Here is a 458,561-nt window from a genome sequence, read left to right as displayed (position 1 = left end):
GCGGTAGACGTTGTCCCAGCATCGCTGTTCATCTCTCCCTAGGATGAATTCCTGGCAACGTTACATTGCCGAGTCTCGCGGTCCGCAACGGAACTTCAAGCATTTTTCTGCCATCGTGCCAGATGGAGCCGCAAAGCGCCGGCTATTGGGGGCTGGCAATTTTTCTGTAGGGTAGTCCTCTTCGGGGGGACCTTTTTGATCAAGGTCAAGCCCGGGAACAGGGAGAATCTGCCGTTGCCGGGACAATACTCCGCGAGAAGGACTGCTGCGCAGTACGATCATTGCTGGGGAACTTCCCGGAAAACCCGGCTAAAGAGCGCCCTGAAGCAACGTTTGAGTGGATTTTGCCAGCCGGTGGGAGATCCCGGGACGGTCTCCGGCTGGATCCTCTGGGGCAGGACAGGCTATCTTCACGCCGCGCCATCCAAGACCAAAATATGGCTCGTCGATGTTCTGACGAGCAACGGGAGCCTGGCCGCGTGATGCTGCCGGCAGAAACTTAGGCCTTGAGCTTCGAACGATTCTTCGCGACCGGCAAATTGAGTCTGCCAAGTTCAATGATGGCTTTGTTTCGGCTAAACAGCTTGAGCTTGCGCAGGATCTCCGTGACGTGCGCCTTGACAGTTGATTCAGCGAGCTTGAGCTCGGTTGCGATTTGTTTGTTCTGAAGGCCACCCCGGATCAGCCCCAGGACGCGAAGCTGCTGCGGCGTCAGCTCTTGCAGCCGCATGCGCAGTGCTTCGGTGGCATTGGTATCGGTTACGCCACTCGATGGTGCGAACCCCTTGGGCACTGCGACGGACCCGCTTAAGACAAGCTCGATCGCGAGGGCAAGCTCGCTCTTCGATGTTGATTTGGGCAGATAACCGGCGGCGCCGAGCGTAAGGGCTTCGCGGATCACCTGCCTGTCTTCATCATTCGAAACGATCGCGACCGGCAATCTGGGATAGTTTTCGCGCAGTCGCAGAAAGCCGGAAAAACCAGTCGCGTCGGGCAACGACAAGTCGAGCAGGGCGAGGTCTATTCCCGCATTCACCGAAAGAACCTGAAGCGCGCGTTCGATCGACATTGCCTCGAAAATCTGGGCATCCGGATGAGTCATGCGGACAGCATTGCCAAGCGCCTCGCGAAACAGCGGATGATCGTCGATAATCAAGAAGCTGACCATTTGCTGCTCCGACGCAAACGACCGGATCGGCCGATGGCATATCCCGCCGGAATGTGCCCCGAAAATCCTTAAGAGTCGATCTCAAGGGATGCCTGGCCGAGATCAGTTCGACGGCGTTTGCAGGGTCAGCAGGTACGCATACACATTGTCAAGCTGCTCATCGGTGAACACCTCGTTCCAGGCAGGCATTCCCTTTGAAGGACGTCCTTCGTGAACTGTTTTCCAGTAGGTCTCGCGCATGTCGTCACCGTAGCGTCGGTTTAGCAAGCGGAGGTCGATACGGCGTTCGCTCTGGACGGCATCCGGCCCGTGGCAGTGCGCGCAGGTGCCATTGAAAACCTCGCGGCCGGCGCTTACGGCCTCGGGCGTAGCGGCTGCAACCGTAGTCAGTTGAGCCAAGACGATCGGCAGTGCCTGGGAAGCCGGCAGGAACGCATGTTTCGTTGCTGTAGGTGCCGCGTTGAATTTGACGGGCCGGTCAGTCGGAAATCCGTACTTGGCGATCAGACCGGCGATGGTCGTTTCGAGGCTTGGCAGAGCGGCATCAACCTGATCGCGTAGTTCAATTGATGTTTTTGCGAACCCTACCGCGCTGATCCACGACAGACCGAGTCCTTCCGTGCTCTGGATAGCGTAGCGATCGCCGTATTCTGTCTTGTTGAGCCAGCCGGCGACCGGTCCCCAGATAAAGGCGACGTCAGCCTTACCCTGGTCGAGAACCTTCATTCCCTCTTCGGGGCTAAGCACCGTCACTTTTTCGATCTCGTCCAACTGCGCAAGCAGGTTCTGCGGCGTCGACAGGAACTGGACAGCCACGCGTTTTCCCTTGAGGTCGTCAATGCTGCTGACCTTGCCGTCCTTTGCGCTCACCAGAACATAGGCTTCGGTAATCAACGGCTTCGAGAAAATGACGGCTGGTCCCATAAAGTCTTCACTCAATGGTAGACCGATCATGGCGTCGCATTGCTTGCCAAGCAGGGTAACGCGCACGGTACGTTTACCGAAATAGGATTTGTACCAATTATAGGCGACGGGGCGGCCGAGCGCCTTACCCAGCGCCTGCCCAAGCTCAAGATAGAAGCCCGGCATCGACGCATTGTCGCTGGAAAATGGAAGATTGGTGGGGTCGGCGCAAAGCCGAAGGGGTTTGATTTCGTCGGCACCGGCCCGAAAGGCCGGTGCCGCAAGTGACAGAATGACGGCGAGAGTCGGGATGCTCGCGTGGGTCCAAGTAGTGCGAGACGTTGTGCGTTTGTCCAAATGGGTTGCAGGCATCCCGAACTCCCTCTTCTTGGCCTCTTTATTGAACTGCGAACACGAACAATGCGCCGCCTTCAGGTGCCGCGGCGGTCATTTGCTTTCCGATCTCTCCCAGGAATGCCGGAATGGACGCAGTACGCCCCACCACAACGGCGACATACTGCTTGCCATTGACCGAGTAAGTGATCGGGCCAGCACCAATGCCAGAGCCCAGATTCTTCTTCCAGAGAACCGTGCCGTCCTTGGCGTTGACCGCATGGAAGTCGCCGTGCAGATCGCCGTAGAACACGAGGTTGCCTGCCGTCGTCAGCGTTCCGCCGTTGAACGGCAGGTCTTGCTTGATCGACCAGACTTTCTTGCTGTTCACCGGGTCCCAAGCGACGAGTTCCCCGAGGAAGCCGCCCGGGCCTGGCTTGGTCGGGAACTCGGCGCCGAGATAGAAGGTGCCGCGCTTGTAGGCGACATCGCCGACCGACCAATCCATGCAGACGTTGTTGGTCGGAATGTAGACCAGCCCCGTCTGCGGATTAAACGACATCGGCTGCCAGTTCTTGCCGCCGATCAGGTTCGGACAAATGTCCTTTGCCGGATGACCCGGTCCCGGACGCTTGTCGGGATCCTCTTCGGCGCGCATCGTGTTGATGTCCCACTTCTTGGCCCAATTGGAAAAGATATATTTCTCGGCCGAAATCACCTTTCCGCTCTCCCGGTTAGCCACGTAGAAGAAGCCGTTGCGGTCTGCCTTCAACAGTGCGGGTACGTCATTTCCGCCGATTTTCAGGTTGGCGAGAACGAGTTCGTTCACGCCATCGTAGTCCCATGCGTCGGCGGGGGTTTGCTGAATGTGCCACTTGATCTTGCCGGTGTTGGGGTCGAGCGCGAGCGTGGAAGCCGTGTACAGATTGGTCAGCTTGCCGAAATTGCCGTCGCCGCTGGAGCGAACGCCGGTGTTCCACGGTCCCGGATTGCTCGTGCCCCAGTAGACCGTGTCGGATTTGGGATCATACGAACCCACGAGCCACGCCACACCGCCGCCCTTGAGGCCGGTGTCGCCCTTCCAGGTATCGCTGCCGGGTTCGCCGGGTGCGGGTACCGTGAAGGTCTGCCAAACCTGTTTTCCGGTGGCGATGTCATAGGCCTGTAGCGAGCCCCTCGCGCCGTATTCGCCGCCACCGAATCCGGTAATGACCTTGTCTCGCACAACGAGTGGAGGTGACGTGATGACGGAGCCCTGCTTGTAGTCGACAACCTTGGTTGTCCAGAGTTCTTTGCCCGTATTGGCGTCGACCGCTGACAGCTTTCCGTCAAGGCGACCGACGAAGAGTTTTCCGTCAGCGTAGGTAACTCCGCGACTGTTCACGTCGCAGCAGGCGTATTGCAGTACATCGTCCGGAATCTCCGGCTCATAGGTCCATTTGCGGGCGCCAGTCGCGGCATCGAGCGCATAGACGTATTTCGGTCCCCACGATGTCGACACGTACAGCGTGTCGCCGATGACCAGTGGCGAAGATTCGTTCGATCGCAGGGAAGCGAGCGAGAACGAATAGGCCAGCGACAGCTTACCGGCGTTTTCAGTGTTGATCTGCTTGAGAGGACTGAAACGCGTATTGCCGTAATCGTGTCCGGCGACAGCCCATTGATTGGCGTCGGACGCGGCCTTGATGATCGAGTCATTGGCGTGCGCACCGACTGTTGCGCCAACGAGACCGGCGACCATAGAAACGCCGGCCAAGAATCCTCTGCTCCTTGACGTCATCTGTATCCTCCGAATCATGTTTCGCCGCGCTCGGCCCGTGAGCCCGATTCGCGGGGGTGCTTCTAATGAGCACCGAGAGCACACGCCCTGTGCGATCTCAGTACAGAATTACATCATTGGAAATTCGTGCGTAGTATAGGCGGAAGGTAGTAGTCCACGTCGGGACCGGGAACCATTCTCGCCAGCGATCAAACGCATCGCCTGATTTCAGTTTCCGAACAGTTCATCCATTCGCTTCACTAGGCGGGTGCGATAACAGTCGCCAGATTTTCGAAAAAAGCAGCAGCCAGCTTCCTGGATGTCGCGTCGATGAGGCGGGAGCCAAGCTGTGCGAGCTTGCCGCCAATCTGGGCGTCTACTTGATAATGCAGGATTGTTACCTCCGGTGCTTCTTGTTCCAGCCGCACGCTGGCGCCACCCTTCGCAAAGCCTGCGACCCCTCCGGAACCTTCTCCGGAGATGCGGTAGCTATTCGGTGGATCCAGATCCGATAGAGTGACCTTGCCGCCGAACGTTGCTCGGACCGGGCCGATCTTGATCACAATGGTGGCGGTCAATTCCGTTGGCGTCGTCTTCTCCAGCGATTGACAACCGGGAATGCAGCGTTGAAGCACCAAGGGATCATTGAGCGCGGTCCAAACAGCTTCGCGGGATGCCGGAATGCGCTGACTGTCGATCATCTGCATGGCGTGAACTCCCGGGTCTGTTGTTAAGCGCGTTGTCGGCAAACGTTAGGTCGTTCTCCCCATTGATCAATCCTCATGAAGTACTAGGCGCGGAGGAGTGGTCGGCAACGAAATAGCCCAGATGAATCGTGCCGTTAGGAGGAAATGCGCCTACTACCAAGATCGCGGTTACAAAATCGCCCCGTCATGTTCTTATTTGCTTTTAGATCAATAAGGACTTGGGGAGGTTTTGGAATGTCAGCAATCAAACTGACAGTGAATGGCAAAGCCGTTTCGGCCGAGATCGAAGACCGCACACTCTTGGTCCATCTCCTGCGTGACCATCTGAACCTGACCGGGACGCACGTCGGCTGCGATACCAGCCAGTGCGGCGCCTGTGTCGTGCATATCGATGGGAGGGCAGTCAAGTCCTGCACCGTGCTGGCCGGCCAGGCCGCCGGTTCCAGCGTCACCACCATCGAGGGTATCGCCAAGGGCGACGAACTGCATCCGATGCAGGCGGCTTTCCGCGACAATCACGGCCTGCAGTGCGGCTTCTGTACTCCGGGCATGATCATGTCGGCGATCGATATCGTGCATCGCCACGGCGGCAAGCTCGACGAGGAAACCGTCCGGCACGAGCTGGAAGGCAACATCTGCCGCTGCACCGGCTACCACAACATCGTCAAATCGGTGCTTGACGCGGCCGGCCGCATGAAGATGTCGCGGGCCGCGGAATAGCCCGCGGCCCGCAGGAAAGAGCTTCAGAATTCATGATGACCGGCCGCGAAAGCGCCTTCAAGATTGCGCTGATGATGCGGCCCGACAAGGAGAAATCCGATGGGTGTTGAAGGTATTGGCGCCAGGGTAGTGCGCAAGGAAGATCGCCGTTTCACGACCGGCAGGGGCCGCTACGTCGACGACATCAAGATTTTGGGCATGACCTATGCCCACTTCATCCGCACCCCGCACGCCCATGCCAAGGTCAAGAGCATCGATTCATCCGCGGCGATGCAGATGCCGGGCGTCGTTGCGGTCCTGACAGGAAAGCAGATCGTCGATGACAAGGTCGGCAACCTGATTTGCGTTTGGGCCATTACGTCCAAGGACGGCACGCCGATGAAGATGGGCGCGTGGCCTGCGATGGCGCCGGAGACTGTGCGATTTGTCGGCCAGGCGGTCGCGGTCGTGATCGGCGAGACCAAGAACCAAGCGCGCGATGCGGCGGAAGCCGTCGTCGTCGACTATGAGGAACTCCCTGTCGTGGCCGACGTCAAGGCGGCGATCGCGCCAGGCGCGCCGCAGCTTCACCCCGAGGCACCAGGCAATATCATCTACGACTGGCATATCGGCGACCAGGCGGCGGCCGATGGTGCCTTCAAATCTGCCGCCAATATCGTCAGCATGGATGTGATCAACAACCGGCTGGTTCCCAACGCGATGGAACCGCGCGCGGCGGTAGCCGACTATGACACGGCGGAAGATCACTACACGCTTTACACGACATCTCAGAACCCGCATGTCGCGCGGCTGGTGCTGTCGGCGTTCTACAACATCGCGCCCGAGCACAAGCTGCGGGTGATCGCTCCCGACGTCGGCGGCGGCTTCGGCTCCAAGATCTACATCTATCCGGAGGAGATGGTTTCGCTGTGGGCCTCCAAGAAGGTCGGCCGTCCCGTGAAGTGGACCGGCGACCGTTCGGAGGCCTTCCTCACCGACGCCCATGGCCGCGACCATCTCACGCATGCGGACATGGCCTTTGACAAGGACAACAGGATCATCGGTCTTCGGGTGAAGACCCACGCTAATCTCGGCGCCTATATGTCGCTGTTCTCGTCATCAGTGCCGACCTATCTCTACGCGACGCTGCTGCCGGGCCAGTACAACATCCCGGCGATCTATGCCGAGGTGATCGCGGTTTATACCAACACAACCCCCGTGGACGCCTATCGCGGCGCGGGGCGGCCGGAAGCGAGCTATCTGCTCGAGCGGATGATGGAAACCGCGGCGCGGCAGTTGAAGGTCGATCCGGCCGAATTGCGCCGCAAGAACTTCATCACGCAATTCCCGCATCAGACGCCTGTGATCATGGCCTATGACATCGGCGATTTCGGCGCTTCGCTCGATTCAGCGATGAAGGCGATCGACTACGCCGGCTTCCCCACGCGCAAGGCGAAGGCAAAGAGCGAAGGCAAACTGCGCGGCATTGGCGTCTCCTGCTACATCGAGGCCTGTGGCATCGCGCCGTCGAAAGCGGTCGGCAGTCTCGGAGCCGGCGTGGGCTTATGGGAATCCGCCGAAGTTCGCGTCAATCCTGTCGGCACGATCGAAATCCTCACGGGATCGCACAGCCATGGCCAGGGCCATGAGACGACGTTCTGCCAGCTCGTCGCAGAGCGCCTCGGCGTTCCCATCAGTCAGGTGCAGATCGTCCATGGCGACGCGGATAAGGTGCAGTTCGGCATGGGCACTTACGGTTCGCGCTCGGCTGCCGTCGGCCTGACCGCGATCCTGAAGGCGATGGAGAAGGTCGAAACCAAGGCCAAGAAGATCGCCGCGCATCAACTCGAAGCGTCGGAGAGCGACATCGTCATCGAGAACGGCGAGTTCAAGGCCACCGGCACCGACAAGTCGATCGCGCTGCCGATGGTCGCGCTCGCCGCCTATACTGCGCATAATCTGCCCGACGGCATGGAGCCGGGCCTGAAGGAGGGGGCGTTCTACGACCCGACCAACTTCACCTTCCCGGCCGGCACCTATATCTGCGAGCTCGAGGTCGATCCCTCGACCGGCAAGACCTCGTTCGTCAACTTTGTCGCCGCCGACGATTTCGGGCGGCTGATCAACCCGATGATCGTCGAGGGCCAGGTCCATGGCGGGCTTGCCCAGGGCATCGGGCAGGCGCTGCTCGAACACGCGGTGTTTGACGCCAACGGCCAACCGGTGACGGCCTCGTTCATGGACTATGCCATGCCGCGGGCCGACGACCTGCCGTCATTCAAGCTGTCGCACACCACGACGCTGTGTCCGGGCAATCCGCTCGGCGTCAAGGGTTGCGGCGAAGCCGGCGCGATCGGTTCGTCGGCTGCGGTGATCAACGCCATCACCGACGCCATCGGCAACAACAAACTGGAAATGCCGGCGACACCCGATCGGGTGTGGCATGCGATCCACGGTTAGCGCGCAGCCCGCAAAAGTGGGCACCGGTTTTGCGACCGGGCTTCGCGCAACAAACAGATTGGAGCACAATCATGTACGAAACTACTTATCATCGCGCCACTAGCGTCGACGAAGCCACGGCGCTGTTCGCCAAGGGATCGGAGTCGAAATATCTTGCCGGCGGCCACACGCTGCTTGCCGTCATGAAGCAGCGGCTTGCTTCGCCATCCGACGTGATCGATCTGGCCCGGATTCCTGGGCTGATCGGCATCGAGGCGAGCGCCGATACGGTGACCATCAAAGCGGCGACGACCCATTATGACGTCGCCCAAAGCGCGGCCGTGCAGAAGGCGATCCCCGCGCTCGCCCATCTCGCTTCGCTGATCGGCGATCCCGCCGTGCGCCACCGCGGCACCATCGGCGGCTCGATCGCCAACAACGATCCCGCGGCCGACTATCCGGCGGCCGTGCTGGCGCTTGGCGCGACGGTGAAGACCAACAAGCGCTCGATATCGGCGGATGATTTCTTCCAGGGTTTGTTTGCGACCGCGCTCGAAGAGGGCGAGATCATCACCACCGTGTCGTTCCCGGTTGCGGCCAAGGCGGGATATTCCAAATTCCCGCATCCGGCCTCGCGCTTCGCCTTGACCGGGGTGTTCGTGGCCAGGACCAGGGCGGGCGACGTCAGGGCGACCGCGACCGGCGCCTCGCAAACCGGCGTGATGCGGGTGGCGGCGATCGAGGCGGCGCTCAAGGCGAACTGGTCCGCCAGCGCGCTCGACGGCATCAAGATTGTCGCCGATGGCCTGATGAGCGACATCCACGGCTCTGCAGACTATCGCGCCAACCTGATCAAGGTCATGGCGCAACGCGCGGTGGTCGAGTCGAAATGACGCGGCCAGGCGCTGGATATGGAGAATTCCGGCCTCTCCCGCCGGATAGTGAGATGCCCTGCATGCGGCGTCTCTCAACTCAAGCCCGGCGCTCAAGCGCCGGGCTCCTTGATCGCAAAGAAAACGCGTTTTGGTGTGGATATGCTGCAATCTTCAAACGGCAATGGTGCCGCAAACCCCGAGGAGAATGAAATGTCCTGGAAGACTCCAAAGATTGTCGAAGTGCCGGTCGGCATGGAAATCAACATGTACGCATGCGCGGCCCGCAAATAGCTGCGAAACGAGCGGTCGTGACCAAAGCGCTGCCGCCCCCTGAGCTCAGCTTGAAAGCTCAGGGGGTGGTTCCGAGCCTTCGGATGAAGGGGCGCAATCGGTGCGCGTCAACGCTTGATCCAGAGCAAATGCCACGTGGGATTTTGCGGGCCACCAATACGATTGGTCGGGCTGTCGATTTGCCGGTTGTAGCTGCACGAAAGGCTGCTGCAGTTGATAGACGATAACGGAAAGGATGTTTCACATGATCAATATCAATCGCGTGGTGCTTGTAGCGGCGTTGGCGGTCTCCGCTTCGAACGCGTGGGCGGTCGATGCGGGTGATGCGGTTGCGGGCAAGGCCGTATTTTCGCATACCTGTCAGAATTGCCATTCTGTCGAAATCGGCGTGAACAAAGTGGGGCCCAGTCTCTGGAACGTCGTGGGGCGTCAGGCGGCCTCGATCCCGGATTTTTCCTATTCGGACGCTATGAAAGCTAACAAGAGTGCTTGGACTGCATCTTCACTCGATGCTTATCTCGCCGATCCCCGAGGTGACCTTCACGGTGTGAAGATGTATTTCAAGGGGTTGCCGGCCGCCAAAGATCGCGCCGACGTCGTCGCATATCTGCAGACTTTGAAATAGCGGTATTCGCTGGTTTTTAGCCGTCGAGTTGCGGGTCAGAGGACATGACGAACTCCTTAGGCGAGTGAATTGGATCATCCTGAAACACTGTATGCCGAGGCGATCGACGGCGCTATCGCTCACCGCGTTGGTCGCGATACTGCGAAAGGTGCGGGCCAACCACTCGCCGACCTGTTCTTCCTTATCGCCGCTCAGTCGGGTGTGCTCGCGACGGCAATTAGCTATGAACCGGATGAGGAAATCTACGGAGAAGCCGAGCCTTCCGACTACATTTATCAGGTTGTTAACGGCGCTGTACGCTCCTACAAACTTCTGGATGACGGACGGCGGCAGATTGAGGCGTTTCATCTAAAGGGCGACGTCTTCGGACTGGAATTCGGCCCTGCCTTCCACACGACCGCAGAAGCAATCGTCAAAACGACGGTACGCCGAGTGAAGCGTCGAAGCCTGGAAATCGTGGCAGCCACGAACGCCCAGGTTGCCTTCACCCTTTGGAAAATGGCTGCGCGAAATCTTCAAGTTGCGGGAAACCATATACTGCGGCTCGGGAGCAACAAGGCGATAGAGCGCGTGGCCAATTTTCTCCTCGAAATTGGCAGCCGTTTTTCCAGCAATCTCGTTTGTGCTCTGCCAATGTACCGCAGAGACATTGGAGATTATCTCGGTCTCACTATCGAAACAATCTCGAGAACGCTTTCTCAATTGCGCGACGAGGGTGCTATTCAGTTTTGTGGGCCGCGCCAAATTATACTTAGAAATCGTCAACATTTATCCAGTCTGATTGCGTGAGCAGCGACCAAAGGGTCCTGCTCAAACGCATGGCTATGCCGTCAGCCATCGGCGGCCTCATGGGCGATCCAAATCGGTCGATGCCCATCGATTCTGCGAGGTGCCGGAAAGGAGGGACCGAGCCTCGCCCGGGGGTTACTGGCGCTCTGGAACGTCGAGGCTGGCCTTTGACTTGGATCAAACTGACATCCCGAGAAAGGCATATGGAAAATACGGGAGAGAGGGAGGAAGGCATGGACAGGATTGAGCCTGCTCACCACGCGTTCCGTGTGCAGAGCGCCATTGCGTCTGGTGAGGCAGTAAAATCGCCCGTCGTGGCGTCTTGGCGGCGTTCCTCCTTGCTACATCGACTGGATCCGGCAGAGGGGACACTACCCCAGCGGCTGACTGGATCCGAGTTACGGCGCGCGCGGGAAAGGGCTGCGCCGCTCGTTCGCGCGTCGCAGGCGGCCATGGACCGCCTGTCGCAGGCGGTTGGCATGGTCGGTTGCTGCGTGCTCCTCGCTGATAGCGACGGTGTGCCGGTCGACCGTCGAGGCGCGATGGCTGATGATGCTGCGTTCCAGTCATGGGGTCTGTGGACCGGCGCGATCTGGAGTGAGGCATCCGAGGGGACCAACGGCATTGGGACCTGCCTGGTCGAGCAGCGCGCTCTCACAATTGACCGCGATCAGCACTTTCTCGGTCGCAACACTGAAATGAGCTGCACGGCGGCGCCGATCTATGACCACAATGCGCAGCTTGCGGGCGTACTCGATGTTTCCTCCTGCCGCGCAGATAGCACTTACCCTTTCACCAAACTGATCGCGATCGCGGTTAACGAGGCTGTGCGCCGTATTGAGGCCGAGATGTTCCGTTCAGCCTTCACCGGGACGGGGATACGGATCCAGTTGACACCTCCGGTCGAGGGAGGCTTTGGCGGGTTGGTGGCGATCGACGCTGACGATCTCATCATCGGCGCGACAAAATGTGCGCGGACGTGGCTCGGGATCGTCTCCGAGGGCTCAGTGCAGCCAGTTCCAGCAACTGACCTATTCTTTGGTCCATATGCGGAATGCGAGCATTTGGGTGATGCCGAACGTAGAACGTTGCAGCGGACACTTCTGCGATCTCATGGAAATGTCTCTGCCGCAGCCAAGGCTCTCGGCGTCAGCCGGGCTACCCTTCACCGCAAGCTGAAACGGCTTCGCGTGAAGCCGCATTGAATTAACGGCCGACAACTGGTCTAGCCCGGGTCGGCTCCGCCAGCCGTCCCCAATGGATGGGAATTCCAGCGTAAACTGTCGCAAATCTGCGACAGATTGACGAACTAACTGGCGTCCTCAAGATGACGGACGCAGGCCATTGTTACATGCTTCCCTCAATGGTCCCGCGCAGCTCAGACGCGCGATCAAAAAATTCATAAACGAAGGAGGGAGTGTGCCATGAACAAGGTCGAGTTCCTGAATGCAGGCAAGGTTCCGTTTGCAGAACGATACGATAATTTCATCGGCGGCAAGTGGGCAGCTCCGCTGTCGGGAAAATATTTCGACAACACCTCGCCAATAACGGGCCAGGCGATTTGCAAGATCGCACGCTCCGAGGCCGCTGACGTTGAAGCTGCACTCGATGCGGCCCACGCCGCAAAGGACGCGTGGGGGAGGACAAGCGTTGCCGAGCGTGCCCTGATCCTCAACCGGATCGCTGATCGCATGGAAGAGAATCTCGAACTGCTCGCTGTCGCCGAAACCTGGGATAACGGTAAACCGATCCGCGAAACGCGTGCCGCCGATGTGCCGCTCGCAATCGACCATTTTCGCTATTTCGCAGGTGTCATACGCGGGCAGGAGGGCAGCATCGGCGAGATCGACCATGATACGGTGGCCTACCATTTCCATGAACCCCTTGGAGTCGTCGGACAGATCATTCCGTGGAACTTCCCTCTGCTGATGGCCTGCTGGAAGCTCGCGCCGGCGCTCGCTGGAGGTAACTGCATCGTGCTCAAGCCGGCCGAACAGACTCCCGCGTCGATCATGGTCTGGATCGAGTTGGTCGGCGACCTCTTGCCGCCGGGCGTCCTTAACATCGTCAACGGTTTTGGTCTTGAGGCCGGCAAGCCGCTCGCCTCAAGTCCGCGCATTGCCAAGATTGCCTTTACCGGCGAGACGACGACGGGGCGGTTGATCATGCAGTATGCAAGTCAGAACCTGATCCCCGTCACGCTTGAGCTCGGAGGCAAGTCTCCGAACATCTTTTTCAAGGATGTGGCGGCGGAGGACGATGACTTCTTCGACAAGGCGATCGAAGGCTTCGTAATGTTCGCTTTGAACCAGGGTGAAGTCTGCACCTGCCCCAGTCGCGCGCTCGTCCACGCCTCGATCTACGATCGGTTCATGGAGCGTGCGCTTGCTCGCGTTGCAGCGATCAAGCAGGGCGATCCGCGTGATGCCGCAACTATGATCGGCGCACAGGCTTCGGGCGAGCAGCTCGAAAAGATACTTTCCTATATCGACATCGGCAAGCAGGAGGGCGCCCTGGTGCTTGCTGGTGGCGCACGTTCCAACCTCCCGGGTGATCTGGCAGGCGGCTACTATGTCCAGCCGACTGTGTTCCAGGGCCACAACAAGATGCGGATCTTCCAGGAAGAGATATTCGGCCCGGTGGTGTCGGTCACCACGTTTTCGAGCGACGAAGAAGCGCTGTCGATAGCCAACGACACGCTTTACGGGCTCGGTGCCGGGATCTGGAGCCGCGACGCCAACCGATGCTTCCGCTTCGGTCGCGCCATCCAGGCGGGCCGGGTTTGGACCAACTGCTATCATGCCTATCCAGCTCACGCCGCGTTCGGCGGCTACAAGCAATCGGGCATCGGTCGCGAGACGCACAAAATGATGCTCGACCACTACCAGCAGACCAAAAATCTTCTGGTGAGCTATAGCCCGAAGAAGCTCGGCTTCTTCTGAGCAGCATCCGTGAGCGGCGCGCCGGTTCGCGGCGCGTCGCCGCAAAGATGCTCTCGTGGAGGGGGCAGGCGATGCATGATAAGGTTACGGCGACGCCGGCAGCGATGGCTCTGCTCACTGAAATCGTCGAGGAGCATGGTCCGGTACTCTTCCATCAGTCCGGCGGTTGTTGCGATGGATCGTCGCCGATGTGCTATCGACGGGACGAATTTGTCATCGGAGACCGCGACGTATTGCTTGGCAAAATCGGTGAAACGCCAGTCTATATCGGTGCGATGCAGTTCGAAGCCTGGAAGCATACGGATCTGATCATCGACGTCGTTCAGGGACGTGGGGGCATGTTTTCGCTCGATAACGGACGGGAGTTGCGCTTCTTAACGCGTTCGCGTCTGTGTCCGTTGGAGGAGGGCTCACTCTCCGCGTCAGAGTGACATCTGGATTGTTGAAGTGATGGGTCCTGACTGGTGTTCGATGGCTGGCGGGGGACAAGTATGGTGGATCGCGGTTGGCATTTTTCAAGGATCGGCTGGTCCCTCATAACGGATATGTTGTTTCTGCCTTCGCGCTTCTGGCTTGGGGTGATCTTCGATCAGCCAGCAGATCAAAAAACGTCGGAAGGCGGGCGAGCGTGGTTCGAGATCCTTGAAGTCCAGGCGAGCGCATCGAGCGAACAGATAAAAAAAGCATATCGTGAGCAGATGAAGAAATATCATCCCGACCGTGTTTCCGACCTCGGGCTCGAGTTGCAGCATCTGGCGCTCGTCACAGCGAAGGAAATCAATCGCGCCTATCAAGAGGCCAAGCAGCGATTTTGAAGCGTCGCCTTGAAGTTAGACTTACGGGGCGTTGAGTCGGTAAGAAAGCGCGGACTTTGACTGTACCGATTACCTGTAAGCAAGAGTAATCGTGGGAGGTTCTCCAATGGATGCGAATGGTGCGGGCCCTGCCAAGCAGGATAACGTCTATCCGGTTTCGGCTGAATGGGCGAAACGTGCCTATGTTGACGCCTCCGGCTATCGCGATATGTATGCGCGATCGATCAAGGATCCGGACGGCTTTTGGGGCGAGCATGGCAAGCGGGTCGACTGGATCAAGCCCTTCAGCAGGGTGCAGAACGCCTCGTTTGCGCCCGGCAAAGTTTCGATCAAGTGGTTCGAGGACGGCTCGCTCAACGTTGCCTGGAACTGCATCGATCGTCATCTCGCCAAGCGCGGCGATCAGACCGCCATTATCTGGGAGGGGGACGATCCGAGCAGTGACCGGAAGATTACTTACCGGCAACTGCATGCCGAAGTGTGCAAGTTCGCCAATGTGCTGAAGGCCCGCGGCGTCAAGAAGGGCGACCGAGTCACGATCTATCTGCCGATGATCCCCGAAGCGGCCTTCGCGATGCTGGCCTGCGCGCGGATCGGTGCGATCCATTCGGTGGTGTTCGGCGGCTTCTCGCCAGACGCTCTCGCTGGCCGCGTCGAGGGCGCGAACTCCGCCGTCGTTGTTACGTCCGACGAGGGTCTGCGCGGAGGCAAAAGGGTGCCGCTGAAAGCCAACGCCGATATTGCAGCGAACAAGGCCGGCTGCGTCGAGAGTATCATCGTGGTGCGTCACACCGGTGGCGATGTCGCGATGAAGGCCGGGCGCGACGCTTACTACGACGAAGCCGCGAAATCGGTATCCGCCGATTGCCCCTGCGAAGAGATGAATGCGGAGGATCCGCTGTTCATCCTCTACACTTCGGGCTCAACGGGTGCCCCGAAAGGCGTCGTTCACACCACCGGCGGTTATCTGGTGTATGCGTCGATGACGCATCAATACGTGTTCGACTATCACGATGGCGACGTCTACTGGTGCACCGCTGATGTCGGCTGGGTTACCGGCCACAGCTACATCCTCTACGGACCGCTGGTGAACGGCGCCACCACGCTGATGTTCGAAGGCGTGCCAAACTATCCAGACAATTCGCGGTTCTGGAATGTGATCGACAAGCACAAGGTCAACATCTTCTACACTGCGCCGACCGCGATCCGCGCGCTGATGCAGGGTGGCGACGAGCCGGTGAAGAAGACCTCGCGCAAGTCGCTTCGATTGCTTGGTTCGGTCGGCGAGCCGATCAATCCGGAAGCCTGGGAATGGTATCATCGCGTGGTCGGCGACGAACGTTGTCCGATCGTGGATACTTGGTGGCAGACCGAGACCGGCGGCATTCTGATTACGCCCCTACCCGGCGCCACCAAACTGAAGCCGGGCTCGGCGACACAGCCGTTCTTCGGCGTGGTGCCTGAAATCGTCGATGCTGACGGCAAGGTGCTGGAGGGTGAAACCTCGGGCAATCTCTGCATCGCCAAATCCTGGCCGGGCCAGATGCGCACGGTCTACGGCGACCATGCCCGCTTCGAGCAAACCTATTTCTCGACCTACAAGGGCAAATATTTCACCGGCGACGGCTGCCGCCGGGATGCCGACGGCTATTACTGGATCACCGGCCGCGTCGACGACGTCATCAACGTTTCCGGCCATCGCATGGGCACCGCCGAGGTCGAAAGTTCGCTGGTGGCGCATGCCAAGGTTTCGGAAGCCGCGGTGGTCGGCTATCCCCACGAGATCAAGGGCCAGGGGATCTACGCCTATGTCACGCTGATGGCCGGCACCGAACCGACCGAGGCGTTGCGCAAGGAACTGGTGGCCTGGGTGCGCAAGGACATCGGTCCGATCGCCTCGCCTGACCAGATCCAGTTCGCGCCGGGCCTCCCGAAGACCCGCTCCGGCAAGATCATGCGACGTATCCTGCGCAAGATTGCGGAAGACGAGCCTGGCGCGCTGGGCGATACCTCGACGCTCGCCGATCCAACCGTGGTCGACGAATTGGTCGAACATCGCCAGAACAAGCGGTAGGCAACATGATGCACGAATTCAAACCACGCAGTGCTCGCCGCCATGAATCTTGATTCGATTGCGATCGGTTACGAACCACCCAAGGACGTAAATGTCGTCATTGAGGTGCCACTCGGCGGCGAGCCGATCAAATATGAACTGGACAAGGCTGCGGGTGTACTCGTCGTGGATCGCTTTCTCTATACGCCGATGCGCTATCCCGGCAATTACGGGTTCGTCCCGCGTACTTTGTCCAACGATGGGGATCCGATCGATGTTCTCGTTGCCAACACGCGTCCCATCATCCCTGGAGCCGTTATCAATGTGAGGCCGATTGGAGTTCTCAAAATGGAGGATGACGGCGGCGGCGATGAGAAGATCATTGCCGTTCCATCGTCCAGGCTGACTCAGCGCTACTCGCACGTGCAGACCTATACGGATTTGCCGGAAATCACGTGGAGGCAGATGGAGCACTTCTTCCTTCACTACAAGGATTTGGAGCCGGGGAAATGGGTAAAGCTGTCGGGCTGGGGTGATGCAGACGAGGCACGCGATCTCATCAATGTTGCGATAGCGCGGGCCAAATCGATCGTTTCAGATGAAAGAGAAACGGTTTTAGCGGAGAGCATTCGATGAGGATTGTACTATTGGGTCCGCCCGGGGCCGGAAAGGGAACTCAGGCGGTGCGATTGGCTCAACGCCTAGCTATTCCGCAGCTGTCCACCGGCGATCTGTTGCGTGCCGCCGCGGCAGCGGGGACCGAAATCGGAAGGAAGGCCAAGGAAATCATGCAGCGCGGCGATCTTGTTCCGGATGAACTGATGGTTGCGACCGTCGTCGAGCGCATTTCTCGGCCGGACGCCAGCAACGGCTTCATCCTGGATGGATTCCCCCGCACCATTGCGCAGGCCGTAGCGCTTGATGACTTTCTGGCGACCGAAGCGCTCGAACTCGACTGCGTGCTTGAATTGAAGGTTGATGAGGAAGTTCTGGCTGATCGTATTTTGAATCGAGCGAGAGAAGCAAAGGCCAACGGTCACGCCATACGAGGGGATGACAACCAGGAGGCCTTGAAAGTCCGGATGGATCTCTACCGCAGGCAGACCGAGCCGCTCACGGAGTATTATCGCTCAAAGGGGGTTCTCAAGAGCGTTGATGGCCTACGACCGATAAATATCGTGGCAGCCTCACTCCTCGAAGCCATCGACGCGTGAGGTATGCTCGAATTTCATCCCCGATGGAGCTCATTCCCTATGCTCCAATATGGAACTAGCGCCGACGATGGTGACATGATGACATCAATGGTCCGGCCCGGGCAACGAATCTGGGGGGCAGGAGTCAGGGCCGCGTTGAGATGGTTGGTGACCGGTGTCGGCTGTGCCGGCGCCCATTCCCATCGCTGTTTCCGCGATGAGGTCGCCGCATGGCTCAACTCATGCCGGGCGCGGATCTCGTTGCTACGGAGAGCGCCATGAAAAGCATGCTACCGTCCGCTGACCCGTCGGAATATCTGAGTAGGTTGATGCATGCGGGGCAGGATGCAGTGAGGCAATTCGACGACGCTCTCGCGTCGGCTATCGGCGTAAAAGCCCTGGAAACGCCCGCGTCGGGGCGCCTGTTCTTCCCGTTTAGCCTGATGGCCGATCTACAGCGCGAGTATCTCGTGCAGGTCTGGAAGTTTTGGAATTCGGCTTTTTTGCAGTCCATTGGGGCCCGGGCGCATTTGAACGCGGCTTTGACCAAAGGTGACAAGCGTTTCAAGGACGCTGCCTGGCACGACGAGCCGTACTATGAACTTCTCAAGCAATCCTACCTATTGGGTTCCAAGCAGTTGCACGATTTCGTCGATCAAGCACAGGTCGATGACAGAACAAAGATGCAGCTCCGCTTTTATGCCCGCCAGTATATCGATGCGATGAGTCCGGCGAATTTTCCCGCGACCAATCCCGAAGTCATCCGCAAGGCCATCGAAACCCGCTCGGCGAGCCTTACGGACGGTATGAAGAATCTGATCGACGACCTTCAGAAGGGACGCATCACAAGGGTTGATGAGACAGCCTTCGAGGTCGGCCGCAATCTTGCGATCACTCCTGGCTCGGTGGTGTTCGAGAATGAGCTGATCCAATTAATACAATACACCCCGCAAACGAGAGAAGTCGAGAAGACGCCGCTCCTGATGGTCCCGCCTTGCATCAATAAGTATTATCTGCTCGATCTCGGCGCGGGCAATTCACTGGTGGAGTACGCGGTCGCTCAAGGGCACCAGGTTTTTCTGATTTCGTGGCGCAGCGCGGTCGCCGAAATCGGCCACCTGACGTGGGACAATTATCTTGAGATGGGACCACTCAAGGCGATTGACGTGGTCCTGGACGTCACTGGTGCCGAGCGGACGCATGCGCTCGGGTTTTGCGTTGGCGGTGTCATCCTGAGTTGTGCGGCGGCAGTACTGGCCGCGAAACAACAGGACAAGCTTGCTACCATATCGCTATTGACCACGATGCTCGACTTTTCCGATACCGGCGAAATGGGCCTCCTGATCGACGCCGCCTCCGTCGCCTTTCGGGAGGCGACGATCGGGAAGGGCGGCATCCTTCCCGGCAAGGAACTGGCGTTCACCTTCGGCACGCTGCGCGCCAACGACCTGATCTGGCGCTATGTCGTCGATAGCTATCTCAAGGGCGCCACGCCCGACGCATTCGACCTGCTGTACTGGGATTCCGACAGTGTCAGCCTGCCTGGACCGATGTACTGCTGGTACACCCGCAGCACCTATCTGGAAAACAACATCAAGGACCCCGGCAAAACCACACAATGCGGCGAGCCGGTCGATCTGTCGAAGATTATTGTACCGGTCTACCTTCTCGCATCGCGCGAGGACCACATTGTCCCCTGGAAGTCGGCGTTTCGCTCGAAGGACCTTATCGGCGGAGAAGCGCGGTTTGTCCTTGCGGCCAGCGGGCATGTCGCCGGCGTCATCAATCCGCCGGCGCGCAACAAGCGCAGCTATTGGCTCAACGACGACCACGAGTCAGATCCGCAGGGCTGGTTTGATGCCGCAGAAGAGCAAGCCGGAAGTTGGTGGCCCGACTGGGATGCCTGGATGAAGCGTCATTCGAGCGGGATCGTTCCGGCACCAACACGAGCTGGCAACGAGCAATATCCGGTAATCGAGGCTGCGCCCGGGCGGTATGTGAAACAGAAGTCGAATTGATGGTGCGCGGCGACAGATTCGACGATCGTCACTGAGGAACGGATTGAGGAGCGATCAGAGCCGTGACTTGCAAACTTTCACCGCATCACCAGTCGCTCTACGACGCAGGGGATGAACAGCGGAAGCTGTGCCATGACTGGCTGGTTTCGGTTATGAGCGAATCGTCCGAGAAAACACGGACGAAGGGCGAGCTATGTGCGGAAGCGATTGAACGTTTCAGAACGTCGAAGAGCGCCTTCGAGCGTGCCTGGATCACGGCGATCGAGGAGACTGGAAATCATCACTGGTTCAAACCAGTCTGGCGTCCCAGGAAGCACGCCGGCGTCCGCGAGTTCCCTAGAAATCGTAGTAACGGCATTGAACACAAGGAGGCTGAGAGATGAAGGCAGATGTAAGCGGCTGCAGGTTAGCTCCAGGGTTCTGTCGAATCCGGCGACGCCCAATGGATTCATCATTGCTACACGAGATATCTCTCATCGCAGGACGTATGTCATGACAGAATCGCAAGGAATTTCCCGTCGACGGATTTTGACGATTGCCGCCGGCGTCGCCGGGGCATCGGCCACAGGCGCCGCCGCGGTGCTGGGAACAGCGACGCCTGCGCAGGCGGCCAAAGTACCGCAGAAAGCCGTAAAGTATCAGGACACACCAAAGGGCGAAGCAAGCTGCGAAAATTGCGAGCTGTTCGAAGCCCCCTCAAGCTGCAAAACCGTGGACGGAACGGTCTCCCCGCAGGGCTGGTGCATGGTATATGTCAAGAAGCCGTCGTAACAATCCAACGCCCAGCGGCGCGTCTTTAGGGCCACCGAATTGGTTGACGCGCTAACAGCGCGGAGCGCCACCAGCGCCCCGCCAAGCGCGTTGCAACGCTCAATAATGTACGACGATAACGACGCGCTTTGTCGCCGCTTCTCCGGATGGCGGCGGAACCGATCCGTCGGCGGTTTCGACGCCCTGAACGCCAATCTCCTGCTCGGCTACGCCGATGCGGATGAGTTCATGCTGGGTCGTTTTCACGCGCGCATCCGACATGCGTCGCTGGCTCACCGGGCTCGAGGCGAGATCCGCCATCCCGTTGATGTTGATCTGCGTAATTGTGCCGTCGACCGCATCCTTGACGGCGTCGCCGATGAGAAGGCGGCCGCTGTCGGTAAGTTTTGCGCCATTCCATTCGCCTTGCGAGAGAAAGACTCGTGGCAGCGGGCGCGGTGCGGATTGCGCATGAGCACAGGACATCAATCCAACCAATGCAGCCGTTGCAATGATGCGTAGCATGTTGCTCTCCTTCATCAATCCAGTCACATTGTCGTCCGGATCATGCTTCAGACGGCGGGCCAAAAGAGCCCGGTGAGGACAAGGGGAATCACCCAGAGGCCGATCTCGATCGTTTCGGTGATCGGTTGCGTGCCCTCGAACGCGCATCTTCATCGGCCGTGGCGCGCCATTCAACACCTTACGCCGTCCCGCTCATTGCGCGGCGGAGGCAATATTTCGCAGACCGGCGAGCCGCATGATCGATTGAGCGGCGAGTTTTTGCGCAAGCTCCATGCTGTCCTGGTCGTGGGCGCTATCCGCATCGTCCAGATACATGTTCGACAGTTGCTCGGCGCGGCGCAGTGCGCGCTGCTTGACCTGTTCGATGTCTCCCGAGGCGGGTTCGACGTCGGTCCCCTCGGGCGCCGCCAGGAAATACGGCGGCAGCCGGGAACGATCCATGGCCAGCACCCGGTCGCGCTGGGCGGGGGTCAATCCCAGCGACCACGCGATGATGTCCCTGAGGAGAAGACTTTCCAGCAGCGCTGCCGATGCGGGCTCGTCGGCTCCGTCAGCCGCCGCATTCTCGTCGGCCGCAACCTTCCGCTCGGCCCTCCATGCCAGCCGCCGCTCACGGCGCAGCAGATTGCCGTCGGATAGCGCATCGCGCGCGAAGCCTTCAGCGGTATTTCTGACCACGGGGTCTTCGGCACGGGCGATGACGTAAGTCCAGAACACGAAGGCGCGCTGGCGGTGGCGGGCGGCGAGCGCCCACGCGGTGTAGGGCGTCGACAATCCGGAGTTCCCAACTTCGGAAATCTCTGCCGCGGGAACGAGATCGATCGGTGTCCAGCGCAGATCGGCGGCATCCGGACGCTTGCCGCAGGCGCCGAGACAGGCCGCCGTCAAACTGTCGGCACGATCGCGTTCGCGTGTGACCAGGACCTCAAAGACGCGACGCACCGAACCAAAGCTTTCGTCGATTCGTTCCGCGAGGGTGCCATAGCGCTGAGCCGCCTTTTGCGCAAAATCGAATGCAATCGCGTAGAGTTCGGCAAGGCGCCGCACGGGAGCGGGAGGTACCGTGGTCAAAAGCGGTTCGCTGCGCATGTCAGGCTCCATCCAGCAACAAATTTGAACTGAACAGAGAGCTGCGAGTTTGATCCAGCGCAAGTAACAACCTTGCTGGGTGCCCTAGATCAATCCTAAGCTGTTTTGAAGCTCGCAATCCAGAACAACGGCGTTCTGCGCAATTCTGGAACATGGGCCTTGCGAAAACCCGTCAACTTCATTGTCCTTGTTGGAGTCCTGGCCCTTCTCGGCTGGATTGCCGTCGTCGGCGAGGCGCGCGCCGCGGGACGGCTGAACGAATACCTCGGCAAGGCCGAGCCGGCCGAGCTGGTTCCCGGCGCGAACCGCTTTGGGCCGCCGCAAGGCGATCCCGCGATTGTCGGTGCCTACAAGGATGATCAACTTCTCGGCTTCGTCTACCTGAATTCCGACTTTGCCAATGCGACCGGCTATTCCGGCAAGCCGATTCAGCTCCTGATCGGCATCACCCCGAAGGGCGTGCTGACCGGTCTCAAGCTCGTCGAGCACAAAGAGCCCATCGTGCTGGTGGGCATTCCGGTCGCTCGCATTCTGGAGGCGGTCAACAAGCTGATCGGCACGGACATGGACCCCGTCGCGCGCGGCGCCGCGCCCGCACCGCAGGTCGACATCGTCAGCGGTGCAACGGTCACCGTGCTGGTGATGGGCGACAGCATCGTCCGCTCCGCGACCAAGCTCATCAAGAGCGGACGGCTCGGCGCAGGGGGCAACGCGGTCACCGCCGCGGCGCCGCAGGCGGCGAAGGCCATCGATCCCGGAAAAAGTGAGATCCGCGATTGGCAAAGCCTCGTCGGGGATGGCTCCGTCAGCCGGCTGAACCTCAGCGTTGCCGACGTGAACAAGGCTTTCGAGAAATCCGAAAATGCGGCGGCCGCCGCGCGGCCGGAGGAGGGCGATCCAGACGATACATTCATCGACCTCTATGTCGCCGACGTCGCGGTGCCGACCATCGGCCGCAGCCTGCTCGGCGATGACGGCTACAAGCGGCTGTCCGGCCGGCTGAAGCCGGGACAACAGGCGTTGATCGTCGCGGGATCGGGCCGGTATTCGTTCAAGGGAGCTGCTTACGTTCGCGGCGGGATATTCGACCGCATCGAACTGATCCAGGAGACGAACAGTGTCCGTTTCCGCGATCGCGACCACACGCGGCTGGGGAGTCTTGAAGCCGAAGGCGCGCCTGACTTTCCCGAGATTGCCCTGTTCACGGTGCCGCCAGATTTCACATTCGACCCGACGGAGCCATGGACACTTCAATTGCTGGTCCAACGCGTGGTCGGCACGAGGGAAAAAGCCTGGCTTACTTTCGATCTCGGCTACAAGCTTCCGGACGCCTACGTAAAGCGTGCGCCGGTGCCGGACGGGGCAATTGCGTCACCAGTAAAGGGATCTTCTCCGAAGACGATCGCCAATACGATTACGAAGACTTCGGTGCCATCAGCGCTCGCCGGCAGCGGCAACTGGACGTGGCCTGCTGCCGAAGATGAACCTCTGTGGATGAAGATCTGGCGCGGCGACGTCGTCAAGATCAGCACGACGATCGTCGCGCTCGGTGCGCTGACTTTGATCTTCTTCTTTCAGAATGCTTTGGTCCGCCGTCCCAGGGTCTATGCGTGGATCCGCCGCGGCTATTTGCTGTTTATCCTGGTCTGGCTCGGCTGGTATGCGAATGCCCAGCTCTCGGTGGTCAACGTTCTGACCTTCGCCAATTCGCTGCTGACCGGCTTCAGCTGGGAATACTTCCTGTCGGCCCCGTTGATCTTCCTGCTATGGGCCTCGATTGCCGCAGGGCTATTGTTCTGGGGGCGTGGGCCGTTCTGCGGCTGGTTATGCCCGTTCGGGGCGCTGCAGGAATTGCTCAACAACATCGCCCAGGCGGTGAAGATCCCGCAATACAGATTGCCGTGGGGCCTCCACGAGCGATTGTGGCCGATCAAGTACATCATCTTCCTCGGCCTGTTCGGCATGTCGCTGTACTCGACCGCGTTCGCGGAACAACTGGCCGAGGTCGAGCCGTTCAAGACTGCGATTATCCTGAAATTCGCGCGCGAATGGCCGTTCGTGGTCTACGCCCTGACCACGTTGTCCGCCGGTTTGTTCGTCGAGCGCTTCTTCTGCCGCTACATGTGCCCGCTTGGCGCCGCGCTCGCGATTCCGGGCCGCATCCGGATGTTCGAATGGCTGCGCCGCTGGCCGGAATGCGGCACGCCCTGCCAGCGCTGCGCCAAGGAATGCCCGGTGCAGGCGATTCATCCGGAAGGTCACATCAACGTCAATGAGTGCATCTACTGCATGCACTGCCAGGAACTGTATTTCGACGACCACCGCTGCCCGCACATGATCCAGGTGCGGCTGAAGCGCGAGAAGCGCGATGCGCTGTCGTCGCCCTCGATGCGCAGCGGCGGCAAAGGGCCGAACACCATCATCACCGCGGGCGGCAAGCCCATCGGTCTGCCGCCGGTCGCCCCCGTCACCCCATCACTACCTGCAACCTGAAAGCCTAGGAGGCTATCATGAGCGACAATGAAAACGGAAAAGGCGTCAGCCGGCGTACCTTGCTCGGAACCACTGCAGCGGCAGCGGGCGTGGGCCTCGCGGGCGGAGTTGCGCTCGACACGGACGGGATCATCACGACTGCCGACGCGCAGACCAAGACAGCGGCGCCGAAGGCTCCCGCCGCGCGACCCGCTGTTCAGAAAGCCGAAGTGGCTCCGGGCGAGCTGGACGAATATTACACGTTCTTCTCCAGCGGCCAGTCCGGCGAAATGCGCATCGTTGGGCTTCCGTCGATGCGCGAATTGATGCGTGTTCCCGTGTTCAACCGATGCAGCGCTACCGGCTGGGGACTGACCAACGAAAGCCTCAAGGTCCTCACCGAGGGGCTGCTTCCCGAGACACGCGAATTCCTCAAGAATCGCGGCGGCACCTACATGAACGGGGACCTGCATCATCCGCATGTCTCGTTCACCGACGGCACCTATGACGGGCGCTATGCCTTCATGAACGACAAGGCCAATACCCGGGTTGCGCGGGTGCGGCTCGACGTCATGAAGTGCGACAAGATCATCGAGCTGCCGAACCAGCATACGGTACACGGCCTGCGCCTGCAGAAATACCCGCGCACCGGCTATGTGTACGCAAACGGCGAGGATAGCGTGCCGCTGCCAAACGACGGCAAGATCCTCAACGATCCGAAGCAATATCACGCGATCTTCAGCGCGATCGATGGCGACACCATGAAAGTCGCCTGGCAGGTGATTGTCGACGGCAATCTCGACAACGTCGACTCTGATTATCAGGGCAAGTATGTCTTCTCGACCTGCTACAACTCGGAAGAGGGCGTCACCCTGGCCGAGATGACCGCCAACGAACAGGATTGGGTCGTCATCTTCAATCTCAAGCGCATCGAAGAGGCGGTGAAGAAGGGCGACTTCAAGGAAATGAACGGCGTCCCCGTGATCGATGGCCGTCATGGATCGCCCTATACGCGCTATGTTCCGGTCTCCAACAATCCGCACGGCATCAATACCGCGCCCGATGGAATCCATGTCGTCGCGGCCGGAAAACTCTCGCCGACCGTCACTGTGATGGACGTGCGGCTGTTCGACCAGCTGTTCGACGACAAGATCAAGCCGCGTGACGTCGTGGTCGCGGAGCCCGAACTTGGCCTTGGGCCGTTGCACACCGCCTATGACGGCAAGGGCAACGCCTATACGACCCTGTTCCTCGACAGCCAGGTCTGCAAGTGGAACATCGATCTGGCGAAGCGCGCGTTCAAGGGTGAGAAGGTCGACCCGATCATCCAGAAGATCGACGTCCACTATCAGCCCGGCCACAACCACTCCTCGATGGGCCAGACCAAGGAGGCGGACGGAAAATGGCTGATCTCCCTCAACAAGTTTTCCAAGGATCGGTTCCTCAACGTCGGCCCGTTGAAACCCGAGAACGATCAGCTGATCGATATCTCCGGCGACAAAATGGTCCTCATCCACGACGGTCCGAGTTTTGCAGAGCCGCATGACGCCACCATCGTTCATCGCTCCAAGATCAACCCGATTTCGATCTGGGATCGTGCCGATCCGATGTTTGCAGACGCGGTCAAGCAGGCCAAGGCCGATGGGGTCGACCTCGTAGCCGACTCCAAGGTTGTCCGGGACGGAAACAAGGTGCGTGTCTACATGACCTCCACCGCGCCCGCGTTCGGTCTCGAGCAATTCCAGGTCAAGCAGGGTGACCAGGTCACGGTCTACATCACCAACATCGATGCGGTGGAGGATCTGACGCACGGGTTCTGCATCATAAACTACGGCGTCCAGATGGAAGTCGCGCCGATGGCGACGGCGTCGGTGTCGTTCACGGCTGATAAGGCGGGCGTCTACTGGTACTATTGTTCGTGGTTCTGTCACGCCATGCACATGGAAATGAAGGGCCGCATGCTGGTCGAGCCCAAAACCTCTTGAGACAACACAGCTTGAGACGGGAACGATACCTGCTCTGTTACCTGCGCATTATTCCGGCGGCGATGTTCGCCGCCGGAGCCTCGGGCTTCGCCAGTGCGGAGACGCTCAAGGCTGTGCCGGAACAGCCGTTACAGACTGTGCTGGACCGGGCGCAGGATGGCGACGTCATCGAGCTTGCTCCAGGCGAATACAAGGGCGCGATCCGGATCGATCGGCGTGTGGTACTGGCTGGACGGCCCGGCGCGGTGCTCAACGGCGGCGGCGAAGGCAACGTCGTCACCGTGACCGCGCCGGACGTCACGATCCGCGGCGTGACCGTCAGGGGATCGGGCCACGATCTGCAAACGATGGATTCCGGTGTGTACCTGGAGAAGACCGCGGAGCGGGCGCTGATCGAGAACAACCGCTTCGAAGGCAATTTGTTCGGCATCTATGTTCATGGCGCCACGGGTTCGCGGGTCGAGCGCAACATCGTCGAAGGCGTGCGCGGCGGGCGTCTCAACGAGGCCGGCAACGGCGTGTCGCTCTGGAATGCGCCCGATGTCACCATCGCCGAGAATATTTTCCGCTACGGGCGCGACGGCATCTTCACGATTTCCAGCCGCAAGGACCGGTTCATCAACAACCGCTTCGAGCAGGTGCGGTTCGCGGTGCATTACATGTACACCAATGACAGCGAAGTGAGCGGCAACATCTCCGTCGGCAATCACGTCGGCTACGCCATCATGTATTCGAACCGGCTCGTCATCCGCAGCAATATCTCCGATCGCGATCGCGATTACGGGGTGCTGTTCAACTACGCCAATTATTCGGAGATCGACGGCAATCTGGTTGCGGGCGGCTCGCTCGACAATATCACAAGCAGCCGGGATGAGGGTCCGGACGAGGAGAAGGGCATGGTCCCGGAAGCAAAGCCTGCGCAAGGCCTTCGGTCCGGACCGGAGAAATGCGTGTTCATCTACAACACTAACCACAACCGCATTCGCAACAACTGGTTTGAGCATTGCGGGATCGGGGTCCATTTCACGGCCGGCTCCGAAGGCAATGAGATCACCGGCAACGCCTTTGTCGGCAATCGCAATCAGGTGAAATATGTCGGCACCCGCGACCTTGACTGGTCGAAGGGCGGCCGCGGCAATTACTGGAGCGACAATCCGGCGTTCGATCTCAATGGCGACGGTATCGCCGACACGGCCTACCGGCCCAACGATCTGGTTGACCGGGTGTTGTGGACGGCGCCGTCGGCGAAGGTCCTGATCAACAGCCCCGCGGTGCAGGTGCTGCGCTGGGCCCAGGCCCAGTTTCCGGCGCTCTATCCCGGCGGGGTCGTCGATACCCATCCTCTTATCGCGCCACCGCCGCGACCATCAGTCAGCCGGAGCCTGCGATGACCGTTACCGTGTCCGTGAATGGCGTGGAGAAAAGCTATGGCGCGGTAAAAGCGCTGCGCGGCGTCTCGTTCGATCTTGGTCCGGGACGGCTCAGTGCGCTGGTTGGCCACAACGGCGCCGGCAAGACCACGCTGATCAAACTAATGCTGGGACTAATTCACGCCGACCGCGGCGCGGTCCGCGTGCTGAACGAGGACCCTGCGGCGGGCGAATTTTCGGCACGCCGGCTGCTTGGATATCTGCCGGAAAACGTTGCCTTCAATGCCGCACTCACGGGGCGCGAAACGCTCTCGTTCTACGCGCGCCTAAAGCGGATCAAGCCCGCGACGGGATGGGCGCTGCTCGATCGCGTCGGCTTGACGGGCGCGGCCGATCGCAGGGTCGGAACCTACTCCAAAGGCATGCGGCAACGCCTGGGGCTGGCACAGGCGCTCCTCGGGCGACCGCGCGTGCTGCTGCTCGACGAGCCGACCACAGGACTCGACCCTGCGCTACGCCAGACATTCTACGAAATCCTGGACGAGTTGCGCGACGACGGTGCAACCATCTTGATCTCGTCGCACGCGCTCAATGAACTCGAGGGTCGCGCCGAACACGTCCTGATCATGAACCGTGGCGTGTTGGTGGCGCAGGGCACGCTGGCGGAATTGCGCACGATCTCGCGATTGCCGATCAGGATTTCGCTCGATCTCGCGCCTGACGCGAGCGGTACTCCCACATGGATGAACGGGTCATCGGCGCCGACCCCGCACGGTCGCATCATTCTGGTGCCGGATGAGGCCCGCAAGATGGAGTTGCTACGGGAAGCCGCCAACGATCCACGCATCACGAATATCGAAATCGCTGCGCCGACGCTCGACGACCTCTATGCTCATTTCCTTCATACGCAGGAGAATGCCGCGTGAGGACGATTATCATCATCGCTGGCAAGGAAATCCAGGAAGGGTTGCGAAACCGCTGGGTTCTCGCAACGACGCTGTTGCTGGCCGCGCTCGCGCTGTCCCTGACATTTCTCGGCAGTGCGCCGACGGGCAACGTCGGCGCCGACAAGCTTGACGTGGTTGTCGTCAGCCTGTCGAGCCTCACCATCTTTCTGCTGCCGCTGATCGCGCTCCTGATTTCGCACGACGCGGTGGTCGGCGAGATGGAGCGCGGCACGATGATCCTGCTGCTCAGCTATCCGGTCGGTCGCCATCAAGTCATCTTCGGAAAATTCTGCGGGCATGTGCTGATCCTCGCCTTCGCCACTGTGATCGGTTATGGCGCGGCGGCGGCCGCGCTTGCCATCACCGGCGCCTCGGTACCGGCGGCGAGCTGGTATGCTTTTGCCTCCATGCTCGGGACCTCGATCCTGCTCGGCGCGGTCTTTGTCGCGATCGGATACCTGATCAGCAGCCTGGTTCGCGATCGCGGCACCGCTGCGGGCCTTTCGGTGGGTATATGGCTGTTGATGGTGCTGGTATTTGACATGGCGCTGCTCGGCATCCTGGTGATTGATCAAGGGAGCATCATCTCGGCGCCCGTCCTCGAGGCGCTGCTGTTTCTCAACCCCACCGATCTTTACCGGCTAACCAATCTGACCGGCTTCAACGTCAGCCAGTTCTCGGGCATGGCCGGGCTTGCCGGGACGACGAGTACGGGGATTGGCGCGCTCTTAATGGGCTTGCTGGTCTGGACCGCCGCGCCGCTGGGGCTTGCGACGGTGTTCTTTGCACGGAGGGAATTATGACCTCGCGGATCGTCTGTGCGTTTGCCGCCATCATCCTGTTGACCGGCTGCAATCAGGACGCGGCCAACTCGGTGATTCCGCCGCCTGTCGCCCTCACCAGCGACGCGATGGGCGTGTTCTGCGGCATGAGCCTGCAGGAACATCCAGGACCGAAGGGGCAGATTATCACCGCGGGCCGGATCGACCCGTTCTGGTTCACGTCGGTGCGCGACACCGTGGCGTTTACGTTGATGCCCGACCAGCCCCGCGACATCCGCGTGATCTACGTATCGGATATGGCGCGTGCGACAAGCTGGGAAGACCCCGGTGCGACGAACTGGATCGACGCGCGCAAGGCGCTCTTCGTGATCGAAAGCCGCAAGCAGGGTGGAATGGGCGCGGCCGAGGCCGTGCCATTCGGAAATCGCGAGGCCGCCGATGCCTTTGCCGCCGACAATGGCGGCCGGGTCGTGACGTTCACGCAAATTCCGGGAGCCTATGTGCTCGGCAGCGACGCGCCCGGCGACCAGAGCCAACGCGATCGTTCGAACGTGCGGCTCAACTGACGAGGACCAGCCGATGCACAACACCAATCTCACCCGGCGGCGTATGATTGCCATTGCTGCGAGCGCAGCCGGGGCAACGTTTCTGATCGGCGGCCGAGCCGCCCAGGCGGTCGAGCCGGTGCGGTGGCACGGATCGGCGCTCGGCGCGCAGGTGTCGATAGAGATCCATCATCCGGACCGGGTCGAGGCCGAGCGCCTCGTTGAGCGGTGTCTATCAGAGGTGCGCCGGCTCGAACAGCAATTCAGCCTGTACCGAACCGATTCGGCAATTTGCGCGCTCAACCGCACCGGCATTATCGTTTCTCCCGAGGCCGATATGGTCGCGCTGCTAAAGGCCTCGCTGTTCTTTGCCGGGCTCACCGGGGGCGCGTTCGATCCGACGGTGCAGCCGCTGTGGCAGCTCTATGCAGATCATTTCACCTCGGATTGGCCTGATCCGAACGGGCCTTCGCCGCAGCGGCTGGCAGAAGTTCTGGCGAAAGTCGGGCACCGGGGCCTTCTGGCAGGCGACGACCGGATCGCACTGACCAGGCGCGGCGCGGCAATCACGCTGAACGGCATCGCGCAGGGCTACACCACCGATCGTGTGGTGGAGACGCTGCGACGGGCAGGGTTATCGACGACGCTGGTCAATATGGGAGAGATACGCGCGATCGGAGCGCGACCCGACGGCACACCATGGCGCGTCGGTCTTGCCGATCCTGACAGGCCGGGTGCGCTTACCGAAACGGTTGACCTCGTCGATCGCGCGGTCGCGACGACTGCGGGCGCAGGATTTCGATTCGACCAGGCTGGCCGCTTTACGCACCTGTTCGATCCGGCCACCGGGCGCAGCCCGACGCTGTACCGCACCTTGAGCGTTATCGCGCCAACTGCCACCGAAGCGGATGCGCTTTCGACCGCATTCAGCTTGATGCCATTATCGCGGATCCGCGATATCGTGGCTATCCGGCCGAATCTGCAGGCTCGCATCGTCGAAGCAGATGGAACCTTGATTGTCTGCGGTGCTTGAACGATGCTGGTCTCGTCGGCCGTCCGAGCCGTCAGATCGACCGAATTCTACCAGCAAGACAACGATGTCTGCTCCCCAAGAAGCCAACAAAACAGGAGAACAGGATGCGAGGAATTGTTTTCGTTGCACTATTGGCGGTCGCAGGCGCTGGTGAAGTGAGGGCCCAGGATGCCGCAGCCGGGGAGAAGGTCTTTGGCGTGTGCAAGACCTGCCATCAGATCGGCGATACCGCAAAGAATGCCGTCGGACCGGTGCTCAATGGCCTCATTGGCCGCAAGGCGGGCAGCGTTGCCGGCTTTGCATATTCCGCCGCCAACAAGGACTCCGGAATCACCTGGGATGAGGCCACCTTCCGCGAGTACATTAAGGACCCGAAAGCGAAAGTCCCCGGTACCAAGATGATTTATGCTGGTCTCAAGGATGAGCAGAAAACCAACGATCTGGTCGCCTTCCTCAAGCAGTTCGACGCCGACGGGAAGAAGAAGTAATCGAAACCGGTATTCGACAAGATTGGATGCCTCAGCCCCCGCGCTCTCGTTCGGAAAAATCTGACCCTCAAGCGTGTCCCAATGGACTATCTCAAATGTTCGATGAGATGCTTCGTACGCATCCGGCGCTGGGAGCGCGCTACGCCATCGACGCTGTGATGCGCGCCACCATGTGACGGGTTGACTCGAGTCTTCACGACGCCTTATCCGAAGACATCCTGGCAACTGCTCTGGCTGCATTCGCTGTTCGGCAGCGCGGCCGCGGCTGCGGTCGCGACCAGCGTAGCGGTCGCCATGCGACACATGGGCGATCTGCGCGCAGAAATATGCAACATTGATCTGTATCAAGACACCCCTCCGCATTGACGATGTAGTTGATGGTCGTTGCAAGCGACGGACCTTAGTGTGAGATGGCGTGTTTGATGCTTGCGCTCGATTGAGAGTGCGCGAATTGGATGCGTTCCACGGTCGGGGTGGCGGCTCAGTCCGCGAAACCTGAAAGGGCAAGGATGTGAACAGCTACGAAAAGATCGAGCAGGATCCGAATTATCAGGAACTGGTTCGCCGGCGTTCATCGCTCGGCTGGACGTTGTCGGCGGTCATGCTGGTCATCTATTTCGGCTTCATCCTGCTCGTCGCTTACGCACCCAAGCTTCTGGGTACGCCGCTGGGGACGACGGGTGTGACGACGGTCGGCATTCCGATCGGCTTGCTAGTTATCGTTGCGGCGTTCCTGCTCACCGGCATCTACGTCAGCAAGGCCAATTCCAAGTACGACCCCCTCATCCGTAAAATTGTTGGAGCGAACCGCTCATGAGAAAGAGTTCCTGGCTGCTGGTGACGTTGCTCGTATGCCTGCCCACGCTTGCGCTTGCGGCCGGAACCATCGACGGCGGAGCCAAGCAGGCGATCAACTGGTCCGCCATCGGCATGTTCGTCGGCTTTGTCTCCCTGACCCTCGTCATCACCTATTGGGCATCAAAGCGCACGGTATCGGCTGCGGATTTCTACTCCGCAGGCGGTGGAATCACCGCAGGCCAGAACGGTCTCGCGATCGCAGGTGACTACATGTCAGCCGCGTCGTTCCTGGGCATTTCGGGCCTTGTCTACACCTCAGGCTATGATGGTCTGATCTACTCGGTAGGCTGGCTCGTCGGATGGCCGGTCGTTACGTTCCTGATTGCGGAACAACTGCGAAATCTTGGCAAGTTCACATTTGCCGATGTTGCTTCATTTCGGCTCGGGCAGACGCGGATCCGCATCCTGGCGGCTTGCGGTTCGCTGGTGACTGTCGCTTTCTATCTGATCGCGCAGATGGTAGGCGCAGGCAAGCTGATCCAACTGCTGTTTGGCCTCGATTATTGGATCGCGGTGGTCCTGGTCGGCGGCCTGATGATGATCTACGTGACCTTTGGCGGCATGAAGGCGACGACCTGGGTGCAGATCATCAAGGCTGTGCTGCTGCTCTTTGGCGCCACGTTCATGGCCGGTGCGGTGCTCTACAAGTTCGGATTTAGCCCGGAAGCACTGTTTGCCAAGGCAACGGAAGTGCATCCCAAGAAGATCGCGATCATGGAGCCCGGTAGCCTGATCTCCAACCCGTTGTCGGCGATCTCGCTTGGTTTGGCTCTGATGTTCGGCACAGCCGGCTTGCCGCATATCCTGATGCGCTTCTTTACGGTGAAGGACGCCCAGGCCGCACGCAAGTCCGTGTTTTATGCAACCGGCTTCATCGGCTACTTCTACATCCTGACCTTCATTATCGGCTTTGGCGCCATCACGCTTGTCTCGACCGATGCGGCATTTCTCGATGCCGGAATTCTGGAAAAGACCAAGAGCGGGATCGCCGCGATCAAGGGCGGCTCCAACATGGCCGCGATTCATCTGGCCAACGCGGTCGGCGGCAACCTGTTCCTCGGCTTCATTTCAGCGGTCGCCTTTGCCACCATCCTTGCAGTGGTGTCTGGCCTGGCGCTCGCCGGAGCCTCAGCGATCAGCCATGATATCTACGCCATGGTGATCAAGGATGGGAGGGTCAACGAACAAGACGAGATTCGCGTCTCCAAGATTGCGACGCTGTTCCTGGGCGTGCTGGCGATCATTCTGGGCATCGTATTCGAGAACCAGAACGTCGCCTTCATGGTCGGTCTCGCCTTCGCCATCGCCGCGTCGTGCAACTTCCCGGTGCTGGTGATGTCGATTTTCTGGAAGGGTCTGACCACGCGGGGCGCATTAGTCGGGGGCTTCCTCGGCCTGATCAGTGCCGTGGTCGGCGTTATACTGTCGCCAACCGTATGGGAAGCGACGCTTGGATTCGCCAAAGGGTCAGCGCCGGTTAAACTGGACAACCCAGCGCTCTTCTCAATGGCAATTGCGTTCGTCGGCATCTGGCTGTTTTCGATGCTGGACCGCAGCGCGCGGGCTGCGGTCGACCGGGATGGCTTCGACGCACAATTCGTGCGCAGCCAGACCGGAATCGGCGCAGCAGGAGCCACCGCGCATTGAGACCCGGGCTTTGAGAGGCTGGCCTACGCAGTATTCATAGGCGGGGAATCCGAGAGTCAAATGCCCAAGGCTTTCGATGCTGCAAACCCGCCCTTCGATCGATTGACGCCACAACAGATCGAAACGTTGCGCGCTGCGCTGGATATTGCCTACTTCCGTCCGGGCGAAGTGATTGTTCAGCAAGACACGCCTGCCGATGCCCTCTACGTCGTCATCAAGGGCATGATCGAGGAGCGGGACGGAAGCGATCTGCTGGCGCTGCTCGGCCCCAAGGACAGCTTCGACAGTCGTGCCCTCGTCCACGGCAAGAGCGGGCACGCATTTCGCGCACAAGAGGAGACGCTGTGTTACGTCGCTCCGAAAGCCGCGATACTGGACCTGATCCAGAGTAATCCGCGGTTCGCCTCGTTCTTCTATCGCGATATTTCGCATAAGCTGGATGAACTCGTCCGTGACGAGGAGGAGCGACGCTACGGCTCGCTGATGCGTGCGCGGATCTCCGAACTATTCCTGCACCCTGCTACCTTTATCGAAGCCGGCGACACCATCGAAGCCGCCGGTCACATGATGCGTGAGATCGATAGCAACGCCCTGTTCGTTCGGGACGGCGAGCGGATCGGGGTCATCACCGGCATGAATTTGTCCAAAGCGGTGGTGTTGCGAGGCCTGTCAATCCAGACGCCCGTGCGCGAACTTGCACATTTCGACGTAGTCTCGGTGCGGCCGGATGATTTCGTGTCCTCGGCGCTTGTGCTCATGACCAAGCTCAACAAGCGGCGCGTTGCGGTTCATGACGGCGAGCGCTTTGTCGGCATCCTGGAGGATATCGACGTGCTGGGCTTCCTTGCCAGCAGTGCCCAGATCGTCGCAGGTCGTATCGATCGCGCTTCGAGTCAGGATGATCTGGTGGTTGCGGCGCGCGAAACAGCCGCGCAGGTCCGCGCCCTGCGCCGCCAGGGTGTTAGCGTGGAAGTGATTGGCGAGATCGTCTCCGATCTCAATCAGCGGCTTTTCGCCAGATTGTTCGAGATGGTTGCGCCGGCCGAGTTTCGCACCAGTGGCTGTCTTATCGTCATGGGAAGCGAAGGCCGTGGCGAGCAAACCGTACGCACGGACCAGGACAACGGCCTTATCATGCCCGAACCCGTCGAACAGGTGAAGCTGGACGCGTTTCGGGCCGATTTCTCCGGTGCGCTGTCGAGCTTCGGCTTTGCCCCTTGCCCGGGAAACGTGATGGTCAGTAATCCGGTCTGGTCCAGGCCGCTCTCCGACTATCTCGCGGATTTCCGTAGTTGGGTGGCGTTGCCCGACAACGCCTCCCATTTGAACGTTGCGATCTTCTATGACGCCCGCGCCGTCGCCGGTGACCAGCTGCTGCTGACCAAGGCCAAGACCGCTCTGATCGATATGATCCGCGGCGAGCGGGTGTATCTCGCGCATTTTGCCCGCGCAATCGACGCCTTCGCCACACCGATCGGTCTGTTCAAGAACCTGATCACATCTGAAGGCAATGGTGATGCATTGGACCTCAAGAAGGGGGGCATTTTTCCCATTGTGCACGGCGTCCGCAGCCTTGCCCTGGAGCATGGCCTGATGGAGACGGCGACCGAAAAACGTATTTCACGTCTGCGGGATAATGGGGTGCTGCAGGCCGACTTCGCGCGAGAGTTGATCCAGGCGTTCCAGTTCATGTTGATGTTGCGGCTAGACGGGCAATTGACGGCGTCTGCTGGCACCTCCGGCACTCTGGTGCGGCCATCATGGCTTTCGAGCATGGAGCGCGATCTCCTGCGCGACGCCTTTCATGTGGTCAAGCAGTTTCGCGAGTTCATTCATCGTCACTTCAATCTCGGCATCTTCTGACGTGATCCCTCGCGCCATCAAACGCCTGTTCCATCAAGCCTCGATCGGGGATCAGTCCTATCGGTTCATGTTCAAGCGTGGGCCCGCGGACGAAGCCGTTGCGATCGATTGCGAAACAACAGGACTAAGTGTGCGTGCCGACGACATCATAACCATTGCGGCGATCAAGATTCGAGGCAATCGAATCCTGACCAGCGAGCGTTTCGAGGCAGCCGTGCGCCCTGATGCCGGAATGCAGGCCGAGGCGATCAAGGTACATCGTCTGCGTCAAATCGATGTTGCACAGGGCCCCCTGATTTGGAAGGCGTTGCCGAGCTTCCTGCATTTCGTCGGCGGACGGCCGCTGGTAGGCTATTACGTCGATTTCGATATTGCTATGCTGGACAAGTACATTCTTCCTTACATCGGGATCGAGCTGCCGAATCCTCGCATCGAGGTCTCAAAGCTGTACTACGAACGTAAGTACGGCGATGCGCCGCCCAATACGGAGATCGATCTCTCGTTCGCAGCGATCCTGAGGGATCTCAACATTCCACTTCTTGCTCAACATGACGCCTTCAACGATGCACTGATGACAGCGATGATGTACCTCGCTTTGCGCGACATGAAGGAGAGGGGAGTACGCATCCCGCGCCTGCGCACACATACTGTTTTCAATCCAACCGGTGCATAAGGTTTTTACCGCGGTAGTCCGAACGCAATGACGAAATTGCCCCATGCGACCGCGCTCGATGCCGAAAGCACCAGATGGTCGATCGCGCTGATCCGTCCGACGAAGCCTGCAACATGGGTGGCAGAAGTCGACCTCCTCGGCACGAGCGCCCCGACGGCAGGCGGCCCAGCGCGGCGTCAAGGCGTGCGCGAGCGTCCGGCGATGACGGGAGTCGCGCCGGGTTCAGCCGCAAGCTGCGCGGTGGCAAACCCTATGCCGGAGCCTCCGCCGACGATCAGAATGGGTTTTCGCCGAATTCGTGAATGTGAAGTGGCGCAAGCCCGTTGCGATGCTCATCAACGGTGGTACTGCTGCGATCATTACTTCGATAGTTGCCCTTGTCTTGCCCAGAATACAGCGTCGCCCTATTGCTCGTTCGATGCAACGCATTTGCAGCATCAAGCCGCTAAGCTATTGATTGCGTTACGCTGAAAAGGTTTCCTAGACCGTAGGTCGGAAAGCCAGATCGAAATTGCTTTCCCTGTGGAGTTTGCGTTCAAGCGGGAAACTCCGGTAGCGCTTCTGTTTGCAATCCCAAAACAACGTTTCTCCCGTCTAACCGCGATCCAGCGCTTGCATCGCGACCTGGCGCAGGAAGTAAATGCGCCGCAGGTTCATTCGATTTGCGAATGCCAACCTATGGCTAACGAATTTATTCTACTCAGCCGCTTCGCCCTTTGCCTCAATCATCAGAACATCAAGACTTTCGATCTCCTGCAAGGCGCGGCCGGCGATTCCCTGCAGATCTCCGTAAAGGCCGGCGGTCGAATCAAGCACGCTCTTGAGCTGTTCTTCGCGTTTGGCCCAAAGCCGCATCATGGTCCGGCGCTCGCGGTCTAGGTCGGCCTGCATGTCGGTGAACCGCTCGACAATGGCGTCGATGCGGTGCCGGAAGCGCGGGCCTGTCAGGTATTGGTAGACCATCTCCATTTTGGTCTGCTGACCTTCCTGGGCCTGGCGGCTGCCGGCGATATAATCAACGACTGGCGGAGCGCAATCGCGAGCGGCACGGCGAAGCGCGGCTCTGCTACCCAGACATTGTCAATAAGGTCGAAGGTTTCGACCCCCTTTCGGCAGAGCACTCGAGATGATCAGCGCGATCTCTGCTTTTGCGGCGCGCTGGTCATCGCGCAATTTCGCGAGCCAACCGTCGCTCCAGTTTTTCGTGCGTTTCGTTTCCCAAAGGATGGTGCCGCAGATCTGGCCGGCGGGACCGAGCACTCGGTGCAGGACATCGCCGCCGAACTCGCCGTTGGGCACCGGCTCGATCAGGTCGCGCGGGAAACGACTTCTGAGCAGGGATTCCAGCTCGATCTCAAGGGCTTCGCCCTGCAGTTTCTGCGAGCCTTGGTCTGCTTTGCGGCGCAGCTCCTCGATCTGGCGCTGCATCCCCGCGATCTGCGTTTCCTTCTCAGTGACTTTGGCCTTGAGAGCGTCCTCAGCCTCGAGCTTGGCCTTGTCCCGAACAGCGGCGAGATTCTCCTGTACTTGCTTCTCAATGGTGAGCTCGAGTTCCCGCTGGGCATCCTCGAGTGCGCGCTCCTTGCGCACCGTGTCGGCCTGAGCTTTCCGAGCCTCGGCGAGCTTCTGGTTGTTGGTCGCGAGGATCTGCTGCAGGTCGGCCAGTTGCTGGTCGCGCTGGCTGATGTCGTCGGCCACTGCAAGGCGCGCCCGCTTGGCTTCCGCTTCGGCGATCGCCGCTCGTTCAGCCCTTAATTTGGCGGCCACCTGCTCGTCGATGCCGTCCCGGGCCTTGGCGAGCTCGTCCTGCATTTGCTTGAGCTGCGCCTCGCGGCGGCCGAACTCGGCTTGGCGCTGGACGAGCTGTGCCTCGAACTGTTTGCGGGTCTCAGCGATCAGGGGTGCCGCGAGCGATTCGGTCAGCTTGATCTCGGTCCGGCAGTTCGGGCAGGCGATCTGAGGGTCGGTCACGGTATTCGTCCTGTGGCTATTTGCTGGGATAGTATCGGGGTTCTGAGAGCCGCTTAAGCCACCCTTGGGGCTTGTCCCCGGTAAAGGCAGGCGTCGCGGGAATGGCGATGGCTTGCGCGGCGGAGTGGGTTTCGGCATCTCGTCAGTTCGATAGGGCATGATCAGTTCCTCGTGGCGCGCACGTCGCGCTCGCGCAGGATTGCCTCGACGATGCGGCGCAGCCGGCGCACCGAGCCGCCGCGCCAATGCCGAGCGACAGCCGTATGCTCGGAGCCATCGAGCGGCGGCACCCAGCTTTGATCGAGGCTGCGCTCTCTGGCGAGGTCGGCAATCACGGCTGGCAAGAGCGCAGCGAGATCGCCTGCGGTCGGCTTCGCAAAAGTCACCACGCGAAAACGGTCTCTAATCGGGCTCGGCAGCGAATCGAGCGTGTTTGCAGTGGCGACATAGGAGACGTGAGACAGATCCAGATTTTTCTGAAGCGCCGGATCCGGATAGCGAGTGTTGGTTTCGGGTTCGAGCATGCCCAATAGACAATCCCAAAGCCTTCCGTAGTCGCTGCGCGTAGGTGCCTTCTCAATTTCGTCAAGCAAAATCAATGGGTTCGCGATCTTGCCTTGGGCCACGGCGAGAAAGGGATGGCAGGGTTCTGCCGAGTACCAGCGCCGGTCGGTGCCCGCGAACGCAGCACCATCGGAACGACTTGCATCTGTTCGCCAAACACTGAGGCCCAGCACCTCGCCAAGACGCCGAGCAAACCGGCTCTTGCCGCCGCCAGGATCGCCTACCAAAAGCAAAGGGCGTAGCCGAATTGTGGTGCGCCCAACGAGATCGGCGAGCGCAAAGTCGATGACCTCAGCGGCATAGGGGAATTCGAACAGCAACGTGTTGCGCACGTCATGCAGCGGCGGCACCTCGACCAGCGGCAAGGCGACGTTGATGACGCTCTTCAGCGGGCCGAGAATATCCCTCAGCTTGGTGTTCTTCATCTCCTCGTTGCTCAGACGGGCGACGACCAGGTGGTGGCTGGGGATGGCGTCTGTTGCAGGAGAGGCGATTTGCGGCGAGGCCTCGGCCGCCTTGTTTTCGGCCTCCTGTTCTTTTTTGCGCTTTTCCTCCCTCTTCAGCCGTTGCGTGGTCGCCGCCGTCGCGGCATCGATGCGGTGCTCCGCCATGCGCATGCCGAGAATGGCCGCGTTTACGGCAGCCGGCTGGCGCGTCGATACCAGGTCGGTGCATGCCGGCAACGCTGCCCAGCCGAAGGTGAACCGCTCGAGATCGGAGCAAAGCTCTTCGTCCCCGTCACGGGCGGCCTTGTAGAATGCCTGCTGCAGTGCCTTTGCCACACGGCGGTGCTCCTTGAAGTAGGTGGCATCTCGCGGTGTCGGCAGGCACAGTAGCCGGACGCAATCGGCCAGACTGCGTAGGTTCGGTTCGTCCTCGGCGACGGCGCGGCGGTCGAGCTCTGCGGCGAGTGCAAGCCCCGCGTCCACGGTCTGCGCTACGGCCCAGGCCGCATTAAGTGAGAGCTGTGGACACACCTCGTCTATCTCGGCAATTAGCCGCTGTTCGACGTGGCTGGCACTATTGGTCACGAGCATCGCGTAGCGCAGAAGTCGCGATACGCGTTTCAAGCGCTCATCCCAATCGGACGAATCAGCCGCGGCCCCTGTCGAAACGATATTGTCATCCACCGCCGGCAGATCGAAGTCGTCGTCGTTGTCGGTCGTGCTCTTCCCGCTCATGCCTCATCCTCCGATCCGCTGTCGTCCCCATCGCCGGAGGAGGTCGCGAACGGGGTCAGGATGCGGCGGGCGTCGTCGGGGGCGGCGGGACGTCCGAGCCGATAGAAGCGCGACAGCGTGCGGACCCAAGTGCCATCAGGGTCCGCCCACCACAGCGCCGTGGTCATCACCATGCGATCGCCGTGAATCGGATGGCCGCTGGCATGCCCGACCAGCTGGACGCCTTCCGGCGTCATCGCCGGCACCCAGCCTTCCAGGAGAGGAGAGGCCTGCAGCAGGAGCGGCGAGACGGGACGTCCGAATTCGAGACGATCGCAATCGTCTGCGAGCGCGCGTAGCCGGCGGGCCAGATCGGGCGTGATGTGGGCCGGGTCGAGGAACGGGAACAGTTGCGTCAGCATGGAGAGAGATCCGATCGCCTGAGAATTCAGGAAGAGGGGTGAGTGAGGGCGGGAAGGGAAAGTCGCGTCATGCGCCGACCTCCACCACCAGGGCGCCGTTGAAGTCCGGGTTCTCAGCTCCGTAGCCATGCGGATTGCACAGGATCCGGGTCTCTCCAATGCGGTAGTCGGAGGAGTTGTGGACATGTCCGTGCACCCACAGGGTCGGCTGGTGCGTCTCGATCAACGCCGAGAGGTCCGAGACGAAGGCGCCGGTCACGGGATCGCTACGGAACCTCGGATGCACCGAGTCCCAATGCCCATGGTGGCTGACCACCACGGTGGGTCCGGCAAACGGCACCGCGAGGATCTCGGCGATGTAGGCCTTGGACCGGTGATGCAGGAGCGCTGCCTCCTGGGGCCTGAACCGCAACCACGGCTGCTTCTGCCATCCGATCAAGCGATGATCGTTCATGCCGGTCGCGCAGGCGTTCATCACCGCCGCCTGGTTGGCCTCACCAAAGGCCTGATAGTCGGTCCAGAGCGTGGCGCCGACGAAGCGGACGATGCCGCCGCCGAGCACGATCGAATCGTCGTTCAAAACGCGTATGTTGAATGAGGGGGCATGCGCGCGTGCCAGTGCCAGTTCCTCGGGGAGGAAGCGGCGGTAGTATTCGTGGTTACCCATCACCATGACGATCGGGATGTGCATCGGCACGATCCTGCGCAGGTGCTCGAAGGCGCGCAACGCACCCTCGCAGGCATCGCCGGCGACGATCACGACGTCGACGCCATCCATGATCGTGATCGGCTTGATGGGGTGCACGTCGATATGGAGATCGGAGAAGATCTGGACCTTCATGCCAGATCTCCTGTGCGTGCACGCCGCTCGTCACACTTGCGCAACGCCGACCACACTGCCTTTTCATCCGGGGTGAACTTGCGCCGATCCGGAGAGTGACGCAGATGGTGCGTGTACCAAGACCCGGAAAGTTCGGTCGCAAAGGGATGGTCGAGTTCGGCACGACCAACAACTTTCGCCAGGACGAGTGCGGCCGCGGCATTGCCGGCGAGCGTACACCGCAGCACTGCCGTCATGGCGATATCGACTTCGAGCGTCACCTCGTCGACGGGCATCAACGAAAGCGCTACCGCAATCGCCGCTGCCGGATCGCCCTGCAGCGCGGCGGTAATGTCATGGCCGCCGCGCATCACGGTGATCCCGTCCAGGGTGGCGCACACCAGCAGGTGCTCGGCGTCGCGCATGAGATCGGAAGGCAGCATCCGCCACCAGACGAGCGGAGAGACGTCCTGCGGCCTGAACGGCCACAAGCGCTCATTCCCGGGAGTCGCCGGCCGCGGATTGTCATCTGCCACGCTGTGGATTCTGGTTGCGGAAGCCGGCAATACGGCTTTGATCGTGTCTTTCGCGGTCTTGCGCATAGCAAAGTTCTCCTGTTCGCGCGGATGAGCCGCACGTCGCTCCCCTCGGGGATGCTGAGTTGAGATGAAGGTAGAGAGGAGCGGCCCCAGTTACGGGGCTCTCGCCTTGCCAAGCCGGGCCGTGCCATGCCTCACCGGGCCACGCCCCGCCACGCCACGCCGCGCCGGAACTTATTCGAGCTGGGCCACGGAGAACTTGCCGAACTTGGGACGCCAGTCTCCGAGTCCTTCGCGCAGGCCGGCGATCTCGAGAATCTCAATCACCTCGTTCGGATTGAGCAGGCTCGGCAGGAACTCGACGTCGACCACGACGTGCCAGTCGCTGAAGCGCGGCCGCGTGCGCATCACCTTCGAATCGTTGACGTTCACGGGAAACCGGAACCGGAAGGTCTTGTCCTCCCACAACGAGGGCAGATCGCTCGGTCCATCATATTGAAGCAGCGGCGACGCCGCGCAGGAGAAACCCGCCTTTGCCTGCTTGCCCTTGCGCCGAGTCTTGGCGGCCTCGGTGAACGCAGATTCCACAGCCTCGCAGGGAATGCACGGCTTGTCGTCCTGCAACCAGAGACCGCCATACCATTCCATCTTGGCGATCTGCTCGTGATCGGCGATCGTCTTGTCGCGCTTCTTCGTCAGACGGTCGATATCGATCTTGATCGGTTCGAGCGGATCCGCCAGGCGCGAGCTGTGCATCAGGAGCGGTCGTTCGCCGGTCAGGCGGATGCGGAGTTGCTGGACCGACATCAGATAGTCTCCTTGAAAGTGGGGTCAAAAAGCGGCGAGGGGCCTTCCAGCGCCGAGCGAACGTCGGCATGGGCGGGCACGCGGTGCGCATAACGCAGCCGGCGCAGGTGATCCGTCACCACCCGGTGACAGTCGCGGCAGAGCGCCGTCAGGTCGCTGGGCCGTTCGCAACCGAGGTTCTCATAGGTGCGGTGATGCACCTCGATCGCGCTCAGCCCGCCGTCGTTGTTGCAAACCCGGCAGCGGAAGCCGGCGGCTTTGAGTTCGGCAAGCCGAGCCGGATTTTGACGCCAGCTGCGACTCGCGATGTAGTCGTGGTATTTCATGACTCGCCTTCCAACGTTTCGCTGGAATAATGTCGGCGAAGTCGGGATGAATGTCAACGGATCGATGGAAAAATTCCAGCGAAGTCAAATGCATGGTTAATAAAGCGTTATCTGCTCAAAACATCTGGCCCCCACCTCGCCTAATCCGCGCGGGTCGAGTGTTAGCGGGAGTTGATCAGGCAACACTCGCTTCACAGGCAGGCGTAACCCGCCAGGCGGTGAGCGTTGTTGAGACCGACGAGAGCGAGAAAATGGACCCGCGTCGTCGAAAAGTTCTCGAAGCGATGCAGCGTATCCTCGAAGACGAATACGGCATTGAATTCTTCGCCGCCTCGGAGAATTCCGGCGAAGGCGTACGTTTCCGAAAGTGAGGGCGACTGAGTCTCAGACTATGTTTGGTGAGCTGGCATGGGCTGCACCGGCCGCTACAACGAAATTGTACTGTCGTCGGCGCGCTGTCTTTGTGAAATCTCAACTGCGCAAGCGCGCTTCCGCACAAGACGATCTGCTAAGCCGAGCAACACGGCACAATTTTCAGGAGGCCAACCATCCGGAGTAGGTTGAGAACGGCAAATAGCGGAAACATGTGCTGTATTGGCTGATAGCTCTCGGCGGGGGACACAATTTATGGTAGTTGGGGCTGGGCAACAATAGAAGCCAAGCGTGATAGGAACCGATACCCTGTGAACTCTCTTAGTTCGACACCGAGCGAGCCGCCTGCCAAGCCAACTACACCTGCACGCAAATACTCCGCAAAAACCTTGAAAATATTGTTCGCCCTATCGGGCAATCGATGCGCCCATCCCGAGTGCAACGAACCGGTTATTGCGAATGCGACTCTTGATTCCACTGACTTAGTGGTTGGACAGATTTCACATATCTATGCGCATAGCGACAAGGGGCCGCGCGGCAAGCCTGGGATGACCGAAAAAGAGCGCAACCAGGCAGACAACCTGATGCTGTTTTGTCCAACCCATCACGTAATCATGGATGGCCAGCACGAAACCTATACCGCAACGCTCCTTCTCGGCTGGAAACAGCGTCACGAACGGCGCTATCGCGACAATCTCTCGGCAAGACTTACGGACATTGGCTATGCAGAGCTCGAGGTTGCCGCACGTGCGCTCCTTGCACCAGCTGTGGCTGGCAACGGAGATTATAGAAATATCCCTCCAGCGGAGAAAATTGAGAAGAATAAACTTGGCGCAACATCGACTGCACTTCTGACGTTGGGCGCGGCAAAGTCAAAAGAAGTGGAGCGCGTGCTGCTTGATGCCGCACAGCTAGATGCCGGATTCCCCGAACGTCTGCGCAACGGGTTTGTTGGGAGGTACGATGCTTCGCGCGGCGGTCGAACTCGGCGGACCGAAGTACGTTAACAACGCTGTCAATTTGTTTGCTTCGAAGCGAAGCCGATCCCGTGTCATTCGAAGTGACGGATCGATAGATGACTCCGCTGCGGACTTTGCCGCTGCAGCGGCCATGTTAGATGCGGGGTGGCATGTTGATGCCATCACGAATGCCATCGTCCTCGCGTCTCCGCGATTGGCTGAGCGCCACAAAGACATGTATGCCTATGCATCGCGAACGGTGTCCGCAGCGGCGGCATCGATGAGAACTCCTCGTCCGGTGCCATCGTTTAGGCCAAAGCGGTAGGCGAGGCATCAGAAGCGAGAAGAAGGGACGATGCCCGAGAAAGTGTCTCCGGCCCGCCGCGGGCCGCCGCGTGCGTATCAACCGATAGATGTCGGATTACAATTGAGCATTCCTGTTAACCATCCGAAGTGAACTCGCGTTCGCGATGTTGATTGACGCCAGCGCGGGTCGCCATATCGAGCCGGGCGCTTGCGCGGCCGCTGGGCTGGGAGATCGAGCTGGCGATGGGGAGACGTGAAATGTACCGCATCTGGCTGAAGACCAAACAGGACTACGAACGGGATCTCGACGGGGGGTGATGACGTTCGCGACCGAGCAGGAAGCGCTCGACCTCATCCCGCACAGCGCAGCCCGCCATGGCACCTCAAAGTTCAATATGGAGGTCGTTGAAGATGGCGAGGTGCGGGTGTGTACGACGGAGCGAAAATTGTGCGACCTCAAGACCGGCGACTACATCTACGACGCCTCGGCGATCTTCCGGCTTGGCGAGCGCACGGCCACGTTCGATCCAGAGGTTGGCGAAGAAATCACTAGGTTCAAGACCGAGCACATCTGTGGAGATTACTTCTACGTGGACCACCTGCGCGACACGTTCGAAGTGTTCGGAGGCCCAGGCTCGCGGCACGACTACGTTGCGCCGGAGCACGTGGCGGCGTTGACGACAGAAGGCAGCTAAACAGATGACCGAGACGCGCCGCACCGCAAATGAGCTTGGCCCGTACGGCGCCAAATAGGTCTGCTAAAGACTCGGCAAGCCCAGCGTTCAATCCCGCGACAGCCTGATTTGCTTGCCGACGTGTTCCCGCCAGAGGCCGAGCCGTTTAATTCGGTAATCGACCAGCTCAGACGAAGTTCCGAACACCCGCGCGATTTGCTCCGACGAGCAGTTCTTGCTCACAGCATCGATCATCGCGGCCCTCGGCAGGAGGGTCGCCGAGGCGAGATAGTACGCGTCGTGCTCTTCTGCCTCGTCGTAGGTTCTGCCGTAAGCCTCGGCTATCCGGGCGATCTTCGTGAGCTTGTGGCCGAGCAGGATGTGCCACAACTCCTCTAGGACGGTGACCCGTTGGCGTTCGATGGTGTGGCTGTCGTTCAAAAGAACGGCCCAAGTTTCGTCCTCAACATCCAGCGGCACGCTCATCGCGGACCATTCGCCGCCGACGTCTCTCCGAAGGTGACTTACGGTTTGGGCGTCCAGGCAGTTCGTCTTCCCGACCGGAATCATCTGTATGCCTTCAACCTCGATCCGAAGACTGTCCAGAGGCTCGTCGTACGCCAGACCTAGATCCGCTCTGAACCTCTCTGCAGTCTTTTCGAGTTCTTCCTTCGATAGCGAAACGGCGGCAGCGGCCGCCTTGTCATCCATATCGCGCTGACCCTTCCGGCGGCCTTGGGCTCCCATCGATTGCCGTATGCAGTCGGCCGCCTTCAATAGCGTGCGAACGGTCGAGGACTGGACGTTTTTCCCCGCCCTGAAATGCACTAGCGCGAGGTTCTCGAAGCTGAGCCCGGCATCCTCGGCATCGGTACCAAGCCACTGCAGCAGCCGGATCTTTGAATTGTTATCCGGTTGTCCTTCACCGCGTTCAATACGCGCCAGCGTCGAGAAACTTACGCCTACCGCTTCCGACAGGGCGCGGATGCTGAGGCCCTCGGCCTCGCGTTTCTTTTTGACGGCTCTGATTAGCTTTTCTTCGAATGTGGGCATCTTCGTCCGTGCGAATGACACGCCTTGACACACCGGCCTCTCCGGCGCAGAGTGTGCGGGTGACACAGACTCGCACATTTCTGATTCCAGGGGAAGCCACCTTGGCGGCGGAGACCCGGGCCGTGTTGCAGCAGGTCGGCGCGGCCTTGGACGAGCACCGGCCACTTGTAGTGCGCAACCAGGGCCTGGTGGCCCTAGGTCAAGAGTCCCCGAGAGCAAAACCAGCTAAGGAGAACGGCAATGAAGGAAAAGGAAAAAGAGGATCAGCATCGCGATCACGGGAAAGGGCCGCCCGACGACAAGGGGCACGGAGATCATGGTCGGCCGGTGCCGCATCACGGATCGGCGGCGATATGCTTCGTGATGCCTACGAAGGCCAGGTAGCACGCCTTGCTGAGGCGTACCCCACGTCCCAGGCCTTCCCGGACGATGACGGAATTTGGCTTCTCGCACGAAGCTCGATCATCTCGGGCTTAGTGCGGGAGGCCACGTTTCTCGTAGCCCTTCCGTACCAGTCAGGCCTAGGGCCCCGTGCTTGGGGTTTCTGGACTGCCGGCGCCGAAACTGCGTGGATAGGGCCACGCCACACCAACTTCCGAGACGGTTCGATCTGCGCCTTCTCACCGGATGATGGGGCATGGTCCGAGGGCGGGGATCTCAGGACACTGCTGGACCTCTACAGCGTCTGGACGCTGCGCCATCTTCACCTGGAGGCTTTCGGCCGATGGCCGGGAAAGCAATACAGCTTCTTCGGCGCAGACCCGCGGGTGCAAGCGTATTACCGGCAGAGCGAGTGTCAAGATAATGAGCTTTGCGGTTGCGGCTCGGAAACTCGGCGGTATTCCGAGTGCTGCAAGCAATCAGACCTGCGATTGAACTTCGTTGAAATCGCCGGACTTTTCCTGACCCACACTCAGGGTGGTTTCAATACCCGACGGCCGCCGACCTCAGTGGTGGGGTTCATTGAAGGTCGATCTGCTCTTCCAAGGATCGCAGAGGTCCATTTACTTATGGCTTCCCGCTGATTCCCATGCTCGCTCCGACGTCCGGCCATCGCACATTGCGACATTTCGCTGGGCTGCGGAATTTGTTCGCTATCGGAGCATAGCGGAAATGGCTGGGCTTGCTGTCGGCTCGACCCGGTCGCGAATGACCCTGACCGGAAGTCGGTCCTAGTCCAACAGCGGCCCGATATGCTTAGATATGGCTGGCACAAATTCGGATTTTGGAGCGTTCCTTGACCGGTGAGCGCACGGAGCGGCGACTTGCAGCGGTTCTGGCGGCTGACGTCGCCGGTTATAGCCGCTTAATGGGCTCCGACGAGGTCGGAACGCTGGAGGCGTTGAAGGCGCATCGGCGGGAGGTGATCGACCCAGCAATTTCTTCTCACAGAGGTCGGATCGTCAAGACAACGGGCGACGGCATGCTGGTTGAGTTCGCAAGCGCCGTCGACGCCGTAGCATGTGCGATGGACGTGCAGGAGAAGATGGCCGAACGAAGCGAAAGTTTCACGCCAGTGATCAGCTTCCGCATCGGCATCAATGTCGGCGACATTATCATCGATGGTGACGACATTTTTGGTGATGGCGTCAACGTCGCTGCCCGTGTCGAAAGCGAGTCCGAGCCGGGCGGCGTTTGCCTATCGGACGATGCCTATAGGCAAGTCCGGGGCAAAACCAACTTTACTTTCGATGACCTTGGCGAGAGGTCACTGAAGAACATTGACCGGCGGGTCCGGCTGTATGCGGTCCGCACCGCATCGTCGCCAATCGGTGATGCCAAATCACCTGCCGAAGCCTCCAGACCCCTCGCGCTCCCTGACAAGCCCTCGATCGCGGTGCTGCCGTTCCAGAACATGAGTGGCGATCCGGAACAGGAATATTTCGCTGACGGTATGGTGGAAGACATCATCACGGGGTTATCGCGATTAACTATGCTGTTCGTGATCGCACGGAATTCAAGTTTCGCCTACAAGGGAAAGGCAGTCGATATCAAGGTAGTGGGGCGTGAACTTGGCGTCCGCTATGTGCTCGAAGGCAGCGTCCGCAAGTCTGGTAATCGGCTCCGGATCACTGGCCAGTTGATCGACACGATCACCGGCGTTCACATCTGGGCAGATCGATTTGACGGCGGCGTTGAAGACCTGTTCGAACTACAAGATCAGGTGACGGCCAGGGTCGTAGGCGCGATTTGGCCGAAGTTGGAGCACGCCGAAATAGAGCGATCCCGCCGGAAGCCGACTGAAAACCTCCGCGCCTATGATTATTACCTTCGAGCGATTTCATACCTTTATAAATTTGAGAAGGAAGCGAACGAACAGGCTCTGGAGCAACTTCATCTAGCGATCGATCTCGATCCTGGATTTGCCTTGGCATATGCGCAAGCCGCCAATTCCTACTCGCAACGAAAAGCTATGCGCTGGACCGCAGATCAAGCATCGGAAGCCGGCGAGGCCGTGCAACTGGCTTGGAAAGCATTGAACCTTGTCAAGGACGATCATGCAGTTCTCGCGCATTGCGGGATGACGCTGGCATTCGTCGGTGGTCATTTGGAGCAGGGTGCGGCCTATCTGGCGAAGGGCACGGATATTAATCCAAACTTCGCACCCGGTTGGTATTGGCGAGGATGGGTACAGCTCTATTTGGGTGAAGCTGGCGCTGTTGATTTTTTTAATCGAGCAATTCGCCTCAGTCCGCTAGACTCTCGAATTGTCATTGCTCACGCCGGACTGGCATATTGCCATTTTTTTGCCGGGCAATATGTGGAGGCACTCTCTTGGGCAAAGACGGCCCTCAGGGAAAGCCCGAAATACGTATCGGCCCTTCGAGTTGCCATGGCGTCCCATGCCTTGTTAGGGAATTTAGTAGAGGCAAAGGCAGCATTTGCACAGGCAATGGAACTCGACCCGAGGCAACGAATAGCAAATATCCGAGATTCGCCCTTTCGAAGAGATGAAGACGTAAGCAAATTAGCGGAGGGCTTTCGTCTCGTTGGAATGCCCGAATGACCGCTTTGGCCCGAAGCGGCTGACATTAATCGGGCAGAGTATTTCCGCTCTGCCCGGGTATTTCAGACCTCAACTTGTTCCGCTATCGAGAGCGCGTCGTCTACCTCAATACCGAGATACCTGACAGTGCTTTCGATTTTGGTGTGAGCTGGACGGCGCGAAGGTTTCCCGTGCGCCGATAGATCAGGGTGGCCTTCGTCCGTCTCAGTGAATGCGTACCGAACGACCTCGGATTGAGCCCGATGCTGCCAATCCATTCGGCCACCAGGCGGGCGTACTGGCGCGTCGTCATGCAATGGCCGCCATGCGGGCGGCCCGAGAATAGAAACTCACCGGGCTTCTTGCCCGACGCCCGTAAGTAGTCTTCGACAGCTTGCCGCGTCTGCTCGGTCAGCTCGAACTTGACTGGCCGGCCAGTCTTTCTCTGCCGGACCGTTGCTCGCTCGACCGTGTAGCCGTTCGGCGCAACGTCTTCGACCTTGAGGGCCACCACATCGCAGCCGCGGAGCTTGCTATCGATGGCCAGATTGAACATGGCGAGGTCACGGGCGCGGCCCTCGACTATCAGTCGGGTTCTGATCGACCAAACGTGCTTTGGCCGGAGTGGGGGCTTGGGTCCGATCAGCTTGCCCTTGTTCCAGGGCGTGCGGGGAAGGCCGTTCAACAGCAGTGATTGATTGTCAGGCATGGTCGTACTCCTCGGTTACTGAGAACCGGGAGCATGCGCGGCAGCACGAGCCGCGGCAGCGAAATCACGTCAGCTTTCAGAGGTTTGTGGTCATACGCGAACTGATCGCGCGAATGGTCTCGGCCGCTCACGACCCAGAACGGAAGAAGGAGGCCGCAGAAGCCAACGATCATAATCCCGGTCCGGAACAGGGGACGACGGCCAAACGCGGTGTGGCTCATCGCTTCGCTCCTGCGCTATAAGAGGCATCTGGGGATGAGGAGCGTATGGCAGAGGTTCAAAGGCGACTCGCGGCAATATTGGCGGCCGATGTGGTCGGCTTCTCCGCAATGATGGAACGCGCCGAGGAGGCGACCTACGCTGAGATCAACCGGCTCCGGCGGGAGGTGATCGACCCCAACCTTGCGCGTCATCAAGGCAGGCTCATCAAGTCGACCGGCGACGGCGTTCTCGCTGAATTTGCGAGTCCGCTTGCGGCCGCGAAATGCGCGATCGACATCCAGCGGATACTGTCCGCCTCTCCCGACGGCATCCGGATGCGGATCGGGCTCAACCTCGGCGACGTCATCGTGCAGGAGGACGGCGACGTCTACGGCGAAGGCATCAACGTTGCAGCGCGTCTCGAAGGGCTCGCCGATCCCGGCGGGATCCTCGTCTCCGCCAAGGTGCACAACGAGATCGAGGGCAAGATCGAGGCGGAATTCGAGGATCGAGGCGAACGGCAGCTTAAGAACATCGCTAAACCGATCAGGACCTATGCCGTAACTCCGAGCGGTTCTGGCCGGCCGAATTCGGCGTCGAGCAAAGTCACGCAAGCCCCGGCCAAGCCGGCGCTACCCGATAAGCCGTCGATCGCGGTCCTGCCGTTCCAGAACATGAGCGGCGATGTCGAGCAAGAATATTTCGCCGACGGCATGGTCGAGGAAATCATCACCGCGCTCTCGCGATCCAAATCGCTGTTCGTGATCGCGCGCAATTCGAGCTTCACCTATAAGGGCAAGGCGATCGATATCAAGCAGGTCGGACGCGAGCTCGGGGTTCGATATGTGCTGGAAGGCAGCGTACGCAAGGTTGGGAACCGGGTTCGCATCACAGGGCAGTTGATCGATGCAGCGACAGGAGCGCATCTCTGGGCGGATCGATTTGACAGCCAACTCGAGGATATTTTCGATCTGCAAGATCGCGTATCGGTGAGCGTGCTGGGTGCAATCGCGCCGCGCCTTGAACGAGCAGAGATGGAGCGCGCTCAGCGGAAGCCGACCGAGAGTCTTCAGGCATACGATTATTATCTTCGCGCCCTCTCAAGTACTCATCGCTATACCCGAGAAGCAAATCTTGAAGCCCTAAATCTCGCTCACACCGCTGCCAAGCTTGATCCTGAATTTGCCTTGGCCTATGCGCTTGGCGCTCTTTGCATCAATCAAAAGAAGGCATTTGCCTGGATTGCTGACGCTGATCGAGAAGTGCAAGAGGCTCGACGACTAGCGAGACGGGCTGTTGAACTCGATAAAGACGATCCCATGGTGCTTGCCATGGCTGGGCAAACCGTCTCCTTCGTCGTAGGGGAAGTCGAGGTTGGAGCGGCTTTGCTGGCGCGCGCTATCAGCCTCGATCCAAATCTGGCTCCCGCTCGATATTGGTACGGCTTCACGCTGACGTCTCTTGGCGAAGTAGACCTCGCTATCGACCAGTTTAATGCAGCTTTGCGCCTGAGCCCGCTTGAACCACGGATCTTTTTGGCTCACTCGGGCATGGCATATGCCCATTTCATGGCCGGTCGTTATGAGGAGGGCTCTTTATGCGCAAATATCGCAGTGCAGCAGCAACCAAATTATATACTTGCGCATCGCGCCGCAATGGCATGCCATGCAATGGCCGGGCGAGTTGAAGAAGCGCGACAAGTCTGCGCGGCGGCGCTGCGACTGGACCCCACCCAGCGCATCTCTGATATCAAAAGACGGAATCCTTTTCAGAAGACAGATATCGAAAAGCTGGCCATGGCTTTCCGTATCGCAGGCATGCCCGAATGACTCAGCGCCGGCTTGCAGCGATCCTCGCCGCCGATGTCGTCGGCTATTCCCGCCTCGTCAGCGCAGATGAGGCCGACGCGCTGACACGGTTGAGCATGCTACGGCGCGAGATCATCGAGCCGGGTATCACAAAGCATTCGGGGCGCTTGTTCAAGATCATGGGCGACGGATTTCTGGCGGAGTTTGCCAGTGCCGTTCAGGCCGTGAATTGTGCGATCGCCATTCAGGCCGAAGTCGAGCAGGCGGCGTCCGCGTTTGACGACGCTCGGAAAATGCGGCTGCGTATCGGCATTCACGTCGGCGACGTGATGGTCGAGGGCGACGATTTGATGGGCGACGGCGTCAATATCGCGGCCCGGCTGGAAAGCATCGCTGCGCCGGGCGGCCTCTCGATCTCGCGCGCGGTGCACGATCAGGTCCGCGACCGAATCGATGTTGCATTCGACGACAAGGACGAAATCGCACTGAAGAACATCGCGCGACCGGTTCAGGTGTTCGCATTGGCCGGTTCGAAAAGTATGACAGCGAAGCAAGCTTCTGTTCCGGCGCCCGCGCTCGCGCTCCCGGACAAGCCCTCGATCGCGGTTCTGCCGTTCCAGAACATGTCGGGAGATCCGGAGCAGGAATATTTCGCCGACGGCATGGTGGAGGACATCATCACCGCACTGTCGCGATTCAAGTCCCTGTTCGTGATCGCGCGCAATTCCTCCTTCACTTACAAGGGCAAGGCGGTCGATATCAAGCAGGTCGGGCGTGAACTCGGGGTGCGCTACGTGCTTGAGGGCAGCGTGAGAAAGGCGGGTAGCCGCGTTCGCATCACCGGACAGCTTATCGAGGCCGCGACCGGCAGTCATATCTGGGCTGACAAATTCGACGGCGGGCTCGAAGATGTGTTCGGCTTGCAGGATCAAGTCACCACCAGTGTCGTGGGTTTGATCGCTCCGAAACTCGTGCAAGCCGAGATTGAGCGCGCGCTTCAAAAGCCAACGGACAGGCTGGACGGCTACGATTTCTATTTGCGCGGCATGGCGTCGCTGTATCGAGGGGCCGTGCCCGAAGCATATGAGCTCTTCAAGAAAGCTATCGGGCAAGATCCGGAATATGCCGCCGCTTATGCCGTGGCTGCCTCGGCACTGATGCGGCAGCAGGCGGATAGTGGCGTCACACTTACTGATGAAATGAGGACTGAAGCGCTCCGGTTTGCAGAGCTAGGCTCCAGGCTGGCAAATGAAGACGCTCTGGCACTGGCAAGATGCGGTCACGTCGTAACCTACCTGGGCCACGAATATGACCGCGGGGCGTCGTTGGTCGAGCAGGCGGTCGCTCTCAACCCAAACCTGGCGATGGCGTGGCACTCTCGAGGATGGGTCTCGCTCATGTGTGCCCAGCCGGAGCGCGCCATCGAAAGTTTTGACAGAATGATCAGGCTCAGTCCCCTCGATCCCCTGAGAATGGGCGCCTGGACCGGGACGTCGTTCGCGCTTTTTCACTTGGGGCGGTACGACGATGGTGCGGCCGTGGCGGTGAAATCAATTCAGTACCGCACCGATGCTCAGACGCTGGGAGCATACATCATGAATTCAGTACGCGCCGGGCGAGTTGCGGAAGCGCGAGAGGCGGCTGCACGCCTGCTGAAGTTGCAGCCTGATTTTCGGGTTTCTCATGTCAAGGAAGCCTTTCCCATCCGCTCGCTGGATGAGCGCGAGCGAATTGCAGCCGCGCTTCGTGACGCGGGCTTACCGCACTAGTTAAACATCCCGTTGTCCGGATCATGGAGGCGAGCCTGCTAAACCGCTTCCATCCGCTGGTCTCGACTAGGCTTGCCTGCCTCACGCACCCGATCGGCGCGGCCGTGATGGGTATTTTCGGGGGCGCGCTTGTGCAATTCGGCAAACTGCGCCGTCGACATGGCAAGATCGACGCCAATGGACCCAACGCTGACATCAAGCTATGAAGTGGCCAGAGATGGCGCTGACGAGGGATCGAATGAAACGGCGCGAGTTCATCACGCTGATTGGAGCCTTGGCGATGACGCCGCCGTCTGCCGCCTTTGCGGAGCAGGGCCAGGGCCGCGTGCCTCGAATTGCTTATCTCGGTGCATCCAGTCCTCGCGTTATCGACCCCCGCCAACTCGAGGGGTTCAAGCAAGGGATGCGCGAGAACGGATTGATCGAGGGCGAGAACGTCGTCGTCGACTATATTTGGACCGAGGGCGATGCTGTTCGCCTATCGCGGCTCGCCGGAGACGTCAGCAAGGGCGGATACGATGCGGTCGTGACCGCCGGTCCTCAGGCGGTGCACGCGTTGACCCGCGCCGGAACCACGGCACCAATCGTCTTTGCTATCGTCGGTGACGCCATTGCCAACGGTGTTGTCACATCGCTGGCGCGGCCGAGCGGCAACGTCACCGGTCTGTCAATGTCCAACTCCGATCTCGAAAGCAAACGAATTGAAATCCTCAAGGAGGCGGCGCCGTCAGTCACGCACGTGATGGCGTTGCGCTACCCTAGCATGGGTGAATCGGGGCTAAAGGAAGCTGCGGCAACGGCCAAGGCGCTTGGCGTCGAATTCGATGCCGTCGAAGCGGGAGTGGACCAATTCGACGCTGCGTTCGCGGACGCCGTCCGCAGGGGTGTCAACGGGCTGGCGACGTTCGCCTCGCCTTTCTTCAATTTTCAGCGCGTGCGACTGATCGAACTGGCCACACGTCATCGTCTGCCGTCAATCTGGGAGTCCGATGGCTATGTCAGGGATGGCGGCCTTTTGTCCTATGGCCCAAATTTCCCCGACATGTATCGCCGCTCGGCTGGCTATGTCGCCAAGATCCTCAAGGGTGCAAAGCCGTCGGGCTTGCCGGTGGAGCAACCCGTACGATTTGAGTTGACCGTCAACCTCAAAACGGCGCGGGAGCTCGGCATAATTCTTCCACCGACGTTGCTCGCCCGTGCCGACGAGGTCATCGAATAGGGCTTGCCTCGATGCGCCGCACGACTCCGGTTCTGGGCCCTCTCGGAGCGACTGCCTGGGCCTACGCCGAAAAGCTGCTTAGGCCAAGATTGGGATTGGAAGTGGGAATGAGACGACGAGAATTCATCGCAATTGTCGGCGGCGCGGCCGCGATATGGCCCATCGCCGCCCTCGCGCAGCAGATGCGCCGGATTGGCGTACTTCTGGTTACCTCGGAGGATGATCCGGAGTCTCGCGTCCGGATCGCGGCTTTCGAGAAGGGGCTCAGCAAGCTTGGCTGGAGCGTCGGCCGCAATGTCAGGATCGATTATCGCTGGTATCGGGGCCAGACCGAACGCGCCCGGACCGCAGCAGCGGAGTTGCTCGAATTGTCGCCGGACGTGATGTTCGCGAATGCGAACCCGGCTACCCGAGCTTTGCAGGAACTGACCCGTGACGTCCCTGTTGTGTTTACGACCGTCACGGACCCTGTGGGATCGGGTTTCATCGGAAGTCTTGCGCACCCCGGCGGAAATATCACCGGCTTTACAAATCAGCCGGTGGAAGGGGCGAAGTTCGTGGATCTGCTCAAGCAAATTGCGCCCGGCGTCAAGCGGGTGTCGGTGATGGTCGGAAATTCGACGTCTAGCGATGACATTGCTCTTTCGGCGGAGAAGGCGGCACCGACATTTTCCGTCGAAATCACCAAAGTCGTGGTGCGTGATCCCTCGGTCATCGAGCCGGTTCTGACGGCCTTAGGGAGCGACCCGAATAGCGGCCTGATCATTCCCGGAGACACTGTAACATCGTCCAACAGGCAACGTATCGTCGAGTTGGCAACCGCCCACCGGATACCTTCCATCTACGGCTTCAAATTCTTCGCTACGGCGGGCGGCCTGCTCTCGTATGGCATCGACGTGACCGGCCAGTTCCTGGACGCGACAAGCTACATTGATCGCATTCTCAGAGGCGAAAAGCCTGCCGATCTTCCGGTCCAGCAACCGACGAAATTTTCACTTGTCATCAACCTCAAAACCGCCAAGATGCTCGGCCTCACAGTGCCGCCAACGCTGCTCGCAGCCGCCGACGAGGTCATCGAATAGCGAGGCTGATTTTTTGCAGCGCACGAGGCCGTTGTTATGGCCCATCGCGCCGTTGGGTGTCCGAAGCTTGGACTTGTGCCGAACTTTGCCTAAGCTCACGGAGACCCGGGGGCGATTAGCAATGAAGCGGCGCGACTTCATCAGGTTTGTCGGAGGTGCTGCGGCCTGGCCGTACGCGGTTGGTGCACAGCCGCGACACGTTTGGAGGATTGGCTTCTTATCGGGAAAATCAGAGCCGAGTTCTCTTGCGGGCACCGTCTATGGAGAGTTCCTGAAAGGCATGAACGGCTTCGGGTACATTGAAGGAAGAGATTTCGTGATGGACTGGCGCTTCGCGGCCGGCGATTTTTCGCGTCTTCCGGGAATGGCTGCCGAACTCGCAGCCAGGCAGGTAGACGTGATCATCGCAGGCTTCACTGGCGCCGCGCTGGCGGCGAAGAAGGCTACGGCGTCCATACCAATCGTGCTTGGCTATACGGCAGATCCGGTTGGTACCCGACTTGTTGAGAGTCTGGCCCACCCCGGCGGTAACATCACTGGCCTTGCCACCTATTTACCTGAAATCGCCGCGAAGCAATTTGAACTATTGACCGCGGTCGCACCCAGATTGACGCGCGTGGGAATTCTTCTGAATCCCGACAATCTCGCGTATGTGGGAATGCTCAAAACCGCTCGCGGCGCAGCTACTGCAACCAGCATCCAATTGACCGTATTGGAGGCGCGCAGCACTGACGAGACAAGACATGCGTTCGAGACACTCGATCAACAGGTCCAGGCCGTAATGGTCGTTCCGGATCCGGTGTACGACCCGCCCCGTTCGGTGGTGGCGGATCTAGCGCTGATGTATCGACTGCCATCGATACATCCTTATGCGGAATACGCGGCGCTCGGCGGACTTATGAGTTACGGTGATAGCCTTGGCAAGTTTTATCGGCGGGCAGCGTACTTCGTGGACAAGATCTTCAAGGGAGTTCTGCCGCGAGAGCTCCCCGTTGAGCAACCCTCGACATTCGAATTTGTGGTCAACTTGAGGACGGCGAAAGCGCTTGGCCTTGATGTGCCAGCAACATTGCTTGCGCACGCCGATCAAGTGCTCGAATGATTCGGCCGAATTTCGCTGTTGGCACATCACGTCGATCCCGGGATCGACCGAGAGGGCCGCTTGGAAGATCCCCGGACCAGCCGCGAAATCGAAGGCGGCCCCGCGGAGCATGGCGGGCCGCTGCATCACACCGCCACGGCGAAGCAGTAGTGCCCATCTTCATCGGCCGTGGGCGGCAGTTCGGTACACGCTATCGCCGCCAAGATCGGCCGGCTCTTCGATTGACCCCTCAGGGCGCCAATTGAGTGCAGTCCAGCCCTGTCACCGCAATAGGCAGAACGGAAGAAGCTGGCGGCAAGAATAGTGGACGACGACCAAACGCATGGGTGGCACATCCCTTGGTGCGTGTTCTAATATGGCGACCTGGGGGTGAGGAGCGTATGACCGAAGTGCAAAGGCGGTTGGCGGCGATTCTGGCGGCCGATGTGGTCGGCTTCTCCGCAATGATGGAACGCGCCGAGGAGGCGACCTACGCTGAGATCAACCGGCTCCGGCGGGAGGTGATCGACCCCAACCTTGCGCGTCATCAAGGCAGGCTCATCAAGTCGACCGGCGACGGCGTTCTCGCTGAATTTGCGAGTCCGCTTGCGGCCGCGAAATGCGCGATCGACATCCAGCGGATACTGTCCGCCTCTCCCGACGGCATCCGGATGCGGATCGGGCTCAACCTCGGCGACGTCATCGTGCAGGAGGACGGCGACGTCTACGGCGAAGGCATCAACGTTGCAGCGCGTCTCGAAGGGCTCGCCGATCCCGGCGGGATCCTCGTCTCCGCCAAGGTGCACAACGAGATCGAGGGCAAGATCGAGGCGGAATTCGAGGATCGAGGCGAACGGCAGCTTAAGAACATCGCTAAACCGATCAGGACCTATGCCGTAACTCCGAGCGGTTCTGGCCGCCCGAATTCGGCGTCGAGCAAAGTCACGCAAGCCCCGGCCCAGCCGGCGCTACCCGATAAGCCGTCGATCGCGGTCCTGCCGTTCCAGAACATGAGCGGCGATGTCGAGCAAGAATATTTCGCCGACGGCATGGTCGAGGACATCATCACCGCGCTTTCGCGCTTCAACTCGCTGTTCGTGATCGCTCGCAATTCGAGCTTCACCTACAAGGGAAAGGCGGTCGACATCAAACGGGTGGGCCGCGAGCTCGGCGTGCGTTACGTGCTCGAAGGAAGCGTCAGAAAGGCCGGCGGGCGGGTGCGCATCACCGGTCAGCTGATCGATGCATCGAACGGGGCCCATCTATGGGCGGACAGGATCGACGGCGAGCTGACGGACGTCTTCGAGCTTCAGGACCGGATCACCGCGAACGTGGTCTCCTCGATCGCGCCGAAGATCGAACAAGCCGAGATCGAGCGAGCCAGGAAAAATCCCACGAACGTCCCGGACAGCTACGATTCGTATCTGCAGGGGATCGCGCTGGCCAGCCGCGGGCAAGGCGCCGAGGCCAGGCTCCTGTTCAAGCGCGCGATCGAGCAGGATTCGGGATACGCCGCCGCCCACGCGATGGCGGCTTACACCTACCTCATCGACCAATCGCAGCACGGTGCGATAGCGGACCCGGCGATGCGCGCCGATGCCGTCGCGCTTGCCAATGCCGCCCTGAAACTTACTGACCAGGACGCCTTCGTGCTGGCCCGCTCCGCCCAAGCCCTCACCTACCTCGGACTCGAATACGACCGGGGGGCGTCGCTGGTGGAGCAGGCGATCGCGCTTAACCCGAACCTGTCAGTTGCGTGGCTCGCAAGGTGCTGGGTTTCGGTTATGCGGGTCGACGCGGAGCGGGGGATCGAGAGCTTCGAGAGGATGATGCGGCTAAGCCCTCTCGATCCGTTCAAGCCTTTCTTCGTGGCCGGCATCGCGCATTGCCGTTGGTTCCAGGGCCGTTTCGAGGAAGGGCGTGAACTCGCCAGGGAGGCCATTCAGACTCGGCCGCATCTTCAGCCCTTCGCATCCTACATCGTAAACAGCGTAGCGCTCGGAGATCTGCCCGAGGCGAGGGAAGCCGCCCGGCGTCTACTGGAGTTCGATCCCTCCTTCCGCATGTCAGGCGCGGCTGCGATTTTCCTGATCCGGTCTCCGGAATATCGCGAAAAATTCCTCGGCGCGCTCCGAGCCGCCGGTCTGCCCGAATAGCGAAGGGGACATCGATGCCGCGTACTGAACAAGGCCGAGATTCGTCTGGGTCCGCTTGAGAGTACTTGGTAACACGCGCGTTGGTGAATGTCCGTTCATGGCCCGAATGCGAAGTCCGGACGGGGCCCTGAATTGTCCGCTCGTCGGGGTAGGCCGGAAACGGCTGGCCGACCTTCCAGACGGCGCTTTTGACCCGGAACGGACTCAGGGCACTCTAACCCCGTTCAGCGCAGACTCGGTGATTGCCTTCTGCACAGTGGCATCTGCTCGAATTTGGCTCACGAACACGTCAATATCGGGCAGCGCCACAGCGGCGCGCTTGCGAACTCCAATCGCCATCTGCACCACATTGAAATGTCCGGGCAGCACATGTGCACCGGGCACGGCATCAGCAATCCGATAGGCAAGGTGCACGTTCTCGCCGTAAACATCGGCATTTCCCTTCGCCAGCGCATCGCACGCTGCCTCGAACCCGCCCGGCACCGCGACGATTTCCGCCTGTTTGATCATACGGCGTAGCACCGCGTGCGGCGCGCTTCCTTGCGCTACGGCAATCCTGACGCCCGGCTGGTCGACCTCATCTGCATTCGTAGGTGCCGCACCAGCGCGGGCCACAAAGCCATTATCCACCTCCATGAAGGTGGTGCTGAAAACCAGGTAGTCGGCGCGGGAAGGGTCGCGCGCGGCAAGGCCGACATCCCAGTCATCCGTTGCGAGGCTCTCGTTGTAGCGCGCCGGATTGTCATAGGGCCTGAGCTCCAACGGAACGTCCAGATGCGTAGCGAGCGCGTTGGCGATAGTGACCGACACGCCTCCGAGTGTTCCATCAGAGCGGCGAGTCACCAGAACAGGGTTGGAGATGATCAGAGCAGCCCGCAGCTTGCCGGTCGGGCACAGCGCAGCCACCACCGAAGCGCGCGCGGCGTCTGCGCACGCGAAGCCCGCGTCGTGCTTGTCATTGAGATGGCAATCGCGGTTGCGCATACGTCTCCCCTTGTCCACGTCATCGTCTCCTCCGGTCAATGGCCGGGGAACAATAGCGTTTTGGGACAGCGGACGGGAGGATTTCCGGTCAGGCCCGAATGCGATGTCCGGACGGTGTCCTGAATTGTCGGCTTGCAGGGGTAGACTTGAAGTGACCGTCCGTGTCTCGAAACGGCGCTTTTTGACCCGCAGCCGACAAGCCAGGCGTCTCGATGTACCTTGGAGGTCACTTTCCAAAGAGGTGTTTCTCGGCGATAAGGGCGTCTTAGCTGGAAGCGTCAGGCATGAAGCGGCGTAAATTCATCGGTCTTCTGGGCGGGGTGGTGGCCAGTTGGCCATTGACGGCCCGAGCCCAACAGACGCGAATGCCCGCAATTGGTTTTCTGCGCAGCTCATCCTCCGCGCCCTCACAGTTCCTTGCCACGGCTTTTCGGGAGGGATTGAAGGAGCAGGGCTTCGTGGAGGGCCAGAACGTCCAAATCGAATACCGCTACGCCGACGATGAGAAAGAGCGCCTTCAGCACATGGCGACTGACCTGCTTGCCCGGCCGTTAGCTGTCATCGTAGCGGATACGATTGCAGCCATACAGATCAAGGCTGCGGCAACCACCGTGCCGCTCATTTTCGCCAGCGGAGGCGATCCGGTCGCGGCCGGCCTGGTAACCAGCCTCAATCGACCGGGCGGCAACGTCACAGGGGTAGTATTTTTCTCGACCTTATTGGGGGCAAAACGATTGGAACTGCTGCGGTGGGTAGTGCCCAACGCGGCAATGATTGGGATGTTGACAAGTCGCACCAGTCCGAATGTGGAGGCAGAGCGAGGTGACGTTGAGGCCGCGGCGCTGGCGGTCGGGCAACAACTCACTGTCATCGACGCCAACCGCGAAGACGAATTGGATACGGCATTTGCGGCCTTCATTCGAAGCGGGACGCGCGCGCTGCTGATCGGGTCTGGCACCTTGTTGACAACCAACCGGGCACGTATCATCGCGTTAGCAAGTCGTCACGCATTACCCGCAATATATCCGCTTCGGGAGGAAGCTCTGGAGGGTGGCATGATGAGCTATGGAGCCAGCGTTGCCGACGCGTATCGGCAGGCCGGGATCTACGCGGGGCGCATTCTTAAGGGCGAGAGAGCCGCTGATCTGCCGGTGATGCGATCCAGCAAGTTCGAGTTTGTGCTCAATCTCGGAACTACAAAGGCGCTGGGAATTGATATCCCGCCCGCGCTGCTCGCCCTCGTTGACGAAGTGATCGAATGAGACTTCCGCTTCTGGCCCGAAGCGGCTGACATTAATCGGGCAGAGTATTTCCGCTCTGCCCGGGTATTTCAGACCTCAACTTGTTCCGCTATCGAGAGCGCGTCGTCTACCTCAATACCGAGATACCTGACAGTGCTTTCGATTTTGGTGTGCCCGAGCAGAAGCTGTACAGCCCTTAGATTGCCGGTGCGCCGATAGATCAGCGTCGCCTTCGTCCGACGCAACGAGTGCGTGCCGAACAATTTCGGATCAAGTCCGATGCTTGCCACCCATTCAGAGAGAAGCCGAGCATACTGGCGCGTTGTCATGCATTGGCCGTTAGCCCGTCGGCCAGTGAACAGGAACTCGCCTAGCGACTTGCTTGCGGCATTCAAATAGTCATCAACGGCTTGGCGGGTCTGATCTGTCAGCTCGAATTTGACCGGCCGTCCTGTCTTCTTTTGCCGAACCGTTGCACGATCAACCGCATAGCCATTCGGAGCAACATCCTCGACCTTTAAGGCCACGACATCGCAGCCGCGAAGCTTGCTGTCGATGGCCAGATTGAACAAGGCAAGGTCGCGCGTTCGTCCATCGACCAGCAGTCGGGTTCGTATCGACCAAACGTGTTTGGGCCGCAGTGGAGGCTTGGCCCCAACCAGTTTGCCCTTATTCCAGGGCGTCCGGCGGGGAGTGGCGGATAGGCAATTTTGGTCAGGCATTGTCGTTCTCCTCAGTAACTGAGGAAAACGATCATGCGCCTCGCCCCAGGGGGCGGAATCGTGTCGGCTTTCAGAGGGTTGCCGTCATGGCAGCGGCGCCGGGCGATAGCAAATCTGTAGCGTTTGACCCGACGGGCCCTCGGCTGCGTCATCAATCTCGATCGTCAGAGGAGACCAAAGGCCCTCTTCCAACGCCGATTTGAATCGATACGATGTCCTGCTTCCTTTACCGTTGTGAGGTCATTTGATGCCCAAGATTGAGCCTGCTGATAAGGTCGATATCCGAATCCTGGTAGACAACGCGACAGATATGCTCTCGTCAAATCCGCCCTTCGTTGAAAGCGAGGGCGCATCCCTTGTTCGACGCGGCTTCAAGCTCAACGCATACAAATGTCTATGCTGCGCGGTGCACGGGTTGTCATGCCTTTTGACCGTGCATCGCGGCAGCGAGAGCCATACGGTGCTGTTCGACACTGGCCCTGAGGATTACGCATTCGAGCGCAATGTTACGCGGCTTGGCGTCGATCTCGGCGCGGTCGAAAGCATCGTCCTCTCGCACGGCCATGCCGATCACGCCGGCGCAATGTTGCTCGCGCTTGGGATGATCCGCGGCCGTAATGGCGGTCGCGATGTGCCGTTCTACGCTCATCCCGGCATGTTCATGACGCGCGGCGTTCGTCAACCGAGCGGCAAAGTACGCCAGATGGAAGACGTGCCCAGTCTCACCGATCTCACGGATTTCGGTGCGGCGATGGTCGTGACGACAGAGCCGCAAGTCTTTCACGAAGGTTTGTGCTACGTGAGTGGCGAAATCCCTCGTGTCACCGATTTCGAGCGTGGCTTTCCCGGGCAGATGCGGCGAACCGCCGCCGGGTGGGAGCCGGACGAGTTGCTGGTGGACGAACGCTGGCTCGCCGTGAACGTCGCGGGGAAGGGTCTCGTGGTGCTGTCTGCCTGCTCTCATGCCGGCATCGTCAATGTGTGCAAGAATGCGCGGGCGGTATTCCCGGAAACTCCAATTCATGCGGTGCTGGGCGGTTTGCATCTCTCCGGCCCCAACGAGGCTGTCATCGCGCAGACCGTCGAGGGGCTGAAGGAGTTCAACCTGAAAACCATTGCAGCCGGTCACTGCACCGGCTGGCGCGCCATGGCGGCACTAGCGAACGCGTTTCCGGACGCGCTCTCGCCCACCGCCGTCGGCAAGCAGTTTACATTTTGAGCGCGACGACACTGCCGATGCTGCAGGACAAGCATGAATGTGTTCACTTCCGAGTTTGGCCCATCGCGACATTTTCGGTGCGCTGCGGAATTTGGTCGCTATCAGGGCATAGCGGACATCAATCAAGCTCGGATCAATCAAGCTCGATTTATGAGTGCGTCCCTAACTAATCTACCGAAATCTCATTGTTCGGATTAGGCAGGCGCCATTGCTCCACCGCGAATGGCCGCGTCATAACCAAACGCATCTGGATAAGAGCGCGATCGAGCGATGAGGTGGAATACGATTGTGAGGTCTTCACAAATCGCTGTGTCGAGGTTCCAGAGGCTGGTCAGATCAAATCCGCCGTCTCGATCGGCATTCCACCAAGCCAGGAGGAAGTCTGCTACCCGCTTGGACTGATGAGTGTCGCTACGGGCAATCCTAAACAGTCGGTTAAGGGCGGCTACTTCACTTTGTGCCCGTACATTTTCGCCCTCGCGGAAGGCCTCACCATCGCCGTGCTTGTCGATGATGGACGGGTTCGGCGTCACGACGTAGCCCTGCGCTGCAAGGACAGGCCGCAGCGCCTCGACCAACTCGCGCCCGTCACCTTTAGCAAGCACCCTTATTTCATTGGGCCTTTTTGCACTCGGAAGGTTGCTGGCTGAGAGTCCCTCCCTCTCCGCCACCGTTTTCCGACGGCACGAAGTCCTTCAAAAACAGGCGTTTCCCGAACCGCCGGAAATTGACGGTGTAGCACGACGGTGTAGCACCAGGCTTGGCGCCGCGGCGGCCCACGTTGCCATCATTTTGGTCGTCGGAGGAAGTCGAATCTTGAAATCGTTACGACGATCGCGCACGCTTCGCGCCATGAGCCGCCCACAGACACTCGCCGAAGCAGCCGCCGTCTCGCTTGCCGGCAACAAGCCGTTCGGCCACGCCGTCGACGAACTGCTTCACGAATTCTATCTGCACCCCGACGTACGGCAGGCCGCATTGACGACGCGCCGGTGTCGACGGGCGACGCGCTGCACGACGCCTGGCTCGGCGCCCTCGGCGAACATCTCGCGCGTCGTTGGGGATTGCAGGTGCCGGCGTGGGCGGAGCGGCCGCAGCACTTCCGGATGACGGCACCGCAGTTCTTCTCGCCGTCTGCGGCGCTGCGCGGCTATCTCTACTTCGAGAGCCCGCTCGCGTTTCGGAGACGGCATGATCTTCACGACGCCCGAGCCGCTGCAGCGGGCGCGATTTCCTCGGACTGGCGTACGTAATTTTGCACCGGAGGCCGTCCTAACAAGCAATTTTGCACCTGGATAAGGAATTTTACACCTCGCGCCTCGGAGCGCCCAGTGCGAATCCGCGATTTTCTGCGCCAGTAATGCTTTCCGCCTACACCTTCGACCTCGGCACCCGCGAAGGAACGCATTGCTCGCCTTCGCATAGGCGTCGGACAACTCCTGCTCGAGGATCGAATTTGCGAGGATGAGCGCGAATGACGGTCAGATCGTCACGCGGCGACCTGCTCGCGAACGTAGCTCGATGTATAGCCGATCAATTGAATGGATTGTTTGCATCAACCTTTGCGGGATCATTGGAAGGTTAGCTTCCCATCCGTGGGTTTTCCACGTGCTTCTTCGCCGTTGGCTCATTGGAGGCTTCCATCGAGCCGTGACTCGTGGCCACTCTCAACTAGGCAAGAGTATCGGTGTTGGAGGAATTAATATGAAGGCGATCTTGATTGACCCCGACGCGAAGTCGGTCACGAGAATCGAAATCAGCACCGATGCGCGGCTGGACGACTATTTCGACGAAAAGCCGCAGTTGGCCATGAAGCTGCCGAAGGGCGACATCCTGCTCGCGGGACTAGAAGAGCATGCCGAAGCGTTCATCATAGGTGGATCTCGACCGATTGCGGGACCTGGTCTCATCGTGGGCCGCCGCACCGGGCAGGGGGAACGCGGTCCAGCGCTCGTTCGTCTCGATGACGTGGTCACGATGGTTCGTTGGACCAGCATCGGGGTGCGCCCTAAGCCGCCACGCGCGATGCGGGCGATCGTGATCGATCCGGAACAGAGCCTCATCGAGGAGGTGGTGATCGCGCCTCACAAGCTCGCGATCGCGAGCCTGCTCGGTGGCGAGATCGGTCCGTACATGAGGGTGCCGGGGAACGACCATGTGCTCACGCTGGCGTTCGGCCCTAGATCACCTTGGTATTGGCGAAAGGACGATCTGGCGTTCAGTGCCAGGTGCGTGATAGTCGGCCACGATCCGGAGACCGACTACTTCGCCGACGTCGTCACGTCCGTCGAGAACCTGCGGGCCAGCGTCGAATTCCGGGCGCCCGACGAGAGCATTTGGAGGAGCTATGCCGACCGCAAGGCGCAGGCCGATCGGTCGCCCGCCACGTAGTTCGGTCGCGTCGCGCTGGAGTCGATCATCGTGGAATGGGTCCCAAGCCGAGGCCGTGCGCCGGGGAACCGAATGCCCGCCGCTGCGTCAGAGGGATGGGTAACCGAGTCGTCGTCAAAACGAAATCGAATCGCCCCGAATCAGTTCGTTCTCAAAGTGTCTCCGCACAGCAGAGAGTCAGATTGTGCGAATCCGAGTCAGTTCTGCCGCGAAGCGATAGTAATTGATTTTCTTGGTGGGCCCGGCAGGACTCGAACCTGCAACCAGACCGTTATGAGCGGCCGGCTCTAACCATTGAGCTACAGGCCCCGCCGCGGCGGCCGCGGGGCGCGGCCGGCAACGGTGCCGGGATCGTTTACAGGGTGACCCGCGATCCCGCAATGCCGCCTTCAATCCACCGAAACGCCGGCGAATTCGACCACTTTCCGCCATTTCTCGGTCTCGTCCGCGATGAGTTTGCCGAATTCGGCCGGGGTCATCGGCTTGGGGATGCCGCCGACTTCGGCCAGCCGCGCCACCAGTTTGGGGTCCTTCAGGGCCTCATCGATGGCCTTGTTGAGGGTCTCGACGATCTCCGGCGGCGTGCCCTTCGGCGCCGAGATGCCGTAGAAGCCGACCGATTCGAACCCCGGCACGGTCTCGGCGATGGCGGGGATTTCGGGCACGGTGGACCAGCGCTGCGGCGAAGTGACGCCGAGCGCGCGCACGCTGCCGCCGCGCGACTGCTCCAGCGCCGAGGGCAGATTGTCGAAGATCAGCTGCACCTTGTTGGAGATGATGTCCGGAAACGCGATCGCCGATCCCCGGTAGGGCACATGCACCATGTCGCATTTGGTCATCGCCTTGAACAGTTCGGCCGACATGTGCACCGAGGTGCCGTTACCCGAGGAGGCATACGAGATCTGCCCCGGATTGGCCTTGCAGTAGTCGATGAACTCCTGGACGGTCTTCACCGGCATCGCGTTCGACACCACCAGCATGTTGGTGAGCTGCATGATGCTGGCGACCGGCACGGTGTCGCGGATGAAATCATACGGCAGCTTCTTGTAGAGCGAGGTCGAGATCGCGTTGTTGGGCGCGACGAACAGCAGCGTATAACCATCGGCCGGCGAACTGATCGCCGCGGCAGCGGCGATATTGCCGCCGGAGCCGGCGCGGTTCTCGACCACGAACTGCTGGCCGAAGCGCTCCGACAGCCACTGGCTCATGATGCGCGCGACGATATCGACCGGGCCGCCGGCGGCAAAGCCGATCAGCCAGCGCACCGGGCGGTTGGGATAATCGGCGGCGGCGGAGGGCGCGACGCCGGTCGCGAGACTTGCAAGAACTACCAGGCTGAAAAGACTGACGCGTAAAAATCCGATCATGGGGTTTCCGTTATTTTCTTCGTTGCTGCGTTTCTACGTTTCGAAGACGATCTAGTCCACCGACACGCCGGCGAATTCGACCACCTTGCGCCATTTTTCGGTCTCGTCGGCAATCAGCCTGCCGTATCCTTCCGGAGTGAGCGGCTTCGGGACCCCGCCGATCTCGGCCAGCCGCGCCACCAGCTTCGGATCCTTCAAGGCCTCGTTGACCGCCTTGTTGAGGATGTCGATGATTTCCGGCGGCGTGCCGTTGGGCGCGGACATGCCGTAGAACACGCTCGATTGATATCCCGGTACGGTTTCGGCGATGGCTGGAATCTCGGGCACGCTGGGCCAGCGCTGCGGCGAGCTGACGCCGAGTGCGCGCACGCTGCCGCCGCGCGCCTGTTCCAGCGCCGAAGGCAAATTGTCGAAAATAAGCTGTACCTTGTTGGAGATGACATCCGGAAAGGCGACCGCCGATCCGCGGTAGGGCACGTGCACCATGTCGCATTTCGTCATCGCCTTGAACAGCTCTGCCGCCATGTGCACCGTGGTGCCGTTACCCGACGAGGCAAACGCCACCTTGCCGGGATTGGCCTTGCAGTAGTCGATCAGCTCCTGGACCGTCTTGACGGGCATCGCCTTCGAGACCACCAGCATGTTGGGCACTTGCATGAAGCTTGCGACCGGCATGGTGTCACGGATGAAGTCGAACGGCAGCTTCCGGTAAAGGGAGGCTGAGATCGCGTTGTTGGCGCCGCTGAACAGCAGCGTATAGCCGTCAGGCAATGAGCCGATCGCGGCCGCGGTTGCAATATTGCCGCCGGAGCCGGCGCGGTTCTCCACCACGAATTGCTGGCCGAAATGTTCCGACAGCCATTGCGCCATGATGCGCGCGACGATATCGACCGGGCCACCGGGAGCGAAACCGATCAGCCAGCGCACTGGGCGGTTCGGATAATCTGCGGCCAAAACCGGAAGGCTCCCGGCCACGACGCCAACAAGGCAGGCTCCAGCGAACGCCGCCGCGCGCAGAAATCCCGTCATGGCCGCCCCCGTCATTTTCTTGTTACCGTTGCGCGCATGCTTTCATAAATCACCGCGATTGCCTACAACCTCCCGCGCGTTGATTGGTCATTTCGCACGAGACGACACTTGAGGCCGAAAATGAAACTCGTCCATATTGCCTGTGCCGGCGCGCTGCTGCTGGCGGGGAGCGCCGCGGCGCAAGAGGGAGGCAAGACCATTACAAACACGGCCATTGCAAAGACCACAATCAGCCTGGGGACCGCGACGCCGGGTGGCGGCTTCCCGCTCTACGGCAATAGTTTCGCGGAAGTCATGAACGCCGCCGACCCGGCGCTGTCGATCGAGCCGCGCAACACCAAGGGCTCCAATGAGAACATTCCGCTGCTGGAAGCGGGCCAGCTCGATATCGCGCTGGTGGCGGGGGAGCCGTCCTACGAAGCCTTCATGGGCATCGGGCGGCCGGCGACCAAACTCAAAATCCTGACCGCGATGTATTCGAGCCCGGGCATGTTCGTGGTGCGCGCCGATAGTCCCTACAAGACGATCCGGGATCTGGTCGGCCAGCCGGTCGCGTTCGGCGCCAAGGGCTCGGGCCTGCCGATCCTGTCGCGCTACATGCTCGACGGCATCGGGCTGAAGCAGGACGAGGATTTCAAGTCGATCTATCTCGATCGCGCCGGCGACGGCCCGGCCATGGTGCAGGACGGCCGCGCCGCAGCACTTTGGGGCGCCGGGATCGGCTGGCCCGGTTTCAAAGCGATGGCGGAGAGCCCCGGCGGCGCGCGCTTCATCGCCCCCGACGCCGGCGAGATCGCGCGCATCCGCGCGAAACACACTTACCTGAAGCCGCTGACGGTTCCTGCGGGCAGCTATCCGAACCAGAGCGCGCCAATTTCGTCGGTCGGTTCGTGGAGCTACATCCTCGTCCGCGAAAGCCTGCCGGATGAGGTGGCCTACCGGCTGGCGAAGACGCTGCACGGGATCGAAGGCGAGTTTTGCAAAAAGCTGTCGCAGGCCTGCGAGACCACGGCGGCGAACACGGTCGCGGCCGCGCCCAATGTCGAATTGATCCATCCCGGCGTGCAGAAATATTTCCGCGAGATCGGCGTGGTGAAGTAGGGCGCAATTCCATCCGCCGTCATTGCGAGCCAACGGGTCGCGCGAAACGCGCGCCCGATGACAGGCTCCGCGAAGCAATCCATCCCTCCGCACGCGCGGAAGCATGGATTGCTTCGCTGCGCTCGCAATGACGAAATTGAAACTTCACATTCAATTTTCAAAAAACTCTCCGATGTCGTCGTCCGGCTTGACCGGACGATCCAGTATTCCAGAGGCGCCTGACCTTGGCCGATAGGCCGCGGCCAACTGGATCGCCCGCCGGAGCCTGTCATCGGGCGGTCATTCGGCCGACCCGTTGGCGGGCGATGACGACTGGTGGATGTGACTCCGCATTCTCGCGGCATGATATGCCCGAGGTTTGCCTGAACTTCCGCCCTCATCAAGAGAAGAGGGCGCAGGGAAGACCGGGTGCACGCTGCACCCGCGGTCTCGTGTGCAAAATGCACAAAGAAAACGCACACGAGCATACAGGTTCAGCGGAGGCATCCGGCCTTCCCTGCGCAATGGTTTACGGCTTACTTCGCGCTCTCCCCGGTGAACGGGCTTTCTTGCCACCGTCGCCCCTGAGAAGCGTTTGCTTCTCACGAACTTGACGCCAGCATCGCGGCGTCAGAACCACGCGACTTCGCCGTCCGCGAGCGCCTGCGTTCGTCTTGCGCAAGCATCGCGTCCACCGCATCCCACCGCGCGTTTCGTGACGTGCGCAACGCCCCTCTCATCGGGTGAGACGGGGCGAGCTAGTAGCGCTGATTTGCCCGACGGGTGAAGCGAAATATTTTTGATTCCTGGGCTTGACATTATTTCGGAAAATCCGAAGTGATTTGCCCGTCGGGTCAATGGGTCGCGGCTGAAAACGGTAGTTTTTCATTGCGCGCGAAGCGAAGCACTCCGCGGCGCCGCTCGGTCTGGCGGCGCGGGTTGCTTCTGGCGGGAATAGAACGCGGCCACTGTCACCGTCATAAGGATTGCGCGCGCGAGCCGAATCCTGAATCGCGGCAGGTGTGAGTCAGGTCTGAAGTAAGGCCGCCTCAATTGGGCGGGCCTCTTTTCCATGAATCGCCCCCCGGGGGATCATCCTCCGAACGTCAAGACTCCCGCATGATCTGGCACACCCGCTGACTTGAAACACCGATGATGTCAGCGACAAGTTTTGGTGCGGCGCCTAAATCCAAAGCCGTTCTGACCGCCACGTCCCGGGGCACGCCACTGGCCAGATCCTTCTTCAATTTCCTCGAAGTTACCTTTGCTTTGGCGGCCACTTGTCGAGCTCGCGCGTCATTCGCCCGGCGCCTCAGCTCAGACCTCGCCGTCTGCGAAGGGAATTTTTTCCCGGCAAGGCGCTGAGCGCGTCCAAGAACCGTGTTTCGAGACACCCCCATGCGCTCTGCTACCTCGGAAAAGGAAAGCCCCTCTCGCCTAAGCCTCAGCAATTTTGCATCGAGTTGGTCATTCCACATGAGTTTCGTTCCGCGCAAATCCATTCGCGGAACAAATCTGATTTGCCGCAATAATGCAATCCGAACTGTGCCGATATAGATCGAGCCTTGAGGCGGGAATTCCCGTGTCTCTTTATGGGCTGCAGTCCAGTGCACTTAACTGACTGGCGAGCATTTTGGCTCGCATCATCTCATCGCGCGCAAAGCAATTTAGTGCACTGTCACCTTAACTCTCGGCGACTTGTTCGCCGTAGCTCATCGAGCGAAGGCGGAAGCAATCCACAGTGCCGCTCGCCTTGGCGGGCGTGGATTGCTTCTGGAATAGAACGCAGCCTTGGGGCACACTCATCGGCCGGTTAAGTGCACTGAAGATCATCTAGCCGGCCTTCGCAACCGAGAAGGCCGTGGAGCTAAGGTGAATTCGTAATCATCGAATCACTTTTGACCACGAGGAGGCGAGGATGATGTACAGCGGGATTGATCTGCATTCTAACAACAGCGTTATCGCGATCATCGACGATGCCGATCGGGTTGAGGCACAGAAGCGCTTGCCGAACGACGTCACGAAGATCATTGGCTTTCTGGTTCGCTGGCAAGAGCAATTGGCCGGCATCGTTGTCGAGTCGACCTACAACTGGTATTGGCTGGTCGACGGCTTGCAGGACGCCGGCTTCCACGTGCATCTCGCCAATACGGCTGCGATCAAGCAATACGAAGGACTGAAGCACAGCGGCGACGAGACCGATGCGCAGCACCTGGCCCATTTACTGCGGCTGAGCATCTTGCCGACGGGCACGATCCTGCCGCGGGAGCAGCGGGCGACGCGCGATCTGGCGCGCAAGCGCATGCAGCTGGTGCAATCATGCACGGCACATGTCCTCGCGGTCGAGAACATCATGGCCCAGCAGCTGGGCGGGCGAATGACCAGCAATCAGATCAAGCGCCTGACCGACGATGCGGTCGACAACCTGTCCCTGGCGGCGGATGTAGGCTTGGCAATCAAGGCCAACGTCGCGGTTATCGCGACACTGCAGTCACAGATCGAGCTTCTTGAAAAGCGCCTGCAAGAACGCGTCAAGCCGCGTCCGCAATACGGCTTGTTGACCAGCGTGCCGGGCATCGGCCAGACGCTCGCCACCGTCATTCTTCTGGAAACCGGTCCGATCGATCGGTTCGCCGACGTCGGCAACTTTGCGTCTTACGCGCGCTGCGTTGACAGCGTGCACACCAGCAATCGCAAGAAGAAAGGCGAAGGCAACGTCAAGAACGGCAACAAATATCTTGCCTGGGCCTTCGTCGAGGCGGCGAACTTCGCCAGGCGTTTTTGCCCGGAGGCCAAGCGTTTCCATGAACGCAAGAAGGCCAGGACCAACAACATCGTCGCCACCAAGGCGTTGGCACACAAGCTCGCGCGCGCCTGCTATCACATCCTGAAGGAGGGCAAACCGTTCGACGCAACGCGCTGCTTTGCCTAAAGGACGACGGCGGTTCGGCGAGCCAGGTACGGTGACTGGAGTTGCAACCACCTGCACTGAATTGGACGCCGGATCGCCGTCACCAGCCGCGGTGACAGCGGATCGCCCGCAGCGTAAGCCATCCGGAGATTGGCGCCGGCACGCTGGCAGCCACGATTCTGTGAAATTCTTTTGGATGCGAGGCGGCACCAACGTTCTTCTGGGGCGGCCATGCCGCCAGGGCGCGGGCCCCGGTCGGGCCGATGCTTGATCCCGATGGGTGTCTGGCGCGATCCGTGATGCGGACGCAGCCATCAACCGAAGAAACGGGCGCGGTTCGAACACGGCAGCTGAAAACGACAAATGAGAAAAATTGGCAGCCAGTGCTGCCAAAAAAATGCTCTGCGCCCTTGACCAGCGGCCGGCTAATGGGCGTCACCGTAATTCCAGCGCCATAGCCTTAAGGGTTAATTCGAAATTGCAGTTGCCAGTTGCATTTTAAGTCTTAGCGTATCGATAGTCGTGCGGATTGGCCGGCGCCTCTTCAACCCCGGCCATGCGTACCGGGCGATAAGGGACCGCCGCTCTGCCCCAGGGCGACGGCCCCGCCGAAATAAGCAATGTGCGATGGAACCGGCGCCGTGCCGGCAGTTGCGGAATGAGCCGTCCGGCGATCGCCCGGGCGGCTTGTTCTATGCGGTACGCGCCGCCTCCAAAGCAGCTCTTGCCATATCTCGAATAACGTCACTCGGAAAATTCAAACCGAGTAGGCATTGAAAGCCCTATTCGTGGCCTGCGATTGGTTTCAACTCGATGGCACGCGCAGCCGCATCGATTCTCTTCGGTGATTGCCGATTGCACCGGCCTATCCCCAGCGCCAATCGACTGAATGACCTTGCTGTGGAAGGTCCACGCCGCTTCGGTTGCAATGGTTCCAAGCCGCACTTGAAGTGCAGCTAGAATTACGGTGACACCCATTGGCCGGCCGCTGGTCAAGAGTGCGAAGGCCGGCTAGATGATCTTCAGTGCACTAAAGTGACTTATCGCACCTTTGCGAGCAGCGCATGGTCCGTCTTGCCTGTGTCTTCTTCGACCATCCGCACCACGTCTTCCGCGATTTAGCTGCAGGCCTGTCAGCCCTTCTACGTTAACCCGTTCGGGACAAACCAACTCCGGTATGACGATTTGCCTCGGTCACGGTTTTAGGTAGGTCCAGCCCTCCTCCTGCAGTTCCATCACGCGCACCACGCCTGACTTTACCACCTGCGCCTGAGCGACAATCGGTATGTCCTTGTGCTCGGCTTCGTGCATTTTTTCCTGGGTGTTGCCGCAAGCCTTGAACGATACCTCCGGCGTACTCAGCGCCATTTGCTCGATTCGAGCCTTCACCGGCGACGTGTCATCGCGAAGCATATGCAGGCCAGGCCCGAACGTGACGACCTCGATTTTCACCTTCTCCCCGAGCTCCTTATAATATTGCGTAACGTTCGTTGCGTTGTTCAGCGCGAGATTCATCGTGGCAGGGTCATTCGTGTTGACCTGCAGGATCAAACGGTGCGCTTTGGAAACGGGGATGGCCTGGGCCATTGCAGCGAGAGGGGATCGCTTCCGCGCCTGTGTGGTGGCGAACCGTCTCGTCGAGTGTCTCCCAAGCCACCGCCCATGCGTGGCGCGATCCATCTTGATCGATCCGGAATCCGGGGTGGTCGTTATCGGTCCCGCGTATGGGGCCGGGGTCGTTGTGGTCGGCTCAGAATATTGGGCGGGGTTGGCCGTTGACGGTCTCCAGTATGGGCCGGGGCTGGTCGTTTTCGGCACCCAGTATCGTCCGCCTTGCTCCGCCGCGGCGAATGGTGCGGTAAGCAGGACCGCGATGGCTGCCATCGTCGCTGCCTTCGCAATATGCTGAAACATGCTCATCGTGTTTCTCCTTCGCAAAATCTCGTCAGAGACCATCAAATTGTCCGGCGCTTCGCGACGGTATGTGGCCTTGCACTCCGCGGCCATCTTTGCACCATCTCCACCCTGAGCCAGATCATTCCATCGAGGGTATGCGAACAACATCGCCTGCGAACAGGCCGGCGGGTTGACCAGCTACGGAACGAGCTTTCCCAACATCTATCGTCTGGTCGGCACTTACGCCGGATTAATTCTGAAGGGCGAGAAGCCAGCCGACTTGCCCGTCGTGCAGCCGTCCAAGTTCGAGTTCGTCATCAATCGAAGACGATGGACCTCACAATCCCGTCAACGCTTCTGGCGCTCGCCGACGGGGTGATCGAATGATGCATGCCAGCGCGTAGGGCCGATTGGAGCCGAAGGGTAATCCGCCGTTTCGAGCATCGCCGCGCGATCATCGTTCGCCGAACTCTTCACTCGTTTCTCTGTCACCGATCCACGTTCAAGACGCCCCAATCGTTGATCAGTCATGTGAATGATGGCCTCCAGAACGCAACGAGAGAGCCCCGACGCTGTAGCGCGCCGGGGGCTCCTATCTCGGATCGCCAAAGCTGGGTACTTCCGCCAACCCAACGATCCTAAACTCGGGCAGAATACAGTGCTTTCGTGAGCGGTTGAATATACCTCTGACGGGCTAACCCATGCACCTCACGAGGCGCAAGATGCGACGAAGTTTGCAGCATTCACGACGACCCGCCGCCGGCGCTCACGCCGTCGACGTTCAACCGGAGTTATGGTGACGGTGCACCAAATTGACTTATCGACTTGTCCTGCTTCTTCCGATTGAGTGCACTCACCGAAACTACCGGGATCGGGGTGGTGAAGTAGCTCGCAACTCCCTCAACTCGTCGTCCCGGCCCATATGCGCAATTGCGCATCAGGAGCCGGGACCCATAACCACCGATGCTGATTTTGTGAACCGCTGGAGCAACAGCTAGCCACAACCACGAACGCCTGTGGTTATGGGTCCCGACGTTCGCCGGGACGACGTTGTTGGGCTTCTTGGGACGACGGTGAGAGTTTGCTACTTCTTCACCAGCGAACATTCCGGATTGGGCGGGCCGAACGCGTCCTCGCCGGAGATCTTCGCCAGGATCTTGTAATAGTCCCAGGGATATTTCGACTCTTCCGGCGACTTGACCTGCACCAGCATCAGATCGTGCACCATCAGATTGTCCTCGCGCAGCTTGCCGTTGCGGGCAAAGAAATCCTCGACCGGTTTCTCGCGCAGCTTGGCCGCGACCTTGAGCGGGTCGTCGGTGCCGGAATCCTTGATGGCGTTGAGGTAATAGGTCACGGACGAGTAGACGCCGGCCTGCCACATCGTCGGCATCCGGTTCATCTTGGCGAAATAGCGCTTCGACCATTCGCGGGTCTTGTCGTCCATGTCCCAATAGAACGAGGTCGTCAGCAACAGCCCCTGCGCCGCGGGAAGCCCGAGCGAATGGATGTCGGTGATCAGCACGAGCAGCCCGGCCATCTGCTGGCCGCCCTTCAAGACGCCGAATTCGCCGGCGGTCTTGATCTCGTTGATGTTGTTGGGCGGGCCGCCGGCGATGCCGATGATCTTGGCCTTCGAGGCCTGGGCCTGCAGGATGAAGGACGACAAATCGGGCGTCGCAAACGGCGGCTTCACCGAGCCCAGCACCTTGCCGCCGTTCTTGAGGATGACGGCGGAGGCATCCCTCTCGAGCGAGTGCCCGAACGCGTAGTCGTCGGTGATGAAGAACCAGCTGTCGCCGCCGCGCTTGACCACTTCCTGCGCGGTGCCGACCGCGAGCGCGCGGGTATCGAACACCCACTGGATGGCGTAGGGCGAGCAGAACTTGCCGTGGAAATCCGCAGACCCCGTCGAATGGGTGATGAACAGCTTCTTCTTTTCGTTGGCGACGGTCTGCACCGCGAGGCCCACGGCCGAGACCGGCACGTCGACGATCAGATCGACCTGCTCGGTGTCATACCAGCGCCGCGCCAGGCTGGCGCCGATATCGGCCTTCAATTGATGGTCGCCGACGATCACGCTGATCGGCTTGCCCAAGACCTTGCCGCCGAAATCGTCGACCGCCATTTGCGCGGCGGTCACCGAGCCCTGACCGGTCGGCGTCGACGCCGGACCGTTCATGTCGGTGAGGACGCCGATCTTGACCGCATCGTCGGATATCTGCGCTGACGCCGCCGTTGAGGCCAGCAGTGCGGCCGCGAGTGCTCCAAGTGAAAACCCAAGTGAAAATAGGTTTTTGCCGAACATCCTGTCTCCTCCCATTACCTCCGGCACATTGGCCGTTATTGCTTGACCGTTTTGCTTTTACCGGGACCTGGAGCCCCGGCCAGATTGGTTTCTTTTGCAACTATTTTCGGGCCGGCGTCAACGCGCCTTGAGGCTAATGACCCCGCCCGGGACGGGGGCAGGCTGTATATTTTGGGACCGATTCAGTACATACGCGGGCCATGGTTACATCCCAGCGCCTGCCGGCTTCGCTCACCCCGCTCGATGCGGCGCTTGGCGCGTTGCTGCGCGATCAGGGTCCGGTGACGCCGGTCGAACTGCCGCTTGCGGAAGCCTTGGGCTGCATCGCGGCCGAGATGCCGCAGCTTCAGGCGTATCCGCCGCATGACATCGCCGCCAGCGACGGCTTTGCGTTTCGCTCGAGCGACCTCGTCGGCGCGTCGTCCTATTCGCCGCTGCCACTCGCGGCAGCGCCGCGCTGGGTCGACGCCGGCGACGCCATCCCCGGCGGCTGCGACTGCGTGCTGGATTCCGATTCCGTGGATCAATCAGGGCCGATAGTGCAGGTGCTGGCGGAGTCGATCCCGGGGCAGGGCGTTCGCCGCGCCGGCGCCGATATCGCCGCGGGAAGTTTTGTCGCCGAGGCCGGCCGGCGCGTAGTGGCCCGCGATCTCTTGATCGCGCGCACCGCGGGAATGGAAAAGCTGAGGGTGCGCCGTCCGCGCCTGCGCATCGTCAATATTCCCGGCGGAACGGTCACGGCGGATTTGATCGTGGAAAGCGCGCGGGCCGCCGGCGCTGACGTCGCCTGCGTCACTTCAGCTTCACGCGATGCCGCGTCGATCGTCCGGGCGTTCGACGGGCCGGCCTGCGACCTGCTGCTGACTGTCGGCGGCAGCGGCGTCGGCCGCACCGACACATCCGTGACGGCGCTGGCGGAACGCGGCGAGGTCCTTAGCTATGGTATCGCCCTGCAACCCGGCCGCACTTCGGCCGTCGGCCGCATCGGTACGACGCCTGTGGTGGCGCTGCCGGGCGCGCCGGATCAGGCGTTTGCGGCGTGGTGGACGCTGACGCTTCCCGTGCTCGATCGGCTTTCCGGGCGCCGGCCGCGCAAGACGCTCAATCTGCCGCTGGCGCGCAAGATTGCCTCCGCGGTCGGCATCGCCGAGATCGTGCTGCTGGAGCAAAAGCAGGGCGTCTGGATCACGCTGGCGGTGGGGGAACTATCGCTCGATGCGATCGCGCGGGCCGAAGCGTGGCTGCCGGTGCCCGCGGATGCGGAAGGATTTGCTGCGGGCACGCCGGTCGATGCCTATATTATGTTGCGGGAGTGAGATGGATTCGCGCATGACCAAGACGCCCCTGCAGAAAAACCACGACAATGTCGACCAGGACCAGTTCCTGACCATCCTGACGCGCGAAGACGCATTGGCGCGGTTCGAGGCGGCGTTGTTTCCGCGTCCGGTGCCGAGCGAACAGAGATCGCTTGGTGATGCGCTCGGATGCGCGCTGGCGGAAGATATTGTCGCACCCATCGACGTGCCGCCGTTCGATCGCTCCAATGTCGACGGCTTTGCGGTGCGTTCCGCCGATCTCGCGTCCGCCGGCGAAGCAGCACCCGTGCGCATGATGCTGAACGATGAAGTGATCGCCTGCGGCACTCAGCCGATGCGGCCGGTCCTGTCGGGAACGGCGACGTCGATTGCGACCGGCGGTCCGGTGCCGCGCGGCGCCGACGCCATCGTGATGGTCGAACAGACCCAGCCGGCGGGTTCCCGCGCCATCGAGATCCGCCGTGCCGCGTCGCCGGGGCAATACCTCTCCTATGCCGGTTCCGACATCGCGCGCGGCGAGGCGCTGCTGCGCTCCGGCACCATGATCGGCTCGCGCGAGATCGGCATGCTGGCGGCCTGCGGCATCGCGCAAGTCACCGTCGCGCGACCGATCCGGGTTGCTGTCATCTCCACCGGCGACGAACTGGTGCAGCCGGGCGCGGCGCTGCGCCCCGCCGCGATCTACGACAGCAATGGCGCGATCGTCACCGCGGCGATTTCCGAGAACGGCGGCGACGCGATATTCCTTGGCGCCATCCCCGATGACGAAGCGCAACTCGAAGCCGCGATGCGCCAGGCGCTGCAAACCAGCGACATGCTGGTGCTCTCGGGCGGCACCTCGAAGGGCGCCGGCGACGTCTCCCATCGTATCATCGCACGGCTCGGAAAACCCGGCATCATCGCCCATGGCGTCGCGCTGAAACCGGGCAAGCCGCTGTGTCTTGCGGTCTGCGACGGCAAGCCGGTGGTGATCCTGCCGGGATTTCCGACCTCGGCGATGTTCACCTTCCACGACATGATCGTGCCGGTGCTGCGGCGCATGGCCGGGCTGCCGCCGCGCTCCGACGCCAGGGTCACGGCGAAAATTCCGGTGCGGATCGCGTCCGAACTCGGCCGCACCGAATTCGTCATGGTGTCGCTGGTCGAGGGATCGGACGGATTGATCGCCTATCCCACCGGCAAGGGCTCGGGCGCGATCACGTCGTTTGCGCAAGCCGACGGGTTCCTTCGGATCGATGCGCTGGCCGATCAGATGCCGGCGGGGTCCGAGGCCGAGGTGACGCTGTTCACGCCGCATGTGCGGGTGCCGGATCTCGTCATCGTCGGCAGCCACTGCACCGGGCTCGATCTGGTCACCGCGCCGCTGGCGCATGCCGGGCTTGCCGTGCGTTCGATCGCGGTCGGCAGCCTTGGTGGGCTTGCGGCGGCCAAACGCGGCGAGTGCGATTTCGCGCCGATCCATTTGTTCGACGGAAAAACCGAGAGCTACAACACGCCGTTTCTCGGCCCCGGGCTCGAACTGGTGCCGGGCTGGCGGCGGATGCAGGGCATCGTGTTCCGCAAGGGCGACACGCGCTTCGAAGGCCTGAGCGCCGAGGCTGCGGTGCGCGCTGCACTGGCCGATCCCGCCTGCATCATGGTCAACCGCAACCAGGGCGCGGGCACGCGCATCCTGATCGACCGGCTGCTCGGCGAAGCGCGCCCCGACGGCTACTGGAATCAGCCGCGCTCGCACAACGCGGTCGCCGCCGCGGTGGCGCAGCACCGCGCCGACTGGGGCATGACGATTGCGCCGGTCGCGCATGCGTCCGGTCTGGGTTTCATTCCGTTCGCTGAAGAGCATTATGATTTCGCGCTGGTGACGGCGCGCAGGCAACGCCCGGCGGTGCAGGCCTTTCTGGAGGCGCTGGCGTCGGATAAAAGCCGCGAAGCGCTGACGCGGGCGGGATTTCGGCCGGCATAGGCGATACCGGTTTGGCCTCGCGCCAAAAAAAGACCGGGATGGGGGAAGCGATGGCAAGGCCGCTCACGATTGCGATTGTCGGTGCCGGCATGGGCGGGCTCGCGTCGGCGGCGGCGCTGCGGCGCGTCGGCATCGACGTCACGGTGTATGAGCAGGCACCGCAATTCGCCAGGCTCGGGGCCGGAATTCAGATCGGCTGCAACGCCATGAAAGTGTTGCGCGGGCTGGGGCTCGAATCCCGCTTGCGCGACGGGTCATTCTATCCGCGCTCCTGGAATAACCGGGATTGGCGCACCGGCGAAGTCAAGTTCGACATGATTTTTGGCGAGACCGCCGAGCAGAAATTCGGCGCGCCCTATCTGCTGGCGCATCGCGGCGACCTGCACGCGGCGCTCGCAAGTGCGGTTCCCGACCAATGCATCAAGCTCGGCCACAAACTGGTCGGGCTGGACGAGACCGGCGACGGCGTGCGGCTTGCTTTCGCCAGCGGCGAAACCGCGGTCGCCGATGCCGTGATCGGCGCCGACGGTGTTCATTCCGTCGTGAGAGACATGTTGTTCGGCGCATCGCCGGTGCAATTTACCGGCCGCATCGCCTACCGCACGACCTATCCTGCCGCCCTTCTGAACGGGCAAAAGATCGACGACTGCACCAAATGGTGGGGCGAGGACCGGCACATCGTGATCTATTACGTCAAGCCGGACCGCAGCGAGATCTACCTCGTGACCAGCCAGCCCGAGCCGGATTTCCGGATCGAGTCCTGGTCGGCCAAGGGCGACGTCGGGGAATTGCGATTGGCCTTCGCCGGCTTCGATCGCCAGGTCGAAACCGTATTGGCGGCGTGCCCGGATGTGCACAAATGGGCGATCGTCGATCGCAATTCGCTTGAGCGCTGGTCGGACCGCAACGTGACGCTGCTCGGCGACGCCTGTCATCCGATGACGCCCTATATGGCGCAGGGTGCGGCGATGGCGATCGAGGACGCCGCGGTGCTGTCGCGGTGCCTCGACGGCGTGGAGCGGGACCAGGTTCCGGACGCCTTCCGCCGGTTCGAGGCGAGCCGGAAGGACCGTACCGCGCGCGTGCAGCAGACGTCGCGGGCCAATATCTGGCTCAAGGAAAAAACCGACGGCGACTGGGTCTATGGCTACGACGCCTGGAACGTGCCGCTGGCGGCGTAGGCGTCCCGGACGTGTCCCGGACGCGGTGCAGCGTGTAACGCTGCTCCGCAGAGCCGGGACCCATCGCAATGTTACCCACAACATGGGCCCCGGATCAGCAGCGCATCACTTCGTGCTGCGCAGCATCCGGGGCACGATCACCCCCCGTCCAACTCCGCCAGCCGCTCTGCTTCCGCAATGTCGTCCATGGTGTTGGCGTTGAAGAACGGATCGAGCGGCGCGGTCGGCCATGTCACGGTGGCCAGTTTGTAGCGCGCGGTCCAGCGGTCGATCTTTCTGACGTCTTCGACCACCAGCGCGTGGCGGAGCTGTTCGCGCAAGGCGGCGCTCCATAGTCCGATCACCGGATGCGATTGGCCGTCGGATGCTGCGACCGCCAATTGGGCGTTCTGTTCTGCCAGCGCCTGATACAGACGTGCAACCAGATCGCGCGGCAGGAAAGGGCAATCCGCCGCCGCGCTCAACACCAGCGACACTTTTGGCCGGTTCGCCGCCGCCCAGTCCAGCGCCGCCAGGATGCCGGCGAGCGGGCCGGGGAAATCGGCGACGCCGTCGGGAATGACGGGCAGTTCGAACGCCGCGAACCGCGCGGGATCACCGTTGGCGTTGAGAATGAGCCCGTCGCATTGCGGTTTTAATCGCGCGATCACGCGCTCAAGGATGGTGCGGCCGCCGATCCGGCGCATCGGCTTGTCGCCGCCGCCCATTCTGCGCGCCAGGCCGCCGGCGAGCAGCACGCCGGGGATATCAGTCTTCACGTTGTTCGCCCTTGCGCTTGTGCCGCGCGGATTCTTCTTCGACGTAATCGATATTCTGGTCGTAGATGATGCGCTCCTGACCCGACAGCGCGATGAAGCGCTTGCCGCGTGTGCGCCCGACCAGCGTCAGGCCGACCTGCCGCGCCAGCTCGACGCCCCAGGCGGTAAAGCCCGAACGCGAAACCAGGATCGGAATGCCCATCCGCACCGTCTTGATGATCATCTCCGAGGTCAGCCGGCCCGTGGTGTAGAGAATCTTGTCGGCGGGATCGACGCCATGGCGATAGATCCAGCCCGCGATCTTGTCGACGGCGTTGTGGCGGCCGACATCCTCGGTGTAGCAGACAGGCTGGCCTTCCTTGCACAGCACGCAGCCATGGATGGCGCCGGCCTCCAGATAGAGCGAGGGCATGGTGTTGATCGCATGCGTCATCTGGTAGAGCCAGGAGGTGCGCAACTCCGCCTTCGGCAGCGCCACGCTTTCGACGGCTTCCAGCAGGTCGCCGAACGCCGTGCCCTGCGCGCAGCCCGACGTCTGCGTCCGTTTCTTCAGTTTTTGTTCGAAATTGGTGTGGTGCTCGGTGCGCACCACCACGACCTGCAAGTCGTCGTCATATTCGACCTCGGTGACGATATCGTCGTATTTCAGCATGTTCTGGTTCAAGAGATAGCCGAGCGCGAGATATTCCGGATAGTCGCCGATCGTCATCATGGTGACGATCTCCTGCGCGTTCAGGTACAGCGTCAGCGGCCGTTCCACCGGCACCCTGATTTCCACCGTGGCGCCGCTCTGATCGGTGCCGGTGACGCGTTCGGTCAGCCGGGGATCGTCCGGGTTGGGCACGATCAGGGGGACGGGAGCTTTGTCGATTTTCATCATATCGCGAGGTTAGCATGACATTGCATCCCAGCCGATATAAAGCATCTCGGAGCATAAGCGAAATGTGGCCAGAAACGTCATTGCGAGGAGCGAAGCGACGAAGCAATCCATCGTTTCACCAAGCCGTGAAATGGATTGCTTCGCTTCGCTCGCAATGACGGTGGGGATGAACGGGATGAAAGTGATAGGCCTCGCGGGATGGAGCGGCGCCGGCAAGACCACCTTGCTGACGCGGGTGATCCCGCATCTGACGGAAAGGGGCTTGCGGGTTTCCGTCATCAAGCACGCCCATCACGCGTTCGATGTCGACATACCCGGCAAGGATTCCTGGCGGCACCGCGAGGCCGGCGCCGCGGAAGTGCTGGTGTCCTCGACGAGGCGGTGGGCCCTGATGCATGAGCTGCGCGGCGCCGGTGAGCCACGGCTGCCGGAACTGCTGGCCAAATTGGCCCGGGTCGATCTCGTCATCATCGAGGGTTTCAAGCGCGAGCCGCATCGCAAGATCGAGGTGCACCGCGCCGCCAACGGCAAGCCGCTGCTGTTTCCCGACGATCCCGGCGTGGTCGGCATCGCGACCGACACGGCCGTTGAAACCACACTGCCGACGGCTCATCTCGATGATATTGAGGCGATTGCGGCCATGATGCAGCGATCCGCGATATCGGTCGAGGACGTGCTGGCGAAAAGCTTTAGCGAGGGCTGAGACGGAAGATGGCGCAATTGTCCGACGATTGCTTTGCCTTCGGCGGTCCGATGATGTCGGTCGATGAAGCCGTCGGCATCATCGCGGCGCGGGTGACCAGGGTTGAGGACGTCGAAACCGTCGGGCTCGCGGCCGCCGATGGGCGCGTGCTGGCGCGCGACATTGCGGCACCGCTGCCGCTGCCGCCTTTCACCAATTCCGCCGTCGATGGTTATGCGGTGGCGGGTCGCGATCTGCCGCAAGGCGAGGCGCAGGCGTATGCCGTGAGCGGGCGGGTGCAGGCGGGCGGTTCGGCGCCGGCGCCGGTCAAACCCGGCGAGGCCATGCGCATCTTTACGGGCGCGCCGATGCCGGAAGGCGCCGACACGGTTTTCATGCAGGAGGATGTCCGCCTCGAAGACGGCAAGGTGGTGCTTCCCGCCGGCCTGAAACCCGGCGCCAATGTCCGTCCGGCCGGCGAAGATATTCCGTCGGGCCGTGCGGCGCTAACCGCCGGCCAGCGCCTGCGGCCGCAGGATGTCGCGCTCGCCGCGGCCTTTGGCCTGACGCAGCTTGGCGTGGTCAGGCGGATCCGCGTCGCGGTGTTCTCCACCGGCAACGAACTGGTTTCGCCGGGAGAGACGCGCGCGGCGGCGCAACTGTTCGATTCCAACCGTTTCATGCTGATGGCGATGCTGGCCCGGCTCGGCTGCGAGGTCGGCGACCTCGGCATCCTCAGGGACGAACGGACCTCGCTCGCAAGCGCCTTGAAGAAGGTGGCCGGCGACCATGATCTGATCCTCACCACCGGTGGCGTGTCGACCGGCGAAGAGGATCACGTCAAGGCGGCGGTCGAGAGTGCCGGCAAGCTCGTGCTGTGGCGGATGGCGATCAAGCCCGGCCGCCCCGTCGCCATGGGAATTATCGGCGGCACGCCGTTCATCGGCCTGCCGGGAAATCCGGTCGCGAGTTTTGTCACCTTCGTCCATGTGGTGCGGCCGACCATCCTGGCACTATCCGGCGCAAAGCTGCAGCCGCTGGTTCCGATGCCGGTCCGCGCGGCCTTCACCTACAAAAAGAAGATCGCGCGCCGCGAATATGTCCGCGTCACCTTGCGCAACGGCGCAGACGGCGGGTTAGAGGCGGTCAAATTTCCGCGCGAGGGCGCCGGCCTGTTGTCGTCGCTGGTCGACACCGACGGGCTGGTGGAGCTCGACGAACGGGTCACCCTTGTCGAGCCCGGCCAGACCGTCGGGTTTTTGTCCTATGCGAGCCTGCTCTGACTTGTGGCGCGGGCGGCTGACGTCCGTGGAAAAGCTATTGCGCGCCTGCGCTGCCTCTAATAAATTTCATCCCGATGGGGATGGGGTCCCCCGATAACCGCCGCAAGGCTGATGACTCCTGCCAGGCGCTTTGCGTCGGTAGGAGCATGTCTGAACTCCTCCACCGTAAGCAACTGGATGGGCCATATGCGCTGCTCGAAAGAGTGGCCGCATGAGGCATGCCGGCGACGCGTTGCGAGGCTTTGCCACGCTCCGCGAGGAGACCGTTTGCGATCCGCGCGTCAGCGCGTGGCCTGCATTTTCGTGGCTGGAGTTGTCTTTGGGGAAGATCGCATGACTTGGCTGAGATTCGATTATGATTGTGAGAGACATCAATCTGAAGCGATGAGCATGTTTGTTCAGTTCGAGCCCAAACGGCCAGGAAGTCCCCGCCGATGGTAAGCGCGCTGATTTCCGTTGTCCTGGGCAGTGTGCTGGGAGGCATTGCGCGCTATTTCGTTTCGGGAGTTATCGCCAGGCGTATCGGCGAGACGTTTCCATGGGGCACGCTCACGATCAACGTCAGCGGCGCTTTCCTGATCGGTGTTTTTGGAGCGTTGGCGCGCGACAACGCATCGCTGTTTGCCTCGCCGAATCCGTGGCTGTTCGCGGTGACCGGCTTCCTGGGCTGCTACACGACCGTCTCTTCGTTCAGTTTGCAGACGCTCGCGCTGGCGAGGGACGGAGAGGGCGGCCGCGCCATCGGCTACGTCGCGATGTCCGTCGCGCTGTCGATCGGAGCCGTCGCCGTGGGTTTTGCGCTTGTCGATCTGTTGAGATGAAGGGGGATCCCGGACAATGACCAGCGGCACTCCCGCCAGCACGAACTGGAATACCGCGATCCTCTACGGATACGTCGCGACCGGCAGCGTCATAGGTGGCGTTGCACGCTATCTTGCCTCGCTCATCATCCTGCCGGGTCCGGGATTCCCGTGGGCGACCCTGTTCGTCAACGTCACCGGCTCGTTTATTATCGGATTTTACAGCACCCTGAGCGGTCCCGACGGAAGGTTGTTCGCGAGTGCCCGGCAACGGCAGTTCGTCATGACTGGGTTTTGCGGGGGCTACACCACGTTTTCAACCTTCAGCCTGGAAACATTCAAGCTGCTGCAAGCCGGCATGACGCGGATGGCGTTTACAAATATCGCGGTCTCGACCGTGACCTGGCTCCTGGCCGTGTGGCTGGGATATGCACTGGCAAGCCGCCTCAACCGTTTGAAAGGGAGCTAACGATGCAAATCCCAAAACAGGCGCTACTGCTCCGCGTGTTCATTGGAGAGGATGACAAGTTCGCCGGATCGCCACTGTATGAGGCGATCGTGCTCAAGGCGCGCGAGTTGCACCTGGCCGGCGCAACCGTTCTGCGCGGCGCGATGGGGTTCGGCGCATCCAGCCGGCTTCACACCACGAAGATCTTGCGCCTTTCGGAGGACCTGCCGCTGGTGATCGAGATCGTCGACAGCGAGGACAAGATCAGCGGCTTCTTGCCGACGCTGGATCACATGATGACCAGTGGCCTCATCACGCTCGAAAAGGTGCAGGTTCTTCAATATGGGGCGAAAGCCACCGCCTGAGTAAGTGGGAACAATTGTCGGGCGCGTGGCGCATGGCGCCGCGGCCGGAAGCCCGGGTGATGTCCGTTGACGAGGATAGCCGGCTTCACCAAGTATAGCTGTATGACCACGAAAAAACTCGATCTCACCGGCCTCAAATGCCCGCTGCCGGCATTGAAAACGCGCAAGGCGCTGAAATCAGTCGCACCCGGCGATTTGCTGGAAGTGCACTGCACCGATCCGCTGTCGGTAATCGATATCCCGAACCTGATCCGCGAAACCGGTGACAAGGTCGAGATATCGGAGCGAAGCGAAAGCCGGATCGTGTTCTTGATCGAGAAAGCGAATGACCTGATTGAAAAATCGAATGGCTTGTCGCCTGCAGCGCGGTAGTCGCTCTGATTGATACCTACCATTTGCCTATCGACACCCGTCCCGCCTTCTGTCCCAATTATCGTTCTCCGCGGGGCTGCGGAGGTCGGGTCGCGTCTGTGGCAGGGCACGACGCAGGTTGGGGCAGGCCACATTTCGAATCTAAGCCGACACCGGCATCGGGCATATCCTGTCGCGTCGGGGGTTGGAGTTCTTTGGGATGCGCTTATCGATCCCAGCGCATCCTGGAATTGTGCGGAGCAGCAAAGTGGGAGCTGGTTCGCGGGGGTGTTGAACGCAACGGGATCGTAGACGGCAGACCGCCCATCAAGGGCGGCTGCAGGGGGGAGGCAACCGATGACGACAATCAGCAGCACGGGCGCTGTGTCTGGCGCGCGCGAGGGAATCCTCGATCGCGAACACACCATCGCCAAGGCGGGCTTCAATCGCTGGCTGGTGCCGCCCGCGGCGCTTTGCATTCATCTGTGCATCGGTATGGCCTACGGCTTTTCCGTGTTCTGGCTGCCGCTGTCGCGCGCGATCGGACTGACGGCGCCGAAAGCCTGCCCGGACATGGGCCTGTTCCAGGAACTGTTCACCACCACCTGCGACTGGAAAGTCGCCAGCCTGGGCTGGATGTTCACATTGTTCTTCGTGCTGCTCGGCGTCTCCGCCGCGATCTGGGGCGGCTGGCTCGAGCGCGTCGGCCCGCGCAAGGCCGGCGTCGTGGCGGCGCTGTGCTGGGCCGGCGGCCTCTTGATCGGCGCCTTCGGCGTTTACGTGCATCAGCTCTGGATCATGTGGCTTGGTGCCGGTGTCATCGGTGGCGTCGGTCTCGGCCTTGGCTACATCTCTCCGGTTTCGACCCTGATCAAATGGTTCCCCGACCACCGCGGCATGGCGACCGGTTTCGCCATCGCCGGTTTCGGTGGCGGCGCCATGATCGGCGCGCCGCTCGCCAATAACCTCATCAACTATTTCAAGACGCCAACCTCGGTCGGCGTCTGGGAAACCTTCGCGACCATGGGCGTGATCTATTTCGTCTTCATGATGATTGGCGCGTTCGCCTATCGCGTGTCACCGGCGGGCTGGCAGCCGGAAGGCTGGACGCCGCCGAGCGAGAAAAAGACGATGATTTCGGAGCATCACGTCCATCTGAAGGACGCGCACAAGACGCCGCAATTCTGGCTGATCTGGGGGGTGCTCTGTCTGAACGTGTCGGCCGGCATCGGCGTGATCGGCATGGCTTCTCCGATGTTGCAGGAGATCTTCGCGGGCAAGCTGATTGGTTTACCGACCGTTGGCTTCAACGCGCTGACCGCCGATCAGAAGGTAACGATCGCCGCGATCGCAGCAGGCTTTGCTGGTCTGCTATCGCTGTTCAACATTGGCGGCCGCGTATTCTGGGCGTCGCTGTCGGATTATATCGGCCGCAAGAATACCTATTACTGCTTCTTCCTGCTTGGCATTGCGCTCTACGCGCTGGCGCCGACCTTTGCGGCAATGGGTTCGAAACTGTTGTTCGTTCTCGGCTTCGGCATCATCCTGTCGATGTATGGCGGTGGCTTCGCGACCGTGCCGGCCTATCTCGCCGACATGTTCGGCACCCAGTTCGTGGGCGCCATTCACGGCCGGCTGCTGACGGCGTGGTCGACCGCCGGCATCATCGGTCCGGTGGTGGTGAACTACATCCGCGAGTTCCAGCTCGCGGCCGGCGTTCCGCGCGATCAGCTCTACAACACCACGATGTACATCCTGTGCGCGATGCTGATCGCAGGGCTGATCTGCAATTATCTGATCAAGCCGGTCGATCCGAAGTGGCACATGAGTGCCGCCGAGGTCGCCCGGCTGCAGGCGGCGAGCGCGAAGAACGCGGCGGCGGTGCAGACCGGCTCGTTCGGCATCGACAGGGGCGGCTTCGACGCCAAGGCCGCGCTGTTCTGGGCCTTCGTCGGTATCCCGCTCGCCTGGGGTGTCTGGAAGACGCTGGAAAGCGCGGTCAAGATACTCTGATCGAACATCGCGTGGCCCGCGGGACGAACATATTCGTCCCGCGGCGCCTTTCGTCTTTCCGTCCAATTCAACGATTGACCCAAACGACTGACCCAAGGGAATTTCCCAATGCTTCGCACCGGAACTTGTCTCGCTGCCATGCTGCTTGTCGCTGGCACGCTCCATACGGCTTCGGCCCAGACCACCACGCCCGCAGCCGCGCCGGCCGCCACCACGGCTGCTCCTGCGACGGCCAAGCCGTCCAGGATGAAGCTGACCGCCGACAAGCTCAGGGACATGAAGGCCAAGTGGAGCGCCAACAAGGGCAAGCTCAAGACCTGCCGTGGCGAGGTGAAGAAGCAGGGACTGGTTGGCGACGACCGCTGGTTCTACATCGAAGACTGCATGGGCAAGACCTGATCGCGCCGGTTCGCTGACGGTGTTGCAGAAGGGGCATGACAGCAAAGCTGCATGCCCCTTAAATGCTTATTCAGACGCCATAATTTCTCTTGGCATCTGGCATGCCACGGATTAAGGTCGCCGGGCTGAACAGGCAGTAACGAGACGTTTTCAATGGTTCATGACGTGCAAAAAGTCCGTCCGTTTGAGCATCCCGGCGAGGGACGCAAGCGGGCCAAATCGACCCCCAAGGGCCGCCAGGTCGATCCGGCCGCGGCGTACGAGATCGAGCTTTTGCTCGGCGACCGGTCGCGGCGCCGCGATCTCCTGGTCGAGCATCTGCACCTGATCCAGGACAAGTATCATCAGATTTCCGCCGCGCATCTCGCAGCCCTTGCCGACGAGATGAAGCTCGCATTCGCGGAAGTGTTCGAGACCGCGACCTTCTATGCGCATTTCGACATCGTGAAGGAAGGCGAGCCGGATGTCGCGCCGCTGACCATCCGCGTCTGCGACTCGCTGACCTGCGCGATGCTGGGCGCGGAAAAACTGCTGCACGAATTGGAGAACAAGGCTGGTCCCGGCATTCGCGTGGTGCGCGCGCCCTGTGTCGGCCGCTGCGACACCGCGCCGGCGGCCGAAGTCGGTCATCACTTTGTCGATCACGCCACGGTTGCCAATGTGCTCGCCGCCGCCAAGGCCGGCGAGACCCACGCGCATCTGCCCAAATATGTCGACTACGATGCCTATGTCGCCGGCGGCGGTTACACGCTGCTGAAGCGCCTGCGCTCCGGCGAATTACCGAAAGAGGATCTGCTTAAAGCCCTCGACGATGCGAGCCTGCGCGGGCTCGGCGGCGCAGGTTTTCCGACGGGACGCAAATGGCGCGCGGTGCTCGGCGAGCCCGGACCGCGGCTGATGGCGGTCAATGGCGACGAGGGCGAGCCCGGCACCTTCAAGGACCGCTATTATCTCGAAACCGATCCGCATCGCTTTCTTGAGGGCATGCTGATCGGCGCGCATGTGGTCGAAGCGACCGACATCTACATTTATATGCGCGACGAATATCCGGCCTCGCGGGAAATTCTCGAGCGCGAACTTGCAAAGCTGCCGGCTGGCGGTCCCGTGCTGCATATGCGGCGCGGCGCCGGCGCCTATATCTGCGGCGAGGAATCGTCGCTCCTGGAGAGCATCGAGGGCAAGCGCGGCCTGCCCCGGCACAAGCCGCCCTATCCGTTCCAGGTCGGGCTGTTCGGGCTGCCGACGCTGATCAATAATATCGAGACGCTGTGGTGGGTGCGCGACATCGTCGAGAAGGGCGCGGAGTGGTGGAAGAGCCACGGCCGCAACGACCGTCACGGCCTGCGCAGCTATTCGGTGTCGGGCCGCGTCAAGAACCCCGGCATGAAACTCGCGCCCGCGGGCGTCACCGTGCGCGAACTGATCGACGAGTTCTGCGGCGGCATGGCGGAAGGACATAAGTTCCACGCCTATCTGCCGGGCGGCGCGTCCGGCGGCATCCTGCCGGCCGCGATGGACGACATCCCGCTCGATTTCGGCACGCTGGAAAAATATGGCTGCTTCATCGGCTCCGCCGCGGTCATCATCCTGTCCGAGCAGGACAGCGTGAAGGGTGCGGCGCTGAACCTGATGCGCTTCTTCGAGGATGAGAGCTGCGGTCAGTGCACGCCCTGCCGGGTCGGCACCCAGAAGGCCGCGATCCTGATGCAGCGGCCGGTGTGGAACCGCGAATTGCTCGACGAATTGGGCCAGGCAATGCGCGATGCGTCGATTTGTGGGCTCGGCCAGGCGGCCTCGAATCCGCTGACTTCCGTGATTAAATACTTCCCAGACGAGTTCAAGGACGCTGCGGAATGACAAAGATTCAGTTCGAACTCGACGGCAAGCAGGTCGAGGCCAATGCCGGCGAAACTATCTGGCAGGTGGCACACCGCCAGGGCCGCGAGATCCCGCATCTGTGCTACTCGCCCGAACCGGACTACCGACCCGACGGCAATTGCCGCGCCTGCATGGTGGAGATCGAAGGCGAGCGCGTGCTGGCGGCCTCCTGCAAGCGCACGCCGAGCGTCGGCATGAAGGTGAAGACCGAAAGCGCGCGCGCGGTCGCAGCGCAGAAGATGGTGATGGAATTGCTGGTCGCCGATCAGCCGGCGCGCGCAACCTCGCACGATCCCGAATCGAAATTCTGGCACTGGGCCGAAAAGGTCGAGGTGACCGAGAGCCGGTTTCCGGCGGCGCAGCGCTGGGAGGGCGATGCCAGCCATCCCGCCATGCGCGTCAATCTCGATAGCTGCATTCAGTGCGGCCTGTGCGTGCGCGCCTGCCGCGAGGTGCAGGTCAACGACGTCATCGGCATGGCCTATCGCAGTCACGAATCCAAGATCGTGTTCGATTTCGACGATCCCATGGGTGAATCGACCTGTGTCGCCTGCGGCGAATGCGTGCAGGCCTGCCCGACCGGCGCGCTGATGCCCTCAGTGATGCTGGACGAGAACCAGACCCGCGTCACCTATGCGGACCGGAAAGTGGACTCGCTGTGTCCGTTCTGCGGTGTCGGCTGCCAGGTCACCTACGAAGTCAAGGACGAGAAGATCATCTACGCCGAAGGCCGCGACGGCCCGGCCAACCACAACCGGCTCTGCGTCAAGGGCCGCTTCGGATTCGACTACATCCATCACCCGCATCGCCTGACCAAGCCGCTGGTGCGGCTGCCGAATGCGAAAAAGGATTCCAACGACCAGGTCGATCCCGCCAATCCCTTCACGCATTTCCGCGAAGCCTCGTGGGAAGAGGCGCTCGACATCGCCGCAAAAGGTCTCGTGAAAATCCGGGATGAGAAGGGCGTCAAGGCGCTGGCCGGTTTCGGTTCGGCCAAGGGCTCCAACGAGGAAGCCTATCTGTTCCAGAAACTGGTGCGCACCGGTTTTGGCTCCAACAATGTCGATCACTGCACCCGGCTGTGCCACGCCTCGTCGGTGGCGGCGCTGATGGAAGGCCTGAATTCCGGCGCGGTGTCGGCGCCGTTCTCGGCGGCGATGGATGCCGAAGTCATCATCGTGATCGGCGCCAATCCGACCGTGAACCATCCGGTGGCGGCGACCTTCATCAAGAACGCGGCGAAAAAGGGCGCCAAGCTGATCGTGATGGACCCGCGCGGGCAATCGCTGTCGCGTCACGCCACCAAGCATCTGGCGTTCAAGGCCGGCAGCGACGTCGCGATCCTGAATGCGATGATCCACACCATCATCACCGAAGGCCTGACCGACGAGCAATATATCGCCGGCTATACCGAAGGCTATGACGAACTCAAGGAGCGCATCAAGGAGTTCGCGCCGGAGAAGATGGAGCCGATCTGCGGCATCCCGGCGGAAACGATCCGCGAGGTGGCGCGGATGTATGCGCGCTCGCGCGCTTCCATCATCTTCTGGGGCATGGGCATCAGCCAGCACGTCCACGGCACCGACAACGCGCGCTGCCTGATCGCGCTGGCCCTGATCACCGGGCAGGTCGGCCGTCCCGGCACCGGCCTGCATCCGCTGCGCGGCCAGAACAACGTGCAGGGCGCCTCCGACGCCGGCCTGATCCCGATGTTCCTGCCGGACTATCAGCCGGTCGGCCGCACCGATCTGCGCGAGCCCTTCGAAAAACTCTGGCATCAGGACCTCGATCCGGTTCGCGGCTTGACGGTCGTCGAGATCATGAACGCGATCCACGCTGGCGAAATCACCGGCATGTATATCGAGGGCGAAAACCCGGCGATGTCGGACCCCGATCTGCAGCACGCCCGCGAGGCACTGGCCAAACTCGAGCATCTGGTGGTGCAGGATCTGTTCGTCACCGAAACCGCGTTCCACGCCGACGTGATCCTGCCGGCCTCGGCGTTCGCGGAAAAATCCGGCACCTTCACCAACACCGATCGCCGCGTGCAGCTCGCGCGCGAAGTGATCAAGCCGCCAGGCGACGCAAAGCAGGATCTCTGGATCATCCAGGAAATCGCCAAGCGGATGGGGCTGCCCTGGAACTACGCTGGACCGGCGGAAGTGTTCACCGAGATGACGCAGGTGATGCCGTCGCTGAACAACATCACCTGGGAACGGATGGTGCGCGAGGGCGCGGTGACCTATCCGGTCGACGATCCCGATCAGCCCGGCAACGAGATCATCTTCACCACCGGTTTCCCGACCGAAAGCGGCCGCGGCAAGATCGTGCCGGCGCGGGTGGTCGCGCCGGACGAGATTCCCGACGACGAATATCCGATGGTGCTCTCCACCGGCCGCGTGCTGGAACATTGGCATACCGGCTCGATGACCCGGCGCTCCCAGGTGCTCGACCAGATCGAGCCTGAGGCTGTGGCGTTCATGTCGCCAAAGGATATGCGGCGCTTAAGCGTCTGGCCCGGCGATTTCATCCGGCTGGAGACCCGCCGCGGCGCCGTCGAGGTCAAGGTTCGCTCCGACCGCGACGTGCCGGAAAACATGGTGTTCATGCCGTTCTGCTACGCGGAGGCGGCGGCGAACCTGTTGACCAATCCGGCGCTCGATCCGTTCGGCAAGATCCCGGAATTCAAGTTCTGCGCCGTGCGCGCGGAGAAGGCCGAGATCCGCTCCGCGGCCGAATAGCCGCGACCGGCCGGCGTCAAAAGTTCAAGCGCGAAAGAAAGATCGCGGCCTTTAGCGCGATGATACCGGCGAGGGCACCTCCGACCGTCAGGACGGCAAGCGCGAACTTGCTGAGCCGCTTTATCATCGCCAGACGAGCGTTCGCCGTACCCGTTCCGGTGATGTCACGCCCACCCGATGAATAGCGGGCCGGTTTGAATGGGCCGCCGGTGTGCGCCAGCATCGTCATGTCAGGAATCCTTCACCGTTGTAGCGCGCCGGGCTTATCCGCCGATCGAGGCTGCCATTCTCTGCAGATGGCGCGTCACGAGGCGCTTTATCGATTCAAGATGCGGGACCAGCGCATTGCCGTTGTTTTCCAGGTCGAGCTCGAACCGATGAGAAGGGAATATCGTCGCGCATCCCGTCGGCCGGCTGTTGTTCCGTGCAAAGGACAGCGCAGAGTTCTTGAACAGGAAAAGCCCGCCGATTCTTCCCTTCGCGTCCCGGGCAACCCAGAAGCCTTCCTTGTTACGGCCGATGAAGAACCCCGGAATTGCCTCGCTGACGATGCTGGAATCGAGTGGCTGAAATTGCGTATTGACGCTCGCGGGCTCGTCGCCCGGCGGCGTGCGGGCGTATTCGGCCTCCGCTGCCGCATGCTGCATCTGGCAACTGACAAACCTGTCGATCGTTTTGCGCACAGCAGCCAGCACGGCCCGAGGCCGTCCCGCAGCGGGGTACGCGGTATGGAAACTGATCGCACCCATCGCGGCCTCCTTGCGAATCTAACGGCCATGATGTGCAGGCAATGCCGTAGGAATGCGAGACGGGTCGATCGTGCATATAATAGGAGAAATATAGGAATTGACGCCGTCGGAGATGTTTATGCCGCCCTTATGGGAGGAGGCAGAAGATCGCCTCGATTTCCTATGCGATCGTCCGCATCTTGGCACCAGGCGCCCGCAATGCGGGCGGACGGTGGAGATCTACCATGGCTCACTTGCTCACTGGCGACGATAAATTCCGCGATGTGACCTACGACGATGACTATCGGTCGTATCTCATCAGCCGGCGCGATTCATCGGGCGACTACCGGTTTGCCCGATCGCAGACGAAACGCGACCGCGTCCGGATGCGCAACGCCTTAAGCCGCGTCAACGGCTTCCTGAGGAACATGATCGAGGCCATCGCCAATTCGAAGGTACGCCGCATGCAGCGCGAACTCGAACTGCGCGGCATTCGCTTCGACCGGGACACCAACGATTGGGTGGCGCGCCATTCCGGGTCGACGGAGCGTTCGCGATGAGTTCGGCGGCTCTTGTCGCCCTTGTTCGCGGCGCCCTCAGATCATTGGTGACGTTCTTCGGCCCATCCTGGGATGGGCCGGTCAAGCGTTACCATCCCGAGCAACACTATATGCGCGGTCCCGGGCCGAAATGGCGGGAGAAGCACTTGCTGGATCGTGCATCAGCCGGCGGCGCGTGAGCCCTTGATACGGTCGCGCGCCACCCGTGCCCCAACGCGGCCGCGGGCGGAAAGCCCCTGGCCGATGTAGACCGCTGCCGCAACTACCCGTCGCAGGCGGTCGTCGTCGATCCGTGCGAAGCATTGTCGCAGGATCGCAGCGTCACGGCATACCGCAGGATCGCCAGATGCCAGGCGCGTAGCGTTCTGGCGTGCCGCTGGCTTCCGTGAGCGGCTGGGCTCATCCGGGTTGGGCCTGCCCTGCAGCGACGGAATCCTCGCAAGCGCGCGGTGTGGGCCAGCTTTCGACCGGACATGCGATATCCTCATCGCCGATCTGCGCGATCGCGCCGGCGACCTCCGCCTTTGCGGGCTCGCCAAGTTCAACGAGGGGCAGGCGGGTCGCCGGAGACATGAAGCCGAGCAGGCAGAGCGCGTATTTCAGGGCGGCCGGGCTTTCCCTGGCGAGAGCGGCCGCCAGCGGCGCCAGCCGGTTCTGCAGGTATCGCGCGGTCTGTAGCCGCTCCTGCCTGCAGTTAGAAAAGATGGCCTGGCACAGTTCCGGCGCGACGTTCGATATCAGGGATAGGCAACCGTCCCCGCCATTGGCAACGAACGCCAGCGCCGTTGCGTCGTCCCCAGACAACAGTCGAAATCCTGCCGGCAGCTGTGGCCGCAAGCGCAGCAGCCGCACGATGTCGCCGGCGCCGTCCTTCAATCCGATGAAGCGCCTCGATTCGGCCAGCCGCAACAGCGTGTCGTCGGCCAATTCGCGCATGGTCCGGGCTGGAACGTCGTGCAGGATGATGGGCAGCCCGGTCGAGATCGCAATCGCCCGGAAGTGCGCGTGAATTCCGGCCTGCATCGGCTTGTTGTAATACGGCACGACCGAAAGCACCGCATCGGCACCGGCCGCTTCGGCGCGCTGTGTCAGCTCGATCGCCTGACTGGTCGAATTGGATCCGGCTCCGGCGATGACGCGGACACGGCCTCGCGCCACTTCGACGGCGGCGCGGATGATGCTTTCCTGTTCGGCTGGCGTCAGCGTGGAGCTTTCGCCGCCGGTTTCGCTGACCAGGATCGCGGTGACGCCGGCTTCAATCTGGCGCTCGCAAAGCTTTGCGAATACCGCCAGATCGACTGCACCCGTTTCATCGAAGGGGGTGGGAATATCGGGTATGTAGCCCGCCAGCCATGTGGCTGGATTTGAAGATGCGATCATTGGGATTTTACGCCGCGTTTTGCATCTCGCCAAAGCCTTGCCGAACGGCTGAAAGCACGAAGCCCTGCTGGCACCTGACACCGGCCTCGATCCGAAACCCCATCTGTTCGAGCTTGCCCCGGATTCGCAGGCCGGCGCCGGTTTCGTGGCAGTCGATCACGACCGCGATGGCGGCACTGGCGCCGAGGAATTGCGATATCCCGGTAAGCGCGGTTTCGATCGCCTGAAGGGAATTGTGGCCCGTGATCAGGCCGACCGCGTGCTGGCCTTTCGGGATCCGGCACGTCGTGGTGGTGGCTACCCGCATGAAACCGCGCCGGCGCAGCGCAACATACAGTTCCAGGCTGCCGCTGCCGGCAACAATGGCGCGATGCAGGATGGTCAAGCGCGTGAGCCCGATCATGGTATCGACGACCTGCTCCCGGTTCGAATCGGAATGAGGCTGACCCATCTTGCTCTCCTTGTGGGGAAGTCTGTCCGGCCTGTTACGCGACGTGCCGGGCTGTGGCGCCGGCGACCTGCGATGCGGGACCGGAAGCGGGCGTGCCGCCCATGTCGAGTTCGATTTCGAGTGCCAGTTCGACGATGGTTTCGGGATGGTGGCCGTTCTCGAACAGCGCGTATTTGACGGCTTGCGCGCGGTTGACGAACAGCCCGCCATAAAGGCCGTTCTGTTCCTGGGCGACCCAGTTGCCGCGCCTGTTCCTGCCGATGAAGACGATTGCAGACGGAGAACTACACGAGGGAGGTTCGGCGAGTTTCACGTTGGTATTCCTTCCAGAGATGGGGTAGTGCGCGCCCAATATGTTTCCCGCCGGATATGAAATCGAGCGTGACAAGGCGGCGATCTCATAGGAGCCGCATAAGCCAGGCGCCGTTAAAGCGATTGGTTGAGGCCGTTGACCAGCATGCAAATGGCGGCATAGGTCACCGTTTCATCCCACTGATTGAGTTCGGCATCGAGTGGAAGCTCGCGCCGGATGACGGCGATGCAGGCGCTGAGGATGGTGGACATCCACAGCAAGGCGGCCAGGCTCCTGCCGAAGCCGATGCCGCCGAACATCGCGAAAATCACCAGGATGAACATCCGCATGCCAAACCGGATCAACACCTGGGCCGATCGCAGTTTTCGCGGGTAATTTGACAGCCGTATCACGCGCGTAAATCCGGAAGCCGCAGAGGCAACAACTCGCGGCCTTACGCGAAATTATCGCTGCAGACCGGCTCGTAGAGCTGGTTCGTGTCCCGCGTCACGGCAGGAACGCTGGTCCGGATCGAGGGCGCGCTGATGCGCTCGACCTCGACGAATGCGCTCAATATCGCGAGCGCCAGGTCGGCGTGTCGGGCCTCGACCGATTGATCGAGCCAGTCCGGCAGCTCGCGCTCGCGCGACAGTGCGCAATACCATTCGCCTTCATCATAGGCGATGCGGCGAACCTGCCATTGCGGCAGTTCGAGATCGATCAGCGCCAGCGCCGCATCGGTCCAGCCGCCGGATTGAATCAGCCGCTCGACGTGCGCGGTCTTGGCGGTCTGTCCCTGGGAGGGAAAGCGGCGGCAGATTTTGCTGATGATCTCCGACATCAACGCGGCCGTCACCGCACCGGCGTCGCGAAGCCGGTCGACCAGTTCGCCGGGATTTTGATGTTCTGAAAGCAGCGGCATGACGTCATCTCGTTCAGGGCGCAGCCAAAGGTGCTGGCCACGCTGCCAAAATGGCCAAGAAGTCATTTGAAAACGAGAGGGAATGGAAGGCTGAGATATAGGAATTTCATAAGCGCGTATTTCGACAAAAAGCGACGCTACGTGCAAGACCACGATTTCGTCGGCGACTAGGTTAACTTGCGAATGTGACCGCCCGTGTTCGGGAAAATCGCGTCTTTATGGAATTCCTATAAAACTCAGCGTGCGGCCGCCTCGAAATCATACACCTGAAGTGGCACCTCACAGCCTGATACCGAAGGTCGGGATTGTTGCGGAGAGATCCCGCTCAATCGATTGAAACCGTCTTGCGATTGAAACCGTCTTGCCGCGCACGGATACGAGGCGCGAAAAGGAGCATCCCATGTTGGACATCGTCATGCTGGCGCTCGGCCTCGGCTTTTTCGCGGCGGGCATAGGCTACGCCTACGCCTGCGAACGGTTGTGAGAGGAGAGAGCCATGATTTTCGATTACTCGCTCGCCGGTCTCGTTTCGCTGGGTCTGCTGTTCTACCTGACCTACGCGCTGCTGCGCCCCGAGCGCTTCTGAACCTGCATCCAACGGCAATTCCCCAAAAGGCAATCCCATGACCGTCATCGGCTGGATTCAAATTCTTCTGTACTGCGCGATCGTGGTCGCGCTGGTGAAACCGCTCGGCTGGTACATGACGCGCGTCTTCAACGGCGAGCGCACGTTCCTGTCTCCGATCCTGCGGCCGGTCGAGGCCTCCCTGTACTGGATCGGCGGCGTCGATGAGAAGCGCGAGCAGCATTGGCTGACCTATACGGTCGCGATGCTGCTGTTCCATGTCGGCGGCTTCCTGATCATCTACGGTCTGATGCGGCTGCAGGCGCTGCTGCCGTTCAATCCGGCCGAACAATCCGCCGTCGCGCAGGATCTGTCGTTCAATACCGCGATCTCCTTCATCACCAATACCAACTGGCAGAACTACGGCGGCGAGAGCACGCTGTCCTATCTGGTGCAGATGCTCGGCCTGACGCATCAGAACTTCCTCTCGGCTGCGACCGGCATCGCGCTGGCGGTGGCACTGATCCGCGGCTTCTCGCGCTCCTCGATGCGCACCATCGGCAATTTCTGGGTCGACGTGACGCGCTGCACCCTCTATGTGCTGCTGCCGATCTGTATTGTCTACACGCTGTTCCTGGTCTCGCAGGGCATGCCGCAGACGCTTGGCGCCTATGTCGACGCCACCACACTGGAAGGCGCCAAGCAGACCATCGCGGTCGGCCCGGTCGCCTCGCAGGTCGCGATCAAGATGCTGGGCACCAATGGCGGCGGCTTCTTCAACGCCAACGCCGCGCACCCCTTCGAAAACCCGACGGCGCTGTCGAACTTCGTGCAGATGATTTCGATCTTCGCGCTCGGCGCCTCCCTGACCAACGTGTTCGGCCGCATGGTCGGCAACCAGCGCCAGGGCTGGGTGATTCTGGCCGTGATGGGCGTGCTGTTCCTGTCAGGCGTCGCCGTCACCTATTGGGCCGAAGCCAACGGCACCTCGGCGCTGAGCGCGCTCGGCCTGACCGGCGGCAATATGGAAGGCAAGGAAGTCCGCTTCGGCATCGTCGCGTCCTCGCTGTTCGCCGTGATCACCACGGCGGCGTCCTGCGGCGCGGTCAACGCCATGCATGACTCATTTACCGCGCTCGGCGGCATGATCCCGCTGATCAACATGCAGCTCGGCGAAATCATCGTCGGCGGCGTCGGCGCCGGCCTTTACGGCATGCTGCTGTTCGTCGTGTTGGCGATCTTCGTCGCCGGCCTGATGGTCGGCCGCACGCCGGAATATGTCGGCAAGAAGATCGAGGCGCGCGAGGTCAAGATGGCAATGCTCGCCATCCTGGTGTTGCCGCTGATGTATCTGGGCTGGACCTCGGTGGCTGTGGTGCTGCCGTCGGCGGTCGCATCGATGGCCAATTCCGGCCCGCATGGGTTCACCGAGGTGCTCTATGCCTATACTTCGGCGACCGGGAACAACGGCTCGGCCTTTGGGGGCCTGACCGGCAACACCTTCTTCTACAATCTGACGCTCGCCTGTTCGATGTTCGTCGGCCGCTTCTTCATGATCGTGCCGGCGATGGCGCTGGCGGGCTCGCTCGCCAACAAGAAATCGATCCCGCCCTCGGCCGGCACCTTGCCGACCACGGGCGGCCTGTTCGTCGGCCTGGTCGTCGGCGTGATCCTGATCATCGGCGGTCTAACTTTCTTCCCGGCGCTGGCGCTCGGGCCGATCGTCGAGCACCTCGCTGGCAACGCCAATACCCTGTTCTGATCGAACGCATTTCGGAGTTACGCCCATGGAAACCATGAAACTGCAGAAAAAGGCGACGGCCTCGGCAATGCTCGATCCCAAAATCGTGGTGCCTGCGATCCGCTCGGCCTTCGTCAAGCTCGACCCGCGGCTGATGATCAAGAACCCCGTGATGTTCGTGGTCGAGACCGTGGCCGCGCTGACCACGGTGATCTTCGTTCGCGATCTGGCGACGGGCGGCGCAAGCCTCGGCTTCACCTTCCAGATCATTCTGTGGCTGTGGTTCACGGTCCTGTTCGCCAATTTCGCCGAAGCCGTTGCCGAAGGCCGCGGCAAGGCGCAGGCGGAGTCGCTGCGGAAGACCCGCACCGAGAGTCAGGCCAAGTTGCTGACCGGTTCCGACAAGACCTTTCGTCTGATCTCCGGTACCAGCCTCAAGGTCGGCGACATCGTGCTGGTCGAGGCCGGCGACAATATTCCGTCCGACGGCGAGGTGATCGAAGGCGTCGCTTCCGTCAACGAAGCCGCCATCACCGGCGAATCCGCGCCCGTGATCCGCGAATCCGGCGGCGACCGCTCGGCGGTCACCGGCGGCACGCAGGTATTGTCCGACTGGATCCGGGTCCGCATCACCGCGGCACAGGGCTCGACCTTCATCGACCGCATGATCAAGCTGGTGGAAGGCGCCGAGCGGCAGAAGACGCCGAACGAGATCGCGCTCAACATCCTGCTGGCGGGCCTCACCATCATCTTCGTGTTCGCGACCGTGACGATCCCGAGCTATGCGACCTATGCCGGCGGCTCGATTTCCGTTGTCGTGCTGGTGGCGCTGTTCGTGACGCTGATCCCGACCACCATCGGCGCGCTGTTGTCGGCGATCGGCATCGCCGGCATGGACCGGCTGGTGCGCTTCAACGTGCTGGCAATGTCCGGCCGCGCGGTGGAAGCCGCCGGCGACGTCGATACCCTGCTGCTCGACAAGACCGGCACTATTACGCTGGGCAACCGGCAGGCAACGGCGTTTCGCCCGGTGCGCGGCGTGACCGAGCAGGAGTTGGCGGACGCGGCGCAACTTGCCTCGCTCGCCGACGAAACCCCGGAAGGCCGCTCGATCGTCGTTCTGGCCAAGGAAAAATACGGTATCCGCAGCCGCGATATGGCGGAACTCAACGCCACATTCGTTCCGTTCACCGCGCAAACCCGGATGAGCGGCGTCGATGCCGGCGCGTCGTCGGTCCGCAAGGGAGCGGTCGATGCGATCCTGAATTACGTCAATGGCGGGAGCCACATCGTCGCGTCAGGAAACACGGTGCGTGCGATCCAGTCGGCGGGGCTGACGGATGTCGCGCGCGAGATCCAGGCGATTTCCGACGAAATCGCCAAGTCGGGCGGAACCCCGCTCGCGGTCGCCAAGGATGGACGTCTGCTTGGCGTCGTGCAGCTCAAGGATATCGTCAAGGGCGGCATCCGCGAGCGATTTGCCGAACTGCGCCGGATGGGTATTCGCACCGTGATGATCACCGGCGACAACCCGATGACTGCGGCTGCGATTGCCGCCGAAGCCGGCGTCGATGATTTCCTGGCGCAAGCGACACCCGAAGACAAGCTGAAGCTCATTCGCGACGAGCAGGCCAAGGGAAAATTGGTGGCGATGTGCGGCGACGGCACCAACGACGCGCCTGCGCTCGCGCAAGCCGACGTCGGTGTCGCCATGAACACGGGAACGCAGGCCGCGCGCGAGGCCGGCAACATGGTCGACCTCGATTCCAACCCGACCAAGCTGATCGAGGTGGTCGAGATCGGCAAGCAATTGCTGATGACCCGCGGCGCACTCACCACCTTCTCGATCGCCAACGACGTGGCGAAATATTTCGCCATTATCCCGGCGATCTTCCTGGCGTTCTATCCGCAGCTCGATGCGCTCAATATCATGCATCTGGCGAGCCCGCAGAGCGCGATCCTGTCGGCGATCATCTTCAACGCGCTGATCATCATTGGGCTGATTCCGCTGGCGCTAAAGGGCGTGGCCTATCGTGCCATCGGCGCCGGCGCGCTGTTGCGCCGTAACCTGATGATCTACGGCGTCGGCGGCATCATCATTCCCTTCATCGGCATCAAGGCCATCGACCTCGTGGTCGCGGCCTTGCACCTGGTCTAACCACACGCGTCATTGCGAGGAGCGAAGCGACGAAGCAATCCACTCTTTCTTTGCGGCTCCATGGATTGCTTCGCTTCGCTCGCAATGACGGTCACTAAGGAGATACGGTTATGTTAAGAGAATTCCGTCCCGCCATCATCATCCTGGTCCTGCTCACGCTGATCACGGGCCTTGCCTATCCCCTCGCCATGACCGCGATTGCCGGCGTGATCTTTCCGAAGCAAGCGCAGGGCAGCCTGATCGAGAAAGACGGCAAGGTGGTTGGCTCCGCCCTGATCGGCCAGGAGTTCAAGGACGACAAGTATTTCCACGGCCGGCCCTCGGCGACCTCGGCGCCGGACCCGGCCGATTCGACCAAGACCGTTCCCGCGCCGTATAATGCGGCCAATTCCGGCGGCTCCAACCTCGGCCCGACCAGCAAGGCGCTGAACGACCGGGTCAAGGAAGACGTCGAGAAGCTGAAGGCGGAAAACCCGTCCGCCGCGGTGCCGGTTGATCTCGTCACCACGTCCGGCAGCGGCCTCGATCCCGACATCTCGCCGGAAGCCGCGCTGTTCCAGGTGCCCCGTGTCGCGAAGGCCCGGAACATGCCGGAAGACCTGGTCCGCCAGTTGGTCGTGATGAGCACCGAGGGCCGCCTCGTCGGGCTGCTTGGCGAACCCCGCGTTAACGTATTGGCGCTGAATCTGGCCCTTGACCGTGCCGCGACGAAGTAGCGCCGCTAGGCTGGATGCGTCATAAGGACTATATTTGACGCATGGTCCAGCAGCGCCGCGATTCCGAACAACGCCCCTCGCCGGAGGCCCTGCTGGAGGCAGCCCGGCGCGAGGACAGCCGTGCCGGGCGGCTCAAGATCTTCGTCGGCGCCGCTCCCGGCGTCGGCAAGACCTATGAAATGCTGCAGAGCGCGCGCGCCAAATTGAAGGCCGGTGCCGACGTCGTCGTTGGCGTCGTCGAGACGCACGGGCGGGTCGAGACCGAGGCGCTGCTGGTCGGCCTTGAGGTTCTCCCGCGCAAGCGGCTCGAATACAAGGACCAGATGCTCGAGGAGATGGACCTCGACGGGCTGATTGCGCGCCATCCGCGGATCGCGCTGGTCGATGAACTCGCCCACACCAATGCGCCGGGCAGCCGCCATCCCAAGCGCTACCTCGACGTCGAGGAACTGCTCTCCCACGGCATCGACGTCTATACCGCGGTCAATATCCAGCACATCGAAAGCCTCAACGACGTGGTCGCGCAGATCACCCATGTGCGGGTGCGCGAAACCGTGCCGGACTCGGTGTTCGACCGCGCCGACGCAATCGAGCTGATCGATCTCACGCCGGACGATCTGATCCAGCGGCTGAGGGAAGGCAAGGTCTACGTCCCGAAACAGGCCGAGCGCGCGCTCGAGCATTATTTCTCGCCGGGCAATCTCACCGCGCTGCGCGAGCTCGCCTTGCGCCGGACCGCCGAGCGCGTCGACGAACAGTTGCTCAACCATATGAAGGCCAACGCGATCGCGGGCCCCTGGGCCGCGGGCGAACGCATCCTGGTCTGCATCAGCGAGGATCCGCGGTCGGCGGGGCTCGTGCGCTACACCAGGCGATTGGCGGACCGCCTGCATGCGCCCTGGACCGCCCTCAGCATCGAGACGCGGCGCAGCCTGCAATTGACCGACGAGCAGCGCGACCGGCTGGCCGACACGCTGCGGCTGGCCGAAGCGCTGGGCGGCGAGGCGCTCACCATTCCCGCTGTCGGGCGGCGTATTGCGGACGACGTGATCGGATTCGCGCAAGCCAACAACGTGACCCAGATCATCATCGGGAAGTCGACACGCACTTGGTGGTTCGAACTCAGGCGTGGCTCGGTCGTGCATGATCTGGTGCGGCGCGCCGGCAATATCAGCGTCAACGTGATCGCCGGCGAGGAGCTCGCTGCGGAGCCGGTTCCGAAGAAGACCGTGCGCGCGGCCGAGCGGCCCGAATCGTTCGATCCCAAGCCATATCTGATGGCGCTGCTGATCGTGGCCGTCGGCCTTGGCGCTGCCGAACTGATCCAGCCGATGTTCGGCATCGAGAACGTCGATCTGGTGTTCCTCACGGCCGTGGTCGGCGTCGCGGTTCGTTACGGGTTGTGGCCGTCGCTGTTCGCCAGCGTCGCGGCGTCGCTATCCTACAACTTCTTCTTCCTGCCGCCGGTCTATACCTTCACCATTACCGATCCGACCAATGTCGCGGCGTTCTTCTTCTTCATGCTGATCGCGATTCTGGTTTCCAACGTCGCCGCGCGCGTGCGCACCCAGGCGGACTCCGCGATCGGCCGGGTGCGCACCACGGAGTCGCTGTACGCCTTCAGCCGGAAGCTCGCGGGCACGGCGACGCTGGACGATGTGCTGTGGGCGACCGCCTATCAAACGGCGCTGATGCTGAAGGTGCGGGTGGTGTTGCTGTTGCCCGAAGAGGGCGTCCTTACCGTCAAGACCGGCTACCCGCCCGAGGACGAACTCGACAAGGCCGACCTTGCCGCGGCGCACTGGGCGTGGGGCAACGATCGCGCGGCCGGGCGCGGTGCGGATACGCTGCCGGGCGCCAAGCGCCTGTTTCTGCCGATGCGAACCGGACGCGGGCCGATCGGTGTCATCGGCATCGACGACGACAAGACCGGACCGCTGCTGACGCCGGACCAGCGCCGGCTGCTCGATGCGCTGATGGATCAGGGCGCGCTCGCGATCGAACGCGTGCAGCTGGTCGAGGATATGGACCGGGTCAAGCGCACCGTGGAATCCGATCGCCTGCGATCGGCGCTATTGACCTCGATCTCGCACGATCTGAAAACGCCGCTGGCCTCGGTGCTGGGCGCTGCCAGCACGATGCGCGATCTTGCCAGCGGCCTGAGCGATGCCGAAAAGCGCGATCTGCTGGCAACCGTGATCGACGAGTCCGAACGGCTCAACCGCTTCATCGCCAATCTGCTCGACATGACCAAACTGGAATCCGGCGCCATCGTGCCTAATACCGCGTTGCACGATGTGGGCGAGATCGTCGGCAGCGTGTTGCGGCGCGCCAGCAAAATTCTCGCGAGCCACAGGATTTCGCTGGAACTCGCGGCCGATTTGCCGATGCTGGAACTCGACGCCGTCCTGTTCGAGCAGGTGCTCTTCAACCTGCTCGACAACGCGGCGAAATACGCGCCCGCCGACACCACGATTTCGATCAGGAGTCTGCGGGAAAGGGATTTTGTATCCCTGCAAATCATCGACGAGGGCGACGGGTTTCCGCCGGCGAAGCTGGAGATGGTATTTGACAAGTTCTACCGCGCGCAAAAGGGCGACCATGTCCGCCCCGGCACCGGGCTTGGCCTGGCGATTTCGCGCGGTTTCGTCGAGGCGATGCGCGGCACGATCCTGGCCGCCAACCGCACCGACCGGAGTGGCGCCGTGCTGACCATTCGGCTTCCGATTCCGGCGGCATCAAACGCATTGGACACCGCCGCATGAGCGCCGCACCGATCAAGGTTCTCGTCATCGACGACGAGCCGCCGATCCGCAAGCTGTTGCGGATGGGGTTGAGCACGCAGGGTTACGAGATCCTGGAAGCCTCCAATGGCAAGATCGGGCTCGAATTGCTGGCGCAGGATCCCGCCCTCATCATTCTCGATCTCGGCTTGCCGGACATCCAGGGCCATGACTTGCTGCGCATGATTCGCGGGCGCAACGACAGCGTCCCGGTCGTTGTGCTGTCGAGCCGCGGCGACGAGGCCGGAAAGGTCCAGGCGCTCGATCTCGGCGCCGACGACTATCTCACCAAGCCGTTCGGCATGGACGAACTGCTGGCGCGGATGCGCGCGGCGTTGCGGCATCAATTGCAGGTTCATGGAGAGCGTCCGGTATTTCGATCGGGCGACCTTGCGGTCGACCTGGTGCGCCGAATCGTCAAGGTCGGCGAGAAGGACGTCAAACTGTCACCCAAGGAGTATGAGCTGTTGCGCGTGCTGGTGCAGCACGCCGGCAAGGTGCTGACCCACCGGTTTCTGCTGAAGGAGCTTTGGGACGAACTGACCGACGCACAATATCTGCGGGTTTATGTTCGCCAGCTCCGGCAGAAGATCGAGACCGACCCGGAGCGTCCGCAATTCGTGCTGACCGAAACCGGCATCGGCTATCGGCTGCGCGCGCCGGACTAGGTTGCCAAAGCCACGTATCATCCGAGACCGGATCAATGCTAGGATGCGTCCTCTTGGAGCGACCATGAAAATTTCCGATTTGCTGTCGCCAGCGGACGTCGCGATCGACGTGCGTGCTTCGAACAAGACGTTGCTGTTGCAGGAATTCGCAACCAGGGCCGCGGCTGGTCCTGGTCTGCCCGCCGATCGGGTTGCGTCCTACCTGCTCAAGCGGGAAGAACTGGGATCGACCGGAATAGGCAAGGGCGTTGCCATCCCCCATGCCCGGTTGCCGGATCTACAGCGCCCCTGTGGGCTGCTTGCGAAACTGAAGCAACCGATCGAATTCGACGCCATCGACGGGCAAGCGGTGGACATCCTGTTCGTTCTGTTGTTGCCCGCGGCTGCGGAGACCGAAGCGCTCGCGGCACTCGCGCTGGTGGCCCGGACGCTGCGGCCGCCGGAGAATCTCGCGCGATTGCGGGCCGCCAAAACCGCATCCGAGCTTTATGCGGCGATCGCCTGAGGGCCGCGCACCTCGCCGGCGCGGTCCGGAACTTTCGCGAGTGACGCCGATTGTTTCCCGGCAATCGGGAGAAACACCATGGCACGAAAATACTCGAAGAAAGCTTCCGCCGATGTCAAGCGCGCGATGAAGAAGCGCAAGGCCGGAACGTTGAAGAGCGGCCGGTCCGGCAAGACGGCCAAGAGCCGCAAGCAGGCGATTGCGATCGGGCTGTCCGAGGCGAGGGCGAAGGGCAGGAAAGTGCCGAAGAAGGCGTCCCGGAAGCGGACGGTGGCCAAGGCGCGTAAAGCCGCTTGACGGCAACCGGGCCTTTCCAACCGGCGCAAGGAGCCACTAAACTCTCCGGGGCGAATTCGCGACCCCGCGGCGCGTTTCGCCCGAGTCGTGCAGTTCGAGTTGGGAACGTCGACCGTGTGAGGCTTGACCGTGTCGCTGAGAAACCTGTCCACGTACCGGAAGAAACGTGATTTCGAAAAGACCGACGAGCCCTCCGGCGAGGTCAAGGTCGCGCCTGCAAAACACCGCCGCTTCGTGATCCAGAAGCATGATGCGACAAGGCTGCACTACGATCTCAGGCTGGAGTTCGACGGCGTCTTCAAGTCCTGGGCGGTGACGCGCGGTCCATCGCTCGATCCGCACGACAAGCGGCTGGCGGTCGAGGTCGAGGATCACCCGCTCGATTACGGCGATTTCGAAGGCACGATCCCCGAGAGCGAATATGGCGGCGGCACCGTGCAGCTCTGGGACCGCGGTTACTGGGAATCCGACGATCCCGACCGCGGCTTCAAGAAGGGCGATCTGAAATTCACCCTGCACGGCGAAAAGCTGCACGGCAGCTGGGTGCTGGTGCGGATGAAGGGCGATCGCTACGGCGGCAAGCGGACCAACTGGCTGTTGATCAAGCACCGCGACGCGTTTGCGAAGGAAGGCGAGGCCAACGCGTTCGTCAATGCGGATCTCTCGGTCGCATCGGGGCGATCGATGGCCGAGATTGCCGAGGGCAAGGGCAAGGCGCCAAAGCCGTTCATGCTGGCAAAGGGCGGCAAGACCAAAGCCGACGCGGTCTGGCATTCCAATCGCGGCGAGGCGGCCGAGGCCCGCGCCAAAACCAAGGCGCCGTCGCCCAAGGCGCGCGCTGCCGCAAAAGCACCGAAGGCCAAAAGAGTCTCGTCGATCCCGGATTTCGTCGCCCCGCAGCTTTGCGCCTCGGTCGAGCGCCCGCCGAATTCGGATGGCTGGTGCCATGAGATCAAATTCGACGGCTACCGCGTGCAGTTGCGCGTTGAGGACGGCGATGCGGCGCTGAAGACCCGCAAGGGGCTGGACTGGACCGAAAAATTCCAAGGCATCGCCAAAGCCGCAACATCGCTTCCCGACGCGTTGATCGACGGCGAGATTGTCGCGCTCGATCCCAACGGCGCGCCGGATTTTTCGACGCTGCAGGCCGCAATTTCCGACGGCAAGACGGGCGGGCTCATCTTCTTTGCGTTCGATCTGCTGTTTGCCGGCGGCGAAGATCTGCGCCCGCTGCCGCTCGTCGAACGCAAGGCGCGGCTGAGGAAATTGCTGGAGGCGCGCAAGGGCAAAAACGGACCGATCCGCTATGTCGAACATTTCGACGATCGCGGCGATACCGTGCTGGAGTCGGCCCGCAGGCTGTCGCTGGAAGGCATCGTCTCCAAGAAGCTCGATGCGCCCTATCGCTCCGGCCGCTCCGAGCACTGGACCAAGGCCAAGTGCCGCGCCGGGCACGAGGTCGTCCTGGGCGGCTGGAAAACCACCAACGGCAAATTCCGTTCGCTGATGGCCGGCGTCTATCGCGGCGATCATCTGGCCTTTGTCGGTATCGTCGGCACAGGCTTCGGGCAGGACACGGTTCGCCGCATCATGCCGGCGCTGAAGGCGGCGGCGTCGGACAGGAGCCCGTTCGGCGGCAAGGACGCGCCGAAGAAAACCCGCGACGTGCATTGGCTGAAGCCTGAACTGGTCGCCGAAATCGAATTCGCAGGCTGGACCGACGGCGGCAATATCCGGCAGGCGGCGTTCAAGGGCCTTCGGCAGGACAAGCCCGCCATCGAGGTGGAGGCGGAGAGACCATCGATGACCAAGCTTACCAGACCGGCCGGGAAAGCCGCGACGACAGCCGCACGGCCGGCGGCGAAGAAATCCGCCGAAGTAATGGGCGTCGTGATCTCGAAGCCCGACAAGGAGCTGTGGCCGGACGCCGGCGACGGCGCCGGGGTGACGAAACTCGACCTTGCCCGATACTTCGAATCGGTCGGCGAATGGATGATCGGCTATTTGAAAGGCCGGCCATGCTCCGTGGTCCGCGCGCCGGATGGCATCAACGGCGAAAAGTTCTTTCAGCGTCACGCGATGCCCAGCACGTCGAATCTGCTGGAACTCGTCAAAGTCTCCGGCGACCGCAAACCCTATTTGCAGATCGACCGGATCGAGGGGCTCGCGGCCGTGGCGCAGAGCGGTGGGCTCGAACTGCATCCCTGGAATTGCGCGCCGGATGCCTATGACGTGCCCGGGCGGCTGGTGTTCGATCTCGATCCGGCGCCGGAGGTTGATTTCTCCGAGGTCATCGAGGCCGCCAGGGAGATGCGGCAGCGGCTGACCGCGGTCGGGCTGGAGAGCTTTTGCAAGACCACCGGCGGCAAGGGCCTGCACGTGGTGACGCCGCTGCTTCACGGCGCCAGGGACAGGGTGACGTGGAAGGAAGCCAAGGCGTTTGCGCTGGGCATCTGCCAGTGGATGGCGAACGACAACGCCGAGCGCTATCTGCTCAACATGTCGAAGAAGATGCGCAAGGGAAAGATCTTCCTCGATTATCTCCGCAACGACCAGATGTCGACGGCGGTTGCGGTGTTGTCGCCACGGGCGCGCGAGGGCGCCACCGTCTCGATGCCGCTGAGCTGGACGCAGCTGCGCGGCGATCTCGATCCGAAGCGCTACGCCGTACGCACCGTGCCGGCGCTGCTGGCGAAGACCAAAGCGTGGGAAGGATATGAGGATGCGGCGTCATCGATAAAGGCGGCGATCAAGAAGCTGGGGACTCAGATCTGACTCCTGTCATTCCGGGACGCGACGTAATCGCGAACTCTGATGTGCAATTGCACATCAGAGAATCCCGAAGTTGTAGCGCGAGATTCCGGGTTCTCGCCGACGCGAGCCCCGGAATGACACTGTGCCTCAGAGCTTCCCGAGCAACAGCAATATCAGCAGAATCACGACCACCAGACCAAGCCCGCCACCGCCGTAATAACCGGTGCCATAAAACGGTCCGCCGCCGATGCCGCTGAAGCCGCCAAGCAGTGCGATGACGAGAATGATGAGAATGATCGTTCCGAGTGACATTGAAAGTTCTCCTCAGCCCAAAGGCCTGTTTGCTCTCTGCCTTCGCGAGGGAAACGAACGGCGACTGTGAAGGTTCCATTTGGTGCCGCGCGACGCGCGCACGGCTCTTCTTTTCGAACGATCTGGAATTACATGCTGTTGGGTCAAAGAGGATTTCAGCGATGTCTGCACCATTCGTCGTTTCGATTCCACATAGTCTCGGCCGCGAAGAGGCCACGCGCCGCCTGAAGACGGGGCTGACGCGCGCGGCTTCGAGCGTGCCGGTGTTGCAGGTCGATGAGGAAAGATGGGAGGACAATCGCATGGTCTTTCGCCTTCGCGCATTGGGACAAGCGGTCGCGGGCCAGGTCGATGTCGCCGACGATCATGTGCGCGTGGAGGTCGTGCTGCCGTGGTTGCTGCAGCGCTTTGCCGAAGCAGCCCAGGCTGCGATCCGCAATCGCGGCAGTCTGCTGCTGACGAAACGAGATTGATGCGTTGCGTTTGATTGTGCTTAGCAGCAACGAAAAGTTTTTCGAAGAACAGACGCACTCCGTAGTTTCATCAGCTTACTGGTAACGAATCTTGTGAGATCATGCAGGCCTGCGCGGGAGGAGGGAACCGACCTTCGTCGTCGGCACGACAACCGCCGGGCCGCCCGGCCATCGATCCCGGGCGGCCTTCGCATTTGCGAAAGGTCGGTTACGCGCGAATTCGTTGGCGCGCTGGCTTCGAAGCGCCGGCGACGCTGGCCTTGAGCACCGCAACCGGCAGATACCGGAAGAGAGTCGAAAGCTCGCTTTCGCCAGCTTCCGTCGCATATTCCTTGAGGTCGATCGCGCCATCGAAGGCATCGGCGCGCGGCCAGGTGCGTCCACCTTCCGTGAACGCCGCGCAGGATTTCGCGACCGCGACAATGGCTGCATCGCGGCCGCGCCGCCGCGCAAAGGCGATGACATGATCGCGATGCCGCCCGCTCACGCCCAGTGGCTGATAGTCGCCGTCGGCAAACACATCGGCGAGTTCGGTCCGCAGCTTCAGGAGCTGTCGGGTCCACGCCAGTTTCAAATGGCCGTTGCTCCAATGCCGCGCAAGGTGTTCCCAATCCGGTGTTTTGACGGAGCTCAGCACCGTAGCGCGCCCGGCAAAATCCACCGGCCGTCGGTTGTCCGGATCGACCAGCGAAAGATCCCAGAACTCGGTGCCCTGATAGAAGTCCGGCACACCGGGCATCGTTGCCTTCAGCGTAAGCTGGCCCAGCGAATTCAATGCCCCCAGAAGCGATACGCGCCGCGCCAGGGTTTCCAGCGAGTCCAGGAATTCGACTGAGATGGTGCGATCCAGAATCCGCGCGATAAAGGTCGTTATTCCCGCCTCATAGGCCTGGTGCGGATTGAGCCAGCTGGTTTCCTGCTTGCCTTCGCGCGCGGCCTTCAACGCATAGGCCTGCATTCGCTCCAGAAATTTGTCGTCGCCTGGTTGCCACGCGCCCAGCAGCGCCTGGTACAGCATGTATTCGAACGTCGCCGAGGGCGCGCGCATCGCGCCTGCGGTGACGAGATGCGACGCGTTGAAAATTTTCCAGCGCGCCACGGTGCTGGCCCATTCGCCGGGGATTTCGGCGAGCGCCATGATCCGTGCCCGCGCGTCCTCGCCACGCTTGGTATCGTGGGTCGCGGTTGCCGTCATGCCGTGCGGCCATTCCCTGGCGCGCGTCTGCATCATGGCGTGAAAGCCGTCGACGGAAAGCGCTTTCGCCGAGGGATCGCCGCCGACTTCGTTCATGGCCAGCAGCCGGTGGTAACGGTAGAACGTGGTGTCCTCGAGCGACTTGGCCATCAAGGGCCCGGTGAATTGCTGCACCTTCAAGGCAAAGCGCCGTACCCGCGGCGCGCTGTGCGCCGCGCGACCCGGCTTGATCAAATCCATGGTCAGGGTATCGCGCAGGAAGTCAAAAATGCCGTCGTCGGCGGCAAACCAGTCGGCCCGCGCGCGCTCGATCGTCGCAGATATCAGCGCGCGGTCATGCGCGGCCGAACCGGACGACGTCAGATAGGTACGATAAACCGGGAAATGCAGCACATAGAGTTCGAGCGCCTGCCGCAGGCTGTCGGCGGCATAGTCGCGGGTGGAGTAATGTCCGCTGGCGATCCGCGCCAGCAGGCGCGTCAGCACCGTGAATTCGCTGGTCAGCAGGGTTTCCAGCACCCGGCGCTTGGCATCCTTCAGGATGGGTTCGAGTTTCGGCGATTGATTGCTGATCTGCCGCCAAATCTCGTCGAGCGGCGCGAGGCCGTTGCCGTCGACCAGCACATGGGTAATCGCATTCATCCACTCATAGCCCGTGGTGCCGTGAACGCCGGCAAACGCATGCATCTTTTCATGCTCGCCGAGAATCTTTTCGATCACCAGATAGAACGGCCTGGCCGCGCCACCCTGGGCAGAACGGATCAGGCGGCGCAGGCGCTGAAAATATTGCGAGGGATCGCGCAGGCCGTCGATGTGGTCGAGGCGGAGGCCCTGCAGCGTTCCCTCCGCGATCAGCTTTTTGACCAGGCGATGGATGGCATCGAACGTGCCGGCATCCTCGACCCGCAATCCCGCCAGCGTGTTGATGTCGAAGAAGCGGCGGTAGTTGATGTCGCTGGAGGCCAGCCGCCAATGGCCGAGCCGGTAATGCTGGCGTTCGAGCAGGTGATGCAGCGCCAGCGTCGGCGCGGCGCGATCGGACCCGGCGCGGTAGGCGGCAAGCCCGCGTTCGATGATCGCAAGGGCTCCGGCGATCGCTTTCAGCTCCGCCTTGAAGGCGGGTGCTTCCTTGCGGTTGGGGTGACGCAATCCCCGGTAACGCGAGGCAAGGGCGAGGATGGCCTTGCCGGCCGGGCTGGCTTCAGCCGCGGCTTCCTTGACGATCGTGCGCAAAATTTCGCTGTAGCGTTCCGGCGCGATCGGCAGCCGATGCTCGAAATACCAGGCGGAAAAGCCACCTTCGGTCGCGTCATAGCGCAGCTCGATCTCGCCGCGCTCCAGCGCTTGTCCGTAGGACGAGCCGATGATCGGCATCAGCACGCCGCCGCGGGCGCGATACGGCAATTGCTCCCAGTCGACGTCGAACGACGCCGCATGCGGCGAGGCCGGACCCCATTCCAGCACATCCAGCCACCACGGATTATCGGCAAAATGCACGCCGACATGGTTGGGTACGAAATCGAGGATCAGCCCGAGATCTTGCTGCTTCAGCGCAGCGCTGAGCCGCGCGAAGCCGGCCTCGCCGCCGAGCTCGGGATTGAACCGGGTGTGGTCGACGATGTCGTAGCCATGCGTGCTGCCCTGGCGCGCCTTCATGAACGGCGAGGCGTAGACATGGGTGATCCCGAGCGCCTTCAGATAAGGCACGACGGCAGCTGCGGCGTCGAAGTCAAAATCCGCGGTGAGTTGCAGGCGGTAGGTCGCAATCGGGATCGCCGGAGGCATTTGACTATCCGATGTGCCAGCGCACCGACCATGCGGGCATGCTCGCACTCAACGCGCTACCCCACAGCAGGGTTCCCTGGATGTGAGGGGACGCATGGCTGACGCCGCGCTCCGACAGGTTGGCCGCGAGCCGCAGCGTGGTCCGGTCGCCCATGCGCCAGTTTGCCGTCAGCAAGCCATTGGCGGCCGCATGCGCTTCGCCAAAGCGGGCGCCCGCAAGCCGTGGCACGATTTCGCGACGGCGGATGCCGAGCAACTCCCGCACCAACGCCAGCCGCGTCCGTCCGGGCTCGCCGTCGCGGGCGGCCCAATCCAGCACCGCCGACCGGGCCGTCGATTGATCGAGCGGGTCGGGAATCCCGTCGCCATATCTGGCATAGGCGCTGGCGAACTCCCTGCGGCGTCCCTGGCGCACGGCATCCGCAAGGTCGCCGTGGAAATCGCAGAAGAACGGAAACGGCGCCTTCGAGCCCCATTCCTCGCCCATGAACAGCATCGGCACCATCGGCGCCAGCAGCGTGATCGCAAGCGCCGCTTCGATTGCCTTGGTGCTCACCGCGCTTGCGAGCCGGTCGCCGAGCGCGCGGTTACCGATCTGGTCGTGGTTCTGCAGGAAATTGACGAAGGCAATGGGCGAAAGCCCGCCGCTCGGCTCGCCGCGCGGTCGTCCGCGGCGATGCAGGGATGCCTCGCCCTGATAGACAAAACCGGCGCCGAGCGCGCGCGCGATATCGGCGAGCGGAGCGCGCTGATAGTCACGGTAATAGGCGTGGCTCTCGCCGGTCAGCAGCACATGCCAGGCGTGGTGGTAATCGTCGTTCCACTGGGCGCGGTATTGGCCATGCGGCGTCGCTTCACAGGGCGCAAGCAGGCTTGTGGCATTGTCGTCGTTTTCGAGCACCAGATGGATGTGGCGGCCGGTCTCAGCAGCAGGTTTCCCTGCTGCGAGGCTGAGATCATGCAGCATCGAGATTTCGCCAAGCTCGGCGATCGCATGCACGGCGTCCAGCCGCAGCCCGTCAAAGCGATATTCCTGCAGCCAACAGAGCGCGTTCTCGATCGCGAAATCGCGCACTTGCGCCACGCGGTAATCGATCGCGCTGCCCCAGGGCGTCTGCGCGTCCGTGAAGAAGCCCGGCGCATAGCGGCCGAGATAATTCCCCTCGGGGCCAAAATGATTATAGACCACGTCGAGCAGCACCATCAGCCCGCGCCCATGCGCTGCATCGATCAGCGCCTTGAGGTCGTCGGGGCGGCCATAGGCGCTGTCGGGTGCGTACCACAGCACGCCGTCGTACCCCCAGTTGCGGCGGCCGGCAAAATCCGCCAGCGGCATCAGTTCCAGCGCGGTGATGCCGGTTGCAACCAGGTGATCGAGCCTGTCGATCATGGCGCGGCAGGTGCCTTCGGGCGTGAAGGTGCCGACATGGGCTTCGAGTACGACCGCTTCGCACCACGGCCGTCCGCGCCAGTCGGTGGTCCGCCATCGATAGGCGGCGTGATCGACTATCTCGCTCGGGCCCGAGACATCCTCGGGCTGGAAGCCGGACGCCGGATCAGGGACGTCGATCTCGTCGTCGATGCGGAATTTATAGCGTGTGCCGGCGCCGACCCCGGCAATCTCGGCGGAGAACCAGCCATCCTCACCGCGCGTCAGGGCGTGAGGCTTCTCCAGCAGCAGATCGACACGCTTGGCAGCGGGCGCCCACAGCCGAAACAGCGTGCCGGCCTTCGTCAGCTGCGGGCCGAATTGCCGCGCATTCATACCGAGCCCGCAAAGGCGAGCACGGCGCGCGGCGGCGCCTTGCTGTCGGCCCCGGCGACGAAATCGGCGGAGATTTGTTTGCCGACGGCGGTGTTCAGAACCTGCCGCCAGCTCTTGTATCCGGTCGTCCTGGGCAATTTGAATGGAATCTCTTCGGGCGCTGCATTCAGAACGATAAAGATCGGCGCCTGACCTTGTTCCATCGGCCCCAGCACATAGGAGAGAAAGCGGCCTTCCGGGAAATTCCAGTCGGATTCCTTCATCTCTTCGGCGGCGGGTGTCAGCCACAATACGCCGTAGGAGCCGTCGGCGCGGCGGCCGTCGAGCCAGCGTTGGCAGCGAATCTGCCTGAAGTAGCGCCGCAACGCGGTCAGCTGAGCGATGAAATCGGTGAGGTCGTCGCCGTCCTTGCCGAGGTTGGCCCAGCCCACCCAGCCAACCTCGTTATCCTGGCAATAGGGATTGTTGTTGCCGGACTGCGAATTGCCGACCTCATCGCCGGCCAGAAGCAGCGGCGTACCCTGTGCCAGCAGCAAGCACGCGAGCTGATTCTTGCGCAGTTGACGGCGCAACCCGATGATCTCGGGATCGTCGGTCGGGCCCTCAATGCCGCAATTATTGCTGTGATTGTCGTTGGAGCCGTCGCGGTTTTCCTCGCCGTTGGCTTCATTGTGTTTCTCGTTATAGCTGAACAGGTCCGCCAGCGTAAAACCGTCATGGACGGTGATGTGATTGATGCCGGCGCGCGGCGCGCGGTTGTCGTGGTGAAACAGGTCGGACGAGGCGGTCATGCGGCGCGACACTTCGCCGATCAGGCTGCCTTCACCGCTCCAGTAGCGCCGCATGGAGCTGCGATAACGGTCGTTCCATTCCGACCATTGCGACGGGAACGCGCCGACCTGATAGCCGCCCAGGCCGAGGTCCCAGGGTTCGGCGACCATCTTCACCGTCGAGAGCACCGGATCCTGCCGGACGGCGGTGAGGAAGGCGGCGTTGCGGTCGTAACCGTTCGGCCCACGCGCCAGCGTGGTGGCGAGATCGAAGCGAAAGCCGTCGATGTGGCAGACCTCGACCCAGTAGCGCAGCGAATCCATCACCATCTGCAGCACGCGCGGATGGGTGAGGTTGACCGAGCTGCCGCAGCCGGTGAAGTCGTCGTAGTACCGCGGGTTCTCCCGGTTCAGCCAGTAATACGACGCGTTGTCGATGCCGCGGAACGACAGCGTCGGGCCCATATGGTTGCCTTCGGCGGTGTGGTTATAGACGACGTCGAGCATCACCTCGATGCCGGCGTCATGCAGCCGCGCGACCGTGGTGCGAAAGGAATCGAGCGCGTTGTCCTGCGCGTAACGCGGCTCCGGCGCGAAGAACGCCAGCGTATTGTAGCCCCAGTAATTCGACAGCTTTTTCTCCACCAGCACCCGGTCGTCGATCAGCCCGTGGATCGGCAGCAATTCGATGGTGGTAACGCCGAGACGCCGGAGATGATCGATCATCGCGGGCGAGGAAAGCCCGCCATAGGTGCCGCGCAGGTTCGGCGGCACGTCATCGCGCTTCTGGGTCAGGCCCTTGACGTGGGCCTCGTAGATAATGGTGTCTTCCCAGGGAATGTTGGGGCGGATTTCGCGGCGGCCCCAGTTGAAGGTCTCGTCGACCACGACCGCCTTCGGCATGCCGCGGGCATTGTCGCGGCGGTCGAAGGAAAGATCTTCGCGCGGGCTGCCGGTGCGGTAGGCGAAATGCGCATCGCTCCACACCAGCCGCCCGGCAAGCCGCTTGGCGTAGGGATCGAGCAGCAGTTTGTTGGCGTTGAAACGATGGCCGTGCTCAGGCGCATAGGGCCCGTAGACGCGATAGCCATAGAGCTGTCCGGGCGAGACGTCGTTGAGATAGCCGTGCCAGACGTCTTCGGTCCGTTCGGGCAATTCGATGCGCTCGAGCTCGCGGCGGCCCTGGCCGTCGAACAGGCAGAGCTCGACCTTCTCCGCATTGGCCGAGAAAAGCGCAAAGTTGGTACCGCGTCCGTCCCAGCTTGCGCCGAGGCGTGCGGCCGTTCCCGCGGTCAATCGCATGCATCAGCTCTCCGGTACCAGAAAGATCGCGGCCAGAGGCGGGATTGTCAAATCGAGCTCGGGCACGAGGCCTTCCCGGGTCCGGACTTCGCCGATATTGCCGACATTGCTGCCGCCATAATGCGCGGAGTCCGAATTGAACACCTCGTGCCACTTGCCGGCAAACGGCACGCGGACGCGGTAATCGTAATAGACATTCGGCGAGAAATTCACGACCACGAGGCATCTTGCCCGCGCATCGTTGCCCTTGCGGATCCAGGCAAAGACGTTGCCGCCGGCATCGTCGGTGATCACCCATTCGAAGCCGCCCTGGTCGCAGTCCATCTCATGCAGCGCCGGCAGCGCGCGATACAGCCGGTTGAGATCGCGGATCAGGGAGTGGATGCCGGCATATTTCTTCTGCTCGAGCAGATGCCAGTCCAGCGAACGATCGTGATTCCACTCGCGCTCCTGACCGAACTCGCAGCCCATGAACATCAGCTTCTTGCCGGGATGGCCGAACATGAAGCTGTAATAGGCCCGCAAATTGGCGAAGCGCTGCCACTGGTCGCCAGGCATGCGGCCGAGGATCGAGCGTTTGCCGTGCACGACCTCGTCATGCGACAGCGGCAGGATGAAATTTTCCGAGAATGCGTAATGCAGGCCGAACAGGATATCGCCGTGATGGTGCTTGCGGTGGATCGGATCCTTGCCGATGTAGTTCAGCGTGTCGTGCATCCAGCCCATGTTCCATTTGTAGCCGAAGCCGAGCCCGCCAAATTCGACCGGGCGCGACACCTGCGGCCAGGATGTCGATTCTTCCGCCGCCGTGGTGGCCTGCGGGAAGCGCGCGAAAACCTCGGCGTTGAAACGGCGCAGGAAGTCGATGGCCTCGAGGTTTTCGCGGCCGCCATATTTGTTCGGAATCCAGCCGCCTTCCGGCCGGCTGTAGTCAAGATAAAGCATGGAAGCGACGGCATCGACACGCAGGCCGTCGACGGCGTAGCGCTCCAGCCAGAACAGCGCGTTCGACACCAGGAAATTCACGACTTCGGTGCGGCCGTAATTGTAGATCAGCGTACCCCAGTCAAGATGGCGGCCCTGCTGCGGGTTGGCATGTTCATACAACGCGGTGCCGTCGAACTGGCCGAGCCCATGCGGATCGTCGGGGAAATGCCCGGGCACCCAGTCCAGCAGCACCGCGATGCCCTCGCGATGGCAGGCGTCGACCAGGGCTGCGAAATCCTCCGGGCCACCAAAGCGGCTGGTCGGCGCAAACATGCCGGTCGGCTGGTAACCCCAGGAGCCATCGAACGGATGTTCGCTGACGGGCAGGAATTCGACGTGGGTGAAGCCGAGATCGCGCACATAGGCGGGAAGTTGTTCGGCGAGATCGCGATAGCTCAGCCACTCATTGTTGCCCTTGCGCCGCCAGGAGCCGAGATGGACCTCGTAGATCGAGACGGGCGCGCCGAGCGCGTTGACGCCCGAAGGCGCGGGGCGCGGATGCGGAATTCTGGCCTCGTCAAATACGATCGATGCCGCCTTGGGACGGACTTCGGCGGCAAAGGCCAGCGGATCGGATTTCAGCGCCAGATGCTGGCCGTTGTGGCCGATAATGTCGAATTTGTAGTGATCGCCGTCGCGGGCGTGCGGGATGAACAGCTCCCAGTAACCGACGCCGCGCACCCGCATCGGGTGCCGCCGGGCGTTCCAGAAATTGAAATCGCCGACCACGCTGACGCGCCGCGCATTCGGCGCCAGCACCACGAACGCCACGCCGTCGACGCCGTCCAGCGTCATCGGATGGGCGCCGAGCTTGTCGTAGATGCGCTGATGGGTGCCTTCGCCGAGCAGATAGAGGTCGAACTCGCTCAAGATCGGCGGAAAGCGGTAGGGGTCGTCGAGATTGACGACCTTGTCGCCGAAACGGGCGCGCAACTGGTAACGCTTCGAGCCGTTCGGCAGCGCCCCGGCAAACAGCCCTGAATCGTGGATCCGCGCCAGCGGCGCCGTCTCGCCATGCTCGCCGATCGCTTCCACGTTGGAGGCTTCCGGCAGGAACGCGCGCACGACGTTCTGATCCCCCTCGGTATGAAGGCCGAGATAATGGAAGGGATCCGAGTGGCGGCCTTCGATGATCGCATAGGCCTCGGCGGGTAGTTTGGTCATGAGGCCTCAAGCGGCTGTTGCGACATAATTCGAAGCATTCCGGTCAGGGGTACGCGCAGCCATTCCGGCCGGTGCGACAGTTCATATTCGATCTCGTAGAAAGCCTTCTCGAGCAGGAAGAAGTTCAGCAATCGCTCGGCGGCGTCGGGATTGGCCGGCCACAGGCGCTGATTGGCCGCGGTCTCGCGATAGCCGGCGAGGAATGCCGCAGTTGCCCGGTCGCGCCAATCGGCGAGCGCAGCGGCGAGCCTGCCTGCGTCATCGTGAGTTACCTTTAGCGCGCGCTCAAGGGCAGCGGTTGCCGAATAATCGATCGAGCGGATCAGGCCGGCGACGTCCCGCGCCGCGGGCGCCTTGCGCCGGCGTTCGGAGATGGCGCGCCTCGGCTCGCCTTCGAAGTCGATGATGAAGATGTCATCCTTGACGATCAGCATCTGACCGAGATGGAAATCGCCATGATGACGGATATTGAGCCCATCGATATCGCGCGGCAGCAGCGCCTTCAGGCGATCCGGCAGGGTCGACTGGTAGGTCAGCAATTGATCCGCCAGCGGACGATCGGCCTCCCTCAGCGTATCGCGCCGATGCATCAGGGTATCGAAGACACGTTCGGCGCGGGCCATGACATCGCCGATCCAGCGTTGTACGTCCTCGGGCCGGGTCGGCTCTGGCACGAAGTCGGGAAGATCCTTGTTGCTCGCGAGCGCGGCATGCATCTCGGCGACGCGCTGACCCGTTTGCGACATATAGCGCAGATAGGGCACCTGTCCTTCGCTTTCGCCGGGATGTTCGCTTGCCGGCAGCACGCGCTGCTCGTCGACAAAACGATCGAGATAGGCCGCGGTCACCGTCCAGGCGTCGCCCTGATTGGCAACAAACGCATGGACGATCCCGACCGCGCTTCTCCTGTCGCCCTCGACCAGTTCAACGCTGCCGATCAGTGCTGGCGTGTTGGCGAAGCCTGCGACCTCGGTCAGGAAGCGCCCCATCTCGATCTCGGGATTGATACCGGCCTCTAATTTTCGATAGATCTTGACGACATAGTCGTCATCGACCAGCGCGGTGCTGTTGGACTGCTCGGTCTCGACGGAGCGGATGCGCTCGGGCTGCCTGATTGGCTTGTCCGAGAAACGGCTGGTCGGCCGGAATTCGAGCCGCAAACCCTGTTCGCCTTCCTCGATGATAAGCGACTGCCGCAGATTGCGCAGCAGCAGCGCGATGAAGATCTGGTCGGTGGCGACATCGAGCAGCGTTCCCTCGCGCGCGCCCTGACGAACCGCGGCGAGGGCACGCGGGTTGTAGCGCTCGCGGTCGAAGCGGACCCATTCGATCTGCAGCGGCAAGACATAGCGGGTCGTCGCGCCACGCTGCGTCGTCTCGAAGAACGCGAGCCACGGCCGGTTGTCGCCGATATCGCAGAAGGGGATGGCTGACACGAGAGTCGGCTGGATCGCTTTCGCCGAACGTTCCGGGTACCAGCGTGTGCGTGCGAGGTGGCCCGGCAGGACGTCGCGCTCGAACACGCCGCGGGTACGCGCCAGCGAGACCCACGTCGAGTTCAGCGGCACCACCAGCGTTTCGAATTCCGGCACGGCTCTGGGTACCGCCGGTTCGGATTTGTCACGCTCCTGAAGCTGGAACCAATAGAATCCGTAAGGCGCCAGCGTGATCATGTAGGGCAATTCGCCGATCGTCGGGAAACGCGTCCTGCCCAGCATTTCCAGCGGGATGCGGCCCTGGAACGCGGCCAGATCGAGTTCCGTCGCCTGCGCCGACCGCGACAGATTGGCGACGCAGAGGATCACCTCGTCCTGATTCTGGCGGACGTAAGCCAGTACCGAACGGTTTTCCGGGCGGATGAACGTCATGGTGCCGCGGCCGAAGGCCTGCGTTGATTTGCGCACCGCGATCAGCCGCTTGGTGGAGCTGAGCAGGGACGACAGGCTGCGCGACTGCGCCTCCACGTTCACGGACTCATAGCCGTAGACGGGGTCCATGATGGTCGGAGCATAAAGCCTTGCCGGATCGGCGCGGGAGAAGCCGCCATTGCGATCTGGCGACCACTGCATCGGTGTCCGCACGCCGTTGCGGTCGCCGAGATAGATGTTGTCGCCCATGCCGATCTCGTCGCCGTAGTAGATGATCGGGGTGCCCGGGAACGACAGCAAGAGCGAGTTCATCAGCTCGATCTTGCGGCGGTCATTGTCCATCAGCGGTGCGAGCCGGCGGCGGATGCCGACATTGATGCGGGCGCGCGGATCGTTGGCGTAGGTCGACCACAGGTAATCGCGCTCGACGTCGGTGACCATTTCCAGCGTCAGCTCGTCATGATTGCGCAGGAACAGCGCCCATTGGCAGTTGCCGGGGATATCCGGCGTCTGCCGCAGGATGTCGGTGATCGGAAAGCGGTCTTCCTGCGCGATCGCCATGTAGATGCGCGGCATCAGCGGGAAATGATAGGCCATGTGGCATTCGTCGCCGCGGCCGAAATATTCCTGCACGTCCTCCGGCCATTGGTTGGCTTCGGCCAGCAGCAGCTTGCCCTTGGCGTAGGCGTCCAGCTCGCGGCGCAGCCGCTTGATGATGGCGTGGGTCTCGGGCAGGTTCTCGTTGTTGGTGCCGTCGCGCTCGCACAGATAGGGGATGGCGTCGAGCCGGAAGCCGTCGACGCCGGTATCGAGCCAGCGCTTCATCACCTGCACGAGCGCGCTCACTACGCGCGGGTTGTCGAAATTCAGGTCCGGCTGGTGCGAGAAGAAGCGGTGCCAGTAGAACTGGCCGGCTTCGGGATCCCAGGTCCAGTTCGACTTTTCGGTGTCGGTGAAAATGATCCGCGTGCCCAGATATTTCTGGTCGGTATCGCTCCAGACATACCAGTTGCGCGCGCTCGATTTGGGATCGCTGCGGCGGGCGCGCTTGAACCAGTCGTGCTGGTCGGAGGTGTGATTGATCACGAGCTCGGTAATGACGCGCAGCCCGCGTTTCTTGGCTTCCTGGATGAAGCGCCTGAAATCCTTCATCGTCCCGAAGTCGGGATTGATGTCGCCATAGTCGGCGATGTCGTAGCCGTCGTCGCGGCCGGGGGAGGGATAGAACGGCAACAGCCACAGTGCGGTGACGCCGAGCTCCTGCAGATAGGGAAGCTTCTCGGTCAGTCCGGCAAAGTCGCCGATGCCGTCATTATTGCTGTCGGCAAAGGCCTTGACGTGAAGCTGATAGACGATGGCGTCCTTGTACCAGAGCTCGTCGGCGGTCTCGGTTGCGGTCAGTTCCTTGGTGTCGATCGATGACAGTACATTCATGGCCGCTGCCTCACGCCAGGCAGCGGAACAGCACGGCGGGATCGCGTGCCGGGTCGATCCGCAGGCGGATGCCGCCCCACTCGATCGGGTAGCGCTCGCCGGTGACGAGGTTCTCCACCGCCGCGACATTCCGGCGGTCGTTGCCGGTGCCGACCTGGACGTCGCCGAGCGGCAGCCAGAATTCGTGGACGTCGCGCGATAGCGCAATGGCGACCGCAACCGTGTTGGTCTGGTCGACCGACTCCTTCACGAAGCCGATCACGTTGCCGTCCTCGACGGAAAGGAAGCGCAAATTGCTGGTCTGCTGCAGCGCCGTGTTGGCGCGGCGGGCGAGGTTGAGATCGCGGATATAGGGTTTGATGTTGCCGGGCCTGTCCCAGTCCCGCACCTTGATCTCGTATTTATCGGAATCGAGGTACTCCTCGCGGCCCGGGATCGGCTCGTGCTCCAGCAGTTCAAAACCGTTGTAGAGGCCGTAGGTGCTGGACAGCATAGCCGCCAGCGCGACGCGGGACTTGAACATCCAGGGCTCGCCGCTCTGCAAATGATAGGGCAGGATATCGGGCGTGTTGACGAAGAAATTCGGCCGGTAGTAGTCGCGCTCGGGGTAGCGGGTCAGCTCGGTCAGATATTGCTCCAGCTCCCAGCGCTGCGTGCGCCAGGTGAAATAGGTATAGGACTGGGTGAAGCCGAGTTTTGCCAGACCCTTCATCAGCTTCGGCCGCGTGAAGGCTTCGGCGAGGAAGATGACATCGGGGTGGTGCAGCTGGATCTGATGGATCAGCCACTCCCAGAACCGGAACGGTTTTGTATGGGGGTTATCGACCCGGAAGATTTTTACGCCCTGATCGACCCAAAACAACACCACATCGCGAAGCGCATTCCATAACGCCCCGGCGTCTTCCGAAGAGAAATCGGGATTGACGATATCCTCGTATTTCTTGGGCGGGTTTTCTGCATAGCGCATCGAGCCGTCCGGCCGGCGCTTGAACCATTGCGGATACTGCTTGAGCCATGGATGGTCCGGCGCGCATTGCACGGCGAAGTCCAGCGCCACTTCCATGTCGTGCTGCTTGCACGCCGCCACGAAGGCGCGAAAATCTTCCAGCGTGCCCAATTCCGGATGCACGGCGTCGTGGCCGCCTTCGGCTCCGCCGATGGCATACGGACTGCCGGGATCGGCTTCGGCGGCGGCCACCGCGTTGTTACGGCCCTTGCGATTGACTTTCCCGATCGGGTGGATCGGCGTGAAATAGACGACGTCAAACCCCATCGCCGCGACGTCAAGCAGGCGGTCGATGCAATCCCTGAACGTCCCGTGCTGGCCGGGCGTCTTTCCCTGGCTTCGCGGCACCATTTCATACCAGGCGCCGTTGCGTGCCCGCGGCCGGTCGGCGACGAACGGGTAGAGCTGCGACCGCGTAAGGTCGGGCCGCAACTGGCTCTCGGCCATGGCCTCTTTCAGTTCGGGTGCGAGCAGCGGCGCGGTATCGCCGGTCTGCAAATAATCCTCGCATTGTTTAAGGATGACTGCCGCCGCGGCGCGCCCTCCGGCCTGCGCCTTGGTGAGCAAGCCCGCGCCCTCGATGGCGTCGAGGGTGAGGTCGGCGCCGGCTTTCTGTTTCAGCTCAAAGCCATGGCGCCAGGTGGCGAATTCGTCGGTCCAGGCTTCGATCGCGTAGACATATCGGCCCGGTGCGTCCGGGACGAAAGAACCGCCCCAGCGGTCGTTGCTATGGAGGATCATCGGCTCGCGTCGCCATTCCCGGTCGAGCTCGCCGCGCCAGACCAGCGCTGCGGCGACCACGTCGTGCCCGTCGCGATAGACATCGGCCCATACCTCCACGCGCTCGCCGACGATCCGTTTGACCGGAAAACGGCCGCCATCGATCAAGGGATAAACATCCTCGATATGGAAAGCGCCGATGGCACTCTCGACAGTTTGTGTAGTTTTGTTCACGGTGATGCCGCCATTGATGTGGAAATGACGTCCCGGTCACAGGAAGGAGACGCGCCGAGCTTATATAGAAAGCCGCTCGCCCGGCATTGGTTCCCGGGGAACGCCGGGCAGGGCAGAGCGTTAGACATCGTCTATCCCCTTCCTGTATTTAGACAATTTCGCGACGCCTTTTGGGTTGTTGCGTGCAAAGCGCGTGCCGAATGGACCTTTTCGATCTAGCCAGAAACCGGGGAATCCAGACCGAATTTATCGACGGTCAAGGCCACCGCCGTGTGACGGACGCAGCGGCGCTCAAGATCATCCTGGATTCCCTGCCACCGCAGACACCACGCCGCCTGCTCGCTGAGCCGGTCGTGGTTCGATCCGGCCAGCCCGTGCGCAGCGAACTGTCGCAGGCTGCCACATTGCCCCTGCAATGGAAAATCGTGGCTGGCTCTAAGGTTATCGCCGAGGGAAGAACCTCCGATCACGTTATCGTCTGGCCACAGGACTTGCCGCCGGGTGTCCACCGGCTCAATCTGACCGATGCGTCGCCGTTCACCGAAGATGTGCCGCTGATCGTGGCGCCGGCAAGGGCCTTTGGCGGGGATTTCGACCGCTGCTGGCTGCTCGCGGTCCAGCTCTATGGCGTCCGCTCGGCGCGCAACTGGGGGATGGGGGACTTCACCGACCTCCACGGCCTGATCGAACTGGCGCACCATCTGGGTGCCGACGGCGTCGGCCTCAACCCGCTGCATGCGCTGTTCGACGATCGGCCCGCCGATTGCAGCCCGTACTCGCCGAACAGCCGGCTGTTCCTCAATGCGCTCTATATCGATGTCGAAAAACTTCCCGAATTCCGCGCCGATCCCCAGGCCAGGGGCGTGCTCGCGCATCTGCGGGCCAACGACGTGGTCGATTATGTCGCGGTGGCCGGGCTGAAATGGCGGGCGTTGCGGGCGGCGTTCGACGCCTTCAAAATCTATCCAAACGCCGAACGCAAGCAGGATTTTGAAAAATTCCGCGCCGAACGCGCGCCGTTGCTGGCGCACTTCGCCTGCTTCGAGGTGCTGCGGCACAAGTTCAACGAGGCCTGGTGGGAATGGCCAGAGCAATGGCGGCAACCCGACGAGGCCAGATGCGCCGGCTTGCGCAACGGCGCCGATGCGCCGGAAATCGAATTCGTCGAATTCGTGCAATGGACCGCCGACCGGCAATTGCAGGCGTGCAAGGATCACGCGCACCGGCTCGGCATGAAGGTCGGGCTCTATCTCGACGTCGCCGTCGGCGTGCAATCCGGCGGCTTCGATGCCTGGAACGAGCAGGCGGCGATCTCGCGCCATCTCGGGATCGGCGCGCCGCCGGATCCGCTGGCTCCCGCCGGGCAGGACTGGGGCCTCGCGGGTTTCAATGCCGCCGGGCTGGAATCGCAGTCGTTTGAGCCCTATCGCGAGATGTTGCGCGCCTCGATGCGTCACGCCGGGGCGATCCGGCTCGACCATGTGCTGGGCTTGGAGCGGCTCTACCTCGTGCCGCGCGGGTTCAGTGCGGCTGACGGCGTCTATGTGCAGATGCCGCTCGAGGCGCTGCTGGCCGTGACCGCGCAGCAAAGCGTCGCGCACCGCTGCGTCGTGATCGGCGAAGACCTCGGCACCGTGCCGGAGGGCTTTCGCGCGCGGATGGCCGATTGGGGCATCTGGTCCTATCTGGTGATGATGTTCGAGCGCGAGGATCACGGCCCGTTCAGGGGCGTCGACCATTACGCGGCCAATGCGCTGGTCACCTTCAATACCCACGATCTCTCGACCTATGCCGGCTGGCGCTCCTTCAGCGATCTGAAACTGAAGCGCTCGCTCGGAATGGATCCGGGGGAGAGCGACGATGCGCGCTGGCACGCGCTGACCATGCTGGACGATGTGCTGCGTCACCACGCCATCGACAGCCACGATCTCTATTCGGTGCTGCAGTTCCTGGCGCGGACCAAATCCCGGATGCTGGCGGTCTCGCTGGAGGATCTGCTCGGCCTGATCGACCAGCCGAACATCCCCGGCACCGTGGACGAACATCCGAACTGGCGGCGGCGGCTTCCAGTCTCGATTGAGCATATCGCCTCCGCCGTCGACATCGACGCGCTCAAGCGCGCGATGCGTGAGCGCGCCTCGATTTGATCTAAAACGGTATTGAAACGTGTCGTGCCGAATCGAAGACTATGGGCTGATCGGCGATTGCGAGACCGCAGCGCTGGTCGGCCGCGACGGATCGATCGACTGGCTGTGCTGGCCGGCGTTCGATTCCGACGCCTGCTTTGCGGCATTGCTCGGGACATCGAAGAACGGCCGCTGGCAGATCGCACCCTCGGGCAAAATCACAAAGACCTCGCGGCGTTACCGGGACAACACGCTGATCCTGGAAACGCGATTCGAGACCGCCGACGGCGTGGTTGCGCTGATCGATTTCATGCCGCCGCGCGGCAAGGCCTCCGACGTGGTCCGGCTGGTGCGCGGCATCAGCGGCCGGGTGAAGCTGCGGATGCAGCTGGTGATCCGGTTCGGCTTCGGTACCGACATTCCCTGGGTCAAGAAAAACCCGGGCAGATCAGGGCTGCTCGCAATTTGCGGGCAGGACATGACGGTGCTGCGAACGCCGGTCGAGACCCGCGGCGAAGATTTGACCACGGTGGCCGATTTCGAAGTAAGCGAGGGTGAAACCGTCCCCTTCGTCCTCACCTACGGACCTTCGCATCTGCCCGTCCCCGAGCCGATCGATCCGGCACAAGCCTTGCAGGATACCGAAGATTTCTGGACCGAATGGTGCAGCCATTGCAGCTATGACGGCGGCAATCGCGATCTCGTCATGCGCTCGCTGATCACGCTGAAGGCGCTGACCTATGCTCCGACCGGCGGCATTGTCGCCGCACCCACGACCTCGTTGCCGGAAAAGCTCGGCGGCGCACGCAATTGGGATTATCGCTTTTGCTGGCTTCGCGATGCCACCTTCACGCTGCTGGCGCTGATGAACTCGGGCTACACCGAAGAAGCGGCCGCTTGGCATAATTGGCTGCTGCGGGTGGTGGCGGGATCGCCGGCCAACATGCAGATCATGTATGGCATCATGGGCCAGCGGCGCCTGCTGGAATGGGAAGCTGGCTGGCTGCCCGGTTACGAAGGAGCAAAGCCGGTCCGGGTCGGCAACGCCGCGCATGCGCAGCTGCAGCTCGATGTCTATGGCGAGCTGATCGACGCTTTCCACCAGTCACGGATGGCGAAGCTGCAACTCGACGAAGGAAGCTGGGCGCTCGAATGCACTGTGCTCGAGCATCTCGCGGACGAATGGGATCGGCCGGACCACGGCATCTGGGAACGGCGCGGCGACGGCAGGCATTACGTCTCGTCGAAAGTCATGACCTGGGTCGCCTTCGACCGCGGCATCAAGAGCGCCGAAAAATTCGGATTCAAGGCGCCGCTCGAGAAGTGGCGGACCCTGCGCGATACCATCCATCGCGAGACCTGCGAAAACGGCTTTGATCCTGAACTAAACGCGTTCGTGGAGTCCTATGGTTCGAAACTGCTCGATGCCAGCATCCTGATGCTGCCGTCGGTCGGGTTCCTTCCGCCGTCGGACCCTCGCGTTCGCGGCACGCTGGCCGCGATCGAAAAATATCTGATGCGGGACGGATTCGTGCTGCGGCACGATCCCCGCGAAGTATCCGACGAAAAGCAGCCGATCGAAGGCGCGTTCCTGGCCTGCAGCCTCTGGCTCGCCGACGCCTATGTGCTGGCGGGAGAGACCGCAAAGGCGCAAGCACTGTTCGACCGCGTAGTCGCGGTCGCCAACGATCTCGGCCTGCTAGCCGAGGAATTCGACCCCGGCGCCGGCCGCCAGACCGGCAATTTCCCGCAGGCACTGACGCATATTGCGCTGATCAACACCGCGCATAACCTCAGCGACGCCATGAAAACCGCCGAGAAGCCGGCGGTGCAGCGGTCGAAATAGCTCGATCCATCGCGCGTCGCGTGGAACTTGTGAGTCCATCGTCGATTATCTGGGGAAATGCGAGGAGGTTGACGGATGGCTCGCCTGTTCGTTGCGGCTGCTCTTGTGTGCTTATTGTCGAGCCCCGCGGTGCCGGCCAATTTCGATGCGACCGCAATCAACAATGCCGAATTCCGCGGCAAGCTTCCGGCCGAAGACAAAGCGGACGCGGGGATCGTGAAGGTACAAATTCTTCTCGACCGCGCACTGTTCTCTCCCGGCGAAATTGATGGCAAGCTCGCCGAAAACACCCAAAAGGCGCTGCGAGCCTTTGCCGACGCGAAAAGCCTGACCTTTCAGAAGACGATTACGCCGGAGCTGTGGACGACGCTTACCCAGACCGGTCAGGATCCCGTCATCACCCAGTACACGATCGCCGCAGGCGACGTGAAGGGGCCGTTTCTGAAAAAGCTTCCAGCGAAGATGGAGGCCATGAAGGACTTGAAGGCGCTGAGCTACACCAGTTCGCAGGAAGCCATCGCCGAAAAGTTTCACATGAGCGAAGCACTGCTGTCGGCGCTCAATCCCGGAAAAAAATTCGACCGGGCCGGCGACACCATTTTTGTGGCGAACGTCCTCGACAGGCCAGGCAAGGTAACGATTGGCCGCGTAGAGGTCGACAAATCCCGACAGGCGGTCAGGGCATTCGATCCACAAGGCGCACTGGTCGGTGTCTTTCCGGCCACCGTCGGCAGCGAGGAGAAGCCTACGCCGGGCGGGACCCTGAAAGTCGTCTCCGTCGATGCCAATCCGACTTACCGCTACAACCCTCAGTACAAGTTCAAGGGAGTGCGGTCCAAGCGACCCTTCACCATCAACCCGGGGCCGAACAATCCGGTGGGAGTATACTGGATCGGACTTTCGGCCGAGGGTTACGGCATCCACGGCACGCCGAACCCCGGCAAGATCAGCAAATCCGAATCGCACGGCTGCGTCCGGCTAACCAATTGGGATGCGACCTGGCTCGCCGGCAATATCAAGAAAGGCACGCCGGTGGAGTTCGTTGAAGGTGTGCCGAGTGACAGGAACGCGCAGAGGTGAGGGCCCGAACATATCGTGCCGCTAAGCAAGCTGGTTGATCTCCAGAACCCTCTCGATCGCCCTGGCGAAGCCGTCGTTCTCGTTCGTTTCGGTTACGTGGGTGGCGCGTTTCTTGACGTCGTCGGTGGCGTTGCCCATTGCGAACGAGATACCGCTTTTGGCAAACATCGCCAGGTCGTTCTGCATGTCGCCGATGGTCGCAATCGCGTCGGTCGAAATGCTCAGCCGCCTCGCCATCGCCTCGACGAATGTGCCCTTGTCGTGGCCGGGCGGCGTGACGTCGAGATAGTAGGTCTGCGAGCGAACCGCGGTGGCCTTTGTGCCGACCGCATCCTGCATGACCGCTTCGCAGCGTTGCAGCAGCGCCGCGTCCGAGCTGGCGCCGACGATCTTGCAGGCGGCGCCGAGATGAGGCGTGAAATCCGCGATGATGGAAGGGTCATGCTTGATCGCGCGCTTCTCGTGCGGAACGTATTCGCCGTCCGGGTTGCGCGTGTACCAGCGATCGTTGGTGAACAGCCAGATATCGACGCCGAATTCGGTGAGCACATCGAGGCTGCGCTGGGCGGTCGCGGGCGGTATCAGATGCTGCTCGATCGGATTCAGTTGCGCATCGACGATCGAGCTGCCGTTGAAGGCGCCGACCGGCAGCTTGATCGCAAGCGGCGCGATCAAGAATCCCATCCCGATCGTTGGCCGGCTGGAGACGATGGTGAAGCCGATGCCGGCTGCGTGCAGCTTGCGCACCGCGGCCCTGGCGGCTTCGGTGAGGACCTTGTCTTTCGTCAAGAGCGTGCCATCGACATCGGAGACGACAAGGGCGGTGCGGGTCATGAGTGTTCCAATTTCAATTGGCGGATGATGTCATCGACGATTGTCTCGACCGTCGCATCGATCGATACCGTCACGGGATGTTCGTTTGCGTCCGGCGGCTCCAATGTCTGGAATTGGCTGGTCAGCAATCCCGGCGGCATGAAATGCCCCTTGCGCGCGGCGAGCCGGCCCGCGATCAGATCATATGTTCCGTCGAGAAAGACGATGCGGACGTCGTGGCGCCCGTGCACGAGAATGTCGCGGTAGGCGTGTTTCAGCGCCGAACAGGCGATGACGGCGCGTTGGCCGGCTTTGCAGACGCGGTCGATCTCGTCGGCAATCGCCTGCAGCCAGGGCCAGCGGTCCTCGTCCGTGAGGGGATGGCCGGCACTCATTTTCGCGACATTGCTTGCCGGGTGAAACTTGTCGCCGTCCTCGCAACGCCAGCCGAGGCGTGTGGCCAGGCGGTCGGCGATGGTGCTCTTGCCCGAGCCGGAAACGCCCATCACCACCAACGCGCAAGGGTTGGCCGCATCACCCACGAAAATTCTCCGGCAGCGCCGCCTGATCCACCAGCCAGATCGTCTCGCCCAGGGATTGCGCGCGGTTCGCCGGCAGGTTCTCGGCTGCGAATAGCCGCGTCAAGATCGCCTGCTTTTCGGAGCCTGCGACCTCGAACAGCATCTCGCGGCACGAGGCCAGCGCGGGCAGGGTCAGTGTGACCCGCGGCACGAACGGCTCGACATGCGCCCTGGGGACGCCGGCCACCCAGCGTTGGGTTTCGTCCAGCGCCGGGTAGTCCGGAAACAGCGAGGCGGTATGGCCATCGGGACCGACGCCCATCAGCACGAGATCGAACAAAGGGCGGGCAGGGTCCAGTTCGTCAGCGCCATAGAACGATTTCAACGCGTGTTCGTAGAGCTCGGCGCTTTTATCGGGATTATCGGGACGGGCGGTGTCGGTCGGAATCGGATGGATGTTCGATGCGGGGGCGCATTGGTCCAGAAAGGCCTTTCGCGCCATGCTCATATTGTTGAGCGGATCGCCTGCCGGCACAAAACGCTCGTCGCCGATGAACCAGTGGACGCGATCCCAGGGGATACTGCCGCGATACGCTTCGGTCGCGAGCAATTGGTAGAGCGCTTTCGGGCTCGACCCGCCGGTCAGGCAGATCGCGACGCGGCCGGGATTCGCCGCAATCCTGGCGATAACGCGTTCCGCGGCGGCTTTCGCCAGCGCCGCCGGGTCAGCGACTGCGATGACCTTGCGATGATCGCCGATGGCCATGGTCAGGTCAGCTTTCGCCAGCTTCGGCCGTCGCGCTCCAGGAGATCGTTGGCCTCTTCGGGGCCCTCACTGCCGGGTTCGTAGATCTTCAGTCCCTTGCCGCCGGCGTTCTTCCAGGCGTCCAGAAACGGCTGCACCGCCCGCCAGCCGGCCTCGACGCTGTCGGCGCGCTGAAACAGGATGTTGTCGCCGATCATGCAGTCGTAGATCAGCGTCTCGTAGCCGGTCGAGGGTTCGGCCTGGAAGTAATCCTTGTAGCGGAATTTCATCTCGACGCCGTCGATGTTAACGGCCGGTCCCGGCACCTTGGTATTGAACTGCAGCGCGATGCCTTCGGTCGGCTCGGTCGAGATGATCAGGTAGTTTTGCGACAGCCGGTCCACCGGCGTGTCGCGGAACATCGCGAACGGCGCCTGCTTGAACTTGATCGCGATTTCGGTGCGCTTGGCGCCGAGCGCCTTGCCGGTGCGCAGATAAAACGGCACGCCGGCCCAGCGCCAGTTGTCGATGGTCAGTTTCAGCGCGGCGTAAGTCTCGGTGGTGCTGGTGGGCTTGACATCCGCGGTCCGGCGATAGTCCTCGATCTCGGTGTCGCCGATCCTGCCGGCCCGGTATTGTCCGCGCACCGAGTTTTGCAGCGCCTCCTGCTCGGTCTGGGTCTGGATCGCCGCCAGCACTTCGGCCTTTTCCGAGCGCACGGCGTGCGCGTTGAACTTCACCGGCGGCTCCATTGCCACCAGCGACAGCAGTTGGAACAGATGGTTCGGCACCATGTCGCGCAGCGCGCCGGTCACGTCATAGAAACTGCCGCGATGGCCGACGCCGAGCTTCTCGTCGACGGTGATCTGGATATGGTCGATGTGATTGCGATTCCAGATCGGCTCGAACATGCCGTTGGCGAAGCGCAGCACCAGGATGTTCTGGACGGTTTCCTTGCCGAGGTAATGATCGATCCGGTAAATCTGATGCTCGTCGACGAGCTTCAGCAATTCGTTGTTCAGCGTCCTCGCCGAGGCCAGATCGGTGCCGAACGGCTTCTCGATCACCAGCCGCCGCCACGAACCGTTTTCGGCCAGCATGCCGGCGCGGCCGAGTTCGCGGCTGATCGGCAGGAAGCCACTCGGGGGTGTTGCAAGATAAAACAGCCGATTGCCGCCGGTCTGGCGCGCGGCCTCAAGCCTGTCGAGCCGATCGCGCAGCGCATCGAATGACGCCGGGTCCTTCGGATCGGCCTCGATGCAGGTGACGCAGGCGAGCAGCCGTCTGGCGAGCGCGTCGTCGACCTTGCGGGTGGCGAACTGGTGCAGACCTTTGGTCAGGCTCTCGGTCAATTGCTCGCTCGACATGCCCTTGCGGGCGATGCCGACGATGCAGAAATTTTCCGGCAGCAGGTCGTTTGCGGCGAGGTTATAGAGCGCAGGGATCACCAGCCGGTGGGCGAGATCGCCGGTCACGCCGAAGATGACGATGGAGCAGGGATCGGGCTGTTTTTGTTTCGCTTGACTAACGGTCATCTATCTCAGGCCTTTGAACCCGGCTTCTTCGGTGGTTCCTTGTGGCCGCCGAAGCCCGCGCGCATCGCCGAAAGAATCTTTTCGGCAAAGGTGTGCTCCTTGCGCGAGCGAAAGCGCGCAAACAGCGCCGCGGTCAGCACCTCGGCGGGCACGGCCTCGTCGATCGCGGCGTTGACGGTCCAGCGGCCCTCGCCGGAATCCTCGACGAAGCCGGAGTAGTTATCCAGCGTCTGGTTCGTCGCGAGGGCCGAGGCGGTGAGATCCAAGAGCCATGACGGGATCACGCTGCCGCGCCGCCAGACTTCGGCGATATCGGCGATATCCAGATCGAAGCGATGTTCCGGCGGCAGCGCGTCGATATTGGCGTTCTTCAGGATGTCAAAACCCTCGGCATAGGCCTGCATCAGGCCATATTCGATGCCGTTATGGATCATCTTGACGAAGTGTCCGGCGCCCACCGGACCGGCGTGGATATAGCCCTGCTCGATCCTGGCATCGCGGCCTTCGCGGCTCTCCGTGCGCGGGATATCGCCGATGCCCGGCGCCAGTGTCTTGAAGATCGGATCGAGCCGGCCGACCACTCCCTTGTCGCCGCCGATCATCATGCAATAACCGCGTTCGATGCCCCAGATGCCGCCCGAAGTGCCGACGTCGACATAATGCAGCCCGCGCTCCCGGAGCGCCTTGCCGCGGCGGACGTCGTCCTGCCAGAACGTGTTGCCGCCGTCGATGATGACGTCGTCGGCCTGCATCAGCTTTGCAAGCGCATCGATGGTCGCCTCGGTGATCTTGCCGGCCGGCAGCATCACCCAGGCGGTGCGCGGCTTGGTCAGCTTGGCGATGAAATCCTCCAGCGAATTCGCGCCGACCGCGCCGTCGGCCGCGAGTGCCGCGACCGCTTTGGGATCCTTGTCGTAAACCACGGCCGTATGTCCGCTCTTCATCAACCGGCGGACGATATTGCCGCCCATCCGGCCGAGGCCGATCATACCAAGCTGCATGCTGGAATTTCCTTAAGTAAGCGCTTCGGTGATCGCGGCGTCCAGCGCGGCGAGCGCCGGCCCCAGGCTGCCCTTGAGATGGACGCGAAGTGCACGCCGGCCGCGCTCTGTGAGCACGTCGAAATCGCCGCGCGCCTGCGCCGCCTTGATGATGCCGAAACTGGCCTTCTGGCCCGGCACCGGCAAATCCTCGGCGTCGTCGGCGGTAATCTGCAGGAACACGCCGCTGTCGGGGCCGCCCTTGTAGGCCTGCCCGGTCGAGTGCAGGAAGCGCGGCCCGAATTCGGCGCAGGTTGCGACGTGGCGCTTGTCGCGCACCGCAAGCCGCATCTTCTGCAGCGCCTCGATGAAGGCCTTGTCGCGCTCGATATAGGCCAGCAGCGCGACATAGTCGCCGCTGCCCGAGCGCGACAGATGCGCTTTGATCCAGGAGCCGAGATCGCCGTCGGCGCCGGCCTTGCGCAGCGCCGCCGCGTTGGCTTCGTCGGTATAGATATCGGCTTCTGCCGTTGCCATCACCGGCTGCTCCGCCGGCAACGCGCCTGACCGCTCGAAGGCGCCGGTCAACTCGCGCGTCTTGATCTTGGCGGCTTCGACGTCGGGCTGGTTGAACGGATTGATGCCGAGAACGGCGCCGGCCACCGCGGTCGCCATCTCGAACCGGAAAAATTCCTGGCCGATGTGGTCGATCGACTTCATGACGATGCGGACGACGGGGTGTCCGGCGGCCTCCAGCGCGGCGAGCTTGTCGTCATGGGCTGTGTCATCCTCGCCCTCGGTGCGCAGGTCGATGAAGAAGCGGTCGTTGCCGTAGAGGGAGGGATCGCCCAGCGGTTCGCCGTCGATCGGGATCAGGCCCTTGCCGTCCTTGCCGGTCGATTCCGCGATCAGCTGCTCGGCCCAGGCACCGAAATCGGCAACCTTCTTCGACGATGAAATGGTGACCTTGTCGCGGCCGTCGAGACCGGCGAGGCCGAGCGCAAGCCCGAGCTGCACGCCGGGATTTTCATGCGGCGGCACGTCGGCGCCGCAGGAGCGCACCATGGCAAGCGTGTGCCTGATCAGGCTCCCGGTGTCGATGCCGGCGGCCGCCGCCGGCACCAGGCCGAACGGCGACAGCACGGAGTAACGCCCGCCGATCGTGGGATCGCCGTGGAAGATGCGCGCAAAACCTTGTTTGGTTGCGACCTTCTCCAGCGAGGAACCGGGATCGGTCACCGCGATAAAGCGATGCCCGGCCTTGTCGGCCCCGATCGCCCTGGAAACCCGATCGAAGAAATAATCCTTCATCGCGTTCGGCTCGGTGGTGCCGCCGGATTTGCTGGAGACGATGAACAGGGTTTTGGAAATATCGATCGCCGCCTCCATCGCGCGCACCTGCGCCGGATCGGTGGAGTCGAGCACGTGCAGCTTCGGAAAGCCCGCTTTCTTCGCAAAGGTTTCCGCCAGCACTTCGGGACCGAGGCTCGATCCGCCCATGCCGAGCACCACGGCGTCGGTAAACTTCTGTCCCTTCACGCGCTGCGCAAAATCCTGGTAGTCGGCGACGTCGGCTGCCGCGGCGCTGTTGAGCCAGCCCAGCCATTTGTTTTCGTCGTCATTGGTCCAGACCGATTTGTCCTGCTGCCAAAGCCTGCGGATCCTGGCCGACGCGCGCCAGTCCTCGGTACTCTTCTCGACCGCCTTCGCGATGCCGGGGCCGAGCGCCAGCTTCTGGTGATCGATGCCGCCGCCGAGCGACGCCGCGCGCTTGTGCGCGACCGCGCCATACAGCTTGTCGGCGGCATCGGCGAATTGCTTGACGCCGTCCTTGACCAGTTCCGCTGTGATCGCGTCGAGCGAGACGCCGGATTTTTCCAGCTCTTCGAGTATGTGACGCGCGTCCTCGATGTTCTCTTCCAGGCTGTCGCGCGGCTTGCCGTGATCGCGGAATGCGTCCAGCGTGGCCGGCGGCACGGTGTTGACGGTGTTGGGACCGATCAGCTCCTCGACATAGAGCACATCGCTGTACGCCTTGTTCTTGGTGCCGGTGGAAGCCCACAGCAGCCGCTGCGGCTTTGCGCCCTTGGCTTTGAGCCGGTCCCAGCGCGCGCCCGAAAACAGCCGCTTGTAGTCCTGATAGGCGAGCTTTGCATTCGCGATCGCGATCTTGCCTTTCAGTGCGGCCAGGCGTTCTTTCTCGCTCGGGTCGTTCGCCTTGGCGATCTTCTCATCGAGCTGCTTGTCGACGGCGCTATCGATGCGGCTGACGAAGAAGCTCGCGACGCTGGCGACGTGAGAGGGATCGCCGCCCTTGGCGACGTATTTTTCCAGACCCTTCAGATAGGCCTCCGCCACCTCGCGATAAACCTTCTGCGCGAACAGCAACGTGATGTTGATGCTGATGCCTTCGCCGATCAGATGTTCGATCGCGGGCAGGCCCTCCGGTGTCGCCGGCACCTTCACCATCAAATTCCTGCGCTTGACGTCCTTCCAGAGCCGCTCGGCTTCCGCGATGGTGCCTTTGGTGTCCATCGCCAGATACGGCGACACTTCGAGGCTGACGAAACCGTCGTCGCCGTCCAATCGGTCATAGACCGGGCGCAGCACGTCGGCGGCGTGCTGGATGTCCTCGATCGCGAGGTGCTCGAACAGGTCGGCGACCGGGCGATCGCCCTTTTTTAAGGCATTGCCGATCGCGCCGTCATATTCGTCCGAACTGCCGATCGCTTTTTCGAAGATCGACGGGTTCGAGGTGACGCCTTTGACACCATCGGTGTCGATCAGCTGCTTGAGGTCGCCTTTGGCGACGAAGCCACGGGCCAAAAAATCCAGCCAGACTGCCTGGCCGTGGTTTTCGAGTGCTTTGACGGGATTCATGGTGCCTGTTCTGTTCGATCTGGTCATTTTCTCGGGTTCCCGACAGCTTTCGGGCGGGAGGCCGGAATGTCAACAATTGGTTGGCGGGGCTGCCGGGCGGAACATGCGTATCGCGAGGGGGATAACGCCGTTCACGCCAGTTCGATCCCCTGGATTTGATCCCATGGAATCGCTGCAATCTTTGCACAATTTTGTGACGACAGCCGTGGTTAGTGACGGCGGTCCCGCCTCAGGGGTCTCAGATAGAGGTAACCCTGCGATTGCGATCGTCTGCTTCAGCGCAGGCTGGCGTTGATCTTGTCCAGCGCGGCGGAACCCGGGCACAGCGCCGCCTCGTCGAGCGTATTGAGCGGCGCCGCGACGGTGTCGAGATGATCGTGCAGGTCGCTTGCTTCGGGATCGATGTGAAGCAGGCCGGTAACGATCTGGCCCTTGGCGGCGTGCTTCTGCAGGAACGTCATCGCCGCCAGGCGGTCATGCACGTCATAATCGGCGTCGATCTTGCGCAGCGCCAGTCGCGTGCCGTCGTGCTGTTCGACCACCTGCACGGTGCCCGGCGCGTAATCGACCGTGATCGGGTCGCGGCCGGTGATGACGTCGAGGCGGTTCACCGCGTCGTTGTGCTCCCTCACATAGTCAAAGCTCTTGGTCGAACCGCTGTGGTTGTTGAAGGCAATGCAGGGGCTGATCACGTCGATGAAAGCTGCGCCCTTGTGTTCGATGGCGGCGGCGATCAGCGGCACCAGCTGGGACTTGTCGCCGGAAAAGCTCCGCGCCACGAAGGTCGCGCCGAGCTGCAGCGCGATCGCGACCAGGTCGATGGCGTTGTCGGTGTTGGTCACGCCCTTCTTTGACTTCGAGCCGCGGTCGGCGGTGGCCGAGAACTGGCCCTTGGTCAGGCCGTAGACGCCGTTGTTCTCGACGATATAGGTCATGTTGACGCCGCGCCGGATCGAATGCGCGAACTGGCCGAAGCCGATCGAGGCGCTATCGCCGTCGCCGGAGACCCCGAGATAGATCAGGTCGCGGTTGGCGAGATTGGCGCCGGTCAGGACCGACGGCATCCGGCCATGCACCGAGTTGAAGCCGTGCGAATTGCCGAGGAAATAGTCCGGCGTTTTCGAGGAGCAGCCGATGCCGGAAATCTTGGCGACGCGATGCGGCTCGATCGACAGCTCGAAGCAGGCCTCGATGATCGAGGCGGTGATCGAGTCGTGGCCGCAGCCGGCGCACAGCGTCGAAATCTTGCCCTCGTAATCGCGGTGGGTGAAGCCGAGCTCGTTCCTGGGCAGGCCGGGATGGCTGAATTTCGGTTTTGCAATGTAGGTCATGACACGGCCTTGCGCAGAGGAGTGACCTTGAGATGGTCCTGATGGTCGCCGATGGCGCCGGCGATGAACCGCGCGGTGATCGGCGTGCCGTCATAGTGCAGGATCGGAATCAGTCGGACCGGATCGATGCCGTTTTCGTTGACGATCAATGAACGAAGCTGGGCGTCGCGGTTCTGCTCGACCACGTAGACGAAGTCGTGATCGGCAATGAAGCTCGCCACGCTGGAGTGGAACGGGAAGGCGCGGATCCGCAAGCGGTCGAGCTGGTGCCCGCGCGCTTCCAACAGCCCGATCGCCTCGTCCATCGCCGGCGACGTCGAGCCGAAATAGATCACGCCATATTTGGTCGGCTTGGCTGCATTGGCCTGCAACGGCCGCGGCACCATATCCTGCGCGGTCTCGAACTTGCGCACCAGCCGCTGCATGTTGTCGGCATAGACAGCGCCTTCCTCGGAATAGCGCGCGTAACGGTCGCGCGACGTGCCCCGGGTGAAGTACGAGCCCTTGGTGGGATGCGTGCCCGGATAGGTGCGGTAGGGAATGCCGTCGCCGTCGACGTCGAGATAGCGGCCGAAGTCGCGGCCGTCGTCGAGCATCTCCGCGGTCATCACCTTGCCGCGGTCATATTGCCTGGCGTCGTCCCATTTCAGCGGACGAGAGAGCCGGTGGTTCATGCCGATATCGAGATCGAGCATCACGAAGATCACGGTCTGCAGCCGCTCGGCGAGGTCGAACGATTGCGCCGCGAATTCGAAGGCTTCGGCCGGATCTTCCGGGAACAGCAGGACATGCTTGGTGTCGCCATGGGACGCGTAGGCGCAGGCGATGATGTCGCATTGCTGGGTGCGCGTCGGCATGCCGGTCGAGGGACCGGCGCGCTGGATGTTCATGATTACAGCGGGGATCTCGGCAAAATAGGACAAGCCGATGAATTCGGTCATCAGCGAGACGCCCGGTCCTGATGTCGCAGTGAAGGCGCGGGCGCCGTTCCAGGCCGCGCCGATCACGATGCCGATCGACGCGAGTTCGTCCTCGCCCTGCACGATGGCATATTTCGCTTTTCCGGTCGCGGGGTCGTGGCGGTATTTCTTGCAGTGGCTGGTGAAGGCTTCCGCCACCGACGATGACGGCGTGATCGGATACCAGGCGCAGACGGTGGCGCCGCCATAGACGGCGCCGAGCGCAGCCGCGCTGTTGCCTTCGATGAAGATGCGGTCGCCGACCTTGTCGGCCTTCTTGACGCGCAGCCCAAGCGGGCATTTCAAATTCTGCAGCGCCCAGTCGCGGCCGAGATGCAGCGCGTGGACGTTGGAGGACAGGAGCTTTTCCTTGCCCTTGTACTGTTCGGCAATCAGTTGCTCGACCAGCTTCGGGTCCATGTCGAGCAGCGCGCAGAGCGCGCCGAGATAGATGATGTTCTTGAACAGCTGGCGCTGGCGCGGATCGGTGTAGGTCGAGTTGGTGATCGCGGTCAGCGGCACGCCGATCACGGTGATGTCCGCGCGGAATTTCGACGACGGCATCGGCTTGGTCGAATCGTAGAACAGATACCCGCCGGGCTCGATCGAGGCGACGTCCTTGTCCCAGGTCTGCGGGTTCATCGCCACCATCATGTCGACGCCGCCGCGGGCGCCGAGATGGCCTTCCTCGGTGACGCGCACCTCGTACCAGGTCGGCAGGCCCTGGATGTTGGAGGGGAAGATGTTGCGTGGGCTGACCGGCACGCCATGGCGCAGGATCGAACGCGCAAACAACTCGTTGGCGCTGGCCGAACCCGAGCCGTTGACGTTGGCGAAGCGGACGACGAAGTCGTTTACGCTGCTGATCGGGCTTTGGACTGACATGTTGATCCCGCGTGAGTCATATCGATGAGGTACTTTTGCATGTCCCAGGCGCCGGTCGGGCAGCGCTCGGCACAGAGGCCGCAGTGCAGGCAGACGTCTTCGTCCTTGACCATCACGCGCCCGGTCTTGAGCCCGTCGGCGACGTAGAGCGCCTGGTCGTGATGCGGCGAGGGCGCCTTCAGCCGCTCCCGCAAATCCGCTTCCTCGCCATTCTCTGTAAACGTGATGCAATCCATCGGGCAGATGTCGACGCAGGCATCGCATTCGATGCAGGCGGGCGCGGAGAATACGGTCTGGATATCGCAATTCAGGCAGCGCTGCGCTTCGCCGAGCGCGAGCTTGACGTCATAGCCGAGTTCGACCTCGGTGCGGATATCCTTCAGCGCGATCACCTTGTCGCGGTGCGGAACCTTGTAGCGCTTGTCGCCGGAGATATCGTTGTCATAGCTCCACTCGTGGATGCCCATCTTCTGCGACGAGACATGCACTTCAGGAAGCGGACGCTCGGTAATGTCTTCGCCGGAGAGCAGCTTGTGGATCGACAGCGCGGCGTCATGGCCGTGCGCCACCGCCCAGATGATGTTCTTCGGGCCGAACGCCGCGTCGCCGCCGAAGAACACTTTTGGATTGGTCGAGCCGAAGGTTGTTGGATCGACCTGCGGCATGTTCCATTTGTCGAATTCGACGCCGCAATCGCGCTCGATCCAGGGGAAGGCGTTCTCCTGGCCGACGGCAACCAGCACGTCGTCGCAGGGAATCGTCTGGTCCGGTTCGCCCGACGGCACCAGATTGCGCCGTCCCTTGGCGTCGTATTCCGCCTTCACCTTCTGGAAGGTGACGCCGGTGAGCTTGCCGCCGTCATGGGTGAAGGCGACCGGCACCATGAAATTGAGGATCGGAATATCCTCGTGCAGCGCGTCTTCCTTTTCCCAGGGGCTCGCCTTCATTTCCTCGAAGCCGGAACGCACGATCACCTTGACGTCTTCGCCGCCGAGGCGGCGCGCGGTGCGGCAGCAATCCATCGCGGTGTTGCCGCCGCCAAGCACGATCACGCGCCTGCCGATCTTGCTGACGTGCTCGAACGAGACCGAGGCCAGCCACTCGATGCCGATGTGGACATTGGCCGCCGCTTCCTTGCGGCCGGGGATATCGAGCTCACGGCCGCGCGGCGCGCCGGAGCCGACGAAGATCGCGTCGTAATTTTCGCCGAGCAGCTTCTTCAGGCTGTCGATGCGATGGCCGCCCTTGAATTCGATGCCGAGGTTGAGGATGTAATCGGTTTCCTCGTCGATCACCGAATCCGGCAGCCGGAATTTCGGAATCTGGGTCCGCATCATGCCGCCCGCCTTGGGGTCGGAATCGAACACGGTGCAGTGATAGCCGAGCGGGGCGAGATCGCGCGCCACCGTGAGCGAGGCGGGACCGCCGCCGACGATCGCGATGCGCCTGCCGTTCTTCGCCGCCAGCTTCGGCATGCGATGCTTGACGTCGTCCTTGAAGTCGGCCGCGACGCGCTTGAGGCGGCAGATCGCAACCGGGGTTTCCTCGACGCGGCCGCGGCGGCACGCCGGCTCGCAGGGTCGATCGCAGGTGCGTCCCAGGATTCCGGGAAACACGTTCGATTTCCAATTGATCATATAGGCGTCGCTATAACGCCCCTCGGCAATCAAACGGATGTATTCGGGAACTGGCGTGTGAGCGGGGCAGGCCCATTGGCAATCGACCACTTTGTGAAAGTAGTCCGGCGCCGAGATATCAGTCGGTTTCATTCCTACCTTGTCCGCGTGAACATCGAGAACAGCGCGGCCTTATTTTGCCTGCGAACGCTCAGTGGCGTTCTTGTGGTTTTTGAATTGGATCATAGGCTTATCTTATTAGAGCCATTCCAGACGCTGCACAAAGGCAATTTTGGGCGATCTCCAGCTTTCAACTGCATGACCGGCCTGACATTCAATGTCATCACGCGTGATGCGGCAGTGCAGCATGTGCGCTGCAGTTCGCCGTCGCCGGAATCGGCAGGAATCCTTTGCTTCCCAGAAGAATTTCTTAAGCCCGGCTCAAGGTGTTCCATTAATGGCCCCTTCATCGGCCGCAGCTAGCGTCGCCGGCGTTCGCAGTTCCTAAGGGAATGTTGAGCTCCATGCCGCCAAACGCCCCTCAAACGCCGCGCGTTGAAGCGCTCGATCTGTTGCGCCTCGTCGCGGTGTTGGGTGTTGTCTTGTACCATTTCGGCTTCTGGGGGCCGGGCTCTAACGGGATACCTGCGATTCCCTGGCTGACGCCGATTGCGAAGTACGGCTTTCTCGGTGTGCCTGCCTTCTTCGTGATCAGCGGTTTCGTGATTGCCTATTCGGCGGAGGGACGGACGGCGGTCGGCTTCGCCATCGCGCGCTTCAGCCGCATCTATCCCACCTTCGTGTTCTGCATGACGCTGACGTTTCTGGCGCTACTGATGTGGGGACCGCCGCAGTTCAAGGAGACCCTGGCCGAGTGGGTCGCCAATTTTTTCATCGCGGCACCGGCGCTTGGCCAGCCCTACATGGATGCGGCCTACCGGCGCAACGTTGGACCAGGGAATTCTTGACAGACCATGCCGTCCGGTTTGGATCGCTCTTCGAGGCCGCACGCGCCGGTCAGGTCCTAACTCTCTAAAGATCGCTTTTCGCGATATCCCACATCAGATTGTAGACGCCGCTCGATACCGCCTCGGCCTTGAATGCGGCGAAACACGCCGCGGCCGCCGGGACCGCATTCACGTCCGTGGCATCGATCAGCACGAACCAGTCGCCGGCGCCGGGATTGGGGGCCGAGGGATCGTCGGTGATCGGCTTCGACAGAAGAGGATCGCTCTCGATCAGGTGCATGGAGATGATCCCGTCGAGTTTTGCCGGATCGAGATGATCCCGCAGCGCGGTGCGCAGCGTTTCCGCACTGCCAGCGGCCGGGCGAAGGCGGATGATGCCGAGCGCCGCGCCGCGGCCCGTTCCGCGGCTAATCGTAATGCGCGCCACCGCGCGAATCATGTTCTTGAAGCGGGAGATGTTGGCCTTCGACCACGCGGTCTGGTTGGCCAGCGCGGTGCGATAGGCCGGGCTGTCCAGCACCTCGAACGTCGCGGTCGAGTACAGGCTGAGATATTTCGGTTTTCCGTCATGGGCGACATAGCGCCGGGCTTCGATAAAGCCGTCGATGGCGACGCGCTCTTCGAGATGCTCGCGGTCGTACCAGCGGTTGAACTCGGCCTCGTCGGCGGGGCCTATATCCATCGACGTCAGCAGCATGCCTTTTCCGGCCAGCGGCATCTTTGAAAATCCTTATCTGGTCATTCTGGAAGCGAGGTCGGCGACCGCCTTCATCACGGCGTCGCGGACGCCGGGATCGTACAGCGTATGTCCGGCGCCCTCGACAAACCTGATCTCGGCGTCGCGCCACACCGAGCCAAGCGCATGCGAGGTGGCCGGCGGGCACAGCAGGTCATAGCGGCCCTGCACGATGATGCCGGGAATGCCCGCGAGCTTGTCCGCGCCGGCGATGATCTGGTTCGGCTGCATGAAGCAGTCGTTGGCAAAATAATGCGCTTCCAAGAACGGCGTCGCCGGGAGCGCCCGCGAGGAATTCAGCGACGGCAGATCCAGCCTTGCGCGATTGGGGGTGTGCTCCGACAGGATGCGTTCGGTGTCGTGCCAGGCCCGTGCGACCGGGCCATGAACGGCGAAATCGGAATCGAGGATACGCCGCCAATAGGCATCGAGCGGCTGCCCGCGCTCCTCCGGCGGCAACGCGCTGAGGAAGTCCTCGTGGAGACCGGGATAGAAGCGCGGCAGCACATCGAGGAACGCGTTTTCGAGTTCGGCGCGGGTGCCGAGGAAGGTGGCACGCAGCACGATGCCGCTGACGCGGTTGGGATGCGCCTGCGCATAGGCCAGCGCCAGCGTCGCGCCCCAGGAGCCGCCGACCACCATCCAGCGCTCAAAGCCGAATCTTTCGCGGATTTTTTCCAAGTCCGCGATCAGATGCGCGAGCGTGTTGTCCTCGCGCCGTCCCTTCGGGCGGCTGCGGCCGGCGCCGCGCTGATCGAACAGAATGGCGTGGAAACGTTCGGGATCGAACAGCCGGCGGTGATCGGGCTGACAGCCGCTGCCGGGCCCGCCATGCAGATAGACCGCGGCAATGCCGCCGATGCGGCCGACGCTTTCGACATAGATCTCGTGGCCGTCGCCGACGGCGAGCTGCTCGGAGGTCAGCGGCGCGAACGGATCGGATCGGTGATGTGAGGATTTGCCGGCGTCGGCGTCAGGCGCCATGGTCGCCTTCCGTCTCCAGCGTGCCGCCTGCGAAATTGCGATAGAGGAAACGGTCCTGGTGCGCGGCGGCCTCGCGCTCGGCCTGCTTGAAGATCTGCTCATGCATCGGCGACAGCGTGCAGGCCGGATCGGTATTGCCGGCGTCCCCGGTCAGCGCAAAGGCCTGGCAGCGGCAGCCGCCGAAATCGACTTCCCGGAACTCGCAGCTCTTGCACGGCTCCGGCATCCATCCGGTGCCGCGATAGCGGTTGAAGGCTTCCGAATTCTGCCAGATCCAGGCGATCGAATGGTTCGAGCGCACCGATTCGAATTCCAGTCCGGTGATGCTCTCGGCGGCATGGCACGGCAGAATCTTGCCGGCGGGCGAGATGTTGAAGAACTGCCGGCCCCAGCCGCCCATGCATTTCTTCGGTCGCAGCGCGTAGTAATCCGGCACCACATAGTCGATCGCGAGCACGCCCTTCAGCCGTACGGCGGCTTCCTCGACGATGCGGCTGGTCTCCTCGATCTGCGCGACGGTAGGCATCAGCGCGGCGCGGTTCTTCAGCGCCCAGCCGTAATACTGGACATTGGCTACCTCGAGCCGGTCGGCGTCGAGATCGACCGCCATCTGGATGATGTCGGACAGCTGATGCAGGTTCTGGCGATGCATCACCGCATTGACGGTCAGCGGCAGGTCGAGTTCGCGCGTCCATTTCGCGGCCTCGATCTTCTTCGCATGCGCGTGCTTCAGCCCGGCGACGCGGTCGGCGACGACGGGTTCGTTGCCCTGGAAACTGATCTGCACATGGCACAGCCCGGCATCGGCCAGTGCGGAAAGTTTTTCTTTTGTCAGCAGCACCGCCGACGTGATGAGGTTGCTGTACAGCCCGACGTCGCTGGCGTGCTGCACCAGTTCGACTAGGTCCTTGCGCGCGGTCGGCTCGCCGCCGGAGAAATGGATCTGCAGCACGCCGATTTCGGCGAGTTCGGTCAAAACCTTCTTCCATTCCTCGGTGGTCAGTTCGCTGCTGCCGCGATCGAGTTCGACCGGATTGGAACAGTAAGGGCATTGCAGCGGGCAGCGGTGCGTCAGCTCGGCGAGCACGGCGAGCGGAATGCCAAAGGTTTCCGCGGTCGAGCGGCGGCCTTCCAGCACCGCGAGCCCGTCGCTGGGGCCGGGGGATGCCGCGTTGCCCTGGCTGAGAATTTCACTCATGACGTCGTCTCGCGCGCCTGCGTGAGAAATCCCTTGTCGGCGAGGTCCTGCAGCATCGCGATCACGTCGGTCGCGATATCATTGCGGTCGGCGGCGTATTTGGCGGCGAGCTGGTCGACCATGTCGGAGACGCTGCGGACGCCGTCGCAAAGCTGCAGCACTTCGACCGCGATCTCGTCCGGCGCCAGCACCCGCTCCGGCGCCAGAATCACCCAGACCTGCCGCGTCTCATCGAATTTCAGCCTGGTATGCCGCGGCAATACCGGCCGGCTCGCCTCGCTGACACTGATGTTGCGGCTGGCCATCTTCAGCCTCTAGTCCGGTTTCGGCACGAACGCGCCGGGCGGGATGTGCCCGTCGACATAGGCATGATACAGCGCGTCGAGCTGAACCCATAGCACATTGGTCTTGAAGATCAGCGCGTTGCAGACCGCCTCGCGCTCCGCCGGGGTTTTGGCGTGCTGCTTGACGTATTCCAGCGCAAAACCGGCATCGCGCGGCGCCTGGGTCAGGCGGCGGCTGAAATAGCTCATGATGTCGGGATTGACGAAATCATAGTGCTTCAGCATCCCGGAGATGCGCTCTTCATGCAGGTTCGGCGCGAACAATTCGGTGAGCGAGGAGGCGATCGCCTCCAGCGGCGTCTTGTCGCGGCAGAAATGCACGTAGGCTTCGACCGCAAAGCGCGTCGCGGGGAGGATGCCTTCCGTCGACTCCACATAGGCGCTGTCGAGCCCTAGTCCCTCGGTCAGCTTGAGCCAGCGCTCGATGCCGCCTTCGCTGCCGATGTCGCCGTCGTGGTCCTCGATGCGGTGTCGCCATTCGATGCGGGTGGCGCGATCGCGAAAACGCGAGATCACCATGGCGTCCTTCAGCGGGATCGTGCTCTGATAAAAGTAGCGGTTGAGCGCCCAGGCCTGGACCTGGCCCTTGTTCAGCTTGCCGCCGTGCAACAGCCGGTGAAACGGATGCAGGTTGTGATAGCGCGTCGCACCGATGTGGCGCAGCGCCGCCTCCAGCTCGCCCGCATTGTTGAGCGGGACGCCCTTGCCGATCGATAGCGCGCTCGTGGCATTGGTGGTCATGACGTTCACAGCGTGATCTCCGTTCCGTCCGCCGGGATTTGCCAGCCGGCATGTTCGGCGGCCTTGCGCTCGTCCGAGCCGCGCAGCAGCGCCGGGTTGGAGTTGTTGATATGCAAAAACACCTTTCGGCCGATATCGAGGCCCTTGAGGCTCTCGATCGCGCCGTGATCGCCGGACATCGAAATATGTCCCATGCCCTGTCCCGTCTTGTTACCGAGCCCCGCGACCACCAATTCGTCGTCGCGCCACACCGTGCCATCGAAGAAGATCAGCGGCGCCCCGGCAAGCCGGGATTTGAGATCGTCGGTCACGCGGGCGCAGGCGGCAAGGAAATAGAAGTATTTGCCGCTCGCTTTGTCGCCAATCCGAAGCCCGAGCGTATCGCCCACGCCGTCGCCGCCGGCGGGATGGGCCTTGCCCTCGAGATACCACGCGCCCTTGCCGGGAACCTCGAACGGCAGCACTTCCAGCCCGGAAGGCGAGCCATCGGGCAGCATCGGCTCGAAGGCCAGATCCACCGCGATCGGCTGCCGCTTCACGTTCTTCTCGTTCAGCACATTAAATATGCTGTTGGATTTCAGGATCGCAAGCACCCGCTGATGCCCGTAGATCGTGAATGGCGAGCCCTCGCGCATCGACAACAGCCCGGCGACGGCATCGATTTCGCCGTTGGTCAGGATCACGCCCGCGATCGGACTGTGACGAAGCTTTCCAGCCTTGGGATGCAGCTGCGGCGTCGCGATCAGTTGCTGGCGAAGATCGGGAGAGGCGTTGATCAGGAACCAATGCTGGCCGTCGGCGCTGACCGCGATCGAGGCTTGGGTGCTCTGAAGCTCGGGATGCTCGCTTCGCGCTGTCCGGCACACCGGACATCCGCAATTCCACTGCGGAACGCCACCACCTGCCGCGGCGCCCAGGACGACGACGCGAAGCATGATCCGTCTCCTGGAGATTAAACGCTTGATAAAAACGCTGGTGATAGAAACGCCACGAGGTGGACACCGGCCTGTGACATGGTTCCACGATCGGGAACGTGTCAGGCCCGGAGGTCCACCTGCGCTAGACGTCTAAGTGTCGCTGCCGCTTACCTGCGGGTCGCGCACATATACATGTTGATTTCCATGCCGACCGGCACTTCGACGATCTTTGGTGCTTTCCAGGCCATTTGGCTCTCCTTTTTGGAACCGGACGAACTCCGCCCTCCATCGTAAGGTAGTTCGGATCAAAAAGTTCGCCAGTGAAATCTTTTGTCATAAGCCGCTCCGGGGTTATGCTGCGTTGCAAGAGAATTCACGGAGTTGTGCGGGCGGTCGTGGCCAAAACATCGGGCGATCAAGCATTTCGCGGTTGTTTGCATCGCCACCGATACCAGCTTTTGGGTCGACGGAGCGTTGACGGTTCCGGATAAAGAACTTGTGAGATTCAACCGGCCTTCCGATTGCGGGGGGCCACTACCGGAGCAGGTTTCCGCCGATGCCACGATATTTCTTCAACACCCGTATCGGCGATGAGCTGATCGCCGACCCCGAGGGCGAAGTGCTCCGTGACCCGGACCGCGCCTGGGAAATGGCGCGCGCCATGATCCGGGAACTGCTGAAAACCGAGGGTGCCGACGGCGCCCTGTTGAAGGCGGTCATCGAAGTGACCGATGACGCCGGCGAGGTGGTGCTTGAATTTCCGTTCACCGAGGCGATCCTCGACGTCCCCGACCGCTCCATCACGAAGCATTAGCCTGTCATTCCGGGGCGCACGTGCAACGTGCGAACCCGGAATCTCGAGATTCCGGGTCTGGTCCTTCGGACCATCCCGGAATGACCGACAACAATCACCATCGCGCTACACCGCCGGGCGGGATCTATTCCGGCAAGTTTTCCGATTGCGCATCGGCGGACAAATATCGGAGAGTGCCGTCTGGAAAGCCACCGGCGCCGGCATGGTATTGTCCGCGCGAGGAAATCAAGGCTTCCGTCAGGGGAGAACGCCATGTTGAGCTATTCGACCGCGCCGCGCAGCCTGTTGCTGGCCGGCGCCTTGTTCGGTGCATTCACGTTTGCTGCTGCCGCGCAGCAGCCCGCCAGTCCGCCAGCCGCGGGTGCTGCGCCGGCCGCCGCGCCGCTTCCTCCGGGGTCGCCGTTGATCGGACGACCGGACAGCGAAGCCGCCGCCAAGCTCGCGCCGGTTGCGCCGCCGCCGATTCCGGCCGCGCCCGACAAGCTGCCGCTGGCCAAGCTCAAGCTGCCACCCGGCTTCAACCTCGAAGTCTATGCCGCCGGCATGGCGAACGCGCGCTCGCTCGCCGAAGGCGACAAAGGCACCGTGTTCGTCGGCAGCCGCCTGGTCGACAAGGTCTATGGCATCGTCAACAAGGACGGTAAACGCTCCGTCAAGGTGATTGCGTCCGGCCTCTACCGTCCGAACGGCGTCGCGTTCGAGAACGGCACGCTCTACATCGCCGAGCTCTCAAAAGTCTCCAAGATCGACAAGATCGAGGACAATCTGGACAGTCCGCCGAAGCCGACGATGATCTACGACAATCTGCCGAAGGACGAAGCCCATGGCTGGAAGTTCATCGCCATCGGCCCGGACAACAAGCTTTATGTTGAGGTCGGACAGCCCGGCAACAACGTCCTGCACGACGATGCGCACGGCCAGATCCGCCGAATGAACCTGGATGGTACCGGCGCCGAGGTTTATGCGCTCGGGGTGCGCCATAGTGTCGGTTTCGACTGGAACCCCGTAAACAAGCAGATGTATTTCACCGATAACGGCCGCGACTGGCTGTCGGAAAGCGTTCCGGAGGATGAGCTCAACCGGGTGACCAAGGCCGGCGAGGATTTCGGCGCGCCCTATTGCTGGCAGGGCAACATCATCGACCAGGAACACGGCTGGGGCAAGAACTGCAAGGACTACACTGCGCCGGTCGGCCTGATGGGCCCGCATGTCGCAGCGCTCGGCATGCGGTTCTACACCGGCAACATGTTCCCGAAGTCTTACAAGAACGCGATCTTCATCGCGCGTCACGGTTCGTGGAATAAATCCCAAAAGCAGGGCGGTGATGTCGTCGTCGTCAAACTGAACAAGGACGGCACCATGAAGTCGATGGAGCCGTTCATGACCGGCTTTCTGGAAGACAACAAGTATGTCGGCCGCCCGGTCGACGTGATGGTTGCCAAGGATGGCTCGCTGCTGGTCTCCGACGACTGGAACGGCGCCGTCTATCGCATCACCTATGGCAAGCCGAAGGTCGCGGCGCAGTAAGAAAGTCAAAAGCGCCAGACATCAGAAACCGTCATTGCGAGCGAAGCGAAGCAATCCATCGAGCCACAAGCAAATGGATAGCTTCGTCGCTTCGCTCCTCGCAATGACGAAACAGGAATGAATCATGCGTAAAATGATAGCGGCGCTGGCGTTTGCTTCCATCGCCTTTTCGGCGGGCGCCGAAACCATCGAAGAGCGTGCGGTCACCTGTTTCGCCTGTCACGGCGAGCACGGGCAATCGGAAACCGAGAACACGCCCTCGCTCGGCGGCCAGCAGGCGCCCTATGCGCTGATCCAGCTCTTCATGTTTCGCGAAAAGCTGCGCACTTTCGAGCCGATGAACGAGACGGCGAAGTCGTTCACCGACGACGATCTGCGCGTGTTTTCCGACTTCATCGCCACCTTGCCGAAGCCGGTGCCGCCGGCCGATGCCGGCGATCCCGCGCGGATGGCGCGGGGCCAGACGCTGGCGCACCAGTACCTCTGCAACAACTGCCACAATCCCGATTTTTCCGGCAAGGAGAACGTCCCGCGCATCGCCAACCAGCGCGAGGACTATCTCGCCAAGACACTGGCCGAATACAAGGACAACAGCCGTCACGGCTATGACGGCACCATGGCCGACGTGATGGGTTCGGTTACCAAGGAGCAGATCGCCGATCTTGCCTATTACATCGCCCGATTCCGCTAAAATCGTGTGCGATCCGCCGCTGGCCATGACGTTCGCCTGACGCTACAAGACGGGCGTCAAACGGAGTTTTACATGCAAGATCTCTGGCGTCTGTCGGCTGCAGACCTCGCCGCGCTGATAAAATCGAAAAAAGTCTCGGCCAGGGAGGCGGCAACCGCCGCATTAGCCCGGCTGGATGCGGTCAACCCCAAAATCAACGCCGTCATCGACCACAGGCCGGCCGAAGTGCTGGCGCAGGCCGCCGGCATCGATGCCGCGATCGCGCGGGGCGAAGACGCAGGCTCGCTGGCGGGCGTGCCGGTCACGGTGAAGGTCAATATCGATCAGGCAGGCTTTGCCACCACCAACGGCCTGAAATTGCAGCGCGACGCCGTCGCTGCGACCAACAGCCCGGTGGTCGACAATCTGCGCAAGGCCGGCGCCGTCATTCTCGGCCGCACCAACTGCCCGGCATTCTCCTATCGCTGGTTCACCACCAATCTGATCCACGGCGACACCAAAAACCCCAGGGATCCCGGCATCACGCCGGGCGGCTCGTCCGGCGGCGCGGGGGCTGCGGTCGCGGCCGGCATCGGCCACATCGCGCACGGCACCGACATCGCAGGCTCGATCCGCTATCCCGCCTACGCCTGCGGCGTGCACGGCCTGCGGCCGACGATGGGCCGCATCGCGGGCTTCAACGCCGCGCTGCCCGAGCGGCCGATCGGTCCGCAGATCTCGGCGGTGTCCGGCCCGCTGGCGCGCACCATCGGCGATCTCAGGATCGCGCTGGCGGCGATGTCGGCGAAGGATTTCCGCGATCCGTGGTGGGTGCCGGCGCCGCTGGAAGGGCCTGCCATGCCCAAGCGCGTCGCGATGTGCCTCAACCCCGACGGACTGGATCCCGCAGCGGACGTGAAGGCGGCGGTGGCCGATGCCGGCAAGCGGCTGGAGCGAGCGGGCTGGATCGTTGAGGAAATCGCCACTACGCCGCCGCTGCGCGAAGCCGCTGACCTGCAGACCAAGCTCTGGCTCGGCGACGGCTATGAGGCGCAGCTCGAAATGGCCGAGCGCGAGGGCGATCCCGGCGCGCTGGCCTGTCTGCGCGGCAATCGGGCAAAAGTCTTTCCGTTCGACCTCTCGAAGACACTGACCCGGCGCGCGACCCTGACGCGGCAATGGCTGGAGTTTTTCGAGACATACGCCGTGCTGCTGATGCCGGTGTCCGGGGAATTGCCGTTCCCGGATCAGCTCGACCGCAAGGACGATGCGTCATTCGCGCGGGTGTGGCACGCGCAATTGCCGATGATTGCCATTCCCTTCATGGGGCTTCCCGGGCTAACGGTCTCCACGGGATTGGTGGGGCGGGTTCCGGTCGGCGTCCAATTGGTGTCCGGCCGTTACCGCGAGGATCTGTGCCTTGCCGCGGGCGAGGCAATCGAAGCCGGCGGCACGCCGTCGGCGGCGATCGATCCCGCCAGCTAGTGCATGATCCGGACCTGGACGGCCGCGTTAGCGCAAAGTGGCAACCGGTTTTCCGAAAAGATCGTGCCAAACAAAGAGAAGAGAGCGTGATGTCGGGCATTTATGATTTCACGGCGCAGTCGCTGGCCGGCGAGGACGTTCCGCTCAAGCGGTACGAAGGGCAGGTGCTGCTGATCGTCAACACCGCCAGCGCCTGCGGATTCACGCCGCAATACAAGGGACTGCAAGCATTGCACGAGGCGCTGTCGCCGCGCGGCTTTGCGGTGCTCGGCTTTCCCTGCAACCAGTTCGGCGCCCAGGAGCCGGGCGACGCCAAACAGATCGAGCAGTTCTGCGAAAGCAAATATGCCGTGACGTTTCCGATGTTCGCCAAGATCGACGTCAATGGCGGCAGTGCACATCCGCTGTATAATTATCTGAAGAGCGAGAAATCCGGCCTGCTCGGTTCCTCGATCAAATGGAATTTCACCAAATTTCTGGTCAATCGTTCGGGCAAGGTGGTCGCGCGGCACGCGCCGACCGCGACACCCGAAAGCCTGAAGAAAGAGATCGAGGCGCTGTTGTGAACGAGAAGAGCGAGACCATGAGCGACCAATTGCCCGACCGTCTGTCGACCGATCCGAAGAGCCCCTATTACAATGAGGAGGTGCTGGCGCGCGACGTCGGCATTCGCTTCAAGGGCGTCGAGAAGACCAATGTCGAGGAATATTGCGTCAGCGAGGGCTGGGTGCGCGTCACCGCCGGTAATGCCAAGGACCGCTACGGCAATCCGCTGACCATCAAGGTTCACGGCCCGGTCGAACCGTATTTCCGCGACAAGACGTCGTCCTGAGGCGGTATCGCGTCATCCGTCATTGCGAGGAGCACTTGCGACGAAGCAATCCATTCTTCCTTGCGGCACGATGGATTGCTTCGCGGAGTTTATCATCGGGCGCGCATTCGCGCGACCCGGTGGCTCGCAATGACGGTGTAGAGAGATCACGCACAATATCTACCGCTTGCGAAGGTAACCGCCATGTCCGTCCGCATTGTCGACGTCTGCGAAATCACAAAGCCGATCTCCTCGCCGATCCGCAACGCCTATATCGACTTCACCAAGATGACGACCAGCCTCGTCGCCGTCGTCACCGACGTGGTGCGCGACGGCAAGCGGGTGGTCGGCTACGGCTTCAATTCCAACGGCCGCTACGGGCAGGGCGGGCTGATCCGCGAGCGCTTTGCGCCGCGGCTCAAGGAGGCCGATCCGAAGACGCTGCTGGATTCATCCGGCGGCAATCTCGATCCGGACAAGGTCTGGTCGACGCTGATGTCGAACGAAAAACCGGGCGGCCATGGCGAGCGCTCGGTCGCCGTCGGCACCATCGACATGGCGGTGTGGGACGCGGTCGCCAAGATCGCGGGCAAGCCGCTGTTCCGGTTGCTGGCCGAGCGTCACGGCCTTAACCCGAACCCGCGCGTGTTCGTCTATGCCGCCGGCGGCTATTATTATCCCGGCAAGGATCTGTCGGCGCTGCGCGGCGAGATGCGCGGCTATCTCGATCGCGGCTACAATGTCGTCAAGATGAAGATCGGCGGCGCGCCGATTGCGGAGGACCGCGAACGCATCGAGGCGGTGCTGAAGGAAATCGGCAAGAATGCGCAGCTCGCAGTCGACGCCAACGGCCGGTTCGATCTGGAGACCGCGATCGCATACGCAAAAATGCTGCGCGACTTTCCGCTGTTCTGGTACGAGGAGGCCGGCGACCCCCTCGATTTCGCGCTGCAGGCGGCGCTCGCGGAGTTTTACCCGGCGCCGATGGCGACCGGCGAGAATCTCTTCAGCCATCAGGATGCGAAGAATCTCATCCGCTATGGCGGCATGCGGCCCGACCGCGACTGGCTGCAATTCGACTGCGCGCTATCCTACGGGCTCTGCGAATATCAGCGCACGCTTAGCGTATTGAAAACCCACGGCTGGTCGCCGAGCCGCTGCATCCCGCATGGCGGCCACCAGATGTCGCTCAACATCGCAGCCGGGCTTGGGCTCGGCGGCAATGAGAGCTACCCCGACCTGTTCCAGCCCTATGGCGGCTTCCCCGACGGCGTTCGTGTCGAGGGTGGCCACATCACCATGCCGGATCTGCCGGGCATCGGGTTTGAAGGGAAGTCGGATCTCTACAAGGAAATGAAGGCGCTGGCGGCGTAACGGTGTCATCGGGCTGCGCCTGACGGCGAAGAGCGGAAGTGACTGGTCGGCGGTCAAAATGATGCGAATGACCCACAGAGGACCCTTGCGAAGCTTTATACAGGACGGCAGCTGATGCCCCACAACCGGCTGAAATTACTCGACCGCTCTCGGAGACGCTTCGATCCCCGATCTCTTGAATCTGCCTATCAGCGCGTTTCCGAATCGGATCGTCGGAGATTCGAAGAGTTTCCAACTCGCTATTGAAAGCAAGCAAACAACCGCAATGCTGCCGAATCTCAAAATCTCTTGCGACCACACTGGTGGTAGCGGCGGCTGGAGTCTCCAATAGACGGTGTAAAACACCAACGGGTGAAGCAGGTAGATCGAGTACGAAGCGTCTCCAAGTAGCACACCCAATCTCTCCGCTAGAAGTCTTTCATCGAACTCGATATTTATGAATCCGACGAGCAAGAAGAATAGCGCAAATGGAAATGCCAGCTGTCCTATGGTCTGCGTAAATAGAGCGAGCAGGCCAATTCCCACCGCGATCGGGAGCCAGACGCCGAACCGTTTCGTATAGCCATTGGCGGCGAAGGCAACGATTCCCGCAAGGAAGTTCGGATAGTAGCTGGCATACTGGTGAAGAAACCAGGGCAGCGTCAAGACTTGATCAGCAATAGCGCCAGCGCACAAAAAGACAGACAGCCCGAAAAGGCCGACGTTTGGCACCAGCAACGCGGCCAATGCATAAAAGGCAAGTTCGTGCTGTAGAGACCAGCCTACGTCATAGAATGGGAAACCTTCCGTCGGCAGCAGAGTGAGGCAGTATGCGAAAAATGCCGGCGAACTGCGCGTTGGCATTCCCAACGCGATCACCGACAAGCCCAGGAAAAGCAGCGAGGTTACGATCCACAGCGGATACAGGCGAAAAACGCGTCTAACCAAAAATTGGAGTGGTCGAAAATTTGGCTTTGTCGCCACAAGGCAAATCACAAATCCACTGATAGAAAAGAAAAAATTAACGGCAATCCAACCGTACTCCTTCAAGAACGGTATGGGGTAGGACGTTCCCGGGGGAAATGGCATCGTAACATGCCATGAGTGGAAATACGCAATGCCTAGCGCTGCGGCGGCTCGCGCAATTTGGAGCCCAGGTAATTTGTTCTGTGGTTCTGCCAAGCCGCAAGCTAACCAGACAAAACGTCGTCCATCAAGGTCATGTCTGTTCACGGCACCTGACAGGCCCGCCACCCGGGCCTCATGATGTCCGCTCACCGGGGTACACCGGACGTGACAGCAGGGCTGTCAAGACGGTGCCAAGGTCCCACAACGGACATCGGGTTCGACCGTTTAAAGCCCGCATAAGCCCATCCAGCCGCCAATGCGCCGGCCGCTATGCTGCGGCGATGACGCATCCGTTATTCCCAAAAATATGTGCCCCCCTTATTCGAGGCGGAATATGTCTTCGGCATTCGTTATGTGGCACGCCAGGACAATTCGCATCGGCGCGTGCGACCCGGGTGCCCGACGGGCAAATCAGCAAAAGTCTGTCTAGAGCCTGTCCTCAATTAGCGGATTCCCAAGAGGTTCCCCAAGTGATTCATGGGAGGTCAACTTGATTCGGAGTTGACTGAATGCGCCGTTACGCCCTTCGCGACGATCAATGGGACAGGATCAAGAATATTTTGCCGGGACGTGAGGGTCACGTCGGCGCTACGGCCAAGGATAATCGGCTGTTTGTAGAAGCAGTTCTCTATCGTTATCGCGCCGGTATGCCCTGGCGGGATCTGCCGGAACGTTTTGGCGACCCGATCAAGATTCATACCCGATTTTCGCGCTGGGCGAAGAGCGCGGTATGGAAGAAGATGTTCGAGATGCTGGCTGCCGACGCGGACAATGAATACGCCATGATCGACAGCACTATCGTACGCGCGCACCAGCACAGTGCCGGCGCCCAAAAAAAGACAGCGAAGACCAGGCGATCGGGCGCAGCAAAGGCGGGTTGAGCACCAAAATCCATGCCATGGTCGATGCACTTGGCAATCCGTTGGCGTTCCTGCTGACCGCAGGGCAAGCCCACGATTTGGAAGGCGCTGACGCGCTGCTGCCTCAGATGCAGGCCGATACCTTGTTGGCGGACAAGGCCTTCGATGCCGATCTACGTGTCATCGAGCCTCTGCTTGCGGCAGGAAAAACGCCGGTGATCCCGCCCAAGAGCAATCGAAAGCTCCAACGCGCCTACGACAAGGAACTGTACAAAGCGCGCCACCTCATGGAAAACCTCTATTGCAAGCTCAAACAGTACCGAGCCATAGCCACCCGCTACGATAAGACCGCCAGAAACTTTCTCGCCGCAGTCCATCTCGCCGCCGCAGTCATTTGGCTCAATTGAGGACAGGCTCTAGCCCTTCCGATAAAAATATTTCGCTTAACACGTCGGGCAAATCAGTGGTTTGACTCCGCGCGTCTCACCCAAAAGAGGGGCGGCTCGCGATCGTCACGAACGTTGCGGTGAGATGCGGTGGACGCGAAGGCTGCGACTGACGAGCGTGGCTGATGCGGACGGCGAAGTCGTGTGGTCCTGGCGCCCCGATGCTGGCGTCAAGTTGCGCGGATGTCCGCGCGGCGACGGTGGCAAGAAAGCCCGTTCACGGGGGAGAGCACGCTATAAGCCGTAAACCATCGCGCAGGGAAGGCCGGGATGCCTCCGCTGAACCTGTATGCTCGTGTGCGTTTCCTTTTGTGCAGCTTGCACACGAGACCGCGGGTGCAGCGCGCACCCGGCTTTCCCTGCGCCCTCTGCTTTTTCGGGAGGGAGCGAAGTTGACGCAAACCTCGGGTATCTCATGCCGCGAGAATGCGGACGCATACCTTCCAGTCGTCATCGCCCGCGAAAGCGGGCGATCCAGTACGCCGCGACCTCTCGGCTCGAGCATTGGCGTCTCTGGAATACTGGATCGCCCGGTCATAGGCGAGCGGAAGCGATGCCGTCCTTGACGGCTATGCCGGGCGACGACAAGTGGAGAGCTGTTTGAAGATTGAATCAGATGTAGCCCCGTCATTGCGAGCGAAGCGAAGAACTGTAGGATGGGTAGAGCGAAGCGAAGCCCATCAACTACACCGACGAAGGATGATGGGTTTCGCTTCGCTCTACCCATCCTACGAACCGTTTTGAAAATTAAATCAGATGCTTCAGCGTCATTGCGAGGAGCGAAGCGACGAAGCAATCCATCTCTCCGCAAGTCGCGGCATGGATTGCTTCGCGGAGCCTGTCATCGGGCGCGCATTCGCGCGACCCGTTGGCTCGCAATGACGTTGAGAGAGCAGCGAGGCTTACGACAGCCGCATATCCAAAAGCCTGCGGCCTTCGTTCCTGAGCAGCTTCTTCACCGCGCTGGAGGCGGCGATCTCGCCCTGGTTGGCGTAAGCTTCGTGGTTCTTTTCGATGTCGTCGAGCCGATAGAGATAGTTGACCATGATCCCGGCGGATTCGCGCAGGCCCTTTGGCGAGAGATCGCCGAGCCAGTCGATCCGCTCCAGCCGCGCGCCGTTGCCGATGTGGAAGCGCGCGACCGAATCGATCAGCCGGCCCTTCGGCGTCCGCGCTTTCAGGAAATAATGCGCCGCCAGCGGCTCAAGCACGCCGCGCAGTTGCGCGGTCAGTTCGGCATTTTCGAACCAGTCGAGCTTGTCGAGGTTTTCCAGCAGCGCCCGCTCGTCGTCCGACACCGGAACGTCGGTGGCCTGTTTCAGCCATTGCACGAAACCCGGCACCGGCGACAGCGTCACGAAATTATCCAGCTTCGGCAATTCGCGCCGCAATTCCTCGACCACCTGCTTGATCAGGAAGCTGCCGAACGAGATGCCGCCAAGCCCGCGCTGGGTATTGGAGATCGAATAGAACACGGCGGTGCGGGCGCGTTCGACCGGCACCGGCTGGCGCTCTTCGGCGAGCAGCGGCGCGATCGCGGTCGGGATCGACTCGGTCAGCGCGACCTCGACGAAGATCAGCGGTTCATCGGCGAGCTGCGGATGGAAGAAAGCGTAGCAGCGCCGGTCGATCGGATCGATACGGCGGCGCAGATCGTTCCAGTCGCGGATTTCATGCACGGCCTCGTAGCGAATAATCTGTTCCAGAATATTCGCCGGCGTAGACCAGTCTATCTTGCGCAGCACGAGAAATCCCCTGTTGAACCACGAAGACAGCAGATGCACCACGTCGCGGTCGACGGCGGCCAGATCCCGGTTGCCCTTCATCAGGGCAAGCAGGTCGGCGCGCATCGCCACCAGTTCGCTGGTGCCGCCGGGCGCCCGGTTGAGCCGGCGGATCAGCTCCTGCCGCCGCGGCTCGGAGGCGAAATGGAGGTCGCTGGCGTCATCGTCGCTCGGCTGCGTGCGCCAGCTCTCGATCGCCTGCGACAGCTTTTCGCGGTCCGGGCCATAGTCGCGGGCCAGCGCCTCGAAGAACGTCAGCCGGCCGGCGGCGTCGAGGTGGTGGTAGCGGTCGAGCACCTCGCGCGCCATCGCCGTGCCCGACGCCTCGCCGCGGCCCGACAGCAACGCCTGGCACAATTCGAGCAGTTCGGAGGCGTCTTGCCGGTCGCCGGACGACCCGCCCCGCCGAAGCAGGGTCCGCCCGCGTTCGGAGATCGTCGAGAGCAGGTCGGAGAAAAAGGCGTTGGCCATTGGCTGGGTCGAATCCGGGTGATGCCGAACCTTACATGGGATTTAGGTCCGAGCCGATCACAATCAAGGGCATGGATAGTACGGAAATATGTCATGCCTCGACAAAGGTATAATCGGTCATTGCCGGGCCATAGCCGTCCGAAGGACGGCGTCGCTTCCGCTCGCCTATGCGTCCGAAGGACGGCGTCGCTTCCGTTCGCCTATGCCTTCTCGGCAAACTTCGTTGGCGTCTTGCCGGTGACCTGGCGGAAGGCGTGGGAAAACGCCGGGACGCTGGCATAGCCGAGGTCGGAGGCGAGCTGCTTGACCGAGACATTGGCGTCCGTCGACAGTTTTTCGATCGCCGCCGCAATGCGGGCGCGCTGACACCAGGTCTTGAAGCTCAGCTGCGTTTCCGACGAAAACAGCCGCGACAGCGTCCGGGCCGAGGTGCCGACCGCCCGGGCCAGCGTCTCGATTTCATGCGCCCCGGTCGGATCGCCGAGCACGATGTCGGCGGCGCGCCGGCAGCGCGGCTCATGCGGCAGCGGAATGAAGGTCGCGGAATCCTCGGCCTGATGCAGCTCGAGCATGACGAGCCTGACCAGCAGCTCGGTGCGGTCAGCGGTATTTCGCTCGTCGAACAGCGCGAGGATCGCCTGATGCAACAGCGGCGACACCCGCACCACGAATTCCGCCGCCAGGCTGGCGCTGCGCTTTTCGCGGCTAAGCCAGGCCACATCGAAATACAGCGTGCGCATCTGGATATCGGCGAGCACGTCGATCGCATGTTCGAACAAAGCGGGGACCCAGACCGCACGGTCGGGCGGCACCAGCCAGCGGCCCTTGGGCGTCGTCACTTGCATCGTGCCCTTCGCCGCATAGACGAGTTGGGCCTCGCGGTGCATGTGGGTGTCGAGCCGGACTCCCCTCTTGTAGGCGCGCGCGACCAGATGGATGCCATCGCCGGTGGTGCGTTGGCCCCTCAAAAGGGCAGCTAGTGGCGTTTCGGCGACAGTCATTGGCGACATCCCGTCAGGACAAGAATCTATAACCTATTCCAGGGATCAAGAGGATTCGACCAGGGAATTTGACCATGAACAGCCCCAGCCGGGTGATCGGCTTCGTCAACGCGGCCCATTTCATCGACCATTATGCGATGCTGATCTTCGCCGCCGCCGTCATCGTGATGGGTCCTGCGCTCGGCATGGCCTATTCGGAGCTGCTGCCTTATGCCACCCCGGGCTTCGTCGCCTTTGGTGCCGGCTCGCTCATCACCGGCTGGCTCGGCGATCGCTGGAGCCGCCGCCACATGATGGTGATCTTCTTTGCCGGCATCGGCGCCTCGATGATCGCGGTCGGCTTCGTGCAGACGCCGCTGCAGCTTGGCGCAGCATTGCTCTCGATCGGCCTGTTCGCCTCGATCTATCATCCGGTCGGCACCGCCATGATCGTATCCTATGCCGACCGGCTCGGCCGCGAGATGGGACTGAACGGCGTCTGGGGCAACCTCGGCGTGGCGTCCTCGGCGCTCGTCACCGGCGTGATCGGGCAATATTTCGGCTGGCGCTGGGCCTTTATCGTCCCCGGGATCGTGACGATCCTGATCGGCTTGGCCTTCGCCAGGCTGATCGTTCACGAGGACCGCTCGGGGTTCAAGCAGGCCGCGGCGCAGGCGCGGGTGGCAAAACAGGACATGTGGCGCGTGATCCTCGCGCTGTTCATCGTGGTGATTGCGATCTCGACCACCTTCAATGCGGTGACGGTGGCGCTGCCAAAGCTGTTCGCGGAGCGGCTGGCCGACCTGACCAAGAGCCCGGCGCTGCTCGGGGTGATCGCGGCCTGCGTCTATGTGTTCGGCGCGATGACGCAATACACCATCGGCAAGCTGATCGACCGTTATTCGCTCAAAGCCATCAGCCTGCCGCTGTCGTTCGTGCTGGCGCCGTTCCTGTATCTCGCCGCCACGCTGTCGAACCTGCCGCTGATCCTGGTTTCGATCGGCATCGTGATGGGCGCGTTTGGCCAGGTCACGGTCAACGATGCCATGGTCGGCAAATACACCAGCGAGGAATGGCGCTCGCGGGCGTACTCGGTGCGCTATTTCATCGGCTTCACCGCGGCCGGCGCCTCCGTCGGCCTCGTGGCCTGGCTGTACGAGCAGGGCGGTTTTGTCACCATGCTGCACGCGTTCGGCGCGCTGTGCCTGCTGGTGATCGTGGCGGCGATCATCCTGCCTACCGAAATCAAGGTGCCGGCGGCGCAGGCGAATTGATCGGGGCTTCAAGTCTTCGCCGCGGTCAATTCATCAGCGCCTTGGCGATGATATCGGAGCTCTTCTCGGCGACCATGATCGTCGCCGGGTGAATGTTCGGCGAGGGCATTGCCGGCATCACCGAGGCGTCGACGACCCGCAGACCGTCGATGCCGCGGACGCGGAGCTCGCTGTCGACCACGGCCCGTTCATCCTCGCCCATCCGGCAGGTGCCGCAGGGATGATAGACGGTCGACCCGACTTTCCGGACGTAGTCGGCGACTTGTTCGTCGCTGGTGACGTCCGGATCGGGCCTGATCTGTTCGACCACCAGCGATCGGAACGGTTCGGTCGCGGCAATTTGCCGGGCGATGCGAAAGCCCGCCAGCATAACGCGCATATCGTCGGGATCGGTCAGGTAATTGGCGCGGATGCGCGGCGGCGCGCGCCCCTCCGCGTCGCGCAGCGTGATTTCACCCCGACTCTTCGGCCGGCAAACGCTGAAGATGAAACTAAATCCCGGCCAGCGATGCAGGCCGTTCTGCAATCCGTCCGACGAAAAATTGAGGCATTGGTACTGGATATCAGGCACCGGCTCGGAGGGGCTCGATTTCGCAAACAATGTCGCTTCGGTCGCGCCGACCGAAAGCTGTCCCGACCCCCTGAGCAGCCATTCGAGGGCGAGTTTCACCGATTTGGCCGGGCTCATCACGGCTTCGTTCAGCGTATCGGTCGCGTTGGTCTTGAAGGTGAAGCTCGACTGATAATGGTCCTGCAGATTTTTCCCGACACCCGAAAGATCGTGTTTCACATCGATGCCGAACTCGGCCAGTTCTGCGGCCGGGCCGATGCCGGAGGCCAGCAACAGCACAGGAGAATTGATCGCGCCGCCGGAAAGAACGAGTTCGCGCCGCGCACCGATGCGCTGGATCCGGCCGTCGCGCTCGATTTCCACGCCGATGGCGCGGCGTCCGTCGAACAAGATGCGGCAGACGCGGGTCTTCGTCATCAGTTCGAGATTTTTCCTGCCGAGGTTCGGCTTGAGATAGCCGACGGCCGTCGAGCGGCGCCAGCCGTTGTGCACGTTGAGCGGCGCGAAACCGATACCATCGATGCGCTCGCCATTGAAGTCAGGGTTGCGCGGATATTGCAGACGCTCGCAGGCCTCGACGAAGGCCCTTGCCGCCTTCGACGGGCGCTTGATGTTCGAAACCGTCATCGGGCCGCCGGTTCCGCGCCACGCGTTGGCACCATCGACGCAGTGCTCCATCCGCTTGAAATAGGGCAGCACGTCATCGTAGCTCCAGCCGCGCGCGCCAAGTCGCTGCCATTCATCGTAGTCGCTGGGCGCGCCGCGCAGAAAGACCAGGCCGTTGATGGAGCCGGAGCCGCCCAAAACCTTGCCGCGCGGCCAGTTCACCGTTCGGCCGCCGAGACCCGGCTCCGGTTCGGTTGCATAACCCCAGTTCATCTTCGGGTCCGGGACCAGCTTGCCAAAACCCATCGGAATATGAATCCAGGGATTGCGGTCGCGCCCGCCGGCCTCGATGACGCAAAGCGACACCTTGGGATTTTCCGTCAGCCGCGCCGACAGCACGCAGCCGGCCGAGCCCGCACCGACCACGACGACATCGAATTCCGTATCGAAACTGGACTTGTTCATGAACGCGTTTCTGCTCCCGATTTTCTTTACGGAGGATAGCGGCCGACTGTTGCTCTGGATAGGCTCACAAGGACAGGTCTTCGGCAATGACGGGGCTCGTCGCTATACGCCCGATGCGGGGTGGGCTAGGTTGTCGACAACGAACCGGGCGAAGACCCTGGGGGAAACGCCGTGCGATTTCAGTTCGCCGTCATGTCAGTCTTGATGGTCGCCGGCCTTGGCCTGTCCGCGGCCCAGGCGCAGATTTCTGACGATGTCGTCAGGATTGGCGTGCTCAACGACCAGTCCGGTCTCTATGCCGATCTGGGCGGCCAGGGCTCGGTCGTGGCCGCGCGGATGGCTGTCGATGATGCCGGCGGCACGGTGCTGGGCAAGCCCGTCGAGATCATTTTCGCTGACCATCAGAACAAGGCCGACATCGGGGTGGCCGTGGCGCGCCGCTGGTTCGAAACCGGTGCCGTCGACATGGCGATCGGATTTGACAACTCCGCGGTGGCGCTCGCGGTCGAGCAGCTCGCCGCCGACCACAACCGGGTCGTCATCGCCGGCGCGGTCGGGAGCACGGCTTTCACCGGCAAGGGCTGTACACCGACCGAGGCTTCCTGGGTCCACGACAGTTATGCCCTCACCACAAGTCTGGCCAAGTCGATCGTGGCGGAAGGCCGCGACACCTGGTTCTTCATCACGGTCGATTATGCGTTCGGCCATTCGCTGGAGGCGGACGCGACCAGCGCGGTACTGGCTGCGGGAGGCAAGGTGCTCGGCAGCGTGCGGCATCCGCTCAGCACGTCGGACTTCAGCAGCTACCTGCTTCAGGCGCAGGCGTCCGGTGCGAAGGTGGTGGCTTTCGCCAACTCCGGCGGAGACATGGTCAACGCCGTCAAGCAGGCGAACGAATTCGGACTGGCGAAAAACCAGACCATGGTCTCGTTGCTGGTATTCATATCCGACGTTCACAGCATGGAGCTAAAGGCCGCGCAGGGACTGAAGTTCGTGACCGCGTTCTACTGGGATCGCAACGACGAGAGCAGGGCCTGGTCGAAGCGATTCTTTGAGCGGCACGGGAAAATGCCGACCATGGCGCAGGCCGCCACCTATTCGGCTGTCCGTCACTACCTCACATCGATCGCTGCTGCGGGCACGGATGAGGCGAAGTCGGTCATGGTCAAGATGCGCGAGATTCCGGTGAACGATTTCTACACGCGGAACGGCCGCGTCCGCGAAGACGGCCGGATGGTTCACGACATGTATTTTGCCCAGGTAAAGAAGCCGTCGGAGTCGACGAAGCCCTGGGACTATTTCAACATACTGGGCGTGATCCCGGGCAACCAGGCGTTCCGTTCGTTGGCCGACAGCGGCTGTCCATTGGTGGCGCACTGATTTTGGTCGAACAGGTCTAGTTGCCGGCCGTCAGCACCGGGCGCACGCTGTCGATCTCGGCAATGATGAAATCGAAGAATGTGCGGACGCGCGGCATATGCCTGAGGTCGGGGTGCGTCAGCAGGTATATCGGCGAGTAAAGTCCGGGTAACGGGCCGAGCACGGAGACAAGATCGGCCTCGCGGACCGCAAGCGGCATCGGCAGCGGCGCGAGGCCCGCGCCCGATTTCACGGTCATCAGCAGCCCCGGCACGGTATTGCTTCGGGCAACCACCCGCGCATTCGGAGCGACCGACCGAAGCCATTTGGCGGCGTGGTGATCCCTGATGTCGCCGTCGAACTCGATCACCGAATGACCGGCGATGTCTTCGGCCCGTTCCACCCGGCCGTGGCGCTCGAGGTAGCCGCGGCTGCAATAGAGCGCCCAGGGCACATCGGCGATTTTGCGCCCCACCAGCGTCTCCTCGTTCGGGATGCCGGCGCGTATCGCCACATCGGCTTCGCCCTTGGCGATATCGAGAAAGTGGTCGCTCATGATGAGTTCGATCCGCAGGCCGGGATGGCGGCTGTGAAAGGTCTCGAGCAGCGGCGACTGCATCAATCGATAGCCGATGGATTCCGAGCAGGTCACCCGAACCGAGCCGGTCGGCGTTTCGTCCGCAGCAACCAGATAGCGCTCGAGCGAGACGATCGCTTTCTCGACCTGTTCAGCCCAAGGCTGCAACTCCGTGCCGAACTCGGTCAGCCGGTAGCCGGTCGCGTGCCGGATCACGACATTCCGCCCGATCCGCTTTTCCAGTTCGGCTAGCCGGCGGTGAACGGTTGACTGGCTGAGATTGAGCGCTTTCGCGGCCGCGATCGTGCTGCCATGGCGGGCCACCGCCAGGAAATGCCGAAGATCGTCCCAGTCAAACATGAGCTATTCACTCTTGACTTCGCGCGACGCAATCTTGCGGCTGCCGCATATGAGAAAATACGCCTAAGCGTACCCCATTAACAATCGATACTGAGGGAGGCAGGCGGTCATGCTCAGGAAATCTTTCCATTTATTTGCGGCGTCGGCCCTGGCCGTCGCGTTGTTCGCCGGCGAAGTTGCAGCGCAAGAGACCATCAAGATCGGGCTGGTCATGCCGCTCACCGGTGTTTTGGGCCCGGTCGGAAAACAGGCCGTCGCCGGCGCCCGGCTCTACATGATGCAACATGGCGACATGGTCGCCGGCCGCAAGATCGAGCTGGTCGTCCGGGACGACGCCAGCGTTCCCGACAATTCGAAGCGCATAGCCCAGGAGTTGATCGTCTCGGACAAAGTCGCCATCCTCGGCGGCGGCCTGACGCCGAACGTGCTGGCCATTGCGCCTTTGGTCAACGAGAGCAAGACGGCGACGGTGGTCATGGTGTCGGGGACCTCGATCGTCACCGAACGGTCGCCGTATTTTGTGCGCACGAGCTGGACCCACGCCCAGCAGGCGAGCGTGCTCGCCAACTGGGCGGCGAAGAACGGGTCGAAGCGCGCCACCATCATCTCCTCCGACTGGGCGCCGGGGCACGAGGCATCCGGGGTATTTTCCGCGACCTTCACCCAGGCCGGGGGCGTCATCGTGGAAGCGCTCAAGGTGCCCTTGGCGAACCCCGACTTCGCGCCGTTCCTGCAACGCGCCCGCGACGGCAATCCCGATACGCTGTTCGTCTTTGTTCCCGCCAGCCAGGCCGCGATCCTGGCGAAGCAATTCGTCGAACGCGGGCTGGATAAATCCGGCATCAAGCTGATCGGCCCCGGCGATATCGCCGACGACGAAGACCTGCCGGGCATGAGCGACGCCATGATCGGCACCGTGACCGCCGGCTTCTATTCCGCCCATCACCCCTCGGCGATGAACAAGGAATATGTCGCAGCCTTCCAGAAGGCCAACGCCAATGTGCGGCCGAACTTCATCAGCGTCAGCGCCTATGACGGCATGCACCTGATCTATGAGGCGCTGAAGAAGACCGACGGCAAGACCGACGGCCCTGCGCTCGTGGAGGCCATGAAGGGAATGGCGTGGGAAAGTCCGCGCGGCCCGATGTCGATCGATCCAAGAACCCGCGACGTGGTTCAGGACATCTACATTCGCCGGGTCGAGAAGGTCGATGGCGCGCTGTACAGCGTCGAATTCGAGACCTTCAAGGCGGTCAACGATCCGACCAAGGTTGCGAGCAAGTAATCCGGACCATCCGACAACGAAGCCCCGCTTTGCGGGGCTTCGCTATTGTCCGGCCCCGGGGTTCGATAAATTTACCGGATCGATCAGCAATTTGGGTTTCAACATCTCCCGCGATCGACCAAAATGGTCGGTGAAGGCCCGCTGATCAACAAGGGCCGGTGGGAGGAAACCGATGTCCAGTCAACTGCCGCTTGTCGTCGGCCTCGTTTTGGGAGCCATGATGATGACCGGACCTGCACGCGCCGATGCCCTGAAAGACGAAATCGCGCCCACCGGCAAGCTGCGGGTGGCGATCGCGATCAGCGCGGCCGGCGGCGCGTTCTGGTCGACCAGGACCAAAGCCGGCGGCTATGCCGGCGTACCCGTCGATCTCGGCAAGGAAATGGCCGCGCAGCTCGGCGTGCCCGTCGAATACGTCGTGTATAACAACTCCGGGCAGATCACCGACGCCGCCGCGAAGGGCACCTGGGATGTCACCTTCCTGCCGAAGGACCCGGAGCGGGAAACCAGGATGTCGTTCGGGCCTGTCTATGAGGTCGCGGATGCCACCTACATCGTCAAGGCCGGTTCGACGGCCACAAATTTCCAGACGCTCGACCGGCCCGGCATGAAGGTCGCCGCCGTCAACAACACGACGACGATGCGCGGCGCAATCGCGCATCTGAAGAACGCCAAGGTCACGGGCTATCAGACCTATGACGAGATCTTTGCCCTGCTCAAGAACGGCGAGATCGACGCGTTCGCGCTGTCGCGCGACCAGCTCAATGCCATGGCGAAGAAGATTCCGGGCACGCACGTGCTGGATGAGACCTTCAAGCAGACCGTCACCGCGGTCGCGGTACCGTTGAACCATCCGCTGTCGGCCGCGTTTGCCGCCAAGTTCATGACGGACGCGACGACCAACGGCACGCTGCGCAAGGCCTATGACAATAACGGGCTGAAGGACACCCCGATCCGGACGCAGACGAAGTAACGGGCGATTATTTCGATCCTGGCAGCTCGCACGACCTATCCCCGTCACCCTGAGGAGCGCGCTCTTGCGCGCGTCCCGAAGGGCGACGGCCACGGTCCGGATCGCTATCCTTCGAGGCTCGCTGCGCTCGCGCCTCAGGATGACGGTGGTGGAGATAAGTCGAGCAAAGTAATCTCGTGCTAATTCGTCGTGTTCGCCGGGATCGGATCGAGGCCGCTCTTGACGAGGGTGTCGCGGGCGGCGGGCGAGGCAAGGAACTTGATCAGTGCCCGGCCGGCGTCGGGTTCTTTCAACACGCTGAAGACTGGATTGCTTCGTCGCTTCGCTGCTCGCAATGACGTGGAGAGAGTCAACTCAAGAATTGACGTGCACGAAATCCCGTAAGAGCGGATAGATCTCGTTGTTCCAGCGCCGGCCCGAGAACACGCCGTAATGGCCGACGCCGGCCTGCATGTGGTGCACCTTGCGATAGGCGCGCACGCCGGTGCAGAGGTCCTGCGCTGCCAGCGTCTGGCCGATCGAGCAGATATCGTCCTTCTCGCCTTCGACCGTCATCAGGCCCATGCGCTTGATCGACGCCGGGTTCACCGGCCGGCCGCGATGCATCAACTTGCCTTGCGGCAGCAAATGCTCCTGGAACACATCGCGCACGGTCTCGATATAGAACTCCGCCGGCAGATCCATCACGGCAAAATATTCGTCGTAGAACGTCTTGATGATCTCGGCCTTCTCCTTCTCGCCCTTGGCGAGGTGATCGGCGAGATCGATGTGCTGCTTGATGTGGCGCTCGAGATTCATCGACACGAAGGCCGTGAGCTGCACGAAGCCGGGATAGACCTGCCGGAACGCGCCCTTGCACTGAAACGGCACGTAGTTGATCAAATTCTCCTGGAACCATTTGATCGGCTTGCTCTTGGCGAATTCATTGACCTTGGTCGGCTGAATACGGGTATCGATCGGCCCGGCCATCAAGGTCAGCGTTGCCGGTCGCGCAGGATGATTGTCCTCCGACATGACAGCGGCTGCCGCGAGCGCGGAGACCGAGGGCTGGCAGATCGCCACCATGTGCGAGCGCGGGCCCATCTTGTCGAGGAAGGTGATCAAATGGTCGGTGTAGTCCTCAAGGCCGAATCTGCCGGCATTGAGCGGAATGTCGCGCGGATTGTGCCAGTCGGTGATGTAGACGTCGTGGTCCTGCAGCAGCGTCTTGACGGTGCCGCGCAACAATGTCGCGAAATGGCCGGACATCGGCGCCACCAGCAACAGCCGCGGCTGTTCCGGCCCATCCACTTTCTTGAAGCGCAACAGCGAGCCGAACGGCGTCGAGAAGGTGACTTCTTCCGTCACCTTCAGTTCCCGGTTGCCTACCATCACGCTGTCGATCCCGTAGGGCGGGCGCGCGTAGGTCAGCGAGGAGCGTGAAATCAATTCAAGCGCCGCCGCAAGCCGCCCGAACACCTTGTCTGATACGCCCTTCGGCACGAGATTGAGATATTTGAGGGCTGCGGCAGCTCCCGTCCGCCAGGGCGCCGTGAGGTCCATGTGGTTCTGGTACGCCTGGTACATCATTGACTTCATTCCGGTCCGCCCCTTCCCGTATTGCTATGCAATATCGAAGCCAAGGCGGCGTCGAAGGCCTCGAAAACTGGCACGTCGCTTGCTGCGTCAGAAGCCGGTAGCATAGGCATTGGGCACGGGCCGCGAACCATCGGGGCGAGCGGGAGTGCCCGTTTGGCCGTAGAATCGACGTACAGGCGTGAGGGAAGGCCTATGGCAAAAACAACACTGACCATCAGCAGCAAGAACTACTCGTCGTGGTCGCTGCGCGGCTGGCTGTTGACCAAATTCTCCGGACTGGAATTCGAAGAGGTCGTCACCGCACCCGACGATGCATCGGCGCGGGCCGAAATCCTGCTGCTGTCGTCGTCGATCCTGGTGCCGTGTTTGCGGCACGAGGGCGCCACAGTCTGGGATACCCTGGCCATCGCCGAGTATCTCAACGAGATCATGCCTGCCGCCGGACTGTTGCCGCCGGACCGCATCCACCGGGCGCATTGCCGCTCGATTTGCGGTGAGATCCACTCAGGCTTCACGACGCTGCGGGCGTCGCTGCCGGTCAATCTGAAGGGCCATTTCCCCGGCTTCAAGATCTGGTCGCGGGCGCAGGCCGATATCGATCGGGTCTGCACCATCTGGCGCGAATGCCTGGCCGAATCGGGCGGGCCGTTTCTGTTCGGCGAACGCACCATGGCGGACGCCATGTATGCGCCCGTCGTGACCCGCTTCATGACCTATGACGTGAAACTCGACCCGAAGCTGGCGGCCTACGCCAAGACGATCATGGCTATGCCTGAAATGCAGGAGTGGATCGAGGCCGCCAAGGCCGAGCCGGCCGATATCGAGGAACTCGAGGTCGAATATTAGGCAATGCGTGCGGCGCTTTGCCCGTTTGAAGGGCTCAAGCAGCGGGCAGGGTTTGCTTAAGGCTGGTGCTGCCGACGATATGCGCGCCGTCCTTGTTGTCGGGTCGCAGACGGCGCGCCGGCAATCGCCCAACTCGAATTCCGGTATCTCGCCAAATGTTTCGGCGGCTTTGCGGCGGCGATCGTCAAAATCGCCGCAGTGCAGCGCGGCTGGCGTGATTTTCGCATAGCACCATGCAGCCGTGAACGCGACGATGCGACGCTGCCGAAAATTTGGACGCCTTGCGTAGCCGCGATCTCGCCAATGAGAACCGTGGAGGCTTCAATGAATCAGCGCGCTGTCGTCGGCAAATTTTCGCACGTCAAACCAACTGATACCGAATTCAAGGGCGGGGGTCTGCGCGACTTCTTCCTGTATCGCGACCTTGGCATCGCCGACGCCACCGGCGGCCAGGTGATCTGCCATCTGGTCAAGGCCAACCCCGATCTGCCCCCCGAGGAAGGCACCGGCTGGCACAAGCATCTGTGCGATTTCCAGATCGTGATCATGACCAAGGGCTGGGCCCGCTTCATGTACGAGGACAAGTCGACCCTGGTGCAGGCCGGCGACGTCGTGCATCAGCGGCCGGGCATCACGCACTATTTGTACGATTACTCGGAGGACATGGAGTATCTGGAAATCGTCAGCCCCGCCGACTTCAAGACCGTCGACGTGCCGCCGGCCGTCGACAAGGTGCCGCCGCCGACGCCCTGGAAGTGACGGATATGTCGTCGCCGGAGGAATTAACTTTTGTCGTCGGACGCTGGGTGCAGCCGATTGTCGTGGTGCTGGATATGGTGCGCCGCCTGCGACTGCGGTCGACATCTAGCCGTGAACAGGGGAGTACAGCACTCGACCGCTGATTCGGACGCGCTTCGTTCCGTCGGCGTTCCGAACCTTAAGATGGCGCTTCTGCTCGTCGCATTTTGGCACAGGGCGTGACGTGTCAGGCGGTGCCCGCCTGTTTGAGGCGAGGCAGCCGCCATCCGATCACCGTCGCCTCCACGGCGCCGCCGGTTCTCTCATTGCGCCATTGACCATCGATAAAGCGGCAGGCGAACGGCAGCTGGTAGGTACCGCTGTGATCCTCGCAAAGCACCTCCACCGACTGGTCCGGCGGCGGCTCGCCGTTGCCGTCAAATTGCATCAGCCGCTTTTCGCGCGTTGCCATCGCATCACTCTCCGTTGCCGGGGCCTGCAAACGTCGGTTTGAGTTCCGCGGCCAAAAGTCTATTGCCTGTATCCACGAAACCACAGCGCCCGAATGCGGTATCAGTGTGGTATCTCTGGCGCCGCGCGCAGGCTTCGAGCAATTTGCCGTGATAAACGCTTATTGAATGAGGATTTGATGATCGGCCGGACTGTTTTTTTCGTTGTGGCATTGCTGATGCCCCATCTCGCCGCGAGCGCCTATGCGCAGGATGTTCCCGGCATCGAAATCTGCACCGTTGAAAAGACCATGGAGCGGCGGACCAGCTGCCTGCAGAGCAATGTCGACTTCCTGCAGAAGACGATCAGCAAGCTCGGCCTCGACCATCAGCAGAAGCTTGATGCCGCCAACCGGCAGATCGAAGGGCTGAAAAGCGCGCTCGCCAGCCTGCAGAAGATCGTCGACGATCTGCAGGCGGCGCAGAAGAAGACGGCGGAGGATTTGAAGAAGAAGGCCGACGCGACGCCGGTCAAAGACGGTACGCCGTCGACGAAGGATGCTGCGCCGGCCGCGAAATAAAGTCGTCATTGCGAGCCAACGGGTCGCGCGAATGCGCGCCCGATGACAGGCTCCACGAAGCAACCAGCGCATTGATAGAAAGAACTGGATTGCTTCGTCGCTGACGCTCCTCGCAATGACGCCGAGGAACTGTTGGAAATCCCTACGAATTCTTCTCGCCGCTCATCACCGGCCCGAAGCGTTCCCAGGTCTCGCCCTTGAAGCGCATCATCTGAAGCTGCTCGAGAGGGGCGAAATCCGTCGGGCTGGTCTTGATCTTGGTACCCGGCAGGAAGATTCCGATCTCGAAATTCAGGTTCGCGGCCTGCTTCATGACGTTCTCGCGGGTGAGATCGTTGCCGCACTGCCGCAGCACCTGCTCGAGCCCCTTGGCAACGCCATAGGCGAATACGGTCGCCGCGTCGTCCTGGTCGCCTTCCGGATACCACTTTGTCATGAACGCCCGCCACTCGTTCATGGGCGGATCGTTCTTCCAATCGGGATCCTTGGGATCCTTCAGATAGGCGGTGGAGAGAATACCCTGGCTGTTCTCGTAACCGGCCGGTTTCATCACGCCGCCGATCGAACCCGACACGTTGGTGAGGAAATGGACCGGGTGCCAATCCAGTTCGGCGATCTTCTTGATCGCCTGCGCGGCAAATTTAGGCGTGGCGATGTTGATGAAGATGTCGGGGTTAGCGCCCTTGATCTGGACCACCTGCGAATCCACCGTCGGCGAAGCGGTCTCGTAGGACGATTCGATGACGATCAGCTTGTTGGCCTGATCGCCGAGGCCGTCGCGAAGCCCGATGACGTAGTCCTTGCCGAAATCGTCGTTCTGATAGAGCACGCCGATCGTCTTGCCCGGAAAGTTCTTCAGGATGTAGGCGGCGTAGATCCGCGCTTCGGTCTGGTAGTTGGGCTGCCAGCCCATGGTCCAGGGAAAGTTCTTCGGATCGTTCCATTTGGCAGCTCCGGTCGAGACGAAGATCTGCGGCACCTTCTTGGCGTTCATGTATTTCTGGATCGCGGTATTGCCCGGCGTGCCCAGCGGATTGAAGATCAACAGCACCTCGTCGGATTCGACGAGCTTGCGCGCCTGCTCGACCGTCTTCGGCGGGCTGTAGCCGTCGTCATAGGAGACGAAGTTGATCTTGCGGCCGTTGATGCCGCCTTCGGAATTGAGCTTGTTGAAATAGGCCGCTTCGGTCTTTCCGATCGTGGCATAGGCGGACGCCGGGCCCGAATAGGGCATGATATTGCCGATCTTGATCTCGGTATCGGTCGCGCCTGGATCGTATTTCTTCTGGGCGTTGGCTGAACTTGCGACCGCAACGGCCAGAAGTCCCGCAAGTGCTACGGATGTGGCATGGCTCAAGACACGGTAATGCATCATCGTCCTCCCTGACGTGCTGGCCGAGGCTCATGCAGTCTTGATTAGTGGGCAGCTTAAAGTGAGCCGTCGGATCAATGCAGGATTGCAGTATGCACGATTGGGAACATGTTACCAGTGCGGGCAATTCCGCTTCGCGGAACAGGCCGCGGTTCCGGCAGCGCGAAGATGAGAGCAAGGACTGTCAAATGAAGCGCGGCGCAAACGAGCATGATGCGGGCGCTTCGAATGAAGGCCGTGGTCCATGAATCCAGCCCAGAAGGCACTCTGGTATATCGAAAGCCATCTGGCCCAGCCGTTGACGCTCGACGAGATCGCAGCCGTCGGCGGCGTCTCGCGCTTCCACATCGTGCGGGCGTTCGCCGCCGCGACGGGGTTTCCGGTCATGCGCTATGTGCGTGCCCGGCGCCTCAGCGAGGCCGCGCGCGCACTCGCCAACGGCGCACCCGACATCCTCAGCCTCGCGCTGGATGCGGACTACGGCTCTCACGAAGCATTCACCCGTGCGTTCCGCGACCATTTCGGCGTCACGCCGGAAATGGTTCGCGCCGCAACATGCGTCGATAAACTCAGGCTTCAGGAGCCGATCAAGATGGACTCAACCGCACTCGACCATCTCAAGCCACCGCGTTTCGAGACCAGCAAGCCGTTGCTCGTCGCCGGCCTCGGCGAACGGATTACCCACGACAACCAGGGTGCCGGCATTCCCAACCAGTGGCAGCGTTTTCACCAATCCGTCGACAACATTCCCGGCCGGATCGGGAAGGTGGCTTATGGCGTCTGCTGCAACGGCGACGACGCCGGCAATTTCGACTACATCGCCGGCGTCGAGGTGACCGATTTTTCCGACCTGCCGCGCGAATTCAGCCGGGTGCGGATTCCCGAACAGAAATACGCGGTGTTCACCCACAGCGAGCACATCTCGACCATCCGCCGCACCGTCAACACGATCTGGAATCACTGGCTGCCGATGTCGGGAATGAAAGCCGCCGACGCGCCGAACTTCGAACGCTATGACGAAAAGTTCGATCCGCTCACCGGCGACGGCGGGCTGGAAATCTGGATCCCGGTGAAGGAGTAGCACTGAGCTGGCAGCCAAGGCCGTTCCCGCTTGCTGTGCATTCGTCATTGCGAGCGAAGCGAAGCAATCCATCTCACCGCTTGCGGCAACATGGATTGCTTCGTCGCTTGCGCTCCTCGCAATGACGAGCTGGCAATTCAGATTCACATTTCAAACAGCTCTCTGCTGTCATCGTCCGGCTTGACCGGACGATCCAGTATTCCAGAGACACCCGGACTTGAGTCGAGAAGCCGCTGCGTAGCCCGCCTCTGCGGGGCATGACGGCAGAGCGCGCGGACACATGTCCGCGTTCTCGCGGCGCGATCCGCCCGAGCTTTGGGTCATTTCAACCCTCATAAAACCGTAGAGGGCGCAGGGAAGACCGGGTGCACGCTGCACCCGCGGTCTCGTGTGCAAGCTGCACAAAGAAAAACGCACACGAGCATACAGGTTCAGCGGAGGCATCCGGCCTTCCCTGCGCAATGGCTTTACGGCTTATAGCGCGCTCTCCTCGGCGACGAATTCCTTTTTGTCACCGTCGCCTGCGGATTGACGATCCTGCGCATCCCGGTCGGGCTCGCAAAATCTCCGCAGACTTGACATCAGCAACGGATGCCAGGACCACACGTCTTCGCCGTACGCGTCTGCGCCGTTCGTCTACGCGCCGGCCGATCGCTCACGGGACCCCCCCCTGCGACCAACCGCTTCGCGCCGACGCTTCCGCGTCCACCGCATCCCACCGCGCGTTTCGTGACGATCGCGAGCCGCCCCTCTTGTCGGGTGAGACGCGCGGAGTCAAATCACTGATTTGCCCGACGAGACAAGCGGATAATTTTTCGCGCGAGGTCTGGACAGGCCAAATCACGCTGAAATCGCAAACAAATTTCGATTTTTCGCGCACGCGGTCGGCGGGCCAATTTTCGCTGGAAGGAGGGCTCAGTCGCGCTTGATGCGCTCCCACCGCGGCGGATTACGCCTTCGGCTCCAATCCGCCCTACGAACTATATCATAGTTTTAGCAGTTCGACGGGGGGGCCCAGGTGTTCCTCCCACCTACGGGCGAATTCAATAACTTCCTCGACCGTCTCATTGGGATGAAACGTGGTGTTGATGAAGCGGCTCTTGTCCGAGCCGTCTGCCACAACGAGTTCATCAATTACGTCGTCCATCTTACTGGCGCCTTCGCCGACGATGGCAATCAGGGTGACGCCATCTCGGAGGCACGCCTCGACGAAAGGAGGCACGAGGTCAGTGTTGGACACGGGCAGTTGCAGGACGATCTTCGGCGCGTAGCTCATGCACGTGCTCGCTTCTTGCACCGCAGACGGCGATGCAACGGCAGCGCCGGGCTGCTCTGCACAATCATCTCAGGTGATTGCTTGGCAAGCAATAGCGACTTTGCCATAACATCGCGCAACGAATTGTTGCGCGTGCGGGATCGAGCCAGAAGTCCGCCTGCAGCCAGAAGCAAGCCGGGAGGATTTCATGGCCAATGTCCGCGTTCTCGCCACCGATCTGGAGTTTCCGGAAGGGCCGGTGGTGATGCCGGATGGCTCCGTGGTGCTGGTCGAAATTCGCGGCAAGCGGCTGACGCGGGTTTATCCGGATGGGCGCAAGGAGGTCGTTGCGGAAATTCCCGGCGGGCCGAACGGCGCCGCACTTGGGCCCGACGGCAAGATGTACATCTGCAACAATGGCGGGTTCAGCTGGATTCCGACCAAAAATACCATCATGCCGGGGCCGCAGCCCGACGACTATGTCGGGGGCTCGATCCAGCGCGTCGATCTGCAGAGCGGCAAGGTCGAGACCGTCGTCGACAAATGCGGCGAGCATGCCTTGCGGGGGCCGAACGATCTCGTGTTCGACAGGCATGGCGGGCTGTGGTTCTCCGATCTCGGCAAGCGGCGCGCCCGCGACATGGATGTCGGCGCATTCTATTACATCAAGCCGGGCATGAAGGAGATCGTCGAGGGCGTGCACGGTATCCTGCCCGCCAACGGCATCGGACTGTCGCCGGACGAACACACCGTCTATATCGCGGAGACCCCGACCGCGCGGCTGTGGGCCTACGAAATCTCCGAGCCCGGCACGGTGAAGCCGCGCGACGTGATCTATCGCGGCGAACGCGGCAAACCGATCGCGGGCCTCGGCGGTTACCAGATGTTCGATTCGCTGGCGGTCGAGGCGTCCGGCAATGTCTGCGTGGCGACGCTGATCTCGGGCTGCATCTCCGTGATCGCGCCCGATGGCACCCTGGTCGAGCAGGTGCCGACCGGCGACCGCGTCACCACCAATATCGCCTTCGGCGGGCCCGACCTGAAGACCGCCTACATCACGCTCTCCGGCAAGGGCGAACTGATCGCGATGGACTGGGCGCGGCCCGGGCTGGCGCTGAATTTTCTGAACAAGTGATAGTGGAAACGATTACTATCCACGTCATTGCGAGCGAAGCGAAGCAATCTATCGCGCAGCGGCAGGAAAGAATGGATTGCTTCGTCGCTTTCACTCCTCGCAATGACGACCTAAGGAGCGGAGTACTACATGCCATGGCTTGAACCGGTTACCCTCTACGGCACGCATGCACGGCTCGAGCCGCTTTCGCAGGATCATTGCGACGGGTTGACCGAAGCCGTGAAGGACGGCGAGCTCTGGAAGCTCTGGTACACGTCCGTCCCGAGCGCCGAGGGCATGCTTAAGGAAATCGACCGCCGGCTGGGCCTGCAGGCGGCGGGATCGATGCTGCCGTGGACGGTGTTCGACGCCGACGGCCGGATCGCGGGCATGACGACCTACATGAACGTCGATACGACGAACCGCCGCGTCGAGATCGGCTCAACCTGGTACGCCAAGCGTGTGCAGCGCAGCGGCGTCAATACCCAGTGCAAATTGCTGCTGTTGACGCACGCCTTTGAGTACCTCGATTGCATTGCGGTCGAGTTCCGCACCCATTTCTTCAATCACCAGAGCCGCCGCGGCATCGAACGCCTGGGTGCCAAGCAGGACGGCATTTTGCGCAGCCACTCGATTGCGCCGAACGGCACGTTGCGCGACACCGTCGTGTACAGCATTATCGCCAGCGAATGGCCGACGGTGAAGGCGCATCTCAACTACCAACTCAACGAAAAGGCGCGGTAAATTCTTCAGCCGCGTTAGAAACGATACGATGGAAACGTTCGATTACGTGATTATCGGCGCAGGCTCCGCGGGGAGCGTGCTCGCCAACCGGCTCAGCGAGGATTCCCGCACCAGCGTGTGCGTGCTCGAGGCGGGGCCCAGCGATTGGCATCCCTACATCCATCTGCCGGCCGGCTTCATCAAGACGTTCCACATGAAGAGCGTCAACTGGGCCTACCAGCAGGAGCCCGGTCCGTGGACCGGCGGCCGCAGCATCTATGCGCCGCGCGGCAAGACGCTCGGCGGCTCGTCGTCGATCAACGGCCATATCTACAACCGCGGCCAGCGCCAGGATTTCGACACCTGGGCGCAGCTTGGCAATCGCGGCTGGGGCTATCCGGACATCTTGCCCTATTTCAAGCGGCTGGAGCGCCGCGTCGGCGAGGGCGATGAAACCTATCGTGGTCGCGACGGCAATCTCACCGTTACCACGATGGATTGGCAGGATCCGCTGTGCGAGGCATTCATGGCCGGCGCCATCAGCCTCGGCATTCCCCGAAATCCCGATTACAACGGCGCAATCCAGGAGGGCGTCTCCTACGCCCAGCGCACCATTCAAAACGGCCTGCGCGTCAGTGCGGCGACCGCGTTCCTGCATCCGGCGCGGAAGCGGCCGAATGTCCATGTGCGCACGCACGCGCATGTGACCAACATCATCCTCGAAGGCAAGCGCGCGGTCGGCGTGCGCTACATCAAAGGCGGCAAGGGCGGCGTGCCCGTTGAAGTGCGCGCCAACAAGGAAGTCATTCTGTCCGGCGGCACCTACAACTCGCCGCAGCTCTTGCAATTGTCCGGCGTCGGATCGCCGGAGCTGTTGCAATCGCTCGGCATCGAGGTGCGTCACGCCTTGCCCGGTGTCGGCGAGGGGTTGCAGGATCATTACGCACCGCGTTCGGTCGCGCGCGTCAAGAATATCAGGACCATCAACGAACTCCGGCGGGGGTTAAGCCTATGGGTCGAGGCGCTGAAATGGGCCACGACCCGGCGCGGCCTGCTCTCGCTGTCGCCGACCATGGTGTATTGTTTCTGGCATTCCGGCGAGACCACCGAAAGCTCCGACCTGCAGCTGACGTTTACGCCGGCGAGCTACAAGGAAGGCGTGCAGGGTCAGCTCGAAGACGAGCCCGGCATGACCATCGCGTCCTGGCAGCAGCGGCCGGAGAGCCGCGGCTATGTCCGCGCCCGTTCATCCGATCCGTTTGCGCCGCCGATCATCCAGACCAATTATCTCGTCGAAGAACTCGATCGCCGCGTCGTCGTCGCCGGCATGAAGCTGGCGCGGCGGCTGCTCGCCTCCAGCCCGCTGGCGCAGTACTACGCCTATGAGGATTTTCCCGGCCCCAACGTGCAGTCCGACGACGAATTCCTGGCGGCGGCAACCCAGCGCGGCACCACCACCTTCCATCCCGGCTGCACCTGCCGGATGGGTCCGGCGGACGCCAAATGGGCCGTGGTCGACGACCAGTTGTGCGTCCACGGGCTGCAGGGCCTGCGCGTGGTCGACGCCTCGATCATGCCGCGGATGATCTCGGCCAATCTCAACGCCTCGACGCTGATGATCGCCGACAAGGCCTCCGACATGATCCGCGGCAAGGCCGCGCCGGAGGCGGTGAAGTTCGCACAGTAGGTCTTGAGCGATTTCCGGTTGCTTGAAGCATTGCCGCTTTTCCCGTGGCCTCATGGTTCGAGACGCGCGAAGATGCGCTCCTCACCATGAGGGTCTGAGACCTCATCCTGAAAGGCTATGAAGCTATCTCGGACCTCATCCTGAGGAGCGGCGTCTTCGCCGCGTCTCGAAGGATGGGGCCAGCGAAGTGGAATTGCGTTAGACTAAGGGTCAGATTGCTTCGGGCCGGTACAGCGTGTCGATGGTGACGACGCCCACCGCGCGCGATACGCACGGGCAGATCTTGCGGTTGTCGCGCTTCTGCTGGTCGCTGAAGAAGACGTCGCGATGATCGATCTCGCCGTCGATCGCTACAACGTCGACGGCGCAAACCCCGCATTCGCCGCGCTGGCAGTCCGACATCACCTCGAAGCCGGCCTCGTTCAGCACGTCGAGCATGGAGCTGGTTTGCGGCACCACCAGCTCGGTGTCCGAATTCTTCAGCCGCACGCGGAATTCCGCGGTCGGCAATAGTCCGCTGGAGCCAAAAGTCTCGTAGCGGAGATCGGCGGGCGGGCGGCCTGCGTTGTTCCAGGCGCGCCGCGCCGCCTCCAGCATCCGCATCGGCCCGCACATGATCGCGATGGCGTCATCCGGCAGGGCGCGGAAGGTGGCGTCGAGATCGATCCGCACGCCTTCGTCGCTGGCGTGAACGATCAGCCGGTCGCCTAACATCGCCGACAACTCGTCGAGATAGGCGGCTTCCGCGCGCGACTTCACGGCGTAGTGCAGGCGGGCGTCGATGTTCCGGCGGCGCAAGGCGCTGGCGATGCCGACGATCGGCGTGATGCCGATGCCGCCCGCGATCAGGCAATAATTTTGCCTGTTCCAGTCGATGTCGAGCAATGAGGCCGGGCTGGAAATCTCGATTCGCGCGCCCGGTTTCAAATTCCACATCCCGCGCGAGCCGCCGCGGCTGTCCGGTGCCAGCCGCACCGCGATGCGATACCGCTCCGGATCGCGGTCGCCGACCAGCGAATAGCAGCGCCGCTGCGGTTGTCCGTCGACCAGCACGGCGACGCCGATATGGCTGCCGACCGGGTAGGGGGTGACTTGTCCGCCATCGGGACGCAATTTGAGCTCGCGGATCATTGGTGTCACGTCGGTTGTCCCCTCGACGGTGCACCAGTTCCATTGCTCGGCAAAACGCATGGCGGTGTTTCCTCGCTATTCGGCGGTCGCCGATTTGAGCAGCGCCAGCGCGGGCAGCAAGTCGAGATGACCGCGATTGCGCAGCACCAGCCGCAGATTGCGCGCGGCGAGGCGGGAATGCTCGCGCATCACGGCTTCGGCGCGCGCGCCTTCGCGGTTCTCGATCGCGTCCAGCACGATGCGATGATGATCCTGCCCGATCAGCAGGATCTGGTGCGCCTCGGGCAACGCCGATTGCGCCATCACGAACCCGCTCGGCGAGGCGAACGGCAACGCCGAGACCCGGTCGATCTCCCGGATCAGCGGCGCGCTGGCGGATAACTCGGTGAGCAGCGCATGAAAGCGTGCGTTCAAGGTCACGTACGCGGAAAAAACCTCTTCCGAAACGCGGTCCTGCCGGACCAGCTGGTCGAGGTCGGCGAGACATTCCTTCAGCGGCTCGAGGCTGCGGGCGCTGGCGCCGCGCTCGGCGGCGAAGCGGGCGGCGAGGCCCTCCAGCGTGCCGCGCAGCTCGATCGAATCGAGGATGTCGCGTTCGGTGAACGCCTTCACCATGAAGCCGCCGGAGGGAATCGCCTGCAGCAGGCCTTCGTCTTCGAGCCGGACCAGCGCCAGCCGCACCGGCGTCCGCGACACGCCGGTGATTTCGACCGCCTGCAGTTCGGAGATGCGTTCACTCGCCCGCAGCCGTCCGGACAGGATCAGGTCGCGCAGCGCCAGCTGGGCGCGCACGGTCTGCGAGACCGACCGTTCGGAGTAGCTTTCGCTCATGGTTCTACTCCGCGGCTTGCGCGTTCGGCGGCGAGGTCTCTTTCGCCACCATCCTGTCGATCACGCGCCGCGCCCACATCGCGCCGGCGTCGATGTTGAGGTTGTAGAAGGTGCGGTCCGGGTTCTCGCTGATGGCGCGTTGCTGCGCTTCGAGGATGATTTCGTCTTCGTGGAAAATGCTGGCGACGCCCTCGCGGATCTCGGTGGTCAGCTTCTGCTCGGTACGGCGGTGATTGCGGACGAAGGCCCAGAAATAGTGGCAGGTGGTGGCGGTCTCCGGCGTCATGGTGTTGAGCACAAAGCCGTTGACGCCCTGCGAGCGGTCGCCTTTGGGGGCGCCGGTGCCCGCGGGGGCGACGCCGACGTCGATGTTGACGGTGCCGGGCGCCTGAAAATGGATGATCTGCCAGCGGTCGACCGGGCCGGGCTTTTGCAGCTGCGCCGCCCAGAACGGCGGCGCCTCGATGCCGTGCATCCAGCGCGTCACGGTCACGGTGCGCTCGCCATGGGTGACGTCGAACGGCGCTTCGGCGACGTGCTCGTTGCCGATGCTGGAGCCGTGCACGAAGGTCTCGTGGGTCAGGTCCATCAGATTGTCGACCACGAGCCGGTAGTCGCATTTCACATGGATGGTCTTGCCGTCGCCGGCCCAGTCCGGATCGTCGTTCCAGTGCATGTCCGGCACCAGCGCCGGATCGGCCAGTGCCGGGTCGCCCATCCACAGCCAGATGAAGCGATGGCGTTCGACCACGGGATAGGATCGCACGCAGGCCGACGGGTTGATGGTTTCCTGCGAGGGCATGTAGGTGCAGCGGCCCTGCGAATTGTATTTCAGCCCGTGATAGCCGCAGACGACGGTGTCGCCGTCGAGCCGTCCCTTCGACAGCGGCACCAGGCGATGCCAGCAGGCATCCTCCAGTGCCGATACCTGCCCGTTGGACTGGCGGTACATCACGACATGCTTGCCGCAGATCGTTCGCGGAAACAGCGCGTGCTTGAGATCGACATCCCATGCGGCGGCGTACCAGGCATTGAGCGGAAAGGGTGTCGGCATGGCTGAACTCCCGTACGACAAAACAAGTTCAATATGTATACAGAAATATTACGATTAGCGCAAATAAGAGAATACAGAGGTTATACCATACCTTTAAAGTATACATATATTCGGGAAGGATGTTCCTGGGTAATAAAAAACCGCTCCCGGGCGGGGAGCGGTTCAGAAATCTGGCAGGCCATAGCCGAGCAGCTGTCCGGTGATTGGCGTGGCTAGTCGTACACGAACACGTGGTCGTTCATATCGATGGCCGGGAATTCGTCCTTCTCGGCCCAGTAATCCTGGTTGTGCTGCCATTCCGGCTTGTCGCCGCGCTTCGGCAACAGGTGCATGCCGCGCATCATGTAGCCCGGATTGAAATTCTCTGGATCGATCCAGGGCAGCAGCGGCATGTTGTGGTCTTCCGGCCGCAGCGCCGGCGCCACCTTCCTGGCGCCGGTCTGCTTCATGTGGTTGAGCAGCTTGCAGACGAAGTCGGCGACCAGATCGACGCGCAGCGTCCAGCTGGCGCGGAAATAGCCGAATACCCAGACCAGATTGGGCACGCCGGTGAACATCATGCCGCGATAGGTCACGGTGTCGGCGAAATCCAGCTTCTTGCCGTCGACGGCGAATTCGATGTCGCCATTGGCGCTGAGATTAAAGCCGGTCGCGGTGATGATGATGTCGGCTTCCAGTTCCTTGCCCGACTTCAGCAGAATGCCCTTCTCGGTGAAGCGGTCGATCTCGTCGGTGACCACCGAGGCCTTGCCGGACTTGATGCCCTGGAACAGATCGCCGTCGGGGATGAAGGCGATGCGCTGCCGCCACGGCCGGTATTTTGGCGTGAAGTGGGTGGCGATGTCGTAATCCTTGCCCAGATAAGCCTCGACCGCGGACAGCAGATCCTTCTTGGCCGCCTCGGGTTCTTCAAACGTCTTGCGGGTGAAGGCGTCCTGATCGAACAGGATTTTCCGGCGCGTGATTTCGTGGATCCATGTCTCGTCGACCTGCAACAGGCGCAGCTGCTCGGCGATCTCGATCGCGTTGCGGCCGGTGCGGAAATAGGTCGGCGAGCGCTGCAGCATCGTGACATGCGCGCAGTCCTTCGCCAGCGCCGGGATCAGCGTCGCGGCGGTGGCACCCGAGCCGATCACGACGATGCGCTTGTTGTTGTAGTCGAAGTCTTCGGGCCATTTCTGCGGATGGACGATCGGGCCCTTGAACCTGGCCATGTCCTTCCACTCCGGCGTATAGCCTTCGGTGTGGCGGTAATAGCCTTGGCACATCCAGAAGAAGTTGGTGGTGAAACGAACCGTCTCGCCGGTGTCTCCTCGGGTAGCCTCGATGGTCCAGAGATTTTGCTCGCTCGACCATTTCGCCGAGGTGATGGTGTGCCGATAGCGAATGTGACGGGCAAGATCGTTCTCCTCGATCACATCGCCCATATATTTGAGGATCTCGGCGGCGCTCGCGATCGGCGCGCTGGTCCATGGCTTGAAGCGGTAGCCGAACGTGTGGAGATCGCTGTCGGAGCGGATGCCGGGATAACGGTGGGTGCTCCAGGTGCCGCCAAAAGTCTTCTGGGTTTCGAGGGCGACGAAACTCGTGCCCGGGCACTGCGTGGTCAGATGATAGGCGGCGCCGACGCCGGAGATGCCGGCACCTGCGATCAGGACGTCGAAATGCTCGGTCGTGCCGGGCGCAGTTGTGTGAACTTGGCTTTGAACGTTCATATTCCCTGATCTTTTGTTTGTTGCGTCCGCATAACTGAGGTGCCGGGACTTAAGCCTCGGCACCTTCAGTGGCGAATTACACTTCCCTGCGGCTGAGGAACGCCAGCCGTTCGAACAGATGCACGTCCTGCTCGTTCTTGAGCAGCGCGCCGTGCAGCGGCGGGATCAATTTGCGCGGATCGCGCTCCCGGAGCATTTCCGGGGTGATGTCCTCGTTGAGCAGCAGCTTGAGCCAGTCGAGCAGCTCCGACGTCGAGGGCTTCTTCTTCAGGCCCGGCACTTCGCGCACCTCGAAGAAGATCCGCAACGCTTCTTCCACCAGGCGCTTCTTGATGTTCGGGAAATGCACGTCGACGATCCGGCTCATGGTGTCGGCGTCGGGAAACTTGATGTAGTGGAAGAAGCAGCGGCGCAGGAACGCGTCCGGCAGTTCCTTTTCGTTGTTCGAGGTAATCATCACGATCGGGCGCAGGCTCGCCTTGATGTTCTCGCCGGTCTCGTAGACGAAGAACTCCATGCGATCGAGCTCGAGCAAGAGGTCGTTGGGGAATTCGATGTCGGCCTTGTCGATCTCGTCGATCAGCAGCACCGGACGCTTGTCGTGGGTGAAGGCTTCCCACAGCTTGCCGCGCTTGATGTAGTTGGAGATGTCGGAGACCCTGGCATCGCCGAGCTGGCTGTCCCGCAGCCGAGACACCGCGTCGTATTCGTAGAGACCCTGCTGCGCCTTGGTGGTGGACTTGATGTGCCAGGTCAGAAGCGGCGCGCCGAGCGCCTTGGCGACTTCCTCGGCCAGCACGGTTTTGCCGGTGCCGGGCTCGCCCTTGATCAGCAGCGGGCGTTCGAGCACGATCGAGGCGTTGACGGCGATCTTGAGATCGTCAGTGGCGACGTAGTCCTTGGTACCGGTAAATTTCATAATACCCCGTATGGATAGGTTTCATTTTGATACTAGTGGAAAAAGCCGGCAGGTCTACCGCGGATTCCGCATAGGCCGTTTCAAACAATGTTGGAGGCAACTTCGCGCAAGGGCGGACTGTTTCCGCCCCGCGGAATGCATCGCGCGCAGCAAGTCGTTGCGGATTGTTTGTCGGAACTGAATAGCTGCCAGCGGGCTTTACCGTGGCGGCGGCCCTTGACGGGGGCCCCCCGGCGGGCAATCTAGAGAGCATGTTCCTGCAATTCTTCACATCGCTGCGCGACGCCCAGGTCCCGGTCACCTTGCGTGAATATCTGACGCTGATGGAGGCGCTCGACGCCGACCTCGCCGAGCAGACAGTGGAGAATTTCTATTACCTCTCCCGCGCCGCCCTGGTGAAGGACGAGCGCAACCTCGACAAGTTCGATCGCGTATTCGGCACCGTGTTCAAGGGACTGGAAAGCCTCCTGGACGCGATGGAGAAGGCGGACATTCCGGCCGAATGGCTGAAGAAGCTCGCGGAAAAATACCTCACCGAGGAAGAGAAGAAGCAGATCGAGGCGATGGGCTGGGACAAGCTCATGGAGACGCTTCGCCAGCGCCTGAAAGAGCAGCAGGGCCGGCATCAGGGCGGCAACAAATGGATCGGCACCGCCGGGACCTCGCCGTTCGGCGCCCACGGCTATAACCCGGAAGGCGTGCGGATCGGGCAGGAGAAGAACCGCAACAACCGCGCGGTGAAGGTGTGGGACAAGCGCGAGTTCAGAGATCTCGACGGCAATGTCGAGCTCGGCATCCGCAACATCAAGATTGCGCTGCGCAGGTTGCGCAAGTTCGCCCGCACCGGCGCGCCGGACGAACTCGATCTCGACACCACGATCAGGGAGACCGCCAATCACGGCTATCTCGACGTGCATATGCGCCCCGAGCGGCGCAACGCGGTCAAGGTATTGGTCTTCTTCGACATCGGTGGGTCCATGGATTCGCATATCGAGCAGGTCGAGGAGCTGTTCTCGGCGGCCAAGACCGAATTCAAGCACATGGAATATTTCTACTTCCACAACTGCCTTTATGAAGGCGTCTGGAAGCAGAACAAGCGCCGCTTCACCGACCGCACGCCGACCTGGGACGTGCTGCATAAATATCCGCACGACTACAAGGTGGTGTTCGTCGGCGACGCCTCGATGTCGCCTTACGAGATCATGGTCCCCGGCGGCTCGGTCGAACACGTCAATGAAGAGGCCGGATCGGTCTGGCTCGATCGCATCACGCGCACCTATCCGCATGCGGTGTGGCTCAATCCGGTGGCGCAGAAACACTGGGACTATTCGGAATCCACCACCATCATCCGCCGCCTGTTCTCGGAACGCATGTATCCGATCACGATCGAGGGACTGGAAGGCGCGATGAAGGAACTGGTGCGGTGACATCCGTCATTCCGGGATGGTCCGAAGGATCAGACCCGGAATCTCGAGATTCTCAGGTGCGCAATTGCGCACCCAGTTCGATGCGGAGCCTGTCATCGGGCCGCGCTTCGCGCGGACCCGGTGGCATCGCCCCGGAATGACGGCCAAGAAAAATTGAGAGGGAATGCAAAATGCCCCAGACCATTCACCGCGGTATCAAATCCCTGATCGACGAAGCCAATGCCGAGATCGAGACCGTCAGCGCGGCGGACGCGATCAAGGCCGCGCAGAGTCCCGACGTCGTGATCGTCGATATCCGCGATCCCCGCGAGATCGAGCGCGACGGCAGGATTCCCGGCGCGTTCTCCTGCACCCGCGGCATGCTGGAGTTCTGGATCGATCCGGCGAGCCCGTACGCCAAACCGATCTTCCAGGAAGACAAGAAATTCATCTTCCACTGCGCCGGCGGCATGCGCTCGGCGCTGGCAGCCAAGACCGCAAAGGACATGGGCCTGAAGCCGGTCGCCCATATGGGCGGCGGCTTTGCCGCCTGGCGTGACGCCGGCGGGCCGATCGAAAAGTGGGAACCTAAGAAGAAGGGCTGAGGTTGACGCGCCTTCGCTCTCTCACTTCGTCATTCCGGGGCGCGCGCCAGCGCGAACCCGGAATCTCCTGGAACAACTTCTGGATTCCGGGTCTGCGCCTGCCGGCGCATCCCGGAATGACAACGAGGATTTGCACACATGACCTTAACCGACGATCCGCTGGTCTCCACCGACTGGCTCGCCGCCCATCTTGATGATCCCAAGATCAAGATCATCGATGCCTCGTTCAAGCTGCCGGGCGTGCTGCCGTTGCCGCTGGATGATTATCTCGTGGCGCATATTCCGGGCGCGGCATTTTTTGATGTCGACGCGGTTTCCGATCACAATGACCCGCGGCCGCACATGTATCCCGACGCCGGGCAGTTCGCGCGCGATGTGGCGGCGCTCGGCATTTCCACCGGCGATACCGTGGTCGCCTACGATTCCGGCAGTTGGGTCGCGGCACCGCGGGCGTGGTGGATGTTCCTGTCGTTCGGCTATCGCAACGTGAAGGTGCTGGATGGCGGTTTGAAGAAATGGACCAGCGAAGGCCGCGCGACCCAATCCGGCAAGGTCACGCCGAAACCGGGACAGTTCACAGCCAGGCTCGATCCCAGTTACATCCGGAGCCAGCAGCAAGTGCTCGCCAATATCGAAACGCGCGCCGAGCAGTTGGTCGATGCACGCCCGCGCGGGCGTTTCGAAGGTACCGTCGCTGAGCCGCGGCCGGATTCCCGCTCCGGCCACATTCCCGGCAGCCGCAATGTGCCTTACGCTGAATTGTTCGACGCCAGGACCGGCGCGATGAAATCGCTCGATGATCTGCGCAAGGCATTTGCCGGCGCCGGGGTCGACACCACGAAACCGATCGTGACCACCTGCGGCTCCGGCGTCTCCGCGCTGGTGCTGACGCTGGCGCTGTATCGCCTCGGCGTACGCGGCACCGCGCTCTATGACGGCTCGTGGGCCGAATGGGGTTTGCCCAGCGGACCGCCGGTTGCGACCGGCCCGGCCTGAGTGACGCACACCGGCCGCTTCACGGAAAATTGCTGCGACCGGTGGTCGCAAGCAAGGGTGGTGCCGCGATTGCGGTATTACATCCGAGATGCACGGCAGCCGAACGCGCGCTGCCCAAGGTGTCGGATCATGCGGACAGGTCGATGGGCCTTTTGGCTGCTCTTGCCGGCCGCGGTCGCGGCCATGACCACGGGTGTCAACGCGGTGGCCGCTGAACATGTCGAAACGCTCGCGACTTCGGCCGGTTCGCCGGTCGCGCTCGGCGCCGAACCGGTGGCGGTGACGCTTGCGCCGCCGGCTGCCGGCAAGGCGCTGTCCGCGCGGGTCGCAAGCGTCGGCGAGAACCGCAAGGTCTATCTCGTCGCCAGAGGGCTCGGCACCGACGAGCCGCCGGAGACGATCTACCAGATTTACCTCGGGCTGCCGCCGGGCGTCGCACCAAGCCCCGACGCGATTTATTATGTCGGCTCACTGAATTTCTTCCATGCCGTGGGAGCCGCGCGATCCGATCCGCGCTTTCTTAGTTTCGACGTGACCGCGCTTCTCCGGACGCTGCAGTCGCGCCATTCGCTGGGCGACAATACAACCGTAACGATCGTTCCGGCCGGTAGGCCCCGTGCCAGCGCCAAGCCTGTCATCGCCGAGGTCGCGCTGGTCGAGCAGTAGGCTGCTTGGAGCGTTTTCAAGCGAAGTGGACACCGGTTCGCGTGAAGAAAACGCGTCAAAACAAGAATCTCTGCAGCCAAATGACGCAGCAACCGGCAATTTGATATAGCAATTAAAGATTGCATTTTGTTGTGTCGACACCCTCGATGCGGTAGTCTGCGCGCGATCGCGCGGATCATCACAACCGAGGGAGGTAGACATGGCGGAGCTGTCGCGTCGTCATCTCGTCGTCAGCGGGCTTGCCGGAGCAGGCGCGAGCCTATTGCCCGGCTCCATCAGAGAGGCGAATGCCGCAACGTCGATCCGGTACAATCTGGCCTCGCCGAACGGCCAGGTGATGCTCAAGAAATATGCCCAAGCCGTGAAGCTCATGATGGCGCTACCGCCAAAGGATCCCCTGAGCTGGACCTTCCAGTGGTACACGCACGCGGTGCCGACCAATACCACCAAGGCGGCGGCGCTGACGCAGATCTTCGGACCCAACCCATCACCACAAAAGACACTTGCAACCGAGATGTGGAACACCTGCCAAGGGCACTTCGCGGCCTCCGGCGAGCCGTACTTTTGCCCGTGGCACCGGATGTATGTCTGCTACTTCGAGGAGATCATCCGCGCGGTCCTGAAGGATCCCAAGTTCACGCTGCCATACTGGAATTATACGGTGCCGGCCGGCTATGCCGTGCCGAAGGAATTCCGCATGCAGAACGACCCGCTGTGGGGGCCGCTGTATCGCCCGAACCGCAATCCGACATCCAATGCAGGGCAGCCGATCTTCGCCGCCGGCGGTTCCGCTAGCGATATGAGTCCTGCGCCGGCGATGGCGGAAACCCAATATCTGCCGAGCGGCGCGATACAAGGTTTCAACCAGACGCTCGACTTCGGTCTCCACGGCAACGTGCACGTCTTCACCGGCAACAGCCAGGGCATGGGCCAGATCCCCTGGGCCGCGAACGACCCGATCTTCTGGATGCATCACTGCAACATCGATCGCATCTGGGCGAGCTGGAACAACGCCGGTCACGCCAATCCCAACACCGCGGCGTGGCAGAGCAAGGTCTTCATATTCGCCGGCCCCGACGGCAAGGGCGTCAAGGCGATCGTGAAGGATTACACCAACACCAAGAAGTGCGATTACCAATATGATCAGCTGATCGGTACGAAGCTCGTCGCGTCGGTTGCCGAGTCGCTCGCGCCTGCGGCGGCCGCGGCTCCGGTGACGGTGGCGAAGACGCAGAGTGGACCGGTGACGCTCGGCGCTGCGCCGGTTCGCGTCAGCCTGCAGGCTGCGGCATCTCCCTCGACCGCGGCGTCACCCTTGTCCGCCAGGCTTTCAGCCCTGCCGGAAAATCACCGGGTCTATCTGGTCATCAACGACTTCAAGGCCGATGCGCAGCCGGAGACGCTGTTCCGCGTCTATCTCGATCTGCCCGACAATCCGCCGTCCGATCCGGTCAACAGCCACTATGTCGGATCCTTCAATTTCTTCGCTGCGGTTGCGCATGGCGACGACCACGACCACGCGGACGTCGCCCGGTCGATCAGCTTCGACATCACCGACATTGCCGCCAATCTCGATGCCAAGGGTCTGTTGAAGGCCGAGCACGCGGTGACGATCGTTCCGGCGAAGGCGCCGGCCGCGGACGCGAAAGCGGTCGTCGGCAATATTTCGTTCGTCGAGCAGTAAGGCTACGCCGGCGAAATTTGCGGGAAGCGCGCCTGACCTCGCGCTTCGCTAGCGCGCTCTCGGCGTGATGGCGGGTTGTGCGAACGGATTGGCTTGTGGCTGAGCCGCCGCTGCCTGTCGCGCAATGCGCGCGCGCCGTGCGATGCGCCGGCGTTCCCGGGCACGCTGCGCCCGCTTCCCTGCGGGTGTTGCGTCGGCTTTTGCTGCTGTGGCCTGATTGATCGTGACCGCTGGGCCGCCCAGCGTGGCGATCCTGGTCGCTGCGATGCTGGTTTCGGGCGAGGGCATGACGGCCGGTTGCCCGGACGCCACCGGCGCGGTTTCAGTGACCGGCGGCGCAGTTTCGGTGACCGGTGGCGGCGTTTCGGTGATCGCGGCGAGCTTCGGCTCGTCGGTTGAAGCGGGCGTCTCGGCTGAAGCCGGGGCGGCCGGCATGTCGGGCGGTGTTGCTGCAGTCGAGATGTCCGCCGCCTCCGGCGGGGACGCGTCCTCCGGCTTCAGCGCCGCCAGTTTCTCGGGCTCTGCTGGCGGCGCGGCATCCGCGGCCTGCTCGGTTGGTGCCGCAGCCACGGCAACATTGTCCGGCGTAATCTCCTCGACCGGCGGCTCGACGCGCAGCAGCGCCAGTGTTGGCGCTGGCGCTTCGCTCGGCTGCGCAAACACGGTTTCAGGCGGTGGCTGTCGCGACGGCATGCTGGCAAATTGCTCATGCGCGGCCCGCAACAGCGCCGCCGCGCCAAGCCCGAAGACCAGGACCGACATCGACAGGACGATCGCGGCGAACAGGAAACGAAAGCCGGGGAGCATGGTCGCGGGTTCCGCCTTTGGCGGGGGCCCTGGATTGGGCCGTTGAGACTTGAAGGGAACGCGGTGACCACAAGGCCCGCTTCGCATGCCGCGAATCAGGCCGATTCGAGAATATCGCAACGCTTCGACGCTGTTCGTTACAAAATATGCGGCGGGCGCTCGCGATCGGACGGTAGAGCTGTGTTTTTCTGGGGGTGAGGCATCTTTACCGCAGCTCTCACGGCCGATCACAAAATGACCGATTTGGGCCGAATTTCGCTGATTTGTCTTGAATGCGCCGCTATCTTCGGCCATCTGCCGTTAACGGTCCGGTGTGGCTTGGGGACTATATAAAAACGATGATGATCAACCGCATTCTGACGATTTGTGCCGCCGTGGCTGCTTGCGCGGCGGGAACTTCGCTAGCCCAGGCGCAACAGAGCTATCCGGTACCGCCCGGCTCGGTTTATTCGACGGCTCCGGGACCCTATCCTCCCGGCGGCTATGTCGTGGACGAACGCCGCGGCCCCGGCGCGCCGGATTTCGATGCCCTGGACGATGACGACGTGCCGAACGCGCAGAGTTCGACCGCGCTGCCGCCGCCCGGCCCGGTGCTGTCGCCGGACGACCCGCGTTATGGCCGCCCGATGGGCGCCCCGGTTTATTCCAATCGCGCTCCGCCGATGCCCACGGGCCCTGTTCTTTCGCCGGATGATCCGCGTTACGGCCGCCCGATGGGCGCCCCGGTTTATTCCGATCGCGCTCCGCCGGTGCCGACGGGCCCCGTTCTTTCGCCCGATGATCCGCGTTACGGCCGCCCTGCCGGTCCGCCGCCGGTGATCTATTCCGACCGTCCGGATGGCCGCGTTCCGGCTGCGGGCGTCATGTATCCGAACGACGATCGCGGCTTGCGTCCGCCGGAGGCTATTGGCGCTGGCGTGACCGGAACGGTTCAGCCGCAGCAAGCGCCTGTTGGCGCCGACGGCAAGCCGATGGTGCTGTCCGCGCTGCCGCCGGATGAACAGCCCGAAACGGGTCCTGCGCAGCTCGCGCCCAATTTGCGCCGCCAGGAAGTTGCGTTCGCGACCAAGGAGCCCGCGGGCACGCTGGTCGTCGATACCCCGAACACCTACCTCTATTACATCCTCGGTGGTGGCCGCGCGATCCGCTACGGCGTCCGCGTCGGCCGCGACGGCTTCACCTGGACCGGCGTGCAGAAGATCACCCGCAAGGCGGAGTGGCCGGATTGGCATCCGCCGACCGAGATGATCGAGCGTCAGCCCTATCTGCCGCGCTTCATGGCCGGCGGCCCCGGCAATCCGCTGGGCGCCCGCGCGATGTATCTCGGCTCGACCGTTTACCGCATCCACGGCACCAACCAGCCCTCGACGATCGGCAAGTTCGTCTCCTCGGGCTGCATCGGCATGCTGAACGAGGATGTCTCTGATCTGTTCGAGCGCGTGAAGGTCGGCACCCGCGTGGTGGTGCTGCCCGGTGGCCCGCCGCCGGGAGCTCTCACCGCGTCAGCCGCGCCGCCGCCCGGTGGACCCGCGGCGCCGGGTCCGGCGTCCGCGCAGCTGGCCCAGCCCCTTCCGGGAACGCAGCCGACCGTGGTGCCGCCGCTGCCCGCACCGGTGACGGTGCGCTGAGGCCCCTATTTCCGCGTCATTGCGAGGAGCGAAGCGACGAAGCAATCCATTCTTTCTTTGCGGGGCGAGATGGATTGCTTCGCTTCGCTCGCAATGACGGTCGTGAATACTTCGGCCCCTCAGGCCAGCTTTTGCAGCGGTTCGCCCATGAACCAGGCGTCGATGCCCTCGACCATCTGGCTATAGTGATTGCGGAAACTGTCCTCGGTGACGTAGCCGAGATGTGGCGTCAGCACGAGGTTGTCGAGTTTGCGGAAGGGATGATCGACCGGCAGCGGCTCGACCGAGAACACGTCGACGGCCGCGCCCGCGATCTTCTTCTGTGTCAGGGCTTCGAGCAGCGCGCCCTCATCGACGATCGGCCCCCGCGCGGTGTTGACGAGGTAGGCGGTCGGCTTCATCCGCGCGAGATCGGCTGCTCCCACCAACCCGCGCGAGCGCGGCCCCAGCACCACATGCACGGTGATGACGTCGGCGGTCGCAAACAATTCCTCCTTGCTGGCGTAGCCGACGCCGACTTCCTTGCAGCGTTCGGCCGTCAGGTTCGGGCTCCAGGCGATCACGTTCATGCCGAACGCCTGCGCGAGTTTTGAGACCTTGCTGCCGAGCTTGCCGAGGCCGATCACGCCCAGCGTCCGGCCCTCGATTTCCATACCGACGAACTTTTGCAAGGGTTCGCCGGCATGCATCCGCGCGCTCTCGCGGCCGATATTGCGGGTCAGTTCCAGGATCAGGCCCATCGCCAGCGGCGCGGTGGGATCGCGTCCCCATTGCGTCCCGCACAGCGTCACCTTGTGGTCCTTGGCGGCTTCGAAATCGATCGCGGCATTGCGCATGCCCGAGGTGATCAAGAGCTTCAGCTTCGGCAGGGCCGCAAACAGGGTGCGCGGAAACGGCGTGCGCTCGCGCATCGCGCAGATGATCTCGAAATCCTTCAGTGCGCCGGCCGCGGCTTCCGGGCTGGCAAAGGGCTGATTGAACACCGTGACATCGACGCGGTCGGAGATCTTCGACCAGTCCGCAACCGTCAGGGCCAGATTGAGATAGTCGTCAGTAATTGCACAGCGCAGCCGCGTCATCGGGAGGTCCGTTTCTGGCGAGGGTGACGGCGGAATAAGGCCGTCGGGGAAAGATCGCCATGGTTGCGCGCAATCGAAGGACGCGCAAGCGGACTTGAGGAGGGCTTGCCTCAAATATCCCGGAAATTCAGTTCGAACGGGCCTTGTGCTTGGCGCGCCAGGCGGGGCCGGGGCCGCGCATGTAGTGCAGTTCCGGCCGATAGGGGTTGAACGCCCGGGCGAAGAACTGGCGCCAGAAGGCGCGGAATTCGGCGAACAGCCTGACCAGTCCATCGCGGCCGGTCGCCGGGTGCGAAACGGATGCCGAAGTGATCGTAGCCATGACGCGAGACCTCTGTTTTCACCGCGGCTTTTGCCGCCTTGGACGTTCTGTTGGACGTCGTGAAAACGAGTTTTCGCCTCATTAATTAAAAGTTAGTTTCAATTAGCGTGATTTGGCGCACACATGGTGTCCATCCCGTATTCATCCGTGGTGAACGGATGGAAAACACGCCCCCGCGGTTGCCCTTTGGGGGCCGCGCCGCTACATCAGCGGCAGCAAATTTCCGATAAATCCAACGGTTTCCAGGGGATTCGATGGCCCGTCAGTTCGTCTATTTCATGCAGGGTTTGACCAAGAGCTATCCGACCCGGAAGGTGCTCGATAACGTTCATCTCTCGTTCTACCCCGACGCCAAGATCGGCGTGCTCGGCGTCAACGGCTCCGGCAAGTCGACGCTGCTGCGGATCATGGCCGGCCTCGACAAGGAATATAACGGCGAGGCCTGGGTCGCCGAGGGCGCCCGGGTCGGCTACCTCGAACAGGAACCGCATCTCGACGCCACCAAGACGGTCCGCGAAAACGTCATGCTCGGCGTCGCCAAGCAGAAGGCGATCCTCGATCGCTACAACGAACTGGCGATGAACTATTCGGAAGAGACCGCCGACGAGATGACCAAGCTGCAGGACGAGATCGAGGCCGCAGGCCTCTGGGATCTCGACAGCAAGGTCGATCAGGCGATGGACGCGCTGCGCTGCCCGCCCGACGATTCCGATGTGACGAAACTTTCGGGCGGCGAGCGCCGCCGCGTCGCGCTCTGCAAATTGCTGCTCGACCAGCCGGAACTGCTGCTGCTGGACGAACCGACCAACCATCTCGACGCCGAGTCGGTGTCGTGGCTGGAAGGCCATTTGCGCAATTATCCCGGCGCGATCCTGATCGTGACCCATGACCGCTACTTCCTCGACAATGTCACCGGCTGGATCCTCGAACTCGACCGCGGCAAGGGCATTCCCTACGAGGGCAATTATTCGTCCTGGCTGGTGCAGAAGCAGAAGCGGCTCGAGCAGGAAGGCCGCGAGGACGCCGCGCATCAGAAGACGCTGGCGCGCGAGCAGGAGTGGATCGCGTCCTCGCCCAAGGCGCGCCAGGCGAAGTCCAAGGCGCGCTACCAGCGCTACGAGGACCTGCTGAAGCAGGCCAGCGAGAAGCAGAACCAGACCGCGCAGATCACGATTCCCGTGGCCGAGCGGCTCGGCCAGAACGTGGTCGACTTCGAAGGCCTCAGCAAGGGCTTTGGCGATCGCGAGTTGATCGACAATCTCACCTTCAAGCTGCCGCCAGGCGGCATCGTCGGCGTGATCGGCCCCAACGGCGCCGGCAAGACCACGCTGTTCCGGATGATCACCAAGCAGGAAACCCCGGACAAGGGCACCATCACCGTCGGTGAATCCGTGCATCTTGGCTATGTCGACCAGTCACGCGACGATCTCGACGGCAAGAAGAACGTGTGGGAGGAGATCTCCGGCGGCAACGAGCTGATCCTGCTCGGCAAGCGGGAAGTCAATTCGCGCGGCTATTGCTCGTCGTTCAACTTCAAGGGCGCCGACCAGCAGAAGAAGGTGGGCTCCCTGTCAGGCGGCGAGCGCAACCGCGTGCATCTGGCCAAAATGCTGAAATCCGGCGCCAACGTGCTGCTGCTCGACGAACCGACCAACGACCTCGACGTCGATACGCTGCGCGCGCTGGAAGAGGCGCTGGAGGATTTTGCCGGCTGCGCCGTCATCATCAGCCATGACCGCTGGTTCCTCGACCGCATCGCCACCCACATCCTGGCCTTCGAAGGCGACAGCCATGTCGAATGGTTCGAGGGTAATTTCCAGGACTACGAAAAAGACAAGATGCGACGGCTGGGACAGGACAGCATCATCCCGCATCGGGTGAAGTACAAGAAGCTGACGCGGTGATCCTGGATGGCTCCCGGCGCGTTACTATTCACGCCGAGCGGCGCCCATGGTATTTTGGCGCATGGCCAATATCGACGATCAAATCTTGGAGCATCTTCTTTACATACGTGGAGCGGTCGACGCTCTGCGTGAGGATATGCACGAACTCAAGCGGCCGCTCGGCGCGCTTGAGGGCGGATATCTGAGAATGTCGTCTCAGCTAGACCGCATTGATTGCCGGATTGCTCGTATTGAGCAGCGCCTTGCACCGATCGACGCGTGAGCAACCTATTGAAACTCCGCCTTGCGCCCGTTCTCGGCCTTCTTGTGGCGCTGGCGCTCAATTCTCCTGCCTGCGCCGCCGACGCTGCCTTCACCCAGTTCATCGCCTCGCTATGGCCGGAGGCGCAAGCGGCCGGCGTGTCGCGTGCGACCTTCGATGCCGAGACCCGCGGGCTCGAGCCCGACTACAAATTGCCCGACTTGATCCTGCCCGGACGGCCCGCGACCGGCGCGCCGTCGCAGGCCGAGTTCGTGCAGGTGCCGGCTGATTACATCAGGGAACCTTCCATCGCGCGACTGGCGGCGGAGGGGCAGCGATTGATGGCGAAGCATCGCGCCGCGCTGAACGAGATCGAATCCCGTTTCGGCGTGCCTGCGTCCGTCGTGCTCGCGATCTGGGGCCGTGAAACCGACTTTGGGCGTTACACGCTGCCCGACGACACGCTGCGGGTGGTGGCGACGCAGGCCTATGTCGGCCGCCGCAAGGATCAATACCGCACCGAATTCATCCTGGCGCTGAAAATCCTCGGCGAGGGGGCGGTGACACGCAAGGACATGCGTTCGTCCTGGGCCGGCGCCACCGGCCTCACGCAATTTCTTCCGTCCGAATACTACAAGCATGGCGTCGATCTCGACGGCGACGGCCGCGTCGACATCTGGCATTCGGTGCCGGACGCGCTCGCCTCCGCCGCTCAGCAGCTCGTCAACAAGGGATGGCAGAAGGGCGTGCGCTGGGCCTATGAAGCGCGCGCGCCTGCCAATGTCGACTGCACCATGGGTGTGCCCGAAGTGACGAAACCGCTTGGTGAATGGCTGCGCGCGGGCTTCGTGCCGGTGCGCGGACAAAAGTTGAGCGCGGCCGAACAGGCGCAGCCAGCCTCGCTGCTGCAGCCCGAGGGCATCTACGGCCCGGCCTTCCTGACCACGCAGAATTACTTCGTCATCAAGGAATATAATTTTTCCGATCTGTATGTGCTGTTCGTCGGCCATCTCGCCGACCGCATGACGAGCCCGCTGCCGTTCGCGACGGCGTGGTCGGCGTCGTCCCAGATGCGCACCAAAGATGTCGAAGCCATGCAGCGTCACCTGACGCGGATCGGGCTCTACAAGGACAAGCTCGACGGCAAGGCCGGCATGCAGACTCGCGCCGCACTGGGCGCGTATCAGAAGTCCGCGGGCCTGAAGGTCGATTGCTGGCCGAGCGACGCGGTGCTGCGTTCGCTCGGTGCGGCGCGCTGAGCCAGGCGACGAGCGCAAAAGAAAAAGAAAAGCCCGGCCGAAATCTCGGCCGGGCTTGAAATCAAGGCGCGCAGGTTTCGCGCCGGTCGGTCAGATCAGTTGCAGTACTCGACGTGGCGGAAACGCCAGCCGTAACCATCCCAATAGCGCTCGCGAACCATGCGGCAGGGCGGGGGAGCTTCTTCCACATACACCGGGCCGCCATAGGCCGGGCGGCTGGAGGCGATCGCCCCACCGATGATGGCGCCGCCGATCAGGCCGCCGACCACGCCGGCTGCCACGCCGCGCTGCGCGCTGGCGGGTGTCGCGGTGAGCGACGAGCCAGCAATCGTTGCGACCGCGACGAAGGCAGCAAATGTCTTCTTCATGTCTAGGGCTCTCCTGGAGATGGCGCCTTCAGCCGACGCCGGGTTTAAGGTAACTCGCACGCTGGTTTCGAACTGGCCGTCTCGCTAAAAAGCGCACAACAGTCAACCGAAAGTAAACGTCATGGCCTGATGGGCGGGAAAAACGGTTTTTTCAGGCCGCAACAGGCATACGTCCCGGAAAACCAATGGTTTCTCGGGACGATGCCGTCGATTTAATGAAGGTGAACGGGATCAGTCGCAAACCCTGACGCTGCGAACCCGCCAGCCATAGCCGTCCCAGAAGCGCTGGCGCTGCCAGACGCAGGCCGGGCCGTAGTCGTAGTAACCGGGACCGGCGACATAGGCGGGGCCGCCATAATAGCCCGGGCCGTAGTAGTAGCCGTTGTTCTGCGATGCGATCGCGCCGCCGACGATGGCGCCGCCGATCAAGCCTGCAGCGACGCCCGCAGCTACGCCGCGTTGCGCCTGGGCAGGGGCGGGGACCGCCACAGCCGAAATCGCCAGCGTGGCGACGGCAGCAAGTGCCACCAATGTCTTCTTCATGGCCTCACCTCTCTCGTGGGTGCAAAGAACTGCGGACAAGCGGTCCGTCGCAGTGAAGGTTCCACATTTCTCTTGAATGATCAATGAACGGCGGTGCCTCATTTGGCGACGAATGCTGGTGGTGGTCAGGCGCTTTTGCGGTGCAAAACGGCGGTTTTTCGGTCACCCGCCGAGAGGATCCAGATGGGCGGGATGACGGCATTCGTGATCGCGGTCGGCGGCACATCGCTGATTTGCTTTCTGCTGATGAACCGGGTGCAGAACCGAAGCGCGCGACGCAGCCCGGCTGGCGACAGCTCGGCCGACGGGGTGAGCTACGATTCCGGTGGCGGCTGGCATGGTCTCAATTGGTTCGGCGCCGACAATTCCACTTCCGACCATTCGGGCCCATCGGGTGACTCCGGCGGCGGGGATAGCGGAGGCGGCGATGGCGGCGGTGGGGGCGGCGACGGTGGTGGCGGAGGCGATTGACGCTACTCTGTCGGATCGGCAGATCCGCGTTTGATGCCTGCGGCGCAAGGGTTTTTAGACCCGTTCCAAACTGCTTTAGCCATCACTTTGGAATTGCTTGAAAGTGAGGTTTTTCCTTTTGCATCCCGTCCCGGCGTTCAATATCTGTGAGTTGAGCATCACCGATGGGCCTGCCGTCTCTATGATTGTTTGTTCCTGTAACGTCCTCAGCGACCACGATGTCCGCAATGCCGTGGTCGCCGCCGGGGAGCTGCCGCGCAATGCGAAGCAGATTTATGGTTGCCTCGGCTGCAGCGCGGAATGCGGCCGGTGCGCGCGTACCATCAAGACCATCATCGACGAGGCGCTCGGTCCCTGTGCCAAGGCCTGCTGCTCCGGCTGTCCGCATACCGCTGCGAACGACGAATCCGCCCACGACTTCGCGCTCGCGGCCTACTGAAAGTCCCTGAATCTGTCGGATTTCGCCGTTCCCAACGCTTTGCTCCGGGACCGGTTGCCCTTGTCTCTGAACTGACTTAGAAGCGTTCTAAACAATAATTCAGGCTGGTTTTGGCCTCAAAACCCGGAGTGCACCATGCAGGGCGACCCAAAAGTCATCGATTATCTCAACAAGGGCCTGCGCAGCGAGCTCACCGCTATCAGCCAGTATTGGCTGCACTATCGGCTCCTGAACAATTGGGGCCTGTTAGAAATGGCCAAGGTCTGGCGCAAGGAATCCATCGAGGAGATGGAGCACGCCGACAAGTTCACCGACCGGATCCTGTTTCTCGACGGCTTCCCCAACATGCAGGTGCTCGATCCCCTGCGCATCGGCCAGAACGTCAAGGAAATCATCCAATGCGATCTGGACTCGGAGATCGCCGCGCGCGCGCTCTACCAGGAAGGCGCGACCTACTGCCATGGCGTCAAGGACTACGTCTCGCGTGATCTGTTCGAAAGCCTGATGAAGGACGAGGAGGATCACATCGACTTCCTCGAAACCCAGCTCGATCTGATCAAGCGCATCGGGCTCGAGCTCTACACCCAGAAGCACGTCGGCGGGCTCGAGAGCGAGCACTAGCTAGACTAGAAGTTCATCCAACGCCCAATGCTGTCATCGCCCGCGAAAGCGGGCGATCCAGTATTCCAGAGACGTCAGTGATTGAGCCGAAAAGCCGCGGCGTACTGGATCCCCCGCTTTCGCGGGGGATGACGACCAGCTTTGGAGCCGCGGGGAATTGCGCTCTCACAACTGCGTCTTGTAACGCGCCTCGACCACGGCCTGCTCTTCCGGCTCGCCGAGGTGGGTCTGGTCATGGATCACCTGGCTGATGCTGGGCATGATCGTGCGTTCGACCCGCGTATCCGCCGACCACAATTTTGAGCGCATCAGCGCCTTGCCGCAGTGGAAATAGGCCTCGTGCACGTCGATCCGCAACACCGCGCGCGGCGGTTTGCCGAACTCCACCATCGACGCCAGCAGGTCTGGATCCGCCGATACCTTGCCCTTGCCGCCGACGCGCAGCGTCTCGTCGATCCCGGGCACGAAGAAAATCAACTGCACGAAGCCGCTTCCCTCGACGATGTTGCGAAAACTGTCGATGCGGTTGTTGCCGGAACGATCCGGCATCAGCAGCGCGTTCGGCCCGGCGACGTGGACAAAGCCGGGATTGCCGCCGCGCGGCGAAGCATCGACGCTGCTGTCGGAGCCCGACGTCGCAAGCACGCAGAACGGCGACATCGCGATAAAGGTTTTCGCATGGACGTCGATTTCCGGCCGCGCCTTCGCGATCACGCGCTCGGTGGGTTTTGGATAGATCGAGGCAAGGTCGCAAGGAGCAATGTCGGTCAAGGAGGGCCTCCGGTCAGGTTTCGGCCAGAGTATCAGCAAGCGCCGACGGCGTCATCTCGACGCCATCTAAACTGCGTCCGCCGGCACGAAACAGCTGATGATGATGCTGCCGCGGTGGTGCACGTACCACACCACGGCTTCGCCGACCGGATTGCCGCGATCGCGGATGATGGCGCGCTCGGGCACCGCCATCCACTGGCCCTCGATCGGAACCCAATAGGCGCCGTCGCGGAAATCATATTCGGTCTTATGGCCGCCGGAGATATCGCAACACGGCACACCGTTCGGCGCCATCACGCTCTTGAACCAGGCGCGGATGTCGGGCGGCACGTTCTCGTATTGACCATTGTCGAAGGCGATCGCCGCGTTTCCCAGCGTGGACAGACAGGCAAGCAAAACGATATGCGCCAGTCTTCGCATTCGATCCTCCACATTGCCGCGTCGTCGGGCCGCGTTGCGCGTCATGACGACGAATCCGGAATGCGATTAGGCCCGAGCCGGGATGCGGATGCACGCTCAAAAAATGAGCGCCGCGGCCGATGAAAAATTGATGCGGTGCGAAAATCAGGCCTTGCTCTTCGCGCGCGGCTTCGCGGGCGATTGGGGCGCGATGTTCTGCCACGCCATGGTCAGCGCGCTTTGCAGCGTCACCGGATCGGCCCTGGCGAGCCGCACAATGGTGCTGCCGCCTCTGCCCCATCCGCCCGGCACTGGACGGAAGATTTCAGGCTCGGCCTCGACGCGGCGGAAACGATGTTGCGACATTGTGTGCTCAGCTTGGGTCGCGTCGGCTCACATCGTCCGCTGTGGCGCGATCTCCAGCAATTCCTGCAGCTGCCGGCTGTAGAATCTGGCGTTGCCGGTGGTGAGATGGCCGCGCGTCTCGGTGCTGGCGGGGATCAGATAGAGCTTGCCGTTCTTGATGCGCTTGATCGCCGCGTCGGTGACGCCGGTTTCCGGCGGATTGCGTTCGTCGTCGGCGGCATTGATCGCCAGCAACGTGGCCGCGATCTTCTCCATCCCGGCGGACGGATCGTAGTCGTGCGAGGCTTCCCACTGATAGATGTAGTCGTTGGCATCCGCGGTGACGGCAGTCGCCAGCCGTTCGTCGACCATCTTGTCGGCCTGGGCCGCCGTCGGCGCCAGCGTCTGATAGCCGAGGGTGCCGCCGCCGGTCGCAATGCCGTAGGCGTTGATGGCGTATTTCATCATCCGCGGCTGCGCGGTGTAGTTGCCTGAGTTGTAATCGGGATCGTTGCGGATGGTCTCGAGCATCATCCGCCGCAGCATCCAGTTGCGGGCCGCCATCGCAGTCGGCTGCGACGCCATCGGCACCAGTGCATCCATCATCTGCGGATAGCGCACGCCCCAGATCCAGGTATGCATGCCGCCCATCGAATTGCCGATCACGAGCCGCAAATGCTTGACGCCGAGGCCCTCGGTGACCAGGCGGTAATGCGCGTCGACCATGTCGTTATAATCGTACTTCGGAAACGCCGTCTTCATGCCGTCGGACGGCTTTGACGATTTGCCGTGGCCGATGCCGTCCGGGATGATGATGTAATATTTCGACGCATCGAGCGGCCGGCCCGGCCCGAACAACTGGCCGGCGAATTCCGCCGTCAGCATCCGCGACGCATCTCCGCCCGAACCGTGCAGCACCAGTACCGGCTGGCCGGTGGGTTCGCCCACGGTCGTATAATGGAGCCGCAACTCCGGCATGGTCTCGCCGGTGTGGAACTTGAAATCCCGGGCGATCCAGTCGCCCTGCTTCGGCGCCGGATAATCCGCCGCAGCCGCGGCGAACGAGGTCAAGGTAAACACGGCGCACAGCGCCGCCCGCAGCCATTCCATGGCGTATCTCCCAGAGGATCAGCCGCCTTGCCGGGGCCGCTTGGGGAAAAGCCTATCATGTCGGGAAAACAGAGCCGAGAACGAAGCATTGGCGGACCTGCGGAAAATATTTGGAAAGGCGCAACCGGAGCGGGGAATATTACGCCTTGTCCTCGACGTTAGTCTCCGGGCGGTCGTTGCCGGCGGCGGTCTCGGTGTGCCATTTGCCGTCCGCGGTCTCGTATTCGATCGCTTCGGTGCGGCCGGGCACGCGCTGCTCGGCGGCCACGCGTCGGGCGGCAGCCAGCGCCGCGGCGTGTGTCGCGAACGGTTCTGAGAACACCCCATCAACGGTGTAGGCCCAGCCGCCGTCGTGCTCGACGATCTTGTAGGTGACATGGCTCATCGGGGAACTCGCTTCCTGGCACTGGAAACCGGGGTGAACGCACGGCCTATTCTATGACAGAATAGGCCAGGATGTAGCAATTTGCATGGGCTGATCGTCCTTGGGAAAGCGATCCGCCCGCCGCCCGGGCTTCAGGAGAATACCATGTGCCGCAACATCAAGACGTTGTTCAATTTCGAACCGCCGGCGACGCCGGCCGAAATCCATGCCTCGGCGCTGCAGTTCGTGCGCAAGCTTTCCGGGTTCAATTCACCGTCCCAGGCCAATGCCGAAGCGTTCAACCGTGCCGTTTCCGAGGTCTCCGATTCCGCCCGGCGTTTGCTGGCGTCGCTTCAGACCAATGCGCCGGCGCGAGATCGCGAGGTCGAGGCCGAGAAGGCGAGGGAGCGGTCGCGGGCGAGATTCGGATGACGCGCGTCTTTACGGTGACTGCCGGGTCGATCCCGGCTTGCTGATCATCTTGCCGGACTGATGCTGGCATCGCGACGCAACGCAACGGCGCGATGATATCCAGGCTCCGGAATTTCTCTGCGCTCAACGTGACGTATCTCACAGTACGGCTCGGCGCTGGCGTGCATGATGGCATCTCGTCGCAGTCATCGGAGAAGCGCCATGAACCGGACAACCCAGCTCAAACTGTGCTCGCTCGTCTTCGCGGTAATGTGGACCGGCTGGATGCTGTGGGTGAACGAACCGGTCGATCGCGCCAACATCGTTATGCTGGTCGTCTGCGGCGCTCTCGCGGGCTCGGCGTGGTACTACGCCATGCGCTGGTTACTTCAATTGATCCGCCTGTTGCCGCCGCACGATGGTCCCGTTAAACCGGCACAATGGCGCCGCGCCCATCGCTGTTAGGTTCGTGGCGGGAAGTCAGCAAGGTCCGCAACGCCGCGCCGCATCCGTAGGCGCGTCTACTTCTTGTCCTTGTGCCGGTGCTTCTTCTTTTTCTTGCGATCGCCATCGTCATCTTCCGAATCCCCGGAGGCGTCGTCGATAGGCTCGGCCGCCGCCAGCGCCTCGCGTACGGCGGCTTCACGTTCGGCGGCCTCAAGCTCGCGCATGCGCCGGTGATCTTCCCAGGCATCGAACACCAGGTGCAGCCACGGCATGATTTGTTCGATCGACGGCAATTGGCCGGGCGGACCGGCCTCGCCGCGCGGGCCGGCCGGGCCTTGCGGCCCGGGCTTGCCCTGCGGGCCGGCTTCGCCTCGTGCGCCTTGCGGGCCGGGTTTTCCTTGCGGGCCGGGCCTGCCCTGTGGACCCGCCTTGCCCTGCGGCCCCGGTTTGCCGCGCGCGCCATCAGGGCCGCGTTTTCCAGGATGACCCTGGGGTCCCGGACGTCCCGGTTCGCCCGCACGGCCGCGCGGGCCTTGCGGTCCCGCTCGTCCCTGCCGGGGTGATGTGTCGTCGGCCAATGGCATGCTCCGCGAATTGAAGCCGTTTTTACCAGACGTTGGATGGCGGCATCAATTGCGCGGCAGGCGCTTTTGCACGGGATCAACAGTCCACGTCCCATTTCACCGGCAGATTCAGCAGCCCGCGAAACGCCCAGCCGCCGATCCGCACTGGCTCGCCGGGGTCGAGCCGCAAGCCCTTCAGCCGCGCGAAAATGCCGGGCAGGGCGACGTCCGCGACCATGGCGCGGGAGGCAAAGGCGCCGGCGCAGTAATGCGGGCCGGCGCCGAAGGCGATGCTCTTGGCGGTATCGCGCGTGATATCGAAACGGTCGGGATCCCCAAAGCAGGCTTCGTCGCGATTGGCCGAGCCGAACATGAAGAACACGCGATCCTCAGGTTCGAAATCGACGCCGCCATAGGACCAGGGCTTGGCGACCCGGCGCGGTGACATCCCGATCGGCGCGATCCAGCGCGCATATTCCTCGAACACGTCGAGCCATGTCGCGCGGCCCTCGCGCGCCAGCGCGAGCTGGTCCGGATGCGTCAGCAGTGCCCAGACCGTGCCGGAAATGGCGTCGCGCGGTTCGTTCTGCCCGCCCGAAATCGCGAGCTTGATGTTGGCGCGAATGCTTTGCATCGGCTGGCCCGCGGCCAGGAGCACGCTGAGGATCGAGGTGTTCGGGTGCTTCGTCACCACCGGAATCATGTCGTCGATCGCCGCATCGATTCCGGCGGTGGCAGCATGGCAGCGCGCCTCGACCTGGCTGTCGCCGGTGTAATTGGCGATGCCGTCGATCATCGCCTGCGACCATGCGTCCATGTCCTCAAAGCGCATGTTGGTCAGCCCGGTGACGTCCTTGAGGCATTCGGCCGACAGCGGCAGCGCGAACGCCTTGCAGAGATCGGCGCTTCCGGCCGGCGCCAGTTCGTCGAGGATACGGTCGGCGTGGGCTTTGAACTGCCGGATCCAGGTATCGCGCACGGTGCGCGGCGACACTGCGGGAAACATCGCCGCCCGTTCCGACATATGCGCGTCGCCGTCCTTGCGCATCATGTTGTGGCCCATCAGCACATTCATCAGGCCCGCCGGCTGATGCGAGGAGAACACGTCGATGCGCTTCTCCTGGCTGAAGATATCGTCGCGCCGCGTGAAGACGGTGGAACCGAGCTGCGGCACGAACGCGATCGGCGCCTGTTTCCGCATCCTGGCCAGATCCGGATAGGGATCGGCCCAGAACTTCTGGACGTCGATCTCGTAATGCGGCGCGTTAGACATGCGACTGCCCCTGGGGATTCGCCCCATCCGGGACTTCCCGCCCGGCTGGCGCCACCCTAATCACAATGGGCGGGCACGTCGATTCCGTCGGCCGAATACAGTCTGATCTTGTTGCGGAGCGTGCGCACCGAAAACCCGAGCACGCGCGCGGCGCGCGTCCGGTTTCCGTCGCAACGCGCCAGCGTTTGCAGCACGAGTTCGCGCTCAATCTCTTCGACGGTCGAGCCGATCAGCATTGGGACGACCTCATTGAGGGCCAGCGAAGGCGCCGGAGTTTCCGGCGCGACCAGCGTGGACGCATGTGACATTAACACCTCCCGATCAACGCCCGCTTCTGCGCTTAAGCGGAAACATCGGAACCAACTACCCCAAGCAAGTGCGACCGTGGGCGGAGTCGGTTAACAAGTTCTTAACGCAGGGCTGAGGGGCCCATAAGGCCCGAGGAATACCCAGAATTCGCCACGATTGCCGCTCGCCACGCAACCTCAGATCGTCCGGTAGCCGCCATCCACCATCACGATCGTGCCGCTGACATAGGCGGAGAGATCCGAGGCGAGGAAGATCGCGGGACCAACGATGTCCTCCGGCTTGCCGGGGCGGCCGAGCGGGGTGTGGTCCATGAAGACCTGCACCAGCGCCGGATTGGCGGCGCGCATTTTCTCGTTCAGCGGCGTTTCGATGAAACCGGGGCCGATCGCGTTGACGCGCACGCCGTCCTTGCCGAGTTCGGCGGCGAGCGCCTTGGTGAAGCCGAGCACGCCGTGCTTCGAGGCGGTATAGGCCGGGGAACTTGGCGTGCGCAGATGCACGAACGACTGGATCGAGCCGATATTGACGATGCGTCCCTTGGCGGCGCGCAACGGCTCGAGAAACGCATGCGTGACATTGAAGACGCCGGTCAGGTTGATGGCGATGATGTCTTCCCAGTCGTTGATCACGGCCTCGGCCGCGCCGAGCATGCCGTTGCGGCGGGCGATCCCGGCATTGTTGACCAGAATCGAGACTTTTCCGACCTTGTCGGCGACCTGCGTGGCCATCGCGACGCAGTCGTCGCGTTTGGTGACATCGAGGGCGAAGCTCTCGGCCTTGCCGCCGGCGTCGCGGATCTCGCTGACCACGTCGGCCGCCGCCTTGTCGTTCATGTCGAGCAGCACGACCCGCGCGCCCTCGCCGGCATAACCTTTCGCGATCGCGCGCCCGATGCCGGAGCCCGCGCCGGTGACGACCGCGATGTGGTTCTGGAGAAGGGGCATGGGAGTTTCCTCTGTTTTGGTTTTTTTGAACGTTCCAGACAAGCTAATTCAAACCTGAGGAAACTGAAACGCCAAGCCATGCTGGCGCGTTGCTATCATCCATTTTCGGTGATGCCATTTTTGGTGATGCCAATTTTGGTGATGTCATGGATCAGCAGCTCAAGGCATGGAAATCGGCCATCGAGCGGTTCTGGTCGGCCGCGACGCCCGACTATCGCGAAGTGGCGCGACTGGCCGCCGAGATCGCGGCAGGCAGTGCGGACGAGACGCTGCGGCAGGCGGCAGCCCAGGCGCTGCCGAGCCTGCGCAACGCGTCGCTCACCTCGGCGGATCACCGCGCCAGGGAAGTCGCGCGGCGGCGACTCAGCCTCGTCAGGGATGTCCTGCACACGCTGACCGCGCCGCGGTTCGGCAAGCGCGGCTTGGCGCCAAAAACGCTGACGCCGGAAGAGCATTACCGCCAGATGCTCGGATTGCCGTTCGGCGTCCGGCTGGCGGCAACCGAGATCCATCAGGCCTACAAGCGCGCGGCCAAGACCATGCATCCGGATGGCGGCGGCAACGAGCGGGAGTTTCGCGAGCTGTCCGCGGCGCGGGATGCGCTGATGAAGCCGCGCCAGGACCCCTAGCGCCTTGCGCCGCTTGCGCTAGCTGACCGCCTCATGAATCGCACGGCAGTGCCGCACGATGTTGCCGTGCGCGGTCACGAATTGCTTGAGCGGGGTATCGATGTCGTAGAAATAGATGTTGGCGATGAAGCCGTAGATGCCGGCGTCGATGCTGGTCGGCGTCTCGCCATGGACATAGCCCTGCGGCGGAATCAGCGCGGCAATCGCGCCGAGATCGGCGAGCCCGCGCGCCATCGCGGCATCGGGATCGTAACGGCCGATGCCCTGGTAGTAATAGCGCTGGGCATTGACGGCCTGCGCCTTGGCGAGGCCTTCTTCGGTGAGGCCGGGATGTTCGCGCAGCAGCGCATCGCGGAACGCGTGCCAGTAGCGCTTGTCCTTCCAGCGCGAGTACGACATCACCCAATAGAGGTCGTCGAGCATGCGCGTGATCAGGAGGTTGGTGGTTCGCTGCGCGGTCGTGAGTGCGGCATCGATCGGCGGCCGGTATTTTGCGGTCACGTAGCCAAGGATGGTCTCGCTGTCGCCGATCGTATCGTCGCCGTCGACGATATAGGGCAGCTGGCCGCGCGGCGCCTTCGACGCGTCGAAGATGTGCTCGTGCCGGAACGGCACGCCGGCAAGCCGCAGGAAGGCGAATACCTTCAGGCCGTAGCCGTTATTGTCGGCGACGCCGAACAGCGTGGGGTAGGAGTAGAGTGTGAGCATTCGGGATGCCGATTCGTGGAGTGGGAACAGCGCCCACACCATCGCACAACTGGACGAGAAAAATAGGCCGATGAGACTGATCTCATCGGCCCCGATCCAGCGTTTGATCGAAGTCTTCGCGGGGAGACTACGCGCTTACTGTTGCCGCATCTTCTGATAAGCGCCCGTGGCGTAGCTTCGCACGTGGGGATCCTTGTCCTGTTCGGACATGGTCTTCATCCGCGCCGCAAGCGCCGGCTCGTCGATAGCAGCGGCCGATTTCATTGCCCTGATCCGAACGCCGGCCTCCGAGTCATTCAGCAATTGCGAGGTGACGCTCACCGCATGCTGGGTCGGAAGCTTGACCGCGGCTGCGGCCGCCGCCACCCGCACGACGTCGTGACGGCTGCGCGCCGCCATCGCGACGATGTCGTGCGCATTGCCCTCCGAGATCAGGCCGGCCAGATAGGCGGCCTTCGAGGCGATCCGCGGTTCGTCCTCGGCGACCAGCGCCTGCAGCTGCGGCAGGGCGCCCGGGCCGAGCGCCAGCGCCAGTTCCGGATAATCCAGCTCGTCCTTGTCGATCTCTTTGCGGACTTCATCCAAAGTGGCCATTGACGCCTCCTATGAGGTCAGCGGGCTTGCGATCATGGTGTTGATCTCGGACTGGATCAGATCGGGCGGCGGGTTGGTGATGTTCCAGGTGCCGTTTCCGGTCATCAGCCGATCGTTATCGTTGACGTGGACGAGGCCGAGCACATGGCCGCATTCGTGACCCATGGTCCAGGGCGAGGCCACCGAGGTGATCACCGCGGCCGGCCTGCCGTCCGGATGGGCTGCGCACCCGTTCAGCGGCGGCACCGTGGAGCGGAGGAAGTAGACGCAGATGTCGTTGGCGCCGGCATTGTTGCGGTGGCCGAACAGGTCGTTCTGCTCTGCCGTGGTCGACCCCACCACGCAGGTGCCGACGTCGAGGTCGTTGAGCAGCGGCAGGTTCAGCGTTTCCTCGCTGGCGATCACGACGTCGATGCCGACGCCGGCATAGACGTCGCGCATCGACTGCATCATCTGCGCGCGCGAGATCGTGGTGGGTTCGCTCAGCACCTTGACGTGAACGCGAACCGCCTCGGACTGATCCCACCAGGTCGAATAGATGCGGCCGTCGGTGCCGGTGACGAACAGATCGAGATGGTCGGGATTGCGCGCGATCGGGGTGATCGGCGAGGTCAGCGCCGCAGCACCGCCGGAGACGTTGAACCAGTTGGCCCAGCCGCTGCTCTGGTCCCACCAGGTCGAATAGATGCGGCTGTCGGTGCCGGTGACGAACAGGTCGAGATGATTGGGATTGCGGGCGATCGCGGTGATCTCCGAACCGAGCGCCGCAGCGCCGCCGGAGACGTTGAACCAGTTGACCCAGCCGACGCTCTGGTCCCACCAGGTGGAATAGATGCGGCCATCGGTGCCGGTGACGAACAGATCGAGATGGTTGGGATTGCGAGCGACCGCCGTGATCGGCGAGCGCAGCGCCGCGGCGCCGCCGGAGACGTTGAACCAGTTGGCCCAGCCGCTCGCCGCATCCCACCAGGTCGAATAGATCCGGCCGTCGGTGCCGGTGACGAACAGATCGAGGTGATTGGGATTGCGCGCAATTGCCGTGATCGGCGAGCCGAGCGCTGCGGCACCGCCGGAGACGTTGAACCAGTTGGCCCAGCCGCTGCTGGCATCCCACCAGGTGGAGTAGATGCGGCCATCGGTGCCGGTGACGAACAGATCGAGATGGTTCGGGTTGCGCGCCACCGCGGTGATCTTCGAACCCAGGGCTGCGGCGCCGCCGGAGACGTTGAACCAGTTGGCCCAGCCGCTGCTCGCATCCCACCACGTGGAGTAGATGCGGCCGTCGGTGCCGGTGACGAACAGGTCGAGGTGATTGGGATTGCGCGCGACCACGGTGATCGGCGAGCCCAGCGCGGCGGCGCCGCCGGAGACGTTGAACCAGTTGGCCCAGCCGCTCGCCGCATCCCACCAGGTCGAATAGATGCGGCCGTCGGTGCCGGTGACGAACAGGTCGAGATGGTTGGGATTGCGCGCGATCGCCGAAACCGGCGATCTCAATGCCGCTGCGCCGCCGGATACGTTGAACCATGAATGCCAGCTCATGCACGCCTCCCTTTGTCAGAGCAAATGATCGGAGGGGATGCTAGCACAACACAATCTCAAAGCGAGTGAACTGCCTCACAGCGCGCGACGCCATGGCTTGTCACGTCAACAACGTTGTCGTATCGCGAATCTTATCAAGAGATACGTGCAATTATCCGATCATTCGCGATATCCGACGTTCAATTACAGGTAGATCGCGTGTAAATCGCGCCTGAGATGGAAAATTGCCGGGCGACGGCGGGGTTTTTGTCCGACATTTTCGTGGAGCGCGCCGGGCCGCAGCGCGCGGACGCAAATGTGGCGAACGAGGGTGCGCTGATTTGTCTCGCCGTGCGGTTTGCCGTTCGTCCTACAGCTGATGACCGCCACCAACTATTTTGACGAATATAAAATCGGCCCATCCGTGCAGGATTTCGCCGACGAATACCATGATTGCGATAAATACAATAATTCGCATCCTTTGATGATGCCGTTCTGTCGCCCGCCGAATCCGGGTATTCTCGATTAGCGATCGATCCGAAGAGGCAAACTGCCCCCGTTGGGCGGCAGCTTCGTCCCCCTTGTTGAACGCTTCGAAACGAACTTCGCGCTGTACTTGAAGAATGATCATCAAGGCGCCGATCGCGGAAAGGCTTGCCCCCATCCTGTTGGCCAAATGTGGGTCGTCGTAGTAATAGCTCAAACCGAAAGACAGGATCACGTATAAAACGAGCAGTAAAATAAGCGATACCGTGGAGATCTTTGTCATCTCACGACTCTCTATTTTTTTAATCCCAATAAGATTCCTCGATTTTGGACGGGTATATGAATTTCATTCCAGGAGCTCGCTTTAGATGCCAGGTGCCGCTGAAGAGCGGATGGACGCAATACCTCAGGTGATTGGCAAACCTGATCTTGTTGTGCGAGTTGAAGTGAAACAATCCATATTCGTAGTATTGCGTGTTTCGATTTGACTCGTCCGGATCGATAAATCCCAAAACCCCTATTTCATAAAGTGTTCTCCAGGGATCGTCGGTTTCCATGGAAACGCTCTTGCGCATTCGTTTTCCAACGGAATGCAGCTCGCTAAGGGTGCATATCGTCGGCAGTTCCGAGAGAACGTGTTCGCAGGCGATGATAAGCTCCTTATAGACCGGCATATAAGGTCTGAGAATTTGCCGTGCCAGCGCCGACTCGCTTTCGTCGACGGCCTTTACGATTGCCGACGACGTTATCGTTCGCCAACTCGCGGTTTCCTGGTGAGAAATGCTGATGGCCCGGCTGAACAACAGGATCAGTTCTCTGGGCAATAATTGCGAATGACGGACCAGATACGCAACGGAATCTTCCTTTTGGCCATACTTGTTCGTGACGTATTTCGGCATCACGGCGCCATAGAAGGTCATCAAGTTATCGCGGTGAGAAAAATTCAGTTTGGAGATGTCCGCAATGAAGGTCTGATCCTCGGCCAGATGAATTTTCAGGAATTCGCGAAACCGCTCCGCGACTATTTTCAGGAGGTCGACCGGCTTCCAGTGAAGTCGCGAATAGCTCGTAGCCGGAGACAGATCGCGGGTTTCGTTGGCTACATGTGTAAATAAATGCGGTTCGACCTCTTCGGGCACGCAGCAATAGATTTTAACCCGATCGTATGAGTCGCTGAAGTTGGTGATGCATCGGAGCAGCCCGGCAAGGATGCGGGAGAAGCGCGGAGACGTTATTGGATACAGGTCGAGAGAGTCGATGATGACGAAGCAGCGTCGTTTGGTGGCGCTGAGATATTTCAGTACGCTGTCTCGGGTCAGTTCAAACGCCTTCTGCAACGTCTCGCTCGTTATGGATTCGCGAGGGTCTATGATGTCGCGGCCTTCAATGAATTTAAACACCAGTGGAAGCTTTGATCGGTAGTCTATCGAGTTCGATTCCGAAGACGCGTCCCGAAAGATCTGGTTGAATATTGCTTGCCACAGATGACGCGCCCAGAAACGGGCTGCGGTCTCCGGCAATAGATCATCCCACATCGGCTGCGAACCGAGGGAGTGGTAGCAATCGATTCCGACGAGGTTCACGATCTCGTCGAGGTGATCCCAGGATTGAATGAATACATAGATGTCGTGATTGTCGTTGATTGCGTCATTGCGGCCATAGAAATAATGTTTGCGGCCGGAACCGGCGAGCATGGCTGCGACGATCGCTGTTTTGCCGGATCCCCTCCGGCCCAGAATTATTGGATGCAGATCGTGCAGGGCCAGGTCGAAGGGTTCGGCCTGGTAGATGAGCAGATTAACCGGGTCTTCGTCTTGCTGATCATAAGCGCGTCGACGCAAAATGCGTTCATGACGGATTGGCCCGAGCGGTTCGTCTGGGGTGAGGAAATCTCGAAGCGGCACGATTGTTCTCCGCTGCAACCCGAGAGGGCAGTTAGACTAAACCCGCTGTAGGGCGACCGCAAGTCTCCCGATCGCTGTTGGACCATCCAGGGTTGAAACCGATCCCCCGCGCTGATCACCAAAGGCCTGGCGGAATCGCTTGCGCCGTGATGGTGCGTAGCACGACCCACGACACCCGATTGCCCTCCTGCTCTGCATCCAGATCCACGCCGCTTGCCACCCCCATGAAAGCGGCGCTTGTGCACGATCGCGTTCACATGCCGCCGAACCGCCCGGCAGCTTTGCTGATCCGGCCGGCGGAGCGGGCAAAGCGCGCGTAGCGGGATCATGGGCCGGGCAATCCGCAGCCCGCGCTGCGGAATCAACGGGGCGCGCTTCGCATCGGCCCATTGGCTCATGCCGGCCGCGCTTGCTAGACTCGGGCTACGCGCAGCCGAATCTGATTCGCGATCCATGCGCACAACAATCCCGGGAGACCTGAGCCATGAAGATATCATCCGCCATTGGTGCCGCGCTGGTCGCGCTGACGGCTTTCGCCGGCCTGTCCTCCGCCGCCGACGCCGACGACGGCTTCGTGTCGCTGACGATCTACAAGGCCGGATGGATCATCGGCGGCTCCGGCGGCGGCGGCGTGCTGAACTTCCATGGCCGGAGCTACGGGCTGTCCGCCGGCGGCCTGGACTACGGCCTGGTGTTCGGCGGCTCCAGGACCGTGCTGCGCGGCCGGGTCAGCAACATCGTCAGGCCGTCGGATGTCGCCGGTGTCTACGGCGCGGCGGGCGCGGGCCTTGCGGTCGGCCGCGGCGCGCGCGCGATCGTGCTGACCAACCAGAAGGGCGCGGTGCTGGAACTGACCGGCCAGCAGGTCGGCCTGATGGCCAACGCGGATCTGAGCGGCCTCGCGATCACGATGAAGTAGGCGGGGGTGGGCGGTGTCCTGAAGATGGATTTGAGGGCGCCCCTCTCTCCGCGTCATTGCGAGCCACCGGGTCGCGCGAACGCGCGCCCGATGACAGGCTCCGCGAAGCAATCCATGCCTCAACGTGGGGATAGATGGATTGCTTCGTCGCTGTCGCTCCTCGCAATGACGGGGTGAGACTACCGATTCACGTGTCAAACAGCGATGAGGATACGCGCCCGCCTTCTCGCGGCGCGATCCGCCCGAGCTTTGCGTCACGTTCCACCCTCGTAAAGCGCAGAGGGCGCAGGGAAGACCGGGTGCGCGCTGCACCCGCGGTCTCGTGTGCAACATGCACAAAAGAAAACGCACACGAGCATACAGGTTCAGCGGAAACACTCCGGCCTTCCCCGCGCAATGGTTTTACGGCTTACTTCGCGCTCTCCCCGGTGACCGGCTTGTTTGCCACCGTCATCCCTGAGAATCTCGCTTCCCAAGAACTTGACGCCAGCATCGGGGCGCCAGGACCACACGACTTCGCCGTCCGCATCGGCCACGCTCGTCAGTCGTGGCCTTCGCGTCCACCGCATCTCACCGCAACGTTCGTGACGATCGCGACCCGCCCCTCATTCGGATGAGACGCGCGGAGTCAAACCACTGATTTGCCCGACGGCGAAAGCGAAATATTTTTTGCGGAAGGGCTAGACAGGTTTTGGGTGATTTGCCCGTCGTGTTGATTTGTCGCAGCCACAGCTCCATTTTTTCCTTGCGCGTGAAGCGAAGCAGCTTCGTAGGGTGGGAAAAGCCAACGGGTCGCGCGAATGCGCGCCCGATGACAGGCTCCGCGTGCCCACCATTGCAAGCGGAGGAAAACATGGTGGGCACGGCGCAAGCGCGCCTTTGCCCACCCTACTGACTCGGGCTTGCTCGAACCGATTGCGCATCGCGCGATCCTGAATAGGATGGCATGAGGCAGACTAACGGCATGAGGTTCGCGATGTCCCTCAACACCGACAAGATCGACGACGCGGCGCTGGCGTTGCTCTATTTGACCCTGCACGACGGCTACAGGGCCTGGAAGGGATTTGATTGGGGCGTGCTCGGCCGCCTGCACGACAAGGGCATGATCCACGATCCCGTGGGCAAAGTGAAATCGGTGGTCTTCACGCCAGAGGGGCTGGAACGCGCGAAGGAATTATTCGAGACGATGTTCGAGAAGTGAGGCAGTCGGCGGATTCGTAGGGTGGGTAGAGCCAACGGGTCGCGCGAATGCGCGCCCGATGATAAACTCAGCGAAACTCACCATTTTTCTCGCCCGCACTCAACTCGTCATGCGCGGGCTTGACCCGCGCATCCATCAAACACGAAGATGCGCTTCGCGCGATGGATTGCCGGGCATAGGCGAGCGGAAGCGACGCCGTCCTTCGGGCGGCTATGTCCGGCAACGACGGCTTTCCTACGCCTTCAGCGACGCCACGCCCTCGATCTCGATCAGCATCTTCGGATCGGGCAGCGCCTGCACCACGCAGGTGGTGCGGGCCGGATAGGGTGCGGGTCCGAACGCGCCGGCATACAGCGCATTCATCCCGGCGACGTCGGAGGCGCGCGTCAGCAGCACGTTGACCTTGACCAGATCATGGACGGTCGCGCCGGCCTCGTGGAGCACGCGCTTGATGTTGATGACGACGTTGGCGAACTGGGCCTCGAAGGTATCGGGAAGGGCGCGATTTTCGTCAAAGCCGGGGATGCCGGAGATGAACAGCAGGTCGCCGACGCGGGCGGCGAAGGACAGCGGCGGGGCCTTGACGCCGGGCGGGGGAGGGAAGTGTTGGATGGGGGGCATGGATCATTTTCCTGGGGCTGCTTGGAAACCCAAAAAATAGAGCGATGGTGACTAGTTGGATGTGGCACAATCAAGGATTGTCTTTATTAAAGTCTACTATAAGATTCATAGGTACTCAAAAATAGTTCGATGGGGGAAACGTGCCGCATAGTCTTGATATTCAAACGCTTAAAGTCCGAGACATTATTGAAGACTACCGAAGTGGCCGCTTAGTAATTCCCGAATTCCAGCGAGAGTATGTTTGGAAGAAGAGCAGAGCGCCGTATCTGCTAGATTCAATTTACAGATCCTTTCCAATTTCCGCATTGTTACTGTGGTCGAGCGAATCCGATGTTCGGGCTCGCCGTCGTGACCCTCGTCCCGTTCGTGGTCGATCCGTCTCTTGGCTCATCGATGGTCAGCAAAGAGTAATCACGTTATCTAGAATACTAAGCGGCGATGAGGGTATCGAAGTAGTTTTCAATCCCGATGAAGACAGCTTTCGCTTGGCCAATGCGGCAACGAAGAAAGACAGCAGCTGGGTTTCTGTAAGTGAGATATTGGACGATGAGCTATATCGACAGTTGAGAAAGTCATTGCCCGACGGATTGAAAGGCGAAAGGCGCGAAGCCAAATTCGAGAACGTGCGCAAAATACTACAATACGAGATTCCAGCTGTTCACATGAGAGATTTTTCGTTTGATCAAGCTGTGGAGGCATTTACGCGGATTAATACATTAGGAGTCAAACTGAAGACCGAAGACATTGCGAGTGCACGCGTTGCCGCGAAGCATACAGGGTTCATTGCTGACGATGTGGCCCCGTTTGTTACCGAACTCAAGGGGTAGGGATTTTCTCGTCTGAATGTTATGCATTTGTTTCGAGCCTGCGCCTTTGTGGCTCTGCCGGATGGAAGGAGTCGTACCCCACTTCACGAACTTAGCCGCGCCGAGGTCGCGAAGGCTTGGTCCGACACCAAAAGAGCAACGAAGGAGGCTATGGCCCTTATCCGAAACGAGTTCGGTCTGGTAAATATGGACATTTTATGGAGTGGTGCGCTTCTCGTCCCAGTAATTGCACTGTGTGCTTCTCGTGGTCCGCGAGATCGTGATCCAAGGGGTGTAGCAGGGTGGCTCGCGATGGCAGCTCTGTTGCATCGTTACAGCAAATCCGCGGAGACCGCTTTGGATCAGGATCTGCGGGCGTGCCGCTCGGATGATCCGATTGGCAAATTGTTAACAAATGTTCGGCGAGACGCAGGAGCATTTGGGGCCGTCGCTAACGATTTCAAAGGTGCATTGAACGACAAGGGTGCATTATTTGCAGCCTACATCGCGTGCAGACACCAAGGACTCAGCGACCTATTCTCTAATTCTCAAATACTCTTGCAGGCAAACGTGGATAGACATCATATTTTACCGCGAGCCCAATTTGAAGAATCGAAACGGGCGAAAGCTGACGCCGTCGCAAACATTGCCTTCATTACAGGAGAGGTGAATAGATCGATTGGCGCTGCGTCGCCGGACGTCTATTTGGGTAAGCTGAAGCGCGAGACGCTTGAAAGTCAGTGCATTCCTCTAGATCGATCTCTATGGGGGGTCGATCGAGCCGAGGATTTCTGGGCAGCCCGGCGCGATCTTCTCGCCGAGGCATTTAATGGGTTCTTGCGCAAGATGCTGCCGGGGCGTCGTATTCTCCAGTAACTGCCGTGGGCAGTCCAGTGCTAATACGGAATCAAAGGGCCGGGCGTGAGCCCGGCCCTTATTTCCAAATGGATGCGTAGGAGAAGCCTCACAACACCCGATTGCTCTCCCTCACCTTCTCCGCATCCAGATAGAGATCGCTTCCCATCTCCTTGAACTTCTGCGACATCGCCGCCATTCCGTCTTCGATCACGCCCGACACGCTCATCCCCACGCTCGTCGGATCGTTCAGCGTCGCCGCATAGTCCCGCACGTCCTGCGTGATCTTCATCGAGCAGAACTTTGGGCCGCACATCGAACAGAAATGCGCGACCTTGTGGGCTTCCTTCGGCAGCGTCTCGTCGTGGAAGAGGCGCGCGGTTTCGGGGTCGAGGCCGAGGTTGAACTGGTCTTCCCAGCGGAAGTCGAAGCGGGCGCGGGAGAGGGCGTCGTCGCGCAGTTGGGCTGCGGGGTGGCCCTTGCCGAGATCGGAGGCGTGGGCGGCGATCTTGTAGGTGATGACGCCGACCTTGACGTCGTCGCGGTTGGGCAGGCCCAGATGCTCCTTCGGTGTCACGTAGCAGAGCATCGCGCAGCCGAACCAGCCGATCATGGCCGCACCGATGCCTGAGGTGATGTGGTCGTAGCCTGGTGCTATGTCAGTCGTCAGCGGTCCCAGGGTATAGAACGGCGCCTCGCCGCATTCCTTGAGCTGCTTGTCCATGTTGATCTTGATCTTGTGCAGCGGCACGTGGCCGGGGCCTTCGATCATGACCTGGCAGCCCTTCTTCCAGGCAATTTGAGTGAGCTCGCCGAGCGTTTCCAGTTCGGCGAATTGCGCGCGATCGTTGGCATCCGCAATCGAGCCGGGACGCAGGCCATCGCCGAGCGAGAACGACACGTCATATTTGCGCATCAGGTCGCAGATTTCCTCGAAGTTTGTGTAGAGGAAGCTCTCCTTGTGATGCGCCAGGCACCATTTTGCCATGATCGAGCCGCCGCGCGACACGATGCCGGTGACGCGGTTGGCGGTGAGGTGGATGTAGGGCAGGCGCACGCCGGCGTGGATAGTGAAATAGTCGACGCCCTGTTCGCACTGCTCGATCAGCGTGTCCTTGTAGAGTTCCCAGGTCAGCTTTACGGGATCGCCGTCGCACTTCTCCAGCGCCTGATAGATCGGCACCGTGCCGATCGGAATCGGCGCATTGCGCAGAATCCATTCCCGCGTGGTGTGGATGTTGCGGCCGGTGGAGAGGTCCATCACGGTGTCGGCGCCCCAGCGGATCGCCCACACCATCTTGTCGACTTCTTCCTCGACCGACGAGGTCACCGCGGAGTTGCCGATATTGGCGTTGATCTTGGTGAGAAAATTGCGGCCGATGATCATCGGCTCGAGCTCGCCATGGTTGATGTTGCAGGGGATGATCGCGCGTCCCCTTGCGATTTCAGAGCGCACGAATTCCGGGGTGACGAAGGCCGGCACCGAGGCGCCGAAGCTTTCGCCGTCGGCCAATGCGGCTTCGGCGCGCTCGAGCTGCATCTTGCGGCCGAGGTTTTCGCGGGTGGCGACGTAGATCATCTCCTTGGTGATGATGCCGGCGCGGGCGAATTCGAGCTGCGTGATCATGTGGTCGCCGGTGCCGCGCAGCGGCTTGTGGTGCGCGGTGAACGCCTTTGCCGCATGCGAGGCGCCGACATTGCCGTTGTCTTCCGGCTTGATGTCGCGGCCTTCATATTCCTCGACGCCGCCGCGCTCCTTCACCCATTCGATGCGCGCGCGTGCGAGGCCGGCGTTGACGTCGATGGTCACGGTCGGATCGGTGTAGGGGCCGGAAGTGTCGTAGACGGGAAGATTGGGCTCACCGGCACCCTCGCTCAGGATGATTTCGCGCAGCGGCACGCGCACATCGGGCGCTTCATCCGGCGTGACCCAGATTTTTCGCGAGGCCGGCAGCGGGCCGGTGGTGACGGCGGGGAGCGTGGTGTCGGGGTTGGAGCGGATGTTCATGGTGTATCCTCCGGTTCAATTCTGTCGATTGTTTTCGTCATTGCGAGGAGCGAAGCGACGAAGCAATCCATTGTCACCGAATGCGCGGTGCCGATGGATTGCTTCGCTTCGCTCGCAATGACGGTTGATAGTTTCGTGGTCATCTCACGCGGCCTCCGCGTTCTGGCCGAGCCAGGCGCGCACGCGCGCATCGGGGTCGGCATTCTGGGTGACGTCGCTGACGACGGCGATCGAGTCGGCGCCGGCGGCAAAGATGTCCGCGGCCTGTTCGAGCTTGATGCCGCCGATCGCGACCAGCGGGATGTTGCCGATGCGCTTCTTCCACTCGGTGAGTTTGGGAATACCCTGCGGCGCAAAGCGCATCGATTTCAGCGTGGTCGGGAAGATCGGCCCGAGCGCGATGTAGTCGGGGTTGGCGCGCAAGGCCGTGGCCAGTTCCTCGTCGTCATGGGTGGAGATGCCGAGCGTCAGCCCGGCTTTCCTGATCTCGCCGAGGTCGGCGCCGACCAGATCTTCCTGGCCGAGATGCAGATGCTGCGCGCCGGCGACGATCGCCGCGCGCCAGTAATCATTGACCACGAGTTTTGTCGGCGTGCCCCTGGTAAAATCGAGCGCATCGCTGACGATCTGCAGCGCTTGTCCGTCATCAAGTTCCTTGGCGCGCAGTTGAATGGTGCCGACGCCGAGCCGCGTCAGGCGTTCGACCCACGCCACGCTGTCGACGACGGGGTAGAATTTATCAGGATACGGCATGCCAGAAGGGTGTCCCGATGACAGGGGTTGAAGGGGAGGCGAAATCGCGGGCTTCCATCAGCCCGGCTTCATAGGCGGTGCGGCCGGCCTCGACGCCGAGCCGGAATGCATTCGCCATGGCGACGGGGTCGGCGGCTTTGGCGATGGCCGTGTTGAGCAGCACGGCGTCGTAGCCGAGCTCCAGCGCGCGCGCCGCATGCGAGGGCGCGCCGAGGCCGGCGTCGACCACCAGCGTCACGTCGGGCAGGCGGTCGCGCATCAGTTTCAGCGCGTCGGGGTTGATGACGCCCCTGGCGCTGCCGATCGGCGCCGCCCAGGGCATCACCACCTTGCAGCCGGCATCGACCAGCCGCATCGCGACGGAAAGGTCTTCCGTGCAATAGGGGAACACCTCAAAACCATCCTTGATCAGGACGGCCGCCGCCTCGACCAGGCCGACCACGTCCGGCTGCAGCGTGTCGTTGTCGGCGATCACCTCGAGCTTGATCCAGGAGGTGCCGAACAATTCGCGCGCCAGTTTTGCCGTGGTCACCGCCTCGCGCACGCTGCGGCAGCCGGCGGTGTTCGGCAGCACCGCGACATCGAGCTCGCGGATCAGCGACCAGAACGCGTCGCCGGTCTTGCCGCCGGCGGCTTCCCGCCGCAGCGATACCGTGACGATGTTGGCGCCGGAGGCGCGAATGGCGCCTTGCATGATCGCGGGCGACGGATACAGCGCGCTGCCGATCAGCAGGCGGGAGGTGAAGGTTTTGCCGTAGAAGTTGACCACTATGCCTCTCCGCGATTCCGGTGCGCTCCCTCGCCCCGCTTGCGGGGAGAGGGTTGGGGTGAGGGGGACTCTCGGCACAGCAGGTCTTGCGGAGAGTCCCCCTCACCCGGATTTTTCGCTGCGCGTAAAATCCGACCTCTCCCCGCAAGCGGGGCGAGGTAAGCAAGAGCGCCGCTCGTCAATGTACTCACATCACCCTCCCTGCCTTGGCGTGATGATCTCGATCTCGTCGCCGGCCTTCAATGCCGTCTCGGCCCAGCGGCTCTTCGGCAGCACGTCGTAATTCACGGCGATCGCGAAATGCGTGCCTTCGTATTCGAGCTCTGAGAGCAGCGCGTCGACCCGCGACGCGTTGATCTCCCGCGCCTCGCCATTGACGATCACGCGCATTGCATCACCTCATTGTCGATCACGCCGCGCGCGACATAACCCAGCGTCAGCTCCGCCAGCGCCGGCGCCAGCAAAAACCCGTGGCGATAGAGGCCGTTCACCGCGATCCTGTCATTGTCGATCGCAATCCGCGGCAGATGGTCGGGAAACGCCGGCCGCAAGCCGGAGCCGAATTCGACGATCCGCGCCTCGGCAAACGCCGGATGCACCGCATAGGCCGCGCCCAGCAGCTCCAGCGCCGAGCGCACGCTGACGCCGGAATCCTCGGCCTCGATCGAGGTCGCGCCCAGCATGAAGCGGCCGTCGCCGCGCGGGATTACATAGAGCGGCCAGCGCGGATGGATCAGCCGCACCGGACGCGACAGTTCGACCTCTGACGTCTCGACGATGATCATCTCGCCCTTGACGCCGCGCAATTCGGGCTGGGTGTCGCGCGCCGCGAGCCCGCGGCAATCGATCACGATGCCGTCGAGGTCCTTGGCATCCGCATCGCTGTTGAATTCGATCCGGCCGCCGGCGGCCGCGATGCGCGCGTGCAATTCCGGCAACACAAGCCGCGGCTCGACATGGCCTTCACCGGCATAAAACAGCCCGTCGCGAAAGCGGCCTTCCAGCGACGGTTCGAGTTCGCTCAAACCGCGCGCGTCGAGCCGCTTGTGACCGGTGGTGAGCTTTGCAAAGCGCTCGAAATCGGCGCGGTCGCGCGCATGCGCCACCACCAGCGAGCCGTTGAAGGGGGTCTGGGGAAACTGCTCGCGCCAGAGGGTGAGCGAGCGGACGCCGAGCCGCGTGATCAGGGGTTCCGAGGTTTCGGCCTCGCACCAGGGCGCCAGCATGCCGCCGGCCCAGTGGCTGGTGGATTCCGTCATTCCGGCGTCACTGCGCTCGTGCAAGGTCACGGCATGGCTGGCCTGCGCGAACAGCAGGGCTTGCCATGCGCCGGCAATGCCTGCGCCGATGATGGATACGGGGGAATCCCCCCCCGGCTTCGAACTCTGGTACATCCCTGTCCCTTCGCCGGCATGACCCGGATCAGGTTCAAAGGGTCACCGCGGTCTCAAGGCCAAACCGGCCCAAAGCTTGCGGTATCTCAGCTCCTCATCGGAGCTCCCCTCGGAACGGGGCTAATGTAGGCCGATCGGCGGGGGTGTCAACGGACACCGTCTCGTCATGCCCGGGTATCGCCGCCCGAAGGACGGCGTGCCCCGCCTATGACGGTTATTGGGTTGGAACCTGCTGAGCGTTGGCATCGACGGGGCCATTCCGCGGTTCACCCGCGAGCACCGGTTCGGAATGTCGTGCGCGTTCGTGCCGCTGGTGCTTTGCGGCGTAGTAATAGCCGCTCGCATAATAATGCATAGCGCGGTTATGGTCGCTACCGGCGGCGTGATAGGCGCCGGCGAGATACTTGATGCCGTAGACAAGATTGGTCTCGGGATCGCGCAGGCCTTCAGCCGTGCCCGTGTAGCCAAGGCTGCGGGCGGTCGCGAGCTTGATCTGCATCAGCCCGATGGTGCCGCCGCGGCCGACCAGCGCCGGCTGGTATCTGCTCTCGCGCACGATCACGCGATGCACCAAAGCCTCCGGCACGCCGTTCGCCTGGGCATGGGTGGCGACCAGCGTTTCATATTGCGCACGTTGCTGCGCCTGCGCATCCGCGCCGCATGACAGCGCGGCGATGGCGGCGAGCCAGGCGGAAGCCAGCATTCGTTTCATCTGAAATGGTCTCGAACACCCGGTATTTTCCGAGTTCCGCTTTTCACACCCCAATTGTTGCGGCCAGCGGGCGGTGATGTGGCGAAATTCCGGCATCGGAGTTGAACTGAATCGTTAAATTCTTAACGACGGTTTGCCGCACGCATCGCAGCGACGGATTGTCGTGCAAATGATTCAATAGAGGTCTAGGATTTGGCGTGACAGGCAGCAGACCTGTCTCATCCAAAAAAATTGCTACATGGGAGATGCGCCATGGCCCGATCCGATTTGCCTCGTGGAAATCCCTGCGCTCAATGCGGCAAGCCGATTGCGAAGCCGGACTGGATCGAAAGCGCGCCGGGCCGCACGTCCTATCTCTGGACCTGCCGCGCCTGCAACTATCGCTTCGAGGCCATCGCGATCTACGACGAAAACCAATCCGAACATCAGCCACTCGCGGCCTGACGCGCTTTAGGTCTTCAAGAAGCAGGTCTTCAAGAAGTCTTCACGCCGCCGACTTCTGCGTCTGCTGCTGCGCGGGCAATTGAATCCGCGCCACCAGTCCGTGCGGCTGCCGGTCGTGCAGTGACAGCGTTCCGCCGTGCGCGAGCACAATGGCGTTGGCGATGGAAAGGCCGAGGCCGAAGCCCGTCGTCTCATCCATGTTGCGGGCATCGTCGCCGCGCACGAACGGCTCCAGCATGTTGATCTTCTGCGCATCGGAAATGCCGGGACCATCGTCCTCGACATCGATGGTCACTTGGTCCGCCGATACGCTGAGGCGGATCACGGCTTCGGCGCCGAACCTCACGGCATTCTCCACCAGATTGGTGACGCTGCGATGCAGGTCGTCCGGCCGCACCGTCGCCATCGCATGGCCGGGGCCGACATAGGCGACCTTGCGTCCCATGTCGGCGAATTGATCGGTGATGAGCTGCAGCGTGCTCGCGATATCGACCAGCGTCATCGATTCCAGCCGGCGGTCGTTGCGCAGGAACGACAGCACCGATTCCAGCATCGAGCGCATCTGGTCGAGATCGCCGAGCATGCGGCTGCGATGGGTTTCGTCCTCGATGAATTCGGTGCGCAGCCGCATCCGCGTGATCGGCGTCCGCAGATCGTGGCTGATCGCGGCGAGCATTTTGGTGCGGTCGTCGATCAGGCCGGTGATCCGCTCCCGCATCCGGTTCAGCGCCTTCGCCACCGAGCGGATTTCCTCGGGGCCGCGTTCCGGCAGCGGCGCCGCGGCGCCGTTGAGGCTGAAATCTTCGGCGGCTTTTGCGAATGACGACAGCGGCGCGGTCAGGGCGCGCGCCGCCCACAGGCCCAGCAGCGTGACGCTGATGACGGCAAACAGCAGTGTCATCATCCACGGCCCGGCCCAGAACGGCGGCCGCGGCCGCTGGTCCGGCATCAGGTTCGCGGCAATCATCGCGCCGTCCGGCAACGCGATGCCGATCCGGTTGGTGCTGACGTCGGGCGCCAGCGCGAAAATGCGATAGCCGTTGCCGAGGCGGCGATGCAGGCCGCGCAGGCCGGGCGCTCCGGGTTCGTCGGCTGCGGGCGCAGCACCCGGGCTAAGTTGTTCGATGCCGAGTTGCGGAAATGCGCGCGCAATATCCGCCGACAGCCGCGGCCGTTCCGACGCGGGGGCTGCGCCGAGCAAATGGGCCGCCGCCGCGAGCTGCGCGTGGCCGCGGTCAATGGACGGATCCGGCTGGTCCGGCCGGTGGATCAGGAAGCTTGCGGTGATGATCAGATGCAGCGCCACGATCGAGGCAACCACCAGCGCCGCGATCTGTCCGCTGATGCGCTTCAGATTCAGAAAGCCTGTCAGCTTCATGATCAGTTGCTGGCGGCGGACACCGCTTCGACTCTTATGGGTTCAACCCTCGGGGTGAACATGTAGCCACCCGAACGCACCGTCTTGATCATGGTGGGTTCTAGCGGATCGGCTTCGATCTTGCGCCGGATCCGGCTGACCAGCACGTCGATGCTGCGCTCGAACGAGCCGGCGTCGCGGCCCTGGGTGAGGTCGAGCAGGCTGTCGCGCGACAGCACGCGCCCGGGCCGCTCGCAGAAGGTTCGCAGCAGGTCGAATTCGGCGCTGGTCATGGCCACCCGCGCGCCGGCGGGATTGCGCAGCTCCCGCAGCCGCAGATCGATCCGCCAACCCAGAAATGCCAGCGCGGTCGCGCCCTCGGTGGCGCTCGCGGTGCGGGCCGCGGCCTGCCGGCGCAGCACCGCGTTGATGCGGGCCAGCAATTCGCGTGGGTTGAACGGCTTGGCCAGATAATCGTCGGCGCCCATCTCGAGGCCGAGAATGCGGTCGACATCCTCGCCGCGCGCGGTGAGCATGATGATCGGCGTCTGCGACTCGGCGCGCACCTTGCGGCACAGGCTCAAGCCGTCCTCGCCCGGCAGCATGACGTCGAGGATCAAAAGATCGACGCGGTGGTCGGTCATGGCGCGAACCATTTCGCGGCCATCGCTTGCCGTCGTCACGTTGCAGGCGTTGGTGCGCAGATATTTCGCGATCAGTGTCCGCGTCTCGCGGTCGTCCTCGACGACTAGGATATTGGGTGCTGCCTGGGCCATACCGACCTTTTGTCCGTGATTCGGGGCATTCGTCGAAGGATTTTTGTTTCGCAATGTTTCCAGCGCGATCCTTGCAACAGGGGGTAACAGGCCAAGTGGGCGGCGAGAAGGCCTCGTTAAGATTATTAACCCCACCGTCAGCGCGTCTTGCACGAACTCTCTGCGAACTCCCCAAGAACCTTGGAGCTATCATGACCTCGATCTCGGCGGCCTCCGCCAGCACCTACCAGTCGCCTCTTCAGAAGCTGCAGGCTGAGCTGCAGTCGGAAGTCACTTCGGGCGCCATCAGCTCGTCCGATCAGGACGCGCTGTCGTCGGCGCTGACTGATATCGATACCTCGCTGCAGAGCAGCCGGGCCAGCGACCAGACGAGCGGCACCAGGCCTTCGTCCGGCGATCTCAAATCCAAGATCGACGACCTCATCAATGGCGAAGTCTCCAGCGGCAAGCTGACCAGCGACCAGGCCACCGAATTGCAGGGCGTGTTCAAGGCCGCGTTCGCCAACGGCCCCGGCGGAACGGACGGTGCAGGTGGTCCCGGTGGTGCGGATGGCGCAGGCGGCGCTCATGGCACCCACGGCCATCATGGCGGCCACGGCGGCCCGCCGCCGGCCGATGATTCGTCTTCGACCGACAGTAGCAGCAGCTCGTCGAGCACCACTTCTGCCGACGACATCCTGAAGCAGTTCCTGCAGTCGCTGCAGGACTCGCTCTCGGCCTCGTCATCGAGCACTTACAGCGCAACCGGCACATCGAGCGCGTCGAGCAATACCAGCTCGTCCTTTTCCGCGCTCCTGATCGACTACCAGACCTGACACCTTGCCGACGCGCCGACGCGCGTCGCAGCCATCCTTTCCGGAAGGGGAAGGATGGCTGTCGCATATTTCGCAGTGCGGGAACCGGCCGCCGATTGCGACGTTGAGCCATTTATTGATCTGTGGAGGGTCCGATGGCATCTGACGTCATGACCAAGCCGCATCAGTTGATCGCGAGCGATCGCGTCGAGGGCACTTCGGTGCGACGGCCGAACGGCGATATGATCGGCCACATCGAACGGCTGATGATCGACAAGGTCTCCGGCAAGGTTTCTTACGCAATCCTGAGCTTCGGCGGGTTTCTCGGCATGGGAACCAATCTGCTTCCGTTGCCCTGGGGCCGGCTGCGCTACAATGTCAGGGTCGAAGCCTATGAACTCGACATCGATGATGACGAGTTGAAGCGCGCGCCGTCGTTCCGCGCCGACAAGGATTTCGACTGGGGCGATCGTTCGCAGGAAGCGGAACTGCATCGCTATTACGGCATACCGCCGTATTGGGCCGGTTTCTGAGCGCGTCTTCCCTTGGAACCGTTGTCGAGATGACGGGTTTTCTCAGTATCATCTTTCGAACTGAGGAGAACCGATATGTTAGCCAAATATACCATCGCCGGCTTGGCCGGTTCTGCGTTGCTGGCAAGTGTCGCGTTCGCGCAGACGCCGACCGCGACCACCGACCGCAGCAACATGGCGCCGGCCGCCGCATCCGATACCTCGTTGTCGTTCCGGGGCAACTGGCGTGCGTCGAAGGTGGTCGGGCTCAGCGTCTACAACGACAAGAATGAAAGCGTCGGCTCGATCAACGACCTCCTGACCGACAAGAGCGGAAATATCAAGGCCGTCGTGATCGGCGTCGGCGGCTTCCTCGGCGTCGGCGAACATCTGGTCGCGATATCGTTCGACAAGGTCAAGTTCGTCAACGAGCCGATCGTCTACACCGGCGCAGCCAACCTGCCGAATACAGGCGGAGCCAGGCCGTCCACGACTACGACCACGGGGGCGGCGACCACCAATACCGCGCCCGGCGCGGCCATCACGGCGAAGCCAAATCCCTGGTATCCCGATCATGCCGTGTACAACGCGACCAAGGATGAGTTGAAGGCAATGCCCGAGTTCAAATATTCGACGGAGTAAGTCCGCGAGAAGTTGCGAGAATTTGAATGACTCATGGAAACGCGCCCGGCGACCGGGCGCGTTTTTTGTTCGGTATCTCTCCACATCGTCATGGCCGGGCACAGCCGTCTTTCGGACGGCAATGGCCGGGCATGACGCGATCAATTTGCGGTCATCCGAATGCTGCACCGCATCCTATCAGCGCCGATGTCCCGATGTTAGGCTCTGCTCGCGGCAGGAGCACCTGCGTCCTGCCTGACAACAACGGGAGGACGACATGGCGGATAGCGTCTACAAGGTCATTGAGCTGATCGGTACCAGCAAGGATTCCTGGGAAAAGGCGGCCGCGGTGGCCGTCAACCGGGCCGGAAAATCCTTGCGCGATCTTCGTGTCGCCGAGGTGGTCCAGCTCGATCTGCAATTGGACGCCAAGGGCAAGATCGAAGCCTATCGCGCCAAGTTGAAAGTCTCGTTCAAGTTCGAGGGTTCGTAAGAGTTGGGAAGTCCGTGAGCGCCGAGGCTTGCTTGCCTCGCCCGCTTGCGGGGAGAGGCCGAAATTCGCGCTAGCGAATTTCGGGTGAGGGGGACTCTCCGCGAGTCCGGGTGTGTGGAAAGAGCCCCTCACCATAGCCGATGCGAAGCATCGGCGTTCTTCTATCAAGAACGGCGGCCGTAGGCCGCCTACGCCCTCTCCCCGCGAAGAGCGGGGAGAGGGAGACGAAAGATATCAATGCGTCACGAGCGGGCAGCCGCCCTTGTCGAGCGGGCGGAATGCCTCGTCGCCGGGCACGGTGGCGATCAGCTTGTAGAGATCCCATTCGCCCTTCGATTCCGACGGCTTCTTCACCTCGAACAGATACATGTCGTGAACCATGCGGCCGTCGATGCGGATCTTGCCGTTCTTGGCGAAGAAGTCGTTGACCGGGGTCGCGCGCATCTGCGCCATCACCTTCGGTGCCTCATCCGATCCGATCGCCTCGATCGCCTTCAGATAATGCATGGTCGCCGAATAAAGCCCGGCCTGGATCATGGTCGGCATGTGGCCGACCTTCTCGTTGAAGCGTTTCGAGAACGCGCGGGTCTCATCGTTCATGTCCCAGTAGAACGCGTCGGTGACGATCAGGCCCTGGGTCGCCTTGGCGCCGAGCGAGTGGGTGTCGGTGATCTCCATCAGCAGCGCGATCATCTTCTGGCCGCCCTGGATGATGCCGAATTCCGCCGCCTGCTTCAGCGCATTGGTGGTGTCGCCGCCGGCATTGGCAAGTCCGATCACCTTGGCCTTCGAAGCCTGCGCCTGCAGCAGGAAGGAGGAGAAGTCGGACGAGTTGAGGGGATGGCGCACGTCGCCGAGCACCTTGCCGCCGCTCTCCTTGACGACATTGGCGGCGTCGCGCTCCAGCGCCATGCCGAAGGCGTAGTCGGCGGTGACGAAGAACCAGGTGTCTTCGCCGCGCTTGACCATCGCCTTGCCGGCGACGTTGGACAGCGCATAGGTGTCGTAGGTCCAGTGCACGGTATTGGGTGAACAGGCGACGCCGGTGATATCAGAAGAGCCGCCGCCGGAATTGATGTTGATCTTGTTCTTTTCGCGCGTCAGCGCGGAGACCGGCAGCGCGACCGAGGAGGTCGGCACGTCGAAGATCGCGTCCACCTTGTCGTTGTCGTACCAGTTGCGGGCGATGCTGACGCCGACGTCCGGTTTGTTCTGATGGTCGGCGGCGACCACCTCGACCGGCTTGCCTTTCACCTTGCCGCCATAGTCGGCGACCGCCATCTGCACCGCGGCCAGCGAACCCTTGCCGGTCGCATCGGCATAGAGGCTGGACATGTCGGTCAGCACGCCGATCTTGACGACGTCATCGGAAATTTGCGCGCTCGCTGTGCCGCCGGATACGGCGAGTGCAAGGCCGGCCGCGACCGCGGCTGCGAGTGATTTCATGGTTTTTTCTCCCAGGCTTCTTGTTGAGGGCCTCTTCTATCCGGCTTTGCGAGCGCCCGCCAAGCCAACTTTTGGGTATGGCCCGACGGCAGGGTCCCACAACCAATAGAGACTGTCATCAGGCACCTTGTCCCGTCAGCCGCTCTCAGCCCTTCACCAAATCCCCCAGCAAATTCGCCCCCACCGTCAGCTTGGCGAGCGTCAGGCCGCTGGTAGCGATCTCCTCGACCGAACGGCGGATGCGCGTAGCTTTGGGATGGGCCGCGAGCCAGTTCTCTGCGGCCTGGTTGCCGGATTTGCCGTTTGCAAGCATATCGGCGACCAGTCTTCTTTCGGCGGCGGCGATCTGGTCAACGGCGCGGTCGATGGCGAGACGTTCGAAAAAATCGTTCGCCGTCACGCCGCGTGCGGCGGCGATGATGCGGTCGAGACCGAAATAGGCCTCGGCGGCGAAGAAGGTCGTGGCGGTATCGCCGATGACGCGGTTGGTGCGCTCTGCGACCGTTACGATATCGGGTGCGGAGACCAGGGTGTCGAGATCGGCAAGTTCGCCGGCAAGTTCCGCCGGGACGCCGCCATCGGTCAAGTCTTGCCGGCGCTTGCTGCGCGCGGCCTGGATATCCTGCGGCAGGGCATTGTCGAGCCCGGCGGCGATCTCACGGATGCTGGGGCCGAAGCGCGAGATCACGGCTTCCAGACCGGCGCTGAAATCAACATTGCGCACATACCAGACCACGCGGGAGTGCAGCAGATCCTGAACCGCGGCGTAGAGGCCAAGCTGCAATTGACCGTCGATCCTGTTGTCGAGCGCATCAATCGCGTCGTTCAGCCGATTGAGACCGTAGGATTCATCCACCGCCACGAAGGCCATGGCGATGGTGGGCACGTCGGCATCGGTCTCGTCGATCAGGCGCACCACGCAAGCCGGTCCGCCGCGATTGATCACGGCATTGGCGAGATTAGTGGAGATGATCTCCCGCCGAAGGCGATGGAATTCCACCGAGTCGGGGAATTTGTCCCGAACCTCGCGTGGGAAGTATTGGGACAATTCGCGGGCGAGATAGGGATCGTTGGGCACGCCGCTGGCGAGCAGATCGTCGTAGAGCGTCAGCTTGGCGTAAGCGAGCAGCACGGCAAGTTCCGGCCGCGTAAAGGGCTGACCGCGCCGGCTGCGCTCGGTGATTGCAACATCGTCGGGCAGGAACTCCACAGCGCGGTCAAGGAGGCCGCGCTGCTCCAGTGATTGCATCAGGCGGGCCAGGAAGCCGTTCTCGGCCGCACCCTTGCGTTCGGCCAGCGAAAGCGCCAGCGTCTGCAGATAATTGTTGCGTAGCACGAGTCGGCCGACCTCGTCGGTCATGGCGGCAAGCAGGCTGTTGCGGTCGTTCGGACTGAGGCGTCCATCGCGTTCGGGGCGCGCCAACGCGATCTTGAGATTGACCTCGACGTCGGAGGTGTTGACCCCGGCCGAATTGTCGATGGCGTCGGTGTTGAGCTTGATGCCTTTCTGTGCCGCTTCGATGCGGCCGCGCTGGGTCGCGCCGAGATTGGCGCCTTCGCCGACCACCCGGGCGCGGACATCCGCGCCGGTGACACGGATCGGATCATTGGTGCGATCGCCGACCTGATCGTCGCTTTCCCCCGAAGCGCGGATATAGGTGCCGATGCCGCCAAACCAGAGCAGGTCGACGCGTGCCTTGAGGATTGCCCTCATCACCTCGAAGGGTGTGGCTTGCGGCCTATCGAGATCGAGCAACGCCCGCACTTCCAGTGCGAGCGGAATTGCCTTGAGCGAACGCGAGAACACACCGCCGCCCTGCGAGATCAGCGACTTGTCGTAGTCCTGCCAGCTCGACCGGGGCAGGTTGAACATGCGCAGGCGCTCGGCATGGCTGATAGCCGGGTCGGGCGAGGGATCGATGAAGATGTCGCGGTGATCGAAAGCCGCGACCAGCCTGGTCGCCGGCGACAGCAGCATGCCGTTGCCGAAGACGTCGCCGGACATGTCGCCCACACCGGCCGCGATGAAGGGCACGGTCTGGATATCGGCGCCGAGCTCGCGGAAATGGCGCTTGACGGCTTCCCACGCACCGCGCGCGGTGATGCCCATCTTCTTGTGGTCATAGCCCTGGCTGCCGCCGGAGGCGAAAGCATCGCCAAGCCAATGGCTCTTCTCGGTCGAGATTGCATTGGCGATGTCGGAAAAGGTGGCGGTGCCCTTGTCGGCGGCGACGACGAGATAGGGGTCATCGCCATCGTGACGCACGGTATTGTCGGGCGGCACGATGGTATCGCCATCGAGATTATCGGTGAGTTCGAGCAGCGAGCGCACGAAGATGCGATAGGCTTCGGTGCCTTCGGCCATAAAGGCATCGCGATCGGAGGGTGGCGGCAGGCGTTTGGGCACGAAGCCGCCTTTGGCGCCGACCGGCACGATGACGGCATTCTTGACCTGCTGTGCCTTGACCAGGCCGAGGATCTCGGTGCGGAAATCCTGCGGCCGGTCGGACCAGCGCAAGCCGCCGCGCGCCACCTTGCCGAAGCGCAGATGGATTCCTTCGACACGCGGCGAATAGACGAAAATCTCGTAAAGCGGCCGCGGCGCCGGCAGGTCCTCGATCTTGCGGGCTTCGAATTTGAAGGAGATCACCGGACGCGGATGCCCGTCCTGGCCGATCTGCCACAGATTGGTGCGGATGGTGGCCTGCACCAGATTGGTGAAAAGGCGCAGGATGCGGTCTTCGTCGAGCGAGGCGACCGATTTGAGCTGCTCCTCGATTTCGGCGAGGATGGCCGTCTGGCGTGCGGACCGCTCGGCATCGGTGGCGACGAAGCGCGGGTCGAGGCGGGCCTGGAACAGAGCGACAATGCTGGTGGTGATCGCGCTGTTCTTACGCAAAGTCTCCCACATATAGTCCTGGCTGAACGGCGCGCGGATCTGGCGCAGGTAGCGGGAGAGGGCCCGGATGGCCGAAATTTCGCGCCAGCTCAGGGCGGTCCGCAGAATGAGGGCGTTGTAACCGTCGGATTCGGTGCGATCACCTGCCACCGCCATGATCGAGGCTTCCAGGCGATGGTTGAATTCCGTGTTGATAACGATCGGCTTGCCGTCGTTGGCCTCGATCGTCATATCGTGCAGCCAAACCGGGGCGGGTGCCGGCGTCGCGCTGGGCACTATCTGATAGGTGCGTTCGTTGACGACGCGCAGGCCATGATTTTCGATCACCGGCACCCGGTAGGACAGCGACATGGGCGCGCCGCGCGAGAAGACCTTGAGGCCGAAGCGCGTCGGATCGTCCTCGCCCTCGATGCGGTAGACCGAAATCGCCACCGGACGAGCCGAGGTGAGCTTTTCGATGGTCGCGATATCGGCAGTCGCCTGCGAGGTGCCAAAGGCTTCTGTATAGCCCCCGGTGAAGGCACGGGCATAACGATTGGCGAGCATGCGGGCCCGCATGCCGTCAGTGGAGGTGGCGAGCGCGGCTTTCAGCTTGTCGCCCCAGGTCGCGGCGATGGCGCTGATCTCGGCTTCCAGCGTCGCGCGCGCGATGACAGGCGTATCGCCCTCGTAGCGCCCGATGATGTAGTGGACCCGGACAAGCGATCCTTCGGGGAAAGAGACGTAGGAGGCTGCAAGGCGCCCCTCATAGACTTGCGCCAGGAAGGCCGCTATGCGCGTACGCACATCGGTGTCATATTTCTCGCGCGGAATGAAGACGAGGACGGAGACGAAGCGGTCGAATTTGTCGGTCCGTGTCAGCGCCCGCACGCGGGGTCGCTCATAGAGCACCAGGATTTCCATGACGAAATTGTAGAGCGTCTCGGCATCGACCTGGAAGAGTTCGTCGCGCGGATATTCTTCGAGGATATGCTGGACGGCCTTGCCTGAGTGGCTGTCCGCATCGAAGCCGGCGCGCTCGAGCACCTGCGCCACCTTGTGGCGGACATAGGGGATCTGCCGCGCCGAGCGGGTATAGGCGCCCGAGGTGAACAGGCCGACGACGCGCAATTCGCCTTCGAGTCGGCCGTCGGGCGTATAAAGCTTGATGCCGACATAATCCATGCGGACACGGCGATGAACGCGGCTGCTTACGTTCGCCTTGACCACCATGAGAACGGTCGGCTCGCGCATGAATTCGCGGATTTCCGGCGTCATCACCACCATTTCGGTGCCGCGGCGCAGGACCTTCACATCCGGATCGCGCAAGATGCCGAGGCCTTCGCCGGTAGAGATGTCGTCCGGCGCAACAGTGTCGGGCGAAAAGCGATATTCGCGCAGGCCCAGGAAGGTGAAATTGTCGGCGCAGAGCCATTGCAGGAACTGGCTGGCTTCGGCGACCTCGTCGATCGGCAGCGGCGGGGGACTGGAGCTGAAGGTCTTGATAGCCTGTTCGACACGGGCGCGCATGGCTCGCCAGTCGGTGACGCAGGCGCGCACGTCGCTAAACGTTTTGGTGAGGCCTTCGATCAGCTTCTGGCGGTCGGCATCGGCGTCCAGACGCGCGATGTGGAAATGGATCAGGCTTTCGCGCTCGCCTCTTGCCCCATCTGGCAGCGCCTCGCCGTAGAAACGCAGGAGTTTGCCTTGCTCATCGCGCTCGACGGCGATGATCGGGTGGGCGACCAGCGTGACTTCGATGCCCTGCTCGGCGAGCTCCGCCATGGTGGAATCGAACAGGAAGGGCATGTTGTCGTTGAGAACTTCGAGCACGGAAATCTCGCGCCCGTCCGGCAGCATCGGATTGATAACGCGGATATCGGCACTGCCCGCCGTGCATCGCTGCACATGTTCCCAGGCCTGTTCTGCGAGGAGGGCCAGGGAAGCCGCATCGTAGTTGGCGAGGTCCTCGATATTGGTGTGGTCGAACAGAAGCTCGGCAAAGGCCCGGGGCGTCTTGCCCGGCTGCATGCTTGCCGCTGCCTCGCGGATCAGGGTCGCGCGAGCTTTGTCATCACGCCACGCCATAACGTCCTCCCTTTGTTGCCGCGCCCGTCTGACCGCAGACGCTATTGTCCGCTTGATTTTGGAGTGCAGCTCTTGGAGCGCCATTTCCCCTGTTGTTGCAACGTAGGCATCTTGGCGGAGCAATACGATCGTCATCGTGCCGCCAAGTCTCAGCGGACGCAGCAGAGCTAAGGGCCATAGCGAGCACGATCCGCACTAGCGCGATACGATGCTTGGAAACGACTGGCTTTCCCGTCTTCTGAAATTGTCCGCTTACGGCGCCAGTCTAGAGCTCAATTGTCGTCGTTACTATGTAATTTTGACCGGTTTTGATGCGTTGCATGAGATGCGCGCGGCAAGCAGAGCTTGCCAAGTTCCAGCTTTGCCGCAAAGGAGACCGGCGCATTCAGCATTTTGTGTTGCATGCCGTCGACGCCACCGGTGTCGTGCACGCGATGCTGTTGCGGATCCAGGCCCTGCTGCAGCCCATCAAGACGCTGGTGTTGAGCGGGCAACGAGTCCCGTCCGAATGCTCCTCGCAGGCCGATTCATAGCGCCGGCAACGCGCTGACGGCGGCGTTGATGACGCCTTCGGTCTCCACGATCACGCGCAGCGTCTTGGAGTCGAAGGCGATGCCGGCCAGCCGCAGGCTGTTGATCTCGGCATCCACCCGCACGCCGTCCTCGTTCTTCTGGAAGTCGGCGATGACGGCGGCGATCTTCCTTTGCGCATTGCCGGCGAAGGGCTTGAGGTCGACGATCAGCTTGTCCGCCAGCGCTTTTTGCAAATGAGGCATCGCCGCGCGCGCCGCGGCGCCCAGGAGGCCGAACGCGGCCTCGGATTCGACCGCCAATTCGACATCGGTCAGCCGCAGCGTCTGCTGCGCCTGATCGAGCACGGGCCGGCCCCAGACATGCACGGTGGCCTCGCCGCCGAGGCCAAGGAAACTCTTCTTCTCCTTGGCCTTGACCAGCAGCGAAATCAGCAAGCGGTCGCCGGATGCCGCGACGCTGGCATGTTTGACGGTGACGTCGACCGCCCCCGAGCCGTCCTCGGGAAACGTCTTGCCGACCAGCTGGGCTTCCACCAGCTGGCTCAGCGCGACGAACGACATATCGACCGGCAAGCCGATCGAGACGCGGCCCGGCGTCGGCGGCACGATGTCGATCGTCGCCGGGAACGGACAATTGGGCTTGGTCTCAAGCTCCGTGACGCGGGTTTCGGCCTCGATGCCGAGCGTCAGCGTGACCGCCGACGCGTCGACGCGCGGCTGTGCTGCGATCGCGCGGGTCGGCCGCAACTCCAGCCACAGCGGCGGCACGGAGGTGGCGCCGGTGCCTTGCAGCGGGATCGAGCGGCAGGCCTTGGCCCATTGCGCCCGTGCGCTCTGCTCGAACGCGGTATCGTTGCGCATCCGTGCCTGCACCGTGGCGAGCTGATCGGCGACCGTCTTGTCGATCAGCGGCTTGACCTGCGCCGGAACGTCGACCCGCGCGCCCGCCACCGAAAGGCTGGTGTCGCCGAGGTTCACCTGCGCCGCGAGGTTCGGCTCGATGCGCCAGGCGGCGGCGATTTTCGGCCGCGCGGTGATGACGACATTGCCCTTGATCTCGGCGCTGGCATTGAGGTTCTTGATGTTCACGCTGCCGATCTGCTTGGCGACATTGCCGCCGAGCAGGCTGCCGAGCGCATCGCCGACCGCGCCCGTCGCCTTCGCCGACAGCGAGCCGGTGACGTTGAGGGTTCCGGTCAGCGGCGTTGCCAGCGACAGCACATCCTGCGCGCCGGTCGCCGCGATCGGCCCGCGCTGGGCGGTCCAGCCGATATCGGCGTTCTGCAGGATCTGCGAGATCGGATTCTCGGCCTTGCCGTTGAAGGTTTTTGGCGCGCCGCGATCGGCGGCGTCGCGGATCGCCGACAGCGCAACCGCGACCGGTACCATCACGATGGAGCTGCGCGGCGCCGGCGGCAGCGGCGGCAATTCGACCAGCACGGGACCGCTGACTGTGGCGCGCGGCGCCAGCCAGTCCATTGCCTTCAGGCTGATCAAGAACGAAACCGCGACGATCGCGCCCCCGACCAGAATTGTTTTCAGATGCATCGGCAGACGCATCGTCCCCCCGAACCGATTGAGCCCAAACGGGTTCTACAGGGAAGGGGAAAGGTGCGCCAGTGAGGGCAAATTGATGTCCACCTTGCGGCCGGTATTGCCCGGCAGACACATTTGGGCGATTTCCACCTCACGGGCTTCATTCTTCGAGACGCATCGCTTCGCAATGCTCCTTCAGGATGAGGTCTCAGACCCTCATAGTGAGGAGCGCGTCTTCGCGCGTCTCGAACCATGAGGCCCCCGGGAGGAGCGGCAATGTTCGACCAACCGGAAAGCGCTCCAAGCGATCACGGCCAAAGCGAAAACGGCCCCGGCGAATGCCGGAGCCGCTTTTCCGAGGTTCGAATTCCGGTCGGCTTAGCGGATGGCGGTGCCGAGATCGGCGCGGCGGTCCGTCATCGGCAGCACGATCACCTTGGTGCCGACATTGACCCGCGAATAGAGGTCAGCGACGTCTGCATTGGTGAGGCGCAGGCAGCCTGACGAAACCCGAGTGCCGATGGTCTCCGGCGCGTTGGTGCCGTGGATGCGATAGACCGAGCCGCCGAGATACATGGCGCGGGCGCCGAGCGGGTTGCCGGGGCCGCCGGCCATGTGGCGCGGCAGATAGGGTTGGCGGGCGATCATTTCCGGGGGCGGGGTCCAATCCGGCCATTCCGCCTTCCTGGTGATGGTCTGGGTGCCGGACCAGGTAAAGCCCTCGCGGCCGACGCCGATGCCGTAACGGATCGCCTGGCCGCCTCCCAGCACATAATAGAGATAGGTGTTGGGGGTATCGATGATGATCGTGCCCGGCGCCTCGCGGGTGGCATAGTTGACGACCTGGCGCTTCAGCCGCGCCGGCATCTCGACCACGCTGCCTTCATCCTGGGACGGGGCGGCCTGAACCGGCGGCGGCGCCGCTTCGGTCTGCGGAATCAGCAGGAAGGGAAACAGCGGCAGCGGAGCGGCTGCGGCGGAAGTGGAAAAAGCGACGGTGCCGATGGCCAGCGCGCCCAAAGCGGCCGCAGCGAGGCGGGTATTCAGCCTGATTGAGTTGAACATTGTCGTCCCCTGTTTTGGCGCCCTGCGCGCCAGTTCGGCGCGTCGTTGGGCAGATCATTACAGGGCAGGCGTTTCGGGACGTTTGCACGAAACCGCCAAAATGGTTTCATCGCGGTAAGGAATTGTTTCTGGACGGTTTCGCGGCGGCGCTGGTTAACGCCGCCTCACCGCAGCGATCTTGCCGTCCGCGGGGACGCGCGGCGGGGCAAATCTAGCCGACGCGCACACGGGCTGCGCCGGCGGCCGGGGAGGTCCCAAGCGTGAGGCGGCGGTCGGTGATGGCGTGATGGAATTGCTCGAGCGCCAGCCCGAGCACGGACAGGTCATCTTCCTGGATCGCGCCATCTTCGTAGCAATCGAGCGCCTCGCGCAGGACGGCGTCCGCCTCGCCCTGCATCTCCGTCAGTTCTTCCGGCGTTTCGGCCTTGCGCGCCCGCGCAAGCAGGTCGAGCAGATTTTCGCGATGCGCGACGTATTGCTCGCGTTCGTCCCGCCTCCAGTAATGCTGCAGCCAGGCGCCCCCCGATCCCAGGCCCGAGAGCAGCAGAATGACGCCCCAGATATAGTCGCTATATTTTTCGAGGAAGGTGCGCTCGGTGCCGTCGATATAGGCCGCCGCGCCCTGGTGTGCCGGCAGCGCCGCGTCCTTGTCGGTGTCCGGCTTTTCGATCTTGGCCGCAGTCGGCAATTCCCTGGCGAGTTCGTGGCGCACCGTGAACAACTGACGGGCGAACGCGCCGACCGCGGCGTCGGACAACGACTTCGGCGCGATGATCAGGTGGTTGACGCTGACGGTATCGATCTTGTCTTCCGGCCGGGCCGGCGATGAGGCGAAAATGCTGCCGGGAATTTCCTCGGCCTCATAGAGCGGATGTTTCTTGGCGATGGTTTCCGAGACATCGATCGGGAGGAATTTCGGCTCGCCTCGCGCGGTGGCCGTCGCGGCGATGGCGTCGGCGGTGATCTTGCTGTCGAGCGGGCCGACCGCCATGAACGCATCAAGGGTCTGGTCGCGCGCCAACTCGGCGATCTGACTGGTGGCGAACTGCGTCACCGCGACCTTGTCGGGATTGACGCCCGACTCGGTCAGGATTACGCGCAGCAGCGTGACATTGGCCTCGCTCCGGCCGATGACGCCGATGCGATGTCCGGGAAGTTCGTCGATGCCCTTGATCTTCGGCGTCGGCGTTTTCTTCGAGCCTTTCGGCGCGAGACCCGACGGTGCCCACAGCACCACGACGTTCTTGCGCAGGATGGCGACGGATTCGGCGTAGGCCGGCAGGTTCAGATCGCCGCGCGCAATCGCAAGGTCGGTCTTGCCGGTGGAGAACAGCGCGATGCTCTCGGTCGCTCCTGCGGTCGTGATCGGCGCCAGCCGAATCGGGCTTCGCTCATTGGCAAAGGTCTGCGCCAGTAACTGGACCAGCTTCTGGTCGTCGCTGCCGGGTGGTCCGACCGCGATCCGCAAGGTGACCGGCCGCAACACGAAATAGACCGTGCCCGCGGCGACGCCGAACAGGAAAATGCCGACGGCGAGGATCAGCAGCGAATAGTTCTTTCGCTTCCGTCGCGGGCGGCGTGCAGCAATGTTTTCGTCGGGGTTTGACATCGTACTGTCACGTTACACGAAAAAACGTGGAAGCGGCCTTAAAAAACAACCTTACAGATCGATGACGTCATACGCCTGAAATATCCATGTCCTTAACGTCAGGAAATTGAGAATCATCGAATCTCGGGTTCCCACGATGCGGATATTGATCGCGACCGACGCTTGGCACCCGCAGGTGAATGGCGTCGTGCGGACGCTGACCTCGCTGGCCCGCAGCGCCTCGGCGCTCGACGCCGAAATTAACTTTCTCACTCCCGAGGGCTTTCCATCCGTCGGAGTCCCGACCTATCCGGGCTTGCGCGTCGCGCTGCCGAACCGGCGCGAGATCGCACGCCGGATCGAGGCCGCCGCACCCGACGCCGTTCACATCGCGACCGAGGGGCCGGTCGGCTGGGCGGTGCGCGCCTATTGCCGCCGCCGCAAACTCGCCTTCACCACCTCCTACACGACGCGCTTCCCGGAATATGTCGCGGTCCGCACCATGATCCCGGCCAGCGTCGGCTATGCGGTGCTACGGCATTTTCACGCGGCCTCGAGCATGATCATGGTGGCGACCGACTCGCTGCGGCAGGAATTGAGCGCACGCGGCTTTCGCAAGCTCGGCTTCTGGACCCGTGGCGTCGACACCGACCTGTTCAGGCCGGAGCAGCCGGCGGAACTCGATCTGCCGCGGCCGATCTTCATGACCATGGGCCGCGTTGCCGTCGAAAAGAATCTCGAAGCGTTCCTGGCGCTGGATCTGCCGGGAACCAAGGTCGTGATCGGCGACGGGCCGCAGAAGGCGGCGCTTGCGCTAAAATATCCGAAGGCGAAATTCCTCGGCGAGAAAAAGGGTCAGGATCTGACCGCGCATCTCGCCGCCGCCGATGTCTTCGTATTCCCGAGCCTCACCGACACCTTCGGCGTCGTGCAACTCGAGGCGCTGGCGTGCGGCACGCCGGTTGCGGCGTTTCCGGTCACCGGCCCGCTCGACGTGATCGCCGATCATCCGATCGGCGCGCTGGATTGGGATCTGCGCAGCGCCTGCGTCCGCGCGCTCGGCATGTCGCGCGAGGCGTGCCGGAATTTTGCGCTGGCGCGTTCCTGGGAGAACAGCGCGCGCCAGTTCATCGGCAATCTGACGGCGTTGCAGCCGAGCCGTTCGCTGCGGCCCGCCCGCCGCGTCGCCGGCACCAGCGCAGTGCAAGGGTAATCGAGAATTCATCGAACGAAAGAGACGAGAACACAATCATGGCAGAAATCATCAAGCTCGACTTCGACCGTGCAATGGTCGAGACCGCCTACGATCGTTGGGCGCCGATCTACGATCTCGTATTTGGCGGCGTCTTCAGCAAGGGTCGCAAGGCGGCGATCCAGGCGACCAACAGGATCGGCGGCCGCGTGCTCGAGGTTGGCGTCGGTACCGGCATCTCGTTGCCGCAATACGCGCCGCACGTCAGGATCTTCGGCACCGACATTTCCGAGGCGATGCTGCAAAAGGCCAAGAAGCGCGTTACCGAGCTCGGCCTCAAGAACGTCGAGGGTCTCGCGGTGATGGACGCCGAGAAACTCGAATTCCCCGACAATTCCTTCGACGTGGTGATGGCGCAATATGTCGTGACCGCGGTGCCGAACCCGGAAGTGGCGCTCGACGAGTTCGCCCGCGTGCTGCGGCCGGGCGGCGAGCTGATCATCCTGACCCGGGTCAGCGCCGATGCCGGCGTGCGCCGCTTCATAGAGCAGCGGCTGCAGCCGGTGGTGCGTCCGCTCGGTTTCCGGACCGCCGAATTCGCATGGTCGCGCTATGCGCAATGGCTGGCCGGCGCGCGCGGCATGGAATTGGCGGAGCGCCGTCTGGTGCCGCCGCTCGGCCACTTCTCGCTGGTGCGCTTCCGCAAGATCGACGTCGCCAAAGCCGCGTGAGTCCGTGCGCGCGGCGGTTTCGCCGTCGCTGCACCCCTTCATATGTCAACATCATGATGTCACACGCCGGACATCGAATCCCTGTAACCATGATCCCGAAAGAATTTTGGGGGAGACAATGATCAAGAACTTCCTGCAGGAACTGCGAACCCAGCGCTGGGACGACCATCGCTACTATCATCACAGCCGCATCAACCAGTCGCTGCACTTCGTCAGTTCGGTAAGCTTCCTGGTCGCCTATGTGATGCTGTTTGTGGATCCGATGGTGTCGGCGCTGCTCGGCTGGCTGGTCTCGATGACGTCGCGCCAGGCCGGCCACTTCTTCTTCGAGCCCAGGGGTTACGACCACGTCAACCACGCGACCCATGAGCACAAGGAAGAGATCAAGGTCGGCTATAATTTGCAGCGCAAGGTCGTGTTGATGGCAATCTGGGCGCTGTCGCCGCTGGTGCTGTACTTCGATCCGACCCTGTTCGGCCTGTTCAAGCCATGGGTCTCATTCGCCGACTTCACCCGTCAGGTGGCGAAGGTCTGGCTCGCGGTGGGTATCGGCGGCCTCTTGTTCCGCACCATCCATCTGTTCTTCATCCGCGATATCGAGACCGGCCTGGTCTGGATGACGAAGATCCTCACCGACCCCTTCAACGATTTCAAACTCTATCACAAGGCGCCGCTGTTCCTTTTGAAGGGCGAACTGATCGATCCCGGCCTCGAGAAGCACGTCAAGCACGCCTGAGCGAGTGCTGGATCAGAGAACGGCCGCAGGTTCACTTCTCCCTCGCCCCGCTTGCGGGGAGAGGGTCGGGGTGAGGGGGACTCTCCGCGAGCTCAGTGTGCGGAGAGTCCCCCTCACCCGGATTGCTTCGCAATCCGACCTCTCCCCGCAAGCGGGGCGAGGTGACCCGGGCATCGGCGCCGGTTCAGTTCGAAGCGACCATGCGTTTGCCGGAAAAGGCGCTCGTCAGCATCTCTTTCAGGATCTGCCGCTTGATGCCCTTGTTGGTGAGGGCAGCGTCGTGCCACCACCAGCCGTCGCGCTTCATCTTCTCGCAGGCTGCGACGAAGCGGTCGGCGACCGCGGCAAAGTCGGCATCCGTATAGTTCAGGCTGAAGATCAGGCGGCCGCTTCCGACCCAGCTCAGCGCGAGCCCTTCGGCGCGCAGGTAATATTGAAGCATCCAGTTGTAACGGGACGGCTCGGTATAATGCACCATCCAGATCGACGACAGATTGCTGACCCGCACCGGGAGATCCTGTGCGGCCAGCCTGTCGTTCAACGCCTTGGCGCGCCCGTTCCAGGTCTCTTCGAGTCCGATATAGACCGAACGGAAATTGGGACTGGCGAGCCGGCCGAGGAATTCGTCCATCGCCGTCATGACGTAGGGATGCGAATTGAAGGTGCCGCGGGCAAAGCAGACGTCGGCGGGCCGGTCGTCGCGGAACCGGCGCATCAGATCCTTGCGGCCGCAGACCACGCCGACCGGCAGGCCGCCCGCGAGACTCTTGCCATAGGTCACCATATCGGCGCGGATGCCGAAATATTCCTGCGCGCCTCGGTGCGCGAGGCGGAAGCCGACAAAGACCTCGTCGAAGATCAGCACGATGCCGCGCTCGGTGCAGATCTCGCGCAGCTTGTGCAGCCAGTCGCCATAGGCGGCGCGATCGAAATTGCCGCCGCGCGAACTGTCGACCAGCGCGGAATCGCCGGGCGCGTTGGCGTTGGGATGCAGCGCCTGCAGCGGATTGACCAGCACGCAGGCGATGTCGCGGCGCGTCTTCAGGACATGCAGCGTCCGCTCCGACATCTCGGCCAGCGTGTAGGTCTCATGCGGCGAAACGGGATTGCCGACGCCGGGCTGCACGTCGCCCCACCAGCCGTGATAGGCGCCGGCGAAACGCACCAGATGCGAGCGGCGGGTATGATAGCGCGCGAGCCGCACCGCCTGCATCACGGCCTCGGTGCCGGACATGTGGAACGAGACTTCGTCGAGGCCGGATATCTCGCACAGCCGCCGCACATTGTCGGTTATCACGGGGTGATAGGGTCCGAGCACCGGGCCCAGCGCATGCGCGCGCTCCTCGGCCTTGGCGATGCACTCCTTGTAGAAGTCGTTGCCAAAGATGTTGACGCCGTAGGAGCCGGTCAGGTCGTAGGACACATTGCCGTCGACATCGGTGACGGTGACGCCGGCCGAGGACTGCACGAAGGTGCTGGTCGAAAGATGCTCGCGCACCAGGCGGCTGTACTGAAACGGCACCCGGTAGGCTTCGGTGAATTGCAGATCGGAGATCCGGCTGGCCGCCTCCGCCGTCATCTGCCGGCCCTTGGCGTAGCGTTCGCCGTAGCAACCGGCGAGGCGGAAGAAGCCGTCCTGGCGCTGCATCGCCACCGCGGGCGGCGCGCCGTCGGAGCGGAAGAAATCGTCGATATCGAATTCGTAATGCGGCACCAGGCGCGCGACCATCCTGGACATCTTGGAATGTCCGGTCAGCGAGCGGTGCTTGGCCCGCGACAGCGCCAGCCGCGCCTGCAATTTGGGGAAGGTCACCGCGGCGCCGGCAAGCGCGGCGGCGGACAGCGACAGAATCGAAAGGGGCGAATCCATGCCACCAGCGCTAGCTAATCCAGCTAACAGAATAATGACAATCCGGGGCCTGATCGCAGCCTTGACCCAGCAGGAGGACCTGAACTTCCTCTTGACCAACCGCATCCCGCGGGCGGCGCTGACGCGGTTCATGGGCTGGTTCGCCAAAATCGAAAATCCGCTGGTGCGCGACGCCTCGATCGCCTGTTGGCGGCTGTTTTCCGATCTCGATCTGTCGGAAGCGAAAAAGACCGAGTTCAAGAGCCTGCACGATTGTTTTACCCGCGAGCTTCGCCCCGGCCTGCGGCCGGCCGACCCCGATCCCGCCGTTGTCGCCAGCCCGAGCGACGGAATCATCGGCGCGTTCGGAAGGATCGAGGATACAAAGCTGTTTCAGATCAAGGGCGCGCCCTACGCGCTGCTCGATCTGCTCGGCGACCCCGCCTTGGTGGAGCAACATCGCAACGGGCGCTTCGTCACCTTGCGGCTGACGTCGAGCATGTATCACCGCTTTCACGCGCCGTATGACTGCAAGATCGAGAAGGTCACGTTCATCCATGGCGATGTCTGGAACGTCAACCCGATCGCGCTGAAGCGGGTCGAGCGGCTGTTCTGCAAGAACGAGCGCGCGGTGCTGCAAACCCGTCTTGCGTCAGGCGAGGCGCTGACGCTGGTGCCGGTCGCCGCGATCCTGGTCGCCAGCATCCGGCTGCATTTCCTCGATGTCACGCTCAATGCGCAAAGCAAGGGGCCGGTCGTGTTCCCGTGCGATGCTGAAGTCCGCAAGGGCGACGAACTCGGATGGTTCGAACACGGATCCACCATCATCGTGCTCACGCCGGATCATTTCGAATTTTGCGACAACGTCATGGAAGGCGCGCGCATCCGCGCCGGCGAGCCGCTGCTGAGAAAACCGTCGGCGTAATCTCGATTCCGCCGCGCGCTTCCGTATATAGTCGCGATCACAGCAAGATTCGAAATCGCAAATTTGGGAAGCAAGATGGCGCGGACGCCTGTTCTGGCGGCGGGAGGCATTGTGCTGCGGCTCGAGGACACGCCGCTGATCGCAGTAGTGCGCCTGCGCAAACGGAATGAATGGGTGTTGCCGAAGGGCAAGCTCGATGACGGCGAGACGCCGCGTGCCGCTGCCGAGCGCGAGGTCAACGAGGAAACCGGGCACAACGTTTCCGTGCACGAATTTCTGGGCACGCTGGTCTATGAGTCCGGCGGACGCTCCAAGGTCGTGCATTACTGGCGCATGGAAGCCGGCGGCGAGCCCGTTCATGAGCTGATGCACGACGTGAAGGCGGTGGACTGGTTGCCGCTTCCGGACGCCGTCGAGCGGCTCTCGCGCGGCTATGAGCGCGCGTTTCTCGAAAATGTCGGGCCGATCGCGCTGCAGGCCGCCGGCAGTGCCGCCGAAGCCGACGGTTCGGCCGGGGTTGGGTTCGAACCGCGCGAGATCGTTGCGGTGGGCGACGACGTTCCAGGCCCGCGCAGAAGCCTCGCGCAACGAGTCAGGGACTGGCTGCGGCGCGCGGCCTGAGTCCTGCGGCCACGCGCCATCGTCAGCGACGCTTTTCCTTCGGCGGCTTGCCGCCCCTGGGCGGAGGCGGCAATCGACGCGGCGGCAGCGCCGGCCGGTTTTGCAATCCGGGCCGCTGCAGGCCGGGCACGGCTGGTGCAATGCCGGGCGAATGCGGCTGGGCTTGTTGCGGCGCGGCCGGCTGCGGCACGCCCGGCGGACGAGCGCCGGGTTGCCGCACGCTTGGTTGCTGCACGCCCGGCCGCTGAACGTTTGGCTGTTGAATGCCGGGTTGCTGACCGCCTTGCTGCTGAACACCTGGCTGCGCACCGTTTGGCGCCTGCGAGCGCGGCAGCGGCGTGCCGCCGGGTTGACCGGGCAACGCCTGGCCTGATCGCGGCGGCACTGTTGCTTGTCCCGGCTGCGGCTGAGTCGATCCCTGCCGATTCGGCGCGCCCGGTTGTGGCGGCTGACCGGGACGATTTGGCTGACCGGGCTGCGGCGGTTGTCCGGGACGATTCTGTTGACCCGGCTGTTGCGGGCCGGATCGGCGCGGCGGGTTGCCACGGATCACGCCGGGATTGGCGCGGCGGAACGCGCGCTGCTCGTCGACGACCTGCCAGCCGACGGTCTGCGCGGTGTGAACCTGGCGCACAAAGCCCTGATCGCGCGCGATCTGTTGCGGTGAAAGCGTCAGCGGCACCGCGGCGACGCGCGCGCCTCCGACGCCCGGCCGGATGGTGAAGCCGCTGGCGCCCTGGGTGAGGAAGCCGAGCCGCGCGCCGGCGCGGTCGTTGACCTCGATTCGCCCGACCCTGCCGTCGGCGTCGGGATAGAGCTTGATCGCGACATTGTTCGGATTGTTGGCGGCCGCACCTTGCGGCACTTCGACCAGGCCGGTGGTGCCGCGAATGCCGAGCGATGCGGTCGGCGTGGTGATTTTCATGTCGCCGGTCTTTGCAACCGACGCGGCCACGAAGGCCACGGTGCCCTTGGCGACGTCGAATATCGCCGAGTTGTTCTTGCCGCCGTCCTCGTAGACGTAGTTGTCGATCGTGATCTGCGAACTGGCCTTCAGGTTGAAGGTGGTGGCGTCGTTGAAGGTGACGCCGAGCGTCGAACTCGCCGCGGTCTGCACCAAATCGTTGAGATAAATGTCGTCCTTCACCTTGAGCGGCGTAGTCTCGTTGCTGCGGGTGACGCTGGCGCTGCCGGTCAGGGTTGCGACATTGCCGATCGGCTCCTCGACGGCGGGCTGGGCATCGGCGGCCGGTGCGGCGGGATTGGGTGCAACGGGCGCCGGTGCGGCAGGCGCCGCGGGTTGCGCCGGTGCGGGCTGCGCCTGCGCCAGTTGCATGATGTCATCAGATGCGGCGAAAACATCCGTCGCGCCGACGCAGCAGACGACGAGCAGGAGCGCGAATGAAAACCAGCGCCGCATCACGACAGATTCTGGACAACGAGGGATTGGACGAAGAGCGGAGGGGGATATCAGCCTTGCCGGGCTGAATGCAGGATGAACGTGGCCGTTTTGTTGTCACGGCCGGCCAAAACGATGAAGCGCCACATCCCGCACAGGGGTCATTCCGGGGCGATGCGAAGCATCGAACCCGGAATCTCGAGATTCCGGGTTCGCACTTCGTGCGCCCCGGAATGACGAGGGGCGCAAAATGACGCTTGCGTTCAGCCGACGCGTTTCCAGGTCTGGCCGCCGCAGAACATGCCGCCGAAGGCGCAACCCTGAACCTTGAGGGAATTGGTGCCCTTCAAGGCGATCGTCGAGTCGTAGTTGCGGCCGCTGTCCGGATCGTGAATCCGGCGGCTCCATTTCGAGCCTTCCGGTTGCATGTTGATCAGGATCTTCTCGCCGGACTTCTCGGCATAGCCGCAGAGATTGCCGCCGCACTCTTCGATGCGAACATTGCCTTTATTCTCTTCGGTCGCCCAGACGCCGAGCGGCGTGGTCGGCGCGGCAGCAGGTGCGGCGGCGACCGGGGCCGGCTGCGGCGCGGGTGACCCAAATCACATCCAGGGCGGTCTCGATCGGCCTAGTTTCTCCGTGCTACCGGGGAGGTTGCGATGCGACGATTCTGGTTTCTCGCGCTGCTGATGGTGCTCAGTCGGCCGGCTTATGCGGGTTCGTTCTCTTTCTCGATCGGCGGACATCGGATCCACATCGAATCGTCGAGGTATTGCCGTTCGACGTCCTGCGCTTCGGTATCGATCTCCGGCATCTACCAATCGCGCCGCGATCGTGACCTTTATGATGACGACAATCGCGATACGGTCGATCCGGTGAAGGCGCCCACGGCGCCGACGCAAACCGCTCCGCCGATTATAGCGGCCGCACCCGCCAACAATCCCGCCGTTCGACCCGCCGTCGCCGCGCCTCCGCCCGCGGTGTTCAAACCGGCGGCATCCGCGACGCAGATCGTCGCCGCGCCGCCACCGCCGCCCGCTGTGCCGCGGGTCGAGAAGCCGGCCGAAGCCGTGCGGCCCGCGCCCGCCGCCGGGATGCCGGTCCTGGAGGTTTCGCATCACGTGCAGGACCAGGAGGATGAGCCGGCCCACACGCCGGTCGGCGACTGGCTGACCGAGGCCAAGGGAACGGTTCGCATCGTCAAATGCGGCCGCGCGCTGTGCGGCTATGTGCTCAACACCTCGTCGGACGACAAGGGCGAGGCGGTGCTGGTCAACATGAAGCCGAAGACGGATACGCGATGGACCGGCAGCGTCTACAGCCACGACAGCGGCGATACTTACTACGGCACGATGGACATCAAGGGACGAAACACGCTCCGCGTCGAAGCCTGCGCGCTCGGCCGGTTCTACTGCTCGGGCAACAACTGGACCCGGATCACAGCCAGGAACGAGCCGATGATGTCGTCGCGGCAGACATTGCCGGAGCCACGGTCGTAGCAAGCGTGTCGCTGCGCAGCCGCCGACGTTTCCAATTTGTAATCGATCCGGTTCGAACCGCTCCCTCCATCGGATGCGACCGATAGCTGAAATGCTATTCGCCCGAGAGGAGACCGATCATGAAACGCCTGAGCCTGATTGCCATGTTGTTGCTGGGCAGCGCGATCAACGCCCATGCCGACAACGACGTCTATAACAATGCGCTGAAACAGCCGCGCGGCGACGATGCCCTGCACGCCGACACGGCGATATGCGATGCCCAATTCGGCGCACCCCGCAACGGCGTGCCGACATCGCGGGCCTACAGGAGCTGCATGCGCGCGCATGGCTGGCGCTTCAGCCATACGATCCGCGAGCGCGCGAAACGCGACGATCGCTATCCCGATCCCGACAATCCCGGAATGATGTGCAGGGATTTTACGATTGGCGGCGTCACCGGATCGAGCTGCTCGAATTTTGATTAGCGGGATTGAACGGAACTTTCTCTCGCTACAGTGCACGGCGCCGCGACGGCCGATGCACATGAAAACGCCCGGTGGAGGAACCACCGGGCGCCAACGTCCAGTGCTGCACGGAAAGCCTAGAACACGCCGAGCACGATGGCGCCGACGAAGGCGAATGCGATATACGCGGTTACAATGCTCAGTTTGCTGACGAGTGGCATGGGAAAGCTCCCTTGGTTCACCTCGTGCCCGCGCATAACGCACGAGGCTAGCAATGCGTTCCCGGCGTAAAAAGTCAGCGTTGCTGTCGGTTCCGGCCTCTCCACCGCCCCCGGCCCCCGGCAACGTGGTTAAAAATTAGTAAAATCAACACGTTGAAGAGTCCTTAAATAAATTGGTCGAACCTGCGGGGATGACGCGCGGAGTTCGTTTGTATCTGGTCGGCTCCTTCGTCCTTGTTTCGCTAGCGGGCTGCGGCCGCGGATTCTTCCAGTCCGCGGAGCGCGAACCGTGGCGGGCCGAGGCCGAGGTCGCATGCCTGAAATCCGGAGCGGTCAAGGAGACCCCGGAACTGGTCCGGATTGATCCAATTTCCGGCCCCGGCGTCTGCGGCGCGGAATTCCCGCTCAAGGTCGCGGCGCTGGGCGAGGGCAGCGGCAGCTTTGGCTACAGCGACGAATTGCGGCCGCCCGGCAACATCGGCAATCAGCCGCGCTGGCCGATCGCACCGGCACCCGCGCCCGCGCCCTATTCGGACAATGCGCTGCGCCAGCCGAATTACGCTGCACCCGCCAATGGACCGATTTCGCTGTCGGCGCCGGGCGTAGCTCCCGAGGAAGACGAAATCGACTTGCCGGTCGAGGGTACGCCCGACCAGGTTGGCCGTTACATGAACGCGCCGGCCTATCCGCCGCGGGCCGCGCCATACTCCGCAGCGGCGCCCTATCCGCAGCAGCCAGCCGCCGCAGCGCCTTTGCCGCGGCTCGGGCCGTCGCGCGGCGATCCCGTCAATGCGGTCGGTCTAGTGGCGGTCAAGCCGACGGCGACGCTGGCCTGTCCGATCGTCTCGGTGCTGGACCGCTGGCTCGCCGATTCCGTGCAGCCGGCGGCGCAGCGCTGGTTCGGCGCGCGCGTGGTCGAGATCAAGCAGATCTCCGCCTATTCCTGCCGCGGCATGAACGGCAATCCGAACGCGCATATTTCCGAACACGCTTTTGGCAACGCGCTCGACATCGCGGCCTTCACGCTCGCCGACGGCCGGCGCATCTCGGTCAAGGACGGCTGGAAGGGCCTGCCGGAAGAGCAGGGCTTTCTGCGCGACGTGCAGGCGGCCGCCTGCCAGCAGTTCAACACCGTGCTGGCGCCGGGCTCCAACCGCTATCACTACGACCACATCCACGTCGACCTGATGCGCCGCTCCAGCCGCCGCATCATCTGCGAGCCGGCGGCGGTGTCGGGCGAGGAAGTCGCGGCGCGGGTTGGCGCTCGCAACCCCTACGCCTCGCGCGACCCCTATGTGACGGGATCGCTCGGCGGCCGCAAAGTGCCGCATCGGCGCAAGGCTGGCATCAACGAAGAAGACGAATTCGAGGACGAATAAAGCGTAAGCTCAATCCTCCGACGCGGGATCGCCGCGCTGATCGAACAGCGTTCTCAGCAGGCGCCACAATTCGCGGTGGCCGGCGGTTTGCCCGCCCTGGGTCAGGTAATCCGCAATATCCATCGTGACCGTCTGGAGCTCGATCGTGCCGCCGGGACTTGCCTCCAGATGCGCGACCTCGCGCTCGACATACAGTCTCTTGCTGTCGGTATCGAACACCAGGGTACAGCGGTCGGCATGGGTGGTTTCCGGCCCTTGGACCTGACGATGCAATTCCCGCTTGAGGAGAGCCATGCTCCGCTCCCGATGATGACGATGGCGAAATTTTGCTTAGCTCAACTTTGCTAGCTCAGCAAAGTGCGGACCATCGTGGCAGCGTTATAGATTTCGATCTGAAGCATCGGATAGGCCGATTTCAATTTCCGGGCCGATGCCTCCGCAGCCTCGACCGTGGCAAATTCGGATTTGAAGTGGCCGTCAACAACCACCACGAACCCTTCTGTGGGCGGCCGATCGGCCCGTGGCGCTTTCTTCGGCTCCGGCTCGTCGATTGAGAGAACTGGCTTTTTCATCGGGGTCACCATCGAATGGCGTCCTGCCTGCCGTGGAGCCTTTTTACGCCAGCTGGTGGCATTTGTCTTGAGTTGGATCGGGTTCGCCGCGCCCCGGCGGCCTAATCGACCGGACGACGCGCGGCGTAGGCGGTACGCAGCCCCGGGACAAAGCCGCATCCTTCGTAGAACCGGTGGACGCGCGGATCGGGCCGGCCGCTTTGCAGCAGCACGTGATGGCAATCCCGCTTCCACGCTTCAGTCAGGGCCGCCGCGATCACCGCGCGGCCATGGCCGCGCCCCCAATAATTCGGATGGGTGACGACGTTTTCGATAATCCCATGCTGACGGCCGCCGCGCAGCAGGTTGGGAACGGTAATGAGCATGCAGGTCGAGACGATCGTTGCGTCCGCTTCGGAAACAAAAATCGCAACGCCGTCGCGCGCCAGCGTCTCCTGCCAGATCTGTTCGGCCCTCGCGCGCGGCGCTACCGCACGGCTGACGTCGGAGACCGCAAACAGCGCCAGCAGCGCGTCGAGATCGGCGGCACCGGCAAGTCGGGCGGCGGGCATCAGGCCAACCTGGTTGCAGCGGTTGCTGCGACGGGCGCTACCATTCGGTGCAGAAATATTGTCGCGGAATCACGCGATAGGCGGTGTAGCGATAATGCGGCCGGTAGGCGTAGCCGCGATAGAGCGCCGGCGGCACGTCGTAAAAGGCGCCGTGATAATAATTGTAAGCGGGCCCGTCGCTGCAGCGGAAGGGAACCTCGCCGACACTGCCGATCCGGCGAACGCCGATCTCGTAGGGGACATCGGGCAAAAGCACGCGCGCTTGCGCCGGTTCGGGCAAGGACGCCGCGATCGCGGCCAGCGCCGCGGCGATGATCGGAGCCAGTGTGTTTCTCTTGGCGTTTCTCATGGCGTTTCTCATGGGCACCCCCTGCAATGACGGTTCGCCTTGCCGGGATTGTCACCCCGGGACGCCGTCGTGTCCAGCGTCCGTGGCGGCGGAAGCGCCGTGGGTTGCCGTGGGTTAATGTCGCCATGACGCCGGCGAAGTTGGTCGGGACGGAAATGAACAGTGCCGCAACAGCGGTGGCGCGGGCCGCGCCTTACGAAGCCGCCAGCTGCTCCAGAACATCCCGCACCACGCCTTCCAGCAGATCGAGCTTGTAGCCGGTCATCGGCAGTGGCTTGGCTCCCGCCGTCGCTTCTCTTGCGGCGGTCGCAATGATCGCGGCACTCGCGGGCTTGCCCTGCAGCGCGGCCTCGGACGCGGATAGCCGCAGCGGCACCGGCGCGACGCCGCCGGCGCTGAGCCGGATGAACTGGAAGGCGCCGTCCTTGATGACGGCGCGCGCGCACACCTCGACCAGCGGCCACTCGGCGTAGCTGCGGCTGATCGCGCGCTTGTAGCGCGCGCGCTCGTTTGGCAGCGCTAAGGGAAGCTCGACACCCCTGATCATCTCGCCCGGCTTTAGCGCGTTGTCGGCCGCCCCGTTGGAGCCGTCGCCGAAGGCGTCGGCGATCGTCAGCCGGTCCCTTTGGTCGGTGATGATCGTGGCGTCATAGGCCAACAGCGCCGCGGCCATGGTCGAGGGATGCGGCGCCACGCAGGGGCCGAGATCGAACGCGACGCCGTAGAGATGATTGCCCGATCTTGCCGGGCAATCCGTGCCGCCCTTCTTCAGGCAGGCAATGTGCGGATTGCGGAAATACCAGCAGCGCGAGCGCTGCGCGAGGTTGCCGCCGAGCGTGGCGAGATGACGGACCTGCGGCGTCGCCAGACCAAGCGCTGCGGCCGCAACGCCGGGATAGGCGGCCGCGATGGCGGTATCGGCGGCAATGGCGGCGATGGTGGTGAAGGCGCCGATGCGCAACGTCCCATCCGCTCCCCAATGCATGCTGGTCAGATCTGACGCCGCGGCGATATCGATCAGCGGCCCCGTCGAGACGCCGCTGCGGCGCCGTTCGGAAAGGTCGGTGCCGGCGGCCCGGAATTCGGCGACATGGATGGCTGCGGATGTCATGCGGCGGTCCTCCCTTTCAGGGCGGCAATCAGGCGATCGGGCCGGATCGGAATCTCGGTCAGCCGGATGCCGGCGGCATTGCGGATCGCGTTGGCGAGCGCGGGCGAGGTCGGCACGGTCGCGACCTCGCCGATACCAACACTGCCGCCGAGCACGTGGTCAAAACCGCCTTCGTCGAAATGCACATCGATTTCGGGAATGTCGGCAATGCCGGGGATCCGGTAATCCTCCATGCTGGCGGTGAGGATATCGCCGGTGCGCGGATCGGTTTCGCGCGCCTCGTAGAGCGCATAGCCGAGGCCCTGAATGACCGATCCCGCCGCCTGGCTGTGCGCCAGCGCGGGTGCGGCGATCTTGCCGACCGCGATGCCGGTGTGAACCTTGAGCACGCGGACATGGCCGAGCCAGGTGTCGACCTCGACCTCGATTACCTGCACCGAGCTCGGCACGCCGGCGCCGACCGCGAGGTTGGAGAAGCGGCGCAGCATCCAGCCGAAGATCACGCCCATGAATCCCGCTTCCTTCAGCGGCGAGCGCACGCCGGGCGACGTTGGCTTGTCGTCCTCGGGCCGCACCGCGGAGACGCGCAGATCCGGCGAGGCGGCGAGCAATTCGCGCCACGGTGCGTTGGAGCCTTTGACCGGCTTCCGCTTCGCGCTTTGCTCGATCGCGGATTTCAGCTTTTGCACCGCGAGCAGCGCCGGTGGAATCATCGAGGCGGTCGAGCGGCTGCCGCCGGCGCCCGGTCCTTCCGGCAGATCGGACGCGCCGATCCGCACGTCGATCTCGTGCGGCTCGAGCCCGAATTCGCGCGCCACGGTGTTGGCGATCACGGTTCGGCTGCCCTGGCCGATGTCCTGCGTCGCGCAGCTCGCGACCAGGCGTCCGCCAACGACTGCGAGATCGACCTTGGAGCCGGGCTGCCAGAGATAGAGCCAGTAGCCGGTGGCGACGCCGACGCCGCGCCGATAACGGCCGGTCTGCGATGCCGGGGTTTTCATGTTGCGCCAGACATCGAGCGAGGCGGCCCAATCGTACAGCCGCTGGCGATTGGGATTGGGATCCCAGCGCTTGCGCAGATCGATCGGATCGACCTTCATCCTAAGCGCGGCCTCGTCGATCGCCTGCTCCAGCGCGAACGCCATCGGCGGTCCGCCCGGGCCGCGGAACGGCGCGCCGGGCGGCAGATTGCTGATGACATCGAAGTCGACGAGTTCCTTGGCTTCTGCCGGATAGATCAGCCGGGCCAATGCGGCCAGCGTCGAATTGGTGGCAGCACCAGTGTCGGCATGCGCGGTGAGCGACAGCGCCCTGAGACTGCCCTGCGCGGAAGGCAACAGCGCGATCTTGATCTCGGCCGCGGGCCGGTAGCCGCTGACGGCAAGCTCTTCGTGCCGGTCGTAGGCGATCCGGACCGGCGCCCTGGCCTCGCGCGCGAGATCGATTGCCGCCGTGGTCTCGATTCCGAGCGCGCCCTTGGAGCCGAAGCCGCCGCCGACATGATCGGCGATCACGCGGATCTTGTCGTGCGCGAGCTTGTAGCGTTTGGCCAGCAGCTCCATCACGTGAAACACGTTCTGGGTGGAGGCGTGCACGGTCAGCCCGTCGCCATCGAAACGCGCGACCGTGGCGTGCGGCTCGAGGCAGGCATGCGATTGCGTGCCGGTGCGAAAAATTTCCTCGACCAGAAGCGGATTGTTGGCCGCGCGGGCTTCACTGACCCAACTGTGGACCTTCTTCGGCTTTTGCGAAAACGCCGCCGAGGGACCGCGGATATTGCCGTTCCAGGCCGCCGGTCCGCCGGCGCCCTCGGAAACGTTGCCGGCCTGCTTGCGGTTGGCCTTGTCGAACACGACCGGCGCGCCGGGCTTGCGCGCCGCATCCAGCCCGATCACCGACGGCAGGCGTTCGCTTTTGATCGTGATGGCGGCAATCGCGGCCAGCGCGGTCTTGCGGTCCTTTGCCGCAACGGCCGCGATCGGCTGGCCGACAAAGCGCACCATGCGGTCGTCGCCGAGCAGCGAGATCGCAGCACCCACATCCGCCATCGCGCGCGCCGGTGCCAGATCGATCTCGGCGATCCGCGCATGCGCCCATGGCGAGCGCAGGATCACGCCTTCGAGCTGGCCGTCATGCTGGATGTCGACGGTGTATTTTGCGGCGCCTGTCACCTTGGCGCGCGCCTCGACGCGCGGCGAGGCAAAATCATCGCCGTCGAACTGGCCCGAGCAGGCCGCGGCCACCGCGCGAAAAATGCCGTCATAGGCGCCGCAGCGGCACAGATGTCCTGATAATGCCGCGCCGATTTCCTCGCGCGACGGCACCGCCGTTCCCTTTGTGGCGCGCCAGCGGTCGTGAAATGCCACCGCCTCGACGACGAAACCCGGCGTGCAGAATCCGCATTGCAGCGCGTCGTGCGCCACGAAGGCCTTCTGCACCGGGTGCAGTTTTTCCGCGCCGATGCCTTCGATCGTCGTGATGGACTTGTCCGCGGCATGGCGCGCGGGCATCAGGCAGCTCACGACCGGTTCGCCGTCCACCAGCACGGTGCAGGCGCCGCACACGCCGGCGGCGCACACGAGCTTGGTGCCCGTCAGACCCTGCGCGTCGCGCACGACATCGATCAGCAGCGCGTCGGGGTCGTCGGGGAGGGGGGCTGTGCGGCCGTTGATCGTCATGGTGCTCATTTGCGATCTCCAGGTTTGCGGCGGGCGGATTTTTTCGCAGGTGTTGGGTTTGCGGAACGCGGCTTCGGCAATGGGACGACGGCGCCGGCGACCAGCGTTCGCAGCATGATAGCGAGATCGGCGAGGAACGCGTCACGCGGCTGCATCGCCGGATGCATCGATTTGGCCCCGTTGACGGCCATCTCGACGCATCGCGCCAGTCCCTGCGGCGTCATGCCGTCACGGGGACGCAGCCGTTGCCTGGCGCAGACCCGTTCGATCGTCGCGGCAAGCTGCGCGGCATAGAGCACGGCATATTTCTGGTAGAGGTCGCGGGCGTGAACCAGATGCTCGGAGAACAGCTCCTCGATATGGGGCGAGCCCTCGAGCGAAGCGATCAACTGCCCGAGCCGTCCGCTGACCTCCGCGGTGAGAATATCGGCGAGGCCGAGGCCGGCCTTTTCCGCGGCGTTGGCGGCGGCGATCTCGGCGGCGAGCGCGCTCTGATGCAGCCGTTCGATCACGGCGCGGAACAGCGCTTCCTTGGACTTGAAATGATGGTAGAGCGCCTGCCGCGTCAGCCCCGCGGCCTCCGCCGCCTGCTCGATCGACGACCGCCGAAAACCATGGTGGCGAAACACCACCATCGCGGCGTCAAGAATGCGGTCACGGGGGCTCATTTGACGATTTTGACAAAAATAGACGAAGTGTCAAATGACGAGGGCGTGAATGGGAAGGGGAGGGAAGGACGGCGCTTTTGTGCGCGGATCCTCTGGGCTAATCGGCCGCAGGAGCCTTCTCGCAGACTGACCTTGATTTAAGCCCGTAGGATCTCCTACTCGCGGATAGAATCCTATCAATGACGTGTGCTGTTAGTCTGGTTCGCACCCTTGACGGCGAGGCGGGCTCGCACCTTGCCATCGATTTCGCGCCCGGTGGCACGCTTCCACTTGCGGAGTTCGTCGACCGTCAGGATGACCTTTACAACTTGATCCTTCAGCGGGCTGCCCAAGGCTTCGATGCCTGCTTGAGCGTCAGCCAGCCATTCCTCGTAGGTATCATGGAGATCAGGGCAGATGCGTTTGAGTTCGTTCCACTCCTCGGGTCAGAACCAAGCGAGAGCAACCACAGAAACATTTGACCGCTCCATGTCATTTCCTTTTCCTGCCAGTGAGCCGTGCGAGTTCGGTCGCAAGTTGATGAGCTTCATCGTTCTTGATGTGCAGATGCATGGCGTGCGTCTCAGGAAACGAGGGCTTAGGAATGCTACATGAATATTCTACCATTCACGCAAGATGAATTGACAGCTAACCCGTCCGAAGGGTTCTGAGAACTGATCAATTCACCGCGCCGAATGCGTCATAAACCAGTTTCTTGAACGCAGGTGTAATGCGCTCGCGTTCATTCTGGGTCTGCTCCAGCAGGATGTAGACCATGTCCAGTTTCGGATCGACGCCGAAATAGGTCCCGCTGCCGCTGTCCCATTTGAGTTCGCCGATCGACCCTGGCGGCGGCGGTTTGGCGTTGCCCGGGTCGGTGCGCACCGCAAATCCGTAGCCGTAGCCAAAGCCGTCGCCCGGAAAATAGAAATAGTCGCGCGCTATCCCCGAGTCGGGCCCGATATGGTCCGTCGTCATCGACTCGAAAGCGCGCGTGCTGAGATGGCGTTTGCCGTCATATTGCCCGCCGTTGAGGATCATCTGCGCAAAACGCGCATAGTCGGTCAGCGACGACACCAATCCGCCGCCTCCGGACTCCCATTCCGGATGCGCGCGACGGTCAGCCTCTGCGCTTTTCAGGATCGTGTCACCGGGCAGGGGCTCCGCCATCCGGGCGCGTTCGTCGGCGCTGCCGAGCACGAATTTGGTGCTGGTCATGCCGAGCGGATCGAAGATGAGCTGCTTTTCGAATTGATAGAGGCTCTGCCCGGATACGATCTCGATGATGCGGCCGACGACATCGGTTGAATGACCGTACCGCCAGAGTGTGCCGGGCTGTCGCGCCAACGGCAATCTGGCGATGCGCTCGGCAAACACCTTGTTGTCGAACTGCCCGTCGAAAAGGCCCGATTCCGAATAAGCCCTGTCGATCAGCTTGCCGCCGATATAGTCGTAGGTGATACCCGAGGTATGCCGCAGCAGATCCTCAATGGTCACCGGCCGGTCCAGCGGCACAAGCTTCAGATAGTGTGTTCCGTCCGCCGCGACGGAACTGACGCCGACCTGCACGTCGGCAAATCCCGGAATGTATTTGGAGGCGGGATCCGACAGCGATAGTTTGCCGGCATCGATCAGCATCATCGCCGCGACGCTGGTGATGGGCTTTGTCATCGAGTGGAGTGCAAAGATCGTATCGGGCGTCATCGGAAGATGGGTCGCGACGTCACGGACGCCGAAACATTTGAGATAGATCGGCTTGCCGTGCTGCTGGATCAGGACGACGGCGCCCGGCAATTTCCCGGCGGCGATCTCATTGTCAAAAAATTCGGTGATACGCTGAAGTCCATCCTCCGAAGGAAGTTGAGCGCCGGCCGCTCGGCCTGGCTCGGCCGCTTTGATGCCAATCACGATCGATGCGGCCGCCAGCATGATCCGGGCGGCACCCGACGCCGTGCCGCGGCCGAATTTCCTGTGAGCAAAGGTTGCGATCATTGCTCCCCCCGGGTTGTCCGGAGCATGATCGGTTCTGGTTGAAGCAGAACCGAAGCCCCGGATTCCTGTTTTGACGCGTTTCCTGCTGCAGATGCGGACAGTACCCCGACCGTACCGATAGGCAATCCAGCGCGTCACCGCTGCGGCGATTGCCCGACGGGCAAAATCAGTCATTTCCTGTCAATCCCCTCAAACGAAAATATTCCTATTTCCAGTCAACCCAAATCAGGTCTGGAAACGTCGCCGTCTCATCCCTCAAGAGGGACGTTGGCCATCGTCACGAACGTTGGGGTGGGAGGCGGATTTTGCGGACACAAGAGCACGGCATAAGCCGTAAAACCATTGTGCAGGGAATGCCGGGATGCTCCGACTGTACCTGTATGCTCGTGTGCGCTTGCTATTGTTTTTTTGCACACGAGACCGCGGGTGCAGCAAGCACCCGGCGTTCCCTGCGCCCTCTGATTTCTTGGGGCGAAAACTTCAGGCAGGACTCGGGCGCAGCGCGCCGCGGGATCGTGGACTCATATTTGGACACCCGTCATTGCGAGCGCAGCGAAGCAATCCATTCTTTTCTTTCTTTCCGTGGCGCGATGGATTGCTTCGCTGCGCTCGCAATGACGGTCGTAGGCGCCAGTGATTGAACCGAGAAGCCGCGGGGTACGACGACCTTTAGTGAAGTCGCCGCCTTCCGCTCAGCTCGCCTTCGCCCGATACGCCGCCAAAAACATCCGCGTCGCGCTTTCGACGACCTCGTGCATGCGCTCGGCCGAGGGTGCGGGGGCGGCCTGAAACACGAACGGCAGGAACAGCGACGCCTTGCATACTTCCATGAACTGCGACGCCGCGAGCTGGCAGTCCTCGATCGCGAGGTCGCCCGGCGCAACATGCGCCTGCAGATATTCGGCGAGGCGGTTGATGGTTTTCTCCAGCACGCGCTCGTAGTAGCGGCGGCCGACGTCCGGCATCCGCTCGGCGATCGCCATCACGGTGCGGATCGCGGAGCCGCCGCCCGGCCGGCACAACAGTTCGATATAGTCCTTGCCGAATTCCCGCAGCGTGGTCGCGACATCGCGCGCCGGGTCGAAATTGAATTCGACCTGGCCGTGCTCGAGCGCTTCGCCCTCGACGATGGCTTCGAACAATCGGTTCTTGTCGGCGAAGTAGACGTAGAGCGTGCCCTTGGAAACCCCGGCGGAACGCGCGATCTCGTTCATGCTGGCGCCGTCAAACCCGAGATCCATGAACACCTTGCGGGCGCCATCGAGGATCTGCCGGCGCTTCGAGGAATCCTCATCGCCGACCAGATGAAGCGGGTTGGGGGTGGCTGCAACCATTGGTTAGCTGTTCCGCGAACTTTTCAACTCAGGATACGCACAGGTAGCAATTTTGACCCTATGATCGAGCCGCGCGAATATAGCTTGACCGAACCGTTCGGTCAATGATAATTTGAAATTCAACGATGCTATTGGGCTGATTTCGGCCGCCTTGGCATCGCGACATTGTAATGGGGAGGCCGGTGATGGCCGCAGCGAGAGACCAGGCCGCACGCATCGTTCGCACCGGGCCGGAGACGGCAGAGGGTGAGGCTGCGCGCGATAATTCCGCCCATCTGGCGGAGCAGCTCCGGACTCACGTCGCGGAAGAAACCAGGCGGCTTCCCGCGGAGCCGCCCGCCAGCCCCGCGACCGAAAAGCCGGCCGCGCCGCCTGCCAATGCCGCCGCTCAGGCCGCGCCGAAATCGGGAAAGCGCAAATTCGTGATGATGGGCGTCGTCGCCTTGCTGGCGCTGGCCGCCGCGAGCTACGGCACCTACTACCTTCTCGTCGGGCGCTTCTATGTCTCGACCGACGACGCCTATGTCCGCGCCAACAACACCACGTTGGGCGCACGGGTGTCCGGCCATGTCGCGACGATCTTTCCCGGCGACAATGCGGTCGTTCACACCGGCGACGTGATCTTCAAGATCGATGACGGCGATTATCGCATCGCCGTGGATGCCGCGCGCACCAGGATCGCGACCCAGCAGGCCACCATCGATCGCATCGGCCGCCAGGTTACGGCGATGGAAAGCGCGGTCGAACAGGCCAAGGCGCAGCTCGTCTCCGCGGAAGCCGGGCTGAAGCGCGCCGGTCTCGACTTCGACCGCCAGCAGGCGCTGAGCACCAAGGGATTTGCCTCGCGCGCCACCTTCGAAGTGTCCGAAGCCGGCCGCGACCAGGGCGTTGCCGCGGTGAAATCGGCGCAGGCGGCGTTTGACGCCGCGCGCGACAGCGTCGAAGTGACCAAGGCACAGCAGAACGAGGCCCGCGCCCAGCTTGCGGAATTGCAGACACAGCTCGCCAAGGCCGAACGCGACCTCGACTTCACCTCGGTGCGTGCACCGGTCGACGGCACCTTCTCCAACCGCCTCGTCAACACCGGCGACTTCATCACGGCCGGCCAGCGGCTCGGCAACGTGGTGCCGCTCAACGACGTCTTCATCGATGCTAACTACAAGGAAACCCAGCTCAAGCGCATCCGCCCCGGCCAGCCGGTGACGATCAAGGTCGATGCCTACGGCCTTCGCAAATTCGAAGGCACCGTCGACAGCATTTCGCCCGCGGCAGGCTCGGTGTTCACGCTGCTGCCGCCGGACAACGCCACCGGCAATTTCACCAAGATCGTGCAGCGGCTGCCGGTCCGGATCCGGGTGCCGAAGGGCGTCGCGACGCAAAATCTGCTGCGTGCGGGCATGTCGGTTTACACCACCGTCGACACCCGCGAGGGCGCAGCCGATGCGGACAGCGAGGTCGACCTCGATTCGCCGTTGATGATTCATCCGCAGTAATTCCTTGCGCCTCGGGCGAAGCCCGGGCGCGTGATCTGGGCAAATCATGGCTGACGCCACCACCGCTCCGCCCTCGATGATGAACACAGCGGCGCCGCCGTCCGAGCGCATCGCGCCGCGACGGCTGTTCGCGTTCCTGATCATGGTGTTCGGGATGTTCATGTCGATCCTGGATATCCAGATCGTGTCGGCGTCGTTGTCGGAAATCCAGGCCGGGCTCTCGGCCAGTTCCAGCGAAGTGTCGTGGGTCCAGACCGCGTATCTGATCGCGGAAGTGATCGCGATTCCCTTATCCGGATTTTTGTCGCGCGCGTTCGGCACGCGCTTGCTGTTTGCGATTTCCGCCTCCGGCTTCACCATCGCGAGCTTCCTGTGCGGCTTCTGTTCCTCGATCGAGCAGATGATCCTGTGGCGCGCGATCCAGGGCTTTCTGGGCGCCGGCATGATCCCGACCGTATTCGCGTCCGCCTACACGGTGTTTCCGCGCTCGAAATTCTACATCGTCGGCCCGATCATCGGTCTGGTGGCGACGTTGGCGCCGACCATCGGCCCGACCGTCGGCGGCATCATCACCGATTGGATGTCGTGGCACTGGCTGTTCTTCATCAACGTCGTTCCCGGCATCGGCATCACCATCGGCGTGCTGATCCTGGTCGATTTCGATCAGCCGAACTTCAAGCTGCTGGAGCACTTTGACTGGTTCGGCCTGTTCGCGATGGGCGGCTTTCTGGGCTCGCTCGAATACGTGCTGGAGGAAGGCCCGCAATATGAATGGCTGCAGGACACCTCGGTGGCGGTCTGCGCCGCGGTTTGCCTGTTTTCCGCGGTTGCCTTCTTCTGGCGGGTGCTGACGGCGCGGGAGCCGATCGTCGATATCCGCACCTTCACCGACCGCAATTTCGCGATCGGCTGCCTGATCTCGTTCTGCGTCGGCATCGGCCTCTACGGCCTGACCTATGTTTATCCGCGCTACCTCGCCGAAGTGCGCGGCTACAGCGCGCTGATGATCGGCGAGACCATGTTCGTCTCGGGGATCACCATGTTCCTCACCGCGCCGATCGTCGGACGGCTGATGACCAAGATCGACATGCGCCTGATCATCGCGATCGGCCTGATCACCTTCGCGATGGGCTCCTACCAGATGACCTGGATCACGCGCGATTACGATTTCTATGAATTGCTGATCCCGCAGATCCTGCGCGGCATCGGCATGATGTTCGCGATGGTGCCGACCAATACGATCGCGCTGGGGACCTTGCCTCCCGAACGGGTAAAGAACGCTTCGGGTTTGTTCAACCTGACGCGCAATCTCGGCGGCGCGGTCGGATTGGCCGTCATCAACCAGGTGCTGAACGAGCGCACCGATCTGCACATCGTGCGGCTGCAGGAGCGCGTCAACTGGGGCAACGCCACCGCGGTGGAGACGCTCAACATGTTCACCCAGCGCCTGCAGGGCGTGGGCGATGCCGCATTGATGGCGATGAAACAATTGTCGCAGATCGTTCACCGCCAGGCGGCGGTGATGGGCTATGGCGACGCCTTCTTCATCCTGACCGTGTTCTACATCAGCCTCAGCCTTCTGGTCACGCTGCTGAAAAAGCCCGCCGCATTGCCGTCGGGAGAGCCGGGGCACTAATTGCGTGCGCCGCCGGCGCGGCTTGAAGGTCACACTGTTGCGTTGAACGGCCCGCTCACGCGGTTGTCATATTGCCATTCACCCGTGATGCATTTATAAGCAGCGCATCGTCACTCGAACCGGGGAGGATTTGCATGATTTCGATGTATTCGCAGATCGCGCGCCCGCGTCCGATGTCTGTGCTGGATTTTCGGTCGCACTGCTGACCGCGCCCACCGCCTGCTTTGATCGGGCCTGACGTCCCGATCTCCAGGCTTCCCAGCGACTTACAGATATTTTTCACGACGCCCGGATCACGTTTTGTGCCGCCGCGCGTCCATCCAGATGGAGCCGGCGTGCGCGCGAACCGCGTAGCCGGATGAGGCCATGACCGCTCAAGCCAACAAGCGTCCCGCCGCGATCCGCGTGGTGATCCCGTTCGTGTTTCGCCACTGGCTGGAACAGCCCGTGTGCGCCTCGCTCGTCGCCGGCGGCCTGCTGGGCGCGACCGCGGCCGACCTGTTCATGCCGGTGTTCTCGGGCCATCTGATCGATGCGCTGACATCAGGCGCATCCGATCCTGCCGCGCGCCGTGCGGCGCTGGCCGCGTTTGGCGGCATCGTGGCGCTCGGCCTGCTGTCGATGATCCTGCGCCTGACCGGCTTGCAGGCGATCGTGCCGTTCACGCTGAAGATCATGTCGGATGTGGCGCGCGACGCCTTCATGCGCGTGCAGCGGTTTTCGACCGACTGGCACGCCAACTCGTTTGCCGGCTCGACCGTGCGCAAGATCACCCGCGGCATGTGGGCGCTCGATCTGCTCAACGACACCATTTTGATGGCGCTGGCGCCGTCGCTGACGGTGCTGTTGGGCTCGATGATCCTGCTCGGGCTGCACTGGCCGTCGCTCGGCCTCGTGATCGCCGTGGGCACCGTAATCTATGTGTTGATGACGATCGCGTTCTCGGTCAACTACATCGCACCCGCCGCGCGAATCTCCAACGCCTGGGACACCAAGGTCGGCGGGACGCTCGCGGACGCCTTGACCTGCAACGCGGTGGTGAAGTCGTTCGGCGCGGAAGCGCGCGAGGACGCGCGGCTGGCCGGCGTCATCGGCCGCTGGCGCACGCGGGTGCGGCGGACCTGGCTGCGCTACAACTACACCTCGACGGCGCAGCTTATGGTGCTGCTGTGCTTCCGCGCCTCCGTGATCGGCGGCGCGATCCTGCTGTGGATCGCAGGACGCGCCTCGCCGGGTGACGTCACCTACGTGCTCACCAGCTATTACATCATCCACGCTTACCTGCGCGATGTCGGCATGCACATCAACAATCTGCAGCGCTCGGTCAACGATATGGAGGAACTGGTCGCGATCCATGGCGAGCCGATCGGCATTGCCGATGCGCCGGGCGCTGCGCCGATCGACATCCAGGGCGGCCGCATCGTGTTCGACGCCGTGACCTTCCTCTACGGCGGCCATCGCGCGCCGCTCTATGACGGCCTGTCGGTTGATATCCGCGCCGGCGAGCGCGTCGGCCTGGTCGGCCGTTCCGGATCGGGCAAGACCACGTTCGTCAAGCTGGTGCAGCGGCTCTACGACGTCTCTGGCGGCAGGATCCTGATCGACGGTCAGGATATCGCTCACGCGACCCAGCATTCGCTGCGCAGCCAGATCGCGATCGTGCAACAGGATCCGATCCTGTTTCACCGTTCGCTGGCGGAGAACATCGCCTATGGCAGGCCCGGCGCCAGCATGGCTGCGATTGAGCAGGCGGCGCGGCTTGCCAACGCGCACGAGTTCATCCTGCGGCTGCCGAAAGGTTACGGCACGCTGGTCGGTGAACGCGGCGTCAAACTGTCGGGCGGCGAGCGGCAGCGCGTGGCGCTGGCGCGCGCGTTCCTCGCCGATGCGCCGGTGCTGATCCTGGACGAGGCGACGTCCAGCCTCGATTCGGAGTCGGAAGGCCTGATCCAGCAGGCGATGGAGCGGCTGATGAAGGGCCGTACCTCGATCGTGATCGCGCACCGGCTGTCGACGGTGCGCAGCCTCGATCGCATCCTGGTGTTCGATCGCGGCGAGATCGTCGAGCAGGGCACCCACGCCACGCTCACCGCGCGGGCCGGCGGCATCTATCGCGGGCTGTTCGAACGGCAGGCGACCGAGTTCAGCGAGGTCGCGGCGGCGGAGTGAGAACGTCAGGTCATTCGGGGGCGGCGCCAACGGGTCCGCGCAGAGCGCGGCCCGATGACAGGCTCCGAGCCGAACCCGGAATGACGGTGTCGGTCGGCGCCGCCCGTCCGCGCGTGCGCGTCGAGATCGCCACCGTCGCCACCACGGCGGAGGCGAACAGCACGATCTGCGGCGTGATGGTCTCGCCGTTGAAGCAGGCCGCGAGCACGAAGGTGATGAAGGGCTGCAACAATTGGATCTGCGAGACCCGCGCGATGCCGCCCATCGCCATGCCGGCGTTCCAGGCGAAGAACCCGACCCATTGGGAAAAGATCGCGACGTAGAGCAGGCCGAGCCAGGGCTTCAAGGCGATGTGGCTGATGTCGGCCGGCATGGTGAGCGTGGCGGCGGGGATCGAGACCGGCAGCGCGATCACCAGCACCCAGCTGATGACTTCCCAGCCGGGCATCTGCGAAGTGAGCCGTCCCGAGAACGCGTAGCCGATCGCGGCGACCGCGACGGCGGCGAACAAAAGCAAATCGCCGGCGGATAGCGTGCCGCCGCCTTGCCGCAGCGCAAACGCGACCACCAATGCCGCGCCGCCGACGGATGTGATCCAGAACAGGGGGCGCGGCCGTTCGTGAGTGATGGCGACGGCAACCAGCGCGGTGGCAATGGGGAGAATGCCGAGCACCACGCCGCCATGCGAGGCGTCGACGCGCTGCATCCCGAGCGACATCAGCAGTGGAAACAGGATGCTGACGCACAGCATCGTGATCACGAGCTGAAGCCACAGCGCGCGCGGCGGCAGCGGCCGGCGCAGTACCAGCAACAGCGCCAGCGAACACAGTCCGGCGATCGCGGTGCGCAACGATGTCAGCGCAATCGGATCAATTTCAGATACCGCGATGCGCGTCGCCGGCAGCGTGCCGCCGAAAATCGCCACGCCGATAAAGCCGAGCAACAGACCAAGACGTTCGCGCGACACCGTGGAGGACATGACCGGAGAAGACATGACGCGAGTGGTTAGCTCGTTTGCTTACACGCGTATAGTTTTTTGCGCGCACCGCATGGCGGCCATGCGACGGTGCGCAATTTTGTCAGTGCAATCGGATCAATCCGCACTGCTGCTAGTGGCCGACGCTGCTCCACAGCAGTCCGATCCCGGACAGAATCAAAAGCCCGAGCACGACGTCGCCGAAGTTTCGATCGCTGAGCGCATGATAGGTCCGTGTGCCGAGCCACGCGCCGACGAGCGTTCCTGGGAAAGCGCATAGCACCAGCCAGATGATTTCAGGTTTGACGAGGCCGGTTGCGATCTGCACGCAGAGCGCGGTTGCGAGGATCGTCCAGTTGAAAGTCTGGAAAATGCCGCGCTGCTCCTTCTTGCCCCAGCCGCGTACGCTGGCCCACAGGATGGGAATCGGACCCGAGAGTCCGGCGAGACCGCCAAGAATGCCGCCGGCGAAGCCGATGGCGGTGTCGGCCCATTTGCCGCCGAAGCGGAAAGCCATCGGCGTGCGCTGAAAAAACAGCGCGGTCGGAAACACCAGCAGCAGCACGCCGATGGTCAGTTTGAAGACCTTGGGATCGGCATGGGCGATCATCAGGATACCCAGCGGCACGCCGGCGAGGCCGCCGACGATAAAAGGCCAGACCAGACCGAAGTCGATGCTGCGCCAGATGCCCGGCAGCGTCGAGGTTTGCGCGATGACCGAACAGATCAGGACCAGCGGCACGGCCATCGAAGGCGGCAGCACATAGAGCCAGATCCCCAGCGCCATCAGCGCAGTGCCGAAGCCGGCAAGGCCGGACACGAAACCGCCGGCGAGCGCGCCGAGGAAGAGGAGTGCGTAGGCGGTCGCGCTCAATCTGACTTTTCTCCTTCGTCATTCCGGGTTCGCATCTTCGATGCGCCCCGGAATGACGGATGTGTTGGGGGGCGAACGTTTACACGAGGCAGCCCGCAGGTACTATCGCAATCAACGATAACCCCAGGGGGAAACGGCCCAATGAATTCAAGCTCCGCCAAAACCGTTCTGGTCTGCCACGGCGCCTGGTCGGCGGGATGGGCGTGGAAGAAGATGCACCCGCTGATGCAGGCCGCCGGACATCGTCTGGTCACGCCGTCCTACACCGGGCTCGGCGAGCGGGCGCATCTGGCCAATCCGTCGATCGATCTCGAGACCCATATCGAGGACGTTCTCAACGTCATCACATACGAGGATCTGCGCGACATCGTGCTGCTCGGCCACAGCTATGGCGGCATGGTCGCAACCGGCGTCGCCGACCGCGCCCGCGACCGCGTCGCGCAGTTGATCTATCTCGACGCCTTCGTGCCGCGCGACGGGCAGTCGCTGTTCGATCTCAACGAATCCGGGCGGCAACATTTGCAGGACGCCGCCAAGAGCGGCGACGGCTGGCGCGTGCCGCCGCTGCAGACGCCTCCGGATACATCGCCCGCCGACGTCGAATGGCTGTCGGCGCGCCGCGTGCACATGCCGGTTAAATGTTTTGAAACCAAGCTCAAGCTGCAAAACGGCGAGCCGACCTTGCCGCGCAGCTACATCTACGCGACGCGGATCACGCCCGCCGATACGTTCGGCCCATTTGCCAAGCGCGCCCAAGGCGAAGCGGGCTGGCGCTTCTACGCGATCGACGCCAGCCATTCGCCGAACGTCACCGCGCCGGAGGCGCTGATGACGTTGCTGGAGAGGATCGTCGCTTGACGTGTCATTCCGGGGCGATGCGAAGCATCGAACCCGGAATCTCGAGATTCCCCGATGCGCAATTGCGCATCTGAGGTCTGGTGCTCGCGCACCAGCCCGGAATGACGATTTCCTAAATGGCGAAGGGTCCGGCGCGTCACGCCGAACCCTTCATTTTTAGAGCATCAGCCGGCCTGTAAGCCGGGTTCTGTAAGGCACCACTCGCTTTCGCGAATGATACGTGACGGCCATTCCTCTGGGACCATGCTTGCACATGGCCTCGAGCAACCTACCCGGACAGCGAGCCTGACATCGCCCTGCGGTGTTATCGCTTGCGCGAACAGCCCGCGTTGCCGTCCCTATTCGGTTTTGCTCCCGGTGTGGTTTGCCATGCCGTTTCCGTTGCCGGACCCGCGGTGCGCTCTTACCGCACCTTTTCACCCTTACTGCCCCCTCCCTTTCGGGCGGGGGAGCGGTTCGTTCTCTGTGGCACTGTCCCTGGGGTTGCCCCCGCCGGATGTTATCCGGCACCGCATGTCGATGGAGCCCGGACTTTCCTCCCCCGCAGCCTTTCGACCGTAGCGGGAGCGGCCGTCCGGCCGACTGACGCCCTAAGGCATGGGGGCTGGGGGGCGTGGCGTCAAGCCGCGAAACCAGCCAAAATAAACTATCCTGAAGATGTCGTCTCGCGCGCCCCCCGTTCGACTGGGTGTCGGCGATCCAGCCGATCAAGAGGAGTAATCGAAATGCAGTACCTGCTGATGATCTATCAGAACGAAGCCGAGTACGGAAAAATGGACGCGGCGACCGGCAAGAAAATGATGGAGGAATACGGCGCGTTCACCCAATCCATCATCCAGAGCGGCAGTTTCAAGGCCGGCGACCGGCTGCAGGACACGCACACGGCGACAACCGTGCGGGTCCGCGACGGCAAGACGCTGACGACAGATGGTCCATTCGCGGAAACCCGCGAGCAACTCGGTGGTTACTATCTGGTTGAGGCCAAGGATCTCGACGCCGCGCTGGCGATTGCCGCGCGCATTCCCGGCGCGAGACATGGTTCGATCGAGGTGCGGCCGATCTGGGTTTATAATTGACCAAGGCTCTAGCCGTCATTCCGGGTTCGCGTTTTCGACGCGCCCCGGAATGACGGTCTGAGAAAGTGGCACCCGCATGACACCAACCGAGATCGAAAAAATATTCCGCGACGAGGCGGGGCGGGCGCTGGCCACGCTGATCCGTCTCGTCGGCGATTTCGATCTGGCGGAAGATGCCTTACAGGATGCCGTCGCGGTCGCGCTGGAGCGCTGGCCCAATGGCAACCTGCCGGCCAATCCGCGGGCGTGGCTGGTCAATGTCGGCCGCAACAAGGCGATCGACCGCGTTCGCCGCAACATCGCCTTTCGCGGCAAGCAGCAGGAGCTGACCCACGAACTGCTGCTCAACGCGTCGCCCCCGTGCGAGGCCGCCGACAGCGTGCTCGACGACGACATGCTGCGGCTGATCTTTACCTGCTGCCATCCGTCATTTGCCGCCGAGGTGCAGGTCGCGCTGACGCTGCGCACGGTGTGCGGGCTGACCACGGCGCAGGTCGCGCGCGCGTTTCTGGCGAGCGAAGACGCGATGGCGCAGCGCTTGCTCCGTGCCAAGCAGAAGATCCGCCTCGCCGGCATTCCCTATGAGGTACCGGAGCGCGAGGCGCTCGAACCGCGGCTGCGCGGCGTGCTCGCGGTGATCTATCTGGTATTTACCGAAGGCTATGTCGCGACCTCGGGCGAGGATCTGATGCGGCCGGATCTGGCGCGCGAAGCGATCCGGCTGGCGCGGCTGATCGATGCGCTGATGCCCGGACGCGGCGAGATCATGGGACTGCTCGCACTGATGTTGCTGCACGACGCGCGCCGCGCCGGCCGCGAGACCGCGGGCGGCGACATCGTTTTGCTCGAAGAGCAGGATCGCGCGCTGTGGGACGCCGGCCAGATCGCCGAAGGCCTCAAGCTGGTCGAGGATGCGCTGCGGATGCCGGGCCGGCCGCAATCCTACACGGTGCAGGCGGCGATCGCGGCCCTTCACGCGCGCGCGCCCAATTATCAAGACACCGACTGGCCGCAAATCGCCGGCCTCTACGAAGTCCTGCTGCGCATCAGCCCGTCGCCGGTGATCGAACTCAATCACGCCGCCGTGGTGTCGATGGTCGACGGCCCGGCGCGGGCGCTCGACCTGATCGACGCGCTGGAAGCCCGCGGCGGTCTCAAGGGCTATGAAATGCTGCCGGCGGTTCGCGCCGATCTGCTGCGCCGGCTCGGCCGCCATGACGCGGCGCGCAAAGCCTATCTGGCGGCGACGGCTGCGACGCAACTGGAGCCGCTGCGGCGGCTCTATGCGCGGCGGATCGCGGAGATGGGTTAGGTGGCCAGCAGACTGGATTCGTCATTGCGAGCCAACGGGTCGCGCGAACGCGCGCCCGATGACAGGCTCCGCGAAGCAATCCATCCTTTCACAGGAAGAAGAAAGAATGGATTGCTTCGTCGCTTCGCTCCTCGCAATGACGGTCTAAAAATCTCGCGCGAGCTACTTCGCCGCCACGACCGTCGTCGCCTCCGCCGGCAAGCTCGCCAGCAGCGCGTGCAGCGTGGTCATGGTCGAATGATCGGCGACGCCGTCGACGCGGGCGGGGCGGAAGTGGCGCTGGAACGCGGTGACCACTTCCATGGTGGCGCCGTCGAATTTTCCATGGGTTGGGACATTGTAGCCATAGCGGGCCAGCGCCGCCTGCAGGCCTGCGACGTCGTCAGAGATGCTGCCGAGCTTGAGCGCTTCGCTGCGCACGATCGGCGCCGGCTGCACCCAATGGCCGACGCCGGAATTGGCCAGCGAATGCCACGGAAATTTTTCGCCGGGATCCTTCTTGCGGGCCGGTGCGACGTCCGAATGCGCGAGCACGCGATGCGACGGCACCTTGCGGCGGAGCATGATGCCGCGGCACAGCGCGATCACGGCGGCGATCTGGCGCAGCGGGAAATCCGGATAGCCCCAATCGTGGCCGCGGTTGATGATCTCGACCCCGATCGAGCAGGAATTGATGTCTTCCTCGCCGGCCCAGAACGACGCGCCGGCGTGCCAGGCGCGCTTGCTCTCGGGCACGCATTGCACGATGCGGCCGTCCTCCAGGACGATGTAATGCGCTGATACGTCGGTGCCGGCGGTGCAGAGCTGGGCGATCGCGCCTTCCACATCGGGCATGCCGGTGTAGTGCAGCAGGATCATGTCGGGCAGGCGGCCCTTGTTGCGGTCGCCATAGTTCGCCGACGGTATGACGTCGGAAGCGATCGAGGAATCCGGGGTAAAAGTCTGCATTTCGGCGTTGGCCCTGGGAACGGGGAGGGCACGTTGACGCTTCGAATCAATACCATGAGATGCGAACGAACCTTGGGCCATAAGAAAACTCAAACCGGGCAGGAGAACGGCAATACGACGCTTTAAAAAATGAACTGTATTTACTATTCCTTTACCCTGTCATCCGCGCAATCCGGCGGCCGCCCTTCGCTTCGCATTTTGCCCGAGTGTGTGCGGCGGGCATCACCGGGTTCCCCGTGGTTAAAAACCGCGCAAATCCGGCAGCCGACCGTCAACGCTTTCTTAACGCTAAGTGCCGTTACTAAGTGGTGAAGAGCCGAACCGGTTTTGGGGACGGCCGAGGCCCTCTTTCACGCTCGAAACGTCATGGCTGGCCAGCAAATTCCGTACGGAAATGAGGGTTTGCTGGTCGGGGCGGGAAACGGCGATCGCGCCCTGCGAGGGCTCTTTGGCCGGAAAAGGCTGGCAAAACGCGGGGATTTGAGGCGCAATGGGCCCGTCGGCGTCCAATTTCTGTTCCGTACGCTGGAATGTGCCAGAGACCGGCGCATGACCTCGGCTGCTTCTCGTCATATTTCCGTTCTCGGCCGCGAGGCGGTCGAGATGCTCAATCCGCGCGCCGGCGGCGTCTATATCGACGCCACCTTTGGCGCCGGCGGCTATAGCCGCGCCATCCTCGACACCCCGGGCACCCGGGTCATCGGCATCGACCGTGACCGGTCGGCGATTACCGGCGGGTTCGATCTGGTCGACCGTTCGGGCGGGCGGCTGACCCTGGTCGAGGATCGGTTTTCCAACCTCGCCGAGATTTGCGACGGGCAGGGGATTGAGGCGGTCGACGGAATCGTGATGGACGTCGGCGTCTCCTCGATGCAGCTCGATCAGGCCGACCGCGGCTTCTCGTTCCGGCTCGGCGGCCCGCTCGATATGCGGATGGGCCATGACGGCCCGACCACGGCCGATGTGGTCGCCAGGGCGTCCGAGGCCGACCTCGCCAACATTATCTACATCTTCGGCGAAGAACGTCACTCCCGCGGCGTGGCGCGGGCCATCGTCGCCGCACGCAAGGAAGCGCCGATCACGACCACGCAGGCGCTGGCCGATATCGTTGGCAAGGTCGTCCGCTCCAAGCCGAACGAGATTCACCCAGCGACGCGCACGTTCCAGGCCTTGCGGATCTTCGTCAACGAAGAGCTCGACGAACTGCATCTGGCGCTGGCTTCGGCCGAGCGCGTGCTGAAGCCGGGCGGCCGGCTGGTGGTCGTGTCCTTTCATTCGCTGGAAGACCGCATCGTCAAGGATTTCCTTAACCAGCGTGGCAAGGCGGCCGGCGGGTCGCGGCATTTGCCCGAAGTGGCGCAGGCAGCGCCAAGTTTCCAGATCCTGACCAAGCGGCCGGTCACGCCCGGCGACGCAGAGGTCTCGGCCAATCCGCGTGCGCGCTCCGCCAAGCTGCGCGCGGCCGAACGGACCGCGGCGCCGGCGCATGCGGCGGGCAGCTTGCCGGCCTGGCCCGTCCTCGCCGACGTGATGCGGGGAGGCTGATCATGCGGATCATCCATTTCCTCGTCATCGGCATGCTGGTGTTCGCGGCCGCCTATGTCTACCGGATCAAGATGGAATCGACGTCGCGCACCGAGAGCGTGCTGCGCCTGAATGCGGAAATCCGCGAGCAGCGCGACGCCATCGCCACGCTGCGCGCGGAATGGGCCAGGCTCGACGCGCCGCTGCGGCTGCAAGGTCTCGCCGACCGGCATCTGGAGCTGAAACCGATCAACGCGACGCAATATGACCAGTTGAAGAACCTGCCCGAGCGGCCGCCGAACTTCGCGAAGCCGGGCGCGCCCGATCCGATCGGCGCGATGATCAACACCATTGAGGCCGCTTCCGACGCCGAGACGGTGACCGGTTCGGTGCCTGCGCCGGCGCCGGGAGATCAGCAATGACCGATCAGGCGCTTGCGAAGACCAAGTCTGCCGAGCCTTGGCGGCAGCGGCTGATCCGCAGCCTGCTTTACGGGCGCAATGTCGATCGCACCGCGAAAGCGCGCGCCCGTGTCGGATTTGCGATCCTGGCTTTTGCGGCGATTTACGCCGTGCTGGCCGGACGGCTTGTGATGTTCGCGGTCGGCGCCGACAGCCATGGCGCGCGCCGCACCGCCTCGCAGGACGCGATTGCAACCGCGCGGCCCGATATCGTCGATCGCAATGGCGAGGTGCTCGCCACCGACGTCAAGGCGCCCAGCCTGTTCGGCGAACCGCGCCGGATCATCGACAAGGACGAGGCGATCGAGCTTCTGACCGCGACGCTGCCCGACCTCGACACCGGGGAGGTGCGCGACCGCCTGTCGTCGAAAAAGGGCTTTGTCTGGCTGAAGCGCGAAATCACGCCAACGCAGCAGCTGGACATCCATCGCCTCGGCATTCCCGGCATCGGCTTCCTGCGCGAGAACAAGCGCGTCTATCCCACCGGCGCCGAAGTCGCGCACCTGATCGGTCTGGTCAATATCGACAACCAGGGCATCGCCGGGATGGAGAAGTGGCTCGACAATAACGGGCTGGCCGATCTGCACCGCGCGGGCTTTGCCACCGACCGGCTGCAGAAGCCGGTGGAGTTGTCGGTCGACCTGCGGGTCGAACACGCCTTGCGCGATGAACTCATGAAGGCGAAGGAAAAGTTCAAGGCCAAGGCGGCCTCCGGCATCGTCTCCAACGTCAAAACCGGCGAGATCGTTGCTTTGGTGTCGTTGCCGGATTTCGATCCGAACAACCCCCGGGAAGCGCACGATCCTGATCGTATCAACCGGCTGACCACCGGCGTCTATGAAATGGGATCGACCTTCAAGGCATTCACGCTGGCGATGGCGCTGGACTCCGGCAAGATCAGCCTCAATTCGATGTGGGATGCGCGCGGGAATTTGCACTACGGCAAGTTCACCATCCATGACAGCCACTCGCTGGGACGTTTCATCAACACCAAGGAAGTGTTCACCTACTCGTCCAATATCGGTGCCGCGCGGATCGCGCTCGGTCAGGGCGTCGAGGCCCACAAGGCGTTTCTCGCCAAGATGGGCCAGTTGCACCGTCTGCGCACCGAATTGCCGGAAAGCGCGTCGCCGCTGGTGCCGCGCCGCTGGAGCGAGTTGAACACCGTGACCATCGCGTTCGGCCAGGGCCTGTCGGTAGCGCCATTGCAGGCGGTGATGGGTATCAACGCGCTGATGAACGGCGGCTACCTGATTCCTCCGACCTTCATGAAGCGCAGCGAAGAGGAAGCGATGGCGCTCGCCAAGCGGGTGATCAAGCCGGAAACCTCTGACAAGATGCGGTTCCTGATGCGCCTCAATGCGGAGGTCGGCACCGCCAAGACCGCGGACGTCAAGGGCTACTATGTCGGCGGAAAGACCGGCACCTCCGAGAAGGTCATCAACGGCCGCTACGCCAAGAAGCAGGTGCTGAACTCGTTCACCGCCATCATCCCGGCGGACAATCCGCAGTACCAGCTGCTGGTGATGCTGGACGAGCCGAAGACGACGCCGGAAACCCACGGCTTCATTACCTCGGGCTGGAACGCGGTCCCGACCGGCGGCAAGGTGATCGCCCGCATCGCGCCGCTTCTGGGGATCGAGCCGCGGTTCGATTTGCCGCCGTCCGACCGCCTTATTCTTGCGGCATCAAAGCCAACCCAGTAAGGCGTAGCTGAGAGGCGCCGGACTGCGCCGGCCGGACTGGAAGATCATGAGACTTCGCGACCTCTTCGGCGATGACGCCGCGATCGAGCCGCAGGCGGATGCGGTCGTGGCCGCCGATGCGACCGAGGTCGCAGGGGCGACCGAGGTCAAGGGCCTCGCGGTGGACAGCCGGGCGGTAAAGCCGGGCGATTTGTTCTTCGCGCTGGCCGGCAGCAAGACCGATGGCTCCCGATTCATCGATGCAGCGATTGCCTCCGGAGCCGTTGCGGTCGCGGGCGACCATCCCGCCGCGAGCGATCGTCGCGTGCCCTTCGTCGTGACGCCGAATCCGCGCCGCGCGCTGGCGCTGGCCGCGGCAAAATTTTATCCGCGGCAACCGCCAGTGATCGCCGCAGTGACCGGCACCAGCGGCAAGACCTCGGTTGCCGCCTTCACCCGCCAGATCTGGCAGCGGCTCGGTCATGTCTCCGCCAGCATCGGCACCATCGGGTTGGTTTCGCCGAAGCGCACCGTCTATGGCTCGCTGACCACGCCGGATCCGATCGCGCTGCATCGGCAGCTCGACGAGATTACGGGCGACGGCGTCACCCATCTGGCCTTTGAAGCGTCATCGCATGGGCTCGACCAGTACCGGCTCGACGGCGTTCGCATCGCCGCCGGCGGTTTTACCAATCTGTCGCGCGACCACATGGATTACCATCCCGACGTCGCGCATTATCTCGCCGCCAAACTGCGGCTGTTCCGCGATCTCGTGGCGGCCGGCGGCGCAGCTGTCATTTCGGCCGACCATGAGTGCTCACAGCAGGTCATCGACGCGGCGCGCGAGCGCGGTTTGCGGATCATCGCGGTCGGCCGCAACGCCGATGGGGCCGGCGAGGGCATTCGTCTCGAGGCGGCATCGATCGAAGGTTTTGCGCAACAACTCGCGCTCGAACATTGCGGGCGGCGGCATATGATCAAGCTTCCGCTGGTCGGCGAATTCCAGATCGAGAACGCCTTGGTCGCCGCAGGCCTGGCCATTGGCACCGGTAGCGCGCCGGACGAAGTGTTCGCAAGCCTCGAACATCTCGAAGGTGCAAAAGGCCGGCTGGAGCGCGTCGGCGAACATAACGGCGCGCCGATCTTCGTCGATTACGCCCACAAGCCGGACGCGCTGGCGAAGGCGCTGCAGGCGCTGCGGCCCTACGCCAGACGCAAGCTCGTCGTCATCTTCGGCGCCGGCGGCGATCGCGACGCCGGCAAGCGGCCGTTGATGGGGGCGATCGCGGTCGAGAATGCCGATCATGTCATCGTCACCGACGACAATCCGCGCAGCGAGCAGCCGGAAACCATCCGCGCCGCCATCCTGGCTGCTGCGAAAGGTGCCAGGGATATCGGTGACCGCGCCGAGGCGATCCGGACCGGGATTGCGGCGCTGGAGCCCGGCGATGCGCTGCTGATCGCCGGCAAGGGCCACGAGACCGGCCAGATCGTCGGCGACAGGACGCTGCCGTTCAGCGATCACGATGCGGTCGCGGCCGCACTGGCAGCGAGGGTCGCATGAGCGCGCATTTATGGACCATTGCCGACGTCGCCCGCGCCTTGGGGCTGGCTGGAAAATTTCCCGATACGGCGATCGAATTCGTCACCCAGGACAGCCGCCTGGTGAAGCCGGGATGTCTGTTCGTGGCGTTGGGCGGCACGCCGAGCGGCGGCTTTATTTCGAGTTTTGCCAGTGCGCGCGACGGTTGGGAATTTGCAAAGCAGGCCGAGGCGGCCGGCGCGGTGGCGATGATCGTGCCGCACCGGATCGAGGGCGTGAGCGTGCCGCAACTGGTGGTGAAGGACACGCTGATCGACGGGCTGTGGACATTGGCGCGCGCGGCGCGGGCGAGGTTCAGCGGCCCGGTGATCGGCCTGACCGGCAGCGCCGGCAAAACCAGCACCAAGGAATTTCTCGCCGCCTATCCCGGCGCCTATGCCAGCCCGAGCAGTTTCAATAATTTCTGGGGCGTGCCGCTGACGCTTTGCAATGCGGGCCCCAAAGCCACGCTGTGGGTGGTGGAAATGGGCATGAACCAGACCGGCGAGATCGCGCGGCTCAGCGAATTGACGCAGCCGACGGTGGCGCTGGTGGTGAATGTGCAGCCGGTGCATCTGGAAAAGCTCGGCAGCCTGGAGGCGATCCGGCGCGAGAAGGTGAGTATTGCACAGGGTCTGCCGAAAGAAGGCGTACTGGTGCTGCCGGGGGATGTCGAGGCGCCGGAATGGAATGGAAAGATCGTCCGTTTCGGCGACGCGTCCGAGGTGCGCGCGTTGAAACACTCGGCGCAGGGCGAGAGCTGGAACGTGGTCGCGCAGGTGGACGGCAAACAGATTGAATTCGGCCTGACGCCCGGCGCGCCGCATCGTCTGCAGAATGCGCTGGCGGCGCTGGCGTCGATTCACGCCGCCGGCCTCGATGAGACATTGCTGGCGAAAGAGCTCGGCAAGGTCGGCATCATGAGCGGGCGCGGGGTGGAGCAGACCGCGCACGGCGTGACCGTGATCGACGACAGTTTCAACGGCAATCCCGCCAGCATGGTGGCCGCCCTCGACAGTCTGAAGGCGCGGCCGGTGCATAACGGCCGGCGCATCGCCATTCTCGGCGACATGCTGGAGCTCGGCGCCGACGCGCCGGCCTATCATGAAAAGCTGGCCGGGCACCTGCCGGGCATCGATGGTGTGTACTGCGTGGGCCCCTTGATGCGGCATTTATACGACCTGGTGCCGGCGGAAAACGGCCTCGGCTGGTACGAGGATCCGGCCACGCTCGAGCCGCAAAAAATCGCGACTTTGCTGCGGGACGGCGATGTCGTGGTGGTCAAGGGCAGCAAAAAAATGTTTTGGGTCAACAAGTTTGTGCCAAGGTTGCTGGCCGCACTACAGGCAAGGGCGTAAACTGCCCATGCTTACGACCCGCTTTTCCGTGCCGCGATTCGCAAGGCACGACGCGGTCATGATCAAGGTTTTGCTTGGTTTGAGGCTGAAAGCGATTATCAACACACCCGCAAGGCGCTTTCCCGGCAAGACGGCGAACGAAGCCGCGGTATAGGGCATATTGAATGTTTTACTGGCTGATCGAGCTCTCCAATACCGTTCCCGGCTTCGGCGTCTTCCGTACCCTGTTGAACGTGTTTCGCTACATCACCTTCCGCACCGGTGGCGCGATGGTGACCGGGGCGTTGTTCGTGTTCCTGTTCGGGCCGTGGATCATCGACCATTTGAGGCTGCGCCAGGGCAAGGGCCAGCCGATCCGCACCGACGGCCCGGCGTCGCACATCGTCTCCAAGAAGGGCACGCCGACGATGGGCGGGCTGATGATCCTTTCGGGGTTGGTGGTCTCGACGCTGTTGTGGGCCAATCCGCTTAATCCCTACGTCTGGATCGTGCTGGCGGTGACGCTCGGCTTCGGCTTCGTCGGATTCTACGACGACTATCTGAAGGTCACCAAGCAGACCCATGGCGGCTTCGCCGGAAAATTCCGGCTTGCGATCGAGGCGGCGATCGCGCTGGCCGCCTGCTACGCCCTGGTGCGGCTCGGGCGCGACGTGTCCTCGACCTCGCTCGCGATCCCCTTCTTCAAGGACATGGTGTTCAATTTCGGCTGGTTCTTCATCATCTTCGGCGCCTTCGTCATGGTCGGCGCCGGCAACGCGGTCAACCTGACCGACGGACTCGACGGGCTTGCGATCGTGCCGGTCATGATCGCCGCCGCCAGTTTTGGCATGATCGCGTACCTGACCGGAAACGCGGTGTTCTCCGATTATTTGCAGATCAACTACGTCGCCGGCGCCGGCGAACTGGCGGTGGTCTGCGGCGCAGTGCTCGGCGCCGGATTGGGATTTCTCTGGTTCAACGCGCCGCCGGCGTCGATCTTCATGGGCGATACCGGCTCGCTTGCGCTTGGCGGCATGCTGGGTGCGACCGCGGTCGCGGTCAAGCACGAGATCGTGCTGGCCGTGATCGGTGGATTGTTCGTGCTGGAAGCGGTCTCGGTGATCGTGCAGGTGGTGTCGTTCAAGCTGACGGGAAAGCGGGTGTTCCGGATGGCGCCGCTGCATCATCACTTCGAACAGAAGGGTTGGACCGAGCCGCAGATCGTAATCCGGTTCTGGATCATCTCGGTGATGCTGGCGCTGGCCGGTCTCTCCACGCTGAAACTGCGGTGAGCCTTTGATTCCCGTTACCTCCTTCGCCGGCAAGACGGTCGCCGTCTTCGGCCTCGGCGGCTCCGGACTTGCAAGCTGTCACGCCTTGAAGGCCGGCGGCGCGGAAGTGATCGCCGGGGACGACAGTACCGACAATGTCGTCAAGGCAGCCCAGGCCGGTTTCATCACCGCCGATCTGCGCACCGTGCCGTGGACGAATTTCGCCGCGCTGATTCTGACGCCCGGTGCGCCGCTGACCCATCCGGCGCCGCATTGGAGCGTGCTGGCGGCACGGCAGGCCGGTATCGAAGTGATCGGCGACATCGAGCTGTTTTGCCGCGAACGAAGGCGTCACGCGCCGGAGGCGCCGTTCGTGGCGATCACCGGCACCAACGGCAAGTCGACCACGACGGCGCTGATCGCGCATCTGATGAAGGTCGCCGGTTACGACACCCAGATGGGCGGCAATATCGGCACCGCGATCCTGTCGCTGGAGCCGCCGCGGATGGGGCGGGTGCATGTGGTCGAGATGTCGTCCTACCAGATCGATCTTTCGCCCTCGCTCGATCCTTCCGTCGGGATTCTCCTGAACGTCAGCGAAGATCATATCGACCGCCACGGCACGCTCGAAAATTATGCCGCGGTGAAGGCGCGCCTGGTCGCCGGCGTGCAGCCGGCGGGCACGTCCATTGTCGGCGTCGACGACGGCTGGTGCCGCAACATCGCCGACCGCCTCGACCGGGCCGGCAAGCGCGTGGTGCGCATCTCCGTGAAGAATCCGCTGCCCGACGGCATCTATGTCGAGCGTGAAGTCATCGTGCGCGCATCCGGCGGAGCGCGCAGCGAGATCGCAAGACTCGGCGGCATCGGCTCGCTGCGCGGCCTGCACAACGCGCAGAACGCGGCCTGTGCCGCGGCCTGTGCGCTGGCGATGGGTATTGGCACCGATATCCTGCAGAATGGCTTGCGCAGCTTTCCGGGCCTCGCCCATCGCATGGAACAGGTCGGCCGCCGCGGCAACGTGCTGTTCGTCAACGACTCCAAGGGCACCAATGCGGATGCCGCGGCGCACGCGCTGTCCTCCTTCGGCGACATCTTCTGGATCGCCGGCGGCAAGCCGAAGCTCGGCGGCATCACAGGCCTCACCGAATATTTCCCGCGCATCCGCAAAGCCTATCTGATCGGCGAATCCGCGCCGGAGTTTGCGGGCACACTGGGCGATCGCGTGCCGCACGAGATATCCGAGACGCTCGACGTCGCGGTGGCCAATGCCGCACGCGACGCGGAGGCTTCAGGGCTGGCCGATCCCGTGGTGCTGCTGTCGCCGGCCTGCGCCTCGTTCGACCAGTACCGCAATTTCGAAATCCGCGGCACCAAGTTCCGCGATCTCGTCACCGCGCTGCCGGGCGTAAAGCCGGTGGTGTGAGCAACCACAACCGTCATCGCCCGCGAAAGCGGGCGATCCAGTATTCCAGAGGCCTCGCGGTTCAATCACTACGGCCGCGGCGTACTGGATACCCGCTTTCGCGGGTATGACGACCGTTTGTGAGGTGGCACTAGCCAACATCTCAAAAGATTATGATCTCATTAACCCCTTGGAAACCATCCTGCGCCACCAATGGGCGTTACCTCTGCCATTTGGGGACGCCCATGCTTGCCCGTGACCAACGCACCCCGTTTTCCGAATGGTGGTGGACCGTCGACAAGCCGCTGCTGGCAGCGATCATCGCGCTGATGCTGGCTGGCGTCATTCTGTCGCTGGCGGCGAGCCCGCCGGTGGCAACAAGGATCGGGCTCGATCCCTTCCACTTCTTCAACCGGCATATCCTGTTCCTGCTGCCGTCTTTCATGGTGCTGATCGCGGTGTCGTTCCTGTCGCCGCGGCAGATCCGCCGATCCGCGCTGCTGGTGTTCGCGGTCTCGATCGCGCTGATCGTGGCGACACTGCTGCTCGGTCCCGAGGTCAAGGGCTCGCGGCGCTGGATCACGCTGCTCGGCGTCAACATCCAGGCCTCCGAATCCGCCAAGCCCGCCTTCGTAGTGATGGCGGCGTGGCTGTTTGCCGAATCGACCAAGCGCCCGGAAATGCCGGCGACCTCGATGGCGCTGGCGCTCCTGATGATGCTGGTGTCGCTGTTGGTGATGGAGCCGGACTTCGGCCAGACCATGCTGATCCTGATGGTGTGGGGCGCGCTGTTCTTCATCGCGGGCATGCGGATGATCTGGGTGTTGGGGCTCGCGGGCGCCGCCAGCGCCGGCTTGTTCGGCGCCTATCTGCTGGTGCCGCACGTCGCCGGCCGCATCAAGCGCTTCATGAATCCGGCCTCGGGCGACACCTTTCAGGTCGACACCGCGATGGAGGCGTTCTGGAACGGCGGCTGGTTCGGGCTTGGACCCGGCGAAGGCATCGCCAAACGCAGCCTGCCGGACAGCCACACCGACTTCGTGTTCGCAGTCGCGGCGGAAGAATTCGGCATCATCCTGTGCCTGGCGCTGGTCGCGCTGTTCGCCTTCGTCGTGATCCGCACGCTGTCGCGCGCCTACGCCACCGAGGACATGTTCGCGCGCTTTGCCGCTTCCGGCCTTGCGATCCTGTTCGGGGTGCAGGCCGCCATCAACATGGCGGTCAACCTGCAACTGATCCCCGCCAAGGGCATGACGCTGCCGTTCATCTCCTATGGCGGTTCGTCGATCGTCTCATTGGCTTACGGCGTCGGCATGATGCTGGCGCTGACCAGGCTGCGCCCGCGCACCGAGATGGAATCGATCAACGACGCCAGCGCGGCGCGCGGTTACGCTTGACCTGAGGGGAAAGACGCGCTTTTCGTCATTGCGAGGAACGAAGTGACGACCTGTCCGCCGTAGCTCGAAGAGCGAAGGCGGAAGCAATCCAGCCTTGCTTCCTGGCCTATGAATTGCTTCCGCCTTCGCTAAAGCTACGGCGGACAAGTCGCTTCGCTCGCAATGACGGCACTCGGTTCGCGAAGATTGCAACAATGAATATAGCGCCTTTGATTCTGCTGGCCGCGGGCGGTACCGGCGGTCATCTGTTTCCTGCCGAGGCGCTGGGCGTCGAGCTGATCAAGCGCGGCCTGCGGGTGCGTCTGGCGACCGATGGCCGCGCGCTGCGCTACAGCGGGTTGTTCTCCAAGGACATGATCGAAGTGGTGCCGAGCGAGACCGTGCGCAGCCGCAATCCCGTGTCGCTGGCGCGCACCGCCATCATGCTGGGCTATGGCACCATGGTGGCGCTCAATCTGGTGCGGCGGCTGAAACCCGCGGCCGTGGTCGGCTTCGGCGGTTATCCGACCGTGCCGCCGCTTATGGCGGCGCGCTGGCTCGGCGTGCCCGGCATCATTCACGACGCCAACGCCGTACTCGGCCGCGCCAACCGGTTTCTCTCCAGCCGCGTCGATGCGGTCGCGACCTCGTTGCCCGGCGTGCTCGATCGCGATCCTTCGCTGGCCGGCAAGACGACCACCGTCGGCACGCCGATGCGTCCGGCGATTCTTGCCGCCGCGGCGGTGCCGTTTGCGACACCGGAACCGAATGGACCGCTGCGCGTGCTGGTGGTCGGCGGCAGCCAGGGCGCGCGGGTGATGAGCGATATCGTGCCGGGCGCGATCGAGCGGCTGGAGCCGGTGCTGTGGCGCCGCCTGATGCTGACGCAGCAAGTCCGTGAAGAGGACATGGCGCGGGTCCGCGCGGTGTATGACCGGCTCAAGATCAACGCCGAACTGGCGCCGTTCTTCGGCGACCTGCCGGCAAAGCTGGCGTCGAGCCATCTGGTGATCTCGCGCTCCGGCGCCGGTACGGTCGCCGAACTCGCCGCGATCGGACGGCCCTCCATTCTGGTGCCGTTGCCGGGCGCGATCGATCAGGACCAGTTCGCCAATGCCGGCGTGCTGTCGCAGGCGAACGGGGCTTTACGGATTCCGCAGGCCGAATTTACCCCGGACCGTCTGGCCGCGGAAATCTCCACGCTTGCCGCCGAGCCCGCCAGGCTGACCGCGATGGCCACGGCCGCCCGCAGCGTCGGCAGGCTGGATGCGGCGGAGCGGCTGGCCGATCTGGTGATGAAAGTCGCCGGAATCTAGGCGCTTGCGCACAAAATTGCCCTTGTCATGCCCCGCGAAAGCGGGGCATCCAGTACGCCGCGCCGCTGATTTGACTCACGGGGGGCGCGGAATACTGGATCGCCCGCTGGAGCCTGTCATCGGGCGGCGCTCTGCGCCGACCCGTTGGCGGGCGATGACACCGAGGAACAAGCATGAGACTGCCGCGCGAGATCGGACCCATTCACTTCGTCGGGATCGGCGGCATCGGCATGAGCGGCATCGCCGAGGTCTTGAGCAATCTCGGCTATACCGTGCAGGGCTCGGACGCCTCCGAGAGCGGCAACGTCACGCGCCTGCGCGACAAGGGCATTAGCGTCTCGGTCGGCCACAAGGCGGAGAATGTCGACGGCGCCGACGTGGTCGTGGTGTCCACCGCGATCAAGCGTGACAATCTGGAATTGATGGCGGCGCGCGCGCAGCGCATCCCCGTGGTGCGCCGCGCCGAGATGCTTGCGGAATTGATGCGGCTGAAAAGCTGCGTCGCGATCGCGGGCACCCACGGCAAGACCACGACCACCTCGATGGTCGCAGCGTTGCTGGACGCCGGCGATCTCGACCCCACCGTGATCAATGGCGGCATCATCAACGCCTATGGCACCAATGCGAGACTGGGCGCCGGCGACTGGATGGTGGTGGAGGCCGACGAGAGCGACGGCACGTTCCTGAAACTGCCGACCGACGTCGCCATCGTCACCAATGTCGACCCCGAACATCTCGATCACTTCAAGACCTTCGAGGCGGTGCAGGACGCATTCCGCAGTTTCGTCGAGAACGTGCCGTTCTACGGCTTTGCCGTGATGTGCACCGATCATCCCGTGGTGCAGACTCTGGTTGGCAAGATCGAGGACCGCCGCATCATCACCTATGGCGAAAATCCGCAGGCCGACGCGCGGCTGATGGATCTCACGCCGATGGGCGGCGGCTCGAAATTCAAGGTCGTCTTCCGCAACCGCAAGACCGATGCCACGCACGAGATATCGGACCTCATACTGCCGATGCCCGGACGCCATAATGCATTGAACGCTACGGCGGCGATCGCGGTCGCGCATGAGCTCGGCATTTCCGATGACGCGATCCGCAAGGCGATCGCAGGCTTCGGCGGCGTGAAGCGGCGCTTTACCAAAACCGGCGAATATAACGGCGTCACCGTGATCGACGATTACGGCCATCACCCCGTCGAGATCGCGGCGGTGCTGAGGGCGGCGCGGGAGTCCACCAACGGCAAGATCGTTGCCGTGGTGCAGCCGCATCGCTTCACCCGCCTGCAATCGCTGTTCGAGGAATTTTGCACCTGCTTCAATGACGCCGATGCGGTCGTTGTCGCCGAAGTCTATCCGGCCGGCGAGGCGCCGATCCCGGGCATCGATCGCGACCATTTTGTGCTCGGCTTGCGCGCGCATGGCCACCGCGAGGTGATTCCGCTGCAGAGTTCTTCGGAACTCGCCAAAGTCGTCCACGGTATCGCCGGCCGCGGCGATCTCGTCGTCTGCTTGGGGGCCGGCAATATCACGCAATGGGCCTACTCGCTGCCAGGCGAATTGAAGGCGCTAGGGTGACGGTGGTGTTCCCCGACATCACGCCCGACCTGAAAGCCGCGATGCCCGAATTGCGCGGGCGGTTGCTGGCCAACCAGTCGCTGGCCGAGCTGACATGGTTTCGCGTCGGCGGTCCGGCGCAGGTGCTGTTCACGCCGTCGGATGAAGACGACCTGGCTTATTTCCTGTCGCATCTGCCCAGAGAGTTGGCGGTCACCGTCGTCGGCGTCGGCTCCAACCTGATCGTGCGCGATGGCGGTATCCCGGATGTCGTGATCCGGCTGTCGCCGCGCGGGTTCGGCGACACCAGCGCCGAGGGCGATATCGTCAGCGCGGGCTCTGCTGCGCTCGACAAGCGCGTGGCGGAAACGGCGGCGGCGGCCAATATCGGGGGCATGGAATTTTTCTTCGGCATCCCCGGCTCCATCGGCGGCGCGCTGCGCATGAATGCGGGCGCCAACGGCAGCGAGACCAGGGATGTGCTGGTCGAAGCCACCGGCATCGGCCGCGACGGCGCCCGCCATGTATTTTCCAATGCCGGCATGAAGTTCGTCTACCGCAACAGCGGCGTCGATCCCGCGATCATCTTCACCTCGGCGCGCTTTCGTGGGGCCATCACCGCGCCGGAAGCGATCCGCGCGCGCATGGCCGAGGTGCAGACCCATCGCGAGACGGCGCAACCGATCCGCGAAAAGACCGGCGGCTCGACCTTCAAGAACCCGCCCGGCCACAGCGCCTGGAAGCTGATCGACGCCGCCGGCTGCCGCGGTCTTCGCGTCGGCGGCGCGCAGGTATCGGAGATGCACTGCAATTTCCTGATCAATACCGGTGATGCCACCGGGCATGATATCGAAACCCTCGGTGAGACCGTGCGGGCGCGGGTTAAAGATAATTCCGGAATCGAGCTACACTGGGAAATCAAGCGGATCGGGATTCCAATTTAGTTGTCATTCCGGGGCGCGCGTAGCACGAACTACGATGTGCAATTGCACATCGGAGAATCCAGAAGTTGTATAGATAAGGAGATTCCGGGTCTGGTCCTTCGGACCATCCCGGAATGACGGAAGAATTGGCGGATCGAATCGATGCGGATTACCATTCTCTTTGGCGGCACCAATAAAGAGCGCCTGGTTTCGGTGGCGAGCGCGCAGGCGCTGCATCGCGCCTTGCCGGAGGCCGACCTCTGGTTTTGGGATGTCGCCGATACCGTGCACGAGGTCCGCTCCGAAAGCCTGCTCGGCCACACGCGGCCGTTCGAGGACGAATTCAAGCCCGGCAGTCGCGGCATCGCGTTCGAAGCGGCGCTCGACAAGGCCAAGGCGGAAGGCCGCCTGCTGGTGCTTGGCCTGCACGGCGGCCGGGCGGAGAATGGCGAGTTGCAGGCGATGTGCGAGATGCGCGGCATTCCGTTCACCGGTTCCGGCTCGGCATCCTCGCATCTCGCCTTCGACAAGGCCGCGGCGAAACGCTTTGTGGCCATCGCGGGCGTGAAGGCGCCGGCGGGCGTTGCGCTTGATGATATCGAGGCCGCGTTCGCCGAATACGGCAGGCTGATTGCAAAACCGGCCAAGGATGGATCAAGCTACGGCCTGATTTTCGTTAATGCGATGCAGGACCTCATCGCCGTCCGCAACGCCGCGAAAACCGAGGAATATCTGATCGAGCCGTTCGTCTCCGGCATCGAAGCCACCTGCGGCGTGCTGGAGCAGGCGGACGGCGCGGTGTTCTCGCTTCCGCCGATCGAGATCGTGCCTGCGGAGGGCGCGTTCGACTACGCCGCCAAATACCTGCTGAAATCGACCCAGGAGATCTGCCCGGGCCGCTTTTCGCCCGAGACCACGGCAGAGATCATGGATCAGTCGATCCGGGCGCACCGGGCGCTGTCGTGCACCGGCTATTCCCGCACCGATTTCATCGTCTCGGCGAAGGGGCCGATCTACCTCGAGACCAACACCTTGCCGGGCCTGACCCCAGCCTCGCTGTATCCGAAGGCGCTCAAGGCGCAGGGGATCGATTTCGCCGATTTCCTGCGTGACCAGATCGTGCTGGCCGAAAAGCGCAGCCGGCCATAGCAAGAATGGCCTGGCCGCCCGGCCGTTCGCCCCTTGGCGAAGGGAACCGGGCGCGCCGGACGATTTATTGCGAAAATCCTAACGATTGCGCGGCAAAGTACTCACAAGGCACATCAAAACACGCCCTGAGCGCACCGGTTTTACACTTTGTTTACCAGGAAGTCCGAAGGTTAACGCTGGCGGCGCATGTGGCGCTTGGCTGCCGGGGCGTGAGCAGTTGCGGATTTCCGCTTCGACGATCGCATCGAGGGAAAAAGGCCTCTTCTGACTGGAGGTCCAAATCCAGCCCGGCATGACCGAGACGTCATTTGTGCCAGAACTCGCAAAGCCTTTTGCGGGAACAACATTTGACGAGCTCGTGCAATGGATGGTGCAGGACGCCTCGCTCGATCGCTGCGATCGCTGGGGCCCCAAGCTGACCTGAAAGCAGCCGCTGTTGGAGCGGTCGTGCTGTTGCGCGAGTGGCTGGGCCGAAGTCGCGTCCGCGCCAGGCCGGCGCTCGATCGCGCCCCGCCCAACCGCGTCATCCTGGCGCTCGAACGTTATTTGCCGCACCGGGCCGGCATTACTTTGACCGTGCTGATGCTGCTTGGCAGCGCCGGCTTCGGCATCGTCAAGGGCGGCCATGTAGACGAATTGACCCAGGCTTTGAGCGATACCCGCAATGCGCTGGCCAATTCCGCCGGATTCCGCATCACCACCGTCGCCATCAACGGCCGCAAGCAGTTGAGCCAGGACGAAGTGCTCGCGATCGGCGGCGTCAACGGCCGTTCGTCGCTGTTGTTCCTCGATGCCGCCACCGTGCGCGACAAGCTCAAGGCCAATCCCTGGATTGCCGACGCCACGATCTTGAAGCTTTATCCCGGCCGGCTTCAGATCAACATAACCGAGCGGTCGGCATTTGCGCTGTGGCAGGAGGATGGCCGGTTGTCCGTCATCGCAGACGACGGCGCGGTGTTGGAGCCCTATGTGTCGCGCCGCTTTGTCACGCTGCCGCTGGTGGTGGGCAAGGGCGCCGATAGCAGAGCCAAGGATTTCCTGGCGCTGCTCGACCGCTATCCGCAGGTCCGCGCCGTGACCAAGGCTGCGATCTTCGTCGGCGAACGGCGCTGGAACCTGCGCCTCAAGGATGGTCTCGATGTCAGGTTGCCTGAGAACGACGTCGGCAATGCGCTGGCGGCCCTGAGCAAGCTCGACAAAGAGGAAAAGCTGTTCTCGCGCGACATCGTCGCGATCGACATGCGCCTGCCGGACCGGCTGACGGTGCAATTGTCCGAGGATGCGGCCAAGGCCCGCGAAGAGCTGTTCAAGGACAAGAAGACCAAGAAAAAGGCCGGCGACGTATGACGGGCCTCGATCGCAATCAGACCCCGAAGACGCGCCCGATGGCGCAGAAGCGCACCGCGCTGGTGGCTTCCCTCGATGTCGGCACCAGCAAGATCGCCTGCATGATCGCGCGGCTGAAGCCGTGCCCGCCGAACGAGGCCTTGCGCGGGCGCAGCCATGCCGTCGAATTGATCGGCTACAGCCAGATCCAGTCGCGCGGCGTCAAGGCCGGCGCGGTGGTCGACCTCGCCGAGTGCGAACAGGCGGTGCGCCAGGCGGTGGCGCTGGCCGAACGCATGGCCAAGGTTCGCGTCGAATCCGTTTTGCTGTCCGTCTCCGGCGGCCGGCTGCACGGCCAGTTGGTGGAAGCCGCGGCCGATATTCGCGGCGGTTCCGTCACTGAAGCCGACATTACCCGCGTGACCTCGACCGGCATGCGCCACGCCACCGGCGAGGGCCGCACCGTGCTGCATGCGCTGCCGGTCGGCTACACCCTCGACGGCGCCAAGGGCATCCGCGACCCCAGGGGCATGGTGGCGCGGCAGTTCGGCGTCGACATGAACGTCGTCACCGCGGACGCCACCGTCGCCAAAAACCTGATGCTGGTGGTCGAGCGCTGCCATATCAACGTCGAAGCCATGGCGGCCAGCCCCTATGTCGCCGGCCTCTCGGTCCTGACCGACGACGAAGCCGATCTCGGCGCCGCCGTGGTCGAGATGGGCGCTGGCTCGACCACGATTGCAACCTATTCGGGCGGACGGTTCGTGCACGCCTCCGGATTTGCGGTCGGCGGGCAACACATCACGATGGATCTTGCACGCGGTGTCGGTGCATGCATTGCGGATGCCGAGCGAATCAAGACTTTATACGGCACCGTGCTGACCGGCGGATCCGATGCGCGCGAGCTGATGTCCGTTCCCACTGCGGGCGACGAACGCGATGTTCCGCAGATCGTCTCGCGCGCCACGATCGCCAACATCGTCCGGCATCGCGCCGAGGAGATTTTTGAAATGGTCCGGGACCGGCTCGCGGATTCCCCCTTTGCGGCAGAGCCGAGGGCGCGGGTTGTCTTGAGCGGCGGCGCTGCGCAGCTCACCGGTACCGTCGAGCTGGCCACCCGGATTCTCAACCGGCCGGTCCGGATCGGCCGCCCGCTCGGCTTCGGCCGCATGCCCAATGAGGCGAAGGGCCCGTCGTTTGCGGTGCCCGCGGGCCTCCTGGTCTATCCGCAATACGCTCATCTGGAACACGTCGAACCGCGGCATACGCGGCAGCTCAGAACAGGGACTGACGGTTATTTCGGAAAGGTCGGACGATGGCTTCGCGAGGGCTTCTGATGACTGGATCCCAGACCAAACGACTTTCACCAACTCCCGCGGCCGCCGGCCGGGGCGAACCAACGCGCGCGTAATCGAGAGGCAACCATGGCACTCAATCTGACCCCCCCTGACATCAGCGAGCTGAAACCGCGGATTACCGTCTTCGGCGTCGGTGGAGCAGGCGGCAATGCCGTCAATAACATGATCACTGCCGGGCTGCAGGGCGTCGATTTCGTCGTCGCCAACACCGACGCGCAGGCGCTGACCATGTCGAAAGCCCAGCGCATCGTGCAGATGGGCACGCAAGTCACGCAGGGCCTCGGCGCAGGTTCCCAGCCCGATGTCGGCGCGGCCGCAGCGCAAGAGGTCATCGACGAGCTTCGCGATCACCTGAGCGGCGCCAACATGGTGTTCGTCACCGCCGGCATGGGCGGCGGCACCGGCACGGGTGCAGCCCCCGTCATCGCCAAGACCGCGCGCGAGATGGGCATCCTCACCGTCGGCGTGGTGACAAAACCGTTCCACTTCGAAGGCCAGCGCCGCATGCGCACCGCCGAAGCCGGCATTGCCGAGCTGCACAAGGTGGTCGATACGCTGCTCATCATCCCGAACCAGAACCTGTTCCGGGTCGCCAACGAAAAGACCACCTTCGCGGACGCCTTCGCGATGGCCGACCAGGTGCTGTATTCGGGCGTCGCCTGCATCACCGACCTGATGGTCAAGGAAGGCCTGATCAATCTCGACTTCGCCGACGTCCGCGCCGTGATGCGCGAGATGGGCAAGGCGATGATGGGTACCGGCGAGGCCACCGGCGAGAAGCGCGCGCTGACCGCGGCCGAAGCTGCGATCGCCAACCCGCTGATCGATGATTCATCGATGAAGGGCGCGCGCGGCCTCTTGATCTCGATCACCGGCGGCAAGGACCTGACCCTGTTCGAAGTCGACGAAGCCGCTACCCGGATTCGCGAGGAAGTCGATCAGGACGCCAACATCATCGTCGGCGCGACCTTCGACGAAACCCTGGATGGCATCATCCGCGTCTCCGTCGTTGCCACCGGCATCGAACAGGCGATCATCGCGCGCAACTCCGCGGCGCCGCCCGCCGTCGTGACCAACACCGCGGCTTCGACGCCGGACAGCCGTCTGGCCGATCTGACCGCACGGCTGCGCGCCGACAATCAGCGCCTTGCCGAACGTGCCCAGAAGCTCGATCCGATGGCTCCGGCCGCAGCGCCGGCTCCAGGCGCCGCTGCGCCGCAGCGCGCGGCGAACAGCGTCGAGCGTGCCGCACTGGCCGCCATCGCCGCCGCCGTCGCGCCGGAAGCGGCGCCGTTGCAGCCCGCTTCCTATGGCGACGTCACGGTTCGTCCGATCGCGCAGAAGCCGTCGCTGTTCCCCGATCATGATATCGCCCGCGTCGAGACCGAAGAGCCGGCGACGCCCGACACCTTCATCCCGCAGGCGGCTGAGCGTCCGCCGGTCCGTGCTCCGCGGATGCCGAAGTTCGAGGATCTTCCGATGCCGGCGCAGGCCGAAATCCGGCAGGCCCGCGGCGAGGCCGGGGAAGAGCACCCGCAGAAGACCCGGCTGTCGCTGCTGCAGCGGCTGGCCAATGTCGGCCTCGGCCGCCGCGACGAAGATACCGAGCCGCCGATCGAGGCGCGCGCCTCGGGACCGGCGATGGCGCCGCTTCCTGAACGCAAGCCGCAGCGGTCGGTCGCCCAGCAAATGGCCGGTAACGAGCCGGTATCGGAGTATGCAAGACGCCCGGCTCCGCAGGGTTTGGACGTTCATGGCCGCCCGGCACCTGTTGCCGCGGCGCCACAGGGCGACGACCATCTTGATATCCCGGCCTTCCTGCGCCGGCAGTCGAACTGAAGTTTGTTACAATTCTGGTGACTAAAAAGGTCCCGGCTGATCCAGCCGGGGCCTTTTTCTTTGGCCCTGAAACAGGTCGCAGCTGGGTGATCAAGCAGCTGATATTAAATGATTAATTATGAATTCCGTGGTCAGATGCCGCGGCTGAAACAGTCCTGAACCGTCTCGTAATTTGGTTAAGCTTGGGCGTGAATGCGGCAGAGATAGGGTAACAATCGGTAAAAAAGCGTGAGTTGGCGCGCTTTGGGGCTGTGACTATGGTCTGCCGTGACTTGGGGATGCCTAAAACTCGAATCAGCGCGTAAACGCTGGTTCTTGCGTTTGGGTTAAGTCGGGTAGTGGGCGATTATCGCATGAAGTTCAGCCGTCAAACGACGCTTCGGTCGCATGCCACCGTGACGGGCGTCGGCGTTCATTCCGGTTTACCGGTTAGTCTTACGCTTGGACCTGCACCCATCGATGCAGGTTTTATTTTTGTCCGCACCGGTCTGGATGATTCCGACCGTGAAGTTCCGGCCACCGCCGAATCCGTCATCGCAACCGATCTTGCGACCGTTCTCGGCGACCGCGACGGTCCGCTGGTTTCCACCGCCGAACATGTGCTGGCTGCTCTGCGCGGTATGGGCGTCGACAACGCCATCATCGAAGTCGACGGTCCGGAAGTTCCGATCATGGACGGCAGTGCGGCGGCCTTCGTCGCCGCGATCGATCAGGCCGGCATCGTTACGCAATCCGCGACCCGCCGTTTCATTCAGGTGCTGAAGCCGGTGCAGGTTGCGATCGGCGACTCCTTCGGTGAGTTGCGCCCCTATGCCGCGGGGTTCCGCGCCGAGGTCGAAATCGACTTCGCAAACCCCGTGATCGGGCGCCAGAGTTACTCGCTCGATCTCAGCCCGGAAAGCTTCCGCCGCGAGGTTGCGCGCGCCCGCACCTTCGGCTTCATGAACGATTTCGCGCGGCTCTGCAGCGCCGGCTTCGCGCTCGGCGCCTCCTTTGAGAATACGGTGGTGTTCGACGGAGCCCGTCTGCACAACGCCGAAGGCCTGCGCTACAGCGATGAATGCGCCCGCCACAAGGTGCTCGACGTGGTCGGCGATCTCGCATTGGCCGGCCTGTCGCTGCTCGGCGCCTATCGCTCGGTGCGTGGCGGCCACAAGCTCAACCACGCGGTGCTGACGGCGCTGCTGGCCGATCGCAGCGCCTGGCGGGTGGTCGAGGCCGAGACGGCGCGCCGTCCGCGCAGCCATGGCGAAGCCGGCAGCGGAATGGTGGGCGGCATGATTGCCCCGGCCTACGGCCCGGACGTTTCCTGATTCCGTAGACAGGCGTTTTCTGCGAGCGCGACCAGCAAAAGTGGAAGCCGGGTTTTGCGTCCGGTCGCGCTCTAATCTAATTATAAGTGGCGCATGATCTGATCGCCAAACCGCTCACACTTTGGCGGATCATGCGCTAACCACAATTGGTAACGATGGTTTTCTGCCGCCTTAATCCGGGCGGAATGGCTCCGTATTCGGTTGGTTAACGACCATTTTTCGGCTACACAGGCCCTACGGTTGCAAGATAAGGCGTCACTGGCGCGGGGGAATATTGCGTCCATGATCGCGGTTCATGGACGGGCGGGCTCCATCATTAACCGCATCATAGGCGTCGGGTCTTAAATTCCATGTCGGCACAGCGTATGACGCTCGAACAACGCAAACCATCGGGCTATGGCAGCCTCAACCGGGCCGCGCGGTCGCTTCGGCTGGCGGCGGGCCTGATCGTGCTGGCTATCCCCCTGAGCGGATGCGGCACCGGTTCGCTGTGGGACAAGTTCCTCGCCAAGGACGACACCTTCGTCGAAGAGCCCGCGGACAAGCTCTATAATGAGGGCTTGTACCTGATGAACCAACGCAAGGAGCCGAAGGCGGCGTCGAAGAAATTCGAGGAAGTCGACCGCCAGCATCCTTATTCCGACTACGCGCGCAAATCGCTGCTGTTGTCGGCCTATGCGTTCTACACCTCCGGCGATTACGACAGCTGCATCGGTGCGGCGACCCGCTACGTGACCCTGCATCCCGGCAGTCCGGACGCCGCCTACGCGCAATATTTGATCGCGGCATCGCATTACGACCAGATTCCCGACATCTCCCGCGACCAGGGCCGCACCGAGAAGGCGATCGCGGCGCTGGAAGAGGTGATCCGCAAATATCCGACGTCGGAATACGCCACCACCGCCAAGGCCAAGCTTGAAGGCGCGCGCGACCAGCTCGCCGGCAAGGAAATGGATGTCGGCCGCTATTATATGGACAAGCGCGACTACACCGCCGCCATCAACCGCTTCAAGACCGTGGTCACCCGGTATCAGACCACGCGGCATGTCGAGGAAGCGCTGGCGCGGCTGACCGAAGCCTATATGGCGATCGGCATCGTCGGCGAGGCGCAGACCGCCGCCGCCGTGCTTGGCCACAATTTTCCTGACAGCCGCTGGTACAAGGACGCGTATAATCTTGTAAAGTCCGGCGGTCTCGAGCCGAGCGAGAATCAGGGTTCCTACATTTCCAGGGCCTTCAAGAAGATGGGTCTCGGCTAGGAATTTACTTCGCATGCTGGCGCGTCTGTCGATCCGTGACATCGTCCTGATCGAACGGCTCGATATCGAGTTTTCCCGTGGCCTCGCGGTGCTGACCGGCGAGACCGGCGCGGGCAAATCCATCCTGCTCGATGCCTTCGCGCTGGCGCTCGGCGGCCGCGGCGACGCGGGCCTCGTCCGTCACGGCGTGGAGCAGGGCCAGGTTACGGCCGTGTTCGATGTGCCCAAGGGCCATCCGGCCGCGGTGATCCTCAGCGATAACGGCCTCGACGATACCGGCGAAATGATCCTGCGCCGGGTGCAGCTTGCGGACGGCCGCACCCGCGCCTTCATCAACGACCAGGCGATCAGCGTACAGACCCTGAAAGCCGTTGGCTCGGCGCTGGTCGAGATCCACGGCCAACATGACGAGCGCGCGCTGGTCGATGCCTCGACCCATCGGCAGTTGCTCGACGCCTTCGCCGGGCTCGAGAAGGACGTCGCGGCGCTGGAACAGCTTTGGGAGGCCCGGCGCACCGCCATCACCGCGCTCGACGAACATCGCGCCAGCATGGAGCGCGCCGCCCGCGAAGCCGACTACCTCCGCCACGCCGCCGACGAACTGAAGACGCTGGCGCCGAAGGACGGCGAGGAAACCGTGCTCGCCGAACGCCGCACCACGATGATGCAGGGCGAGAAGATCGCCGGCGATTTGCGCGAGGCGCAGGAGGCGGTCGGTGGTAACCATTCGCCGGTGCCGGCGCTGGCCGCCGCGGTGCGCCGACTGGAACGCCGCGCCGCCAATTCGCCGGCACTGGTCGAACCGGCGGTGAAAGCGATCGATATCGCGATCAACGCGCTGGAAGAAGCCGACCAGCATCTCCAGGCCGCGCTGATTGCGGCCGATTTCGACCCGGCCGAACTGGAGCGGATCGAGGAGCGGTTGTTTGCGCTCCGTGCCGCGTCGCGCAAATATTCGACCGCCGTCGATGGCCTGGCGGCGCTCGCGGCCAAATACGCTGATGATGTGGCGCTGATCGATGCCGGCGCCGACCGGTTGAAGAAGCTGGAGGCCGCAGCGTCCGAAGCCGACAAGCGCTATGGCGCTGCGGCTACGAAACTCTCGGCGGCGCGGACCAAATCCGCCGAAAAGCTCAACAAGGCCGTCAATGCCGAACTCGCGCCGCTCAAACTCGAACGCGCGAAATTCATGACGCAGGTCGAGACCGACGCCAAATCGCCGGGGCCGCAGGGCATCGACCGCATCGAGTTCTGGGTGCAGACCAATCCCGGCACCAAACCGGGGCCGCTGATGAAGGTGGCTTCCGGCGGCGAGCTGTCGCGCTTCCTGCTGGCGCTGAAGGTCGTGCTGTCCGATCGCGGCTCGGCGCCGACGCTGGTGTTCGACGAAATCGACACCGGGGTGGGCGGTGCGGTGGCCGACGCGATCGGCGCCCGGCTGGCGCGGCTCGCCGGCAAGGTCCAGGTGATGGCGGTGACCCATGCGCCGCAGGTTGCAGCGCGCGCCAACCAGCATTTGCTGATTTCCAAGGACGCGCTCGACAAGGGCAAGCGCGTCGCCACCCGCGTCAACGCGCTCGCCGCCGACCACCGCCGCGAGGAAATTGCGCGGATGCTGGCCGGCGCCGAGATCACCGCCGAAGCGCGCGCGGCGGCGGATCGCCTGCTGCGCGCGGCGACGGCGTAACGACTCGTGTCCCGGACGCGGCGCAGCGTTCTTCATGCTGCGTCGCAGAGCCGGGACCCGCACTCAATAGGATGGACCCCGGACCAGCAGCGCACCGCCATAGCGTGTCGAAGACGCGCGTGAACGCGCTAATGGCGCTGCGCAGCATCCGGGGAACGCCGGGGTCATCGCCGTCTTTTCTCTCAACCAACTTCATCGTAATCATTGCCCATGGCCAAAACAGCAAAGACAAGAATACTCACCGACGTCGCCAAGCTCACCAAGGCCCAGGCCAAGGTCGAGCACATGCGGCTGGCGCTGGAGCTGGAAGGTCACGACAAACGCTACTACCAGGACGACGCGCCCAGCGTCACCGACGCCGAATACGATGCGCTGCGACAGCGCTACAACGCCATCGAAAAGCGCTTTCCGGAATTCGTCACCTCGGACTCGCCCTCACAAAAGGTCGGCGCGGCACCCTCGGGGCGTTTCAAGAAGGTCCGCCACGCGATGCCGATGCTGTCGCTGGACAACGCCTTCGCCGAACAGGACGTGCTCGATTTCGTCGGCCGCATCGAACGGTTTCTCAAGCTGCAGGACGACAAGATCGATTTTTCCGCCGAGCCGAAAATCGACGGGCTGTCGATGTCGCTGCGCTACGAGGGCGGCGAGCTCATTACCGCCGCCACCCGTGGCGACGGTGCGGAAGGCGAGGATGTCACCGCCAATATCCGCACGCTCGAGGACGTCCCGCAGAAGCTGAAGGGCCGCAATGTGCCCGGCATCTGCGAGGTCCGCGGCGAAGTCTACATGACCAAGAAAGCCTTTCTCGCGCTCAACAAGAAGCAGATCGAGGCCGGAGAAGCGCCATTCGCCAATCCGCGCAACTCGGCGGCCGGTTCGCTGCGTCAGAAGGATCCGACCATCACCGCCTCGCGGCCGCTCGGGTTTTTCGCCTATGCCTGGGGCGAGATGAGCGAGATGCCGGAAGACACCCAGTCCGGCATGATCGGCTGGTTCCAGCGCTGCGGCTTCAAGACCAACCCGCTGACAAAACTCTGTCACTCCACCGATCAGTTGATCGCGTTCCACCGCAAGATCGAGGAGCAGCGCGCCGAACTCGATTACGACATCGACGGCGTCGTTTACAAGATCGACCGAATCGACTGGCAGGAGCGCCTCGGCTTCGTGTCGCGCACGCCGCGCTGGGCGATTGCGCATAAATTCCCGGCCGAACGCGCCACGACCGTGCTCCGCGATATCGAGATCCAGGTCGGGCGCACCGGCTCGTTCACGCCGGTCGGCAAACTGGAGCCGGTCGGGGTCGGCGGCGTCATCGTGCAGAACGTCACGCTGCACAATGAGGACTACATCAAGGGCATCGGCGGCGACGGCGAGCAGCTGCGCGACGGCCGCGATATCCGGATCGGCGATACCGTGGTGATCCAGCGGGCCGGCGACGTGATTCCGCAAGTGGTCGACGTCGTCATCGACAAGCGGCCGAAGAACGCCAGAGAATTCCAATTCCCGAAAAAATGCCCGTGTCCGCTGCACACCGACGTGGTGCGCGAGGAGACCGCGACGGGGGAGGAGGGCTCGCGCGCCCGCTGCACCGGCGAGTTCGCCTGTCCGTTCCAGAAGATCGAGCATCTCAGGCTTTTCGTCTCGCGCCGCGCCTTCGACATCGATGGGCTCGGCGAGAAGCAGATCCAGTTTTTCTTCGACGAAGGATGGGTGAAGGAGCCCGCCGATATCTTCACGCTGCCCAAGCGCAACGCCAGGCTGAAGCTGGAGGAGATTGAAGGCTACGGCGAGACGTCCGTACGCAACCTGTTTGCTTCGATCGAGGGGCGGCGCAGGGTTTCGCTCGAACGTTTTATCTATGCGCTCGGCATGCGCCATGTCGGCGAGACCACCGCGCTCGCGCTCGCGCGCGGCTACGGTTCCTGGCAGGCTTTCCACGACGCCGGGCTGAAGGTCGCCAAGGGTGAGGAGGAGACCATCGCCGAGATGGATGCGCTGGACCAGATCGGCGACACCGTGATCAGGAGCGTCGCCGCCTATTTTGGCGAGAGCCATAACCGCGGCATCGTCGAGCGGTTGGTCAAGGAGCTCGATGAAATCATTGATGCCGAAAAGCCCAAGAGCAATTCGGCCGTCTCCGGCAAGACTGTGGTTTTTTCGGGCTCGCTCGAGAGGATGACGCGCGATGAGGCAAAGGCCAATGCGGAGCGTCTCGGTGCCAAGGCGGCCAGTTCGGTATCGAAGAAGACGGACTATCTCATCGCAGGTCCCGGCGCCGGATCCAAATTGGCGGAGGCCAAGAAGCACGGCGTTGCCGTGCTGACCGAGGACGAGTGGCTGAAGCTGATCGGGGAGTGAGGGTGACTCTCGTCATTGCGAGGAGCGTCAGCGACGAAGCAATCCATACTTGCCTTGTGGCTCGATGGATTGCTTCGCGGAGCCTGTCATCGGGCGCGCATTCGCGCGACCCGTTGGCTCGCAATGACGGTCTGGCTGACGCGGTCGCTACAGCATCCCCGATTCTTCCTCCTCCGCCTGCTCGATCAATTCCTCGCTGACCACTACCGTCCGCCGCGGCACGATGAAGATCATCGTCGAAGCGCAAAGGATAGATATCGCGAAAATCGCCGCAGTCAGCGGCAAAGTGCTGGTGGAATGGCCACCGAGATAGGCGCCGAATTGCGAGACCAGCGCGCCGATGCCCTGCTGCAAAAATCCCATCGCGCCCGATGCGGTGCCGGCGGCGTCGGGGCGAACGCTGATGGCGCCGGCCGCCGAATTCGACATCACGAAGGCGTTGGCAACCATCACGATCATCTGGGTGCCGAACAGGAATGACGGCGCCTGATTATATCCGGTGATGCTCCAGACCAGGTTCAACAGGCTGCCGCCGAGTTGCAGTGCCAGCCCGAACCAGATCAGTTTCTCCAGCGAATGGCGCGGCGCGAACCGCACGCAGAACAGGTTGCCGATCAGATAGGCAAACCCCGTGGTCGCAAACCACGCGCCATATTCGGCGCTGGTGCGGCCCATCTGCGTCACCACGATGTAAGGGCCGCCGCCGGCGAAGGTGAAGATGATCTGCGAGGCCAGCACCTGGCACAGCACGTAGCCGATGAAGGCACGGCTTTTGACCAGGCTGCCGACATCGCCGCGAAATCCGCCGGCTTCGCTACGGTCGCGGCGCGTCTCGGGCAGCGCGAAGGCGATGAAGACCGTCACTGTCAGCGACGCTGCGGTGATGAGATAGAATATCGCGCGCCAGCCGAACGCGGTTTCCAGCAGGCCTCCGGTCAAAGGGCTCAGCATCTGCGCGATCATCATCACGGCGATCACGAGGCTGATCATGCTGCTGATGCGGTCGCGGCTGTAGAGGTCGCGGATGATGGCGCGGCTGACCACCATGCCGGTGGCGCCGCCCAGCGCCTGCAGGAAGCGCGCGGCGATCAGTTGCGGCAGGGTTTCGGCGAAGATGCAGCCGGCGCTGGCGGCGACCATCAGGCCGAGGCCGCACAGCAGCACCGGGCGCCGGCCGAATTTATCCGACAGCGGCCCCATGACGAGCTGCGAGCAGGCGATGCCGACCATGTAGAGCGACACGGTCATCTGCGCGACCGAGATATCGCGCCCGAACGTGGTCGCCAGCACCGGCAGCGCCGGTACCAGCATATAGAGCGAGATCGGCGCGACGCCCGTCATCAGGACGAGCATCAGCAGCATGACCTTCGATGTCGCGAAGCTGTTGCTGTCCGTCGCCGCGCCGGGCGGCTTGCCCATCACGCCATGCATTCAGGTGCGATCCAAATTGTGAATCGGACTGTAGCGGGATCGCTTCACGCGCGGATACGGCCGTTTCGGCATGCGGCTATTCCGATTTCGGGAGGCGAGGCGCTGACGTTTCGCCTCGCGAACCAAATGCCTTTGTCGTCACCCGCGCGACAACCGGGGTTGTCATCATCCGCGAAAGCGGATGATCCAGTATTCCAGAGACGTCAGAGCTAAACCGAGAAGCCGCGGCGTACTGGATCCCCCGCCTTCGCGGGGGATGACGACCGTTGGTGCGGTCGTGATAACGTCTACTTCAGTTCCGCCGTCGCCTCGTCCAGCCACAGCTTCGCGGCGTTATCGTCGAGATGCGGACGCACCTCGCGGTCGACCCGGGCGTGGTAAGTGTTGAGCCAGTCCAGTTCCGCCTGGCTTAGCATGTTCACATCGATCAGGCGCCGGTCGATCGGCGCCAGCGTCAGCGTCTCGAACGCATTCACCGGCTTTTCGGAGCCAGCGATGTCGGCGCCGACAACCAGTTCGAGATTCTCGATCCGGATGCCATAGGCGTCGGTCTTGTAATAACCGGGTTCGTTGGAAAGGATCATGCCGCGCTTCAGCGGCGCGGTGCCGAGTTTTGAGATCCGCGCCGGGCCTTCGTGGACCGAAAGATAGCTGCCGACTCCATGGCCGGTGCCGTGCTCGAAATCGAGACCGGCCTGCCACAGGAACTGCCGCGCCAGGCTGTCGAGCTGCGCGCCGGTGGTGCCGTCGGGGAATACCGCGCGCGCGATCGCCATGTGTCCGCGCAGCACGCGGGTGAAACGGTCGCGCATTTCCGCCGTGGGTTCGCCAATCGCCAGGGTGCGGGTGACGTCGGTGGTGCCGTCTTCATATTGCGCGCCGGAATCGATCAGCAGCAAATCGCCGGGTGAAATCCGCCGGTTGCTCTTGCGGGTGACGCGGTAATGCACGATGGCGCCGTTCGGCCCGGTGCCGGCAATGGTGGGAAACGACACATCCTTCAGCGCGCCGGTCTGGCGGCGAAACGTTTCCAGCGCCTCGACGGTGTCGATCTCGGTCAGCGCGCCTGACGGGGCTTCGCGGTCAATCCAGGCCAGGAACCGGGTCAGCGCCACCGCATCGCGCTGATGCGCCGTTCGCGTTCCCTCGATCTCGGTGATGTTCTTCACCGCCTTGAGCAGGCTCACCGGATCATTGCCGCGCACCGGCTTGCCGCCGGCCGCTACAATCAGGCGGCTCAACGCATCGGCCGCGGTCGCGGCGTCGAGCGCGATCGCCGCACCCTGCCGCGCCAGTTCGTTGAGCTGCGGCGTCAGCGCGCCGGGCTCCCTGACATCGGCCGATTGCTCGAGATGGTCGCGCGCCGCGTTCGACAGCTTGCGGTGATCGATGAACACGGTCGGGCGGCCGTCCTTCGGCACCAGCGCATAGGACAGCGGCAACGGCGTATGCGAGACGTCGGCGCCGCGGATGTTGAAGGTCCAGGCCACCGCGTGGCTATCCGACAGCACCAGCGCATCGACGCCGAGTTTTGCGATTTCCAGCCGGATCCGTTTGAGCTTCTCGGCCTCGATCTCCCCGGAAAATTGAATGCCGTGAACGGCGACCGGGCCGAGCGGCGGCGCCGGGCGTTCGGTCCACACCGAATCCAGCGGATTGCCGTCGACCGCGACCAGTTCCGCGCCGGCCTTGGCGCAGGCCGCCTGCAGCCGCTCGGCTGCCGCCGAAGTATGCAGCCATGGATCAAAACCGAGGCGGTCGCCGGCGATCAGATGCTTCGCCAGCCAGTGTTCCGGTGGCGGATCGGCCAGCGGCTCGATATGCCAGGCCTTGCGGTCGACCTGTTTGGCCGCTTGCAGGGTATAGCGGCCATCGACAAAGACCGCGGCTTCCTGCGTCAGCACCACAGCCAATCCGGCCGAGCCGGTGAAGCCGGTGAGCCAGGCCAGCCGCTCTTCCGACGGCGCGACATATTCATTTTGTTGCTGATCGGCGCGAGGAATCACGAATCCCGTCAGCTTGCGCCGCGCCAGTTCCTCGCGAAAGGCCGACAGCCGCGCGCCCAGCGCCACGCCGCTTTCGGGTTCTTCGAATGTCTGGAAATGAGCTTCGAACATCGTTTGACCACTTTAGGATTGGATGGAGAAGTCCGCAATGCGGCGAGAATCGCCGCAATTTGGCATAAGTTATGCTTGAATCGTGCTGCCTGCGTTAGACCGGGCGGAACGGTTTGCATAGCAAGTCGTTCATCCAACGAATGCCCGGGGGAAATCCAGGAGTGTCTCAACTCAACGAAGAGGGGATGCACGATGCCTGCTTTCACGTTTGAGAAGATTTCGCCGCCGGTGCGTCGCGGCCCGATTCCACCCATCGAGAAAAAGCAACGCGGCGTTATCGTCCAGATCCTGGGTCGCTTCGTGGAAGCACGCGTCAAACGCGCCATGCGCGAAGAAGAAGAAAAGGGCGTCATCGCCCGATACAAACCTCCCGAATAGAGCCCATCGCTTTCAGATGCCGACCGATCAACGACGCCCCTCCTGCATCTGGCCGGAGGGCGTTTTGATGTGGCGAGCGGGGATGGCGCCATCTTTCGTTGATGCGTCGTCACCCGGCCTTGCGCAGCAACAGACTGCTCCAGCCTTCGATCCTGAGATGCCGTACTGGCACCAGACCCCGCGCCCGATAGGCCGCGATGACCGGGCCGGCCTGATGCGTCAACAGGCCCGACAGGATCACCAATGCCGAGGGTGCCAGATGCCGCGCCATCGACATTGCCAATTGCCGCAGCGGATTGGCGAGGATGTTTGCCAGCACCAGGTCGAACGGGCCGCGCTGCGCGAATTGCGGAGCCGCAAAACCAGTCGCGCGGATCGCCTGCACCAGATGCCCGGTTTCGTTCAGGTGCGCATTGTCGTGGGCGACGCGAACCGAGGCCGGATCGATGTCGCTTGCCAATACCGCGCCATGCAGCGCCTTGGCCGCGGCAATCGCCAGCACGCCGGTGCCGGTGCCGAGATCGAGCACGCGCTGCGGTTGATACGCTTTGAGGACATGATCGAGCAGCAAGAGGCAGCCGCGCGTGGTGCCGTGATGGCCGGTGCCGAACGCCAGCGCCGCCTCGATTTCGATGCCGAGCTTGTTGGCCGGCACGCGCGCGCGGTCGTGGCTTCCGTGCACGACGAAGCGCCCGGCCGGGACCGGCACGAGATCCTCGAGCGCAGCCTTGACCCAGTCCCTGGCTTCGACCGTGTCGAACGCAATGTGCTGCGCGACCTCGTCGCCGGCGGCGAGGCCGACCAGCTCGCGGATCGAGGTCTGATCGGGTGCATCGGCAAAATGCACGATGATGTCCCACCGCCCGCTTGGGCCTTCAAACGCTGATATCGCGGCTTGTCCCTCGAAAAAGCTTTCGGTCAGGAGATCGACGACGTGCTTGGCGGTCTGCTCGCTGCCGATGGCGAAGCTGGCGCGGTGGGTGGACGGGGTGAGGGTGGAGGTCATCGAATGGTGGCAGTCATTGAGAGGCCGGGAACTCGAAACGGGCGATCTTGCGTAATTACCCGGTAATCGGGTCGCACAACAACCCTGCTTTCCCGATGGGAGCTCGACGCGCCACGAGGAATTCGGCTTTGGAATCCGTGATTTGGGGGGAAACCCGGCGCCGTTTCGTTCAAAATTGAGGAGTATTCGCGTCGCAATATCCAGAAAAGTTACACCTCGTCCATTTAAACAACCTTAGATGTTGTTCCGTAGATTCACTTACGGAACTTTGAGTACCCTTTGTTCCGAGGGATCAAACTGAGGGCAGGACCGAACATGAAGACGCTTATCTTAAAATTTATTAAGGAAGAATCCGGCGCCACCGCGATCGAATACGGGCTGATTGCGGCCGGCATCGCAATCGCGATCATCACCGCAGTGCAGGGTGTTGGCACCCAGCTCACCGCGAATTTTACTACGATCAGCACCTCGCTGAAATAATCGAACAACCCGCGGCGTTCTCAGGACCGGGCGACACGTCGCCCGGCCTTTTTTTATGATGACGGGCCGGCGCTAAACTGGCCGAAATCCACGTCACCGCGACCTGCGAACCGGCGGCTCGCCCGTTTCCCAGCCCTATTTCCTCCCGGGATCGTCAGAATTTGCCCTCCCTGCTATGCTGACGAAAACACCGAGAGGCGCGATGGCGGTCATTAATCGCAAATTCTACCAGAGCTGGCGCGGGCCTGGCCCGGCCGATCAGGATCATTGGTCGCTGATCTTCGATCCCGACACCAGGCGTCTGCTGGTGCGTCACGAATGGCAGGCCTCCCGGCATGACGGCTTCGACGACTTGGAACTCGCGGAATTCCTGAAACAGACCGGAGCTGCGCAAACGGCGCTGATCGACAGCCTGTTTCTGGTGCCCGCCTGAGTTCACAGGCTTTTCAACCGAAGCATACCCTGGTTTTTCACAGGCTTCGGCCGCCGATGTGCACGGTCCGTGCATCGGTTCCTGCACAGACTTATCGGCCGGTTTTCCACAGCCTATCCACCGGCTTTTCAACCGGCCATCCACTCATTCGATCACCTGTTCGGCGCGCACCTGGATGGTCGGCGGGATGTCGATGCCGATGGTGCGGGCGGTCTTGAGGTTGATGGCCAGCTCAAACTTGGTCGGCAGTTGAATCGGCAAATCCGCGGCTTTCTCGCCCTTGAGGACCCGGTCGACATAGCCGGCGGCGCGCCGAAGCAGGTCGGCCTGATCGGCGCCGTAGCTGAGCAGCGCGCCGGCTCGGGCGTACTCGCTGAACTCGCCGACAACCGCAATCCGCGCGTCTATTCCCGCCTTGCAGATGTCGGCCGTCAGCGCCGCGGTCAGAAAGTCGCGGAGCACGATCATGGCCGTGCCGCGCATCTCGCCCAGCGTTTTGAAATGCTCGACGACGGTGGCCGTGGAAAGCGAGCTCAGTCCAAATTTGACGGGCTCCAGCCCCGATTTCCTGGCGTCGGCCATCGTCTGTTCACCCCATGTGAACGAGGGGTCGGTTGCATTGTGCATTACCCCGAGCGTTTTCAGCCCGGGTATCAACTCTTTCAACATCTCGATCCGTTTGGCGGACATCTCCTCCCCGAGCGCCGAAAAGCCGGTCAGGGTACCGCCGGGGTGGGCGAGGCTCGAGAACAGCTCAGGCTCGCTGGCTGTAGCAGGCAGCGCGATCGCAACGACCGGAATCTTGGTCAGGCGAACCAGGGCGCGCGACATCGCGGGGCCCGGCGAAAGAAACACGTCGACGGGCAGTGCTGCCAATTCGGCGATCAGGGCGCGGGCGCGTTCGACGTTGCCCTCGGCGTTGCGCTCTTCGATCAAAATCGTGCGGCCCTCGATGTAACCGAGTTCACTGAGGGTTTGACGAAAGGGAACAATGGCCTGGCCGTCGACGGAAGCTGAAGCAAGCCCGATGAAGCCCACGATCGGAATATGACGGCCGCCAGGCTGCTGGCCTTGCGCTGAGAGTGGCCAGGCGGTGACCGCCCCGCCAAGCATCGTGATGAAATCGCGCCGCCGCATTCAGGCTCCTTGACGAGAGCGGGCATCATACCGGTTGAAATCAGGGCAATGGAAGGGGCGAAGACCTTAACTCAGCCAAACAGCGCGCGATGATCCCGCAATATCACCCGCGCGGCGTTGTGGCCGGGGGCGCCGGTGACGCCGCCGCCGGGATGGGCGCCGCTGCCGCAATGGTAGAGGCCCTTCAACGGCCCGCGATAATCGGCGTGTCCCAGCATCGGCCGCGCCGAGAACAATTGATTGAGCGTCAGCGCGCCGTGGAAGATGTCGCCGCCAAGCAGGCCGAACTGGCGTTCGAGGTCAAGCGGCGACAGCACCTGCCGGCCGATCACGCTTGATGCAAAGCCGGGCGCATATTGATCCACGGTCGCGATCATGAGATCGGCGACCTCGTCGCGGTGGTCGTCCCAGGATTTGCCGTCGGGCAACTCCGGCGCGACATGCTGGCAGAACAGGCTGGCGACATGCTGGCCGGAGGGGCTAAGCGAGTCGTCGAGCGTCGAGGGGATCAGCACTTCGACCACGGGTTGGCGGCTCCAGCCGCGCTCACGCGCGTCCTGCCAGGCGCGATCCATATAGCCGAGGCTCGGCGCGAGGATGATGCCGGCGGTGAGGTGATCGCCCGCGCCCGGCAGCGCCGTGAACGAGGGCAGGGCATTCAGCGCGACGTTCATGCGAAAAGTGCCGGAGGCGTTGCGCCAGCGGCTGATGCGCTCGAGAAATTCCGGCGCCAGCGCATCTGAAGGGACCAGCCTCGTGTACAGCAGTTTCGGGTTGACACCGGAGGCGACGTATTTGGCGCGGATGGTTTCGCCATTGTCCAGGATGATTCCGACGGCGCGATCGCGTTCCACGATCACCTGGCGCACCCCGGCATCGGTTTCGATCTCGGCGCCATGGCCGCGCGCCGCGCGCGCCATCGCTTGCGTGATCGCGCCCATGCCGCCGATGGCGTGGCCCCAGACGCCCTTCTTGCCGTTCACCTCGCCGAAGGCGTGATGCAGCATCACGTAGGCGGAGCCTGCGGCATAGGGGCTGGCGTAATTGCCGACGATGGCGTCGAAGCCGAACAGCGCTTTGACCAGGTCGCTTTCAAAGCGTTCGTCCAGCATCTCGCCGGCCGAGCGCGTGAACAGGTCGAGCAGGTTGCGCTGCTGCTCCAGCGACAGTTTTCGTAACGCATTGGCGGTGCCGAGCGCATTGAAGGCTTCGCGGATCGAACCGACGCCAAAGCCCTCGACGATATTCGGCGGTGCACGCAGCACGAATTGGCGCAGCACGTCGGCGATCGCTTCGAGTTCGCGGGAGAATGCGTCGATTCGGCCGGCATCACGCGCGCTGAGCCTTGCGACCGACTGCTGCGTGCGGCCTTCGCCGGTCAAGAGATAGCTGCCATCGGGGGCGGGCAGGAAATTCTGCGCCCGCCGTTCGACGATCCGCAGGCCCTGCTCGGCCAGCTTCAAATCCGAGATGATCTGCGGGTTGAGCAGGCTGACCGTATAGGCCGCGACCGAATTGCGGAACCCGGGATGGAATTCCTCGGTCACCGCCGCCCCGCCCACCACCTTGCGGCGATCGACCACCTTCACGCGCAGGCCGGCCATCGCGAGATAGGCCGCGCAGGTGAGGCCGTTATGCCCCGCACCGATGATGACGACGTCCGTTTCGTTCATGTCCGCTTCAAAAAGGATTGATTAGTTTTACCGCGGTCATTCCGGGATGGTCCCGAAATCCCTGGATTCCGGGTTCGCGCTTCGCCCGCCCCGGAATGACGTCTCACTCCACTCCTTAGCGAAGATGTGAATGTCCGCACAGCATCAAATGACGAATTCGACGACACCCCCCGCATTGCTCGCACGGTTGCCTTGTGCTCCATTGCGGTTTCCCGGCAGGTCCTTGCCGGACGTCCTGCCGCCGGCGCCCGCCGGGTTCATGCCGGAGCTTTCATGACTTCCAAGCCGTCCGCCTCGCGAAACCGGCTGGTGCTGGTCGTCTATACGTCAGCGATCTTTGTCAGCGCGCTGTTGCTGTTCTCAGTCCAGCCGCTGTTCACCAAAATGGTGCTGCCGCGGCTCGGCGGCTCGCCGGCGGTGTGGTCGGTGGCGATGGTGTTCTTCCAGTCGCTGCTGCTCGGCGGCTATGCCTATGCGCATTTTCTGATGCAGATCCGCAACCGCGCGATTCCGGTGGCGATACACCTGGTGCTGCTGGTGATCGCGCTGACGACGCTGCCGCTGTCGATTGCGGGCGGGTGGGGCGAGCCGCCGAATTCGGGCTATGCATTCTGGCTGCTCGGCCTGTTCGCGGTCTCGATCGGGCTGCCGTTCTTCGCGCTCGCCGCCAACAACCCGCTGCTGCAGGCCTGGTTTGTCCGCACCGGTCACCCCAGCGGTCCGGACCCCTATTTCCTCTACGCCTCCTCGAATATCGGCAGCTTTCTGGCGCTGTTGTCCTATCCGGTGCTGCTGGAGCCGATGTTCACGCTGCGCACGCAGAACCTGATCTGGACCAGCTTCTATGGCCTGTTGATCGTCCTGATCGCGAGCTGCGGCGTCCTGCTGCTGCGTTCACCGGCGGGCGCCGCCGCGCTCAACATGCCCGCCGACGATACCGACGCGCCGGCGCCGTCCTGGATCGTGCGGGCCCGCTGGATCTTCCTGGCCGCGGTGCCGTCGGGCCTCTTGATCGCGGTCACCGCGCACATCTCCACCGATGTCGCCGCCGCGCCGTTATTGTGGGTGCTGCCGCTGTCGCTTTATCTCCTGACCTGGGTGCTGGTGTTCCAGTCGCGCCCATTGCTGCCGCACAAATGGATGCTGCTGGCGCAGCCGCTGGCGATCGCTGGCGTGATTATTCTGCTCGCGGTCGGCGGCGAACAAAATTTGCTGCTGACGCTCGGCGGCCATCAATTGTGTTTCTTCGTCATCGCGATGGCCTGCCATGGCGAACTGGCGCGCACCCGGCCACCGGCAAAATATCTCACCGGCTTTTACGTCGCGCTCTCGTTCGGCGGCATGGTCGGCGGATTGTTTGCCGGCCTGATCGCGCCATTCACTTTCTCCTGGGTTGCGGAATACCCGATCCTGCTGGCGCTGGCCGCGCTGTGCCGGCCGCCCGGCGGCGACGCGCGGCTGCCGCGCTGGAGCGGCTGGTATTGGCCGTTCCTCGCCGTACTCGCCGTCGCTCTGATCGGACCGTCTTATTCGCCCGGCAAGATCATGAATTGGCTCGACGATCACCGTGTCTGGATGATCGGTGCAGTCGGCGTGCTCTCGGCGCTGCTGGCGCTCGGCCTGAACGCCAGCCGCTGGAAGATCTTTGCCACCGTCGCGGTGGCGCTGGTGCTGCTGCGGGCCTACCCGTCCGACGACGGGCGGGTGGAAACCGTGCGCAGCTTCTTCGGCGTCCACAAGATCGTGGTGACCCCGAGCGGCCAGTATCACGTGCTGATGCACGGCACCACGATTCACGGCGCCGAAAAATTCAAGAATGACGACGGCACCCCGGTCACCGGCCGGCCCGAGCCGATCACCTATTACCACAAGGACGGTGGCATCGGTCAGGCGATCACGGCGATCCGCGAGCGCAAGGGTGCGCCGCTGCGGGTGGCGGTGATCGGGCTCGGCTCGGGCACGCTGACCTGTGCATCGCAACCCGGTGAAGACTGGAAGTTCTTCGAGATCGACCAGTCGATGGTCGATACCGCAAAAGACCCGAAATACTTCACCTATATCCAGAATTGCGAGCCGAACCTGAAGCCAGTGATCGGCGACGCGCGGCTGACCTTCGCGCGCGAGCCTGACGGCATCTATGACCTGATCATCGTCGATGCCTATTCGTCGGACGCGATTCCGATTCATCTGGCGACCGAAGAGGCGATGAAGATCTACAAGGACAAGCTGGCGCCGCAGGGCGCGGTCGTGATGCACGTCTCCAACCGGCATCTGGAGCTCGCCAGCGTCATCGTCGGCATTGCCGACGCCAACGACATGAAAAGCTGGGTCTACAGTGAGGATTCCGGCCGCGACAACGAGTACATCTTCTCGACTTCGGTAGTGGTCTCCGCGCGGGAGGAGGCCGACGTCGGCAAGCTTGCGTCCTCGGATGTCTGGGCCGAGACCGAGGCCGATGAAAACCAGCGGGTGTGGACGGACGATTACTCCAACGTGCTCGGTGCGGTTTACCGGCGGCTGCGCGACGGCGAGCAGTAATTCTCAATCTTCGGGGATCGGCTGCCGGAGCGATCAGTCGAAACGAAAAAGACCCCGCGGGTTTTGCAGAATGGCCATGCGGTCGTCGGGGTCGCCGACGATCTCGGCGAAGGCGGCGAGAGCCCTCGCATAGGTCTGGGTGCTTTCAAACTGGGTATGGGGCCAGTCGCTGCCCCAGATCAAGCGGTCGCGACCCAGCGAGCCGCGCAGCAGGGCAAAGGCCTCGCGGCCGATCCGATTGCCGTCCTCGCCGATCCGGTAGGGTGCGGAAACCTTGACCCAGAGCCGGCGCGATTGGCCGAGTTTCGTCAGCGCCACGAGACCGGGGTCTGCGGCTCCCGTCCCGGCATTGGGCAGTGCATAGTGATCCAGCACGACGTTGACGCCAAAGGCGAGCAGTGCCGGCGCCAGCGCGGCCAGATCGATCGCGGCGCGCTGCACCTCGATTTGCCACTGCAGCTTTTCCGCACGTTCAAGCAACCCGCCCCAGGCCGGAGATGCGAGATCGGGCAGCGGCTTGCCGACCAGATTGAGTCGTAATCCCACGATACCGGAATCGTTCAGGCGGTTGAGATCATCAGACGTTACATTGGGGTCGACCACGGCGATGCCGCGCAGCCGGCCGCGTGCGGCCAGAACGCATTGCACCAGATAGGAATTGTCGGTCCCGAGGAAACTCGGCTGCACCAGGACGCCGTTGCTGATGCCGTTATCGTCGAGCTGCTGCAAATAGAGATCGAGCGGGGCGTCGTAGCCGGGCGCGTAGCGGCGGGAATCCGCGAGCTGAAGGCCGCGATGGAAAACGTGCGAATGCGTGTCGATCATTATTGGCTGCTTTTGAGATGGCTCGGCGCGCGCGGGGACGGCGGCGTAACCCAGTCCCGCCGCGACGAGAGATTTGCCGAACGAACGCCGGCTGATACGGGCTTGAATGGTTCCGGTCATCGGGCCGTCCGTTTCAATTCGCGGCGAGGTTCGGCGTGGGAGTCGGCAGCGGCGCGGTATCGGAAAAGGTCTTGCCGCGGGTTTCCGGCAGCAGCAGCACGGCAACAAGCACGAGCGAGTAGGCGAAGGCCGCGTCCAGTCCGATGGCGGCGCCCAGTCCCAGATGCTGGCTGAGATATCCGACCAGGATCGGAAAGCCCGCCGAAACGATCCGGCCGAAATTGTAGCAGAAGCCGACGCCGGTGCCGCGAACGCCGGCGGGGTAGAGTTCGCTGAACAGCGCGGCCATGCTGGCGGGAATACCGGCGGAGAAGAAGCCGAGCGGAAATCCGAGCACCAGCATCTGTGCGTTGGTGAGCGGCGCGAACACGTAAACCAGCACGGTGAGCACGCAGGCGGAGGCGAACACGGCGACGTTCGCGCGCCGGCCGATGCGGTCGCTCAAAATGCCGCTGGCGACACAGCCGCAGAAAAACGCGACGATGATCACGGCAAGGTAACCGCCGCTGCCCAGCACTGACAATTTGCGCTCTTCGCGCAGGAACGTCGGCAGGAAGGTGGTGAGGGCGGCGTATCCGCCATGGGCTCCGACGCCGAACAAGCCGCCGATCATGGTGGCCCGCAGCACGTCGGGTTTGAAGATGCCGAACAGGGTTTGCAGCGGAGAGGCCTGCTGCGCGGCCGTGGCGATCGCGCGCGCAGGCTCCGGCACGCCCCGGCGGACGTAGAAGATCAGCAAGGCGGGTACCAGGCCGGCGGCAAACATCGCGCGCCAGGCGATATCCGCCGAGAGATGCGAAAATAACACCGTGGCGAGGATGACCGCCGCGCCCCACCCGACCGCCCAGGTGCTTTGCACCGTGGCCAGCGCCTTGCCGCGATGCTGCGGCCGGATCACCTCGGCCATCAGCACTGCACCGGCGGCCCATTCGCCCCCGAAGCCGATGCCTTGAATGGTCTTGAGGATCAGCAATTGCGAATAGCTTTGTGCGAAGGCGCAGGCGAAGGTGGCCAGCGCAAACCACAGAATGGTGATCTGCAAGGCCTTCACCCGCCCGTAGCGATCCGCCAGCGCGCCGGCGATCCAGCCGCCGAAGGCGCCTGCAAACAGGGTGACGGATCCCAACAGTCCCGCCTCCGTCTTGCTGATCGCAAAAGCGGCGATCAGTGCCGGGATCGCAAGGCTGAACATCTGGACGTCGAGCGCGTCCAGCGCCCAGCCCATGAAACACGCCCAAAATGTCTTGCGCTCCGGCGCGGAGCTCTCCTGGTACCAGTTCGACATCGTTTCCTCCCAGAACCGCGCCGGCCATTTTGGCTCGGCGTTAGCCGTCAGCGAATTTCCACGTGGTAACGGAATTTATCGGCGGCGCCGCGCGAGCGGCGCCACTCCAGCGGCTGCCGCGCCAGATCGTAGGCAAGCCGCTCGATGACGATCAGCGGCGCGTGCGGTTGAAGCCGCAGCAGTCGCGCCTTCATGGTATCGGCGGTCTCCACCGTCAGCGTTTCCTCGGCCGAGACAACCACCTGTTCGCAGCGTTCCTCGTAGAGCGGATAGAGCAGATCGCCGAATTCACCGGGATCGACCGCAAGCAGCGGTTCGAAGCGAGCCCTCGGCAGCCAGATATCCTCCGCCAGCAGGGGCAGGTCATCGATCAGCCGGAGCCGCACCAGGTGGATAACGCCCTCGCGTGGACGGATGCGCAGCGCCGAGGCGACTACCGAGGGTGCCGGCAACGCCTCGCGGCGCAGGATGCGGCTGACGGGAATGCGGCGTTCGCCGGTTTCGGATTGAAAGCGGAAAAACCGGAACATCGAGGCGTTGAAGCGGGTCCGCTTCACGAAGGTGCCACGGCCTTGCTGCCGGTCCAGCACGCCCTCGGCGACCAGCTGGTCCACGGCCTTGCGCACCGTGCCGATGGCGACGCCGTGGCGCTTGGCGAGATCGGCCTCGGACGGGATCGCATCGCCCGGGCGCCATTGTCCCTCGGCGACCGCCGCCGCCAGCGTGTCGCGCAGCCGCTGGTATAGGGGTAAGCGCAGATCCAAATTCATATAGTCATCTATATGACTGAGGTCGCGGGAGTCAATTGATCCCTTTCGCAGGACTCAGGCCTCTCGGGCGTCCTGGTGGGGTGGAGTCTTGCCGACACCTCCGGCTTCTGCGGAACTCGCAGGTGTCTCGGACATTCTCTTCATGCCGCGCTTGGGCGGCCCAAGGAGAGTTTTCAAATGAAACGTTTATTGCTGATCGGAATCGCCGCCTGTGCGTTTGCGGCATTGCCGACGCTGTCCGCCTCGGCAATGCCTCACGCGACCGCCGACACGCTGGTGAGCGATATCGATAGCCCCATCATTCTTGCTCATGGCGGTCATGGCCATGGACATGGGCACATGGGACGCGGTGGTCGCGGACACCATTACGGGTGGGGCAGAGGCCGCCACCGTGGCTGGCATTGATCGATACTCCGGACAACTCAGTTGGAGGCCGCCTTGTTGGCGGTCTCTTTCATTTGGTCGACATGCAATGTCGCCAGCTTACGCGGCGGGCTATCGCAATTTCTTCGGGATGGCCGGCCTGCATCGCTTCTTCCACACGCCGGCCGACGATGTCCGCACCACCAGTCCGGAAATTCTCGAACCGGTGGCCCGTGCCTTCACGGAGGCGGTCCGCAAGGCCGCGGAGCGTGGCGAGCGCGCGTTCAAATAGGGCCTCGTCTCTCGGCGTGAAAAAGGATCGATGCGCCGGCCGCGCGTCAATTCTGGTAGGTGAAGAGCCCGCGTGGCTGATAATACGGCCGCGGCTGGTAGTAATTGCCTTGCGGCGCCGGCGCATAGCCGCGATTGACGTAATATTGCTGCTGCGGCTGCGGATAGGCCTGCGCGTCATAGACGCGGCGGCTGCCGGGCGGCGCCGGATAGCGTGCCTCATTGGAGCTGCCGTCGGCCGGATAGATGTAGCCGTCATCGGCGCGGGCCTGCGGCACCGGCTGCTGCTGCGGCGTCAGCACCACTGGATCGCCGGCGGAATCGTATGGCTGTTCATATTGCGACGCTGGAGCGCGGCGGGCGACGGCGGTGTTGCCACGCGGCCGCGGGTTGCGGGCCAGCGCGACCTGGGCCGAGCCGGTCAGCGTCACCGTGGTGTTGAGCACGCCTTCCTCCTGCACCAGCGCATACAGCGTCGAGGCATTGTCGCGCGACAGCCGCACGCAGCCATGCGAGGCGGGCGTGCCGAGACGGCCGACGGAATCGGTGCCGTGAATCGCATGTCCGATCTTGGTGAAGAAGATCGAATGCGGCATCGGCGCGTCGTCGAATTCCTTGGAGTAGTGGTCCTCTTCCATGCGGAAGGCGCGGAACGAGCCGTTCGGCGTCTCGCGCGAGGGGATGCCGGTCGACACCGGCCAGCGATAGCGCGCGACGCCGTCGATGGCGACGGTCATCTGCTGGTTGTCCTTGTCGATGGTGATGGCGACTTTGGCTTGCGCGGCGCCGGTGGCGAATAGCATGAGCCCGGTGAAGGCAACGAGGAAGGAACGCATTTTACCTATGGCCTCCAGGCCTCTTTGACTTAGGCACCTGATTGCAGTACCGCGGCTCTCCGTCCCCCGGCATTTAATATGGCCGGAATCCGGCTCCGGTTCCAGTGGCACGCAACCTGATCGTTAATCCGACATCCTGACTTTTTCGCGAGTGGTGACGGGCCCGCGACTCGAATTCGTCACAGATGCGCAACGATTTGGCCCCAAGGCCGTTTCAGAATCCCGCCTCACGACGCGATTGCCGCGGAATTTAAGGAATCCGGATGAACAAAACCAAGGTTAAGACGGCAGCGCTTGCTGCTGGCCTTCCCGTGCGGCTGATGCTCGCGGCCGCCGCCATCATGCTCGCGCTGCTGGCGATGCCCTTTGCCGGGCATGCGCAGGGCATCGTGCGCGGCGCCCGGGAAGGTTCGTACGAGGGCAACCGGATCGCCGGCCCGGTGGGTGGTGTGGTCGGCGGCGCGGTCGGCGCCGGCGTCGGCGGTGCCATGGGCGCGGTCAAGGGCGTGTTCGGCATATCCGATCATGGCTATCGCTGCCGGGGCTATTACAATCGCCACGGCCACTTCCGCTGTTATCGCTGACGCGATTTGCGCGTCAGTTCTTCAGCCGGTAGCCGGTCTTGAAGATCCACCACACGATGGTCATGCAAACGACGAGAAAGCCCACCGTCATGCCGAGGCTCAAGGTCACGCTGACATCGGCGATCTCGTAAAAGCTCCAGCGGAAGCCCGAGATCAGATAGACCACGGGGTTGAGCAAGGTGATGGTGCGCCAGCCTGATGGCAGCATGTTCACCGAATAGAAGCTGCCACCCAAAAACGTCAGCGGCGTCACTACCAACATCGGGATCATCTGCAGCTTCTCAAAACCGTCGGCCCAGATGCCGATGATGAAACCGAACAGGCTGAAAGTCACCGCCGTCAGCACCAGGAAGGTCAGCATCCAGATCGGGTGATGGATCTGCAGCGGCACGAACAGCCCGGCGGTGGCGAGGATGATGAGGCCGAGGATGATCGATTTGGTGGCGGCGGCGCCGACATAGCCGAGCACGATCTCGAAATAGGAGATCGGCGCCGACAGCAATTCGTAGATCGTGCCGACGAATTTCGGAAAATAGATGCCGAACGAGGCGTTGGCGATGCTCTGCGTCAGCACCGACAGCATCACCAGCCCCGGCACGATGAAGGTGCCGTAGCTGACGCCTTCGACCGAAGTGATGCGCGAGCCGATCGCCGCACCGAACACCACGAAATACAGCGAGGTCGATACCACCGGCGAGACGATGCTTTGCAGCAGCGTGCGCCAGGTGCGCGCCATTTCGAACAGATAGATCGCGCGGATCGCCTGGAAATTCATGGCGCCCTCACCAGGCTGACGAAGATGTCTTCCAGCGAGCTCTGCCTGGTATCGAGGTCCGAGATGCGGATGCCGGCGTTTCTGAGGTCGCTGAGCAGGCTGGTGATGCCGGTGCGCTCGCCCTTGGTGTCATAGTTGAAGATCACTTCGCGGCCGTCTTCCGACAGTTCGAGGTTGTAGGCCGCCAGATCGGCAGGTATCGCCTCAACCTTGTTTTGCAGATACAGCTTGAGCTGCTTCCTGCCGAGCTTCTGCATCAGCCCGGCCTTGTCCTCGACCAGGATGATCTCACCCTTGTTGATGACGCCGATGCGGTCGGCCATCTCCTCGGCCTCTTCGATGTAGTGCGTGGTCAGGATGATGGTGACGCCGGACGCCTGCAGCGTCCGCACCACTTCCCACATGCCCTTGCGCAGTTCGACGTCGACGCCCGCGGTCGGTTCGTCCAGGAACAAAATCTGCGGCTCGTGCGACAACGCCTTTGCGATCATCACGCGGCGCTTCATGCCGCCGGACAGCGTGACGATCTTGTTGTCCTTCTTGTCCCACAGCGACAGATCCTTCAGCACCTTTTCGATGTGCGCCGGATTCTTCGGCTTGCCGAACAGGCCGCGGCTGAAGCTGACGGTCGCCCATACCGATTCGAACGCGTCGGTGTGCAGCTCCTGCGGCACGAGGCCAATCAGCGAACGCGCGGCGCGATAATCGGCGTTGATGTCATGGCCGCCGACGGTGACCCGGCCCTGGCTCAAATTGGCGATGCCGCAGATGATGCTGATCAGCGTGGTCTTGCCGGCGCCGTTCGGCCCCAGCAGCGCAAAAATCTCGCCGCTGACGATATCGAGATTGATGTCGTTCAGCGCCTTGAAGCCGGAGCCATAGGTCTTGGACAGATTGGAGACGGAAATGATGGGGGACATGGCGGCTTGATGATGTGACTGGAAGATGCCGGAAACGATGACGCGGCAGTGTGGCCCGGACGGGACAGGGGGTCAGCAGCAGATAGGGGCCTGAAGCGGGTTCCGCAATCAGCCGAAAAAATTATTATCTCTTTTTCGCCGGCTTTTTAGCAGCCGATGCCGAGCCTTTTGCCGCCGCTGCCTTGGGCTGCTCGCTCTGCTCAGGCATTTTCGCCACCGTCATGATCTGCGTCAGGTTGTTGGCGGGGGCGTTGGGACGGGCCGGGTCGAGCAATTGTTCCTCGCCCAATCCCACGGCCTGCAGTCGCTTCGACGAGATCTTGAAGGTGTTGACCAGGATGTCGCGGACCGCATCGGCCCTTCGCTGGCTGAGAAGCACGTTGTTGTCGCGCCGGCCGGTCGATTCGATATGGCCGACGATCAGGAATTCGTAGGGCAGCAGCGTCGAATTGACCAGCGCGTCGGCTATCCGCCCAATCGTCTGATAGGATTCCGGCCGGACGATCGGCGTGTCGGTATCGAACTGGATGTCGACGCTGAAACCCGGCAGCTTGGTCAGCTCGGGGGCGATCGGCGGCCGCTTCTGCGGCGGCGGCTCGTTCTTGGCCCGTGATTTCGATCGCTCGGCTGTTTGCTGGCGCAGCGTCACAAGATTCAGATCCGGCGGCGTCTCCAGGCCGCCGAGCTGGGTGACGAAGTCGCCCTCGGCCTTGTATCCGGCGTCGCCGATCGCCTGGTTGCATCGGGCGGTGAGGTTGCTGATGCCCAGCAGGCAGGTGATGGATTTTGCGGCTTCCTTGGCCTTGCCGCTGCACTTCTTGACGATTTCGTACTCGCATTGCCGCCCGACATTGGCGCGCGCCGCAATGTGTTTCTGGATCGCGTCGAGCGCGCCGGGATAGTCGGCCTTGCATTGGGCCGACATGGTATCCTGGTTCTTGTAGAGGCAATCCTTGGTGCGGTTGGAATCCAGATTGACGCCGCGGCAATTGGCGTCGAGGTCCGCCCCGCAGCTCTTGCCCAGCGTCGCGGCGGCATCGCCGAAACTGATCGTCTGCGCCGCCGCCAATGACGGCGCGGCGAGCAGAAGGACCAACAATGTCGGCAGACCCCGGATCATGGCTTCATCTGATACGATGAAGTCGCCGGTGGTCAAGGGCTCCAGCGCCACGGTACGGGACTAAAAGTCGGGGTTGCCGCGTCCGCGAACGTGGCCGCTTCCAGCTAGCGGAAATTGGCGGCTGACGCCGCGGGCCTTTGCTCGCCACGCCAAGGCTGACGGCACGCACAGGTGTCTGATTCAGTTTTCAAAGAGCCTCAACACTCTCGCCGTCATCCCCGGATGAGCGCACTTGCGCTCACTCGGGAGGTGCGAGCGCGGCGAGCCTCGAAGGATGGGCCGCAAGCACCGTGGCTGTCATCCTTCGAGGCTCGCCCAAGAGGCTCGCACCTCCAGCGACAACGGCAAAGCCGTTGCGCGGGGATGACGGATTAGACATAGGCGCTCTTTCTCGCGACACGATGCGCCCGAGTTGTGCAAATTCGTTACCCTCGAAAAGCAGAGGGCGCAGGGAAAGCTGGGTGCCCGGAGCACCCGCGGCCCGTGTGCATTGGTAGTAAGCACACGGTAGTCACCACGAGTATTCCGGAAATCACCCGGCTTTCCCCGCGCAATGGTTTTAACGGTTTCCTTCGTGCTCTCCCCGGCGACGAATTCCTTTTGTCACCGTCGTCGCGCGGATTGACGGTTTTGCTCGTCCCGGTTGGGGCTCGCAAAACCTCCGCGGACTTGACATCAGCAACGGATGCCAGGACCACACGACTTCGCCGTACGCAGCGACCTCACCAAACGCTCCGACCGGCCGTGTGCGGCCTGCCGAAGTCTTGGCGAAGGCGTTGAAGCGCCGTTCGTCCTGCGCGCTGGTGCTCGCTCACGGAAACCGCCCTGCGAACACACTTGCGCGCCCGACGCTGCCGCGTCCACCGCATCCCACCGCGCGTTTCGTGACGATCGCGAGCCGCCCCTCATTTGGGTGAGACGGGCGGAGTTATGCCCTTGATTTGCCCGTCGGGGTGAAGCGAAATATTTTTGCACGAGGGGGTGGACAAGGGATTTCGACAATCGGCAAGTGATTTGCCCGTCGGGCAAAATCACGGGGTGATTTGATGCGCCGAACGATGGCGTCACGCTGCCGCGTGGGCGCGCGCGGGCAATTCCGTCAGGCCGACGATGTTGGCCTTGACGTGGTCCGTGATTTCTGGGCAAAGCGGACGTTTCGCAGGCTTTGGCGTTCCACGAACATTGCTTACGCTCGGCTTGAGGGCGTGGGAGAGGCTGAGAGAGTATGGCGCGTAACATTCTGATTCTGGGAGCCTCGTATGGCTCATTGCTGGCGACAAAGCTGCTGATGGCGGGTCACAACGTGACTCTGGTTTGTCGGAAGAAGACTGCAGAACTCATCAATCGCGACGGAACCGAGGTTCGCATCAAGCTGCGTGACGAGGCGATGCACCGGGCGATTTTTTCGCGCGATCTGCCTGGCAAATTAGACGCGGTCACGCCCGCCGACGTCGATCTTTCCCGTTACGATCTGGTTGGTCTTGCCATGCAGGAGCCGCAATACACCAACCATTCGATCCGGGTTCTGATGATCAAGATCGCCGAGGCGAAGCTGCCTTGTCTTTCGATCATGAACATGCCGCCCTTGCCCTATCTCAAGCGGATCCCCGCATTGGCGGAAATGGATCTGGAGGAGGCCTACACCAATGCCCAGGTATGGGAACGGTTCAAGCCGGGACTGGTGTCGCTGTGCTCGCCTGATCCGCAGGCTTTCCGCCCGCCGGAAGAGGCGGCGAACGTCCTTCATGTCGGCCTGCCGACAAACTTCAAGGCAGCGACGTTTTCCGATGAACAACACAACAAGGTGCTGCGGGAGCTGGAAGCGGACATCGACGCGGTCAAGCTGGACGGCCAGGACGTTCCGGTAAAACTCAAGGTGTTCGATTCGCTGTTCGTCCCGCTGGCCAAATGGTCGATGCTGCTGACCGGGAATTACCGCTGCATCACGCTGCACGAGCCGCAGTCAATCCGCGACGCCGTGCACGGCGATCTGAAGCTCTCGCAATCGATCTATGACCATGTCGACGCCATCGCGCGGCGTCTGGGGGCCGACCCGACGGATCAGGTTCCTTTCGCAAAATATGCCAAAGCGGCGGAAAGCCTCCTCAAGCCCTCATCGGCGGCCCGCGCGGTGGCCAGTGGCGCGCCGTTCATCGAGCGGGTCGACCTGCTGGTGAAGCTGGTTTCGGATCAGCTCGGCGTGCCCAGTGCCGAGATCGACCGCACGGTCCAGACCGTCGATCAAAAATTGAACGAGAAGATCGTGGCGGGCGGATCCGGCGCGCCATAACACGCGCCATCGCCGTTGGACGATGGCGCGCCGCAGTCGATTTCAAACGGAGCCCTCGGCCGGTTCTGACATCGTCACCCGGTTCTTTACGCTGGGACGCTGCTGCATCCTTGCGTACCAGGCTTGAAGAGCCTCGCATTCCGCAGGCACCGGCAGCTCCACGAGCCCCGCAAAGATCAAACCGCCGATGACCGTGATGTCGGCCATCGAGAAGGCCTCACCGGCGACGAACGGCTGTCGCTTTAGAATGCCATCGAAGTAGTGCATGCCCTTGAGGGCTTTGTCGCGCTGACGGAACCCCCACTCGGCGTTCTGATAAATCTCGACGTCGGGTCCAAGCCCCGGTGTGGCGTGGTGGAAATAAACACTGATGGCGTCGAGCAGCTCCAACTCGGCGCGCTTGCTCATCATGTGGATCACGCCCTTTTCGCGCGGTGTCGTGCCGGTGAGTGTGGGAGCGCCATCGAGCGCGTCAAGATACTCGGTAATGGCCGTGCATTCGCCAATGAAGGTCCCGTCGTCGAGTTCGAGCACCGGCAGCGTGCCTGAGTAGTTCTTGGCGAGGAATTCGGGCTTCTTGTGCTGGCCTTTCCAGAGATCGACCGACACAAACTGGACGCGCGGCTGCAGGTTCTTCTCGGCCAAGGCAATGCGGACGCGAGCCGGATAAGGGCCGGTGGGCCAATCGTAAATCTTCATCATTATTTCCTTTTGTCTACCTGCCACTTGGTAGTCTACATATAGAGCTTCAAACTTGCCCGGTCAACGCCTATCTGTCACTTGGTAGGTTGGCTACGAAGCGGTGAGGCAGTGAGATGAGTTCAAGTTCTCGGGAGGCCATCCTGGCGGCCGCCAGAAGGACCGCACAGGCGCATGGCTACAGCGGCTTGAATTTCCGCGATCTCGCGGATGACGTGGGCATCAAGGCAGCTAGCATCTACTATCACTTCCCGAGCAAGGCCGATCTGGGCGCGGCAGTAGCGAGGCGCTATTGGGAGGACACCGCGGCTCACCTCGAGTCTATGTTGGCCGGAACCTCGGATCCGGTCCGCTGCCTGCAGCAGTATCCCGATATTTTTCGCAAATCGCTCGAGAGCGATAATCGCATGTGCCTCTGCAGCTTCATGGCTGCCGAACATGATGACCTGCCGGAAGCGGTGAAGAGGGAGGTCCAGACCTTTGCCGATGTCAATGTTGCGTGGCTGAGCAGGGTTCTGTCCGCTGCGGCCGTGGTCAGTTCCGGGGAAAGCGAACGGCGGGCTCGCGCCATCTTCGCCGCTGTCGCCGGCGCCCAGCTCATGGCGCGGAGCCGCTCGGATATCTCGCTCTATGACGCGTTGATCGACAGCTATCGCGCGGCGGGTCTCCTGCCGGCCTAAACGATGTGATCCTTCATGCCGGCGTGCGGCGTTCGGGAATTACGGTGCCGGTGCACTGAATCTTGAATCACCAGCGCAGCGGCGCCATCCTCGCGAAACGGCCGATGGCGACGGCACTCATGCTCTGAAGTTTACTTCCGCTTTCGACGGTACAAGGCCGCACTTTGCTGCTGGCTCAAGCCGGTCGCGAATGACCCGACGGCGACATTCGGTAAGTCGTGACGACATCTGCCGAGTTCATGACTCGGTTTCCGAACTATTCCTGTTGAGCCCGCGGGCAACGGCCTGTTCGACCCCAGTAGCCTGGTTTGATTTTGGCAGGGGCCTAATTGCGCTGTGTGCACAAGTGGACAGAACTAGCGGCGCTGGCAGAGTATTGTAATTCTATCACCGCACGTTCCCGTGGCTTTTATCGGTGAGGAGAACGCCGGTCGCGCTCCCGCCTGCCTCGAACAGAAGTAGCGCCATGCAGCAACAGCGACGCCGTTTCAAGCAAACAACAACATTAGACCAGCGTTTGTCGGAGCAAGCCGAGCGGCTTCGCAAAGAGGCCCAGGGTACGCCCCCAGGGGTCAAGCGGGACGAACTACTGCGTAGAGCCCGGCAGGCCGAAACCGCGGCGCACATGCAGGAATGGATCACGTCCCCCGGACTACGCGCGCCTCAGTGAGCATTGAAACAACCGACGCTGGAGTAAGGCCGGTGCGGAACGACCACGGTTTCGCCCGAGGTGACAGCCTGCCGGCTCAAGCCGGTCGCGAATGACACATAGCGGATCGCCGCGTCACGTCGGAGCAGCTTTTCCAGGAGTCTTCGATTCTGCGGGTGCTTCGGTAGCAGGCTTGATACGAATGCGCATCAAGCCGCCTTTCGGTCGTTCGATCTCGAATGAATTCGTCCTTCGCACCAGGTCGCTCAACTTTCGAAAGCCGTAGCTTCTGGGATCGAAATCGGAGGCGAGGTTGGAAAGCCGCCCTCCGACTTCTCCCAGAGGAACCCAGCCGTCCTCGCTCTCCATCTGTTCAATCACCTTCTTGATGATGGGTGCCGCCGAACTGACGGGCTGGAGAGGCTCCGGCGTTGGGACGGCATCCCTGTTGTTCGTCGCGCCGGGGAGCAGATTCTCGGTGTACACGAATTTTCGGCAGGCCTGCCGAAAGCTCTCCGGGGTTTTCTGCTCGCCAAACCCGAAGACATCGACGCCTTGCTCGCGGATGCGGGCGGCGAGGCGGGTAAAATCGCTGTCCGATGAAACAAGACAAAATCCGTCGAACCGGCCGCTATGCAGCAGGTCCATTGCATCGATGACCAGCGTGATGTCGGATGCATTCTTTCCGGTCGTATAGGCAAACTGCTGCTGCGGTATGATGGCGTATCTGGACAGTTTTTCCGCCCAGCTCTTCGAGCGAGGATCGGAGAAATCGCCATAAATGCGACGAACGCTTGCCTCGCCTATCTTCGCGATCTCCTCGAACAGTCCATCCGCGATCTTTGCCGAAGCATTGTCCGCATCGATCAGAACGGCGAGGCGAGGTGAGCGTGGTTCGGAAGGCATGATGTATCCCCCAAATAGCTATGGCCTAGGAGCAGTTCCGGGAGCCCATCATTGCGTCGAAATCAGCAATCTCGCCCGACGGCGTTTAGTGATCGCCACTTCTGGCTTACACCCGCTCCACAAAGCTATCGACCACCTTCTTCTCGCCGGCCTTCTCGAAGGCGATGGTGAGCTTGTTGCCGTCGACTTTCACCACATTGCCGTAGCCGAACTTCTGGTGAAACACGCGGTCGTCGAGCGAGAATTCCGAATTCGTGCCGGTGGATTTCGCCACCAGTTCGCCTTCGATCACCATCGGCCCGCGCTTGGTGCGGGAGAAGCCGCTGCCCGTTTCGTTGCGCGAACTCTGGAAAGACGACTGGCTTTCCTCAAACCCGCCCCTGTCCGAGCCGCCGCGGTTCTGATTGCGGGCGCGGTTGGCCTGGGCGCGTTGCCAGCCCGGCGTCGTATAGCTGGAGCCGAAGGACTCGACGTTGTCGAAGCGCGAGGGGCCGTAGCCGCCGGAGCCGCCCCAGCCCGAACCGCCCTTGGATTCCGTGATCTCGACATTCGGCGCCGGCAGCTCATCAAGGAAGCGCGACGGGATCGTGGTCGACCAGGTGCCGTGAATGCGGCGGTTGGTGGCGAAATAGAGCTTGGCGCGGCGGCGCGCGCGCGTCAGCCCGACATGGGCCAGACGACGTTCTTCCTCGAGGCCGGCGCGGCCCTGTTCGTCGAGCGTGCGCTGGCTTGGAAACAGGCCTTCCTCCCAGCCCGGCAGGAATACATTGTCGAATTCCAGGCCCTTGGCGGAATGCAGCGTCATCAGCGACACCGCTTCGTCGTCGGCGCCGCCGTCGCGGTCCATCACCAGCGAGATATGTTCGAGGAAACCCTGCAGGTTCTCGAACTCCTCCATCGAGCGCACCAGTTCCTTGAGGTTTTCCAGCCGGCCGGCGGCGTCGGCGGAACGGTCCTTCTGCCACATCTCGGTGTAGCCGCTCTCGTCGAGCACGATTTCGGCCAGCTCCGTATGCGAGGTCACCTCGCGCCGGGCGCGCCAGCGGTCGAAATGCAGGATCAAGTCGCGCAGGCTCCCGCGCGCCTTCGGTTTCAGTTCGTCGGTCTCGACCACGGCGCGCGCCGCCTCGAACAAGGGAATCCGGCGCTTGCGGGCGTGGTCATGCAGCATCTGCACGGTGGCGTCGCCGAGCCCGCGCTTCGGCACATTGACGATGCGCTCGAAGGCGAGATCGTCGGCCGGCGAATTGATCACGCGCAAATACGCCAGCGCGTCGCGGATTTCGGCGCGCTCGTAAAACCTTGGACCGCCGATCACGCGATAGGGCAGGCCGAGCGTGACAAAACGATCTTCGAACTCGCGCATCTGGAACGAGGCCCGCACCAGGATCGCGACCTCGTTGAGGTTCTCACCTGATCGCTGCAACTCCTCGATCTCCTCGCCGATGGCGCGGGCTTCCTCTTCCGAATCCCAGGAGCCGGTGACGGTGACCTTTTCGCCGTCGACGTCCTCGGTGCGCAGCGTCTTGCCGAGCCGGCCTTCGTTGTGCGCGATCAGATGCGAGGCGGCGGCGAGGATGTGGCCGGTGGAGCGGTAATTGCGCTCCAGCCGGATCACTTTGGCGCCGGGAAAATCGTGCTCGAAGCGCAGGATGTTGTCGACCTCGGCGCCGCGCCAGCCATAGATCGACTGGTCGTCGTCGCCGACGCAGCAGATGTTTTTGAGCGGCGAGGAGGGCGCCAACCCGGGATGCGCGCCGATCTCCCTCGCCCCGCTTGCGGGGAGAGGGTCTTCCGTCATTCCGGGATGGTCCGAAGGACCAGACCCGGAATCTCGAGATGAGTCCTCTTTATTTAGAGATTCCGGGTTCGCATCTTCGATGCGCCCCGGAATGACCGGAGAATCCGACTGCCCCGGAATGACCGCAGAAAGCGGCGCGCCCGGCTTGCTCGGTGCTTGCGACAGCAGCCTGAGCCACAGATATTGCGCGACGTTGGTGTCCTGATATTCGTCGACCAGGATGAACTTGAACCGGTTCTGGTATTGCCGGAGCACATCGGGATGTTCGCGGAACAGCCGGATGTTCTCCAGCAGCAGATCGCCGAAATCGGCGGCGTTGAGGATTTTCAGCCGTTCCTGATAGCTCGCGTAGAGCTTGCCGCCCTTGCCGTTGCCGAACACGGCGGCCTCGCCTGCCGGCACCTGCGACGGCGTCAGCCCGCGGTTCTTCCAGCCGTCGATCAATCCGGCCATCATGCGCGCCGGCCAGCGCTTGTCGTCGATGTTCTCGGCCTGCAGCAGCTGCTTCAAGAGCCGGACCTGATCGTCGACATCGAGCACGGTGAAGTTGGATTTGAGCTGCACCAGTTCGGCGTGGATGCGCAGGATACGGCCGCCGATCGAGTGGAAGGTGCCGAGCCACGGCATGCCCTCGACGGCCTGGCCGAGCATCTGGCCAAGCCGCAGCTTCATCTCGCGCGCCGCCTTGTTGGTGAAGGTCACCGACAGGATTTCGTGCGGCCGGGCCCGGCCCTGGCTCAGGATATGGGCGATCCGCGTGGTCAGCACGCGCGTTTTGCCGGTGCCGGCGCCGGCCAGCACCAGCACGGGGCCGTCCAGGGTCTCTACCGCGTCGCGCTGCTCGGGATTGAGGCCGGTGAGATATTGCGGGGCCGCCGAGGCCCGCGCACGCGCGGCGATGCCGCCAGCGGCTGGCTGGTGCTCGGGAACGCCGTGATGGGGCAACTTGCTCGGCTCGGTCATTGCGAATCGTCTTGTCCCCACGATGGCACCATGGGGCGGTGAAGGGGAGCCTTCTTAGCAGGGATTAAGGGCCATATAGGGCCTCTTCGGCCGTTTTGACAGGTTTTATCCCGCAGCTTCGGCAGGTTGGTTTTCGCGACCCAAGCGCGACTTTGTTCCGCGAAAATCCGAAAATTTCCCGGTTTAGCGGCCAGGAACCAGCATTCTCCGGCCGGATTGTTTCTGCAGTCGTGGCGCGGCGTTCTCAGCCGTGTCGATTGAGGCAGAAAACAGAGGATCGGATCATGCTGAGTTGGGTCGTTACGTTTCTGATCGTGGCGTTGATCGCAGGCATTCTGGGCTTCGGTGGTGTCGCCGGCGTCTCCATCGAAATCGCCAAGACGATCTTCTTCATCGCCGTCATCCTGTTCCTGGTGTCGGCGGTGGTGGGGCTGGCGCGCGGACGCACGCGGGTCTAGTTGAGTAAGTTACTTCGAGGGCATCGCCACTTTCCGGCCGATGCCCTCGGGGCGCGGCACGGCCGCATGCGAATTGACCACCGCCTCGATGCGGGCGCGGATGTCTGATGGAAACGGCGCGGTCTTGCGTGCATTCATGTCGATATGGATGGTCATGTTTTCCGAGGTGGCGGAGAGCCAGCCCTCGGTGGCGTGGCGCAGTTCCTCGAACGTATGGATCCGCTTTTCGTCGGCGCCGAGCAGATAGACCGTAATCTGCACGGGATCGCCGAGGTGGATCTCGCGCAAATAGCGCACATGGCATTCGGCGGTGAAGGTCGAGCCGTGGCGTTCCTTCATGTAGCCGGGGCCGATCCCGAGCTGCAACCACATCTGGTCGATCGCGCGGTCCATCATGACGTTGTAATAGGCCATGTTGAGATGGCCGTTATAGTCGATCCATTGCGGCTGGATCTGCATCACCGAGGATAGAAACGGCGCAGGCGGCAGCGGCATATCCCTGATGTCCTGGGCTGCGGCAAGGCTCGTCATCATGCATCCCTGTTTGTTCGATCTGGTCTCTTGACCCCTTATATATCCTTTGCCACGGTCGTCTAAAGCCGGGAGGAATTTGGCGTGGCGACAACAAGATTGGACAATTTGCAACGACCGGAGCCGCAGGCGCTGGCCAGCACCATTGAGGCGCTCGCGGCGCGGTTCGGCAACCGGCTGATCACCTCGCAGGTGGTGCGCGAACAGCACGCCCATACCACCACCTGGCTGCCGTCGCAGCCGCCGGACGCGGTGGTGATGGCGCAGGAAACGCCTGATATCCAGGACGTGGTCCGGATCTGCGCTCAATTTGGCGTGCCCGTGATCGCGTTCGGCACCGGCACCTCGCTGGAGGGCCAGGTCAATGCCCCCGCCGGCGGCATCTGCATCGACCTGCACGACATGAACAAGGTGCTCGAAGTCCACGCCGACGATCTCGACTGCGTGATCCAGCCCGGCGTCACCCGCAAGGCGCTGAACGAGCATCTGCGCGACCAGGGCGTGTTCTTCCCGATCGATCCCGGCGCCGACGCCTCGCTCGGCGGCATGGCCTCCACGCGCGCGTCCGGCACCAATGCGGTGCGCTACGGCACCATGCGCGACAATGTGCTGGCGCTCAAAGTGGTGCGCGGCGACGGCGAGATCATCACCACGGGCACGCGGGCGAAGAAATCCTCCGCCGGCTACGATTTGACGCATCTGTTTGTCGGCGCCGAGGGCACGCTCGGCATCATCTCCGAGCTCACCATCAAGCTGCGCGGCATTCCCGAAACCATCGCCGCCGCCGCCTGTTCGTTCGAGACCGTGCGCGGCGCCTGCCAGGCGACGATCCTCGCGATCCAGACCGGCATTCCGGTGGCGCGCATCGAGCTGCTCAACGCCGAGCAGGTCAGGGCCTGCAATTCCTATTCGAAGCTGACGCTGCCGGAGACGCCGCTGCTGCTGCTGGAATTCCATGGCAGCGAGAACGAAGTCGCCGAGCAATCGAAGAATTTCAAGGAGATTGCCGGCGAATGCGGCGGCGGCGAGTTCACCTGGACCACCAAACCCGAGGACCGAACGAAACTCTGGCAGGCGCGGCACGACGCCTATTGGTCGGTGAAGGCGCTGCGCCCCGGCGCCGGCGTGGTCGCGACCGACGTCTGCGTGCCGATCTCGCGGCTGGCCGATTGCGTCACCGAGACCGAGGACGATCTGAAGCGGCTCAATTTGCTGTCACCGATCGTCGGCCATGTCGGCGACGGCAATTTCCACTGCTCGCTGGTTTGCGACCTCGACAATCCGCAGGAGATGGCGCGCGGCGAGGAATTCATGCACCGGCTGGTCGAGCGCGCGCAGGCGATGGGCGGCACCTGCACCGGCGAGCACGGCATCGGCCAAGGCAAGCAGAAATACCTGGAAGCCGAACTCGGCCCCGAGGCGATCGACGCCATGCGCGCGCTGAAGGCGGCGCTCGATCCGCAGAACATCTTCAATCCCGGAAAGATCGTGCCGGCCGCCTAGCATCTCGTCTTTCCGGCGTGTCAGTCCGCCCTCTTCCCGCAGGCGCGCTGGCTCCGCGAGTGGAACTTTTGCCTCCTTTCGGCGTCTTTCCAGTGCCGCAGCATCCGCGGCGTGGTGCAGGAGGGTGCCATGTCCAAATCGGCCATCGGAATTGCGGTCCTTGTCGTGGCGGCGCTGCTGTCGGGCGCGGCTCTCGGCAGGGGCGGCGGCGGTCACGGCGGCGGCGGCCATGGCGGTGGTGGCCACGGTGGTGGCGGCGGCCATTTCGGCGGCGGTCATTTCGGTGGTGGTCATTTCGGCGGCGGCCATTTTGGCGGTGGAGGCCACGGCTTCGGCCACGCGCATTTTGGCGGCGGGCACCATGGCGGTGGAAGGTTCGCAATATCTCACTCGTTTTCGCACGGGGGTTTTCACGGCAATCGCTCGTTTGCCGGACACGGCAGAGCGAATTTCAGCCAGATCCGAAACGCCGCGGTCGCATCGGGAGGCGCCCGCAACGCGATGAACTCGCTGTCGCACGCCGGTGGATTGCGCAACGGGCGCCTGCTCAGCAATCCCGCGGCACGCGCGCAGGTCGCCGCCGGCCTCGCCATGGCGGGCTGGCACGGCAGCGGCGCCCGCGGGTGGTGGCAACACGGCAGCGGCGGGTTTGGATGGGTCGGTCCGCTGTTCTGGCCGTTCGCCTATTTCGACATCTATGACTATGCGATCTGGGGAGACGGCTTCGGCTTCTGGGACTACGGCTACCCCGACATTTACGCCGGAATATTTGCGCCCTACGGCTATGATGATCTGGCAGGCTATCTGGCACCGCGCCCGTCCGGGCGACGGCACGCCAGGGTCGCTCCGTTGGCGGAGATGTGCGGTGACGACAGCCGCGATATCGCCGGCCTTCCGATCGTCCAGATCGAGACGGCGATTCAGCCGACCGAAGCGCAAGGTGCGGCACTCGACGAACTCGGCAACGCATCGATCTCGGCCGCCCAGACCATTCGTGCGGCATGCCCGACGCAGATCATACTGACGGCGCCGGGCCGGCTGGCGGTCATGCAGCAGCGCATCGAGGCGATGATGTCAGCGGTCGCCGCCGTGCAGCCGCCGCTGGAGAAGTTCTATGCTCTGCTGAACGACGAGCAGAAAGCCCGGCTCAATGCGCTCGCTGACGATCAGCGCAGGACCGCCGCGGCCAGCCATGCCGGCGCGCCGCTGGTTCCAAGCTGTGGCGCCGCGCAGCCGTCCGGTGTGGAATGGCCGGCCAGCGAGATCGAGGCCAGGTTGCACCCGAACGACACCCAGCGCGCCAGTCTTGCCGCGCTGCAGGATGCCAGTGCCAAGGCCGCCGAAATGCTGAAGGCGGCTTGCCGGACGGACGACGCAATGACGCCACCGGCGCGGCTCACCGCGATCGGCAAGCGGCTCGATACCATGGTGCAGGCCGTCAAATCGGTGCGGACCGCGCTCGAGAATTTTTACGCCACGCTGAGCGACGAGCAAAAGGCGCAGTTCGAGGCAATCGGACCACGGCGGTCGGCGTAGCCCAAACCGGCTCAAAATCATCAAGGCAGCGGCAGAAACCCGCACCAGGCGGCGCATCGGCTTTGCCTGAGGATTTTCCAGCCTCTGTTGCCGGAATGTCACCACCGGCGGATTTCCCGGGATGAAAATGCCGCCGTCGGGTCATGTCGTCCGTTTTTGCGCAGCGCACCGGCCGCCGATTCCATATGTCGATTTTATTTTTAAAGACTTAGCAATGCGATGGTTCAACAAGCGTAAGCCTGAGGACGTCTGGAACGAAGCCATTCAGTGGCCGATCGGCGATATCGAGGCTGCCCAGCGGATACGCGACATCTGCCGTTCCGCCGCCGACAGCGCCGAACGGGTCGGTCGTCTGACCGACGGTGCGGTCGCCAGGAAGAAATCGGATGCCCATAGAAACAACGATGCATCCGAACGCTACCAACGCGCCGCCAAGACCGCGATGGAAATCGCCCTCAAGATGTCCGACGACTTGCTGCGCGATTCCGCCGTGCGCGAGATTCTGCACCTGTGCCTGAAGGCGGACGATACCAGGACGGCGCAGATATTGTTTCGCGCGATTCAGACAGCATCCATCCGGGGCGATGTGCTGAACCAGCATCCGGCGTTGCGGCCGTGAAGTTGCGTGCCGGCCCACCCTGACGACGCGGTTCCAGCACGACTATTCTATCGCCGCGCCCGTATTCGGAAAATTCATCTTCAGTGACGCAAAGGGATTTTCGACACCAACCCCAGGACCATTGTGAGGCTGATCATTCTGGGCTACTGGTCGCCAAAATAAGAAACAAAAAAACTTTGTGAGGGGACATTTTCGATGACCAGCGACGCCGTGCTGGCGGATGGCCGTGCCGATCGCCGCCAAAGAATTTGGGCCATTTTCGGAAGTTCATCCGGCAATCTCGTCGAATGGTTCGATTTCTATGCCTACGCATTCACAGCGCTTTATTTTGCGCCGGCGTTCTTTCCAAAGGGCAATCAAACCACTCAGCTTTTGCAGACCGCAGCGGTGTTCGCGATTGGCTTTCTGATGCGGCCGATCGGGGGCTATGTCTTCGGTTTCGTCGCCGACAAGTACGGCCGCAAGAACTCGATGATGATCTCGGTGCTAATGATGTGCGCGGGGTCACTCGCCATAGCCATACTGCCGACCTATGCGACCATCGGAGCCGCGGCGCCCGCGCTTCTGCTGATCGCGCGCATGGTACAAGGGCTGTCGGTCGGCGGCGAATACGGCACCAGCGCCACCTACATGAGCGAGGTGGCGCTGCCGGGCAAGCGCGGCTTCTACGCGTCCTTTCAATACGTAACGCTGATAGGCGGACAGTTGCTTGCCTCACTGGTTGTCCTGATTGTTCAGCTGGCGCTGTCCGACACCGAACTGAGAGCTTGGGGATGGCGTATCCCGTTCTTCATCGGAGCTATCTTCGCGGTGGTCGCATTGTTCCTGCGGGCGTCGCTCACTGAGACGTCATCGGCTGAAACCCGCTCGCGCAAGGAAGCTGGCTCCTTGCGCGAAATCTTCAAGCACCACACCAGGGCTTTCCTGACGGTCCTCGGCTTCACCGCGGGCGGATCGCTGATCTTCTATACATTCACCACCTACATGCAGAAATATCTTATCAACACCGCGCATATGAACGACCGTACCGCGAACATAGTGATGACCGCGGTGCTGTTTACCTACATGATCCTGCAGCCACCGTTTGGTGCATTTTCAGACCGCTTCGGCCGCAAGACGTCAATGCTGTTGTTCAGCGGTCTTGCAACTGTTTGCACGGTGCCGCTCATGTACGCCATCGGCGATGTCAGGAGTCCCTACGCTGCGTACGGGTTGATCGTCCTGGCGCTCGCCATCGTGTCGTTCTACACGTCGATCAGCGGCCTGGTGAAAGCAGAAATGTTCCCGCCCGAGGTGCGCGCGATGAGCGTTGGCCTGGCTTACGCCCTTGCCAATGCGATCTTCGGCGGCTCTGCCGAATACGTCGCACTTTGGTTCAAGGACAGTGGGGCGGAAACCGACTTTTATTGGTATGTCACCTTTATGTGCGCCGTTGCCTTCGTTGCCTCGGTCGTGATGCCGAATCCCAAAATCAAAGGTTATCTGCAGGGCCAAGGAACCGAAATCTAGCCGCCAGATACGCCCCTATCGTGCATTCGGCGATGCATGGTTGGCAGCTGAACACCGGCCGGAAGTGACCCTCGGCAATTTCACATGGCTTGCCGCTGTCGTCCTGCGCTACCCTTGCAAAAAAACGGGAGACGCGCGCCATGCTGATCACGAACGTCCGGGCACACCACGTCAGGATCCCCTACGATGCCGGGGTTGCCAGTTTCCGGCAGGGCGCGTCGGCCATCGCCGCGCTCGACATGATCCTCGTCGAGGTTTCGACCGATGCGGGACTGACCGGCTGGGGTGACGCGTTTGGCTATGTCAGCCCGCAGACGACGGCGACGGCGGTCGATGAGATGATCGCGCCGCAGGCCCGCGGCCTGGAGGTGCCGGACGCCGAGGGCATCCCGGCCTTCATGGACCGCATCCAGCGCAACCTGCATCTGTTCGGCCGTTACGGCATTACCATGTTTGCGATCTCGGGCCTCGATATCGCGCTGTGGGATCTGGCCGGAAAAGCGCAGGGCGTGCCGCTGCACCGCCTGATCGGCGCGCGCAAGCGGGCGCGGATTCCGGCCTATGCGAGTTTGCTCCGGATAGGGACGCCGGAATCCGTCGCCGGAGAATGCACGACCGCGCTGCGGCGCGGCTACACCGCGATCAAGCTGCACGAGACCACCACGCCGGCCGTATTCGCCGCGCGGCAGGCGATCGGTCCCGGCATCCCGCTCATGGTCGACATGAACTGCCCGCTGGATCAAGCCGGGGCGATCGCGTTCGCGCAGGCTTGCCGCCCTGCCGCCCTCAAATGGCTGGAGGAGCCGGTGTGGCCGCCGGAGGATTTTGCGACCCTGGCGGCAGTGCGCGCGAAAGGCGGGCTCGATATCGCCGCGGGCGAGAATGCCTGCACGGTCCATCAATTCCGCCAGATGATGCAGGCGGGCGCGGTGAGCTACGCCCAACCCTCGGTCACCAAGGTCGGCGGCGTCACGGAATACCTGAAAGTTGTCGCACTGGCCGATGAGATGGGCGTCAGGCTCGCGCCGCATTCTCCGTATTTCGGGCCCGGTCTGCTGGCGACGCTGCAACTGCTGTCGCTGCGCGATGACGGCACCTTCGTCGAAGTGTTTTATATGAACCGCGCCGCCTGCCTTTGGGGCGGCCGCGTCGATACCGGTGCTGACGGCGCCATCGCGGTGCCGGAGGGGCCCGGACTGGGCTATGAGCCGGACAAGGAGGTCATGGAGCGCTATCGGGTCTCATGACGGGGACGCCAGCGTGCGGACGGCTTCATCGACGCTGCGGAAGATGCGCTCTCGCGGCAGCACATCGTACAGCTTGAAACGCTCGAACGCCTGTTGCGCCCGTGTCGATTCCAGCCGGGCGATGGCGACCGTGATGCCATCCTCGTGGCATTGCCTGATGAGATTGATCAATGTCTGCGCGGCGGTGAAGTCGATTTCGATGATGCCGGTGGCTTCCAGAACGAGCAGCTTTGGTTTTGGTGTCGCGGCATTGAGAACATGAAGCACATCGGCGCTGAAACTTCCTGCGTTCAGGAACGACAGCGGCGCCTGCAGGCCGACGACGGTCACGTTCGGATGGCGTTCGCCGGCAACGTGCTGACTTGCCGGCCACCAGATCGTGGTGCCGGGCACCTGTTCGAATTCGATCAGCCGCGCCCGCGTCGTGGTCCAGATGCCGTGCAGCAGCGACAGCCCGATCCCGACCGCGACGCCCTGTTCGATCGGCAGCACGATGATCGCGGCCGCGGTCGCGACGATCAGCAGGAATTCGCCGAACGACTGGCGATAGATCTGGACGATCTGCCGGAGGCGGATGATGCGCAGCGCCACGAACAGCAGCACGCCGCCGAGCGCCGCATCGGGAACGTGGCGCAACAGCGTGGCGCCGAACGCCAGCAGCGCCAGCACGATCGCGGCCGCGAACAGTCCGGACAGCTGCGACCGTCCGCCAGTCTCGGACACGATGCCGGTCCGCGGCGGGCTGGCGTTGACCGGAAACGCACCGAACAGGCCAGCCAAAATGCTGCCGGCGCCGGCGCCGAGAAAATCGCGATCGACGTCGGCGGGCTTGTCGGGGTCGGAAGGGAACGACCGCGTGGTCGCCGCCGTCTGCACCATGACGACGATCGCGATCAGCAGGCTCAGCGGAACGAGCTTCGCCCATTGCTGTGCAGCGATGTCCGGCAATGACGGCGTCGGCAAACTTGCCGGAACGGTGCCGACCACGTTGACGCCCTTGCTCTCGAGGCCGGCTGCGATCACGGCCGCGGTGGCTGCGACCAGTCCGATCAGCGCACCGGGAATTTTGGCGCTGATCGCTTCCGATCCGGCGACCACGGCAAGCACGCCGAAGCCGATCGCAACGGTATAGAAATTGGCATCGCCAAGATGCTGCGCCAGCATCCCGATCTTGTCGAGCATCGGTCCCTTCGGTGCTTCCAGCCCGAGCACGCCGGGCATCTGGGAGACCAGGATGTGCACGGAAATGCCGGCGAGAAAGCCGACCATCACCGGCGTCGACAGCAGATTGGCGATCCCGCCGAGCCGAAACAGGCCGCCGAGTACCAGGATCACGCCGACCATCAGCGCCAGTGCGACCGCGAGCGCCTGATAGTCGGGCGAGCCGCTTGCGGCCATCAACACGAGCCCACCGGCGAAGATCGGCGTGATCGTCGAATCGGCGCCGCACGACAGGAAGCGGTTGCTGCCGAGCATGGCAAAGCCGATCGATCCCGCGATGAAGGCGAAAAAGCCGATCTGCGGCGAGAAGCCGCCGAGGCGGGCGGTCGCCATCTGTTCGGGGATCGCGATCGCCGCCAGCGTCAGGCCCGCGATCAGGTCGCCGGGTAAATAGCTCGGCCGGAACGAAGCCAGCGAGCGGAAGATCGGCCAGGCGTGATCGGGTTTATCGGCGGCTTCCGTGGCCATCGCTGCTTCGATCCCTCCGAACAAATGTCTTCGGGAATATTCCGCTATCGTGCGGCCAAAAGCCAGTGGCGTAGTGGCGTTTGCACCAGCGAAGTCCGTGCTTAGCATTACAGTTGCCGTTTTGCTTTGAAGTGGGCTCGCTGAGCGACCGCCTGATGAGCTCTACGCCAGAGTGACCATGCGATGATGTGTGCGGGTTGTATCCGCTTTCGCGCGAGCCTGACGGCAATGCGTCGGACTTCCTGGATCGACCATCGGATCAACGACGGCGTGGCTGTGGTTTGACCCTTGCCGTGGTTCGGCGTTTGGTTTTTTTTGGCGCCGGCGGATTGGCGCGATGGCGGATCACCGCCATCATGGCGAAGGCGAGCATCGCCATGGAAACGTGGCGATGCCAGCCGTGCCAGGATCTGCTCTCGTTGTGGTCGAGCCCGAACTCGTTCTTGGCGGTCTCGAAACTGTCCTCGATTGCCCACCGATGGCCTTCGACCCCCACCAGTGTTTCGATCGATGTTGCCGCTGGGCACCAGGTGGTGAAGAAGGCGAGATCGCCATCGGCGATACGACGACGGATCAGCAGACCGCGTGTCCAAAGGCCCGGATTTTCGTCGTTTGGTTCTCCGGCCAGGTCGGCCAATTCGAGATAGCACCAATCATGCAGCCGCGGTCCTTTGGTTCCGGCCCCTGCTGACAGGCGTTTCCAGTCGGACGCACGCCGCGTCAGGGCGATGTCGGCAGCCGTGCCGGCGACCGATCGACGCTTGCCCCAGGATCGAAATACATGCGCGCTGCTGACCCCCAGGACATAGCCTTTGCCTGCGCGACGCAGTTGCTGTTCAATGTCACCGACACCGTAGACCGTATCGCCTGCAACCCACTTGAACGGGACAGGCGCGGCTATGGCGCGTGCGATCATTCTCGTCGCAAGCTTTGGTTTGGTCGCAAAGCCGGTATCGGGGGGCACGTATGCGGCTTTCAGTCGATCTGGATCGTCGGTCCATTCCTTCGGAAGATACAGCGCGCGGTCGATGAAAGCATGACCGTGGCACGAAACGTAGGCCGCGAAGACGCCGATCTGGCAGTTCGTGATCTTGCCCGCCGAACCAGTGTACTGACGCGCCACGCCGCACGACGCTTTGCCCTGTTTGAGAAAGCCGGTCTCATCGATCACGAGGACCGCGTCATCGTCCGCCAAATGCTCGATGACATAATCGCGGACGATATCGCGCAAGGCATCCGCATCCCAATCCCTGCGACCCAGGATCGCCTGTTGCCGCCATGGACCAGGATCGCCTGCGGCCTCAGCGCGCATCCAACCAGTCTTGCGTTGCTCATCTCCAAGCAGACCTTCCAGAAACAAGCCAGCATTCTTCGCAACACGCTCTTGCCCGAACAATGGACGTATCCGCTTCTTGATCTCCCGAAGCGACGCCGCCCACAACGCAAGCGTCTCTTCAATCGACGCTGTCCGCGTCCACGATGTTCGAATCATGGTTGCCCATGGATTCAGAAAACCTCACAAAAGGCAACTGTATTGTTAGGCCGTGTACTCATAAAACGAGAGATGTCCGCTTTCGGAGCTAAAGGAGACTCGCGCTGGCCACACCAGAATTTCGCATTTTGACCCAACTGCGACATTCCGCGGCGGAAACGTGCGCGCCGACGCACACTTTGCGAAGTGCTCGGAACCTGCCCGAGGTGTCTGTGCCAGACGCGCCACTACTGATTCTCGCGATCGCGCTCGACGCCATACCCCGCGCGCAGGGCCGCAGCGTGGTCGGCGCGGCCCTACGCGTTGAGGAGCCTCAGCCGTGACGCGGGCCAATGAGGCCGCGCATATTTCCGGCGGATGACGGCCTCGCACGCTTGGCCAAATAGCCTGAACCGCGGGCCGATGTGAACGCCGTCTGATGGACTTGTAAGCTGGCCCCCGAAAGGAAAAATCATTTCGATCTCATCGGCGTGCGTTCGCTTTAAGGTCAACACCTGATTTCCGACCTCGAAGGGCCCTCGTTCATCTCTCGTACAGTTGTGCACCGCGCGTGTGGACCGGCGATGCTCGTGACACACGACCCAACTCGGACATGAGCCATCCGGCTGCCTCCCACAAATAGATCAGTATGGCTGACCAGTCGACGCCGTCTAAGAAAGCGGCGCGGCATGTTATCCTGGTGTTGAGTGCGAAGGGGCGACCGGATAATTTCTTCTCATTAGCATTTGAACCCACTTTTCGAACCCCATTTAAGGCGTCCCGGTCATCAAAGAATCTCCAGTCATCGACGAGGGAGGGTCAACATGGCCAAGAGCACGATCTCGGAGAGCATGCCGACGATAGCGCTGCGCGATCAGGGCGTGCCCGACACGCCGCTTGCGGAAAAACCGCTCGTCCCGAAACCGGGCGCAGCGAGCAAGGGCCGGAACCTGCGCGCGCGGCTCCCTTTCGATCGCGTCGTGCTGCTGCTGCAGGGGGGCGGCGCGCTCGGCGCCTACCAGGCGGGCGTTTATCAGGCCTTGGCCGAGACCGGACTTCATCCCGACTGGGTCGTCGGCATTTCGATCGGCGCCATCAACGCCGCCATCATCGCCGGCAATGCGCCCGAGAGACGCGTCGACAGGCTGCGCGAATTCTGGGAGGAAATCACCTCCCCTGCCATGGGCTTCGACGCCGACGTCGTCGGCCTCTTTGAACGAGGCGAGGCTGCACGCGCGCTCGCCAATCAGGTGAGCGCGGTCACGGTTGCCTGCGCCGGAACGCCGGGCTTCTTCAGGCCGCGACTCCCCAATCCGTGGTTTCATCCGCCCGGTACGATCGAGGCGACGAGCTACTATGACACGCGGCCGCTGAAAGCCACGCTCGAGCGCTTCGTCGACTTCGACCGCGTAAACTCCGACAATTGTGACACGCGTCTCAGCCTCGGCGCGGTGAATGTGCGCAGCGGCAACCTGGTCTATTTCGACCCCGGGACGCAGGTGATCGGACCCGAGCATGTGATGGCCAGCGGCGCGCTGCCGCCCGGCTTCCCAGCCATCGAGATCGAGGGCGAGCACTATTGGGATGGCGGCCTCGTCTCGAACACGCCGCTCCAGTGGCTTGTGACGAACACGCGCGTGACGGGCCAGCGGATGCCTGACGCGCTCGTGTTTCAGGTCGATCTCTGGAGCGCACGCGGCGAGTTCCCGCGCAACCTCCCGGAAGTCGCGACCCGTCAGAAGGAGATCCAATACTCGAGCCGCACGCGCGCCTTCACGAATTTCCTCAAGCTGCTGCACAGGGTGGAATATTCCGTCGCCACGCTCCTGGACCAGCTACCGGACGAGTTCAAGCGAAGCGATGAAGCCAAGTACCTGGCCTCGATGTCGCAACGCCGCGCTTACAACCTCGTGCACCTCATCTATCGACCGAGAGGCTACGAAGGCGACTCGAAAGACTATGAGTTCTCCCGGATGTCCATGGCGGAGCATTGGCGTTCCGGCTACCACGACGCCATGCGCACGCTGCGCCATCCCGAGGTGCTCGAGCGCGCCGGCAATGGCCACGAGTTGACCATCTTCGACTTTACCGGCGATCGCGATTGAGCCGCGGGCCGTGAGACGCGGCGACCCTTCGACACACCGATATCAGGAGCTTGAGCGATGAGAGAAAGTGACGTCCGCGAGCGAGGGTTTGCGATACCATTGACGATGATGACGAGTGCCGCGAGCGTCATTGGCAAGGAAATCGCCCGTACCTTCGTGCGTGAGGGCGCCAAGATCGCAATCGCCGATCTGCTCGGTCCATTCCAAGGAAGGCTCGCTGCTCAAAGGCCTTTACGTCACGGCGTAGCACGGGCTCGTCGGCCTCTCGCTGGTTGTGAGCCACGGCTGGTCCATGCCGTGACGCCATGTCCGTTCTGCGCCAGCTGAACCGATAACAAATGTCCAGCACGTCGCTGGACCGAACTCGGGAGTCATCACATGAAGATCGTCGTCATCGGCGGCACCGGCCTGATCGGCTCGAAGACCGTCGCCATTCTGCGCCAGGGCGGCCATGAGGTCGTCGCCGCTTCGCCTAATACCGGCGTCAACACCATCACCGGCGAGGGGCTCAAAGAGGCCCTGGTCGGCGCGCAGGTGGTGATCGACCTCGCCAACGCGCCCTCATGGGAAGACAAGGCGGTGCTGGAATTTTTCGAGACTTCCGGGCGCAACCTTCTTGCGGCGGAGGCCGCAGCCGGCGTCCGGCACCATGTCGCGCTATCCATCGTCGGAACCGACCGGAGCGACAATGGCTATTTCCGCGCCAAGGTCGCCCAGGAGAAACTGATCGCGGCCTCCAGCATCCCCTACACCATCATCCGCTCGACCCAGTTCATGGAATTCCTCGGCGGCATCGCCGCTTCAAGTGCGGATGGAAATGTGGTCAGGCTTTCGCCCGGCCTGTTCCAGCCCATCGCGTCGGACGACGTTGCTGCCAACGTCGCCGAGGTGGCGCTCGCGGCGCCGCGAAACGGCATCGTCGAGATTGCCGGCCCGGAACGAGCACCGTTCAACGAAATCGTTGCCCGCTATCTGAAGGCGCTCGGCGATCCGCGTGAGGTCGTGAGAGACCCCGAGGCCCGATACTTCGGCGGCCGGGTCGAGGAGAAATCGCTGGTGCCGTTGGGCGAGGCGCGCCTCGGCCGCATCGGTTTGGACGAATGGCTCCGCCGCTCACAGGCAAAAGCCTGATCCCGCATCCGCCAACCGAAGGTCCTAAAGCGGGCGGGCCGTGGGCGCGCATGAGAGAGGGAGAGAATGACGGCAGAAGGACCGCAGGTGGGGCTGACCCATAGCCGGTCCCTGATCGTCGACCCGAGCGTCATCGTGCCCGTGCTGACGCCCGCTCACCGACATGCCGCCGATGCTGGTGACGGCGTGCATGGTGGGTTTCGTCGAGGCCACCTGCATTGATGCCCTGAAGCCTTTTCTCGGGAGGGGCAGAAGACCGTGGGCACCCATGTCGATCTCAGCCATGTGGCGGCGACGCCCGTGGGCATGCGGGTGACCGCCCAGGTGAAGCTCGTCGCCGTGGAGGACCGTAAGCTGCGCTTCAAGGTGGAGTGCCGGGACGAGAAGGAGATTATCGGCACGGGCTTCCACTAGCGCGCCGTCATCGATCCGGCCAGGTCCTTGGCGCGGCTGGAGAAGAAGGCGGCAGGATGAGCGGCGGCGAGCGCCACCGGATCGAGGCAGAGGAAACAGGAGGGTCGGATGGATTTTCGCGATCGTCACGTGGTGGTAACCGGCGGCACCGGCGCCCTGGGGCGCGCGGTGGTAGGCGCATTGCTGGCGGCGGGCGCCCATTGCCATGTGCCCTATCGGCAGGAGCGGGAGAAGGAAGGCCTTCCCAGCGGGGCGCTGAGCCTGATCCCCGTGCCGAGCCTGGCGGATGAGGCGGCGGTGGCGAAGCTCTATGGCGGGCTCCCGGCGCTCTGGGCCTCGATCCATATCGCCGGCGGCTTCGCCTTCGCCCCGCTGACCGATACCAGCGGGGAGCTGCTGCGTCGGCTGATCGACGACAATCTCGTGAGCTGCTTCCTCTGCTGCCGCGAAGCGGTGGCGGCAATGCGCCGGGGGAAGGCCGGCGGGCGTATCGTCAACGTGGCGGCGCGCCAGGCCCTGGAGCCGCGCACCGGGGCGAATATAAGCGCCTCTACCGCCGCCAAGGCCGGCGTCGCCGCGCTCTCCGCAGCGCTGGGCGAGGAACTGGCGGGAGAGGGAATCCTGGTGAACGCCGTGGCGCCCTCGATCATGGATACCCCCACCAACCGGCGCGACATGCCCAAGGCCAATTTCGATGCCTGGCCCAAGGTGGAGGAGGTGGCGGCGACGATCCTCTTCCTCGCCTCGCCCGAGAACAAGGTGAGCCGGGGCGGCGTGGTCCCGGTCTTTGGGGCTTCCTCCCAATCGGCGGCGACGTAGTCGCCCCGGCCGAGCCAGCTGAGCGCGATGACCACGTCTCGAAGGTTCACGCCCCTAGAATATCCCAAGCGAGGGAGGCGATGCGGATCATGCGTGAGGACTATGACAAGACGAGCCTCGCGTCCCATCAACCGGCAGTGAGGTCCGGCACCGCCCGTCGCTTGCGCCGACCGCGGCGAGGAGGGCCCCATGAAACGTATCCTCTGTTCGCTGCTTGTCACCGCCCTGTCGTTCGGCAGCGTCCTCGCCGATGCGCCGAAGTCGAAGAACGCCAAGGTGACCCTCGTCTACCAGCACGAGCCGCCGAACGTTCCCGGCAAGAGCATCAAGGGCGTGCTCGTCGAATACGGCCCGGGCGGCTACTCGCTTGGTCACACGCATGCCAAATCCGCCTTCATCTACGCGACCGTGCTTGAGGGAGCTACCCGCAGTCAGGTCAACGACGGACCGGTGACGACCTAAAAGGCCGGGCAGAGCTTCTCCGAGTTGCCCGGCGACCGCCACGGCGTCAGCGCCGATGCCAGCGAGACGGAGCCGGCCAAGCTCCTCGCGGTGTTCGTGGTGGATACGAACGAGACGGACCTGACGACCCCATTCGGGAACTGAGGTTTGGTAACCTTCATGCTGAGATATTGCGTCGCGGATAATGCGGGCCGCCGATGCAAGTGTCCCTGTCCTCCTAGAACCCGATGTCGCTGCGGCGCGCGCCGCTTCGGGCCGCCGGGTGCGAGCCAACAGGTCTCCACTTGCAGCGTGATCGGGAAGGAAGTTCCCCAACTTCGGCGACGGAGCCGTTCAACTCCGCACTAGGATCGCGTCATTGGCGGGCTCGGGCTTTAGGTGCCGCCGATGCTGCTCGCACGCGCCGACGAGGTGATCGAATAACCGCGATCAACCCACTCGGAATGTCTCTGCCTGGCACAAAGCAGCATGCTGAAGGTTAGCCCCCATGTCCGCTTCCGGGGGCAGCGCAGACATCGCAAATTCCAGAGCGTTCCCGATTTATGAGTACGCACCCTATTTCGGACGCGCCTCGGTGATGGACCGGCGGATTGCCGCGAGCGGCGCATTGTCGTCGAACGCAAGGCTTTCGCCCTGCATCTTCACTCCAAGATCACGCCAGAGGGCTGCGAGATCGGGTGTCACCGGCTTCGGGCCCATCTCGTCATGCAGGTGCGTCAGCACGTCGACGCCGACGGCCTTGTCGGCGGTGGAAAGAACCCGATCGATCGACCAGTCCTTTTCGTGGTTGCCGCCGGCGGCGAGCACGCCGCGCATCGCGTCCTGCAGGCCGAACTTGTTGCCGGTGCGCTTGCGGATTTCGATATCCGCGAGCAGGCAGAACATCGCGCCGCCCCAATATTTCCGGCCCCATGTGTCGGTGTTGTCGAGTCCCTGATCGCCGGCCTGCGGCAGGCCTTTCGGCATATCGCGCATCATCGCCTGCCAGATCTCCTGCGCGGTGAGGTCGCCGGCCTGCACCCGCGCGATCGGCTCGACATAGACGGCGAGGCCTTCCGACAGCCAATTGTAGCGATCGTCGAGATCGGGCAGGGCGGTATGCACCATCTCATGGACGATCACCCAGTCACGCTTGAGATTCTCTTCGGTGGAATCGCGGCCGAGCGGCAGGCGGATGGCGGCGCCGCGATAACCCCAGGTGGTGCCGCCGCGCACCCGCGCTCCATCGACCGGCACGATCAGCAGGCGCAGCGAGCTGACGGGAAACCGGCCGTAATAGGTCGAGACCGCCCTGGCTGACGCCCTGATCCAGTCGAATATTTTTTCCCGGGGCAGCGCGATGTCACCGGGTGCGAACGCGACGTGGATGGTGCCGCCCGACATCTCCAGATCGGTTTTCGGCAACCGGTCGAAGGCGTCATAAGGCATGCGATCGCCGCGCAAATATTCCGATTGCGCGTCGGCGCGGAATGAGGCCAGGCCGGCCAATGCCGCCGCTGTCATGGCGGCCATGACGATCCAGCGGAATCGCGCGGTATTTTTCATCGCGACAGGCTTCGGATCGGGTTCGATCGCGGCTTTGCGGTTGACGGCTCCGCCATCAACGCGGCGGCCTGCTCGTTGAGATCGTCGAGAATCGCGGCGAGCAGGATTTCGCCCTTGGCCAATGTCGCCAGCGTCGGATCGCCATAGCTGCCGGAGCGGCTGTAATTCGGCGAGTTCTTGTCCGATGGCGTCAGGCGGCCGGGCGCGTCCTGTTTCAGGGCGGGGCTGGCCTCGGCGCGCGCCATGTCAACCAGCTGCGGCGCCAGCGCCAGCATCAGCGAGGTCTCGAGTTCATCGGCATGGCTGCCGTGGCCCTGCGCGGCCAGCGCTTCGGCGGCGCGGCGATAGCGCGGGCCTTCGTAAATCCGCAAATGCATCACCTTGCCGGCATCGAGACGCGCCAGCGCGCGTTCGACCGGGGCCAGCGTGCTGATCCCGGTATTGAGCACCAGCAATTTCCGGCAGCCGCCGTCGAGAATCCCCGCGGCGATCTCGTGCGCGACGGCCTCGAAGGTCGATGCGGAAAGGCTGCTGCTGCCGGCATATTCGGTGAAGGCGGGGTAGTAGCCGTAGGTCAGCGTCGGCCAGACCAGCGCGTCGATCCGTTCCGCCAGTTTGGCCGCAAACCATTCGGCCTGGATGCGGTCGGTATTGAGCGGCAGATGGAAGCCATGCTGCTTGGCCGCGGCGCCGATCGGCAGAATGGCGGCGGCGCCCTCAGTGATGCGCCGCGCGACTTCGTCCCACGTCAGGCGCTCGATAAAATTGCGATCGGTGTCGGTGCCCATGCATCGGGCCTTTCATCTAGTCGGTGGCGGAAACGCCCGTCAGGCTTCCCGAACTGATCCAGCTATGCAGATAGCCCGCACCGCGCGCTGCCGCGCCGTCGGGGTCGTCATAGGTCGCGAGCATCTCGCAGAGCACGCCGAAGGGGATTCCGTTGGCGGCCTCGTCCCACATCATCGCCTCTTCGGTGGCGAGTTCGCGAAACATCGGCGTCACGTCCTGGCGCCAGATCAGGAGGCGGGCAGGCTCTTCCAGCAGCTCCGCGTCCGGCGGGGTCTCGTCGTTCTTGAGCGCCATCCAGATCGCCGGCGCATTGCTGTTGAGATCGAGCCTGCGCGCGCTGGGGTGCGGTTGAAAGGTGAGATCGTTCCACACCTCCGGCGCAAAGCCGGCCATGTCGGCCAGCGCCAGCACCGGGCCTTCCGCGGCGTCGAAGGCGTCGTTGAGCGCCTTTTCCAGCGCGGCGAGGTCGGACAGGATCGGATGATCGCAATAGGGCGCGGTCGATTTCAGGAAATCGGGCAGGCCTTGCGAAAACCAGCGCAGGTTCGGATGTTCCGATGGCCTTGCCCTGACATAGGCATGCCCCATCTCGTCGAACGTCTCGTCGCCGAGATAGAGGTGCAGCAATTCGTGGTCGTTGCGCATGGCCTCGACCAGCCGCGAGCCGTAGGCGTAGCGATAGACGCCGAACAGCGTTTCGCGTTTCTCCCTGGGGCTATCGAGAATTTCGGCCAGAACCGTATCGTCGCCGGTCAGAATGCCGCGCTGGAATGCGCCCTGCTGCCGCGCAAAATCGCTCATCCCGCCAGCTTGCCCGGCAGCACTTGTTCGGCGATCGCGCGGGTCCGGTTGACCTCCAGCAGCAGTTCGTCGAGTGGCGGGATTTTGTCGTCGCGCTCGATCATGGTGGAGACGCGGCCGAAACGCTTCAACGCCGCGACATAGAGATCCCAGACATCCTCGCACACGGGATGATCGTGGGTGTCGATGATGTGGGTGCCCATGTGGCTATGGCCGGCCATGTGGAACTGCACCACGCGGTCGGGAGGGATCCCGTTGAGGAAAGTCAACGGGTCGTAGCCATGGTTGAAGGCGCTGACATAGACGTTGTTGACGTCGAACAACAGCCAGCATCCGGAGCGGCGCGACAATTCGGCCAGGAATTCCCATTCCGTCATTTCGGAATTGTTGAACTGGACATAGGTCGAGACGTTTTCGAGCACGATGGCGCGGCCGAGGAAATCCTGCACCAGCTGCACGCGGCTGACGACGTGATCGAGCGCTTCCTCCGTGTAGGGGATCGGCAACAGATCATGCAGGTTCTTGCCATGCACGCCGGTCCAGCACAGATGGTCCGAAACCCATTTTGGCTCGACGCGTTTGGCGAGGTCTTTCAGGCCCTGCAGATATTCGAAATTGGGCGGAGCGGTCGAAGCGATCGACAGCGATACGCCGTGCATCACGACGGGATAGCGCTCGCGGATCCGGTCGAGCGTGCGCAGCGGCTGGCCGCCCGGCAGCATGTAGTTTTCGCTGATGACCTCGAACCAGTCGATCGGCGGATTGCCGGAGAGGATTTCGTCGTAATGCTGCGCGCGCAGGCCGAGACCGAACCCGAGGAACGGCGGCTTGGCTGATGTCGTCGGGCGGTCCGCAAGCGCCGCCGCGGAAGTCTCTGGCAATCTGCTTGCGACGTTCATGTCGTCTCCGCTCGAACGGCCAAAACGCGTAAGACTGCAAAAGCAGCTTGGCCGTCAAATTATCATGGAAGTGAGGCCCGGCATACCGGGCCCCAGTTCCGGATCGCTGTCGAATCAGGCGGGCTCGTACTTGCCCTTGGCGGCGTCGCACTTTTCCTTGGTCATGGCGGAAAAACCCTGACCCTTGCAGGCGTTCAGGCCCTTGCAGGCATGGTTGCCGCCCTTGCAGGCGCTCTGGCCCTTGCAGGCGTTGGCGCCGACGCATTTACCTTCGCCGGCGGCGTAGGCCACGGTCGACATGGTCGCCCCGGCCAGGAACAAAGTGGCTGCCGCGGCGGCGATGGCGGCGCCCGACTTGGAAGTCATCTTCATGAGCATCTCCTCCACAAGAGAGTGTGACGGTGCAGCGCCCGCAAGCTGTGACAGTTCCCGGCCCGCAGGCTGCACCCAGCGATAGTTACGCGCGGGATTAGCCCTGGTTACGCGGCCTGCCAACTTTATTTTTGGCGGTGGCCGCGAAACGACGAGGGCCCGGCGCCGCCGAGCCCCCTTCGCGTCAGCCCTGAAAGGTCAGCCCTTGACGTAGGCGCCGCCCTTGGCCTTGCACTGCGCCTCGGACATCATCGAGAATCCGGTGCCCTTGCAGGCGTTCAGGCCCTTGCAGGAATTCGTGCCGCCCTTGCAGGCGCTCTGGCCCTTGCAGGCATTGCCGGCCATGCACTTGCCCATCGCGGCATTCGCCGGGGTCGAACTGGTCGACGCGACCGCACCGGCCAGGAACAGGGTGGCGGCGGCGGCGGCGAGCGTGGCACCGGACTTGGAATTCAACTTCATAACGTTCTCCTCGATGATTGTTTGAAGAAAAATATGACGCCGTGAGCATCCGATGATCGTTCGATCACGAACCACACAACGAACGGACGTTTGGACAACAAGCAAATCGCGGAGGCTTCGCGGAGCATCCTCGGGCCACCGCGATTTGAGTGCTCATCCAGAAGCAGCTACGGGGCATCAGTCGATTTGGTTACAGAGTTTCAAAAGAAAATTTTCTTTTTGTGGGTTTGGACATCCCGTTCATGTCTAACACCGCCGCCCCAAGAGTATTTCGTTGCGCGGCAAGGAATGCTGTCGGCGAACGCCGGCGGCCAGGAAAGCGTGGCGCTTCAAGCCATTACACCGCGTTTCGGCCCGATCCCGGTTGCGTCGCACAAGGAGCGGCCCTGTTCGATCAGTTCAGCGCCGCGCGCGAAGGTTTCAGCTTCGCCATTTGCTTCACATTGGCCCGAAGCTCCTCGGCACTGAAGGATGGAAACGAGCAGATGCGGTTGCTGCAGGCGAACGCCGCGGGCTCGCCGAGATCGGGATATTCGACATCGGGGTTGGGCAGTTTGCCCTCGCGCAGATCCAGCCACTCCAGCCGCTTGTACCGGGCCGGCAGCGCGCGCGCCAAGGCGTGCAGGGCCTGCGCGCGAGAATCGTCCTTGTGCCCGACAATCGTCAAATGGGTCGGCTCGACCGCCAGCTCTTCGTCGGCGAGCAACGCGCCGGGCAAGGGACGCGCCATCTCGGCCGACGCGCTAGCGAGATAGCGCATCGCATGGGACGCCTGCTCGCGATAGGCTTCATTGCCGTAATAGCGATTGAGCAGGTTCATGAAGCGGGTGACCTGAATTTGGTCGTCCGTCAGCTTGGCCGGCTTTGTGAACACGCCGGTTTTTCCTTCCGAGGTCTTCGAGGTCAGGAAGCCGCCGGCCTCATCCCGGAATGTCGCGACGAAATCGCCGGCTTTGGCGGCCGAGGCAAGCCAGTCGCGGTTGCCTGTCGCGGCATAGAGATCGAGGAAGGCCTGCCCCATCGCCAGTGTGTCGCCGAGGAAGGGGCCGCCGCGATCTTTTTCGCCGTGGCGGAAGCCGCCGCCGGGCAATGAACGATTATCAATGGTCCATTTTGCCGCCCGTTCGGCCATCGCCAGTATCCTGGGATCGTTGGTGACCTCGTAATAAGCCGCCAGTCCGGAGATAGCCCAGCCGTTTTCCCGCGCGTACAAATTGCGGTCGATGCGCGGCATGCCGAGCTTGCGGCGGTCGCCGTCCGACAGCGCGTAATATGTGTGGCCGTCGGTGTCGTGATCGAGATCGGCATCCTGGCTGACATGGAACGCGCCGTCGGGACTTAAAAGGAAGGAAGCGAGATAACGCTCGATGTCGCGGGCGGCGGCGAGATATTTCTGGTCTTTCCACAGCGCGTAGGCCTGGCTGTATTGCCGCAGATATTGCGCCTGGAACGACATGATCTTTTCGAAATGCGGTTTGCTCCAGGAGCCGGCTTCGGAATACTGGAACACGCCGCCCCATACCGGATCGATCAGCGCGATCGCGGCGTCCAGCGTCTGCCGGGCGCGCTTGCTTGCCGTTGCATCGCCGGCCTCGGCGCGGGTGATCGCCAGATCCATGCTGTCGGCGTCGATGTATTTCTGGTTCTCGCCCCAGCCGCCGAGCTTGCCGTCCCAGGATTCGTCGAAATTCTTCGTCATTTCTGCGCGTTGCTGTTTGGAGAGAAACGCCGACGCGGCCGGCTTGATCTCGAAGGCTTCGCCGACCGATGGACCCGGCGAGGGATCGTCGATGATGGCCTTGAGCAGCGCCTGCATCCGCTCCGGCTCGATATAGCCCCTGATCTTGGCGATCTCGCTGCCGTCGGGGCCGAAAACGATCGTTGCCGGCCAGCCCCAGTCGCCGTAGCGGTTCGACAAATCGGGGTTGGCGTCCTGATCGACGCGAACCGGCAGATAGCTGGAGGCCAGAAGTCCCTGAACTTCGGGGTCCGCATAGGTGGTCTTTTCCATGACGTGGCACCAGTGGCACCACACCGCTTCGAGATCGAGGATCACGAAGCGCTTTTCGGCCGCCGCACGGGCGAACAGATCGTCGCCCCATCCGCTCCATTTGGGTCCCTCTGCCGCAGACAATGGCGATGCCGCAAGTGCGGCGATGGCGACGGCGGCGATGCGGGCGAATTTCATGGCGGCTCCCGGAGCTGTTTCCAGAGCTACGCGCGCGGAAAAATCCGGGCTCAGACTTTCCGCGACGTCACGGGAACGTGAGCAAGATGCTGGGATGGTCACGTCGAAACTTCACGATGCCCGGCCGCATTGACCAGCAGCCGGTCGAGCGATGCCGCGCCGGGGCCGGCAATGGCGAGCCACATGAAGGCGGCGAAATATGTCATCTCCTCGAAGCCGAGCAGGGTTTCCAGCGAATCGATGTCGCCCCATTTCGCCGACCTGATGGCGACCAGCATGACCACCGCCAGCATCGCGGCGGGGATCCTGGTGAACAGGCCGAGGATCAGCATGGCGCCGCCGAAGAACTCGACGCCGGAGACGAAGGGGGTGAGGATTTTCGGGAAGGGAATGCCCCAACCGACAAAATTCTCGGTGACCTGCTCCAGATTGGTGAGCTTGCCCCAGCCGGTCAGCATGAAGGTGTAGCCGACGATCAACCGCATCAGCAGCGGGCCGGCCCAGGAAAAATACGATGCGATCCGCGCCGGCAGCAGGATCAGAAGATTGACGACGAAATTCATGCGAATCCCCCTCGAAACGATTGTCGTTAATCGAAGCCGCCGCGGCGGCTTGGCTTAACAAACGCATAAAATGGCCGACCGCGACGGCGGCAACCTGGTCCTGGCAAGAGTTTCGCTGCGGCCGGCCCGCTTGTTACGGGGGACCTAGCCGAAATTTTGCAGCGCCGGGAATGTCTCCAGCAGCCAGATCGAGACGCTGGAGACGGCGCCGGTCAAGAAGCCGATGCCGGTGATCACCATCAAGATGCCCATGGCGTGCTCGACGCGGCGGAGATGCCGCTTCATCCGCGTGAACAGCGATGAGAACTGTTCGATCATGAACGCCGCCAGCAGGAAAGGAATTCCGAGCCCGGCGGAATAGACCGCGAGCAGGCCCGCGCCCTTGGTCACGGTGGCCTCGGCTGCCGCAATGGAAAGGATCGCGGCCAGGATCGGGCCGATGCAGGGGGTCCAGCCGAACGCGAAAGCCAGCCCCATCACATAAGCGCCCCACAGCCCGACCGGTTTCGGCACGGTCAGCCGGCCTTCGCGCATCAACAGGCCGATCCGCGTCAGCCCGAGGAAATGCAGGCCCATCACGATGATGACGATGCCGGCGACGATCGACAGTTGCGCCGACCAGGCCCGGATCAGCCCGCCGACCAGGGACGCACTGGCACCAAGCGCCACGAACACCGTGGAAAAGCCGAGCACGAACATCACGGCCGAGGCCATCACGGCGCGCTTCGAGGTCTGCGCGGTCTCTTCATGGGCGACGTGCTCGATGGTCGCGCCGGTCAGGTAGATCAGATAGGGCGGCACCAGCGGCAGCACGCAGGGCGACAGGAAGCTGACGAGACCGGCGATCAGGGCCGCCGGGATGGAAACATCGTGCATTACGTGACCTTTGGAAGTGGCCGCCTGACATAGCGCGGTCTTGGCTTGTACGAAACAAACAATCCAGAAGTTTCGTAGCCGGCAGGTTCACGGCTGGTCACAGGCCCGTGTCCGCAGGGCAGGGATGGCCTCGCCAGCGAAACAAACGCTGATATGTTCCGTATTGCGGTAGCGAACCCGCTGAAACAGGACCCCCATGCGCATCGGCATCCGCAGCGCCATTTCGGCCCTCGTCCTGACGTCCATCGTCGTCAGCGCCGTCGGCGTGCATTTATTGTGGTGGCGGACGGCGCAGCAGGTCAGCCAGACCCTGGCCGACACCATCAACGACCAGATCGTGTCCGCGGTCGGCGACGAATTGCAGTCGATCACCACCGAGGCGCGGTCGTCGCTTACGGCGGTGCGCACGCTGTTGGTCGAAAAAGTATTCGACGCGCGCGACGCCAGGAAGCGCGAGGTCGTGCTCCAATCACAATTGCTCTCCCAGCCGACCATTTCATGGGTGGCGTTCGGATGGCCGGATGGATCGTTCTTCGCCGGGCACAAACTCGGCGATAGCGTCATCGAAATGCTCGAGATCAGCGGCGACGGCAAGCTCCGGATCAACCGGTACGAATTCGAGGGCAACGACCTCAAGCTCAAGGCCAGCTGGTTCGAGGACACCGAATACGTCGTCACCGATCAGGAGTGGTTTCGCGCCGCGATCCGCTCCAACGACGAACACTGGTCGACGCTGACGACGCATCCCAACGGCGAACGGCTGGCCGCGGCCTTCGCGGCGCCGATCGATATCGACCAGAAGCCCGCCGGCGTCGTTGCCATCATCATCGAACTGACGCGGGTCTCGAATTTCCTGTCGCAGCTCACGGTCGGAAAGTCGGCCGGCGCCTTCATCCTCGACCGCGACGGCGGCGTGGTCGCCGCACCCGATCCGGATGCCAGCGAGGTCAAAGCGCTGAAGACCGATCATCCGCTGTTTCCGGTCGCCGTCGATGCGATGCGGCAGTCCGGCAGCGCCTACGACCCCGGCAGCGGCGAGGCGTTTCATTCCCAGGTGACGCGGGAGGGCAAGGCCTATCAAGCGGTGCTGACGCCGATCTCGTTTCCGGGCTGGTCGCTGGTGACTGTGGTGCCGGAGTCGGAATTCCTCGGACCGGTGCAGATGACGATCCGGAAATTGCTGGTCGGCCTGGCGGTGCTGATCGTCTTCGCCGGGCTATTGTCGGCATGGCTCGCGCAGCGCCTGATCGCCGCCCCGCTGATCAAGGTGATGGGCGAGATCAGGCATGTCGAGCGCTTCGACCTCGACAAGGTCGAGCGCCATCCGTCGCGGCTGACCGAGATCGAGAACCTTTCCGGCGCCATCGGCGACATGGCGCAGGGCCTTGCCGCGTTCAGGAAATACATCCCGGCCGACCTCGTGAAGCGGCTGGTCAGCGACGGCACCGGCGCGCGGCTCGGCGGCGCGGTCAGGCCCATGAGCGTGATGTTCATCGATCTCGCCGGTTTCACCGGCATGTCGGAACGGCTCGGCGACCGCATCATCCCGCTGCTGTCGCGCTACTTCGATTCCGTGTCGGCGCAGATTCAGGCGCAGGGCGGCACCATCGACAAATTCATCGGCGATGCCGTGATGGCGTTCTGGGGCGCGCCGGCGGCAAACCCGGATCACGCCATCGATTGCTGCCGCGCCGCGCTGGCCTGTCAGCGCGCGATGGCGGAGGCGGGCCTCGCCGACGACAATGGCCAGCCCGTCAGGATCAGAATCGGCGTCAATTCCGGCGACATGCTGGTCGGCAATATCGGATCGGAAGTCCGGCTGAACTACACCGTGATCGGCGACGCCGTGAATATCGCCAGCCGCCTGGAGAGCACCAACAAGGTCTACGGCTCCATGATCATTATCGGTCCGGAAACCCGCACGCTGGCAGGTGACCGCATCGTGGTCCGCGAACTCGACCGGCTCGCGGTCTATGGCCGCGCCGGCGGCCTGCAGATCTACGAACTATTGGGAATGGCCGGCGAGTTCACCGGCGCGCTGGACTGGGTGAAATCCTATGAAGCCGGGCTGACGGCATGGCGGGCGCGCGATTTCGCGGCCGCGATCGGCGCGTTCGAGAAGGTGCTTGATATCCGCAAGGACGATACGGCGTCGTCGGTGATGATCGAGCGCTGCAGGCAGCAACTCGAAAATCCGACCAGCGACGATTGGGATGGCACGACCATCGCGCGAACGAAATAGACCGGGCGAGGGAGCAAGGTCTGGTGTCAGCCCTTCGGTCGCGCCGTAAATTCGCGTCCGCGAATCCTGACCAGGTCGTCGGCGGAATTTTTCAGCAGGACATTGGTCGCCTCGCGCGCGCCTTCTTCATTCCGCGTTGCAATCGCTTCCAGCACGGCGTGATGCTCGACCAGCGCCCGCGCGCGGTGCGAACCGCGGGCGGCGATGGTAAAACTCTGGCGCAGCGTGATGTCGAACATCTGCGCGATCGGCCAGAAGAACTCGTTGCGCGTTGCAAAGTAGATCGCCTTATGGAATGTGATGTCGGCGGCCACGAATTGTTCGTCGAGTTTCGCCGACGCCATCCCCTCGTAGCCGGTGCGGATCAGCGCGATGTCTTCCTCTTCGGCGCGGCTCGCCGCCAGCGCCGCGGCTGCCGGTTCGACCGCGCAGCGCAGCTGAAACAGTTTGGCGAGGTAGTCGTCCATATCTGCGGTTTCGAGGCGCCAGCGCAGCACATCCGGATCGAGCTGGTTCCATTTCTGGGGCGGGCGCACCCGCGTTCCGCTCTTGGGGCGCGATTCAACCAGGCCCTTGCCGGTCAAAGTCCGGATCACTTCGCGCACCACCGTCCGGCTGACATCCATCATTTCGCAAATCTGCATTTCGGACGGCAGGGTTTCGCCGGCGCCGACGTCGCCACGCACGATGCTGATCCCGACCCGGTCCGCGACCTGGCTGTGAACGTTGCGGATCAGGGCATTGGAGCTTTGAAACATCGGAAAGCCTTTTGGAACGGGCGCCGGGGCAAACAGCCACTCTTGCAAACGTCATTCGTTTAGTCATACAATATGATTAAAGTAGTGCCAAGCTCCGCCGTGACAAGAGGGCGGGCGAAAGAAAATCCGTTCCCGGGAGGAGCATCATGAGGTCGAAGCCGGTCAGCCGTCGCGTCGTTCTGCAATCTTCGATCGCCGCGACCGCCTGGATCGCCGCCGCGCCAGCCGTCATCGGGCAGGCCCAGGCCGCCACGCTCAAACTCAAATGCTCGTCGTCGCTGCCGAACGATCCCAAATATGCCAACGGCCGCGTCTACTATGACAATCTGGTCAAGAACCTGAAGGCGAACGGGCTTTCCGAGCAGGTCGACGTCACCTTCTTTCCCGACAATCAGCTCGGCCAGGAAATCGACGTCATCAATTCGGTCAAGCTCGGCGTGATCGACCTGATGGTGTCGGGTTCATCGATCTCGGCCAATCTGGTGCCGTTGGTCGGCACCTTCGACCTCGGCTATCTCTTCACCAGTTTTCCGCAGCAGACCAAGGCGTTCGATTCAGGCGCCGCCAAGCCGATCGAGGACGCGCTCCTGAAGGGCGCCAACATCCGGATCATCGCCTGGGCCTATAATTTCGGCGCGCGCAGCGTGCTGGCCAAGAAACCGGTGAAGACGCCGGAAGATCTCGCCGGCCTCAAGATCAGGACGCTGCCCAATCCGATCATCACCGAGTGTCTCCGGCTGATGGGCGCCGCCGCCACGCCGCTGGCGTTCGGCGAAATCTACACGGCGCTGCAGGCCGGCGTGCTCGACGGGCTGGAACATGATCCGCCGACGATCCTCGCCAGCAAGTTCTACGAAACCTCGAAACATTATGCGCTGACGCAGCATATCTTTTCGCCGCTGGCGATCTATTTCAGCGACGCCACCTTCAACCGCATGGACCCGAAGCTGCGCGAGGGATTCCTCGACGCCGCGAAAAAGGCCGCCGCCGACAGCCGCACCCACGGTCTTGCGGTCGAGAAGGAGGCGCTGGCCGCGCTTACCGAGAAGGGCGTCACCATCGTCGAATGCGACAAGGAAGCCTTCCGCAAGCGCGTGCTGCCGCAAACCGACAATTTCATCAAGGCCCGCCCCGAAGCGAAACCCGTCGTCGACATGATCCGCGCGACGCAGGCGTGAGGCAGGTGGCCATGTCAATCGCCGCGGCGTCGCCAAGCGGCGGCCACCGGATCTCGGCTACGCTGCTCTCGGTGAGCGACGCGGTCGCCGCGATTTTGCTCGCGGCCGATCTCCTGATCGTCTGCGTGTCGGTGCTGCTGCGCTTCCTGTTCAATGCGCCGGTCGAGTGGGCCGACGACGTCGCCCGCGGGCTTATGGTCGGATCGAGCTTCTTCGGCGCCGCCAGCGCGCTGGCGCGCAGCGAAAATCTCGGCGTGGCGTTTTTCATCGACAGGCTGCCGGCCGGCATCCGGCGCCTGGTCGATGCCATCGGCGCGCTGCTGGTCACGGTCATCGCCTTCTATGTCGCGTTCAACGCCATCAAGATGGGCTGGCTGACCACCGGACAAACCTCCGGCTCCGGCCTGCCGCTGGAACTGACGTTCTATCCAATGGGTGTCGGCGCGCTGTTCATGACGGTGTTCGCCGCCGAGGCTTTTTGCGCGCGTCACCTGCGCGACATGGTCGCGGGAGCGCTGGCGACCGCGCTGATCGCCGGACTTTATGTCGCCTGGGATTTCCTGTCGCCGGATTCAGTGCCGTCATCAGGGACGCTGATGCTGGTCGGCTTCTTCATCACGCTGTTCGGCGGGTTGCCGATCGGATTTGCACTGGCGCTGGCGGCGCTGATCTTCATCTGGGTCGAGGGCACGCTGCCCGGCGTCATCTTCGCGCAGCAGATGGCGCGCGGCATCGACAACTTCGTGCTGCTCGCGATCCCCTTCTTCATCCTCGTCGGCTATCTCATGGAAGCCAACGGGATGTCGGTTCGCCTGATCGAACTGCTGCAGCGTGCGGTAGGCCGCATGCGCGGCGGCCTGAACGTCGTCATGGTGACGTCGATGGTGCTGTTCTCCGGCATCTCCGGATCGAAGATGGCCGATGTCGCCGCCGTCGGCTCGGTGCTGATCCCGGCGGCGCGCCGCTCCCGGCAGAATCCCGGCGGCGCGGTGGCGCTTTTGGCGGCCTCTGCCGTGATGGCGGAAACCATTCCGCCCTGCATCAACCTGATCATCCTCGGCTTTGTCGCCAATCTGTCGATCGGCGGATTGTTCATGGCAGGGCTATTGCCGGCCGGGCTGATGGCCCTGGCCCTGATCGCGGTGTCGATCATCTTTGGCAAGCGCGCGCCGCCGGCTGAGGATGACAAGCCGCAAATTCCGATGTCCGGCTTGTGGACCGGTGCCATCGCCTCGTTCGGACTGATCTTCATGATCTTTGCCGGCTTCAAGAGCGGATTTGCCACCGCCACCGAAATCTCCGCTTTCGCCGCGGTCTATGCCATCGTGATCGGCAGTATTGTTTTCCGCGAGCTCAGCTTCAAGACGGCCGCGCATAGCTTTGTCCAATCGGCGACGCGCTCGGGGCTTGTATTGTTCATCGTCGCCGCCGCGCAATCGCTGGCGTTCATCCTGACGCTGCAGCAGGTGCCGCATGCGGTGGGCGAGTTGATGCTGTCGATATCGGGAACGCACGGCGTCTGGCTGTTCACGCTGCTGTCGATCGCGGTGCTGATCGTGATGGGCTCGGTGCTCGAAGGCGCCGCGGCGCTGATCATCTTCGGGCCGTTGTTGCTGCCGGTTGCGGTCAAGCTCGGCATCGATCCCCTGCATTTCGGCGTCGTGCTGGTGATCGCGATGGGGCTCGGCCTGTTTGCGCCGCCGCTGGGCCTCGGGCTCTACGGCGCCTGCCTGATCGGCAATGTGCCGATCGAACAAACGATCAAGCCGATCATGGGTTATCTGGGATTGCTGCTGCTGTGCCTGCTGGTGATCGCCTTCGTACCGGCGCTCTCGACCGCATTGCCCCGCGCCCTCGGCTATTAGGAGATACCGTATTGAAAGTGCTGTTGGCCCATACGCCGCAGATGCGGCGCCAATATTACGGCGAGCGCAGCCTCGGCGGTTTGCGCGCGGTGGCCGACGTCAAATTGCACGAGGGTGACGACGCGCTCGATGCCGCGCACCTGATCGACGCTGCCCAAGAGGTCGATATCATCGTCGCCGACCGCCTGACGGAAGGGCGGGGTGAGATCTTTGCAAAACTTCCAAAGCTGCGCGCCATGGTCCGCTGCGCGGTCGATATTCGCAATATCGACGTCGCGGCGGCGTCCGCGGCCGGCGTGCTGGTCACGCGCGCCGGGCCGGGCTTCATTCAATCGGTGGCGGAACTCGCGCTCGGCTTCATGGTCGACCTGTCGCGCGGCGTTTCGCGGGCGACGGCGGACTATCATGCCGGACGGATGCCTGATGTCACGATGGGGCGGCAACTCGCCGGCAGCAGGATCGGCATCATCGGCTATGGCAGCATCGGCCGCCACCTTGCGGGAATTGCAAAAGTGCTCGGCATGGAAATTCTGGTCGCCGATCCCTTCGCGACCATCAACGATGCCGCGATCCAGCACGTACCGCTCGACGATCTGCTGGCGCGCGCGGATTATGTCGTCTGTCTCGCCATCGCCAACGAGCAGACCGAGAATCTGATCGGGCCGGCGGCATTGTCGCGGATGCAGAAGCACTCCTTCTTCATCAATTTGTCACGCGGCAACCTTGTCGACGAAGCCGCGTTGGCGGCGGCGTTGCGCGAGAACCGCATTGCAGGTGCCGCGCTCGATGTCGGCCGGGCGCTCGACCAGATGCCGACAATGGAGCTTGCGAAATTGCCGAACGTCATCGCGACGCCGCACGTCGGCGGACTGACGCCGGACGCGATCGAGCACCAATCGTGCGAAACCGTTCGCCAGGTCGAGAAGATCATCAAGGGCGAGATTCCCATCGGTGCCGTCAACGCCGATCATTGGACGCGCCGTCCATGAGCGGTCACCCAACTCTGCAGGAGAAGACATGAAATCGCGCGGTCTTCGGCTCGGAACGCTTGGATGCCTGGCATTGCTTGCCGCCTTCGGCGTTGCATCGGCTGACGCCGCAACGGTCGTGGCCCTCGGTGCGAGCAATACCTACGGCAAGGGCGTGGCGCGCAATCAGGCCTATCCCGCACAGCTCGAAGCGATCTTGCGGGCGAAAGGGTTGAACGTCCATGTCGTGAATGCCGGCATCAACGGCGACACCACGGCAGGGATGTTGGGACGTCTGGACAGGGTGGTCCCGAACGGCACCAGCGTCGTTATCCTGCAGCCGGGCGGCAACGATGGACGCAAGCACAGCGCGGATCGCACGGCCGAGATTCAGAGCCGGCTGAGCGCCCGGGGCATTCCTGTCATCATGATGGCCAACAACATGCTGAAGGGCTTGCCGCATCAGCCCGACGGCCAGCATTTGACGCCGGAGGGCTATCACATGGTGGCCGAGCATCTAGCGTCTCAGGTGGCGGCCTCGATCGGCCGATAGGAACCGGGCTCATGAAGCAAGCATCGCGGTAATGTCGCGTCATCCGGTCATAAACGCTGGACAAGCTGTCTGCGTCAGGCTCAAATTTGACGCGCGAAATTCAACCGCGGCCGTGAGCCGCGGAGCACGAACGAAACGGACGCCCGCAGCCAACGACGGGTGCCGAATAAGGAAACCAAAGGGAGCATCACATGGCCATTTCACGTCGTGACGTCATATTGGGCAGCGCCGGCGCACTCGGCGCTGCAACATTTTCATTTCCAAAACCCGCCATTGCCCAGACGGAACCGATCAAGATCGGTTGCCTGGCCGCAATGACCGGGCCGAGTTCGGCGCCCACCATCGGTTTCAACCGCGGCGTCTACTTTGCAGCCGACGCGATCAATGCCGCCGGCGGCGTCAAGGGCCGCAAGCTCGAGATCGTCATGCGCGACACCCAGGGCGATCCGACCAAGGCGGTGAATGCCACACAGGAATTGATCAGCCAGGCCAAGGTTCACGGAATCTGGGGGCCGCTCAATTCGGGCGAGGCGCTGGCCACCACGCCGATCATGGCGCGCGCCAAGATACCAAACATCCACCCTTGCGTCGTCGAAACGCTGATCGACACCACGAAATTCCCGAACGCCTTCCGCATGGCGCCGTCTAACAGCCAGTGGGACGACGCCGTCCGTAACTACTGCCTCAATATCCTCAAGGTGAAGAAGATCGCCGTAATCGGCGATACCACGGGCTATGGCGTGACCGCGGTCGGCGCATCGGTGGCTGCGTTCAAGAAGGACGGCGCCGAAATCGTTTATCAGGCCAATATCGATGCAACGCAGCCAGACATGACGCCCGACTTGCTCCGAGCGAAAAACGCCGGCGCCGAAGTCATCGTGGTGTGGAGCGTCACCACCGGCATGGAAGCGCGCATGTTCAATACCCGCGCCGCGATGAACTGGGATGTCGCGTTCGTCGGCCATCCCTCGCTATCATCGGGCGAGATCGCGGGCCTGGTCGAGAAGCCAGCCAATTGGGAAAAAGTCTACGCCATCGGCTACAAGAGCGTCAGCTATGACGGCGCCGGCAAGCTGCCCGCCAAGACCCAGGATCTGGTCGATCGTCTGACCAAGGCGAGGGTGGCGATGAACGACACGCTGTTGTGGTGGATCGCGGGCGGCATCGACGCCGTCGAGTTGTTCGCCAAGGCAGTCGAAACCAGCGGATCCACCGAGGGCGCGGGCATCATCGCGTATCTGAACTGGCTGTCGAAATACCCGGGCTATTTCGGCGACTACACCTTCAACCCGACCCAGCACAACGGCTATCCGACCGAAGAGATCGTGATGTCGGAGGCGCGTTCGGCCAGGAACGGCACCTTCGCACTGGCGCCGGGATACACGTAAGCGGTCGGAGAGGGCGCGGCCAATGCTCGCCTCCATTCTCGCATCGGGTCTTGCGGCGGGCGCGATCTACGCGCTCGTCGGCGTCACCTACAACACCATGTTCTCGACCTCGCGGGTGATGAGCTTTACCGCGGGCCAGCTCGCCATGCTTGGCGGCGTGTTCGGCTCGATGTTCACGCTGAAGCTCGGCATGCCCATCGTCGTGGGCTTGCTGCTTACATTGGTCGGCTGCGCGATCATCGGCATTATCACCGAATTCGTCGCGGTGCGGCCGGTGCTGAAAAGCCTCGACCAGCACCTCTACGTGCTCTCGACCCTGGCGCTGGCGCTGATGATCCAGCAGGTCGCGGCGATCAAATGGGGCACCGAGCCGCAGCCGTTTCCGCGCCTGATCGGACTCGGCAGCGGGGTCTTTGACGAAAAATTCTGGCTGCCGGTGGTGGCCTGCGCGATCACGATTCTCGGCCTCGAATATCTCTATCGGCGTACACTGGTGGGCCGCGCCTTCGTGGCGATCGCGGAGGACAATTTCGCGGCGCGCGCGCTCGGTCTGCCCGAGCGTAATCTGCGCGTCGCCAGTTACGCGCTGGCCGGGGTCGTCGGCGGCATCGCCGGATTTTCCGGCGGCGAATTGCTGCTTGCGTTCTTCGCCAATGGCGCGCTCTTGAATTTCTACGGTTTTGTGCCGGTGGCGCTTGGCGGACTGGGCAACAACCGCGGCGCCGTCGTCGGCGGGCTTGCGCTCGGCCTGTTTCAGCAGGCGGCGAACTTCCTCGTCGGCGGCATCTTCTCATCCGTCGCCGTGTTCACGCTGTTCATCGTGGTTCTGCTGGCGGCGCCGCAAGGCCTGTTCGGCGCGTCGACGGCGCGGAGGGTGTGATGACCGCCGTCACCGCAACGCCACATCAGGAAGCCGGCGCCATCCGCGCCGCGCTGCCGCAGCTGGCGCCGTTTCTCGGCATTCTGGCGCTGGCGGTGATGCTGCCCTTCATCAGCAACGACTATTGGGCGCTGATCGGCACCCGCGCGGCGATCTATTGGGTGCTGGTGTCCGGCCTCAACCTGGTCGTCGGCTTCGCCGGCCATCTGGCGATCGGCTATGTCGCGCTGCTGACGCTCGGCGCCTACACCACCAGCGTGCTGGTCGCCGGCAATGTGCTGCCGCCGGTACCGGTCTTTGCCGCGCTGCCGGTCGCGGCCATCGTCGGCGCGGTGTTCGGCGTCATCGTCGGCCTGCCGGCGTTGCGGTTGCGCACCTTCTATTTTGCAATGTCGACGCTCGGCTTCGCCACCATCGTTACCCAGATCGCATTGGCCTGGCAGAGCGTCACCGGCGGCGGCATCGGTATATCAGGACCGGAATTTCCTGCGCCGTTCAATACCGCGTGGGGATTTTACTTTCTCTGCACCGGCTTTGCCGCGTTCACCACCTGGATGAGCGCCAACATCGCGCGCAGCCGGTTCGGCCGCGCTTTGATCGCGGTGCGCGATGCCGAAGTCGCGGCGGAAGCCACCGGCATTTCAAAACCGAAAATGCTGATCGCGATCTTTCTGTTCGCCGGGGCGCTGGCGGCGATCGCGGGCGGATTGTTTGCGAGCCTGCAAACCTACATCACGCCGGACGCCTTCACCTTCGACCTGTCGGTATTGTTTTTCATCGCGATCCTGATCGGGGGCCGCGGCTCGATCCTGGGGCCGATGCTCGGTACCATCATCCTGACAATTTTGCCGGAGATCGCCGCACCGCTGGCAGCGTGGTCGACATTCCTCTACGCGGTGTTGCTGCTGGTGATCGTGCTGGTGATGCCGGGCGGCATCGCGGCACTGCTCGATTTCCGTAACCGCCGCCCGCTCGCCAGCAACCGCGCGATTCTGCTGCGTCCCGCCGCACTGGCCGATATCGTGCGCCAACGCGCGGGCGGCAGCGCGCTCGCATTGCGCGACATTTCGCTCAGCTTCGGCAATGTGCGGGCCATCGATGGCCTCGATCTGGATGTCGCACCCGGCCAGATCCACGGCCTGATCGGTCCCAATGGCAGCGGCAAGACCACCACGCTCAACGTGATCTCGGGCTATTACGCCGCCAAGGCCGGCACCATGACGCTCGGCGACGCCGCACTGCCGCCGGGCATGCCGGCGCTGCGGGCTGCGCGCGGCATTGCGCGCACCTTCCAAACCCCGCGCGTGATCGGCGAAGCGTCAGTGCTGCAGAACGTGATGATCGGCGGCACCATCGAGGGCAAGGCGAGCTTTGTCGAGGCGATGCTGGCGCTGCCTCGAAACCGGCAGGACGAGCGCATGCTTGCCGCCAAGGCGCGGGCGCTGCTGGGTGTCGTCGGACTCGAGCCGCTGGCCGAGGTCCGCGCCGACCGCCTGCAGCACAGCGAGCTGCGCTTCATCGAGATCGCGCGTGCGCTGATGCTGGATCCGGATTTCCTGCTGCTCGATGAGCCCGCCGCCGGTCTTTCCAGCGACGAGATCGAGCGGCTGGCCGGGTTGATCAAGGCGATCAGCGGGCGCGGCACCGGCGTGCTGCTGGTGGAACACCACGCCGACCTGATCTTCGACATCTGCCACCAGGTCACCGTGCTCAATCTCGGGCGTACGCTGGCGGCGGGAACGCCGGCCGAGATTCGCGTTCACAAGGAGGTCGTCAGTGCTTACCTCGGCGGCTGAACCTCTGCTCGCGGTGACCGCGCTGGAATCCGGTTACGGCAAGATCCGCGTGCTGCACGGGATCGATTTCAATGTCGCCGCCGGTGAAGTGGTGGCGTTGCTCGGCCCGAACGGCGCCGGCAAGACCACCATGCTGCGCGCGCTGTCGGGATTGCTGCCGGTCAATTCGGGCCGGGTGCGGTTCGACGGCCGTGACATGACCAACGCCACGCCGCGCGACGCGGCGCGCGCCGGCCTCGTGCACGTGATCGAGGGCCATCGCGTGTTCACGCAGATTTCCGTCACCGACAATCTGTTGCTGGCCGGCTACGATCTTCCGCGCAGCGAACGCGCTGCGCGGGTCGAGGAAGCCTTGTCGTTCTTTCCCGAGATCGCCGAGAAACGTCACGAGCGCGGCGGCGCGCTCTCAGGCGGACAGCAGCAGATGCTGACGGTGGCACAGGGCCTGGTGCGCCGTCCGCGGCTGTTGATGCTCGACGAACCCTCCGCCGGGCTGTCGCCGGTGCTGGTCGACCGCGTGCTCAACGTCATCGGCCAGTTGCGCGGGCAGGGCACCGCGGTGTTGCTGGTCGAACAATTGCTGGAAAAGGCGCTCGCCGCCGCCGACCGCGTCTACGCGCTGGTGCAGGGCAATATTGTGCTGCAGGCGCCGACCAGCGAGAGCAATCTGCCGCAGCGGCTCGAGCGCGCCTATTTCGGGCACGAAAGCCACGCGTCGGCCGCGTCTTGAAGTCGCTTCGGAATAGCTTGCCCCCGTCAACGGCGATCGTTGGATGCGCCGTCGACGCGATGACGAAATACAGCCGTTTGGCGCCCGTGCGCACGCGTTCCGGTCGCGTCGCGCCACATAGGCATGAACATCAGCGTTTGGCGCTCGGTTCCAGGGCTGACAAAGTGTCTCTCACGTTGATTATTCCGTTTCCGAGACGTTGATTCCAGGTGGGACCTTCCGTCTTTCGCGCATTGGCGTTGAGGGCTTTCCTCAAATCGTCGGGGGTAAGACGCCTTTGGTCCCACCCGCTGCGGATTGCTCCGATGATGCCCGCAGCCACACCACAGGCGGCCGATGTACCGGTGTTGGCAATGTAGGGCGACCCGGTGTTGCCAACGAATGGTTCGGCCGTATTGCCGATGAACGCATCGCCGACATCACGGAAGTAACTCGGAGCACAAAGGTCTGGCTTTAACAGCGAGAGTAGCTGTTGCCCGGGTCCCTGAGACGAATTTCCCATCCACCGGGTATCGGTCCGAACCGCTCCTACGGTCACCACTCTCGGGTGCGAATTTGCGCCGTAGATACTGTTACCAGGTCCAACGTCCCGCTTTCCGCAACGTCGATCAGGACAGAACTGCCCGCAATTCCCGGCTGCAAAGACAACATCGATGGCGTCGTCTACGATCGCGTCAACCAGCATGTTAAGTGGATGGGCTGGTTTCTCCGTGTAATCGCCAAGCGGCACCTCAGTGGTTCGGTCGAAAATCGACCAGGCATTTACGAGTACCCAAGGTCCATCCCACGGACCAACGGCGGTTCCACGCAAGAACCCGATTAGCTGTTTTAGTTGAATGAAAACATGCAAAGCGGTGCTGATGAAGCCCGGCACATCACTAATTCTCAATGGGATCAGCGGGACATCATAAAACGTTGCATCTGGCGCAACGTCGACAATGTTCCGAACCATCATCAAGCCATGACCGCGAGTAGTCGTGCCCGGCCCGATAGTCCCGTTCGCAAGTCCTCCTCCAAAGTTCCGAACTTTCGTTGCGTCGAAACCTTGGTCAATAACAACAATGTTGACGCCACGCCCGGTTAGCCCCCGCTGCCTTAGCACGCCGGATTCTGTAAGCGACGCGGCGGCATTTCTGTCGCCGAACAGGATCTCATCGACGTTTGCAGGACAGAAGAATTCCGATTCAGAGACAGAAAGATCGGCGCCCACGCCCAAAACAGGTTCGAGTTTATCCTGATCGCGCGCCCTTCTATTTGCGTCTTCGACCGCCTTGCGAAATAGGTTCAGATCGGCCAAATCCGGCATATCTACAGAAATAACTAACTGGTCGAGGGGAGGCAGGTCCTGTGGCGGTGTCTGCGCGAGTTGAACCTGCCAATCCAGTAAGGGAATTCTGAGATTATTTAATGGCCCCTTGAAATCACCCAACAGTTGGCGCAGACGCTCATCCACCCTCAAAAGGAGCTTTTCATCTTCTTCCGGGCTTTTGGTCTTTGCCGTACTTCGGTCCGGTAACGCACTCGAAAAGTCGTCGCGACGTAACACGATCAGCTGTCGAATCATGTCAACGGCTCCTTATGCTTGAACGATCGACATCGTCGCTAAAGCACTCCACACCCGGGTGAACGCGGAGAGTCGCGACGTAACCGCAAGAGCTCACTGCCATTCCGCTTGGGCGACGGGAATAAGACCGGCAACGCTCGGGCACTGAAGCAGGAGTGCCAAAGTTTGATCGCCGAGATATTTCCCGGCCTTGCTATCGGAAGGATAGTGCAGGCCCAGCACCTCCCTGTTGCGCGCCACTCTCTCGGCAAGGCGCCGCAGCGGAGTGCTGTCAGGGTCGGCGAGATCTGTTTGGGTGCTCGCTGCAGCAGGCATAACTCGCGCGAGGATTCCCGCCAACAAGTACGATTCCGTAGCGTGCCCGCTTGGATAGGAGGCGTGGCCCGGGATGTCGATCGGGGGCATCAGCGACGGCGAAAGTTGAGATGGACGCGGCCGAGGCGGGAGCGGTGGTGGGCCTGGTGGTGTATTCGCGCCCGGATTGAATTTATAGTGCATCGCCTGGAATTGGCCGACACGAAGGGCGATTTGGGCCAACAGGTAAGTCGCGGGATGTGAGGACTTATTGTACATTAACAGCCCAGCCCAATACACGGAGATATTATCTCGCTGTGCTAAAGCCTCGGACATGACCCCTGGGCGATAGTCCACCAACGCCAGAAGCTCATCTAGTTCGTATTGCAGCCCTGCCCCAACGGGAATAGGCGCCACAGCCTGAAGGTTGAACTGGTCCCAGCCCGGAACCTGGACAAATTCACCGAGCGCAACGATGGAAAAATGGAACGCGCTCCATGCGTGTGTAGGAAATTTCGTGGCCGCCGTATTCGCGAACGGTGCAACAAGGTCCGCAGGCGGCCATTTATTCCCTCTGAACCAATCTTCGTTGGCAAGTTTTCTCAGAGCTGGTGAAACCCCAATGGGGCGTATCAAACTTGATGCGCCGCCTGATGCTCTTGAGCCATTCGCGCCGTCTGCGCCGTCTGCGCCGTCCGCACCGTCCGCACCATCCGCACCGTCAGCGAGTCCAAATGATCTCATCTGATCCTCCTCCGCGTTCCGGCTGCTTTTCGCTCTCAGGTCATTCTGGGAGGCCAGCCGCTCTCAAATGCTGCATGTATCGCTCTCTGATTTTCGCATCCCGAAAAGGCTGCCGGGTTCGCTCGTAGGTTTTCAACCGAAACTCCGGCTCGATTCTAATCATCCTGGCCGCGACATCGCGCGCTTCTTCCAGTCGGCCTACACCAACGAGGCCTGCGATCAGGATTCTATGGTTAGCAGTGTACAGGCCGTTCTCGTTGAAGGACATCCTGCCCCACTTCACCGATTCCGCAAATTCACCTTTTGCGTAGAATGCGAGGTTGAGAAACATATAGAAGCTGAAAAGACTTTGATCGAACGGTGAAAGGCGCAAAGCGTGCTGGGCGCGACTGACCGCCTCCTCAGCCTCTCCTATATAACTCAACGTAGCGCTTGATAATATCCAGGCTAAAGCGTGATTGGGGCATGCTGCAAGTGCCCGATCGAAGTACATTTGAGCGCCATCGTATTCATGAAACAGAAATGACTTCAGGTGACCAAAAGTAGCGAGTGCAAGTGCGTTCTGCTCATCCAGTTCTATCGCTCTTGCGGCTAGCTGGATGGCTGTGACGGCATCCTCACTCGGGTTAAGCGACCAGCCCTGACCGACATACAGGCTATGCCACCGTGCCGCCCATGCGACGGGCATAGCGAAGTGTTGATCTTCGGCAATTGCTTTGTCTAAAAATTCACGCGCTCGCAGGAATGTCTGTTTGTCGAGGCTGTTGATAATCTGTATCGCCCTGAGAGAGTAGTCGTAAGCGGTGAAACTTTCCGGTCGTTTTCTCATCGCATTACGCAGCTCGGTTTTGCGAACGTTGGGCGCAATACCGGCAACAATCTTCCGAACGATATGGTCCTGAAGATCGAACAACTCGCCGGGTGGGACTTCCACCGCGTCGCCCCACAGAGTTTCGCCTGTCGCGGAGTCGCATGCCTGGATTGACACACGGACCAAACGGTCGGATCGGCGAACGCTTCCAAAAAAAACGTAGCGAGCACCCAAGGCCCGGCCGACCTCACCAGGATCAGGGGGAGGACCGCGGTACTTGATAGTCGAGGCGCGCGAGATAACAAAAAGCTCGTGCAGGCCAGCCAGAGACATAATTATGTCTTCGACTATACCGTCGGCAAAATAGTCATCGGCCGGATCGCCGCCAAGATTTTGTAACGGCAGAACAGCTATGGAGGGGAGGTTCTCACGGTGGCGGCGAGTCGGAACGACAATTGTCGGCGCGTCCACACTAACTGCATATACTCGTACAGATTTCTCCAGGTTCTTAAGCTGGATATAGCCAAGGTCTCGCGCCAACTTGCCAACCGTGCCGCGCACGACATCGTAGACAGACTCCGATAGCAGCACGCCACCCGGCTCAGCGTGTTCCTGCAGCCTGGCGGCCACATTTACACCATCACCATAAATATCAAATTCGGTGGCTATTATATCTCCTAGATTAATTGCGATACGCAGGGCGATTGACGGGGATTGTTGGTCGTTCTCGATTTGAACGGACGGAACCAGGCGTTGGACATCTTGCGCCCATTCGACCGCATCAAGAGCGCTGGAAAACTCGGCAAGAACTCCATCGCCGGTCAATTTGACCAGTCGGCCACGGTACTGAGAGATACGAGGACGGATTACCTCGTCGAGAATTTTCATCCAGCGGCGGTGCGTGCGGTTCTCATCGCTGGCCATCAGGATGGTGTAACCAACGATGTCCAGGAACGCGACAGCTGCTAACCGTCGACTAATTGGAACGGCGCCCTCTTCACCCAGAAGCGAATCGTTGGAAGAGGGGATTGCCTCGGGTTCCGCCGAAACTGGCATCGTCGCCCCGGGTTGTATCGGCCCATTTTCACAAGCCTTTACACTGCCAGCTTTTCTTAGCGCGTGCAATATGTCGCCCTTGGAGTTTCTGGCGGCCAAATGCCGCGAACGCCGAACAGCAATCGCCGTCTCAAAAGAGCGCCGTCAATAACCACAACAATTGCGTCTATAGGTACTGTATCGACTTCGGTATTGGCGTGACCAGAAGGTACATTGTGGAGTGGACGAGACGGTGAATTGCCGGCACTCAAAAACAAGACCATGCGAAAGGTCCCAGATGCGGCTTCCCTTCTTCTACGGCTGGACCATCGTCGCGGTGACGTTCGTGACCATGGCGATCGGCGTCAATGCGCGGACCGCGTTCTCGCTGTTCTTTCCGCCGATCATCGGCGAGTTCGGCTGGGAACGCGGCGTCACCGCCGGCGCGTTTTCCTTCGGCTTCGTGGTTTCCGGCGTCGTCAGTCCGTTGATCGGCCGGATGATGGACCGCTACGGTCCGCGCGCGGTGATGGAGATCGGGGTCGCGCTGATGGGCGGCGGACTGTTGCTGGCGCCGCTGACGACGCAGCCCTGGCATCTTTATCTCACCATCGGCGTCATGGTCGGCGCGGGCAGCGTCTGCCTCGGTTATTCCGGTCAGTCTTTGTTTCTGCCGAACTGGTTCATCCGCCGCCGCGGCCTCGCCATGGGCCTTGCTTTCGCCGGCGTCGGGATCGGCTCGGTGACGCTGCTGCCATGGGTGCAGCTGATGATCGAGCAAACCGGATGGCGCACCGCCTGTACCGCGATGGGCATCCTGGTCCTGGTGGTGCTGGCGCCGATCAACCTTTTGCTGCGCAAGCGGCCCGAGGATTTAGGCCTGCTGGCGGATGGCGACGCCGCGCCGTCGGCCACCTCAGCGAAACCGGTTTCGAACATCGTCGATCCGGTCTGGGCCGGCACCGACTGGACGCTTCGCCGCGCGCTGCGCACCGCGCGGTTCTGGTGGATCGCGCTCGGCTATTTCTGCGGCCTGTACATCTGGTACGCGGTGCAGGTGCACCAGACCAAGTTCCTGCTCGATATCGGGTTCAGCCCCAATGTCGGGGTGTGGGCGCTCGGCGTGGTCAGCCTGCTCGGGATTCCCGGTCAGATCTGGCTCGGCCATCTCTCCGACCGGATCGGGCGGGAATGGATATGGGCGATCAGCTGCGCCGGCTTTGCGATCTGCTTTGCGGCGCTGATCGCGCTGAAATACGCGCCCGTGCTGCCGCTGGTCTATTTGATGGTCTTCACCCAGGGCGCGCTCGGCTATGGCCTGACCTCGGTGATGGGGGCGGTGGTGCTCGAAATATTCCAGGGCAAGCATTACGGCGGCATTTTCGGCACCATCATGCTGGCAGCGCTGGCGGGCGGCGCCGCGGGTCCGTGGGCGACCGGATTCCTGCACGACCTCTATGGCAGTTACAGCATCGCCTTCGCGATCGGCATCGTGGTCAGCCTGCTCTCGGCAGTGGCGATCTGGCAGGCCTCGCCGCGCAAGGTGCGCGCGGTCGCCGGGCAATTGCACAAGGCGCACGCCGGCGCCTGAAGCGCTTGGTCAGGCCGACGCGATTCCGATCGCTCTCCGCAGATCGTTGATGGCGCGCAGGAAGCTGTCGGGTGGCGTGGTCTCCGGATCGATCAGGCGGTGCAGACGAAAACCGTCCTCCATGGCCAGCAGGATCGCGCCGGTCCATGTCGGGTTCAACACGGCGTTCCTGGCGCTGTTCTTCGACGTCGTCTCGACGATATCGGCGATCAGTTTGCGCCGGGCGCGGAGCCGCTTGGCGAGTTCGGGCCTGCGCTTTTCGGCGCGCGCCACGAACAGGATCATCTCCATGTGCAGCAGGGGAGAGCGGCCGAGCGGATCCTGCTGGCTGCGGTCCATGGTCTTCAGCGCGTCGAGGAAGTCCGCGAGGTTGTTGTGCCTGGCGAGCAGATCGAGATTGCGCCGGATCGATTGTTCGACGTGATCCTCGATCATGGCGATGATCAGCTCGTCCTTACTCTTGAAATTCGAATAGAACGCCCCGCGGGTAAAACCGGCCGCAGCAACAATGGCCTCGATGCTGGCGCCGCCGATGCCCTGGTCCTCGAACACGCGCGCGGCCGCCTCGAACAGCTTTTCGCAGGTATCGTCCCGGGTCGGTCGCGTTCGAACTCTTGACATCCTGCCATTTTAGGGCAGAATGCAACTCGATACAATAGTGTATCGAGTTTCGATCCCCGATTAATACACGCCATGTGCTAGAATGCGCAGGCGTTTCAGCGCTCCAACGAATTGAGGTCACCATGAACGAGCATGTTCAGACCGAAGCAGGCGAATCGCTTTTCAATCCGCTGGCGCCCGAGTTCATTCGCAACCCCTATCCCTATTACGAGCGGCTGCGCACCACCGATCCGATGCACCTGACGGCGCATGGCGCCTTCGTCGCCAGCCGTCATGCCGAGGCCAGCCTGGTCCTGCGCGACAAGCGCTTCGGCAAGGATTATGTCGAGCGCACCATCCGGCGCTATGGCCCCGACATCATGAAGGAGCCGGTGTTCCGCAGCATGAGCCATTGGATGCTGCAGCAGGACCCGCCGGATCACACCCGTCTGCGCGGCCTCGTGGTGAAAGCCTTCACCGCGCGGCGGGTCGAGGACATGCGCCCGCGGATTCAGCAGATCGTCGACGAGACGCTCGATCGCATCATCCCGCAGGGCAAGATGGACCTGATCGAGGACTTTGCGTTCCGGCTGCCGGTCACGATTATCTGCGACATGCTCGGAATCCCGCCGGAGCATCGCGAGGTGTTTTATGCCGGTTCGCGCGATGGTGGGCGCATCCTCGATCCGGTGCCAATGACGCCGGCCGAAATTGCGCAGGGCAATGCCAACAACGCCATGGCCCAGATGTATTTCCATCAGCTGTTCGAACTGCGGCGGAAGAGCCCGGGCGACGATCTGACCACGCAGCTGGTGCAGGCCGAGGAAGACGGCAGCAAGCTCTCCAATGAGGAACTGACCGCCAATATCATTCTGTTGTTCGGCGCCGGCCACGAGACCACAGTCAATCTGATCGGCAACGGGCTATTGGCGCTGCATCGCAATCCCGATCAGCTGGCGCTGTTGAAGGCCAATCCCAATCTCATCACCAACGCCATCGAGGAGTTCCTGCGTTACGATTCCTCGGTGCAGTTGACCGGCCGGGTTGCGCTGGAAGACATCGAAGAGCTCGGCGGCAAGAAAATCCCGAAGGGCGAAAGCGTGTTGTGCCTGCTGGGGTCGGCCAACCATGATCCGGCCGTCTATCCGGACCGGCCGGAGCGGCTCGATATCACGCGGCCCAATGTGAAGCCGCTGTCCTTCGGCGGCGGCATCCACTTCTGCCTCGGCGCCCAACTGGCGCGGATCGAGGCGGAGATCGCGATTTCGACCCTGCTGCGCCGGCTGCCGGACCTGCGGCTCGATGACGCGGAGAACCCGGAGTGGCGGCCGACCTTTGTGCTGCGCGGGCTCAAACACTTGCCCGCAAGTTGGGGATAGCGCCGTCACAGCGATGTTGCTGTGACTTCGCCACACTTGTCTCTATATATTGATATATTGGGCTGCTTCGGCGCTGAGTTTTGCGTGGCGCGGCCGCGCGCCGGGCTCAAGGGGAGACACCGTGCAGACGACGCTGCTCGGCCTGGCAATCGCCATTATCATTGCGCTGCTGGCCGCGCTCGTCGGGCCGTATTTCATCGACTGGAACCAGTTCCGGCCGCAATTCGAGGCCGAGGCGACGCGGATCCTCGGTGCGCAGGTGCGCGTCGGCGGCAAGCTCGACGCGCGGCTGTTGCCGACGCCGTCGCTGCAGCTGCGTTCGGTGGTGGTCGGCGGCGCCAACGATCTCGGCAAGGTGCGCGCCGACAAGCTCGACGTGGAATTCAGCCTGGGCGCGCTGATGCGCGCCCAGTGGCGCGCCACCGAACTGACCATCAACGGCATGTCGCTCGATCTCGGGCTCGATCCCAGGGGCCGGATCGACTGGCCGGCCTCGACCGGACCGTTCAATCTGGGATCGGTGGCGATCGACCGCCTCAATCTCACCGGCCGCGTCGCCCTGCACGATGCGGCGAGCCGCGGCACCATCGAACTGAACGACATCGCCTTCTCCGGCGACGTGCGCTCGCTGGCTGGCGCGATCCGTGGCGACGGCAATTTCATGTTGTCGGGCGTGCGCTACCCGTTTCGCATCTCGTCCGGGCAGGGTCCCGACGGCAATGGCACCCGCGTGCATCTCACCATCGATCCCGGCCAGCGCGCGCTCGCCGCCGATCTCGATGGCGTGCTCACGCTCGAGGCGCGGGCCCCGCGCTTCGATGGAGCGATCACGCTCGCGGTGCCCGCCGGACAAAGAGGCACCGCCGACGACGTGCCGTCGTCGCCGTGGCGCATCGCCGCCAAGGTCAAGGCCGACACTTCGGCCGCGCGGCTCGACGCGATCGAGGTGAGCTACGGCGCCGACGAACGTGCGCTGAAGCTTTCGGGCAGCGGCGACATTCGCTTCGGTGCCTCGCCGTTGCTTCACGCCGCGCTGTCGGCGCGCCAGCTCGATGCCGACAGGTTTGTCGCCAAGGACACTGTCAAGGACACTATCAAGGACAGCAAGGACAACGCCGCCGAACCGGTTCGCGTGCTGCCCGCGCTGCGCACGCTGCTATCTGGAATTCCGCAAACCCCGATCCCCACACAAATCGAATTCGCCTCCGAGCAGATCATGCTGGGCGGGCGCCCGTTGCAGGATATCGCCGCTGAACTGGCCGGCGACGGAAAATCCTGGACCGTTCACCGGCTGGAGTTTCGCGCGCCGGGCACCACCCGGGTGTCGTTGAACGGTGCGACCGCGCAAGGCGCTTCACCGGACAGTTTCAAGGCGGCGCTCAACGTCGAATCCTCCGATCCGGATACGCTGCTGACCTGGCTGCAGGGCCGCGGCGATCTCGCCTCTCGCAGCCAGAAGCCGCTGCGGCTGCGCGGCGACGTCACGGTGTCGCCCGGCGGCTTTGCCATCGATGCCATGAAAGCCGAGATCGACGGCGGCGCCGTCGACGGGCGGGTCGCGGTTTCGCATCGTGCGGCGAACAATGGCTCGAAGGTCGACGCGGCATTGAAGGCGGAGCGGCTCGATCTCGATGCCGCGACGGCGTTTGTGCGTTCGCTCGCCGGTCCGCAGGGCGAATGGCCAGATGAGGCGCAGCTTTCGCTCGACGTCGGCCGCGCGATGTACGCCGGCCAGGAAATGCGGCCGCTGTTCGCCAGGGTCCGCTACAGCCCGAAGGAGATCGTCGTCGACCGGTTGAAGATCGGTCAGCCCGACAGCGTCATGCTGGATGGCGGCGGCAATTTCGATCGCGTCAATGCGACCGGAAAACTGGTGCTGGATTCCACCGCGACGTCGCTGGGACAGCTTGCCGGAGCTGTTGCACCATTTGCGCCGTCGATTGCCGCGCGGCTCAATGCGGTGGGAGCGGGGCCGGGCTCGGCACGGATCAAGCTGACGCTCGATCTCCTCAGGAACAGCAAAACCACGACTGGCGACCATGTTGCCGCGTCAGCCGCCATAGCTGTCGACACGCCTCAGCTCAAAGGCAACATCACGATGGACGCTTCACCGCTGATCGCTGCGATCCGCGGCGTCGATCTCGAAGCGCTCGGGCGCAGCGAGATCAGCGTCGGAGCCAGGCTGTCATCGGAACAGGGCCGCGCGTTGCTGGCACTGCTCGGCCTCGATCGCGCGATCGCGGCCGGCGATGGCCCGGCGCAATTCGAGGGTACGGCCACCGGCGCGTGGCGGGCGGCGCTGCGGCTGAAGGCGAAGGTGTGGGGCGCGGCGCTCGATGCCGATGCCGAGGGCTCGGCCGAGCCTTGGGCGCCGGAGGCTAAGGCGAGCGTCAATCTGCGGATCCGCAGCGCCGATCTCGGGCCGCTGCTCGAACTCAGGCCGTCCGACACGCTGGCGAAGGACATCCGCGTGTTCTCGCGCGCTTCGCTGGCCGGCAACCGGCTGACCTTCGACGATCTCGACAGCATCATTGCAGGCTCGCGCTTGCGCGGCCGCGTCGCGCTCACGATGGGGGACGAGAAAAACATCGAGGGCGAAATCGGACTCGACCAGCTTTCGCTGGCGCCGGTATTCGCGCTGGCGATCGGCGCCGCCGGACACGATGCGGCCGAGCCGCTCGGCGCCGGGCTGACCAAGGGCTGGCGCGGCAGCATCGCGTTTCAGGCGCTGCGCGGGTTGCTTCCCGGCGGCAGCGAATTGCAGCCGGTCAGTGGCATGGTCAAGGGTGACGGCCAGTCGCTGACCTTCGATGCCCTCAAGGGCAAGATCGGCGGCGGCGAAGTAACCGCCAATGTCGACGCCAGGCAAAGTGCGAACGGCATTGCCTTGAATGCGAGCGTTCAGCTCAGCAGCGTCGACGGCGCGGCGCTGCGTTATCGGAACCTCGCGATGCCCAGGGGCCGCGCGTCGATGCAGATGGCGCTGGCGAGCCAGGGCCGCAGTGCGTCGGCATTGACCGGCGCGCTGTCCGGCAGCGGCACGGTGACGCTGGAATCCGCCGTGATCGCCGGGCTCGATCCGCGCGCCTTCGACGTCGCGATCCGTGCCAGCGACGCCGGCCAGGCCAAGGACGACGCCAGGCTGAAGCAGTTCGTCGAGCCGGCGCTTCTGGCCGGCACGCTGTCGGTGGCGTCGGCGCAAATTCCGTTCAACATCCGGGACGGTCGGATTCGCATCGGCGCGACCGCGCTCGATGCCAATGGCGCGCGTGCCATCGTCTCCGGCGGCTACGATATTCCCGCCGATCAGGCCGACATCCGCGCCACGCTGGCGTCGGCATCGGCCGGAACGGCGACCAGCCGTCCGGAAATCCAGCTGTTCGCCGAGGGCACGCCCGATGTGTTGAATCGCACCATCGATGTGACCGCTCTGTCGTCCTGGCTGGCGGTGCGGACGATCGACCGCGAAACACGGCGGCTGGATGCGATCGAGCGCGGCGAACCGCCACCACAGATGCCGACGCCGGCCCCGGTTGCGATCCCGCAGCCGACCGAGCCAGCGCCGGCGACGCCCGAGGCCAATCCTGCCAGCCCGCCGCTCACCGACGTGCCGCCGCCGCGCAGGCCGCTGCCGAAGCCCAGGGTCGTCGCGCCGCGGCCGCCATTGGTGCCGCCGGTCGTCAATGCGCCGCCACCGCCGCCGTCGGTGGCGAGCCAGCCGCAGGTGGCGCCGCTGCCGCCGCCGATCGACGTCAAGCCGGCGCCCGGCGTGCTGAAGCTGCGACCGCGGCCGCCGCTGTCGCTGACGCCGCAAGTCGCCAATCCGCCGCCGCAACGGCCGGCGTTGCAGAACAGCAATTAGGTTCTGACGGCAGATTGACGCTGGGCTCGACTCATCGCTGTCGCCTCGAGCATCTGAATCGCAGCCGTAGAATTGGGTCGTCATTGCGAGGAGCCAACGGGTCGCGCGAATGCGCGCCCGATGACAGGCTCCGCGACGAAGCAATTCATTCTTTCTTTTGGTGGAGGGACGGATTGCTTCGCTCTGCTCGCAATGACGGGGTTAAGACAGGCGTGTCTCTTCAACCCAAGCGATCACACCTTAAAGCATAATCTCCCGCTCGATCCCGATCGCCTGCAAAAATGTCGTGTCGTGGCTGACCGCGATCAGCGCGCCGTCGAATTCGCGCAGCGCAGTTTCCAGCTCTTCGATCGAGGCGAGATCGAGATGGTTGGTCGGTTCGTCCAGCAGCAACAGGAACGGCGGCTGCGGTCTTGCGAACACGCAGGCCAGTCCCGCGCGCAGGCGCTCGCCGCCGCTGAGCGTGCCTGATATCTGCAACGCCGCCTTGTTGCGGAAGGCAAACCGCGCCAGCGCTGCGTGCGCATCATTGCCGGACAGGTCAGGATTCAGCCGGCGGAGATTATCGAGGATGCTTGAGGCTTGATCGAGCAGGCCGACATGCTGGTCGAGTACGGCGACGCGATCGGTCGGGCGGTGGATGGTTCCGGCGCTGGGCTTGAGCTCTCCGGCGATGAGCCGAAGCAGCGTGCTCTTGCCGGTGCCGTTGGCGCCGCGGATCGCGATCCGCTCGGGGCCGCGCACCGCGAATGACAGCGGGCCGAACAAGGCGCGGCCGTCGAACGCCATCGCCACGTCGCTGAAGCTGACGAGTTCGCGACCGGCCGGCAGCGCGGTGTCCGGCAGATCGATCGCCAGCGGCGTCAATATTTCGACCCGCGCGCGGGCTTCCTCGAGCGCTTGCGCGCGGTCGCCGATCAGGCGGTCGGCGAGACGGCTGTCGCGCGCGCTGCTGTTTTCGGCGCGCTCCTTCTCCCGGTCCATGAACATCTTGTCCTCGATGCCCTTGGCGCGCCAGGCGCGACCGGCCTTGTCGCGGCGCGCCTTCTTCTCCTTTGCTTTCTGAACGGCGCGCTCGGTGTTGCGAAAGGCATCCGAGGCACGATCAAGATCCGCCTCGGCGCGGGCTCTCGCGGCATCGCGTTGTCCGGCAAAGGCGCTCCACGCGCCGCCGAACAGCGTGACGCCGATCGGCGTCAGTTCAATGATGCGATCGACGTGCTCCAGCAGCGCGCGGTCGTGGCTGGCGACGATGACGCCGCCTTGCCAGCGTTCGAGCAATTGCGCCACCGCCAGCCTTCCGTCGGCGTCGAGATTGTTGGTCGGCTCGTCCAGCAGCAGCAGGTCCGGGGCCTCGATCAGGAGACGTGTGAGCGCCACCCGCGTGCGTTCGCCGCCACTCAGGGAGGCGATCGGACGATCCAGCGCCAAATCAGGCAGACCGGTTTCCATCAACGCGGCTTGCAGCCGGGTCTCCAGCGTCCAGTCGGCCTGGGCGGCATCGTCGAGCGAGCCGTCGCCCTGTTCGAGCCGCCGCATGCGCGCGAGATCGCCGGCGACGCCAAGCGCCTGGCTGACGGATTGGCGCTCATCCGCAAGCTGGGCCAGCATGCCGATCGAGCCTGTGCGTTGCATCGACCCGATCGCCGGTTCGATTCCGCCCGCGATCAGATGCAGCAGCGTCGACTTGCCGCAACCGTTGCGTCCGACCAGGCCGGTTCGCTCGCGCCCGAGCGCAAGCGTCAGTCCGTCGAATAGCGTGCGTCCGTCAGGCGTGGTGAGGGAGATGGAATCCAGAATAACAAACGCGGACATGGAGAACTTCCAGAATGGACAGGTTTCGCGGAGCGGTGAGGCTGGCGATATCCATTTCGGTCTCCATGGGGTTTGAGTTCGGTCCTTGTTTCTAGAAACTCGGCGTGCTCAGCGCAAGCGGATTTAGCCGGCGCCGAGCGCCACCGCGATCTGGTAGGTCGCCAAGCTCGCGACATAGGCCAGCGCCAGCATGTAGGCGAAGGTGATCACCATCCATTTCGAGCTGCCGGTTTCGCGGCGGATCACCGCCAGCGTCGAGGCACATTGCGGCGCGAAAATGTACCAGGCCAGCAGCGACAGTGCAGTGGCGAGGCTCCATTTGGTGGCCAGCACTTGCCCGATCTGCTCGGCGGCTTCCTTGCCGCCCTCGATGGCGTAGACGGTGCCGAGCGCAGCGACGGCGACTTCGCGCGCCGCCATACCCGGGATCAGCGCCACGGCGATCTGCCAGTTGAACCCCAATGGGGCCAGCAGCGGTTCGAGCGCCTTGCCGATCATGGCGGCGAAACTGTAGTTGATCGCCGGGTCCTGCGCGCCGGCCGGCGGCAGCGGGAACGACGCCAGGAACCAGATCAGCACCATCATCGAGAAAATCGTGGTCCCGGCGCGCTGCAGGAACATCTTTGCCCGCGTGTAGATGCCGATCGCGATGCTTTTCAGGCGCGGCAGCTTGTAGTCGGGCAATTCCAGCATGAAGGGCGCGGGCGCGTAGTCGCGCAGCATGAAGAACTTGATCAGGAACGACACGCCGAGCGCGCTGGCGATGCCGACCGCATAGAGGCCGAACATTACGAGGCCGCGCAGATTGAGCCAGCCCCAAACCTGTGTGTCGGGAATGAAGGCTGAAATGATCAGCGTGTAGACCGGGATCCGCGCCGAACAGGTCATCAGCGGCGCGATCAGGATGGTGGTCAGCCGGTCGCGGCGATTGTCTATCACCCTTGTGGCCATGATGCCGGGGATAGCGCAGGCAAAGCTCGACAGCAGCGGGATGAACGCGCGGCCGTGCAGGCCGGCGCCGCCCATGATGCGGTCCATCAGGAACGCCGCGCGTGCCATGTAGCCGAAATCTTCCAGCAGCAGGATGAACAGGAAGATGATGATGATCTGCGGCAGGAACACGACCACGCTGCCGACGCCGGAAATCACGCCGTTCTGCAGGAAGCTTTGCAGGAGCCCGGCGGGCAGGGTGTCATGCACCAGCTGACCGAGGGCGGCGAACGCCGACGACAGCGCTTCCATCAAAGGCTGCGCCCAGGCGAACACCGCCTGGAACATCACGAACAGGATCAGCGCCAGGATCGCCAGCCCCGCCACCGGGTGCAGCACCACGGCGTCGATGCGCGAGGTCCAGGTATCGGGCCGCGTCGGCAGGCTGACGGTTGCCGCGATGATGCGATCGGCCTCGCGCTGGGTGGCGCGCAACTGCGCGACCGTCAGGGGCTCCCAGCGATTTTGCGACGCCGGCAACTGGCCTTGCGCCGAGATCTCGTCGGTCAATCGCAACAGATCGGCGGTGCCACCCTTGCGCACCGCAATCGATGTCACGACCGGCACGCCGAGCGCTTGCGACAGTTGCGCCACGTCCACGGTGACGCCGCGCCGCGTCGCGATGTCGAACATGTTGAGCACCAACGCCAGGGGCCGGCCGGTGCGCTTGAGTTCGAGCACGAGGCGGATGGTCAGCCGCAGATTGGTGGAATCGGCGACGCAGAGCACCAGGTCCGGCACCGTCTCGCCGGGCGTCCGGCCGAGCACCATGTCGCGGGTGATTTCCTCATCGGGGCTGCGGCCGCGCAGCGAATAGGTGCCGGGCAGGTCGACCAGCGAAACCTGACGTCCGAGCGGCGTGACGAACGACCCTTGTTTGCGCTCGACGGTCACGCCGGGATAGTTCGCGACCTTTTGACGGCTGCCGGTGAGCGCATTGAAAAGCGCGGTCTTGCCGCTGTTCGGCGTGCCGACCAGTGCGAGATGCATCAATGGAGCTTCCATGGCGTAAAGTCCCGTTCGCCTCAGGCGACAATGATGGCCATCGCCTCGCGGCGGCGTACGGCGATGGTGACGTTCTCTACGCGGACGGCGATCGGATCGCCGCCCACGATGCCTTCATGGAGCACTTCGACCCGGGCGCCTTCGACAAAGCCGAGCTCGATCAGCCGGCTTTCGAGCTCGATGTCCGAGAGCGCCGAGCCCGCGTCGGCGGCCGCGATGCGGTGGATCACGCCGGAATAGCCGCGTTTGGCCAAACCCAGCGGCAATTGCGGACGCGCGTCGTTTGCTTCGGTCATGACTTGTCTTGCTAATCGCGGAGCGATAGGTCAAGCGCGGCGGCTGCAACGACGCGTGAGCTTAGAACGATTTTAAACAGGCTGGATGGCTCATCGCCCGCACGGAGGCCGAATTGCCTGGCTGCGACGGTTCGATTGAGGCGCGATCAGGCCTGCGGCCTTGCATCCGGGGGCGCCGCCGTTGGCACGGCTCGGGTGCGGAAATAATCCAGCACGAAAAGACGGATCGCCGACGACAGATTGCCCTGCTGACGATTGCTGTCGATCTCGCCGACCAGTTCGGACAGCGTCATGTTTCGCAGGCCCGAGATTTCCTTCATGCCGTTCCAGAAGGCCTCTTCGAGGCTGACGCTGGTCTTGTGACCGGCGACCACGATCGAGCGTTTGACGACGGGCGACTTCATGATGCGTCTCCGCCATCGATCCGGTGCTGATCCAGGAGATCGCGGGCGCGATCGCTGCTGATCTCGTCGCGCGCGCGCTCGGATTTGGTGCGGCCGAACCGGGCGCGGTTGGCATCGGCCTGTTTTGCCGATTGCTCTTTCTCGCTGCGCTTCTTGAACCGCTTCAGGTTGACCAATTCCCCCATGCCCACCTCCATCATCCCATGGCCGGAAGGCGTGAGAGCTTGTTGCGATAACAAGCTTGGCCGCGCTGCGCGCAAGCAGAGTAGATGGTCATCCAGAATCCCCGTTCGACGCTCTCTGATAGCATCAAAAAATGTATTTCGCTCTGCGAAAACTAAATATTTTGTGGCTCTAGCATGCGTCAACGCGACGCCGATAGATAAACGGCCTCATTCTCTAAGCGTTATGATCTATAATTATACCACGCACTCACCCGTAGTTTCCCGGGGCTCGTACGACGATCAGCCCGGGTGTGTCATTTTGTCCGGCTGCACGAGACGATCAAATTCCGCTGCAGTAACAAAGCCAAGCCGCACAGCCTCTTCCTTCAATGTGGTGCCGTTCGCATGCGCCGTCTTGGCGACCTTCGCGGCGCTGTCGTAGCCAATTTTGGGCGCGAGCGCGGTCACCAGCATCAGCGAACGTTCCATCAAGTCCCGGATGCGCTTTTCGTCGGCGCGTATTCCCACAACGCAATGCTCGGTGAATGAACGAACGACGTCCGACAACAGTTGGATGGAATGCATCATACAATATGCCAGCACCGGCTTGTACACGTTCAGCTCGAAATGGCCCTGGCTGCCGGCCACGGTGACCGCGGTCTGGTTGCCGAACACCTGGCAGCAGACCATCGTCATCGCTTCGCATTGGGTCGGGTTGACCTTGCCCGGCATGATCGACGAGCCCGGTTCGTTTTCCGGCAGGATCAATTCGCCGAGGCCGGAACGCGGGCCCGATCCCAACAGGCGAATATCGTTGGCGATCTTGAACAGGCCGGTCGCCACCGAGTTGATCGCGCCGTGCACCATCACATAGGCGTCGTTGGAGGCCAGCGCCTCGAATTTGTTGGGCGCGCTGCTGAAAGGCAGTTTCGTAATTTTGGCGACGTGTTTGGCGAACAGTTTTGCGAATCGCGGTTTGGAATTAAGCCCGGTGCCGACCGCGGTGCCGCCTTGCGCCAGCGGCAACAGATCCTTCACCGCGACACGAAGCCGCGCGATGCCGCTCTCGACCTGGGCGGCGTAGCCGGAAAACTCCTGGCCCAGCGTCAGCGGCGTCGCATCCTGGGTGTGGGTGCGGCCGATCTTGACGATTTTCGCAAAAGCCTTTTCTTTTTTGCGCAATTCGCGGTGCAACTCGCCGAGCGCCGGGATCAGGTTGGCGACGATGCCCTGCGCCGCGGCGATATGCATCGCGGTCGGGAATGAATCGTTCGACGACTGGCTCATATTGACGTGGTCGTTGGGGTGGATCGGCTTCTTGGCGCCGAGTTCGCCGCCGAGCATCTGGTTGGCGCGGTTGGCGATCACCTCATTGAGGTTCATGTTGGTCTGGGTGCCGGAGCCGGTCTGCCACACCACCAGCGGAAAATGATCGTCGAGCTTGCCCTCGATCACCTCGCGCGCGGCGCGGGTGATGGCCCCGGTCCGGCGCGCGTCGATCAGGCCGAGGTCGCGATTGGTCTGCGCAGCGGCGAGCTTGACGATGCCGAGCGCATGCACGACCGGCATCGGCATCCGGTCCTGGCCGATGCGGAAATTCTGCTTCGAGCGTTCGGTCTGCGCGCCCCAGTAGCGATCGGCGGCAACGTCGATTGGACCGAAGCTGTCGGTCTCGCTGCGGGTTTTGTTTCGCGATGTTGCTGGGGATCGAGCCATGAATAATGTCCGTTGCGCCGCGGAACGGCGGGACGAACATTCTACCGCATGATCCGCAAAAGTGGGTACCGGTTTTCCCTCGCGACAAACGCGCAACGCGTTTGCGCGGAGATCCTGCTCAAAACAAAAAGCCAGGCGGGATGATTTCTCGAAGAGAAATCATCCCGTTGCAGCGTCGCGCAATTTCCCGCGCGCGAATTATTTCTTGCGAAAACGATCCAGCCGCACCACTTCGGCGCCTTCGCTCGGCTTGGCCGGCTCGGCCTCGCTCTCGGCCGCGGACTCGGTTGCCGCAACCGGCAAGGCCGGGGCCGGAGGAACGGCGGGGAGTTTTGCCGCCGGCGTCTCGACTTCGGCCTCGGTCGGTTCGAACTGCAGCCCGAACTTCACCGAGGGATCGAGAAAACTCTTGATCGACGCGAACGGGACCACCAGCCGCTCGGGAATGCCGCCGAACGACAGGCCGACCTCGAAGCGATCCTCGGTCACCACCAGATCCCAGAACTGATGCTGCAGGATGATTGTCATCTCTTCCGGATATTGCGCGAGCAGCCGCGGCGACAGCTTTACGCCCTCGGCCGTGGACAGGAAGGTGATGAAGAAATGATGCTCGCCGGGCAGGCCGTGTTCGGCGGCGTCGGTCAGCACACGGCGCAGCACCCCGCGTAGCGCGTCGCGCGTCAGCACGTCGTAACGGATGTGATCGGTCGCCATGGTGGTCCTGTTGTGTTGAGAAAGTGACGCCGCCGGTCGCCCGACTCGCCTTTGCCCCATGGTACCCCGGCGGCGGCCGCAGGTCAGCAGCCGTCATGGAACGAATTTGCAGCAGAAATGCCCGGCCGAGCGGCAAATCGCAAGGAAGTGAAGGAATGAAGTGGAGGCTTCTGTTGCCAGGTGCCTCCGGACCCCGCCTGACGGAGCTTAACCCATCAGGACTTTAGACTTGGTCTTTCAAACTGCGTTACGCAGCCTGAGCAACCGGAGCATAGTTGTCGTTTGCAACTATTGCATAGCCCGATAACGGCGGAACCATACCGGGAAAAAACACGCCCTTTACGCCCTCGTCGATCCTGTTTCGCCCCCACCGAAACCCGCCGATTGGAAGGGTGGGCTTGGGTGGAGGCGCCGGGTACTGCCCCCGGGTCCGAATGGTTTATTGCGACGGCAATTTATTTCCATAGCCGGCGAACCGGCACCCCTAATATAGGGTGCAAAAGTTGAGAAAAACAGAGCCATTGCACCCCGCATTCCGCGCCGCAAAACGCGCCAATTTTGCATTGGTGTCGGCCCTGCGGCTCCGTTAAATCTGGAGGCATGCCTCCGGATTCCTCGCCGGCCGCCGTCCCGGCGCCGGATATTGCAGCCGCTCACCCGCCCAACCGGCCCGGCCTGGCCGAGTTGTTCTTTGCGTTCGCCAAGATGTCGCTGGCGGGCTTTGGCGGGGTTCTGGTCTGGGCGCGGCGCGGCATCGTCGAGCAGCACCGCTGGATGACGGCGGAGGAATTCAACGAGACCTTTGCGCTGTGCCATTTCCTGCCGGGGCCGAACATCGTCAATCTGTCGATGGTGTTCGGGGCGCGTTTCCGCGGCATTGCGGGCGGCATTGCGGCCTTTGCCGGATTGCTGCTCCCGCCGATGGCGCTGATGACGATTTTGGGCGCGCTGTACGCGCGATATGGCGAAATCGACGTGTTGCGGCGCATCCTGGCCGGCGTGTCGTGCGCCGCGGTCGGGCTCGCGATCGCGGTCGTCTTCCGAATGATGATGCCGCTGATCAAGAAGCGCGACGTGATCGGCCTTGGGCTGATGGTCGCGGTTTTCATTGCCATCGGCCCGCTGCGCCTGCCGCTGGCGGCCGTGCTGCTGGCGGCGATCCCGCTCAGCCTTGCCATCAACTTTGTCATGCGACGGCGGGCGACCTCATGAACTCCGGCGACAATCCAATCGCGACGCTGGTCTGGACGTTCGGCCTGATGTCACTGTTTGCGGTGGGCGGCGCCAACGCCGCGATTCCCGAAATGCACCGGATCGCGGTCGACATTCAGCATTGGCTGACCGACAAGCAATTCGCCGACATCTACGCCATTTCCCAGCTATCGCCGGGGCCGAACGTGCTGATCGTGACCCTGATCGGCTATTCGGTTGCGGGAATTGCAGGGGCGCTGGCCGCCACATTGGCGATGTGCGGCCCCACTGCCATGCTAGCCTATTGTGTGAGCCGTTTTCTGGCGCGATCGAGCCAGTCGCGCTGGCCCGCGACCATTCAGGCGGCCCTGGTTCCGCTTTCGATCGGCCTGATGGGCGCCAGCGGCCTGATTTTGGCGCAAGCCGCCGACCGGACCTGGGTCGCGGCCCTGATGACGGCCGCCGCCGCCGCGCTCGCCTTTGCCACGCGGCTCAACCCGTTCTGGATGCTGCTGGCCGGGGGGCTGTTGGGTTTCGCTGGCGTTATCTGAGGAAAATCGGTAGGCAGGACCGGGGTCTGCACCAAGCACCATCCAAACAGAATGGGCGAGAAACCCTGTTGGGGAGAGAGATCGATGAGTGATTCGCCGGGCCACGTGCCGGTCAAATACATCATGCCGAAATGGGTTCGTGGTCCGCAGGATTTTGTCGGCGGCATCGCGCTGATGGCGATTGCGCTGTTCGCGCTGTGGGCGTCGAGCGATCTGCAGGGCATGCACGGGTTCTCGTTCGGCGCCGGCACCGCGCCGCGGATGTTCGCCGTGCTGCTGCTGGCGCTGGGCGCCGCGATCACGGTCGTCGGAATCGTCACCGAAGGTCCGCACCTGGCGCACTATGCCTGGCGAGGTCCGCTGTTCGTGTCGCTGGCGATCGTTTCCTTCGCCATCACGATCCGTCCGCTCGGCCTCGTGATCTCCGCGTTCGTCAGCTTCATCGTTTCGGCGCTGGGCACCCCGGAGACGAGGTGGAGGGAAACCATCATCGTCGGCATCTGCCTGACGATCGGGTGCAGTCTGCTTTTCCCCTATGCGCTGGGGCTGCCGCTGCAGCTCTTCCCGCGCTTCCTGGTTCAGTGAGGGCGCGATGGTCGATCTCTTTCACAATCTCGGCCTCGGCTTTGGCGTCGCCTTTTCGCCGATCAATCTGATGCTCTGCCTGATCGGCGCGCTGGTCGGCACGCTGGTCGGCGTGCTGCCGGGCATCGGCACCATCGCCACCGTTGCGATGCTGCTGCCGATCACCTTCGGACTGCCGCCGGTCGGCGCCCTGATCATGCTCGCCGGCATTTATTACGGCGCGCAATATGGCGGCTCGACCACCTCGATCCTGGTCAATATCCCGGGTGAGGCGACATCGGTCGTGACCACGCTGGACGGTTTCCAGATGGCCAAGCAGGGCCGTGCCGGCCCGGCGCTGGCGATCGCCGCGATCGGCTCGTTCTTTGCCGGCTGCGTCGCCACCGTGCTGATTGCGGTGCTCGGCGCGCCGTTGACGAAACTCGCGCTGGCGTTCGGGCCTGCGGAATATTTCTCGCTGATGGTGCTCGGCCTGATCTTCGCGGTGGTGCTGGCCAAGGGCTCCGTGCTCAAGGCGATCGCGATGATCGTGTTCGGGCTGTTGCTGTCGATGGTCGGCTCCGACATCGAGACCGGCGCCTCGCGCATGGCGTTCAACATCCCCGAGCTCGCCGATGGTCTTGGCTTCGCGACCGTGGCGATGGGCGTGTTCGGGTTCGCGGAGATCATCCGCAATCTCGACGCCGGCGCCGAGATGGACCGCGATCTGGTGCAGCAGAAGATCACCGGGTTGATGCCGACCAGGAAGGATTTGAAGGACTCGTTCCCGGCCATCGTCCGCGGCACGATCCTCGGATCGATCCTCGGCATCCTGCCGGGCGGCGGCGCGGTCATCGCCTCGTTCGCGGCCTATACGCTGGAGAAGAAGATCGCCAAGGATCCGTCGCGGTTCGGCCGCGGCGCGATCGAGGGCGTGGCGGCGCCGGAAAGCGCCAACAACGCCGCGGCCCAGACCTCGTTCATCCCGCTGTTGACGCTCGGCATTCCGCCCAACGCCGTGATGGCGCTGATGGTCGGCGCGATGACCATTCACGGCATCGTGCCCGGCCCGCAGGTGATGCAGAAGCAGCCCGAGCTGGTCTGGGGCATGATCGCCTCGATGTGGATCGGCAATCTGATGCTGATCGTCATCAACCTGCCGCTGGTCGGCATCTGGGTGCGGCTGTTGCGGGTGCCGTACCGGCTGATGTTCCCCTCGATCGTGATCTTCTGCGCGATCGGCATCTATTCCATCAACAACGCACCCGTCGACGTCGTGCTCGCCGGCGCCTTCGGGCTGGTCGGCTACTGGCTGATCAAGCACGATTTCGAGCCGGCGCCGCTGCTGCTCGGCATGGTGCTGGGACCGCTGATGGAAGAAAACCTGCGCCGCGCACTGTTGATCTCGCGCGGCGACTGGTCGGTGTTCCTGACCCGTCCGTTGTCGGCGGTGCTGATGGCGATCGCGGCCTTCCTGCTGGTGCTGGCATTGCTGCCGACGCTGCGCAAGAAACGCGACGAAGTGTTCGTGGAGTCAGAGAGTTAAGCGGCTTCCACAGGGCCGGTAGATCAAGGGCGGAACCTCAAGGTTCCGCCCTTGTCGTTTTGGGGCGGAACTCTCATTTTTCCGGGTATAATGCCGCCATACGGCCGAATCGGTGCTGTCGATCGGCCGCAGGACCGCTAAATCGTCTTGCCGCTAAATACGCCTTCCGGACAAGGCTGAGATACCGACCGCCATGAACCAGTACCACGATCTGCTCGAACGGATCCTCGCCGACGGCGCGGAGAAGCACGACCGCACCGGCACCGGCACGCTGTCGATCTTCGGCCACCAGATGCGCTTCAACCTGTCGGCCGGCTTTCCGATGCTGACCACCAAGCGGCTGCCGCTGAAATCGATCGTGCACGAATTGCTGTGGTTTCTGGCCGGCGACACCAACATCAAATACCTCAGGGATAACGGCGTCTCGATCTGGGATGAATGGGCCGACGCCAATGGCGATCTCGGTCCGGTCTATGGCTCGCAATGGCGGTCGTGGCCGGCGCCGGACGGCCGCAGCATCGACCAGATTTCCAACGTCATCGACATGATCAAGCGCAACCCGGATTCGCGGCGGCTGATCGTCAGCGCCTGGAATCCGGCCGACGTCGACAAGATGGCGCTGCCGCCGTGCCACTGCCTGTTCCAGTTCTACGTCGCCAATGGCAAATTGTCGTGCCAGCTCTATCAGCGCTCGGCCGACGTCTTCCTCGGCGTGCCCTTCAACATCGCCTCCTATGCGCTGCTGACCATGATGGTGGCGCAGGTCACCGGATTGAAGCCGGGCGACTTCGTGCACTCGCTTGGCGATGCGCATCTTTACTCGAACCACCTCGAACAGGCGCGGCTGCAGCTGACGCGGCCGACGCGGCCATTGCCGGTCATGAAGATCAATCCGGACGTGAAGGACATATTCGCGTTCCGCTACGAGGATTTCGTGCTCGAAGGCTACGACCCGCATCCGCACATCAAGGCGCAGGTGGCTGTATGAGCCGCGGTGTGAGCGACTGAATGTCTCTCACCATCCGCCGTGCGCGCCCCGGTGAGGCCGGACTTGTCCTGTCGCTGGTTCGCGAACTCGCCGAGTACGAAAAACTGCTGCACGAGGTCGAAGCCACCGAAGCCGACATCGACGCCGCGTTGTTCGGCGATCATCCGCGGCTGTTTTGCGAGATGGCGGAGTGGGACGGCGAGCCGGCCGGCTTCGCGGTCTGGTTCGTCAATTTCTCGACCTTCAGCGGCCGCTCCGGAATCTATCTGGAAGATCTGTTCGTCCGTCCGGCGCTGCGCGGCAAGGGCATCGGCAAGGCGCTGCTGGCCAATCTCGCCAGGCAGTGCGAGGCGAATGGCTGGTCGCGCCTGCAATGGTCGGTGCTGGACTGGAATACGCCGTCGATCGAATTCTATAAATCGCTGGGCGCGGTGCTGATGGACGAGTGGACGGTATGCCGGGTCACCGGCCCGGCGTTGACCGCGCTGGCGCAGGGGGCGCGCTGATGGAAGTCATGCTCATCGTGGCGGTCGCCGAGAACGGCGTGATCGGCGCCGGCGGCGCCATTCCGTGGCGGCTGAAATCCGACATGCAGCGCTTCAAGGCGCTGACGTCGGGTAAGCCGGTGGTGATGGGACGCAAGACCTTCGTCTCGATCGGCCGGCCGCTGCCCGGGCGAACCAACATCGTGGTGACGCGCGATCCGGATTTTCGCGCCGCCGGCGTGGTGGTGACCAATTCCTTTGCCAACGCCAGGGCGATCGCCACAGGCGACGCGCTGCGGCGTTTCGCCACTGAGATCGCGGTGATCGGCGGCGCCGAGATCTACGCGCAGTGGATGGAGTGCGCCGACCGGCTGGAAATCACCGAAGTGCATGCCCGGCCTGACGGCGATACACGTTTCGCCGCAATTGAGCCCGCGGTTTGGCAAGAGGTCGCGCGCGTGCGAAATCCGGCCGGTCCGGCCGATAGTGCCGACTTTTCCTATGTGACATATCGACGGCGAAGGCCGCATTAACCGCGCTAACCAATGTTTGCATTGACAATTGTGGCCTCAAGCATAGCTCGTTGCACTGGAAGCTTGCGTTGTAAGGGCCCGGGCGGTCCCCTATAAAGCCGGGCGAGTTGCGAGGCTGGGCATCGTGCCCAAACCGGTGGTCCCGGACCCCGCCTTAGGAGATTATCGATGCCGTGGAAGAATCAAGGCGGGGGCCCCTGGGGCTCGGGTCCGAAAGGGCCGTGGGGCTCCGGTCCGCAGTCGGTCGGGCCACGGCCACCCGATCTTGAGGACCTTCTGCGCCGCGGTCAGGACCGGCTGCAGCAGCTTCTGCCCGGCGGCCATTTCAGCGGCATGGGCATCGCGCTGGTTCTGGTCGGCGCCCTGGCGATCTGGGGATTGTCCGGCTTTTTCCGCGTCCAGTCCGAAGAGCTCGGCGTCGTGCTGCGCTTCGGCAAGCATGTGCGCACCGTGCAGCCCGGCCTGAACTATCATCTGCCCTATCCGATCGAGACCGTGCTGCTGCCGAAGGCGCTGCGCGTCTCCACCATCTCGATCGGCATGACCTTGATCGACGATCCGGCGCGGCGCGGCCGCACCATGCGCGATGTGCCGGAGGAAAGCCTGATGCTGACCGGCGACGAGAACATCGTCGACGTCGACTTCACGGTGTTGTGGCGGATCAAGCCCGACGGCGTCGGCGATTATCTCTTCAACATCCAGAATCCCGAAGGCACCGTGAAGGCGGTCGCCGAAAGCGCGATGCGCGAGGCCGTTGGCAAAGCCCAAATCCAGCCGATCCTGACCGGCGCCCGCACCACCACGGAAGCCAACGTCCAGGAACTGATGCAGAAGACGCTGGACAGCTATGGTGCAGGCATCCTGGTCCAGCAGGTCCAGATGCAGAAGGTCGACCCACCGGCGCAGGTGATCGATTCCTTCCGCGACGTCCAGGCCGCGCGCGCCGATCTCGAGCGCCTGCAGAACGAAGCGCAGACCTATGCCAACCGCGTCGTCCCCGACGCCCGCGGCCGCGCCGCGCAAATCCTGCAGGTTGCCGAAGGCTACCAGCAACAGGCGATCGCCGAGGCCAAGGGCCAGAGCGCGCGCTTCCTGAAAGTCTATGACGAATACAAGAAGGCGCCTGATGTGACGCGGCAACGGATTTATCTGGAGACGATGGAGCGCGTGCTCGGCGGCTCCGAGAAGCTCGTCTATGACGGCGGCGGCTCGCAGAGCATCGTGCCGTATCTGCCCTTGAGCGAGTTGACGCCCAAGCGGCCGCCCGCGCCGGCCACGACCGGCCAGCCGCAGCAGGGTGGAGGCACGCGATGAGATCTCCCATTGCAGGCATCGTTACCCTGATCGCGCTGTTTATCGTCATTATCGTCGGCTACAGCTCGGTCTTCACCGTAGCCCAGACCGAGCAGGTACTGGTGGTTCGGCTCGGCGAGCCCATCCGCGTCGTCTCTGAGCCGGGCCTGAACTTCAAGGCGCCGTTCATCGACACCGTGATCTCGATCGACAAACGCATCCTCGATCTGGAAAACCCGTCGCAGGAAGTGATTGCGTCGGATCAGAAGCGGCTGGTGGTCGACGCCTTCGCCCGCTATCGCATCAAGAACGCGCTGCGCTTCTATCAGAGCGTCGGCTCGATCCAGGCCGCCAACATCCAGCTCACGACGCTGTTGAACGCGTCGCTGCGCCGCGTGCTGGGCGAGGTCACTTTCATCACGGTGGTGCGCGACCAGCGCGAGGCCCTGATGGCGCGGATTCGCGATCAGCTCGACAAGGAGGCCGACGGTTACGGCATCCAGGTGGTCGACGTGCGGATCCGGCGTGCCGATCTGCCGGAGCAGAACAGCCAGGCGGTCTACCAGCGCATGCAGACCGAACGGCAGCGCGAAGCCGCCGAGTTCCGCGCCCAGGGTGGCCAGAAGGCGCAGGAGATCCGCTCCAAGGCCGATCGCGAGGCGACCGTCATCATCGCCGAAGCCAACTCGACCGCCGAGCAGACGCGCGGCGCCGGCGACGCCGAACGCAACCGCCTGTTCGCCGAAGCCTATGGCAAGGATCCGGACTTCTTCGCGTTCTATCGCTCGATGACCGCGTATGAGACCGGCCTGAAGAGCAGCGATACCCGCTTCCTGCTGCGGCCGGATTCGGAGTTCTTCCGCTTCTTCGCCAATCCGTCCGGTCATCCGCCGGAGGCCGCAGCGCCGGCCGCCGCGAAGCCGTAAACCTGGCCGGCCCGGCACGAGACTGAGCGAAGCGGGTTCCGCTTTGCTGAACCAAAAAAAGCACATCAAACGGGAGGTTGCCATCCGATGAGGTCCATTGCGTTCGCCGACTTCCTCATCGGTTTGGGAATCCTGTTCGTGCTGGAAGGCCTGATGTTCGCAGCCAGCCCGGCCTGGATGCGCCGCGCCATGAAGAGCGCGCTGGCGACGCCCGACAATATCCTGCGCGCCGTCGGCATCGGATCGGCGGTCGCGGGCCTGGTCCTGATATGGTTCGTGAGGCGGTAGCGGCTGGTTCCGATCGAATCGGCTCTCTATTCCGTCATTGCGAGGAGCGAAGCGACGAAGCAATCCATTCTTTCTTTGCTTGGCACGATGGATTGCTTCGCTTCGCTCGCAATGACGGGTGGGGAGAAAATCGCGTTGCGAATCAACGGAATCGTTACCCGTTTCCAGCCGGTTTTTCGCCGAAATGTCCGGCTCAAATGCTTGCGCCGCAGGCCGGTTCGGGCGCACTGTGGACCCCAAATCGACCCGCTGGAGAGAAGCCGATATGACCGCTGCCAGACCCGCCGTGAGCCGTCGCCTGCGCCTGATGGGAGCTGCGATCATGCTCGGCGCTGCGAGCATGCTCTGCGCGGCGCCGGCGTTCGCGCGCGGGCCGGACGGCATCGCCGACATCGCCGAGAAGGTGATCGACGCCGTCGTCAACATCTCGACCTCGCAGACCGTCGAAGCCAAGGGCGGCGGCGACCGCGGGGCAATGCCGCAACTGCCGCCGGGCTCGCCGTTCGAGGAATTCTTCGACGACTTCTTCAAGAACCGCAGGGCGCCGGGCGGCGGTTCCAAGGGCGGCGGCGACATGCAGCCGCGCAAGACCAATTCGCTCGGCTCCGGTTTCATCGTCGATACCTCGGGCATCGTCGTCACCAATAATCACGTCATCGCGGACGCCGACGAGATCAACGTGATCATGAACGACGGCACCAAGATCAAGGCCGAGCTGGTCGGCGTCGACAAGAAGACCGATATCGCGGTTTTGAAGTTCAAGCCGGTGAAGCCGCTGATCGCGGTGAAGTTCGGCGATTCCGACAAGCTGCGGCTCGGCGAATGGGTGATCGCGATCGGCAATCCGTTCAGCCTCGGCGGCACCGTCACCGCCGGCATCGTGTCGGCGCGCAACCGCGACATCAGCCAGGGCCCGTACGACAACTACATCCAGACCGACGCCTCGATCAATCGCGGCAATTCCGGCGGACCGCTGTTCAATCTCGAGGGCGAAGTGATCGGCGTCAACACGCTGATCATCTCGCCGACCGGCGGCTCGATCGGTCTCGGTTTTGCGGTGCCTTCGAAAACCGTGGCAGGCGTGGTCGACCAGCTGCGGCAGTTCGGCGAGCTGCGCCGCGGCTGGCTCGGCGTGCGCATCCAGCAGGTCTCCGACGAGATCGCCGAAAGCCTCAACATCAAGCCCGCGCGCGGCGCGCTGGTCGCCGGCGTCGACGACAAGGGTCCGGCGAAGCCGGCGGGCATCGAGCCCGGCGACGTCGTCGTCAAGTTCGACGGCAAGGAGGTCAAGGACCCGAAGGATCTGTCGCGCGTCGTCGCCGACACCGCGGTCGGCAAGGAAGTCGAGGTCGTCATCATCCGCAAGGGCGTCGAGGAAACCCGTAAAGTGACGCTCGGCCGCCTGGAGGATACCGACAAGGTGCAGCAGGCTGCGGCCAAGGCCAAGGAAGAGCCGGCCGAGAAACCGGTGACGCAAAAGGCGCTCGGCCTTGATCTCGCGACGCTGAGCAAGGATCTGCGGGCCAAGTACAAGATCAAGGACACCGTCAAGGGCGTCATCGTCACCGGTGTCGACGGCGCCTCGGACGCCGCCGACAAGCGGCTGTCCGCCGGCGACGTCATCGTCGAGGTGGCGCAGGAAGCGGTGAGCAACGCCGCCGACGTCAAGAAGCGCGTCGATCAGCTCAAGAAGGACGGCAAGAAGTCGGTCCTGCTGATGGTCGCCAACGGCGACGGCGAACTGCGCTTCGTGGCGCTGAGCGTGCAGTAGGGCGTTCCCGTCATTCCGGGGCGATGCAAAGCATCGAACTAGGTGCGCAATTGCGCACCTGAGAATCTCGAGATTCCGGGTCTGGTCCTTCGGACCATCCCGGAATGACAGCGACATCACCTCGCCCCGCGCTTCGCGCGGGAGAGGTCGGCGCGCAGCGCCGGGTGAGGGGGGTGCCGCTTGTTCCGCCGCTGGACGGCTCGGTAGTGTCCTAATTTGAATTTCCTGAATTCTCTGGTACTATTGGTTTAACTCGGAGCACCAGTGGAGAGATTTCGGTCTTTCCACACTGTGCGGCGGTAGCCCAACTGGTAGAGGCTCTCGTTTGCCAAACGGGATGTTGGGGGTTCGAGTCCCCCGCGCCCCCTTTTCACTTCGACGTTCGCTCGACCAATTCCTCTAGCGACCATAGCCGATCATTCACGTTCGCTCGTCATAGCTGGCGTGACGCGAAGGCCCTTATGGATGCGCACGTTATTGTAATGCGCAAAATGAAGCGAGACGGCGGCCTGCAGCTTTCCAGCCTCTTGCTGAAACCGTTTGTGAGCTGGGCAAATCGGCGCATAGACATACGCATGGTCAAGTTTTGACACTCAACCAAGCGGATTGGGACTACCTGCGATGACAGTCCGCCCCACATGCGTGACTTGCGGAGGGGCGTAGCGCGCCGGGCGAAGGCTCATAGAAATCCACCGGATAAGTGGGAAGAAGCAGTAATCCGCCTAGCTGAAAAGCGAGTGTTTCACTATCGTCGGTTGATGGACCAAATCCGAGGTAGGCAATGAGCACCGGGATCACGGAAGCGCCAGCGGCGGGTATCGGCAAGTTGATTATGGATAATCGCTTCTCGGTTCCTAATCATCAACGGGACTATTCTTGGACCGAGGATGAAATACGGCAGCTTTTCGATGATATCGAATCTGCTCTCGAAAAGAGTAGCGGCGTTTATTTTCTAGGCCTCATGGTTTTTTTAAACGATCCAGGACGGCTGGTCGTTTTGGACGGGCAACAAAGGCTAGCAACTGCCGTCATCATTTTCTCTGCAATCAGAGGATGGCTGACGCAGTATTCCGAATATCAAGGTGACGCCGGAAAAATCCAAGAGTGGTTTATCGGACGAAGCGAATTAGGGCAAAAAGACCCAGAGCCCCGACTGACGATGAACTCCGCGAACGATAAGACATTCAAAGATTACGTGATCAAGTCAGTTGCGCTTACAGATATTCGCTCCGCACTGGACAAACTAAAAAAGCAGGATCGAAATCGCAAATTACTAGAGTCATTGGTTTATGCCCATGATCGAATTGCTCAGCTCGCACTTGACAAAGGAAAGGGAGACGCAAAAACAGCCGCTAAATATCTTTTTGGATTTGTAAATTTTATGCGGGACAAAGTGAGCGTCGTCAAATTGTCAGTCGCTAGCGAGGAAGCTGCGTATACAATCTTCGAAACATTGAACGACAGAGGCCTTGACCTCTCTCCATTGGACCTCGTGAAAAATCATTTGTTCGGAATGGCAGACGAAAAGTCGCCAGATGCCGTTCGCGATATGGAAGAGCGCTGGGCGCAAATGATGGCAACACTAAGCAATGTGCGCGCAGATAATTTTCTAAAAGCTTTTTGGACGATGAGGCACGGACGCATTAGAAGTGTTGATCTGTTTAGTGCATTCAAGAAAGAATATGCCACGCCAGACGCTGCAATTGACCTGTCAGTAGATATGCTAGCGGCTGCCGAACAGTATGCTGCTATAGACTCTGCCGACGATGCTATTTGGTCGATCTACCCGACTGAGGTGCGCACGACGGTAAGAGCGCTCCGACTCCTCGGAAGCCAGCAAACGCACCCCGTAATTCTGTCAGCGCTAAACAGCTTTGATCCAAAAGAGACAGTGAAACTTCTGGATTTGCTGGAAGTAGTAATCGTTCGCTATCTATTAATTGGTGGTGGGAATACCGGACGATTTGAAACCACCTGTGCTATCTTGGCTCGCAAGATACACGCCAAAGAGATCAAGACCGCAGCGCTGGCATTTCAGGAGCTAAAGGACTCCTATCCGTCAGACGACGATTTCAAACAAGCATTTCGCGTCAAGCAGGAACGTAGCAATCAGAAGGTTCAGTATTTTCTGCGTCGAATTGAGCAAGAGGCAATCCGCCAAAATTCGACAAAGACGCCAGAGCTTGCGCCCGGCAATTTGACCGTTGAACATATACTGCCGCGCAATCCAGGAGGCGACTGGTCATCTATAATTTCAGCAGACCCTTCGATCACCGAAGAGTGTGCCACTAGAATCGGAAATACCTGCCTGCTTACAGAGAGCGGAAATAACAAACTCGGTGGAAAATCTTTCGAGGATAAACGGAAGGTGTTTGAAGCAAGTGATCTAATCACCACCAAAGCAATTGCGGCGCATTCGGTATGGGACCGAAAAAATATTGACCATCATCAGGCGTATCTTGCCAAGCTTGCCGCTTCAACATGGCGCTTCCAATGATTGAAGTTTCTCCAACTGATCCAAAATCGGCGATCGAATCTATGCGCGGTCGTTCAACGAGAAGGTGGAAGCCGTAATCCGCCATTCGCTTGCAATGAAGACGGCGGGTTACGCCGATCGGGCTTCGCGGCGGTCGATCGGCTTCACCCTACGAAGCTGCTTCGCGGCGAGTGCAAGGACAATTCGATGCCGCGGCTGCGACAAAACAACGCGACGGGCAAATCAGTAAAAACCTGTCCAGCCCTCGGCTAAAAAATATTCCTCTTGTCGCGTCGGGCAAATCAGTGGTGTTTCTCCGCCCGTCTCACCCGACAAGAGGGGCGGCTCGCGATCGTCACGAAACGTGCGGTGGGATGCGGTGGACGCTGATGCGCTATTGACGAACAGCGCGTGAGGCGGACGGCGAAGTCGTGTGGTCCTGACGCCCCGACGCTGGCGTCAAGTCTCGCGGAAGTATCCGCGAGGCGACGGTGACAAGAAAGCCCGATCGCCGGGGAGAGCACGTTATAAGCCGTAAAACCATTGCGCAGGGAATGCCGGATTGCCTCCGCTGAACCTGTATGCTCGTGTGCGTTTTTTTGTGCATGTTTGCACACGAGACCGCGGGTGCAGCGTGCATCCGGCGTTCCCTGCGCCCTCTGATTTCAGACGGGCGGCATGTTTACCGAAAACCTCGCGCAAATCATGCGGCGAGACCGCGAAGCTGTGTATGCGAATGAAGACACAACCACTCTCATCAAGCCCGAGCATGACGACTGAGTTCGTTGCGCTATCCCTCCACAAACTCGTCGCGCCGATAGCCCTGCACATACAGCAACGCGGTGAGGTCGCCATGATCGATCCGCGCGGCGGCGGCTGCGGCGACCGCGGGCTTGGCGTGATAGGCAACCCCGAGGCCGGCGGCCTCGATCATGCCGAGATCGTTGGCGCCGTCGCCGGCCACCAGCGTGTCGATCTCGTCGAGATCGAACGACTCCGTGAGTTCGATCAGGGTCGCAAGCTTGGCGGCGCGGCCCAAAATCGGCTCGGTGACTTCGCCGGTGAGCTTGCCGTCGCGCACCTTCAATTCATTGGCGCGGTTCTCCTGGAATCCGATCATCGCCGCGACCGCGTTGCTGAACAGCGTAAAGCCGCCCGAGATCAGGCAGGTATAGGCGCCGTGCGCGCGCATGGTCATGACCAGCTCGCGGCCGCCCGGAGTCGGCGTGATGCGTTTTGCCAGCACTTCATCGACCACGCCGACCGGCATATCCTTCAAGAGCGCGACACGCTCGCGCAGCGCCGGCTCGAACGCGATCTCGCCGCGCATCGCGCGTTCGGTAATGGCGGCGACATGGGCTTTCAGCCCGGCGAAGTCGGCCAGCTCGTCGATACATTCCTGGCCGATCATGGTGGAATCCATGTCGGCGAGAAAAAGCTTCTTGCGCCTGACCGCCCGAGGCTGCACGACAATGTCGATCGGCAGATCGCCGCGCGCCTGGCGCAGGCGGTTCTCGATGGCCTTGATATCCTCGCTTCCATCGAAGGGAATATCGACCGCCACTTCGTCGAACAGCCACTGCGCCCTGCCGGGCGAGGGCAGAACGGCCAGCGCGCCGTCGACGATGGTGGAGTCGAGGGCGGGGTTGGCGGGATTGCAGATGAGCGTGGCGACGAGGGACATGCGGGCGAATTCGCAAGTTGAGGGCAAGGCGGTGCTTATCGCAGGGCCGACCGCCAGCGGCAAGTCGGCGCTGGCGCTCGATTTGGCGCAAAAAACCGGCGGTGTGGTCATCAACACCGATTCCATGCAGGTCTATCGCGATCTCCGCATCCTCACCGCGCGGCCGACACAAGAAGAGGAGACGCAGGCGCCGCACCGGCTCTACGGCCATGTCGACGCCGCCGTGAATTTTTCGGCCGGTGCGTGGGTGAACGACGCCGCGAAGGCATTGGCGGAGGCGCGGGCGCTAAACCGGCTGCCGATTTTCACCGGTGGTTCCGGTCTCTATTTCAAGGCGCTGACGCGAGGGCTTTCGGCGGTGCCGCCGATCGCTGCCGAAGTGCGCGAGGGCGTGCGCGCAAGGCTGGAGCGCGACGGCGTCGAAGCGCTGCATGCGGCGTTGGCGCTGAAAGATCCCGTCGCGGCCGAACGCTTGAAACCGCGCGACCGCACCCGGATCGCCCGCGCGCTTGAAGTCGTCGAAGCCACCGGCCGTTCGCTGACCGACTGGCATCGCGAAGGCCTGCCACCATTGTTGCCGCCGGGTCAATTCAGCGCGGTATTCCTCGCGCCCGAGCGCGAAGAACTCTACGCGCGGATCGATGCGCGGTTCGATGCGATGCTTGCCGCCGGCGCGCGCGAAGAAGTCGCCGCACTCGCCGCACGAAAGCTCGATCCGCTGCTGCCGGCGATGAAGGCCCATGGCGTGCCGACATTGATCCGGCACTTGCAGGGCGAGATCACCCTGGAGCAGGCGGCGGAAATCGGCCGGGCCGATACGAGGCATTACGCAAAACGGCAGTTCACCTGGTTCCGGCATCAATTGCCGGAGTTCGAATGGGTGAAGCCGGAAGCGGCGAGGGGGTGGGTTTCGGCTATGTTTCCGTCATTGCGAGGAGCGTAGCGACGAAGCAATCCACCCTTCCTTTGCCGCACCATGGATTGCTTCGCTTCGCTCGCAATGACGGTGGGGGCCGCCCCGCGCATGGCTGGAACGGCGAAATTCGCACTCGCCGAAAGCCAGGAACCCCGCTAAACTCCAAAAATCGCGCCGAGTGGCCGCCTTCCCTTGACTTCGGGGGTCTGGCGGCTATAAACGCGCAACCTTTGGGAAGTCCGAGCCGCTAAATGCGTAATATTATTACCAAACTCCTTATCGTAGTCGTACCCAGGCGCACCGCCGGGGATGGCTGAGGCCATCCAAATTCGGGCGGTGTGCATGGGGCCTCTTAAGGCCCTTTTTTATTTCCCAAAACTGAAACTGACGAAGCCGCGCTGGGACAGCGCATCCGGAGTAAGCCATGACCGACAAGAGCCACGATCCGAACCAGATGACCGGCGCCGCGATGATCGTGCGCGCGCTGATCGATCATGGCGTGCAGCACCTGTTCGGCTATCCCGGCGGCGCGGTGCTTCCGATCTATGACGAGATTTTCCAGCAGAGCGAGGTCGAGCACATCCTGGTCCGGCACGAGCAGGGCGCCGGCCACGCCGCCGAAGGCTATGCGCGCTCGACCGGCAAGCCGGGCGTGGTGCTGGTGACCTCGGGTCCCGGCGCCACCAACATGGTGACGCCGCTGACGGACGCGCTGATGGATTCGATTCCGCTGGTCTGCATCACCGGCCAGGTGCCGACGCACCTGATCGGCAATGACGCGTTCCAGGAATGCGACACCGTCGGCATCACCCGGCCCTGCACCAAGCACAATTGGCTGGTGCGCGACGTCAACGACCTCGCAAAAGTGCTGCACGAGGCGTTCTATGTCGCGACCACCGGCCGTCCGGGGCCCGTCCTGGTCGACGTGCCCAAGGACGTGCAATTTGCGACCGGCACTTACCATCCGCCGCGCAAATCGGACGTGCACGTGTCCTACACGCCGCGGGTCAAGGGCGACGCGGCGCAGATCCGTAAAGCCGTGGCGCTGCTGGCGTCGGCCAAGCGCCCGGTGATCTATTCGGGCGGCGGCGTCATCAATTCCGGACCCGAAGCGTCAAAGCTGCTGCGCGAATTGGTCGAAGCCACCGGCTTTCCGATCACCTCGACCCTGATGGGGCTGGGGGCCTATCCGGCGACCGGCAAGAACTGGCTCGGCATGCTCGGCATGCACGGCACCTACGAAGCCAACATGTCGATGCATGATTGCGACGTCATGCTGTGCATCGGCGCGCGCTTCGACGACCGCATCACCGGACGCGTCGATGCGTTCTCGCCGAATTCGAAGAAGATCCACATCGACATCGATCCGTCCTCGATCAACAAGAACATCCGCGTCGACGTGCCGATCATCGGCGACGCCGGCAACATACTCGGCGACCTGCTGCAGGTGTTCAAGGCCGAGGCGAAGAAGCCGGATATCAAGGCCTGGTGGCAGGAAATTGCAAAGTGGCGCGCGCGCAATTCGCTGTCCTACAGGAAGAACAGCGATATCATCCTGCCGCAATTTGCCATCGAGCGCCTGTTCGAGGCCACCCGCGGGCGCGACACCTACATCACCACCGAAGTCGGCCAGCACCAGATGTGGGCGGCGCAGTTCTTCGGTTTCGAGGAACCGCACCGCTGGATGACCTCCGGCGGTCTCGGCACCATGGGCTATGGCCTGCCGGCGGCGCTGGGCGTGCAGGTCGCGCACCGCGACAGTCTCGTGATCGATATCGCCGGCGACGCCTCGGTGCAGATGACGATGCAGGAGATGTCGACGGCGGTCCAATATGAACTGCCGATCAAGATCTTCATCCTGAACAACCAGTACATGGGTATGGTCCGGCAGTGGCAGCAGCTGCTGCACGGCAACCGGCTGTCGCACTCCTACTCGGAGGCGCTGCCGGATTTCGTCAAGCTCGCGGACGCCTTCGGCTGCGTCGGCCTGCAGGCGATCAAGCCGGGTGATCTCGATGGTGCCATCAAGGAGATGATCTCGATCAAGCGCCCGGTGCTGTTCGACTGCCGGGTGGCGGCGCTGGAAAACTGCTTCCCGATGATCCCGTCCGGCAAGGCGCATAACGAAATGCTGCTGCCGGCTGAAGCAACCGATGAGGCCACCGCGTCCGCCTTCGCCGGCGGCAAGGCGCTGGTGTGAGGCGAACGGATGTTTGATCTCAGGGAACTCGAACGTGCGCATGGGATCGTCGGCGCCGCGGTGCCGCCGACCCCGGCGCATGCCTGGCCGCTGCTCGCTGAGCGACTTGGCACTGATGTCGTGGTCAAGCATGAAAATCATACGCCGATCGGCGCCTTCAAGGTGCGCGGCGGGCTGGTCTATCTCGAGCGCCTGAAGCGCGAGCAGCCCAATTCACCCGGGATCATCTCCGCCACGCGCGGCAATCATGGCCAGAGTCTCGCGTTTGCGGCGCGCCGCCACGGATTGCGGGCGACGATCTGTGTGCCATCAGGCAATTCGGTCGAGAAGAACCGTGCGATGCGGGCGTTCGGCGCCGAACTGGTCGAGCACGGCGAGGATTTCGAGGCGGCGCGGGACGAGGCGGTTCGACGCGCCCAGTTCGCAGGCCTGCACATGGTGCCGTCATTCCACGCCGACCTCGTGCTCGGGGTTGCGACCTACGCGCTCGAACTGTTCAGGACCGCACCGGACCTCGACGTTCTCTATGTGCCGATCGGGCTGGGCTCCGGCATCTGCGGCTGCATCCTGGCGCGCGACCTGCTCGGCCTCAAAACCGAAATCGTCGGCGTGCAATCGACCGAGGCGCCGTCCTACGCGCTGTCGTTCGCGGCCGGCACGGTGGTGACGACCGAAACCGGTAATACGCTGGCCGACGGCATGGCGACGCGGATTCCCGTCGCCGATGCGCTGGCGATCATCCGCAAGGGCGCGTCGCGGATCGTCCAGGTCACCGACGACGAGATCGCCGCCGCCGTCCGGATCTACTGGACCGACACGCACAATCTTGCCGAAGGCGCGGGCGCTGCTCCGCTTGCCGCGGCGCTGCAGGACAAGGCCGGCAATCGCGGCAAGCGGGTTGGCCTGATCCTGAGCGGCGGCAATATCGATTTCGATCTGTTCCGCCGATGGGTCGGGACGGATGCCGCTGCCGCTGCAGAAAAAGCGATGGCGTGAAGGAAAGTATCAAGGGGACGACAATGAACCAGCCCGCATCCGCCTACTTCCTCGAAGAGCGCCACGATCCGACCGAGTCGCACACGCTCTCGGTGCTCGTGCAGAACGAGCCGGGCGTGCTCGCCCGCGTGATCGGGCTGTTCTCCGGCCGCGGCTACAACATCGAAAGTCTCACCGTCTCCGAGACCGAGAGCCAGAAACATCTCTCCCGCATCACCATCGTCACCACGGGCACGCCGATGGTGATCGAGCAGATCAAGCATCAGCTCGACCGCATGGTCCCGGTCTACCGGGTCGTCGACATGACGCTGACCGGCCGCTCGATCGAGCGCGAGCTCGCCATGGTGAAGGTGCGCGGTGGCGGCGACAACCGCGTCGAGGCGCTGCGGCTGGCGGACGCGTTCCGCGCCCGCGTGATCGACGCCACCACCGAGAGCTTTGTGTTCGAGATCACAGGCAATTCCGCCAAGATCAACCAATTCATCGACCTGATGCGTCCACTCGGCCTCGTCGAGGTGTCGCGCACCGGGGTTGCCGCGATCGGGCGCGGGCCGGAGGGGATGTGAACCATGCTGGCGCGCGACTGGTATTACAATCAACGGCGGCAGCTTGGCTTGGATTCTGCGGTTGCGTCGATCTACGACCGGCATGACGACAGCGATATCCGCGCCCGCGCGGCGCTGACCATGCTGGGCGTACAGCGCGGCTGGCGGGTGGCCGATATCGGCTGCGGCAACGGCATGCTGGCCGTTGAAGCGGCGCTGATGGGCGCCGAAGTCGACGCGATCGATGTTTCGCCGGCGATGCTGGCGCTCGCCAATATCCAGGCCAAGGACCGCAGGGTCGCGATCCGCACCCAGCCGGCGGGCCTGTTGAGCTTCGCCTACCAGCCGAATTCCTATGATTTGATCGTCAGCGAGTTCACGCTGCATCATCTGCCGGATTTCTGGAAGGCGGTGGCGCTGGCGCGGATCTATGCCGCGCTGAAACCCGGCGCCAATTTCTATCTTCGCGACATCGTCTTCGTCAGTATGCCCGACGGCGTCGAGCGCGACGTCGAGGCGTGGGCCGATTTCTCCGTCAAGAATCATGATTTCGAGCGCGAGAGCGTGGTCACCCACATGCGGGACGAATATTCGACCTTCGGCTGGGTGGTCGAGCGCATGTTGACCGACGTCGGCTTCACGCTGGAATCGGTCGATTACCACGCGCCGCTGCACGGCACCTATCTCTTGCGCAAACCAAAGCCGGACCAACAGAGCTAGAAAAAAATGAAGCCGGCCGATGTTTGCATCGCCGTCCTGGTGGCGGTGATCTGGGGGCTTGCATTCGTCGCGAGCCGGATCGCGCTCAACGAATTTTCGCCGGAGCTGATGACGACGCTGCGCTTTGCCATCGCCGCGGTGCCGTGCCTGTTCGTGCGCAGGCCTGACGTTTCGTGGCCGCTCTTGATCGCGATCAGTTTTACCTTGTTTCTCGGTCAGTTCCTGGCGCAATCCATTGCCATTGCGCAGGGCGTTCCGGTCGGGCTGACCAGCGTGATCGTGCAGAGCCAGGCGCTGTTCACCATCGGCTTTGCGGCGCTGCTGTTCGCCGAATTGCCGACGCGGATGCAGACCATTGGCATCGCCATTGCGACCGTCGGCCTGCTGATGATCTGCGGCACCGTCGGCTATGATTTCAGCGTCGGCGCGTTCGCGGTCCTGATGATCTCGCCGGTCAGTTTTGCAGTCGGCAATCTCTTGCTGCGGCGCGCGCAGGACGTGCGGATGTTCGACCTGTTCGCGTGGCTGTGCCTGGTAGCCGCGGTGCCGCTGTTCGCGCTGACGCTGGTCAGCAACGGGCCGCAGCCGACCTGGCACGCGCTGACGCAGATGTCGCTGACCGGCCTTGTCTGCATGCTCGGCCTCGGCGGGATTTCGACCAGCATCGCCTACTGGCTGTGGGGCCGGCTGTTGCGGGATTACACCGCGGCACAGGTGGTGCCGTTTGCGCTGCTGGTGCCGTTCGTCGGTTCGGCGGCGTCGAGCGTCGCGTTCTGCGAAACCTTTGGGCCGCTGCGGCTCGCCGGAATGGTCACCGTGGTCGGCGGCATCGCCGTGATGCTGCTGTCGAGACGTGCGCAAACTCTGCCGAAGATCGCGTGAGCCCCGCCATGTCGCATTCGCTGCTGATCGCCTTCGTGATGTTTGCCACCGTGATGTTCTTCACGCCGGGGCCGAACAACATCATGCTGCTGTCGTCGGGACTCACTTACGGATTCCGCCGGACGCTGCCGCATGTCGCCGGCATCACGATCGGCTTCGCCTTTATGGTGGGCGCGGTGGGCGTAGGTCTGGGCACCATCTTCATCGCCTACCCGGTGCTGCAGACGATCCTCAAATACGCCGGGGTCGCCTATCTGATTTATCTGGCCTTGGCGATCGCGATGTCCGACCCGGTGGCGCCGGAACAGGACAACCGGCGCGGGCCGATGACCTTCTGGGGCGCGGCCATGTTCCAATGGGTCAACGCCAAGGGTTGGGTCATGGTGATCGGCACCATCACCGCCTATGCGGCGATTGCCGCCTATCCCTGGAACATCGTGATCCAGGTCGGGCTCAGCCTCATTCTGGGAGTGGCTTCATGCACCGCCTGGGCGCTGTTCGGGAGCGCGCTGCGGCCGGTCCTGACCTCCCGGAGGCTGGTGCGGGCGTTCAATATCATCATGGCCTTGCTGCTGCTGGCCTCACTCTATCCCGTCTTCATGGACGCATGATGCCGCACCGCGCCATGCGAGATGGGGGTTTCCCCTGAGGGCCAAAATGCTCTAGACAACGCCGGAAATTCGCGGGCGCCCGGCGGTCCTACCCACCCGAAAGCCTGATTTAATCGGCCATTTCCGGCCCCCAAAGAGGAAACCACTATGCGTGTTTATTACGATCGCGACGCCGACCTGAACCTGATCAAGGGCAAGAAGGTCGTCATCGTCGGCTATGGCAGCCAGGGCCACGCCCATGCGCTGAACCTGAAGGATTCCGGCGTCAAGGACGTCGCCATCGCGCTGCGCAAGGGCTCGGCCTCGGCCAAGAAGGCGGAGACCGCCGGCTTCAAGGTGATGGAAGTCGCCGAAGCCGCCAAATGGGCCGATCTGGTGATGATGCTGACCCCCGACGAACTGCAGGGCGATATCTACCGCGATCACCTGCACGACAACATGAAGAAGGGTGCGGCGCTGGTGTTCGCGCACGGCCTCAACGTGCATTTCAACCTGCTCGACCCGCGTGCGGATCTGGACGTGTTGATGATCGCGCCGAAGGGCCCCGGCCACACCGTGCGCTCGGAATACCAGCGCGGCGGCGGCGTGCCCTGCCTGATCGCGATTGCGAAGGACGTCTCGGGCAATGCCCACGACCTCGGCCTCAGCTACGCCTCGGCGATCGGCGGCGGCCGCGCCGGCATCATCGAGACCTCGTTCAAGGAAGAATGCGAGACCGATCTGTTCGGCGAGCAGGTGGTGCTGTGCGGCGGCCTGGTCGAGCTGATCAAGGGCGGCTTCGAGACGCTGGTGGAAGCCGGCTACGCGCCCGAAATGGCGTATTTCGAGTGCCTGCACGAGGTGAAGCTGATCGTTGACCTGATCTATGAAGGCGGCATCGCCAACATGAACTACTCGATCTCCAACACCGCCGAATACGGCGAATACGTCACCGGCCCGCGCATCGTCACCGACGAGACCAAGAAGGAGATGAAGCGGGTGCTCAACGACATCCAGTCCGGCAAGTTCGCGCGCGACTGGATGCTGGAGAACAAGGTCAACCAGACCTCGTTCAAGGCAACGCGCGCCAAGCTTGCCGCCCATCCGATCGAGGAAGTCGGCGAAAAGCTCCGCGACATGATGCCGTGGATCAAGAAGGGCGCGCTGGTCGACAAGACGAAGAACTGATCGTTCTTATCCGCTTGCGTCTACATCGGGGGTCGCGCATCGCGCGGCCCTTTTTGTTTGCGCCGCGACGGCGCCGGCGCGCCTGTCACGACAAGGCGCCTCTCAGGGCTATTTCTCGATCCTGTTGTGGAGCCGCCAGAAACGCACGGTGCGCTGGGCCGTCTCCATCGACAGCTTCCTGTAATCCCGCTCCGCCACCTTCAGCGTTGGTTCGTCGATCGGGCGCGGCGCAGGCCGGTTGCGAAGGATCGTTTCGACGGTTGGCCAGTTCAGGCGGGCCGACCTGCAGGGGATCAGGACCAGATCGGCGCGGGGGCCTTCCAGCAGCCGGGCCATCATTTCGGTCGGGGCGTCGTTGAGAAGCGCGAGCGCGGCTGCGATTTCGTCGAATTTCCTGGCTTCGGCGAACGTGAAGACGGCGGCGTCGTCCAGCTCGTGCAACTCCTTCATCAGCTTGACGAGCTGCTCGGCTACCTCGAAATTCCGCGCCGATGAATCTTCCCCGCGCACGATGTCGTTCAGCACCCGCTTGATTTCCTCGAGCAGTGCCGGCGGCGCAATGGCCATCAGCCGGGCGCGCACCGCGTCCTTGGCGCGGCGCAGCAGGTCATGCAGGAACTTGATCGGGAGATCGAGGCGAAGGCCGAGGATCTCGACCAGTTCGTCGTCGCCTTCGGCGCGCGCCACGATGCCGGAATAGCCGGTCTCGGAGAACCGCGCGCTGGCGTTGTTTGCAAGCCTGCGAATGACCCTGGCTTCGCCGCGATTGACGATCACGTCGGTGACAGCCTCCGGCAGGTTTTCGCGGGCTGAAATCGCCAGCAGATGGGACTGGCCCTTGGTGCTTGCAATCTCGACCAGGGCCTCGGTTCCGAGGCGGCTGGAATGGGTGAGCACGTCGCCGGCGACGGCGATTTCATCGTCCCATGCGAGATGCCGGATAACCTCGAACGGCGCGTAATCGAGCGGCGCCAGCCGCTTGCTGAGTTCGGCCCTCGCGCGCGTTTCGACGCGGGCGATCAAAAGGCACAGCACGTCGTCGAAAACCTGGACCTGCTCGTCGCTGAGGCGGTCGCCGTCGTTAAGGAAGAGATCCGTCACCTGTCGCAGGGTTTCGACCCGTTTGGCTGACGAGCCGCCCCGGACGGCCTCCTCGAGTTCGGCGATGATCGAATGAGCGGGCTGTTGCTGCATGCACGGAAGTCCAGGGACAGAATCAAGCTTTGAGCCAGACAATGACGGTCGCCGCCTTACACTCGCGTTAAAGCGGCGTCCGTCAATGGCACGGAGTGAAGCTGAGCGTTAGGCAACTGTAATTATTCTGTTTTTCACGTGAGCACGTGCAGCAAAATCATTCGTTGCGCGGAGAGATTCCGGTAACCCTGTCGCTCTTGCTGCGCTGCAGCCGGACGCCCTTCGCGCGGCAAATGGTCTCTGGTGATCGCAATTCGGGGCGGGCCGCGGCTTTCGGTAACCCGGTCCGGCTGCTATCCTTGGTGCCGTTCCGAAAAAAACCGCTCGAGGAAACTGTCCGACAAAAGCCGTCAAATTTGCCCGCACCGGGGGGAGGAAACTCATGAAGCGTACGCTTAAGGATTTCTTCACGACAAATTTCGTCAGGGCGCTGGTCAGGGCGCTTGGACTTTCCGGACTGATCATTGCCCTGACGACGGTGTCGGCCGTCGCGCAAAAGAAATACGACACCGGCGTCACCGACACGGAAATCAAGATCGGCAACATCATGCCGTATTCGGGGCCTGCTTCGGCCTACGGCATTATCGGCAAGACGATGAGTGCCTATTTCCGCATGATTAACGACAATGGCGGCGTCAACGGCCGCAAGATCAACTTCATCAGCTACGACGACGCCTACAGCCCGCCGAAGACGGTGGAGCAGGCGCGCAAGCTGGTTGAGAGCGACGAGGTGTTTTTGATTTTCGCGCCGCTCGGCACCGCGAGCAATGCGGCGATCCAGAAATACTTGAACACGATGAAGGTGCCGCAACTGTTCGTCGCCACCGGCGCCTCGCGCTGGGGCGACCCCGAGCATTTTCCGTGGACCATCGGCTGGCAGCCGAACTACCGGGCCGAGGCGCGCATCTACGCGACCTACATCCTGCAGCATTATCCCAACGCCAAAATCGGCGTGCTCTATCAGAACGATGATTTCGGCAAGGACTACGTGCTGGGCCTGAAGGACGTGCTGCGCGACAAGTATGACAGCATGGTCGTCGCCAGCGTGCCCTATGAAATCAGCATGCCGACGGTGGATTCGCAGGTGGTCGCGATCAAGACCGCCAACCCCGACATCTTCGTCAATATCGGCACGCCGAAATTCGCGGCGCAGGCCATCAAGAAAATTGCCGAGCTCGGCTGGCACCCGATCCAGATCATGACCAACGTGTCGGCCTCGGTCGGCGCGGTGCTGAAGCCCGCGGGCCTCGACAATGCCACCGGCATCCTGAGCGCCGGCTATCAGATGGATGTCACCGATCCGCAATGGGACAGCTATCCCGGCATGCAGAAATACCGCGCCTTCATGGCCAAGTATTATCCGGAAGCCGACAAGTCCGAGAGCGGACCGCTGACGGCTTTCAACACCTCGACCGCCCTGGTTGAGGTGCTGAAACGGTGCGGCGACAATCTGACGCGCGAGAACGTCATGAACGTGGTGGCCAATCTCGATTTCGAGATCAACACCTACATCCCGGGCATCCGCATCAAGACCTCGCCAACCGATTTCTATCCGATCGAGCAGGTCCAGATGATGAAGTTCACCGGCGCGAAATGGCAGCTGTTCGGCCCGATCATCGACGGGCATGCGGAGTAGGGGCAGTGCTTCGGCTTCCCCTTTGGGGCAGGAGCGGAGCCGGCGCCCGCCATGGGCCATCGGCATGGTGCAAACACGGGCCAGCGGGTAGCATCGCTTCCTGAACGCGCAGTACCGCCGGGGCTCGCGCGACTGCGGGGTACGATATGCGTTTGCGCGACTGTCACAACTTTCATGATTTCCGACGGCTGGCGCAACGACGGCTTCCGGGTCCGATCTTCGACTATATCGACGGCGCAGCTGACGACGAGGTGACCTATCGTCGGAACACGGCAAGCTTCGAGCGTTGCGACCTGCTGCCCAGCGTCCTCCGCGGCGTGGAGACCGTCGATATGTCGGTGACCGTGCTGGGGCAGAAGCTGGCAATGCCGGTCTATTGCTCGCCCACCGCGCTGCAGCGCCTGTTCCATCACGACGGCGAACGCGCCGTCGCGGCGGCTGCGGCCAAGTACGGTACGATGTTCGGCGTATCCTCGCTTGGCACGGTCAGCATCGAGGAATTGCGCAAGGCGCACGATACGCCGCAGGTCTATCAATTCTATTATCACCGGGATCGCGGCCTCAACCGTGCGATGATGCAACGTGCCAAAGAGGCCGGGGTCGAGGTCATGATGCTGACCGTGGATAGCATCACGGGCGGCAATCGCGAGCGCGACCTGCGCACCGGGTTTTCCATCCCCTTCAGGCTGACGCCCGGCGGGATGCTGCAGTTCGCGATCAGGCCGATGTGGGGCATCAACTACCTGACGCATGAGCGCTTCAAACTGCCGCAGCTGGACCAGCACGTCGACATGAGCGGTGGAGCGGTGTCGATCGGCAGGTACTTTACCGAGATGCTGGACCCGTCCATGAACTGGGACGACGTCGCCGAAATGGTCCAGCTATGGAATGGTCAGTTCTGTCTGAAGGGGATCATGACGGTGGCGGATGCGAAACGCGCGGTTCAGATCGGTTGCGCCGGTATCGTGCTGTCCAACCATGGCGGCCGGCAGCTCGACGGCTCGCGGGCAGCTTTCGATCAGCTGGCCGAGATCGTGGACGCGGTGGGGGATCGAATTGACGTGATCATGGACGGGGGAATCCAGCGCGGCACCCACGTCCTGAAGGCGCTGTCGCTCGGCGCCAAAGCCGTCGGGGTCGGACGCCTCTATCTTTATCCCCTCGCGGCGGCGGGGCAGGCCGGCGTCGAGCGGGCGCTTGGGCTGATGCGGGCGGAGATCGAGCGCGGAATGAAGCTGATGGGCTGCACGGCGATCAATCAGCTCTCACGTGAAAATCTGCGGTTTAGATAATTGCCTCGCGGGTTTCGGGGGAGCGCTGGGCAGGATTGTTGCCGCGAAGAGCATTTCTCATCCCGCCATCGTCGTTGGTCGACGACGGGCCGGCGTCGCGGCGCGCGGTCTGTTGGTCCCAATCGGCGACGGCGCCGAAGGCCTTGCGTCGCATTTCGCGCCGCTCTTCATGCGCGCCTTGAGCTCGTTGCTGGCGCAGACCAGCCGGGCGCGCAACTCCTGCGCCTGCACGATGTGACGGTCGAGCTCGTTCAGCTTCCGCGCGATATGCCCGATCAAATAGTCGCGGCGCAGGCCATGATCCCTGGTCTCCGCCAGCGCTCCCTTGATCTCGTCGAGCGTAAAGCCGAGCGATTGCGCCTGCAGGATCATCGTCAGCGCCTCAGCCGAACTCTCGTCATATTCACGGTAGCCGGCCTTGGTCCTGCGCACCGGACGCACCAGGCCTTCGTCCTCCAGGAAGCGGATTTTCGACGGCGCCACCCCGAACCGCCGCGCCAGTTCACCGATCTGCATGGCCGTTGCCTCCTTCGAATTAGCTTGACCTTCAAGTTAGGTTGAAGGTGTAACCTGCGCTCATCCGTCACCGAATTCAAGGTCAATCCATGCACACACCCATTCCGCCGTCGTCGCTGTTCGCTCCCCTGACGCTGCCGAACGGCGCGGTCGTTCCCAACCGTATTGCGAAGGCGGCGATGGAAGAGAACATGGCGGATAGCGGCCAGATCCCGGGCGAAAGCCTGCGGCGGCTCTACGAAAGCTGGGCCCAGGGTGGCGTCGGCCTGATCCTGTCAGGCAATGTGATGATCGATCCAACGGCGCTGACCGGACCCGGCGGCGTGGTGCTCGACGAGCGCCAGCCGATCGAGCCATTCAAGGCCTGGGCGCGGGCGGCGAGGCGTGGTGGCAACCAGGCCTGGCTGCAGATCAACCATCCTGGCCGGCAGGTCTTTGCCGCGATGGGGCAAGAGGCGGTGGCGCCGTCGGCCATCGGCGTCAACATGGGCGCTTATTCGCATCTGTTTCCGGTGCCGCGCGCGCTGGATGAAGCGGGCATTGCTGCGATTGTCGGGCGTTTCGTCACCACCGCCCGACTGGCCGAGGCCGCCGGCTTTTCCGGTGTGCAGATCCATGCCGCCCACGGCTATCTGATCAGCCAGTTTCTTTCGCCGCTGACCAACCGGCGCACCGATGCATGGGGTGGCGAGTTGCAGAATCGCGCGCGGCTCCTGCTCGATGTGGTCAAGGCCGTGCGAGCCGTGGTCTCACCCGGCCTCTCGGTCGCGGTCAAGCTGAACTCGGCCGATTTCCAGAAGGGCGGCTTCGAGGCGTCGGATGCCGTGCAGGTAGTTCGCTGGCTCAACGAGTTGCCGGTCGATCTCGTGGAATTGTCCGGCGGCAGTTACGAAAGCCCGGCGATGCAAGGCGCGCCGCAGGCCACGGAAGGCGCGCCGCAGGCCGGCAGCACCGCTGCGCGCGAAGCTTATTTTCTCGACTTTGCCCGCGACATCAGCGCGGTGGCGCGGATGCCGGTCATGGTCACCGGCGGTATCCGCCGGCGCGCCGTGGCCGAGCAGGCGCTGAAGCCAAGCGGGGGCAGGCCGGGCGTCGCCATGGTCGGCATCGCCAGCGCCATGGCGTTCGAGCCGAAGCTGCCCGAACGATGGAAGCGCGGCGAAGCGCTTGAGATCGATATCCCGCGCGTCGGCTGGCGCAACAAGGCCTATGCAAGCCTTGCGAGGATGGCGCTGGTGAAGCTGCAATTGCGCCGCCTCGGCAAGCGCCGGCAGCCGAAAGCTGACGCCAGTCCACTGCTGGCATTGATCCGCCAGCAGATCATCACCAAACGGCGCACCCGGCTTTACCGGGCCTGGGTGTCACAGGCACGGCTCGTACCGTCCAGCGCATGATTTTATGTGCGGCCGGGACTGGTTTTTTGGCGCTGAGTGCTAGAAAACCGTCGGGAGAGGAATTTTATCATGAAATCTGTCGTCATCACCGGCGCGTCCACCGGCATCGGCTGGGCTACCGCAAAACTGCTGCTGGCCCGCGGATTTCGCGTTTTCGGCAGCGTGCGCAAGCAGGCGGACGCCGACCGCCTCAAGGGCGAGTTCGGCGCAAACTTCACGCCGCTGATTTTCGACGTCACCGATGAGGCCGCGGTGCTGGCGGCGGCGCGCGAGGTCCGCAACGCCCTCGACGGCGAAACGCTCTCCGGACTCGTCAACAATGCCGGCATCGCGGTTGCCGGCCCGGTGCTCGAACTCGCCGCCGACGAATTCCGCCGCCAGTTGGATGTCAACGTCATCGGGCCGATCATCGCGACGCAGGCGTTTGGTCCGCTGCTCGGCTCCGATCCGTCGCTGAAGGGACCGAAGGGGCGCATCGTGATGATCTCTTCGGTCGCCGGCAAAAATGGCAATCCGCTGACGTCGGCCTATTCGGCGTCGAAACATGCGATCGAGGGGCTGTCCGAAAGCTTGCGCCGCGAGCTGATGCTGTTCGGCATCGATGTCATCATCGTCGCTCCCGGTGCGGTGAAGACCCCGATCTGGAGCAAGGCCGAGGAAGTCGATATTTCCGCCTACCAGAACTCGCCCTATTTTCCGGCGCTGAAGGGGATGCGGAAATACATGCTCAAGCTTGGCGAAACCGGATTGCCGGCGGAGAAGATCGCCGAGCGGATCGCCGAGGCGCTGACATCGGCCAATCCCAGGGTGCGCTACCAGATCACGCCGGACTCGATGCGGTACCTGATGATGGCGATCCTGCCGAAACGGATGCTCGACAGGATCATCGCCAAGCGCCTCCGCCTGATGCCGCCGGCGTGACCATCATGCCGGGACGATTGATTGTCATCGCCTCGCTTGTCGCGCTGGCGTCGGCGGCCCATGCCGGCGACCAGGGCGATCCCGACAAATCCTGCGACGGCAACACCTTCGAGATGGTCGAGTGTCTCAAGGCGAAGACGGCGCAATGGGACAAGCGGATGACGGTCGCTTACCAGCAAGCCTTGAAGGATGCGGTGCCGCAGCAGCGCGATCAGCTGCGCGCGGCGCAGCGGCTATGGATCCAGTACCGCGACGCCAATTGCCTGTATTACGGCATGGGCGAGGGCACCATCGCCCGTATCGATGCCGGCGAATGCATGCGCAACATGACGCAAGCGCGTGCCAAGGAACTGGAAGATATCGGCCACCAATAAAAAGCCAAACCTGCCTGAAACACCGGTTTCGCAGGAGTCTCGCGCATTCCCGCTCGACTGGAGTGATCATGACAATTGGCAGGAACAAGGCGGAATTGGCCCAGCTCGCGAACGAAGCGCTTCGCAACCAGCCGGGATGCGAAACAGCTGTCATCACCGATCTTCACGCGTTGCCGAATGCGCGTGGAACTCGCAACTGGGAAATCCCGAATGTCGTCCTCGGAGATAGCCTGATCAGTGACGTCGACCGGGCGGTCATCACCATTCACCACCAGCTTGGCCGCAAGTTCCATTTGCTCGGGGACGACTGAGGCCCGCGCTATCCGGCCCCGACAGCATGCGGCGTTCGCGCCGACGCCATGCTGATCATCCGCAGCGCAAACACCGTCAGCAGCGGGATCAGGAACAGCGCATATGGCGGCATGTCGGGAATCTGCTTGCCGAACGAGACCATGAACTGAAACAGCAGATAATAACCGGCTGCGAGATGCAGCCTGCGCCAGGCGCGCGGGCCGATCGCCGCGGCGGTGCGATCGAACGAGGTTGCGGTCATCGCGATGATGACGACGTAGCCGATGCCGCCGAAGATGTAGGAGGCCAGCGACGTCGCGGCGGCAAAGCCCGCGGGATCCATCGCCGCGAAGCGATCTGTTCATTGAGGATATTGCCAATCGACCCGGCGCGGTGGCGCGGTAACCTATCTTGGAGAGGGTCCGATCAGCTTTTGATAGTGCGCCTTGACCGAAGCGTAGCATTCGCAGGCGCTCGCCCTCAAACCGCCCGCGTTCACGATCTGAATTTTGCCGCGGGCATATTTGATCAACCCCGCTTCCTGCAGCGTATGCGCGACTTCCGTCACGCTCGTCCGTCTGACCCCCAGCATCTCCGCGAGGTATTCCTGCGTGAAGGGGAGATTGTCGCTCGCCGACAAATCCCGCGCGCGAAGCAGCCAGCGGCACAACCTTGCCTCGACCTGGTGGGTGGCGAAACACGCTGCCGACTGCTGCGCCTGGGCATACACGGTTTGCTCGTGTCGAATGAGCAGCGAAAACAATTTGGTGCTCTGCAAGGCCGCGGATTTCAGCGCGTCGATATCGCAGACGGCGATTTCGCCGGCGAGTTGAACGATGCCGCGGCTCAGCGATATTTTTCCGTCGAGGGCCGCGGAAGCCCCTAAAACGCCATCCACACCGACCATCGCCGCTTCGATGATTTCTCCGGTTGAAAGGGTGACGACGAGCGATACGACGGCACCGGTCGGAAAGTAGACGTAACCGATTCGCTCGTCCGCCTCGAACAACAGGTGATGCTGTTCGAAATATGCGGGCTTCAAATGCGGTGCGAGAAGCTTCAGATCGGAAGCAGGGAGCAGGCTGAGCAAAAGATTCTTCATAAAATGCGCTCCTGACGACAGGCGAGAGCGCGAAGAACTCTCAGCTATCGGTGTCTTGGGCGCGATACCCGATAATTCCTGGACGGTACGACAGGTAGCGGACATAGCAAGGGAATTATTTCCGCTTGTGTCAGGTACCGGACAGACGGGCGGAGTCTTTCGAACAAACTATTTGGCGCACAGTTCTGCTGCGGCTCAGCGTTTGGATTGGGTCAGTGAGGCATGCTTACTTTGATCGAGCGTCCGCGTTGCCGCCGGTGCCAAACCCGGATGATGCTCGCGCGTATCGCGCCCCTGCCTGACGGGTCGGAGGAGCGGACCTTCGAATGCGCGAAATGCGAGCTCATCGAGACCCGGACGGTCGCAGATCCGCTGAAATCGAAAACTGTTGAACGGCTAACGACCAATGTCCGGCCGCCGCTCTGAGCAAGACCTCAGCCTGATCCAGATCATGATACGCGTTGCAATAGCCTGCGCGCTGACCGCGATGATCGCGATCGGCGCCTTCCTCGTGATCCTGTTCGTAGCCGGGACGGGTTGAGCAGGCGGCGTGGAGCGCGCGCAGGGTTAACTGGCCGCGTAGATGCCAGCCGCAGCGCAATTCACATCTTCGGCGGTCTGCCCCGCTTCGCAAACAACAGTCCCTGCATGTCCACCGCATTCCTGAGAACGCCGGCGCGTTTCATCGCTTCGATCCGCTCAGGCCCGGGTGCCAGCGCGCGGGCTTGTTCAAGCGCTGCCAGCGCCTCGGTCTCCAGATCGAGTTTGGGCCGCGGGTTTTTGATCGGTCGGGCCATCGCTTCAGTTCTTCGGCTTCAATGCGTCGATTTGGGCTGGATTGGTGGCCGGGCGTTCGGGATTGAGCCCGGTGCGGTTGCCGGCTGTCCGGGCTCGGCGGCGACCCAGCCCGCGGCGTCGGCCTCGAGCGGATCGATCGGCTCGATCCTGGTTTCGGTGTGAGCACAGCCTGGGCATTGATAGCTGCGGTGCTCGAAACCTTCCGGTCCGGCCGTGACGTCAGCCGTTATCATCCGCGTGTGGCAGTCGGGACAGCGCGGACGGTGGATAGGCAGTAGTTCCGGATCGGGTTTCCTCATCCCGGCCATGGCTCAAAACTAGCGCCGATCTGAAAAGCCTGTCTGTCCGGTCGCCGACAAAACCCTCGAAATTGGGACTGCCGGCAGGTGGTCGGATGAGGCCGGACGGCCCCGCCTGGGATGGTGTCGCGCGCTCGAGCTCGCGCGAACCGCCAGAACCTGGCTGCCACCGGCAAATTCATTGCCTGTTCATGACGGTTCCACTACATTTTTATGACGCGACGCAGCTTCCGGATGCGCCGTGCGTCTCCTGGTCGTCGCCAGCCAAGGCATTAGCATTGCGCCGGGTAATGTTGCGTCCCGCCCATGGCGCCCCCGCCGAATCAAGGCTCCTCCGCTACCGCCATTGCCGGCGGCATCGCCGCGATCGGCATCTGGCGGCTGTTGGCCGTGGCAGCACCCCATCTGGCCGCGCTCGCCATCATGCTGCAGACCGAGACCGATTTCGGCGCGCGCACCGGCTTTTTGCTGTCGTGGGGGATCCTGAATTTCTTCTTCATCGCGCTATTGCGGCGCCCGGCGCTGTCGGGCGCGCTGTCGCTGACGCTGGTGGTGGTTTTGGTGCTGCTGTCGCGGCTCAAGCACGACGTAGTGCAGATGACCGCGAACTTCGTCGACCTGATGGTCATCGATCGCGATACCGCCGCCTTCCTGTTTACGATCTTCCCCAATCTGCGCTGGTCGGTGATCGGGGCCGGCCTCGTCACCATCCCCTTGATGTATGCGCTGTGGTGGCTCGATCCGTTTCGCATCCGCCGGTTGCCGGCGCTGGCCTGCTGCCTCGCCTGCCTTGCCGCCCTGGTCGGATACGCCCTCGCCTGGCCGGATGAGGCCTGGCGCGGGTATTACGACGACGGCTATTTGTCGAAATTTTCCCGCTCCGGCGTGACCGCGGTATCCGACTTCATCAATTACGGGTTCATGGAATCGGACGCGGTCGCCACCGAGCGCCTCAAGGTGCCGCTGCTGGATTCCTGCCATCCGGCCGGACGGCGGCCGAACATCATCATGATCCATGACGAGTCGAGCTTCGACATCCGTCAGGCCGAGGGCATCAAGGTGCCCGCAGGCTATGGCAGCCATTTCCAATCGTTCGACGGCAAGGAGCGCACCTTCCTCGCCGAGAGCAATGGCGGGCCGAGCTGGTTCACCGAATATAACGTGCTCGCAGGCCTCTCCTCGCGCTCGTTCGGCCGGTTCGCCTATTTCGTCACCCGGATCGCTTCGGGCCGCGTCGAGCGCGGATTGCCGCTGGCGCTGCGCCGCTGCGGCTACACCACGCTGTCGCTCTATCCGGCATTCGGCGCCTTCATGAGTGCGCGCAGCTTCCAGATCACGACCGGCATCCAGCATTTCTACGACGCGCATGATCTCCACGCCAAAGACGTCGAGCCGGACAGCTTCTTCTACGACAAGGCTCTGAAGCTGATCGCCGAGCAGCCGCAGGGGACGCCGCTGTTCACCTTCGTCTATTTGGCGGCCAATCATTTTCCCTGGGAGACCCGGTTCCGGCCCGACCTGATGCCGTCCTGGCGCAAGCCCGGCAACGAGCCGGTGGTCGACGAATATCTGCGCCGGCAGACGATGAGCGCCAACGATTTCTCGGCCTTTATCGCCGGGCTGAAGAAGAAATTTCCGGCACAGCCGTTCCTGATCGTGCGCTACGGCGATCACCAGCCGGAATTCTCGCCGCATGTGCTCGACCCCGGCCTCGACGAGGCCAGCGTCGGCAAAAAGCTGGAGAATTACGATCCGCGCTATTACGGGACCTATTATGCCATCGATGCCGTCAATTTCGAGCCGGTGAAGAGTCCGGCCGTGATGGACACCATCGACGCGGCCTATTTGCCGCTGGTGATCCAGGAAGCCGCCGGGATTCCACTCGATCCGTCTTTCGAAGAGCAGAAGAGCATCATGCTCCGCTGCCAGGGGCGGTTCTACGACTGCAAGGACGGCGCGGAGGCGAGGCGCTTCAACCGGCTGCTGATCGACGCCGGGATGATCAAGGGGCTGTAGGACGTCATTGCGAGCCACCGGGTCGCGCGAATGCGCGCCCGATGACAGGCTCCGCGCAGCAATCCATCGGGCAGCGCCAAGAAAGAATGGATTGCTTCGTCGCTTCGCTCCTCGCAATGACGTTGGAGGACCGCTCAGCCCTTCCTCTTCACCGCGCCAAGTATCCGGTCCGCTTCCACGCGCCAGTCCGCGCTGCGGGCAAAGGCCGCGGTGCCTTTCGCCCCGAACAGGCCTTCGTCGGCGAGGTCGGCGATAAAAGCCTGGCGTTCGGCGGTGCCTTGCGCCGACCATGGCGCCAGGCCGGCCTCGCGCACGGTCTCGGCGACTTCGCGAACCTCCTCGCTGCGGCGGCGGCCATGCTCGATCACGCGTTGGAAGAAATAGGCGCCCTGTTTCTCCCAATCGATGCCGGGAAAGGTTTCCTTCAGCGAGGCCAGCACCGCGTCCTCGACGCCGTAGGCACGGGCGGTGGTGAAGGCCTCGATCACCGTCGCCTCCATGCCCTTGATCATCACGCTGCGGCACATCTTCACCGCCGAGGCGACGCCCAGTTCCTGGCTCGCCACCTTGGCGTCGAAGCCAAGCTCCACCAGCAGTGGCGCCAGCGTCGCCGCACCAGCGCCACCCAGCAGCAACGGCACATTGATGCGGTAGGGCGGGATCGACGTCATCACGGCGCCCTCGACATAGCGGCCGCCCTTGCCGTCGATAAGCGCCGCCGCGCGCTGCTTGGCGCCGGGCGAAGCCGAATTGAAGTCGAGGAACCAGGCGCCCTGCTTCACCGCCGGCGCGCAGGCTTCCGCGACCGGGACGGCCTGGCTCGCGGTGACGGCGGAAACGATGAAGTCGGATTGCGCAGCGAGATCGGCATGCGACGTCGTCAGCGCAACCCCATGCGTGGCGGCGTGATCGCGCAACGCGCCGCCGGCCTGGTCGCTGCGCAGCTTGATATCGTAGGCGGCGATCTTGACGTCCTGCTTGCGCAAATCCTCGGCGAGAATCCGGCCCACTTCGCCATAGCCGACGAGGCCGATATTCCAATGCCTGGGTTCGGTCGATGTCGCGGTCATTCCAAACGATCTCCATATTCGGCGCGGTTGCCCGGTGAAGCGCCACGCGGTTATTGCTTTTGAATTCCGGCCTTCTCGATCACCCTCTGCCACTTGTCGATGTCGGACTGCAACCGGGCCGAAATCTCCTGCGGCGTACTGGCCTTGGCCTCGATGCCGAGTTCGAGCAGCCGCCTTTTCACCTCGGCGTCAGCGAGTATAGCCCGCAACGCGGCGTTGAGCGTGTTCACGATCTCCGGCGGCGTGCCGGCCGGGGCAAACAGCGCATTCCAGGACACCACGTCGTAACCGGTAGCCCCGCTTTCGCGCACGGTGGCGAGCTCGGGCGTGCTTTCCGATCGCACCAGACCCGACGACGCCAGCGCCCGCAATTTCCCGTCGGCCAGATTGCCCTTCATCGAGGAATAGCCGTCGATCATCAGCGCGATGTCGCCCTGCAGCTGCGATACCATCACCTCGGGCGTGCCTCGAAAGGGAATGATGGTGAAATCGATCCCGGCCAGCGTCTTGAACAATTCGGCCGACAGGTTCTGGGTGCTGCCGATATTGATGGTCCCGACATTGAGCGCGCCGGGTTTTGCCTTTGCCGCAGCGATGAAGTCGCCAAGGGTTTTGAATTCCGAGCCGGATCCCGTCGCGAAGATGAAATCGAAGAACCCCAGGCTGGAAACCGGCGCAAAGTCCTTCAGCGGATCGAACGGCAATTTCTTGAACAGGGAGACGCTGATCGCGGTACCATTGGAGAGCAGCGCCAGGGTGTAGCCGTCGGGCGGCGACGAGATCACGGTTCGGGCCGCGGCGATGCCGCCGGCGCCGGGCTGGTTCTCGACGTAAAAGCGCTGCCCGAGTTTGTCGCCGAGTTTTTCCGCGACGATGCGCGCCGTGGTGTCGGCAATGCCACCGGGCCCGAACGGCACGACGATGCGCACGGAGCGGTCGGGGTAACCGGCGGCGCTGGCCTGTGGCGAAGCTGCGGGTGCGAACAAGGCAAGCGCCAGAATGAGGCGGGCGGCGGCGCGGTTGAAAAACACTATAGGCAATTCCTTGATCCCAAAAATCCAGCCTCCGGTGTCGCGCTAACGTTTCCCGATCTTGTCCCACAGCCAGCGCGCCACCGCATCCGGCGAGGACGCGCCGTCGCCGCCGGCGGCGCGCAGATTGGCCTCGCGCATCGCGGCAATGTCGATCCTGCCGAGCAGCGGCTGCAGCGCCTCGCGCAGCACCGAATCGGAAGCGCGCTTCGGTGCGATCAGCATGATGGCATCGTAGGGCGGGATCGCGTGTCTGGGATCTTCCAGCACCACCAGATCGTATTTGGCAATCAGCCCATCGCTGGTGTAGCCCGCGATCACGTCGACCTCGCCGGAGGCGACGGCGGCGTACATGAAGTCCGGCTGCATCTGCCGCTGGGTGCGGAACGGCAGGCCGTAGGCCTGCTTGATGCCGGCCCATTCCGGACGCGAGAAGAATTCATAGTCGGCCGCGATCGACATCGACGGCGCCCGCGAGGCCAGATCGGCGATGCTGCGAATGCCCAATTGTTCGGCGCGCCGGCGCGGCATCACCAACGCATAGGCATTTTCAAAGCCGAGTTCGCCCAACAGGGTGATGTGTTGCCGTGCCAGCGTCGCCTTCAATTCAGCCAGCAGCACGTCGCGCGGCTTGATATCGCTGTGATGGAACTGGTTGGCCCACAGCGTGCCGGAATAATCGACATAGACGTCGATATCGCCCGATGCCAGCGCATCGAAGATGACGTTGGAGCCGAGGCCTTCGCGCGAGGTGGCAGAGAGCCCGGCCGCCTGCAGCCGCTGCGCGATCAGTGCCGACAGCACATATTGCTCGGTAAAGGTCTTGGCGCCGACAACGTAATTCGATGCCGAACGCGACATCGTGGGCACCAGCGTGGCCGCGACCAATGCCGCGATGCCGACGCCGCCAATCGCCGCGCGAATGCGGCTGCGGTTGCGCAAGCCGTTTTCGATCAGCGCCAGCAATTGATCGACCGCGAGCGCCAGCACCGCGGCGGCGAGGCAGCCGAACAGCACGAACACCCAGTTCTGGGTCTGCAGCCCGGCAAAAATGTAATTGCCGAGGCTGGTCTGGCCGATCGGCGTCGACAGCGTCGCGGTGCCGATCACCCAGACCGCCGCGGTGCGGATCCCCGCCATCATGACCGGCAGCGCCAGCGGCAGTTCGACCGTGAACAGGGATTGCTGCGGCGTCATGCCGACGCCTTGCGCCGCTTCCAGGATCGCGGCGTTGACGCCCTGCAGGCCGGTGATGGTGTTGCGCAGCACCGGCAGCATCGAATAGAGCGCCAGCGCCAGCACGGCCGGCAGGAATCCGAAGGCGGAGAATCCGGCTCCGAACCACGACAGCGACAGCGCCGCGAGCGCCAGCAGCAGCGGATAGAACAGCGCCAGCAGCGCCAGCCCCGGCACCGTCTGCACGATGCTGGCAAGCCCGAGCAGCGCGCCGCGCAGCAGCGGCCGGTTGCGTGCGACGATCGCCAACGGGAGACTAACCGCAAGGCCCAGTGCCAGCGCGGTGACGCTGACGCGGACATGATTGCCGAGATAATCCGGCAGATGCGCCAGTGCCTCGCTCCAGCGCGGATCGGAGAACAGGTTCATGCGGCGCCATCCCGCGGCAGCAAGGCCCCAAGCCGCTCGGCCTGCCGCCGCGGCGTACGCAGCAATTCGCCGACATAGGCATCGCCGCTGCCCGTGAGTTCGGCCGGCGTGCCCTGCGCCAGCAGTTTTCCGCCGCGCATCACGGCAACGCGGTCGGCCAGCAGTATGGCTTCGGTCATGTCGTGTGTGATCATGACAGTGGTCAGGCCAAGCTTGCGATGGAGATCGCGAAAATCGTCGCCGAGCGCATCGCGGGTTAAGGGGTCGAGCGCGCCGAACGGCTCGTCCATCAAGACGATGCGCGGTTTTGCCGCGAGCGCGCGCGCTACGCCGACGCGCTGGCGCTGGCCGCCGGACAATTCATGCGGCAGCCGGTTGCGGTATTGCGCGCGGTCGAGCCGCACCAGATCGAGCAGTTCATCCACCCGCGCGGCAATCTCCGCCGCGGGCCAACCGAGCAGTTTTGGCGTGACCCCGATATTGCCGGCAACGTCAATGTGCGGAAACAGTCCGCCGCTCTGGAACACATAGCCGATGCGCCGCCGCAGCCCGATCGGGTCGACGCCGCTGATATCCTCACCCTCGACCGTGATGCTGCCGCCGTCGGCCTCGATCAGCCGGTTGGCCAGCCGCAGCAGCGTGGTCTTGCCTGAGCCGGAGCCGCCGACGATGGCCAAAAACTCGCCCTCGGCGACGTCGAGCGAGACGTCGTCGACCGCCACCACGCGCGCAGCACCCCGGCCGCCGTCAAAAGTCTTGCCGACATGCGTGTAAGCGATCAGCGGCGGTGCTGGCATTCGTCTGATCTCAACCCCGTGGCTTTCCCAACGGGCATAGTGATAGCCGAAAAAGCGGGCAGGTCGTGAGCCGCGCAGTAGCTTTTATTCCGGGAAGCGGACTTGCTTTGGGTGGAAATCCGCGGGTTCCACCCCGCTGCTATACTTTAGTTCCAGTTTCGCCATCGTGATGCGATCTGCGGCGGAGTATGGCTTGCTGCGCTTGCAGTCGCCGCTATAGTTCGCGCCGAACAGCTCGTTAAGAGGCCTAATAAAGTGGAGAGAACAATATGATAAGAACATTCCGCCTCCCATTTCGGACATTGCAAGGGTTCCTCGGTGCGACTGCCCTGGGCCTGTTGGCGACGGCATCCAGCGGCGCCTTTTCGAGTGCAGCCTTGGCCGCAGACCCCATCAAGATCGGGGTGATCGCGGAAGCCCAGGCCATTGCCGGCGCCTCGATCCCGCAGGCGGCGCAGTTGGCCGCCGACGAGATCAATGCGAAAGGCGGCGTCGACGGACGCAAGATCGAAATTGTCAGCTACGACAACCACAGCTCTTCGGCGGATTCGGTGCGTGCCTTCCAGCGCGCCGTCAACGAGGACAAGGTCAATGCCGTTATCTCCAGCTATATCAGCGAGGTCGTGCTCGCGCTCGAGCCTTGGGCCTCACGCCTGAAAACGCCGTTCGTGACGCCAGGTGCGGCCTCGAACGAAATCAGCAAGAGCGTTCACGCCGATTACGAGAAGAACAAATACACCTTCCATGGCTATCTCACCTCGGCCGCGCTGGCGATGTCGGTCTGCGACGCCGCCAAGGATCTGCTGGTCGATCAGAAACACATGAAGACCGCGGTCATCATGAGCGAGGACGCCGCCTGGACCAAGCCGCTCGACGTCGGATATGAGGAATGCCTGCCCAAGATCGGGTTGAAGGTGCTGGACCACATCCGGTTCTCGCCCGATACCACCGATTTCACGCCGATCTTCAACAAGATCGAGGGCTCCAAGCCCGATGTGATCATCACCGGCATCTCTCATGTCGGCGTGCAGCCCACGGTGCAGTGGAAGAACCAGCAGGTTCCGATCGCGATGTTCGGCATCAGTTCGCAGGCGACCAACGAAACCTTCGGCAAGGATACCAACGAAGCGGCGGAAGGCGTGCTCTATCAGGGCGTGTCCGGTCCGAACGTCGCGGTAACCCCGAAGTCGGTCCCGTTCGCCGAAGCCTTCAGGAAGAAGTACGGCAACTATCCGTCCTACGCCGGTTATACCTCGTATGACGAGGTCTATTACATCGCCGATGCCGTGAAGCGGGCGGGGTCGACCGATGCCGACAAACTGGTCGATGCGCTCGAAAAGACCGATTGGGAAGGCACCATCGGCCGCGTCCAGTTCTACGGCAAGGACGATCCGTTCACCCATTCGATCAAATACGGCAAGGGCCTGATCACCGGGTTGATGCTGCAATGGCAGGATGGCAAGCAGGTGTCGGTCTGGCCCAAGGAAGTCGCCAAGAGCGAGCTGAAATTCCCCAGCTTCGTCAAGGTGACGAACTAAGTCTCGCATATATCAGCTCCCGGGCCCTCCCGGGAGCTGATTCATATGCAGCACCCTTCCTTTCCAACAGGCGGCCGGGCCGCCCTGGCCATTCATAAATGCTTGCGTTCCAGATTCTGATCGATGGCTTTGCCATCAGTGCGTTGTATGCGCTAGGCGCGACCGGCTTTACGCTCATCTTCGGCGTTTCGGGCGTGCTCAATCTCTCCCACGGCGCCATCATGGTGGCGGCAGCGGTGGCGGCCTGGGCCGCCGCCAGCGTGCTGCATGTGAACACCTATTTCGGCGCGCTGATCGGGGTCGCGGTCGCGCTTGTCGCCGCGTTCGCGACCTACTTCGCGGTCGTGCGGCCGATGCAGAATTCGCGGCTCATCCCCAACGAGGAGAAGGAAATCTTCGTCCTCACCGGCACCTTGCTGTGGGGGATCATGATCCAGGAACTGATCGCCTATTTCTTCACCAACAATGCCAAGACCGTGCTTCCGATCGTCGAGGGCGTCGTTGATGTGCTCGGCGTGCGCACGCCGAGGAACGAGATCTTCACCGCGGTGGTCTGCTGCTTCGTGATCGGCCTGCTCTGGCTATTGGTGAACCGCACCCGGACCGGAAAGGCGGTTTTGGCGGCGTCGATGAACCCGCGTGGCGTCACGCTGCTGGGGCTCGAACTCACGCGCATCTATGTCGTGGTGTGGGCGATCTACGGCGTGCTTGCCGGGATCGCCGGCGTGCTGCTCGGCATGTTCCTCGGCGTGAGTTCCTACAGCGTGGGCCCGCTTACAGCCAGCGCATTCTCCATCGTCGTGCTCGGCGGGCTCGGCAGCGTCTCCGGTTCCCTGATCGCCGCCTTCGTCGTCGGGTATCTCGAGACGCTGACGGCCTATCTCATCTCGCCCGCCTATCGCAGCATTCCGGCGCTGCTGCTGCTGGTGATCGTGATGTATATTCGGCCGCAAGGCCTGCTGGGGAGGCGTTGACGATGGCCGGGTTCTTCAAGTCGCGCCTGTTATTCATCTCGCTCGTGACCGTGATCGTCGCCGCCACGTTGCCGCTCTACGTTTCCGGCTACATCCTTGGCCTCTTGACGGTCGCCTTCTATTTCGGCGTATTCGCGATGGCCTGGGACCTGCTGTTCGGGTTCGCCGGCGAAGTGAATTTCGGGCCGACCTTCCTGATCGGGGTCGGCGCCTACACCGCAGGCATCCTCAACAATCAGTATGGATGGTCGGTCTATCTGTGCATCGTGCTCGGCGCGCTGGCCTCGGTGATCGCAGGCCTCGTGCTGGCGCTCCCGGCGCTGCGGGTGCGCGGCCCGTATTTCGGGCTGACGACGCTGGTCGCGGTCCTGATGTTGCAGAATTTCATCGTGGTGTTCGCCGATCTTACCGGCGGCGAGATCGGCTTGACGATCCCCGACGTCATCACCATCAATGCCAGCGCTAATTACTGGATCGCGCTCGGATTCATGACCATCAGCGCCGCGATCCTGTACGGGCTTTCGCAATCGCCGGTCGGACTCGTGCTGCAGGCGAGCGGGCAGGACCCGGTCCAGGCCGGCGCGCTCGGCTTCAACATCGTCAAGCACAAGCTTGCGGCTTTCATCGTCAGCGCCTTCTTCTCGGGGCTCTCCGGGGCGCTGCTGGTGTTCTACTTTGGCACCGCGTCGGTCGGCACCGTGGTCGACGTGGCGGTTGGTGTGAACGTCATCGTATCGGCGGTGCTGGGTGGCCGCCGCACCGTGCTGGGCGCAGCACTTGGCGCCATCTTTCTGATCGTGGCCGGCGAATTCTTGAGGCCGACCGGCGAACTGGCGACGTTCATCGTCTCCGCCGTGGCCCTGCTGGTCGTGCTGTTCTTCCCCGGCGGTTTCCTCGGAGCGGCCTTGTCACGTGAGGCGCGCTCCTGATGGATGAACTCGTGATGGACAAGACTGTCGCAAACGCGCCCGTTCTCGAGGTCCGCGGCCTGACCAAGCGGTTCGGCGGGCTGACCGCCGTCAAGAATCTGAGCTTCGATCTGCGTGCCGGTGAGATTTTTGGCCTGATCGGGCCGAACGGCTCGGGAAAATCGACGGCGATGAAGAGCGTGATGGGCATCGAGCGTCCGACCGCGGGCGAGGTCGTCTTCCTGGGCGAGAACGTCGCCGGCCTTCCCGCGCACAAGATCGCGCGCAAGGGCTTTGGCATGGTGTTCCAGCATTCGCGTCCGCTGAACCGGCAGACCGTGCTCGAAAACATCATGGTCGCGCTATTGCCCGACAGCCTGTTCATGCTGTTCCCCGACAAGGCCCTGAACGCGCGCGCCAAATGGATCGCGGAGCGCGTCGGCCTCGGCGCCGTCATGGACCGTCGACCGCCGACATTGCCCTTCGCCGATCTGCGCCGGCTTGAGCTTGCGAAGGCGATCGCACGCGATCCCAAGGTGGTGCTGGTCGATGAGCCCTTCGCCGGGCTGACGCGCGGTGAGGTCGACGTGTTCTCCGAATTGATCCGCAGCTTCCGCGACGAAGGCCGTGCGGTGATGCTGGTCGATCACAATGTCAAGAGCGTTGCCGCATTGGTCGATCGCGTCCTGGCGATGTATCTCGGCGAGGAAATCGTCACCGGCAAGGCCGACGAGGTGATGCGGAACGAGACCGTGCGGCGGGTCTATCTCGGCGGCGCCCTCGAAATCCATGCACGCCCGGAAACCAGCTTCAAGGACAAGGTGCCGCTGTTGCAGGTCGAGAACGTCAGCGTCCTCTACGGCAAGGCGCAGGCACTGGAGAACGTCTCGATCCATGTGCATGAAGGCGAGTTCGTCTCCATCGTGGGCCTCAACGGCGCCGGCAAGACCACGCTGTTCAATACCATCTCGGGTTTCCTACCCTATAGCGGTGAGATCCTTCGCGGCGGCGAAAAGCTGCGCGGCATCGGCCCGGCGCGGATCGCCCGCAGTGGTCTCGTGCAGTGTCCGGAGTCGCGCGAATTGTTCGGCGAGATGTCAGTGCGCGAGAATCTCGATCTCGGCGGCCACCATCTGACCGAAGAGGCGAGGGCAACCCAGCTCAGCTGGCTGTTCGAGCTGTTTCCGATCCTTAAAGAGCGTCAGGGCCAGATGGCGCAGACCCTTTCCGGCGGCGAACAGCAGATGCTGGCGATCGGCCGCGCGCTGATGATGCAGCCGCAGATCCTGATCCTGGACGAGCCCACCCTGGGACTGGCGCCGGTCATTCTCGAACTGCTGTCAAAGGCGCTGGAAAGATTGCGCCAGACCACCTCGATCACGGTCTTGCTGGGCGAGCAGAACGTGACCTTCGCGCTTCCGCATGCCGACCGGGTCTATGTGCTCGAGCACGCGCGGATCGTGTGGGAAGGCGATCCCGGTCGCTTCGCCGCGGAGGCCGGCGCCGGATATCTCTAAGTTTGCGAAATAAGTCCGGCCCCGGCGCGGTCGCATTGACAGCGACGGCGCTGACGAACCCTGGCGGGAGGGTCAGCGCCGGCAGGTCAGTGCTCCCGCGTTGAACTTATGCTTGGTTACCGCTAAGGCATCATCTCAAAGCCTGGAGGGGGACGCGGTGGATACGGCACAGCCGAATGCGGTCGCGCTTGACGACGCGACGGTAGCGTTTCGCCTGGCCGATGCGCGCGTCTACACGGCGGTCGAAAAGGCCAACCTTGCGGTGGCGCATGGCGAGTTCGTCGCCATTGTCGGGCCCACCGGATGCGGGAAGTCCACGCTGCTCAACGTCGCCGCCGGGCTGCTCAAGCCGGCATCGGGGTCGGTCAGGATCTTCGGCCAGCCGCTGACGGGCCTGAATCGGGATGCCGGCTATCTGTTCCAGGCCGATGCGCTGTTCCCCTGGAAGACCGCGATCGACAACGTCGCCATCGGCCTCGAGATCAAGGGCGCGCCGCGCGAGCAGGCGCTGCAGCGCGCGCAGGGCTGGCTGACTTCAGTTGGTCTCGGCGCCTTCGGCAACCGTTATCCGCATATGCTCTCGGGCGGCCAGCGCAAGCGCGTCGGCCTCGCCCAGGTCCTGATCCGCGATCCCAAGATATTGCTGATGGACGAGCCGTTCGGGCCGCTCGATGCCCAGACCCGGCAGATCATGGGCAATCTGCTGCTGGAACTGTGGAACGCCGACCGCAAGGCGGTGCTGTTCGTCACCCACGATCTCGAAGAGGCGATTGCGCTCGCCGACCGCGTCGTGATCATGTCGGCGGGGCCAAGCGCGCGCATCATCGGCGACTGGCGGGTGTCGCTGCCGCGCCCGCGCGACATTTCGGAAGTGCGGATGGAAAAGGAATTTCACGAACTGCACCGGGAAATCTGGAGCGTGCTGAAGGACGAAGTGATGAAGGGTTATGCGCAATCATCGCAAGCGGCGGAGGCCGGCTGATGCCCCGTTCGACGCTTCTTGCCCTGCAAGTGCTGGTTGCCGTCGTCGTGCTCGGGCTGTGGCAGTTCTTCGCCACCGTCCCGGTGTTCGGCCGCATGGTGCTGCCGCCGTTCTTCTTCTCCAACCCGATCGACGTTTTCAGCCAGATCGTCGCATGGTTTCAGAGCGGCGTGATCTGGAAGCACCTCGTCATCACGCTGTGGGAATCGATCCTGGCGTTTGCGATCGGCTCGTTCGGCGGCGTCATGGTCGGCTTCTGGTTCGCGCGCCAGCCCCGCGTCGCCGCCGTGTTCGATCCCTATGTGAAGATGGTCAACGCACTGCCGCGCGTGGTGCTGGCGCCGATCTTCACGTTGTGGCTGGGGCTCGGCATCTGGTCCAAGGTCGCGCTCGGCGTCACGCTGGTGTTCTTCATCGTGTTCTTCAACGTCTATCAGGGCGTCAAGGAAGTCTCGACCACGGTGCTCGACAACGGCCGCATGCTCGGCATGAGCGAGCGGCAGCTGATGCGGCATGTCTACTGGCCGTCGGCGCTGTCGTGGATGTTCTCCTCGCTGCACACTTCCGTCGGCTTTGCCGTGGTCGGCGCGGTGGTCGGCGAATATCTCGGCTCCGCCGCAGGCCTCGGCTATCTGATCCAGCAGGCCGAGGGCGTGTTCGACGTTGCCGGCGTGTTCGCCGGCATGTTCGTGCTGTCCGCCTTCGTCATCCTGATCGACATGGGCGTGACGCTGGTGGAGCGGCGGCTGCTGATCTGGCGCCCGGCCGCGGCGGACGGGCGGGGGTAGCACTCTCGTCGTCCCGGCCTTGAGCCGGGACCCATACCGCGTGATCCATCGATTGAGGGATATCTGGCTGACGCCTTCCGCCAAACGAACATCGGCGGCTATGGGTCCCGGCCTTCGCCGGGACGACGGCTATTCCGTCAGTTCAGCATCTTGATGTCATCCGGCGTCTGCGGCGGCGTCTTGATCGCGATCGCCTTGAATGGCCGGCTATCGGGCTTGGTACCGCCATGCGGAGTGCCGTGGGGGATAATGACGAGATCGCCCGGCTTTACCCTCACTTCCTTGTCGCCGAGCCAGATCGTGCCGGTGCCTTCGAGGATGTACTGCATCTCGTTGGCGATCGGATGCAGGTGCTTGGGCACGTTGCCGTCCTGGACCGAGACGGTAGCGCCATCGGCGGAGACGAACATTTTTGAGCGCAATCCGCCGGCATTGGGGGGTGCAAGCGCGTCTCCTTCCAACTCGCCGGTATGAATGACCTGCGCCGTGATGCTCTCGGCGGCCAGCGCCGGGCGCAGCAGGTGCGTGACGCCGCAGCCGGCGGCAAAGGCCGCGGCGATCGAAAGCGTGGTGGCGATGCGATTCATGGATAGTCCTCCCAGTTTTTTGTGATGCGATGGTATGCCGCGAAACCAGCGTTGACCAGCATCACCAGAGTCATTCCGGGGCGCGCGTTAGCGCGAACTACGGTGCGCAATTGCGCACCTGGGAATCTCGAGATTCCGGGTCTGGTGCTAACGCACCATCCCGGAATGACAACGGCAGCTTCTCAAGCCCGGCGCGCTGCTCTATCTTGCCGCCAACTTGAATGGAGGATTCCCATGAGGAAGATGTTTGGCCGGCTGGCCGGAGCGCTGTTGGCGCTGGCGCTGACGTCGGGCTTTGCCGCAGCGCAAAGCAAGATCACGGTCGCGGTCGGCGGCGGGGCCTGCCTGTGCTATCTGCCGACGGTGCTGGCCAAGCAGCTCGGCGAATTCGAACACGCGGGGCTCGCCGTCGACCTGGTCGACCTCAAGGGCGGCTCGGACGCGCTGAAGGCGGTGCTCGGCGGCAGCGCCGACGTGGTCTCCGGCTATTTCGACCATTGCGTCAACCTGGCGGCCAAGAAACAGGAACTGGTGTCGTTCGTGGTCTATGACCGCTATCCCGGGCTGGTGCTGGTGGTGTCGCCCTCGCACACCGGTGAAATCAAATCGATCAAGGATCTGGCCGGCAAGAAGGTTGGCGTCAGCGCGCCGGGCTCGTCGACCGATTTCTTTCTGAAGTATCTGTTGAAGAAAAACGGCCTCGATCCGGCCAGCGCCGCCGTCATCGGCGTCGGCCTCGGCGCAACCGCGGTGGCGGCGATGGAGCAGGGCCAGATCGATGCGGCGGTGATGCTGGATCCCGCGGTCACGGTGCTGCAGGCCAGCCATCCCGACCTGAAGATCCTGAGCGACACCCGCACCCAAAAGGATACGCTTGCGGTGTTCGGCGGCGAATATCCGGGCGGCGCGCTCTACTCGACCGCCGCCTGGGTCGGCGCGCACGAGAAAGAGGTGCAGGCGCTGACATTGGCGATCGTCAATACGCTCGCCTGGATTCATTCGCATTCGCCGGAAGAGATCATGGCGAAAATGCCGGAGGAAATGGTCGGCAAGAACAAGGAGCAGTATCTCGCGGCGCTGAAGAACACGATCCCGATGTATTCGGAGACCGGCAAGATGGATCCAAAGGGCGCCGACGCCGTGCTCGCGGTCTTCAGCGAAAGCTCGCCGGACGTCGCCAAGGCCAATATCGATGTGACCAAGACCTGGACCAACAAATACGTCGATCAGCTCAAGAAGACGACCGGGATGAATGCGAAGTAACCTGGAGCGATGAATGGCATGACGGCTCCGGTCATCCATCGCGTCACGTCGCTTGATCTGCCCGTGGAGCCATGGTCGTGGCCGTTCGCCGCGGCGCGGCGCGCGGATATCGACGCGCATTTCGCAGCTCGGCAGCGCGAAAAGCCGAAGCTCTGGAACGGCCGCGTTCTGCTCGGCCGCAATCCTGTTTTCGCCGGCGACCGCTTCACGGCCAGCTATTTCGAGACCGATTTCGCCAGTTTTCTGGCGTGGCGCGACTGGGGTTTTCCGGACAAGGACGTCTTCAACGGCTTCGGGATGGGGGCGCTGCTTTCCAGCGACGGCGCGTTTGCGCTGGGCGAAATGGGCCAGCATACGTCGAACGCGGGGCGCATCTATTTCCCGTCCGGTACCCCCGATCTCGACGATATCAGCGGCAGTGCGGTCGATATTGCGGGCAGCGTCGCGCGCGAACTCGAGGAGGAAACCGGGCTGACCGCGGCCGAATATCGCAGCGAAGCGCATTGGCATTGCGTTTCCACCGGCCCCGCCGTTGCGATGATCAGGATCTTGCGCGTCGATCTCCCGGGCGAGGTGCTGCGCGCCCGGATTGAAGCCAATCTGGCCTTGCAGCCATCGCCCGAGCTTGCAGCGATCCATCTGGTGCGGGGAACAGGCGATCTCAACGCCGCGATGCCGCGCTTTGTCACGGCCTTCATCGAAGCGCAGCTTTCCAGCTAACCCTGAGTTGCGGGCGTTGGCGTACTCCAGGGGGCGCGTGCGTCCGAAGGATGCGTATCCAATGCGCTTGACATCGGTCGAGGCTCCCCGTGTGATAGGCGCCAACAAAATACAAAAAAATGCGGTGCACAATCTTCCAGGGAGGATTCCATGCTGGTGCGCAGGGCTGCACGCCTGTCCGTTGGGCTGTTTGCCACGTTAGTGGTGCTGGGCATGGCGATTTCCGCCGACGCCCAGGAAAAGAAAATCAAGATCGGCGTGATCTACGACCTGACCGGTCCGCTCGCGGGCGGCGGTTCGGAACTGCAGTACATCGGCGCCAAGATCATGCTCGACCAGTACGGCAAGACCGGGGTTGAGGGTTACAAGGTCGAGGCGGTCTACGCCGATGCCCAGAGCAAGCCCGATGTCGCCATCAACGAGGCCGTCCGCCTCATTGAGCAGGAAAAGGTCGACATGCTCCTGGGCTTCTTTTCGTCGGCGCAATGCGTGCCGGTGGCCGCCCGCGTCGAGCAGCTCAAGAAGTTCATGTGGATCACCACCTGCATTTCCTCGGCGGTGCTCGCGGACAAGAATTTCAAATATGTCTTCCGCCCTCAGGCGAGCGGCGACCAGTTTGGCCTGATGACGATGGATTTCATCGCCCAGAACTCGGTGGCCAAGTTCGGCAAGGAACCGAAGGACCTGCGGGTTGCCATCATCCATGAGGATGGCGCCTACGGTGTCGATGTGGCCAAGGGCAACGAGGTCGGCGCCAAGAAGGCCGGCTTCAACCTGGTGCTGAAGGAGGGTTATTCGGCGACCGCGCCCGATCTGTCCGCGCTGGTGACGAAGTTGAAACGGGCCCGGCCCGACGTGATCTTCCACACCGGCTACAATCCCGACATCACGCTGCTGTTGCGTCAGGCGCGCGAGCAGGGGCTGAAATTCGGCGCGCTGGTTGGCCATGGTGCGGGCTATGGCGTCTACGAAAAGCTGAAGGAAGGCCTCGGTGGCGATGCGAACTATATCTTCGACACCGATCCGATCTCGATCTGGCTCGCGAACCAGAAATCCATGGATCCGAAGCTGCCGCCGGTCATCAAGATGGTCGGTGAGGAGTTCGACAAGGTCAAACCAGGCGTGGCGATCCGGTCTGCCCATGTCGGTATGGCCGCATCGAACACCTACGTCTTCCTCACCGAAGTGCTGCCGCGCGCGATCAAGAAATACGGCGGCGTCGATCCCGACGCGCTGCGCAAGGCGGCGCTGGAAGTCGATCTTCCCGAAGGCGGAACGATGCTGGGTTTCGGCGTCAAGTTCTTTGGCGAGGGAACGGCGATGGCCGGGCAGAACGAACGCTCGTTCCCGGTCGTCATCCAGTACATCGACGACAAGTCCTATGTGGTGTGGCCGAAGAGCCAGGCGCAGCGCGAGGCCGTGCTGCCGCTGCCGGCGGGTACGACCTATAGTTACAAATAAGTGGTGGCTCTCAGCTTGCGAAAGGGACCGCCGTGCTCGTAGTCGAGGGCCTGATCAAGCGCTTTGGTGGCTTTACGGCCGTCAACAACGTGTCGTTCCGGGTCGAGCAGGGCGAGATTCTCGGCCTGATCGGCCCGAACGGTTCGGGCAAGAGCACGATCTTCAACATGCTGTCGGGCACGCTGGTGCCGACCGCGGGCTCGATCGAGTTTGACGGCGCGGAGATATCGGGCGTCGCACCGCACCGGATCATCAACCGCGGCGTCGGCCGCACCTTCCAGATCCCGCGGCCGTTCCATCGGCTGACGATTTTCGAGAACGTGGCGCTGGCGGGCTTCTACGGCCAGGGCAGCCACAGCCGGGCCAAGGCCGACGAAGCCGCCGAACGCGCGTTGGCCATGGTCGGCCTGCCGACCAATCGCCATGCCGGCGTCGATGGCCTCGGCGCCGCCGGCCTGAAAAAGCTCGAGCTGGCAAAAGCACTGGCGACCGGCCCAAAATTGTTGCTGGCCGACGAAAGCCTCGGCGGGCTCGACGAGACCGAGATGGACGCCGCCGCCGATATGCTGCGAAAGATCCGCGACGAACTCGGCATCACCATCATCTGGGTCGAGCACATCATGGGCGTGCTGATGCGCGTGGTCGATCGCGTCATGGTGCTCGATCACGGCGAGAAGATTTCGGAAGGGCTGCCGTCGGCGGTCGCCAGCGATCCCCGGGTGATCGAGGTCTATCTCGGCACCGATGCGGATTCGAGCCAGGTCGCGGCCGCCGAAGCGCGCCGCCGCGCGGGGGCCTGACATGCTCGAGCTCAGATCGGTCGATGCGGGTTACGGCAGTTTTCAGGCGCTGTTCGGCGTCAGCCTGGAAGTGAAGGCGGGCGAGGCGGTCGGCGTCATCGGTCCGAACGGCGCCGGCAAGACCACCTTGATGCGGGTGATTTCCGGGCTGATCCGGCCGACCAAGGGCGCGATCACGATGGAGGGTACCGATGTGCTGGCGACGCCGGCGCACCGCATCGTCAGCCTCGGCATTGCCCATGTGCCGGAAAATCGCCGGCTGTTTCCGCGGCTGACCGTCGACGACAATCTCAAGATGGGCGCGTTCATGCCGGGCGCGCGCGCCAAATATGCCGAGCGGCTGGAATTCGTGTTTGACCTGTTCCCCCGCATGAAGGAGCGCCGCAGTCAGATGGCCGGCACCATGTCGGGCGGCGAGCAGCAGATGTGCGCGATCGGCCGCGCGCTGATGTCGAATCCGAAACTGCTGCTGCTCGACGAGCCGTCCGCCGGGCTCGCGCCGGTCGTGGTGCAGCAGGTGTTCGAATTGGTGAAGCGGATCCGCGCCAGCGGGCTTACGGTGTTGATCGTCGAGCAGAACGTGCAGCAGGTGCTGCGCGTGGTCGATCGCGCCTACCTGCTCGAAGCGGGCAGCCTTCGCGCTTCCGGCACGTCGGCGGAGATGATGAGCAGCGACACCATCAAGCAAGCGTATCTGGGCGTTTAGAGCATGATCCGGAAAAGTGGGTACCGGTTTTCCGAGGAGATCATGCTCAAATAAAGAGGCCGGCGATGCAGGCGTTTCTGGATATCTTCGACATCTATCTGCTCGAAGCCGTGGTCAACGGCATCCTGCTCGGCGGGGTGCTCGCACTGCTGGCGCTCGGGCTCAATTTGATCTTCGGCGTCATCGACGTGACCTGGATCTGCTACGCCGAACTGGTCATGATCGGCATGTACGGCATGTATTACCTGGTCCAGGTTTTCGGCGTGCCGTACTGGGCCGCGGCGCCGCTCACCATTCTATTGGTCGCAGCGCTCGGGGCGGCGCTGCATTACATCGTCATCGCGCCGCTGTTGACGGCCCCGCCGATCAACCAGCTGCTGGCGACCGGCGGCGTATTGTTCATCCTGCAGAGCTTTGCCACCGTCGCCTTCGGCATCGACTTCCGCAACCTCGGCATCCGCCTGCCGGTACTGGCGTTCGGCGAGATGCATTTCAGCTACGCGCGGCTGTTGTCGTTCGCCGCCGCCCTGATCGGCATGGTGGCGGTCTATCTCTTCATGACGCGCACCTTTACCGGCACCGCGATCCGCGCCATCTCGCAGGACCGCCAGATCATGTCGCTGATGGGGGTCGATACCAGGCGCATCTACCTCATCACCTCGGCGCTGGGCGGCGCGCTCGCGGGGCTGGCGGCCTGCCTCCTGGTGCTGCAATACGACGTGCATCCGTTCGTCGGGCTGTCGTTCGGCCCGATCACCTTCCTGATCTGCGTGCTCGGGGGCTTGGGCAATTTCGTCGGCGGCTTCATCGCGGCGTTCGTGTTCGCCGAGATCATTTCGCTGGGCGGGCTGTTCTCGGACCTCGAATGGGGCTACGTGCTGGCCTTCGCCTTCTTCATCGTCATGATGTTCATCCGGCCCGGCGGCCTGCTGGCGAGGCGCACGTGAACCCGCGATACCTTGCCTGGGCGGCCGGAATAGCGGCGCTGATCGCGCTGCCCTTCGTCTATCGCGACCCCTACCATCTGCACATCCTGGTGCTGATCCTGATCTGGTCGTTCGCCTATACCTCGTGGTCGATCATGGGCCGCTTCGGCCTGGTGTCGCTCGGGCATGGCGGCTTCATGGGCGTCGGCGCCTATGTCACGGCACTATTGTGGAATCATCTCGGCGTCTCGCCATGGATCGGCATTCCCGTCAGCATGCTGGCGGCAGGGGTGCTGGCGCTCGTGGTCGCCTATCCCTGCTTCCGCTTCCGCATCACCGGCCATTATTTCGTGCTGGTGACGCTGGCGCTGTCCGGCATCGTGCTGCAGGTTATCACCGCCACCCGCGACTACACCGGTGGGTCGCTCGGCTATACGCCGAACCGCACCAGGGGCAGCGCGTTGCTGGCGCTGCAGTTCGACGACAAGGCGACGTGGTACCTGATCGCACTGTTCGTCTGGCTCGCGGGACTGTTGATCTGGCGCTGGGTCGACCGCAGCATGAGCCGCTACGCCATGGAGGCGATTTCGGAGGACGAGGACGCGGCTGCTGCGGCCGGCGTCAACGTGACCGCCGAAAAGCTCAAGATCACGCTGATCTCGGCGCTGATGACGGCGCTGGCGGGTGCACTCTATTGCCAGTACCAGATGTTCATCTCGCCCGACACGGTGAGCGGCATCTCGGTGTCGCTGCAGATGGTATTCGCCGTCATCGTCGGCGGCGTCTACGTGTCGCTCGGGCCGACGGTCGGCGCCATCATCACCATCCTGCTGGCGGAAATCCTGCGCATCGGCTTCGGCACCAAGGCGGTGGGCTGGGACAACCTCGTCTATGGCGTGCTGCTGGTGCTGTTCATCATATTCCTTCCCAAGGGCATTCTTGGTAGCGTGATCGCGAGATTGAAAACGCAACTCAAGATGCCCCAGAGGTCATGAGCAAGAAACCGACGCAGCCGCTCGCCGACGAGCTGAGACCCTTCATCGCGCCGTTCCGCTTCGACGGATCGGCTGAATTCCATCTCAAATCGCACAAGACCGACGAGAAGGGCGGTCTCGACAAGGACAAGGCCGAGAAGATTCTCGATGCCAACCGCAAGCGGCTGAACGATTTTCAGGAGAAACTTTACGCGCAGGACCGCTGGTCGCTGCTGCTGATCTTTCAGGGCATGGACGCAGCCGGCAAGGACTCGGCGATCAAGAGCATCTTTGACGGCATCAATCCGCAGGGCTGCGAAGTCACGTCGTTCAAGCAGCCGTCGACGCTCGAACTCAATCATGATTTCCTGTGGCGCAGCATGATCGCGCTGCCACAGCGCGGCCGCATCGGCATCTTCAACCGTTCCTATTACGAGGAATGCCTGGTGGTGCGGGTGCACTCGGAAATCCTCGGCAAGCAAAAACTTCCCGCCCGGCTCGTCACCAGGGACATCTGGCGCGACCGGTTCGAGGATATTTCCGCGGTCGAACGCTATCTGGCGCGCAACGGCACCGTGATCCTGAAGTTTTTCCTCAACGTATCCAGGGAAGAGCAGCGCGCCCGCTTCCTCGCCCGGCTGGAGCAGCCGGCGAAGAACTGGAAATTCTCGCTTGCGGATATTTCCGAGCGCGCGCTGTGGGCCAAATATCAGGCCGCCTATCAGGAGGTGATCCGCCACACCTCGACCCGGTCGGCGCCCTGGCACGTGGTGCCCGCCGACCACAAATGGTTCGCCCGCGTCGTGATCGGCTCGACCATTGTCGCCGCGCTCGACCGGCTCGACCTGCATTTTCCGAAAGTCGACAAGGCCGAGCGCAGCGAGTTCAAGCAGGTGCGCGAGGCGCTGCTGGCGGAAGGCAAGAGCGGCGCAGGGAAGAAGGCGGTGAAGTCGGCGAAATAACGACGGTCGTCATACCCCGCGACAGCGGGGTACCCAGTACGCCGCGGCCTTCCGGCTTCGACGCCGGTCTCTGGAATACTGGATCGCCCGCCGGAGCCTGTCATCGGGCGGCGCTTCGCGCCGACCCGGTGGCGGGTGACGACGACCGCATGCCGGGGTCTATTAGGTCACCCCTCCTGACCATCTTTTGGCATTGCGGTTCGCCACATTTCTCGTCTAGAACGGCCTTGGAGCGGCGTTCCGGCAACGAACCGTCAATGGTTTTGGCCGAGGATTCCGGTTCCTCAAGGGTCCGGCAATGCTGATTCGCAGCGAAAAGTTGGGAGTTCGGGGTGGAGCGGCCGAGGCTGCCCCCGCGATTCCGGCTGCGTCCATGCCCACCCTGCTTCTTGGCGGGCTTCTGCTTCTTATCGGCCCCTGAGGGCCGTCTGGGCGGTTGCGCCTGGGCACTCAGGGGTTCGCGCGAGATCACCAGACCCTTCAGCGCCTAGAAAACAGCGCACGACCCATAAGGAATTCTTCCAATGACCACCGCCCCCAAGTCCGAGAAGGACCGCGTAATCGTATTCGACACCACCCTGCGTGACGGCGAGCAGTGCCCCGGCGCCACCATGACGTTCGAGGAAAAGCTCGAGATCGCCGAAATGCTCGACGACATGGGCGTCGATGTCATCGAGGCCGGTTTTCCGATCACCTCGGAAGGCGATTTTCAGGCCGTCAGCGAGATCGCCCGCCGTTCCAAGAATTCGGTGATCGCCGGCCTGTCGCGGGCCAATCCGAAGGACATCGACCGCTGTGCGGAAGCCGTGAAATTCGCCAGGCGCGGCCGCGTCCACACCGTGATCGCGACCTCGCCGCTGCACATGCGCGTCAAACTCAACATGACGCCGGAGCAGGTGATGGAGCTCTCGATCGCCAACGTCACCCGCGCGCGCAACCAGATCGACGACGTCGAATGGTCGGCCGAAGACGGCACCCGCAGCGAGATGGACTATCTCTGCCGCATCGTCGAAGCCGTGATCAAGGCCGGCGCGACCACCGTCAATATCCCGGACACCGTCGGCTACACCGTGCCGGAGGAATACACCCGCTTCATGCGCACGCTGATCGAGCGGGTGCCGAATTCCGACAAGGCGGTATTCTCGGTGCATTGCCACAACGACCTCGGCATGGCGGTGGCGAATTCGCTGGCCGGCATCGCCGGCGGCGCGCGCCAGATCGAGTGCACCGTCAACGGCATCGGCGAGCGGGCAGGCAATGCCGCGCTGGAAGAAGTCGTAATGGCGATCAACGTCCGCAACGATGTGTTTCCATGGTGGAACAAGATCGACACCACGATGCTGACGCGGGCCTCGAAACTGGTGTCGGCGGCGACCTCGTTCCCGGTGCAGTACAACAAGGCGATCGTCGGCCGCAACGCGTTCGCGCACGAGAGCGGCATCCATCAGGACGGCGTGCTGAAGGACGCCTCGACCTACGAGATCATGCGGCCCGAAATGATCGGCCTGAAGAAGTCGTCGCTGGTGCTCGGCAAGCATTCCGGACGTCATGCCTTCGTGCACAAGCTGGAGGAGATGGGCTACAAGCTCGGCGCCAACCAGCTGGAAGACGCGTTCTCGCGGATGAAAGCGCTGGCCGACCGCAAGAAGGACATCTACGACGAGGACATCGAGGCGCTGGTCGATCAGGAGATCGCGGCCTCCCACGACCGCATCAAGCTGACCTCGCTGACGGTGATCGCGGGCACCCATGGGCCGCAGCGCGCCACCATGAAACTCGACGTCGACGGCCAGACCAGAATCGAGGAAGCCGAGGGCAACGGCCCGGTCGACGCGGTGTTCAATTGCATCAAGGCGCTGGTGCCGCACGAGGCGAAGCTGGAACTCTATCAGGTCCACGCCGTCACCGAGGGCACCGACGCGCAGGCCGAGGTGTCGGTGCGGCTCGCCCATGAGGGCCGCTCGATGACGTCGAAGGCGTCCGATCCGGATACGCTGGTGGCGTCGGCCAAGGCCTATCTCGGCGCGCTCAACAAGATCGTCATGAAGCACCAGCGCGACAAGACCGCGGTGGCGGCGAGCTGATTTCGCCGCGACGTCATTGCGAGCGATAGCGAAGCAATCCATCTCTCCCCGGAAAGAAAGCATGGATTGCTTCGTCGCTATCGCTCCTCGCAACGACGGCTGGAATGAAACGCGCATTTCTGGCTTCTGGTTAGAATCGTTTCCCAGCAAAGCGGGTTATTCCGCTTAAAATTGAGATCTATCGCGCGATCGTTGACGCTAACGTCCCGCCGTCCACAAATCGGGACGTCGCCCATGTCGTTTGAATCGATCGATCTCGCGCCGCTTCAGCGCCATTCCAACCCCGCCGAAACCGCGCTCACGCGCCGGATCGATCTCACCACCTTGCGGCTGTTCATCGCGGTCTGCGACGAGCAGAACCTGACGCGGGCGGCGCAGCGCGAGGGCATCGCGGCCTCCGCCGTCTCCAAGCGGATGAACGATTTCGAGCTCGCCTTCGGCGTCACCCTGTTCAAGCGGCTGTCCAAGGGCATGGCCCTGACGCCGGCCGGCGAGGCGCTTTTGCACCACGCCCGCGTCACGCTGCTGAACGTCGAGAAAATCGCCGTCGAACTGTCCGAATATTCGTAAGGCGTCCGCGGACATGTCCGGATGCTCGCGAACCTTTCGGCGATCGTGCAGTTTTTGCCGGAAGATCTCTCCGCCTTCTTCAGCGCCCATGAATTGCTGCGGGTCGACCTGCAGGAGCGGCCGAGCGGGCAGGTGGTGCGGGGCATCGAGGAAGGCGCCGCCGAAATCGGCATCTGCTCCGGCGAGGCCGAGACCCGCAGCCTCGAGGCATTTCACTACCGCACCGACAATCTGGTCGTGGTGGTGCGCGCGGATCACCCGCTGGCGGAGCGCGATCATTTGCTGTTCACCGACACGCTCGACTTCGACCACATCGGCCTGCATGCGGCGAGTTCGATCTATCTGCGGTCGCAATACGCCGCGACCCAAGCCGGCAAGTCGATGCGGCTGCGCATCAACGTGCCAGGCTTCGACGCGGTCTGCCGCATGGTGCAGGCGAATATGGGCATCGGCCTGATCCCCGACCACGCCTTCGAGGTGGTCGGCGCCGGCATGGGACTGCGATCGATCCGGCTGCGCGACGAATGGGCGAAACGAGAACTCCGGATTGTCGTGCGGGACGCCGCGCATCTTTCCGGCACCGGCCGCCTCGTGCTGGATCATCTCCGCGCCGCGGAGCGGCCGGCGCGCAAGATCGTTCGCGCCGATCCAACGTGAACCAATTCACATACGTCCCGCACAGGTTGTGCTAATGCGGCGTCAGCGAGTTGGACACGCGGGAGGACGGCCATGGCGACGCCATTCACGTTCGAGGCGGTAGCTAACGATATCGCGGTTAGCGGCGGGGAAGTCAGCCTGGCCCTCGACAAGGCCGGCAATCCCAGCATCGCATTTTCCCAGGCAGGATCGGGCCAGATCGTCGTTGCGCGACGGAACGGCGGCACCTGGACGCACGAGAACGTGCCGGGGGGCTTTATCGGTGTCGACATACGGCCCTGGCTGGCGATCGATTCCACGGGCAATCCGAGGCTCGGCTATCAGGACTTGAGCAGCGGTGAATTGATCCACGCCGTCAAGAGCGCCGGTCAGTGGTCGTTCACGCATATCTCGACCAAGCTCACGCCGATTCAGGGGCCCGGCGGAGTTGCGGGCGTTACCTTCGCGCTCCGTCCGGGACGACTGGATACGGAGAGCCGCGATGTCGGGTATTTCGTCTACGTCGATCTGGCGACGGACGGCATTGGCTTTGCGCATACCGGCAGCATCGGGCCCACGCCGGTGACGGTGCAAGTCGACACGACCGAGCTGACCACGTTCGCCGATCCGTCGGTTTCATTCGATTCCTCGGAAAACTTCTTTGTCGGCTATGTCAGCTTTTTTCACACGGGCAGTCCGCAGGACTTCGTTTCGGTCCGGGAGACGCATGTGGTGGACATCGAGCAAGGCACGTTTTCCACGCCTGCCGTGATCGAAGGATCGCAGCAGATCAATGTCAGGCGGCCGACATCGATCGCGCGGACATTTTCCGATGGTTGCCTGGCCTATTTCGACATGGCCAGCAAAACTCTCAAGGCAAGCGTCGCGTCGGGCGGGATTTTGCGCATCGAGACCGTCGCGGCCAACGTCAACAATATCGTCACCCCGTCGGCGGCGGCGAAGGGAAACGACTTTCGCGTCGCCTATTCCGACATCGACGCGGTCAAGCTGGCGTCCCGCAGCCAGTTCGGCGACTGGACGGTCGAGGCCGTCGATGCGGTGAGCGCAGGATCGCCGTCGCTCGCTTACGACAACGCCGGGACCGCCAACATCGCCTATGTCGCGGGCGGCACGCTGAAATACGCAAGACGGTCGGAATGAGACATGCGTCCTGGTTGCGAACGCAGGACGTTGCGCGGCTGTCGATCTCGCGCAACGTAATAGGTTTCACGGAGTTTATGCGTCGGCCCGACTGGGCTTGGACAAATCTTAATCCGCGAGGCGACGGTGACAAAAAGGAATTCGTCGCTGGGGGAAGCACGAAGGAAACCGTTAAAACCATTGCGCGGGGAAAGCCGGGTGTTTTCCGGCGCAACCGTGGTGACTACCGTGTGCTTACTACCAATGCACACGGGCTGCGGGTGCTCCGGGCACCCGGCTTTCCCTGCGCCCTCTGTTGTCGGAGGGACGAAGTTTCTGGCACAGCTCGAGCGCGTAGCGCGGCGAGATCGCGGATTTATGCCTAAAATTGGAGTGCCGTCATTGCGAGGAGCGAAGCGACGAAGCAATCCATCCTTTCTTTCCGCTGCGGCATGGATTGCTTCGCGGAGCCTGTCATCGGGCGCGCATTCGCGCGACCCGGTGGCTCGCAATGACGGTCGGGAAGAGCTCCCCCGGCGCCAGCGTTCTGCAACGGCGAACTCCCCATTAGCCAACCTCTATTGGACGCGGGCGGTGAGGCCGGGCACAGCGTTCGGTGTTGCGCTTTGCGAACGATTGTCCTCAAACAGGCCGGCAGCGGCTGATCCGGACGGAATGGCGCATTTTGCAGTGCAGCAAATTCACAAAATAGCCCCTGCTAAAGGGGCAATGGCGTTCCGGCCGGCTTCTCTGTATTGGTGCGGCTGACATACAAGGTTCGGGGCGGCGTTTTCGCTCCTCAATGGAATACGCGGGAGGAAACATGCGTAAATTGATATTGGCTGCGGCGTCGATCGCGGCCCTGGCTCTGGTCGGCCCGGCCTCGGCGCAGGCGCCGATCGTCATCAAGTTCAGCCACGTGGTGGCCTCCGACACGCCGAAGGGCAAGGCGGCCGACAAGTTCAAGGAACTGGCTGAGAAATACACCAACGGCAAGGTGAAGGTCGAAGTCTATCCGAATTCGACGCTTTACAAGGACAAGGAAGAGCTCGAAGCGCTGCAGCTCGGCGCGGTGCAGATGCTGGCGCCGTCCAATTCCAAGTTCGGGCCGATCGGCGTCAAGGAGTTCGAGGTGTTCGATCTCCCCTATATCCTCCCGGATCTGGTGACCCTGCGTAAGGTGACCGACGGTCCGCTCGGCGCCCGGCTGCTCAAGCTGCTGGATTCAAAGGGCATGACGGGTCTGGCTTACTGGGACAACGGTTTCAAGGAGATGACCGCCAACAAGAAGCTGCTCACGCCTGCAGACTACAAAGGCGTCAAATTCCGCATTCAGTCGTCGAAGGTGCTGGAAGCGCAGTTCCGCGCGCTCGGCTCGATCCCGCAGGTGATGGCGTTCGGCGAGGTGTATCAGGCACTGCAGACCGGCGTGGTCGACGGCCAGGAGAACACCTGGTCGAACATCTACACCCAGAAAATGCATGAAGTGCAGAAATACGCGACGATCACCAACCACGGCTATATCGGCTATGTCGTGGTCGTGAACAAGAAGTTCTGGGACGGTCTGCCCGCAGACATCCGCGGCGAACTCGACAAGGCGATGAAGGAAGCCACCGCTTTCGGCAACGGCCAGTCGGCGAAGGAAAACGAGGACGCGCTCGCCGAGATCAAGAAAGCCGGCAAGACCGAAATCATCACGCTGACGCCGGAGCAGGACGCTGCGATGCGCAAGGCGATGGAGCCGGTCTACAAGGATGTCGCCAGTCGCGTCGGTCAGCCCTTGATCGACGAATTCCTCAAAGAGACCGGCGCGGCCAGCCACTGATAGACATGGTTTGAAGGGGAACGCGCTTTATTCGTGCCGTTGAGAAGGGACATCCTTCGTCATGCCCGGGCATAGCCGTCCGAAGGACGGCGTCGCTTCCGCTAGCCCATGTCCCGGGCATCCACGTCTTGCTTCTCGAAAAACAAAGACGTGGATGGCCGGGAGCGCAGACAAGTTTACGTAGTCTGCGCAAGGCAGACTACTATGCCCGGCAATGACGAATACGCGATAAGTGGGGAAAGTTCGAAGATGCTTCGTATCCTTGATCGGCTCGAGGAAATCATAATCACCTCGCTGATGGGCGCGGCGACTGTGCTGATTTTCGTTTCCGTCGTGCACCGCTTCGGCACCGGAATATCGTTTCTCTATCCCTTGTTCATTCAGATCCACATCGCCTGGGCCCAGGAGCTGTGCATCTACATGTTCATCTGGATGGCGAAATTCGGCGCCGCCTACGGCGTGCGAACCGGCATCCATGTCGGCGTCGACGTGCTGATCAACCGCCTCAACGACCGCTGGCGCAAGGGCGTCATCCTGTTCGGCCTGTTCGGCGGCGCGCTGTTCACCGCCATCGTCGGCACCATGGGCGCCAAGTTCGTCATCGAGCTGATGTCGACCGACCAGGTTTCGCCCGATCTCGAATTGCCGAGCTGGCTGGTCTATGCCTGCATTCCGCTCGGCTCCTATCTGATGTCGTTCCGCTTCATGCAGGTGATGTGGACGTACTGGAGCACCGGCGAGCTGCCGCATCATGATGCGGCGCATGTCGAGGGCATCGTCGTCGATCCCAAGGCGCCAATCTCGCTGGGAGAAGCCTGATGAGCGCCGCTCTTATCTTCGGACTGCTGTTCGCCCTAATGCTGACGGGCATGCCGATCTCGATTTCGCTCGGCCTCACCGTTCTGACCTTCCTGTTCACGATGACGGAAGTGCCGATCGAAAGCGTCGGCCTGAAGCTGTTTTCCGGTCTCGACAATTTCGGCATCATGGCGATCCCGTTCTTCATCCTGGCCGGAACTTTTCTCACCCGCGGCGGCGTGGCGCGGCGGATGATCGCGTTCACGACCTCGCTGGTCGGTCATTTGCCGGGCGGACTGGGCTTGGCCGGCGTCGCGGCCTGCGCGATGTTCGCGGCGATCTCGGGCTCCAGCGTCGCCACCGTGGTGGCGATCGGCTCCATCATGATGCCGGCGATGGTTGAGCACGGCTATCCGCGCCGTTTCGGCGTCGGCGTGATCTCGACATCGGGCGCGCTCGGCATCCTGGTGCCGCCGTCGATCATCCTGGTGCTGTACGGCGTTTCCACAAACACCTCGATCGGCGCATTGTTCATGGCCGGCATCATTCCGGGTGTCATCCTGGCGCTGATGCTGGCGGCAGTGACTTTCTTCGTGGCGCTGCGCAACGGCTATCCCAAAATGCAGAAGGCTACACTTGGCCAGCAATGGACCGCGTTCCGCGAAAGCATCTGGGGCCTGCTGCTGATCGGCATCGTGCTCGGCGGCATCTATGGCGGCATCTTTACGCCGACCGAAGCGGCCGCCGTGGCTGCGGTGTATGCCTTCTTCATCACGGTGTTCGTCTACAAGGAACTCAAGCTCACCGAAGTGCCAAAGGTGCTGCTGCAGGCCGCGTCCATGAGCTCGATGCTGCTCTACATCATCACCAACGCGGTATTGTTCTCGTTCCTGATGACGCATGAGCAGATCCCGCAGGAGATGGCGGCCTGGATCATCGACAAGAATTTCTCGATCTGGATGTTCTTGCTGGTGGTCAACGTCATCCTGCTGCTGGCCGGCAATGTGATGGATCCGTCGTCGATCCTTCTGATCATGGCGCCGATCCTGTTTCCGCTGGCGACCAAGCTCGGCATCCATCCGGTTCATCTCGGCGTCTTGATGATCGTCAACACCGAAGTGGGCCTCTGCCATCCGCCGGTCGGGCTCAATCTCTACATCGCCTCCTCAATCGCCAAGATGGGCATCAGCGAAATCACCATCGCGGTGCTGCCATGGCTGTGCGCGATGCTGGCGTTCCTCGGCCTCATTACTTACGTGCCGGAGATTTCGCTGTGGCTGCCGCGGCTGCTCGGGATGATCTGAAGAAAACTTCATGCAGATTACATCTTGGTAAGAGAGAGGCTTATTTCCAACTTGTAAGTTGAATGCGCAGGCGCCTAGGCTCATCTTCAGGCAACCTTCAAAGGAGGTTTCCATGAGGAAATTCGCTATTGCCGGCATTGCGGCCCTCGCCATTGCCGGTTCGACCGCCGTCTACGCCCAGCATCGCCATTGGGGCTATGCCCACATGTGGATGAACCCCGAGGACAGGGCAGCGTTTGCCGATGCACGGATCGCAGCCGTCCATGCCGGGCTCAAGCTGACGCCCGATCAGGAAAAATTGTGGCCGCCGGTGGAAACCGCAGTGCGGGATTTCGCAAAGCTGCGGATCGATCGCGCCAACGCGCGGATGAACGTCGAGAAGAATGATTCGGCCGACGCGCAGAAGCCGGACGATCCGGTCGCGCGCCTGCGCGAACACGCCGACAACATGGCGACGTCAGCGGCCGCGATGAAGAAAATCGCGGATGCGGCCGATCCGCTCTACAAGACGCTGGACGACGGCCAGAAGCGGCGTCTCGCCGCCCTGACCCACATGGGCCATCGGTTCGGCGGTGGCGAAGGCTGGCGGCATCGCGGATTTGACCGCGACCGCGACGATGGCGGCCGCGATCGCGGCTTCGACCGCGACCGTTACGATCGGGATGGCGGGCCGGACCGAGGCGGCCCCGAGCGGCTCTGACCGCTGACCTCTGAATGTTGGAAAAGCCGACGGGTTCCGGCGGCTTTTCTGATTCCTGGATCGGATTCGGCGCTGCGTCCATTCTCGATGTTTCATTTGCGCAACAGTGGAAGGCTAAAATTTCACCGTTGAAGTCGCCACTTGACCAACCATTAGTTGCGGAGAAGATTAGTCGTCTCGAGGACTTGAGCTAAGAATTTTAATTTTGCGAATTGCAGCTGATGGGCCTCTGGTGGGCCGGGGATAGCGCCGCTTTCGGGCGGCTCTGATCGAACGTCGCAATACGAATGCGTACTTCTTTGCGTGGCGGGGCAAATACGTCCGGCAGTGACGCGTGCGCTCTCGGACCGGGTTGGTTGGGGGCAGCAATGGATGCGGCTACTGGGAAAAGAGGCCGGGATACCGAGCGAACTGGCGCGCCACACGCTTTCTGGGCGGCCGCAGCGAGACTGGTGCTTCCGCTGCTTTCGTTGCTCGTTTCCGGATGCTCCATCCACCCGGTGCAGCAGGATGTCACCGGCGTGCCGCCCGTCGACATTATCCATCACATCCGCTGCGAGACGCGGCTTGCGATCGAGGACAAGGCGATCGAGCTCCTGTTCGCCTACAAGGGCGGACAACACGAACCCTCGATAAATCTCGCAAAGTCGCTGCAAGCGAAACGCGGTCAGGTCTGGAAATTCGATCCAAGAATACTCACCACGCAGGAAGAGCGCGCATTCTACAACCGATACATCCGGACCGGTATTGCCTACGATTTCACGCTCGATGTCACCGAAGACAACAGGACTGCGCTACTGGCGGACCCGGTGCGACTCATCACAAACGGGGTGGCCGGTATCGGTGTGGGTGCAAGCGGTGACTTCAGCCGGAACAACGCGCGGCGCTTCATCATGAGCGACACGTTCGCCAAGCTCCTGGCTGATGACCATCTGGTTTGCGGCGGCGACGGAGTTGAAAATTTTGTCTATCCAATCGCCGGCAGGATCGGAATACGCGAGCTGATTTCGACGTTCATCGACCTGAACGAAGATAAAAGCCTGCAAACCCTGGACTCCGGTTCACGGGTCTTCGCCGACACGATGACATTCCTGACCACGCTGACCGGATCGGTGAGCCCTCATGTCGAAATTGCGCCGGTGGGGAGCCATTGGGGTGTGGCAAGCCCGACCAGCTTTAGCGCCTTCGCGCAACGGATCGATAAGCACATGGTGATCATCGGCCTGTCGATGGATATCTCCAAGGGTGTTGCGGGCGCGGCTGTGCTGTCCCTCGCGGACCGAAGATCGGCGCTGCAAAAGAGCAACGTTGTTTCACCGGCGGAACAAAGCGCGCTGGATGCGGTTCGGCAGGCAAGATTTGACGCATATCTCGACCGGGCCACGCATTAGCGGTGTACCGAGGGCTACGAGCGCTCGCTCCTGCCGGGGATCCGTCGGGGCAGCGACAACGGCCGCCGGACCGGTCCGGGCGACCGCTATTGACGCCATCCGGCGGTCCAAATGGAAAGCCCTTGAAATCCGGCGGCTTTTTCCCGTTCCGGGCGCCTGCCAAAGGCCGGGAAAACTCCTGCTCCTTTGCTGGACATCGCGGGGTCGCTTTGCTAAACGACGCCCTCTTACGAAGGCTTTCCGGACCCGGTTCCGGGCGCATAGCTCAGTTGGTAGAGCAGATGACTCTTAATCATCGGGTCCCAGGTTCGAGCCCTGGTGCGCCCACCAAGCCCCGCAAGAAGTCCAACCAGGTCGCGGCGACCGGTTGCCGCGAATTGCAATCAGCGCTGGGGTCACAGACCACCGTTTAGTGCGCCAAATTTCATGGCGCTTGTCCAGTGGGACGACAGGACACTCGTCCACCTCGGCGATTGCGCAATTGCCCGGCGGCCGCCTCGTGAAAGGCGAGGGCACGACTGCCGTCATGCGCGACCTCGTCGACGAATGCGTGGCCGTTGCGAAGGCGGATGGCGTGACGATTCCGGGCGACGTCGATGTGGCGGTGTAAAATTGCCGAGACGATGTTGGGCCAGTACTCATCGACCGCGCAAGATCTATCGCGCGGCAAGCGCAGCGAGATCCGATCACCTGATCACGATGTCAGGCACGAAAATCCGAATCGCTTCGACGCAATTCGTTCTGTTTCTGCAACATGCTAAGTCCTGAAGTCACGCGCGTCGAGCAGGCTGCTCAAACCGTGCATAACCACGGGATGCCTGTCTGCGGTTGCCGCGCGAATACAACCCATGCGGTCCTGATAAACTCCGGTCCCGCGCCAACTTGCATATACCCAAGGGTAGATAGAAGTACTGACAATTTGATTCTACCCTCATTGAACTTTCACGAAAGACAGGCGCCACCGTATTACCACTAAGTGCATTGCTGCTCAGGGGCGTCTCACTGACTCAAGAATCCGAAACTCCAATTCTTCTACTGACGGATGGGTCCTTAGCGCCACCAAAAATCTGCAAGTGAGAGAGTCGGAGCTCAAGTGCCTCGTCGAGCTTCTGGTTGTGTGCAGGTTGGGAGAGCCAACATGAGGCGGAGACATTCTTTCGCAATCGTCCTCGTTGGAAATCGTAGTTTACTTAGAGACGGCGTCGCTGGAATCCTCCGTTCAGCAAATTTTCGCATCGTAGCATCCGTGTCATGCGCCGATGACTTTCTTGGGAGCAAAGTCCAACCACACCACCCGCTGTTTCTCATTGTCCATATTGGTGATGATTTCGACGTAGTGACCGACCAAATCGAACTTTTAAGACGCAGCAACCCGGGCGGGCGAATCGCGATCGTTGCCGATCGCTATCGGCTGGAAGACGTGGTTTCAGCATTTCGGACAGGCGCCAATGGCTATTTCGTCGAGGTCATGACACCCGAAGTATTCATCAAATCAATAGAACTGGTAATGATGGGTGAAACAGTTCTCCCGGCGGCATTTCTGCCATTCGTTCTGGGTCCCGAAGGCGAGCCCCTGGACAATGCTGGCCCACGCGTCGTCAACAGCGAGGCGCTCATCGCCACGCCACAGGACGCGATTGCACTGCAGCTTTCGCCACGGGAAAAAACGATTCTACGCTGTCTGGTTGATGGCGATTCCAACAAATCCATAGCGCGAAAATTTCACATCACCGACGGCACCGTGAAGGGCCATGTCGCGTCGATCCTTCGCAAGATGCGGGTCCACAATCGCACACAAGCGGCGACTTGGGGGATGCTCACACGAACAACCAGCACCAACCCGCCGCCACCGGCAGCCGGCGCGGGTAGCCAGCTGCCAGCGCCAGTGGGGGTGAACTCTGCGATCGAGCAAATTGAAGGACCATTACGACCAACCGGAAGCAAACCGCACTGAGGTGCCTCGCCTCGACCGCCTCCTCCGAAACGGCGCAGCCCGACTCCGCAAATTCCGATTCCAGGAACCGCCTCCACGAGACGGTGTTGATGCGGTGGGATGTGCCGCCACTGCGCGTCGAGCTGCCGTCCTGATCAAAAAGGGGCCGGGGTTGTTATCCCGGCCCGTCCCCACGCTGGGAAGCGCTTCGCTGAAAGTCGTTAGCCGGCCTCCATGAGGCGCGCGGCACGACGCTCGGCGGAGACAAAGAACATCCGCTTGAGCTTTTTGACGGCGCGGATGGCGAACCCGAGCCCGAGCGGAGTGCTCTGCCGGAGGAAGGCGACCTTCTTCACATAACCCTCGACATGCCACTTGGCGTGCGCACCCTCACGGAAAAAGATCACGTCACCGACGCCATAGCGCTTCGGCGGCATGCCCTCGCTCTCGAGCACGATCGATCCTTCGAGGATCATGATGGTCTCGTCGAGATCGTAGTACCACTTGAACTTGCCCTCGGTGCAGGACCAGATCAGGGTCTTGGCAGTGCCGCACGCGCTGGTTGACAGCGGGTGCGAGCGGGCTTCCGGATTGCCTTCAAGAATCCAGGATGGTTCGATCGGCGACGGCTTGAGATCCACGTTGCAATGTCCGGTTTCAATAAGCGCAAGCGGCATGGGTCACCTCAAATGATTGAATAAAGTACGCGCTTCTAAAGATCCCGGTGATGCTAGTTGCTGATCTTCAATTCTTCCGGGACCCGCATAATGAGAGTTTCCGCGAAAAGTATAAAGAGGCCACTTTGCCGCAAGTAGTGTAGGCGGCGCGCCGCACGGCTCGATCTGCCTGCGATTTCCACACATGGAGCGTCCTTTGCGGACTGCGACAAAAAGCGCGGGACCAAGGCCAAGTCCTCGCACCATTGTCGACCTCAACGCTACTCTGGATTGCGTTTGCCAGTTTATCCTGTCGACGAGGCAACCATGAGTTGCGGAAGCAAGTGGCGGATGAGCTGCGATGTGCCCTATCTGATCGGCGCAATCGGATTGATCTGCGCGAGGGATGATCGTGCATGGATAACGGTGCGCCGCGACGGCGCATGCCTGCCATCGCGGCGGTCATGCGGTGTTGCCGGCGTCCACCGTCAGCACCGTGCCGGTGATGTTCCGGCCGCCTTCGCCCATGAGATACTCGACCATGGAAGCGATGTCGTCGGCCTCGGGCAGGCGGCGCAACGCGCTGCGACCGGCGATGCGCCGGCGGCCGTCGTCGTCTAAGGACCTGGTCAATTCGGTGTCGACGAAGCCGGGGGCGATCGCATTCACGGTGATGCCGAGCGTGCCAACTTCGCGGGCCAGCGAACGGGTGAAGCCGGCGGCCGCGGCCTTGGACGCGGCATAGACGGAGAGGCCGTTGTAGCCGGTCGAGGCGATGATGGAGGAGATGTTGACGATGCGCCCGGCGCCGTCGGCCATCATGTGGCGCACCACGTATTTGGTCAGAACGATCGGCGACAGCACGTTCAGACGGATCAACGCCTCGATCTCGGAATTGCGCATGGTGGCCAGCAGCCCCTCGGTGCCGATCCCGGCATTGTTGACGAGGCCGTGGATCGCGCCGAAGCCGTCGCGCAGCTCCTTCACGAAGGCGGGAATCTCGTCGGTCCGGCCAAGATCAAACGCCCTGAAGTGAAGGCGGTCCGCTCCCGTTTCGCGGATGGCGTGTCCCAGATCCTCGCTCTCGCGGCGCGCGACCGCGATCACGCTGTAGTCGCCGGATGCGGCGAGCCTGCGCGTAATCGCAAGCCCGATGCCACGGCTGCCGCCGGTGACGAGGACGTTACGCATCGGCGCGCACCAGTTTCCCGGCTTCCGTGACGTCGAGCCGCTCGACGAAGCGGATCACCGCAGGCACCTTGTGCGCCGCCAGCGAGTCCTTGCACCGGCCGAGAATTTCCGTGCGGATCGTCTCGTGGCGACCCGCATCGGTGCCGTCGGCGAGGACGACGTCGGCGATCACGATGGCGCCGGTGATCGGGCTCCTGCGCGACCGCGCGCGCGACATCCGCACGGACTCGTGCCGGTTGATCACGGCCTCGATCTCCTCGGGATGGACCTTCAGCCCGCCGATGTTGATGATGCCGCCGCGCCGGCCGACGAAGTGGTAGCGCTCGCCGCGCAGCTCGATCATGTCGCCGGTGTCGACGAAGCCTTCGGCATCGGCGAGCGGGGGCGCATTGGCGCCGATATAGGCGCGCGCCGTGCGGTGGGAGCGGATCCGGAGTGAACCGTCGACGACCTTCATCTCGACGCCGTCGCGGTTCCGCCCGATCAGGTCGGCGGGAAAACCCTCGCGCCCGTCGTCCACCGCGAAACCGACGCCGGCCTCGGTTGAAGCATAGGCATGGCCGATCGACGCATGCGGAAACGCCCGGGCAAGGCCGTCGAGCACCGCCTGGTCGGCGATTTCACCGGACAGGCGGACATAGCGCGGCGAGAAGTTCGCGGCCGCACCGCTCATCAGGAGCTTGCGCCAGTGCGACGGCGTCCCGGAGATGTGGGTGACGCCGCCTGCCCGCAGCCGTGCCACGTGGTCCGCGATGGCTTCCCCGGGCTCCGACAGCACGATCGATCCGCCGCCGATCACGGCGCGCAGCAATATCTGCAGGCCGCCGTAGCGGCGGATGTCGTAGAACGTCGCCCAGGTCGCGTTCGGGTGGCGCGCAGCCCCCTCGGCGATGATCGCGCCGGCCAGCCCATCGAGCGTATGTCCGACGATCTTCGGCAGCCCGGACGTCCCCGAGGTCAGCATCAGCCACTCGGTCGCGCGTTCGGTCTTCCATCCCTCGGCCGCCCGTTCGGGCAGGCCGGCGCCGACAACCAGGTACGCGCCAGCATCGTATCGGTGCAGCGACTGATCGGTGACGATGGCGTCGATCTCGGCATCCGCAAGCAGGGCCTGGATGCGATCCGGATCGAAGTCGGGCGGGCACAGCAGCATGCGGCGGGCGATGCCGTCGAGCTCGATCATCGCGAGCGCGGACAGCAGCTGTCCCGATGTCGCAAGCAGCACCGAGCGGCCGGACAGCTCGCGGGATCTGCCGATCAGGCAGCTGTGCCGGAGAATGTCGGTCAGCGATACGCCGTGCCGGGCATCGGAAATCGTGCGGCCCTTCAGCTCCGGGCCGAGATATTCGCGCAGCGCGAAGATTTCAGGCGGGGACATTCTCGTATGCTCTGACGAATTCGCCGACGGTCGACGGGAAGGCGGCGTCCTCCGCGACGGTGAACGGATCAACGCCGAGATCGTCCTCCAGCCGCGCGACGAGGATTGCGAATGCCAGCGAGTCGAACCCGGTTTCGTGCAGCGACAGATCGTCGTGGAGCGGCGGAAGCGTGACCTTCTGCTCTTCAGCGATCCGCTGCATCGCCGAGAAAATCCTCGACCTTACCGACATGGGACACCTCATCTCTCAAGAAAGTGGCTTTTCGAGCCGATGCTAGAGTCTGATTCCGCCCTCCACGATGCGCGCGTAGACGGCCCGGTCGATCGGACGATAGTCGCTGGTCGCCGGATCGCGCAGGAACAGCGGGTCGCCCACGACCGAGGGATCGAATCCCTCGCGGATCAGCCGCTGCTTATTCTGCTTGAAGGTCTCGGTGGCGTCGAGCGCCCGGCATAACCTGACGAAGATCGGAAGCGCATAGACCGGGAGCCGGCGCGACAGCAGTTCCGCGAAGATTCTGAAATCGAACCCTTGGTCCACCACCAAAGCCGCCATGCCGGCGCGACCGTCGGCGCCGGGGACCGCGACCCCGTAGGTCGAGGCGTCGAGAACGCCGGGGCAGTCCCTGATCGCGTCGTTCACCTCGCTGGTCGCGACGTTCTCGCCCTTCCAGCGGAAGGTTTCGCCGATCCGGTCGACGAAATGGAAATAGCCCTGCTCGTCGCGCAGCATCAGATCGCCGGTCCGGAACCAGGCATCGCCTTCGGCAAATACGTCGCGCAGGATCTTCTTCTCGGTCTCGGCCGGGTCCGTGTAGCCCTCGAAAGGGCCGCCGCCCCGATCGGCGGTGCCGATGCGCCCGATCGCCTCGCCGACCTCGCCGTGGGTGCAGGCGATACAGAGCCCGTCGTCGCCGCGGACCGGGCTGCCGCGCTCTGCATCGACCTTCACGATCGAGGCGGGAAAGCGATGCGCCAGCAGCGGCGGGATACGGCCGATCGCGCCGGGTTTTCCTTCGAAGTTGAATAGTGAAAAATTACCTTCTGTCGCGGCGTAGAATTCGAGGATCTGCGGAATCGCGAACCGCTTCGCGAACGCCTCCCAGATGTCGCCGCGCAATCCGTTGCCGACGGCCAGCCGCAGCCCGTGTACGACCTCCAGCCCGGACGCCGGCGCGTTCAGAAGGTAGCGGCAGAGTTCACCGATATATTGGAAGATAGTGCAGTCGAAATACATGATGTCGTCCCAGAAGTCTTCCGCGGAGAATTTCTCCGCGATCACCACTGAACCGCCGGCGCGGAGCATGCTGCAAGGCGCGACGACACCGCCCACTGAATGATGGAGCGGAAGACAATCGTAAAGACGGTCGTGGACGGAAGCGTCTGTCAGCCCGGCAAACCATCCGCCCCAGCTGAGGATGCGGCGATGACTGACGTTTACCGCCTTCGGCAGCCCCGTGGTGCCCGAGGTGTAGATGAGTAAGGCGCGTCCATCGATCGTGACGTCGCCGCGCTCGGCGGAGGACAGCGGGCGCGGATCCGCGGCGGCGAGCGCCGCATCCAGATCGGCGCCGGCGCTGCCGGGACCGAGTCTCCAGATTTGGGGCACGCGACCCAGGTGCGGACGTGCGGTTTCGAACGCATCCACGCAATCGACGGCAAGAACGAGGTGGTCGGCACACGCAACGTCGATGCAGTGAGCGAGGGACTGCCCGACCAGCCGGGTATTGATCAGCGCCACCGTGCCGCCAACGCTGCTGATGCCGAGCCAGCAGGCAACGTAGTCCGGCCGGTTCGGCATCAGCAGGCAGACGGTGCAGCCGGTACGGACGCCCAGGTCCCGCGCCCAACGCGCATATTGGCTGATCCGGGCGCTGAACTCCCCGTAGGTGAAGGATTGGCGGTCCGAGCACAATGCGGGGCGTCCGGGCTGCCGTTTCGCCCATTCTTCCACGACGTCGGCGAATAGCCGTTGCGGCTCGGCCTCGATCCGCGAGGTCAGTTCGATGGCCTTCAGCCAGGCTTTGGCGGCGGAGGGTCTGCATCGCGGGTCGCTACTTCCGGTCGCCCGCTGAATCACGCCTGCTTTCATGATCTGACCATGCAGATGATTTCGATCGATGTCCGCGCCGACCAGCTCCCGAGGCGATAAGGCTGCGGCGGAAGGGGGAAAGCGGCGAGCCGGACCGGGCGCGACCTTGCGATCATTGTCGATCCGGTTTCGCTCGCTTTCCGAAGACGCATGTCTGTTCAAGTCGGTTCATCCCGGTCCGGGTCCGAGCTGGTTGAGGATCATCAGCTCCATTGTCTTCACCGATTGGAAGTTCTCTGGCGTGATCTCGGGCTGGGGAAGGGTGAGATCGAACTCGGCTTCGACCTTGAGCATCAGCGCGACCATATCCATCGAGTCCAGTCCGATATCTACCAGCCGGGATTCCGGGTGGACATCGGCGATGATCGCGTTCTCCTGGAGGACGATCCTGACGACGGAAAGAACACGGTCTTGGACGCTGGCGGCAAGGTCTAGCATTTCAACTCCACTCGTCGCGATGAGGTGACAGATCATAATCGACGTGACGATACCTGACTGCAGCTCAGGTCAGTAGTTCTACTTCGGAGGTACCTCGCAAGGGCACCCGTGCTCACTTCTGCGCCGCCGACTCCTCGAGTGCGGTTGGTTAGATTGCCACCCTCGAACTCGAGTGGAATTCATGTCCACGCGGTTCGGGTCGTCCGACCATCAAACGGGAGGTTTTGGGCCATGAACGTGCAGGAAGTCCAATTCCGCAGCTTCGCCCCCGAAAGCAGCCGAGCAGCATTCTCTCCCGACCGCGCCTCGTTCCGGGAACGGGCGGCCGCCGTCGCGGAGGCCGCGGCGACGGAGGCCGAAGCGGTCGACCGCGAGGCGCGCTTCCCGCTGAAGGCCATCGACGCGGCGCGCAAGGAGAGGCTTTTGGGCGCCCAGATCCCGATCGAGTTCGGTGGCGACGGCGCTTCGATTTCCGAGGTGGCCGACATGTGCTACGCGCTCGGCCGCGCCTGCGCCTCGGCCGGGATGATCTTCGCGATGCATCAGACCAAGATCGCGTGTCTGATCCGCCACGGCGCAGGCAGCGGCTGGCACGAAAGGCTCATGCGCCGCGTGGCGGCCGAACAGCTGCTCTTGGCGTCTTCGACCACGGAAGGCCAGAACGGCGGAAACATACGCTTCAGCTCGGCCGCGGTGGAGCGCGAGGGCGCCGAGATCTCGCTGGAGCGCGACGCGACGGTGATTTCCTACGGCGCCGAGGCGGACGGCATCGTCACCATCGCCCGCCGCGCCGACGACGCCGCCGGATCCGATCAGGTGATGTTGGCCATCACCCGGGACGACTACACGTTGGAGCAAACTCTCGCATGGGAGACGCTCGGCATGCGTGGGACCTGCAGCGCCGGCTTCAAGCTGAATTTCAAGGGCTCCGCGGAACAGATATTCCCCGTGGCATACGAAAGGATCCATGCGCAGACGATGACGCCCGTCGCGCATCTGTGCTGGTCGTCGGTCTGGGCGGGAATCGCGGCCGCGGCGGTGGACCGGGCGCAGCTCTTCATCCGCAAGGCCGCCCGCGGGTCCGGCGGCAATATGCCTCCCGGCGCGGCGCATTTCACCGCCGCCAGGATGACGCTGGCGAAACTGCGCGCCATCATCGCCGTGAACACCGAGTCCTTTGCTGCCCGTGAACGGGACGAGCGCGCGCTCTCGTCCGTCGACTTCCAGTCCTCGATCAACCTTCTCAAGGTGGAGGCCTCCGAACTCGCGGTCGCGGCCGTCATGCACGCGATGCGCGCCTGCGGCCTGTCCGGCTACCGCAACGACACCGACGTCAGCGTCGGCCGCCACCTCCGCGACGTGCTTTCGGCTCCGATCATGATCAACAACGACCGCATCCTTGCCAGCATGGGTGCCGCCACGCTGATGAGCGCCGTCCCGGCGTCCCTGCGCGATTGATGTTCTCCTCGAAGGAAATGGGGCTTGATATGAACGTGGCCATGTTTGCACCTTCGGAACCCGCTCAGCCTCGGGCCGATCCGCTGGACTATCTTGCCGATGTGCTGTTCCAAAAGATGGGCTCTCCGGGGGTCTATGGCCGCACCGCGCTCTATGAAGACGTCGTGGAGCGGCTTGCAGCGCTGATCACGCGGCATCGCGAAGTGGACACCGAGGTGCTGCGCTTCCCCCCCGTCATGAACCGCACGCAGCTTGAGAGGTCGGGCTATCTGAAGAGCTTTCCGAACCTGCTCGGCTGCGTCTGCGGCCTGCACGGCACGGAAAGCGAGATCGATGCGGCGGTCAGCTGCTTCGATGCCGGCGGCGACTGGACCCTGTCACTTTCACCGGCCGACCTCGTGCTGTCGCCGGCCGCCTGCTATCCGGTCTATCCGATCGCGGCGAGCCGCGGTTCCGTGCCGGCTAGCGGCTGGTGCTTCGACGTGGCCGCCGATTGCTTCCGTCGCGAGCCCTCGCGCCATCTCGACCGGCTGCAGTCCTTCAGGATGCGCGAATACGTCTGCATCGGCAGCCCGGACCACGTCTCGGCGTTCCGGGAGCGCTGGATGGTGCTCGCTCAGGAGATCGCGCGCGATCTCGGGCTGACCTTCAGGGTCGACTACGCCAGCGATCCGTTCTTCGGCCGGGTCGGCCAGATGATGGCGGTGAGCCAAAAGCAGCAGTCGCTGAAATTCGAGTTGCTGGTCCCTCTGCGCTCCGAGGAGCAACCGACCGCATGCATGAGCTTCAACTACCACCGCGATCACTTCGGCACCGCCTGGGGCATTGCGGACGCGGCCGGTGAGCCGGCCCATACCGCTTGCGTGGCCTTCGGAATGGACCGTCTCGCCGTCGCCATGTTCCATACCCACGGCAGAGACGTCGCCAGGTGGCCGACCGCAGTGCGGGACCTGCTCGGCTTCCCGCGGGACGACCGGTAGACGGCGTGAGCATTCGAGGAACTTCGATGCGCCAAGGACATCCAGAGGTCGCCCGGGACCGAAGAGCCGAGGGGCCGGCTTCCATGAGAAGAGAGACTCTCGCCGTCCACGGCGGCTACGAAGTCGAGCCGACCACCAAGGCCGTCGCCGTGCCGATCTACCAGACGGCCTCGTACGCCTTCGACAGCGCCGACCATGGAGCCGCGCTCTTCAATCTCGAAGTGGATGGCTTCCGCTACACCCGGATCGGTAATCCAACCAATGCGGTGCTGGAGAAGCGGGTCGCCGCCCTGGAAGGAGGCATCGAGGCGATGAGCGTGGCGTGCGGCCAGGCCGCGGTGAACTATTCGGTGATCAACATCGCGGAGATGGGCACCAACATCGTATCGGTCCCGCAGCTCTACGGCACCACGCATACGCTGTTCGCGCACATCCTACCGAGGCAGGGGATCACGGTCCGGTTCTCGGAAGACGACCGGCCGGAAAGCATGGAAAGACTGATCGACGACGATACGCGCGCGGTGTTCTGCGAGAGCGTCGGAAATCCGGCTGGAAACGTCTGCGACATCGAAGCGATGGCCGAGGTCGCCCACAGGCACGGCGTGCCGCTGATCGTCGACAACACGGTGCCTACCCCGATCCTGCTCAGACCGATCGAATACGGCGCGGACATCGTGGTGGAGTCGCTGACGAAGTTCATGGGCGGGCACGGCACCACGCTCGGCGGAATCATCGTCGATAGCGGCAGGTTCCCATGGGCGGAGCATCGCCTGCGCTTTCCGATGATGAACGAGCCGGAGAAATCGTACCACGGGCTGGTCTTCACCGAGCGTTACGGGGCCGCCGCCTACATCGCGCGCTGCCGCGCCGTCTCCCAGAGGACCACCGGCTCCATCCTGGCACCCTTTAACGCCTTCCTGCTGCTCCAGGGCATCGAGACCGTCGCGGTGCGGATCGAGCGGCACGTCGAGAATGCCGGGGAGGTCGCCCGGTTTCTGCGCGACGACCGCCGCGTCGGATGGGTCAACTACGCGGGCTTCCACGATAGCCCCTATCACGCGCTGACGCAGAAGTATCTGGGCGGCCGCGCGTGTTCGTTGCTGACCTTCGGCGTGGCTGCAGGGTTCGAGGCCGGCAAGCGGTTCTACGACGCGCTGAAATTGTTCAAACGGCTGGTCAACATTGGGGACGCGAAATCGCTCGCCTGCCACCCCGCATCGACCACGCACCGGCAAATGTCGCCCGAGGAGCAGGAAAGGGCCGGCGTGCGGCCCGAGATGATCAGGCTGAGCGTCGGTATCGAGCACGTCGACGACATCATCGCCGACCTCGATCAGGCGCTCCATGCCGCAGATTGAATGCAGGTCAACCATGAAGGCATTCCGATGCCTGTCCTAATCGACATAGACTCGTACGACCACCACCTCTTCTCGAGAGCGCGGAACGGAAGTGGCGCCGCGTCACCGAGAAACCGGGAGGAGTGCCTCGATATCGGGCTGATCAACAACATGTCGGATTCCGCCTTGATGTCCACCGAGCGCCAGCTGTTCGACCTGCTCGGCGCCGCGGCCGGAGGGCTCTTCGTCAGGCTGCATTTCTACACGATGGAGACGACGCCCCGCTCGGACTGGGGGCGCGATTACGTGCGTCGATACTACCGCGGCACCGACGATCTGCTGAACACGAGCCTGGACGGTGTGATCGTGACCGGCGCCGAACCGAGAGCCGCCAGCCTGACGGAAGAACCATATTGGACCACTTTCGTCCGAATCATCGACTGGGCCAGGGAGAATACCGTGTCATCGGTGTATTCCTGTCTGGCCGTCCATGGGGCCGTCCTGCACATGGACGGCGTGGCGCGCCACAAGCTGCCTGCCAAATGCATCGGTGTCTTTGCTCAAACGAAGACGAGAGATCATCCCTTGATGCGCGACGTTCCGGCGACCTTCAGAACACCGCACGCCCGCTGGAACGAGGTGCAGGAGAGGGCTCTCGAGAGCTGCGGATATTCCGTCCTCACCAGATCGGTGGCGGCCGGCGTCGACTGCTTCGTCAAGCAGCAGAAGAAGAGCCTTTTCGTCCATTTCCAGGGCCATCCGGAATACGAAACCAATACCCTGTTGGGCGAATACAGAAGGGACATGGGTCGCTTCCTCCGAGCGGAGAGCGAAGTCTGTCCGACGATACCGACAGGCTATTTCAACACGGAGGCGGAAGAGCTCCTGACGGCCTTTCGGCGGAAAGCCCTTACGGACAGAAGTCCGGAGTTGTTCGCCGATTTTCCGGCCGATCAAGCGGCAAAGGATCTGAGAAACGCCTGGCATCCGGCGGCCAGGCGCTTGTACCGCAACTGGCTGTTGTACATGGCGTCACAGCGAGCCGGACGCTCAAAGCCGCCAGCCTTCAACGGAAGGTACCAAACGAGGCCCGGGCGGGCCGTGGCGTAGACAACGCGGACGCCCGTCGGCGTTCCGCTGTTGATCTACACCGCACGGGGACGATGGCGGCGGGAACCTTGGCATCCAAAACGCCTCGGTCCCGTCGGACGCTTCTGCACGAACGCCCCGCAAGATTCCCGGGGTTAGCTCACCAAGCCCAGCGCGTTAGGTTCAAATTGAGGAAAAATACGGTGGAACAACAACATTCCGGAAGCATCACCGTCAACGTCGCGAGCGCAAGGCAGTTTCGGATTCCTCCGGGGCCGACCGAGTCATACAGTTCAGCGGAAGATCTCTTTTGCTGGATAATCGAAAATTTTGGTCTCTATGGAGACATCTACCGAGCTTCAGTTGTAGGAACCGAGGTGTACGTGATCAGTGCTCCGGAATATTGCGAGCGGATTCTCCGCTTGAATTGGCAAAATTATGCGAGAAAGGGTCAAGTCGTTAAGCGCATTGCGTTGCTGCTCGGTAACGGACTTATAGCGAGCAACGGCGAGTTCTGGGCAAACCAGCGGCGCATGATGCAGCCGGCTTTCTCCAAAAACTCGATTAGTGGCATGGTCGAGATGATTGCCAGTATTAATAACGAACTGCTCGATAAATGGAGGCAAGCCGCCAAGCGCCACGAAGCGGTCAACGTCACGCGCGACGTCAGTTCAATGGTCCTAAAGATTACGTTGGTTGCGATTTTTGGTGACGACTACAACGTGGTCGCGCCCCATTTCAATGTGCTCGCCGAAGAATCTGCGCGAAACCTTGAATTTGCCCGATCATTCAGTCCCTTGAGAAAAATCATCCTCGAAGTCATTGCACAAAGGCGGCGAGACAATAGAGCGGCGGCGACAGATATTCTCGGTAAGCTAATGCAGGCGCGCGATCGGGAACGCGGGCAACCTATGCCTGACGCACAGCTGTCCAAGGAGGTGATGACGCTGGTGGTCGCCGGCCATGAGACTTCTGCCGGCCTGCTGAACTGGCTATGGTATCTTCTGTCCCAACACCCCAGGTCGCGAGACAAGCTTTCCGCTGAACTCGATCGTTTGCCTTGGCCGGCAGTTCCCACCATGGATTCCTTTCCGAAGTACGCTTACACTCGGAAAGTTATCGATGAGGCCCTTCGGCTTTATCCTCCGCTTTGGCTTATGACACGCAAAGCAATCAATGATGATCATCTGGGCGAATTTTTTGTGCCTGCAGGAACGGAAATCTATATCTCGCCTTACCTTATTCAACGCAGCCCGCAGCTGTGGGAGGAGCCAGACGACTTTGATCCCGATCGGATGAGTCCGAGCGGCAGCTACGATCGGCACGAATTGGCGATGTGCCCGTTTGGCGCCGGCCCGCGTAACTGCATAGGTGAGCAATTCGCTCGGCTCGAGATTCAGATCCATCTCATTATGTTCGCCAAGGAGCTAGTGCTGCGCTACGACGAACAGAAACTGCCGGAAATCTCAACCGGCATGAATTTGCTCAGCAAGCATGATATTATCATGCGCCCGGAGATTAGAGGACAATAGAATAGTGTGTTGCGACGCAAGGCATTCTAGATGATAGTTGCCGGAAAGGGCCAAAGCCCTCAGACGCCGATGCCGAACAGCGATATCTCCGTATAAGCTAAATCTCCCAACCGTGGCCGATCCGATCCG

417 protein-coding genes, 2 tRNA genes, 2 other RNA genes, 8 pseudogenes and 2 riboswitches (2 of these 431 only partly in view) are annotated in these 458,561 nt (G+C 62.6%); of the genes and pseudogenes, 244 read left to right on the top strand and 185 right to left on the bottom strand.

All coding sequences use genetic code 11. From position 1 onward, the window contains the following. The 5 genes from NL528_RS36405 to NL528_RS36385 form a co-directional block, all read right to left on the bottom strand. A protein-coding gene (locus NL528_RS36405; RefSeq protein WP_309179200.1) for a response regulator transcription factor crosses the window boundary here: on the bottom strand, positions 1-22 show its beginning. 854 nt of this gene lie to the left of the window's left edge; only the first 22 of its 876 coding nucleotides appear in the window; the start codon lies at positions 20-22; the stop codon falls past the left edge of the window. 477 nt (positions 23-499) lie between these two features. Continuing rightward, a complete protein-coding gene (locus NL528_RS36400) occupies positions 500-1,168 on the bottom strand; it encodes a response regulator transcription factor (RefSeq protein WP_309179199.1) in 669 nt (222 codons plus the stop codon). Positions 1,169-1,270: 102 nt separating this feature from the next. Beyond that, complete coding sequence (locus NL528_RS36395) at positions 1,271-2,443, bottom strand: c-type cytochrome (RefSeq protein ID WP_309179198.1); 1,173 nt, start codon at positions 2,441-2,443, stop codon at positions 1,271-1,273. A 25-nt stretch (positions 2,444-2,468) separates the two neighbouring features. Next, positions 2,469-4,160 carry a PQQ-dependent dehydrogenase, methanol/ethanol family gene (locus tag NL528_RS36390; protein WP_309179197.1) on the bottom strand — a complete coding sequence of 564 codons (1,692 nt, stop codon included), beginning with the start codon at positions 4,158-4,160 and terminating at the stop codon, positions 2,469-2,471. Between the two features lie 263 nt (positions 4,161-4,423). Further along, positions 4,424-4,870 (bottom strand): carbon monoxide dehydrogenase subunit G, encoded by a 447-nt coding sequence (locus tag NL528_RS36385; protein ID WP_309179196.1) that lies wholly within the window; start codon positions 4,868-4,870, stop codon positions 4,424-4,426. 234 nt (positions 4,871-5,104) lie between these two features. On the opposite strand from NL528_RS36385, the gene NL528_RS36380 reads away from it, so the two are divergent. From NL528_RS36380 to NL528_RS36310, 15 genes are all read left to right on the top strand, one after another. Beyond that, the gene (locus NL528_RS36380) at positions 5,105-5,590 is read left to right on the top strand and encodes a 2Fe-2S iron-sulfur cluster-binding protein (RefSeq protein WP_309179195.1); all 486 of its coding nucleotides are present in this window, start codon (positions 5,105-5,107) and stop codon (positions 5,588-5,590) included. 99 nt (positions 5,591-5,689) lie between these two features. After that, positions 5,690-8,029, top strand: a complete 2,340-nt coding sequence (locus NL528_RS36375) for a xanthine dehydrogenase family protein molybdopterin-binding subunit (protein WP_309179194.1) — start codon at positions 5,690-5,692, stop codon at positions 8,027-8,029. A gap of 71 nt (positions 8,030-8,100) precedes the next feature. Next, positions 8,101-8,901: a xanthine dehydrogenase family protein subunit M gene (locus NL528_RS36370; protein ID WP_309179193.1), complete on the top strand. Its 801-nt coding sequence runs from the start codon at positions 8,101-8,103 to the stop codon at positions 8,899-8,901. 192 nt (positions 8,902-9,093) lie between these two features. Then, positions 9,094-9,174 (top strand): pyrroloquinoline quinone precursor peptide PqqA, encoded by an 81-nt coding sequence (gene pqqA / locus NL528_RS36365; protein ID WP_072824652.1) that lies wholly within the window; start codon positions 9,094-9,096, stop codon positions 9,172-9,174. 244 nt (positions 9,175-9,418) lie between these two features. Beyond that, the gene (locus NL528_RS36360) at positions 9,419-9,799 is read left to right on the top strand and encodes a cytochrome c family protein (protein WP_309179192.1); all 381 of its coding nucleotides are present in this window, start codon (positions 9,419-9,421) and stop codon (positions 9,797-9,799) included. A gap of 69 nt (positions 9,800-9,868) precedes the next feature. Beyond that, positions 9,869-10,588, top strand: a complete 720-nt coding sequence (locus tag NL528_RS36355; RefSeq protein WP_309179191.1) for a helix-turn-helix domain-containing protein — start codon at positions 9,869-9,871, stop codon at positions 10,586-10,588. Positions 10,589-10,821: 233 nt separating this feature from the next. Next, positions 10,822-11,793 carry a GAF domain-containing protein gene (locus NL528_RS36350; RefSeq protein ID WP_309185141.1) on the top strand — a complete coding sequence of 324 codons (972 nt, stop codon included), beginning with the start codon at positions 10,822-10,824 and terminating at the stop codon, positions 11,791-11,793. 219 nt (positions 11,794-12,012) lie between these two features. Further along, positions 12,013-13,530 carry an aldehyde dehydrogenase gene (gene adh, locus NL528_RS36345; RefSeq protein WP_309179190.1) on the top strand — a complete coding sequence of 506 codons (1,518 nt, stop codon included), beginning with the start codon at positions 12,013-12,015 and terminating at the stop codon, positions 13,528-13,530. A gap of 71 nt (positions 13,531-13,601) precedes the next feature. Beyond that, positions 13,602-13,961 carry a DUF779 domain-containing protein gene (locus NL528_RS36340; protein ID WP_309179189.1) on the top strand — a complete coding sequence of 120 codons (360 nt, stop codon included), beginning with the start codon at positions 13,602-13,604 and terminating at the stop codon, positions 13,959-13,961. 60 nt (positions 13,962-14,021) lie between these two features. Continuing rightward, positions 14,022-14,345: a J domain-containing protein gene (locus tag NL528_RS36335; protein WP_309179188.1), complete on the top strand. Its 324-nt coding sequence runs from the start codon at positions 14,022-14,024 to the stop codon at positions 14,343-14,345. A gap of 106 nt (positions 14,346-14,451) precedes the next feature. Continuing rightward, complete coding sequence (gene acs, locus NL528_RS36330; protein WP_309179187.1) at positions 14,452-16,419, top strand: acetate--CoA ligase; 1,968 nt, start codon at positions 14,452-14,454, stop codon at positions 16,417-16,419. A gap of 42 nt (positions 16,420-16,461) precedes the next feature. Continuing rightward, a complete protein-coding gene (ppa, locus tag NL528_RS36325; protein WP_309179186.1) occupies positions 16,462-17,034 on the top strand; it encodes an inorganic diphosphatase in 573 nt (190 codons plus the stop codon). Next, positions 17,031-17,612 carry an adenylate kinase gene (locus NL528_RS36320; protein ID WP_309179185.1) on the top strand — a complete coding sequence of 194 codons (582 nt, stop codon included), beginning with the start codon at positions 17,031-17,033 and terminating at the stop codon, positions 17,610-17,612. Before ppa ends, NL528_RS36320 begins: the two co-directional genes overlap by 4 nt. A gap of 209 nt (positions 17,613-17,821) precedes the next feature. Then, positions 17,822-19,609: a class I poly(R)-hydroxyalkanoic acid synthase gene (locus tag NL528_RS36315; RefSeq protein WP_309179184.1), complete on the top strand. Its 1,788-nt coding sequence runs from the start codon at positions 17,822-17,824 to the stop codon at positions 19,607-19,609. 492 nt (positions 19,610-20,101) lie between these two features. Beyond that, positions 20,102-20,380, top strand: coding sequence for a high-potential iron-sulfur protein (locus NL528_RS36310; protein WP_309179183.1), 279 nt, complete (start codon positions 20,102-20,104; stop codon positions 20,378-20,380). Positions 20,381-20,479: 99 nt separating this feature from the next. Here NL528_RS36310 and NL528_RS36305 read toward each other — a convergent pair whose 3' ends face one another. After that, positions 20,480-21,037: a hypothetical protein gene (locus NL528_RS36305; RefSeq protein WP_309179182.1), complete on the bottom strand. Its 558-nt coding sequence runs from the start codon at positions 21,035-21,037 to the stop codon at positions 20,480-20,482. A gap of 39 nt (positions 21,038-21,076) precedes the next feature. After that, positions 21,077-21,973 carry a ferritin family protein gene (locus NL528_RS36300; RefSeq protein WP_309179181.1) on the bottom strand — a complete coding sequence of 299 codons (897 nt, stop codon included), beginning with the start codon at positions 21,971-21,973 and terminating at the stop codon, positions 21,077-21,079. A 180-nt stretch (positions 21,974-22,153) separates the two neighbouring features. On the opposite strand from NL528_RS36300, the gene NL528_RS36295 reads away from it, so the two are divergent. From NL528_RS36295 to NL528_RS36240, 12 genes are all read left to right on the top strand, one after another. After that, complete coding sequence (locus tag NL528_RS36295; protein WP_375144094.1) at positions 22,154-24,466, top strand: 4Fe-4S binding protein; 2,313 nt, start codon at positions 22,154-22,156, stop codon at positions 24,464-24,466. A 17-nt stretch (positions 24,467-24,483) separates the two neighbouring features. Next, on the top strand, positions 24,484-26,430 hold the full coding sequence (gene nosZ, locus NL528_RS36290; RefSeq protein WP_309179180.1) for a TAT-dependent nitrous-oxide reductase: 1,947 nt from the start codon (positions 24,484-24,486) through the stop codon (positions 26,428-26,430). A gap of 62 nt (positions 26,431-26,492) precedes the next feature. Then, the gene (locus tag NL528_RS36285; protein ID WP_309185139.1) at positions 26,493-27,821 is read left to right on the top strand and encodes a nitrous oxide reductase family maturation protein NosD; all 1,329 of its coding nucleotides are present in this window, start codon (positions 26,493-26,495) and stop codon (positions 27,819-27,821) included. Beyond that, positions 27,818-28,726: an ABC transporter ATP-binding protein gene (locus tag NL528_RS36280; RefSeq protein WP_309179179.1), complete on the top strand. Its 909-nt coding sequence runs from the start codon at positions 27,818-27,820 to the stop codon at positions 28,724-28,726. Before NL528_RS36285 ends, NL528_RS36280 begins: the two co-directional genes overlap by 4 nt. Further along, positions 28,723-29,550, top strand: a complete 828-nt coding sequence (locus NL528_RS36275; protein WP_309179178.1) for an ABC transporter permease subunit — start codon at positions 28,723-28,725, stop codon at positions 29,548-29,550. The genes NL528_RS36280 and NL528_RS36275 overlap by 4 nt, the downstream gene beginning before the upstream one ends. Further along, positions 29,547-30,095, top strand: coding sequence for a nitrous oxide reductase accessory protein NosL (locus NL528_RS36270; RefSeq protein WP_309179177.1), 549 nt, complete (start codon positions 29,547-29,549; stop codon positions 30,093-30,095). Before NL528_RS36275 ends, NL528_RS36270 begins: the two co-directional genes overlap by 4 nt. A 13-nt stretch (positions 30,096-30,108) precedes the next feature. Further along, complete coding sequence (locus NL528_RS36265) at positions 30,109-31,107, top strand: FAD:protein FMN transferase (protein WP_309179176.1); 999 nt, start codon at positions 30,109-30,111, stop codon at positions 31,105-31,107. Positions 31,108-31,211: 104 nt separating this feature from the next. Continuing rightward, positions 31,212-31,595: a cytochrome c family protein gene (locus NL528_RS36260; protein ID WP_309185138.1), complete on the top strand. Its 384-nt coding sequence runs from the start codon at positions 31,212-31,214 to the stop codon at positions 31,593-31,595. 511 nt (positions 31,596-32,106) lie between these two features. Continuing rightward, on the top strand, positions 32,107-32,412 hold the full coding sequence (locus NL528_RS36255) for a DUF485 domain-containing protein (protein WP_309179175.1): 306 nt from the start codon (positions 32,107-32,109) through the stop codon (positions 32,410-32,412). Further along, positions 32,409-34,100: a cation acetate symporter gene (locus NL528_RS36250; RefSeq protein WP_309179174.1), complete on the top strand. Its 1,692-nt coding sequence runs from the start codon at positions 32,409-32,411 to the stop codon at positions 34,098-34,100. The genes NL528_RS36255 and NL528_RS36250 overlap by 4 nt, the downstream gene beginning before the upstream one ends. 60 nt (positions 34,101-34,160) lie before the next feature. Further along, positions 34,161-35,963 carry a putative nucleotidyltransferase substrate binding domain-containing protein gene (locus NL528_RS36245; RefSeq protein ID WP_309179173.1) on the top strand — a complete coding sequence of 601 codons (1,803 nt, stop codon included), beginning with the start codon at positions 34,161-34,163 and terminating at the stop codon, positions 35,961-35,963. Continuing rightward, entirely contained in the window at positions 35,905-36,636 is a 732-nt protein-coding gene (locus NL528_RS36240) for a 3'-5' exonuclease (RefSeq protein WP_309179172.1), read from the top strand. The genes NL528_RS36245 and NL528_RS36240 overlap by 59 nt, the downstream gene beginning before the upstream one ends. A 696-nt stretch (positions 36,637-37,332) precedes the next feature. Here the strand turns inward: NL528_RS36240 and NL528_RS36235 are convergent. The 7 genes and pseudogenes from NL528_RS36235 to NL528_RS36205 all read right to left on the bottom strand — a co-directional run bounded on the left by NL528_RS36235 (position 37,333) and on the right by NL528_RS36205 (position 43,245). Further along, positions 37,333-38,448 (bottom strand): annotated as a pseudogene (locus NL528_RS36235) (DUF2130 domain-containing protein). A 320-nt stretch (positions 38,449-38,768) separates the two neighbouring features. After that, the gene (locus NL528_RS36230) at positions 38,769-40,352 is read right to left on the bottom strand and encodes an AAA family ATPase (protein WP_309179171.1); all 1,584 of its coding nucleotides are present in this window, start codon (positions 40,350-40,352) and stop codon (positions 38,769-38,771) included. Continuing rightward, the gene (locus NL528_RS36225) at positions 40,349-40,753 is read right to left on the bottom strand and encodes a DUF6634 family protein (RefSeq protein ID WP_309179170.1); all 405 of its coding nucleotides are present in this window, start codon (positions 40,751-40,753) and stop codon (positions 40,349-40,351) included. The genes NL528_RS36230 and NL528_RS36225 overlap by 4 nt, the downstream gene beginning before the upstream one ends. A gap of 67 nt (positions 40,754-40,820) precedes the next feature. After that, positions 40,821-41,594 carry a metallophosphoesterase gene (locus NL528_RS36220; RefSeq protein ID WP_309179169.1) on the bottom strand — a complete coding sequence of 258 codons (774 nt, stop codon included), beginning with the start codon at positions 41,592-41,594 and terminating at the stop codon, positions 40,821-40,823. Next, entirely contained in the window at positions 41,591-42,175 is a 585-nt protein-coding gene (locus NL528_RS36215) for a hypothetical protein (protein ID WP_309179168.1), read from the bottom strand. The genes NL528_RS36220 and NL528_RS36215 overlap by 4 nt, the downstream gene beginning before the upstream one ends. A gap of 171 nt (positions 42,176-42,346) precedes the next feature. Beyond that, the gene (locus NL528_RS36210) at positions 42,347-42,919 is read right to left on the bottom strand and encodes a hypothetical protein (RefSeq protein WP_309179167.1); all 573 of its coding nucleotides are present in this window, start codon (positions 42,917-42,919) and stop codon (positions 42,347-42,349) included. Then, the gene (locus NL528_RS36205; protein WP_309179166.1) at positions 42,919-43,245 is read right to left on the bottom strand and encodes an HNH endonuclease signature motif containing protein; all 327 of its coding nucleotides are present in this window, start codon (positions 43,243-43,245) and stop codon (positions 42,919-42,921) included. Before NL528_RS36205 ends, NL528_RS36210 begins: the two co-directional genes overlap by 1 nt. Positions 43,246-43,295: 50 nt before the next feature. On the opposite strand from NL528_RS36205, the gene NL528_RS36200 reads away from it, so the two are divergent. From NL528_RS36200 to NL528_RS36185, 5 genes are all read left to right on the top strand, one after another. Next, positions 43,296-43,616 (top strand): hypothetical protein, encoded by a 321-nt coding sequence (locus tag NL528_RS36200; RefSeq protein ID WP_309179165.1) that lies wholly within the window; start codon positions 43,296-43,298, stop codon positions 43,614-43,616. A 312-nt stretch (positions 43,617-43,928) separates the two neighbouring features. Next, a complete protein-coding gene (locus NL528_RS36195; RefSeq protein ID WP_309179164.1) occupies positions 43,929-44,624 on the top strand; it encodes a hypothetical protein in 696 nt (231 codons plus the stop codon). Next, positions 44,533-44,901: a hypothetical protein gene (locus NL528_RS47325; RefSeq protein WP_375143927.1), complete on the top strand. Its 369-nt coding sequence runs from the start codon at positions 44,533-44,535 to the stop codon at positions 44,899-44,901. The genes NL528_RS36195 and NL528_RS47325 overlap by 92 nt, the downstream gene beginning before the upstream one ends. 152 nt (positions 44,902-45,053) lie before the next feature. Beyond that, positions 45,054-45,200, top strand: a complete 147-nt coding sequence (locus tag NL528_RS36190; protein WP_309179163.1) for a hypothetical protein — start codon at positions 45,054-45,056, stop codon at positions 45,198-45,200. Beyond that, positions 45,200-45,577, top strand: coding sequence for a hypothetical protein (locus tag NL528_RS36185; protein ID WP_309179162.1), 378 nt, complete (start codon positions 45,200-45,202; stop codon positions 45,575-45,577). The genes NL528_RS36190 and NL528_RS36185 overlap by 1 nt, the downstream gene beginning before the upstream one ends. Before the next feature lie 87 nt (positions 45,578-45,664). Here NL528_RS36185 and NL528_RS36180 read toward each other — a convergent pair whose 3' ends face one another. Further along, positions 45,665-46,609 (bottom strand): XRE family transcriptional regulator, encoded by a 945-nt coding sequence (locus NL528_RS36180; protein ID WP_309179161.1) that lies wholly within the window; start codon positions 46,607-46,609, stop codon positions 45,665-45,667. Between the two features lie 240 nt (positions 46,610-46,849). Here NL528_RS36180 and NL528_RS36175 point away from each other — a divergent pair, with 240 nt between their 5' ends. Continuing rightward, a complete protein-coding gene (locus tag NL528_RS36175; RefSeq protein WP_309179160.1) occupies positions 46,850-46,993 on the top strand; it encodes a hypothetical protein in 144 nt (47 codons plus the stop codon). 853 nt (positions 46,994-47,846) lie between these two features. After that, entirely contained in the window at positions 47,847-49,616 is a 1,770-nt protein-coding gene (locus tag NL528_RS36170) for an adenylate/guanylate cyclase domain-containing protein (protein WP_309179159.1), read from the top strand. Between the two features lie 62 nt (positions 49,617-49,678). On the opposite strand, the pseudogene NL528_RS36165 reads toward NL528_RS36170, so the two are convergent. Beyond that, positions 49,679-50,304: pseudogene (locus NL528_RS36165) on the bottom strand (tyrosine-type recombinase/integrase). Between the two features lie 266 nt (positions 50,305-50,570). Here NL528_RS36165 and NL528_RS36160 point away from each other — a divergent pair. From NL528_RS36160 to NL528_RS36135, 6 genes are all read left to right on the top strand, one after another. Beyond that, positions 50,571-52,334, top strand: coding sequence for an adenylate/guanylate cyclase domain-containing protein (locus NL528_RS36160; RefSeq protein WP_309179158.1), 1,764 nt, complete (start codon positions 50,571-50,573; stop codon positions 52,332-52,334). Beyond that, a complete protein-coding gene (locus tag NL528_RS36155) occupies positions 52,331-54,082 on the top strand; it encodes an adenylate/guanylate cyclase domain-containing protein (protein ID WP_309179157.1) in 1,752 nt (583 codons plus the stop codon). The genes NL528_RS36160 and NL528_RS36155 overlap by 4 nt, the downstream gene beginning before the upstream one ends. 238 nt (positions 54,083-54,320) lie before the next feature. After that, a complete protein-coding gene (locus tag NL528_RS36150) occupies positions 54,321-55,301 on the top strand; it encodes an ABC transporter substrate-binding protein (protein ID WP_309179156.1) in 981 nt (326 codons plus the stop codon). A gap of 11 nt (positions 55,302-55,312) precedes the next feature. Further along, positions 55,313-56,383 (top strand): ABC transporter substrate-binding protein, encoded by a 1,071-nt coding sequence (locus NL528_RS36145; protein ID WP_309179155.1) that lies wholly within the window; start codon positions 55,313-55,315, stop codon positions 56,381-56,383. Positions 56,384-56,504: 121 nt separating this feature from the next. Further along, positions 56,505-57,485, top strand: a complete 981-nt coding sequence (locus NL528_RS36140; RefSeq protein WP_309179154.1) for an ABC transporter substrate-binding protein — start codon at positions 56,505-56,507, stop codon at positions 57,483-57,485. Positions 57,486-57,865: 380 nt separating this feature from the next. Then, positions 57,866-59,620 carry an adenylate/guanylate cyclase domain-containing protein gene (locus NL528_RS36135; protein ID WP_309179153.1) on the top strand — a complete coding sequence of 585 codons (1,755 nt, stop codon included), beginning with the start codon at positions 57,866-57,868 and terminating at the stop codon, positions 59,618-59,620. 204 nt (positions 59,621-59,824) lie between these two features. On the opposite strand, the gene NL528_RS36130 is transcribed toward NL528_RS36135, so the two are convergent. Beyond that, positions 59,825-60,604 carry a transporter substrate-binding domain-containing protein gene (locus NL528_RS36130; protein ID WP_309179152.1) on the bottom strand — a complete coding sequence of 260 codons (780 nt, stop codon included), beginning with the start codon at positions 60,602-60,604 and terminating at the stop codon, positions 59,825-59,827. Between the two features lie 284 nt (positions 60,605-60,888). On the opposite strand from NL528_RS36130, the gene NL528_RS36125 reads away from it, so the two are divergent. Beyond that, positions 60,889-61,866: an ABC transporter substrate-binding protein gene (locus NL528_RS36125; RefSeq protein ID WP_309179151.1), complete on the top strand. Its 978-nt coding sequence runs from the start codon at positions 60,889-60,891 to the stop codon at positions 61,864-61,866. A 68-nt stretch (positions 61,867-61,934) separates the two neighbouring features. Here NL528_RS36125 and NL528_RS36120 read toward each other — a convergent pair whose 3' ends face one another. Further along, positions 61,935-62,567, bottom strand: a complete 633-nt coding sequence (locus tag NL528_RS36120; RefSeq protein ID WP_309179150.1) for a tyrosine-type recombinase/integrase — start codon at positions 62,565-62,567, stop codon at positions 61,935-61,937. 247 nt (positions 62,568-62,814) lie between these two features. Between NL528_RS36120 and NL528_RS36115 the strand changes: the two genes are divergently transcribed. Further along, positions 62,815-63,786 (top strand): MBL fold metallo-hydrolase, encoded by a 972-nt coding sequence (locus tag NL528_RS36115; RefSeq protein ID WP_309179149.1) that lies wholly within the window; start codon positions 62,815-62,817, stop codon positions 63,784-63,786. Positions 63,787-63,980: 194 nt separating this feature from the next. On the opposite strand, the gene NL528_RS36110 is transcribed toward NL528_RS36115, so the two are convergent. Next, positions 63,981-64,391, bottom strand: a complete 411-nt coding sequence (locus NL528_RS36110; protein ID WP_309179148.1) for a hypothetical protein — start codon at positions 64,389-64,391, stop codon at positions 63,981-63,983. Positions 64,392-64,778: 387 nt separating this feature from the next. On the opposite strand from NL528_RS36110, the gene NL528_RS36105 reads away from it, so the two are divergent. Further along, on the top strand, positions 64,779-65,039 hold the full coding sequence (locus tag NL528_RS36105) for a hypothetical protein (RefSeq protein WP_309179147.1): 261 nt from the start codon (positions 64,779-64,781) through the stop codon (positions 65,037-65,039). 451 nt (positions 65,040-65,490) lie between these two features. Continuing rightward, complete coding sequence (locus NL528_RS36100) at positions 65,491-66,177, top strand: hypothetical protein (RefSeq protein ID WP_309179146.1); 687 nt, start codon at positions 65,491-65,493, stop codon at positions 66,175-66,177. 233 nt (positions 66,178-66,410) lie between these two features. Here the strand turns inward: NL528_RS36100 and NL528_RS36095 are convergent. From NL528_RS36095 to NL528_RS36085, 3 genes are all read right to left on the bottom strand, one after another. Continuing rightward, positions 66,411-66,486, bottom strand: a tRNA-Ile gene (locus NL528_RS36095). Between the two features lie 80 nt (positions 66,487-66,566). Then, entirely contained in the window at positions 66,567-67,544 is a 978-nt protein-coding gene (locus NL528_RS36090) for a tripartite tricarboxylate transporter substrate binding protein (protein ID WP_309179145.1), read from the bottom strand. 51 nt (positions 67,545-67,595) lie between these two features. After that, positions 67,596-68,573, bottom strand: coding sequence for a tripartite tricarboxylate transporter substrate binding protein (locus NL528_RS36085; RefSeq protein WP_309179144.1), 978 nt, complete (start codon positions 68,571-68,573; stop codon positions 67,596-67,598). A gap of 120 nt (positions 68,574-68,693) precedes the next feature. Between NL528_RS36085 and NL528_RS36080 the strand changes: the two genes are divergently transcribed. Further along, positions 68,694-69,674, top strand: coding sequence for a TAXI family TRAP transporter solute-binding subunit (locus tag NL528_RS36080; protein ID WP_309179142.1), 981 nt, complete (start codon positions 68,694-68,696; stop codon positions 69,672-69,674). A gap of 1,085 nt (positions 69,675-70,759) precedes the next feature. On the opposite strand, the gene NL528_RS36075 is transcribed toward NL528_RS36080, so the two are convergent. Further along, positions 70,760-71,131 (bottom strand): GcrA family cell cycle regulator, encoded by a 372-nt coding sequence (locus NL528_RS36075; RefSeq protein ID WP_309179140.1) that lies wholly within the window; start codon positions 71,129-71,131, stop codon positions 70,760-70,762. A gap of 440 nt (positions 71,132-71,571) precedes the next feature. On the opposite strand from NL528_RS36075, the gene NL528_RS36070 reads away from it, so the two are divergent. Next, the gene (locus tag NL528_RS36070; RefSeq protein WP_309179139.1) at positions 71,572-72,585 is read left to right on the top strand and encodes an IS110 family transposase; all 1,014 of its coding nucleotides are present in this window, start codon (positions 71,572-71,574) and stop codon (positions 72,583-72,585) included. A gap of 1,173 nt (positions 72,586-73,758) precedes the next feature. Here the strand turns inward: NL528_RS36070 and NL528_RS36065 are convergent. Further along, positions 73,759-74,484, bottom strand: coding sequence for a DsrE family protein (locus tag NL528_RS36065; RefSeq protein WP_309179137.1), 726 nt, complete (start codon positions 74,482-74,484; stop codon positions 73,759-73,761). Between the two features lie 166 nt (positions 74,485-74,650). On the opposite strand from NL528_RS36065, the gene NL528_RS36060 reads away from it, so the two are divergent. After that, entirely contained in the window at positions 74,651-74,839 is a 189-nt protein-coding gene (locus NL528_RS36060; RefSeq protein ID WP_309179136.1) for a hypothetical protein, read from the top strand. A 705-nt stretch (positions 74,840-75,544) separates the two neighbouring features. On the opposite strand, the gene NL528_RS36055 is transcribed toward NL528_RS36060, so the two are convergent. Beyond that, positions 75,545-76,768 carry an ABC transporter substrate-binding protein gene (locus NL528_RS36055; RefSeq protein ID WP_309179135.1) on the bottom strand — a complete coding sequence of 408 codons (1,224 nt, stop codon included), beginning with the start codon at positions 76,766-76,768 and terminating at the stop codon, positions 75,545-75,547. A 200-nt stretch (positions 76,769-76,968) separates the two neighbouring features. Here NL528_RS36055 and NL528_RS36050 point away from each other — a divergent pair, with 200 nt between their 5' ends. From NL528_RS36050 to NL528_RS36040, 3 genes are read left to right on the top strand one after another with little or no spacing between them, the layout of a single operon-like run. Continuing rightward, positions 76,969-78,084: a molybdopterin-binding protein gene (locus tag NL528_RS36050; RefSeq protein ID WP_309179134.1), complete on the top strand. Its 1,116-nt coding sequence runs from the start codon at positions 76,969-76,971 to the stop codon at positions 78,082-78,084. 13 nt (positions 78,085-78,097) lie between these two features. After that, positions 78,098-80,047 carry a molybdopterin biosynthesis protein gene (locus NL528_RS36045; RefSeq protein ID WP_309179132.1) on the top strand — a complete coding sequence of 650 codons (1,950 nt, stop codon included), beginning with the start codon at positions 78,098-78,100 and terminating at the stop codon, positions 80,045-80,047. A 50-nt stretch (positions 80,048-80,097) separates the two neighbouring features. Then, positions 80,098-81,228 (top strand): FAD-dependent monooxygenase, encoded by a 1,131-nt coding sequence (locus NL528_RS36040; protein WP_309179131.1) that lies wholly within the window; start codon positions 80,098-80,100, stop codon positions 81,226-81,228. 137 nt (positions 81,229-81,365) lie between these two features. Here NL528_RS36040 and mobA read toward each other — a convergent pair whose 3' ends face one another. Beyond that, the gene (mobA, locus tag NL528_RS36035) at positions 81,366-81,935 is read right to left on the bottom strand and encodes a molybdenum cofactor guanylyltransferase MobA (RefSeq protein WP_309185137.1); all 570 of its coding nucleotides are present in this window, start codon (positions 81,933-81,935) and stop codon (positions 81,366-81,368) included. A 40-nt stretch (positions 81,936-81,975) separates the two neighbouring features. Beyond that, positions 81,976-82,866: a formate dehydrogenase accessory sulfurtransferase FdhD gene (locus NL528_RS36030; RefSeq protein ID WP_309179130.1), complete on the bottom strand. Its 891-nt coding sequence runs from the start codon at positions 82,864-82,866 to the stop codon at positions 81,976-81,978. A 175-nt stretch (positions 82,867-83,041) separates the two neighbouring features. Between NL528_RS36030 and mobB the strand changes: the two genes are divergently transcribed. The 10 genes from mobB to fdhF all read left to right on the top strand — a co-directional run bounded on the left by mobB (position 83,042) and on the right by fdhF (position 93,826). Beyond that, a complete protein-coding gene (mobB, locus tag NL528_RS36025) occupies positions 83,042-83,569 on the top strand; it encodes a molybdopterin-guanine dinucleotide biosynthesis protein B (RefSeq protein WP_309179129.1) in 528 nt (175 codons plus the stop codon). Positions 83,570-83,577: 8 nt separating this feature from the next. Next, positions 83,578-84,831 (top strand): gephyrin-like molybdotransferase Glp, encoded by a 1,254-nt coding sequence (glp, locus tag NL528_RS36020; RefSeq protein ID WP_309179128.1) that lies wholly within the window; start codon positions 83,578-83,580, stop codon positions 84,829-84,831. 67 nt (positions 84,832-84,898) lie between these two features. Next, positions 84,899-84,959, top strand: a riboswitch (Fluoride riboswitch). A gap of 306 nt (positions 84,960-85,265) precedes the next feature. Beyond that, positions 85,266-85,652: a fluoride efflux transporter CrcB gene (gene crcB, locus NL528_RS36015; protein ID WP_309179127.1), complete on the top strand. Its 387-nt coding sequence runs from the start codon at positions 85,266-85,268 to the stop codon at positions 85,650-85,652. A 16-nt stretch (positions 85,653-85,668) separates the two neighbouring features. Beyond that, positions 85,669-86,100, top strand: a complete 432-nt coding sequence (gene crcB, locus NL528_RS36010) for a fluoride efflux transporter CrcB (RefSeq protein WP_309179126.1) — start codon at positions 85,669-85,671, stop codon at positions 86,098-86,100. Positions 86,101-86,102: 2 nt separating this feature from the next. Beyond that, positions 86,103-86,444 (top strand): DUF190 domain-containing protein, encoded by a 342-nt coding sequence (locus NL528_RS36005; protein ID WP_309179124.1) that lies wholly within the window; start codon positions 86,103-86,105, stop codon positions 86,442-86,444. Between the two features lie 102 nt (positions 86,445-86,546). Next, positions 86,547-86,816 carry a sulfurtransferase TusA family protein gene (locus NL528_RS36000; RefSeq protein WP_309179123.1) on the top strand — a complete coding sequence of 90 codons (270 nt, stop codon included), beginning with the start codon at positions 86,547-86,549 and terminating at the stop codon, positions 86,814-86,816. A gap of 336 nt (positions 86,817-87,152) precedes the next feature. After that, positions 87,153-88,808: an OFA family MFS transporter gene (locus tag NL528_RS35995; RefSeq protein ID WP_309179122.1), complete on the top strand. Its 1,656-nt coding sequence runs from the start codon at positions 87,153-87,155 to the stop codon at positions 88,806-88,808. Positions 88,809-88,916: 108 nt separating this feature from the next. Then, the gene (locus NL528_RS35990; RefSeq protein WP_309179121.1) at positions 88,917-89,207 is read left to right on the top strand and encodes a hypothetical protein; all 291 of its coding nucleotides are present in this window, start codon (positions 88,917-88,919) and stop codon (positions 89,205-89,207) included. Positions 89,208-89,360: 153 nt separating this feature from the next. Next, the gene (locus NL528_RS35985; RefSeq protein ID WP_309179120.1) at positions 89,361-91,064 is read left to right on the top strand and encodes an NADH-ubiquinone oxidoreductase-F iron-sulfur binding region domain-containing protein; all 1,704 of its coding nucleotides are present in this window, start codon (positions 89,361-89,363) and stop codon (positions 91,062-91,064) included. After that, on the top strand, positions 91,061-93,826 hold the full coding sequence (gene fdhF / locus NL528_RS35980; protein ID WP_309179119.1) for a formate dehydrogenase subunit alpha: 2,766 nt from the start codon (positions 91,061-91,063) through the stop codon (positions 93,824-93,826). The genes NL528_RS35985 and fdhF overlap by 4 nt, the downstream gene beginning before the upstream one ends. Before the next feature lie 16 nt (positions 93,827-93,842). On the opposite strand, the gene NL528_RS35975 is transcribed toward fdhF, so the two are convergent. Then, positions 93,843-94,055, bottom strand: a complete 213-nt coding sequence (locus NL528_RS35975) for a hypothetical protein (RefSeq protein ID WP_309179118.1) — start codon at positions 94,053-94,055, stop codon at positions 93,843-93,845. Positions 94,056-94,089: 34 nt separating this feature from the next. Further along, on the bottom strand, positions 94,090-94,575 hold the full coding sequence (locus NL528_RS35970; RefSeq protein ID WP_309179115.1) for a hypothetical protein: 486 nt from the start codon (positions 94,573-94,575) through the stop codon (positions 94,090-94,092). Positions 94,576-94,799: 224 nt separating this feature from the next. Between NL528_RS35970 and NL528_RS35965 the strand changes: the two genes are divergently transcribed. Further along, positions 94,800-95,114, top strand: coding sequence for a hypothetical protein (locus NL528_RS35965; protein WP_309179113.1), 315 nt, complete (start codon positions 94,800-94,802; stop codon positions 95,112-95,114). A gap of 399 nt (positions 95,115-95,513) precedes the next feature. On the opposite strand, the gene dapA is transcribed toward NL528_RS35965, so the two are convergent. The 5 genes from dapA to NL528_RS35940 form a co-directional block, all read right to left on the bottom strand. After that, positions 95,514-96,494 (bottom strand): 4-hydroxy-tetrahydrodipicolinate synthase, encoded by a 981-nt coding sequence (gene dapA / locus NL528_RS35960; protein ID WP_309179112.1) that lies wholly within the window; start codon positions 96,492-96,494, stop codon positions 95,514-95,516. Between the two features lie 7 nt (positions 96,495-96,501). Then, positions 96,502-96,945, bottom strand: coding sequence for a hypothetical protein (locus NL528_RS35955; protein ID WP_309179111.1), 444 nt, complete (start codon positions 96,943-96,945; stop codon positions 96,502-96,504). 34 nt (positions 96,946-96,979) lie between these two features. Then, on the bottom strand, positions 96,980-97,258 hold the full coding sequence (locus NL528_RS35950; protein ID WP_309179110.1) for a hypothetical protein: 279 nt from the start codon (positions 97,256-97,258) through the stop codon (positions 96,980-96,982). 113 nt (positions 97,259-97,371) lie between these two features. Then, positions 97,372-97,650: a hypothetical protein gene (locus NL528_RS35945; RefSeq protein WP_309179108.1), complete on the bottom strand. Its 279-nt coding sequence runs from the start codon at positions 97,648-97,650 to the stop codon at positions 97,372-97,374. A gap of 41 nt (positions 97,651-97,691) precedes the next feature. Next, positions 97,692-98,159, bottom strand: coding sequence for a hypothetical protein (locus NL528_RS35940; protein WP_309179107.1), 468 nt, complete (start codon positions 98,157-98,159; stop codon positions 97,692-97,694). Positions 98,160-98,520: 361 nt separating this feature from the next. On the opposite strand from NL528_RS35940, the gene NL528_RS35935 reads away from it, so the two are divergent. The 10 genes from NL528_RS35935 (at position 98,521) to ligD (ending at position 110,367) form a co-directional block, all read left to right on the top strand. Further along, positions 98,521-98,643, top strand: coding sequence for a hypothetical protein (locus tag NL528_RS35935; RefSeq protein ID WP_309179106.1), 123 nt, complete (start codon positions 98,521-98,523; stop codon positions 98,641-98,643). 12 nt (positions 98,644-98,655) lie between these two features. Then, positions 98,656-98,745: a K(+)-transporting ATPase subunit F gene (locus NL528_RS35930; protein WP_016846764.1), complete on the top strand. Its 90-nt coding sequence runs from the start codon at positions 98,656-98,658 to the stop codon at positions 98,743-98,745. Between the two features lie 37 nt (positions 98,746-98,782). Next, positions 98,783-100,486 (top strand): potassium-transporting ATPase subunit KdpA, encoded by a 1,704-nt coding sequence (gene kdpA, locus NL528_RS35925; RefSeq protein ID WP_309179105.1) that lies wholly within the window; start codon positions 98,783-98,785, stop codon positions 100,484-100,486. A gap of 25 nt (positions 100,487-100,511) precedes the next feature. Further along, on the top strand, positions 100,512-102,623 hold the full coding sequence (kdpB, locus tag NL528_RS35920; protein ID WP_309179104.1) for a potassium-transporting ATPase subunit KdpB: 2,112 nt from the start codon (positions 100,512-100,514) through the stop codon (positions 102,621-102,623). Between the two features lie 110 nt (positions 102,624-102,733). Then, positions 102,734-103,339 carry a K(+)-transporting ATPase subunit C gene (locus NL528_RS35915; RefSeq protein ID WP_309179103.1) on the top strand — a complete coding sequence of 202 codons (606 nt, stop codon included), beginning with the start codon at positions 102,734-102,736 and terminating at the stop codon, positions 103,337-103,339. 41 nt (positions 103,340-103,380) lie between these two features. Next, positions 103,381-106,104, top strand: a complete 2,724-nt coding sequence (locus NL528_RS35910) for a sensor histidine kinase KdpD (RefSeq protein ID WP_309179102.1) — start codon at positions 103,381-103,383, stop codon at positions 106,102-106,104. Next, positions 106,101-106,790 carry a response regulator gene (locus NL528_RS35905; RefSeq protein WP_074273714.1) on the top strand — a complete coding sequence of 230 codons (690 nt, stop codon included), beginning with the start codon at positions 106,101-106,103 and terminating at the stop codon, positions 106,788-106,790. The genes NL528_RS35910 and NL528_RS35905 overlap by 4 nt, the downstream gene beginning before the upstream one ends. Positions 106,791-106,854: 64 nt before the next feature. After that, positions 106,855-107,295 (top strand): PTS sugar transporter subunit IIA, encoded by a 441-nt coding sequence (locus NL528_RS35900; RefSeq protein WP_309179100.1) that lies wholly within the window; start codon positions 106,855-106,857, stop codon positions 107,293-107,295. Between the two features lie 78 nt (positions 107,296-107,373). Further along, complete coding sequence (locus NL528_RS35895; protein WP_375143926.1) at positions 107,374-107,592, top strand: DUF6496 domain-containing protein; 219 nt, start codon at positions 107,374-107,376, stop codon at positions 107,590-107,592. 129 nt (positions 107,593-107,721) lie between these two features. After that, the gene (gene ligD / locus NL528_RS35890) at positions 107,722-110,367 is read left to right on the top strand and encodes a DNA ligase D (RefSeq protein ID WP_309179099.1); all 2,646 of its coding nucleotides are present in this window, start codon (positions 107,722-107,724) and stop codon (positions 110,365-110,367) included. Positions 110,368-110,493: 126 nt separating this feature from the next. Here ligD and NL528_RS35885 read toward each other — a convergent pair whose 3' ends face one another. Continuing rightward, the gene (locus NL528_RS35885; protein ID WP_074273717.1) at positions 110,494-110,658 is read right to left on the bottom strand and encodes a DUF3309 family protein; all 165 of its coding nucleotides are present in this window, start codon (positions 110,656-110,658) and stop codon (positions 110,494-110,496) included. Between the two features lie 161 nt (positions 110,659-110,819). Here NL528_RS35885 and NL528_RS35880 point away from each other — a divergent pair, with 161 nt between their 5' ends. Continuing rightward, the gene (locus tag NL528_RS35880; RefSeq protein WP_309179098.1) at positions 110,820-111,131 is read left to right on the top strand and encodes a polyhydroxyalkanoic acid system family protein; all 312 of its coding nucleotides are present in this window, start codon (positions 110,820-110,822) and stop codon (positions 111,129-111,131) included. A 208-nt stretch (positions 111,132-111,339) separates the two neighbouring features. Here the strand turns inward: NL528_RS35880 and treY are convergent, their stop codons facing one another. Genes treY through NL528_RS35850 form a run of 6 tightly spaced genes read right to left on the bottom strand, consistent with a single transcriptional unit; the run spans position 111,340 to position 125,361 of the window. After that, entirely contained in the window at positions 111,340-114,111 is a 2,772-nt protein-coding gene (treY, locus tag NL528_RS35875) for a malto-oligosyltrehalose synthase (protein WP_309179097.1), read from the bottom strand. Positions 114,112-114,115: 4 nt separating this feature from the next. Then, positions 114,116-115,876 carry a malto-oligosyltrehalose trehalohydrolase gene (gene treZ, locus NL528_RS35870; RefSeq protein ID WP_309179096.1) on the bottom strand — a complete coding sequence of 587 codons (1,761 nt, stop codon included), beginning with the start codon at positions 115,874-115,876 and terminating at the stop codon, positions 114,116-114,118. Then, positions 115,873-117,948, bottom strand: a complete 2,076-nt coding sequence (gene glgX, locus NL528_RS35865) for a glycogen debranching protein GlgX (RefSeq protein WP_309179095.1) — start codon at positions 117,946-117,948, stop codon at positions 115,873-115,875. The genes treZ and glgX overlap by 4 nt, the downstream gene beginning before the upstream one ends. Positions 117,949-117,951: 3 nt before the next feature. Beyond that, complete coding sequence (glgB, locus tag NL528_RS35860) at positions 117,952-120,099, bottom strand: 1,4-alpha-glucan branching protein GlgB (protein ID WP_309179094.1); 2,148 nt, start codon at positions 120,097-120,099, stop codon at positions 117,952-117,954. Next, complete coding sequence (treS, locus tag NL528_RS35855; protein ID WP_309179093.1) at positions 120,096-123,401, bottom strand: maltose alpha-D-glucosyltransferase; 3,306 nt, start codon at positions 123,399-123,401, stop codon at positions 120,096-120,098. Before treS ends, glgB begins: the two co-directional genes overlap by 4 nt. A 10-nt stretch (positions 123,402-123,411) precedes the next feature. Next, positions 123,412-125,361: an alpha-1,4-glucan--maltose-1-phosphate maltosyltransferase gene (locus NL528_RS35850; RefSeq protein ID WP_309179092.1), complete on the bottom strand. Its 1,950-nt coding sequence runs from the start codon at positions 125,359-125,361 to the stop codon at positions 123,412-123,414. Positions 125,362-125,561: 200 nt separating this feature from the next. Between NL528_RS35850 and malQ the strand changes: the two genes are divergently transcribed. From malQ to NL528_RS35835, 3 genes are all read left to right on the top strand, one after another. Continuing rightward, a complete protein-coding gene (malQ, locus tag NL528_RS35845) occupies positions 125,562-127,508 on the top strand; it encodes a 4-alpha-glucanotransferase (protein WP_309179091.1) in 1,947 nt (648 codons plus the stop codon). Positions 127,509-127,527: 19 nt separating this feature from the next. Next, positions 127,528-129,333: a glycoside hydrolase family 15 protein gene (locus NL528_RS35840; RefSeq protein WP_309179090.1), complete on the top strand. Its 1,806-nt coding sequence runs from the start codon at positions 127,528-127,530 to the stop codon at positions 129,331-129,333. Between the two features lie 75 nt (positions 129,334-129,408). Beyond that, positions 129,409-130,413 carry a L,D-transpeptidase gene (locus tag NL528_RS35835; RefSeq protein WP_309179089.1) on the top strand — a complete coding sequence of 335 codons (1,005 nt, stop codon included), beginning with the start codon at positions 129,409-129,411 and terminating at the stop codon, positions 130,411-130,413. Between the two features lie 21 nt (positions 130,414-130,434). Here the strand turns inward: NL528_RS35835 and NL528_RS35830 are convergent, their stop codons facing one another. From NL528_RS35830 to NL528_RS35790, 9 genes are all read right to left on the bottom strand, one after another. Further along, entirely contained in the window at positions 130,435-131,247 is an 813-nt protein-coding gene (locus NL528_RS35830; protein ID WP_309179088.1) for a Cof-type HAD-IIB family hydrolase, read from the bottom strand. Continuing rightward, positions 131,244-131,732, bottom strand: a complete 489-nt coding sequence (locus NL528_RS35825; protein WP_309185136.1) for a gluconokinase — start codon at positions 131,730-131,732, stop codon at positions 131,244-131,246. Before NL528_RS35825 ends, NL528_RS35830 begins: the two co-directional genes overlap by 4 nt. A 28-nt stretch (positions 131,733-131,760) precedes the next feature. Then, positions 131,761-132,513, bottom strand: a complete 753-nt coding sequence (gene pgl / locus NL528_RS35820; protein ID WP_309179087.1) for a 6-phosphogluconolactonase — start codon at positions 132,511-132,513, stop codon at positions 131,761-131,763. A gap of 2 nt (positions 132,514-132,515) precedes the next feature. Further along, positions 132,516-134,027, bottom strand: a complete 1,512-nt coding sequence (gene zwf, locus NL528_RS35815; RefSeq protein WP_309179086.1) for a glucose-6-phosphate dehydrogenase — start codon at positions 134,025-134,027, stop codon at positions 132,516-132,518. A 5-nt stretch (positions 134,028-134,032) separates the two neighbouring features. Continuing rightward, complete coding sequence (gnd, locus tag NL528_RS35810; protein ID WP_309179085.1) at positions 134,033-135,028, bottom strand: phosphogluconate dehydrogenase (NAD(+)-dependent, decarboxylating); 996 nt, start codon at positions 135,026-135,028, stop codon at positions 134,033-134,035. A 12-nt stretch (positions 135,029-135,040) separates the two neighbouring features. Continuing rightward, positions 135,041-137,887 (bottom strand): bifunctional transaldolase/phosoglucose isomerase, encoded by a 2,847-nt coding sequence (locus tag NL528_RS35805; protein ID WP_309185134.1) that lies wholly within the window; start codon positions 137,885-137,887, stop codon positions 135,041-135,043. Positions 137,888-138,162: 275 nt separating this feature from the next. Beyond that, a complete protein-coding gene (locus tag NL528_RS35800; protein ID WP_309179084.1) occupies positions 138,163-139,218 on the bottom strand; it encodes a 2-oxoacid:ferredoxin oxidoreductase subunit beta in 1,056 nt (351 codons plus the stop codon). Further along, on the bottom strand, positions 139,215-141,062 hold the full coding sequence (locus tag NL528_RS35795) for a 2-oxoacid:acceptor oxidoreductase subunit alpha (RefSeq protein ID WP_309179083.1): 1,848 nt from the start codon (positions 141,060-141,062) through the stop codon (positions 139,215-139,217). Before NL528_RS35795 ends, NL528_RS35800 begins: the two co-directional genes overlap by 4 nt. Then, positions 141,032-142,831, bottom strand: coding sequence for an FAD-dependent oxidoreductase (locus tag NL528_RS35790; RefSeq protein WP_309179081.1), 1,800 nt, complete (start codon positions 142,829-142,831; stop codon positions 141,032-141,034). The genes NL528_RS35795 and NL528_RS35790 overlap by 31 nt, the downstream gene beginning before the upstream one ends. Positions 142,832-143,202: 371 nt before the next feature. Here NL528_RS35790 and NL528_RS35785 point away from each other — a divergent pair, with 371 nt between their 5' ends. After that, the gene (locus NL528_RS35785) at positions 143,203-143,646 is read left to right on the top strand and encodes an acyltransferase (protein ID WP_309179080.1); all 444 of its coding nucleotides are present in this window, start codon (positions 143,203-143,205) and stop codon (positions 143,644-143,646) included. 64 nt (positions 143,647-143,710) lie between these two features. Here the strand turns inward: NL528_RS35785 and NL528_RS35780 are convergent, their stop codons facing one another. The 7 genes from NL528_RS35780 to pqqA (NL528_RS35750) form a co-directional block, all read right to left on the bottom strand. Next, complete coding sequence (locus NL528_RS35780; protein ID WP_309179079.1) at positions 143,711-144,364, bottom strand: DUF4286 family protein; 654 nt, start codon at positions 144,362-144,364, stop codon at positions 143,711-143,713. Between the two features lie 12 nt (positions 144,365-144,376). Then, complete coding sequence (gene pip, locus NL528_RS35775; protein ID WP_309179078.1) at positions 144,377-145,366, bottom strand: prolyl aminopeptidase; 990 nt, start codon at positions 145,364-145,366, stop codon at positions 144,377-144,379. Further along, positions 145,356-146,564, bottom strand: coding sequence for a pyrroloquinoline quinone biosynthesis protein PqqE (gene pqqE, locus NL528_RS35770; RefSeq protein ID WP_309179077.1), 1,209 nt, complete (start codon positions 146,562-146,564; stop codon positions 145,356-145,358). The genes pip and pqqE overlap by 11 nt, the downstream gene beginning before the upstream one ends. After that, entirely contained in the window at positions 146,561-146,869 is a 309-nt protein-coding gene (pqqD, locus tag NL528_RS35765; protein WP_309179076.1) for a pyrroloquinoline quinone biosynthesis peptide chaperone PqqD, read from the bottom strand. The genes pqqE and pqqD overlap by 4 nt, the downstream gene beginning before the upstream one ends. 9 nt (positions 146,870-146,878) lie before the next feature. Continuing rightward, complete coding sequence (pqqC, locus tag NL528_RS35760; protein WP_309185133.1) at positions 146,879-147,649, bottom strand: pyrroloquinoline-quinone synthase PqqC; 771 nt, start codon at positions 147,647-147,649, stop codon at positions 146,879-146,881. 5 nt (positions 147,650-147,654) lie between these two features. Next, the gene (gene pqqB, locus NL528_RS35755; protein ID WP_309179075.1) at positions 147,655-148,584 is read right to left on the bottom strand and encodes a pyrroloquinoline quinone biosynthesis protein PqqB; all 930 of its coding nucleotides are present in this window, start codon (positions 148,582-148,584) and stop codon (positions 147,655-147,657) included. Between the two features lie 149 nt (positions 148,585-148,733). Further along, positions 148,734-148,814, bottom strand: a complete 81-nt coding sequence (pqqA, locus tag NL528_RS35750) for a pyrroloquinoline quinone precursor peptide PqqA (RefSeq protein WP_309185130.1) — start codon at positions 148,812-148,814, stop codon at positions 148,734-148,736. A 308-nt stretch (positions 148,815-149,122) separates the two neighbouring features. On the opposite strand from pqqA (NL528_RS35750), the gene NL528_RS35745 reads away from it, so the two are divergent. The 7 genes from NL528_RS35745 to NL528_RS35715 all read left to right on the top strand — a co-directional run bounded on the left by NL528_RS35745 (position 149,123) and on the right by NL528_RS35715 (position 155,247). Then, complete coding sequence (locus NL528_RS35745; protein WP_309179074.1) at positions 149,123-149,380, top strand: DUF6894 family protein; 258 nt, start codon at positions 149,123-149,125, stop codon at positions 149,378-149,380. A 252-nt stretch (positions 149,381-149,632) separates the two neighbouring features. Beyond that, on the top strand, positions 149,633-150,907 hold the full coding sequence (locus NL528_RS35740; RefSeq protein ID WP_309179073.1) for a PQQ-dependent sugar dehydrogenase: 1,275 nt from the start codon (positions 149,633-149,635) through the stop codon (positions 150,905-150,907). Between the two features lie 124 nt (positions 150,908-151,031). Beyond that, positions 151,032-151,598, top strand: coding sequence for a c-type cytochrome (locus NL528_RS35735; protein ID WP_309179072.1), 567 nt, complete (start codon positions 151,032-151,034; stop codon positions 151,596-151,598). Between the two features lie 72 nt (positions 151,599-151,670). Further along, on the top strand, positions 151,671-153,062 hold the full coding sequence (locus tag NL528_RS35730) for an amidase family protein (RefSeq protein ID WP_309179070.1): 1,392 nt from the start codon (positions 151,671-151,673) through the stop codon (positions 153,060-153,062). Between the two features lie 89 nt (positions 153,063-153,151). Continuing rightward, positions 153,152-153,628 carry a glutathione peroxidase gene (locus NL528_RS35725; RefSeq protein ID WP_309179069.1) on the top strand — a complete coding sequence of 159 codons (477 nt, stop codon included), beginning with the start codon at positions 153,152-153,154 and terminating at the stop codon, positions 153,626-153,628. A 17-nt stretch (positions 153,629-153,645) separates the two neighbouring features. After that, positions 153,646-153,894, top strand: coding sequence for a DUF3297 family protein (locus NL528_RS35720; protein WP_309179068.1), 249 nt, complete (start codon positions 153,646-153,648; stop codon positions 153,892-153,894). A gap of 183 nt (positions 153,895-154,077) precedes the next feature. Beyond that, positions 154,078-155,247 carry a mandelate racemase/muconate lactonizing enzyme family protein gene (locus NL528_RS35715; protein WP_309179067.1) on the top strand — a complete coding sequence of 390 codons (1,170 nt, stop codon included), beginning with the start codon at positions 154,078-154,080 and terminating at the stop codon, positions 155,245-155,247. 135 nt (positions 155,248-155,382) lie between these two features. Here NL528_RS35715 and NL528_RS35710 read toward each other — a convergent pair whose 3' ends face one another. After that, positions 155,383-156,480 (bottom strand): acyltransferase, encoded by a 1,098-nt coding sequence (locus tag NL528_RS35710; protein ID WP_309179066.1) that lies wholly within the window; start codon positions 156,478-156,480, stop codon positions 155,383-155,385. Between the two features lie 383 nt (positions 156,481-156,863). Between NL528_RS35710 and NL528_RS35705 the strand changes: the two genes are divergently transcribed. Continuing rightward, a protein-coding gene (locus tag NL528_RS35705) for an IS5 family transposase (protein ID WP_309178199.1) occupies positions 156,864-157,621 on the top strand; the annotation gives its coding sequence in 2 pieces (ribosomal slippage) (positions 156,864-157,203 and positions 157,203-157,621; 759 coding nt in all). A gap of 941 nt (positions 157,622-158,562) precedes the next feature. Here the strand turns inward: NL528_RS35705 and NL528_RS35700 are convergent. Continuing rightward, positions 158,563-159,915: a malonyl-CoA decarboxylase gene (locus NL528_RS35700; protein WP_309179064.1), complete on the bottom strand. Its 1,353-nt coding sequence runs from the start codon at positions 159,913-159,915 to the stop codon at positions 158,563-158,565. 200 nt (positions 159,916-160,115) lie between these two features. Continuing rightward, on the bottom strand, positions 160,116-160,916 hold the full coding sequence (locus tag NL528_RS35695) for a helix-turn-helix transcriptional regulator (protein WP_309179063.1): 801 nt from the start codon (positions 160,914-160,916) through the stop codon (positions 160,116-160,118). A 74-nt stretch (positions 160,917-160,990) separates the two neighbouring features. On the opposite strand from NL528_RS35695, the gene NL528_RS35690 reads away from it, so the two are divergent. Beyond that, positions 160,991-162,169, top strand: a complete 1,179-nt coding sequence (locus tag NL528_RS35690) for an MFS transporter (RefSeq protein WP_309179061.1) — start codon at positions 160,991-160,993, stop codon at positions 162,167-162,169. 25 nt (positions 162,170-162,194) lie between these two features. Here NL528_RS35690 and NL528_RS35685 read toward each other — a convergent pair whose 3' ends face one another. Next, positions 162,195-163,811, bottom strand: a complete 1,617-nt coding sequence (locus tag NL528_RS35685) for a GMC family oxidoreductase N-terminal domain-containing protein (protein WP_309179059.1) — start codon at positions 163,809-163,811, stop codon at positions 162,195-162,197. Positions 163,812-163,982: 171 nt separating this feature from the next. Between NL528_RS35685 and NL528_RS35680 the strand changes: the two genes are divergently transcribed. Further along, positions 163,983-165,191: an ABC transporter substrate-binding protein gene (locus NL528_RS35680; protein ID WP_309179058.1), complete on the top strand. Its 1,209-nt coding sequence runs from the start codon at positions 163,983-163,985 to the stop codon at positions 165,189-165,191. Between the two features lie 16 nt (positions 165,192-165,207). On the opposite strand, the gene NL528_RS35675 is transcribed toward NL528_RS35680, so the two are convergent. Then, positions 165,208-166,107, bottom strand: a complete 900-nt coding sequence (locus NL528_RS35675) for a LysR family transcriptional regulator (protein ID WP_309179057.1) — start codon at positions 166,105-166,107, stop codon at positions 165,208-165,210. A 109-nt stretch (positions 166,108-166,216) separates the two neighbouring features. On the opposite strand from NL528_RS35675, the gene NL528_RS35670 reads away from it, so the two are divergent. Both NL528_RS35670 and NL528_RS35665 read left to right on the top strand, forming a co-directional pair. Next, complete coding sequence (locus tag NL528_RS35670) at positions 166,217-167,392, top strand: ABC transporter substrate-binding protein (RefSeq protein ID WP_309179056.1); 1,176 nt, start codon at positions 166,217-166,219, stop codon at positions 167,390-167,392. Between the two features lie 223 nt (positions 167,393-167,615). Then, positions 167,616-168,365, top strand: coding sequence for a transporter substrate-binding domain-containing protein (locus NL528_RS35665; RefSeq protein ID WP_375144093.1), 750 nt, complete (start codon positions 167,616-167,618; stop codon positions 168,363-168,365). A 354-nt stretch (positions 168,366-168,719) separates the two neighbouring features. Here NL528_RS35665 and NL528_RS35655 read toward each other — a convergent pair whose 3' ends face one another. Next, positions 168,720-169,943, bottom strand: a complete 1,224-nt coding sequence (locus tag NL528_RS35655; protein ID WP_309179053.1) for a polyhydroxyalkanoate depolymerase — start codon at positions 169,941-169,943, stop codon at positions 168,720-168,722. 192 nt (positions 169,944-170,135) lie between these two features. On the opposite strand from NL528_RS35655, the gene NL528_RS35650 reads away from it, so the two are divergent. Both NL528_RS35650 and NL528_RS35645 read left to right on the top strand, forming a co-directional pair. After that, a complete protein-coding gene (locus tag NL528_RS35650) occupies positions 170,136-170,789 on the top strand; it encodes a glutathione S-transferase family protein (RefSeq protein ID WP_309179052.1) in 654 nt (217 codons plus the stop codon). A 324-nt stretch (positions 170,790-171,113) separates the two neighbouring features. Beyond that, the gene (locus NL528_RS35645) at positions 171,114-171,548 is read left to right on the top strand and encodes a cupin domain-containing protein (RefSeq protein WP_309179051.1); all 435 of its coding nucleotides are present in this window, start codon (positions 171,114-171,116) and stop codon (positions 171,546-171,548) included. 226 nt (positions 171,549-171,774) lie between these two features. On the opposite strand, the gene NL528_RS35640 is transcribed toward NL528_RS35645, so the two are convergent. After that, positions 171,775-171,999, bottom strand: coding sequence for a hypothetical protein (locus tag NL528_RS35640; RefSeq protein WP_309179049.1), 225 nt, complete (start codon positions 171,997-171,999; stop codon positions 171,775-171,777). 177 nt (positions 172,000-172,176) lie between these two features. Between NL528_RS35640 and NL528_RS35635 the strand changes: the two genes are divergently transcribed. Next, positions 172,177-172,557 (top strand): hypothetical protein, encoded by a 381-nt coding sequence (locus NL528_RS35635; RefSeq protein ID WP_309179048.1) that lies wholly within the window; start codon positions 172,177-172,179, stop codon positions 172,555-172,557. Positions 172,558-172,699: 142 nt separating this feature from the next. Here NL528_RS35635 and NL528_RS35630 read toward each other — a convergent pair whose 3' ends face one another. Continuing rightward, complete coding sequence (locus NL528_RS35630) at positions 172,700-173,932, bottom strand: ABC transporter substrate-binding protein (RefSeq protein ID WP_309179047.1); 1,233 nt, start codon at positions 173,930-173,932, stop codon at positions 172,700-172,702. 241 nt (positions 173,933-174,173) lie between these two features. Here NL528_RS35630 and NL528_RS35625 point away from each other — a divergent pair, with 241 nt between their 5' ends. Further along, positions 174,174-175,010: an AraC family transcriptional regulator gene (locus NL528_RS35625; protein ID WP_309179045.1), complete on the top strand. Its 837-nt coding sequence runs from the start codon at positions 174,174-174,176 to the stop codon at positions 175,008-175,010. 985 nt (positions 175,011-175,995) lie between these two features. On the opposite strand, the gene NL528_RS35620 is transcribed toward NL528_RS35625, so the two are convergent. Further along, entirely contained in the window at positions 175,996-176,286 is a 291-nt protein-coding gene (locus NL528_RS35620; RefSeq protein ID WP_309179044.1) for a hypothetical protein, read from the bottom strand. Between the two features lie 187 nt (positions 176,287-176,473). Here NL528_RS35620 and NL528_RS35615 point away from each other — a divergent pair, with 187 nt between their 5' ends. The 3 genes from NL528_RS35615 (at position 176,474) to NL528_RS35605 (ending at position 179,789) form a co-directional block, all read left to right on the top strand. Beyond that, the gene (locus NL528_RS35615; RefSeq protein ID WP_309179043.1) at positions 176,474-177,400 is read left to right on the top strand and encodes an SMP-30/gluconolactonase/LRE family protein; all 927 of its coding nucleotides are present in this window, start codon (positions 176,474-176,476) and stop codon (positions 177,398-177,400) included. A gap of 129 nt (positions 177,401-177,529) precedes the next feature. Continuing rightward, positions 177,530-178,123, top strand: a complete 594-nt coding sequence (locus NL528_RS35610) for a GNAT family protein (RefSeq protein WP_309179042.1) — start codon at positions 177,530-177,532, stop codon at positions 178,121-178,123. Positions 178,124-178,151: 28 nt separating this feature from the next. Beyond that, positions 178,152-179,789, top strand: coding sequence for a GMC family oxidoreductase N-terminal domain-containing protein (locus NL528_RS35605; protein WP_309179041.1), 1,638 nt, complete (start codon positions 178,152-178,154; stop codon positions 179,787-179,789). Between the two features lie 210 nt (positions 179,790-179,999). On the opposite strand, the gene NL528_RS35600 is transcribed toward NL528_RS35605, so the two are convergent. The 5 genes from NL528_RS35600 to NL528_RS35580 form a co-directional block, all read right to left on the bottom strand. After that, positions 180,000-180,980: a PDR/VanB family oxidoreductase gene (locus NL528_RS35600; protein WP_309179040.1), complete on the bottom strand. Its 981-nt coding sequence runs from the start codon at positions 180,978-180,980 to the stop codon at positions 180,000-180,002. Between the two features lie 15 nt (positions 180,981-180,995). Continuing rightward, on the bottom strand, positions 180,996-181,751 hold the full coding sequence (locus NL528_RS35595) for a GntR family transcriptional regulator (protein ID WP_309179039.1): 756 nt from the start codon (positions 181,749-181,751) through the stop codon (positions 180,996-180,998). 4 nt (positions 181,752-181,755) lie between these two features. Continuing rightward, positions 181,756-182,805 (bottom strand): aromatic ring-hydroxylating dioxygenase subunit alpha, encoded by a 1,050-nt coding sequence (locus tag NL528_RS35590; protein ID WP_309179038.1) that lies wholly within the window; start codon positions 182,803-182,805, stop codon positions 181,756-181,758. 212 nt (positions 182,806-183,017) lie between these two features. Continuing rightward, positions 183,018-184,520, bottom strand: a complete 1,503-nt coding sequence (locus tag NL528_RS35585; protein WP_309179037.1) for an NAD(P)/FAD-dependent oxidoreductase — start codon at positions 184,518-184,520, stop codon at positions 183,018-183,020. A 76-nt stretch (positions 184,521-184,596) separates the two neighbouring features. Continuing rightward, positions 184,597-185,439, bottom strand: coding sequence for a MoxR family ATPase (locus NL528_RS35580; protein ID WP_309179036.1), 843 nt, complete (start codon positions 185,437-185,439; stop codon positions 184,597-184,599). 251 nt (positions 185,440-185,690) lie between these two features. Here NL528_RS35580 and NL528_RS35575 point away from each other — a divergent pair, with 251 nt between their 5' ends. The 5 genes from NL528_RS35575 to NL528_RS35555 all read left to right on the top strand — a co-directional run bounded on the left by NL528_RS35575 (position 185,691) and on the right by NL528_RS35555 (position 190,796). Then, entirely contained in the window at positions 185,691-186,866 is a 1,176-nt protein-coding gene (locus NL528_RS35575) for a VWA domain-containing protein (RefSeq protein ID WP_309179035.1), read from the top strand. A gap of 170 nt (positions 186,867-187,036) precedes the next feature. Continuing rightward, positions 187,037-187,450, top strand: coding sequence for a rhodanese-like domain-containing protein (locus tag NL528_RS35570; RefSeq protein WP_309179034.1), 414 nt, complete (start codon positions 187,037-187,039; stop codon positions 187,448-187,450). A 138-nt stretch (positions 187,451-187,588) separates the two neighbouring features. Further along, positions 187,589-188,446, top strand: coding sequence for a 3-mercaptopyruvate sulfurtransferase (sseA, locus tag NL528_RS35565; RefSeq protein ID WP_309179033.1), 858 nt, complete (start codon positions 187,589-187,591; stop codon positions 188,444-188,446). Positions 188,447-188,575: 129 nt separating this feature from the next. Next, on the top strand, positions 188,576-189,112 hold the full coding sequence (locus tag NL528_RS35560; protein WP_309179032.1) for a hypothetical protein: 537 nt from the start codon (positions 188,576-188,578) through the stop codon (positions 189,110-189,112). A 199-nt stretch (positions 189,113-189,311) separates the two neighbouring features. Further along, entirely contained in the window at positions 189,312-190,796 is a 1,485-nt protein-coding gene (locus NL528_RS35555; protein ID WP_309179031.1) for a tyrosinase family protein, read from the top strand. Between the two features lie 48 nt (positions 190,797-190,844). Here NL528_RS35555 and NL528_RS35550 read toward each other — a convergent pair whose 3' ends face one another. Then, positions 190,845-191,603, bottom strand: coding sequence for a hypothetical protein (locus NL528_RS35550; RefSeq protein ID WP_309179030.1), 759 nt, complete (start codon positions 191,601-191,603; stop codon positions 190,845-190,847). Positions 191,604-191,941: 338 nt separating this feature from the next. Here NL528_RS35550 and NL528_RS35545 point away from each other — a divergent pair, with 338 nt between their 5' ends. Next, positions 191,942-193,231: a L,D-transpeptidase family protein gene (locus tag NL528_RS35545; RefSeq protein ID WP_309179029.1), complete on the top strand. Its 1,290-nt coding sequence runs from the start codon at positions 191,942-191,944 to the stop codon at positions 193,229-193,231. A 119-nt stretch (positions 193,232-193,350) separates the two neighbouring features. Here NL528_RS35545 and NL528_RS35540 read toward each other — a convergent pair whose 3' ends face one another. Together NL528_RS35540 and NL528_RS35535 are read right to left on the bottom strand one after the other, a co-directional pair. Continuing rightward, entirely contained in the window at positions 193,351-194,310 is a 960-nt protein-coding gene (locus tag NL528_RS35540; protein WP_309179028.1) for a D-2-hydroxyacid dehydrogenase family protein, read from the bottom strand. Positions 194,311-194,437: 127 nt separating this feature from the next. Further along, positions 194,438-194,632 (bottom strand): hypothetical protein, encoded by a 195-nt coding sequence (locus NL528_RS35535; protein ID WP_309179027.1) that lies wholly within the window; start codon positions 194,630-194,632, stop codon positions 194,438-194,440. Positions 194,633-194,886: 254 nt separating this feature from the next. On the opposite strand from NL528_RS35535, the gene ettA reads away from it, so the two are divergent. The 3 genes from ettA (at position 194,887) to NL528_RS35520 (ending at position 198,036) form a co-directional block, all read left to right on the top strand. Next, entirely contained in the window at positions 194,887-196,536 is a 1,650-nt protein-coding gene (gene ettA, locus NL528_RS35530; protein WP_309179026.1) for an energy-dependent translational throttle protein EttA, read from the top strand. Between the two features lie 61 nt (positions 196,537-196,597). After that, entirely contained in the window at positions 196,598-196,798 is a 201-nt protein-coding gene (locus tag NL528_RS35525; protein ID WP_309179025.1) for a hypothetical protein, read from the top strand. 44 nt (positions 196,799-196,842) lie between these two features. After that, positions 196,843-198,036 carry a lytic murein transglycosylase gene (locus NL528_RS35520; protein ID WP_309185127.1) on the top strand — a complete coding sequence of 398 codons (1,194 nt, stop codon included), beginning with the start codon at positions 196,843-196,845 and terminating at the stop codon, positions 198,034-198,036. Positions 198,037-198,131: 95 nt separating this feature from the next. Here NL528_RS35520 and NL528_RS35515 read toward each other — a convergent pair whose 3' ends face one another. Together NL528_RS35515 and NL528_RS35510 are read right to left on the bottom strand one after the other, a co-directional pair. After that, positions 198,132-198,404: a hypothetical protein gene (locus NL528_RS35515; protein ID WP_309179024.1), complete on the bottom strand. Its 273-nt coding sequence runs from the start codon at positions 198,402-198,404 to the stop codon at positions 198,132-198,134. A gap of 231 nt (positions 198,405-198,635) precedes the next feature. Next, positions 198,636-198,947, bottom strand: coding sequence for a hypothetical protein (locus tag NL528_RS35510; protein WP_074273779.1), 312 nt, complete (start codon positions 198,945-198,947; stop codon positions 198,636-198,638). 183 nt (positions 198,948-199,130) lie between these two features. On the opposite strand from NL528_RS35510, the gene NL528_RS35505 reads away from it, so the two are divergent. The 3 genes from NL528_RS35505 (at position 199,131) to bfr (ending at position 200,478) form a co-directional block, all read left to right on the top strand. Beyond that, complete coding sequence (locus NL528_RS35505; protein WP_309179023.1) at positions 199,131-199,418, top strand: hypothetical protein; 288 nt, start codon at positions 199,131-199,133, stop codon at positions 199,416-199,418. Between the two features lie 181 nt (positions 199,419-199,599). Next, positions 199,600-199,857 (top strand): (2Fe-2S)-binding protein, encoded by a 258-nt coding sequence (locus tag NL528_RS35500; RefSeq protein ID WP_309185125.1) that lies wholly within the window; start codon positions 199,600-199,602, stop codon positions 199,855-199,857. 135 nt (positions 199,858-199,992) lie between these two features. Further along, positions 199,993-200,478, top strand: a complete 486-nt coding sequence (bfr, locus tag NL528_RS35495) for a bacterioferritin (RefSeq protein WP_309179022.1) — start codon at positions 199,993-199,995, stop codon at positions 200,476-200,478. A 165-nt stretch (positions 200,479-200,643) separates the two neighbouring features. On the opposite strand, the gene NL528_RS35490 is transcribed toward bfr, so the two are convergent. The 5 genes from NL528_RS35490 to NL528_RS35470 all read right to left on the bottom strand — a co-directional run bounded on the left by NL528_RS35490 (position 200,644) and on the right by NL528_RS35470 (position 203,488). Next, positions 200,644-201,249: a pyridoxamine 5'-phosphate oxidase family protein gene (locus tag NL528_RS35490; protein ID WP_309179020.1), complete on the bottom strand. Its 606-nt coding sequence runs from the start codon at positions 201,247-201,249 to the stop codon at positions 200,644-200,646. 66 nt (positions 201,250-201,315) lie between these two features. After that, on the bottom strand, positions 201,316-201,669 hold the full coding sequence (locus NL528_RS35485) for a hypothetical protein (RefSeq protein WP_309179019.1): 354 nt from the start codon (positions 201,667-201,669) through the stop codon (positions 201,316-201,318). 144 nt (positions 201,670-201,813) lie between these two features. After that, positions 201,814-202,014, bottom strand: a complete 201-nt coding sequence (locus tag NL528_RS35480) for a hypothetical protein (RefSeq protein WP_309179018.1) — start codon at positions 202,012-202,014, stop codon at positions 201,814-201,816. A 27-nt stretch (positions 202,015-202,041) separates the two neighbouring features. After that, positions 202,042-203,103: an alpha/beta fold hydrolase gene (locus NL528_RS35475; RefSeq protein ID WP_309179017.1), complete on the bottom strand. Its 1,062-nt coding sequence runs from the start codon at positions 203,101-203,103 to the stop codon at positions 202,042-202,044. A gap of 139 nt (positions 203,104-203,242) precedes the next feature. Further along, positions 203,243-203,488, bottom strand: a complete 246-nt coding sequence (locus NL528_RS35470) for a DUF2188 domain-containing protein (protein ID WP_074273934.1) — start codon at positions 203,486-203,488, stop codon at positions 203,243-203,245. 144 nt (positions 203,489-203,632) lie between these two features. Here NL528_RS35470 and NL528_RS35465 point away from each other — a divergent pair, with 144 nt between their 5' ends. Together NL528_RS35465 and NL528_RS35460 are read left to right on the top strand one after the other, a co-directional pair. Next, the gene (locus tag NL528_RS35465; protein ID WP_074278223.1) at positions 203,633-203,899 is read left to right on the top strand and encodes a DUF2277 domain-containing protein; all 267 of its coding nucleotides are present in this window, start codon (positions 203,633-203,635) and stop codon (positions 203,897-203,899) included. Positions 203,900-204,100: 201 nt separating this feature from the next. Beyond that, entirely contained in the window at positions 204,101-204,343 is a 243-nt protein-coding gene (locus NL528_RS35460; protein WP_074273935.1) for a hypothetical protein, read from the top strand. Positions 204,344-204,399: 56 nt separating this feature from the next. Here the strand turns inward: NL528_RS35460 and NL528_RS35455 are convergent, their stop codons facing one another. The 4 genes from NL528_RS35455 to NL528_RS35440 all read right to left on the bottom strand — a co-directional run bounded on the left by NL528_RS35455 (position 204,400) and on the right by NL528_RS35440 (position 207,414). Beyond that, the gene (locus NL528_RS35455; protein ID WP_375143925.1) at positions 204,400-204,909 is read right to left on the bottom strand and encodes a collagen-like protein; all 510 of its coding nucleotides are present in this window, start codon (positions 204,907-204,909) and stop codon (positions 204,400-204,402) included. 76 nt (positions 204,910-204,985) lie between these two features. After that, the gene (locus tag NL528_RS35450; protein ID WP_309179015.1) at positions 204,986-206,161 is read right to left on the bottom strand and encodes a cytochrome P450; all 1,176 of its coding nucleotides are present in this window, start codon (positions 206,159-206,161) and stop codon (positions 204,986-204,988) included. A gap of 56 nt (positions 206,162-206,217) precedes the next feature. Further along, positions 206,218-206,469, bottom strand: coding sequence for a helix-turn-helix domain-containing protein (locus tag NL528_RS35445; protein WP_309179014.1), 252 nt, complete (start codon positions 206,467-206,469; stop codon positions 206,218-206,220). A gap of 177 nt (positions 206,470-206,646) precedes the next feature. Further along, a complete protein-coding gene (locus NL528_RS35440) occupies positions 206,647-207,414 on the bottom strand; it encodes a 3-oxoacyl-ACP reductase FabG (RefSeq protein WP_309179013.1) in 768 nt (255 codons plus the stop codon). A gap of 146 nt (positions 207,415-207,560) precedes the next feature. Between NL528_RS35440 and NL528_RS35435 the strand changes: the two genes are divergently transcribed. Continuing rightward, positions 207,561-208,043, top strand: coding sequence for a hypothetical protein (locus NL528_RS35435; protein ID WP_309179011.1), 483 nt, complete (start codon positions 207,561-207,563; stop codon positions 208,041-208,043). Positions 208,044-208,061: 18 nt separating this feature from the next. Here the strand turns inward: NL528_RS35435 and NL528_RS35430 are convergent, their stop codons facing one another. The 5 genes from NL528_RS35430 to NL528_RS35410 all read right to left on the bottom strand — a co-directional run bounded on the left by NL528_RS35430 (position 208,062) and on the right by NL528_RS35410 (position 213,256). Beyond that, positions 208,062-208,751 carry a glutathione S-transferase C-terminal domain-containing protein gene (locus NL528_RS35430; protein WP_309179010.1) on the bottom strand — a complete coding sequence of 230 codons (690 nt, stop codon included), beginning with the start codon at positions 208,749-208,751 and terminating at the stop codon, positions 208,062-208,064. Between the two features lie 135 nt (positions 208,752-208,886). Beyond that, on the bottom strand, positions 208,887-209,345 hold the full coding sequence (locus tag NL528_RS35425; protein WP_309179009.1) for a HEAT repeat domain-containing protein: 459 nt from the start codon (positions 209,343-209,345) through the stop codon (positions 208,887-208,889). A gap of 9 nt (positions 209,346-209,354) precedes the next feature. Further along, positions 209,355-210,887, bottom strand: coding sequence for a hypothetical protein (locus NL528_RS35420; RefSeq protein ID WP_309179008.1), 1,533 nt, complete (start codon positions 210,885-210,887; stop codon positions 209,355-209,357). A gap of 349 nt (positions 210,888-211,236) precedes the next feature. After that, complete coding sequence (locus NL528_RS35415; protein ID WP_309179007.1) at positions 211,237-211,635, bottom strand: hypothetical protein; 399 nt, start codon at positions 211,633-211,635, stop codon at positions 211,237-211,239. A 19-nt stretch (positions 211,636-211,654) separates the two neighbouring features. Next, entirely contained in the window at positions 211,655-213,256 is a 1,602-nt protein-coding gene (locus NL528_RS35410) for a P-loop ATPase, Sll1717 family (protein WP_309179006.1), read from the bottom strand. 484 nt (positions 213,257-213,740) lie between these two features. Between NL528_RS35410 and NL528_RS35405 the strand changes: the two genes are divergently transcribed. Together NL528_RS35405 and NL528_RS35400 are read left to right on the top strand one after the other, a co-directional pair. Next, a complete protein-coding gene (locus NL528_RS35405; RefSeq protein WP_309179005.1) occupies positions 213,741-214,175 on the top strand; it encodes a hypothetical protein in 435 nt (144 codons plus the stop codon). Positions 214,176-215,151: 976 nt separating this feature from the next. Then, positions 215,152-215,376, top strand: coding sequence for a DUF6429 family protein (locus NL528_RS35400; RefSeq protein ID WP_309179004.1), 225 nt, complete (start codon positions 215,152-215,154; stop codon positions 215,374-215,376). A 234-nt stretch (positions 215,377-215,610) separates the two neighbouring features. Here NL528_RS35400 and NL528_RS35395 read toward each other — a convergent pair whose 3' ends face one another. Next, positions 215,611-215,997 carry a RidA family protein gene (locus tag NL528_RS35395; RefSeq protein ID WP_309179003.1) on the bottom strand — a complete coding sequence of 129 codons (387 nt, stop codon included), beginning with the start codon at positions 215,995-215,997 and terminating at the stop codon, positions 215,611-215,613. Between the two features lie 140 nt (positions 215,998-216,137). Here NL528_RS35395 and NL528_RS35390 point away from each other — a divergent pair, with 140 nt between their 5' ends. Next, complete coding sequence (locus NL528_RS35390; RefSeq protein WP_309179002.1) at positions 216,138-216,824, top strand: DUF262 domain-containing protein; 687 nt, start codon at positions 216,138-216,140, stop codon at positions 216,822-216,824. A gap of 291 nt (positions 216,825-217,115) precedes the next feature. Beyond that, complete coding sequence (locus NL528_RS35385) at positions 217,116-217,679, top strand: hypothetical protein (protein WP_309179001.1); 564 nt, start codon at positions 217,116-217,118, stop codon at positions 217,677-217,679. An 88-nt stretch (positions 217,680-217,767) separates the two neighbouring features. Here the strand turns inward: NL528_RS35385 and thiC are convergent, their stop codons facing one another. The 7 genes from thiC to NL528_RS35350 all read right to left on the bottom strand — a co-directional run bounded on the left by thiC (position 217,768) and on the right by NL528_RS35350 (position 223,294). Next, positions 217,768-219,666, bottom strand: coding sequence for a phosphomethylpyrimidine synthase ThiC (gene thiC / locus NL528_RS35380; RefSeq protein ID WP_309179000.1), 1,899 nt, complete (start codon positions 219,664-219,666; stop codon positions 217,768-217,770). Next, positions 219,663-219,809: a hypothetical protein gene (locus tag NL528_RS35375; protein ID WP_309178999.1), complete on the bottom strand. Its 147-nt coding sequence runs from the start codon at positions 219,807-219,809 to the stop codon at positions 219,663-219,665. Before NL528_RS35375 ends, thiC begins: the two co-directional genes overlap by 4 nt. A 1-nt stretch (position 219,810) precedes the next feature. Further along, on the bottom strand, positions 219,811-220,419 hold the full coding sequence (locus NL528_RS35370) for a thiamine phosphate synthase (RefSeq protein ID WP_309178998.1): 609 nt from the start codon (positions 220,417-220,419) through the stop codon (positions 219,811-219,813). Further along, positions 220,406-221,188, bottom strand: a complete 783-nt coding sequence (locus NL528_RS35365; RefSeq protein WP_309178997.1) for a thiazole synthase — start codon at positions 221,186-221,188, stop codon at positions 220,406-220,408. Before NL528_RS35365 ends, NL528_RS35370 begins: the two co-directional genes overlap by 14 nt. 192 nt (positions 221,189-221,380) lie before the next feature. Beyond that, positions 221,381-221,578: a sulfur carrier protein ThiS gene (gene thiS / locus NL528_RS35360; RefSeq protein WP_074273950.1), complete on the bottom strand. Its 198-nt coding sequence runs from the start codon at positions 221,576-221,578 to the stop codon at positions 221,381-221,383. Beyond that, positions 221,569-222,582 carry an FAD-dependent oxidoreductase gene (locus NL528_RS35355; protein WP_309178996.1) on the bottom strand — a complete coding sequence of 338 codons (1,014 nt, stop codon included), beginning with the start codon at positions 222,580-222,582 and terminating at the stop codon, positions 221,569-221,571. The genes thiS and NL528_RS35355 overlap by 10 nt, the downstream gene beginning before the upstream one ends. Beyond that, a riboswitch (TPP riboswitch) is annotated at positions 222,570-222,702 on the bottom strand. (Overlaps the previous gene by 13 nt.) Positions 222,703-222,796: 94 nt before the next feature. Next, positions 222,797-223,294 carry a lytic transglycosylase domain-containing protein gene (locus NL528_RS35350; protein ID WP_309178995.1) on the bottom strand — a complete coding sequence of 166 codons (498 nt, stop codon included), beginning with the start codon at positions 223,292-223,294 and terminating at the stop codon, positions 222,797-222,799. Positions 223,295-223,546: 252 nt separating this feature from the next. Between NL528_RS35350 and NL528_RS35345 the strand changes: the two genes are divergently transcribed. Then, on the top strand, positions 223,547-223,738 hold the full coding sequence (locus NL528_RS35345; protein ID WP_309178994.1) for a hypothetical protein: 192 nt from the start codon (positions 223,547-223,549) through the stop codon (positions 223,736-223,738). A gap of 40 nt (positions 223,739-223,778) precedes the next feature. Here the strand turns inward: NL528_RS35345 and NL528_RS35340 are convergent, their stop codons facing one another. Both NL528_RS35340 and NL528_RS35335 read right to left on the bottom strand, forming a co-directional pair. After that, positions 223,779-225,116 carry an ATP-binding protein gene (locus NL528_RS35340; RefSeq protein ID WP_309178993.1) on the bottom strand — a complete coding sequence of 446 codons (1,338 nt, stop codon included), beginning with the start codon at positions 225,114-225,116 and terminating at the stop codon, positions 223,779-223,781. A gap of 2 nt (positions 225,117-225,118) precedes the next feature. Then, positions 225,119-225,871 carry a response regulator gene (locus NL528_RS35335; protein ID WP_309178992.1) on the bottom strand — a complete coding sequence of 251 codons (753 nt, stop codon included), beginning with the start codon at positions 225,869-225,871 and terminating at the stop codon, positions 225,119-225,121. A gap of 191 nt (positions 225,872-226,062) precedes the next feature. Here NL528_RS35335 and NL528_RS35330 point away from each other — a divergent pair, with 191 nt between their 5' ends. The 4 genes from NL528_RS35330 (at position 226,063) to NL528_RS35315 (ending at position 228,291) form a co-directional block, all read left to right on the top strand. Beyond that, the gene (locus NL528_RS35330; RefSeq protein WP_309178991.1) at positions 226,063-226,686 is read left to right on the top strand and encodes a hypothetical protein; all 624 of its coding nucleotides are present in this window, start codon (positions 226,063-226,065) and stop codon (positions 226,684-226,686) included. A gap of 134 nt (positions 226,687-226,820) precedes the next feature. After that, positions 226,821-227,198, top strand: a complete 378-nt coding sequence (locus NL528_RS35325; protein ID WP_309178990.1) for a PRC-barrel domain-containing protein — start codon at positions 226,821-226,823, stop codon at positions 227,196-227,198. Positions 227,199-227,273: 75 nt separating this feature from the next. Beyond that, the gene (locus tag NL528_RS35320; protein WP_309178989.1) at positions 227,274-227,819 is read left to right on the top strand and encodes a PRC-barrel domain-containing protein; all 546 of its coding nucleotides are present in this window, start codon (positions 227,274-227,276) and stop codon (positions 227,817-227,819) included. A 256-nt stretch (positions 227,820-228,075) separates the two neighbouring features. Further along, on the top strand, positions 228,076-228,291 hold the full coding sequence (locus NL528_RS35315) for a dodecin family protein (RefSeq protein WP_309178988.1): 216 nt from the start codon (positions 228,076-228,078) through the stop codon (positions 228,289-228,291). A 234-nt stretch (positions 228,292-228,525) separates the two neighbouring features. Here NL528_RS35315 and NL528_RS35310 read toward each other — a convergent pair whose 3' ends face one another. The 6 genes from NL528_RS35310 to NL528_RS35285 all read right to left on the bottom strand — a co-directional run bounded on the left by NL528_RS35310 (position 228,526) and on the right by NL528_RS35285 (position 239,446). Next, entirely contained in the window at positions 228,526-229,737 is a 1,212-nt protein-coding gene (locus NL528_RS35310) for an ABC transporter substrate-binding protein (RefSeq protein WP_309178987.1), read from the bottom strand. A gap of 145 nt (positions 229,738-229,882) precedes the next feature. Further along, positions 229,883-234,703: an NAD-glutamate dehydrogenase gene (locus NL528_RS35305; RefSeq protein WP_309178986.1), complete on the bottom strand. Its 4,821-nt coding sequence runs from the start codon at positions 234,701-234,703 to the stop codon at positions 229,883-229,885. 272 nt (positions 234,704-234,975) lie between these two features. Continuing rightward, entirely contained in the window at positions 234,976-235,197 is a 222-nt protein-coding gene (locus NL528_RS35300; RefSeq protein ID WP_309178985.1) for a hypothetical protein, read from the bottom strand. A gap of 33 nt (positions 235,198-235,230) precedes the next feature. Next, on the bottom strand, positions 235,231-236,796 hold the full coding sequence (locus NL528_RS35295) for a DUF4403 family protein (RefSeq protein WP_309178984.1): 1,566 nt from the start codon (positions 236,794-236,796) through the stop codon (positions 235,231-235,233). A gap of 354 nt (positions 236,797-237,150) precedes the next feature. Further along, a complete protein-coding gene (locus tag NL528_RS35290; RefSeq protein WP_309178983.1) occupies positions 237,151-237,837 on the bottom strand; it encodes a L,D-transpeptidase in 687 nt (228 codons plus the stop codon). Between the two features lie 211 nt (positions 237,838-238,048). Further along, positions 238,049-239,446 (bottom strand): TAXI family TRAP transporter solute-binding subunit, encoded by a 1,398-nt coding sequence (locus tag NL528_RS35285; RefSeq protein ID WP_309178982.1) that lies wholly within the window; start codon positions 239,444-239,446, stop codon positions 238,049-238,051. Positions 239,447-239,582: 136 nt separating this feature from the next. On the opposite strand from NL528_RS35285, the gene NL528_RS35280 reads away from it, so the two are divergent. The 3 genes from NL528_RS35280 to NL528_RS35270 all read left to right on the top strand — a co-directional run bounded on the left by NL528_RS35280 (position 239,583) and on the right by NL528_RS35270 (position 242,084). Next, positions 239,583-240,638, top strand: coding sequence for a glycosyltransferase family 1 protein (locus tag NL528_RS35280; protein WP_309178981.1), 1,056 nt, complete (start codon positions 239,583-239,585; stop codon positions 240,636-240,638). Between the two features lie 38 nt (positions 240,639-240,676). Then, the gene (locus NL528_RS35275) at positions 240,677-241,348 is read left to right on the top strand and encodes a methyltransferase domain-containing protein (protein WP_309178980.1); all 672 of its coding nucleotides are present in this window, start codon (positions 240,677-240,679) and stop codon (positions 241,346-241,348) included. A gap of 118 nt (positions 241,349-241,466) precedes the next feature. Then, complete coding sequence (locus NL528_RS35270) at positions 241,467-242,084, top strand: hypothetical protein (RefSeq protein WP_309178979.1); 618 nt, start codon at positions 241,467-241,469, stop codon at positions 242,082-242,084. A gap of 184 nt (positions 242,085-242,268) precedes the next feature. Here the strand turns inward: NL528_RS35270 and NL528_RS35265 are convergent, their stop codons facing one another. Next, complete coding sequence (locus NL528_RS35265; protein ID WP_309178978.1) at positions 242,269-243,954, bottom strand: aminotransferase class III-fold pyridoxal phosphate-dependent enzyme; 1,686 nt, start codon at positions 243,952-243,954, stop codon at positions 242,269-242,271. A gap of 34 nt (positions 243,955-243,988) precedes the next feature. Between NL528_RS35265 and asd the strand changes: the two genes are divergently transcribed. Together asd and NL528_RS35255 are read left to right on the top strand one after the other, a co-directional pair. Beyond that, positions 243,989-244,858, top strand: coding sequence for an archaetidylserine decarboxylase (asd, locus tag NL528_RS35260; protein WP_309178977.1), 870 nt, complete (start codon positions 243,989-243,991; stop codon positions 244,856-244,858). Positions 244,859-244,933: 75 nt separating this feature from the next. Then, a complete protein-coding gene (locus NL528_RS35255) occupies positions 244,934-245,479 on the top strand; it encodes an NUDIX hydrolase (protein ID WP_309178976.1) in 546 nt (181 codons plus the stop codon). A 22-nt stretch (positions 245,480-245,501) separates the two neighbouring features. Here NL528_RS35255 and NL528_RS35250 read toward each other — a convergent pair whose 3' ends face one another. Together NL528_RS35250 and NL528_RS35245 are read right to left on the bottom strand one after the other, a co-directional pair. Then, a complete protein-coding gene (locus tag NL528_RS35250) occupies positions 245,502-246,899 on the bottom strand; it encodes a FecR domain-containing protein (protein ID WP_309178975.1) in 1,398 nt (465 codons plus the stop codon). Between the two features lie 242 nt (positions 246,900-247,141). Continuing rightward, positions 247,142-247,468, bottom strand: a pseudogene (locus NL528_RS35245) (DUF2147 domain-containing protein); the annotation flags it as partial. 69 nt (positions 247,469-247,537) lie between these two features. Between NL528_RS35245 and NL528_RS35240 the strand changes: the two are divergent. The 3 genes from NL528_RS35240 (at position 247,538) to NL528_RS35230 (ending at position 250,420) form a co-directional block, all read left to right on the top strand. Next, a complete protein-coding gene (locus NL528_RS35240; protein WP_309178974.1) occupies positions 247,538-248,377 on the top strand; it encodes a DUF2147 domain-containing protein in 840 nt (279 codons plus the stop codon). Positions 248,378-248,496: 119 nt separating this feature from the next. Further along, complete coding sequence (locus NL528_RS35235; RefSeq protein WP_309178973.1) at positions 248,497-248,841, top strand: hypothetical protein; 345 nt, start codon at positions 248,497-248,499, stop codon at positions 248,839-248,841. A gap of 391 nt (positions 248,842-249,232) precedes the next feature. Further along, complete coding sequence (locus NL528_RS35230) at positions 249,233-250,420, top strand: extensin family protein (RefSeq protein ID WP_309178972.1); 1,188 nt, start codon at positions 249,233-249,235, stop codon at positions 250,418-250,420. 9 nt (positions 250,421-250,429) lie between these two features. On the opposite strand, the gene NL528_RS35225 is transcribed toward NL528_RS35230, so the two are convergent. The 11 genes from NL528_RS35225 to NL528_RS35175 form a co-directional block, all read right to left on the bottom strand. Further along, a complete protein-coding gene (locus NL528_RS35225) occupies positions 250,430-250,714 on the bottom strand; it encodes a hypothetical protein (RefSeq protein WP_309178971.1) in 285 nt (94 codons plus the stop codon). Positions 250,715-250,764: 50 nt separating this feature from the next. Continuing rightward, complete coding sequence (locus NL528_RS35220; RefSeq protein WP_309178970.1) at positions 250,765-251,004, bottom strand: hypothetical protein; 240 nt, start codon at positions 251,002-251,004, stop codon at positions 250,765-250,767. A gap of 89 nt (positions 251,005-251,093) precedes the next feature. After that, positions 251,094-251,543, bottom strand: a complete 450-nt coding sequence (locus NL528_RS35215; protein WP_309178969.1) for a GNAT family N-acetyltransferase — start codon at positions 251,541-251,543, stop codon at positions 251,094-251,096. 37 nt (positions 251,544-251,580) lie between these two features. Beyond that, the gene (locus tag NL528_RS35210) at positions 251,581-251,892 is read right to left on the bottom strand and encodes a hypothetical protein (RefSeq protein WP_309178968.1); all 312 of its coding nucleotides are present in this window, start codon (positions 251,890-251,892) and stop codon (positions 251,581-251,583) included. A 193-nt stretch (positions 251,893-252,085) separates the two neighbouring features. Continuing rightward, positions 252,086-253,003 carry an FAD binding domain-containing protein gene (locus NL528_RS35205; protein WP_309178967.1) on the bottom strand — a complete coding sequence of 306 codons (918 nt, stop codon included), beginning with the start codon at positions 253,001-253,003 and terminating at the stop codon, positions 252,086-252,088. Then, a complete protein-coding gene (locus NL528_RS35200) occupies positions 253,000-255,690 on the bottom strand; it encodes a molybdopterin cofactor-binding domain-containing protein (protein WP_309178966.1) in 2,691 nt (896 codons plus the stop codon). Before NL528_RS35200 ends, NL528_RS35205 begins: the two co-directional genes overlap by 4 nt. Next, the gene (locus NL528_RS35195) at positions 255,687-256,349 is read right to left on the bottom strand and encodes a helix-turn-helix domain-containing protein (protein ID WP_309178965.1); all 663 of its coding nucleotides are present in this window, start codon (positions 256,347-256,349) and stop codon (positions 255,687-255,689) included. Before NL528_RS35195 ends, NL528_RS35200 begins: the two co-directional genes overlap by 4 nt. A gap of 176 nt (positions 256,350-256,525) precedes the next feature. Continuing rightward, complete coding sequence (locus NL528_RS35190) at positions 256,526-256,681, bottom strand: hypothetical protein (RefSeq protein ID WP_309178964.1); 156 nt, start codon at positions 256,679-256,681, stop codon at positions 256,526-256,528. Between the two features lie 139 nt (positions 256,682-256,820). Beyond that, on the bottom strand, positions 256,821-256,901 hold the full coding sequence (locus NL528_RS35185) for a type II toxin-antitoxin system VapB family antitoxin (RefSeq protein WP_309185123.1): 81 nt from the start codon (positions 256,899-256,901) through the stop codon (positions 256,821-256,823). Between the two features lie 105 nt (positions 256,902-257,006). Continuing rightward, positions 257,007-258,257 carry a serine hydrolase domain-containing protein gene (locus NL528_RS35180; protein ID WP_375144092.1) on the bottom strand — a complete coding sequence of 417 codons (1,251 nt, stop codon included), beginning with the start codon at positions 258,255-258,257 and terminating at the stop codon, positions 257,007-257,009. A 755-nt stretch (positions 258,258-259,012) separates the two neighbouring features. Beyond that, positions 259,013-259,654, bottom strand: coding sequence for a TetR/AcrR family transcriptional regulator (locus tag NL528_RS35175; protein ID WP_309178962.1), 642 nt, complete (start codon positions 259,652-259,654; stop codon positions 259,013-259,015). A gap of 185 nt (positions 259,655-259,839) precedes the next feature. Between NL528_RS35175 and NL528_RS35170 the strand changes: the two genes are divergently transcribed. From NL528_RS35170 to NL528_RS35160, 3 genes are all read left to right on the top strand, one after another. Beyond that, entirely contained in the window at positions 259,840-261,147 is a 1,308-nt protein-coding gene (locus NL528_RS35170) for an HlyD family secretion protein (RefSeq protein WP_309178961.1), read from the top strand. A 46-nt stretch (positions 261,148-261,193) separates the two neighbouring features. Beyond that, positions 261,194-262,783: a DHA2 family efflux MFS transporter permease subunit gene (locus tag NL528_RS35165; RefSeq protein WP_309178960.1), complete on the top strand. Its 1,590-nt coding sequence runs from the start codon at positions 261,194-261,196 to the stop codon at positions 262,781-262,783. A 366-nt stretch (positions 262,784-263,149) separates the two neighbouring features. Beyond that, a complete protein-coding gene (locus NL528_RS35160) occupies positions 263,150-264,952 on the top strand; it encodes an ABC transporter ATP-binding protein (RefSeq protein WP_309178959.1) in 1,803 nt (600 codons plus the stop codon). 10 nt (positions 264,953-264,962) lie between these two features. Here the strand turns inward: NL528_RS35160 and NL528_RS35155 are convergent, their stop codons facing one another. Together NL528_RS35155 and NL528_RS35150 are read right to left on the bottom strand one after the other, a co-directional pair. Beyond that, positions 264,963-265,946, bottom strand: a complete 984-nt coding sequence (locus NL528_RS35155; protein ID WP_309178958.1) for a DMT family transporter — start codon at positions 265,944-265,946, stop codon at positions 264,963-264,965. A 115-nt stretch (positions 265,947-266,061) separates the two neighbouring features. Continuing rightward, a complete protein-coding gene (locus NL528_RS35150; protein WP_309178957.1) occupies positions 266,062-266,802 on the bottom strand; it encodes a sulfite exporter TauE/SafE family protein in 741 nt (246 codons plus the stop codon). Positions 266,803-266,943: 141 nt separating this feature from the next. On the opposite strand from NL528_RS35150, the gene NL528_RS35145 reads away from it, so the two are divergent. Beyond that, positions 266,944-267,660 carry an alpha/beta hydrolase gene (locus tag NL528_RS35145; protein WP_309178956.1) on the top strand — a complete coding sequence of 239 codons (717 nt, stop codon included), beginning with the start codon at positions 266,944-266,946 and terminating at the stop codon, positions 267,658-267,660. Between the two features lie 160 nt (positions 267,661-267,820). Here the strand turns inward: NL528_RS35145 and rnpB are convergent. Further along, an RNA gene (rnpB, locus tag NL528_RS35140) (RNase P RNA component class A) lies at positions 267,821-268,246 on the bottom strand. Between the two features lie 139 nt (positions 268,247-268,385). On the opposite strand from rnpB, the gene NL528_RS35135 reads away from it, so the two are divergent. Both NL528_RS35135 and NL528_RS35130 read left to right on the top strand, forming a co-directional pair. Then, positions 268,386-268,736: a YciI family protein gene (locus NL528_RS35135; RefSeq protein ID WP_309178955.1), complete on the top strand. Its 351-nt coding sequence runs from the start codon at positions 268,386-268,388 to the stop codon at positions 268,734-268,736. A gap of 76 nt (positions 268,737-268,812) precedes the next feature. Next, complete coding sequence (locus NL528_RS35130; RefSeq protein WP_309178954.1) at positions 268,813-270,048, top strand: RNA polymerase sigma factor; 1,236 nt, start codon at positions 268,813-268,815, stop codon at positions 270,046-270,048. A 162-nt stretch (positions 270,049-270,210) separates the two neighbouring features. On the opposite strand, the gene NL528_RS35125 is transcribed toward NL528_RS35130, so the two are convergent. Then, entirely contained in the window at positions 270,211-270,996 is a 786-nt protein-coding gene (locus tag NL528_RS35125) for an N-acetylmuramoyl-L-alanine amidase (RefSeq protein WP_309178953.1), read from the bottom strand. A 549-nt stretch (positions 270,997-271,545) separates the two neighbouring features. On the opposite strand from NL528_RS35125, the gene rsmH reads away from it, so the two are divergent. The 20 genes and pseudogenes from rsmH (at position 271,546) to ligA (ending at position 297,724) form a co-directional block, all read left to right on the top strand. Then, a complete protein-coding gene (gene rsmH, locus NL528_RS35120; RefSeq protein ID WP_309178952.1) occupies positions 271,546-272,541 on the top strand; it encodes a 16S rRNA (cytosine(1402)-N(4))-methyltransferase RsmH in 996 nt (331 codons plus the stop codon). A gap of 2 nt (positions 272,542-272,543) precedes the next feature. Beyond that, the gene (locus tag NL528_RS35115; protein WP_309178951.1) at positions 272,544-272,942 is read left to right on the top strand and encodes a hypothetical protein; all 399 of its coding nucleotides are present in this window, start codon (positions 272,544-272,546) and stop codon (positions 272,940-272,942) included. Next, positions 272,939-274,687 (top strand): penicillin-binding protein 2, encoded by a 1,749-nt coding sequence (locus NL528_RS35110; protein WP_309178950.1) that lies wholly within the window; start codon positions 272,939-272,941, stop codon positions 274,685-274,687. Before NL528_RS35115 ends, NL528_RS35110 begins: the two co-directional genes overlap by 4 nt. Before the next feature lie 46 nt (positions 274,688-274,733). Further along, on the top strand, positions 274,734-276,230 hold the full coding sequence (locus NL528_RS35105; protein ID WP_309178949.1) for a UDP-N-acetylmuramoyl-L-alanyl-D-glutamate--2,6-diaminopimelate ligase: 1,497 nt from the start codon (positions 274,734-274,736) through the stop codon (positions 276,228-276,230). Next, complete coding sequence (gene murF, locus NL528_RS35100; RefSeq protein ID WP_309178948.1) at positions 276,227-277,606, top strand: UDP-N-acetylmuramoyl-tripeptide--D-alanyl-D-alanine ligase; 1,380 nt, start codon at positions 276,227-276,229, stop codon at positions 277,604-277,606. Before NL528_RS35105 ends, murF begins: the two co-directional genes overlap by 4 nt. Before the next feature lie 164 nt (positions 277,607-277,770). Then, complete coding sequence (gene mraY / locus NL528_RS35095; protein WP_074273996.1) at positions 277,771-278,877, top strand: phospho-N-acetylmuramoyl-pentapeptide-transferase; 1,107 nt, start codon at positions 277,771-277,773, stop codon at positions 278,875-278,877. A gap of 4 nt (positions 278,878-278,881) precedes the next feature. Then, the gene (gene murD / locus NL528_RS35090) at positions 278,882-280,282 is read left to right on the top strand and encodes a UDP-N-acetylmuramoyl-L-alanine--D-glutamate ligase (protein ID WP_309178947.1); all 1,401 of its coding nucleotides are present in this window, start codon (positions 278,882-278,884) and stop codon (positions 280,280-280,282) included. A gap of 224 nt (positions 280,283-280,506) precedes the next feature. Beyond that, entirely contained in the window at positions 280,507-281,658 is a 1,152-nt protein-coding gene (gene ftsW / locus NL528_RS35085) for a putative lipid II flippase FtsW (RefSeq protein ID WP_309178946.1), read from the top strand. Between the two features lie 194 nt (positions 281,659-281,852). Next, positions 281,853-282,953, top strand: coding sequence for an undecaprenyldiphospho-muramoylpentapeptide beta-N-acetylglucosaminyltransferase (murG, locus tag NL528_RS35080; RefSeq protein ID WP_309178945.1), 1,101 nt, complete (start codon positions 281,853-281,855; stop codon positions 282,951-282,953). A gap of 173 nt (positions 282,954-283,126) precedes the next feature. Beyond that, positions 283,127-284,530: a UDP-N-acetylmuramate--L-alanine ligase gene (gene murC / locus NL528_RS35075; RefSeq protein WP_309178944.1), complete on the top strand. Its 1,404-nt coding sequence runs from the start codon at positions 283,127-283,129 to the stop codon at positions 284,528-284,530. A gap of 2 nt (positions 284,531-284,532) precedes the next feature. Then, positions 284,533-285,453: a UDP-N-acetylmuramate dehydrogenase gene (gene murB, locus NL528_RS35070; RefSeq protein WP_309185122.1), complete on the top strand. Its 921-nt coding sequence runs from the start codon at positions 284,533-284,535 to the stop codon at positions 285,451-285,453. A gap of 141 nt (positions 285,454-285,594) precedes the next feature. Further along, the gene (locus NL528_RS35065) at positions 285,595-286,581 is read left to right on the top strand and encodes a D-alanine--D-alanine ligase (RefSeq protein WP_309178943.1); all 987 of its coding nucleotides are present in this window, start codon (positions 285,595-285,597) and stop codon (positions 286,579-286,581) included. An 83-nt stretch (positions 286,582-286,664) separates the two neighbouring features. Continuing rightward, positions 286,665-287,005: pseudogene (locus NL528_RS35060) on the top strand (D-alanine--D-alanine ligase); the annotation flags it as partial. Then, positions 286,945-287,928, top strand: coding sequence for a cell division protein FtsQ/DivIB (locus tag NL528_RS35055; RefSeq protein WP_309178942.1), 984 nt, complete (start codon positions 286,945-286,947; stop codon positions 287,926-287,928). The pseudogene NL528_RS35060 and the gene NL528_RS35055, both read left to right, overlap by 61 nt. Continuing rightward, entirely contained in the window at positions 287,925-289,244 is a 1,320-nt protein-coding gene (gene ftsA / locus NL528_RS35050; protein ID WP_309178941.1) for a cell division protein FtsA, read from the top strand. Before NL528_RS35055 ends, ftsA begins: the two co-directional genes overlap by 4 nt. An 87-nt stretch (positions 289,245-289,331) precedes the next feature. After that, positions 289,332-291,104, top strand: coding sequence for a cell division protein FtsZ (ftsZ, locus tag NL528_RS35045; RefSeq protein WP_309178940.1), 1,773 nt, complete (start codon positions 289,332-289,334; stop codon positions 291,102-291,104). Positions 291,105-291,457: 353 nt separating this feature from the next. After that, entirely contained in the window at positions 291,458-292,417 is a 960-nt protein-coding gene (gene lpxC / locus NL528_RS35040; protein ID WP_309178939.1) for a UDP-3-O-acyl-N-acetylglucosamine deacetylase, read from the top strand. 350 nt (positions 292,418-292,767) lie between these two features. Further along, positions 292,768-293,676: an outer membrane protein assembly factor BamD gene (locus NL528_RS35035; RefSeq protein WP_309178938.1), complete on the top strand. Its 909-nt coding sequence runs from the start codon at positions 292,768-292,770 to the stop codon at positions 293,674-293,676. Positions 293,677-293,689: 13 nt separating this feature from the next. Continuing rightward, the gene (recN, locus tag NL528_RS35030; RefSeq protein ID WP_309178937.1) at positions 293,690-295,363 is read left to right on the top strand and encodes a DNA repair protein RecN; all 1,674 of its coding nucleotides are present in this window, start codon (positions 293,690-293,692) and stop codon (positions 295,361-295,363) included. A 210-nt stretch (positions 295,364-295,573) separates the two neighbouring features. After that, positions 295,574-297,724 (top strand): NAD-dependent DNA ligase LigA, encoded by a 2,151-nt coding sequence (gene ligA, locus NL528_RS35025; protein ID WP_309178936.1) that lies wholly within the window; start codon positions 295,574-295,576, stop codon positions 297,722-297,724. Positions 297,725-297,871: 147 nt separating this feature from the next. On the opposite strand, the gene NL528_RS35020 is transcribed toward ligA, so the two are convergent. Continuing rightward, positions 297,872-299,155, bottom strand: a complete 1,284-nt coding sequence (locus NL528_RS35020; RefSeq protein ID WP_309178935.1) for a multidrug effflux MFS transporter — start codon at positions 299,153-299,155, stop codon at positions 297,872-297,874. A gap of 287 nt (positions 299,156-299,442) precedes the next feature. Further along, entirely contained in the window at positions 299,443-301,272 is a 1,830-nt protein-coding gene (locus NL528_RS35015) for an aminopeptidase P family protein (RefSeq protein WP_309178934.1), read from the bottom strand. Positions 301,273-301,464: 192 nt separating this feature from the next. Between NL528_RS35015 and NL528_RS35010 the strand changes: the two genes are divergently transcribed. Then, a complete protein-coding gene (locus tag NL528_RS35010; protein ID WP_309178933.1) occupies positions 301,465-301,650 on the top strand; it encodes a hypothetical protein in 186 nt (61 codons plus the stop codon). 109 nt (positions 301,651-301,759) lie between these two features. On the opposite strand, the gene NL528_RS35005 is transcribed toward NL528_RS35010, so the two are convergent. Continuing rightward, the gene (locus tag NL528_RS35005) at positions 301,760-302,656 is read right to left on the bottom strand and encodes a 50S ribosomal protein L11 methyltransferase (protein WP_309178932.1); all 897 of its coding nucleotides are present in this window, start codon (positions 302,654-302,656) and stop codon (positions 301,760-301,762) included. A 315-nt stretch (positions 302,657-302,971) separates the two neighbouring features. Between NL528_RS35005 and NL528_RS35000 the strand changes: the two genes are divergently transcribed. Together NL528_RS35000 and NL528_RS34995 are read left to right on the top strand one after the other, a co-directional pair. Continuing rightward, on the top strand, positions 302,972-303,136 hold the full coding sequence (locus tag NL528_RS35000) for a Flp family type IVb pilin (RefSeq protein WP_309178931.1): 165 nt from the start codon (positions 302,972-302,974) through the stop codon (positions 303,134-303,136). Between the two features lie 202 nt (positions 303,137-303,338). Next, positions 303,339-303,569 (top strand): hypothetical protein, encoded by a 231-nt coding sequence (locus NL528_RS34995; protein ID WP_309178930.1) that lies wholly within the window; start codon positions 303,339-303,341, stop codon positions 303,567-303,569. Between the two features lie 144 nt (positions 303,570-303,713). On the opposite strand, the gene NL528_RS34990 is transcribed toward NL528_RS34995, so the two are convergent. Next, positions 303,714-304,706, bottom strand: a complete 993-nt coding sequence (locus NL528_RS34990; RefSeq protein ID WP_309178929.1) for an ABC transporter substrate-binding protein — start codon at positions 304,704-304,706, stop codon at positions 303,714-303,716. A 71-nt stretch (positions 304,707-304,777) separates the two neighbouring features. Next, positions 304,778-306,379 carry an NAD(P)/FAD-dependent oxidoreductase gene (locus NL528_RS34985; RefSeq protein WP_309178928.1) on the bottom strand — a complete coding sequence of 534 codons (1,602 nt, stop codon included), beginning with the start codon at positions 306,377-306,379 and terminating at the stop codon, positions 304,778-304,780. Positions 306,380-306,652: 273 nt separating this feature from the next. Between NL528_RS34985 and NL528_RS34980 the strand changes: the two genes are divergently transcribed. Then, complete coding sequence (locus NL528_RS34980; protein ID WP_309178927.1) at positions 306,653-308,917, top strand: fused MFS/spermidine synthase; 2,265 nt, start codon at positions 306,653-306,655, stop codon at positions 308,915-308,917. Positions 308,918-308,950: 33 nt separating this feature from the next. On the opposite strand, the gene NL528_RS34975 is transcribed toward NL528_RS34980, so the two are convergent. From NL528_RS34975 to NL528_RS34965, 3 genes are read right to left on the bottom strand one after another with little or no spacing between them, the layout of a single operon-like run. After that, positions 308,951-309,862, bottom strand: a complete 912-nt coding sequence (locus tag NL528_RS34975) for an amidohydrolase family protein (RefSeq protein ID WP_309178926.1) — start codon at positions 309,860-309,862, stop codon at positions 308,951-308,953. 13 nt (positions 309,863-309,875) lie between these two features. Then, positions 309,876-311,147 (bottom strand): MFS transporter, encoded by a 1,272-nt coding sequence (locus NL528_RS34970; RefSeq protein WP_309178925.1) that lies wholly within the window; start codon positions 311,145-311,147, stop codon positions 309,876-309,878. Positions 311,148-311,194: 47 nt separating this feature from the next. After that, positions 311,195-311,917 (bottom strand): GntR family transcriptional regulator, encoded by a 723-nt coding sequence (locus NL528_RS34965; protein ID WP_309178924.1) that lies wholly within the window; start codon positions 311,915-311,917, stop codon positions 311,195-311,197. Between the two features lie 177 nt (positions 311,918-312,094). On the opposite strand from NL528_RS34965, the gene NL528_RS34960 reads away from it, so the two are divergent. Continuing rightward, the gene (locus NL528_RS34960) at positions 312,095-312,322 is read left to right on the top strand and encodes a hypothetical protein (RefSeq protein ID WP_309178923.1); all 228 of its coding nucleotides are present in this window, start codon (positions 312,095-312,097) and stop codon (positions 312,320-312,322) included. 67 nt (positions 312,323-312,389) lie between these two features. Further along, a complete protein-coding gene (locus NL528_RS34955) occupies positions 312,390-312,572 on the top strand; it encodes a hypothetical protein (protein ID WP_309178922.1) in 183 nt (60 codons plus the stop codon). Positions 312,573-312,618: 46 nt separating this feature from the next. Here NL528_RS34955 and NL528_RS34950 read toward each other — a convergent pair whose 3' ends face one another. Next, complete coding sequence (locus tag NL528_RS34950) at positions 312,619-313,407, bottom strand: L,D-transpeptidase family protein (RefSeq protein WP_309178921.1); 789 nt, start codon at positions 313,405-313,407, stop codon at positions 312,619-312,621. Positions 313,408-313,670: 263 nt separating this feature from the next. On the opposite strand from NL528_RS34950, the gene NL528_RS34945 reads away from it, so the two are divergent. Beyond that, complete coding sequence (locus NL528_RS34945; protein ID WP_309178920.1) at positions 313,671-313,991, top strand: hypothetical protein; 321 nt, start codon at positions 313,671-313,673, stop codon at positions 313,989-313,991. A 13-nt stretch (positions 313,992-314,004) separates the two neighbouring features. Here the strand turns inward: NL528_RS34945 and NL528_RS34940 are convergent, their stop codons facing one another. From NL528_RS34940 to NL528_RS34925, 4 genes and pseudogenes are all read right to left on the bottom strand, one after another. Continuing rightward, the gene (locus tag NL528_RS34940) at positions 314,005-314,766 is read right to left on the bottom strand and encodes an ABC transporter permease (protein ID WP_309178919.1); all 762 of its coding nucleotides are present in this window, start codon (positions 314,764-314,766) and stop codon (positions 314,005-314,007) included. After that, positions 314,763-315,686, bottom strand: a complete 924-nt coding sequence (locus NL528_RS34935; protein WP_309178918.1) for an ABC transporter ATP-binding protein — start codon at positions 315,684-315,686, stop codon at positions 314,763-314,765. Before NL528_RS34935 ends, NL528_RS34940 begins: the two co-directional genes overlap by 4 nt. 124 nt (positions 315,687-315,810) lie before the next feature. Beyond that, complete coding sequence (locus NL528_RS34930) at positions 315,811-316,416, bottom strand: OmpA family protein (protein ID WP_375144091.1); 606 nt, start codon at positions 316,414-316,416, stop codon at positions 315,811-315,813. After that, a pseudogene (locus NL528_RS34925) lies at positions 316,396-316,806 on the bottom strand (hypothetical protein); the annotation flags it as partial. The gene NL528_RS34930 and the pseudogene NL528_RS34925, both read right to left, overlap by 21 nt. A 1,225-nt stretch (positions 316,807-318,031) precedes the next feature. On the opposite strand from NL528_RS34925, the gene NL528_RS34920 reads away from it, so the two are divergent. Further along, positions 318,032-319,096, top strand: a complete 1,065-nt coding sequence (locus tag NL528_RS34920) for a 2-dehydropantoate 2-reductase N-terminal domain-containing protein (protein ID WP_309178917.1) — start codon at positions 318,032-318,034, stop codon at positions 319,094-319,096. Between the two features lie 42 nt (positions 319,097-319,138). Here the strand turns inward: NL528_RS34920 and NL528_RS34915 are convergent, their stop codons facing one another. Then, positions 319,139-319,795 carry a glutathione S-transferase gene (locus NL528_RS34915; protein ID WP_309178916.1) on the bottom strand — a complete coding sequence of 219 codons (657 nt, stop codon included), beginning with the start codon at positions 319,793-319,795 and terminating at the stop codon, positions 319,139-319,141. 116 nt (positions 319,796-319,911) lie between these two features. Here NL528_RS34915 and NL528_RS34910 point away from each other — a divergent pair, with 116 nt between their 5' ends. After that, on the top strand, positions 319,912-320,475 hold the full coding sequence (locus tag NL528_RS34910) for a TetR/AcrR family transcriptional regulator (protein WP_309178915.1): 564 nt from the start codon (positions 319,912-319,914) through the stop codon (positions 320,473-320,475). A gap of 784 nt (positions 320,476-321,259) precedes the next feature. Here the strand turns inward: NL528_RS34910 and NL528_RS34905 are convergent. Together NL528_RS34905 and NL528_RS34900 are read right to left on the bottom strand one after the other, a co-directional pair. Then, positions 321,260-322,030 carry an NYN domain-containing protein gene (locus NL528_RS34905; protein WP_309178914.1) on the bottom strand — a complete coding sequence of 257 codons (771 nt, stop codon included), beginning with the start codon at positions 322,028-322,030 and terminating at the stop codon, positions 321,260-321,262. A gap of 106 nt (positions 322,031-322,136) precedes the next feature. Further along, the gene (locus NL528_RS34900) at positions 322,137-324,794 is read right to left on the bottom strand and encodes a UvrD-helicase domain-containing protein (protein ID WP_309178913.1); all 2,658 of its coding nucleotides are present in this window, start codon (positions 324,792-324,794) and stop codon (positions 322,137-322,139) included. Between the two features lie 284 nt (positions 324,795-325,078). On the opposite strand from NL528_RS34900, the gene NL528_RS34895 reads away from it, so the two are divergent. Beyond that, positions 325,079-325,252, top strand: a complete 174-nt coding sequence (locus NL528_RS34895) for a DUF1328 domain-containing protein (protein ID WP_309178911.1) — start codon at positions 325,079-325,081, stop codon at positions 325,250-325,252. Positions 325,253-325,261: 9 nt separating this feature from the next. On the opposite strand, the gene NL528_RS34890 is transcribed toward NL528_RS34895, so the two are convergent. Next, positions 325,262-325,747: a thioesterase family protein gene (locus NL528_RS34890; RefSeq protein ID WP_309185120.1), complete on the bottom strand. Its 486-nt coding sequence runs from the start codon at positions 325,745-325,747 to the stop codon at positions 325,262-325,264. Between the two features lie 120 nt (positions 325,748-325,867). Between NL528_RS34890 and NL528_RS34885 the strand changes: the two genes are divergently transcribed. From NL528_RS34885 to NL528_RS34865, 5 genes are all read left to right on the top strand, one after another. Continuing rightward, positions 325,868-327,286: an FAD-linked oxidase C-terminal domain-containing protein gene (locus NL528_RS34885; RefSeq protein ID WP_309178910.1), complete on the top strand. Its 1,419-nt coding sequence runs from the start codon at positions 325,868-325,870 to the stop codon at positions 327,284-327,286. A 129-nt stretch (positions 327,287-327,415) separates the two neighbouring features. After that, entirely contained in the window at positions 327,416-328,822 is a 1,407-nt protein-coding gene (locus NL528_RS34880) for a Spy/CpxP family protein refolding chaperone (protein ID WP_309178909.1), read from the top strand. Positions 328,823-328,943: 121 nt separating this feature from the next. Next, a complete protein-coding gene (locus tag NL528_RS34875; RefSeq protein ID WP_309178908.1) occupies positions 328,944-329,441 on the top strand; it encodes a hypothetical protein in 498 nt (165 codons plus the stop codon). 195 nt (positions 329,442-329,636) lie between these two features. Next, positions 329,637-330,950 carry an MFS family transporter gene (locus tag NL528_RS34870; RefSeq protein ID WP_309178907.1) on the top strand — a complete coding sequence of 438 codons (1,314 nt, stop codon included), beginning with the start codon at positions 329,637-329,639 and terminating at the stop codon, positions 330,948-330,950. Positions 330,951-331,090: 140 nt separating this feature from the next. After that, positions 331,091-332,197, top strand: coding sequence for a mandelate racemase/muconate lactonizing enzyme family protein (locus tag NL528_RS34865; RefSeq protein WP_309178906.1), 1,107 nt, complete (start codon positions 331,091-331,093; stop codon positions 332,195-332,197). Here the strand turns inward: NL528_RS34865 and NL528_RS34860 are convergent. Both NL528_RS34860 and NL528_RS34855 read right to left on the bottom strand, forming a co-directional pair. Beyond that, positions 332,192-333,886: a SulP family inorganic anion transporter gene (locus NL528_RS34860; RefSeq protein WP_309178905.1), complete on the bottom strand. Its 1,695-nt coding sequence runs from the start codon at positions 333,884-333,886 to the stop codon at positions 332,192-332,194. The genes NL528_RS34865 and NL528_RS34860 overlap by 6 nt on opposite strands. A gap of 259 nt (positions 333,887-334,145) precedes the next feature. Beyond that, complete coding sequence (locus tag NL528_RS34855; protein WP_309176838.1) at positions 334,146-335,378, bottom strand: IS701 family transposase; 1,233 nt, start codon at positions 335,376-335,378, stop codon at positions 334,146-334,148. An 803-nt stretch (positions 335,379-336,181) separates the two neighbouring features. Between NL528_RS34855 and NL528_RS34850 the strand changes: the two genes are divergently transcribed. The 5 genes and pseudogenes from NL528_RS34850 to NL528_RS34830 all read left to right on the top strand — a co-directional run bounded on the left by NL528_RS34850 (position 336,182) and on the right by NL528_RS34830 (position 340,432). Then, on the top strand, positions 336,182-337,462 hold the full coding sequence (locus NL528_RS34850; protein ID WP_309178904.1) for a DUF3734 domain-containing protein: 1,281 nt from the start codon (positions 336,182-336,184) through the stop codon (positions 337,460-337,462). A 378-nt stretch (positions 337,463-337,840) separates the two neighbouring features. Then, complete coding sequence (locus tag NL528_RS34845) at positions 337,841-338,593, top strand: SDR family oxidoreductase (protein WP_309178903.1); 753 nt, start codon at positions 337,841-337,843, stop codon at positions 338,591-338,593. Between the two features lie 258 nt (positions 338,594-338,851). Further along, positions 338,852-339,007: a hypothetical protein gene (locus tag NL528_RS34840; RefSeq protein WP_309178902.1), complete on the top strand. Its 156-nt coding sequence runs from the start codon at positions 338,852-338,854 to the stop codon at positions 339,005-339,007. 108 nt (positions 339,008-339,115) lie between these two features. Next, positions 339,116-339,826 carry an SDR family NAD(P)-dependent oxidoreductase gene (locus tag NL528_RS34835; protein ID WP_309178900.1) on the top strand — a complete coding sequence of 237 codons (711 nt, stop codon included), beginning with the start codon at positions 339,116-339,118 and terminating at the stop codon, positions 339,824-339,826. Between the two features lie 189 nt (positions 339,827-340,015). After that, a pseudogene (locus tag NL528_RS34830) lies at positions 340,016-340,432 on the top strand (cupin domain-containing protein). A gap of 411 nt (positions 340,433-340,843) precedes the next feature. On the opposite strand, the gene NL528_RS34825 reads toward NL528_RS34830, so the two are convergent. From NL528_RS34825 to NL528_RS34785, 9 genes are all read right to left on the bottom strand, one after another. Then, positions 340,844-341,833 (bottom strand): hypothetical protein, encoded by a 990-nt coding sequence (locus NL528_RS34825; protein WP_309178899.1) that lies wholly within the window; start codon positions 341,831-341,833, stop codon positions 340,844-340,846. After that, positions 341,830-342,621 carry a creatininase family protein gene (locus NL528_RS34820; RefSeq protein WP_309178898.1) on the bottom strand — a complete coding sequence of 264 codons (792 nt, stop codon included), beginning with the start codon at positions 342,619-342,621 and terminating at the stop codon, positions 341,830-341,832. Before NL528_RS34820 ends, NL528_RS34825 begins: the two co-directional genes overlap by 4 nt. A gap of 16 nt (positions 342,622-342,637) precedes the next feature. Continuing rightward, positions 342,638-343,423, bottom strand: coding sequence for a DNA-binding domain-containing protein (locus NL528_RS34815; protein ID WP_309178897.1), 786 nt, complete (start codon positions 343,421-343,423; stop codon positions 342,638-342,640). Next, positions 343,420-344,322 (bottom strand): DUF692 domain-containing protein, encoded by a 903-nt coding sequence (locus tag NL528_RS34810; protein ID WP_309178896.1) that lies wholly within the window; start codon positions 344,320-344,322, stop codon positions 343,420-343,422. Before NL528_RS34810 ends, NL528_RS34815 begins: the two co-directional genes overlap by 4 nt. 114 nt (positions 344,323-344,436) lie before the next feature. Continuing rightward, entirely contained in the window at positions 344,437-344,694 is a 258-nt protein-coding gene (locus NL528_RS34805; RefSeq protein ID WP_309178895.1) for a hypothetical protein, read from the bottom strand. 198 nt (positions 344,695-344,892) lie between these two features. Beyond that, on the bottom strand, positions 344,893-345,156 hold the full coding sequence (locus NL528_RS34800) for a hypothetical protein (protein ID WP_309178894.1): 264 nt from the start codon (positions 345,154-345,156) through the stop codon (positions 344,893-344,895). A 394-nt stretch (positions 345,157-345,550) separates the two neighbouring features. Further along, entirely contained in the window at positions 345,551-347,344 is a 1,794-nt protein-coding gene (locus tag NL528_RS34795) for a DUF255 domain-containing protein (protein WP_309178893.1), read from the bottom strand. A gap of 98 nt (positions 347,345-347,442) precedes the next feature. Next, positions 347,443-347,907 (bottom strand): DoxX family protein, encoded by a 465-nt coding sequence (locus NL528_RS34790; protein ID WP_309178892.1) that lies wholly within the window; start codon positions 347,905-347,907, stop codon positions 347,443-347,445. A 144-nt stretch (positions 347,908-348,051) separates the two neighbouring features. Next, positions 348,052-348,783, bottom strand: coding sequence for a cytochrome c biogenesis protein CcdA (locus NL528_RS34785; protein WP_309178891.1), 732 nt, complete (start codon positions 348,781-348,783; stop codon positions 348,052-348,054). Positions 348,784-348,979: 196 nt separating this feature from the next. On the opposite strand from NL528_RS34785, the gene NL528_RS34780 reads away from it, so the two are divergent. Beyond that, the gene (locus NL528_RS34780; protein ID WP_309178889.1) at positions 348,980-351,025 is read left to right on the top strand and encodes an adenylate/guanylate cyclase domain-containing protein; all 2,046 of its coding nucleotides are present in this window, start codon (positions 348,980-348,982) and stop codon (positions 351,023-351,025) included. Positions 351,026-351,051: 26 nt separating this feature from the next. Here the strand turns inward: NL528_RS34780 and NL528_RS34775 are convergent, their stop codons facing one another. Continuing rightward, positions 351,052-351,783, bottom strand: a complete 732-nt coding sequence (locus NL528_RS34775) for a FadR/GntR family transcriptional regulator (RefSeq protein WP_309178888.1) — start codon at positions 351,781-351,783, stop codon at positions 351,052-351,054. Positions 351,784-351,929: 146 nt separating this feature from the next. On the opposite strand from NL528_RS34775, the gene NL528_RS34770 reads away from it, so the two are divergent. The 8 genes from NL528_RS34770 to NL528_RS34735 all read left to right on the top strand — a co-directional run bounded on the left by NL528_RS34770 (position 351,930) and on the right by NL528_RS34735 (position 361,141). Further along, positions 351,930-352,961 (top strand): TRAP transporter substrate-binding protein, encoded by a 1,032-nt coding sequence (locus NL528_RS34770; RefSeq protein ID WP_309178886.1) that lies wholly within the window; start codon positions 351,930-351,932, stop codon positions 352,959-352,961. An 11-nt stretch (positions 352,962-352,972) separates the two neighbouring features. After that, entirely contained in the window at positions 352,973-354,826 is a 1,854-nt protein-coding gene (locus NL528_RS34765) for a TRAP transporter large permease subunit (RefSeq protein ID WP_309178885.1), read from the top strand. An 11-nt stretch (positions 354,827-354,837) separates the two neighbouring features. After that, a complete protein-coding gene (locus NL528_RS34760) occupies positions 354,838-355,815 on the top strand; it encodes an NAD(P)-dependent oxidoreductase (RefSeq protein ID WP_309178884.1) in 978 nt (325 codons plus the stop codon). Between the two features lie 28 nt (positions 355,816-355,843). Further along, positions 355,844-356,347 (top strand): GDSL-type esterase/lipase family protein, encoded by a 504-nt coding sequence (locus NL528_RS34755; RefSeq protein WP_309178883.1) that lies wholly within the window; start codon positions 355,844-355,846, stop codon positions 356,345-356,347. Between the two features lie 191 nt (positions 356,348-356,538). Continuing rightward, positions 356,539-357,735 carry an ABC transporter substrate-binding protein gene (locus NL528_RS34750; protein ID WP_309178882.1) on the top strand — a complete coding sequence of 399 codons (1,197 nt, stop codon included), beginning with the start codon at positions 356,539-356,541 and terminating at the stop codon, positions 357,733-357,735. A gap of 22 nt (positions 357,736-357,757) precedes the next feature. Then, a complete protein-coding gene (locus NL528_RS34745) occupies positions 357,758-358,615 on the top strand; it encodes a branched-chain amino acid ABC transporter permease (protein ID WP_309178881.1) in 858 nt (285 codons plus the stop codon). Further along, entirely contained in the window at positions 358,615-360,411 is a 1,797-nt protein-coding gene (locus NL528_RS34740; protein ID WP_309178880.1) for a branched-chain amino acid ABC transporter ATP-binding protein/permease, read from the top strand. Before NL528_RS34745 ends, NL528_RS34740 begins: the two co-directional genes overlap by 1 nt. Next, positions 360,392-361,141: an ABC transporter ATP-binding protein gene (locus tag NL528_RS34735; RefSeq protein WP_309178879.1), complete on the top strand. Its 750-nt coding sequence runs from the start codon at positions 360,392-360,394 to the stop codon at positions 361,139-361,141. Before NL528_RS34740 ends, NL528_RS34735 begins: the two co-directional genes overlap by 20 nt. 130 nt (positions 361,142-361,271) lie before the next feature. Here the strand turns inward: NL528_RS34735 and NL528_RS34730 are convergent, their stop codons facing one another. The 3 genes from NL528_RS34730 to NL528_RS34720 form a co-directional block, all read right to left on the bottom strand. Next, positions 361,272-362,705 carry a S8/S53 family peptidase gene (locus NL528_RS34730; RefSeq protein ID WP_309178878.1) on the bottom strand — a complete coding sequence of 478 codons (1,434 nt, stop codon included), beginning with the start codon at positions 362,703-362,705 and terminating at the stop codon, positions 361,272-361,274. Positions 362,706-362,798: 93 nt separating this feature from the next. After that, positions 362,799-363,743 carry a hypothetical protein gene (locus NL528_RS34725; RefSeq protein ID WP_309178877.1) on the bottom strand — a complete coding sequence of 315 codons (945 nt, stop codon included), beginning with the start codon at positions 363,741-363,743 and terminating at the stop codon, positions 362,799-362,801. 40 nt (positions 363,744-363,783) lie between these two features. Next, a complete protein-coding gene (locus tag NL528_RS34720) occupies positions 363,784-365,610 on the bottom strand; it encodes an adenylate/guanylate cyclase domain-containing protein (protein ID WP_309178876.1) in 1,827 nt (608 codons plus the stop codon). Positions 365,611-365,887: 277 nt separating this feature from the next. Between NL528_RS34720 and NL528_RS34715 the strand changes: the two genes are divergently transcribed. Further along, positions 365,888-367,180 (top strand): MFS transporter, encoded by a 1,293-nt coding sequence (locus NL528_RS34715; protein ID WP_309178875.1) that lies wholly within the window; start codon positions 365,888-365,890, stop codon positions 367,178-367,180. A gap of 9 nt (positions 367,181-367,189) precedes the next feature. Here the strand turns inward: NL528_RS34715 and NL528_RS34710 are convergent, their stop codons facing one another. After that, complete coding sequence (locus NL528_RS34710) at positions 367,190-367,801, bottom strand: helix-turn-helix domain-containing protein (protein WP_309178874.1); 612 nt, start codon at positions 367,799-367,801, stop codon at positions 367,190-367,192. 122 nt (positions 367,802-367,923) lie between these two features. Here NL528_RS34710 and NL528_RS34705 point away from each other — a divergent pair, with 122 nt between their 5' ends. Beyond that, on the top strand, positions 367,924-369,159 hold the full coding sequence (locus NL528_RS34705) for a cytochrome P450 (protein ID WP_309178873.1): 1,236 nt from the start codon (positions 367,924-367,926) through the stop codon (positions 369,157-369,159). A gap of 121 nt (positions 369,160-369,280) precedes the next feature. Further along, positions 369,281-373,021 carry an AsmA-like C-terminal region-containing protein gene (locus NL528_RS34700; protein WP_309178872.1) on the top strand — a complete coding sequence of 1,247 codons (3,741 nt, stop codon included), beginning with the start codon at positions 369,281-369,283 and terminating at the stop codon, positions 373,019-373,021. Between the two features lie 240 nt (positions 373,022-373,261). On the opposite strand, the gene NL528_RS34695 is transcribed toward NL528_RS34700, so the two are convergent. The 8 genes from NL528_RS34695 to ssrA all read right to left on the bottom strand — a co-directional run bounded on the left by NL528_RS34695 (position 373,262) and on the right by ssrA (position 380,644). After that, positions 373,262-374,836, bottom strand: coding sequence for an ABC-F family ATP-binding cassette domain-containing protein (locus NL528_RS34695; protein WP_309178870.1), 1,575 nt, complete (start codon positions 374,834-374,836; stop codon positions 373,262-373,264). A gap of 123 nt (positions 374,837-374,959) precedes the next feature. Further along, positions 374,960-376,831 carry a ferrous iron transporter B gene (locus NL528_RS34690; protein ID WP_309178869.1) on the bottom strand — a complete coding sequence of 624 codons (1,872 nt, stop codon included), beginning with the start codon at positions 376,829-376,831 and terminating at the stop codon, positions 374,960-374,962. A gap of 20 nt (positions 376,832-376,851) precedes the next feature. After that, positions 376,852-377,127, bottom strand: a complete 276-nt coding sequence (locus NL528_RS34685) for a FeoA family protein (protein ID WP_309178868.1) — start codon at positions 377,125-377,127, stop codon at positions 376,852-376,854. 146 nt (positions 377,128-377,273) lie between these two features. Then, positions 377,274-377,531, bottom strand: a complete 258-nt coding sequence (locus NL528_RS34680; protein ID WP_309178867.1) for a ribbon-helix-helix domain-containing protein — start codon at positions 377,529-377,531, stop codon at positions 377,274-377,276. After that, positions 377,528-377,716, bottom strand: a complete 189-nt coding sequence (locus NL528_RS34675; protein WP_309178866.1) for a DUF4169 family protein — start codon at positions 377,714-377,716, stop codon at positions 377,528-377,530. Before NL528_RS34675 ends, NL528_RS34680 begins: the two co-directional genes overlap by 4 nt. Positions 377,717-377,995: 279 nt before the next feature. After that, complete coding sequence (gene fumC / locus NL528_RS34670) at positions 377,996-379,411, bottom strand: class II fumarate hydratase (RefSeq protein WP_309178865.1); 1,416 nt, start codon at positions 379,409-379,411, stop codon at positions 377,996-377,998. A gap of 198 nt (positions 379,412-379,609) precedes the next feature. Further along, positions 379,610-380,125, bottom strand: a complete 516-nt coding sequence (locus tag NL528_RS34665; RefSeq protein WP_309178864.1) for a ClpXP protease specificity-enhancing factor SspB — start codon at positions 380,123-380,125, stop codon at positions 379,610-379,612. Positions 380,126-380,284: 159 nt separating this feature from the next. Then, positions 380,285-380,644, bottom strand: a transfer-messenger RNA (tmRNA) gene (gene ssrA, locus NL528_RS34660). 81 nt (positions 380,645-380,725) lie between these two features. On the opposite strand from ssrA, the gene NL528_RS34655 reads away from it, so the two are divergent. From NL528_RS34655 to NL528_RS34605, 11 genes are all read left to right on the top strand, one after another. Next, on the top strand, positions 380,726-381,337 hold the full coding sequence (locus tag NL528_RS34655) for a chromate transporter (protein ID WP_309178863.1): 612 nt from the start codon (positions 380,726-380,728) through the stop codon (positions 381,335-381,337). Continuing rightward, positions 381,334-381,867 (top strand): chromate transporter, encoded by a 534-nt coding sequence (locus NL528_RS34650; RefSeq protein WP_309178862.1) that lies wholly within the window; start codon positions 381,334-381,336, stop codon positions 381,865-381,867. Before NL528_RS34655 ends, NL528_RS34650 begins: the two co-directional genes overlap by 4 nt. Before the next feature lie 84 nt (positions 381,868-381,951). Further along, positions 381,952-382,452, top strand: coding sequence for a tripartite tricarboxylate transporter TctB family protein (locus NL528_RS34645; RefSeq protein WP_309178861.1), 501 nt, complete (start codon positions 381,952-381,954; stop codon positions 382,450-382,452). A 7-nt stretch (positions 382,453-382,459) separates the two neighbouring features. Continuing rightward, on the top strand, positions 382,460-383,977 hold the full coding sequence (locus NL528_RS34640) for a tripartite tricarboxylate transporter permease (protein ID WP_309178860.1): 1,518 nt from the start codon (positions 382,460-382,462) through the stop codon (positions 383,975-383,977). Between the two features lie 193 nt (positions 383,978-384,170). Then, a complete protein-coding gene (locus NL528_RS34635; protein ID WP_309178859.1) occupies positions 384,171-384,965 on the top strand; it encodes a thymidylate synthase in 795 nt (264 codons plus the stop codon). Positions 384,966-384,985: 20 nt separating this feature from the next. Then, positions 384,986-385,471, top strand: coding sequence for a GNAT family N-acetyltransferase (locus tag NL528_RS34630; RefSeq protein ID WP_309178858.1), 486 nt, complete (start codon positions 384,986-384,988; stop codon positions 385,469-385,471). Beyond that, positions 385,471-385,983, top strand: a complete 513-nt coding sequence (locus NL528_RS34625; RefSeq protein ID WP_309178857.1) for a dihydrofolate reductase — start codon at positions 385,471-385,473, stop codon at positions 385,981-385,983. The genes NL528_RS34630 and NL528_RS34625 overlap by 1 nt, the downstream gene beginning before the upstream one ends. A gap of 168 nt (positions 385,984-386,151) precedes the next feature. Then, positions 386,152-387,297 carry an FtsH protease activity modulator HflK gene (gene hflK, locus NL528_RS34620; RefSeq protein ID WP_309178856.1) on the top strand — a complete coding sequence of 382 codons (1,146 nt, stop codon included), beginning with the start codon at positions 386,152-386,154 and terminating at the stop codon, positions 387,295-387,297. Beyond that, positions 387,294-388,202 (top strand): protease modulator HflC, encoded by a 909-nt coding sequence (locus NL528_RS34615; RefSeq protein WP_309178855.1) that lies wholly within the window; start codon positions 387,294-387,296, stop codon positions 388,200-388,202. The genes hflK and NL528_RS34615 overlap by 4 nt, the downstream gene beginning before the upstream one ends. An 87-nt stretch (positions 388,203-388,289) precedes the next feature. Next, the gene (locus NL528_RS34610) at positions 388,290-388,490 is read left to right on the top strand and encodes a DUF2065 domain-containing protein (protein ID WP_074274074.1); all 201 of its coding nucleotides are present in this window, start codon (positions 388,290-388,292) and stop codon (positions 388,488-388,490) included. A 265-nt stretch (positions 388,491-388,755) separates the two neighbouring features. Continuing rightward, complete coding sequence (locus NL528_RS34605; protein WP_309178854.1) at positions 388,756-390,261, top strand: Do family serine endopeptidase; 1,506 nt, start codon at positions 388,756-388,758, stop codon at positions 390,259-390,261. 388 nt (positions 390,262-390,649) lie between these two features. Here NL528_RS34605 and NL528_RS34600 read toward each other — a convergent pair. Continuing rightward, positions 390,650-390,859: pseudogene (locus NL528_RS34600) on the bottom strand (transposase); the annotation flags it as partial. Positions 390,860-391,042: 183 nt separating this feature from the next. On the opposite strand from NL528_RS34600, the gene NL528_RS34595 reads away from it, so the two are divergent. Next, complete coding sequence (locus NL528_RS34595) at positions 391,043-392,758, top strand: DUF262 domain-containing protein (RefSeq protein WP_309178853.1); 1,716 nt, start codon at positions 391,043-391,045, stop codon at positions 392,756-392,758. Between the two features lie 769 nt (positions 392,759-393,527). Here the strand turns inward: NL528_RS34595 and serB are convergent. Then, on the bottom strand, positions 393,528-394,421 hold the full coding sequence (serB, locus tag NL528_RS34590) for a phosphoserine phosphatase SerB (protein ID WP_309178852.1): 894 nt from the start codon (positions 394,419-394,421) through the stop codon (positions 393,528-393,530). On the opposite strand from serB, the gene miaA reads away from it, so the two are divergent. From miaA to ilvC, 8 genes are all read left to right on the top strand, one after another. Next, the gene (miaA, locus tag NL528_RS34585) at positions 394,399-395,364 is read left to right on the top strand and encodes a tRNA (adenosine(37)-N6)-dimethylallyltransferase MiaA (protein ID WP_309178851.1); all 966 of its coding nucleotides are present in this window, start codon (positions 394,399-394,401) and stop codon (positions 395,362-395,364) included. The genes serB and miaA overlap by 23 nt on opposite strands. Positions 395,365-395,761: 397 nt before the next feature. Further along, entirely contained in the window at positions 395,762-397,537 is a 1,776-nt protein-coding gene (locus NL528_RS34580; protein ID WP_309178850.1) for an acetolactate synthase 3 large subunit, read from the top strand. A 9-nt stretch (positions 397,538-397,546) separates the two neighbouring features. Continuing rightward, entirely contained in the window at positions 397,547-398,533 is a 987-nt protein-coding gene (locus NL528_RS34575) for a threonine dehydratase (protein ID WP_309178849.1), read from the top strand. Positions 398,534-398,556: 23 nt separating this feature from the next. Further along, positions 398,557-399,099, top strand: a complete 543-nt coding sequence (ilvN, locus tag NL528_RS34570) for an acetolactate synthase small subunit (protein WP_074274080.1) — start codon at positions 398,557-398,559, stop codon at positions 399,097-399,099. 3 nt (positions 399,100-399,102) lie between these two features. Then, on the top strand, positions 399,103-399,798 hold the full coding sequence (locus NL528_RS34565) for a class I SAM-dependent methyltransferase (protein ID WP_309178846.1): 696 nt from the start codon (positions 399,103-399,105) through the stop codon (positions 399,796-399,798). Positions 399,799-399,804: 6 nt separating this feature from the next. Then, positions 399,805-400,680: an EamA family transporter gene (locus tag NL528_RS34560; protein ID WP_309178844.1), complete on the top strand. Its 876-nt coding sequence runs from the start codon at positions 399,805-399,807 to the stop codon at positions 400,678-400,680. Between the two features lie 8 nt (positions 400,681-400,688). Next, positions 400,689-401,291 (top strand): LysE family translocator, encoded by a 603-nt coding sequence (locus NL528_RS34555; protein ID WP_309178843.1) that lies wholly within the window; start codon positions 400,689-400,691, stop codon positions 401,289-401,291. A 147-nt stretch (positions 401,292-401,438) separates the two neighbouring features. Next, positions 401,439-402,458, top strand: coding sequence for a ketol-acid reductoisomerase (ilvC, locus tag NL528_RS34550; protein WP_309178842.1), 1,020 nt, complete (start codon positions 401,439-401,441; stop codon positions 402,456-402,458). Between the two features lie 108 nt (positions 402,459-402,566). Here ilvC and NL528_RS34545 read toward each other — a convergent pair whose 3' ends face one another. Continuing rightward, on the bottom strand, positions 402,567-403,652 hold the full coding sequence (locus NL528_RS34545; RefSeq protein ID WP_309178841.1) for a DUF2336 domain-containing protein: 1,086 nt from the start codon (positions 403,650-403,652) through the stop codon (positions 402,567-402,569). A 382-nt stretch (positions 403,653-404,034) separates the two neighbouring features. On the opposite strand from NL528_RS34545, the gene NL528_RS34540 reads away from it, so the two are divergent. Both NL528_RS34540 and NL528_RS34535 read left to right on the top strand, forming a co-directional pair. After that, positions 404,035-405,288 carry an ABC transporter substrate-binding protein gene (locus NL528_RS34540; protein ID WP_309178840.1) on the top strand — a complete coding sequence of 418 codons (1,254 nt, stop codon included), beginning with the start codon at positions 404,035-404,037 and terminating at the stop codon, positions 405,286-405,288. A 146-nt stretch (positions 405,289-405,434) separates the two neighbouring features. Continuing rightward, positions 405,435-406,580, top strand: coding sequence for an alpha-hydroxy acid oxidase (locus NL528_RS34535; protein WP_309178838.1), 1,146 nt, complete (start codon positions 405,435-405,437; stop codon positions 406,578-406,580). A gap of 57 nt (positions 406,581-406,637) precedes the next feature. Here the strand turns inward: NL528_RS34535 and NL528_RS34530 are convergent, their stop codons facing one another. Further along, positions 406,638-407,096 carry a MerR family transcriptional regulator gene (locus NL528_RS34530; protein WP_309178837.1) on the bottom strand — a complete coding sequence of 153 codons (459 nt, stop codon included), beginning with the start codon at positions 407,094-407,096 and terminating at the stop codon, positions 406,638-406,640. A gap of 89 nt (positions 407,097-407,185) precedes the next feature. On the opposite strand from NL528_RS34530, the gene NL528_RS34525 reads away from it, so the two are divergent. The 4 genes from NL528_RS34525 (at position 407,186) to NL528_RS34510 (ending at position 410,096) form a co-directional block, all read left to right on the top strand. Continuing rightward, on the top strand, positions 407,186-408,490 hold the full coding sequence (locus NL528_RS34525) for an NADH:flavin oxidoreductase/NADH oxidase family protein (RefSeq protein WP_309178836.1): 1,305 nt from the start codon (positions 407,186-407,188) through the stop codon (positions 408,488-408,490). A 69-nt stretch (positions 408,491-408,559) separates the two neighbouring features. Beyond that, positions 408,560-409,411, top strand: a complete 852-nt coding sequence (locus NL528_RS34520) for an SDR family oxidoreductase (protein WP_309178835.1) — start codon at positions 408,560-408,562, stop codon at positions 409,409-409,411. 5 nt (positions 409,412-409,416) lie between these two features. Next, a complete protein-coding gene (locus tag NL528_RS34515) occupies positions 409,417-409,785 on the top strand; it encodes a lysozyme inhibitor LprI family protein (RefSeq protein ID WP_309178834.1) in 369 nt (122 codons plus the stop codon). A 95-nt stretch (positions 409,786-409,880) separates the two neighbouring features. Further along, a complete protein-coding gene (locus tag NL528_RS34510; protein WP_309178833.1) occupies positions 409,881-410,096 on the top strand; it encodes a hypothetical protein in 216 nt (71 codons plus the stop codon). Positions 410,097-410,104: 8 nt separating this feature from the next. On the opposite strand, the gene NL528_RS34505 is transcribed toward NL528_RS34510, so the two are convergent. Beyond that, positions 410,105-410,419, bottom strand: a complete 315-nt coding sequence (locus NL528_RS34505) for a hypothetical protein (protein ID WP_375143924.1) — start codon at positions 410,417-410,419, stop codon at positions 410,105-410,107. A gap of 63 nt (positions 410,420-410,482) precedes the next feature. Next, on the bottom strand, positions 410,483-411,178 hold the full coding sequence (locus NL528_RS34500) for a Crp/Fnr family transcriptional regulator (RefSeq protein ID WP_309178832.1): 696 nt from the start codon (positions 411,176-411,178) through the stop codon (positions 410,483-410,485). 406 nt (positions 411,179-411,584) lie between these two features. Between NL528_RS34500 and NL528_RS34495 the strand changes: the two genes are divergently transcribed. Continuing rightward, positions 411,585-411,719, top strand: a complete 135-nt coding sequence (locus NL528_RS34495) for a hypothetical protein (protein ID WP_309178831.1) — start codon at positions 411,585-411,587, stop codon at positions 411,717-411,719. Positions 411,720-411,780: 61 nt separating this feature from the next. Here NL528_RS34495 and NL528_RS34490 read toward each other — a convergent pair whose 3' ends face one another. Both NL528_RS34490 and NL528_RS34485 read right to left on the bottom strand, forming a co-directional pair. Beyond that, positions 411,781-411,975 carry a hypothetical protein gene (locus tag NL528_RS34490; RefSeq protein WP_309178830.1) on the bottom strand — a complete coding sequence of 65 codons (195 nt, stop codon included), beginning with the start codon at positions 411,973-411,975 and terminating at the stop codon, positions 411,781-411,783. Positions 411,976-411,993: 18 nt separating this feature from the next. Continuing rightward, positions 411,994-412,275 (bottom strand): hypothetical protein, encoded by a 282-nt coding sequence (locus NL528_RS34485; RefSeq protein WP_309178828.1) that lies wholly within the window; start codon positions 412,273-412,275, stop codon positions 411,994-411,996. Positions 412,276-412,581: 306 nt separating this feature from the next. Here NL528_RS34485 and NL528_RS34480 point away from each other — a divergent pair, with 306 nt between their 5' ends. Continuing rightward, entirely contained in the window at positions 412,582-414,291 is a 1,710-nt protein-coding gene (locus NL528_RS34480) for a sulfatase-like hydrolase/transferase (protein ID WP_309178826.1), read from the top strand. 134 nt (positions 414,292-414,425) lie between these two features. Here NL528_RS34480 and NL528_RS34475 read toward each other — a convergent pair whose 3' ends face one another. The 4 genes from NL528_RS34475 to NL528_RS34460 are packed head-to-tail and all read right to left on the bottom strand — an operon-like array spanning position 414,426 to position 418,794. Beyond that, on the bottom strand, positions 414,426-415,361 hold the full coding sequence (locus tag NL528_RS34475) for a DUF1932 domain-containing protein (protein ID WP_309178824.1): 936 nt from the start codon (positions 415,359-415,361) through the stop codon (positions 414,426-414,428). Between the two features lie 50 nt (positions 415,362-415,411). Then, positions 415,412-416,392 carry a tripartite tricarboxylate transporter substrate binding protein gene (locus tag NL528_RS34470; protein WP_309185117.1) on the bottom strand — a complete coding sequence of 327 codons (981 nt, stop codon included), beginning with the start codon at positions 416,390-416,392 and terminating at the stop codon, positions 415,412-415,414. 45 nt (positions 416,393-416,437) lie between these two features. Next, complete coding sequence (locus tag NL528_RS34465; protein WP_309178823.1) at positions 416,438-417,997, bottom strand: glycine betaine ABC transporter substrate-binding protein; 1,560 nt, start codon at positions 417,995-417,997, stop codon at positions 416,438-416,440. Beyond that, positions 417,994-418,794 carry an ATP-binding cassette domain-containing protein gene (locus tag NL528_RS34460; protein ID WP_309178822.1) on the bottom strand — a complete coding sequence of 267 codons (801 nt, stop codon included), beginning with the start codon at positions 418,792-418,794 and terminating at the stop codon, positions 417,994-417,996. The genes NL528_RS34465 and NL528_RS34460 overlap by 4 nt, the downstream gene beginning before the upstream one ends. Positions 418,795-419,063: 269 nt before the next feature. On the opposite strand from NL528_RS34460, the gene NL528_RS34455 reads away from it, so the two are divergent. The 6 genes from NL528_RS34455 (at position 419,064) to NL528_RS34430 (ending at position 425,501) form a co-directional block, all read left to right on the top strand. Then, entirely contained in the window at positions 419,064-420,332 is a 1,269-nt protein-coding gene (locus tag NL528_RS34455) for an ABC transporter substrate-binding protein (protein ID WP_375143923.1), read from the top strand. A 98-nt stretch (positions 420,333-420,430) separates the two neighbouring features. Next, a complete protein-coding gene (locus NL528_RS34450) occupies positions 420,431-421,306 on the top strand; it encodes a branched-chain amino acid ABC transporter permease (RefSeq protein ID WP_309178821.1) in 876 nt (291 codons plus the stop codon). 2 nt (positions 421,307-421,308) lie between these two features. Continuing rightward, a complete protein-coding gene (locus NL528_RS34445) occupies positions 421,309-422,235 on the top strand; it encodes a branched-chain amino acid ABC transporter permease (RefSeq protein WP_309178820.1) in 927 nt (308 codons plus the stop codon). Beyond that, positions 422,235-423,731, top strand: a complete 1,497-nt coding sequence (locus NL528_RS34440; RefSeq protein WP_375143922.1) for an ATP-binding cassette domain-containing protein — start codon at positions 422,235-422,237, stop codon at positions 423,729-423,731. Before NL528_RS34445 ends, NL528_RS34440 begins: the two co-directional genes overlap by 1 nt. A gap of 157 nt (positions 423,732-423,888) precedes the next feature. Continuing rightward, positions 423,889-424,713, top strand: coding sequence for an ABC transporter ATP-binding protein (locus NL528_RS34435; protein WP_309178819.1), 825 nt, complete (start codon positions 423,889-423,891; stop codon positions 424,711-424,713). Beyond that, positions 424,713-425,501, top strand: a complete 789-nt coding sequence (locus NL528_RS34430) for an ABC transporter permease (RefSeq protein WP_309178818.1) — start codon at positions 424,713-424,715, stop codon at positions 425,499-425,501. The genes NL528_RS34435 and NL528_RS34430 overlap by 1 nt, the downstream gene beginning before the upstream one ends. A gap of 137 nt (positions 425,502-425,638) precedes the next feature. Here the strand turns inward: NL528_RS34430 and NL528_RS34425 are convergent, their stop codons facing one another. Then, entirely contained in the window at positions 425,639-426,088 is a 450-nt protein-coding gene (locus tag NL528_RS34425; protein WP_309178817.1) for a cupin domain-containing protein, read from the bottom strand. 234 nt (positions 426,089-426,322) lie between these two features. Here NL528_RS34425 and NL528_RS34420 point away from each other — a divergent pair, with 234 nt between their 5' ends. From NL528_RS34420 to NL528_RS34325, 20 genes and pseudogenes are all read left to right on the top strand, one after another. Then, positions 426,323-427,351, top strand: coding sequence for an ABC transporter substrate-binding protein (locus tag NL528_RS34420; RefSeq protein ID WP_309178816.1), 1,029 nt, complete (start codon positions 426,323-426,325; stop codon positions 427,349-427,351). Between the two features lie 18 nt (positions 427,352-427,369). Beyond that, positions 427,370-428,071, top strand: a complete 702-nt coding sequence (locus NL528_RS34415) for an NUDIX hydrolase (protein WP_309178815.1) — start codon at positions 427,370-427,372, stop codon at positions 428,069-428,071. 150 nt (positions 428,072-428,221) lie between these two features. Next, positions 428,222-429,532 (top strand): ABC transporter substrate-binding protein, encoded by a 1,311-nt coding sequence (locus NL528_RS34410; RefSeq protein WP_309178813.1) that lies wholly within the window; start codon positions 428,222-428,224, stop codon positions 429,530-429,532. A gap of 32 nt (positions 429,533-429,564) precedes the next feature. Next, complete coding sequence (locus NL528_RS34405) at positions 429,565-430,332, top strand: ABC transporter ATP-binding protein (protein WP_309178812.1); 768 nt, start codon at positions 429,565-429,567, stop codon at positions 430,330-430,332. 1 nt (position 430,333) lies between these two features. Then, the gene (locus tag NL528_RS34400; RefSeq protein WP_309178811.1) at positions 430,334-431,038 is read left to right on the top strand and encodes an ABC transporter ATP-binding protein; all 705 of its coding nucleotides are present in this window, start codon (positions 430,334-430,336) and stop codon (positions 431,036-431,038) included. A 65-nt stretch (positions 431,039-431,103) separates the two neighbouring features. Then, on the top strand, positions 431,104-431,985 hold the full coding sequence (locus NL528_RS34395; RefSeq protein ID WP_309178810.1) for a branched-chain amino acid ABC transporter permease: 882 nt from the start codon (positions 431,104-431,106) through the stop codon (positions 431,983-431,985). Continuing rightward, a pseudogene (locus NL528_RS34390) lies at positions 431,982-433,035 on the top strand (branched-chain amino acid ABC transporter permease). Before NL528_RS34395 ends, NL528_RS34390 begins: the two are co-directional and overlap by 4 nt. Beyond that, a complete protein-coding gene (locus NL528_RS34385) occupies positions 432,956-433,900 on the top strand; it encodes a polyphosphate kinase 2 family protein (protein WP_309178809.1) in 945 nt (314 codons plus the stop codon). Before NL528_RS34390 ends, NL528_RS34385 begins: the two are co-directional and overlap by 80 nt. Positions 433,901-434,424: 524 nt before the next feature. Further along, positions 434,425-435,984 (top strand): 2-isopropylmalate synthase, encoded by a 1,560-nt coding sequence (locus tag NL528_RS34380; protein ID WP_309178808.1) that lies wholly within the window; start codon positions 434,425-434,427, stop codon positions 435,982-435,984. Positions 435,985-436,218: 234 nt separating this feature from the next. Then, entirely contained in the window at positions 436,219-436,554 is a 336-nt protein-coding gene (locus NL528_RS34375) for a LysR family transcriptional regulator (RefSeq protein WP_309178807.1), read from the top strand. A gap of 21 nt (positions 436,555-436,575) precedes the next feature. Next, on the top strand, positions 436,576-437,211 hold the full coding sequence (locus NL528_RS34370) for a LysR substrate-binding domain-containing protein (RefSeq protein ID WP_309178805.1): 636 nt from the start codon (positions 436,576-436,578) through the stop codon (positions 437,209-437,211). A gap of 72 nt (positions 437,212-437,283) precedes the next feature. Continuing rightward, the gene (locus NL528_RS34365; RefSeq protein WP_309178804.1) at positions 437,284-438,351 is read left to right on the top strand and encodes a hypothetical protein; all 1,068 of its coding nucleotides are present in this window, start codon (positions 437,284-437,286) and stop codon (positions 438,349-438,351) included. Positions 438,352-439,153: 802 nt separating this feature from the next. Next, complete coding sequence (locus NL528_RS34360) at positions 439,154-440,155, top strand: TRAP transporter substrate-binding protein (protein WP_309178803.1); 1,002 nt, start codon at positions 439,154-439,156, stop codon at positions 440,153-440,155. Positions 440,156-440,404: 249 nt separating this feature from the next. Beyond that, positions 440,405-440,974, top strand: a complete 570-nt coding sequence (locus NL528_RS34355; RefSeq protein WP_074274121.1) for a TRAP transporter small permease — start codon at positions 440,405-440,407, stop codon at positions 440,972-440,974. After that, a complete protein-coding gene (locus tag NL528_RS34350) occupies positions 440,974-442,257 on the top strand; it encodes a TRAP transporter large permease (protein ID WP_074274122.1) in 1,284 nt (427 codons plus the stop codon). Before NL528_RS34355 ends, NL528_RS34350 begins: the two co-directional genes overlap by 1 nt. A gap of 112 nt (positions 442,258-442,369) precedes the next feature. Then, on the top strand, positions 442,370-442,957 hold the full coding sequence (locus NL528_RS34345; RefSeq protein ID WP_309178802.1) for a Spy/CpxP family protein refolding chaperone: 588 nt from the start codon (positions 442,370-442,372) through the stop codon (positions 442,955-442,957). A gap of 452 nt (positions 442,958-443,409) precedes the next feature. Then, complete coding sequence (locus NL528_RS34340) at positions 443,410-444,348, top strand: hypothetical protein (RefSeq protein WP_309178801.1); 939 nt, start codon at positions 443,410-443,412, stop codon at positions 444,346-444,348. Between the two features lie 254 nt (positions 444,349-444,602). Continuing rightward, positions 444,603-444,678: transfer RNA gene (locus NL528_RS34335), tRNA-Lys, on the top strand. An 82-nt stretch (positions 444,679-444,760) separates the two neighbouring features. Further along, entirely contained in the window at positions 444,761-444,958 is a 198-nt protein-coding gene (locus tag NL528_RS34330; RefSeq protein ID WP_375143921.1) for a ketopantoate reductase C-terminal domain-containing protein, read from the top strand. A 528-nt stretch (positions 444,959-445,486) separates the two neighbouring features. Continuing rightward, positions 445,487-446,302, top strand: coding sequence for a response regulator transcription factor (locus NL528_RS34325; protein ID WP_309178798.1), 816 nt, complete (start codon positions 445,487-445,489; stop codon positions 446,300-446,302). 200 nt (positions 446,303-446,502) lie between these two features. On the opposite strand, the gene NL528_RS34320 is transcribed toward NL528_RS34325, so the two are convergent. The 6 genes from NL528_RS34320 to NL528_RS34295 form a co-directional block, all read right to left on the bottom strand. Beyond that, complete coding sequence (locus NL528_RS34320; protein WP_309178797.1) at positions 446,503-446,958, bottom strand: cupin domain-containing protein; 456 nt, start codon at positions 446,956-446,958, stop codon at positions 446,503-446,505. Between the two features lie 441 nt (positions 446,959-447,399). Continuing rightward, a complete protein-coding gene (locus NL528_RS34315) occupies positions 447,400-448,128 on the bottom strand; it encodes an SDR family NAD(P)-dependent oxidoreductase (RefSeq protein ID WP_309178796.1) in 729 nt (242 codons plus the stop codon). Continuing rightward, the gene (locus NL528_RS34310; protein ID WP_309178795.1) at positions 448,121-449,506 is read right to left on the bottom strand and encodes an AMP-binding protein; all 1,386 of its coding nucleotides are present in this window, start codon (positions 449,504-449,506) and stop codon (positions 448,121-448,123) included. The genes NL528_RS34315 and NL528_RS34310 overlap by 8 nt, the downstream gene beginning before the upstream one ends. Beyond that, entirely contained in the window at positions 449,493-449,738 is a 246-nt protein-coding gene (locus NL528_RS34305; RefSeq protein ID WP_309178794.1) for an acyl carrier protein, read from the bottom strand. Before NL528_RS34305 ends, NL528_RS34310 begins: the two co-directional genes overlap by 14 nt. Positions 449,739-449,780: 42 nt before the next feature. Beyond that, on the bottom strand, positions 449,781-451,598 hold the full coding sequence (locus NL528_RS34300) for a long-chain-acyl-CoA synthetase (RefSeq protein WP_309178793.1): 1,818 nt from the start codon (positions 451,596-451,598) through the stop codon (positions 449,781-449,783). Between the two features lie 168 nt (positions 451,599-451,766). Beyond that, positions 451,767-452,036, bottom strand: a complete 270-nt coding sequence (locus NL528_RS34295) for a phosphopantetheine-binding protein (protein WP_309178792.1) — start codon at positions 452,034-452,036, stop codon at positions 451,767-451,769. Positions 452,037-452,267: 231 nt separating this feature from the next. On the opposite strand from NL528_RS34295, the gene NL528_RS34290 reads away from it, so the two are divergent. From NL528_RS34290 to NL528_RS34270, 5 genes are all read left to right on the top strand, one after another. Next, complete coding sequence (locus tag NL528_RS34290) at positions 452,268-453,494, top strand: acyl-CoA dehydrogenase family protein (protein WP_309178791.1); 1,227 nt, start codon at positions 452,268-452,270, stop codon at positions 453,492-453,494. A 29-nt stretch (positions 453,495-453,523) separates the two neighbouring features. Further along, positions 453,524-454,474, top strand: a complete 951-nt coding sequence (locus tag NL528_RS34285; RefSeq protein WP_309178790.1) for an amino acid--[acyl-carrier-protein] ligase — start codon at positions 453,524-453,526, stop codon at positions 454,472-454,474. An 83-nt stretch (positions 454,475-454,557) separates the two neighbouring features. Next, positions 454,558-455,832 (top strand): O-acetylhomoserine aminocarboxypropyltransferase/cysteine synthase, encoded by a 1,275-nt coding sequence (locus tag NL528_RS34280; RefSeq protein WP_309178789.1) that lies wholly within the window; start codon positions 454,558-454,560, stop codon positions 455,830-455,832. Then, the gene (locus NL528_RS34275; RefSeq protein WP_309178788.1) at positions 455,833-456,921 is read left to right on the top strand and encodes a homoserine O-succinyltransferase; all 1,089 of its coding nucleotides are present in this window, start codon (positions 455,833-455,835) and stop codon (positions 456,919-456,921) included. Positions 456,922-457,103: 182 nt separating this feature from the next. Beyond that, on the top strand, positions 457,104-458,432 hold the full coding sequence (locus tag NL528_RS34270; protein ID WP_309178787.1) for a cytochrome P450: 1,329 nt from the start codon (positions 457,104-457,106) through the stop codon (positions 458,430-458,432). Positions 458,433-458,491: 59 nt separating this feature from the next. Here the strand turns inward: NL528_RS34270 and NL528_RS34265 are convergent, their stop codons facing one another. Next, positions 458,492-458,561, bottom strand: partial view of an acyl-CoA acyltransferase gene (locus NL528_RS34265; protein WP_309178786.1) — the end only. Its footprint extends 824 nt past the window's final position; only the last 70 of its 894 coding nucleotides appear in the window; its start codon lies off the right edge, out of view — the gene reads right to left on this strand; its stop codon occupies positions 458,492-458,494.

It is taken from the genome of Bradyrhizobium sp. Ash2021 (assembly GCF_031202265.1).
GTDB lineage: Bacteria > Pseudomonadota > Alphaproteobacteria > Rhizobiales > Xanthobacteraceae > Bradyrhizobium.
This window is presented reverse-complemented; position numbering and strand designations above follow the sequence as displayed.

Excerpts from the sequence above, each read along its gene's own strand:
- NL528_RS35720 (WP_309179068.1), top strand. The coding sequence starts at position 153,646 with ATGAGCGACCAATTGCCCGACCGTCTGTCGACCGATCCGAAGAGCCCC.
- NL528_RS36030 (WP_309179130.1), bottom strand. The coding sequence starts at position 82,866 with ATGATGAAAATCGACAAAGCTCCCGTCCCCCTGATCGTGCCCAACCCG.
- NL528_RS34655 (WP_309178863.1), top strand. The coding sequence starts at position 380,726 with ATGCCTCCGGATTCCTCGCCGGCCGCCGTCCCGGCGCCGGATATTGCA.
- NL528_RS35785 (WP_309179080.1), top strand. The coding sequence starts at position 143,203 with ATGCCGCCAAACGCCCCTCAAACGCCGCGCGTTGAAGCGCTCGATCTG.
- nosZ (WP_309179180.1), top strand. The coding sequence starts at position 24,484 with ATGAGCGACAATGAAAACGGAAAAGGCGTCAGCCGGCGTACCTTGCTC.
- NL528_RS36245 (WP_309179173.1), top strand. The coding sequence starts at position 34,161 with ATGCCCAAGGCTTTCGATGCTGCAAACCCGCCCTTCGATCGATTGACG.
- NL528_RS34480 (WP_309178826.1), top strand. The coding sequence starts at position 412,582 with ATGGCGCCCCCGCCGAATCAAGGCTCCTCCGCTACCGCCATTGCCGGC.
- NL528_RS35555 (WP_309179031.1), top strand. The coding sequence starts at position 189,312 with ATGGCGGAGCTGTCGCGTCGTCATCTCGTCGTCAGCGGGCTTGCCGGA.
- NL528_RS34845 (WP_309178903.1), top strand. The coding sequence starts at position 337,841 with ATGAAGATCGTCGTCATCGGCGGCACCGGCCTGATCGGCTCGAAGACC.
- NL528_RS34640 (WP_309178860.1), top strand. The coding sequence starts at position 382,460 with ATGGTCGATCTCTTTCACAATCTCGGCCTCGGCTTTGGCGTCGCCTTT.
- NL528_RS34995 (WP_309178930.1), top strand. The coding sequence starts at position 303,339 with ATGGCGGTCATTAATCGCAAATTCTACCAGAGCTGGCGCGGGCCTGGC.
- NL528_RS34835 (WP_309178900.1), top strand. The coding sequence starts at position 339,116 with ATGGATTTTCGCGATCGTCACGTGGTGGTAACCGGCGGCACCGGCGCC.
- NL528_RS35480 (WP_309179018.1), bottom strand. The coding sequence starts at position 202,014 with ATGTCGCAACATCGTTTCCGCCGCGTCGAGGCCGAGCCTGAAATCTTC.
- NL528_RS35880 (WP_309179098.1), top strand. The coding sequence starts at position 110,820 with ATGTCTGCACCATTCGTCGTTTCGATTCCACATAGTCTCGGCCGCGAA.
- NL528_RS34900 (WP_309178913.1), bottom strand. The coding sequence starts at position 324,794 with ATGACCGAGCCGAGCAAGTTGCCCCATCACGGCGTTCCCGAGCACCAG.
- treZ (WP_309179096.1), bottom strand. The coding sequence starts at position 115,876 with ATGAATGCGCGGCAATTCGGCCCGCAGCTGACGAAGGCCGGCACGCTG.
- ilvN (WP_074274080.1), top strand. The coding sequence starts at position 398,557 with ATGAACCAGCCCGCATCCGCCTACTTCCTCGAAGAGCGCCACGATCCG.
- ettA (WP_309179026.1), top strand. The coding sequence starts at position 194,887 with ATGGCCCGTCAGTTCGTCTATTTCATGCAGGGTTTGACCAAGAGCTAT.
- NL528_RS36085 (WP_309179144.1), bottom strand. The coding sequence starts at position 68,573 with ATGACGGGATTTCTGCGCGCGGCGGCGTTCGCTGGAGCCTGCCTTGTT.
- NL528_RS35970 (WP_309179115.1), bottom strand. The coding sequence starts at position 94,575 with ATGGGTGCGATCAGTTTCCATACCGCGTACCCCGCTGCGGGACGGCCT.
- NL528_RS34875 (WP_309178908.1), top strand. The coding sequence starts at position 328,944 with ATGAAAATGCCGCCGTCGGGTCATGTCGTCCGTTTTTGCGCAGCGCAC.
- NL528_RS34575 (WP_309178849.1), top strand. The coding sequence starts at position 397,547 with ATGTTTGATCTCAGGGAACTCGAACGTGCGCATGGGATCGTCGGCGCC.
- NL528_RS35715 (WP_309179067.1), top strand. The coding sequence starts at position 154,078 with ATGTCCGTCCGCATTGTCGACGTCTGCGAAATCACAAAGCCGATCTCC.
- NL528_RS34805 (WP_309178895.1), bottom strand. The coding sequence starts at position 344,694 with ATGAAGATGACTTCCAAGTCGGGCGCCGCCATCGCCGCCGCGGCAGCC.
- NL528_RS34325 (WP_309178798.1), top strand. The coding sequence starts at position 445,487 with ATGAGGCGGAGACATTCTTTCGCAATCGTCCTCGTTGGAAATCGTAGT.
- NL528_RS34475 (WP_309178824.1), bottom strand. The coding sequence starts at position 415,361 with ATGACCGCGACATCGACCGAACCCAGGCATTGGAATATCGGCCTCGTC.
- serB (WP_309178852.1), bottom strand. The coding sequence starts at position 394,421 with ATGTCCCTCGTCGCCACGCTCATCTGCAATCCCGCCAACCCCGCCCTC.
- NL528_RS35000 (WP_309178931.1), top strand. The coding sequence starts at position 302,972 with ATGAAGACGCTTATCTTAAAATTTATTAAGGAAGAATCCGGCGCCACC.
- NL528_RS35270 (WP_309178979.1), top strand. The coding sequence starts at position 241,467 with ATGATCAAGAACTTCCTGCAGGAACTGCGAACCCAGCGCTGGGACGAC.
- NL528_RS34535 (WP_309178838.1), top strand. The coding sequence starts at position 405,435 with ATGCGTTTGCGCGACTGTCACAACTTTCATGATTTCCGACGGCTGGCG.
- NL528_RS36360 (WP_309179192.1), top strand. The coding sequence starts at position 9,419 with ATGATCAATATCAATCGCGTGGTGCTTGTAGCGGCGTTGGCGGTCTCC.
- NL528_RS35065 (WP_309178943.1), top strand. The coding sequence starts at position 285,595 with ATGCGGATTACCATTCTCTTTGGCGGCACCAATAAAGAGCGCCTGGTT.
- NL528_RS36225 (WP_309179170.1), bottom strand. The coding sequence starts at position 40,753 with ATGCTGACGCAACTGTTCCCGTTCCTCGACCCGGCCCACATCACGCCC.
- NL528_RS35620 (WP_309179044.1), bottom strand. The coding sequence starts at position 176,286 with ATGAGCTACGCGCCGAAGATCGTCCTGCAACTGCCCGTGTCCAACACT.
- NL528_RS35965 (WP_309179113.1), top strand. The coding sequence starts at position 94,800 with ATGGCTCACTTGCTCACTGGCGACGATAAATTCCGCGATGTGACCTAC.
- NL528_RS34880 (WP_309178909.1), top strand. The coding sequence starts at position 327,416 with ATGTCCAAATCGGCCATCGGAATTGCGGTCCTTGTCGTGGCGGCGCTG.
- NL528_RS34300 (WP_309178793.1), bottom strand. The coding sequence starts at position 451,598 with ATGAAAGCAGGCGTGATTCAGCGGGCGACCGGAAGTAGCGACCCGCGA.
- NL528_RS35740 (WP_309179073.1), top strand. The coding sequence starts at position 149,633 with ATGTTGAGCTATTCGACCGCGCCGCGCAGCCTGTTGCTGGCCGGCGCC.
- NL528_RS36005 (WP_309179124.1), top strand. The coding sequence starts at position 86,103 with ATGCAAATCCCAAAACAGGCGCTACTGCTCCGCGTGTTCATTGGAGAG.
- NL528_RS36200 (WP_309179165.1), top strand. The coding sequence starts at position 43,296 with ATGTCAACGGATCGATGGAAAAATTCCAGCGAAGTCAAATGCATGGTT.
- crcB (WP_309179127.1), top strand. The coding sequence starts at position 85,266 with ATGGTAAGCGCGCTGATTTCCGTTGTCCTGGGCAGTGTGCTGGGAGGC.
- NL528_RS35625 (WP_309179045.1), top strand. The coding sequence starts at position 174,174 with ATGAATCCAGCCCAGAAGGCACTCTGGTATATCGAAAGCCATCTGGCC.
- NL528_RS35640 (WP_309179049.1), bottom strand. The coding sequence starts at position 171,999 with ATGGCAACGCGCGAAAAGCGGCTGATGCAATTTGACGGCAACGGCGAG.
- kdpB (WP_309179104.1), top strand. The coding sequence starts at position 100,512 with ATGGAAACCATGAAACTGCAGAAAAAGGCGACGGCCTCGGCAATGCTC.
- asd (WP_309178977.1), top strand. The coding sequence starts at position 243,989 with ATGACAATCCGGGGCCTGATCGCAGCCTTGACCCAGCAGGAGGACCTG.
- NL528_RS35475 (WP_309179017.1), bottom strand. The coding sequence starts at position 203,103 with ATGGAATGGCTGCGGGCGGCGCTGTGCGCCGTGTTTACCTTGACCTCG.
- ligA (WP_309178936.1), top strand. The coding sequence starts at position 295,574 with ATGGCCAAAACAGCAAAGACAAGAATACTCACCGACGTCGCCAAGCTC.
- glgB (WP_309179094.1), bottom strand. The coding sequence starts at position 120,099 with ATGACCAAACTACCCGCCGAGGCCTATGCGATCATCGAAGGCCGCCAC.
- NL528_RS35905 (WP_074273714.1), top strand. The coding sequence starts at position 106,101 with ATGAGCGCCGCACCGATCAAGGTTCTCGTCATCGACGACGAGCCGCCG.
- NL528_RS34455 (WP_375143923.1), top strand. The coding sequence starts at position 419,064 with ATGATAAGAACATTCCGCCTCCCATTTCGGACATTGCAAGGGTTCCTC.
- NL528_RS35440 (WP_309179013.1), bottom strand. The coding sequence starts at position 207,414 with ATGCCCCTTCTCCAGAACCACATCGCGGTCGTCACCGGCGCGGGCTCC.
- NL528_RS35035 (WP_309178938.1), top strand. The coding sequence starts at position 292,768 with ATGTCGGCACAGCGTATGACGCTCGAACAACGCAAACCATCGGGCTAT.
- NL528_RS35185 (WP_309185123.1), bottom strand. The coding sequence starts at position 256,901 with ATGCATCTGCACATCAAGAACGATGAAGCTCATCAACTTGCGACCGAA.
- NL528_RS36115 (WP_309179149.1), top strand. The coding sequence starts at position 62,815 with ATGCCCAAGATTGAGCCTGCTGATAAGGTCGATATCCGAATCCTGGTA.
- NL528_RS34940 (WP_309178919.1), bottom strand. The coding sequence starts at position 314,766 with ATGAATTTCCAGGCGATCCGCGCGATCTATCTGTTCGAAATGGCGCGC.
- NL528_RS34650 (WP_309178862.1), top strand. The coding sequence starts at position 381,334 with ATGAACTCCGGCGACAATCCAATCGCGACGCTGGTCTGGACGTTCGGC.
- NL528_RS34710 (WP_309178874.1), bottom strand. The coding sequence starts at position 367,801 with ATGTCAAGAGTTCGAACGCGACCGACCCGGGACGATACCTGCGAAAAG.
- NL528_RS35450 (WP_309179015.1), bottom strand. The coding sequence starts at position 206,161 with ATGTCTAACGCGCCGCATTACGAGATCGACGTCCAGAAGTTCTGGGCC.
- NL528_RS34490 (WP_309178830.1), bottom strand. The coding sequence starts at position 411,975 with ATGGCCCGACCGATCAAAAACCCGCGGCCCAAACTCGATCTGGAGACC.
- NL528_RS36240 (WP_309179172.1), top strand. The coding sequence starts at position 35,905 with ATGTGGTCAAGCAGTTTCGCGAGTTCATTCATCGTCACTTCAATCTCG.
- NL528_RS35265 (WP_309178978.1), bottom strand. The coding sequence starts at position 243,954 with ATGGATTCGCCCCTTTCGATTCTGTCGCTGTCCGCCGCCGCGCTTGCC.
- NL528_RS34820 (WP_309178898.1), bottom strand. The coding sequence starts at position 342,621 with ATGGGCACCGACACCGATCGCAATTTTATCGAGCGCCTGACGTGGGAC.
- NL528_RS36380 (WP_309179195.1), top strand. The coding sequence starts at position 5,105 with ATGTCAGCAATCAAACTGACAGTGAATGGCAAAGCCGTTTCGGCCGAG.
- NL528_RS35105 (WP_309178949.1), top strand. The coding sequence starts at position 274,734 with ATGAGACTTCGCGACCTCTTCGGCGATGACGCCGCGATCGAGCCGCAG.
- NL528_RS35955 (WP_309179111.1), bottom strand. The coding sequence starts at position 96,945 with ATGGGTCAGCCTCATTCCGATTCGAACCGGGAGCAGGTCGTCGATACC.
- NL528_RS36270 (WP_309179177.1), top strand. The coding sequence starts at position 29,547 with ATGACCTCGCGGATCGTCTGTGCGTTTGCCGCCATCATCCTGTTGACC.
- NL528_RS34625 (WP_309178857.1), top strand. The coding sequence starts at position 385,471 with ATGGAAGTCATGCTCATCGTGGCGGTCGCCGAGAACGGCGTGATCGGC.
- NL528_RS35205 (WP_309178967.1), bottom strand. The coding sequence starts at position 253,003 with ATGACATCCGCAGCCATCCATGTCGCCGAATTCCGGGCCGCCGGCACC.
- NL528_RS35255 (WP_309178976.1), top strand. The coding sequence starts at position 244,934 with ATGGCGCGGACGCCTGTTCTGGCGGCGGGAGGCATTGTGCTGCGGCTC.
- NL528_RS35210 (WP_309178968.1), bottom strand. The coding sequence starts at position 251,892 with ATGAGAAACGCCAAGAGAAACACACTGGCTCCGATCATCGCCGCGGCG.
- NL528_RS34675 (WP_309178866.1), bottom strand. The coding sequence starts at position 377,716 with ATGGGGGAATTGGTCAACCTGAAGCGGTTCAAGAAGCGCAGCGAGAAA.
- NL528_RS35180 (WP_375144092.1), bottom strand. The coding sequence starts at position 258,257 with ATGCTGGCGGCCGCATCGATCGTGATTGGCATCAAAGCGGCCGAGCCA.
- NL528_RS36320 (WP_309179185.1), top strand. The coding sequence starts at position 17,031 with ATGAGGATTGTACTATTGGGTCCGCCCGGGGCCGGAAAGGGAACTCAG.
- NL528_RS35220 (WP_309178970.1), bottom strand. The coding sequence starts at position 251,004 with ATGGTGACCCCGATGAAAAAGCCAGTTCTCTCAATCGACGAGCCGGAG.
- NL528_RS35675 (WP_309179057.1), bottom strand. The coding sequence starts at position 166,107 with ATGTTTGACTGGGACGATCTTCGGCATTTCCTGGCGGTGGCCCGCCAT.
- murF (WP_309178948.1), top strand. The coding sequence starts at position 276,227 with ATGAGCGCGCATTTATGGACCATTGCCGACGTCGCCCGCGCCTTGGGG.
- NL528_RS35515 (WP_309179024.1), bottom strand. The coding sequence starts at position 198,404 with ATGAAGAAGACATTTGCTGCCTTCGTCGCGGTCGCAACGATTGCTGGC.
- NL528_RS35250 (WP_309178975.1), bottom strand. The coding sequence starts at position 246,899 with ATGCGGCGCTGGTTTTCATTCGCGCTCCTGCTCGTCGTCTGCTGCGTC.
- NL528_RS35910 (WP_309179102.1), top strand. The coding sequence starts at position 103,381 with ATGGTCCAGCAGCGCCGCGATTCCGAACAACGCCCCTCGCCGGAGGCC.
- NL528_RS36310 (WP_309179183.1), top strand. The coding sequence starts at position 20,102 with ATGACAGAATCGCAAGGAATTTCCCGTCGACGGATTTTGACGATTGCC.
- NL528_RS35430 (WP_309179010.1), bottom strand. The coding sequence starts at position 208,751 with ATGCTCACACTCTACTCCTACCCCACGCTGTTCGGCGTCGCCGACAAT.
- NL528_RS34765 (WP_309178885.1), top strand. The coding sequence starts at position 352,973 with ATGTCAATCGCCGCGGCGTCGCCAAGCGGCGGCCACCGGATCTCGGCT.
- NL528_RS34370 (WP_309178805.1), top strand. The coding sequence starts at position 436,576 with ATGCTCGCGAACCTTTCGGCGATCGTGCAGTTTTTGCCGGAAGATCTC.
- NL528_RS35600 (WP_309179040.1), bottom strand. The coding sequence starts at position 180,980 with ATGCGTTTTGCCGAGCAATGGAACTGGTGCACCGTCGAGGGGACAACC.
- NL528_RS36210 (WP_309179167.1), bottom strand. The coding sequence starts at position 42,919 with ATGTCGGTCCAGCAACTCCGCATCCGCCTGACCGGCGAACGACCGCTC.
- NL528_RS34895 (WP_309178911.1), top strand. The coding sequence starts at position 325,079 with ATGCTGAGTTGGGTCGTTACGTTTCTGATCGTGGCGTTGATCGCAGGC.
- NL528_RS35650 (WP_309179052.1), top strand. The coding sequence starts at position 170,136 with ATGGCAAAAACAACACTGACCATCAGCAGCAAGAACTACTCGTCGTGG.
- lpxC (WP_309178939.1), top strand. The coding sequence starts at position 291,458 with ATGAAGTTCAGCCGTCAAACGACGCTTCGGTCGCATGCCACCGTGACG.
- NL528_RS36385 (WP_309179196.1), bottom strand. The coding sequence starts at position 4,870 with ATGCAGATGATCGACAGTCAGCGCATTCCGGCATCCCGCGAAGCTGTT.
- NL528_RS35700 (WP_309179064.1), bottom strand. The coding sequence starts at position 159,915 with ATGGCCAACGCCTTTTTCTCCGACCTGCTCTCGACGATCTCCGAACGC.
- NL528_RS36070 (WP_309179139.1), top strand. The coding sequence starts at position 71,572 with ATGATGTACAGCGGGATTGATCTGCATTCTAACAACAGCGTTATCGCG.
- NL528_RS34970 (WP_309178925.1), bottom strand. The coding sequence starts at position 311,147 with ATGTCGAACTGGTACCAGGAGAGCTCCGCGCCGGAGCGCAAGACATTT.
- NL528_RS35790 (WP_309179081.1), bottom strand. The coding sequence starts at position 142,831 with ATGAAACCGACTGATATCTCGGCGCCGGACTACTTTCACAAAGTGGTC.
- NL528_RS35725 (WP_309179069.1), top strand. The coding sequence starts at position 153,152 with ATGTCGGGCATTTATGATTTCACGGCGCAGTCGCTGGCCGGCGAGGAC.
- glgX (WP_309179095.1), bottom strand. The coding sequence starts at position 117,948 with ATGCGATTGACCGCGGGAACGGCCGCACGCCTCGGCGCAAGCTGGGAC.
- NL528_RS34445 (WP_309178820.1), top strand. The coding sequence starts at position 421,309 with ATGGCCGGGTTCTTCAAGTCGCGCCTGTTATTCATCTCGCTCGTGACC.
- NL528_RS35415 (WP_309179007.1), bottom strand. The coding sequence starts at position 211,635 with ATGACAAAGATCTCCACGGTATCGCTTATTTTACTGCTCGTTTTATAC.
- NL528_RS35125 (WP_309178953.1), bottom strand. The coding sequence starts at position 270,996 with ATGCAGACTTTTACCCCGGATTCCTCGATCGCTTCCGACGTCATACCG.
- NL528_RS35215 (WP_309178969.1), bottom strand. The coding sequence starts at position 251,543 with ATGCCCGCCGCCCGACTTGCCGGTGCCGCCGATCTCGACGCGCTGCTG.
- NL528_RS34400 (WP_309178811.1), top strand. The coding sequence starts at position 430,334 with ATGCTCGAGCTCAGATCGGTCGATGCGGGTTACGGCAGTTTTCAGGCG.
- NL528_RS36250 (WP_309179174.1), top strand. The coding sequence starts at position 32,409 with ATGAGAAAGAGTTCCTGGCTGCTGGTGACGTTGCTCGTATGCCTGCCC.
- NL528_RS35635 (WP_309179048.1), top strand. The coding sequence starts at position 172,177 with ATGATCGGCCGGACTGTTTTTTTCGTTGTGGCATTGCTGATGCCCCAT.
- NL528_RS34355 (WP_074274121.1), top strand. The coding sequence starts at position 440,405 with ATGCTTCGTATCCTTGATCGGCTCGAGGAAATCATAATCACCTCGCTG.
- NL528_RS34495 (WP_309178831.1), top strand. The coding sequence starts at position 411,585 with ATGTCCGGCCGCCGCTCTGAGCAAGACCTCAGCCTGATCCAGATCATG.
- NL528_RS35005 (WP_309178932.1), bottom strand. The coding sequence starts at position 302,656 with ATGACCTCCACCCTCACCCCGTCCACCCACCGCGCCAGCTTCGCCATC.
- NL528_RS34565 (WP_309178846.1), top strand. The coding sequence starts at position 399,103 with ATGCTGGCGCGCGACTGGTATTACAATCAACGGCGGCAGCTTGGCTTG.
- NL528_RS35835 (WP_309179089.1), top strand. The coding sequence starts at position 129,409 with ATGGCTCGCCTGTTCGTTGCGGCTGCTCTTGTGTGCTTATTGTCGAGC.
- NL528_RS35175 (WP_309178962.1), bottom strand. The coding sequence starts at position 259,654 with ATGGTTGCAGCCACCCCCAACCCGCTTCATCTGGTCGGCGATGAGGAT.
- NL528_RS35425 (WP_309179009.1), bottom strand. The coding sequence starts at position 209,345 with ATGGCCACTTTGGATGAAGTCCGCAAAGAGATCGACAAGGACGAGCTG.
- NL528_RS36065 (WP_309179137.1), bottom strand. The coding sequence starts at position 74,484 with ATGAGCATGTTTCAGCATATTGCGAAGGCAGCGACGATGGCAGCCATC.
- NL528_RS35930 (WP_016846764.1), top strand. The coding sequence starts at position 98,656 with ATGATTTTCGATTACTCGCTCGCCGGTCTCGTTTCGCTGGGTCTGCTG.
- NL528_RS35345 (WP_309178994.1), top strand. The coding sequence starts at position 223,547 with ATGGCCCGATCCGATTTGCCTCGTGGAAATCCCTGCGCTCAATGCGGC.
- NL528_RS34380 (WP_309178808.1), top strand. The coding sequence starts at position 434,425 with ATGACCACCGCCCCCAAGTCCGAGAAGGACCGCGTAATCGTATTCGAC.
- NL528_RS34285 (WP_309178790.1), top strand. The coding sequence starts at position 453,524 with ATGAACGTGGCCATGTTTGCACCTTCGGAACCCGCTCAGCCTCGGGCC.
- ftsW (WP_309178946.1), top strand. The coding sequence starts at position 280,507 with ATGCTTGCCCGTGACCAACGCACCCCGTTTTCCGAATGGTGGTGGACC.
- NL528_RS34935 (WP_309178918.1), bottom strand. The coding sequence starts at position 315,686 with ATGTCCCCCATCATTTCCGTCTCCAATCTGTCCAAGACCTATGGCTCC.
- NL528_RS34315 (WP_309178796.1), bottom strand. The coding sequence starts at position 448,128 with ATGCGTAACGTCCTCGTCACCGGCGGCAGCCGTGGCATCGGGCTTGCG.
- treS (WP_309179093.1), bottom strand. The coding sequence starts at position 123,401 with ATGAATGTACTGTCATCGATCGACACCAAGGAACTGACCGCAACCGAG.
- NL528_RS34580 (WP_309178850.1), top strand. The coding sequence starts at position 395,762 with ATGACCGACAAGAGCCACGATCCGAACCAGATGACCGGCGCCGCGATG.
- NL528_RS35570 (WP_309179034.1), top strand. The coding sequence starts at position 187,037 with ATGCCCCAGACCATTCACCGCGGTATCAAATCCCTGATCGACGAAGCC.
- pqqA (WP_072824652.1), top strand. The coding sequence starts at position 9,094 with ATGTCCTGGAAGACTCCAAAGATTGTCGAAGTGCCGGTCGGCATGGAA.
- NL528_RS34945 (WP_309178920.1), top strand. The coding sequence starts at position 313,671 with ATGAACAAAACCAAGGTTAAGACGGCAGCGCTTGCTGCTGGCCTTCCC.
- NL528_RS34280 (WP_309178789.1), top strand. The coding sequence starts at position 454,558 with ATGAGAAGAGAGACTCTCGCCGTCCACGGCGGCTACGAAGTCGAGCCG.
- NL528_RS34395 (WP_309178810.1), top strand. The coding sequence starts at position 431,104 with ATGCAGGCGTTTCTGGATATCTTCGACATCTATCTGCTCGAAGCCGTG.
- NL528_RS35780 (WP_309179079.1), bottom strand. The coding sequence starts at position 144,364 with ATGCCGCTGGCCGGAAAAGGCATGCTGCTGACGTCGATGGATATAGGC.
- NL528_RS36045 (WP_309179132.1), top strand. The coding sequence starts at position 78,098 with ATGACCAAGACGCCCCTGCAGAAAAACCACGACAATGTCGACCAGGAC.
- kdpA (WP_309179105.1), top strand. The coding sequence starts at position 98,783 with ATGACCGTCATCGGCTGGATTCAAATTCTTCTGTACTGCGCGATCGTG.
- NL528_RS35745 (WP_309179074.1), top strand. The coding sequence starts at position 149,123 with ATGCCACGATATTTCTTCAACACCCGTATCGGCGATGAGCTGATCGCC.
- NL528_RS35730 (WP_309179070.1), top strand. The coding sequence starts at position 151,671 with ATGCAAGATCTCTGGCGTCTGTCGGCTGCAGACCTCGCCGCGCTGATA.
- NL528_RS35135 (WP_309178955.1), top strand. The coding sequence starts at position 268,386 with ATGCAGTACCTGCTGATGATCTATCAGAACGAAGCCGAGTACGGAAAA.
- NL528_RS35370 (WP_309178998.1), bottom strand. The coding sequence starts at position 220,419 with ATGCCGTATCCTGATAAATTCTACCCCGTCGTCGACAGCGTGGCGTGG.
- NL528_RS36340 (WP_309179189.1), top strand. The coding sequence starts at position 13,602 with ATGCATGATAAGGTTACGGCGACGCCGGCAGCGATGGCTCTGCTCACT.
- NL528_RS35335 (WP_309178992.1), bottom strand. The coding sequence starts at position 225,871 with ATGGCCCAGGCAGCACCCAATATCCTAGTCGTCGAGGACGACCGCGAG.
- NL528_RS36395 (WP_309179198.1), bottom strand. The coding sequence starts at position 2,443 with ATGCCTGCAACCCATTTGGACAAACGCACAACGTCTCGCACTACTTGG.
- NL528_RS35310 (WP_309178987.1), bottom strand. The coding sequence starts at position 229,737 with ATGAAATCACTCGCAGCCGCGGTCGCGGCCGGCCTTGCACTCGCCGTA.
- ppa (WP_309179186.1), top strand. The coding sequence starts at position 16,462 with ATGAATCTTGATTCGATTGCGATCGGTTACGAACCACCCAAGGACGTA.
- NL528_RS34485 (WP_309178828.1), bottom strand. The coding sequence starts at position 412,275 with ATGAGGAAACCCGATCCGGAACTACTGCCTATCCACCGTCCGCGCTGT.
- NL528_RS35665 (WP_375144093.1), top strand. The coding sequence starts at position 167,616 with ATGACCGGACCTGCACGCGCCGATGCCCTGAAAGACGAAATCGCGCCC.
- NL528_RS35550 (WP_309179030.1), bottom strand. The coding sequence starts at position 191,603 with ATGCTCCCCGGCTTTCGTTTCCTGTTCGCCGCGATCGTCCTGTCGATG.
- NL528_RS35690 (WP_309179061.1), top strand. The coding sequence starts at position 160,991 with ATGAACAGCCCCAGCCGGGTGATCGGCTTCGTCAACGCGGCCCATTTC.
- NL528_RS36145 (WP_309179155.1), top strand. The coding sequence starts at position 55,313 with ATGCGCCGCACGACTCCGGTTCTGGGCCCTCTCGGAGCGACTGCCTGG.
- NL528_RS36265 (WP_309179176.1), top strand. The coding sequence starts at position 30,109 with ATGCACAACACCAATCTCACCCGGCGGCGTATGATTGCCATTGCTGCG.
- NL528_RS35805 (WP_309185134.1), bottom strand. The coding sequence starts at position 137,887 with ATGAATCCCGTCAAAGCACTCGAAAACCACGGCCAGGCAGTCTGGCTG.
- NL528_RS35995 (WP_309179122.1), top strand. The coding sequence starts at position 87,153 with ATGACGACAATCAGCAGCACGGGCGCTGTGTCTGGCGCGCGCGAGGGA.
- NL528_RS35595 (WP_309179039.1), bottom strand. The coding sequence starts at position 181,751 with ATGAGCGAAAGCTACTCCGAACGGTCGGTCTCGCAGACCGTGCGCGCC.
- NL528_RS36055 (WP_309179135.1), bottom strand. The coding sequence starts at position 76,768 with ATGTTCGGCAAAAACCTATTTTCACTTGGGTTTTCACTTGGAGCACTC.
- NL528_RS34505 (WP_375143924.1), bottom strand. The coding sequence starts at position 410,419 with ATGGATCCCGCGGGCTTTGCCGCCGCGACGTCGCTGGCCTCCTACATC.
- NL528_RS34635 (WP_309178859.1), top strand. The coding sequence starts at position 384,171 with ATGAACCAGTACCACGATCTGCTCGAACGGATCCTCGCCGACGGCGCG.
- NL528_RS35055 (WP_309178942.1), top strand. The coding sequence starts at position 286,945 with ATGGATGGTGCAGGACGCCTCGCTCGATCGCTGCGATCGCTGGGGCCC.
- NL528_RS34630 (WP_309178858.1), top strand. The coding sequence starts at position 384,986 with ATGTCTCTCACCATCCGCCGTGCGCGCCCCGGTGAGGCCGGACTTGTC.
- NL528_RS35585 (WP_309179037.1), bottom strand. The coding sequence starts at position 184,520 with ATGAACGTTCAAAGCCAAGTTCACACAACTGCGCCCGGCACGACCGAG.
- NL528_RS36090 (WP_309179145.1), bottom strand. The coding sequence starts at position 67,544 with ATGATCGGATTTTTACGCGTCAGTCTTTTCAGCCTGGTAGTTCTTGCA.
- NL528_RS35800 (WP_309179084.1), bottom strand. The coding sequence starts at position 139,218 with ATGACCTACATTGCAAAACCGAAATTCAGCCATCCCGGCCTGCCCAGG.
- NL528_RS35385 (WP_309179001.1), top strand. The coding sequence starts at position 217,116 with ATGGCAGCTCTGTTGCATCGTTACAGCAAATCCGCGGAGACCGCTTTG.
- NL528_RS36370 (WP_309179193.1), top strand. The coding sequence starts at position 8,101 with ATGTACGAAACTACTTATCATCGCGCCACTAGCGTCGACGAAGCCACG.
- glp (WP_309179128.1), top strand. The coding sequence starts at position 83,578 with ATGGCGCAATTGTCCGACGATTGCTTTGCCTTCGGCGGTCCGATGATG.
- NL528_RS35990 (WP_309179121.1), top strand. The coding sequence starts at position 88,917 with ATGCTTCGCACCGGAACTTGTCTCGCTGCCATGCTGCTTGTCGCTGGC.
- NL528_RS34525 (WP_309178836.1), top strand. The coding sequence starts at position 407,186 with ATGCACACACCCATTCCGCCGTCGTCGCTGTTCGCTCCCCTGACGCTG.
- NL528_RS34985 (WP_309178928.1), bottom strand. The coding sequence starts at position 306,379 with ATGAACGAAACGGACGTCGTCATCATCGGTGCGGGGCATAACGGCCTC.
- NL528_RS36100 (WP_309179146.1), top strand. The coding sequence starts at position 65,491 with ATGAAGGCGATCTTGATTGACCCCGACGCGAAGTCGGTCACGAGAATC.
- NL528_RS35155 (WP_309178958.1), bottom strand. The coding sequence starts at position 265,946 with ATGTCTTCTCCGGTCATGTCCTCCACGGTGTCGCGCGAACGTCTTGGT.
- NL528_RS35330 (WP_309178991.1), top strand. The coding sequence starts at position 226,063 with ATGACCTCGATCTCGGCGGCCTCCGCCAGCACCTACCAGTCGCCTCTT.
- NL528_RS35160 (WP_309178959.1), top strand. The coding sequence starts at position 263,150 with ATGACCGCTCAAGCCAACAAGCGTCCCGCCGCGATCCGCGTGGTGATC.
- NL528_RS35830 (WP_309179088.1), bottom strand. The coding sequence starts at position 131,247 with ATGACCCGCACCGCCCTTGTCGTCTCCGATGTCGATGGCACGCTCTTG.
- NL528_RS34825 (WP_309178899.1), bottom strand. The coding sequence starts at position 341,833 with ATGAAAAATACCGCGCGATTCCGCTGGATCGTCATGGCCGCCATGACA.
- adh (WP_309179190.1), top strand. The coding sequence starts at position 12,013 with ATGAACAAGGTCGAGTTCCTGAATGCAGGCAAGGTTCCGTTTGCAGAA.
- NL528_RS34750 (WP_309178882.1), top strand. The coding sequence starts at position 356,539 with ATGGCCATTTCACGTCGTGACGTCATATTGGGCAGCGCCGGCGCACTC.
- miaA (WP_309178851.1), top strand. The coding sequence starts at position 394,399 with ATGAGCGTGGCGACGAGGGACATGCGGGCGAATTCGCAAGTTGAGGGC.
- murC (WP_309178944.1), top strand. The coding sequence starts at position 283,127 with ATGAGACTGCCGCGCGAGATCGGACCCATTCACTTCGTCGGGATCGGC.
- NL528_RS34965 (WP_309178924.1), bottom strand. The coding sequence starts at position 311,917 with ATGAATTTGGATCTGCGCTTACCCCTATACCAGCGGCTGCGCGACACG.
- NL528_RS36125 (WP_309179151.1), top strand. The coding sequence starts at position 60,889 with ATGAAGCGGCGTAAATTCATCGGTCTTCTGGGCGGGGTGGTGGCCAGT.
- NL528_RS34685 (WP_309178868.1), bottom strand. The coding sequence starts at position 377,127 with ATGACCGAAGCAAACGACGCGCGTCCGCAATTGCCGCTGGGTTTGGCC.
- NL528_RS34800 (WP_309178894.1), bottom strand. The coding sequence starts at position 345,156 with ATGAAGTTGAATTCCAAGTCCGGTGCCACGCTCGCCGCCGCCGCCGCC.
- NL528_RS36080 (WP_309179142.1), top strand. The coding sequence starts at position 68,694 with ATGAAACTCGTCCATATTGCCTGTGCCGGCGCGCTGCTGCTGGCGGGG.
- NL528_RS35540 (WP_309179028.1), bottom strand. The coding sequence starts at position 194,310 with ATGACGCGGCTGCGCTGTGCAATTACTGACGACTATCTCAATCTGGCC.
- NL528_RS36180 (WP_309179161.1), bottom strand. The coding sequence starts at position 46,609 with ATGCCCACATTCGAAGAAAAGCTAATCAGAGCCGTCAAAAAGAAACGC.
- NL528_RS35280 (WP_309178981.1), top strand. The coding sequence starts at position 239,583 with ATGCGGATATTGATCGCGACCGACGCTTGGCACCCGCAGGTGAATGGC.
- NL528_RS35295 (WP_309178984.1), bottom strand. The coding sequence starts at position 236,796 with ATGCGTCTGCCGATGCATCTGAAAACAATTCTGGTCGGGGGCGCGATC.
- NL528_RS36285 (WP_309185139.1), top strand. The coding sequence starts at position 26,493 with ATGTTCGCCGCCGGAGCCTCGGGCTTCGCCAGTGCGGAGACGCTCAAG.
- NL528_RS35400 (WP_309179004.1), top strand. The coding sequence starts at position 215,152 with ATGTCCCTCAACACCGACAAGATCGACGACGCGGCGCTGGCGTTGCTC.
- pqqE (WP_309179077.1), bottom strand. The coding sequence starts at position 146,564 with ATGAGTGAAATTCTCAGCCAGGGCAACGCGGCATCCCCCGGCCCCAGC.
- NL528_RS35885 (WP_074273717.1), bottom strand. The coding sequence starts at position 110,658 with ATGTCACTCGGAACGATCATTCTCATCATTCTCGTCATCGCACTGCTT.
- NL528_RS47325 (WP_375143927.1), top strand. The coding sequence starts at position 44,533 with ATGCCGGATTCCCCGAACGTCTGCGCAACGGGTTTGTTGGGAGGTACG.
- crcB (WP_309179126.1), top strand. The coding sequence starts at position 85,669 with ATGACCAGCGGCACTCCCGCCAGCACGAACTGGAATACCGCGATCCTC.
- NL528_RS34955 (WP_309178922.1), top strand. The coding sequence starts at position 312,390 with ATGTCGCCAGCTTACGCGGCGGGCTATCGCAATTTCTTCGGGATGGCC.
- NL528_RS35470 (WP_074273934.1), bottom strand. The coding sequence starts at position 203,488 with ATGAGCCATGTCACCTACAAGATCGTCGAGCACGACGGCGGCTGGGCC.
- NL528_RS36260 (WP_309185138.1), top strand. The coding sequence starts at position 31,212 with ATGCGAGGAATTGTTTTCGTTGCACTATTGGCGGTCGCAGGCGCTGGT.
- NL528_RS35445 (WP_309179014.1), bottom strand. The coding sequence starts at position 206,469 with ATGTCACATGCGTCCACGCTGGTCGCGCCGGAAACTCCGGCGCCTTCG.
- NL528_RS34745 (WP_309178881.1), top strand. The coding sequence starts at position 357,758 with ATGCTCGCCTCCATTCTCGCATCGGGTCTTGCGGCGGGCGCGATCTAC.
- NL528_RS34465 (WP_309178823.1), bottom strand. The coding sequence starts at position 417,997 with ATGAACCTGTTCTCCGATCCGCGCTGGAGCGAGGCACTGGCGCATCTG.
- gnd (WP_309179085.1), bottom strand. The coding sequence starts at position 135,028 with ATGCAGCTTGGTATGATCGGCCTCGGCCGGATGGGCGGCAATATCGTC.
- NL528_RS34665 (WP_309178864.1), bottom strand. The coding sequence starts at position 380,125 with ATGGCGACCGATCACATCCGTTACGACGTGCTGACGCGCGACGCGCTA.
- mobB (WP_309179129.1), top strand. The coding sequence starts at position 83,042 with ATGAAAGTGATAGGCCTCGCGGGATGGAGCGGCGCCGGCAAGACCACC.
- NL528_RS36280 (WP_309179179.1), top strand. The coding sequence starts at position 27,818 with ATGACCGTTACCGTGTCCGTGAATGGCGTGGAGAAAAGCTATGGCGCG.
- NL528_RS34320 (WP_309178797.1), bottom strand. The coding sequence starts at position 446,958 with ATGCCGCTTGCGCTTATTGAAACCGGACATTGCAACGTGGATCTCAAG.
- NL528_RS35395 (WP_309179003.1), bottom strand. The coding sequence starts at position 215,997 with ATGCCCCCCATCCAACACTTCCCTCCCCCGCCCGGCGTCAAGGCCCCG.
- NL528_RS34755 (WP_309178883.1), top strand. The coding sequence starts at position 355,844 with ATGAAATCGCGCGGTCTTCGGCTCGGAACGCTTGGATGCCTGGCATTG.
- NL528_RS35405 (WP_309179005.1), top strand. The coding sequence starts at position 213,741 with ATGAAGATATCATCCGCCATTGGTGCCGCGCTGGTCGCGCTGACGGCT.
- zwf (WP_309179086.1), bottom strand. The coding sequence starts at position 134,027 with ATGACCGTTAGTCAAGCGAAACAAAAACAGCCCGATCCCTGCTCCATC.
- NL528_RS35460 (WP_074273935.1), top strand. The coding sequence starts at position 204,101 with ATGAACCGGACAACCCAGCTCAAACTGTGCTCGCTCGTCTTCGCGGTA.
- NL528_RS34775 (WP_309178888.1), bottom strand. The coding sequence starts at position 351,783 with ATGTTTCAAAGCTCCAATGCCCTGATCCGCAACGTTCACAGCCAGGTC.
- NL528_RS34770 (WP_309178886.1), top strand. The coding sequence starts at position 351,930 with ATGAGGTCGAAGCCGGTCAGCCGTCGCGTCGTTCTGCAATCTTCGATC.
- NL528_RS36130 (WP_309179152.1), bottom strand. The coding sequence starts at position 60,604 with ATGCGCAACCGCGATTGCCATCTCAATGACAAGCACGACGCGGGCTTC.
- NL528_RS35655 (WP_309179053.1), bottom strand. The coding sequence starts at position 169,943 with ATGAAGTCAATGATGTACCAGGCGTACCAGAACCACATGGACCTCACG.
- NL528_RS35170 (WP_309178961.1), top strand. The coding sequence starts at position 259,840 with ATGGCCGCAGCGAGAGACCAGGCCGCACGCATCGTTCGCACCGGGCCG.
- NL528_RS34410 (WP_309178813.1), top strand. The coding sequence starts at position 428,222 with ATGCTGGTGCGCAGGGCTGCACGCCTGTCCGTTGGGCTGTTTGCCACG.
- NL528_RS35145 (WP_309178956.1), top strand. The coding sequence starts at position 266,944 with ATGAATTCAAGCTCCGCCAAAACCGTTCTGGTCTGCCACGGCGCCTGG.
- NL528_RS36220 (WP_309179169.1), bottom strand. The coding sequence starts at position 41,594 with ATGAAGGTCCAGATCTTCTCCGATCTCCATATCGACGTGCACCCCATC.
- NL528_RS35350 (WP_309178995.1), bottom strand. The coding sequence starts at position 223,294 with ATGAAACGAATGCTGGCTTCCGCCTGGCTCGCCGCCATCGCCGCGCTG.
- NL528_RS35285 (WP_309178982.1), bottom strand. The coding sequence starts at position 239,446 with ATGTCAAACCCCGACGAAAACATTGCTGCACGCCGCCCGCGACGGAAG.
- NL528_RS34375 (WP_309178807.1), top strand. The coding sequence starts at position 436,219 with ATGTCGTTTGAATCGATCGATCTCGCGCCGCTTCAGCGCCATTCCAAC.
- NL528_RS35435 (WP_309179011.1), top strand. The coding sequence starts at position 207,561 with ATGGATCAGCAGCTCAAGGCATGGAAATCGGCCATCGAGCGGTTCTGG.
- NL528_RS35605 (WP_309179041.1), top strand. The coding sequence starts at position 178,152 with ATGGAAACGTTCGATTACGTGATTATCGGCGCAGGCTCCGCGGGGAGC.
- NL528_RS34905 (WP_309178914.1), bottom strand. The coding sequence starts at position 322,030 with ATGCCTTCCGAACCACGCTCACCTCGCCTCGCCGTTCTGATCGATGCG.
- NL528_RS35645 (WP_309179051.1), top strand. The coding sequence starts at position 171,114 with ATGAATCAGCGCGCTGTCGTCGGCAAATTTTCGCACGTCAAACCAACT.
- NL528_RS35735 (WP_309179072.1), top strand. The coding sequence starts at position 151,032 with ATGCGTAAAATGATAGCGGCGCTGGCGTTTGCTTCCATCGCCTTTTCG.
- murG (WP_309178945.1), top strand. The coding sequence starts at position 281,853 with ATGAATATAGCGCCTTTGATTCTGCTGGCCGCGGGCGGTACCGGCGGT.
- NL528_RS34345 (WP_309178802.1), top strand. The coding sequence starts at position 442,370 with ATGAGGAAATTCGCTATTGCCGGCATTGCGGCCCTCGCCATTGCCGGT.
- NL528_RS34555 (WP_309178843.1), top strand. The coding sequence starts at position 400,689 with ATGTCGCATTCGCTGCTGATCGCCTTCGTGATGTTTGCCACCGTGATG.
- NL528_RS35510 (WP_074273779.1), bottom strand. The coding sequence starts at position 198,947 with ATGAAGAAGACATTGGTGGCACTTGCTGCCGTCGCCACGCTGGCGATT.
- NL528_RS35315 (WP_309178988.1), top strand. The coding sequence starts at position 228,076 with ATGGCGGATAGCGTCTACAAGGTCATTGAGCTGATCGGTACCAGCAAG.
- dapA (WP_309179112.1), bottom strand. The coding sequence starts at position 96,494 with ATGATCGCATCTTCAAATCCAGCCACATGGCTGGCGGGCTACATACCC.
- fumC (WP_309178865.1), bottom strand. The coding sequence starts at position 379,411 with ATGGCTCGATCCCCAGCAACATCGCGAAACAAAACCCGCAGCGAGACC.
- NL528_RS36230 (WP_309179171.1), bottom strand. The coding sequence starts at position 40,352 with ATGAGCGGGAAGAGCACGACCGACAACGACGACGACTTCGATCTGCCG.
- NL528_RS34540 (WP_309178840.1), top strand. The coding sequence starts at position 404,035 with ATGAAGCGTACGCTTAAGGATTTCTTCACGACAAATTTCGTCAGGGCG.
- NL528_RS35230 (WP_309178972.1), top strand. The coding sequence starts at position 249,233 with ATGACGCGCGGAGTTCGTTTGTATCTGGTCGGCTCCTTCGTCCTTGTT.
- NL528_RS35235 (WP_309178973.1), top strand. The coding sequence starts at position 248,497 with ATGAAACGCCTGAGCCTGATTGCCATGTTGTTGCTGGGCAGCGCGATC.
- NL528_RS34870 (WP_309178907.1), top strand. The coding sequence starts at position 329,637 with ATGACCAGCGACGCCGTGCTGGCGGATGGCCGTGCCGATCGCCGCCAA.
- NL528_RS35290 (WP_309178983.1), bottom strand. The coding sequence starts at position 237,837 with ATGTTCAACTCAATCAGGCTGAATACCCGCCTCGCTGCGGCCGCTTTG.
- NL528_RS36140 (WP_309179154.1), top strand. The coding sequence starts at position 56,505 with ATGAAGCGGCGCGACTTCATCAGGTTTGTCGGAGGTGCTGCGGCCTGG.
- NL528_RS35195 (WP_309178965.1), bottom strand. The coding sequence starts at position 256,349 with ATGAGCCCCCGTGACCGCATTCTTGACGCCGCGATGGTGGTGTTTCGC.
- NL528_RS36075 (WP_309179140.1), bottom strand. The coding sequence starts at position 71,131 with ATGTGGAATGACCAACTCGATGCAAAATTGCTGAGGCTTAGGCGAGAG.
- thiC (WP_309179000.1), bottom strand. The coding sequence starts at position 219,666 with ATGAACATCCGCTCCAACCCCGACACCACGCTCCCCGCCGTCACCACC.
- pqqC (WP_309185133.1), bottom strand. The coding sequence starts at position 147,649 with ATGACCACCAATGCCACGAGCGCGCTATCGATCGGCAAGGGCGTCCCG.
- NL528_RS34415 (WP_309178815.1), top strand. The coding sequence starts at position 427,370 with ATGACGGCTCCGGTCATCCATCGCGTCACGTCGCTTGATCTGCCCGTG.
- pip (WP_309179078.1), bottom strand. The coding sequence starts at position 145,366 with ATGGCGCCTGACGCCGACGCCGGCAAATCCTCACATCACCGATCCGAT.
- NL528_RS34860 (WP_309178905.1), bottom strand. The coding sequence starts at position 333,886 with ATGGCCACGGAAGCCGCCGATAAACCCGATCACGCCTGGCCGATCTTC.
- NL528_RS35590 (WP_309179038.1), bottom strand. The coding sequence starts at position 182,805 with ATGCCGACACCCTTTCCGCTCAATGCCTGGTACGCCGCCGCATGGGAT.
- NL528_RS35240 (WP_309178974.1), top strand. The coding sequence starts at position 247,538 with ATGCGACGATTCTGGTTTCTCGCGCTGCTGATGGTGCTCAGTCGGCCG.
- NL528_RS35915 (WP_309179103.1), top strand. The coding sequence starts at position 102,734 with ATGTTAAGAGAATTCCGTCCCGCCATCATCATCCTGGTCCTGCTCACG.
- NL528_RS35580 (WP_309179036.1), bottom strand. The coding sequence starts at position 185,439 with ATGAAATTTACCGGTACCAAGGACTACGTCGCCACTGACGATCTCAAG.
- NL528_RS36305 (WP_309179182.1), bottom strand. The coding sequence starts at position 21,037 with ATGAAGATGCGCGTTCGAGGGCACGCAACCGATCACCGAAACGATCGA.
- NL528_RS34795 (WP_309178893.1), bottom strand. The coding sequence starts at position 347,344 with ATGAAATTCGCCCGCATCGCCGCCGTCGCCATCGCCGCACTTGCGGCA.
- NL528_RS35275 (WP_309178980.1), top strand. The coding sequence starts at position 240,677 with ATGGCAGAAATCATCAAGCTCGACTTCGACCGTGCAATGGTCGAGACC.
- NL528_RS36335 (WP_309179188.1), top strand. The coding sequence starts at position 14,022 with ATGGTGGATCGCGGTTGGCATTTTTCAAGGATCGGCTGGTCCCTCATA.
- NL528_RS34310 (WP_309178795.1), bottom strand. The coding sequence starts at position 449,506 with ATGTCCCCGCCTGAAATCTTCGCGCTGCGCGAATATCTCGGCCCGGAG.
- NL528_RS34305 (WP_309178794.1), bottom strand. The coding sequence starts at position 449,738 with ATGTCGGTAAGGTCGAGGATTTTCTCGGCGATGCAGCGGATCGCTGAA.
- pqqA (WP_309185130.1), bottom strand. The coding sequence starts at position 148,814 with ATGGCCTGGAAAGCACCAAAGATCGTCGAAGTGCCGGTCGGCATGGAA.
- pgl (WP_309179087.1), bottom strand. The coding sequence starts at position 132,513 with ATGGCCATCGGCGATCATCGCAAGGTCATCGCAGTCGCTGACCCGGCG.
- NL528_RS35340 (WP_309178993.1), bottom strand. The coding sequence starts at position 225,116 with ATGAAGCTGACAGGCTTTCTGAATCTGAAGCGCATCAGCGGACAGATC.
- mobA (WP_309185137.1), bottom strand. The coding sequence starts at position 81,935 with ATGGGCGGCGGCGACAAGCCGATGCGCCGGATCGGCGGCCGCACCATC.
- NL528_RS36175 (WP_309179160.1), top strand. The coding sequence starts at position 46,850 with ATGAAGGAAAAGGAAAAAGAGGATCAGCATCGCGATCACGGGAAAGGG.
- NL528_RS35020 (WP_309178935.1), bottom strand. The coding sequence starts at position 299,155 with ATGCATGGCGTGATGGGCAAGCCGCCCGGCGCGGCGACGGACAGCAAC.
- NL528_RS35010 (WP_309178933.1), top strand. The coding sequence starts at position 301,465 with ATGCCTGCTTTCACGTTTGAGAAGATTTCGCCGCCGGTGCGTCGCGGC.
- NL528_RS35685 (WP_309179059.1), bottom strand. The coding sequence starts at position 163,811 with ATGAACAAGTCCAGTTTCGATACGGAATTCGATGTCGTCGTGGTCGGT.
- rsmH (WP_309178952.1), top strand. The coding sequence starts at position 271,546 with ATGACCTCGGCTGCTTCTCGTCATATTTCCGTTCTCGGCCGCGAGGCG.
- NL528_RS34365 (WP_309178804.1), top strand. The coding sequence starts at position 437,284 with ATGGCGACGCCATTCACGTTCGAGGCGGTAGCTAACGATATCGCGGTT.
- NL528_RS34460 (WP_309178822.1), bottom strand. The coding sequence starts at position 418,794 with ATGCCAGCACCGCCGCTGATCGCTTACACGCATGTCGGCAAGACTTTT.
- NL528_RS36375 (WP_309179194.1), top strand. The coding sequence starts at position 5,690 with ATGGGTGTTGAAGGTATTGGCGCCAGGGTAGTGCGCAAGGAAGATCGC.
- NL528_RS34295 (WP_309178792.1), bottom strand. The coding sequence starts at position 452,036 with ATGCTAGACCTTGCCGCCAGCGTCCAAGACCGTGTTCTTTCCGTCGTC.
- NL528_RS36400 (WP_309179199.1), bottom strand. The coding sequence starts at position 1,168 with ATGGTCAGCTTCTTGATTATCGACGATCATCCGCTGTTTCGCGAGGCG.
- pqqD (WP_309179076.1), bottom strand. The coding sequence starts at position 146,869 with ATGGCCAGCCGCAACATCAGTGTCAGCGAGGCGAGCCGGCCGGTATTG.
- NL528_RS34790 (WP_309178892.1), bottom strand. The coding sequence starts at position 347,907 with ATGAATTTCGTCGTCAATCTTCTGATCCTGCTGCCGGCGCGGATCGCA.
- NL528_RS35485 (WP_309179019.1), bottom strand. The coding sequence starts at position 201,669 with ATGCGAAGACTGGCGCATATCGTTTTGCTTGCCTGTCTGTCCACGCTG.
- NL528_RS36350 (WP_309185141.1), top strand. The coding sequence starts at position 10,822 with ATGGACAGGATTGAGCCTGCTCACCACGCGTTCCGTGTGCAGAGCGCC.
- NL528_RS34290 (WP_309178791.1), top strand. The coding sequence starts at position 452,268 with ATGAACGTGCAGGAAGTCCAATTCCGCAGCTTCGCCCCCGAAAGCAGC.
- NL528_RS34385 (WP_309178809.1), top strand. The coding sequence starts at position 432,956 with ATGAGCAAGAAACCGACGCAGCCGCTCGCCGACGAGCTGAGACCCTTC.
- NL528_RS35825 (WP_309185136.1), bottom strand. The coding sequence starts at position 131,732 with ATGGGCGTTTCCGGCTCGGGCAAGAGCACCATCGCCGACCGCCTGGCC.
- NL528_RS36050 (WP_309179134.1), top strand. The coding sequence starts at position 76,969 with ATGGTTACATCCCAGCGCCTGCCGGCTTCGCTCACCCCGCTCGATGCG.
- NL528_RS34910 (WP_309178915.1), top strand. The coding sequence starts at position 319,912 with ATGAGTTCAAGTTCTCGGGAGGCCATCCTGGCGGCCGCCAGAAGGACC.
- NL528_RS35130 (WP_309178954.1), top strand. The coding sequence starts at position 268,813 with ATGACACCAACCGAGATCGAAAAAATATTCCGCGACGAGGCGGGGCGG.
- NL528_RS34520 (WP_309178835.1), top strand. The coding sequence starts at position 408,560 with ATGAAATCTGTCGTCATCACCGGCGCGTCCACCGGCATCGGCTGGGCT.
- mraY (WP_074273996.1), top strand. The coding sequence starts at position 277,771 with ATGTTTTACTGGCTGATCGAGCTCTCCAATACCGTTCCCGGCTTCGGC.
- NL528_RS34920 (WP_309178917.1), top strand. The coding sequence starts at position 318,032 with ATGGCGCGTAACATTCTGATTCTGGGAGCCTCGTATGGCTCATTGCTG.
- NL528_RS34530 (WP_309178837.1), bottom strand. The coding sequence starts at position 407,096 with ATGCAGATCGGTGAACTGGCGCGGCGGTTCGGGGTGGCGCCGTCGAAA.
- NL528_RS35325 (WP_309178990.1), top strand. The coding sequence starts at position 226,821 with ATGGCATCTGACGTCATGACCAAGCCGCATCAGTTGATCGCGAGCGAT.
- NL528_RS35505 (WP_309179023.1), top strand. The coding sequence starts at position 199,131 with ATGGGCGGGATGACGGCATTCGTGATCGCGGTCGGCGGCACATCGCTG.
- NL528_RS35465 (WP_074278223.1), top strand. The coding sequence starts at position 203,633 with ATGTGCCGCAACATCAAGACGTTGTTCAATTTCGAACCGCCGGCGACG.
- NL528_RS34275 (WP_309178788.1), top strand. The coding sequence starts at position 455,833 with ATGCAGGTCAACCATGAAGGCATTCCGATGCCTGTCCTAATCGACATA.
- NL528_RS35895 (WP_375143926.1), top strand. The coding sequence starts at position 107,374 with ATGGCACGAAAATACTCGAAGAAAGCTTCCGCCGATGTCAAGCGCGCG.
- NL528_RS34960 (WP_309178923.1), top strand. The coding sequence starts at position 312,095 with ATGAAACGTTTATTGCTGATCGGAATCGCCGCCTGTGCGTTTGCGGCA.
- NL528_RS35795 (WP_309179083.1), bottom strand. The coding sequence starts at position 141,062 with ATGTCAGTCCAAAGCCCGATCAGCAGCGTAAACGACTTCGTCGTCCGC.
- NL528_RS35535 (WP_309179027.1), bottom strand. The coding sequence starts at position 194,632 with ATGGCTACGATCACTTCGGCATCCGTTTCGCACCCGGCGACCGGCCGC.
- NL528_RS34430 (WP_309178818.1), top strand. The coding sequence starts at position 424,713 with ATGCCCCGTTCGACGCTTCTTGCCCTGCAAGTGCTGGTTGCCGTCGTC.
- NL528_RS34730 (WP_309178878.1), bottom strand. The coding sequence starts at position 362,705 with ATGATTCGACAGCTGATCGTGTTACGTCGCGACGACTTTTCGAGTGCG.
- NL528_RS35110 (WP_309178950.1), top strand. The coding sequence starts at position 272,939 with ATGACCGATCAGGCGCTTGCGAAGACCAAGTCTGCCGAGCCTTGGCGG.
- NL528_RS35610 (WP_309179042.1), top strand. The coding sequence starts at position 177,530 with ATGCCATGGCTTGAACCGGTTACCCTCTACGGCACGCATGCACGGCTC.
- NL528_RS34515 (WP_309178834.1), top strand. The coding sequence starts at position 409,417 with ATGCCGGGACGATTGATTGTCATCGCCTCGCTTGTCGCGCTGGCGTCG.
- ilvC (WP_309178842.1), top strand. The coding sequence starts at position 401,439 with ATGCGTGTTTATTACGATCGCGACGCCGACCTGAACCTGATCAAGGGC.
- NL528_RS34425 (WP_309178817.1), bottom strand. The coding sequence starts at position 426,088 with ATGAATCGCATCGCCACCACGCTTTCGATCGCCGCGGCCTTTGCCGCC.
- NL528_RS36300 (WP_309179181.1), bottom strand. The coding sequence starts at position 21,973 with ATGCGCAGCGAACCGCTTTTGACCACGGTACCTCCCGCTCCCGTGCGG.
- NL528_RS34865 (WP_309178906.1), top strand. The coding sequence starts at position 331,091 with ATGCTGATCACGAACGTCCGGGCACACCACGTCAGGATCCCCTACGAT.
- NL528_RS34810 (WP_309178896.1), bottom strand. The coding sequence starts at position 344,322 with ATGAACGTCGCAAGCAGATTGCCAGAGACTTCCGCGGCGGCGCTTGCG.
- NL528_RS35900 (WP_309179100.1), top strand. The coding sequence starts at position 106,855 with ATGAAAATTTCCGATTTGCTGTCGCCAGCGGACGTCGCGATCGACGTG.
- NL528_RS36135 (WP_309179153.1), top strand. The coding sequence starts at position 57,866 with ATGACCGAAGTGCAAAGGCGGTTGGCGGCGATTCTGGCGGCCGATGTG.
- malQ (WP_309179091.1), top strand. The coding sequence starts at position 125,562 with ATGGACCTTTTCGATCTAGCCAGAAACCGGGGAATCCAGACCGAATTT.
- NL528_RS35455 (WP_375143925.1), bottom strand. The coding sequence starts at position 204,909 with ATGCCATTGGCCGACGACACATCACCCCGGCAGGGACGAGCGGGACCG.
- NL528_RS34855 (WP_309176838.1), bottom strand. The coding sequence starts at position 335,378 with ATGATTCGAACATCGTGGACGCGGACAGCGTCGATTGAAGAGACGCTT.
- NL528_RS34360 (WP_309178803.1), top strand. The coding sequence starts at position 439,154 with ATGCGTAAATTGATATTGGCTGCGGCGTCGATCGCGGCCCTGGCTCTG.
- NL528_RS36000 (WP_309179123.1), top strand. The coding sequence starts at position 86,547 with ATGACCACGAAAAAACTCGATCTCACCGGCCTCAAATGCCCGCTGCCG.
- NL528_RS36215 (WP_309179168.1), bottom strand. The coding sequence starts at position 42,175 with ATGCGCAAGACCGCGAAAGACACGATCAAAGCCGTATTGCCGGCTTCC.
- NL528_RS34350 (WP_074274122.1), top strand. The coding sequence starts at position 440,974 with ATGAGCGCCGCTCTTATCTTCGGACTGCTGTTCGCCCTAATGCTGACG.
- NL528_RS35320 (WP_309178989.1), top strand. The coding sequence starts at position 227,274 with ATGTTAGCCAAATATACCATCGCCGGCTTGGCCGGTTCTGCGTTGCTG.
- fdhF (WP_309179119.1), top strand. The coding sequence starts at position 91,061 with ATGACAAAGATTCAGTTCGAACTCGACGGCAAGCAGGTCGAGGCCAAT.
- NL528_RS34440 (WP_375143922.1), top strand. The coding sequence starts at position 422,235 with ATGGATGAACTCGTGATGGACAAGACTGTCGCAAACGCGCCCGTTCTC.
- NL528_RS34545 (WP_309178841.1), bottom strand. The coding sequence starts at position 403,652 with ATGCAGCAACAGCCCGCTCATTCGATCATCGCCGAACTCGAGGAGGCC.
- NL528_RS35630 (WP_309179047.1), bottom strand. The coding sequence starts at position 173,932 with ATGATGCATTACCGTGTCTTGAGCCATGCCACATCCGTAGCACTTGCG.
- NL528_RS36205 (WP_309179166.1), bottom strand. The coding sequence starts at position 43,245 with ATGAAATACCACGACTACATCGCGAGTCGCAGCTGGCGTCAAAATCCG.
- NL528_RS34890 (WP_309185120.1), bottom strand. The coding sequence starts at position 325,747 with ATGCCGCTGCCGCCTGCGCCGTTTCTATCCTCGGTGATGCAGATCCAG.
- NL528_RS36150 (WP_309179156.1), top strand. The coding sequence starts at position 54,321 with ATGAAACGGCGCGAGTTCATCACGCTGATTGGAGCCTTGGCGATGACG.
- NL528_RS34420 (WP_309178816.1), top strand. The coding sequence starts at position 426,323 with ATGAGGAAGATGTTTGGCCGGCTGGCCGGAGCGCTGTTGGCGCTGGCG.
- NL528_RS36155 (WP_309179157.1), top strand. The coding sequence starts at position 52,331 with ATGACTCAGCGCCGGCTTGCAGCGATCCTCGCCGCCGATGTCGTCGGC.
- NL528_RS35420 (WP_309179008.1), bottom strand. The coding sequence starts at position 210,887 with ATGAGCTGGCATTCATGGTTCAACGTATCCGGCGGCGCAGCGGCATTG.
- NL528_RS35615 (WP_309179043.1), top strand. The coding sequence starts at position 176,474 with ATGGCCAATGTCCGCGTTCTCGCCACCGATCTGGAGTTTCCGGAAGGG.
- NL528_RS35225 (WP_309178971.1), bottom strand. The coding sequence starts at position 250,714 with ATGGCTCTCCTCAAGCGGGAATTGCATCGTCAGGTCCAAGGGCCGGAA.
- NL528_RS35355 (WP_309178996.1), bottom strand. The coding sequence starts at position 222,582 with ATGTACCAGAGTTCGAAGCCGGGGGGGGATTCCCCCGTATCCATCATC.
- NL528_RS36160 (WP_309179158.1), top strand. The coding sequence starts at position 50,571 with ATGGCAGAGGTTCAAAGGCGACTCGCGGCAATATTGGCGGCCGATGTG.
- thiS (WP_074273950.1), bottom strand. The coding sequence starts at position 221,578 with ATGCGCGTGATCGTCAATGGCGAGGCGCGGGAGATCAACGCGTCGCGG.
- NL528_RS36315 (WP_309179184.1), top strand. The coding sequence starts at position 17,822 with ATGGCTCAACTCATGCCGGGCGCGGATCTCGTTGCTACGGAGAGCGCC.
- NL528_RS34595 (WP_309178853.1), top strand. The coding sequence starts at position 391,043 with ATGAGCACCGGGATCACGGAAGCGCCAGCGGCGGGTATCGGCAAGTTG.
- NL528_RS34780 (WP_309178889.1), top strand. The coding sequence starts at position 348,980 with ATGCGCATCGGCATCCGCAGCGCCATTTCGGCCCTCGTCCTGACGTCC.
- NL528_RS34990 (WP_309178929.1), bottom strand. The coding sequence starts at position 304,706 with ATGCGGCGGCGCGATTTCATCACGATGCTTGGCGGGGCGGTCACCGCC.
- NL528_RS34815 (WP_309178897.1), bottom strand. The coding sequence starts at position 343,423 with ATGAGCGATTTTGCGCGGCAGCAGGGCGCATTCCAGCGCGGCATTCTG.
- NL528_RS34705 (WP_309178873.1), top strand. The coding sequence starts at position 367,924 with ATGAACGAGCATGTTCAGACCGAAGCAGGCGAATCGCTTTTCAATCCG.
- NL528_RS35015 (WP_309178934.1), bottom strand. The coding sequence starts at position 301,272 with ATGTTCGAAGCTCATTTCCAGACATTCGAAGAACCCGAAAGCGGCGTG.
- NL528_RS35165 (WP_309178960.1), top strand. The coding sequence starts at position 261,194 with ATGGCTGACGCCACCACCGCTCCGCCCTCGATGATGAACACAGCGGCG.
- hflK (WP_309178856.1), top strand. The coding sequence starts at position 386,152 with ATGCCGTGGAAGAATCAAGGCGGGGGCCCCTGGGGCTCGGGTCCGAAA.
- NL528_RS34695 (WP_309178870.1), bottom strand. The coding sequence starts at position 374,836 with ATGTCCGCGTTTGTTATTCTGGATTCCATCTCCCTCACCACGCCTGAC.
- NL528_RS34740 (WP_309178880.1), top strand. The coding sequence starts at position 358,615 with ATGACCGCCGTCACCGCAACGCCACATCAGGAAGCCGGCGCCATCCGC.
- NL528_RS34720 (WP_309178876.1), bottom strand. The coding sequence starts at position 365,610 with ATGCCAGTTTCGGCGGAACCCGAGGCAATCCCCTCTTCCAACGATTCG.
- NL528_RS34605 (WP_309178854.1), top strand. The coding sequence starts at position 388,756 with ATGACCGCTGCCAGACCCGCCGTGAGCCGTCGCCTGCGCCTGATGGGA.
- NL528_RS35560 (WP_309179032.1), top strand. The coding sequence starts at position 188,576 with ATGCGGACAGGTCGATGGGCCTTTTGGCTGCTCTTGCCGGCCGCGGTC.
- acs (WP_309179187.1), top strand. The coding sequence starts at position 14,452 with ATGGATGCGAATGGTGCGGGCCCTGCCAAGCAGGATAACGTCTATCCG.
- NL528_RS35115 (WP_309178951.1), top strand. The coding sequence starts at position 272,544 with ATGCGGATCATCCATTTCCTCGTCATCGGCATGCTGGTGTTCGCGGCC.
- NL528_RS35695 (WP_309179063.1), bottom strand. The coding sequence starts at position 160,916 with ATGACTGTCGCCGAAACGCCACTAGCTGCCCTTTTGAGGGGCCAACGC.
- NL528_RS34715 (WP_309178875.1), top strand. The coding sequence starts at position 365,888 with ATGCGGCTTCCCTTCTTCTACGGCTGGACCATCGTCGCGGTGACGTTC.
- NL528_RS34680 (WP_309178867.1), bottom strand. The coding sequence starts at position 377,531 with ATGAAGTCGCCCGTCGTCAAACGCTCGATCGTGGTCGCCGGTCACAAG.
- ftsZ (WP_309178940.1), top strand. The coding sequence starts at position 289,332 with ATGGCACTCAATCTGACCCCCCCTGACATCAGCGAGCTGAAACCGCGG.
- NL528_RS34725 (WP_309178877.1), bottom strand. The coding sequence starts at position 363,743 with ATGAGATCATTTGGACTCGCTGACGGTGCGGATGGTGCGGACGGTGCG.
- NL528_RS34785 (WP_309178891.1), bottom strand. The coding sequence starts at position 348,783 with ATGCACGATGTTTCCATCCCGGCGGCCCTGATCGCCGGTCTCGTCAGC.
- NL528_RS34450 (WP_309178821.1), top strand. The coding sequence starts at position 420,431 with ATGCTTGCGTTCCAGATTCTGATCGATGGCTTTGCCATCAGTGCGTTG.
- NL528_RS36120 (WP_309179150.1), bottom strand. The coding sequence starts at position 62,567 with ATGCCTGACCAAAATTGCCTATCCGCCACTCCCCGCCGGACGCCCTGG.
- NL528_RS35305 (WP_309178986.1), bottom strand. The coding sequence starts at position 234,703 with ATGGCGTGGCGTGATGACAAAGCTCGCGCGACCCTGATCCGCGAGGCA.
- NL528_RS35200 (WP_309178966.1), bottom strand. The coding sequence starts at position 255,690 with ATGAGCACCATGACGATCAACGGCCGCACAGCCCCCCTCCCCGACGAC.
- NL528_RS34610 (WP_074274074.1), top strand. The coding sequence starts at position 388,290 with ATGAGGTCCATTGCGTTCGCCGACTTCCTCATCGGTTTGGGAATCCTG.
- NL528_RS34975 (WP_309178926.1), bottom strand. The coding sequence starts at position 309,862 with ATGACCGGAACCATTCAAGCCCGTATCAGCCGGCGTTCGTTCGGCAAA.
- NL528_RS35985 (WP_309179120.1), top strand. The coding sequence starts at position 89,361 with ATGGTTCATGACGTGCAAAAAGTCCGTCCGTTTGAGCATCCCGGCGAG.
- NL528_RS35575 (WP_309179035.1), top strand. The coding sequence starts at position 185,691 with ATGTTCCTGCAATTCTTCACATCGCTGCGCGACGCCCAGGTCCCGGTC.
- NL528_RS36185 (WP_309179162.1), top strand. The coding sequence starts at position 45,200 with ATGACGTTCGCGACCGAGCAGGAAGCGCTCGACCTCATCCCGCACAGC.
- pqqB (WP_309179075.1), bottom strand. The coding sequence starts at position 148,584 with ATGCTTCGCGTCGTCGTCCTGGGCGCCGCGGCAGGTGGTGGCGTTCCG.
- ftsA (WP_309178941.1), top strand. The coding sequence starts at position 287,925 with ATGACGGGCCTCGATCGCAATCAGACCCCGAAGACGCGCCCGATGGCG.
- NL528_RS34615 (WP_309178855.1), top strand. The coding sequence starts at position 387,294 with ATGAGATCTCCCATTGCAGGCATCGTTACCCTGATCGCGCTGTTTATC.
- NL528_RS34500 (WP_309178832.1), bottom strand. The coding sequence starts at position 411,178 with ATGAAGAATCTTTTGCTCAGCCTGCTCCCTGCTTCCGATCTGAAGCTT.
- NL528_RS35670 (WP_309179056.1), top strand. The coding sequence starts at position 166,217 with ATGCTCAGGAAATCTTTCCATTTATTTGCGGCGTCGGCCCTGGCCGTC.
- NL528_RS35975 (WP_309179118.1), bottom strand. The coding sequence starts at position 94,055 with ATGACGATGCTGGCGCACACCGGCGGCCCATTCAAACCGGCCCGCTAT.
- NL528_RS34950 (WP_309178921.1), bottom strand. The coding sequence starts at position 313,407 with ATGCGTTCCTTCCTCGTTGCCTTCACCGGGCTCATGCTATTCGCCACC.
- NL528_RS36040 (WP_309179131.1), top strand. The coding sequence starts at position 80,098 with ATGGCAAGGCCGCTCACGATTGCGATTGTCGGTGCCGGCATGGGCGGG.
- NL528_RS34645 (WP_309178861.1), top strand. The coding sequence starts at position 381,952 with ATGAGTGATTCGCCGGGCCACGTGCCGGTCAAATACATCATGCCGAAA.
- bfr (WP_309179022.1), top strand. The coding sequence starts at position 199,993 with ATGCAGGGCGACCCAAAAGTCATCGATTATCTCAACAAGGGCCTGCGC.
- treY (WP_309179097.1), bottom strand. The coding sequence starts at position 114,111 with ATGCCTCCGGCGATCCCGATTGCGACCTACCGCCTGCAACTCACCGCG.
- NL528_RS35375 (WP_309178999.1), bottom strand. The coding sequence starts at position 219,809 with ATGACCACGAAACTATCAACCGTCATTGCGAGCGAAGCGAAGCAATCC.
- NL528_RS34915 (WP_309178916.1), bottom strand. The coding sequence starts at position 319,795 with ATGAAGATTTACGATTGGCCCACCGGCCCTTATCCGGCTCGCGTCCGC.
- recN (WP_309178937.1), top strand. The coding sequence starts at position 293,690 with ATGCTGGCGCGTCTGTCGATCCGTGACATCGTCCTGATCGAACGGCTC.
- NL528_RS35940 (WP_309179107.1), bottom strand. The coding sequence starts at position 98,159 with ATGCCGCTGCTTTCAGAACATCAAAATCCCGGCGAACTGGTCGACCGG.
- NL528_RS34850 (WP_309178904.1), top strand. The coding sequence starts at position 336,182 with ATGGCCAAGAGCACGATCTCGGAGAGCATGCCGACGATAGCGCTGCGC.
- NL528_RS35545 (WP_309179029.1), top strand. The coding sequence starts at position 191,942 with ATGATGATCAACCGCATTCTGACGATTTGTGCCGCCGTGGCTGCTTGC.
- NL528_RS34690 (WP_309178869.1), bottom strand. The coding sequence starts at position 376,831 with ATGGAAGCTCCATTGATGCATCTCGCACTGGTCGGCACGCCGAACAGC.
- NL528_RS35500 (WP_309185125.1), top strand. The coding sequence starts at position 199,600 with ATGATTGTTTGTTCCTGTAACGTCCTCAGCGACCACGATGTCCGCAAT.
- NL528_RS34560 (WP_309178844.1), top strand. The coding sequence starts at position 399,805 with ATGAAGCCGGCCGATGTTTGCATCGCCGTCCTGGTGGCGGTGATCTGG.
- NL528_RS35525 (WP_309179025.1), top strand. The coding sequence starts at position 196,598 with ATGGCCAATATCGACGATCAAATCTTGGAGCATCTTCTTTACATACGT.
- NL528_RS34980 (WP_309178927.1), top strand. The coding sequence starts at position 306,653 with ATGACTTCCAAGCCGTCCGCCTCGCGAAACCGGCTGGTGCTGGTCGTC.
- sseA (WP_309179033.1), top strand. The coding sequence starts at position 187,589 with ATGACCTTAACCGACGATCCGCTGGTCTCCACCGACTGGCTCGCCGCC.